This is a genomic window from Chryseobacterium sp. G0201, from assembly GCF_003815655.1.
GTDB lineage: Bacteria > Bacteroidota > Bacteroidia > Flavobacteriales > Weeksellaceae > Chryseobacterium.
The window spans coordinates 3,748,642-4,210,014 of sequence record NZ_CP033917.1; the positions used below are offsets into that span (position 1 = coordinate 3,748,642).

Genomic DNA, 461,373 nt, shown 5'->3' on the forward strand with positions numbered 1-461,373 from the left:
AGCTCAACAATCAAAAGACAAAATCAAGATACTTACAGATTCACTCGCTTAGGGTTTATCCTGGTTTTTTTGTCCTATGAAAATTAAGCTAATTCAATTAAATATGCAGCCATTATTACGGGTATAATCTGTACTGCAATTATATTTTAAGGATTAATTTCCTTGCACATAAACACAATCAGAAAAAATTATGCGATGTTTCAAAATAGTAAATCATCAAAAGATCAAGTTCCTAAACTTGGCCAAAGTTCTGATCCAATCAAACAGGTAACTGAAAATATTGGAAAAGAAACTTTAAATAAAATAGATCAGAAATTATCCGATAAAGTTCAGAAGACCGGGCAGACAATAAACCAGGCACAAACATATTCCAATATGTTTATGAATCAGGTCATCCAGCCCAACAATCCATCCATAACACCAGATAAAGTTTGGAAAAATCAGCCTGTCTCCAAAATACATAATGCCAAGGCGATTGCCGAAAATCAAATTTTAGGGATTAACCGTGTGGTTAAGCTAGAAATTGTCATTGAAGGTAAGGTAATAAAGCATTTCAAACATTTCAAATTAAAACAGAGTGCTGTAAAACACCATGAATTCAGTTTGATGCTGGCTCATGATACATTGGGCAGTGCTGAAAATCATAATTTGGAAGAGGCCCAAAATTTTTTGGGAAAACGAATTACCGTAATTTTTAAATATAAAGATGTAGAAGATGGCCCAGAAAGGAATTTTGTTGGCGTGATTACACAAGTTGGTTTCAGTCAGGAAAAAGGCAGTTTAGGGAATATTCTTCTTCACGGCTTTAGCCCTACTATTTTGCTGGATGCTGCGCCTCATATTCAAAGTTTTGGTGGCAAACAGGAAATCAGTCTCAACAGCCTTGCAGATCAGGTAATCAAAGAAGGATTGGGAGCAAGCAAATTTGACTTCAGGGTAAATGCACAGCATGGAAATATCTCTTATAGCTCGCAATATGAAGAAACCCATTATAATTATCTGGCAAGAATAGCCGAAGCTTATGGCGAGCAGTTCTTCTATGACGGTGAAGTATTGCATTTCGGGAAACTGCCACCGCAGGAAAAGCCTGTTAAGCTTACTTATGGCAGCACTGTAAATGATGTAAATATTATGATGAACGTGCAACATGTAAATCCTACTTTTTATGGTTATAACAGCAGCAAAAATGAAAAACTAGAAACTGGAAATTCAAAAATCAGCCATACATCAGACATTGCAAAACGTGCTTACGAAATATCAGAAAAAACGTTTTCGACACCTTCTTTAAGGGTAGCGCCTATAAAAGCATCTTCATTTATGGATATTGATGCTTCACAAAAAGGTACCGCCGGTAGTAAAGCCTCAGAAGTTTTTATAACCTCAGGAACTTCTACTATTCCATTTTTATACCCAGGTTGCATTGCAGATATTGAAATGCGTAAATCGGATAGTAACGAAACCAGCTACTTTACAAAACTTATGATTATAGATGTTAATCATGAAGTAGATGCAAGGGGTTACTATACCGGAACGTTTGAAGCGATTGCATCAGATACCGGTTTTATCCCTCGTCCGGAGTTTCATGTACCTAAAGCAGAACCACAATTTGCAAAAGTTATATCTAATACCGATCCACAAAACCAGGGGAGAGTGCAGGTAAAGTTTGACTGGCAGAACGGAGATAGCATATCAGAATTTATCCGCGTGATGACGCCCGATGCCGGAGGCAGTGATAAGGTAAGTAAAAACCGTGGCTTTATGGCTGTTCCCGAAGTTGGAGATCAGGTCATCGTTAATTTTGTTCATCAACATCCCGACCGACCGTTTGTAATGGGCGGAATGTTTCACGGTGGAGTTGGTGGCGGGGGCGGACAAAATAATAACGTGAAAAGTTTGAGCAGCCGAAGCGGAAACAAGCTTGAATTAAATGATGGAGAGGGGTCTGTATTCCTGACCGATCAGGGCGGTGCCAATATGAAATTTGACGGTAACGGAAATGCAGCAACAAGTGCCAATAGCAGTCATCATGTAACTGCGGGAAATAAGCATTCTACGAACGTTGGAAAGGGTCAAAGTGTATTAACTATGGGCGATGATGGTGTTATAGATCTGAGTGGAACTTCAAAGGTTATTTTAAAAGTTGGAAGCAGTACTATAACAATAGATGGCGAAAGTATTACCGTGAAATCTAAAACAGTAAATGTTGAAGGAACCTCCACCACTAATGTAGGAAAAGCCAAAGGAAGCCCTGGAATGATCGTGACAAGCGAAGTGAAAATTACCGGTAAAGATGTATTTATAAATTAAAAGTATGATAAACGATAAAAGAATCAAGATAAGACAACCCTTTAGGGATCAATATACACTTTCCATTGATGCTGAGGTAAATGCAATAGAATCTACTATCCTTTCTACAGTTGAAATACGATATGATTTTCAAGTGCTGAGCATAAGGGAAGATTTTGTAGAAGTAAGGCTTTTGGTGCTGGAAAGTAAAGTGGTAAAGGCAAATAATCCAATGGTTAAGGAGGTGGCACAGGTAAGCCAGGTTTTTGGGCGGATGTATAACGAACTGCACCTGCAAATAGCGCCGAGTGGCAAAGTACTAAAAGTGCTTAACACCGATTTTATTTTATCAAAATGGGCAGAGACCAAAGCAGAAATACAGAAACATATTTCAGGAAACGCAGAATTGGAACAAGCCATAACCTTACATGATGAAATTTTTAATAACGCTGATAAGGTGATGATCGCGGTTCAGGCCAACGAATTTTTCGCCATGTATTTTGGACATGTATATGATACCGATTTACGAGCGGCTAAAAAGATTTTTGGTACTAATATTTTTAATACCGCAAATCTGGAATGGAACCTTAAATCTGAATGTAATTCAACATTACCTGTTCAGGGCAAAGAAACATTGATTGTTAATACCAAGGCTTATCCGCAGTTGCCATTAAGTGATGGCTTTTGTAATGCTGCTTATCATCAATTTAAAGACAAAATTAAAATTGACCCTGTGCAGATCAAGATGATACAGGATGAAGAGCGTTTAGTAGAATATGAAAGCGGAAGACTAAGAAGATCTGATGTAAGTAAAATGGAGGAAGTAAATCCCGAAAAGCTATATCATAAATTTAAGTTTACGATGGTGAGCGATGGAGAAAAACAAACGCTTGAAAAAAACAAACATACCGAAAATGAGACAAAAGCTGCACCAGAAAATGATGAAAAAATATATGGCGTAAGATGGTCATGATTTATGCCCTGAAACCAGTTGTAAGAACAGTTAAAGCAGGAGCTTTATCTACTGTGACAATAGGAAGGATTCGGATTTAAAAATACAATTATGAAACCTGTACATACAAAAAAATCATTTTTAGAATCAGAAAAAAAATGGCAAAAGACTTTCCAAATATGGCATCTCAGTATTCGGATTGGGTTAACCATAAATTTTGGTACTTCGTCATTTTTTATTGAAAAGAGTTTTAAAAAAGGAGAGCACATCTTTCTTCGTCAGCATGTTTTTCAAAAAATATACAACGGGGACAAGATAAGATTGGCACATCATACACGAAAGCAAATTTTGAAAAAAGTAATAAGTGGGCAATAAAAGAATCACTGAGAACGACTTTTGGCAGTGTACAAACGGAGCTGTACCCGCACAGCTGCAAGGCTCCAATAAAACTACCAAAAAAGCATCAGGAGAAAAATATATAACTGTTAATGATAAAGCAACCAGTAGCTGGATAGATTTTGGCTGTACTAAGCTTATGCTAATATATGCACTATTGGCAGCAGCTGTAGTTGTAATTGCGGCAATGACTGTAGCTACAGGTGGAGCAGCGCTGATCGCATTAGGGGCACTTGCTGGTTTGGCGGGTGCTGCCTGGGGAGCAGTTGTAGGAACTATGCTTTGTGGCCATCTGGGTGCCAAAATAAGAACATGGGTAGAAGTACCCAAAGCTAATAGAACTGTAATACAAGGCGTTACGCAGGTAACGGGTGATTTTAAAATGACTTGCATGATACCTGGAGGTATAGTTACCTTTAATCCTAAAATAAAAAACTGGAATCAGGCAATAGCATTGGGTGCATCCAATTATTTGGGTAAACTAATGGAAGGAATGATGGCTGGTGCTGCAGTAGGTATGGCAGGCGCATTATGGGCGGGAGGTGCATCAGCGTTTGCAAGTGGCGGAATAAGGGGGATTGGACAGGCTGCGTGGCAATTTGCTAAAAGTTGCCCTATGAATGTCGTAAAAAATATTGCTGCTTCCTTTGGTTATGCTGGGGCAGGTGCAAGCACAACTGCCGTTTGGACAACAGTTGGTACAGCAGTTGGCATACGTACAGTTACTGCGACACAGGCTGGCTTAGGGCATTACGGTAATACAGGAGAATCTGGCTGGGGAGCCGCTGGACAAGGCGTTTTCGCAATGGAAACCGGCATGTATGAATCTGGACACAATATGGCCGGCAGTGCTTTAGGATGGAAAAAGGAAGACGGAACAGGATATTCTACAAGTTGGCAGGATGTTGCAGGTATGGCAATGCTATTATCTCCGGTACATAAAGCTCCTGAAGAGTTGACCAGTAAAGCCGAACCAAAAAGTAAAGTTGAAGAACCTGTAAACGATGGTGAAACTAAAAAAACCGACGAGGAGCAAACTGTTAAAGATGCAAACGTAGCAGAAAGCGAAGCAGGTGGGCCAGCGGGAGAAAGAGAGGCATTTGAAGATGCCACGAGTTTAGATGCAGATTCAATAGCTCAAAGAGACCAGATTAATGGAGTAGAAGATGGATCAATACCATTGGAAGGTTATGAGGGTCATAAAAAAGGAAATCACCAAAGAAAAGGAAACTATGGTGAAATGAAAATGGATCAAAATATCGAAGGGATAACAGAAATAAATGGGCAACCCGCAGATTTAACAGCATTGCACGAAAAAATTACTAACGTTGATCAAAACGGACATAAAGGAATTGATGGTGTATACGAAAATGCGTCCCCTCCCCCTAAATATGTTATAGTAGAAGCCAAGTATGGAAGTTCTGATCTAAGTCAAACTCCTAAAGACGGACCCCAAATGAGTAAGGACTGGATTTTGGGTAGTGAGAGATTAGAAAATGCAGTTGGGCCTGAAATTGCTGATGACATTCGTTTCGAAATAGAAAACAATCCATCAAACGTACAGCGAGTACTATCACATGTTGACGCTAATGGTAACGTAACTACAAGTACTATTGACGCAAATGGGAATGTTACAGGTCCATGGCCTTAAGAAAATTTATTAAATTTGAAGATAAACAATAATATGGTACGAGATAAAATTAAGCCACAAGAGTATTTTGATTCATATATTCAGAATACTCAAAAAAGGAAAAGTAAATATATCGAGAAAATAGAAGGATTAGATGATCCGCATCAAGGATACATAAATAGTGCAATCACATTAGATCTTTTTACACGGAACCTATTTATAGCAAAGTATTCGGAAGGTTATGAAGTTTCACAACTACGACATGACTACGTAAAATCTATAAAATTGTTTGAATTAACTTATAATTCTACCTCTTTTTATGTTCAAATGTTGTGGATGATATCTATTGGAATAATGTTAGATATAGAAGCAGATGAATTTTCCAAACTTATAGAGTTAATTAAGAAAGATGATCCAAATGACTATTTAATAGATTTTCTATTATGTAAAAAAGTAAATTGGGACAAACAAGCTAAAAACTTTAAATTTCCTGATCCCTATCAGTCATTAGAGCAAGTTATATCTTTAGCGACGAGTGGTGAGAAAGAAAAGGCAGTAGAGAAACTAAAATTATATTTAGATAAAGAATGGTACAAAGGACATTCAGATACGGGATGGTACGATAATCATAAAAGTAAACACGACACTTATGCAGGATATTGGAGTTGGGAAAGTGGCGCATTGGTACAAGTTTTAGGCTTAGATGATAGTTCTCTAAAGGATCAACAATATTACCCTTATGATATGGTTCATTGGAATGATTAGAAATTAATTTGAAGAATATTTGATTAAACAAGACTACCTGAAATTTTTCAGGTAGTTAAATGTGTAGTCCTGGAAGCAATAGGGCGTATAATATTTAAAATCAAAAAGTGTAAAAGTGCTCTTTTTACCACGTCCCAATATAAGTATGATGAAGAGGAAGGTGTTGTAGTTCATTATGTACAATACTACAATTATGGTTAATAACTTCATGCTAGAATTTTTATCAAACATTAGAGATTGCATCAACAAATATTTAACTTTAACTTAATATTTTAGTTAAATAAATGAAATCCTTAACCATAATTGATGAAAAGGAGTTGCTACTTCGGTTGCGGGATGGGGATTATACAGCTTTTGAGAAAATCTATTCCATTCATAAGGAAAAGCTAGCAGGCCGCCTCTTCAGACTGCTTAAATCATGGGAATTGGTTGAAGATATTTTACAGGAACTTTTCATAAAATTATGGAATAACAGGGATATAATAGATGGAGATAAACCGCTTGAAGCTTATCTGCACCGCATCGCATCCAATCTTGTAAACGACTATTTCCGGAGTGTCTCCAAAGACAAAAAATTGGCGGATGAATTATGGTATCGCATCTCAGAGGTTTACAATCCTTTTGAAGAAATCTCACAAGCGATCGCAGACCATGAGCTTTTTCGTTCTATAGAGAAACTTCCTGAGCAGCGCAAAAAGGTTTTTCTTCTTTGTAAATTAGAGAAGAAAAGTTATGCAGAAGTAAGCAAGCTTTTGCAAATTTCGGAAGCAGCAGTAAACGATCATATTACAAAAGCAAACAAATTCTTAAAAGATAATTATGATAAGGCGATTCCCTTTGCTGTTATTGTATTCTATCATCACCTTATTGGTTAGTTTTTTCTCTGATAATCAGTTAGTTGTGATTATTTTAAGATTTTTATAAATATTGCAGCTATTGGTTTTGATACCATTAGCGTATTACTATAAAAAGCAAATCTTGGAAACTAACCACTATATCAGAGAACTCTTTAACAAATATCTGGATAATACCATTAATAATGATGAGTATGGTGTTTTGCTAAGGCATTTTGGAAAAGAAGAGGGTAGTGAGGAAATTCGGTATCTCATCTTCGAAAACTTATCTAGTGATGTTGCAGAAAATAATGCAGTAGGACTAAAAAATACTGTTGATGCGGTCCAGGATAAACTGCGAAATAAACTTCAGCCTAAAAAGAAATTAAGGCTGATACAAAAATATTGGCCATACGCTGCTCTTGCCCTTTTAGGTCTAGCATTTGCTTTATATTTTTATCTGAGTAAAACACAAGATCATTTACCAGTTCTAATAACAGATAATCAAATTAGGGTTAATCCGGGAGGTGATAAAGCTACGCTTGTCCTGGATGATGGCAGAACAGTTTTATTAGATACGGTTTCAAATGACCTTATACCTGCACAACCCGGTGTAGATATTTCTAAAATCGGGAAAGGGCAGTTAAAGTATAATGCTACTGATATCGCTTCTCGATTAGTATATAATACTATAAAAACGCCAAATGGAGGGCAGTATCAAGTTATTTTGCCTGATAATACCCATGTATGGCTAAACGCGGCATCATCTATCAAATTTCCGACAGCTTTTATTGGAAATAGCCGTGAGGTTATCATCACTGGTGAAGCGTACTTTGAAGTTGCCAAAAATAAAAGCAAACCTTTCAGAGTAAAAACAGCGGACCAAACAGTTGAAGTACTAGGGACACACTTTAATGTGAATAGTTATGCTGATGAACAAAGCACTGTTACTACGCTTGCAGAAGGTTCAGTACGTGTAAACCTTTCCAGTAGTGGTAATAATTTTAGCCATGCTATGACTATCGCGCCGGGACAACAAACTACCACAACAAAAAACAATATTACCATAGGAACAGCTGACTTAGAATCTGCACTGGCATGGAAAAATAACCAAATTTATTTTAAGCAAGCCAGTATTCAAACCATCATGCGGCAGGTTGCACGCTGGTACAATATTGATGTAGAATATATAGGCAAAATCCCTGATAGGAAATTTACAGGTGGTATATACCGTACAGATAACCTGAATGATTTACTGAAAATCCTGATGCTAAATGATCTCCATTTCGAATTAATAAATAACACACTAATTGTTAAACCCTAAATCAGTGCCTATGCAGTAGAAGTTAAATCAAATTTTTAGTATTAGTTAATGATGCCCCATAAAAAAGCCGGTAATGCTGTCGAGAGCATTATCCGGCAATAGGGGTAGTCATGATAACACCGTAAAGCAATTATTCAACTAACCCACAAACAAAAATATGAAATTTTTCACATGCTTTCGGCATGCACTTATGCGTGCCCGAAGTCACCCTACAAAACCACTTCTGGTTATGAAGCTAAGCACGCTATTTATATTGATCTCTTATTTTCAAGTAACGGCAAGCGTTTATGCTCAAAAAATATCATTGGCAGTTACACAGCAACCTATAACAAAGGTATTTGGCCAGATACAGAAACAGAGCGGATACATCTTTTTTTATGATGAAAACATGATTAAGGATGCCAATACGGTAACCTTAAATGTAAAACAAAAAAACCTAACTGAAACATTGGATTTGCTTTTTGAAGGGCAACCTTTTACCTACGAAATGGTTAAGAAAACCATTGTTGTAAAAGCAAAAGGTTTTGTAAAACCCAGAGCGAGTGCTAGCCCCAGACAGCAAAAGATTACTGGGCTTGTAACCGATGAAAAGGGTGATCCTCTGGTGGGAGCAACCGTCTCTATTAAGGGTACCAATCTAAGTGTAATTACAAATGCAGAAGGAAGATTTACTATTAACAATGGCCCAGAGAATGCAATAGTAGTTATATCTTATATTGGATATCAAACAATAGAAGTAAAAGTAGATAACAATAGTAACATAAACATAAAGTTACAATTAGTAAGTTCAAACCTGAATGATGTTTCTATTGTCTCAACGGGTTACCAAACCATACCTAAAGAAAGATCTACGGGTTCATTTGTTCAGGTTGATAATAAATTGCTTAACAGAAGAGTTTCTACTGACATTATAAGCCGTTTAGAAAATGTTGTGCCTGGTCTTTCCTTTAAAGTAAATAAAACTACGGGAAAATCTAACAATATGAATATCCGTGGACGCAGTACCATATTTGCCAATGATCAGCCACTTATTGTGGTCGATAATTTTCCTTATGATGGGGATATTGCAAATATTAACCCAAACGATATTGAGAGTATCAGTGTTCTTAAAGACGCTGCAGCGGCCTCAATTTGGGGAGCGAGGGCTGGAAACGGAGTAATTGTACTAACCACGAAAAAAGGTATTAAAAATGCTCCCCTTCAAGTTAATTTCAACAGTAATATAACCATTGGTGAAAAATCTGATTTATATTATAGCAGGCGCTCGATGAGCTCTTCAGATTTTATTGATGTTGAACAGAAATTATTTGACTTAAATTTTTATAATTCCGATCAGACAAATGCTAATAAACCTGTTATTTCTCCCGTTGTCGAAATTCTAATAAAAAGGAAAAATGGAACCTTATCTGAAACAGATGCGAATAATCAAATTAACGCATTAAGAAAATTAGATGTCAGAGATGATTATAGTAAATACTTATACCGAAATAGTTTTAATCAGCAATATGCACTGAATATGAACGGGGGATCGAAAGATATCAGTTATTATTTTTCTGGTGGTTTTGACAAGAATCTTTTTAATGCAGTAAATAATGATTTTAACAGAATTTCCTTAAATGCACAAAGTACCATTACCCCTTTTAAAAATCTGGATATACTTGTGGGCATTAGCTATGTTATGAACAGAACCCAAAACAATAACAGTGGGTTCAATTCCATAGCGCCTAGTTCTACCAAAAATAATATATATCCCTATGCACAGTTAGCTACTGCTGATGGAACCCCGCTAGCTATTGTGAAAGATTACAGAAGTACTTTTACGGATAATCCGGGAGCTGGCATGCTTGACTGGAAATACCGCCCTTTAGATGAATTGAATTTAGCTAACAACGTAAGTAAACTTACAAATGCGCGCATAAGCCTTGGCGCTAAATATACATTTATCCCTCAATTAAATGCCGAGGTAAAATATCAGTACGAAAAACAGTTTGTTACTGGCCGAAATCTCTATGACCAGCAGACCTATATGGTTAGAGATTTAATTAATAAATTTTATGATCCTACATCTACAAATAAATATCCTGTGCCTGTTGGGGGCATTTTAGATCAATCTCTTTCCGATCTAAATTCATATTCATTCCGTTCACAGGTAAATTACAATCAAAACTGGATTCAAAAGCATCAGTTAAACGCCATTGCAGGTGTTGAAGTGCGAGAGGTCAAAATTGATGGAAGTACGAGCAGGCAATATGGCTATGATGATGTTTTAGGAACAAGTAGCAGAGTAAATTATGTTGACCTTTTTCCTGCATATTATAATACTTCGACGCGGTTATCTATTCCAGTAGGCAGTGGGGTTTCAGGTTCATTAGATCGTTTCTTCTCCTACTATGCAAACTCAGCTTATACTTTTAATAACAAGTATACTTTTAGTGCAAGCGGCAGAAAAGATGCATCAAATTTATTAGGTGTTAAAACAAATCAAAAAGGTGTACCTCTATACTCTGTGGGCGGCTCATGGATTGCAAGCAAGGAAAACTTTTACAATCTTAAGTGGCTTCCTTATTTAAAACTGAGAGCAACGTTTGGTTATAATGGAAACGTTGATAAATCTACTTCGGCCTATGTTACCGCATTGTATGCTAACAGTACGCGAACAAATCTTCAAACTGCTCAAATTACAAATCCTCCAAACCCAAGTTTAATATGGGAAAGGACAAGGGTTGTTAATCTGGGGTTAGATTTTGCCACAGCGAATCAACGTATATCAGGCACTATAGAATATTTTAGTAAAGCAGGACTTGATTTAATAGGGAACGGGCTCGTTGCACCATCGAACGGTATCTCAACATTTAGATCAAATTTGGCAAGCACCAAAGGACATGGTACTGATATCACCGTTAATACCCAGAATTTAAAGGGACAATTTCAATGGAATACTGTTGTGCTTTTCTCATATGCATTGGATAAGGTTACCAAATACGAAACAAAAGCGACTGCCTCTAGCCTTGTAGGCTTTGCGGATATAGATGCAACTCCCTACGTTGGTCGGCCATTATTTTCTATTTACAGTTATAAATGGGCAGGATTAGATCCTGCTACCGGAGATCCGCAGGGCTATTTGAATGGAGCGGTGAGCAAAAATTATACTTCAATATTAACAACTATGAAACCGGAAGAGCTTGTTTACAACGGACCATCAACTGCTCCTTACTTCGGTTCGATTCGCAATTCATTTTCTTATAAGGGGTTTGAATGTAGTTTTAATATTAGTTACAAATTTGGGTATTATTTCCGAAAGTCATCAGTTGATTATGGAAGTCTTTTTAATGCGTGGTTAGGGAATGTAGACTATGCAAACAGATGGCAAAAAACAGGAGATGAACTTTTCACTCAAGTTCCATCGTTCCCTACATTGCCAAATAATGTTAATCGAGACGCCATATATAAGGGCTCGGAAATTCTTGTAGAATCTGGCTCCCATATCAGGCTTCAGGATGTTGGACTTTCTTATTCTTTTAATAAAAATAATGGTAATAAACTGCCTTTTAAAAAACTTGAAGTTTATAGTTATATAAATAATCTTGGGCTACTGTGGACAAAGAATAGACAGGGTATTGATCCTGATGCAAGTATTTTTCTGCCATTTTCGAAAACATACTCCTTGGGTGTAAAATGTACATTCTAAATGTAAACATTCATTTAAAACAATTTTATCATGAATTTTAAACCTATTACCTATATATTAATTGCCATCTTATTTATATCATGTAAAAAAGAATGGCTGGATGCAAAACCAAGTAAAAATTTGGTGGTGCCTGAAACGATTGCCAATTTTCAGGCTTTGTTGGATAACGAAGGAAAAATGAATGGATTTGGCGCTGGCGCTGTGCCGGCAATGGGCGAACTGAGTACAGATGATTATGAGATGCTCGATAATATCTACACAACAACGGTTTCTGCAGTTCAAAGAAACTGTTATACGTTTAAGAAGGATATTTTTGAAGGAACGGCTACCAGTGGAGATTGGAGCTCACCCTATGAGCAGGTATTTTATTCCAATGTAGCTCTAGAGGGTCTCGAAAAGATTAATCCTTCAAACGGAGAATTATCCAGCTATAATAATGTTAAAGGAAGTGCATACTTTTTTAGGGCACATGCTTTTTTCCAGTTGGCGCAATCTTTTTGCAAACCTTATAATACAGCTACGGCTAGCTCTGATTTGGGTATAATACTGAAAATAAAATCGGAGATTGGAGCCTTACCACGATCAACCATTGAGGAGACTTATCGGCAAATTATCAGTGATTTACTTGAGGCTGAAAAGCTCCTTCCAAATGTTCCCATAGTGCCTACTAGGCCATCGAGATCAGCAGTATTTGCTCTAATGTCTCGGATTTATTTGGTAATGGGGAATTATGATAATGCATTAAAATATGCTAATGACTGCCTCGCGATAAAAAATAAGATTACTGATTTTAATACACTTAATTCAACTGCAACCATTCCCTTTGCCCCATTTAACGAAGAAGTAATATTTTCTTCTGACTTAAACACTTTTTTAGTCCTAATTATGAGCCTTAATTATTGTCTGATTAATCCCAATCTTTATAATCAGTATGATGTCAATGATTTAAGAAAAACGGTTTATTTCAGACAAACTGGAACCCGCTACGCTTTTAAAGGATCATTTGACGAAACATATGCTGGTAATTTTGCTGGACTGGCCACTGACGAAGTCTTGCTAACAAGAGCCGAATGCTTAGCACGTACTGGAAACATCGCAGGAGCAATGAAGGATCTTAACGATTTAATGATAAAGCGATATAAAATTAATCCACTTACCAATACTAGTACTTATGTAAATCAAACCGCCAGTGACGAAACAGATGCACTTAAAAAAATATATACAGAGCGTAGAAAAGAGCTATTATTTAGAGGCATTAGATGGCTTGATTTAAGAAGACTGAACACCGATGCTCGCTTTGCGGTAACATTAAGCCGAACCGTAAATGGTCAGGTTTATACTTTACCACCTAATGATTCACGTTATGTTTTTCCAATACCAGACAGGGAGATTCAGTTAAATTCTATTCAGCAAAATATCAGATAAAATGATGAAAAATAACATTATAAATAGATTAACCACAGTTTCATTTGTATTTTGTATTATCAGCAGTTACTCATTAAGCGCACAAACAAAAAGTAGTAAAAAACCTGTTGTAATATATGGACAGATCAATGCTGACTACGAGACAGCAAAAAAGAAATTTGTAAGCGACACAATCACGGTGAGCTTTTGGCAGACTTACACAAAAAAAGGAAGAAATTTTCCGGAGCCTTTTATACTCAAGACTGTTACCAAGAAAGGTAATTTTTTTGGGGCATATGGCCAATACGTATTTAATTTTACTATACCTGATGTTTTTGATACGGGTTATATTCGTATAGAATCGAGTAAGGACGTGTTATTAAAGGAGTATTTGGTTGAACCGGGAGATAGCATTAAGATACTATTTGATCAAAGATACAGAAGAACCGTATTTGCCGGGCCTTCAGCAAAAAAATTTCAACTTATAAGTGATTTGGAACAAGCTGATGCAAGTAAACAATTTCAAATGGACAGGCAGGTATTAGCAAAAAAAATAACTGACATATTGAGAACAGACAGCTTAATACAGGCTTATAAAATAAACAGTAAAAATTCATTTGGCAATATGTTTGAGATTAAATTCATGTATAGCCCTCAGTACCTTGAGCAACTGGGTACAGAAATTAGTAAAAAACCATCTCAGCTATATGGATGGAATATATTTACGCGATACGAAGGACTTATTACTCCGAAGGCATATTCTATATTGCAGGCAAATGTTGTCGGCGATCATCTTTCAGTAGCACTTTCTTATTTTAACCAATTGTACAAAGCTGCGCAAAAAGATAAGAAAACCCAACTGTTAGATAGTTTAAATCAAATGTATTATGATGTTATTGAAAAAATTCCGGATACTATTTTTTCGGACAGTATTATCGTTGCATCGTCATCATATACCTATGTACTTTTGGCAAAAGCACATATTCAATCGAAAGTCCAAAATATATCTACTTACGAAATATTGAAGAAAAATTATGGTGGCATTTTAAGAGAAAAATTAGTTGTAGCATATTTTATAGAAAATAGTGCTAGCATAGACAATGTGGCAGAATTAATGAGTGATGCCTTTACTTACTTTAAAACAGAAGTGTTTAAAGATGTGTTACGAAAATTGTACGATGCTTCTAAAATTGGATCAAAAGCCTATAATTTTGCACTTAAAGATACCAAAGGCAATGTTGTTAAATTAAGCGATTTTAAAGGGAAAATAGTATTCATTGATTTTTGGTATACTGGTTGTTCATCTTGCAGTAAATTTTATACCGCCCATCTTTCCAAGGTGGAAGCGCACTATAAAGATGATCCAAACTTTGTTTTCCTTTCAATAAGCTGTGATAAAGACCTAAGCAAGTGGCATAAAAGCATAAATGAGGGCTTATATACATCAAAACATACTTTAAATTTGTATACAAACGGTCAGGGAAGTAATCATCCGATATTAAGTGAATACGGCGTTTATGGTTACCCGTCGCAAGTACTGATTGATAGGAAGGGAAAAATAATTCAGCGAGCAAATTTGTATGTTCCATATGAAAAATTGGTTCCAATTATCGATTCGGCTCTTGCTAAGTAATAAAAATGGGCTGATTAATCATCAGCCCAATATATTTAAATGTACTAAGTTGGATTATGGTACTTGTATGAAAGTACCGTCTTCAAGAATTTGTTCCACTCCCTGACCTGGATCATCGTTATGCATAAGAGCTTTACAAGCTGGTTCTTCTGAGTCTTCGCATCTGTCATTACCGTCTGCTAGTACCCATGTGCCACTGTTATATCCATAAACAGGTCTGTCATCATGCTTATTCACACTTGTAAAAGCACTTCCTACAGCAAATAGTACGGCTGTAGCTAATAATAATTTAAAATTTTTCATGATAAGATAAATTTAGTTTTGGTTGCCTACTCTTTGTAAAGGTTTTCGGCTTCGCCTTTTAGTTCTGGCCAGAAATATTCATGGTTATTATTATTATTATTATTATTATTTAGTTTATTGTAATTGGTTATGGTACTTGTATAAAGGTACCCCAGCTTGTAGTTTGTTCTACTCCAGCGTCGGGGTCGTCATTGATCATTACACCCATACAGGCTTCACTTGGATCGTCGGTACAAACATCATTTTCATCAGCTAAAACCCAATAACTTCCACTCCATCCCCAAATCGGTCTATCAGCAGATCTTTTTGAGGATTTAAAAGCGCTTGCTATGGCAAATACTATTGTCAGGGCTAATAGTAATTTATTTTTTTTCATGGTTACGGTTTTAAAGTTAAAGCTATTGTGAATAGGTATATTGGTGCAGTGCTTTGTGGTTGCTAAACCTTATTGCTACATAAGTGATAACTACAAAAAATAGATTAAGAATTAAATGCTGCGGCCAGGTGAGATGTTTGATTACCCCTCCACAACTGCAAGGCACATATTCAAATACGTTTAGCAGTACAAGGGCAGTATAAATGGTAAACAAGCTCATCAGTACGAGCGATGCATATAAGCCAATTGTTCTGGTCTTCTCAAACATGAGTGTTGCTACAATCGCAATTTCAGTAATTGGTATAAGCCACTTCAAAATAGGTGTAAAACTATTTGGAAAGGGTTGGTTGTTTAGGTCATATGTAAAACCCTTAAAATCCATAAACTTGCTTAAGCCAGTGTATAGGAATAGAATGACGAGTAACAGTACGACGATTTCAATGACGAGTTTTTTGTTTCGCATGGTTTTGTTTTTTTTTTAATTGCCACATTACCGATTTGTTAAATCTTTCCAAGCGTTTGCTTTCAAGAAATACCACAACTACTTTGTGATTTTCCACTGGCCACCATCTTTAGGCGGGGGATCAGTTTCTTTTGTACCATCAAGATTTGATTGTTGTGTTAGCACAATTGTATTAATGCTATCAGAATCTTTGTTTGTTTCCTTCATTGATGATTGCGTGCTTTGGGTTTTTACGTCCGCAACTTGGTCTTCATCCTGTTCTCTACAGGAGTGTAGAGAAATTATTCCTGCTATTGTTAAAAGTGAAAGGATAATCTTTTTCATGAGTTGTTCGTTTTGAAAATTATCCCGGCCGGTTTTTAGTAGAATTCTTGGATCGAAGGTATATGATATTTCATGCTGCAAAAAGTGGTTGTTGCCCCAAAGGATACATTAGTACGTACTAATGTATCTTCTAGTACAACTTTAATGTCTTGAAATTCAATGTTTTGTGAATTGTTTTGCTGTGGTTTTGAGATTGCTTTAATCGCGGACTGTAATTGGCTTAAATTTCATAATTTTGATGTAGAAACTTTACCATGTCGATAGTTATTCGTCCTTATTTTTATGTTTTTATACTATTAATTGTTCTCGTTCAACCTCTTTTTGCACAAAAAGAGGGATATAGTGGTTATTATCTGATCAAGCGGGAATATGAAAACAGGGCAAATAATGATTCGAGTGCGCTACCCTTAATCGAGAAATATATTGCTAAAGCAAAAGGCGAAAAGAATTATCCGAGACTTGTAGAGGGGTATCTTGATGCCATCCAGTATTCACCACATCCAAATGCTAAACTGAAATATGCCGACAGTGCGATCTTGGCAGCAAATTTAACAAAGAACGATAGTATATTAAGCAGGGCTTATCTGCACAAGGGAATCGTATATTATTTTAATTTTAAAAAATATAAATTGGCCTTGGCTGAATATATGGTGGCCTACGAGTATTCAAAAAAGACTAATGATCAGTACCATAAGAATAGACTGGCCTATTTAATTGGTGTTGTTAAAAGTTATATTGGCCATTATGATGAAGCACTGGTATTATTTAAACAGACTAAAACTTTTTTTGAGGCGGAATCCCGCAAGAACATAAATCGTAATCTGATCTATGGAAACATTAGGGGATATTATAACAGCCTGCACCAAATGGCTGTCTGTTACCGTTATATAGGTATTCCCAAATCAGCGGATTCATTGACGAATATTGGTCTGTCACTCACCACGGGAAATAAAGACTTTAGCCAGGAGTACGGATATTTCCTTAAGGAAAAGGGCATCAGCCAATATTATGAGAAAGACTATCAAAATTCCATAAAATCTTTAAATGGTTCGCTGATCTCGATTGCCAGTGTGGATGATTTTGCATGGGCGACGGTATGTTACTCCTATATTGGAAAGTCATATCAGGAACTTGGTGATCACAATAAATCTAAGCTTTATTTCAAGAAAGTTGATTCCGTTTTTCAGAAACATAATTTTATACTTCCCGAACTAAGAAATAATTATGAGCAGTTAATCACTGAATATAGAAAGGAAAACAATCCGCAAAAGGAGCTGTACTATACCACGCAACTAATAAAAGCCGATAGCACTATAGGTCAGGATTTTGCCTATCTCTCATCCAAGATTCACCGCGAGTATGATCTGCGGGACTTGAGGGAAGAAAAAATGAGGCTGGAGCAAAATTCCACTGTAAGTGCATGGGTGAATCGCACTTTAGGGATTATTGCTGGCATTCTTGTAATTGCCTTTGTTGTAAAATATAGGGCTGAGAAGCGAATACGTGAGAAATATAGGATTGTGGAACAAAAAATCCTCAACGGAGATCTTGTTCCTTCAAGGGATGAAAGTGTCAAAAAATCTGACATCGAAAAAGAAATAGTGGATGATCTATTGGATAAACTTGATGACTTTGAAAGCAACCTGGGGTTTTTGGAAAGTGGAATTACTTTAAACAAACTGGCCCTCAAATTTGATACAAATCATACCTATTTATCACAGATAATTAACGAGTATAAAGGGAATAATTTTAAACGGTATCTGGTCGAGTTACGTATAGCCTATATTACAAAGAGACTTTATCAGGAAGAAAAATTACTTTCCTATAAAATCGAAACATTGGCAGAAGAATGTGGAATTGCCTCGCGAAGCAATTTCTCAGATTTATTTCAGGAGATTAATGGAATACGCCCTAAAGATTTCATAAGGAAGCGGTGGGAAGATATTGCCAGAGAGAAAAAAGCTTTTGAGGTATAATTACCAATCAGATTTCTGTAAAACTTATTCTATTTAACCTAGCACCGTATTACAGTTTGTTTCTTGCAAATTTTACAATGTCTTCAGGTCCGGTAATCTCAGTTAATGGAATATTAAAATAGAAAGTTGTTTTTTGTGAAACAGGAATACCAAAAGCGTTATTGGCCTTATATTCATGTGTAATTTTCCAGCCTTTAAAAAATGGTCGGTAGTGATTTTTTATGTAAGTAGTTTTTTTGCTGTAAAAATCAGCACTATCGTTGTACATGGTTTGCTTTGCCGAAGCTTTTAGCATTACTTTCCATGCTTGCTTTTTCTTAACCTCGCTTTTAATCGTATCGGCAGTATATCCTACTGCTGCCAATTCTGTAAAAGCGGCAGTGCTCATGTCCAAGTAGTGCGAAACGTTATCTGCATAGGCTTTGTAAGTAGAATCATCCTGATACGTTGTAAAAGCACTGTCCAATTTGCTAAATGTACCTGCTTCATATCCGTAGGTATGATTTTTTCTAGCTGCAAATAGTTTTACAATCAAAGCTTTTGCTTTTTCATCGGGTGTATGTGGCGTTTTATTACAGCCACTATAAAGCAGTAGCAGAAGGATACAAACAAGTGAAAGGGATTTTATTTTGCGATGCATGCATGTTTAATCTATACTTTTAAAAGTACAAAAAAAGAAATGATAATAATTTAATGGTTATCATTCGCTGTTCAGGGAGAAATATGTGCTTAAACAAAAAGCCAAATATTATTTTTATTGGTATTTACCTGTTTAAAAAAGGCATTCGGATTAAGTGTTGTGAGGTTCTTGAAGCTTTTGATAAAATGAGATTGATCGTAAAACATATTTTCATAGGATAGTTCTGTTAAATTTTTGACGTGTTTCTTAGTAGCGACTGAATTTCTGAAGCGTTGTATTTTGCGATATTCAGAAGGCGACTTCCCAAGATTTTTCATAAAGATCTTATTGAGGTATTGCCTGCCGATATGATGCTTTCGTGCTATTTCTGCAATTTTATAATCAGACTCAACATCTTGTAATACATTCCTCATTAAGTTGAAATTCCGATGTAATAGTTTCGATAGCCAATATTTTTCGAGTTCCTGGATTTGATATTTTCTTTCTTTATAGTTTAAAATCTTTTCCATCTCTTGTTTAAAATCTGGAAAGGCGTTGAATTGTACAATGTTGTTCTGCCGAAGAATATCACCAAAATCCTTTATGAAATGGTTTAATCCTAGTGGTTTAAAGTAAATGGTGATTTCAGTAACGGGTTTTTCATAAAATATTTCCACGGGAGAAACGTATCTCCAGACCAGATCAGCAGAAACGTTTGTTTGATCTGTTGGGATAACTGTAATTTTATTCGCTTCCAATAGTACATCTGTGTTAAGGCTTACTGAGATGATACAGTAATTATTGGGGAAAGTCCAGTATTTTAGGGGTTCTGCGTTTTCATCGTGCAGGATGAAGTAATATCCTTTAATATATTTTTTAAGGATGCCGTTTTTTGGTTTGTAAAACTTGATTTTCATTAGAGGCCATTTTTCAAATTATAGTTTATAATTATGCTTAAGATCTCTCTAAATGGGAGACTTTTAAACACAATTGACTTTTCTACACTTTTGAATCCGGCCAGAGATATGGAGTGAAAAAAATTAGCTTTATGCAAATATAAGCTATAAATCACATAATTGAGATAAAATGCTTGATTGTGGCGTTTGGCTGTTTTGAAAACTGAGGATTAGCGAATTATTGGGTTTGTTAGGGGATAGCGAAATAAATGAGCAAATATTTGCCAAATTGTACAAAGCGGTTCTGCCACAAAAGAAGCAATAAAAAACAATGGGAATAATTTTATATAGATCTAACCATTTATAATGTGCGGCGTTCTTTTGCTTCTTTTCTTTGGCCGCTGATGTGGAAAGAAAAGAAGTCCATCCAAATGTAAGAAGGGATATTTGGAATATCCCACGCAAAAGTCCGCAACTGTATTCGGCAATTTCGGTGAATGTGGCAGGAAAAATTGATGAATGGTGTTGCTCCGATTTTGGCGTGCAAAGATGTTCCCGAACACGGGGAGGGGGTATCTTTGTACCAACCGCCATTTGGCGTTTCGTTAAACTTTTATGGGTTGCGAGCGAAAATCTTTAAGATTCAGGAAAAAGCCCCTGTTTTCGGTCAATCCATTTCTAAACAGATTCCACAATAAAGAGCAACCCATTTGTGCGAGCGTGGAATTGATGTATAAATCCTGTTTTTCCAATGCTTCGGCTAAAGAACAGCTAGGCGTGTCGTCTTCGGATTCCGATTGTTTTAGTAAATCTCCAAATTCCTCGGTAACAAAAGGCAGATGGGCAACCGTTTCATATTTTTCGGATTGTGGTTGTTCTAACTTTTCTATAGTGGATAGTATAACCTGTCCTGTAAATTTCCCATTTCCAAAATCGAGCCAATACTTTGGCGTATTACGATAACCCCATCGGTTATTGATGCCCCTCAAAATTTCAGCAATTTCAAAACGTGCGCTCACCGTATCTACGCAGGAGATGTAAATGTTTGCCTGTGCATTTTCGGGTGCTTTTCCCAATGTATTTTTTTGAAATTTTATGGTTTCTGCTTTCCAGTTTGTTCCTGACCATCGGTTAGCCCTGTTAATGAGGGCAACCGATTTATACAATCCTACCTCACACTGCGCAAATCGTTGTCTGCCTAAATTGGCTTCGGTAATGATGTCATCATCCCATAATCTAACTGACAAACCTGCATGTCCCAAGTCAATCAAACTGTGGTTCATTTCAAGCAGGGCAGTGAGTACCTTTGAGCCTGTACCGCCTGCACCAATAAGGTTTACTTCAATCGGATTGGTTGGGTTCAGCAGATAATTATCTGTAAAATGGATTCTCATTTTTGGTGTCATCGCAGTACATTTTTAAGGGTTCTGTTGGTTTTTATTAATTTTTCTTTTGGGAAAGGCTTATCCGTATGGATTAACTTTTTAAAAATACTGACCAGATTGCCGTTTATCGGGTTATGACTAGGCATTAAATGGCTGAAATAGGAGTTAAAAAAATAGTTTTCCCAAGCTGTGGTAAATTCTTCTAATGAAGCGGTTTTCTTGATGTTCACATCCACCGTTCCCATACATACCGCTCCATCTGAATTGACATTAAAAAATGGAGCATGATAAAGCGGGGTTTTTTCTGTTGGTCTGTTGCCCGTGTTCAGGGCGTAGACCGAAATCCTGTTTCTGTTAGCGATCCAAAGAAGAGGGGGCAAATTTGCCTTTCCATTTGGAATACCCAATTTTTCTATAAAAAGCAGATTTCTTAATTGTGCTTTACTGTACCATATTACAATACCATCGTGCATGGGGTCAACCTGCAAGATATGACTGTCTATAACTCCATCTGATTTTAAAAATGGTTTTTTATCGGTAGACTCTATTGTTAAGGATTTAGCTAAGGCACTCGCTTCACGCAGGGTTAAAGGATGGGCGTTAATTAAGTTTCCGTGTTTATCCATATCGAATGATTCTACATAGCAGTCGGGGTTTCCCGTTACGGTTTGATAGAAAACTAAAGCCGATTTGGGGTGGTAAAGTGTACCAAAATTTTCAGTAAGGTCAGTTGAGGTGTCCATTTTTTGTTTTTTTATAAGTGTTTAGGAGATAAATTAATTCATCCAATACATCGAACAGACGATTTTCAAAATTCAGGCTGTTACCTGATATTGGGCGACCATCGAAGCATTTGAAAATTTGGGGTTCCTGCACATCTCCATATTCATTAAATTCATTGTTGATACATTCCGAAAGGCTTTCAGAGAGCCAACCCGTGCTATCTGCCGAAAAGGAAATGTACTTCTCCATTGGTATAGTTTCCTGCTCGTATGCATCATAATCATTACTATCATCATGAAGCGGTTTTGCATTTCTAAAGATATTCTCGTCAGGGTATTGGGTATAAAGTTCAAAGGCTTCTTTTGCCATTCTCAGGCATTCGATATCAAATTCGTCAAGGGCTTTAAAACTGTTTAAGCGGTGTTCAAAAGCTGTTAAGGTTTTGCGGTTGTAGATTTTTTGTTCCACAAGGTCGCCAATGCGCTCTGCCTGTTTGAGTTCATCTTTACAGTTTTGATTATCCACATCTTCTTCATCCTGTTCAATCCAATCACTCATCATTTCGTACTGCCAAAACAGGTATGAATCCTCCTGCCTGTAGTAAGGAACATCAACAATATGGTATAAGTAACTGCAAACCGATAGGAGTAATTGTGCCGTTTTAGTTCTTCTTTTATCTTTCAGCATTGAAAAGAGTGGGACTACGGGAATGTAGAATAAGGTTAATCCAACGTTGCAAGATTCCTTAGCCATTAGGAAATGTTTCTTCGTCTCCTGTACAAACTGTAAGTTTTCCAGATTATTGACTTTGTTTTTTAACTGGGTTTTTGCATTCCAAAGGGAAAGCGCTATATTGTACGGATAGGAAAATTGCCCTGTATCAAGTAACTCAATCCCGTAGTGCTTTGAAAGTCTCGAAAGGGAAATATAAAATTCCCTTTCCATTTTACTTGTTCTCTCACTAGCTTGCAGGGATTGCGCTGTTTTCAGTTTGGGCAGGAACTTGGTTTTTAGAAAACCATTGGAAGCATGGCTATCGGCACAGACTGGCGTTTGTCTTTTCGGATTTCCTGTGCATCCCTTGTCCGTTCCATCCATTTTGAAAACTCGTAAAGTTGCCTGTTCAACTTTCTTTGCCGTTTTTCTTCGGGTGTTTTTATTGTTCCCGATATGATAGGTTGTTGCATGGTTCATTTCTTTAAATTTTTAATTTAACCTTTAGTGCCAATCACGCTTTCAAACTGATATTGTACTTTATCATCCTTAATTTTAGGTGCTGATATTTTAGCAGTTGTTAAAATGGGATAGGTGTTGGCATAGAAATTCAATACGCTTTCAACGCTCCATTTCGGTTCGGGGTCGTTCAGGGTAATTTCCTGTTCTTTATCTTTAAGAATAAATACTCTTTCGAGTTGGGTAGCTAATAACATGATCGTTGATTTTTAGAGTTAAGTAATTGTTTTACTCCCCGAATAGGCTAGGGGCAAGAAATTTTTCTAGTTCCGACATTCTTTTGCGGATGGCTTCGTTGTATTCGGGAAAGTCTGCGATTTTTGGCAATGCTGTCCAAGCTTCCTTATACTTGTGTTCTTTTTCAAGGTCAGCAGATTTTGACATGGCTTCCTGAAATTTTTTATCTTTTCCCTCTTTTTCTTTTTTCTCCTTTTCGGATTTTTCCTTTTCTATTGCCGAATTTTTTTTGGCTTCCTCCATCTGTTTCATAAAGCTTTCCATATTAACCATTAGTCCCGAAGCCATTTCAAGTGGTGAGGTGATGGTTGCGAAAAAGTCCTCGTCCAATTCCTGTGCTGTTCCCCTAAGCGTACAGGGTACGATTAAGTGTTTGGCATTATCGCCACAACTTTCGTTTTGAAGCAATACCGATACTATCCAATTGCTTTCTGCGCCCTTTTTGATGGTGATTTGCAAATCTCCTGTAAAATTCATTTGGGCTATCTGATTGAAAAAATTAGTTCGTTCCATAATTGAGAATTATTTTTTTAGTCATTAAGTTTAAAATGCTTTCTTCGTCATGTCCGATTGCACGAAGACGTTTTTCATAGCTTGCCATATTTTCGACATATTCTGCTCTCCCTTCTTCTCCGCGCAGTATAAGCAGGTGTGATTCCAATCGGGCAGGGCGTTTCTAATGATGTTCCTTAATTTTTCAGCATATTTTCGTTCCCTCTGTTGCCATTCATTAGGAAAGGCTTGGTCTACGTAATTTTTTAGTGTGGACATATTTTCTAACCTTGATTTTGCACGATAAATTTTTCAATAGAAAGTCTTGCTTTAAGGTTCATTCTATCGGCATATTTTTGGGCTTCCTTTCTGGTTTTAAAACTGCCGTGGGCTGTTTTCCATGTGACTTTTGTTCTATGTACCAATGAAGGTGTTTTGTAAGCATCGTAAGTAGTCCCTAAAATTTCAACTTCGCGCTTAACCCTTAAAACTTGAATGTATTCAGCCTTTACTTGCGTATCGGGATAATGGGTGGATAGTAACAAATTTTCCTTTTCGTCAACGATTTGGAATTTGACATAATCGCTGTCGCTGAGCATGATGTTGAATAAATCATCTATGATGAATGTACAATCCAGTAAAACCCGCTCTGCAAACTTTTTGTAGGTGATGATTCCAATTTTCATAATTATTTTTATGTATTATTTTACGTTTAGTATCAATGTGCTATGGTTATTTATCAGTTAGGGCGTTTTGAATGACTTTTGCTTCGCTGAAAAGAAAGTGTATTCCCTGCCTTAGTTTTAAGTTACATTCTGCCGTAGAGGCGTATTCGATAAGGCAATGAATGGCGAATAGTGCGTTGTAACCATCAAATAGCTGGTCGGCAAACCATCGGTGATTTTTATGCAGTTTGCTACCGCAATGTTTTATGGCCTTTTCAACATTTCGCACAAGACTGTACCAAAAATTGGCGGTTAGTAAAGTTCCCTTCCAAATACTTTTGTTATGGTCTTCATTTTTGAGAAATCGCTCTATTTCTTTTGAAATAAACAGGGTTATGTTGGGCAGTTCTTCGGGCAATAGGTCTGCAAGCATTTTTCCCTTTTCTACGTTATTCATTCGCTCTAGTGGTTTCATATCGTTGCTGTTTTATCGTTATTTTGATATTTTTTTTATATTGACGATGGCAGATTCGGGGCATTTCTCGGCTGTCATTATCTGTTCTTTTACACCCTGCTCGCCACTAAGAGAAACTACGTGGAGGTTTATTTTTCCTGTATCGTGTTTGAGGGTGGCTCTATAGATTTCTATTTGCATTGGATTTTTTTTGAAGTGTAGATTTACATTTTCCAGAGTTCATCAAGGTTATATCCTGCTTCTTCAAAAGCTGAATTAAGGTACTCCGCTACGGTAACCATATCGTAATTGTCAGATTGCTCGCTGTCAATATATTTTGAGTTGGTTTTAATTATCCATTTGCAGACGGCAACGGCATCTTTTCCTTCATCTGCGGTTGTACCTCCTGAAAGTTTTATCGAGAAAAAACCGTTTCTAAACCAAAAGAAATTTTTACTCAGGTGTTCAGGTGTGACAGGTCGTTTCAGGCCAGGACATTGTTTTTTTCCTTCCCTATCCTTGTTCATAAAATTGGCTTCTTGCTGTAGCTCGCACCACGGATTGAATTTCGTAGCGGTATTTGCGCCATATTCATTTTTTAGTTCTTCATTAAGCATTAAAATGAAAATGTCATTTCTATTTTGCTTCTTTAGCATAACATTCATATATCTTCCCATGATATTAGATTTTTAAGGCAACCACCAAATTGGGGTGGTTGCCAATGGTTTGTAATTAATTGAAGCAAAGTGCATCTGTACCTATTTTTTCAAAAGAGGTGCAGAGGTCAAATGCTTTTTGTGCTTTCGTTTGCGCTGTACCGCCCATGACAATGGACTGTACTTTGGCTTCGCTATCCTTGTAACTGCGTACATTCTGATAGTAGCCTGTCACGGCATTATATGCCCCGAACAAAGTTCCTTTTGTGGTTTCCATTTGTTGGGTATCTGATAGCATGGCGTAAGCAAATGCATCTTCAACGGTATTTTTGAATACGGTGGAAATTTCATCTTCATTGCCTTTGTGCAGATGGTCAAGGGTTTCTTTGTTGGGGCATAGCGCCAATTGAATAAGGCGTTTTACTTCTTTATCATTTACACGGACTTTCGCCCATTGGTTAAAGATTCCCTCCAATTCGGTACTCATTTTGTTAGCCAGTCCCATTACTTTGTGGGCATCGTCCAAACGTTGTTTAGCCCCTGCGGTATGTTTGATGCGCACGACATTGGACATACTGCGCAATGAAGCGTTAAGGGTATTCTGGCAAACGATGCGAATAGGGGTAAATGCGGCAGTGATACTTCCGCTACCATCGTGGGAGGTGGTTAAGAAAATATACTTTTCGGTTACATCATCGCCATTACCTACACGGATATAGTCGGGGAGTTTGGCTGTAATAAAAATACGTTCCCCGTTGCCCAATGCTCCTGCTGTCTCGTACAGGATTCCATCCCCACCGCCTACAATGGCATCAAAGAAAGAAAAGGCTTCTCTGTTTTGAACGATATGGTAGTCTTTACCTACGACACCGAGTGCAGTATTGGTGTCGGTGCGTAGTGTTGCAAAATTGTTAGGTAGTAAGATGTCGGAAGGTTCTTTGATTTCTCCATCGTTATCAATAGACATTGTACCGCCCTTGGTAAACAAAGGTGCTTTGATGACTTCGTAGTCCAATCCTGCGTGTTTAATCGCCTCTTCACTTGTGGGATAATCTTCTACGATTTGCCCTAATCCGTGCCATGCTTTCTGCTGAACAGAAAAAAATGAATACTTACCTGTTTTGTCGTTGAAATTTAAATTGTGTGCCATGATATTGAATTTTAAATTGTTAGTGGTGAATTGATTGATTGATTGATTGATTGATTGAAGTGGACTAGAAAGGGAGGTCATCATGTTCGGGATTGCTACCGCCCATACTATCGCTGCCCTGTGGAGAGAAAGTTTCATCACTTTTTTTACCGCCCCTTTTTAAGACTTTGAATTGTGAGGTGTGAAAATTAATGCGTGCTTTGGGTTCTCCGCTCTGGTCTTTCCACGCTCTTGCGCTTGCCCATCCTGTGAGCTCTACCAATGTACCTTGCGTGAGTACAGGTACTACTTTTGGCGATTGCCAAAATGAGCAGTCCACATACTCAGTGAGTTTTATCCACTCACCCTGTTTGTTTTTGTAGCTATCGTTTACTGCGATAGAAAAGTTAACGACTGACCTTTCGTCTTTCAGGATGCTTGCTTTTGCATCTGCTGTTAATCTTCCAATGATGTTCATGTCTTTAGATTTAATTGTTGTACAATATTGTTAGCTGTGCCTTTCTTTGTTTTGCCGTTCCGCCTTCCAAATAATTTTTTCAAAAGAAAAAACGGAAAAAAAGAAAGCAGACAACTACTGCGGTCAATAGCAAAAACCAGAAGGAAACGGAATAATTGGAGGGGACCCATTTATGGGGAGGAAACCGTTTATGCCGTAGTCTTTTGGTGGGAGGAGAGTAGGCTGACCGCATTACCTTGGCTGCCTTTTTGTCCGTTTCGTTTGAAAATATATTCCCTTATAATTTTACCCAGTCGTAAAATCAATTGAGGTGAATGCGGTATCTATGAGCGTTTTGAAATTATCAATAGACCTAATGTTACTCATGAGTGTAGATAGAAACCGAAATGTAGGCTGGAAGTATTTACCCGTGGTAGTGTGGGCCATAGAACTTAGCAAGGTTGTTGCTTATATTTGTATGTTAGTGGCTATAGTCGTACGATAACAAACGCATCGTCTGCAGACAGTAAAAGTCAAATCTTAAAACCAAAATATTGAATGGACACTTCTTATTACCTGGAAAAATTTCAAGAGGCTGCCGATAAGCTTGACAAAAGACTTCTTACCAAAAAACATGTTGAAAGTGCGGTTGTACTGTATGGGAAAGACTGCGTGGTTTTGAAATTATATAAAAGGTCATGGACAAACCAATTTCAAGATCCATTGATTTCTAAATCACGAATTTTCTTTTCTGTTTGGATTAGCGATTCATCTATTAAAGAAGAAAAACTTTTATACAATATACATGCACTTAAACTGAGGCAGCTAAAAGGTTATTCTATAGAAAGCAGAAAATTTGCAGACATTTTTAGAGATAGTTTTAAGTTATATAAAAATAAATGGAAAAATGTAAGTTTGGATTTTGGACCATTGACATTAATGGAAGGTTGGCTAAAAATAGACATCGAAAATTTCCAAGATGAGATTATCGAACTTGCCAATAATTTTATAGAAATAGAACATTTGGTTGATGTCACACTTGCTCACTTTAAGTAGACAAAAGACACAACGAAGAACAACGAACCGCTAACATGGTTATGCAATAGTAAGGCTTTAGGAACATAGGCTCAAGTTCTGTCTTCCAATTTGACTTTTGTGCGAAGTTCGGGGGACTAAATCCTATTTGCCACCATCTCAAAGCCCAAAACCGTTGTGTGACACCCTAGACAATATGAGAATAATAACCTGGAACTGCAATATGGCTTACAGGAAAAAAGCCGATTTCATTCTGACCCATAAACCAGACATTTTAATCGTTCCCGAATGCGAGCATCCGGACAAGCTCTTATTTTCGGTTGACACACCAAAGCCAACAGACGTTTTGTGGTTCGGAAAAAATCAAAATAAGGGACTTGCAATATTTTCCTACAGTGATTATCGGTTTAAGGTTCTTGACGACCATAACCAGGATTTGAAAATGATTATCCCTATCGCTGTAACGTGCGGACAATTTGACTTTAACCTATTTGCAGTTTGGGCTAATAATCCAGCAGACCGAGAAGGACAATATATTGAACAGGTTTGGAAAGCTATTCACTATTACGACTCCTTACTGGCGAGCACAAAGACCGTTCTTGTTGGTGATTTCAACAGCAACAAAATTTGGGACAGACAGCACAGAGAAAAAACGCATTCAAGTGTTGTACAACTTTTAGAAGATAAAGGGATTTTTAGTACTTATCATTTATATCATAAGCAAGCGCAGGGAACAGAAGAGCATCCGACACTTTACATGTATCGGCACAAGGACAAGCCGTATCATATCGACTATTGCTTTGTCTCAGCAGATATGGTGGAAAAAATTAAGTCTGTGGAAATTGGCGATTACGATTTTTGGACCAAATATAGCGACCACGTCCCAGTAATTGTTACCTTTAACGATGAGTAAACAGGGCTGAGATCCCTTGATTTTCCTTACAATGCAAAGGGTCGAACCTTGTGGATATGCTAACAACTAGTAGATAACTAACTCGAAAATGAACGAAATCATTCTAACTTTAACTGAGAAAAATATTCTAGATAGTTTACTATATTCTGCATCCAAATCAGAACCGTTAAAAAAATCGCGGAAAACGGGAAGGATTCTTTTTGGAGTAATTTTTCTATTATTGACTTTGATTTTTTTGTTTCTGAATAAATTTATTGCAGGTGTAGCTTTTGTGGTTGCAGCTATTACTTTTATTTTATTTCCACAATATTTAAAAATTTATTATAAAAAATATTTTACTAAACTTTCTAAATCTCAAGAAAATAAAAAACTTATTGGACTTGAATACAGAACGACATTAAGTGAGAATTATCTTGAAAGCAACAATATTTATGGAGAATCGAAATTTTTTTATAGCAATTTTGAGTACATATCGGAGACCAAAGAAAATTTTTTTATAAAACTTAAAACTCAGGTTTTTATAATGTTTCCCAAATCCCAAATTGAAAATATAAATGAACTAAAGCACTATTTTCAAGAGGTTTGCACCAGATATGAAATTGAATACATTAACGATGAAAATTGGATTTGGAAATAGTCTTAAAAGCAACCATAAATGATCAGATTAGATTTCCCCTGGAGCACTTCTAATGGGAGAATCATTCACACGATTATCCAGGAACACCGGAATGGCCCATATTTTATTTATGTTCAAGACATACTGATTGGTAGTATCCAAAAAGTAGATGGAAATTGGGCGCAAACAAGCGGAGATGAAATTTTGGATGATATCATCGAGAATATGGGCATGTTTATTCAGGAACAAGCAAATATTGCGAAGCTACCTGATGAGATCAAAGCACTTTGGCCAACAGAAGTCGTTGCTGTTGAAGTGATATCTGATGCAGCGTACCTGATCATCATCGGTGATGAAATCGATATCACGAAATTTGAAATTGAATTTCGCGATCAGATTACCGACTGGGTTGACCAGCAATGGCAGGTTAAGTTTCAGGTTACTAAAAGAATCAGCGAAGAAAGTTTTGAGGTAGATGTAAATTAGCTCGCACACGATGTGCTGTTAAACAAAAAAATCCTTGTCTATAAACCGTCTTGCAGCGGTATCTTCGGATTTTTTATATCGGAAATTTAGCGTAAAGGCGGACTACTGGAAGCGAGGTGCAGTAACATTCCTTTCCCAATTTTAAAATTTTTAAATGTGAATATATTATATTTACATTAGTATAATAATTCTGATACAGAATTAAACTTAGTGCATCCCGCATTTTATAGCATTCTATTACTTTATTGAACTATTTAATATATGAAACATACCATTTCATTACTGTTGCTCCTGCATGGATGTCTTCTTTGTAGTCCTTTCCTGTCTGCGGGAAATCAAATCTTCGCGGGATATTCTTTGCCAATAACTGTGGAGAAAGAGTTTCCTCCAGCCAACAAGCTGATTGCAGAGATTGAACAATCTTATCCTAAACTCAAATTTAAAAAAGGACAGGAGGTCAGGAAGAGCGATTATTATTATGTCAACTGGGAAAGAAAAGGAGGTATGCAGATTTTTTCCAGAAATGATATTATCCTCACCGTTAATATGGTGGTTGTCATGAAGAAAAGTGAAATTAAGAAAAATCAAACGCCCATTTTAATCGATAGGCTTCTTACAGATATCATTAATAAAACAGCATCGGACTGGTACATCGCACAATTAAAAAAAATGTCAAACTCCAGTGATTCTGTTTATAGTAACCAGCTCAAGCAAAAAGGCAGTCTTCTTACTGTTGCATTTGATGAGCATACAAGTGCTTTAACAGTAACCTTGCAAGCAATTTAAATGGATGCCAACTCCCTCTTTATAATTATCACCTTTAAAACTTAAAATGCATAAACCAGTTCGATTGATCCCATTCAACCAATTTTAAAGTATAGGGAAATTAACTGTAAACCACTTGATCGCTGATCCACTTTTATTGGTGAGAAGGGGTCAATTCTTTGTGGTTTTTCCATATAGCGAACATTTCAGCAAGAATCAGGGTATTATCACTTCTTTTTGGTAAGATCGTGCACTTTCCATAATTGATAATTTAATTGATACATCAATCGGAAAGCTTTGCAAGCGCGTTCCAACAAGGATGACCAGTTGTTATCCATTTTCCATTTCAGAACCAAAGATCCAAATTCCCATTGAGTATTTCCATCATGCATGCGATCAGTTTGATTTAGCATGAATGTTCGTATGATTTGAAAAATTACGCTCGTCTTGTTTTCAAAATATGGCCTTTGTTGAATATTCAAGCCTCCGCCACCTGAATATTCAAAATCACCGATACCCTTTAACTCCAGCAAGATTGCCCAAAAATCATCAGACATGAACCGAAGGTTTTCTGAATGATTAACGTATGTTTCCAGATAGAAATCATTCAATTCAACTCCCCAGTTAAAACTGATATCCATCTTTTCAGATTTTAATAAGATATACTGACCAAAAGGAAACATGAAACAGTTAGAAGTATCCCATCTATCCTTAAACTTGACATATGAAAAAAAATTTTCAGCGATGCTAAACAATAAGTCATTAGTTTGAAAAAATATGCGTTCCCGATCGACTTCATCGCCGTTAGTCTCCGGTTCACCTTGCAGTAAAAGATGTTCGCCCAGCTGACATTCCCAGTTTTCGAAATTACACTTACTCTGCGTGATTATTTTATTTATGGCAGTCATGAATTGTGACGGTTAATTTCGTAAAGTTAACAAATTGCCTAGCAATGTTTCCCACTATGCTGTTGGCCATAAGAAGATGGCACTGATTGGAGTAAAATTGGTCAGAAATCACTCGTCTTATTATTTTACTGGAAATAATTAAAGATAGATTTATACGCGCTCCGCGTCGGAGGATGGAATAATAAGTTTTGTAGTAGATTGAATACTGATTGATATATGATTCGTTTATTTATGGGCTGGAACTTTTTCCAAATTAATGAGTCGAAATACTCAGAATGCGTATATTTTGTAATTAAAATAAAAGCTATAACATTATGTATGTTGGATTAGTTTAATTAATTTATGGAGCACTTTTACGTATGATTAACTAGCGAAATAATGAATGGCATAAGATACTTTTTATTGATATTCCTTGTGAATGCTGTATCTTGCAGGAAAAATAAAAGAACTTTTAGTGCTGTAGCTCCGACTGAAATTAACAAAAGAATTGTGATCTCGGAGAAATGCAATAAATTGGCCTACTCTTCAAATGAATTTGATTATTTTTCTCCGGTAATCATCGATAATATTTCAGATAATAAAATTGAATATCCTAAAATAACACGTAAGCCCACAAATAACAGTTTTCCTTTCAGTTTTTCTTGTGACTGTAAATACGTCTCAATTGCGTCCGAACAAAGAAATGGAAAATTTAGGGTTGAATATCTTGATTTAAATAATAATAAGTTGATTGCGATCCCTTCACAGGAGTTATCGGCGGATAACGGAAGTCCTTTTTTTTCTCCAAATAATTCTTTAATCGCTTTTCTTTCGGATGGGGCATTAAAACTTTATAATTATAATTACCAGTATTATCTCACGATAAAAAATGATTCAACTTTAAAATTTACCAACCTAATTTGGAATCAGTCAGGAAAAGGAATCTATTTGCAAGATCTCCATGGTGATATCTGGCTTTACGAACTCTCTGGTCAGAGGTATTCTATCCTTTTTCAATCGTCACAGCCCTTTACAACAAACCGATTGATAAGTCCAACACCAGATGACCAAACATTCTATTTTATTTCTGACCATGAGTCGCAATTCAATCAGATATACAAATACACAAAAGGAAGATTAGAGCTAGCCGTAAATAGTGCGCATGATAAATATTTAGAAGGAAGGTTCATTTTGAATGATAATTTAGTTTATCGAGAAAATGTAAATGGCTATCTCATTGCAAAGAAGGTAGCTTTAAAAAAGAGTTATAAATTGTCACTAATGGATGAGGTGGTATATGATTATTTCTCAGGAGATGATTATGATATCTATATAGGGGCTTCACTTAATCAGCCTGCTGCTTTGTTCAGAAGAAAAAAAATAAAGTCAATACCAGATTATTTAAGTGAGAAAATTATCACTAAGCCCATTCCTAAACCCGAAGAATTTTACAATCAAGAGGGAATGGTTAATTACATTTACAGGCCAATAGTAAAAACGAAATCATGGATGCTCTGGCTTCACGGTGGTCCTTACGAGCAAGTATCTGTACGTTATAATATGTTTGTTAACACACTTGTAGCTGCGGGATATGGTGTTGTTGTACTGAATTATCCTGGCTCTACTGGAATAGGCAACGAGTATGAATTACGGGAGTTAAGTTCAGAAATGCAATTAGATGTTCAAATTAAGAGGGTTAAAAGAGATCTGAATGAGATTGAATTAATACATCCAGAAATTAATAAGCTTGCTGTTTTGGGAAATAGTTATGGGTCAATTATTGCTCAAAATTTGGCAGCTGACCAGAGTTTTAAAATGGATAAACTCATTGACTTTTCAGGACTTTACAGTTCTGAATCGACAAAAAATAAACACCCAACTTTATACCTCTATGGGGAGAATGATTTTAGTTTAATAAATTCTCAACGTGTGAGGTTTCTTGAAATTGATGGCGACCGGAAAGGAGTTGATATTATTAAATTAAAGAATGAAGGTCATGTGATTACCAGAAAATCAAATAATAAAATCGTTATTAATTCCCTTCTAAATTTCATGGCTGAAGATTAAGTATTTATAAAATATTAAAGAAATCTAATTCTGATCTGTCAGAACTTTGCTCGCAGAAATTTTTATATTCTTCACTTCAGGTGAGGGGATTTTTACAGGATATGAAAGTATTTCGCGAGCAATATTGGTAGCGTCAGATGTTTTGTTACGTTTTAATGCAAGTTTCATCAGTTTATATTTACCCATAAATTTACTTGGTACCATTGAAATGGCTTTTTTGTAAGAAAGTTCGGCTTTATGTAAATTATATAAATTAGAATACCCATCACCAAGATAGAGGTATAGTGTGGTGCAGGGCAAATAATTTTCTGCCTTCCTAAGTGTTAGGACGCCTTCTTTAGATAAACCGGCTATAATTTGTTCTGAGCCGTAATTTACAAGGAATTTACCATTGGTGCTTAGTTCAACGCTAGCTTTATTGTATAAGGGTCGTGCTGTGGCAAAATCTCCTTGGAGTGCATTGAATGAAGCCTTCTCCCAAACATAACAGCTTTCAAGGTATCTGATTTCCTTTTTGAAAATAAGAAATGAAAGAATGCTAACGCAAATTGTAAGTGCTATTCTAAACGAAAAATGTGGAGAGAAATTCCATGATATAAGTTCGGGTTCTATTCCCGCAGTGAGTACCGCAATAAAAAAAAATACATTAACAATAATTGATGTAAGTGATAACGGGTAAGAAAGCGTACAGCATACTGCGATTGATAAAAGTGATCCTATTGCGCCATATTGGATTGGTGTAGGATTTTTTATCATTTTTATCGAACGATAAGATATCGAAACAAAAATTACAACAAAGGATAGCCCTACTATTCCTAATTCTACCAAAATTCGCAGTATTTCATTGAAGGGTTCGAAAGTGTCATCCGCAAGAAGCTGTAATGGGACAGATACCTTATGACTTTGAAAATATTCTGCCTGATAGTTATTATACAAGGATTTAAAACTGCCTAAGCCTGATCCAAAGATTGGGTTTTCTTGTATAATATTAAAGCTTATTTTATATATTAAAAATCGACCATGAACAGATTCTTTGTTAATCGAGTATAGGATATACAATAAAACTAAAAGTAGCAGCGCGCAAGTAATCCAGACATATCTCTTATTAATTCGCAACTTCATTTTTTCCGGTAAAATGATTTTATATAACGAATAACCTAATCCAATAATGATACTCACATAGGCTAATCTAGCATGACTATTGAAAATTGTAATAATGCAAAAGATGAAAAGTACTAATGCCAGTAGCTTTATAATCTTTCCAGTGCGCTGTGGACTTGCCTGAAAATAAATGCCAAGAGTAAAAGGAATAAGTGAGGTAAAATAATTAGCATTGGAGCCCGAATTAATAGGCACATTCATTTTCATAGTGCTAAAAATTGAGAACGGATGTAGTTGGCCCTGGTACAGAAATGTGATTAAAAGGGAAGTAATTAAAAAAGCTAATGTATATTTTGATTGAAATTGCTGGTATGTTTGCTGAAAAAAAATGAATAATAATAGAAAAATAAATATGGCAATTGCGGTATATTGACTAAGTAAACCTATTATGCACAGCTCAAAGAATATATATAACGCAAGAAAAAATAAGAATAAAGAAATTCGGGATATTTTAATTTGGATAGGCCTCCAGGGAAAATAAAAGGTAGAAGTAAGCAATAGGGTGAGGGGGAAAACAAAGGTTATGTAAATCCTATTGTATTCCATAAACCCTGAATTTATTTCTTCGAGAATGAAAATGTGACTAAGAAAAACGACTGCCAAAAAAAGAACTATACCAATATTTTTGATGTAAATGTTTGAAGCCATTTTAAACTGGGCAAGCGTTATCTTAAATATTAAATAAAAAGGTCTGATTTGGAATCAGACCTTTTAAGGCAATTGAAATTTATTGTTCGAAACTTATGTTCGGAATGACTGAATCTAAAACGGCTTTTGCTTTTTCTCTTCCTGAACCATTGAATTCAAGTAGACCATTCACTGAAGAAGTTCCTGAGGAATTTGTGCCAAAAAAACGTAGTTTATTTTCGGTAGTATTTTCAGTAATCAAAAACTTATTACCTTTGATACTAACTATTTTAGAACTGTAGGAAGATAGTCCCTTGGCCATTTCATCAAGCCCCTTTTTCACTTTATCCAAATCGACCTTTTCGGGTTTTTTTGAAGCAAATACCGTTACGAGAACATTGTCAGTTAAATAGACTGATCTGTTTTCGGAATTTGGTAGGCTCACAACTTGTATATCATTTTGCTTCGCTATAGCTGTAAGATCGGCAGTAGTGATTTTTTGAGTTTTAGAGGGGAGAACCATGTTCACTCGGCTATTTAAGCTTACTTTTTGGGCCACGACAGTTTTAGAAACTGCAAATGCCAAAAAGATTAATAACATTATTTTTGTTTTCATATTTTCATTTTTTTAATAGTAGCAAGGTTTGCCCTGAACAGTAAATCCAATCTTCTCTACAGGCACAAATGAATTCGAACCCGGTTCAGATTTAAAAATTTGGACTGCATTTCCTAATTTACTCATCAATGCCCAAACTCCTGCTTGGCCAACATCAGATGAATTGTTTGCCAACATATAATTTTGTGCTTCACTAATATATGAATTATTATATGCAGTTGGATTACTAAGGTAAGTCTGATATTCTGCCATAAGCGTTTGCCAATTCTCTACCTCAATGAGATAACCCGTGCCGTCCGGAAGATATGTTGTTACTGTTACGGTTTCTTTGTAGAAATTGGTTCCACCACTAGCTACTAAATCTGGATTATTAAGGTTGGTTATGGGCCAGAAAGCGTCTGCAGGTGAGGGCCCTGTCCCCCCTGGATGGCCATGCGCAATTCCAGTTGTGTATCCATCATAAGGATTCCATACAAAATTAGAAGTAAAACTTCCTGTTGACGAATTTGTTCTTGGTGTAGTGGGGATTGTTCCAAAGGAACCCGGATACACATTAGAATTTTGTTCAGCGCCCCATTCAACATTTGTGGAATTATTTATAATAGTGTTTTTATTCGCAGCTACGGATTCGTTATTCCCCATTAGAGTGAGGAATTGTTGTCTGTAGCAGGGGTCACGAGGGCAATATGCAAGTAGTGTGGTGCCGCCTATGCATCCACATGCGGCCTTATAAGCGGTTCCATTTTCTACACCGGCACAATCAATTTTTGGTGCTCCCCCTCCCGGTGGGCTTCCTCCACCATCTCCCTGTCCGCCATTTCCACCAGAACAGCTTGTATAGAGGTATTCGCTATCCTGACCAATTATCGCTCCAGTTGCGTCATGATATGTAGTCACAACATACCAATTCGTACAATTCGTCTCTGTCGCTAAAATAATGTTCCCAGAATACCTTTTTGCATCAACGCTACCATTTTTGGTAATCTGCGAAGTTCCCTTAATCATATGTCCATCCCTAAAGACTCTTCCTTCGAGGTAGCGGTATTGTAGGTTGTAAAGAATAATGCTTCCTGTAAAGTCTTTTATTTTGGTCTGATTGAATTTGATCAATAGATTTTCTTTTTCCTTTTCTAGATACTCAGGAGTTCCAAAGATTTCTACTATATTTCCAGAAATGATGATTCCATTTTTTTCTGTAAACACATATTTTCGCAAATAGCTAATCTTTTTTGTTGTTAGCTTGTATTCTTTTAAAGGGACAGTTAATATATTGGAGCCATCTTCTAACTTTGTCTGACCAGCATTTTCCCACATAGGTTTTGCTGCTTCAAGTTGATCCCATTTGGATTCTACTGCAAGTTGCTGTGAACTGGATGCTTTAAAAAATAGTTTAGCATTTTCAAGTATTTCTTTTTGAGGCGGTTCGCCAGATGATTGTTTTTCACCCTTCCGACAAGATGACAAGACTATTATTCCGAATAAGAACAATAATCCTAAAAAATAAATTTTCTTCATAATTTAATAATGGTTTGTTCTGAGTAAATGAAAAAGAGTTGAACTATATGACCTGTTTTTGAGGTTTTGGCTTATTTTGTTTTTTACTAAGCTTGTAGTATTTGAGCATATAAAAAAACGATGTAAGTCTATTTTACACCAAATTGCCTGCTGCAAGGACGAAACTAGGTTGTGCGATGACTAAATAGGAAAACTAAGATCGAAATCGTTGCTATTAATTCTGATTTAATAGTCTAAAAACAATGATAAATGATTAAATTAGATTTTTCCTGGAGCACTTCAGGCTGTAAAATCATTTATTCGATTATCCAGGAAAATAGGAATGATCCATATTTTATTTATACTGAAGAGACATTGATTGGTAGTATTCAAAAGGTGGAAGCAAATTGGGCGCAAACAAGCGGAGATGAAATTTTGGATGATATCATCGAGAATATGGGCATGTTAATTCAGGAACAAACAAATATTGCGGAGCTACCTGATGAGATCAAAGCACTTTGGCCAACAGAAGTCGTTGCTGTTGAAGTGATATCGGATGCAGCGTACCTGATCATCATCGGGGATGAAATCGATATCGCGAAATTTGAAATTGAATTTCGCAATCAGATTACCGACTGGGTCGACCAGCAATGGCAGGTGAAGTTTCAGGTTACTAAAAGAATCAGCGAAGAAAGCTTTGAGGTAGATGTTAATTAGACCCCACATTATGTTTTTTTATACTTGCAATCCTCCGTTAATAAACCGTCTTGCAGCGGTATCTTCCGATTTTTTCAATCGGAAATTTAGCGTAAAGGCGGACCACTGGAAGCGAGGTGCAGTAACATTCCTTTCCCCATTTTAAATTTTTAGGTTTTGCCTTGATATGGGAAATTGAAATCTAAAACATTTGAGGGGTGACAAAATAAGCAGCAACAAGTGCCACTATTCCGATTAGAAAAAGTTTAAGGTACATATTTCGGTCAGGGGGTGTTTTGCTGATAAGACAAGCGACGAGCATCCAGAGCATCCACACGGCAATCCACGCAAAAAGCACCAGGCCGTAAATAAGACCAGACAAATCATATGCCCCGCCACCGGTCTGTCCGCCAGATTTACTATCAAGCACGACCAAAGTCAGGATGACAAAGGGAACAACAAGAAAAGCTAATCTTAACATTAATTTTTTACTGGTTTTGCTCATAGACATAGGTATTGTTGATTACAGATCTGGTAAATATTTGGTCGACTAAATTTATAAAAAAAACTAATTACCACGCTTAACTTTAACAAAGGTTTGAAAATCAGGAAGGTATAATTATTGCATGTTTAGCACAAAAAACCTTTAACTATGAATATTTTTAAAAACGCAATTTTAATTTTCTTACTTATTTTTTCAGTATCAAGTTGCGCTGATTCCAATAAAAAAATCAAGGCGGAAATAGATGAAATGAATCCTAAACTTACGAGCTCAAACTATGTAAGCACCCTTTTGAGTTCGGTAAAACATTCTTCCAATGAACCCTATTATTATTTGTTTGTAAGCCATGAAGCTTGTTATTTCGAGATTCTGGTGAATGACTTACCGGTATATCATAATTATGATCTGGGACAAGTTGTAACACCTATTGATATTTATTCTGCAATCAATAAAACAGGTAAGCAAACCATTACCTATAAATTATACCCTCAAACGGAAAGCCAGGAAGGAGAAGGTGTTAAAACATTAGTGGATTTCACCAATATAAAAATAGAAGTTTTTCAGCGTAACAAGGCGGATACCGGTAAAAATGCCTTTGCAAACGAGAAACCAGTAATAACACATACCAGCTTAACGGAAGCAGATGGCAGAACCTTTGTGGGGAAAGGGAAAGATTATTACCAGTACAGTTTTACTTTTGATGCAGCCTTGCCCTATGAAAATACGGGGTGGGAAAATAGTACTGACCTGAGTAAAATGGATCAGAAAGAATTACTGGCTAAAACAGAAAATGCCTACAAGCAGGTTTGGCAAATGAAAGATCAAGAAAAAGTTGATGATTTTTTTGCACTGCTATTTAACAAAGAAAAAGAAAATGCACAATGTGAGTACAGCACTAAAAATGATTTGGAGGAATCATTGGAAAACTATAAAATACCCCCATTAGCAAAAGACTACAAGATGCAGCCTCTGGAGAAATATAAAATGGTTTTGTATGGAGGAGGGCGATTGGTCCGTTTAGAGCAAACTTCTGTTGATAAAAGGTTAAGGAGTGAATCGGCACTATGGGCAAAATACAAAGATGAGGATGGAAATGTGATCGCAAATTTTATCAGCCTGTATCTTCATATTCCAAAAGGAAAAACAAATTTCGAAATTATAAGATAATCATCATATTAAGCCTTAAATTATTTCTTTTGGTGGGCAGTGCATAAACCAGTTGATTGCTAATCCACTTTTTTTGGTGAGATGGGGTCAATTCTTTATGGTTTTTCCAATTATAACAAATACACAAATGCACCATGAATTAAACATTATAAACTCAAGATAGTCCAAACCAGGCTTTGCCACACATTTATTAGAACAGGGGACAGATATTAGCTATATCTAGAAATTACTGGGGCATAATGATATCAAAACCACCCTTATTTATGCACAAGTTGGCAAAAAGGATGTGAAAGCAATTATAAGTCCATTAGATAAAATTAAATGGTAGGAAACTTTAGCTTTTTAAGTAGGCTTTTAAGAATGTTGTACTCAAAATACGAATAAAAGAAATATAAAAAAATTACGCCCAACCTATGTGGGGACACATTAATTATTTTGCCACTTAAAAACTTGCGTATATTTAAGAGTTATAGGCAATGCTATCCAAAAAATAGGTTAAAATGAAAATAAATAAAATTCTACAAATTATTTTACTAAACATTATTCTAACGAATTGTAATAAGAAAGATTCAGAAATTTATGTTGCAATAGAAAATTTTGACAATTCTTTAGATTACTTAATTACTCAAAAAACATATAATAAAGTTCCATATTTGGTTTTCCAAGCCGACACGCTGAAAAATAATCCAGTAGAAATTATAGAAACTTGTTATTTAAAGACAAGTGATAAAGACTCTATGAAAATAGATGCAAATTGCCATATTTATAAATTTGCAAATAATGAATTATTTATCAATGTAAGTGAAGACCAATTAGGAAATAGATTTGTTCAAAAAAATATTTACTTCAGTAATAAAATCGACAACGAATTATTGGACAAATTAAGAAGGCAAAAATCTGATACCATTTATATTGGAAATCTAAAAAAATATGACAACAAGGGTAATTTAGTAAAAATGGTTAGAACAACTGAATGGAAAAATATACAAAGTGATGGCTTGATAGTAATTAATGACAATAGATTGTTAGAAGTATATTCTAAAAATAAGGATGGAAATGTAACACCGTACAGAAAAGAATATTTTAATAAAAAATATAATGTTGATAGTTTGAAGAACCTGAAAGTAGAGGAATTTGCAACGACTAATTTATGGGACAACGACAAAAAAGAATATTTGTACAAATTTGACAAATATGGCAATTGGATTGAGAAAAAAAAATTAAACAGTAAATATCCTGAAGTTTATTATAGAACTTATAAATATTAACAGCACTGCCTATAACAAGTGTTTTGCTTCAGGCGGGCTGAAGTGCAAAATTCAACGGCAGTTTTTCAATTGAACTTTAGTAATAATATCAGCATTTGTGCTTCGATTTCCCGCCCGAACGCAAAGCCCCAAAACGTTAGCTGTAATGCAACCAAACTACCTACTAACTCAATCCTCTTAAAAACTATCATTTCACTACATTTGCAAAATGTTCAAAACAATATCTATTGCTGACCTCATCAATCAATCTCATAAACAGATTGATTTTTTGGTGGACAAATTTGAAGATATGGTAGAACCCGAAAATATTGAATTTCCACACACCCATAATTTTTATGAAATTTTGTGGATTACAAATGGGACAAGCGGCCAGAATATTGATTATAAAAATTATACTATTTCGGAAGATACCCTGTTTTTTATTTCGCCGGGTCAGCTGCATTTGTTTGAAGAATGGGAAAATATACAAGGCTATGCCATATTATTCACAGAACAGTTTTTTCTTCAAATATTTCAAAATAAGAACATCCTTTTTGAGCTTTCTTATTTGGATAATTTTCACGAAAATCCATTTTTAAAACTTAAAAATGAAGATAAAAAAGCGATAGAACCCATCGTAGATTTACTCTATCAAGAATCTAAAAGCAGTGAGAAATCAACCGAAACAATTCAAGCATTATTATTGGTTTTGTTAAGACGTATTCAAAAAATATTTTCGGCAAAAAATAATCAAAATAGCAGCAAACATCAAATGGTAATTTTTAAGCAGTTTAAAAATTTAATTGAATTAAATTTTGCTAAAAATCTTTCTGTTTCAGATTATGCCTCGCAACTGCATATTTCTACTCATCATTTAAATACATCCATAAAAACAATCAGCGGAAAAACACCTACTGAAATAATAAAAAAACGAATTATTTTGGAAGCACAGCAATTACTCCATTTTTCCGAACTTACAGTAAGCCAAATCACCGACCAGCTCGGCTTTGAAGACAGCAGTTATTTTGCACGTTATTTCAAAAAACAAGTTGGAGTTTCTCCATTAGAATTCAGAAAAAGCATCTCCTAAAAGTACCGAGAAACCTACGTTTTGTCCTAACAAGTTCCTGCCTTTCCGGCTCATCTTTGCATCATCAAATAATTAAAGATGATGAGCGAAATAATATCCAAAACGAATATCATTCACAATTTCTTAATCCAGCACCGTAATACCTGGACAGATTACAACGTGCCTTTTGAAGACGGACAAGAATTAGAAAAACTAATCCTTTCCAACAACTCTAAAAATATTTTAGAAATTGGTACATCCAGCGGTCACTCTACCATTTGGTTGGCAAAAGCGGCAGAAAAAATAGGCGGAAAAGTAATAACCATTGAAATAGACAAAGGCAGATTTGAAAAAGCAAAAGCCAATTTTGAAAAAGCTGGAGTTTCCCATTTAATAGAAATGAAATTGGGTGATGCGATGCAAATTATCCAAACATTAAACGAGGTTTTCGATTTTGTTTTTTCCGATGCAACGTGGAGCACACAACCTGCGGAAGGTTATACCACTTTCTTTAAACTTTGTGAGCCAAAAATAAAAATTGGCGGACTTTATACAATGCACAATGTTATTGATGGTTATGGCGATGATGGAAGATTTTTCAAGTATTTAGAAAAATTAGGCACGTATAAAACATCAATTATTAATGTTTCGCACAACGGAATTTCAGTCAGTAAAAAATTAAAATAAATAGTAAAATTATGTCAAAAAAAGTAATTGTTTTCGGGGCAACAGGCTTAATGGGAAAACAAATTGTAAAAGAAAATTTAAAATCAGGAAATAAAGTAAGTGTTTACATCCGACAAAACGAATACCCTGAAAATGTGACCATTATCACAGGTGAACTGAATGATGAAAACAAAATTGCAGAAGCCATCAAAGGTTTTGATGTCATTGTTTCAGCTGTTGGAAACAGAAACTACGAAGACCCAACTATGGTCGTTGCACCCGTTGGAAAATTATTAGCCAAATTGGTTTTGGATAACCAACGGTTAATTATAGTTGGCGGTTCAGGACTTACGTTACACGACAGTAAAACATTGCGCAGAGATTTGGCAGGACAACCCGAATTTCTAAAAAATCAACGAGCCGACCATTGGGAAGCTTATACGAACATCGCACTATTAGACATAAATTATCTTTTTATCTGCCCAACAATGGTGGTTGAAGGCGATGCAGATGGAAACTATCTTTCACAAGAAAATTATTTCCCTAAAAGTGAAGCCAAGCAAATTTCGGCTGGAAATGTGGGGCATTTTATTGCAAAAGAAATTGTAGAAAATAAATTTAACAAAACAAGAATAGGATTAGTAAATAGCTAATAAATGAAAAAAATAATTTTAACAACAGTAATAGTTTTACTATCCATTTTCAATAATGCGAAAGCCCAAACTGGCTTAAACTTTATCGGAAGAACATTTGATTATCAAATAGATAATTTTCATTTGAATTTGGAGATTGTATCCGATAATCAGGCAAAATGGACATACATTTCTGCACCCAATAATGAAACAGGGAAAACGGCTGTTGAAAATTGTAAAATTGAAGAAATATCACATGGAATTTATAAAATCTATTGGACGGAGAAAGATGGTTCCAATGTGGTTGATATCTTTAATTTAAATTCCAATGAAGTTTTCGTTGCATTTAGTTTACCCAATAACAAACTTTATAACTACAAAACTTCTTTTAAAATTATTTCAGAAAAAAGTGAAAACATGCTTCCTATAGAAAAAGTGAATTTCAAAAGTAACAACCAAAATGTGGTGGGACTTTTGTGTAAAAAGGATAATAAAAAGAAGAAACCCGCAGTAGTTATTTTAGGACCAATATGTTCGGTAAAAGAGCAATCGCCTATTCAATATGCAACACGGTTAAGCGAAAAAGGTTTTGTGGCTTTGTGCTTCGATGCAAGAGGTTATGGCGAAAGTGAAGGACAACCACGCCAATTTGAGAGCCTGAAAAATAAAGAAGAAGATGTAAGAGCTGCTATTGATTTTTTAATTTCGAGAAATGATGTGGATGCCGACAAAATTTTTGTTATTGGCATCTGTAACGGTACCAACGAAATGATGCAGGTAAGTATTGATGACAAACGTATAAAAGGAATAGCATTAGTTTCGGGAAATTATTTGATAAAAGAAAATATGGTCGATCTTTTAGGCAATGAAAAAATATGGGACACACATTTGCAAAGGGCAAAATTGGCTAAAGAAAAATTTGAAAAAACAGGCGAAGTTGAATACATAAAAATAACTGACAGCATTGGAAACGAACAGCTTTTACCGCCATTACCTATTTATGAATGGTATCATCCCTGGGAAAATAAAGCACCTTATTTTACGTATCGGGGCGGCTGGCAAAACAAAGTAACAGCAATGAGCGAGTTGGAAACCTTGAATTTTGATGCGTTGTCTGTGGCAAAAAAAATTTCAAAACCTACTTTGCTGATACACGGAGAAATGAGTGACGGTGGATATGAATATGCCAAACAGATTTTCAACTCAATTCCAACACAAAACAAGAAATCGGTTTGGATAGACAAAACCGTACATTTCCAATTTTATGATGACCCGAGAGTAATTGGACAAGCTGTGAATGAGATTTCAGATTGGTCAAATCAGGTTAACTAAATGAAAAATAATTTTAGTTTTTTTTGTAACAGTTGCCATATTTGTTATGAAAAATATAACCTCAAATTAGCACTACAGCTAACAAGGGTAACCGTTGCACAACTCCTAATTTTGTAGAATAAAGAAAATATCAGACCTCGTTCAAGCCTTTTTAAGCGAGGTTTATTTTTGGAAGTAGAAAGAAATATGGATTATTTGAGAGGCTTAATTCCAAGATATGTTACTCGTATTTTTTACTTTAAAATAAAAGCCAAAATTCCCTTTAGGAAGATTCATGATTTGGACATTTTGATTGAACTTTCTCGTCACAAACTTCAGAACTTTCTTCAGATTATACGATAAACCTGACATTAATATGTATTTATTGGTTTGAGCCATTCCTCGACTGTTGATTCGCTTCATATTAAAAAAGTTAATCAAGATACCCAAAACGGGTTCCACCGTGCTTGATCTTCGTTTGACCAATCTGCGATGATAGGCTTTATTTTGAGTGAGCTTTTCGTGCATCTTATCGTAAAGTGCATAACCCAATTTGATTGATCCCATTCCACTAATTTTAAATCATAGGGAAATTAACTGTAAACCAGTTGATTGCTAACTACATGTTTTTGGTGAAATGGGGTCAATTCTTTGTGTTTTTTCCATTTGACCACAAAGTATCAGTATAATCAAATCTGCAATCAAATTCCTCTAAAGTAGAAAGGTTTAATCACAGTTTGGTGGGAGGCGATGTGTATTTTTGTACTATATTAGACAAATGAAATTCTATTGCTCTCATGTCGGTAACAGCCAATCAGTAATTAGAATTTGTAATAAAATATTGTAATTATGGAGGATGTCCGATGGTTGAAATATTGGAAGAAGGGATTGTCAGATTCGCTGAAAGCGGATATAGACATTGAAAAACTGCAACACTTTGAAATTGAAAATTTCGAAATGCAAATTCAGTCTATTTCAGAACTGGAGAAAGTTAACTTGCTGATTGACTTTGAGGAGGCCAGGTTAAATAAGAAGAGGGGAATTTCAGATAGAGATAGTGAAAATTGGGTTCGACTAAACAAAATCCAGATTGTTATATCCCCAATAAAAATTAAACCCACTACTGATAATTTAGTGATGTTGAAAGACAAAAAACCGAAATTTCCTTTCTGGTTTTTTGCTATTTTGGATAGGGAGGGGAGGTTAGGAATTCCTGAAGAGACGTTTCCAATATTTCAAAGAAAATATCTGGAACCACTTGCAGATGAAAGAACGGAATTTATTTTTGGTTCAGTTGAAAGTATTGATAAGGTTAGTGCACTAGGAAAGGAAAAATACGAGGATTATCCTGAGTACATCAATTATCTGAAGGCTGTATTTAAAAGTGGTATTGGCCAGGAGATTGAAAATTATACGACCTCAGCATATGAGACTATACATAATGGAATAATCCTGCTTCCGGATGAAGACATAAATGCGGCCGCTGGAATCATTCACCTGTATGAAAAGATACTCCATGAAAAGAATTTGCCTGAACTGCTTAAGTCCTTTATAAACCTCAAGAACGAAAAGCAAAACTTACCGATAGCTGTTTCGAATTTGATAGAGTCAAATGCCCTACATCTAGGGCAAATGGGATTTGGTTTCCCGCTTTCCATTTCCCAACGAAAAAGTTTGTACACGTACTTAAATGGAAATGATCGTGTTTTTGCAGTGAATGGTCCACCAGGAACAGGAAAAACCACGCTGTTGCAAAGTATTGTCGCAAGTAAATTTGTTGAAAGTGCAATTAATGGAAACAAGGCTCCGATCATACTTGCCTGTTCTACAAATAACCAGGCTGTCACTAATATTATTGATAGTTTTTCTAAAACAGATACAAGACCAGGTAATCTGGAGGGTAGATGGTTACCCGATGTTGAGGGATATGCAACTTTTTTACCCTCGAACGGTAAAACTGACTTAGAGTTGGAAGGCATCAACTTTAAAAAAATTAATGGGGACGGACTGTTCAATACTATAGAAAATTCCAATTTTCTGGAAAGAGCAAAAGACTTTTTTATAGAAAAGTGTGAAACCTATTTTGGAACAAAAACGCTAACTATCAGGGAATCTGCAACGAATCTGCAAAAGGAGATTATCCATATACAATCTTTACTTAAAGATGCTTCTCTAAGATGGTCTGACTATCTGAAAAAAGAGGAAATTTTTCTTGCTGACTATTTAAGCAAAAATTTAAAAAGCGAACTATATTACAAAAATAGTTGTTTGAACGAGCAGGTTTTTAAGGACGATATCAAGAGTTTGAATAATACAGAAGTAAAGATAATTCAATATTTTAATAACGAACCCTTTTTTAGAAAACTATTGTGTCTTTTTGGATTTAAAACTGCTTTGAAAAGTAGAGCTTCTGAGGTCAATATAATTTTGAGAGATTCATTAATTGAAGTCTCTGATGAATTTGTTTTTGCTAAAAGTAATATTCTTGAAATCACAAATTCCAAAATCCAAATAGCAAAAAGCATAATCGAAGCGATTGAAAAATGGAAGGATTGGAAAACGGAAAATGAAATAGGTGGTAACCCGCCACGAACAGAAGAAGAATATTGGGGCTTTGAACTGTTGAAGATCAAAGACAGCTTAACGCCTAACTGCTTTTATGACGAACTTGATGTTTCATTTAGACATAAGGCATTTCAATTGGCATTACATTTCTGGGAGGGGGAATACTTAATTAAACTGGAGGAAGATTTAGCAGACCGTAATTTTGCTGGAAAAGGTTTAGAGAGCGTGCAAAATAGGTGGGAAAGACAAGCCATGCTAACACCATGTTTTGTTAGTACTTTTTATATGGCTCCAAAGTTCTTTAGCTGGTTTAAGTTTTTAAAGAAAGGAGAAGACGGTAAAAACCTCTTTGATAATCCTCCATTATTTGATTTTATTGATCTATTAATCGTTGATGAGGCGGGTCAGGTATCGCCAGAAGTTGGTGTAGCCACATTTGCACTTGCTAAGCAGGCCGTTATCGTGGGAGATGTGAAGCAAATTGAACCCGTTTGGAACATTACCCATAAAATTGATGTGGGTAATATAAAAAAATGCGGGCTAATAGAAAATTATGAAGATCCGATTTATGAAAGGGAATTTGATCCAAAAGGTTTTTTATGTTCCACGGGTAGTATCATGAAAATGGCACAAAACGCGTGCAATGTCAAAGAAAGCGGTTTTGATGAAAAAGGAGTCGTTTTGGTAGAGCACAGGCGATGTTATGATGAGATCATTAATTATTGTAATGTTCTGGCCTATAATGGTCAGCTAGTTGCGCTTAAGGGCAAGGCAAAGGATGTTCTATTTCCACCCATGTACTGTATTCATGTGGAAGGAAATTCGACTGTTTTAAACGCAAGCCGGCACAATCAAGCCGAAGTTATGGCAATTGTAAACTGGCTAACTGTAAATCGCAGGATTATTGAAGAAAAGTATGGTAAGCTTGAAAATAATGTTGGTATAATCACACCTTTTACTGGGCAGAAGAATAATTTAAGACATGCGCTTAAAAAGGCAGGTTTTGATGTAAATGTGTTAAAAATTGGAACTGTACACGCCTTACAAGGGGCTGAAAGACCAATTGTTTTGTTTTCAATGGTTTACGGGAAAGGGGATTCCGGAACAATGTTTTTTGACAGAGACAATAAGCCAAATATGCTGAATGTGGCAGTTTCAAGGGCCAGAGATAATTTTATTGTATTTGCTGACACCAAGATTTTAAACAAAAAAGCTAAAAGTCCGTCAGGTATATTAGCAAAACATTTAACTTACGATACAGAATGCAGTTAAGTCTGAAAACCGTAACCAGTCTTATTGCTAGCTGGTAGGGATTAGCAGAACCTGAAATATTATAGCTCAGCACATTATGTGTTGTGAAGGTTTAGTAGAGTATAATTCATTCTATAATGGTGTTTTTTCGACAAGGTGCAAAAAAAGATGTTTTGTGTTAAACTAAGTTTTGCTCTTTGGCACAAGCAATCATCTCCATTTTGGATCGAGGATGTTTGTAAAACTCTCTCATGATAGTGAAATGTATATTCATCAAATTTTTCGCTCTTCGCAGAACAGAAATCATAAATAGGCACTATTTTTCTTGCACGATGAATTAGTTAAGTAGACCGTTATGCCGTAGTCTTTTGGTAGGCGAAGCAATAGCTGTGCATTTCCTCGGCAGGCCATTTATCTGTTTCATTTGAAAATTTCTTTTATCAAATATTAGTACGCGTTTAGCTCGCCTAATTATGAAGTGGATTTTGTTGGGTTAAGTGAAGTGGCAATAGTTGAAAAATCCGTAAATGAGAGAGGGGTTATATTATATTACTTAAATTGTGCGTAAAATATTTAACACCCTCATCATGCAATTAAACCCTAAACATTTTGATGTTACGTTGGACGCATTTTTAAATTCCTGGAATCTGAATCGGATAAGGACGATGACAATTGAAGAATATGCTGAGTTGTCAGATCATGATTCTTTATGCTATTGGCTAGAGTATGGGACAAAAGACCTTGGTGTCATTGGAAGAATGTCCTTGGGTAAATTTGAACTATGGAAGCCGAAACAGGGAGAAGCTAAAGAGTTTAAGGATGACAGGTTTAAGATGGAAGGAATCTTTGCATATAAGAGGCAAAAGGGTAATACACTTGAGGAGGCGTTTAGTAATATCAGGACGTCAATTTTTGAGATTGTAAGACATTCCTTAAACCAAGACTGGGAGGCCATAGAAAGAATTGAATTTCATTCCATCGTTAAGTGGAAACTTGCATGCTTATTTTCAAATAAGAAGTTGCTTCCAGTTTACAGTAAGCGGGCATTATTAGCTATTGCTAGGGGACTCGGCCATACTTTTACTAATAAAGACAGTAGTTTAGCAATACAAAATGCCATCATCATGCATAAGCCATCCGAAGAGGATATGGTGGACTTTTCGTATCGTGTTTATTCACAATTTGCTGGTCGTGACAAAATCTCTAACAAAAGTTATTTTATTGTTGGTGGCAAGTACAGTGATGATAGCGGCAATGATACCGTCTCCGTTATAGAAAAATTTATAGAAAATAGATGCATTGCAATAGGATGGCTAGATTGGTTAGACTTTAGTAACTATTTCGGAAAAAGCCCTAAAGTTATTAACGAGTTTGTTGATAACAATTGGGATGATGAAAGTCCAAGTTTAGGGAAAATTAAAAGTTATTTTCGAAATCTTGGGCAGATGAAACAAGGTGATATTATTGCAGTGAAATCACAAGGAGCCTATGGGCAACTTAAAATAATCGCATATGCTGAAGTGGTCGAAAGAGAAGGCCGTATTTATTGGCATGATGATGATCTTTTAGGGCATCATATAAATGTAGAATTTATTGAGGCAGGCTTTGTTCATGAAACTGGTGAGACTTATGCTGGTACAATCCATAAATTAGCTCCGGAAAAGGACGGTGAAAAATTTTATAAAATTTTTGGCTGGTACTCTGGGAATCAGTATAATGATGTCTTTGATGAGGAGGAAGAAAGTGAGTTTGATGCTGTAAATGTTGAACCTACGAATGAGGGGTACAATAATAAAATTGAAACAAGTTTTGAAAGAAGTGCAATTGCGTCAGTGATTGTGAATAGGTTACACAACCGGATCCAAAACCGTTTTATTCAATACTTAAAAAAGACCTATCCGGATCATCTTTGTTCTGGGGAAAAAAGGTTCATAGATGCAAAAAGAATTAGCCCCGAAGAAATTATAATATATGAAATTAAGCCTTTTGCAAGTGCATATTCGTGTATACGACAGGGTATAGGACAGCTATTTGATTATTTGCACCATGAAAAAAGTAACAAACCAAAACGGATCATCATCGTAGGACCAAATGAGCCTACATCTGCTGATCTAAAATTTTTGCACGAGATTAGAGAGATGCTGAAAGTTCCCTTCGGTTATATAGCTTTTGATGAGGCTAATGTAAGCGTTAAAGAATATTAATAGTAGTAATTTGCGCAGATGACAGATATATCTAATATGATGATTGTTAACTAGATTAGAAAAGTAGCACAATTTAACTGACTAAAGACTGTTTATTCTTGGTTTTATTTTATTATTTTGTGCTAAAAAAATTAGCGAAAAATTATGTCTTCCATATAATTGTAATTTAAAATTTTATATTTCTGAAAATCAGGAATATGTATATTTTTTTATAAAACAATTTTGAATGAATTTTTTAAGTTTCATCACAACTTTTGTGGAGATGGGAACAATACTAACACAATATTTAAAAATGCTTTAAGTAAGCAAGGGATGTCGAATGAGATTTTATCAGGTTTACGGTTAGTGCTCAAAACGATTCGGAAAAGACTAGGATTTATATTTAGTATTAAAACACAGAGATTAAATGAAAAGATCTCATCCTGAGAGATCTGCGGATCAATTTATTCGAGCTAACAATATATTTGAAGAGTTCTCGACTGATGAATTATAGATACAATGCTTTGATAATCTTTGATTCTAGGTCAATAATAAGAACAGTTATTTAATAGAAATGATTTTAGACAACGAGAATAAGAATTTTAAGGTACATGAATGGATATCTTCTTTTACTGAAGAGGGCAGATTGGATATTGTGACTGGATATTTCACGATCGGTGCCCTTGCATGGTTGTCGAATGAAATCAACAGTAAAATAAGCGATTACCGATTTGTTTTAGGTGATATTGTTAACATTAGTAGTTCTGAAGAGCACCCATTAGATCTGTTAAACGAAAATATAACAATCGAAGCATCTTTAAAATTAAGCAAATTAGCAAAAGAAGCTGTTGCTTTCTTAAAACAGAATAACGTTTCAGCAAAAACTCTTGAACCGAATTTTTGCCATGCGAAGAGTTATATCTTTACTCCCGCAAAGAATGATGATAGAAATAAGTATTTTATTTCTGGAAGCTCAAATCTTACTGAAGCTGGAATTGGGCAGAAAATCACGTCTAATATTGAGTTAAATATTGCTGAGACTGGGAACAATAACCAATATAAAGAAATGGCTGACTGGTTTGAGACATTATGGAACAAACCACAGGCTCATAATCAGAAAACAATAATTAGCAGTGATGGCGTAATTTCGAAAATTGACTTTAAGCAATATCTCATTAATGAGATAGAACAGGTATTCATTAAATATTCACCCAGGGAGTTATACTTCAAAGTCCTTTTTGAAATATTTGGAAATCAGCTTATTGATCTGGAAAATGACGTAAATTTTAATAGGCAATTAGGAAAGCTTGAAAATTCTGTTGTGTTTAACTTGTTATATGAATTCCAAAAAAAAGGTGTTTTAAGCTTGATAAGAATGCTTCAAAAATTTAATGGTGCTATTTTAGCAGATGCCGTTGGATTAGGGAAAACATGGAGCGCCTTAGCAGTTATTAAATTTTTTCAACTACAGGGACGCGAAATAATTGTTTTGTGCCCAAAAAAATTAGAGCATAACTGGAGGAGGTATTTGAAAAACCAAGATGCTCGTTTTGAGAAGGATCAATTTGATTATTTTATTAGGTATCATACTGATCTGGATTCTAAACGAATGGAAAAATACGTTGATAGAGGCGATAAACTTTTTAGCAATGATAAACCAAAATTATTAGTAATTGATGAAAGCCATAATTTAAGAAATGACAAATCTGGCAGATATAAATTTCTTGTAGAAAAAATTTTAAAATATAATGATGATATAAAAGTCCTGCTTTTATCAGCTACACCAATCAATAACTCGTTAAATGATATTAGAAATCAATTTAAGCTTATGGTTAAAGGTAATATTGATGGGTTTAATGAAAGTTTAAATGTTCGTAATCTAGATTACTCATTTCGAACAGCGCAGAAAGTGTTTAATGATTGGCGGCAAGAGTTATCACCTCGGATTGCTGACTTTACTAGAAAATTGCCAGCCAATTTTTTTACGTTGACAGATTCACTCATAGTTGCCCGTACCCGAAAAATGGTAGAAGGGGAGCAAATGAACTTGTCCTTTCCGTTAAAAGCAAAACCGATTAATTTATTTGTGACACCACGTCATTTAGGTAATTTTGAATCTTTCGAGGAGTTATTTGATCATTTTCCACCAATGCTTTCTGGCTATCAACCAGCTTTTTACTTAGAAATTGAGAAAGATGAAGAGAAAAATATTCTCCATGACGAAAGACAAAGAGATCGTTTTTTGGTTAAGATGATGTACATTCTAATGGTCAAAAGACTAGAATCTTCTTGGTCTTCATTTTTTTCGACAGTAGAAAAGATAAAATTGCATCATGAAAATGTTTTAGAAAAAATTAGGCAATATCAGGCAGGTAAGCAAAACATGTTATTATCTGCCGATGAACAAATTCTTTTAGAAGATGACGAATTAATTCGGGATTTTGAAGATTTGTATCTAGGTAAAAAACGAAAAATAAGTTTACTTGACATAGATTCAGCTGGAAACTTAAATGCATTTAAAAAAGATTTAAAAAAAGATCTTGATTCGTTGGATCATTTGTTTGTGAATCTTGAAAAATTTAAAGGTAAGATTGAAAAAGAAATTCTGGTTCCAAACAACCAGCGGTCAACAGATGATAAATTAGAAGCTTTAATCCAACAGATAAATATAAAACGTGCTTCAGGCTATAATAATGGCAATCTGAAGTTAGTGATTTTCACTGTCTACAAAGATACGGCAGAATACCTATATTCTCAACTTAAAGAGCGGGGGTTCAATAGGCTCGCAATGGTATCGGGTTCTGGTTCACTTACGAGTGACAGCGACAAGGAAGTTGTTAATTTTGAACCAATATTGGAACGTTTCGCTCCCTATACCAAACTCTTTAAAGAGCGTGAATGGGGTTTTCAAACTGCGAAAAGTGGGATCGATGCTTATCATGAATGGATTGAATGGATTTCTATAAATAATTCGCGTGTGAACGAAATTATCCAAAATCCTATTGATATTTTAATTGCAACCGATGCTCTAAGTGAGGGACAAAATCTACAAGATGCAGATATGGTCATAAATTATGATATTCATTGGAATCCAGTCCGCATTATTCAAAGAATGGGACGGATAGACCGATTAGGCAGTCCTAATTCAAAAATTTTTGGAATAAATTTTTGGCCTTCAAATAATATTAATACATACTTAAATCTTCAGCAGAGAATTGAACAGCGCATGGCAGCTATGAAACTGGGGGGAGCTGAAGTTGATGAAAGTTTTTCAGAGACTTTTGCAGAAATGGTTCGTGATGAGTCTTTAGATCAAAGAATGACCAACAGAATGTTGAGTCAAATGCAAATAAGTTTCGATGATCTAGAAGCTGACGAAACGTTCGGATTTGACGATCTTTCACTCGAACGTTATAGGCAGGATTTGTTTGAAGAATATAACCGTGATAAGTTAAAATATCAAAGAATGCCAAAAGGGGTGTTTACTGGTTTTAAAGCCAATTCTCAGATATGTTCTGAAGAAGGTTTGATTGCTTTACTTGGTTACCCTAGCAGACCAAGCAAGTCCTTAACTCATGAGTATAAGGTATTTGATTTAATTTATATTAATAAGAACGGTGATTCTGTGATGCTAAATCAAAAAGACGTGTTAAATGCGCTAGCATATCATAAGGGTCAATACCGTTTTATCCCTGAAGCAATTGATAGTGGAGATGAAAAAGAGATAGGTGATTTAGTTAATGCTATTAAATCATGGTTAAGCACTCAAGCAACAGAGGAAGTTATTCAAGAGGATGGCTCAATTAAAAAAGTGATGGGAAAAACAGCAAAAGATTTATTGACAAAACTACGGACAGGTGATAAAAATGCATTAAATGACTTAAAGCAAAATATGAAGCTTGAAGAAAAATTTCAATTGGATAAATTTGATCTAATAACCTGGTTTTTAATTACTGTATAAAGATGAAACTTAAAATATTTAAGGACTTGGATTTTATTCATGCGATCAGATCTTTTTTTAAAGACCTGAATGTTCCCATGAATTATATTTCCGATAAGCCAACGACAGCGATAGATATGCTTCAAGACTTTTATAAAGCTAACGATACCTTCGACTTAATAGATGATGTATATTTTGCCGGTATCGTAGACGATGCTTCATTTAGAGGTAACGAATCTCTTTCGATTAGTAATATAAAGTCTGACTATGATGGGATATTAATTTTCGGTATCACTATAAAAAATAGTGTCAGCAAAACCTTACCCACGCGCTCGCAACTTGCTGAAATTACAAGGACTTTTAATAGGGCATTCTATTGCACACCTGTTGTTATAATATTTAAATATGACAATTATCTCGCCTTTGCTAACTCTGAACGATCTAAATACAAGCAGTCTTGGCGCGAAGGAGAAAAAGTTGGAAAAGTACGTTTGCTTCGGGATATTCAGACTGAAAATACTCACTCTGGACACATACGAATCTTGGAGGGTCTAAAACTTCCAACAACAGGAAGTAGGAAAGTTGATTCATTTAGCTCTCTTTACATATACTGGCAGGAGGTGTTTAATGTAAGTCTATTGAATAAAAAGTTCTATCAAGAGCTCTCTACTTGGTATTTTTGGGCAACCAAGCATGTTATTTTTCCCGGTGCTCCAACTGAAAGTGATGTGATTAGCCAAAATGTATCGCTAAAAGATTTAGTCCAGGAACATAACGCAACAAATGTTATTAGGATGTTAACGAGGCTGTTATTCGTTTGGTTTATTAGAGAAAAGAAGCTAATACCTGAAGAACTATTTAATCTTGATAGCTTACAAAAAGATATTTTAAAAAAGATAGAGCCCTACCATGAGCACGGGTTATTTACAGAAAGAAATTTGGAAAGCGTTTACTACAAGGCTATTCTGCAAAATTTATTCTTCGCAACACTAAATTGTCCAATTGAATCGGAAAGCATAGATAGAAGACAAAGAGGTTTTAGGGGAGAAGGTTATGGAACCAATAGGGGGATTGACTATTTAATGCGGTACAAACAGCACTTTAAAGATCCTGAAGCATTCCTTTCAAAAGTAAACAAAGTGGTGCCATTTCTAAACGGTGGTTTGTTTGAATGTTTGGATGATAAATTTAATAATTTATACGTCGATGGATTTTCAGATCAAATGATTAAAGGAGAGCAACTTGTTGTTCCGGATTATTTATTCTTTGGTTTGGAGGAAGAAGAAGATATAAGTGATATCATTGGAATCAACGATAAAAAGTATAAAAAGGCAGCAGTTAAAGGTTTAATAAATATACTTAAATCCTATAAATTTACAATTATTGAAAATACCCCAATTGAAGAGGATGTTGCTCTCGACCCAGAACTTTTGGGGAAGGTGTTTGAAAATCTTTTGGCTTCTTATAACCCTGAAACCAAAACTACTGCAAGAAAGCAAACTGGATCGTTTTATACACCGCGTGAAGTTGTGAACTACATGGTTGACGAAACTTTAGTTAGCTATCTGAAACGGAAAATTAAGGAATGGGATGGTTTGAGTTCGGAATCTATCGATAGTGAACTTCGGGATTTAATATCTTTTGGAAGCAACGTTCCATTTGTCGATTCACCAGAGTTGAAGTTAAATATTATTAATGCATTAAGTACATGTACCATTTTTGACCCTGCGTGCGGATCAGGTGCATTCCCGATGGGAGCATTACAAAAAATGGTGCATATTCTTCAAAAGTTAGATCCAGATAATAGAATCTGGAAACAAATTCAGGAGACAAAAGCAAAAAAAGAGGCAGAAGAAGCTTTCGACATCAATGATAAGAGCGTAAGGGAGCAAAGGTTGATAGAAATAAATGAGGCGTTTGATCAGAATATAAATGATCCTGATTATGCTAGAAAACTTTTTTTAATAGAGAATAGCATATACGGGGTTGATATACAGCCAATCGCTACACAGATTTCTAAATTACGTTTTTTTATTTCTTTGGTAGTTGAACAAAAAGTGAACCCCAACAGAGAGAACTTTGGTATCCGACCGTTACCAAATTTGGAGACTAAATTTGTAACAGCTAATACATTAATTGATATTGAAAAGGAAGGAAATTTGTTTTCGACAGATGATATCAAAATACTTGAGCTACAGTTAAAAGATATCAGGAGTAAATTATTTGGTGCCCGTACAAAGGAAACTAAGTTAAAGTACAGAAGTAAAGATAAAGCGCTTCGTGAATTAATAGCTGAAAAATTAAAGAGTCAAGGTTTACCTGTATACAGTGCCGAAAAGCTAGCAAACTGGGATCCCTTTGATCAAAATTCTACTTCATCTTTCTTTGATCCGGAATGGATGTTTGATATAAAAGATGGCTTTGACATAATCATAGGTAATCCCCCGTATAAAATTGTTGGTGCAGACGAATCCAGAGAACAAAGTTACTACAGGGAAAGATATAAAATGGCTTCGTATAAAATCAACTTGTACGTACTGTTCTTAGAAAATGGGTTAGATAATTTAGATTCTACAAATGGTTGTTTATCTTTTATTATACCAAAATCTTTAGTCTTCAATACATACCTGAATGATTCTCGAACTAGATTACTTGAAGAATATGCTATTCCTAAAATAGTGGAGATCAACGAACGTGTATTCGAAAATGTTGAAGTTGGAGATAACATTATTTTTTTTGGTAGTTCAGATGATCAACCATTGAAGAATATCTTGGAGTATCAAATAGTAAAACAAGTTTCTCCTTTTGATGTTGTCGAAAGTTTCATGACGAAGCAGGCTGATCTAGTCAACAATCATGATTCAAATTTTTATCCAAAGTTAAAAATAGAAAATCTTTCAGAAATTCAACTTGATGAGATTGCTGTTCTTTCAAATGGATTAAATCCTGGAAATGTTAAACATATACTAATTTCTGAATCGAAAATTTCGGAAAAACATCAAAAGATGGTCCTTGGAAAAGATATTAAAAACTATAATGTTAAATGGTCCGGTACTTGGGTTAATTACGATAAAACTTTAAAAAATTCTCTTACAATAAAGGATATACGATCAAAGAGTGGGATGGTTGCACAAAAGAAAGTAGATTTCGCGTTGAGGAACCCAAATATATATGTTAAAAACAAAATTTTAGTTAGGAAAACTTCAGATCACATAATCGCAGCTTACGATCGTGATGGTTATTATTTTGATTCTCTTGCTTATGGAATTCAACTAAAAGAGTCAACAAAATTGTCTATCTATTATATATTAGGATTATTAAATTCAAAATTTGTTAATCATTTTCATCAGAAAATATCCTTAAATAAAGGAAAGGTTTTTGCGAAAGTGTTGTTGAAAAATTTGGCTAGTATACCTATAAGGAACATAAATTTTGACGATGCATATGAGCAATCGATCCACGATGTAATTTCTGAAGTAGCGTTCTATTTAGTTCATACTAATGATTCTAATGTACATGAAATTTTTCAAAGCATTATTGATTCACTTATACTAGAATTGTACTTTGGCGAGCATATGAAAGAAAATAATATTGATGTGTATAAATATATAAAAGATGATTTTATCCATCAAAATTTTAAAAGGGATATAGATGATTCTAACTTGCCTGGAAAGATAAATAATTTGTATTCTAAATATTCTCATCCAGATAACGAAGTAATTAATAGGTTTAAATTATTTTCAGTGAGAAGTCCAGAGATATTAAAACCAATAATGGAAAGCTGATGAAGAGAATCAAGGAAATAACAATTAAGAATTTTAAGGCATTTCAGAGTGAACAGGTTTTTTCAATTGAGGGAAAACATGTGTTAGTTTATGGTAATAACGGCTCTGGCAAATCCTCTTTATTTTGGGCCTTATATACATTTTTGCAAAGTAGTACTAAGGACGATGATCAAGTACAGAAGTATTTTAAGAAATATCTGGAGTCCGACAAAGGAACTCATCAAACATTAAGAAATGTTTTTGTTGACGCAAAAGAGGATTCGTACATAAAATTAACTTCGATAGATACAGACACTCAAGTTGAGCAGACTTTTACGATTTCGCATGACGTTATCAATACGAATAACCCGGCAGATACCCTTATACAAGAGTTAAATTTGGCAAGTGATTTTATCAATTATAAGCTTCTTCAAAATTTTTATCGCTCCTCGCACAAGCAGGAGGTGAATTTGTGGCCAGTATTTGAGCGTGACATTTTTCCCTTCTTGATGGATGGGGCTAATAACTGGCTTAATGACATCATCAAAAAGCCGACGTTGGATGTTCCTCGAAGTCCAAAAGGTGCAGTTGCTTCGCGGGGCAGAAAGACCAAATACATCGAAGGTATCGACGCCCTAAACGTGAGAATCCAAAATTTACTTTCAAGAATAGCAGAGAATGCTAACAATTTTCTAAAAGACCATTTTTACGAAGGTAAAGATGTAATGCGCGTTAGCCTAAGTTTTGAAGGCAAATTTAATTTTGATTTGATCAAAACAAAAATTTGGGGAGACAGAAAACAAAGTATTCGAGAGGAAGAGTTGCAGATTAAATTAACAGTTGATGTTTTTGACGAACATTACCCTGGTAACTGGCGAAGAATTGAGAGAGTTCATTCTTTTTTAAATGAGGCTCAGCTAACAAGGATCGCTATCGGAATACGTGTTGGTGCCCTAAGAAATAGACCTTTGGCGGCTGCCAAATTTAAAATATTAGTGCTTGATGATATGTTGTTAAGCTTAGATTTATCAAACAGGATGGATGTAGTGCGCATTATTCTTAATAAGGAAAATAAAGATGAGTTGAAATTTTTTGATGGACTTCAAAAATTTATTTTTACTCATGATAAAGGTTTCTTTAACCTACTTCGTAGAAATACAAACGATGAAGAGTGGGTCTATTTCGATTTTAATAAAGTAGAGACCAGTAACGATGCCCCATCAATAAAAGAAAATTTAACTCCCCTCCAACTTGCAATTAAAAATTTTGACCAAAATGAGTTTGAAAATGCAGGCAACAATCTACGGTTAGAAGCTGAGGCAATTTTGTCTTCCTTTCTTGATCCAGAAATGAAAAATATGGGTACAGGTTTTACAACTTTAAAAAATAAGTTAAATGAAGCCTATAATATAGTTTCATCTGATAGTTACTTAAAATTTAAACAGACCTTTATTAAGAGTGAATATGACATTGCCAAGATTAAGAAAATTGCTACAGATTTTGAAAACGATGATGCACTGGATGCTGGCGATAAAGGAAGATTGAGGACTTATCGAAACCGTCTTCTTAATTTTTTCATTGAAATGAACGAAAAAAATTTATCTAAAGAGAAAGTTTTGCATGATGTTGAAGAAATTCTTGATAGAATTCTTAATCCAGCTTCTCATCATACAGATAACCCGCTCCATAGAGCGGAATTAAAAGACGCTATTGAAAGAATTAAAGATTTAAAAGAACACTTAGATCAATAATAATTAATTGGAGAAATGAGATTTTTGCATGTTTTCAATATTTTACTTTGCAGCAGAGTTAAGTCTGGCAAATAGTATAGTTGTGTAAAATATAGTATGTCTTTTAAGGCAATCTACTAATTTGGCAATAGGACAGGTTACCTAAAAAGCAAATCTGAAATTTTTTGTTATTCTCGGTCGAAATCACTGTAGACAGTCGATAAAAGATTGTTATAGTTCGCTCCAAATGGTGCTCTTTTTGTAACGTGAAGGCTCAAAAAGCAAGTATTAATTTAGAAATAAAACTGTCTGTAAATATTTAAAAACTTATTTTTGTAGAATGGGGAATTATATTTCAAAGGAAAGCATATCATGAAAAGCCATGAAATTGTAACCTCAATAGGTTTACAGAGAGCGATATCGGTCGATTCGGAATTTAATAAACTTTCCGAAAGTCAGGTTCTTGTTTTAGATCAGATTCGTGAATTTGAAGTTGATGCTGTATACTTTAATACCGATGATGCTGGAAACAGTTTTCCTGCAATCTTCGTAAAAAGTGTTAATTTATTTGATGCCAAGATCTTACGGGAAATAGCGGAAGCACAACGTAAGATTTGGAATTATAAAAAGGTCCTCTTCTTATATGTTTACTCGGAATTTGAGTTGCGTATCTACAACTGTTCTGATAAACCACTCACTATAACGCAAAACAATTTCGACGAAGAAAAAGAACTGCAAAAAATCGAGATTGTTCGTTACGTATTTTCTGACAGCGAAAAATTGGACCAGCTAAATAGACTCTTTTCTATGATGGCAATTGATTCGGGAAGCATATGGACGCTTGAAGAAGCCGAGTTTGTTAGAAAAAAAATCAATATACAAAAGAGGGTTGATAAATACCTCGTGGAAAGCTTGGTAAATACTGCCAAGCAGCTCGAAGACCAAGGGTTGGAGATAAATCTAATTCATAGACTTATTTTACGATCGCTTTTTTTATTGTATCTCGAAGACAGGGATGCAACCGATGAGAAGTTTTACTCCAATATTATGAAAGGAGCTAAATCTTTTTTCGATATTCTTGAAGATACCACAGCAACTTATGCCCTTTTCCAAAAATTGGATGATCATTTCAATGGGAATGTGTTTAGCATGACTGATGATGAGAATATAAGCGTTGCTCAACTCCAACTTATAAAAAAGTGTTTTATAAGTGGTAATGATCACACACCTCAAGCTAACTTATTTGTAAATTGGCGACTATTCGATTTTAGTATTATCCAGATTGAACTTTTAAGCGAAATCTATGAAAATTTTCTTTTCGAGACAGACCCGGAACTAAAAAAACAAACTGGTACATATTACACACCTCCTACCTTGGTTGAGTTTATCCTCAACGAGCAACTGCCTGTAAACAATGGCGAGACAGATTATGAACTTAAAATTCTTGATCCTACATGTGGATCCGGTATTTTTTTGGTTGAAAGCTTTAAGCGTTTGGTCAAGCGTTACGAAAATCACCATAAGCGGAAACTAACTGACTTTAACGAATTGAAGAAACTGCTTACCGAGCATATTTTTGGAATTGAACTTCACCCGCAAGCAATCAAGGTTGCCGCCTTTAGTTTATATCTCGCACTGGTCGATAATCTGAATCCAAAGACCATTTGGCAGAGTAAACATTATAGACTGCCAAACCTTATAAATAATCCTAATGATGGGGCCCTTAAAGAGCAGGGTAATAATCTGTTTTGTAGGGATACCATTGAAATCAACCCCGAAATAGAAAGCATCAGATTTGATTTGGTAGTAGGAAATCCGCCATTTGGCACGGATATAAAATCGGAGTCGATTAGGACATATTGTGATCAACATGGCTTCGCAAAAGAAATGGTTCTGCCTTTTTTGCACAAGGCCGCATCTTTTGCACCTGACGGGAAAATTGCTCTTATCTTCAATACAAAGGTATTGACAAATACAGGTTCTAATTATCAAAATTTCAGACGATGGCTTTTTAATGAATGTTATGTGGAAAAGGTTTATAACTTTTCTATTCTTCGTAATGCCAAAAAAAATTTTGGAGGACAGTTATTTGGAGATGCGACAGGCCCTATAAGTATTGTCTACTACCAAAAGTTAGCGCCTGAGGATCCTTCTGATAAAATAATTTATGTAGCGCCTAAAACATATATCAAGTCCAATATTATCGAAGGATTGAGCATCGATTTTTCAGATGTCAAACATCTTCCACGTGAAGAATGTAGAAAAGATAACACCAAGATATGGAAGGTCGCTATGTGGGGAGGTATGAGTGACTGGCAATTGGTTGAAAGACTAAGTAGTAGCGTGTACCAAGATATCGAATCTTACAACAAGAATTATAATATACAATCAGCTGTTGGGTTTCAGCTTTTAACACAAGTTAAAGATAAGCCCAAGATGTCAAAAATTCTGACCCGGCTACCTTATTTGGATACTGATCTTATCACAAAATATTACACACCCGATACCGTATTGGGTAATGTGAGAAATTCAATAAAGACAGCTAAGGCAAAAGATTTTTACACTAAACTTTACGAAGTACAGAATATTTCGCAGATTGATCAACTTACATCATTCAGAAGACTTGGCGATGTTGATGCATTCACAAATCCGCATATTTTATTAAAAAAAGGACTTGAAATGAATACTGTGTGCGCCACCTATATTAGTAAGGATTGTTCGTTCAGAGATGGGGTATATGGATTCTATTCAAATATTGATGAAGTTGAAAGATTACATACTTTAATGGCTTACTTTAACTCTTCCATAAGCACTTACTTTTTGTTTATGACTATTTCTTCTTACGGTATTGAAAGAGAACAGATAATGAAAGGAGAGTATTTATCAATACCGATTAACCTTAGTAAAGAAGAAGATGATCTAATTGCTAGTACGTCGAGGGATATTATTTCGAAGCTTAAGAGTAAATCTTTCCTATATGATTATATCGAAGAACAAGATATTAAAATTCAAATTGACTTTATTGATCAGATAATTTTTAAGAGTTTCGACCTTACTGATAATGAGATTGTTGTAATCAATGATGCAATAAAATTCAGCATAGATTTGTTTCATAAGCAGGAAAAATCACATGCACTGTATCAAGTTTTGCAGGAGCAGATTACGTTATATTCAGACATTATCAGCACTGAAATAAATGATTTATTGGATGGGCAGGATCTTTTTGCAAATATGACATGCTATAATATAAGCAGATATACGTCTTTAATAGTTACAAAATTGACATTTGAAAATGTGAAAAAAGATATTTGTTTCTCTGAAGAATACATTGACGATGAGCTTCGTAGACTTGATAATTATCTTTGGGAACGGAAATCAACTAATATTTACTTTAGGAAAAAACTCAACTATAAAGATGGAAGGGATATCTTTATAATCCGACCTAACCAGCGCCGTTTCTGGACTCAGTCAATGGCACTAGAAGATGCATCCGAATTAATTTTAGAAATTTTAAACGGCAATTAGGATGGCTATAGATAATGAAATCTACCAGAATTTCAAAATTGCATTTGAAAATCGCTGTTTTAAGCTTCTCACTCAAGCTTATCAAACTTCATTAACCAGGAATGTAATCCAGCTAGATTGGAATGAAAATGATATTTCTTCTGAATTGCACGAATACATAAAAGTAAACCCGCTTAGGTCTAAATGGAAAGTTTCTTCCAATGTCGAGGCTCATCTTCCAATAGCAATTTCAAAATTAAAAGGTTTTTCAGCTACATTTCCACGAATTGATTTCCGCTTAACATCTTTTATGTCCGCATTTGAATATGAGTACTTTTTTGAAGCTAAAAATCTTAAAGAAAGAGATTCAGCGTTAAAGCGCAGATATATTGATACGGGAATCGACAATTTCACATCAGGTAAGTATAAAGAAGGTAGCCTTGTCGGATATGTTCTGGATGGTGTTACAGTTAATACAATAGATGGAATCAATAAGTTGCTGAAGAAAGACAGTAGAGGTACTGAAAGATTGATTAGGAAATTAAATGTTCTGCATAGTGATTATTATGAATCCGAGCACAGTAAAATTGGTACGATAAAACACTTTCTCCTTAATTTTGTTCCAATTTAATTTTGCAAGTAGTAAAAATATACGTATTACTTTCACTGCTTACCAAGTTTTTTCGATTTTTTCGAATAATATTAATTTTAGTAATCTTTTGTTTAGCTCGGGATTCCGCTAAAAGTGGTTGTTTGCATGTTTTGGTCGTTTTGGTTCATATACCAATAAATTTGACCCTCTGTCGCCAATTTTAGAATACTCCGAAACAAAATGGTTATCAGGATGTAATCAAAAAATTATTTTGGTGAAGAGCGGTCAATAGGTTATGGTTTTCCAGTGACGGTTTAGATACTGAGTTATTAAATTTACTTGCTAATCGGGTTAGATAAAAAATCTAATTAAGTATTCAATAAACAGTCAATTATGCTTTGTCTGTTAGTAAGAATTGCATATATTTGTACTTGAAAACTAAAACGTTCTTTAAGTTAATACGTGAAAATTGGTAATTATATTTTTAATGTCTTACTTGTGGCAATTTAATGGCACTCAAAAATATTAAAAATGTAACATGCAGAATATTAGCGCTTTATTGGTTAGGGTTCGATTCCCGTCCATTCCGCGCTCAGATGAGAACTGAAAATTGATTTTTGAAAATAAAGATAAAGAGTGTGGCAATATCGTGGCAATTTGCATTCTTAAAATAAAAAAATCAATGTCTATCGTATATGGAAGGAGTAGGTGAGAATCCCTCTCTCTCCGCAAGTTGGAGAAATTAAATTTAAACAAACCCTTGTTAATTATATAATTAACAAGGGTTTGTTGTTTTTGATACATACCAAAATTATTCATTTATGCTTAAAACGGAAGGGTTTTACATTAAACGAACAATCAGACGTTATTTATATTAAATACCGACTTTAACATATGAGATATATTCAGCATATTCTCTGCATAGAAGTTTATTAATTAAATGAAATTCTCTCATAATCCGAAAACTTCGCTGATCTCTTCTATATCTGCACCTTTATAATCTGCATAAATATGAGCATGAAATTCGTTCAGGCTTTTTAGTATTCTAAAAAGCTCACTTTTCTCTTCATCCATTAATTTTCCGGATAAAATATTTGATGTCATATTTACTTTATTAACAGACTTATGAAACATTTCTTCACCTTTTTTTGTGATGTTCAGTCTTTTGCTTCTTTTGTCGTCGTTGTCATTTTTTTCTTCTATCAGACCATATTCCAGCAGTCTTTTTATGATTTGAGTTCCGGTTTGTTTTTCGTGTCCGTTTCGTTCGATAAGCTGGATTTTTGTAAGATCTGGCTCATCTTTTAAGCGGTACAGATAAGTGAACTCTTCATTGGCGAGCTCAGGAAAATCTCCCAGACCTTTCCTTATCAATTGTTTGGAATATCTGCTCAAAAGCAAAACCTGTTTGCAGATTTCGTTTTCGGTAAAAAAAACTTTATGCTTTTCATTTTTAAAGAGCTTTGTAGGGCTTTCTTCTGTATATTTTTTGTCGTTCAGCCACATTCGGAAATCTTCCACATTACAATTAGGCTTATAGGCTTTCGAGTTTTCAAAATCCTTTACCTTAAGAAGAAGATCAATAAAAAAATCAGTGTGCATAGTTTAATTTATGTAAAGATATAGGTTTTACTTATTTTGAGCCAATCAAAGTTTAATACTTCCCATTCCACCGTCAATCCCAATGATTTGTCCCGTTATCCAAGAAGAATCGGCTGACAGTAAAAACTCGGTTATTTTTGCCATTTCCTCAGCATTTCCAACTCTTTGCAGAGGATGTCTTTTTCCGGAAGCTTCACGTTTTTCCGGAGTGGATAAAAGTTGTGATGCAAGATGTGTATCTGTTAAAGAAGGTGCTATCGCATTGACTCTAATTTTCTGAGCAGAGAATTCAGCTGCAAGACTTTTCGTCAAACCTTCGACAGCGTTTTTACTGGTTGAAATAGAGGCGTGAAAGGGCATTCCCAGTTTTGCAGCTACTGAACTAAACAATACAATAGAAGCACTTTCTGACTTTTTCAAATTAGGAAGCAATTTCTGAATACATTTCACTGCACCTAAAACATTGATTTCGAAATCATTTTTAAAGTCATCTTCCGTCAATCGATTAAAAGGTTTAAGATTAATGCTTCCGGGTGCATAAACAAGACCATCAACAACTTCCGGGAAATTAATGTCATCCAGATTTCCGTTAAGAATATCCAGTTGATGAAATTCAATATTCAGTTTTTCCAATTCAGGATTATGAGTTCTCGAAATTCCTATAACGTTATTATTTTCCGATAGAATTTTTGCAGTGGCAAATCCGATTCCCTGTCCGCAACCCATGATTATTATATTTTTCATCGTTTAGAAATTTTATTATGACTTATTGTTCTTTGTCTGCTGCATTTAAATCTGTTAATTTCCGGGTTTCTTTTCATCAGATGTTTTTTACTGATTCCGGAATTCACTCTTTTTCTCCAAAGCCTAAAACTTGATGGTTTCAGTTCGGTTCTCATCAATTCAATCACTTCAGATTCAGCTATTTTAAATTGAAATTCGATGGCCTCAAAAGGCGTTCTGTCTTCCCAAGCCATTTCGATAATTCGGTCTGTTTGTTCGGGTCTAAATTTTTTCAGCATTTTTGTTCAGATTTTTATTTCTTCGGCATCTTTCGCTGCAATATTTTACGTCTTCCCAGTTTTTCTTCCACTTTTTACGCCAGTTAAAAGATAATCCACAAACTTCGCAGATTTTTGAAGGCAAGTCAGCAGGCATTTTACAGGATGAATTTTTTATAATGATTAATTTCAATATTTTTCGCTTTCAAATCGTGCATCATGTTATACAATCCGAAAAACGTTCGGTTGAGATAAATGAAATGCTTTGAACCTCGATTGGTATTCATTCCTTTCATATCGCTCATTTTAGCATAACGTTGTCCGAGATCGGCAATTTCCTGAAAGAAATTTTCATCAGAAAAGTCAAAATTATCAGCATTAAATGGTCTGGTAAACAATTCTAAAAGCTCATAGAATAATTTGGTGAAAAATTCCTGCTCCTGAACTGAATCATCAGATCTTAAAATCTCAAGCTGATATAATTTTTCCCTAAAAATCTCAGGATTATTCAAATTCTCATTTTTAGCTAATTCAAAATAAGGTTGATAGAAATCGTTCGGAATTTCTTTGATACATCCAAAATCAATGACCAATAGTTTTTTATCATCCGAAATCAAGAAATTTCCGGGATGAGGATCGGCGTGAACCTGCTTTAAAATATGCATCTGGAACATATAAAAATCCCAAAGTGTCTGCCCGATTTTGTTAAGGTTTTCCTGAGAATTATTTTGTTTGGTGAATTCAGAAAAATGTTTTCCGGTCATCCAATCCATTGTGATGATTCTTTCGCAAGAAAATTCAGGGTAATATTTCGGAAACTGAAGATTCGGGAGATGGCTGCATTTTTCAGAAATTTCCTGACTTCTTTTAAGTTCAAGATCATAATCGGTTTCCTCAAACAGTTTATTTTCTACTTCCTGAAAATAAGATTCGGAACCTTCTTTTTTGATGTTGAACATTTTCATAGCAATCGGCTTTACCATTTTCAGATCGCTGGAAATACTTTCTCTCACTCCCGGATATTGGATTTTTACCGCAAAGTTTTTATTGTCTTTCTTAGCTTTATGAACCTGACCGATGCTTGCCGCATTCACAGATTCTGGTGTAAATTCATCAAAAATATCTTCCGGATTTTTGCCGAAATATTTTCTGAAAGTCTTTTTTACCAAAGCTCCGGAAAGCGGCGGAACAGAAAACTGCGACAGGGAAAATTTCTCAACATAAGCCTGCGGAAGGATATTTTTTTCCATGCTCAGCATCTGAGCAACCTTTAAAGCAGAGCCTTTCAGTTCTTTCAGAGAATCGTAAATGTCTGAAGCATTATTTTCATTTAATGTTTTCAGCGCTTCGTCTTCGTTTTTGTCTTTTGTAATCTTGTTTCCGTAATATTTGATGTAGTTAACGCCTACTTTTGCACCTGCTTTCAGCAAACTGCTTGTTCGTTCAAGTTTTCCGGTCGGAATTTTATTAAGTGTTTTCATTTATTTTTTTTTGAAATTTTCTTTAAATAAAAATTTTCCGAGATCCAAAACTTTTCGCAAAGGTTCGTTATCCATCAATTCAAATCCTGTATCAATTGTTTTTTCGATATAGATATCCGTTTTTTCGAATGAAGGCGAAGTATCTTTTTTCCAAAACTCGATGGCAGAAACCAAATGTAGCCATAAAGCTTCTTCTCTAGCTTTTTCGTGAAAGTTTCTTATATTATCCTTAGATTTTTCTATAATTTCCCAATCGTTAAAATCTAATGTTTTGATGAAATTTCGGTGCGTTTCCTTCAGCTGGTTTGAGATTTTCGCAGCGCGTAATTTATCATTTCCTAAAATCATTAATACCAAAGATCTGTTCATCGTCATATTTTCAAAAAAGATGAAATAAACATTCAGTAATTTTTCTTTCGAGGTCATTTCATCTGAACTATTGACTTCCGAAGCAAGTTCAACTGACTTATTAAAAAGATTGACTAGCATCAGTTTTTCTATCTGCTCGAAGCTTGAAAAATGATTGTAAAAATCTATTTCTTCAAACTCGTTGTCTTTCGCAAATATGTAGATGTTCTTTGGTCTTTCACCGTGATTCAGTATATAATCACCGTACAGTTCGAATATTTTTTCTTCTGTTATCAAATTTTCTTTTTCCATTATAGATTTTATTTATGACAAATTTAGTAATTAATTTTACTAATTAAATAAATAAAGTATAAATTTGTACTATAATAACGATTCAAATTATAACTAATGTTGAAAATACAAGCTCAATCTAATATACCTACAGATTTTGGAATGTTTAAAGTTTATGCTTTTTCTGAAAGTGAAAATGACTGGAATCCTCATTTGGTGTGGGTTGCAGATAAAACAGATTTTAATGATATCGTCAATGTGCGTTTCCATTCAGAATGCATTACGGGAGAAGTTTTTCATTCCAGAAAATGCGAATGCGGACAGCAATTGGATGCCGCAATGAAATTTGTTTCGGAAAACGGAGGAATTATTATCTACCTTAGACAGGAAGGAAGAAATATTGGAATTATAAACAAATTGAAAGCGTATGCCCTTCAGGAAGAAGGTCTTGATACCGTAGAAGCGAATCTGAGATTAGGCCTTCCCGCAGACGGAAGAGATTTTGGTGTAGCCATTGAAATGCTTAAAATACTTACAATCTCAAAGGTGAATTTGTTAACCAATAATCCTGAAAAATTAAAATCTCTTGACAATAGCGGTATTTTGCTTAATAAAAGAATTCCTCTGGAAATAGATTCTAACGCAACGAATGAATCTTATCTTACGATAAAGAAAAATTATTTTGGACATCTTTTAGAAAAGATATAACTGTTATCATTGTTTTCAGGACAATTTCTGAAATCAGGTAAAAATTAATCTATTATTGATCTCAGATACAGACCTTTCAGTTTTTAAAAATAAAACCAAGGATTTTCTATGAAAAGAATCATACGTAGAAAACTTCAAAAACTATGTTGTTACGGGCACACCAACTTTATTCCTTATTGACCACGAAGGAAAAATAATACTGTGTACAGCATCTTTGGATAATGTATTAACCAAATTAAACTAGGCACTAAAAATTGGATTTTCTACTTTTGTTAGTACACAATTCTTATTATATTTAAGAGTATGAAAAAGAACTTTTAACTAAGAAATACATTTAAAGAAAAAGAATGATAGTTTTATATACATTTATTAATGAATTTAAACATAAACATTTATTAGATAAGTATTTACATGTATTCTGTGAAGATTTCCAAAATAAAATCCAGAAGCACAGAAGATGGCAAGATGCTCAATTGTCTTTATTGGGAAGAGTTCTTCTAAATTACGGATTAAGTAATTATTATTATATAAATGAAACCAATATTCATCTGTCAACTGATAATAAACCATTTTTAAAAGAACAAAATATTCATTTTAATATATCACATTCAAACAATTTGGTAGTATGTGCCATAGGCGATTTTCCAATAGGAATTGATGTGGAGTTTTTGGATGAAAAAATTGATTATCTGGATTTTCAATCACAAATGACTATTGTAGAGTTTTATGAAATACATCATTCGAGAGACAAAACTAAAAGTTTGTTTACTTATTGGACAAAGAAAGAAGCAGTTATAAAAGCTGATGGAAGAGGTTTACAGATCCCATTAGATTCGTTTGAAGTCTTGAAAAATGAATGTTTGATTGATAATGAAAAGTTTTTTGTTAAAGAAATTTTTATTCATAAAAATTTTGTTAGTCATATTGCTTCCAATAACATCGATATTTTGAACAAAACAATTCTTTTTGAAGAATTTTATTACTGAAGAAAATGTAAATATTTAGGATATTATTCCGTTTAGCAGACTGAAGCATATTCTATGGCAGAGCAGAATGCAATCACTAGAAGAATGAACGAATTAGAAATAAAAAAGAGGAAGAAGATGTAAAAAGACTTGTGAAAAAGAAATGTTTTCTTTTGCAGGAGAGTGAAATTTGTAAGCATATGTATTTCTTTGTTTCAGGGTATTTTAAAATGTATGCAGTAGATACCAATTTTAAAGAACATAATTTACAGTTTGCGATTGAAAATGAGTGGATTTCCGATATATCATAAGTTTGACAGAAATTTCAGGATCATCAACGAAAGAAAGTTCATTAATTTTCAGGATAGAATATTACAAAGTATAAGTTTCACAGCCGAAGAAAGATATCTCAATTTCCGGAGAGATTTTCCAGAATTAATCAAAAGGCTTCCCAATACCCAGATTGTATCATATTTGGAAATACATCGGAGTTTCTGAGTAATGTGAGAAAAAATATAGTCAGAAAAAAAATAATTTGATCACAAATAATATTTCTTCATATTTATAAAACATCATTTTTACATCTTGAACAATAAAAACCATACCATTAAACAATTTGAACTTTCGCCACAGGCAAAAGCAGGAGTTATTATTGTGAATATGGAAGATCAGGAAAATGATGAACATGATGTTTCTAAACCTCATAGAGATAATCACTGTCAGTTAATGTTGGCTTTACAAGGCGAATTTAAGTTAAATATTGATTTTGAAAATGTAGAATTTACTGCTCCTGCATTGCTTTGTGTATTTCCTGAAGAAGTGCATCATGTTATGGAAGTAAAAAATCCAAAAGGATGGATGATCAGCTTTGATCCGTCACTGGTGAGTAAAGAGGTACTGCAGCTTTTAGAAAATAAAATCAATAATCCGTTTTTTCTTGAACAAAGATCTGCTTTCTATCAGGAACTTACTATTTTAATGGATTTAATTGAGAAAGTACAGCTGCAAAATGTAAATATATACATTCAAAAAAGTATTCACGCCTTACTAAATGGTCTTTTAAGTCTTATTGCAGGAGAGCTTATTACCAATTTACCTGTTGAAAAAGAGAAAGAAAATCGCAGTATTATCATTAAAGAAAATTTCATAAATCTAACGAAAGAAAATTTCAAAACCTGGAAACAGCCGGCACAGTATGCCTCGGCACTTTCTATATCAACTTCTCATTTGAATGATACTATTAAATCGTTAACAGGAAGTCCGGTTTCCGCTCATATTCAGGAAGCATCGATTATGGAAGCTAAACGATTGCTGTACTTTACAGATAAAACTGTTAAGGAAATTGCTTATGAAGTAGGATATGATGAACCTGTTTATTTTGGAAAACTTTTTAAAAAAGTAACAAATCTTACACCTCTCGAGTTTCGGAAAAAATTCCGTGATCAGGACTATTCTTCCCTTCATTAAAACTATCATTAGGGGCAGTCTTGTAAGTAGTTTTGCATTGTAATTAATACAATAATTGATATGCAAAACGAAATAAATATCCCAATTATACTTGATGCAGTAAGAAAAATAGGGAATAGCTTTTTAAAAGACTACAAACAAAATTCTATACCGCAAAGTATGAATGAGCTTTTAAAACAATTAGAAGATATCGATACATTGTGTCTGGCATCTTTAAAAGAAGACTTATCTCTGGAATTTCCCAATACGCCTTGGCATATAGGAGATGAGTTTGATACCGATTCACAAAGAAATCCCTCCCAAGAATACGAATATTGGCTTTGTGATGCTATGGATGGCGCTATACAATATCTTCAGCAAATGCCGGGGTGGACGATAAATCTTGTCCTTATACGTGGCGGGAAACCTTTCTTCTCTGTTATTTATGATCCGTTGGCTAACGAAATGTTTTGGGCAAAAGAAGGGGAAGGTGCTTTTATGAATGGAAATGCACTTAAACTTAGCTTTAAAACAGATTTAGCAATCATGCTGGCAGTTTTTGAATATGGTCATCAGGACAAATCCAACAATAATTTGAATGAAAAAATTGGTTCTACCGTTTCTAAACTATTGGATAATTTCGGAATTGTAAGAAATTATGGTCCTCACGGACTGCAATTGGCTTACGTCGGCGCAGGAAGAATTGATTTGTTCATTCAGGAAGATCTTGATACGTACAATTGGATTGCAGGGCTGATGATTGCTAGAGAAGCCGGAGCTGAAATTTTAACAGCCGATGGAAATCCTTGGAAGTGGGGAAGTGAAAGCCTTTTGGTCGCAGGCAAAAGTATTACTGAAAAATATCTCTCAATTAAATCTTAAAAATAAAATGAATATAGCAATCATAGGAGCCGGAGCCGGAATTGGATTAGAATCTGTAAATCAAGCGCTCGAAAAAGGACATGCCGTAACCGCATTGTCTACGAACACGAATCATATTAAAGACCATCCCAACCTCATTAAAATAAATGGAAGCGCAACCTCACCAATTGATTTGAAAAAAGCACTTAAAAATTCCGATGCAGTTCTAATAACTGTTGGAACAAAAAATAAAAAAGCAACAACTCTTTTTTCTGATATTGCCAAAACGCTTATCAATGTTACGGATGAACTTAATTTCTCTTCGCCAATTCTTGTTATTACAGGTTTTGGAGCGGGAGAAAGTAAAAATTATTTAAGTTTTTTTATGCGAACAGTCATATCATTATTTCTGAAAGAACAGTATATCAATAAGACTATCATGGAAGAGTTGATCACAAAAAGTACTTTGAAATGGGAGATCATAAGACCCGGAATGCTTACCAACGGAAGTTCAACAACGTCTTATAAAGCATTATCAAGTCTTAAAAAAGGAATGAAAGTGGGAAAGATCTCAAGAGCCGATGTAGCGAAATTCTTAGTTGATGAAGCAGAAAATACAAGGTTTCTTTATCAATATGTAGCACTGACAAATTAATTAAAAAAAATAGTGACGGATATAATTCTGTCACTATTTTTTTAAAACTAACGGCTTATTTGCTATTGAAAATCAGTTTATTCGATCCAAAAATTTCCGACAGAATACGTTTTTGCTTTTCCACTGATAATAACGCGATCACCTTTGTCCTCACAAAATAATGTTCCTAAACGTTCAGAAACTTGAAGCGCGCTAAGTTCTTTTTTATTCAGTCTCTCTGCCCAAAAGGGTATTAATGAACAATGTGCTGAACCTGTTACAGGATCTTCCAAAATAGATGCCTGCGGCGTAAAGAATCTTGAAACGAAATCGCAGTTGTCACCTTTTGCTGTTACGATCACACCGCCCGGATCCAAATTGATCTGGTCAAATAATTGCCTGTCGATTTTGATATTTCTGACATCCGTTTCATTGTCATAGACCAAAACATAATCTCTTGATTTTAAAACTTCTTTTGGTTTAATATTCAGCGAATCTTCAATGTTTTTTGGTAGTATATCAGCTATAGGCATTCTCGCCGGAAAATCCATTCTGTAAATATCTTTATCAACCACAACGGTTAAATCGCCACTTAAAGTTTCAAAAACAATCGTATCATTTTCGTAGTTTAGAATCGTCTTTAAGCAATGTGCCGTTGCAAGGGTAGCGTGACCGCAAAGATCCATTTCAATTTCTGGCGTGAACCAACGCAAATGGATTTTATCACCTTTGTTTACGAAAAAAGCGGTTTCGGCAACGGCATTTTCTTTTGTTATTTTCAATAAAATATCATCTGCCAGCCAGTTTTCAAGAGGTACAACGCAAGCAGGATTTCCGCCAAAGGTCTTGTCTGTAAAAGCGTCAATTTGATATAGGTTATATTTCATTTTGCTATCTTTTTTCCATTAATTAATAAAGTACTGTAATTTATTAATTAATTTCTTTTTTGATGATGAAATTTCCCTTAAATATTATAGTGATTTACTTTTAAAGACCATCATCTTTTCTCTAGTCATTTCATTAATTGTATAGGAGATTCCGCCCATTCCCAGACCTGAAGCATCTCTTCCGCCAAACGGCATCCAATCTACCCGGAAAGCAGTATGGTCATTTACCATCACAGCTGTAGCATTTAGCTTTTTTACAGTATCTAAAGCAATATCGATGTTTTTGGTGAAAACTGCAGCCTGAAAATGAACATCCAAAGCATTTGCTTTTTTGATGGCTTCATCTCGATCTGTGAAAGGGTAGATGCAAACCACAGGACCGAAAATTTCAAGGTTTGAAACTTTAGATTTTTCTGATGGATCAAATAAAACCGTAGGTTCGAAGCATGTATCAGAAATCCTTTTTCCTCCTGTAATTAATTTTGCGCCTTCTTCAATAGCTTCGTTAATCCATTGCTCAACACGGTCGACTTCTTTTGGGGTAATCAGCGAACCCACATCTGTTGTTTCATCAAACGGATTTCCGACGATCAGTTTCTTGGTTGCCTCCGAAAGCTGTTCAATAAACTGTTCGCAAATTTCTTGATTGACGTAAATTTTCTGAACCGAAACACAAACCTGACCAGCGTGATAAAAAGCGCCTTTCACAAGATCAGGAATCATTTCGCTAAAATCAGCATCCTTTTCAACAATGACAGGCGCTGCGCCACCGTGCTCTAAGGCTGATCTGGTTCCCGGAGCTAATTTGCTGTTGAGAGACCAACCGACTTTTGCTGAACCGATAAATGAGAAAAAATGAATTCTAGGATCGGTAACCAATAATTCTGCCGTCTCATTATCACACAATACAACTTGCAGCCAGCCTTCCGGTAATCCGGCTTCTTTCAAAATATCTGCCAATGCAAGACCTGATAAAGGCGTATTGATCGATGGTTTAAAAATGACAGGACAACCCGCAGCAATTGCAGTCGCAATCTGATGAACGGCCAAATTCATTGTATGATTAAATGCACTGACTGCGGCAACCACGCCAATAGGTTCTGTGGTAGTAAAAGCGATTCTGTTCAAAGAGGCTTCCGTAAGTTCCATCGGAATCTGTTCTCCTTTTATTTGCGAAATGTGTTCAGCTGCCAATTTTACACCTTTTATCGCTCGGAGTATTTCCGCCTTAGAATCTTTATAAGGTTTTCCGCCTTCACTGATGGCGATTTGTATTAATTCTTCGCTTCTTTCATTCATTATGGAAGCTGCTTTTTCCAATATTTCAATTCTTTGGTAAGCCGGGAGCCAATTTGATTGATCATTAAATAAATTCTGAGCTGTAATTAATACATCTTCAACCTCGTTTTTAGTAATTAATTCTACCTCTTTTACGAAGCTTTGATCGTATGGTGATGTTATTTTCGCAGTCATTTTAATTATATTTAAAATTCGCAGCTTCTTCAATGATTTTTAATACTTCTGTAGGATGCGAATTCATTACCACATGGCTAGACTCTATTTCTATAGTCTTTGCTTTCATTCTCTTTGCCATAAAACGTTCTAAATCAGGATGTATTGCCTTGTCGTTTTTTGCGACTACATACCAAGATGGTTTTTGTTTCCATGCAGGAGCTTCGCTTTTATCTGTAAAAATACTTTGTGACGCAGGTGTTTGTGTGGCATAAATAAGCGCCTGTTGCTTAGAGTTTAAATCGGCAGCAAATGCAGTTTTTACCCCTTCTTTTGATAAATAAACATAACCGTCCTGAGGCACGAAGTATTTTGAAAGTTCTGTTTCCGATGCATTTTTATTCAGGTTTACAATAGTTTCACCTTTCTCCGGAGCAAAGGCTGCCAGATATACGAGTCCAACCACTTTAGCATCATTGTTAAACTGAGAAATGACAAAACCACCCCAAGAATGACCGACAAGAATAATATTTCCTTTGATCAAATCGATTGCTCTTTTGGTAGCGGCTACATCGTTGGCAAGCGAGGTAACCGGATTTTGCACCGATACAACATCATAGCCTTTTGCTTGCAATGCAGTGATCTGAGACGAAAAACTGTTGCCGTCTGCCCAAACGCCGTGTACAAAAACAATGGTCGGTTTCGTTGTATTATTACTTTGCGCATTGGCGTTAAAAGCAGCTATTAAGAGAAGAAATAGAGTGATATATGATTTTAATGTTTTCATTATTTTAGAATTTAAATTGATTAATATTTTAATTAAAAATCCTGAACGGTAGGTCTGATAACAATTTCGTTGATATCTACATCAGCCGGTTGTTCTATCGCAAAAGCGATGGCTCTTGCAACTGATGACGCAGGAATCGCCAGTTTGTAAAACTCATTGACCCCGACAGAACTGTCTTTATGATTTGTACTCAACTTTAGCTCAGAATCTACTGCGCCAGGCTCGATAGTAGTAGTTCTGATATTTCGGCCAACTTCGTGTCTCAGTCCGTCGCTTATTGCCCGAACCGCAAACTTGGTTCCGCTGTAAACCGTTCCGCCTGGACTGAAAACTTTGATGCCGGCCACAGAACCCAAATTAATAAAATGACCAGATTCCTGTTTTTGAAAGATCGGTAACGCAGCAGCTATTCCATAAAGAACCCCTTTGATATTGATGTCGATCATATGGTCCCATTCATCCGTTCTAACTTCTGACATTGGCGCGATCGGCATAATTCCGGCATTATTGATGAGTACATCAATTTTTCCATAAGTCCTAACTGCTTTATCAACCAAAGCCTGAACCTGAATTTTGCTGGTGACATCGGTTACCTGATATAAAGCTGTACCACCTTTGGTAACAATGTCATTGACGATTTGTTTCAAATTTTCTTCTCGCCTAGCGCCAAGAACTACGATGGCTCCTTTTTCGGCAAGGTGTTTTGCTGTTTCTTCGCCCAAACCGCTGCTTGCGCCTGTAATTACGACTACTTTGTTTTTGATATTGTTTTCCATTTTGATTTAAATTTTAAAATTATTTTAATTTATTTGAGGGCATTTATCCCGGCACTGGCTACCATCTGATCCTGCTCCACAGAACCTCCTGAAACGCCAATCGCACCAATTATTTTATTGTTATCATCCTTTACGACTACACCGCCGGCAAATGTTATCAGACCACCATTTGAATGTTCAATATTGTATAAAGGACCTCCAGGTTGTGATAATTTCCCGATTTTTCCAGAATCTTGATTAAAAAAACGGGCAGTTTTTGCTTTTTTGATGGCAATGTCAGCGCATCCTAAAAGTGCCTCGTCCATCCGTAAGAATAATTTTAGATTTGCTCCTTCGTCTACAATGGCAATGTTCATTGGAACTCCAATTTCTTCTGCTTTGGCCTTTGCTGCTTCCATTATTTTTTCTGATTCGATTGACGTTATATTCATAGAATGTTCTTTTATAAATGATATCAAGGAATTGATTAAGAGTATTTTATGATGATATTTACTTAGAAGATTCCAAAATAATAATCATTTTTTCAGCAACTCCCTTTGCAGAAGCAGGGTTTTGACCTGTAACCAAATTACCATCCGCGATACTGTGCGCTGACCAATTTGTCGCAGCATGAAATTTAGCGCCTTGTTTCGTTAAAGCCGTTTCCAATAAAAATGGGACATCTGCGATGGCGTAACCTCTTTCTTCCTCATCTGTAAAAGACGTGATGTTTTTTCCATTCACAAGGTAAGATCCGTTGCTTAGTTTTACATTTAATAAAGAAACTGGGCCGTGACAAACAGCTCCTACCACTGCATTTCTTTCATAAGTTTCTTTGATGGTCTTTTTCAAAAGAGCATTTTCCGGCATATCCACCATTGGGGCTAAACCGCCAGGTATGAAGATCGCGTCGTATTTACTAACATCCACCGTTGAAAGTTTAACGGCTTTTTGCATAGTTTCCCATCCTTTTCCCGTTAAAAACGAAAGATTGTCTGGGTCGCTTGCTAAATTAAGGGCATCTAAATAAGGCGTATCTCCCGTTAAACTTGCAAAGTCTATTTGGTAATTTGCTTTGCTAAATTCTGCATAAGGATGCGCTACTTCAGGAAGGAAAGTTCCTGTTCTTCTGTTGTTTGGTCCGATCGCGTTGGCATTGGAGACAATAATTAAAACCTTCTTGGTCATTGTTGTTTCATTTTTCAGGTTTATATTTTCTTTTTTGCTTTGTGCGTTAAAAGTTGTAAGGGCAAAAGCTATAATTAAAAGGATAAGTTTTTTCATTTGATAAAGTTTAAATTGTTAATGAGTTATTGATAGGACAAATGTATAGCAGTACTCATCCTCATTACGAGGAGTGAAGTCACAAAAAAAGTGTGATGGAGATCACACTTTAATAGTTATAGAGTAAATGAAACTTAGAAATTAAGTTTATGATGATATTTCCCGTGCTCTTTCAGTAAAGAGTCCATTATACGAAGACTTTCAATGAATTGTGATTCTTTAAACCTAAATGAAGGTCCAGAAACACACAGCACTGCAATAGGTCTTTTTTTTATGAAAATAGGCATGGCAACACAATTTAAATCCGGTTCATAAGCTTCTATATCCAGCGCATAACCTGTTTGGTTGATGATATTAATTTCTTTTTCAATCACCGCAAAATTTTCTGTAGTATATTGCTTACGAATACTTCTTTGTAAGTGTTCCGAATAGGCAAGGAAACATTTCCCTATGGCTGTAGTGGTCATTTCATATTCTTTACCTGTATTGAGTGTAATCTTTACAGCTCTGTTGGGCTCGCATTTAAGTTCGTATCTGTAGTATGAGCCCATCTGTATGGCTAAATATGATGACTCATTGGTTAGGTTGGATATTTTTTCTAAAATTGGGCGAAGTTCGTGTCTAAGGTCATTCAAAGAAAATGAAGAAACATATAAATCTTCTATCTTTCCACTGATTTTATATCTTGGGCTAATATCGTCTTGCTCTAAATAACCTAATTCTTTTAAACTGTCTAAAAATCCATGGGCTGTATTCTTCTTTAAGTCTAATGCTTGAGCGACATCATTAAGCCTTACAAAATTTCCATTGGAGGCTATATATTCCAAAATCTGGAATGTTTTTTTAACGGATTGGTTCATAAGTTCGCATATAGTGAACAAATTTACATTTAAAAGTTCATTGCATCTGAAAAGTTCGATTAATTATTACATTTGCTAACGATTTGTAAGAAAAAAGAAAACAAATTGAACAAAAAATAGATTAAAATAATGAATAACTCAATTAAAAATGTACTGGTAACGGGTGCAAGCAATGGAATAGGTCTTGGACTAACCAAGAAATTATTAAGTGAAGGTATAAAAGTGATTGCCATAACACGTTCAGGTGAAATTGCAGATTTTTCTCATCCTAACTTAACCATTATAAAAGGTGATATCAGCAATGAAGAAAGTATCAAACATGCATCAGAGCAAGTTAAGAACTTAGGTGTTACCTTAGATTGTTTGGTGAATAATGCAGGTGTAGGTCTTGATTTTGAGAATGAAATACCTACAGCAGAACTAATGAACGCTACATTCGCAACCAATACCACCGGAACCGTATTGTTTACTGAAGCATTTTTGAATGATATAAATGCGGGAGGCCAAATTGTCTTTTTATCAACTGCTATGTCATTAATTCGCAATCTGGCACCTAACGCTCCGGCATACAGAATGTCTAAAGCCGCTATTAATATTTATGCTGTAATGCTGAGCCAAAGACTTGCAGATAAGAATATACGTGTAACGCCATTGCATCCTGGGTGGGTACAAACAAGAATGGGAGGTGATACCGCTCCTGTAACGCTTGAGCAGTCTGTTAACGGGATTTATAAAGCCATTACTGAAAATACGCAGACAGGTAAATTCTGGAATATAGAATTAAATACAGTAGAAGAATTTTAAGTAATCATACTTATTTTTAATTTTTAAAAAGCCGTTATTAAAATTTTTTAATTTAATGACGGCTTTTCTAGATCTTAAGAGTTTTTTATGTTTAAAAATAGTTTTAAATAGAACCTATTAATAATCCGTATTTTTTGTTTTTGGGAACACCTGAGAAATAGAGTTGTTACATTCTTTGATTTATTTTAAACTGATCTTAATTATGATTACACGTAAAATTTTTTACAATTTTTCCTAATACAAATCTTACCAGAAATATTATACTTTTACTCATCGTTTATCGTAATTAATTGATATATAGTAGATCGGCAGGATGGGGCAGGATACTCTTTTTTGGTTTTGTGGGTAGATTAGTTCACACAAAATTAATATTCATGAAAAACAAATCTTTACCATTTAAGCAAACTCTTAAATCTTTACTGTTTTGTGGATTAACACTATCCACTGTTGATTTGAATGCTCAGACATTAGCATTTCCGGAAGCTACCGGTTTTGGTAGATTTACCACAGGAGCAAGAGGTGCCGCAAATCCTCAGATTTATCTGGTTACGAATTTAAATGACAGTGGGCCGGGTTCATTCCGTGATGCAGTAAGCCAGCCGGGTAGATTTGTTATCTTTAAAGTCGGAGGTATTGTTAATTTACAATCGGTAGTTGCTGTGCCTGCTAATACAACGATTGCAGGACAAACCGCTCCGGGAGAAGGAATTGTATTTTTAGGGCCAAGAATTTCATTTTCAGGAGCCAATAATACGATTGCGAGATTTCTTCGTCTTCGTTATGGCGGGACATCTCAAAATCAGGACGCTTCAGGAATTGCGAATGGAGCTAATATTATTTTAGATCACATGACTTTTACCTGGGGTACAGACGAAGTATTTTCTGTTAACTGGGATGGTAATGGGACGAGTCCCGATAATATAACGATTCAGAATTCTATTATAGGACAGGGAATGCACCGTCACAATCACTCTGCGGGAGGATTAATGCAACCGCCACCGGGAGGTAAGATAAGTTTGATCGGAAATTTATATATCTGCAATAAAACCAGAAATAATAAAATTAAAGGGATTAATGAGTTTGTAAACAACGTCGTTTACAATTGGGGAAATTATGGGAATACCTATGGACATACTCAATCCGGGGAAGCTTACATTATGGGAGGAGATTCCGCAGGAGCTTCCTATGTGAATATCATCAACAATTATTTTATCGGAGGTCCGAATACAAGTACTACGGTTACCACACCTTTTAGCGTAGGAAATGCCAACTTCAATTTATATGGTTCCGGAAATTATTTTGATAATAATAGAAACGGTGTTTTGGACGGAACTTTAGTTCCTCAGAATTTAACAGGATATCCTGTAGGAGATGCAGCCTCAATAATGTCGGCTCCGTATGATTATCCGATGAAAAACACAACAGTAACTGCGCAGACTGCATTCGATAATATTGTTGCAAAGGTAGGAGCTTCATATCCGAGACGTGATCAGGTTGATAATTTAATAGTTTCAGATTTACAGTCGAAAGGAACAACAGCTACTTATGTTTATGTACAAACTGATCTAACGACTCAATTTGGCTTTACCAATGGTGGTGCAGGACATGTTTACGGTGCTCCGGCTCCTTTAGACACGGATAATGACGGGATGCCGGATGCGTGGGAAACTGCCAACGGATTGAATCCAAATGTTTTTGATGCTTTAAATGTAAGCACAACATTTGCTCCGTATTTGAACATTGAAGTTTATATTAATAATTTAACAAATACACCGGCTCCGGATTTTATTATTCCGCCATCGAATTTGAATTTCACAAATGCAATCACAACAGGATCTACACCTTCAAGTTCTTTAACGGTGAACTGGAATGATAATGCTGCTAATGAAACCAATTATGTACTAGAGCGTTCTACTAATGGAACTACTTTTTCAGTTATTGCAACACTTCCTGCGAATACAACAAGTTATAATGAAACGGGTTTAACACCTAACACTCAATATTATTATCGAGTTAAAGCAATAAATGCAACAGAATCTTCTGTTTATACTTCCAATACATCTGTCACTACACCGCCAATTCCGGCAGCTCCAACACAAGCAGCGAATCCGACTCCTGCAAATGGTAATACTGGCGTAGAGTTGAACAATGGTAATTTGCTTTTAAAATGGACAGGCAGTACAAATACAACGAACTACACAGTTTATTTTGGAACAAATCCTCAAAATTTAACCAACATCGCTACGGTACCTTATTCTGCAACACCATCGTATCAGCTTACGAATTTAAATCCGGCAACAACTTACTACTGGAGAATTGATGCAAACAATGCGCTCGGTCTTGCTACAGGAAATGTGTGGAATTACCGTGCAATAACACAAAGCCTTGTGGGGAACTGGCCATTCATGGAAGCTCCTTCAGCGGGTGAACAGATTTCAGATCTAACTTCTTTCGCCAATAATGGAACCTTAAATGTAGCCTATGATAATGCAAGCGTAAGAGTTCCCGGAAGAGAAAATTATGCCCTTGATCTGGCAACTTCGCCGAATACGCCATACATTGCAAGTATTCCGCATCAGGATCAGATCTTATTTAATACGAATTCTTTTACGGTTTCTTATTGGATGAAAGCTCCGTTAAGCATGATTCCATCGTCTTCGGCGACAAGTCTTTATGTATTATGTAAAGGTTCATTCACCAAGAATACGACAACAGGTGCGACCGGTAAACGTTTTAATGTAGAGATCAAAGGCGGTCAGCTGCGATATGCTATCGATGATGACGTTACGAAAAAGGAAATCACATCCCCAATTGCCAATTATTTTACCAACAACTGGGTACATGTTGTGATCCAGAGAGATATCACAGCGCACAAAATGAGAATTTATACGAATGGAATTTTAAGTACCGAAGGAGACGAAACTGCGGTTACAGGTATTGGTGAAGCAAGTGATCTGATCATCGGAAACATTGGTGAACTAGAGTTTTTGGCAACTACCAATGCTCCTGCTCCTTACAAAGGTGCATTTGATGAACTTAAAATGTACAATTACGCATTATCTCCAACCGAAATATCTGCTTTGTACAATGAGGCGGTATTGGGTAATGCGGAATTCAGTATCAGCAAAAATGTGGGATCTGTCTATCCAAACCCTGTAAAAGACCAGATTTTCATTAAACTTCCGGAATATAAAAAATCAAGCTTAACAGCGACAATCATGGATATGTCAGGAAGGGTTGTTGTTAAAGAAAAAATAAATTCAAACGGAAACGGAATTTTTAATTTAAATATTGCCGATAGAAAAGTATCAGGAAATTATATATTAAATGTTTCAGGAGATAATTTGAATAGTAATTTTAAAATTATTGTTAAATAGAAATTAGCTGATTTATACTTATGAAAAAATCCTTTCAAATTTTTTGAAAGGATTTTTTTTATTGATCGGGTAAAGTTATGTAGCTAAGAGAGTATGTTTATTAGTTACATTACTAAACTAGAAATTTAGTTAAAGATTTTGTATTAGACCTGTCATATTATTTAACAAATTATCGAAGCATTTAGTCGCCGTAGTAATTTCTGTCGTTTCTAAAATATCTATTAGACGATGATTAGGACTGAAAGTATAATAACCTGTTAACGTATTTAATTTGTTAACATTTTCATTATTTAAATGAATAAAACTATTTCTAATTCTTTGAAAGTGCTGGATGTATGTTTGATAATGTCCTAATAATCCTAATAAATATGTCATATGAGTATGATGTGTAAGCATTGTAGTGGCAATATTTGTCATTAATATTGGATCACCCCAAGTTGCTTCTTGATGTACTCCATTAATTGAGTTGCTAGAATTATGACTATTTTTTTTTCCACAAGCGTAAAGTAAATAATGACAACTTTGTTTGTCTGTATAATTATTATGTATTGGCGTAATTGGTATTCCATTAAAATCAATACCACCTGAAACGTGCGCAATCCAATAATCCCTCCAAAAATTATTCCAATGATTCCATATAAAATTAAGAACACCTGCAGAGATAGTTAACTGTTCTTTCTTATTTGAATAATTATATAAAGAGGAATAATCATTGATAACATCGTGAAATCTTTCTCTTTTGTTAAGTAATAACCTCATGGCAATCGTAAAGCACTGATAAGTGTTTTTATTCTTGTCAATCTATTTTTATAACTATGTGTAGTTGCAATAGATGCTTTGACAAACTCGGGGAATTCACCATTTTCATTTTTTTCTTCGGCCTCCGAAAAAATTCTAATAAGCTCTGTAGAGCTAGTAAATGGATTAACACAAAAGTTATTTAAATGTACAAACTCTGTTAAATCATTTTTGATATCTGGAAATTGATATTTGTTAAAAATTAGCGCTCCCATTAAAGCGTAAAAATTGTAAGATTGTATATTGCAATTATCAAAAACGTCTGTAAAATTATCTTTTATATAGTTAAAAGAATTTGTTACCACATCTTTAAGCTCTGCTTCATCATCAAATAATAAATCATTATTTTTATATATATCGTCAAGTTTTTTTGAATTTCTACTTTGTATTCCTTCTAATTTAATTTGGCAACACTCTGTTAATAAATCGGCATCAGACATTCTGGAAATTTCCCTTAAAGAAAGAGTTTGATACTTTTCAAAAAATGGTGTAACATGTTCTGTAAGATTGCTAATAAACCATTTAAATTTCCCTTGATATGTAGCATGCCTTTTTTCAGATGTATTTAGTGGAAGAGTATATGAATTAATTCTCCTAAAAATTTCGAGTATTTCTTCAGTTGTTGCAGTAACAATATTATCAATAGAAATCTCATAAGCTAAAAAAATATCAGGAACTCCTTCGGGTAAATCTTCGTATTTCATTCCGTGAAAATTTTTACTGACACTTGTCAATTTAAATTTGTTATTAATGAAATCTCTAATGGTTGTTAGTCTTTGTTGACCATCAATTATCTCTCTCTTTGATTTTTTAGTCTTCAAATCAACTGTTTGTCTGATAACAACCTTAGGAAAGGGAAATTCATTTAAAACAGTATCAATAAAGTAAGATCTTGCATTATCAGGCCATAATCCAGTACCTCTTTGGTAGCTTCTGTTTACACTCAATTCTCCTGTTTCCATCATATTATATATGTCTGAAATGGGTAGTGTATTTTTAATAATTTTCATGTTTTTGACTTTTCTAATTTTTGTCTTTATTTACGCAAATTACATAAAAACAAATTCATTTGTAAATATAAACAATTTGATATTATCTCCCAATCGAGTAATAGTTACTGTTTATTAAGTTCAGACTATATTTATTTAAACCTGAATGAAATTCATAAAGAAGCTAAAGTTATTGTAAAACAACTTATATATAGTGAAGATGATAATATTTGATAATGATTTTAAGAAAAACACTTTAAATAAACCCAAACCAAAGAAAAAGAACAGTTTTTGCATAACAATATCCAATGACAAAACTATATTTTTTCTTAACCATTTCTTCTGCTTCAATTTTATTTTCTCAAAAAAGAGATTCGGCGACGTTGATTTCAGAGGTGAAAATTGATGCGTACAAGAAACCTGCAAGTTTTATTTCTTCAACGAAATCAGTTTCAGTGGTTTCTGAAAGTTTACTGTCCCAAAATACACCCGAAAGAATGCTGGAATCTATTAATCAAATTCCGGGAGCAAGAATGGAGGAACGGTCGCCGGGAAGTTATAGGATTTCTCTTCGCGGAAGCACGTTAAGGTCACCTTTTGGCGTTCGTAATGTCAAAGTTTATCTCGATGATTTTATTCTATCAGATGCTTCGGGCAATACATATTTTAACGTCATTTCACCGGAATTAATTGATAGAATGGAAATCTATAAAGGTCCGGAAAGTGGAGATTATGGATCCGTAACAGGCGGAACTGTTCTTCTTCAAACCAAAAATTCCGACAACCTTTCCGCAAATCTGACGATTGGAAGTTATGGAACTTTTAACCAAAGTTTTGATGTGTCAAAGAAAATGGGAAAGCATTTTTTTGAAGTTTTTCAAAATTATTATCAGACCGATTCCTACAGACAACAATCTAGAATGCAACGGAAGCAGATTTTCATTAAAGACAATTTTCAGTATTCAGAAAAAGGGTTGCTTAAAGCGGTAGCCATGTATTCCGATCTGGATTATCAAACACCGGGTGGACTCACTTTGCAGCAGATGCAAATCAATAGAAAACAAGCAAGACCGGGAACTGCAACAATTCCGGGTTCAAAAGAACAGGAAGCAGGAATTCGCAATAAAATGTTTCTGGCAGGCCTTTCAAACGAATATCAGTTCAATCAGAATTTCTCTCATTTCATTCTAATTCAGGGTTCTTATGTTGATTTTGAAAACCCGTTTATTACCAATTTTGAAAATCGTTTTGAAAAGAATTTTGCATTACGAACTCATCTTAATTTTGAGAAAAACTGGAGTACAATTTCTTTAGCCTACCGATTCGGTTTTGAAGGTGGAATTAATGATATTTTGATTAAAAACTATGATAATAACAAGGGTTTTGAGGGCAAACCGCAAAATTTTGATCAGATCAAAAACACTTCAGGATTTTATTTTCTTTCTCAGAAACTCAATTTTAATGAAAAATTATTTACCGATATTTCCATCAGTTTAAATTCAAATTCTTACGATTGGGAACGAATTTATCCGAGAACAGAAAATGGAAAAGTAACGTTTAAAAATCAATGGCTTCCCAATTTTGGTTTAACTTATCTTTTGGGAAAAGGCTTTTCAGTTCGCGGAAAAATAGGGAAGGGAAATTCTGCACCAACGAATGAAGAAATCCGTTCATCGACTCAGGAATTTAATGCTGATCTAAAGCCGGAATATGGCTGGAATAAAGAAATAGGAATCAGAAAACAGTTTGGGAATTCTCTTTTTGTAGAAGGTAATTATTTTGATTTCCGACTGAAAGATGCGATTGTGAGGAGACAAAATGAAGCCGGGCAGGAATATTTTGTGAATGCAGGAGAAACCGTACAAAAAGGTGTTGAGGTTCTTTTGGAATCTAAAAGTTTTGATTTGAAAAATGATTTTTTCAGTCGATTCAAATTTCGTTTTTCGGGAAGTTTTTACAATTTTAAATTTCATGATTATCAGCAAAATGATAATAATTTTTCAGGAAATGATTTGACCGGAGTTCCAAAAACAACCATTAATTCTTTGGTGAATTTTACTTTTTTCAGAAAGCTTTCTGTTGATTATTCACACTTTTACACATCAAAAATGCCTTTGAATGATGCTAATTCTGTTTGGTCTGAACCCAATGTAGTTGGAAATATCCAGTTCAGATTTCCTGTAGATTTTGATAAAACAAGACTGAATTTATACCTTCAAATTCAAAATCTTTATAATACGGATTACGTCTTAGGTTTTGATATTAATGCGTTCGGAAACCGCTATTATAATCCTGCCGCAAAAAGAAATTTTGTCTTGGGTATTGAGGCGAAGTTTTAACTCAAAAGGCTGTGGAGGTCTAATATTTGTATTTATAGTATTTCTTTAACATCAAATCTCAATAAAAATGAAAAATTATCTTTTTTTACCTGCAGTTGCATTGCTTTTTTTCAGTTGTAAGGACAATAAAAATAAATCCGGAGAATCTGGAAAGGGTAATGAAGTTGTCACTAAAACCGATACATTAAAATTACCGCCACCCGATGAAAAAAACTCTAAAAATAAATTTAGCAATGTTATTGGGTGGGGCAAAGACAAAAAACCAATCGCTCCTGAAGGTTTTACCGTAACACGTTTCGCTGAAAATATTAAAAGCCCGAGAAATATGATCCAGGCAGAAAATGGAGATATTTTCGTTGTGCTCTCCAATTCAGAACGTACTGCGACAGAGAAAGTTAAAAATGACATCAGCGGAAAAAGTGATGCTGAGGTTGCCGGCAAATCTGCTAATACAATTATCCTTTATCGTGATGCCAACAAAGATGGTATTCCGGAATCGTCTTCTGTATTTTTAGCTGGACTCAATCAACCATATGGAATGTTGATTATTAAGGATCAGTTTTACGTTGCCAATACCGATGGACTTTATGTTTATCCTTACAAATCGGGAGATACAAAAATAACAAAACCTGGAAAAAAGATCGTAAATCTGCCGGCAGGAGGTTATAATAACCACTGGACAAGAAATTTAATTGCTAATAAAGATCAGTCTAAAATTTATATCTCTGTAGGATCAGGCAGTAATGTAGGAGAAAACGGAATGGATAAAGAGGTGAGAAGAGCCAATATTCTGGAGGTAAATCCTGATGGAAGTGGCGAAAAAATCTTTGCAGCCGGACTTAGAAATCCTGTTGGTATGAGCTGGAATCCTGCTACCGGAGCACTGTGGACCGTTGTAAATGAAAGGGATGAACTTGGAGATGAATTGGTTCCTGATTATCTTACGAGTGTTAAGCAGAATGCATTTTACGGCTGGCCGTATGCTTATTTCGGGAAAAATGAAGATCCGCGAAGAAAGGGCGAAAAGCCTGACTTGGTTGCTAAAACCATTGTTCCGGATGTACCTTTGGGAAGTCACACAGCATCTTTAGGTTTAACATTTTATACTGGCTCTCAGTTTCCGGGGAACTATAAAAATGGTGCTTTTATCGGACAGCATGGTTCGTGGAACCGTTCTTCATTGGTTGGATATCAGGTAGCTTTTGTTTCTTTTAAAAACGGAAAAGCTTCAGGTTCTTATCAGCCATTTCTTACAGGTTTTATAGCTGATGAAGCGAAAGGTGATGTTTATGGAAGACCTGTAGGCGTTCTTCAAATCGCTGACGGATCTTTGCTGGTAGCCGATGATGTGAGCGGAATTGTCTGGAGAGTTTCTTACACTAAGAAATAATATATTGTTAACTTTTTAAAACTGTGAATTTTAATAATTCATTTCGGGCTTTACGTTACAATTTGTTAATACAGAATGTAATTATTAATTAGGTTAAAGCTGTACTTTTGTTTAATGAAAAAGAATAAAAAAATGGTAACCAAAGCTCAGTTGGATGAACTTAAAGATTTAAGGCATCATCTAACATCGCAGTTATCAATTGATCATAAAATTAATACATTAATCCAGGTCAGTCATGTACTTAGGACGATTAATTTTACGAGTACATTTTCAAGCAATATTTCTACAGAATTTACGGGATTGGAGGTTTTTGGTGACAGGTATAAGAATTTCCCGAAAATAACTTCCGTTATTGATGATGCTATTTCATATTATGATGAGCAACTGAAATCTTTTTAACATCAGGAAAATAAAAATAGTATTTTCAGATCAACGATAAAAAAACAATAAAATAATCCCTAAGACCAAATCTTAGGGATTATGTATTTAATGATGTAAATTTTCTTACTTCAGAAGTTTGAAAATATTACTGAATGATTAAATAAGTTGCATTTTCTGACGCAATATAAAACCAATATGCATCAGTTAAACTTCCATCAATAAAATCTGACCCTGATAGCGGACAAGCAGCAAATGCAGAGGGATCAGCCATATTGAAATCAACATCAGGCGTTGAATTGGTTGTACCCGGATACATTGTACGGAACCAAATAAATTTCCAACGGGTAAGATTTGATACTGTAGTAAGCAATCCCGAAGGAACTGTTTGGGAGAGCGGATTTCCAGTGGGAGATAATCTCACAGACCAATTATTTGCGTAAGGAAGTGAATCATTAAAGTTGTCGATCACATCTTGCGTATTGGCAGGAAAATTCATACTTGTAACCACTTCTGGTAAGCAATTGTTCGTATTACCTGCTATAACACGCATTACAAGGTCATAATTGGAGTAATTCTGAATATACAATTTTCCTTGTGAAAAAGATAACGAGAATATAAAAACGGGTAAGAGTATTAGTATTTTTTTCATAATTTTTATTGTATTATGAAGTATGTGTCGTTTCCTACCTCAAACCAGAATGCATCAAATGGAAACGGTTGTGCAGCAGTAGGTGTTAAAGTAGAAATTATAGGTGTATTACAACCAATCATTCCTATAGATGCACCGCTGTAATAAAGTGGAGCACCGCTGGGATCTTCTACAAAAAATTTATTCATCTGCCATTTGGTTACTGTTCCTAATGTGTTAAGTAATGGAGATGTTGGGTATTGTGGTGGAAGAGTAGTGGTCGCATTGAGCTGTACTGTCCAAGTATTAATTGGAGGGCTTTGAAGATGACTGTTATAATAGCCATTATAAATTACAGCGCCACCGGGAGGAACCATAACGGGATAATTGGTTCCGCTAATGCTAGGAAGACAATTGTTTGTTTGATCTGATCCTACCAAGAAATTTGATAAATTATATGGTGTATAATTAAATATGTTCATCTTGTTTTGAGCATGAAGACCAATTGCACTCATTGCAAAGAGTGATAAGAATATTTTTTTCATGATCTCGGATTTTAGTTTTCTGCTTTTTGGTTAGCTTTTATGGTATTCAGCTTAGAAAAATACATATTGGTCGCCTGAACGATCACTTTTTCCTTTTCTACTCTGGTGTTGGCCTGGCTGAGATTGCTGCCGTTTTTACCTATCAATTGTAATGAAGCATTAAATAAAATATTCAGTGATCTTTCATTTAATTGTGCTCCTAGGCGAGCTTTTTCTTCGGGGGTTGATCGGTTTTCGGGTTTCATTATTTCCTTAAGAGCTTTGTCGAAAGACGTCATTTCTGTAGTCTTCATTTCTTCGGTAGAAGCTAGAGTTGCTCGTTCGGTTGAACATGAGAATGCTACACACAAAATGCCGGCATAGAATGCCGAAAGAAGAGTTTTTTTCATAGTTATTAATTTAAACGTAAATTTAGTTTGACGAATATATAAAATATTTCACTATATAGTTATTTTTAATGAAAAATTTTAACATAATTAGTTGAAAATTATTCTAAATCATTAAAATATTCTATAAATCTACCAAATGCATCTATGTAAGATGTCAAGTAATCAATAATGATTCAGTTTTCTGTCAATAACTAGAAAGGCTAAAAAAAAAGCCTTCGAATATCACTATTCAAAGGCTTTCTATTATTTATTTTAAAATTTAAGACTGTATAAATTCTAAAAGATCTTTATTAATGACATCAGCATGAGTAGTCGGCATTCCGTGAGGGAAACCAGGATATGTAATTAATGTTCCGTTTTTCAATAATTTAATTGATTTTAGAGCGGCATTTTGGTAAGGCACGATCTGATCATCTTCACCGTGAAGAACCAAAACCGGAATATCAACCACTTGTAAATCTTCTCTGAAATCTGTTTCAGAAAACGCTTTGATACCGTCGTAATGAGCAACGATTCCGCCCATCATTCCTTGTCTCCACCAGTTTCTCTGTACGCCTTCTTTTACATCAGCTCCTTCTCTGTTGTATCCGTAGAAAGGGAAAGTAAGGTCAATATAAAACTGTTGTCTGTTATTAAGAGTCTGATCTCTGATGCCGTCAAAAACAGACATCGGAACACCATCCGGATTGCTGTCGCTCTGAACCATAATTGGTGGAACTGCACTGATTAAAACTGCTTTTTTAGCTCTTCCATTCGCATATTTGTTAACGTATCTTATAACTTCACCACCACCTGTAGAATGTCCGATGTGAACAACATCTTTCAAGTCAAGAAACTCCACTAATTCTGCAGCATCAGCAGCATATTGTTCAATGGTATGATTGTAAATATCTTGGCTAGAACGTCCGTGACCTCTTCTGTCATGAGTGATCACTCTGTAGCCTTTCTGTAAGAAGAAAATTACCTGTGCATCCCAATCATCTGATGATAAAGGCCATCCGTGGTGAAACATTAATGTTTGTCCTTTTCCTTGATCTTTGTAAAAAATTTCTGTTCCGTCTTTTAATTTTAGTGTGCTCATTGTTATTGTATTTAATTGTTATTATTAATTTATATTAAAAATATTTTCTTGTCTTAATTCTTTAGCAAATTTAGTGCAGTGAAATTCAATCTCTGTTAATCTAGTTTAATATCGTTCGATTTTGATAAAAAAAATAAAAAATTGATTTTCTTGTATTTATTTGGGCAGCTTAATCCGCCTTCCGTTCCCAATCTTTTTTGCTGGCGCAAAAAAGGATTTCCACTCAAGTCGGGCTGCGTGAGATTCGATGTTTTAAGAAACCGTCTTTTCGTTCAACAGCTGAAACAGATCTTCCACGCCGCCATCGAATTTTTTTCCGTTGACAAAAAATGAAGGTGTCCCGTTTACTCCGCTGATGATTCCGCTTTCGAAATCTGCATCAATCTTTTCTGCCAATTCCGGTTTTTCAAGATCTGTTTTGAACTGATTAATATTTAAATGTAATTTTTGTGCCAACTCCAACAGGAAATTTTCATTCAAATACTCCTGATTTTCATAGATCGCATCATGCATTTCCCAGAATTTCCCCTGTAAATTGGCTGCCTCTGCCGCGAGTGCCGCCGGTCTGGCATATTGATGCATTTCAGATAATGGAAAGTTTCTAAAGACAAACTTGATCTGATTTCCGAACTGGCTCATCAATTCTTTTAAAACTGGATAAGCTGCTCCACAGTACGGACATTGATAATCTCCATATTCTACGATGACTAAATCGGCATCCTGATTGCCTTGTGTGTGGTCAGTATTGCTGACGGATGGTTTTAATGACATAATTATTGTGTTTAAGTGTTTGTGTTAAGTGTAATATTAAAAACTGAAATCCATGATCCACAAATCAGTAATAATAGTGCAGGAAAATCCAAAGACCAATTCCCCAAAAAAGAGAGTAGGAAAGGAGCTGTAAATGCACCGGATAAAAAGCCGATCCAAAGCAATAAAAGATGGATAGCGTTGGCTTTATATTGTTTTCTTTCTGTTTTGTCATGGGTCATACTCGACATTGCGGCGTTTCTTGCCAGGCTGTTTAATGTTCCGGTCACAAAATCTGTATTTACTTTTTGATTCCCGACAGAAGTTACGATCGTATTCATAATTCCCATTGAAAATCCAACAATTGCAACAGCGGAAATAGTATTGATATTATAAAAATAAGCAATTATTGTATAGAAAATCAAAATTCCTGAAACTATGTAAAATGTTAATATTTGGTTCTTAATTCTTTTACATAATGATAAACAGGTTCCGGCATAGATTCCCAACAGAAAACTTCCAATAACAATAACTGATGTGATGATAACGTCATATTTATCAGTAGAAAGTGCTGTACCTAGCTGCGTGGTGTTTCCACTCATAAAAGACACGTATGTTTTCCATTTGATAAGACCTGTGGCATCGATATATCCTGCAATTAAAGCAAGAAATATGGCTAATCGTTCCTGTATCCTGATCTGGTCGGCTGAAAAAGAAACGCTTTCTGAAATTGCAGACTTATCCATTTAATGATAGATTTAAATAGAAAGTCCTTATTTTTTAGGCTGAATAAAAACCTTCTCTTTCGGAAATTTTTCTATTTCGCCGTCTTTTAATCCAAAATTAGTTATCACAACATCTTTCGGGTTTCCGGCTAGCCATTCGCTTAGATCGATTGACTGATACGTTCCGCTATTAAATCCAATTAAAATTTTACAAACCGTATCTCCTGTATTTTTAATATAATGTCCGGCTCCCATTGGTACATAACCGACATCTCCTGCATTAAATTCTTCAGTTACCACCGTACTTTCTGCCAAGAAAACCGACATTTCTGCCTGTCCGGAAATATAATACTGCCATTCGTCAGCGTTGGGATGCCAGTGCATTTCTCTTAAAGCGCCAGGCTGTAATTGTATAATTGAACCCGACATGGTACTGCTGATAGGAAATTCTTTACTGGTAACCAATCTTTGTAAACCTCCTCCGGGAACAATTCTCGGTTGTTGTGCGTGCAAAGGATAACGATGAAAACTTGTTAATTGTATATCTGATTCTTCCGGACGGGCAGTTGCATTAAATGATAATTCATCAGGAACAATTCCTGCCGCAAAATAAGCTTCTTTTTGTGGTAATGCTGCAACTTCTTCAAGGGTTAATCCTAAGTTTTGAGCAACAATTTCAGGTGGCATGCATGAAACAAAATCTGTAACACTGAATGTATGATCTTCGGAAAAATTACCATTGTCAAAAATTAAAATAAAATGACATTCTTCTGTTCCTGTTGCCTGTATTGAGTGCCCGTAACCTTTAGGGAAATACCAAACATCGCCCGGCTCAAAATTATCAACATAACTGTGTCCATCAGGATGAATAATCGTTGTACGAACAGTTCCTGAAATCACGTAAGCCCATTCTGCAGCGTTGGCGTGCCAGTGTAATTCTCTCATGCTTCCCGGCTGTAATCTCATAGAAACTCCGGCAATACCTATAGAAGCAGGGAAATCCGTGACAGAAGCTCCTCTTGTAGTTCCGCCATCATTGGTGCGGGGTTCTTTTTTCTCTAGTTCGTATTTGAAGCTTAATGATTCGTTTTTCATAATAGTAGTTTTTATTGATTAATGAGTGTTTGTCTTTATTTCTATTGTAAAGCTATCACGGAATCATCATATTTTTAAGTGTCATTCGGTGAAAAGGCAAGATGAGTCGATGAGAATTTAAAAGGAATAGTTATATAATAAAGTTATTTCTAGTTTAAAATTTAAATGCAGGATTCGTTTACAGATAGCATTAAATGAATACTTATTAGAAAGGTTGATTATATTTTCCTGTCAACGCTTTATTTTCGATACTTTTCGCGAAGTTTGGCGTTTCTTCATGATTGTGAGCATCCGAAGCGGCTTGTCTGGAAGCTGCGGCATCCGCAAGATTAATGTTGTGTTCTTTCAGATATTCAAACATTTCCGGCGTTGCAGTTGCATGAATTTCGTTGGTGTAAAGACAAGTGTTGTCATCAATTTGTGTGGCTTTTAATTCCCATAAAACCTGAACTTTTGTACGTCCACCTTTTGTAATAGAATCCGAGATGGATAACATACGGCAGTAATCAGCGCGGTGTTCAACCGCAACATAATGTTGCACCACCAATGCGTCTCCAATGGTTTCAACATTCAATGATACGGGTTCGCCATTATAAGTTGATGAAATTGCAGCTCCGATGTGTTGGGTTGAGCAACGCTGATATTCTGCGTCCGGAAGATTTAGCAACCAATCTGCGATGTTAACTTTTTCGATAGGTGCATTGATAATTGCTGTTACCGTTGAGTGAGACAATGCGTTTTCTGATGTTTGTAGAATTTCCATGATGTTTGAATTTTAATTGTTAATGTGTGTATTATTTAATGATGTAAATCTACTATCAAGTTGTTTCAAAATCAGTTGTCATTCGATGAATAGGCAGAAAATGTCGTTGAATAATAATAAAGTTGGTCATTCGCAAAAGTCTCAACTAAAATTTAGATTGATGATGAAAACGAATGAGAAATTTAGTATCGAAAATATTCAGAACGAATAATTTTATACATTTTGATTGTAAACAAAAAAATCACTGAGATTTCCCAGTGACTTATGTTTTTCAATTTATGTGAATTTCAATTATTTATACAGCCATTTTTTAATCAGTTTTGTATAATTGGGCATTACAACAAATACCATCATAAAAACAACAATTCCTGAATTGATCAATGCATCAAAATAATGATTTGCAGGAATTTTTAAAAATCTTAACAATGGAATTAAGATTAGTGGGATCATAATAGACAACGGATAAATCGCAGACCAGGTTGCCAGAAACTGTTTCCATCGAACAGGGACTTTATTTCCTTCATTTTCAGTGTTAAATAGAAAATCTAATCCTGATTTTATTTGATATTTATCGTTTTTTCTGAATAGAGGAGTTGCTTTTTCAATCAAATTTTTTCGACTGTTAGATTCCATCCATTTTTTAAGATTTGTGATGGTGTCAAATCGAATAATCACGGTATAAACAAAGGTTAAATCAGGAATTGGACGCACAATCTGATGATCAATAAAACCTTCGGAATGTTTGGTAAGCGGAACGATTTCCTTTAACCAATTTTCATATTCTTTCTGCTTACCATCCAAAATGTGATGGGTAATCACAACTGACGCACCTTGATTTTCCATAATGATTTGTTTTTGGTGGGTTGAAATAAATTAATTCAAAAAGTTTGATTTTTATAATGATTCCGCGAAAATTTTCGCTTCGTCAAGTGCTAAATTGGTAATGTTTTTCACCTCTTCCAAAGCCTGTTCCAGTGTTGTATTTTGTTCTGTAGCCATTTCGAGGATATTCAGTTTTTCTTCTAATAAGGGGAGAATTCCCATGATAGCTGTGCTGGATTTTAGATCGTGCGCTCTGAGTTTTACCGTTGTAAATTCATTGTTCTGATAAGCTGTCACGAGCTGTTGCAAATGTTGCGGAATAATATCGATAAACTGCTGCGTAACGGTTTTTTCAAATTTTATATCACCACCGCTTATGGATTGCATATAGGTTAGATCTATGTATTGAAAGTTGGACATTATTTTCTCAGCTTTCATTTCAGTTTGAGGAATTTCTTCTAATCCGAAATTTGATATTAATTTAAAAAGTTCTTCCTCTTTTATAGGTTTGGAGATATATTCATTCATCCCTCGGCTCAGGCATTTTTCTCTTTCGCCGGCGAGTGCATGTGCGGTCATTGCGATGATTGGAACATCCAATTTCAAGACTTCACGTATCTGTTGAGTTGCAGCATAGCCATCCATCTGAGGCATCTGAATATCCATCAAAACCAAATCATAAGTTTGATTAATAAGTTGTTGAACTGCTTCCAAACCATTAGAAACAATGTCGAAATTAATATTCCATTGTAAAAGCAGATGTTTCATCAGACTTTGATTGACCGTATTATCATCTACGACCAAAACACGCAAAGGCGCATTTGATTTATCTTTAAAATAATCAGTATTAACAGCAGTTGTTGTATTGAGTTGTTCTTCCGAAATACCGTAAGGAATGTAAAAACTGAAAGTCGTCCCTTTTCCCTGTTCACTCTCAACATTGATGTCACCATTTTGTAAAAGAATTAATTTTTTAACAATAGACAATCCTAAACCTGTTCCGCCATAATTTCTTGTGGTAGATTCTTCTCCTTGATTAAATCTTTCAAAAACTTCACTCAATTTTTCTTTATCGATTCCTATTCCGGTATCAGAGATCTTGAATCCAAGAACAATTTCGGTCTCAGTTTGAGATTTTTTATAAACCTCAATATTTACTTTTCCGTGATGGGTAAATTTTATTGCATTACCGATAAGATTGACTAAAATTTGGGTGAGTCTTGTTGCATCGCCCTTCAACGTATCCGGAATTGATGGATCTACTTTGCTGGAAATCGTCAGTTCTTTTTCTTTTGCGCGTTCAAGGAAAAATGTTTCTACAGAATTTACCAATCCGTTAATAATGAAGGTTCCGGGTGTGATTCGCATCATTCCTGCTTCTATTTTAGATAAATCCAGAATGTCATTAATGATGGCCATTAAATTTTCTCCCGACCGCTGAATAGATGACACAAATTCTGTAGAAATCGCATCCAAAGGTCTTTTTTGTAATAAATTGGTAAAACCTAAAATACCACTTAACGGAGTGCGTATTTCATGACTCATATTGGCTAGGAAATTTTCTTTGGCTTGCGCGGCGATGGAAGCTTTCTTTTCTGCAATATCCAGATCTTCTATTAATAATCGTTGTCTTTTGAACTGACGAAGTATGTGATAGCCAACGACAGCGCCACTCAATATCAATAAAATTAATAAAGAAATATCATAAAGTCTGGCTTTTCTTCCCATTTCTTCGCTTCGTTTACTGAGTTCAACCATATGTAGTCGGCGACTTTCGTAGATTTTTGCTGTAATTGCTGTGATTTCGTTGGAAATTAATCTTGCACGTGGATTGGCAATAGACGTATTATCATTCATATTTCCCAAAGAAAGATAACGCTGTAATAATTTCTCCTTGGTCGTCTTTTTCTCCATTGCAAGAACGCTGAGTCTGTGTATCAACCGTTCTTCTTCGGGATCCGTATTGTCTTTTGAAAGAGAATCGAGGAAATTTTCGATCTGATTGATTTTCTGATTGATACCTTCCAAATGGGTAGTGTCATTGGTAGCGATAGAAGCTCGTATTCTGCTTTCTACACCCAAAATATCACGGTCTATTTCCCTTAAATGATTGCTGGAACGCAGTTCGTTGAGAAGCGTGTTGTTATTTTGGATAAGTTCTTTCGTATTTTTAGCTGAATTGAGCTGAACAGCTATCAATAATATAGTTCCTGCAATGAATGTAAGAATTATAAAATAGCTAAATCGTTTGTTTCCCATTATAGAAAATGTATTGATCATAATTAAATAGTAATAACGATTGAGGGCCTGTTCAATCTAATTTAGAATTCAGAATCAAAGAGGTACATAAATAATGATGTTAAAACACATTCATTCTTGTGTTGAGCGCTTTTCTGTAAGCATCGGCCACAGGAATAAATTTACCATTGATCATGATTCCGCCATCCTGAAGGGTATCAATTTTTCCGACTGCAATTATATAAGAGCGATGAACTCTTATAAAATGGTCTTTCGGTAAACGTTCTTCCGCAGATTTCATGGTTCCGTGTATGGCAAACATTTTTTCTTTGGTGTAAAACTTTACGTAATCGCCCATTGCTTCGGCATAAAAAATATCATCCAGCTTCAAACGTCTCGTAATATTTGAATCTCTGACGAATAAAAACTCATCCTTATTCACCTGAACATTCTCCTTTTTACTGTCAAAAATAGCCTTTGCCTTGCTCATTACCTGCAAAAATCTTGCGGGAGTGATGGGTTTTAAGATATAATCGGCAATATTCAGTTCAAAAGCCTCCAAAGCGTATTCTTTGTTTGAAGATGTAAAAATGATGATGGTATCTTTGCCTGAAAGAGTTTTCGTTAATTCAATTCCCGTCATTTCAGGCATTTCGATATCCAAAAATATCAGATCTACCGGATTGGTCTGCAAATAATGGTAAGCTTCTATAGCATTGGAGTATTCATTTACAATCGTAAGATCCGGAATCTGTTTTGCCAGATGAGCCAAAGTAGTTCTTGCTATATCATTGTCATCAACGATCAAAGCTTTCATGATAGTAAGTTTATAGTTTACACAAATATACTTATTCCTTTTTATTTTTTACTTTGGCTTTTAATTTTATCTGAAGTAAGAACGGATCATCCAAGCCATTTCTTCGTGAGTTTCCATAAGGCCTGTAATAAAATCGCTGGTTCCGAAATCTTTGTATTCTTCTGCAAAAGGGGTGATGTTTCCACGTAGAAATTCAATGATACTTTCGTGATCGCTCAATAGATCTTTCATGAAACCTAAACCGTCATTTGTTCTATCGCTGTATTCTGTAAGATGGGTAAGCTCCAAATAGAGTTTCATTGTTGCAGGCGCATAATGTCCGATTTTACGCATACGTTCTGCAACACTGTCAATCAGTTCGTCTAATTGTTTGTACTGATTTTCAAAGAAAATATGCATCGCGTGAAAATTATCACCAGTAACGTTCCAGTGTGCATTTCTTGTTTTTGTATACAATACAAATTCGTCAGCTAATAATTTTGCCAATTGTTCTGCAACTGCTTCTGTGTTTTTTTCTGTGATACCAATGTTTGCTTTCATAATAATAAGGTTTAACGTTTTTAAGCAATAGTGCTTGTTTTATGATGTAAAGGTCTGGAGCAATCGTGTTGGAATTGTTTCCTTTTCGGTGAACGGGCAAAAAGAGTCGGTGAATGATGGGGAAATTCCTGGAATTATGGCTCTAAAAATATGATTAATTGTGAATTTGTGAAATGTAGACGAAAAATAGGATTATATCCTTACAAAAACAAGATGATATTGTGGAAAAGTATTTTATTACAATTAAAATTGAGTTAATATTTATTATATGATTAATTTAGGAATGGAATATGTATTAATAATCAATTATGTTAATCGAATATTAAGTGATAAAAATATTTTATTTAAAGTTATTTAGGTATTCATATACTCATGAATTATTAACCAAATAAATATTTAATTCATGAAAAACTTAAAAAAATTAAACAGAAACGAATTGAAAACAATTTCCGGTAACGGACTACTTGATAACATTGGTGGTTTAGTAGGCGGTATAAGGTATATCGTTCTTTTTTAGAGCGTTTTTTTATGAGGTTAAATTTTTTTCATTCGTATCAGAAGCAATACTATTCATGGGTTTATATAAATGCCTTTTTAGTTTTATAATGGGAAGATAGGTGAAAAGAATAGAGAGCAAACCTGCCAAAATCCCAACAACAATTGCCATCGCGGTGGCATCGAGTTTATAATATTTGGATAAGGCCAATTGTGCAAATAATAAACTTGACAATACCAATAATCCCGTAATAATCCCGTGCAAAATACTCAGTTTAGTCATCATTTTTTTTAAATTAAGTTGATCATCAACTGCAAATTCAATAGCATTTTGACCAGCGGCATCGGTCACTCTTTTTATAATATCTATCGTAAGAACAATCGGTAAAAATATCGCCATCGGTAACGTTAATCGAGCCAGACATTGCGTTCCTGCGAAAAAATGAGTGTAGCCTAAATCATTAAAACTTGCATAGGCAATAATGAAATTAAAAAAAACATTCGGAAGAAAATAAATAATCATCCGCTTCCTGAGAAAGCGATTCAGCGTGGTTTTTTTGATAGGTTTTGGTTGAGCCTTTTTTATTTTAAATTTCATGAAGTCAACAGTTCAATAGCTTTATCTTTAATTTTTATTGCTTCTTCTTTTGGAAGAAAACTTTCATTAGACATGAATGTAAAATCCATTTCCTGATTATAAGTTGTTGTAACCAAAGTGTTTGAATTCAGCCATGGAAAAGCAACCGTCGGACTAAAAATGGTTTCAACTTTAAAATTTTTATACTCATTCGGAATATCAATTCTTCCCATGTTGGATAAAGTAATATCATGCCCGCCTTTGCTTGATTTTAGCATAGAAATCATGCGCTCAACAACTGGATGCATATTTTCGCCCATCCACAACAATTCTCTTGCCTCCATCTTTTCAATTTTTTGAAGAAGTTCTTTTTTGATGTGTCTGGAGTTTTCCAATATATCCTGATTTCCTTTTTTTAATGACAGTTCAACTGTCGGAGCAAATGCAAAAATATGATCCTGCTTAATTTCCGGAATAAAATGACGAACATCCACCGGACTGATCACTTTTCCTTTGGCATTTTTACCCTGAACCTCTTTAAAAGCCTGCATAAAAGCCGAACACAACAAAGAATGAACAGAAATTTCATTCGCTTTGCATTTTTCAACTATTTTTTTGGAAACTGAAGCGTCCAGTTTTCGGTGAAGCGCGTAATTTTTTCCTTGGTTCCTGTTTTTGCTTTTTGATTGAATTAAAAAGAATAATTTCGCCATCATTAAATAAAATCGGGCTTTTCGTTTTTTCTTTGTTAAATTAAAATCTGCTGGCAGAAAATCACTAACAGAATCAAAGCCCTCGTATGAATTTAATTCAATGGAAGGATTGTCTAATAAAGTTAAAAGTTCGCGAATCAAAGTAATACCTGTTGTTCCATCGCAAAGACAATGAGGCATTACCCAAAGAATTTCGGATATCTTTTCACCTTTTACCCAAACGAGCTGAGCCATTGGCTTTTTGTTGTCCTCAAAAAGTCTGTACCATTCATTTTCTGATTCCGAAATCCAGTCTTGATCCGTTTTTCGTTCTACAATTCGAAGTGGAATTGGCGCAATCTCTTTTTCTTCAATAAAAAAAGGATATTTTGCACTTTTATAATCAATGGAAACCCTCAACAAAGGATGTTTCTGTTGAATTTTATCCAAAGCAATTTTAAAACTATCTTCCGAGATTTCACCGTTGATTTTTGCAGTAAATACCAAATTTAGAGGAGTTTCAGAATCTACATACATGATTCTTTCTACCAACATTAGTTTTCGTTTCATCATGATAAGGCTAAAGTTTCAAGTTGTTGTTTAACCATTTTGGTCACCTCATCACGAATCGCCAAAGCGTCTGAATAAGGCAAATAACCTTCGCTTCCCATGAAAGAAAAATTCATTTCCCCTCGGAAAGTTGAAGTAACCATCGTCGTTGTGTTTCCCAAAGGCCCGATCACGGACGGACTGAAAATATTTTCCAATGAAAAATCATTGTATTGATGAGCGATCTGAATACTTCCCAAATTAGAAAACATGCAATCGTTGGAAGATTTTCCGTTTTTTAATAATTTAGTGAAGTTTGTTAATGCATCATGCGCAGATTCCATCACCATCATTGTGATGTACGGATTGAGTTTGGATGTTTTTTTATCGACCGCTGCCTGCATCAGCTTTAAATTTTCTTCAAAACCGAATTTTTTATTCAGCGAAACTACGATCATCAATCCAAAAGCAAAAATGTGATCATCTTTGATCTGATTCGCAAAACGCCTGATATCAACCGGACACGAAACTTTATTGAAGGCTTTTTCTTTCCTGATTTTTTCAAATGCTTTTAAAACTGTTGCGCATAAAAACGTATTAACGGTAACTTTTTGAGATTTACAATAAGAAATTAATTCCTTACTAGTTTCTTGATCGAATGTCCAATTAATTAAATAATCGCTTTGTCGGTCAATCGATTTTTTATTGACAGGAATATATTTGATCGCTGTTGCAGCCAATCTTCCGATCACTTTTGCCTTCAATTGCTGTCCGCGATTAGATAAAATTTCACTAGGAACAACATCCTGAATGCCTAAAATCGGATTTTCCAACCCAATATCATATGTCGGATTATCAAGCAATTTTAAAAACTCATCCAATAAAGACAAAGCCGAGCCACCATCGCATAAACAATGGTGAAACACAAACATCATTTCTGAAGTTTCATCTCCTTTGATCCAGACAAATCGCATGAGAGGTTGTTCTTTGTAATTGAATATTTTGTACCATTCGTTTTTAGATTCTTCCAGCCAGTCATTTTCGCGCCTTTTGGCTAGAATTCGGATCGGGATTTTTGCTTTTTCTGATACCTCAAACCAGGGAATATTCTTTTCATCATGTTTAATGACGGCCTTTAACCACGGATGTTTTACCTGAAGCAGATTCAAAGCATGTTGAATATTTTTCAAGCTAAATGTACCCTTCAACCTGAAAGGAATTACCGTGTTGAAAGGTTCTGTTCCGTCTCCAAGCAACATTCGTTCGCCAAATAACAATTTTCTTTTCATAGGCTTAAACCGAAATTAAAGTGGATTGTTCTACAAAATTCTCCAGTAATTCTACCGCACGGTCGTTTCCGCCAGCGTTGATTAAACTCGATTGAACCTCTTTCGCAGCATTTCTGTACGTTGGATTTTCCAATAATTCAAAAACAGTCTGGCGAAGCGCTTCTACACGTAATCTTTTATATCTGATACTGATTCCGCAACCTGCTTTTTCAATTAGTTTTGCAATATGAAAATGATCATAAGCAATAGGAGTAATTAACATCGGTAAACCATTGGTGAAAGTATCATTAACGGTATTAAAACCACCATGACAAATCACTGCATCCATGTTAGGCATCAACGCAGATTGAGGAACAAAGCTGCTCACAATAAAATTGGAAGGCCATTCTTCAAAAATTTCCGGTGGAGTAGCGGCAATCACGGTTACAGGCTGATCTGCAAAAGCTTCAATTACTTTTTCGAAAAATGCTTTCCTGATATCCACCAATAATGTTCCCAACGAAACAAATATTTTTGGGGTAGTGGATGCGTTTAATTTATCCCAATCAAAAGGCGCCGGATTTGGTCTTCCTTTTACAGGACCTACAAATTTCATATGAGAAGGAACTTCTTCAAAATCAGCGAATTTTTGAGAGGTAAAAATCAAATTCAAATGATGAGAATGAATGAAAATTCCATCATCTTCAATTCCGACTTCTTGCTGAAGCTGTTTAATTAAATTTTGCTGCCATTCGAAAATTTTCGGTGCGCTGTTCTCTATGTCACCCATCACATCGGGCGGAACAGGCGTTGTCGTTACACACGGAATATTATTCTTATGGGCAAAAAGCGCTCCTCCGAAAGTGATACAGTCATTGACTATCACATTGGGCTGCCAGTCTTTTGTAAGCGTTTTCAAACCGGGCATCATCATTTTGGCAAAAGGAACATAGGTTTCTTCCAAAGCCAGTTTCATGACTTCAGGTCCTGAACAGGCGGGACCGTCGTCCTGTCTTTTTAAAATTTTTGCAATTTCATCCTGATACGGAATCAAATCTTCTTCAGGATAAAAATAACTTCCACCTTCCGGAATATGCTTGTTGTCTAAAGGCGTAATTCCGAACCATTTTACTTGATGACCACGGGCAATCAAACTCGCTCCTACGCTCAGTGTCGGACTGATGTGTCCAAAAAATGGGGGAACAACAAATAAAAATCGAGACTTTGGTTTTTCCATTGTTGAAGTTGTAATAGCGTTTTCCAATAAATTGGCTGCGGTAGTACTTCCACCAGCTTCGATGAAAGATTCGCGGACAATTTCTGCAGCTTTTTTATATTCAGGATTGGTTAAAATATTTCGTACGGCTTCGTTTAAATGATGCGCCTTAAATCTGTTAAAATTAAGACGTTCACCCGCTCCGGTACGCACAACACGTCCCGCAACATGCGACTGATCATACGCGATCGGAATTACCACCAAAGGCAAACCGTTTGATAATGCCTCAGAAACGGTATTGTGGCCGCCGTGAGAAACAACACCGTCCAAATAAGGTAACAAATCCAATTGAGGAACTTGCTGATACACCATAAAGTTTTCCGGCCATTCTTCAAAAAGCTGTGGATCTGAAACCACAACAACCGTTAAGTTTTCATCTTTAAAAGCATCAACCACTTTTTGGAAAAATGCTTTTTTATGTTCGTGATCGAAAGTTGTTCCGATGCTTACCAAAATCTTCTTTCTTGGATTGCTGTTGAATTTTTCCCAATCAAATTCACAGGAAACACGGCGTTCCGTAAGAACCGGACCAGTAAATTGATAATTGGAAGTTAAATCCATTTCACCAAAGAAATAATTGGAAGTAAGAACCAACGTCAATAAATCTGAACAATCCAAAGTACGGTTTTCTTCAACGCCTAATTCCTGTTGCAGTGCAATAATCTGCTTTTCTTCCCACTCATGAACTTTGGGAAGCTCGCTCATAATTTTAATAGCAGCCGGAGCTGTAACGGTCGTTGCGTACGGAAGACCCAATTTTTTCGCAGCAATGGAAGCCGCAAATAACTGATGATCGCCGATCACCAAATCGGGTTGATATTCTTTTAATAAAGGAATAATTCCATTATAGCAATGTCTGTTTAAAGGAATCAGCACGTCTTCGTAAAGAAATTTAATGCTGCCGATTCCATAGACAACTTTTTTGGAAATTATATCGAGATAGTTTTCGCTATCTCTTTTTTCTTCGTCTGTTTGGTCGTATTGAATCAGTAATAATTCTCCGCCTTCCGGAAGTTTATGTTGCAAATTTTGGTCTAGACTTATCCATGCCACCTGATGTCCTCTTTCCAGAAGAGTAGCACCGATGCTTAGGGTAGGATTCACATGACCTGTCAGTGGTGGAACTATAAATACAAATTTAGCCATGGTTTTGTGATAAGGTTTTTAATGATTTTGATAAAAAATGGGCGATAGTTTCCGCAATCAAAACAGGTTCCTGAATCGGAATGTTGTGATCTCCGGGAATTAATTTTAATTCAGAACTTCCGATTTGATCATTCAGCCATTCGCCTGTCGGTCTGCAATTGGAATCTGCGCCGTATAGTAACAATGTAGTAGGTTTTAATTCAGAAAAACCAACTTTGCTCAGGAAATGTTTTTCCTTAATCATATCTTCTTTAATGCTGGTCTGATTAAACAAAAACTCATACATGCGATGATTTTTTTCCATCTGTCTTTTGCCCATCTGCACTTTTGTGGTGTCGGTAAAATTGGCTATATAATGCTCCAGAAACTCTTTGCTGTATTCATCAATAATATTTCTGGCTTTTTCGTCCTGCGGATCGGGAGCTTCGATAACGACCAGTTGCTCGATGCGATCGGGAGCTTTTAAAGCAGTTTTTAAAGAAATTAATCCTCCAAAACTATAGCCGACAAGATGTGCTTTTTCAATATTTAAAGCATCCATCAACGTTAAAACATCGGAAGACATATTTTCTAAATCGTAACCGTCGGTAAAACGCTCGCTCATGCCATGACTTTTCAAATCGTACATCACGACGTGAAAGTGTTTTGCCAGAATCGGAGCAATATTAAAATAATAAATGGAAAGGTTGCTGAACATACCGTGGAGCATCACCACAGTTTGTTCAGCCCCTTTGTTGAGTTCCTGAATATGAACCTTTTTATCGTTTACAGAGATTATTGGCATTCGTAGATATAATTGATAATCATACTTAAATCAAGGTTAATCAATTCGTCCAGATCCATTGAAGACAGCCATCCCGTGAAATCGATCTGCTCGCCAAAATGCGCTTTGATTTTCTCGGAAAAAGAGACGATTTCGATGCTGTCCATTTCCAGATCTTTTGTGAAAGAACTTTCAGGCGTAATGTCCATTTCCTCTACAAATTCTTCACCGATAACCTCCGTGATGAAACCTTTTAAAAGGGTAAATAATTCTTCGTGATTTAATTTTACTGTTGTGTTTATAGTGTCCATCCTATGATATAATTTTTATGGTTTATGGTTTTGATTTCTGTTTGATTGATCCATAAAGAATCTTCTGTTATTTTTTCGACTTCAAAGTTTTTAGGGTTTCCTCTCAATCCTGTCCCGATGAATTTTCCGTAGGCTTCTTTGGCTACCCAGAAACGGGTGGTCCATTCTGCCTGATCTTTTCCTTTTAATAAGGCTAATTCGTTATCGGTAAAGACAAGATCGTAGAATCCTGAGCTTCGTTCTTCGATGATTTCCATGTCAATTCCGACAGGTTTTCCGCTTTTTGCAATTCCGACAGCATCTTTTCCTTTATGTGCTAAAGAAATATAAATGTCTTTCGTTGAATCTCCGATTACATAAGGTTTTCCGACCTCATCAGAAGCAATTTCAAAAGTAATCGGGAAGCAAGGGTGATTTTTTTCCTTTTTAAGAAGGTTTCTCACCGCATCTTTCACCGCAACACGGCTTACCATATAGCTTTTTCTTTTGTTTGGAAGCAATGTTTGATGATGCTCTTTTTCTGTCTGATTGAAATATCTTTTCAGGATAAAATCCCAAGATGCGACTCTTGAATACGCCTGATGGAAGAAAAATACTTCAGGAGCAATTTCTTCTGAAAGACGGTTGTGCAAAGGCGACATTGAAACGTTCCATAACGCTGCATCGATTTCCAGACGGCGGTTTTGCCAGCCAGAAATTTTGCACCAGACTTTTCCGTTTTTAGTTAAAAGAATATCTCCGATTGCAAATTCGTTATTCATTTCAGTCAGACTACAGGTGCATTCGAAAACGCCGTCCTGATCATGTAGATCTCCGAAAAATTCAATGTCTTTGATTTTTACTGGGAAAGCAATTCTGTCTTTTGTTAATGTTAATTGAAGCCAAAGTCCGAATAATTGTCCAGCGTTATCCAACAACGAACCTTTTCCGCCGTTTCCTTTGATTTTTCCGATAATTCCTTTTGTTCCAACCTTTGAAACTTCCGTAATTCCCTGATATTTTTCACCATGAAACATGTGCATCTCGTAGATTTCTTCGGGAGTTCTTTCGATGGGCAATATTTCTCCGATGGAAAGATTGAAGGTCGGATTTGTTCTTGCAGATAAGGTTAATAAAACCTCAGCATTCACAAAATTTTCAATATCTAAATAAGCGTGATGGGTAGATCGCCATTCTCCTTTTACGGTTTTTTCGAAAGGTTTTGCGACATTCATCCATTGGAAAACGCTTACATTCATGATTTTATGAACCTGACTTCCTGGAATTTCAGCTTGTGCGATTTCTGCTAATTGCTCAAAAATCATCGTCATTGGAATCACAGGTTCCATATCGGCAACTTCATACCAGCCTTTTGGCTGTCTCAATAAGCTGTGGTCGATTAGGTAAGGGTGGGTTTCCAACGTCACGTATAAAGTTTTTTCAAAATTCTTGCTTATCGGAGCCTGAAATTTTGGTAATACCACATTCGGAATTGAAACTTTCGGACGGTCTTGAAATAAGGTTAAAACTTCTTCCTGCATTTTAATCATATCTGAGATGTTATCCTGAAATGCCTGAACAAGCGGATGCCCTGATTTTGCAACTGCGGCAGTTACTTTTTGCTTTGAAGTATCGATAGATTTTGCTAAATGTTGAATTTCCTTAAAATCACGGATAATCGGCGAACCTAATTCCAGTTTAATGCCTTTTCCTGATGATTTTTTGGATTGATTTTGAATATCTAAAAAGTCCAGCGCAACTGTTTTTCCTTCCACGAATAAAGCCGCAACCACTCTTTGAAACTGAGCCAATGCAGAACGTGTCGCCACACTGGAAGCAATGGTACTGAATGCTTTTCCTTTCAATGTATCATCTATAAATCCAATCAAACCACCAGTTCCGATCTGAATGAAAAATCTTGCCCCTTCTTCGTATAATTTATCCGTCAGTTCACGGAAACGAACAGGTTCCACAAGATGTTCCGCGCTTAGTTTTCTGATCGCGTCCTGATCCGATGGATAAGGTTCCAACGTCGTTGCCGACCACAACGGAATTTTTGTCTGCTGAAACTGTGCTTTTTCCATTCCTGCTAAAATCACATCCAGTTTATCGGCGATAAAAGGAGAGTGGAAACCTGATTGGAACGGCAAAATCTGATGAAATATCTGTTTTGATTTTAATACAGGTACCAATTCATCCAAAGCCGAATTACTTCCGCAAAGAATCACCTGATTCGGGCAATTATCGTTGGAAATATATACGTTTTGAATTTCTTTGATAATGGGTTTTATGTTTTCAATTCCAGCTCCGATGGCGATGAATTTTGAATCTTTTAATTCAAAAGTTTCAGGATTTAAAACATCAATTAAAGCTTTTACAGAATTTACTTCTGCTAATTCAGAAGAGTAACCTGCCAACCATTCACCTAAGCTGTGACCTGCATTCATATCCGGTATAATTCCTAATTTTTTTAATGAATTATCGAGAATGCTGCAGTTGTTGAAGATATTTAGAGCGTCATTTAATAATCCTTTACCTTCCGTTTCAATCGGCGTATTGATGTTGAAATAACGGCTTACACTTTCTACTTCACCTTTCGCCAAACCATCTAATCCAGGAAAAACGAAGGCTACTTTTTCTCCATTCTGCAATAGAGGAGCGTTGGTGTACCAAATATCCTGTTTGTTGCGCCAAGGATTATTTTTAGCAACAATTTTTATCGTTTTTTCAATTCTTGCAGGAGTTGGTTCAAAAATCGCCACGCGGAAATTTCCTTCTCCAACGACTGTTTCATTATTTTGTAAAGCAGACAATAATTCTTCGTGCGTTGGTCTAGCTAAGATTAAAACCTTATCTTTTTTAGGCATATCATAACCTTCCAATACCACATGAGCATTGATTCCTCCGAATCCGAACGCATTGACTGCAGCTACTTTTGGTAATCCTGTTTTAGACCAGCTTTTTGCTTCCTGAACAGGTTCGAATCTTGTTTTCTGAATCTCCGAAGTCGGATTTTCACAGTATAAAGTTGGTGGCAATGTGTCGTGATGTAGAGCCAGACAAGTTTTAATTAAACCTGCAATTCCTGCGGCGGGCATGGCATGACCGATATTTGATTTTACAGATCCGATTCCGGCAATTTTAGCACCTTCTTCTTTTCCGAAAAACTGAGCTAAAGTCTGCAATTCGGTCTTGTCACCAAGCGGAGTTCCCGTTCCGTGAGCTTCCAGATAACCTATCTTGTTTTCATCTAAATCTGCATTTGACCAAGCTTGTTGTAAAGCTTTCAACTGACCTTTTACAGAAGGACTCATCACACTTGTTCCGTTACCGTCACTGCTGATTCCAACGCCTTTAATGACTGCATAAATTTTATCCTGATCACGAACAGCATCCTCCAATCTTTTCAATATCATGAATCCGCAACCTTCACCAATTAATAAACCATCTGCATCATTGCTAAAGGGCTTAATTTTTTGTTGATGAGATAATGCTCCTAATTGAGCGAAAATACTCCAGAAAGCAGCGTTTTGTCCGGTATGAACTCCACCTGCAATCATAATGTCAGAACGACCTCGTTGAAGTTCCTGTACCGCGTGGTCTACTGCAATTAAAGCACTCGCACAAGCGGCATCAACCGTAAAAGCTGCACCTCCCAAATTGAAACGATTGGCAACCAAAGATGCAACAAGATTAGGAATTAATCCCATAGCGGTATCGGCTGCAAAACGTCCTTTTTTTTCCTGAAAAGCGTGTTTTACCTTTTCAATATCTGCGGAAGAAACTTCGGGCAACAATTCCTTTAATAAAGAAGAAATTTGTTCGCCTGTTCTTACAATTTCGATAGCACGAGTTGCGCCGGGACCGGTATAATTCCCTTTCCCGATGATGATTCCTGTTTTTTCGAGCGAAATATTTTTCTTAAATATTCCGGCATCGTCTAAGGCTTTTTGAACCAGATCAAGCGTTAAAAGATGATCGGGTTCAGTCCCTTCAACGGCTAATGGTAAAATTCCGAAAGCGGTGGGATCAAATTCATAATCAGAGATAAATCCACCACGCTGACAGTAAAAACGGTCAACCGGATTGGTGGTATCACTGAAATGAACAGGATCGATTCGGTCGGCTGGAGCCAGCTGGGTAGAATCTACTTTATTGACAATATTTTGCCAAAAAGTGTCGGCGTCCTGCGCCCCCGGAAATACGCAAGACAGACCAATTACTGCAACATCTGTTTTTTTCATACGTTCAATTTAAAACAGAGATTACCAGTTACTTCCAGACATGATTAATACCTGACTTTCAGTTCCATATTTTATTTCATTCAGGAAAATTTCCTTGCCTTGCTCCAATGGAATTAAAGAAATTCCTCTTCTTTCATATTCTGTTTCTAATGTTGGCGAAACCATCCCGGCGCCTTTCCAAGGTCCCCAGTTGATGGAAATTACTTTTCCTTTTAATTTTTTATTTAAAGCATTTGCATAATCATCCAATACAGAATTTGCAGCAGCATAATCGGTCTGACCTTTGTTTCCATACACCGAAGCAATGCTTGAGAACAACACTACAAACTGGCAATCAGTACGAAGTTTTTCTGCCAAAACACGAAGCGGTTTTACTTTAGTGTCAAATACACGTCCGAAAGAACTTGTTGTTTTTTGTTTGAATAATTTATCTTCTAAAAGACCTGCACCGTGAATTACCCCGTCTAAACGGTTGTATTTTTCATAGATAGAATTGATGAATTCAGATAAACCATCTTCATCACAAAGGTCCAATGATTGATAAACAATCGTATTTCCCAATTGCTCCATATCTCGGATGGTGCGCAGTATCTGATTGTTTTTGAAAACTTTTATCGTTTCTTTTTCGATTTCAGAAGGGGAATTGAATGTTCCTGATTTTATAAGATAAGCTCTTATTTCTTCCTTTGTTTTAAATGTTTCTAATTCTTTATTCGTTGCTTGATTTCTAGGATCTTCTGATCTTCCCACCAAAATATATGTACAAGGATAAGCCTGTGACATGTGTTTTGCGAGTTCGGAAGTGATTCCCTGCGCGCCTCCAAGAACTAGAACAACAGATTCCTGATCTAATTGAATTTGTGCTTCACTCAACCCTGTTGACAAAGGCGATGGGATGATATCCACTTTATGCCTTTGGTCGTTTTTATAAATAACCTCGGAAGGTTTATCAGTCGATAAGATTTCCTTTAAAGTAATTTCTGCAATCTGATCGATTTGCTGAGGAGAACTTAGACTGATTAATCTGCAATTCGTCTGCTCAAACTCACGGGCTAAACTTTTGAAAAGTCCCGGATGTCCTTTGTAATGACGCAAAAGGGTAGTGTCCGTCAATTCCTGAACATGAGCCGTAGTGTCGGAAATCAGATAGATCCATTTTGCTTTATCAAGGTCTAATCTTTTGATTAAATCAACATGATCGATGATATTGTGCTTAACCGAAGATGAGAAAAGATCAAGTATAATTAATCCGTCAAAATCTGACAAATCCTTTTCTGTATCTACGAGTTCTGCAATAGCGCCATGTTTTTCAAGCTCTTTTTTGATGGCTGATGTCTGGGTGCTGTCATTTTGAGTTATGGCAAAACGTTTTCCTTGTAGAATTTCATTATTCTCAATTAATGAAACATTGGTCGGAGTCAAATCAAAACGGAGACGTGACAATTGATTTTTTTCAGTTTCCGGACTGTTGTTTCCGCTCATTTCGTTGATCCATGAAGCCAGTCCATTCAATGTTTTAATCGCAGCTAATTTTTCCATTAGATCGTCAGCTTGTTCTAGATCTTCACCGAAACCAATTTTGGTTTTAAGCTCACCGATGATTTCCATACGTTTGATGGAATCGATGCTTAAATCAGCTTCCAAATCTAGATCTAAGCCTAACATTTCCTTCGGATAACCTGTTTTTTCACTTACGATATTTAAAATAGCATTTTGAAGTTCTTTAAGAGAAAAGGCAGTATGATTTTGAGTAGTTGAAGTGGCAGTTTCTATAACTCCAACTTTTTCTACTGTGTTTGTAGCTCCTGAATATTCTGTTAACCAGGAAACTAACCCGTTTAATGTTTTAATTCCAGCCAATTGCTCCATGATGGAGTCTTCATTGGATGTATTTGAAGAGAAAGAACCTAGTTCAGCTTTCAGTGTTCCAATGATTTCAACCCTTTTAATTGAATCAATACTTAAATCTGCTTCCAAGTCCATTTCCATGCCCAACATTTCGTGGGGATAGCCCGTTTTATCGCTTACCACCTGTAGTAAAAGTGTTTTAATATCATTTGTCGGAGCTTGTTTTATTGGAATGATAACTGTTTTTTCAGCACCGTCATTATTTGGAGCAGAAACAATCTGAGCTTGGACATTCTGAGTCGGAATGTTTTGAACAGGAGCATTATAAACGACAGGAGTCTGGTGTACCTGAGGATTCTGTCCAAGGAAAGTAAGCATCACATCTCTTTGCGCCTGAATCATCATTTTCATGCTGTCTAAATATTCCTGCAACATACGTTCGGTATTAGATTGAGTTTCAATCACAGGAGCTTGGTTATTCGTAAAATTGTTCATTTGAAGTGGATTTATGATTGGTAATGCACCATTGGCAGGCAATATGCCATTGGTTGGATGTGCAGCCTGTCCGTTTACACGCCAGATGGCAGGGCTTTTCTTGTATAATTCTGGTTGATCGATTTGAATTAACTGAACATTACGACCATCGAAAAGTTTAGCGATATTAAAATTACGACCCGTCCCCAAATATTGAGCCAGCATACAAAGCAGATAAGTCAATTTATTACCATTACTGTCTTCTACGGATAGCGTTACATGTTCTTTATCTAAACAAGATTTTGTTAATCCTGCCAATACTTTTCCTGGGCCAACTTCGATAAATATTCTTGCGCCGTCTTCGTACATCGCCTGAAGCTCTTCTACAAATCTTACAGGCTGTACCAAATGGTCTGTTAATCTTTCTTTTATTTCTGAAACTGAGGTCGGGTAGGTTGTGGCTGTTGTATTCGACCAAACCGGAATCTGCATTTCATTAAATGGAACGTCATGTAATACAGTTTCATATAATCCCTTAGATTTTGCCAATAACGGACTGTGGAATGCACATGCAACTTCCAGTTTTTTAGCAGAAATACGTTCTTGTTTTAGAACTTCCATTAATTTGTTGATGGCTTCTGTACTTCCTGCCACCACACATTGCGTCGGAGCGTTGTAATTTACTGGATAGCAACCTTCAACGGTATCTAAAATTGGCTTTAAATTTTCTCGTGTAGAACTTACCGCAATCATAGCACCCGGATCACCGCCTTCTACTGAGTCTAAAATGGATTGAGCTCTTTTGATACTTAAATCAACCAGTTTTTCTTCTTCAAATACACCTGCAAAACACAAGGCCGGTAATTCTCCGTAGCTGTGACCTGCCAACATATCGGGAACAATGCCGATGGATTGTAGGAATTTAGCTAAGGCAAGATCAACAATTCCTAAAAGAGGTTGTGCCAATCGGGTATCTTTAATCGTTTCTTTTTGCTGTTTTAAAGTTGCTTCATCAAAAGTTTTTGAAGGGAAAATTACTTTTACCAATTCAGGATATGAATTGATCAATTTTCGCATTTCAGGGAAAGCAACAAACAGGTCACGAGCCATATTGATGCGCTGACTGCCTTGTCCGGGAAATAAAAATGCTACTTTACCGTCTTTTTTATTAACTGTAAAAGTGTCTTTGCTTTCAATTCCTGATAAAGCCAATTCGATGTTCATCATCAAATGCTCTGCGGTATCGGCAACAATGCTTAACTGAACCTGTTTTTCTGAATTTATGGCCAAGCTGTAAGCAATGTCTTTTAGGGCGATACTGTCATTAACTTCAAGTAAAGATTTAATTTGATTAATTTGAATTTTAGCATCGTCATAGGTGTCTCCACGGAATACAAATAATTCAGAAGGCCAAGACTGCAATACCGCAGGATCATCTTGTTTAGGGTGATTCGCAATAACCGTATGGAAATTGGTTCCCCCAAATCCAAACGCACTGATTCCCGCATAACGGTTTTTTTCGCTCCATAATCCGCTTTCTGCATAAAAAGCAAACGGACTGGTTTGAGGATTATAGTAAGCATTTGGCTTTTGCAAATGAAGGGTAGGAGGTTTTACACCATGATAAACCGCTAAAGAAGCTTTAATCAATCCTGCCAATCCCGCCGCACATTTTGTATGTCCGATCTGAGTTTTAACTGAACCTAAATGAGTCTGTCCCGGCAAAGCTCCCGAACGACTAAATAAATTCGTAAGAGCACTTAATTCCGTTTTATCTCCAACAACAGTTCCTGTTCCGTGAGCTTCCACCAATCCAACGGCCGCCGGACTTATACCGGCTTGAGTATATGCTCTTTCCAGCGCACGAACCTGACCGATTTTTCTAGGGGCAGTAAGACCTAAAGCTTTACCGTCACTAGATCCTCCAACCCCTTTAATAACAGAGTAAATACGGTCACCATCACGTACGGCATCTTCGTATCTTTTTAGTACTAAAATAGCAACGCCTTCACCAAGGGCAATTCCGTCTGCGTCACTGTCGAAGGTTGCACATCTGCCTTTTCTGGAAAGGGCGTGGGTGCTGGAGAACATGAGGTAATCATTGATTCCATTGTGTAAATCAGCACCTCCGGCAAGAACCATGTCTGATTTATTTAAGATCAATTCCTGACACGCTAATTCAAGAGCCGCTAAAGACGAAGCACAAGCCGCATCTACGGTATAATTTCTTCCGCCTAAATCTAAACGGTTGGTAATTCTCCCTGCAATAACATTCGCTAAAATTCCGGGAAAAGAATCTTCTGTAGTATGAGGGAATGCTTCTTTTACTTCTTCATGAAGTTCACCGAAAACTTGTTTATAAAATCCTCTGAAACTGTAGCTGTTGGCAAGGTCATTACCACCTTCAGCACCGATGATTACAGAAATATTTTCTCGGTTGGTATGTTTTTCACCGTATCCTGCGTTTTCCATTGCGCGTTTGGCAACCAATAAGGTTAATAACTGCGTAGGTTCAATGGCAGCAAGAGACTGTGGTGGAATTCCAAATTCTAAAGGATCGAAATCAATTTTCGGAATAAATCCGCCCCATTTTGAATGAGAAACATCGGCTTCATTGGAATCTGGATGATAATACAGTTCTTTGTTCCATCTTTCGTCCGGAACTTCTGTTACACTGTCTTTTCCAAGAATGATATTTTTCCAGTATTCTTCTAAATTTTTTGCATCAGGGAAAATACATTCCATACCAATAATGGCAATGTCTAATGGTTTTTCTACAGATACAGGAACTTCTGATAATTCAGCTTCCTGAATATATTTCTGATTGTTAATACTTACATTTTGATGAAGTTCATCAAGAGTAATGACTTTTTCATGCATGGTAGCAACCTGTCCGATCATGTACATGCCTAAATCCAATTGCTCTTCTTTAGGAATAGTAACTAATTGATCGCCTTGGCGCTCTACACCTTTTGCAGCAATTCTTAAACGACCAACATTTAATTTTTCGAGTTTTTCCCAGACTTCTTTTTTATCTGTTCCGGCTGCGATTAGTTTTGTTTTTTCTTCATTAAAATATTTTGCAAATGAAGTATCTAAACAACGTGTTTCATGTCCCGGTGCGGTTTCCAATAAAACAGTTTCTTCTGCCTGCAAAGCCTGTATCTGAAATTCTTCCTGAATGGCTCCACAAGAAACCGCTTCTTGTGTATAGAGATAAGCCGTTCCTATTAATACACCGATTTTTACACCCCTCGCTGCCAATGGGGCAGCCATAATGGAAACGAAAGCTGTTGAAAAATCATTGTGAATACCTCCTGCAAAAAATACGCTGATGTTTTCAGGATGTTCTTCTTTTAAAATTCTTTCGATTTGTTTTTCCCAAAGAACTGTGCTAGAAAGCGGGCCCACGTGACCACCACATTCGCGTCCTTCGAAGATGAAGTTGGTAGCGCCTTCTTTTAAGAAAATATCTAATAAAGCAGGAGAGGGAACGTGTAAAAATGTTTTAATTCCGGCTTTTTCGAATACTTTTGCTTGGGCTGGCCTTCCACCTGCAATTAAAACAATTGGCGGTTTTGCTTCTAGAATATAAGATGTTTGCTCGTCTTTTAATTCCTGTGGTGCAAATCCTAAAATTCCGACACCCCAAGTTTTTTCTCCGGCTAATTTTTTAGTATCAAATACCAAAGATTTTGCTGCATTACCTTTTAATAAAGATAAGGCTACAAAAGGTAAAGCCCCTGCTTCTGCTACAGCATTAGCGAATGCCGGAACATCAGTTACTCGGGTCATGGGACCCTGTGCAATTGGATATTTTAAGCCTAAATCTTTAGCTAAAATATTGTCCTGATCAATGACCTGAAGCACTTTTGCCTGTCTCAAATGACCATACATCGCTTCTTTAAATCCGAAAACCATTTTCTTTAGATTTTTGAAGTCTTCATAAAGGTCTGTTGCCAAGGAAATATCCTGTCCCATAGGAATATAGCTCTTAGTGATGTCAAGATCTGTAAAATGTTTTCTAAGATCTGCCGCGCTTATATTTTCAGGTAATGCAGGTGAGTTTGGTCTTACCAATACACGATGATTGGCTATAATTTTAGTTTCTGTTCCATTTAATTTTGAACAGAGATCTTTGATATCTTTTGAGACGGAACTTTCCGGGAACAAAGCAAGCTGACTGTCCAGTACAATACCGGTTGCTCCCAATGCTTTTGCCGCTGCTGCAGTATGAAGTCCGATTCCTCCTTGTAACCAAACAGGAATAGATTTAATCTCTTTGATGATACGTTGAAACAGTATAAAAGTTGATTCGTAGCCGACAAGTCCGCCTGCTTCATTTCCTTTTATAATGATTCCTTTTGCTCCAGATTTTTCAGCTTCTCTGGCTTCCTTCAAGCTGGTTACCTGATAAATAATGGATAAATCCGAAATCGAATTCACAGTAGTTCCAAACGGAAGAATAGCAAATTTTACCTTCTCTGAAATTTGAAGTGAGATAAGTTTATCATTAGAAAAGCAAATGCCATAAGAAGGTATATCTGCCTGTTCAAGCTGATTTAGCGCTTGCTGTGCGGTCGTTAATTCGTGCCCTAAACTTAGGATGGGAAATGCGCCTGCCTGATGCATTGCAAGCATTAGGTTAGCATCCGGTTTTTCAAAAGGCGTTAGTCCAAAAATGGTTAAGTTTTTCATTGTGTTGATATATTGAAATGGTAGCAGATTTTACATAGTAAAACGTTAAAAATTGAGGTCTTTAAAAACAATTTTCGCTATGCTAAAGTAAAGTGTCTGATTATTATATTTTTAAATATTATGTTAATTTAACAGTGATATTTTAATATTGGGAATGTTAAAATTGCTATTAACCAAGAGGTTATTGCATGTGAGATTGTTTTCAGGCTTTATAAAATAAATTAATCCAAAATTTTTCATTTCGTTGATGTTTATTGAATGTTAACAATATGTTTCATGACAAGACGTATATACTTTGGGTATAGAAAACGTTTGTCTTTTACGACAGAATAAAAATTGTAACTACTGTTTTATTTTCAATGAAATAGATAATTTTATATAAATTCTTAAAAAAGAGTTTGGAATTATCTAAATACTGTTAAAATCAGTTATTTATATTTTTATTCTCAAAAAAAAGCGGGTACAATCGGTGTAATTGCACAATTATAATCGATTATAATTGTATAATGTTGAACAAATATATAAATAAAATAATAAAATAATTCATTAATTGGAGATTTGTTTTTTATATTACAAAAAGATAATATATCAGTAGGGAGTAATTAATGAATTTCAAAAAACTATACAGAATTGTTATCTTTTATAAGTCAAAAGGTTAGAAATTTTAATTTTGAAGAAAAGGATTAATACAGAAAAGTTATCTTTTAATTAAAATTCAATTAATAAAAATGATTAGAAAACTTTTTTAAGGTAATTAAATAGTTGAAAATTCTACGTATGTCGAATGGTTTAATCTAAAATAACCGCTGTTTTTCAATAAATTAAGGTATATTTAATCTGGTAATATTATAGAGAACTGTAAATTTTATTAAGAGTGATGTTGACGGCAAGATAGTTGTAGTTACCTATAACCACACAAAATATAAAATATGAACTTACGGTTAAATCCAGATTCTCAGGTGGAAAATCATCACATTGACGGTTTTCGGTCTGATGTTTTAGAGGGCTTAAAAAGCATGCCCAAAAAGTTATCTTCAAAATATTTTTACAATAAAAAGGGAGATTATCTTTTCCAGAAAATTATGGCTATGCCGGAATATTATCTCACCAAATCTGAGTTGGATATATTTAAAAATAAAACGGCAGATCTTGCCAATTTAATTACTCCTGACAAACAATCTTTTGATTTGATTGAACTGGGAGCAGGCGACGCCATGAAATCTACATTTTTACTTAAATATCTTGTAGAAAAAGGAACCGATTTCACGTATATGCCGATTGATATTTCAGGAAATATTCTTTCGATATTAAATGAAAAACTGAGCCATGAAATCCCGTCTTTGAAAATTATACCATTAGAAGGTGAGTATTTTGAAATGCTTCAAGAAGCAGCTTCTTTGTCTTCGCGAAGAAAGGTTATTTTATTTTTAGGAAGCAATATAGGAAATATGAGCCTTGAAGAAGCCGAAATTTTTTGTAAGGATCTAAAACGAAATTTAGCTTCAGAAGATGTTGTTTTGATAGGTTTTGATCTAAAGAAAAATCCTCACACAATTTTAAATGCTTATAATGATAAACAAGGTTTCACAGCAGCTTTTAATCTTAATCTTCTGACTCGTATCAATACTGAACTTAATGCAGATTTTGATTTGGAACAATTTCAACATTATCAGACTTATGATCCGATAAGTGGAGCCTGTAAAAGTTATTTGGTAAGCTTAAAAGATCAAAACGTATCCATCGGAAATGAAACTATTCCCTTTGAAGAAAATGAGCTAATAGATATGGAAATTTCACAAAAATTTTCACCCGAAAAAATACAGGAATTGAGTGAAAAATCCGGTTTTAAAATGATCGGAGAAATTAAGGATTCCAAAAAATGGTTTGTAGATACCGTCTGGCAAGTAAAATAACAAATTAAAAGCTAAAAACATGACACCAAATACCATCACAGCAGATTTAGTTAAAAAATATACAGATATTCGCAAGTATTCTGAAGAAATATGCGCGCCTTTAGAAATCGAAGATTACGTCGTACAGCCAATTGTAGACATTAGTCCGCCCAAATGGCATCTCGGTCACACGACTTGGTTTTTCGAAACGTTTATTTTGCAACCCAATTTTCCGGATTATAAAGTTTTCGATGCTCAATATAATTTTGTTTTCAACAGTTATTATGAAACGATAGGAGCGAGGGTAATCCGCACCGATCGCGGAAATTTGAGTCGTCCGTCTGTTTCTGATATTTATAAGTATAGAAAATATGTTGACGAACACATGGAAGCCTTTCTTCAAAGTGCATTTATGACGGAAGATGTTGAGCCGTTGCTTGAACTTGGACTTAATCACGAGCAGCAACATCAGGAATTATTGATTACTGATATTAAATATATTTTAGGTCATAATCCGCTTTTTCCGGTGTATAAAAAAGAGAAGATTATTAAAGAAGAACATGCAGAACATGTAGAAATGCTTAGTTTTCCAGAAGGAATTTATGAAATTGGATTTAATGGAGAAAGTTTCTGTTTTGATAATGAATTAGGAAGGCATAAAGTTTTTTTGAATGAATTTGAAATTAGCAATCAGTTAGTTACCAATCGAGAATATTTACAGTTTATAGAAGCGGGAGGATATTCCGATTTTAAACATTGGCACGCCGAAGGTTGGGATTGGGTGAAGCAAAATCATGCAAAATATCCCTTATATTGGCATGTTGTTGATGATAAATGGATGTTTTATACGTTGAATGGCTTGCAGGAATTAGACCTCGACGAAGCGGTTTGTCACATCAACTTCTTTGAAGCCTCAGCTTTTGCGTCCTGGAAAGGAATGCGTTTACCAACCGAAGCAGAATGGGAAGTTGCTTCCTGTCATTTCAATTGGGGAAGCCGTTGGGAATGGACAAATTCTGCCTATTTACCGTATCCTGATTTTAAAAAAGAAGCTGGTGCAGTTGGTGAATACAACGGGAAGTTTATGGTGAATCAAATGGTTCTGCGTGGTGCTTCTGAAGCGACACCTTTGGGACACAGCCGAAATACATACCGCAATTTTTTCCAGACGGGTTTACAATGGCAGTTCACAGGAATCAGACTTGCCCAATAATTTTTGCCAATGATTACAGTAGATTCAGTTTCAAAGAATTTTAACGGAAAACCGGCAGTTGACAACATTTCTTTTCATGTAAATGATAAAGAAGTTTTGGTACTTCTCGGAACCAGCGGTTGTGGTAAAACGACAACGCTAAAAATGATCAATCGTCTCATAGAATCAGATTCCGGGAATGTTTTGATTGATGGTAAAAATATTCACGATCAGAAAGTAGAAGAGTTGAGAATGGGAATCGGTTTTGTGATGCAGCATTCGGGATTATTTCCTCATTATACCATTAAACAAAACATCGCTGTTGTTCCAGAATTATTAAAATGGGATAAAAAAAAGACAGAAAACAGAACGGAAGAATTATTGAATAAACTTCATCTTTCCGGAGATATACTTTCCCGTTTTCCAAATGAATTAAGCGGTGGTCAGCAACAAAGAGTAGGAATTGCCCGAGCTTTGATCGCCAACTCACCAATTTTGTTAATGGATGAGCCTTTCGGAGCATTAGATAACATCACGAAAGCAGATATTCATTCAGAATTTAAATCATTGGAAGAGCTTAAAAATAAAACCATTATTTTGGTCACACACGATGTCCAAGAAGCTTTTGAATTGGGAGATCGGATATGTTTAATGGATAAAGGAGAGATTGTTCAGATTGGAACGCCAAAAGAAATGCTTTATCAACCTAAAAATGATTTTGTCGCAGATTTTTTTGCCGAAAACAGATTATTATTAGAATATAAAGTAGCGACTTTAAAGTATGTTAATGATTTTAATCTCAAAAATTTATTTGATGAATTTAATTTTACGGAAACTACAAGTGTCTGGGATGCTTTACAAAAATTAAGTTCAGATCATAAAAATACAACGCATTACGAAATGTTGATCAAAGCATTTAATGAATACAGAAAATTACAGATCGTATGACGCAGCAAAGTCTTTGGCAATTTATAATTGAACAGCACGAAAAACTATTAACCCAGATTACTCAACATCTTGGGCTTACTTTTTTGTCATTATTTCTAGCGATTATCGTAGGCGTACCTTTAGGAATATTAATTGCCCGAAAAAGAAAACTTTCCAGTTCTGTTCTTGGCGTTGCCGGGATTTTGCAGACTATTCCCAGTATTGCTTTGTTAGGTTTTATGATTCCTGCTTTTGGAATTGGTGCTACACCAGCCATCGCAGCCTTATTAATTTACGCTCTTTTGCCGATTATTCGAAATACATACACAGGAATTACAGAAGTAAACCCAACTGTTATTGAAGCCGCAAAAGCAATGGGGATGAATAAAACCCAGCTTCTTTTTAAAGTTGAAATCCCTTTGGCGATGCCCGTTATCATTGCCGGAATAAGAACTGCAGCCGTCATTAATGTCGGAGTCGCAACTTTGGCTTCATTTGTCGCTGCAGGCGGTTTGGGTGAATTTATTTTTGGTGGAATTTCATTAAATAATACTAACATGATTTTGGCAGGCGCAATTCCGGCAGCGTTATTGGCGGTTTTATTGGATCAGGCGATTGCTGTTTTACAAAAATCTGGGTATCGATTATTTAAAAAACTAAAATATATTGTTCCTGCAATTTTGATTATTGTCGGAGCCATTTATCTTCTGACTTCTGTTTCAGGAAATAAACTTAAAGCCGGTTTTACGCCCGAATTTATGGGAAGACAAGACGGCGATCTCGGTCTTCGTTCTGTGTATGGGTTGAATATAAATCCTGTCGTAGTAAGCGATGCGATTATGTACAAGGCAGCCTATGAAAAAGAGTTGGATCTGATCAGCGGATACTCTACAGACGGTAGAATCAAAGCTTTTGATTTGTATGTTTTGAATGATGATAAAAAAATATTTCCGCCGTATTTTGCTGCGCCGATCATTAAAACTAAAACATTAGAGAAGTTTCCTGAATTAGAGAAAACATTGAATTTATTATCAGGTAAATTTAATGATTCAATTATGACGGATTTAAATTATAAATCTGATTATTTACATCAGACACCAGAAAAAATTGCCAAAGACTTTTTAGTTAAAAACAATTTATATAAAATTTCAAGAAAGGGAAATTTGGGAACAATACGAATCGGCTCAAAGATTTTCGGTGAGCAGTATATTCTCACAGAAATTTATAAAATGCTGATTGAAGGCAATACCAACTATAAAGTAGAAACAAAAACAGGGTTGGGAGGCACCAAAATCTGTTTTGATGCTTTGATGAATGACGCCATCGATTTTTATCCCGAATATACAGGAACCGGGCTTTTAGTTCTATTAAAACCAAACGAACAAACGATTAAAAAGGTAAGCCAGAGTCCTGATGAAACTTATAGTTATGTTAATTCAGAATTTCAGAAACAATACGGAATTCAATGGCTGAAACCACTTGGTTTTAATAATTCTTATGCATTAATGATGCGCAGAAAGCAATCTAAAGATTTGAATATTAAAAGTATATCGGATCTAAAGAATTATATAGATTCGAAGTAACTATTTTTTATTTTAACTACAAAAGATACAAAGGATTAACAAATTAGTATTTTAAGTTTATCTATAAAACAGTAAACAAGAGCACAATAGTTTTAAGAATATTTAATTTTTATTCTCTTAATAACTTTGTCCTCTAATAATACAAAAATTAAGTGTGCAAATAGCTTTTGTATCTTTTGTGGTTAAAATAAAAAGTTTAATAATATAGAATACCTAAATTATATTTATAATGGATGTAATAGAATCATTTTCAAAGTTGTCTTATAACTAAAAATAACTATGAAATTTTGTTTTCTATTGATCTTTTCTGTGTTTTCTTCTTATTTATCGGCTCAAAAAGAATCAGAAATTGATGCTATCATTAAAAGAGAAATGAATGAGCGAAAAATTCCGGGATTACAGATCGCGGTGGTTCAAAACGGTAAAATTATTTTGAAAAAATCATACGGAATGGCAAGTGTTCAGAATAATATTCCTGTTACTGATGCAACCATTTTTCCAATTAATTCTTGCACTAAAGTTTTTACGGGCGTTGCTGTAATGCAATTGGTGGAAGAGGGTAAAATAGAATTATCTGCTCCAATATCCAAGTATCTGGCTGATCTTCCTGAAAAATGGCAACCCGTTACGGTTGAGCAGATGATGACACATATTTCCGGTTTTCCGGATATTGTAAGATTGTTTGATCCTCTTACCGGAGCAGCATTGAAGCCGGAAAAACAAATTTGGGAAGAAATTAAAGCGCTTCCAATGGATTTCAAAACAGGAGGACAATTCAGATATAATCAAACCAACTATTATTTACTTGGAAAAATAATTGAGAAAGTAAGCGGTGAACCTTTTGATCTGTTTTTTAAAACCAAACAATTTCAAACCGTTGGGATGAAAAAAACGGTATTTGGAGACTCAAGAGATGTTATTTCTAATTTTGCGCCTACGTATTCAAGCAGAAGCTTTATCGATGGAAAAAAATTGGATAAAGAAAAGCTATTCAATGATTATCATGTATTTCCTGATTACACCAGAACGGGATCTGGACTAAATACTTCTGCTGAAGATATGGCAAAATGGATCACTTCCTTACAAAAGCAAGAGCTTTTTAAAAATAAAAGAACCTTAACGAAAATGTGGTCGCCCATAAAAATGAATGACGGAACTTCAACATCTTGGGCATTGGGATGGGGAATAACAAAATTCCGAGCCAAACATAATGCGATAGGAATGTCAGGCGGCGGAAGGTCAGCATTTTTAGTTTACCCTGATGATAATCTGGCGGTAATTGTCTTTACAAACTTGATGGGAAGCACTCCCGAAGATTTCTTGGAAGAACTTGCCGGAGTTTATAATCCTGATATTACTAAATTTGATCCTATAACTTATCTTAGAATAAATCTTAAAAAACAAGGCTTCAACAAAGCGATTGATGTTGTAAAGTCAGAAAAGAAAAATAATCCTGACTTCAATCCAGGAGAATCTGAACTTAATGATTGGGGGTACCGATTGATGTCCCGATCTAATCAACTTAATGATGCTTACGAGATTTTTAAATTGTACATTTATTTATATCCTGACAGCGCGAACGCCTATGACAGCTATGGAGAAGTCCTGTTGAAAATGGGAAACAAAAATGAAGCCCGTAAAATGTACGAAAAATCTGTAAAACTCAATCCTGATAACGAAAACGGGAAAAATGTTTTGAAACAATTGAATGAATAATTAGTAAAAAATTCAATTCGTTAAAGGGTGTATTTAATGACTTTTTTCGACAATCAATTGATAAAATTGCAATTATGATATACATCATCAGATGTAGTCAATAATTTTTTGTTCTTTTGCAAAACGTAATTTTAAATAATGATATGACGAAGTTTGATGATATAAGGCCTTTTTATGACCATGAAGTGAACGATGCTCTGCTAAGTATTGCAAGGCACCCGATGATGAAGGCGTTAATGAATTTTACTTTTCCTGATAAAGATGAAAAATTTTGGATTGAACAGTTTAAAAATATTCATTCCATAAGTGATTTCCAGCATCAATTTATATCACAGACCGTTCGTCAGATCCTTAAACAGAGTTCTGAGGGCTTAACGACCTCGGGATTTGATCATTTGGATAAAAATGTATCCTATTTATTCATATCCAATCACAGAGATATTGTTTTGGATACGTGTCTGCTTAATTTGGTGCTGTTGGATCGCGGATTAATTATGACTTCTTCTGCAATTGGAGATAATCTTGTTCAGAAGACATTTCTGCACGTACTGGCGAAACTAAACCGTAACTTTTTGGTTCAGAGAGGTCTTTCTCTTCGTGAGCAATTGAACAGTTCAAAGATCATGTCCGAATATATTTATGATTTATTAACCAAAGAAAACCGTTCTGTCTGGATTGCACAACGTGAAGGCCGTACCAAAGATGGTAACGATGCTACTCAGCAGGGTGTGTTGAAAATGCTCGCAATGCCAGGAGATCAATCCTTAACCGATTTCTTTAAAACATTGAAAATTGTTCCGTTATCTATTTCATACGAGTATGATCCTACGGATGTTCTTAAAATGCCACATCTAATGGCAAAATCAAGAAACGAGGAATATGTTAAGAATCCGGGTGAAGATTTTAAAACGATGCTGAGTGGAGTATTAGGGCAAAAAAAACATATTCATATACACGCCGGTGATGTTTTGGATACTGAATTTGATGATATTGTATCGAAAATAGAAAACAAAAATAAACAGTTACAGGCGGTTTCACAGATCATCGACGATTCTATCATACAGAATTATAAGCTTTGGCCTACCAATTTTATTGCTTATGATTTGCTTCATCAAACAGAGCAGTATTCAGAAAATTATTCAGAAAATGAAAAAATGCTGTTTGAGAGAAGAATGGAAATGCGTATCGATATTTCTGATGCAGATATGAAAAAAAGTTTCCTGGCGATGTATGCTAATCCGGTAATTAATAAAATTAAATACCATAACAACCTTTTGATGTAAAAAAATGTGGTATCCATAAGGTATTAACACAAATTATTCATTTTTAATGGCAGGCTATTTGTTTATTTCAAAGCAAATTTTTGATATGAATAATAAAATAAAATTAGCATTAGGATTAATCGCAACAGGAACTTTAGTTCTTCTTAATCTTAAAAGAAAAAGACGTGAAAGATTAAAAATATTCACTGCACCAGATGGAAATACCTATAAAGAGAATCAAACTTACAGAACATTTGATAATCAATTTTATAAAAACGGAAAACGCCTACGTTTTAACACATTAGAAGCTGAGAACGAAAATCATTCTTCAAATAGTTATTATGAGGAAAACTCAGTAAATTATTCTAATAGTAATCAGAATAAAAATATTACTTATCATCAAAAAGGAAATCGTCACCAATAAATATTTTATATAATTATTTTCATATAAAGTAGAATTTAATTTTGCGCATTTGTCTGATATTTACTATTATAAAAAGACAAAAATTACTTTAACTTTGTGATTTGAATGATATACACCAATTACTATGTTTTTTGGAAAAAATATTATTATGATTAAAATCAATATCAAACAAATTTAAGTATTTGGTGAAATTAATTTAGCTGATAAATAGATATGAAATATAAATTCTTAAATTTTAAGTTGAGGAAAATTGTTCATTACTCATTGATCCTGTGTATTTTACTAATACAGGTTATTATTGCTGTGTTTTTTTATAATGAATTTATCAATGAGAAAAAAATGAAATTTATTGAGAATCAATTGAAGGAAAGTCGTGAATTGGAGGGGATAACCAACAATTCGAGAAAAGATTTCATGGATGCCCAAAATCATCTTCAGAGATATATGATTAGTGAGGATGACAAAGACTTAAAATTATACTTTGAATCTCTTACAAAGCTTAAAAATAATTTCGATAAGATTAATGAAAACGAAAGCATAGCTCCAAAGCTGAAAAGTAAATTTAATCTAAAGAAAAAAGATACTCTGAAAATTACGAACCTAAAGACATTGATAGATTCCGTATATAAGTATTCTCAAAATCCTCCTCCAAAGATTGAAGATAAAAACTATAATATTGAAAAATTTAAAGGCAAAAATAATTTTGATGATATTGATATTGAGACACGTACTTACTCTGACACGATAAAGAAAAAAGGGTTTGTAGGACGTTTACGAGATGCAATCGCGGGTAAAGTTGATGTACAAAAAGAAAGTACAGTGATTACTTTAAAGAATAAAAAAGCTGCTGATCTCTCTACATTAAAATCCGAAATGAAGGATGCCATAAAGTCTATGGAAAAGCATTATACAACTGAAATTAAGAAGATCCAGTTGTCTACAGTTAAAGATCAGCACGATAGCAGGCAGTTTTACGGTAGTTTTAATAAATTACTCATCTATAGCAACGGATTGATCGATATCTATGGAAATGCGATCAAAGAATTTAAATCTGATCTGGAAAAAGAGTACAACAAACAGAAGTTGATTAATAATGAGATCCGAACTTATTTGGTGCTGGGATTAATGATCCTGATGTTCATTGTATCAATTTTGATCATGTATTTTACAAGAGTTGCATTTATCTACGAATGGAAGCTTAATGCTGCCAATAAAGAAATTAAAAACAACCTTAATTTCAAAAACAGAATCTTGGGAATGCTGAGCCATGAATTAAGATCTCCTTTAAAAATCATCAATATTTTCATTGATAAAATCAACAGAACGACAAAAGATGAGACTATAAAAGAGTATCTTAAATCTATAAAATTCACCAACAGCACTTTGCTGATACAATCTAACCAGATCTTGGAATACACAAAAAATCAGGACGCTGATCAAAGATTAGTAATGAATGTTTTTAATCTTAAAGATGAGATCAATTCTATTGTAATGGCCATCACGCCCTATTTAGAAACAAGAAATAATAAATTTGTCGTAAACGACAGCATACCTGCAGATATGGTCGTGTATTCAGACAATATAAAAATTAACCAGATTTTCATGAACATTCTGGGAAATGCCAATAAATTCACAGAAAACGGACAGATCGATCTTACAATGTCAACCGAAGTGATCGATGAAAACAGAGTTTCACTATTAACAACAGTAGGAGATACTGGTGCCGGAATATCAGAATCTGACCTGAAAAATATTTTTGAACCCTATTATCAGGGGATGGTTTCTAATGAGATCGACAATCTTGGTGCGGGACTTGGGTTGAACTTGTGCAAGGAAATTATAGGACTTTTCAATGGTGAAATATCTATCTCAAGCAAATTACGAGAGGGAACAAAAGTGACATTCAGGATCAATTTAAATATGAATAAAGATGGAATTACCAATTGAAAATAGAGAAATTACCTTCCTTTTAGCAGACGATCACAGTATCGTGCGACACGGAATGGCGCTTACGATCAACGAAATTTTTCCAAATTCTATAATTCATCAAACTTCTTCCTTGCTTCAGGTTGTAGAAGAAGTGAAGTCAAAAGAGATAGAAATAGCGATCATTGATGCTCATTTTCCGGACGGAAACAGCATTCATATTTTATCTGATATCAAAAATGCAAAACCTGATATTAAAATTCTGATATTCTCGGGTCTTGAAGAACAGTTGCATGCACTGAAATTCATCAATGCCGGAGCCAACGGTTATCTTAGCAAATTAAGCGAAGAAGAAGATGTACAAAAAGCTATTATAAGCATTGTGAATAAAGGTGAATATATTTCGGCAGTTTCACAGAATTTGTTAGTGCAATTTGCTAATAATCCGAATTCTGTGAATCCTCTTCATAGCTTAACGAAAAGAGAATTACAGATCGCAGAAATGTACGCAGACGGATATGGCAACCTGGAAATTGCAAATAATCTTGATATTAAGCAAAATACCGTAAGCACGATCAAAAAAAATATTTTTGATAAATTAAAAATAGAAAACCTTGTTGAGCTCATTGATATCATCAAGACCCATCACAAAATATAGGATTTCAACAGTCCATTCTCCACTTTCTTTACTCTTAAAAGTAATTTTATCGATAAATATCTAGAGCTTTATCGATATATATCGATGTGTTTTATAGAAAACTTTACTCACCAATGTTGTTACTTTGTACCAGAGAAATTTACTAAACGAAAACGGCGAATATTAATTAAAAACGCTTTTTAAGCTTTTAAGTTTAATTCAAAAACTTTCAGAAAAGTAAATTTTTTAAACACAAATAAATTTCGACACAAATAATAAACTTGAATTATATTCGAGCACAAGTGATGAGATTAAATTATCGAGCAAGTGATGAAATTAAATAGGGTATATGATAACCTTTAACCGCCTTCTTGAAAACTGATTTATTAAAAAAACACAAAGATTATATAAAGAAGTGAGATGGTCATCTAAGGTTAGTATACAGTAAAAAAAGGAGGCGAAAGTCTCCTTTTTTCGTGGAGTTAACTTTGAAAAAACCTGTTAATCATAAGATTAGCAGGTTTTTTTGTTTCAAGACAAAAGAACTGATGAAAAATTAATTCTAAAGAAGGTTTAAAAAAGCAATTAAATTTAGTTTATAAATACATTATTAAACATGTATTTTAGTATATTTGTATTCTAATTTTATTATTATGAACTTCTCACTTGTCAAAGATGTTGTAGGATTACTGGAGCAATTTGAATCTGAAAACAAAAATTCTCAGTATTCTTCTGATGTTGATGGATTCAAATCTTGGATCTATAATAAAGAATCTATGACTAATAATGATAATGCTGATGCTCCTTACTGGGAAGGTAAAGAAAGTGGCAGAAGTCCTGAAAGTGCGATTAGTACCTTATTGGTTCACCTTAACAGATATGCAAAAACATATTCTAAATCAGCTATTTCTGGCTCTGATTTTGCCACGCAGGAAGATTTTATTTATCTGATCAATTTGAAAGCAATGGGTGAAATGACCAAAATGGAACTCATCAAAAAAAATATTCAAGAAAAACCCGTAGGAATGCTTATCATCAATAGATTGATTAAGCAAGGTTGGGTGAATCAGACAGATTCGAATGATGACAAAAGAACGAAACTTATAAAAATTACAGATCAGGGAATTGAAGCACTGGAAATTCAAATGAAAAAGATCCGAAGCGCAACAAATATTGTATCGGGTAATCTAAATTATTCTGAAAAAATGGAGCTTATTCGTATCCTGAACAAATTAGATAAATTTCACTATCCCATTTTTAATCGAAATATAGACAATAAAGAGCTTATCAGCACTGTTTATCAGGAATATTCATTTGAAAAAAATTAAAGATGAGAAAGAAAATAGCCATCATTGGTTCAGGATTTTCGGGATTGTCGGCTGCTGCATATTCTGCAAAAGAAGGTCATGAAGTTCATGTCTTTGAAAAAAACAGTGAAGCAGGTGGTAGAGCCAGAAAATTTGTTACAGATAATGGTTACACTTTCGATATGGGTCCAAGCTGGTATTGGATGCCGGATATTATAGAGTCTTTTTTTGAAGATTTCGGTAAAAAAACGTCCGATTTTTTTCAGCTACTACCGCTTGATCCTCAGTTTGAAATGGTATTTTCAGAAAGTAAAATGAATATCCCTCACAGCTATACCGAAATGCGGGATTTGTTTGAAAAAACAGAAAAAGGATCCGGTAAAAAGCTGGATGAATTCATGGAAGATGCCCGATATAAATATGAAGTGGGAATGAAGGAATTTGTAAATAAACCCTGTCATTCCTGGTTTGAATTCGTGTCTCCAAAAATAGCAAAAAGCGCATTAAAGCTTGATCTTTTAACCAATTTTAAAAAATTTGTAAGAAAATATTTCAAAGATCCGAAGTTGATCACATTAATGGAATTTCCCGTAATTTTTCTCGGCGCAGCACCAAAAGATATTCCTGCATTATACAGTTTAATGAATTATGGCGGATATAAACTGGGAACCTGGTATCCGATGGGAGGTTTTTCAAAAGTAATTGAAGCGATGAAAATCGTTGCAGAAAATCAAGGCGTGAATTTTCATTTTAATGCCAATGTAGAAAAAATTATTGTTAAAAATAACAAAGTTTCTTCTCTGTTGATTAATGGAAAGGAAATCGATTTTGATACAATCATTGCTTCCTCAGATTACCATCATACGGAAAGTGAATTATTGCCCGAGGAATTCAGAAATTATAAAGAATCATACTGGAAAAAGCTCACTTTTGCGCCTTCCTGCCTGATTTATTATTTAGGTTTTAAAGAAAAAATCCCCAATCTTAGACATCACACCCTGTTTTTTGAAAATGATCTTGACCTTCACACCACAGAAATTTATGACGATAAAAAATGGCCTACGAAACCATTATTTTATGCTTGTTGCCCCTCAAAAACAGATCCGAATGTAGCACCGGAACATTGCGAAAATGTATTTCTTCTGATGCCTGTTGCTACAGGAATAGAAGACTCTGAAATGGAAAGAGAAAAATACTTTCTTGAAATGATTGTAAGGCTTGAAAAACATACAGGAGTTACCAATTTATTATCAAAAATCGATTATAAAAAAAGCTATTGCATTAAAGATTTTAAAGAAGATTATAATGCTTATGAAGGCAATGCTTACGGACTTGCCAACACCTTATCACAAACCGCAGTTTTGAAACCGTCGCTCAGGAACAAAAAATTGAAAAATCTATTTTATACCGGACAACTTACCGTTCCGGGACCCGGTGTTCCGCCGTCGATTATTTCAGGGAAAATTGCAGCCATCGAAGCCACCAAAACGAATTAACTATGAAAAAATTATTTGATGAACTTTCTTATCGGGTAAGTAAAGAAACAACCAAACAGTACAGCACGAGCTTTTCTTTGGGTATTTTGGCATTATCACCAAAAATCAGGAACCCAATTTATGCGGTGTATGGATACGTACGTCTGGCTGATGAAATTGTAGACAGTTTTCATGGGTATGATAAAGGAAAACTGCTTACAAAGTTCAGGGAAGAAACATATCAGGCTTTGGAGGATGGAATTTCGTTAAACCCTATTTTACAATCGTTCCAGGACACCGTTAACCGGTTTGATATTGATAAGAAATTGATCAATCAGTTTTTGGATAGTATGCAGATGGATCTTCAGAAAGTAGATTATAATTCAGATCTTTATAAACAATATATTTTAGGCTCTGCAGAAGTGGTGGGTTTAATGTGTCTTCAGATATTTGTTGAAGGGGATATTTCTGAATTTGAAAGACTTAAACCTTTTGCCATGAAATTGGGATCCGCTTTTCAGAAGGTTAATTTTTTAAGAGATATGAAGGATGATTATCAGATCTTGGGACGAACTTATTTTCCGGATGTAGATATTACTCTATTCGATAATAAAATTAAAGCCGATATTGAAAAAGACATTGAAAAAGAATTTAATGAAGCCTTGATCGGAATTAAAAAACTTCCAAGTTCGGCAAGATTTGGTGTGTATTTGGCTTACCGTTATTATATTTCACTTTTCAGAAAGATCAAAAGAACTTCGGCTCACAAGATCATTAATAAAAGGATAAGAATCTCAAACAGTAAAAAGATCTCTTTAATGATGAGCAGTTATTTACAGTATAAAACTTCATTTTTATAAAAAATTATCATGATACACAGACTTTATAAAGAACAGCAATTGAATTGTGATATAGCAACAGCATGGAAGTTTTTTTCCTCTGCCAATAATCTCTCTAAAATCACTCCGAAAGACATGAAATTTGTTGTTCTCACTAAAACAGATGACGACGAAATTTATAAAGGAATGATCATTGATTACCATGTTTCGCCTTTGTTGGGCATTAAAATGAATTGGACAACAGAAATCAAACAGGTTGATTTTCAAAAAAGTTTCACCGATTATCAGCAAAAAGGGCCGTACAAATTGTGGAATCATTTTCATGAATTTATTCCTAATGAGAAAGGAGTTTTAATGAAAGATACAGTGGACTACGAACTTCCAATGGGATTTTTAGGAGAAATTGCTCACAAACTTTTTGTGAAAAGTAAGCTGGAACATATTTTCAGCTATCGGAATAAAGTTTTAGACAAAATGTTTAACAATAAACAGGAATCATGAATTTTCTGATTGTCATAAGTACATTTTTCATCATGGAAGGCATGACGTGGCTGATCCACAAATACGTCATGCACGGCTTTTTATGGTCGCTTCACAGAGATCATCACGATCACAGTAATGAAGGTCATGTAGAAAAAAACGATTACTTTTTCCTGATTTTTGCCCTTCCAACCATTGCTTTGATGTACTACGGAACGGTTAATAATTACAACATCTACTTTTATATTGCTGTCGGAATTGCTTTGTACGGAATGGCGTATTTTTTTGTTCATGATATTTTCATTCATCAAAGGATAAAATTTTTAAGAGATACAAAAAACCCGTATTTATTGTCGATCAGGCGAGCACATAAGCAGCACCATAAACATACAGGAAAGGAAAGAGGAGAGTGCTTTGGATTTTTATGGGTGCCGGTTAAATATTTTAAAATGTATTTTAATAGAAATAAATGATGATAATCTATAATTTCATATCATCAAAATTCATTGATAAAACTTTGTGACCTTAGCTGAGTAGAACGCCTTTGCGAACTTTAAAAACGGTTAGTAGTAAAAAAACTTTGCGGGCTTTGCGTTAAAAACTATTAGTATAAAAACAGAATTTAATAAATAAGTTAAAAAAATGCATCACTATACCTATCTGTTAATCAATTTCTTTACGGTATTCATCTGTTTTATTTTTTCATTTCATCATAAGATAAAATTCAACAGGCATTTTGGTGCTTTTTTCTCTGCTTCATTTTTGGTGGCTTTGGTGTTTATTATTTGGGATGCATGGTTTACGAAAATAGGAGTGTGGTGGTTTAACGATCATTATCTTTTGGGAATCAGAGTTTTAAACTTACCGATTGAAGAAATATTATTCTTTATTTGTATTCCTTTCTCATGTGTTTTTACCTATTTCTGTCTGGATAAATTCTTTAAACTAGACTGGAAACCGCTTCCCGAGAAAATATTTGTCATCATCAGCATTATTTTAGCTTTAATCATTGCGGTTTATTTTCATGATAAGATCTATACATTCATGACATTTCTTACAACTGCAGTAAGCATGTTTGTGCTATATTTTGTATTGAAAGCACGATGGATAGGCAAAGCATCTTTCATCTATTTGATTTTAATGCCAGGGTTTTTAGCAGTAAATGGAATACTGACAGGAACCGGACTGGAATCTCCAATCGTGAATTATAATCCTCAAAATTTTATGGGAATAAGAATGTTGACCATTCCATTAGAAGATACGGCGTATGGTTATGAAATGATATTATGGAATCTGTTTTTATTCAAAAAATTTAAAAAAGAAGATGAGCAAAATTAATATATTCTGGTTCAGAAGAGATTTGAGGTTGGAAGACAATTGTGGTTTACATGAGGCTTTACAATCAGACGCAAAAGTTCTTCCTATCTTTATTTTCGACCGTGAGATTTTAGATCAATTAAATGACAAGAAGGATAAAAGGGTAGACTATATTCATCAGGCTTTAGAAAAAATCAATCAGGAATTAAAAGAACATGGAACTGGCTTAAAAATATTTTACGGAAAACCTTCAGATATCTTCGAAAAACTGACGCAGGAATTTGAGATTGATACTGTTTTCTGTAACCGAGATTACGAGCCACAAGCCATCAAAAGAGATCAAGAAATAGCTGATTTTCTAGCTAAAAAAGATATAAAGTTTTCGCATCATAAAGATCAGGTTATTTTTGAAGGAAATGATATTCTGAAAAGTGACCAGACTCCCTACACCGTTTTTACGCCGTATTCCAAAAAATGGAAAGAACATATCAACAAAATTAAGATTGAAAACTTTGATATTAATTTTAAAAACTTCCTCGCTGTAAAAACTCATGAAGATATTCTAAGCCTTAAAGAAATAGGATTTGAAAAGACAGGCTTTGAATTTTCACAACCTTCTTTAGATTCAAAAATTATAGATTCGTATGATAAAAACCGTGATTTCCCGGCGTTGGATCATACAACTCATTTGGGGATTGCATTGAGATTTGGAACTATTTCTGTGAGAAAATGTGTGAAGTTTGCCCAAAAACATAATGAAACTTGGCTAAGTGAATTGATATGGAGAGAATTTTTCATGCAGATTTTATTTCATTTCCCGCATGTTGTGACTCAATGTTTTAAAAAGAAATATGAAAATATCCAATGGCGAAATAATGAAGATGAATTCAAAGCGTGGTGCGAAGGAAATACAGGCTATCCCATTGTAGATGCAGGAATGCGACAGTTGAATGAGACCGGTTTTATGCATAATCGAGTAAGAATGGTTGTCGCGAGCTTTCTGACTAAACATTTATTGATCGATTGGAGATGGGGCGAGGCGTATTTTGCCGAAAAACTGTTAGATTATGATCTTTCTGCCAACAATGGAAACTGGCAGTGGGCAGCAGGTTGCGGTTGCGATGCTGCACCGTATTTCAGAATCTTCAACCCGGAAGAACAGACTAAAAAATTTGATAAAGATCTCAAATATATCAAAAAATGGCTTCCTCAGGACGCTTTGCTAAACAGGCCTATTGTAGATCACAAACTGGCTAGAGAAAGGGCTTTGAAGACGTATAAAGAAGGATTGATTGTAGAATGATTATATGGGTGAATATATACTTAATACATTGAAATTTAAGTGCATTTTTTGATATTTAGAAATTATTTATAATTATTGAAATAACTGATATTGCATCATTGAACTGATATGCAAATGTATTCTAAAAAGGGATCAGCGAATAACTTAGAAGTACGCAATTCTACTTAACTTACTGTATTCTCTATTGAAGTTTATAATTAATGAGCTGTTGGCTATGTAATAATTGTTTTATCTACAAAAAAAATAATAAAAACAACTATGGCATAGATATTACTTATACTATTATATAAAAACTCACAAAATGATCGATCATCAGGAAAACAAATATTTGGTCTATGAATATTTAGTTTTAAGTATCAGAAAGAATTTTAATTTGGATATCAATCTTTTTAACGAATATACTGTAGCTAAAAATATTGTTTCGAAAGCGAGAATAATTGTTCCCACATTTTCGGATAAGGTTATAGGTAATCCTCGAATAAAGGTATATTTAACGGCACTTATTCTGGGACTTAATCATATGAATTATACGATTAGCGATCTGAAGAAAGAGATAGAGTATTTAAAGAATTCGGATTCGAAGAAATAAAGTTTAAAGAAGCCGATTCTATCGTAATATAATAATAAAGTCCCTACTGATGAAGTGAGGGACTTTATTATTTTTTCGAGTGATTTTTGTAGAAGATTTTATCCTAAATATTTAGCAACTTTGCCTTCCAGATCATCCAGATTAAATGGTTTTGCAACAAAATCATCAGCCTGAGCCTGTTCTGCCAAAGCAACGATATCATTGTTTGCTGTTACATAGATCACAGGGATATGCCTGAATTCTTCATGACTTTTCAAAAGCTTGGTAGCCTCAACCCCTCCAATTCTTGGAATCCAGTTGTCCATAAGAATAACATCCGGCTGAAACTTTGTCACTTTTTCTACAATATCATGAGAGGTTTCTGAAATTTCGACTTCATATCCGTTCTCCTCAAAGATGATGGTAATTACTTCTAAAATAGCAGTATCATCATCGAAAATCAAAATTTTCTTTTTACTCATATTAGTTCTATTTAAATCCTAAGTTTTTTCTTTTTTATAATTGATTGATATAATTTGCCAGATTATCCGGTGTAATAATCAGATCATATTTAATTTCATCCACTGCATGTTTTGGCATATAATCTACTTCGGCGGTTTCGGGATCCTGTACCCATACTTTGCCTTGGTTTTTCTTAATATATCCTAACCCTTCCACGCCATCTGCATTGGCTCCCGAGAGTAAAATTCCTATAAGGTTTTCACCATAAATTTCTGCTGCCGATTTAAAAGTTACATCAATGGACGGTCGCGAATAATTCATTTTTTCTGAACTGTCCAGAGACATTATTTTTTTATTTTCAAACAATAAATGATAATCTGCGGGAACAATGTATAATTTATTATTTTGAATTTCTGTTTTATCTTCAATCTCAATAACTTCCATGGCTGCAAACTGTTGTAGCAAAACAGGAAGAATGCTTGTGGAGTTTGCCTTTCTATGAACGATCAGCAAGATGGGAAAAGCCAATTCATTCTTCAGGTTCTTAATCATTTCTAAAATGACCTGCAAGCTTCCTGCAGATCCTCCAATAACTATTAATTCTGTATTTGTGTTTTTTATTTTCATACTACAGGCATTTTAATGATGATCAAGCTTTTTCCAGATCTTTTGGTCTTCCACTTGATGATAAGATTTATCTAAATTAGAAAATCTTAACGTTTCTTTTGACCCTAAAGCCAAATAGCCCAAATTCTCCAGGCTGTTATCAAAAAGACGGAAAACACGTTCCTGCAAACCTCGATCAAAATAGATCAGCACATTTCGGCAGATAATCAACTGAAAACTGTTAAATGAACTGTCTGAAACCAAATTGTGCGTAGACAAAATTAATTTTTCCTGTAAACTTTTATCAAATCTTACACTGTCATAATTGGCGGTATAATAATCTGAAAAATCTTTTTTACCGCCCGATAACATATAATTTTCAGAATATAATTTCATCTGCTGCAACGGAAAAACGCCTGCTCTTGCTGTTTCCAATACAGAAGGATTAAGGTCTGTTCCATAGATCAATGATTTATGGTAAAGGTTGGCTTCTTTAAGCAAAATAGCTATCGAATACGCTTCTTCACCCGTTGAGCATCCTGCAACCCAAATTCTTATCAATGGATATGTTCCTAACTGTGGGAGTATTTTTTCGCGCAATGTTTTAAAAAAAACAGGATCGCGGAACATTTCTGTTACGTTTACCGTAATTTCTTCTACAAAGCGTTTTAGATATTCCGGATCATTCATCAGGGTGTATCTCAGTTCTGCAAAACTGGTGAATCTATCCATCAAACAGATCCGATTAACCCTGCGTTTAAAAGACGCTCTGCTATATTCGGAAAAATCGTATCCGTACATGGCGTACACATCTTTTATCAAGTATTCTACTTCTTCGTCTTTTACGATACTTGGTTCCAGCATTTAGGATAAATTTTCAATGGCAGTTATCAGCTGATCAACATCAATAGGTTTCGATACATAATCCTGTGCTCCGGCATCCAGACATTTCTGGCGGTCTTCCGGCATGGCTTGCGCCGTTACAGATATAATATCTACTCCGCTGATGGATGGTGTATTGCGGATTATTTTGATGGCTTGATATCCATCCATTTCCGGCATCATCATATCCATCAGTACAATATTTATCTTGTCATCTTTTTGAAGAATTTCAATGGCTTCCTGCGCCATTGTAGAGCTTTCAATCTGATAACCTCTTGACTTCAATGTCAATTTAAGTGCAAATATATTACGTGGATCATCGTCCACAATTAAAATTTTCTTATTCATCAGAATTTATTCTGTTTAACTTTCATATAACCAAACACGTAGTAAAGATACCAACTGATCTATATCGACTGGTTTCGAGATGTAATCTGAAGCTCCTGCCGCTATACATTTTTCACGGTCACCTATCATGGATTTTGCTGTGATGGCAATAATCGGAAGACGCATAAATGCTGGCATTTTTCTTATTTCTCTTATTGTTTCATAACCATCCATTTCGGGCATCATCATATCCATTAACACAACATCAATGTCGGGGGTTTCCTTCATTTTTTCCAGAGCCTGCTTACCGTCCATTGCCAATACAACTTCTACTTTATATTTTTCCAGTGCTTTTGTTAAAGAAAAAATATTACGAACGTCATCATCGGTGATCAGGATCTTTTTACCGCTTAAAACTTCAGTTAATGATCCTAATACTTTATTTTTAATGGTTTCTGAACTGTTTTTTTCTTCAACCAAATGCAAAAATAACCCTACTTCATCTAAAATTCTTTGGTAAGAATGTGCCGTTTTTACAACAATAGAATCTGCATACTGTTTGATTTTCAGTTCTTCTGATTGGGTTAAATTATGTCCGGTAAAAATAATGATCGGCAGATTTTCAAGACCTTCATAACTTTTGATGGATTCTATGATCTGATACTGATTTCCTTTTGCAGCTCCTATATCTAAAATCACACAGTCGGAATTACCTTCCGTTAAAGCTTTTACGCAATCTTCAACATTGTTTTCTACTGATAACGAGATATTAAAGTTACTTAGATAGTAGGAGAGTGCGCTTGCATGTTTCGCATTTTCTTCAACAATTAAAACCTTTTGCGGAGATTTTTTCAAGGCTTCTTCAATCTTTCTGAAAACCTCAGTCATCTGTTCTAAAGCTACAGGTTTGTTGATGAAATCAATAGCGCCTTTCATCAGACTTTCCTTTTTGACGTGTAAAACAGACATCATATGAACCGGAATATGTTTGATCTGAGGGTTTGATTTTAGCTCATCCATTACCTGCCATCCGTCTTTTACAGGAAGCTGAACATCCAGTAAAATAGCCACCGGATGATACTGTATTGCAGCTGGTAAAGCATGATCTCCTCTTACAGCAACAACTCCTTTATAATCCTGCAGACGGGCATATTTTAATAATGCTTTTGCAAAATTGGTATCATCTTCAACAATTAAAATAACCTTGTCACCTTCAGAGATATTATCTCGGTCATCAGGTACGTTTTCCGGAATTTCCAAATTGTTGACAGGAAGTACATATTGAAGTTCTCCGTCTTCCAGAATATTTTGAATTTCTTCTACATCTTCACGAATAGTTTCCATCAAATGCTGATCTGTTTCTGGCTGGATAGCTTCCGAGATTGCTTTGATCGGAATGATTAAACTAAACTCACTTCCTTCATTCACTTTACTTGTAAGCGACAATTCTCCGCCCAATAATCTTGCGATTTCTCGACTGATTGATAAACCTAAACCTGTTCCTCCGAATTTTCTTCGTGTAGAGCCATCCGCCTGCTGGAAAGCCTCGAAAATGATTTTCTGCTTGTCTTCCGCAATCCCGATGCCGGTATCTTTTACACTGAAAATAATGAAATCGTTATTTGTGGGATCTTTTTTAATATTTAAATTAATGCTTCCTTGTGTTGTAAATTTTGCAGCATTTGATAATAGATTTCTCATGACCTGATCTACTCGTAAACGGTCAGTTTCAATGGATTTTTCTACATTATTATCGATTTCAATATTAAATTCAATTCCTTTTTCTTTAAGGATAGGGTTGAATAAGTTTTTCAAATCTTTTATAACTTCCTCAATGATCACATCTTCATATTCCAAGGTCATTTTACCGGATTCGATCTTGGCAAGATCTAAAATTTCATCAATTAAGGTTAATAAACTGCTTCCTGAGCTCTGAATTACCTTCGCTGATTCTATCTGGTCTTCATTTAGGTTTTCCTCAGGGTTTTCAGCCATTAAACGTGAAAGAAGAAGGATAGAATTCAATGGCGTACGCAGTTCGTGCGACATATTTGCCAAAAATTCTGATTTGTATTTTGTGCTTAAGGCTAATTCTTCTACTTTTTTCTGAATTTCGTTGTTGCGTTCGGCGATTAGATGATTTTTGTCTTCCAATAATCTTGAACGTTCTTCTAATTCGGCATTTGCCTGCATTAATTCTTCCTGTTGAACTTTTAATTCTTCTTCTGAAGCCTGTAATTTTTGTGTCTGAGCTTCTAATTCTGTATTAAGATTTTCCAATTCAGAATGCTGAACCTGTAATTCTTCAGACTGAGCCTGAGTTTCTTCAAGTAATTGCTGTTCTTTTTCACGGCTTTTTGCTGCACTCAAGGCAATTCCGATGTTGCGGCTGCATTCTGCGAAATAATCAACGCGTTGTTCGTCAAAATTAGAAGTAGATCCTAATTCTAAAACTCCGATTGTATAACCGTCTGCTAAAATCGGCAACAATATTATTCCGTAGATCGTAACTTTACTGCTGGCAAAAGTAACGGTGAAATCATCTTCGTGAAGATTGTTATAGACCTGTATTTTTTCGTTAACAAAGGCTTGACCAACCATTCCTTCTCCCAATTCAAAGGTCTTTTTCATGTTGTCTTCCAGTCCGAAAGCTGTATTTAATTTTAATACGCCTTCATCAAAAAGATATAGTGAACCGTTGATACAATTCCCGTATTCAATGAGTTGATGTAAAGATTTTTTGGCAACTTCATTTACAGATTTATTTCCTACTAAAGATTCATTTAAAATAGCAAGACCTTTTTGACGCCAGTCGCTTTTATTGATCTCATCAAAAGATTTTTTTAAGGAATCCGTCATGTTATTAAGAGATCCTACCAGATCACCAAGATCATCCTGGGAAGTATCAGAAGCTTTTTGGCTGTAATCACCGTTGGCAACCCTGTTCGCCACTTGCTGAATTGCACTTACACGTCTGCTGATTTCCAGATCTTTAGCTTTTAGCTGTTTTTCAAGTTTATCTCTTCGGATAAGGTCTGAACGTAATTTTATATAGAAAAATGTAGTGACAACAATGGCTGCAAGTGCAGAAAATATAATAAATAGAACCGTAATATCTGATGAGCGGTTGAGATCTTTATTTTTTATAGCAAGCTGAGCTTCTTCATATTGTACGAATTCACGGACGATCTGTCGGCATCGGTCCATATACGTTTTACTCATCAAAAGCTGTTGCTGAGTCATTACGATACCTTTTCGTCTGTTTTCAACAAAATGCTTTAGATTAATGATGTTGCTGTTAACGTTTTGCTCTAACTTTTTTAGACGTCCCAGCTGATTTTTATCTTTAATATCCAACTCTTTTGCTCTTTCGAAAGCTTGGGGATAGTCTACTAAACTGCGGTTGTAAGGATCTAAAAAGTTTTCTTTTCCCGTTAGCTGATAACCTCTGTTTCCTGTTTCGGCATCTAAAAGAGCAATTAGAACGTCTTTTACAGCCGTAATCGAACGACGGCTCTGGGATAAGCTTTCCCTGTGTTCCATTTGTCTCTGAATACTTACGAAAGAGGCAATTGAACTTGCAATTAAGATCAATAAAGACAAACCAACTCCAAACTGAAGATTTCTTATGATTTTTTTCGGCATGAAAATTAATTTAAAGGTAATGTGAAATAAAATGTAGAGCCTTCGTCCACTTTACTTGATACTCCGATGTTTCCGTGGTGTTGTTTGATGATCTCGGAACAGATGAACAAGCCGATTCCCATTCCCTGAAACTGTAACGATGATTCTTCTACACGGTAAAATTTGTGAAATACGGCATCTTGTTTAAAATCGGGAATACCAATCCCGAAATCTGTGATGTTTACTTTAACTTCCTGCTCTTCTTCGTCAACGAAAGTCGTAACAATCACCTGATTATTTTGTGGAGAATATTTGATGGCATTGGTGAGGAAATTGATCAAAACCTGTTCGATACGGATTTCATCCAAAGGAATTAAAATATCAGGTTTCATTCCGTGCCAGTCGATTTTTACCTGACGGTCTTCGTGTGTCTGTAATATGGTGTCGATTGCATTTTGGATAACGTTTCCAATATTAGTAGGTTTTCTATTTATTTTTAGTTTGCCGTTTTCAATTTTTGAAACATCTAATAAGTCGGTAATTAGGGTGTTAAGTTTTTCTATCTGATCCTGAACTTTAACCATAAAGCCAGCTTCTGCACCTTCTTTGTCTAATTTTAACTTACGATCCAATAACTGAACATAAGCTTTAATGCTTGTAAGAGGGGTTTTCAGCTCGTGGCTGGCAATACTTAAGAATTCGTCTTTTTCTTTTTCTACTTTTTTCTGGTCTTCAATATCAGTAAATGTTCCTACCCAATTCTTTATAGTATTTTCTTCATAAACGGGTGTAACTCTCAGCAGGTGATAACGATAGTCTCCGGATTCTATGTTTTTTATTCTGACTTCCAATTCCAGAGCTTTGCCTTTCTTTTTACAACGCTCAAATTCTTCTTTGATATTGTGATCGTCGAAATGAGTTTCAGGAAATTCATGTTCAGAATCTGAATATTCATGCCATTTTCTATTGACAAAATCTACAATTCCGTCTTCATTTAGCGTAAAGGCAATTTGGGGAAGAGATTCGAGCATCAAATGAAAATGATCGATCTGGGATTTCATAATGACCTGAGATTCTCTTCTTCCTTTTACTTCCAATTCCAGGCCTTGCTGCGTTTTTTTCATCGCTAGATTCTGTTCCTGAAGGTTGTAGAAGGTTTTTACTTTCAATAAAAGAATTTCGGGATCTATGGGTTTTGTTACATAATCTTTTCCGCCAGAAGCGTATCCGCGGGTGATGAATTTCTTTTCAGTATTAACGGCAGATAAGAATATGATAGGAATTTCTTTGGTTTTGCTGTAATCGGCTAATGTTTCCGCAACTTCGAAACCATCCATGTCGGGCATTTGCACGTCAAGGATAATCAAAGCGTAATCTTTTTTTAAGGCTTTTCCCAATGCTTCTTCACCGGAACTGGCTATATCAACCTGAAAATCTTTAGATTCTAATAATTTTTTTAATGAATAAAGATTATTTTGGTTATCATCAACAATTAAGATCATAGGAATGAAAAATCAATAATTAATTATGTTTACTCTTGTGTCAAAAATACTCACAAAAATCCGAAAAACATTTATTTTTTTAACCATTTATGCTTACATACCACATGTTTTAAAATTTAAATCAAATTTTTAGAAAAATCTTCATTAGTGATTATTTGAAGAATAATTTAATTATTTTTTATATTCCTAAAAATTATATAATAAATAAGAAAATCATTTAGTTTTAGAATAATTAAAATGTGATCTCTTAATTTTCGCCTTCCTTCTCTTTTCTGAAGCTCACGACTTCATAATCATCATTTGAACAGAATTTTTTGCAGCTTTCATCATCAAATTTTTCAGGATTTGCCGTAAAAGCTTCAATATGCTTTTGACTTTCATCTGTTTTAGCTGGAGTGATTAAAATGTGGTAATCTTTTAATACAGATTCGTCTGCATTTTTTAAAGATTCTTTTTTATGCTCTACCGCTTCACTGTATTTCATGTAGTTTGATTTTTAATTTGTACTGTAAATTTTAGGGTAAGAAACAAAGAAAAATCCCATAATACTATGAGTTGGATCATAATATTACGGGATGTGGGTTATTAATAATTTATGCAGATTATCAGGTGTTTTTTTCTATTTTTTCAAATATTTCATTTAGAGTTTCCTGCATATCTTTCGCGGTATTTTCACCACTTTGATTAGTGATAATAAATACCCCTAAATTATATTTTGGGATGATGTAAATAAAACATTGTGAACGAAAAACTCCACCATGATGTTTGTAAAGTGTACTTAATTTTTCATCTTTAATGATTCGCCAGGCATAACCAGAACTGAATGTATCATCAATTGTAACCAATGGCTTGTGAGATTCTGCTATTTCAGGTTTGTTTTTCAACTGATAAGTAAGGTATTTCATCATGTCCGGAAGGGTGGTTTTTATATTGCCGGATGAGCCCCAAGGTAGTGTAGGCATCTTCATTGTTATTTCATTATAATTATGATGGTAGCCAATTGCAAGGTTTTCTTCTTCCTTTTTTGTGAGATTGATGGTTGTATTTTTCATCTGAATGTGTTGAGCCAAATATTCCTTTAAAATAACCTCAAACTTTTTGTTATATACTTTTTCCAATACAGAACCCAATAATTCTATTCCAGCATTTGAATAGGAAAATTTGTATCCGGGAATCGTATCAATTTTCACGCTATGCAAGTCTTTTAAGAAATCCTTTTGAGTATAATTTTTTAAAACATTATTGATATTTTCCGGCGTTTTCTGATTGGTAAAATCTTTAAAAAGTACATTGATTGGTAAAGGCAGCATAAGGGGTAATCCGCTGGTATGAGATACTAAATCCTTTATGCGAACAGGATTATTATTAAATTTTAAATTAGGATAATCTTCGGACAAATAGTTTTGAACAGGATCTTCAAGATTTATTTTTTTATCCAAGACAGCTTTTGCTAATAAAGTTCCCATAAACGTTTTGCTTAAAGAACCAATTTCATAGATAGTTTGATCAGTTGGCAGATTTGATTTTCCTTTTTCCAGTTCACCATAATGTCTAATATATTGTTGTCCCTGATAAACGATTCCTATGGATGCTGCATTAATCAGTGGTTTTTCTACCATCTTTTGCGCTGCGTTATCAACGACTGATTTGAGATCGATATTTTCTTTTAATGATTGTTGTGCTATACAAAATACGGAGTATATACATAAGATAAAAAGGCTTATTTTTTTCATGGCTTCTAAAGTTTAATTGAAATCTATTAATCTAATGTTTGAATAATTGTATTTTGAAATTTTTCAGCTTCATCTTTATGGATTTGATGCCCCGAGTTTTCAAATAAAAATAAATCTTTCTTGGGTGCTTTCACTTGTTCAAAATATTGTTTTGTAATGCTGCTCAATGTTTGAATATCGTTTTTGCCAACGAAGAAATAAATTGGACAGTCGACTTTCTTTAAAGTTTTTGGAAGGTCAATTTTCATGACCTCATTCCATGCAGGTGACCATGTTTTTGACCATTGAAGAAATCCTTTTTTGAAATCATCAGTCGTTACATATTCCTTACCATCTTTGTAAAAAAGCCACTTTCTTAAATAAAACATCTCTTCGTCATTGGTAAAAGGAAAATGTACTTTTTTCAATTCTTCCATGGCAACAGGACTGTCTTTAAAATGAATTTTTAATGTTTTTAGCAATTCTTTTTCGCTCGCTAATTGGCTGATCACGGGATTTATGGCAAAATAAGCATGTAATAATTCCGGATGATTTCTAACAATAGTAAAACCTAAAGCATTTCCCCAAGAACTGCCTAATAAATAAAGTTTTTTCTGATTTAATCTCTTTAACAGAAAATTAATCACTTCATAAGTATCCTTTCCCATCAACTCAACTGATGGTTGAACAGGCGAAGGATTTAAGGCTAATGTTTTCCCTGCATCTCTTTGATCCCATTGAACTATGGTGAATTTATTTTTTAAAATGTTGGTGTAAGAGTCTGCATTTTTCATCATTGAGCTTCCCGGACCGCCCGATAAAAAGAGAAGGATAGGTTTATTAGTGTCATCAGTTTTAATTTCTATGACTTGTTTTATTCCACCAATTTCTGTGGTTAAAATGGTGTCAATTTTTACTGGATTTAGTTGTGCTAAACAAAATACAGATAATAGAGTTAAGATAAACAGGCTTATTTTTTTCATAGCTTCTAAGTTTTAATTTTACTTTGAATTTTCTGATACAAATATGCTGTAGAAAGTTTTGAGATAAGTCCATGTAAAAAAAGTCGAACTCATTTCAACTTAAAAAATGAGTTCGACTTTATACAAATTATAGTTCGAGTATTTACAAATGATTCACTATCAATTGTTTCTGAATGCTGTTGGTGTTTGATTCGTATATTTCTTAAATGAAGTATGAAAAGAAGATTTTGAATTGAAACCCACTTCATATAAGATTTCTAAAACGGTTACTTCTTTTTTTGAAGGATCTTTCAGAATCGTCATTGCTTTTTTAATTCTATATTCATTCACAAAATCAAAAAAATGCTGATTGATATGATGATTGATTAAAACAGACAACTCACGAACCGGAATTTTCACCTGATCTGCCAATTCCTGAATCGTTAATGAAGGTTCTAGAAAAGGTTCCTTTTCAGTCATGAAATTTTTAAGCTGTTCGATCTGTAAACTTTTTGTTTCGTCGGTTTTATTTTCAGTTTCCAGAGTTTCAGCAAAATTGGTTGTGGATTGCAAAGTAGAATCAATTCTTCGAAAAAGCTCAGGATAATTTAATGCCTTTAATATAAACCAGCAGGCAGCAAATAAAAAGGAAGTTCCCGCAACAATATGTATCCAAATAAATAGGTCGTTGTAAGCTGTATATCGTATTGTATTTTTAAAAATAATACATACATGGATGAATAGTAAAATCATTGTAAGCTGAAACAGCCATTTGTATAACAAAGTGTTGGGATTCGTGTAATTCTCAAGATAAATTTTCTTGTATTTTTTGAGTATCATGAGTACGGCAACGATATAAAAGAAATACTGAAGTTCCGCAATAATTTGATAAAAAAACATTTCAGGGGACTCCCACATATGTGTAAAGAAATATTCTTTAGTAGCACCTTCTGCAAGATAAAGCCTTGGAACTAAAATTAAATTGGCAACAATAAAAGGGATAAGATGCAATAAGTGCTTTCTTTTTAAGGTAAAATCAGAATAAGAAACAGCATTAACATATAGATAGAAAAGAGGCATTACTAATAAGTATGCGGACATTTTGAAAGTTTTCAGATTATAACTATCAGTAAAATAGTGCATAAAAAGTCCGCTCATATCAATTGCGTTAATGATAAGGAACGCTGCAAATAATCTGTTTTCTAGTTTTCTTTCTGTTTTTACCGTTAATAAAAATACGGCAAGTAACAGCGATATAAAAACGGAAATCGCTGCAATCACTTCCAGAAAATTCAATTTGTCCATTAGTTTTTTTGCAAAAATAGGATATAAGTAGTGAAGAAAATAGACAGATAAAGGATAAATATTTAAAATATCTTATTTTTTGATTGAAAGTCCATTAATCTTCTTGATCATCTCTTTGGCATTGGTGTTTTCAGGGTTTAATTCAAGCGATTTTTGATACATTTTCAGAGCTTCTTCTTTTTTATCAGATTGAAGCAAAGCTTCACCATAACTATCAAATATATTGGCACTTTTAGGAAAAATTAATGTTGCTGAATGGAAGGTCTGCAAAGAATTGTCATTTTTTTGAAGTCTTAGAAATTGATATCCTAATCGGTTAAAGTCTATTTCATTAGCTTCATAACTCCTAGGCTTTTTAAGATATTCCTGAATAAGATGCTCTGCTTTTTCTTTATTTCCGTTTTCAAGTAAACTCCCATAAATTCTCGATAGATTTTGTACAGGAATGGTATAAGGCTTGTTATCAATTATTTGTAAAATTACGTTAGATATAGGAAAAACCGGACTGTTTCCTATACTGGAAAGAAGTATCACGATTTCATTTTTAGTGATGTTATGTAATAAAATACTGGTAAGTCCGGTAATTGATCCATCGTGAAAAACGATTTTTCCGTTACTTTCATCGGTATACATTTCCCAGCCTAAGCCATAGCTTACTTCTTTTCCGTCTATTTGATAACTTACTTTTTTTCCATCATTAAGTGTTGTCGCAGTTAAAGCTTCTTCCAATTCTTTCTTGCCTAAAATTTGATTGGCAAATAATGCCTTCTGATACTTTTGCAGGTCTAAAGCTGTGCTTACAATGCCTCCATTTCCATAAAAGTTGCTTTTTTCGCTGATTGGAAAAGGATCTTTTATGGTATTGGTATTCACTAGCTGAGTTGAATAGTAGTTAGGATAAGTATATAATTCTACCTGATTTGCTGATTTACTTTTTCTATTAAGCGGAACAAACGAATCTTTCATTTTTGCCGGGCTGAAAATATTTTTATCTAAATAAGCAGAATAACTCATTCCGGACACTTTCTCAATGATCATGGCAGCAAGGCAAAAATTAACGTTGTTGTATTCCCATTTGCTTCCCGGAACAAATGAAAGCGGTGTTTTGAAGCGAATAAAAGTTGGTATAATATCCTGATTAGAAATTACTTTTTCCGGTTGTTCTTTTATGACAGTGTCAAATAAATTATAATACTGCGCTAATCCCGAAGTGTTATTTAGTAATTGTTTAATGCTAATATTTGGATAAGGAAAATCTGAAAGATATTTTTGAACAGGATCTTCAATGTTGAGCTTCCCTTTCTGTTTAAGTTGAAGTATAGCCGTTGCCGTAAATGTTTTTGTTATAGAAGCAATTGGAAATTGAGAATTGTTATTTAATTTTTCTTTCCTTTCAATATTTGAAAATCCATAGACATCAGAAAAGATGGTTTTTCCTGATTTGGAAATTACAGCACTTCCATTGAAGAGATTATTTTTAGAAAGTGTTGAAAATAAATTATTGTATTCCTGTCCCGAAAGAGTAGTGCTCAAGAAAGCAGCTAATATGATTAAAAAAAATCCTTTTTTCATTTATTTTTTAATTGTTATTAATTTTAGTTTAATAATAAAACAATTCTGAAAAGGGTTTTGTTACATTTAAAAAGATGAAGGTAAATTATAATATGCAGTCTCAATCGTAAATTTTCTCACCTTTGGTCTCAAAATTGTTAGAGTTAGAGGACAAATTCTACAATTAATCACTAAATAATAACGGTTATGAAAACTAAAACACCAGCAAAGAAAGCGACGGTTAAAAAAACGGCACCTGCAAAAACACAGGAAAAAATTCCTGCTAAGAAAACTGCAGCTAAAGAATTAAAAGATTTATTTGAAGATTCTTTAAAAGACATTTATTGGGCAGAAAAAGCTTTGGTTAAAGCTCTTCCAAAAATGTATAAAAATGCAACGGATAAAAAGTTACAGTCTGCCATTGAATTACATCTTGCCGAAACTCACGTACATGTAAAAAGATTAGAAGAGTGTTTTGCTTCATTGGGCAAAAAAGCACAGGCAAAAAAATGTGATGCTATGCAAGGATTATTAGACGAAGGGAAAAGCATCATGGAAGAAACAGAACCGGGAGCTGTAAGAGACGCAGGAATTATCGCGGCGGCTCAAAAGGTAGAGCATTATGAAATAGCTACTTACGGAACGCTGGCAGCCTATGCTAAAGTTCTTAAAGAAAAAACTTGCCTTAAAAACTTACTGGCAACTTTAAATGAAGAGAAAATTTGCGATAAATTATTGTCAAAAGTTGCTGATATTACTTTAAACAGCAAAGCGATTAAGAATTAAGAATTCGCCTCTTTACGAGGTGAATTTTACATATAAACAAAAAACCTTGTTAGTAAATAGTACCAACAAGGTTTTTCGTTTTTAATATTATTTAATTAATGAGATTTCATTATCGCGACCATTTCGTTTGGCGATTTTATCTGCTTTCTTTTCCTTTGCCGTTTTCAAGGGTGCTGTTTTATCAGACTTCTTTTTAACGTCTTTTTCTTTTGCCATAATAATTTTACTTTAATGGTAAAGTTCGGGTTTAAAAAAATGAAAAACTTGTACATAGATTTTTATTTGTTATATAAATCATAGATTTTATATCGGATACATTTAGAAAAATGTACAATGATTGAGCGAAATCATAAATAATGAATTATTAAAGGCGTAAATTTGAGTAGATTATAAGTAATTATTTAAACTGTTTTATTAATAATTGCTCTGATAATTTTTCAATACTACCAATGAAATTATATATAAAATATATGGTCAGTCTTCGTTGCAAAATGGTTGTACACGAAGAGCTTAATAACCTCGGCATAAAGCATGCGGTGGTTGACCTTGGTATTGTGGAAGTATTGAGTGATATCACGAAGCTGCAACGGGAAATTTTAAAGGAAAACCTGTTAAAATCCGGGCTTGAATTACTGGATAATAAAAAAAGCATTCTCATCGAAAAAATAAAAAATGTGATCACAGAAATGATCCATTATTCTGATGAAGTGCCGAAGGAGAATTTTTCCGATTACATCAGTGAAAAACTGGGTTATGACTATACTTATTTAGCCAACACATTTTCTGAGGTAAAAGGAATAACTATTCAGCATTTTATTATCGTGAATAAAATTGAAAAGGTAAAAGAACTGCTTTTGTATGATGAACTTAACCTTACCGAGATTTCTTATAAGCTGAATTATAGCAGTGTAGCGCATCTATCGAACCAATTTAAGAAAATAACGGGTCTTTCGCCTTCTTTTTATAAACAGTTAAAACAAAAACTAACCAAAAATTTAGAAGATATCTAAATTGTGTGAAATCTGTAAACTTTTTTGATTATTTTGCAAGATTTTACACTATAAAGGTTCGATATTTGTATAAATACAAATAGCTCTTATCATGGAAATAAATCGTAATATAATCAACAACAATTTTAAGATCATTGGAAACTGGGCTGTTAATTCAAGATTATTGAAAAATAAATTTTCACAATTAACTGATTTTGACTTAAAGTTTGACGAAGGAAAAGAAATTGACCTTCTGGACAGAGTGGGAAACAGACTCAGAAAAAATCGTGAGGAAGTAATGGATCTTATAAGAGAGGTAAATCTTTCATAAACTATTTTCAAATACTGATTAAAACTAAGAGAAGTAGTACATATACTTTCAACGGGTTTTAATAAGAGGATAGAAGCTTATTGGTCTCTATCCTTTTTTATTTAAAATATTTAAGGAATTAGATAACATATCAAAATATTAATTAAAAGATCATTAGTAATGAAAACAATACATCTCTTTCAGTTTAAAGATTCTATCAGTCTTAAAATTCCGTTTTTTGATGAAGAAAGTCAGCTTACAAGTTTAAATGATTTAATGACATTTGATTTGATCAACACAGAAAAAGTCACCGAATTTATCATCGAAACTTCGGATGATTTTGTTTTTGAGAACACAAAAAAAGAAGATCTATTGATGATGTGTAAAGATGCTAAAGAAACGATAGATCACTATTTCAGAACTGTTGTTAATGATTATGATGCTCTTTATACTTAAAAATTAAAAAAATAACACCAATAAATAAAAAAATAACAATCACTTAATCAAAATGTACTATTATGAAAGACCCTAAAACACCGTCTAATGAAAAAGTAAATCAACTTCAAGCACACACGACAGATAATGCTGATGAGAAACTGACAACCAATCAGGGCTTAAAGATCAACAACAATCAGGATTCTTTAAAAGCGGAAGAGCGCGGCCCGAGTTTATTGGAAGATTTCATTCTTCGCGAGAAAATCACCCATTTTGATCATGAAAGAATTCCGGAAAGAATCGTTCACGCTCGCGGATCGGGAGCTCATGGAACTTTTAAGTTAAATAAAAGCCTGAAAGAATTCACTAAAGCAAAATTTTTATCCGAAGAAGGTAAAGAAACACCTGTTTTCGTGCGTTTTTCTACAGTTGCAGGAAGCGCAGGAAGTACCGATTTGGCTCGTGACGTGAGAGGATTTGCGATTAAATTTTACACAGAAGAAGGGAATTATGATTTAGTAGGAAATAACATTCCTGTATTCTTCATTCAGGATGCGATGAAGTTTCCTGATTTAATACACGCTGTAAAGCCCGAACCGGATAATGCGATTCCACAAGCTGCTTCGGCGCACGATACTTTTTGGGATTTTATATCTTTAATGCCCGAAAGTATGCACATGATTATGTGGGCGATGAGCGACAGAGCGATTCCGAGAAGTCTTAGAATGATGGAAGGATTTGGAGTTCATACTTTTAAATTTATTAATGATGAAGGAGCTGTTCACTTTGTAAAATTCCATTTCAAACCAAAATTGGGAGTTCATTCCGTAGCTTGGGATGAAGCGACTAAAATTTCCGGTAAAGATTCAGATTTCCACAGAAGAGATCTTTGGGAGGCCATTGAAAACGGTGCTTTCCCGGAATGGGATTTCGGTGTGCAGATCATTCCTGAAGAAGATGAACATAAATTTGATTTCGATTTACTAGATCCTACCAAGTTGATTCCGGAAGAAGAAGTTCCTGTTCAATTGGTTGGAACTTTAACATTAAATAGAAATCCGGACAACTTTTTCGCTGAAACAGAGCAGATTGCATTCCACCCGGGGCATCTGGTTTCAGGAATTGATTTTACCAATGATCCTTTGTTACAGGGAAGGTTATTCTCTTATACAGACACTCAATTATCACGTTTAGGATCTCCTAATTTTCATGAGATCCCGATCAACCGTTCTTTAAATGAAGTTCATAATAACCAACGTGACGGACAAATGCGTCAGCAGATCGTAAAAGGAAAAGTAAGCTACGAACCCAATTCTATCGGTGGCGGATGCCCTTTTCAGGCGATGATGAAAGATGGCGGTTTTTCTTCTCATAACGAAAGGATTGACGGTAAAAAGATCCGTGCGAGAAGCGAAAGTTTTGTAGACCATTATTCTCAGGCTAAGTTGTTCTTTAACAGTCAGTCAGCTCCTGAAAAACAGCATTTACAGAACGCTCTTATTTTTGAACTTTCAAAAGTGACCATTCCTGCGATCAGAGAAAGAGTAGTAGGGCAGTTGGCTTTCATTAATAAAGACTTAGCAGCTACAGTCGCCAAAAAAGTAGGCGTAAAAGTTGTTGAATTAAAACAACCTAACGGAAGTATTCCCGCAGATGCTGATCCAGCAACATTACAAAGTCCTGAAAAAGAACCTTCAACAAAAAGTTCAGAAGCTTTAAGCATGGCCAATACCGTTAAAAACACCATTGAAAGCCGTGTTATTGGTTTCATCATGGAAAATGGAGTAAAAGCAGCCGATGTAAAAGCTTTACAGTCTAAATTAGAAGCAAAAGGAGCTGTGGTACAGATCATTGCAGGAAGTTTAGCCCCTGTAAAAGCGGATGACGGAACTGTTTTTGAACCTAAACATTCTTTGACGAGTACGGCAAGTGTTTGTTTTGATGCACTTTATCTGTGCAGTGGAAAACAGTCTTCAGACAATTTAATGAATGAAGATAACAAGCCCGGAACGCTTTTATTTGTCAACGAGGCTTACAAACATTGTAAAGCGATCTATTTCGGAAAAGAAACGGATGCGATCTATAAAGCCAGTTATGTGAATGATAAAAAGCATGATGACCCAGCAATTATTACTTCTGATAGTAAAGATTCAGACTCAGCTTTTATTAAAGCTATTGCTAATCACAGAGTTTGGGAGCTGGAAAAAGAAAGAAATAATCCTGCTTAATCTTTAAAGTAGACACCATGAAAATATAATGAACAGAGGAGATAAATAATCGTATTTATCATTAAAGATAAAACCATTGAATAGCTTTTGTTGAAAGACATTTGTGAAAGATGGTTTTGTTTTTTTTATTTAAAGCTAAACTTTAATCAATCTTTTTAAATGGCTTTATAAAAATATTTTGAATAATTAAATCTTAACTATGAAACCAAAACAAATTCCCGGAGTTCCTCTACAGAAAAAAGGTGGTTTTCATGATACAGAAAGCATAAAGCAATATAGCGATCAGGAAAAAACAATTGAGGAATATGCTGTTTTAAAAGAAAGATTTCTGTCAGTTAATCAATGGAAAAGCTATTGTGGTGATAGTTTTGCCGATTTCAGACTTCATGATTCTTTTGGAAATTATGTTGAGAGACTTCCGCAGGTTGGAGATTTTATAAGAATCGATATTCCGGGGCCGGGAGGTTTTGAAGCTAAAGGCTGTGATTGGGTTAAAATTATAGAGATCAGTAATCAATACCTAAATAAAGATGAATTGGAAAATCTACTGATCATCTGCATACCATCAACTATTCCAAAAAATGAAAAAAGTCATCACATTGCTCATTTCTATTCTCCTGAAGGAACTTCAATTTTTATTATCTCAAGAAGTAGAAATCACATAAAAGCTGCAATTTATGGCAGAAATGAAAGCCCAAACTGGAATGCCAATTTTTTAGATAAAATAAGAAATTTCTCAGTAGCGGTCGGCGGAATGGTTGGGATCTCAAAAATTCAATGGAAGAGGCTTTCTGATCAGTTTTTGGATTTTTAAATTTTATTTAAACTTATATTCTCCATCAAGTTTGTCATTCCGGAGGAATCTATACATCGTAATTAAAATTAATAATTTAGATTCCTCCAGAATGACAAAATGGATGAATTTCCACTTAAATATTAGTGTTGTTCGGCTAACTTTATAAAAAAAGACTGTCATATTTCAGACAGTCTTTTCTTTATTTTTTCTTTAGATCTTTAGTTATCTGTTGTTCTGCATTCTTAGCTTTTTGTTCCTGGGCTTCCTGATCTTTACGATGTTGGCGTTTAGTTTTTTTCTCTGCACGTCTTTCTTCGCGGATCAGCTTATTTGATTTTTTATTATACAAAGCCGCTATAATTCCCTGACCTTTTTTACTGAAGATCTTGATTTTCGGTTTTTCATGAGTTCCCGTTACAACAATCGGAAAACCGATCCATCCGCCGGGCGGTAAACCAACTCTTACCTGAAGATCCAACAATCCGTTGAAACTTGTAGTTCCGCTGATGGAAGGTCTTAAAACTGAAACTTTAAACGTAAATTTATCAACATGGATCAAATTATTTTTGATATGTGTTTCGATATCCACACCTTTCATATCAGGATTATCAAAACCTTTGGAACCAATATTATCGCCTACAGCAGATAACATTTTAAGATTTTTGACTTCCACATCACGAAGATTGACATTTCCTCCACCTTCTAACGACGGATAAATTGGACTCATATTTTTATCAAAATCGCCTTTTAATTTGTAGTCTAATGATACAATTCCTTTAACATCTTTTGCTGCAGTGGCCATTTCACGAACCATGTCAATTTCTTTGTAAGCTCTCTGAACATCAAAGTCCTGAACTTTAAAGGCAACATCATAATTAGCCGTTAAAGGAGATTCATCCTGATACCGGGCATCAATGTTCATTCTGCTTCCGATAATGTCAAAAGAGGTATTTTTAAGATAAACCTGCCCTTTAGTTACAGAAGCTAGTCCTTTAAGATGATTTAATCCTAAACCTTTAAATTCCACTTTTTTTGCATTCGCTTCTAGAGAAACATCAAGATTTTTAGGAACGATAACAACGCCACTACTTTTCGGATTTTCTACTTTTGCATATTCTACTTCTATGGATTTATCGGTGTTGTCACCACTTTTCAGCGCCATAAATTCATCAACCAAAATGTAGTTGGAATTCAATACAAATTTTCCGTGGAGGGTACCTTTTCTTTCAATAAAATAATTGATGGTGTTTAAAAGATAACCATTTAAAGCAAAATCTGATTTTCCGTAAGTTGCAAAAAACTTTCTGAACCACATTTTTTCATTTTCAAACTGGAAATTTCCTTCTTTGATATAAAATGATTTCGGTAGATATTCTGTGGTAGCTTTTATATTTTTAAGGATCAAAGTTCCACGGTTGTCAAGTTTACTGTACTGGCCTGTAGTTGCGTAGCTTTGTCGCCCGTTCAGAGAAAGGTCTGCCATGATCAATCCGCTGATGTCTAAACCTTTTTTAGCAAAAACTTTATAAATTCTACCAATATTTAAAACTCCTTTCGCTTTTACTTTATACAGAAGATCTTCAAAATTCTGTAGATCGGCATTAACGAAAACCGGATTTCCTTCAAAATCAAACTTAAAAGGATCTAATTTCACACCAAGGCTCTTGAAAGTACCATCAGTATTGATAATATTAGCAATTAAATTGATGTTTTGAATTGGGTTGGGATAGTATTTTGTTTTTACAAAACCGTCTTTAAGATTGATATATCCATTGGTTTTCGGGAACAGTTTTTTATCCATGCTGAAAATTCCGTTGGCTTTGATGTTGGTATCCATCAAACCACGAACTTCAATATCTTTTAATCCTAATGCCTGTTGTAGTGTCTGAAGGTTGACAGCGCCTCTGATATTGGCATTTACATTCATTTCTTTCAGACCTTTTGTTCTTACATACGCAAGAAACTTATTATTCGGACCAAGATCGAAACTTAATTTTTTAAGATCTATGCCTAATTGATCGGTATCTAATGAAGGAAGATCAATATTAAGATCCATGTTCAGATTGTTCATCGGAACTGGCGCTTTTCCATTGGAAATAAATCCGTTTTTGACTAAAAGTCGCACTTTAACTCTCGGTTTAAGGTTTTTTGGCTCGCTGAATCTTCCTTTTACATTAAAATACAGATCACTGTTCCCTTCAATTTTCGTGTCTTTTGCCCAATCGAGATATTGGGGAGGCAATACGGAGATCATTTCACGGATAGTTGTTTTTTCGGAAGCTGCTTTAATGTCGAGGTTATATCCATCTTTCAAAATACTTGCGGAACCGATGAATTTTAATGGTAAATCATTGACCCTTAATTCGTTCTTTCTTAATACAAAAGTTAATGCATTGGTGTTGATCCTTGTAATAAGATCTGCGTGTAATTTCTTTTGTTTTGCGTAATATATTCTGTTAAGACTAAAATCTACTTTGTCAACATCAAGATTGGTTTCCAGATCGAAAATATCTTCGCTTAATCCGCCTTTTCCGGTATAATTCAATCCTTTGGCATCCACTAAAATTCTTGCAGCATGATCAATATACTTTACATGGCTGTTTTTAATTTTAATAAGATCCAACTTAATAGATGTGCCAGCTTCTGTAGTATCTTTCGGTGCCGCTGAAGGTTTTGAGATGTAAACGTTGTAGTTGGCTTCACCCTTTGTGTTTACAAAAACATTCGCATAGGCATCGGATACATATATTTCATCGATTTTAACTTCGCGATTGAAGATCAGGTTTTTTAAGTTGATTCCTACAGCGACTTCTCTTGCAGACAATAAAGTATCATTCTGAAAAGGTTTTGAACCTTGTAAAATAAAATCATCCACAGAAACCGTAAGAGACGGGAAGTGACGGAAAAACGTAAGATGTGTTTTCTTATAGTTTAGTTTTCCTGCAAGATGCTGATTGGCAAATATTTTTACCTGCTCAGAAATTGTTCCGGGAAATAGAAGAGGAATAATAAACATCAAAAATAAAATTGATGCCAATGAAATTCCTGTCCATTTTAGAATTTTCAAAATTATTTTTTTTAATTTTTCCATAAATCGATAATTTTGATTTTAGCAATATTTTTTAGATATGAATAACAATAATAAGTTAATGGATATCTAAAATCAAGCCATTTATCATGAAAAAAATCAAAATATCTTCCAACATATTTAAAAGATTTAAATTTTAAAAAGAGAAACTTATTTAAATATTCGAACCTAAATTTCGAGTGTTAAAAGTCTATTTATTTTCTAATTTTTTCAAGGCTTTAAAGATCTAAAATGATTTATTTGAAAAAAAAATAATGCATATTTATTTTTTTTGACTTAAATTTATCACTTAAACGAGAGTTTTTATTTTTTAGAAAATATAATTTAGAATATCATAGATTCAATTAGTTAAAAACATTAATTAGACAGCCTTAAAGTCGATGATTTGGAGGCTGTTTTTATTTCAAAAACTCAATTAAAATTAATATACCATTATGAAAAATCTTTTTAAGTATGTCCTATTTTTATCGGTCACATTATTGTCAGTTTCTTGTAGCTCGGATAGAGATGAAATTATTGATGAAACGGGAGGTGTTATCCATGTTTTTTACAAAAATGCAGACGAATTTGCTTTAACGTATGATACAGGCGGAACGGTAAGTCAGCCAATCCGAAATCAGGCATTTGATCTTTATAAATTAGGTAAATGGGGCGAACTGGAAACTCTGTTTAAAAATAATAATCTAAATGGCGGATGGCCTCCAGCAAATGGCGGATACAATATCGTTGATGAAGTTCCTCTTACAGCCGGACAAAAATTTGACAGATACAGCGGAGCTATTGGCAATTATACAGGAAACGGAATTCCCAATTTAGGAGGAAGTTTTACAAGCCCGATCGTAAACGGATATGTTTATACTTTTAGTCAGAGAGCTTTAAATCAAGAAGAAAATAAATATGATTTCTATTATGAGATTGATGTTTTGAATAATTTATTACCTTTCAAATCTCAAACAGCAGATGTTATTCCTTGGTTTGGACAAGTTGGCAAGGGAAAACAAACGATGTGGAAAATCTCAATAGATCCTGCAACCGGTTATCAGAAAACATGGAATAAGTTGGCGCAGGAAGGATATATAAAAGTGACAATTAAGAAAAGCCCAAGCGGAAAATACAATAACTTGGCAGGAACGGTTATTCAGTAATAAATAAATTGAAATGTATTCAATATCAAAAAAAATAAATATTCTTGAAAAAGCTCTTGTCACAAAGAGCTTTTTTAGCAATGATGAAATTATTCCATCTGCTGTAACAAAATTTACGTGTTGCCATTGCAATTCTGAAAATAAGATTGAAATAAAACCGTATGAATCGGGATTTCCAATTCTTCAAATTTATGATGAAGAAAAAGTTTTATCTAAAAATGAATTATTGAGAAATAAAATGGTTTCCGAAACTTCAACTAGAATGCAACATTTTGGGGAGTTGACGGTACGTGATCTTCCAACGCTTTATTTTGGAACAGATTGTTCGTCTTGTCATTCAAAATATATATGCATATTCAGTTACGGAGAAAAGCAGCCGGGACTGACTTTATTAGAAATTTCGGGTGTTTGGAATTATGAATAATATCATTTTGATTTAAAAATATCGATACAAAAAAAATCTGCCTCAGAATTGAAGCAGATTTTTTTATTCTAAGGAGTAAATTATTTTAAGATTTGATTGTCATAAAGTATATTATCATCTTCATCAAAACTTATGATAAGTACTTTATATTGTTTTGCACTGTCGTTATTATAGAATTTAATTCTTGGAGGAACATAATCGCTGTCAAATAAATTTGGATTCCAGTATAATGTTTCTCTAGTGTCATTTTCGACTTTCGAATCATCGTCTAACATTTCAAGGGGAAATTCTGAAGGTTTATCATAACCTTTCACTACCGCTAAGTTATTTTTTTTGGTTTCTTTTTCATTATTTTTTGATTTCAGATTACCTCTCATGGTATAGATTACTACGGCATTGCCTATTAATCCTGATCCTTTTATAACTTTCACCATCGCAATATTACTGATAGGAAGACTTGATATCATACTTGGATCAGTAGGTGTTTCATCCAAATATAATTTAGCCTGGCTACCACGAATATAGGGAACATTTTCCCCTGAGCTATTTCGTTGAAATGATAAACCAGCAGCTCTTCCCTGTAACCAATCTAAAATATTGGTTGATCCTGCAGCATGTTGGTCTTCATTTACAAAGTCAAATATGGTTGCATCTACAGAATTAAACATCCCGCTAGACAGCTGTTTGTTTAATTCTTCTTTTGGATCTTGTTTTTTTCCTACTAATTTTACTTCTTCGATTTGTACATCAACGTTCTCCGTTTTTTTGTTGTTTTTCTGAGTGTTGATGGCTCTTGAAATAGTTGGAGAAAGTTTTTTATTTTCAGCTGCTTTTACCAATTTGTATTTTGTACTGGGGAAATTGCCTTTAAATTGTATTGGGTTTACTAATGGTTCTACTGTAACGAATAAGTTATCTGTATTTGATTCTTTATCTTTTTCCGGATTTACAAATAACGAAACCGCCAAAGGTTCATTGAAGTTAAGGTTATCTAAATAAATATATCCATTTTGATCAGTTTTAAATAGGCTGACCGTAGGTTGTCCTTCTCCTAATTTTAAAGCTAAAGTTACAGCAGCATCTCTCAAAATAGCATTGTCTTTAATCGGTTTTACTTTATAAGAAAGAAATTTTTGAGAACTGGTTTTAATAGTAGGTGTAACTCCGCTAAGCACGGAATTCCAATCAAATCTTTTCCAATTTTCGGAAATAAGCAGAGCATCCAAAGCTTCACTGTTGGCATTTTTAGAAAAATACTGTGCCGGCTTGTCTATTTTGGAAGTAAAGTCTCCTGTAAGCCAAAGGCTACTCAAAATATTTTCTTCTTCTGTGTTGTTGCTTCCGTCATCATCGCTTACCACAACAGTATAATTTTTAAAATATGATTCTGGAGAAAGATCAATACTATTGAATGATCTTGGTGTTTGTTTTAAATTTTTACCGATAATTTCAGCTTTTTCAACCTTTAAATTATTGGGTTTAATAAAGCAAAGTCTTTTTGCAACCAGATTATCCTGTTCATCAAAAATGGCTAATTGTAAAATAACGTTGGCACCATTGCTTATTTTCGTTGGAATAAGACTTGAAGCTTCATTGGTTAACTGATTGATATTTGCCTTATAAGCAAGATGGTTATTGATGGTTCCTACAATTTTATAATTTTGGAGCTGTTTTGTTAAATTAACTCCTTTTAAACTGTATTTAATCCCTTCATTAGAGCTGGAAACTTCTAAATTAAGGCCGCTGCCTGCAACTTCCGGTAAATCTATAGTCTGTTTTTTTCCTGTATTATCCTGAATTATGGCTTGGTATTTTTTGCCTAAAGTTGGAGTTATTTTAAAAGAAGCAACATTTGTATCAAACGATGTAAAAGTCGTGATAGACACATTTGGATTTTGAGTATCTATTATTTTTCCGGTCCAGCTTTCTGGTAAAGAATTTTCGCTAGATAATCTTACGGCAAATTTCGTAGGCATACCGTTGATGAAATTTCCACCTTCCGGAAAGGCTTTAGCAGACCAATCAGAATTTTTAGAAATCTCTAACGATTCAGTCGATTTGGGATTATAAATCGGAATGGTTTTAACAATCTGAAAATCTTCACTAAAATTAGTCATGTAAGGAGTGTAAGCTCTCACGAAATAAACCTGCTCCGGAAGATCTTCTTTAAGTTTAAAATCTCCGCTGCCTTCACCATTGGTAAGAAGTATGGTTTTCCAGTCGATTAATTTTTTATCAGAATCATACAATTCAACAAATAGAGTGGTAGACAATAAAGAACGATTATATCCATCGAATACAAAGCTTTTAAACCAAATCTGGTCACCCGCTGCATATTGGGACTTGTCGGTAAGTAAGTATACCTTTTCCTGTTCGTAATTATTCTCAAGATTGGTAATTGCTTTTTCTAGTTTAGTTTGTGAAAATACAGGTTGCACACTTGAAATAAGCAATAAAAAGAATATATTTTTCATAGAGATCTTAGCGCATTCTTTAATGCTATGCTAAATTACTTACCAAAATTGATATTTACCTTCTAATTTTAAAATTTAAGGAGATTTTAACTATTGAGGTCTGTAAAAAAGAAATTTATTACTGTATTTTAGCTTTAATGTTAATCTGGAAGCATACAAAACTCCTTTTTCGAAAATGAAAATTTTCTTGAACATAAAAAATCCACAACTGAAAAGCTGTGGATTTTTTTGTGATAATATATTAAACTAAGATTCGGTCTTTAGTAGTCCATAGTTCACCGGAGCAGGTTCTTTTCCGAATAAACACGAAAAAATGTTTTGGAACTCATGGATATATTTACATTTAATTGAATTTCCGTAGATTTTTAAACCTTCTACGATCTTTCTGGAATTCAGGTCGATATCATATTTAATGAACGTTTCCGGTCTTTCATATCTGATACGCTGTTCAGAGCTGTATGTTCTTGAAAAACCGAATTTCTCCAACCATTCTTCAGTGATCTGAATAGGTGTAATAGAGTCTGCCGGAACAGAAAAACTGTGAATGTCATTCTCTATTTTTACAAAATAATCTTTTTCATTATCCTGGAATATTTCAGTAATCGTAAATATCTGATTTCTGTATTCCACTAAATTTTTAATTTTAAGATCTACAACGTTCATAATATTTTGTGTTAGGGTTAAAAGTATATTGAAAGTGATTCTTGGTACAGTTATGTTTACAAATATTATGCCTTACACTATAAATATATTTAATCTTTTTAATAATTAAACGTTAATATTTTTCGTAAATAATTAATTATATGTTGATTACAATAACATAAAGTCATTTTTAAACCAAAAAGTATGGTACTTATGTGGTATGTTGTGTGTTTTTATTGTCGGGAAAATCTATCAATAGTAAGTGAAAAAGCAATGATAATAGAGAAAATAAGGAAGGAAATGAAAAATTTCCAAGAAGTTGCGTGAAGAATGTACCCTGTACCGCTTCCCAAAATACTTGAACCAAAATAATAGAAAAGCCAGTAAATAGAAGTTGCAGAAGACTTTCCTTCTTTAGCACGTAAAGCCGTCATCTGGCTCGCCATCGTATGTGCTGCGAAAAAAGAAAGCGTAAATAATCCAAGCCCGAAGATTACAATATAAATATTCTCGGAAAGTAAAAATAAAATTCCGGCGATCATCAATAGGATAGAACCTTTTAGAATATTTTTTCGATCTGTTTTCTTTGATAATCTGCTCGTGATCATCGTTCCGAAAACCCCGAAAGTATACATCAAAAATATAAAAGCAATCAAAAAATGATTCAGTGAAAACGGTGCAGATTCCAGACGGAAAGTAAGATAATTATAAACGCTCACAAAACTTCCCATCAGCAATGCCGCAATAAAATACAGACGAAGCATATAAGAATCGGTAAGAAATCTCCTCATTTGCTTTATTTTCAGAGAATAATCTGTTTTTTGAGGATTAAAAAACTTTGAATCCGGGAAAAATTTCCAAAAAAGTAATCCTAATAGTAAGCTTTCAATTCCGATGATCAAAACGGCGTTTCTCCATCCCAATTCTCCGGCGATGATTGTCGCCAAGATTCTTCCGCTCATCCCACCGATGGTATTTCCGCTGAGATACATGCTGATGGCCAGAGCAACTACAGAAAGTTCAACTTCTTCTGTCAAATAGGCCAGAGCAACTGAAGAAACTCCCGAAATCACAAAACCTTTTATTACACCAATCGTGATTAATAAAGGCAGACTTTGAACCCAACTTGAAATAATTGTCAACACAGCAGAAGAAAGTAAAGAAAATATCATCAGTTTTTTTCTCGAATAGCTGTCTGCTTTAAAGGCGAAAAAGAATAATCCCAAAGCCATTCCTATCGTAGCCGACGAAACGAGAAGTGAGCTGTCGCCAACAGTTGTATGAAAATGTTCTGCAACCATTGGAAGCAAAGGCTGAAAAAGATAAAGCTGGGCGAATACGGAAAGCCCCGAAAGGAAGATACAAAGTTTTATATATTGGAAACGTTTACTCTTTTTATCTGCTTTTTCAGGGGTGCTCATGACTTTTTAGGATTAAAACTCATTTAGAAGGTACATTCTTGATGAGTTTTATAAAGTGTAAATTTCCTGATATTTTTTTAATTTCTAAAACGCTTTATTTCGATAATATTCATCGCTGAAACCGATTTAGAACTAAATATTTTCTTGAATATTGATCGTTTGCAAAGTATTGATGTATTCCGAAGGCGTAATTTTTTCAATTTGCTTAAAAACACGATTAAAAGTTGACTGATTAGAAAATCCCGCCTCTGTATAAATATACATTAAGGTTACTTTCTCAAGGTCATTTTCATTCAGCATTTTTTTAACGCAGTTGATGCGGTGAATATTGAGATAATTATTAAAATTTGGAAAACCATGCTGTCTTATCGCTTTTGAAATATACGTGCTGTTAACTTCCAGTTCTGTAGACAGTTTTGAAATATTGAAATTAACATCTTTATAAGACAGTTTTTCTGTCATCATATTTTCTATTTTCTCAAATAATTCATCCCCAAATGCTGTATCTTTTTCTACAGATACGGTTATTCTCGGTTCAGATTGCTGTTTTTGTTCAATTTCATGATGAATTTCTTCTCTTCTGATTTTGTCTTTAAAATAAATGATCAATGCAAGCACAGCAACATTTGAGATCACCAAAAAAGTATCCGTCAGTTTCACATCTTCTTTTGAATGCTCCTGAAAATTAAAATCAAAATTTTTAGAAACCAAATAAGCTAAAATGATATTAATGAGGATAAAAATACTGTAAATAACCACATATTTCCTGTTAAAAAATACATACGCAGCCAAAGGAATAGGCATAAGCCACACGAAACTTGCTACAGAATTATTCCAAAAAGCAAGCATGATAAAGAAATTATATAGAGACGCAAGAATAATATACGTGTGAACCAGAATATTTATAGAATAATTTTTACGGATAATAAAATAAGAATATGACAGAAAAAATGCACCGACATAAAGATACAATGAGATTATTTTATCCGGAATAAGAAACGTAAAAATAAGAGCATATAAAAAAAGTACAACCGACATTAACATGACATAATAATGCACGAGATCTTTTTTGTGTTTCTCTATTTTTTGAAGTTTTATAGGATCTGTAATTATCATTTGTTGTTTAAAATATTACTTCATAACAGCTATAATTATTTTTTTATAAGTCAAATCTAAGAATTAATTGTGTTAAATCGTTGATTTTAAATGAAATAAATAATGTAAGCTATTTTCAGGGGTTCATTGATGTGTTTAAAATTTGATTTATTGAGGCTGATAACTTTGCATCAGTTCTTAATCAAGAATTTTATTAGTACAAAGATAAAAAAGAGTTAATAAAATAAAACAATATCTCTGAAATTGTACTCATTATAAATTAGACACAAATAATATATTATAAAACATGAAGAAATTAAAATTATCTCTTTTAAGTTTAGCATTGAGCTTTTTTTCAATAGGAACCTATGCGCAAATAGGAATTAATACAGAGTCTCCTAAAGCAACTTTAGACGTTGTCGGAAAACCTGATGTGGCAACTTCAGCAGATGGAGTAATTGCTCCAAGAATGACGGGAAATCAGCTTAAAGCAAAAGATGATGTGTATCTTGCGGCACAGACTGGTGCATTGGTATATGTGACACAGGCGGTAGGAACTCCTTCTGTGAAAACGGCCAAGGTTGATAAGCCTGGATATTACATGTTCAACGGAGAAACCTGGAAATTTGCTTTTGGAGGAAGTGACACTGATATTACAATTGGTGAACTGGTTTATTACCACGGAAGTATTCCTGCAAACACCTCGGGAGCAAACATTTTAGCGAGTACTTATCTTACAGATCTTCCTGTATTGGGAGGAGTTTTAAGACTTGACGCTCAGTTCGACGGGAATTCTTCAGGAACCGGAGCAGCAACTACTTTTAACCCGCGTCTTTACAATATTGGAAGCTCTGATATGAAAATCTGGGTTTCGGAAATGTCTACCCATACGGGTGATTCAGATAACGGGAATATCAAGCTGTCACCGGGGGCTTACAGACAGTTTGACGACGGGGTTTATCTTACGCAGACTCACAATGAAACGGTAACTTTTGATATCACGATTCAGGAGCCGGAGCCGAGATGGTACAGGGTATACTATGCTTTCAGAGTGGATAATAAATCTACTACAGGCACAAGTAATAATACAACATCAGATACCAACACAGCCGACAATACAAGGGAACTGTTTTTATCAGTACAAAGATTATATTAATTAATTTGATTGATTTTAAACAGGTTTTGATTCTACAAACACACAGGAAAAAATTATATAATAAAGAGAGGCATCTGTTCTCTCTTTATTTATTTATTTTTAAACTTTACTATTATTAAATATTAATGAAAAATTTTATTTTTTTTAAAATTTAAATATGTCTAAATTATTTTTTTGATTAAAAGTGCTAATTCATTATCATTGCATTAATAAAAATGTACACAAATGATAGAAGATTTTCCATTCTATTTATCTCTTATTGTAGCAATTGTATTGCTCATCATGCTGGCAAACAAAATAAAGGTGGCTTATCCCGTATTGCTTGTTATTGCAGGTTTGATAATCAGTTTTATTCCCGGAATTCCGATGATTCATATTGATCCTGAGCTTATTTTTATTATATTTCTTCCTCCTTTATTATATGAAGCAGCTTGGGCTATCTCATGGAAAGAATTGTGGAAATGGAGACGTATCATAGGAAGTTTTGCTTTTGTGGTGGTTTTTCTTACGGCCATTTCTGTCGCATTTTTTGCGAATTATTTTATACCCGGATTTTCTTTAGCGCTTGGATTCTTGTTGGGTGGAATTGTTTCTCCGCCAGATGCAGTAAGTGCCAGTGCAATTTTAAAATTTGTAAAAGTTCCGAAAAGAATGTCATCCATTCTGGAAGGAGAAAGTTTACTGAATGATGCTTCTTCATTAATAATATTCCGTTTTGCAATGATTGCGGTCGCTACAGGGCAATTTATTTGGTCTGATGCAACTTTAAGTTTTTCTTGGATGCTTGTAGGAGGTATCGGGATAGGAGTATTAATTGGCCTTATTTTTATGAAATGCCATAAATATCTTCCCACCGATGCCAATATGGATACGATTTTAACCATTGTTGCTCCTTATGTCATGTATATCGCTGCAGAAGAAGTTCACAGTTCAGGTGTGTTGGCTGTTGTAAGTGGAGGATTGCTTTTATCCAATAACAGACATCGTTTTTTAAGTACAACATCTCGTTTGCGAGGCCTCAATGTTTGGGAAAGTCTCTCTTTTGTTTTGAATGGATTGGTATTTTTATTAATAGGTTTAGCCTTACCAGAAATTACCTCAGGTCTTGAAGGAGTTGGGCTTTCAGATGCTATCGTTTATGGATTAATGGTAACTGCTGTATTGGTTGTGGTAAGGATTTTATCGGCTTATGGCGCTGTTTTGGTCACTTTAGTTGCCAGAAATTACATCAATGTAGCAGATGCAAGAAGCCCGGGATTCAAAGCTCCTGCAATTATGGGATGGACGGGAATGCGCGGAGTTGTTTCTCTGGCAGCGGCTTTATCGATACCTACTCATTTGTATGAGGGCGGACCTGCATTTCCACAGAGAAATTTAATCTTGTTTATTACTTTCATTGTTATTTTAACAACGCTTTTGGTGCAGGGGCTTACGCTTCCTTATCTAATCCGGAAAATTGAACTGCCCAATTTTGATGATTACTTGCCTGATGAAGAAGCTGAATATCTGATCAAAAGACAAATGGCAAAACATACTGCAGATCATATCACGAATAATCATTCCGAAATATTGGGTAGAAGTACCTTCCTAAAACAGATTCATGAAAATCTGAAGGGAAAAGCAAATGTTGAGACAGAAGTAAAGTTAACTTCGGAAGTAAGGGATGTTTATCTGGATGTTTTAAGCGCGCAGAGATCATGGCTTCTTGATCAAAAGCATAATGATGATGTTAACGAAGATGTTATCAAAAAATACCTCATGAAAATTGATCTGGAAGAAGCGAGAATACTGCTGATTCATTAAATTTTAATCGTTGATGATTGTTAAAAGTCTCTGCAGGTATTCATTTTCTTTTACAACTTTATTATAAGACTGTCTTACATATGCTGGTGAAAGCTCATAGTTTTCCGGCTTTGAATGGATGTCTTCATTTTCGATATATTGATTGAGGTGAAGGGTGTAGTCTTTAATATATTTATTGATTAATTTTCGTTTTATTTTGCAGATCGTATTATTCTTTATTTTGTGTAAAGAATTAAGAATAAAAGATTTATCTCCATGGAAATTAATTACGTTTGCTACAAACGAAAGATTATGCGTATCCTGTAAAACAGAATGTTGTTCATTTTCAAAAATCATGATGTGGTAAGAGTTTTAGTGAGTCAGTAATGTTTTCAAAACACGGTAAGCACTTGAGATCAGCAGACGGGTATTGAAAATGATTTTTTCAATGTCAGAATAATCTTTTTTCGTGATGAAGTAAATTTTAAGGGTTTCATGATATTAATATTTAAAAGTGTGTAAAAAATAAGGTATTAACTTAATTTTATATAAAATATTTCACTTCAAAAACCTAACCAAAATATTTACATTATTTCAAAAATATTAAAAATTTGTAACAAAAACCCTTATTAATGTATTATTTTACCTAAAACTTTAATTATTGTTGTGATTTTTGTGGTATGTAGTTGTTATTATTTGATAAAGAGTATTTTTTCAATTCTTAATTATTTCTAGTAAGTAATAATTTCAAAAAGATATTAATTGAAGCTAAAGTAGCGTGTAATTAATTACTTATAATAATTTTCTGATTAAAATTTTATCATTTCGGTACTTGTTTTGATAATAATACTAAAACATAAAATGAAAAAAGAAAATTTTAACCACTTATTGGGTAAATCACGCCATGAAATTATGCAAGAACTTGGAGATGGTTTTAATTATTTTAATAGTGAAATCTGGACTTATGAAGTAGGAAAAACATGGTTTGGCCAAAAAATTATTCTATCGCTTATTTTTAAAGATGAAAAAGTTTCGGAATTAAATCTCACCAAACGCTTCGGAAGATGCTAAAATCTATAAATTTGTAATTCGCTTCTTATGAAAATTATTCATCGCTAAAACCGATTTACAAATATGGAACTCAGACAAATTCGTTATTTTCTTAAAGTTAAAGAACTGCTAAATTTTACGGAAGCTGCAAATCATTTGTATATAAGCCAGAGTACACTTTCACAGCAGATCAAACAGCTTGAAGACGAGTTGGGTATTCCATTATTTAATAGGATAGGGAAGCGTATTGAGTTAACGGAAGCCGGAGCAGTTTTCTCAGAATACGCAGAAAAAAGCTTGCTGAAATCACAGGAAGGCTTTCTGGCTTTAAAAGATTTGAAAGATCTGAAAACCGGTGAACTTACAATTGGGGTAACTTATGGAATGCGTTCTACTTTAATCGGAACTCTTATTAGGTTTTCCGTAGAATATCCGGGAGTTAGGGTAAATATTGTTTTTGGAACGACTTCGGAATTGATTGAAAAATTATCTCATCTCGACCTTGATTTTGCACTTACTTTTGCTGAAGGCAACAAAGAAAAGATATTTAATTATATTCCACTTTTTACTTCACGGATGACTTTAGTTGCAGCGAAGAACTCTTACCTTACAAATAGGTAAAGTATTACTTTGAAAGAAATCACTAATTTGCCTCTTGCATTGCCTACAAAAGGCTACAGCACAACAAAATTTGTTACAGAAGCTTTTGAAATCAGTAATTTGTCTCCCAATATTTTAATTGAAATTAATGATATTCCTACCTTGCTTGAGCTTGCAAAAAGTGGGAATTGGTTTACTATTTTGGCGCAAACAACAGTTACCGAAAAAGATGATCTGCTTACCATTCCAATAAAAGGTAAAAATATGATTCGTACGGCAATGCTTATCTCTCTGAAAGATGCCTACGAAAAGAAAGCAATGACTGTTTTCTATAAATTTCTTATTACTGAGTAATTACAATTTTTTCAAAACTATTTGAATTATTACTGAATATTAGCGCTTTTTCCCAAAATAGAACAGCGCCGATTGCTTTTTTCATTGTGTTTTAATATTTTCAAAAAATATTTCTAATATTTATTTATCACTAAAAAATGAATTTTATTGTCTAATAATTGTTATGATTGGTTAATATTTTAAATATTTAACTATAAAAGGATTATTTATTTATATAAAATTACTATTTTTACTATAAATGATAAACAAAAATTTCGACATATGAAAAAAACAGTACTATTTATTGTAATGGCTATTTCAGCTTTTACAATTCAAACTTTCGCTCAAGTTGGTATTAATACTTCTTCACCAGCAGCAACTCTTGATCTTACGGCTAAAAACCCTACAGGAACCACATCTAATGTAGATGGTGTTCTTATTCCTCGTGTAGACAGACAAAGAGCGCAGAGCATGGCAGCGGTTCCTACTTCAACACTAATCTATGTAAATAATGCTGCTACAGGTTTACAGGATGGAACAGCTGTTAATATTGACGCAGAAGGTTATTATTATTTTAATGGCTCTTTGTGGGCCAAGCTTAATCCTTCGATTTCTACAACTTCATTTGTTAATATTTATAATACAGATGGCACTCTTTCCGGAAATAGGATTGTTACCCAGGCTGCTAATACTTTATCATTTACAGGGACTGCGACTAATGCTTTCTCGGTAGATGGAACTACATTATCAGTAGATGCGGCTAATCACAGGCTTGGTATAGGAACAACAACACCAGCAACAAAGTTTCATGTAGAAGGAGCTGAGGTTAGGCTTACTAATGCTACTTCTTTATGGGGACTTGATCCTGAAGGAACAGCGCCTACTTCTCAACTCAGTATTATGGATCGTACAAATAATGTTCGTCGTTTAATATTACAGCAAAACGGGAATGCATATTTGGGAGGTGGTATAGCTTCCGGTGGCACAAATGCAACGATAAGTGCCGTTGGTGGAAATGTAGGGATTGGTGCTGTTGCGGCTCCTACAAATACATTAGATGTAAATGGGACAACTCGAGTGAGAACAATTACTGCGGTATCTGGAGCAACAATTGTAACTCCTGTATATTCTGATGCCAATGGTGTTTTAGTAAAAGCATCTCCTTCTCCTACTTATGGCGGTGTTAATTCTAATTCGGTTAACGTAGCCAGTGGTGCTACCGGTGTTTTGATCTCCGGTTTAATTGATGGAGGAATCTACAAAATTTTTGTTTCAAATGGTGATGCTTGTGGAGATGCTTCTGTAGCTGAATATTATGTGACAAATTTTTCTGCTAACAGTTTCTTTTCTATTAATGGATTGGGTGGACTTTTAGCTAGTGGTGTTGCTAATAAATCTCCTGCCTTTACTCAAACAAACAGAAATATTATCGGGACTGTTTGGACAGGGAAAGTTGGTTGTTCGGGAGGAGATAACTCTACTTCTCTTAATTATACATTAACAATTCCTGCAGCAGGAAGTATTAACGTTACTAATAACGGAAACATTACTAAAAGCTACACCATAGTTGCAACAAGAGTTAACTAAAATAATTTTCCTATTAACTTCCCTCGTAAATTGGATCATTAAAAAATATCAATTTTTAAGGCATCTCTTAGATTCTAATATACACAAATACAAACCGGATATCAGTATCCGGTTTTTTTATCTATTAAAATAAAAAACCTTCCAAAAAAATGAAAGGTTTAATAAAAATTGACTGTATATTGAAGTGTAATTCAATCGTTATTTATTGTTTTTAAGCCATTGTAAACGTCTTTCATCGGGAAAATGTTGCACCTTGAAATTTTCAAAAGTTGCATTGAAGCCATTCCCGTCCGGGCACGCAGCCATTAAACCAACCATCACAGGAGTGTTGTCCTGCAAATGAGCATTACGCATCATGATATAGTTTTTATCATCAAAAGAATAAAAAACCTCTACGGCATCAAGCCTTCTTACAGCTTTTATCCAAACTGTGGGAGGCGTTTTGTCTAATGTGATCACACTCCAGTCGCTTGTTGTATGAGTGACAACGGTGCTAAGGTTATATTTACCATCCACAAACTCAACTCCGGCTTTAATGTAATTATCTTTATCAATTCTCAGCATTAATCCCATTTGGTCAAACCTTGCCTTATAGTTTCCTGTCATTTTTACTTTTGCTTCAAATTCTCCACCATAAGTAGTATAATAAAAAGGGGCATCATCTACAGTAAAGCCATAATGCGAAATTCTCCAGTAATCACTTTGAGGGGTAACAAACATTGATAAAGTGTTGTTTTTAATTTCCCATTTTTCAGGCTCGTTGAACCATGTCATTTTTTCTAACGTCTGAGCAAAACTTTTCTGTGCCAATAGAAGCACGCAGAAACTTAAAATTATTCTCTTCATTATCTTTCTTTATCGGTATAACTGAGTGTAAAGTATTAATTTAGCAAAAGTAAAATTTTAACGTAGATTCGTCAATACTTATAAATAACCATTTATGGAGATCTTAGATACGCTTAACAAAACATTGCTTAACAAAAATGGGAGTAACTGTCTGTTGGATATTGAGGTATATAAACAACAGGCATCAATGTATTCTCAGATTGAAAATGTGGTTTCGGTGTTGAGTGATATGCAGGCGAACAAAAGTTATGTTTATACTTCAAAATCCACGTTGGAATTAGGTTTACATTTTATAGAGAATCCAATAATTATAGATTCAATTTGGGAAGAAGAGATCTTAAAGAAGATACATCCCGATGATAAACTGAAAAAATACATCCATGAATTGCGTTTTTTTAAATTAATGGATTCGCTTAAACCTGAAGACCGCATTAATTACAATGTAGTATCCAGAATCAGGATGAAAGATAAAAACGACGAATACAGATTTGTGCAGCATCGTATGTTCTATACCTATTCGCCTTACAACAATAAGCTGAGGTTTGCACTTTGTCTGTACAGTATTGCCTTAGATCAGTCGATTCTTTTGCCATCAGATTTTTTAATTATAAACTCTACAAAAGGAGAAGTGGTAGTTGAAGACAAATTAAATTATAAAAACATCTTATCTCAAAGAGAATTAGAGGTCTTGAAATTTGTAGGTGAAGGTTTTACTAGTAAAGAAATTGCAGATTTCCTTTTTATAAGTGTAAATACCGTCAGTCGACATCGCCAGAATATCCTTGAAAAACTGAACGTAAAAAACTCGATTAAAGCAATTAATGATAGTTTTTATTAAGTCTAAAATAAATTTTTATTAAATGGCTTTTTCGTTGAATAAATGCGTGATTATTTAGTAAATAGTTAAATATTTCATATTTAAGTGATATATTTGCGAAAGGGGTCGTTTTTTTTTGTTTTTGATAGGGTTTTATATTTTAATTTCATTAATTTTAGGTAAATGAAAAGACTTTTTCAGATATGTTAAGAAATATTAAAATGCTGTAAAAAATGTGAAATATGTTGATTTTCAAACTATATGATTAAAATATTATATGCATAATAAATTTTAATTGAAAATTCAAAGTTAGCGATGTGAAATAATCATATATTTGTTCTTTAAACAGCTAACAAAATTAAGGATGAACATTAACTTTACAACAGCCACATTTAGGGATTTTGAGAATATTCCAGATTATAATATATCTCAAAGAGCGGAAATTTTTTATGAATTTTTAGAGTACATGAAGTCCAACGGGCACATGAATTACAGATTGAAAAATACTACAGGAACAAACTCTTTAGTTCATGTAAATATTGCCAATCAGGATAGAGAATATGTAAGTTTTGTTTCCAGTGATTATTTAGGATTTACACAACATCCGAAAGTAAAACAGGCCGCAATTGATGGAATTGAAAAATATGGAACCGGAACAGGAGCAACACCACTTATCGGAGGATATTTTGATTATCATAATGATCTGGAAAAAAAGATTTCTTCTTTTTTTGGAAGAAATGAGGAGGAAGCAGTCGTTTTTACTACGGGATATACGGCTAATAGCGCTACATTGCAGTGTTTAATGCAAAAAGAGGATATCGCTATTTTAGATATGGCAATACATGCAAGTGTGCATGAGGGGTGTGCTTACACGAATAAAAAGACCTTTCCTCATAATAATTTAGAAGCTTTGGAACATATTTTGAAGACTTCAGAAAACCTTTATCGTACAAAACTCGTAGTTATAGATGGAGTGTATTCACAAGATGGGGATACTTCGCATGTAAAAGAGATTTATGCGTTAGTAAAAAAGTATAATGCTTTTTTAATGGTAGATGATGTACATGGAGTAGGGATTTTAGGAGAAACGGGAAGAGGAACGCTTGAAGAAGCCGATCTATTGGATAAAATAGACATTATTACGGGAACGTTTAGTAAGACTTTCGGAAATTTGGGGGGATATGTGATTGCAGATAAAAAAATAGCGGCAATTTTGAGATTCCAGTCTAAACAACAGATTTTTTCTGCAACGGCACCGCCTTCTTCTGCAGGAATTATTAAGGCTATTGAACTAATTGATGAAGAGCCGATTTGGAGACAGAAGCTTTGGGAAAATATTAATTATTTCAAAAAAGGCTTAGACGATTTGGGTCTGGATACAGGAGTTACACGTTCTGCGATCGTTCCGGTTAAAATTGGAGATCCTTATGTAACGGGAGACGTTGGAAGACTACTCATTGAAAGAGGGATTTATACAAACCCTATTTTATATCCTGCTGTTCCTAGGAAAGATGCTCGTATCAGAATGAGTGTAATGGCCAGACATGAAAAAGAACATCTTGATAAAACGCTCAATGCGTTTGAAGATATAAACAAAAAATTGCATATTGCAAAAAAATAAAATAATACTAGTATTATGCCCAGAAAAGTTGTTCAAGGTCCCATCAGGGACAAAGAAAAAACTAAACAGAAATTACTTGCCGCAGTTGGTAAAATTTTAAGAGTAAAAGGTTACTCTGGTTTAAAAGTAAGTAAGATCGCAGCCGTTGCAGGTTTCGACAAAAAACTTATCTATGAATATTTTGGAAGTACTGATAAGTTGATCGATGAATATATCAAATCTCAGGATTATTGGACAAAATTTAATCAAAATGTAGAAGTTGATATTTCAGACGGAGGTAAAGAATTATCTAAAATAGCTTTACTTAACCAGTTTGATAGCTTGAAGAAGAATAAAGAACTTCAGAAGATTATTCTTTGGGAACTTTCAGAAAGTAAGCCAATTCTTAGAAAATTAGTAGAGCAGCGTGAAGAAGTGGGAGATATGTTGTTTCAGCATATTACAGACCCTCACTTTGGCGAAAATGCGACTAGATACAGGGCAATTATGGCGTTAATTATTTCTGGAGCATATTACTTAAATCTTTATACAGGTTACAACGCAAACAAATTTTGCGGTATTGATATGAAGACTGACGAAGGTAGAGCAGAAATCGAAAAAGCTATTGTTGAATTGATCGACTTTGCTTACGAAGATAAAAAATAATATGTTTGAAGTTTTCCATTTGTACAAAAGCGGGATTATATGAAATTTTGAAAATTTAAATTTTCAAATTAGAACAATATTTCTTATTTTTGACCAATGGAAAATTTCATCGTATCTGCAAGAAAATATCGCCCACAAGAGTTTGACACGGTTGTTGGGCAATCTCATATTACAGATACTTTAGAACATGCAATTGAAGAAAATCAGTTGGCTCAGGCTTTACTGTTTTGTGGACCTCGAGGCGTTGGTAAAACTACATGTGCCAGAATTTTGGCAAGAAAGATCAACGAAAAAGACGGTTCCGTTTCAGAAGATGGCTTTGCATATAATATCTATGAATTAGATGCTGCTTCCAACAACTCTGTTGATGATATCAGAGAGTTGATAGATCAGGTGCGTTTTGCTCCTCAGGTTGGTAAATACAAGGTATATATCATCGATGAGGTACACATGCTGTCTTCTGCTGCCTTCAACGCTTTCCTTAAAACGCTGGAAGAACCTCCTGCGCATGCAATATTTATTTTGGCAACCACAGAAAAGCATAAAATTATTCCAACAATTTTATCGCGTTGTCAGATATATGATTTCAAAAGAATTGTGATTGAAGATATTCAATCGCACCTTAGAACTATTGCTCAGAAAGAAAGTATTCAATATGAAGATGATGCTTTATATTTAATCGCTCAAAAAGCCGATGGTGCTTTAAGAGACGCTCTTTCTATATTCGACAGGCTTTCTACATTTTCTCAGAAAAATATTACATTGGCAAAGGCTGCCGAAGTGCTTAATATTTTAGATTACGATCAATATCTTAATATTGTAGATCTTGCTAAGGAAAATAAAATCCCGGAAGTACTTTTTGCTTTTAATGAAATTGTAAAAAAAGGTTTTGATTCTCATATTTTCATTGCAGGATTGGGAAATCATTTCAGAGATCTTATGATGGCTCAAAATGCTTCTACAATTGATTTAATCGAAGTAGGAGAGAAAACAAAAGCCAAATTTGTAGAGCAAGGCCAAAAATGGAACGCTCAACAATTAATAGACGGTATCGAGATTTGTAATCATGCCGATATTAATTACAAGAACTCAAAGAACCCAAGACTTACGGTAGAGATTGCGTTAATGCAATTGTCCTCATTGACGGCTAATGCTGACGTTTCTAAAAAAAAAAGTTCTTAATACTAGCTCCCTTCCTTCATGAAAAGATTGAAGTAGCAATTCCGCAAAAGATAGAGGTAAAGAAAGAAGAAAAGGTTGAAAAACCTGTGATTTCTAATGAACCTCAGGAAGTTGTGATTAAAAAAACTTCCAAACCTTTATCCAGGCAAGGATCTTCTTCCGGTTTCAGTATCAATTCTTTTATGAATAAAGAAGAGAAGGTAGAAAAAAAGGAAGATAACACGCTTGCCACAAAAACTGAAGATCTTCCACAAAATCATTTTACAGAAACCGATCTGCAAATGGAATGGAATTTGCTATTGAAACAACTGCAATCCAAGAATACATTTGTTTTTAATGCTATTAAAGCTTTTAAATTAGTTAAAATAGACGAACATAATATTCAGGTTTCTTATCCTTCAGACTCTGCAAAAGTGGAATTTGATAAAATAAGCGGAGAATTTTTCAATCATTTCAAAAGAAAAGTACATAATTATTCTATTGAAATTGAGTACAAAAGAGACTTCGAAAGCCTTAAAATTGAGGTTGTTACGACTAAGAAGATATTCGAAAAGTTCATTGAGAAAAATCCTTTACTGAAAGATCTTGATGATTTAATGAAGTTTGATTTGTCATAATTTTATATATTTGTCAAATAATTTTGGTTTAAATAACTTTTTGACAAACACAAATTATAAATTTAAATAGCTGAAAATAGAAGATTCACAACATAAAAGTGGAACAAACAATTTTACATAAACCTAATTCTAAAAACCTTTTTGGTTTTGCAACTGCTGATTTCTTTAGCAGTTATTTTGGTTTGTCTTTTAGCTATCTTAGAAATTTTGGAACGTATTATCGATTTTATTGGTATTACTAACTAAATTTCTTTCTCAAAAAAATACAAGGAATAGATTGATTTTCTATCACAATTCCTAATCCCACTAAATTTTTTTAACGGCATTTTTTGAAAGAAATTATAAAGTAAATTTTATAATAACATCCCTATTGATATAAACATTAAAAATAAATATATAAATTAACGATATGAATTTAAGTGACTTAAAAAACGACTGGATCAATGATTTCCCACAACCAATGATGATCGCAGGACCATGTAGTGCAGAAAGTGAAGCACAAATGTTGGAAACAGCAAGGAGAATTAAAGAAACAGGTGCACAGGTTCCTATTTTCCGTGCAGGAATTTGGAAACCCCGTACAAAACCGAATGGATTTGAAGGAGTAGGAGTAATCGGTCTAAACTGGTTAAAGAAAGTAAAAGAAGAATACGGTTTCAAAACGGCTACTGAAGTTGCGAATGCGCACCACGTTTTTGCGGCGTTGGAAGCTGATGTTGATATCCTTTGGATCGGAGCACGTTCTACTGTGAATCCTTTTACAGTTCAGGAAATTGCAATGGCTTTGAGAGGAACGAATAAAACAGTGTTGGTTAAAAACCCCGTAAACCCAGATTTGGCTTTATGGATCGGAGCGCTAGAAAGACTATTAGGACAAGGAATTGAAAATCTTGGAGCAATACACAGAGGTTTTTCTACATACCAAAAAACAAAATACAGAAACAACCCGAACTGGCAGATTGCATTAGATTTCAAGAGTCAGTTCCCGAATATCCCAATGTTGATCGACCCTTCTCACATCTGCGGAAACAGAACAGGTTTGGCAGGTATTACTCAGGAAGCAATGAACGTTGGTTACCAAGGTGCAATCATTGAATCTCACTGCAATCCTGATGAAGCTTGGAGTGATGCTTCTCAACAAATTACACCGGAAGTTTTAGCTGAATTGATAGGAAATTTAAAAATCAGAAACTCCGGATTGGCAGGTTTCGATGGTGAAATGGGAAGACACAGAACATTGATTTCTGATCTTGATTTCCAATTGATCGAGCTTCTTTCTCAAAGAATGAAAATTTCAGAAAAAATAGGTAAGCTTAAAAAAGAGAATGACATCGCAATCTTCCAGCCGGAACGTTGGAAAGTCATTACAGAATACGCTACTCAGAAAGCAAAGGAAACAGGTATGTCTCAGGACTTTATTGAGAAAGTTTTCAAAGCGATTCACGAAGAATCTATTGAGGTGCAGAACAGCATTATGATCGATAGAAAATAGTTAGCAGGAAATAGATTTTAGGGCTTAGGGTTTAGGGAAATTAAGATGAAATATTTTTAATTATTTACTAAATCCTAAGCCCTTTTTTCTAATTCCTAATTCCTTATATTTGCACCCAGTAATATATATGAAAGGAAAAATCATTAAATCTACAGGAAGTTGGTATCAGGTTTTAGAAATGGAAACCGGTAAAATTTTCGAGGCCAGAATTCGAGGCAAATTTAAATTAATTAAAACCAGACTTACCAATCCGCTTGCTGTAGGAGACTTTGTGGAATTTCAGTTGGAACAGGATGATGTCGCTTGGATCACAAAAATAGAGCAACGACGAAATTATCTAATCAGAAAATCCGTTAACCTTTCAAAAGAAGCGCACATTATTGCTTCCAATATTGATGTAGCCTGCTTTATTTTTACCTTAAAACATCCTGAAACATCTCTTGGTTTCTTAGACCGGTTTTTGGCATGCTGTGAAGCGTACAATATCGAGCCTTTACTTTTGTTCAATAAAATGGATGTTTTAAATGAACCTGAAATCGAATTGGTAAAAGATATCGAGTTTGTTTATCAGGACATCGGGTACAATACCTTGGAAATATCCTCTTATTCTCAATTAAATCTAAACGATTTACAGGAACTTCTAAAAGACAGAACTTCTGTTTTCTTTGGCCATTCCGGATGCGGAAAATCAACTTTGGTGAATGCTTTGCAGCCAGGTTTGAATATCAAAACTTCTGAAATATCAGACACTCATCTTAAAGGAAAACACACGACTACTTTTGCCCAGATGCATTTCTGGAATTTTGGTGGAAATGTTATTGATACTCCCGGAGTCCGTGAGTTTGCAATGATTGATATTGAAAAAGAAGAAGTACAACATTATTTCCCTGAGATATTTAGAAAGAGAAAAGAATGTAAATTTCACAACTGCATGCATATTAATGAGCCAAAATGTGCTGTTCTTGATGCATTGGAAACAGGGGAAATTCAAGAAACCAGATATTCTACTTATATCAAGTTGATGGACGAAGCGGAAGAATTGTCTCAAAAATAAATTTACTTAATAATAACAAAATATAATATATCCTGTTTAAAAATAATTAAACAGGAGTTTAACTATGTCATAATGTTTAGGTTGAGTGTTCTTTTTGGGGAATATTAGCCATAAAAAAACCCAGCCGAAGCTGGGTAAAAACTAATAACCATGAAAACTCAAATTAAACATGAGAATCGGAATAGAATAAACAATTACTGTGCCAATATTTGTTCGCTATTTCTTAATAAAAGTTATTTTTATGTTAAAAAAAAATTAAAATTAAAATCAAAAATATTTTTCGTAATTTTGCGCCATTAAAAAAATATACATTTATGTCTAACATTACATTCACTATGATTAAGCCTGATGCAGTTGCAGATGGACATATCGGTGCTATATTAGGTAAAATTGCAGAAGGAGGTTTTAAGGTCAAAGCTTTGAAATTAACTCAACTTACTGTTGCTGATGCAAAAAAATTCTATGAAGTTCATGCTGAAAGACCTTTCTACGGAGAATTGGTAGATTTCATGAGTTCTGGACCAATCGTTGCTGCTGTTCTTGAAAAAGATAATGCTGTTGAAGATTTCAGAACATTGATCGGAGCTACAAACCCGGCTGAAGCTGCGGAAGGAACTATCAGAAAGATGTTTGCAAGAAGCATCGGAGAGAATGCTGTTCACGGTTCAGATTCTAACGAAAACGCTCTTATCGAAGCTCAATTCCATTTTTCTGGAAGAGAGATTTTCTAATTAAGAATTTTCTTTTTTACAATAAAAAATCCAGAAATTTTTTTCTGGATTTTTGTTTTTTATGCCATACTGTCATATTGTTGACCGATTTTAAAGATTATTTTCAACGGCGCCTACCTTTTCTCGAAATAATTCGATCGGTTTGTCCAGTAAAACGGCAATTACTGTCATATTTTTGTCAAGCCTTTCTCTTGGAATGTCAATATAAATAATTCCTGGCTTGTCACTCCAATATAATTTGTTGTAAGATCTATAATTAACCAAAGAACCTTCCCCTACAATTCTGATTCTTGCGATTCCATTTTTTATTCCTTTTAAAGCAATTGGTCCGGTGGGAGTTCCTTCCACAAAAAGATAAAGCGTCTGTTTGTCTTTTGAAAGGACACTATTTCCGGAATAATGCCCGTTTGGCAAACCTTTTTCTGTTTCTAACAGAACTTCGGCATTTTTGCTGATCCAATTAATGGTTTCAATATTGGTTTTTGATGATTTTGGAAGTTTCATATCCATTCCGTCACTTGTTAATCCTGAATTATTAAAAATATTATTTCCAGCATGAAGCTGTTCAGCGATTTCGAAGGTAGCAGATTTAGAATTTTTATCCTCTAAAATTTGATTGAGCGAAAGGTTGTCCTTTTTTATAATCTTTGAAAAGGTTATTTTGTCATTAAAATCCAATTCAACAACCGTTACATCCTGATCAAATTTGACATTTGAAAAACTGATTGTCACATTTCCGTTATTGTCAGCTCTAAAATTGACTTTCCCATTATCATCTCCAACAATTTTTGCTGATTTTGGCATAGAATTTAAACCGTAAACCTTTATGAAATCTTTCGCTTCTTCCAAATAAAGGAATAATTTTTTTCCGTCTTTTGACATCGCAGATTTACCTTTATAATTATCAAAAGGCAATCCGTGTCTTGTTCCGTAAATAGCGTCGGGATGTTTTGAAGTCCATCTTGCTAAATTTTTTAAAATTTCAACTTGTTCGGCTGGAATTGTTCCATCAGCTTTCGGACCAATATCCAGCAATAAATTTCCGCCCATACTGATCACGTCTGCCAATGTTCTCACGATCATATTTGGCGTTTTATAATTCTTGTCAAAAGGCTGATAACCCCACGCATCATTCATTGTATAGCATAATTCCCAATAGTCACTTTGAGGATTTATAACCGGAATTCCCTGTTCAGGAGTTTCGTAGTCACCATGAGTATTTAGCCTTGAATTGATGATAATATTAGGATTGTATTTTCTTAAATTTTCTAATGTTTTCGGCGCCTGCCATTCTTCCGATGAATGCTCCCAATCACCATCAAACCATAATAGATCAGGCTTAAATTGATTGGAAAGATCATTGAGCTGATTTTGATAATAATTGACAAAATTTGCCCAACGTTTGGGATCATTTTTAATCTCGTATCGTTTTTTTGTTTTGGTATTGTTGTCGTAATAAGAATGGCTCCAATCGGGAAGAGAGTAGTATAGACCTGTTTTTAAACCTGATTTTTTAAGTTCTGAAATAAAAGGCGCCAAAACATCTTTTTTAGCTAAAGAGTTTTTAGGAATTGTTGTCGCTTTTTCAGCTTTAGAATCCCAAAGAGAAACTCCGTCGTGGTGTTTTGTGGTGATGACAGCATATTTTGCACCGGAATCTTTAATTAATTTTACCCATTCATCCGGTTTATATAGTGAAGCAGAAAAGCCATCAAGTTGCTTCATGTAATTTTCATGATTGATATAATTATTGAAAAAAGACCATGATTCTGCAATTCCATCAACCGAATAAATCCCCCAATGAATAAAAATTCCCAGTTTGGCATCCTGAAACCATTCCATTTTTTTGTTTTCGGGTGATTGGGTCTGAGAATGGAGAGTACCGGTTGCCAAAATTAATCCTAATAAAAATGTCCGAGTAATTTTACTTTTCATCTTGCTTGTTTTACCGACTAAAATAGGAAAACTTGATAATATTTTCTTCACGGAATTTAATTATTATGTTAAACATAAAGAGTATTCTAATTTTTGAGGTTAATATTTGAAATTATTACACCTAAACTTATTTTTTAATGTATTATTTTTATATTTCTACTAAAAACTAAATCATCAAATTAAAATATATGAAAATGACAACAATCGTGTTAATTGTCACAGCCGTATTAACAGCTCTGATAGCGGGGCTTTTCTACGCATATTCCTGTTCTGTAGTTCTGGGATTAGGAAAATTATCAGACGCTGAATATCTTAAATCTATGCAGTCTATTAACCGGGAGATATTAAATCCTGTGTTTTTTGTGAGTTTTATGGGAACTGTAGTTCTACTTCCGGTTTCTACATTTATGTATCGGGCACAAAATCCCGTTTTCATTTTACTTCTTTTAGCAACAATCGCTTATTTGATAGGAGTATTTGGAGTGACAATCGTTGGAAATGTTCCTCTAAATGATCAATTAGACAAGTTTGATATCGTAAATTCTACAAAAGAAGGAATAAAGCAAATGCGTGAAAATTTCGAAAACAGATGGAATTTTTTAAACAACATAAGAACCGTATTTTCTGTAATCAGCATACTTTTAGTGGTTTGCGCCTGCGTTTGGAATAAAGTTGAATAAAGATTTATTTAACTAAAAAATTTTCTATTAAGTATAAATACTTAACGAAAATTCAGTGTTTTTACGGATGTTTTTAATGAAATTAATGTAGATCTTTACATCAGAATTACAAAAGGAAGTTTAAACACTAAGCTTTAAAAAACGAAAACTAATAACCATCATAAGCTCAGATTACAGAGTAAGAAAGGCAGCCCTAAAGCTGCCTTTTTCTTTATTTAAAAACTAAAATAATTAAATTTTTAAAAGCTCAATGGTTCTTTCAGGGCTATCTGCCGAGAAAACTGCATTTCCTGCAACCAAAACATCTGCTCCTGCTTCGAAAAGTTTTGAAGCGTTATCAAGGTTTACACCTCCATCAATTTCAATTAGAGCGGTAGAATTATTGCTTAAAATTAAATCTTTCGTTTCAGCAATTTTCTTGTAGGTATTTTCGATGAATTTTTGTCCGCCAAATCCTGGATTTACACTCATTAATAATACAAGATCAACATCAGCGATAATATCTTCCAACATCAAAACCGGAGTAGAAGGGTTTAAAACAACGCCTGCTTTTGCTCCCAAACTCTGAATATGATGAATCGTTCTGTGAAGATGCGTGCAAGCTTCATAATGCACAGAAATAAGATCAGCACCATGATTGATGAATTCTTCAACATACTTTTCAGGTTCTACGATCATCAAATGTACATCTACAAATTTTTTGGCATGCTGTTGAACAGTTTTCATCACAGGAAAACCGAATGAAATATTAGGTACAAACCTTCCATCCATCACATCCACATGGAACCAGTCGGCCTGAGAGTTATTCAACATCTCAATATCTCTTTGCAGATTCCCAAAGTCTGCAGATAAAAGGGAAGGCGCAATAAGCTTCGTTTTCATTTTTACTTTTTACTTAGATATTAGAGGTTAGAAATTAGATATTAGACAGCAGGGCGTTAATTTTTGAGACTAACTTCTAATTTCTAATATCTAACTTCTTTTTCTTAATGATATTTCAACTTCATTTCCGGTTTTATTTTCAAAATAGTTTCGTAGATCAGTTTAATTACATTTCCTACGTCTTCTTTAGAAACCATTTCCACGGTTGTGTGCATGTAGCGCAAAGGTAAAGAAATTAAAGCACTCGGAACTCCGCCGTTGGAGTGCGCAAATGCATCAGTGTCAGTACCGGTAGCTCTGCTTGCTGCCGCTCTTTGAAAAGGGATTTTTTTAGTTTTTGCAGTATCAATAATCAATTCTCTGATCAAGTGATGTACGCTTGGTGCAAAGAAAACAACTGGTCCGTCACCACATTTTTGGTCACCTTCTTTTTTCTTTTCGATCATTGGAGTGGTCGTGTCGTGGGTAACATCTGTAACAATGGCGATATTAGGTTTGATAGTATCTGCAATCATATCAGCTCCATACAAACCAACTTCTTCCTGAACGGAATTGGTGATATATAAACCAAATGGAATCGTTTTTTTGTTTTCTTTTAAAAGTCTTGCCACTTCAGCGATCATGAAACCTCCGATTCTGTTGTCTAGAGCTCTACAAACGAAGTAACGGTCATTCATTTCGAAGAATTCGTCAGGGTAAGTGATCATACAGCCAACATAAATTCCCATTTCTTCAACCTCTTTTTTGGTAGTTGCTCCACAGTCGATAAAGATATTTTCAATCTTTGGAATAGGTTCATTTTGATTGGTTCTTGTATGAATGGCTGGCCATCCGAAAACGCCTTTTACAATTCCGTTTTCTCCGTGGATGTGAACCACTTTTGATGGTGCAATGGTCTGATCTGAGCCTCCGTTTCGGATCACATAGATCAATCCGTCATCTGTAATGTAATTTACATACCAAGAGATCTCATCAGCGTGTGCTTCAATAACTACTTTAAATTCGGCATCGGGATTAATTATTCCATAGCAGGTTCCATAATGATCTACTTCAATTTTGTCAACATAAGGTCTGATATAGTCCATCCAGACTTCCTGTCCCTTGTGTTCATATCCGGTTGGCGATGAAGTGTTTAAGTATTTTTCTAAAAATTTCAAAGATTTCTTCTCAAATTTCATAAAAAGGAATGATTTTTGCGTTTAATTTTTGTTCTAATACGTGTAAAAATAATGAATTTTACTAAGATTGTTTATCTTTTTCTTTTCTTTTTTGGTGTCTTTGTTTTCGGGCAAAGGGATTCCGTGATTGCGAAGCCGTTAAGCCAATATCCACAAGAGTTGTTAAAAGTGGATGAATTTGGAAATAAATATTACTACGATGAAAGCCAAAAAGCCAGAATCTACGAGATCAACGGAGAAACTGTGGTTGCCATGGATGAGTTGGTCTTAGTGAATAAACCGAAATTCAACAATCAGCTTGATAAAAATTATTATTATTTTCTTAATAAAAAATTATACAGAGTTTATCCTTTATTTGTGACCGCTCTTCAGCAGTACAGAGATATTCAGAAGGAAATGACCGATTTGGATAGTAAGGCTAAAAGAAAATATATAAAAGACAGGCAAAGTATGCTGGCTGATCAATATGAAAAACAATTGAGAGACCTTACCACAACAGAAGGGCAGGTTTTTGCAAAGTTGATGAACAGAGCCACAGGCAAAAATGTATTTGAAATCATTAAAGAACTAAGAGGTGGATGGAGTGCATTTTGGTGGAATGTAAAAGGTAAAATGGCAGATATAGATCTTAAAGACCAATATAACCCACGTAAAAATAGAACAGACGAATTTTTAGAGTCTCTCCTGCAATCCAATTGGAATTCCGGTTATTTGCAGCCTTATCCTGGTGCAAATACTTTTAAATCTCCGAAATAAAAACAAACAAATAAATAATACAACAATAAAAAATACCTGTAAATTTTACAGGTATTTTTCTTTTAATTTATCGAATACTACTTTATCTACAGGCAAAGGAAACGGATTATTCGGTCTGTCGATTGGGATCCATTCTGTTTTTTCGATACAAGGATCAAGGATAATAAAATCCTCTTCGTTGATAATATTTACTATATAATATATGGTAAGCAATTGTTCGTTCTCTCTGAAACGCGAAACCAGAAAATTTTCCTGTGTATAGAAATGTTCTACAATCTCTATTTTCACATTAAGTTCTTCATCAAATTCGCGATGTAAACATTCAATAAGTCCCTCTCCATATTCTAAACCGCCTCCCGGAAATTTCATTAAAGGTTCTCCTGCGTATTCTTCAAATAGTGTCAGAACTTTTTTGTCTTTTACAGCACAGGCATAGACTCTCACGTTGATCTTATCTATCATATATAATAATTTGTATAGCTAATGTAAGGAAAATTGTTAAAAGTTATGAGTTATAAATTATGAGTTAAATCAAATGCTATAAATATTCTACACATTCTAAAACTTATAACCCACAACTCCTAACTTTTAAAGTTTAACCGCATTAATCATCTCCCTTTTCCCTGGCGGACCTTGTTTCTTTTCTACTTTAAAATTAAGTTCCTGAAGAATCCTTCTTACGCTTCCTTTAGAAGAGTAGGTTGTTAATAAGCCGTTAACACTCATTTTATCTGAAACTATTTCAAATAATGGCTTTTCCCAAAGATCTGGCTGAACTCTTGCGCCAAAACAGTCAAAATAAACAAGGTTGATTTTAGGTAACTCAATGTCTTTCAGATCAAAGAAGTCACATTGGATCTTTTTAAGATTGATTCCATTAATAATTTCAACCGATTTACCCCATTCTGCTTGATGAATTTTTTGATAAATTTCTTTTAATTCTGGGTTGTCAAAATGCTCAAAGTAGGCTAAATCTTCAATTTCTGATTCATTTATGGGATACTTTTCCAGGGTAAAATAGTTGATGATATGATTTTTGTCAGTTTTTAAATATTCATTAATTGTAACCAAAACATTCAAACCTGTTCCAAAACCGAGTTCTAAAATATTAATTTCGTAATCATTTATTAGATTTAATCCATTTTTAATAAACACATGTTCTGCTTCTTGTAGTGCTCCGTGGTGTGAATGGTAGTTTTCATTTAAATCATTGATAAACAAAGTTTTACTACCGTCATTCGTGGTCTTAATTTCTCGTTTCAAGCTTTTTTTTGTCAAATTTAATGTAAAATTTTTATATTTAGAAAATTATGTTAAATTTGTAGAACATCATAAAAAATTTTAGAAATGATAATTCAAAAAACTGAAAACTCCAGAATTTCTACATTCGACCCAAACAATTTTTCTTTCGGAAATACTTTTATAGATCATATGATAATATGTGAGTATGAAGACGGAAAATGGGGGGATGTAAAATTAGTTCCTTATGGTCCTTTAATGTTTACACCAGCGATGATGGGGGTAAACTACGGACAGGCTTGTTTTGAGGGTATGAAAGCCTATAAAGACAAAGACGGGCAGGTTTTCCTTTTCAGGCCTGAAAAGAATTTTGAGCGTATCAACAAGTCGGCTACGCGTCTTGCAATGCCGGAAGTTACGGAAGAAATGTTTCTAGACGGTTTAAAAGCATTGGTAGACCTTGATAGAGGCTGGATTCCTTCTGGAGAGGGAATGTCACTGTATATCAGACCATTGATCTTCGCTACGGAAGAAGCATTGAAAGCTAGAGTTTCTAATAAATATATGTTCGCTATCGTTGCAACACCTGCAAAGAGCTATTATACAGAGCCGGTTTCTGTTAAAATTTCAGACCATTATTCAAGAGCGGCAAGCGGTGGTGTAGGTTCTGCTAAAGCAGCAGGAAACTATGCGGCATCTTTTTACCCGACTCAATTGGCAATGGATGAAGGATATGAGCAGATTATCTGGACTGATGATGCTACACACGAATATTTCGAAGAAAGTGGAACAATGAATGTTTTCGTTAGAATTAACGATACAATTTATACTCCGCCAACTTCTGAGAAAATTTTAGATGGTGTTACGAGAGACAGTTTTATTCAGTTAGCTAAGAAAAGAGGAATTGAAGTAAAGGTTGAACCAATTTCTGTAAAAGCTGTTGTAGAAGCTCAAAAGAACGGAACACTGAAAGAAGTTTGGGGAGTTGGAACTGCGGTTGTAACTACGGTTTTCCAAGCTTTAGGATATAACGGTGATAAATTACAGTTACCTGTACTTTCTGATGATGAAAGTTTTGCGGCTACGCTTAAAAATGATTTAGTTAATATTCAGACTAACGTTGCAGAAGATACTTTCGGATGGAGAGTCGTGGTTGAGAAAAATGTTCTTGAAACAGTTTAATTCAACACAGAAAAATTATATAAAAGCCAAGAGATTCTTGGCTTTTTTTGTTTCTTATATCCTGTGAAATGCGTATTTTCGCAAAAGTTTATGAAAAAAATACTCTTCATATCGGTATTAAGTTTGTTGGGCTGTAACAGAAGTGCACAGGTTCATCCGCCTGTTGGTGGTGTTTTAAGTAAAAAAGATTTAGATGTCTCTAAAGACAGAATGAAAAATCTAAATTCAATAGAAAGAAACCAGATCCAGCAATGGATCGGGATGCAATCTGTAAAATTTTATCCCACACAGCTTAATTACTGGGTAACTGCCGAAGGTTTTGACACAAGAGAAAGAAGACAGGATAACACCTTTATTTCTTATTCTTATGATCTGTATGATTTTGATGATACAAAGATCTATGATGAACCTATAACGAGAAGAGATGCCAAATTTGGACACTTTGATGAATTGAAAGCGGTAGAAAATGCACTCCGTTTTATACATGATGGGGAAGAAGTTACGCTTTTGGTACCGTCTGCACTGGCCTATGGAACCTATGGAGACGAGAAAAAAATAGATAACGATATACCATTGATCATAAAATTAAAAGCATTATAATGAGATTGTTTAACAAGAATATAATTCTGGCAGCGGCTAGTGTTTCGCTGATGAGTTGTACACCAATTTATAAAAAAATGAACGTAGACAAAGAAACTTACGAAGGGCTTAAAGACGGACTTTATGCTAATCTTCAAACAACAAAAGGTAACCTTATTGTGAAGTTTGAAGACAAAAAATCGCCTGTAACTGTGGCTAACTTTGTTGGTCTTGCAGAAGGTAAAATTGATAACAAAGCTAAGGCTAAAGGAGTTCCTTTCTATGACGGAACTATTTTCCACAGAGTGATCAAAGATTTCATGATCCAGGGAGGAGATCCTAAAGGAACAGGAATGGGTGATCCTGGATATAAATTCGAAGACGAAAAAAACGACCTTCACCACACAGGAAAAGGTATTTTATCAATGGCGAACTCCGGACCAAACACAAACGGTTCTCAGTTTTTCATCACTGAAATTGCTACGCCTTGGTTAGACGGAAAACACACGATCTTTGGATCAGTTGTAAAAGGTAACGATGTGATCGATGCTATCGCAAACGTAGAAAAAGGAGCTCAGGATAAGCCTAAAACTGATATTGTACTTGAAAAAGTATCTATCTTCAGCAAAGGAGACGAGTACAAAAACTACGATGCAGCAAAAACTTTCAACGAAGGGAAATCTAAGATTGCTGAAAACAATAAAGCTTATATCGCAAAAGAAGAAGCTGACAGAAAGAAAAAAGAAGAGGAATTTAAAGCGAATCAGTTGAAAATGGTTGAAGATTTACAGGCAGGAATGCAAAAAACTGAATCAGGATTGTACTATAAGATCACAAAAACAACTACCGGAAAAGCTCCAAAAGCAGGTGACAATATTTCTGTACACTATGCAGGGAAATTGGTAGACGGATCTGAGTTCGATTCTTCATTCAAGAGAAACGAGCCTATCGAAATTCCTATCGGAATGGGTAGAGTGATCAAAGGATGGGACGAAGGTATCCTATTATTAAAAGAAGGTGAAACTGCTACTTTATTGATTCCACCAGCATTGGGTTACGGAGAAAGAGGTGCAGGAGGAGTGATCCCGCCAAACGCATGGTTAGTTTTCGATGTTGAGCTTGTGAAAGTTCAGTAATTGAAATTTTATGATATTGAAAGCCGTCCTTTTTAGGGCGGCTTTTTTGTATTATATGGTTAAGTATTTGAAAATTAGGTATAAATACGGATTCCCGTAACAAAGCTATGTACTACATTAGCTAGATTTGAAAAATAATAATAAATCTAAAAATTATGAAAAGAATATTTATCATTTTAATAGTTTCTAGTTTCGGGATTGCTTGTAATAATAAAGATAATAATGTTAAAACTAAAAATATTATCGAGGTTGATTCAAGTGAAATTAGAAAGAGTGAAGCTATGACACTTTTAGATGAAGCCAATAGTTGGATGGAGAAAGGGATCAAAAAAGAAGCTTCTAAAGCTAAGATAAATGAGGAGATTAATCCTCGTATGGAAAAATACCAGAAACTTTTAAAAAGAATGAATAAAAAAGATTCTACTGAAATTCAAAATTATAGAATTGAAAAGATAAATGAATTAATTGATCTTCAAATTAAACAAAACTAAAACTGTAAAAATATGAGTGAAAAGATTCAAAATAGTATTTACTTTCTAAAGGATGAAGTACGAATAAGAAATAAAAGAACAAGGCAAGTGCTTATTAAAACGATTGATTTTGATTTTTTGAATAAATTATTTAAAGGTAAAGATTTTACTGAGCAACAAGTAAAACAAAACTTAAGTAATGATTATGAAATAAAAGTTTACTATAAAAAAGCTAAAAATAATGTAAAGTGGAAAGAATTTATAGAAACAGTTGTTGAAGAAGGCGAAGATATCCTAACATCTAATAGGTCAAAGTCAGAAAGTTATATTATTCTTATTAAAAATATAAAAACTAATAGAATTTATGCTTCTACTGGGGGATATGCTCATATCACTGTTCAAGAACTCGCTACTACAGATTTTGGAATAGAAATACTTTCTAGAATTGTAAAATCAGATGATAAAGCATTAAAGTCTACAAAAGAAAGAAATTTAACGGGTGGTATACAAGGTGAAATTAAATTTTTTAGAAATGATTATAACTTATATGAAAACGATAATTTTGGTAAAATATATAATGAGTTAAGCGCATCCATTAATAAAAAAACTCTTATGGAAATTTTTGGTTTTCAGGAGAAGGATTTAAAAGGAGATAGTCTTTGTATTGTAAAAAATTCATTTTCATTAAAAAAGTCTATTTCATTTAAAGAGCTTTTGGAAATTATTAAAAAATGCGAACTTTTATTGTTAAAACCCCCAGTTGTAGAAATTAATAATGTAGAGAAATTAACAAGATCTGAAAACATTCTAATTGAAAATTTGCGTGATGATGTATTGTTGAAAATTTATTCTAATTATACTAATGAAGAGGATTTTTATAGTGTAGAAATAAGCAATAAAGATTTTGAGAAATATTTTTCTGCAAATTATTATGAAATTAATTTATCTTTTAAAAGAGAAACTAATATAATAAGAGTTGATGATACAATACGAAATATACAAGACATATTAGATGCTATCAAAATCAAAATAGGTAAAGATCTTAATTATATTGATTTTAAAAAAGTTATAGAAAATGCATCCATTGAAACATTTGATGAAAATGAAGTTATTTTGACAAAAGATAGTTTAATCGACCATTTTTGTACTGAAATTAATTACAGTGAAAATGTGTATTTTCTTATTGAGAAAGATTGGTATAGAGTAAAAAAAACTTTTATAGATAATATAAACGAGCAGGCTTCATTTTTCTTGAAAGATAATAAATTTGATGGACCAAAATTAAACAAATGGAATATTGGTGGTGAAAACAAATATAATGCTGGTCATTTAGGGCAAGATAATACATTTGTCTTTGATAAAATTACACCCTTATATATAGAAACATGTGATTTATTAAAAGTAGATAAAGATAAAGTCTATTTTTTTCATGTTAAAAAAGGTTTTGATAACTCTATGAGGGATCTATGTAATCAAGTGCTAATTTCAGCTAAGAAAGTACAGGAAGATCTAAGGTTAAATTATACTTATCTTACGTTGTTGTATAATGAAGCTTCACAATATAAAGGTGATAAAGATTATTATAAAAGTATTAAGCAGCAGTTTGATAAAATATCTCAAAGTGATTTTATAGATTTGATTAAAGATAAAACATTTGTATTTGTATTAGCAGTATTAGATACGGCTAAAACTAAAAGGGACTTATATGAAAATATTGAAAGGTTTGATTCAAATATTGCCAAATTTACATTAATTGATTTATCTAAAGATATGAGAGCTTTAGGAATGGAATTTAAAGTTTTACAAATCGAAAAATAGACAGATTAAAAAACAAAAATATTATCTTAGCCCAAAATAAACCCAATGCAAAAGATCTCCCAACTATTTTTAATATTCTTCACAATCCTCATTTCCGCGCAAGGCAAAAGATTCTTCGAAGATGGAGAGGTGCAGTTAAAAAATCCAGTTGAGAAGGTCAATCTAACGTATGCAAGCGATTTACCGTTTGTAAAAGTTAATATCAATGGAAAAATATACAATTTTCTGTTTGATTCCGGGGCGCCGACTGTGATTTCCAATACCATCTACAGTGAACTGAATCTTGAGAAAAAGCACAAAAGCAAAGTAAAAAATTCACAGAAAAATAAGCAGGAACAAATCTTCACGCAATTACCGGAAATGACGGTTGACAATGTTATTTTCAAAAATATCGGAGTTGTTGTTATGGATTTTAATAGTTCTGAGTTGGGTTGTTTCAAAATTGATGGAATTTTGGGAGCAAATCAGATGGCAAAACTGTTTTGGAGGATTAATTACTCGGAAAATTCGATTGAAACGACAAAAGATCTGGCGAATTTTGATTTGAAAGACTATGAAACGGTAATTCCATTTGAAACAAAAGCTCAGAAAACTCCAACGGTTATTGCTACAATTTTAAATAAAAAAATCGATCTTACTTTTGACACAGGATTTACAGGAAGGTTGAAGATCACAGACAGCAATTACGATCCTAAAAAAGTAAAACAGACTGTTGAAACCTACGGAACAAATTCTGTCGGAGCCTTCGGAGCCGGAAAACCTGTTTCAGGATATATTTTTATAGCGGATGAAATGGTTTTGGGGAATAAAACCTTCCAAAACGAATTGGTGATGACCGGAAGTTCAAGCCTGATCGGAAATGAATTCTTCAAAGACTTTATTTTCATCATGGACTGGAAAAATAACAAAATCTACATGAAACGCATCAAAAACAATCCTCCAAAACTGGAATCTTTCGGTTTCGGATATCGTTTTGTAGATGCAAAACCTTTGGTGGCCTTTGTATTTAAAGAAAATGGTCTGCCTATTCATATTGGTGATTCTATTTTGAGTATCAATACCGTTGATCTCGATCATTTAAACGAAGAATCTGCCTGTAACTATATGATCAATAGAGTAGAAAAGGATTATAAGACGATTGAAATTAAGGTGAAAAGAGACGGGAAAATCCTTGATTTTAAACTTGATAAAAGTGAGTATTTGAAATAATATTTTAGAGATCCTTCGACTTCGCTCAGGATGACATCTCTAATACTATCTGTTTAATTATACAGAATAGCTTGCCAGTGTCATCCTGAGCGAAGTCGAAGGATCTTTATAGTAATGAAAAAATTCTTCATTTCAATTTTCTAACAAAAGGCATTTTCCTTTGTTCTACTTGTAGCTTCAAAAATATCCAATCATTTACCATAAAGTAATTTAAAATTATTCTTAATTTCATTGTACATTAATCACAAAACATTACACAATGAAAATTAAATTTAAAACCTTGTTTTTACTGCTGTTCCTTGCAGTTACATCTCTACAGATTTTCAAAGCTCAAACCGCTACATGTCCGAGTTGGGGACCGTACCTTGAGGGGTTTGACATGGCCAATTCCGGCGAACTCTGGTATTCGGAAGCTATGGCAGATAATACCTGTAAGAAAGTGAATACCTATTATTCAACCCTTAATTTCTCTTTAGGTCCGAGGGGCGGATATGCCGGAATTCAATACAAACCGAACGAAATTTACAACAACATCTTCTCGATGTGGGATATTCAGGATTCTAATGTTCCGCAATGTACCACAGAATATGTTGCACCGAATACCTATGTCGATGGTTTTGGAGGTGAGGGTACAGGTCTTCACACTGATAACCCAATGCCGTGGACACCTGGAACCTGGTATGCAACGGTTGTCAGAAGATGGTCGATTGGTGATGGAAAAACCCGAATCGGATTTTTTATGTACAACTACGGAACACAAAAGTGGAAACATTATGTAACGATCGTTACTCCCGAAAATGACGCTAAATTTACCGGAACAAAACTTGGCGCTTTTGTAGAAAACTGGAATTCGGCGGCCAGTAAAGATACCCGTTGCGGATATTTCAGAAACTTCTGGAGTATGAATGCGCAGGGCAATTGGTCGAAACCTGCAAGATATACAGCCGCAGCTGGAACGGGGTCTTGGGGAGCAGAAACAGCTTTTAATAATACAGCCATCAAAGTAACATCTTGCGGAACGACTCCGGCTCCGGCAGGAAGTTCTGTTACTTTTAATTCGATCACTCAGGATGGTACGAAACCAAGTACAGCTTTACCGATTACAGTAACCACGGTTACTCCTTCTTACAATGCAGGAAACAATTCGATGAATGTAACCTGGGCAAACTCAGAAGCAACAAGTCCGCAACTATCCTACAAAGTATCTTTATATACTGAGACAAGTTGGGGGAATGGTTATACTCCGGTTGCTGTTGTAACGGGTATCCGTCCGGATCAGAGAAGTGCTTCCGTTTCGCTTCCTGCCAATTCTCAGCCCGGGAAATATTATGTAAGTGTGGTTTTGGAGGATATTTTTAAACAGACTTCTAATTTTGGATATAATTCTTTAACGGTAAGCAATATTGTACAACCTGTCAATGTTGATCCTAATGCTTTTTACAGAATTAAATGCGTCGGAAGCGGTCAATACATCACTCCAGCTAATTACAGCACGGCAGCCAATGCAAAAATGGTTCAGCAACCTTTGAACACTAATCTTGCTCAACAATGGAAATTAGAAAAAACAGGAAATAATTATATCATTATCAACCGTGCGTCAGGTTTGGCGATTGATGTTCCGGCTTCTAATATTACAAACGGGACAAATTTAGTTCAATATCCTAAACATGGTAGTAATAATCAGCAATGGGTATTGAGACCGTATACTTCAAATACGATGATCATCGGAACGGCTTTATCGAATGTGAAAGCGATGGATAATCCTGCCAATTCGCAAACTGCAGGTACCAATATCAATATCTGGGATCAGGACATCAACGGAGCAGCTGGCGTGAATCATCAATGGATTCTTGAAATAGTTTCTGCAAATACAATGAAATCAACGACTAATGTTTTGTCTGAAAATGATCAGTTGTCAACAGTTTATCCTAATCCTGTAAAACAGGGGGAAACACTTTACATCAGTCTTCCTGATGATAATTTTGAATTAAAAGTAGTAAATGTAGAAGGCTTAACCGTAAGATCCCAAAATGTGAGAGGCGGAAAAATTTCAGTTTCTACTTCGGGACTAAGAAGCGGAGTTTATTTTTATCATGCTAAAAGTGCAACCCAGAATATTTCAGGGAAATTTACAATACAATAATCAAAAATATTATAAAAGAAAAACCGTCCTCTTAAAAAGGGACGGTTTTTTTATGGTCAGAAAAGTTATCAATGTCTGTTGATCTTCTTTTTCATATTTCTTAGCAGAGAGCTTATAAACATAAGGCAAAAACCTACGTAAGCAAGAAAAGCAGTAATATATACCATCAGGTTATCTACATTGAATTTTGCACTATAAATGAATGTACAAAAAAGTCCAAAACCGATTAATAAAAAGATGCTTAGAACCTGTATTTTTGTGGAATCTTCCCGATTTCTGAATATCATTTCAAATAAATTTTTCATTATTAATAAATTTTTAAAGTTGTGTTTCCGTTTTGTTTCCGTTTCTCCCGGCAAGAACCGTTTTAGGAATAGGTTCTTCCATTATTCGGTATGAAGAACGGATCTTCCTTTGTGTCAGTATTCATTTATCAGCATTCAAATAAGAACTGTTGAAACTTTCAAAAAAGCGTAAAGTAAAGTGCCTGATTTTGGCATGATGGAGGAATTCAAGATCCATCGTGAGTATTGTTTTCATCATGTGTGTAATTGTGTCTTAATATCTTTTAATAGCGATTTTTGTGCCAAAATGCTTTATATGTAACCATTTAAAAGCAAAAAATTAAAAATTTAATATTCAGAATAGAGAGCTCATTAAATCTTTAAAAAACAAAAACCGCTGACCCAATCAGCGGTTTTCTTATATCTTACCAATTCTTATCGATCATATAAATAATCTGCGTCATGGCGACAGCTCCTAAAAGTAACTCTCTGCGATTAACCTTTTCGAAAGTATCTTCTTCAGTGTGATGAATATCAAAATACCTTTGAGAATCAGGAACCAGCTCAGCCGTTGGAACTCCCATATCATGAAGCGGGTAGATGTCCGTCCCTGAATATTTTCCTTCAAAATTATACACTCCGTAAGGGAAAAATAAACCCGACCAGCCTTTGATCTGGCTTCTTTTATCATCATCCATCTCAAGGGAAATTCCTCTTGGAGTAAAACCTCCTGCATCAGATTCTAACGCAAAAAGATGCTTCTCATTGTTTTCCTTTGCTGTTTTTCCATATTGAATTCCGCCTTTTACGCCGTTTTCTTCATTGGCAAAACAAACAACCCTTATGGTATGATTATTTTTGATTCCTAATTTTTTGAAGGTTCTTAAAACTTCAATACTTTGTACAATTCCGGCACCGTCATCATGTGCGCCTTCTCCAACATCCCAGGAATCTAAATGTCCGCCGACAACGATCACACTTTTATCTTTTTTGCCTGTGATCTCACCGATAACAGAGTGGGAGAGTTTCTCGCCTTTCATCCCGCAATTAGAATTGAGTTTCGCTGTGATTTTTTGAGTTTTTAATAATGTCTCTAATTCATCAGCCGTGGTGTTTCCAATAGCAACCGCGGGGATTTTATTAACTTTATCCTCGTAACGCATTGCTCCCGTGTGAGGAACATCATCGAAAGCAGAAGAAAGCGAACGGATAATCGCAAATTTTCCACCTTTTTTAGCTGTTAAGGAGGCGGCTGTTGTTCTATATTTTGAGGCATCACCATATCCTCTGAAAGTCTCAACAAAAGACTGATTGAAAGGATAATTAAAGAAAATTATTTTGTCTTTTACTTTTTCGGCAGGAAGTTTTTCATATTCTTCCATCGATTTAACCATGATAATTTCTCCAGAAACATCTTTTCCACCTGTACCTTCGGAATTTCCTAAAGAAAGCATTTTTAAGCCTTTCCATGATCCGCTGGAGGTTTTGATCTGTAAAGATTCTTTTCCTCTTTCCCAAACGGGGATCATCACTTCCTGAAGCCAGACTTTATCGGCTCCGGCATCTTTCAATTTTTGTTCAGCCCATTTTACGGACTTTTCATAAGCTTCGGAACCGCTTAAACGGTGACCAATATTTTTAGTTAAATCTTTTAATTCGGTGTAACCTTTTCCGTTATTTAAAATCTCTGTAGAAATTTTACTGAATTGTACTGAATCTTCTTTAACCTGACCAAAAACCGCCAGACTGAGAAGTAGCAATGATGTTCCTAATATCTTTTTCATTTTACCAATTTTTGTCTATCATAAAGATCATTTGTGTCATGGCTACTGCGCCTAAAAGAAGTTCTCTTTTGCTTACCTTATCATAAGTATCTTCAACCGAATGATGATAATCGAAATATCTCTGAGTGTCTACAACCATCTCTGCCAAAGGAATATCCAGTTTTTTCAACGGAGAAATATCCTGAATGGCATCGGTTTGATCGAAATCATAAATGCCGTAAGGAAGGAAATAGCTTTTCCAATCGAATATCAATCTTCTTCTTTGAGGAGACATATCTAATGAAAAACCTCTCGGAGAATAGCCTCCGGCATCTGTTCCTAACGCAAAAATATGTTTCTCATCTCTCTTTTTAACATAAGCTGCGTACATGTCACGTCCTTGTCCGCCATTTTCACTATTTGCGTACAAAACAACTCTGATGGTATGATTATTTTCGATACCAAGCGCTTTTAACGTTCTTAAAACTTCAATGCACTGAACGACTCCTGTGCCGTCATCATGAGCGCCTTCTGCAAAATCCCAAGAGTCTAACTGGGCTCCCAAAACAATCACTTTAGAATCTTTTTTACCTTGAATTTCAGCAATAATATTCGGATTGGTCGTGTCGCCTTTTGACTCCGCAGACATGTTGAGTTTGGCGGTAACTTTTTGTTTCTTTAATAATTTTTGAAGCTCATCTGCGGATCTTACTCCGATGGATAAAGCTGGAATTTTTACTTTATCATCAGGTTCATAATACACCATTTTTGCATGCGGTGTATCGTCTGTTGCCGTTGTTAAGGATCTTATAATTAAAGCTTTTGCTCCTGTTTTTGCAATGACGGAAGCCGAAATTAATTTTGATTTTGCTGTAATTAAATAAGAATCACTTGTATTAATGATTTTCGGATCCATCGGAAGATTAACGAAAACTATTTTGTCTTTTAATTGACCTATTGACAAAGCATTAAGTTCGGAAGTGGTATTAATTAAAACGATTTCACCAACAAGATCTTTTCCGCCTGTACCTTCAGAGTTTCCAAAAGACAGCATTTTGATATTTTTCCAATCTCCATTACTGGCTTTTATTTGTAAAGATTCTCTTCCTCTTATCCAAACCGGAACTTTTACCTCCTGTCTCCAGATCATTTCGATACCAGCGTCTTTAAACTTCTTTTCAGCCCATTCCACGGCTTTCATATAACCCGGAGTTGCGCTGAAACGTGATCCAACACCTTTGGTTAGTTCTCCAAGATTTTCGTAAGCAGCGCCGTTGGTCATTATTTCGTCTGAGATCTTCTTAAACTCGTCATGGTAGTTCATCTTGGTGATGATCCCTTTTTTTACCGGCTTTTTTTGAGGTTTTTTCTGAGAAAATAAAAATCCACTCAAAAAGAGTGGAAGTATGATAATGAATATTTTTTTCATTTTTTTATTTACCTTTTCTTTTCCGTGCATAAAAGTAGGGAAAAAATAAGAATATTTTATTGTTTCATGTCGTACATTAATAAGGCTGTAACCAATTTAGGCTCAATGAATGTACATTTTGGAGGCATACTTAATTTCAGATCAGAAATTTTGATCATATCATTAAAGCTTACAGGATAAATCCCGAATCCGACTCTTCCTTCACCGTTGTCTATTTTTTCTTTTAAAAGGTTGATTCCTTCAAGATTAGACGTTCCTTTTACGTAAGAAATTTTATCCGAACTGTCGGGATCGTCAATTTTTAAAATGTCTTTAAATATATATTTATCAATGAGATGGTGATCCAGATTATCCAGAGACATCTCCTGAGAACGAAGATCGTGCTTTACGTGAAGAGAATAGAATTTACCATCAAGATACATCGAAATATGGAATTTTTGCGAAGGGTAATATGCCGTACCTTCTTTCTCGTGAATCAGAAAATATTTTTCTAATTGCTTTAAAAAATCCGCAGTTTCCAGATCATTGATATCACTTACAATTCTGTTGTAATCGTGGATTTTAATAGACTGGTTGGAAACTATAAAACTATACACAAAGTTATAAGCCTCAGTACCGTTATGTCTTTTGTTTTTGTCTTTATGATATTTTGCATTTAAAGCTGTAGAACCAATTCTGTGGTGTCCATCCGCAATATAAAAAGCATCGATCTGATCGATAACCTCCTTGAACTGTTGTAATTTCAAACGGTTATCAATTCTCCAGATTTTATGTCTAATCCCTTTTGTGTCAACATGATTGAAGATCGGAACATTCTTCTCCTCATGATTCATCAATAATTCAATCTTTGAGTTGGAAGGGTAAGTCAGCAATACAGGTTCTGCCTGAAGGTTTACTTTCTCAAGATAATGCGCCAGTTTTTCTTTTTTCTGAGGAATGGTACTTTCGTGCCTCTTGATCTTTCCGCTCCAGAAATCTTCGATACTTGCTAAGCCTAGCAAACCTCTAAAAATCTGTTTATTCGGATAGATCTGCTCATAAAGATAATAGGCCGAACTGTCCTGAACTAGTTTTTTCTCTTCCAATAATTCTTCAAAAGTAGAACGGATTTTCCTTAGATTTCGGTCGATATCTTTAGATTTACTTACAACATAAGGTTTGATCATGTTGATGTAAGTATTCTCAACTTGAGCTTTCTCCGCGATTTCTTCCTGAGTAAAGTTGTCAAGAGGATGCGTAGGGAAAGTGCTCTCAAAGTCTTTGTGAGGTCTTATTCCGCGAAAAGGTTTAAAAATAGGCATATTTTACTGTATAGTTTCTTTTTGTAGCTTAATAATTTGTTCTGCAAGTTCCAATCCGATCTTTTCCTGAGCATCAACTGTGTTTCCTCCCACATGTGGAGAAAGGGACAGGGCAGGATTCATTAATAATGGAAGTTCGGGAGTAGGCTCGTTTTCAAAAACGTCTAAAGCCGCTCCAGCCACTTTTCCTGATTCGATAAAATCAATCAAAGTAACTTCATTAATAACGCCGCCTCTTGCAGTGTTGACAATATAAACACCGTCTTTCATTTTTTCAAACTGGGCGGTATCTATGATATATTCGTTAGTTTTTGGAGTGTTAATGCTGATGAAATCAACATCTTTAAGGAATTCATCTGAATCGTTAGTTGAAGTGATTTCAAAATTTATAGTTTGTCCGTCAAAAAAGTCTAACGTAAGAACCTTGATTTTAGGCTTTCTTGTTAAGACTTTAATTTTCATTCCTAAAGCAATTCCCATCTTCACAACTTCCTGACCTATACTGCCAAAACCTATAACACCTAAAGTTTTACCTGAAAGTTCATAAGCATTATTGAAAGATTTTTTCATCGCATTAAAATGCGTTTCACCCTCCAATGGCATCAGTCTGTTTGATTCATGAAGGAATCTTGCCAGAGCAAAGAAGTGTCCGAAAACCAACTCAGCAACCGATTTTGACGATGCATTTGGTGTGTTGATCACTTTTAAGCCTTTGGTTTTAGCATAATCGACATCAATATTATCCATACCCATTCCGCCTCTTCCAACAATTTTAAGCGTCGGGCAGGCATCAATAATATCTTTCTTTACTTTCGTTGCACTTCTTACCAAAAGGACATCCACATTATTTTCATTGATGAAATTGATAACGTGATCCTGAGCAACTCGGTTGTCAAGTACTTCAATTCCTGCATCTTGCAATGCTTTTCGTCCTGCTTCGGAAATTCCGTCGTTGGCTAAAACTTTCATGGTTTATATTTTGATTGAAGATTAAAAAATTATAATATTTAAAAATTCTAAATCGGTTGCCAAATTAAGAAAATTTAAAATAAGGGGAATAATCTTTTAATCTTTCAATTTTTTAAGCTTAAATTATTTAATTGATTTCATTACGTCTACCAAAACCTGCACACTTTCGATTGGTAAAGCGTTGTACAAGCTGGCTCTGTAACCGCCTAAACTTCTGTGTCCGTTCAGTCCGCTGATTCCTGCAGCTTTCCAAGCGTTGTCGAATTCTTCTTTTTTGCTGTCATCAATCAATTTGAACGAAACATTCATCAAAGAACGGTCTTCTTTTACACAAAACGTCTCAAACAACGGATTACTATCAATTTCATCATATAAAAGTTTTGCTTTTGCTTCGTTTCTTGCTTCAGCAGCAGCAATCCCTCCGTTTTTCTCTAAATACTGTAAAGTCAATAAAGATGCATATACAGGGAAAACCGGTGGCGTATTATACATTGATTCTTTTGAAATATGCTGAGAATAATCTAAAATTGACAACATATTTTCTCTTCCTGTTTTTCCAAGAATTTCTTTTTTAATTACGATCAAAGTAACTCCTGCAGGTCCCATATTTTTCTGAGCTCCGGCATAGATTAGATCAAATTTAGAGAAATCCAATTGTCTTGAGAAAATATCAGAACTCATGTCGCAAACCATCAAAGTATCAACTTCCGGGAAAGATTTCATTTGAGTTCCGTAAATGGTATTGTTTGAAGTACAGTGGAAATAATCGTACTCTGAACCTACCGTATAATCTTTAGGGATGAAAGAATAGTTTTCCTCTTTTGAAGAACCTACAACATCTACATCTCCTAATTTTTTTGCTTCCTTGATAGCTCCTGCAGCCCAAGTTCCAGTATCTAAATACGCTGCTTTTCCGCCAACTTTCAGCAAGTTGTAAGGAACCATTGCAAACTGCAGACTAGCACCTCCTCCTAAATATAAAACCTCGTAATCATCCCCAAGGTTCATTAATCTTTTTACAATCGCACGCGCCTCGTCCATTACTGCAACGAAATCCTTACTTCTGTGAGAGATCTCAAGAAGAGACAAACCAATACCGTTAAAATCTAAAATAGCTTCTGCCGATTTTTCGAATACCTCTTGTGGTAAGATACATGGTCCTGCGCTGAAGTTGTGCTTTTTGCTCATATTTTTATTTTTTGGTTTTTTGCAAGAATTTTCGTGCTTGCCGTTGATTTTTAATATCTTATTAAGATTTTTTGAAATATTTGGTTAAAAAAACCGTCTCATACTGGCTGAGACGGCGTTTTTTTATTCACCGTGTAAAAATGCTTTCTTGTTAAGCAGTGCTTCTTCAGATTCTACATGATCCTCATCAGGAACACAGCAATCTACCGGGCAAACCGCTGCACACTGTGGTTCTTCATGGAATCCTTTACATTCTGTACACTTATCTGTTACAATAAAATAAACATCGTCATTTACAGGTTCTTGTGGTGCATCTGCATCCACTGTAAGTCCTGATGTCAATGTGACAGTACCTTTAAGCTCAGTACCCTCAGAAGCTTTCCAATCTACTGCTCCTTCATATATTGCATTGTTGGGACACTCTGGTTCGCAGGCTCCGCAATTAATGCATTCATCAGTTATTTTAATAGCCATCGCTAATTTTTTTTAAATTTGCACAAAATTACAAAATATTCCCCAATTTTACAGTAATTATGAATATCGAAAATCAAGTTTTAGGACTTATTAACCTAAGTGATCATATAAAAGAGTTTTTAGCAAAAGATATTGCTGAATATAACGAGAATGATTCTGATTTTGAATTATTGTTAAGAAAGTCTGAAATGGAAAACCCTTGGTTTACCATTGATAATCAGAAATTTGCTCTTAAACAGTGGTCGTATCTGCTGACGGAAGAAAATATAAAGGATTGGCTTAAAGATTATTCTATCTCTAAAATTACAAAAAGAGTAGGATTGATCTTAGCTGGAAATATTCCTTTGGTAGGATGGCATGATGTGATTTCTGTTGTGTTGAGCAATCATATTCCGGTGATTAAATTATCTTCAAAAGACCGATATATGGTTCCGTTTTTGTTGAAAAAATGGAAAGAGTTTTCTAGCGATAATGTTGAATATGAGTTTGTTGAAAGGTTAGAAAGTTATGACGCAGTGATTGCAACAGGAAGTAATAATACAGCGAGATATTTAGAATATTATTTTAAGAATCATTTAAATATTATTCGTAAAAACAGAACTTCGGTTGCTATTTTGAAAGGTGATGAAACTGCTGAAGAATTAAAACTTTTAGCGAATGATATTTTCCAATATTTTGGTTTAGGTTGCAGAAATGTAACGAGAATTTTAATTCCGGAGGATTTTGTAATTGATAGATTGTTTGAAAGTTTTGTAGGTTTTCAGGACATTATCAATCATAATAAATATGCAAATAATTATGAATACAACAGAGCAGTTTATCTTTTAAATTTGGATAAATTCTGGGATAATAATTTTGTGATGATGAAGGAAGATGATAAATTATTCAGTCCGCTTTCTGTAATTAATTTCAGTAGATATCCCTCTTTGGATGAAGTTAAAAACTTTATTGTTGAAAATGAAGAAAATATTCAATGTATTGTTGCTAAGGAAGAATTAGGATTTGATTCTGTGTATTTCGGTGAAGCACAAAATCCCGGGTTAAATACTTATGCAGATAATGTGGATACAATGAAGTTTTTAGAGGTAATTTAATTTTCCGTATCTTCAATTATCAATATAACCTATCACTCAATGAAAAAAATATTTTTAATACTTTCAATCTTGTCTGTACAGCTTTTATTTTCGCAGGAAGTTGTTGATTTAAAGTTAGAAAACAATAGAAAGACAGAAACTCCTTTAAATCTGAACAAACAACAGATCGATCTGTACAACGGGAAATTTCTGCAATTTATCACTGCTTTGAAATCATCCGACAGAAAGGGAATGGAAGCTTTACTTTCTGATAAGGCAAAGCAAGTAGTTACCGATAAAGTGTTTACAAAATTGTCGACTGATATCAATACCAGCAAAAAGCTTACGATCATTAAAACAGGCTATAAACCTTTGATAGATGGTAATAGTTATCCGATGATCCAATATAAATACGCTGATGATAAATCTGCTGATCCAAAAGAGGTGATCACGGCGGTATTCGAAAATAATGGTAAGATTCTTGGAGTTAAGCCATTCAAAAAATAATTTATTTTTAATTATATTTAAATAAAAAATATAAACTATGATGACAGATGTTTTAGTGGCGCAGTCTACAGATGTAGAAAAGGCCAGTTTTTACAAGAAAACGTATTTACATGTTGCTTTGGCGATCCTTGCATTTATTGGGGTTGAAACTGTTTTATTAAAAGTGGTGCCTGAGCAGTTGATCGTAGCGATGTTCGCTCAAAGATTCGCTTGGTTATTGATTATCGGTGTATTTTGGCTGGCTTCGGTTTTGGCAGCAAAATGGTCGCTTTCACAAAGTAAATCAACACAGTATTTAGGACTTGGATTTTATGTTTTGCTTGAAGCGGTTATTTTCTTACCGTTAATTTATATTGCGATGGTGTATTCCGGAGGACAGGTGATTTTTCAGGCAGCCACATTGACTGTTGCTATGTTTGCAGGAATTTCAGCGGTCGCTTTCACTTCTAAAAGAGATTTTTCTTTTTTAAGAAATATCATCGTTATCGGTGGATTTATATCTCTTGGATTGATCGTTGGCGGAATGCTTTTCGGTTTCAATCTTGGACTTTGGTTCTCTGTAGGAATGGTAATTTTGGCTTCTGCAACCATTTTATATCAAACAAGTAAGCTTAAAGATTCTTACGCAACCAATCAGTATGTTGGAGCTTCGTTACAGCTTTTTGCTTCTATCATGTTGTTGTTCTGGTATATTCTTAGTATTTTAATGAGCAGAAGAAGCTAATTTAAAAGTAATAAATTATGAGTTTTGCGTTATGAATTTTTCAAAATGTTTAAATTCATTTTTATAAACCCAAAAAATCCTGATGTCTTTGCATCGGGATTTATTTTTGGTGATTTAAACACAAATTTCACTAATAGTTTTCACAAATAAACACTAATAATTTGTGTTTTTCATGATAAAAGTTGTAGCATTAGTGTTTAAAAATTATTTATCAATCGATCCTAAAACCTTCTGAGCAAAAGAATTTAAAGCATCTTTTTCGCTCATTCCGTTTTGTACGTTAGCGTGAACTTCTAGCGCTCCACAGATGTTTGTAATTAGCTCACCTGCAACGTTTAAGTCTTCTTCACTTGTTCCTCTGAATTCGCTGAAACTTTCTAAAACTTCTAATGTTTTTTCAAGATTTTCAGGCGTTTGGTTTTGATAGAATTGTCTTATTACGGGTAATTTCATTATGCTAATTCATTAAAAAGGTTAATTAAACTTTCAGCCTGATTAGATTGAACCTGATTTACCAATTCACCATTTTTGAAGATCGCAAATGTAGGTAAGTTATCAACTTTAGCTAATTTTCTACTTTCCGGTAATTTTTCTGCATCTACATAAAGGAAAGGAATACTGTCATTTTCAGAAGCTAATTTTTTAAATTTCGGTTTCATGATTCTGCAGTTTCCGCACCATGTTGCTCCGTATTGAACGACTACTTTTTCATTGTCTGCTACGATATTTTGTAGCGTATCTTCGGTTAATTCTGTATACATAAGTTAAGTTTTTCAAATTTAACAATGTAGCAATTTAATAATTTACCAGTTTATCAATCATTGTTATCCTGATACATTGCTACATTGTTAGATTAATTTTAATTAGTTCTTAGATAGATATTCAGCAGTTGAATTTCTGTCAGCTTTCATTGCATCTTTTCCTTCTTCCCAGTTTGCAGGACAAACTTCACCATGCTTCTGAACGTGCGTATAAGCATCAATCAATCTTAAATATTCTTTTACGTTTCTTCCTAAAGGCATATCGTTTACAGACTCATGGAAAACTTTTCCAGTTTCGTCGATAAGATAAGTTGCTCTGTAAGTTACGTTAGAACCTGTGTAAACTTCTTCACCTTCTTCATTGTATTCGAAATCCTGATCTACAATTCCTAGCATGTTTGCCAATTGTCTGTGAGTATCAGCTAAAAGAGGATAAGTTACTCCTTCAATACCTCCGTTATCTTTTGAAACATTCAACCAAGCAAAGTGTACTTCGTTGGTATCACAAGAAGCCCCAATTACTTTAGTGTTTCTTTTTTCGAATTCACCTAAAGCCTCCTGGAAAGCGTGAAGCTCAGTCGGACATACGAAAGTGAAATCTTTTGGATACCAGAACAAAATTACTTTTTGTTGGTTTTTAGTTGTTTCTTCGAAGATGTTGATTTTAAGATCATCACCCATTTCAGACATTGCATCTACCGTTACATTCGGGAATTTTTTTCCTACTAAAGACATAATTTTCTCGTTTTTATATTTAAATTTTCTTTGGCAAAGATAAGAGTATTTCATCTATCGAACAAGTTGATATTGATAAATAAAATCTATAATTGTTTTTGATTAAAAGTAGAATAAAATATCTTTAAAATGGTGCTTTTCATTATATTAATGAGTGAATTTTCTTTTATGATTTAAGTTTATATCTATGACATCAAAAAGAAAACCTAAGCATTAACTTAGGTTTTACTTTAATATTTTTAAAATGAATTAATTAATATCTGTATTAGGAACTGCCGAACAATTACCATTTGAATTTCCACATTCGCTGCTTATCGAATCTACAGCATCCTGAAGACTTTCTGATACAATGGTTACCGTTTTTCCGTTACCACAGAAACAAGCATATCTTGTTCCTCCTTGAAATACCTTTAATTCTTTTCTCGTTAACTTCTTTAAGTTTTTCATAATGTTAATAGTTTTTAATTAATTCTAAATATAGTGATTAAAAACTATTTGGCAAAAATTTTTATGCATAAAAAAAGACTGCTTTTAAAGGGCAGTCTTTTTAATTTTGCTTAATATCCGAATATTTCGGTTAAATTCAATTTTTTTACTTCGCCTAATTTCTTCATATCGGCTTCATTTACTTTGTCTTGAGAGGCAACCAGACAGTAAGTGAAGTTTTTGCCTTTCATTTCCTTGTCATGGAAATTGTTAATATCTGTGAAAGTCAACTTTGGAGCCTGCTCGTAAACATTCTTTCTCATATCAAAGTTATTTCCAAGTTTTTGCGCTCTCAAATAAGAAAATATGATTCCGTCCTGAGTGATTCTTTCTGATGCAATAGATTTTTTCAATCCATTTTTTGCAGTTTCGAATAATTGATCAGATTTTGGAAGTGTTGTTAAAAGCTCATTCATTGCTATTGTAGACTCTTTGAACTTGTCTGCCTGAGTTCCTACATAAGCTGTAATGATATCCTTATCTTCTTTTTTGCTCGGAAGTGAGAAATAAGAATACGTAGAATAAGCTAATGCTTTAGATTCTCTGATTGTCTGGAAAACAATAGATCCCATACCGCCACCAAAATAGTTGTTGAATAAACTTACGGTAGGTGTTGTAGAAGCATTGTATTTGTCGGAATTTCTCACCCAGAAAACTTCGGCTTGCACCATATCGTAGTGAGCAAATAATACTTTATTTTGATCTGTAGAAACCTGAGCAAAAGTTTTAGACTTTGGTAATTCTTTTAACGTTGCAGCAAGTTTATGAACCGATGTTAAAGAAGCGACAACTTCATTTCCGGTTTTTGGCCCGTAATACAATACTTTATGCTTAAAATTAAACAAATCATGAAGTACATTAATCAGATCTTCTGCTTTTAAAGCATCCAGTTCAGCATCACTTAAAACATTATTGAAAGGATTCTGAGGACCGTACTGAGCGTAACTTCTCAGACCTGCCATAATAGTTCCTTTGTTCTGTTTTGCATTAACTCTGGATTTCTTCAGTCTTGCTTTGTAAGATTCCAATGCGACTTGATCTGCCTGAGAGTTTTTAATTAAATCTTCAAATAAGGCAATTGTTTTATCGAAGTTTTCATTTAAACCTTCAAGAGTTACATAAGTTTCTTCGTTTCCTGCGCTTACGTTGAAGCTTGAAGCTAATTTGTAGAACTCTTTACTGATGGCTTCCGAAGATTTATCTTTTGTTCCTAAATATTCCAAATATTCTGCTGCTAAAGGAAGGATTTTGTTATTCCATTTTCCTGAATCAAAATGATAATATAATCTGAATAGAGCATTGTCTGTATTTTTTACAGAAAGTACATCTACGTTTCCTAGTTTATTTTTAGCAATATCTTTATCAAAATTCAACCAAATAGGAGAAATTGCATTTTCAGGCATTTCGTCAACCTTTTTCAGGAAGGGAGATTGATCTTCTCTGTTTACAGAAATCGGAGTAATGGTAGGTTTGTCTACTTTTACAATGTTTTTGTCTTCGCCTTTTCTCTTATAAACGGCAACATAATTATTGTCCTGAAGATACTTTGAAGCAAAATCCATGATGTCTTTCTTCGTAAGTTTAGAAATTTCTTCGATATATTCTAAAGCTACTTTATGGTCCACTTCAGAAGTAAATTCATCCATTAAAATATCCGCTCTTGAAGAATATTTTTCATCTTTCTGGATCAGGTTTTTCTTTTCATTAGCAACGATAGACTGAATAAGATCATCAGAAAATTCACCTTTTCTTAATTTATCAATTTCCTGAAGCAATAAAGTTTTAACTTCATCCAGCGATTGTCCTTCCGTAGGATTTCCTTGCAATAAAAGAACTGAATAGTCTTTCAAAACATAAGGAAAAGCATAAGCGCCCAATAATTTTTGTTTTTTTACTAAATCAAGATCGATTAATCCGGCTTGTCCGTTCGTTAGCATACTTCCCACAAGGTTCAATAATCTTGCATCTTTTGTAGTAGCACCCGGGAATCTGAAACCAATTGTAATGTTTTCAGGATTCGGACCGAAAACCTCTCTTGCAACAGGAGTGGTGATTGGTTTTTCTTGTGCAACTTTATATTCAGGAATCGGCTTCGACTTCATATAAGAAAAAGCTTTGTCGATCTTTGCAATCATTTCATCAGGATTAAAATCTCCCGACATGATGATTCCCATATTATTAGGGACGTAATAGTTGTTGAAATATTCTCTAATCGCTGTTAGAGAAGGGTTTTTCAAATGCTCAATAGTTCCTATAGTTGTCTGTTTTCCATAATTGTTATTAGGGAAGATTGCAGAAAACATGGCTTCGTATACTTTTCTTGGATCATTATCTAATCCTCTGTTTTTTTCTTCATAAACAGCTTCCAGTTCAGTGTGAAAAAGCCTTAAAACAGGCTGTCTGAATCTTTCTGCCTGAACCGCTAAAAATTTATCAGCAACATTTGCAGGGATATCTTCTGTATAAACCGTCTGTTCAAAAGAAGTGAAGGCGTTTGTTCCGTCTGCACCCATACCTGCCATCATTTTGTCGTATTCGTTGGCGATGGCAAATTTTGATGCTTCCCCTGAAACCTTATCGATTTCTTTGTAGATTTCTTTCCTTTTAGCTTCGTCTTTAGTTTGATTATACTTTTCGTAAAGAGCATCAATTTTATCTAAAAGAGGTTTTTCTTTTGACCAATCTTTAGAACCGAATTTATCTGTCCCTTTAAAAAGCATATGCTCAAGATAATGTGCAAGACCTGTGTGATCAGAAGGATCTGTTTTACTTCCTGCCTTTGTCGCGATATAAGTCTGGATTCTCGGATCTTTATTTGTCGGACTTAAAATTACGGTTAACCCATTTTGTAGCTTGTAATATCTCGCTGAAGTAGGGTCGTTCGTTACGTATTTGTAAGAATATCCATTAGATTTTGCTTCTTTCCACTGGAAATCCTGTCCGAAAGCATATCCTGAGAAACTTGCAGCAGCAATGCTTGTGGCAATGGTAATTTTTTTGAAAAAGTTCATTCTTTTTATTGTTGGTTATGTTTTTAGTATGATTTGATTAATTGAATTTGCTTAGCAATTCTTTAATCCTTCTCATTGCTTCTCTTAAATCATCTTCCGAAGCAGCATAAGAAAATCGGATACATTCCGGGCTTCCGAATGAAACACCGCCAACACATCCCACATGAGCATTTTCTAAGATAAACATCGCAAAATCATCAGCATCTTTAATTTCTGTACCACCTAAATTTTTACCGATATAATGAGAGATATCCGGGAAGAAATAGAATGCAGCTTTAGGTAAAAGAACCTTAAAGCCTGGAATTTCTTTCATTAAATCATACACAAGATCTCTTCTTATTTTGAAAGCATCGATCATGTATTTGTATTCAGAAGGATCGGTTTGTAAAGCAACAATTGACGCTCTTTGAGCAACAGTATTGGCGCCGCTCGTCATTTGCCCCTGAATTTTTTCGCACGCTTTTGCCAGCCATTCCGGGCATGCAGAATAACCGATTCTCCAGCCTGTCATTGCAAAAGCTTTTGACATTCCGTTGATTACGGCAGTTTGTTCGTACACTTCAGGAAACTGAGCGATAGAAGTTGTGTTTGTTTCGTAATTGATATATTCGTAGATCTCGTCAGAAATTACCGTGATTTGAGGATATTTAGCAATAACTTTAGCGATAGATTTCAATTCGTCATACGTATAATATCCACCTGACGGATTACACGGAGAACTGAATAAAATTGCCTTGGTTTTCTCTGTAATTGCTTCTTCTAATTGTTCTGCAGTTACTTTAAAATCATTAACATATGAAGTCGAAATCATGACAGAATTTCCGCCCATCATTTTTACCATTTCATCATAACTTACCCAATACGGAGCCGGAAGTAATACTTCATCACCATCATTGATAATTGCAGCTAAAACGTTAATGATCGCTTGTTTAGCACCATTTGAAACACAGATTTGTGTTGGTTTGTAGGCTAAATTATTATCTCTTTTTAATTTATTAGAAATTGCTTCACGAAGTTCTAAAAATCCCGGAACGGGAGAGTAGTGACTGTAATTTTGATTAATAGCATCAAAAGCGGCTTGTTTTATATTGTCTGGAACATCGAAATCGGGTTCTCCCAATGTTAAACTGATTACATCTATTCCATTTGCCTTCATTTCTCTTGCCTTGTTAGACATTACGAAAGTTTGAGAAAAGCCTAGTCTTGTTACTCTATCTGAAAGTTTGTTCATGTAGTATTTTTGTATTGTAACAAATATATAATAAAAACTTAACGTGAATAATGTATGATTGAAAAAAATGGTAACTCAAAGTATAGATTTCTTATATTTACTATACTCTCGTAAAATCATATTTGTTATGAAATATTTTCTTTTTTTATTATTAACACCTTTCTTTATTTATTCACAGGTTCCTCCAAAGGACGATGAAGTGAAAAAATATGTTTCTGAAGTAAATTCTGATTCTTTAAAATCATACATCAATACGCTTGTTGGTTTTCACACCAGACACACTTTAAGTTCAACGGATGATAAAAGTAAAGGAATAGGAGCTGCAAGAAATTGGGTGCTGAAAAAATTTAAAGATTATTCGAAAAACTCCAATGGAAGAATGGAGGTTTACCTGCAACAACAAGATATTCAGCCTGACGGAAAGAGGTTAGACCAAGTTACTAACTTAGGAAATCCCATTGCTTATCTCAAAGGCACAGATCCTAATGATAAAAGAATTTTTCTGATTTCCGCACATTTGGATTCCCGTGTCACGAATATTATGGACAGGACTTCTTTTGCTCCCGGTGCAAACGATGATGGTAGTGGAGTAAGCGCAGTTCTAGAAGCTGCAAGAATCTTGAGTAAATCTTCATTTCCCGCATCTGTAATTTTCGTTACGTTTTCCGGTGAAGAACAGTCATTGTTGGGTTCTAAATTATTGGCAGAAAAAGCCAAAAATGAAAATATGCAGATAGAAGCCGTTCTGAACAACGACATGATAGGAAATAATAAAGCCGGAGAAACTGGTGAAATCAATGATCATATACTCAGAGTTTTTAGTGAAGGTATTCCTTACATGGATTTAGATAAAAAAGCAATGAGTATAAGAAATATTGGATTAGAAAATGATGGAGATTCCAGACAATTAGCTCGTTATGTAAAAGAAATTGCAGAAAAATATGTCAATAAAATTGAGGTGAAATTAATATACAGAAACGACAGATTTCTACGTGGTGGAGATCATTCCAGCTTTGTCAATTATGGATTTCCCTCAGTGAGACTTACCGAATATTATGAAAATTACGACCATCAGCATCAGGACGTAAGAACAGAAAAAAATATTAAATATGGAGATCTTCCGGAGTTTATAGACTACAATTATTTAAAGAAAAATGTTGCCGTAAATATTGCTGTACTTGCCAATCTTGCCAAATCTACCTCGAAACCTGAGCGCGTGGAAATCGAAGTGAAAGAGCTTACTAATTCTACTGTTTTGCATTGGGAAAAACCGAAATTTGGGACTGTTGCGGGATATTATGTTTTGGTAAGAGAAACAGATAGCCCGATCTGGCAGAAAAAGATATTTACCACTGAGCTTTCTATTAAAATACCGCTTTCTAAGGATAATTATATTTTTGCGGTACAGGCTGTTAATCAATCGGGAAATTTGAGTTTACCCGTTATTCCGAGTATTGCCAAATGATTTTAGGTTGATCAAAATTCATTTAATTTGAATAAAAGTTAAATAAAACATATTTTTGCAATATAATAATTCACATGTCTACAGCGTTACTATTAAAATACTTTCCTGATCTTACAGAAATACAGATTGAGCAGTTCACAAAATTGGAAGCACTTTACAATGAGTGGAACGAAAAAATCAACGTTATTTCACGAAAGGATATGGAATCTCTTTATGAAAAGCATATTTTACACTCTTTAGGAATCGTAAAAGTAATGGAGTTTGCTCCCGGAACTAAAGTTTTGGATATCGGAACCGGAGGCGGTTTTCCAGGTATTCCTTTAGCTATTATGTTTCCAGAAGTACAATTTACCTTGGTAGATTCTATCGGAAAGAAAATAAGTGTAGTAAATGCTGTTGCAGAAGGCGTTGGATTGAAAAACGTAACTGCAATTCATGGAAGAGCGGAAAAAGTAAAAGAAAAATTCCATTTTGTAGTAAGCCGAGCGGTTACTCAAATGCCGGAATTCCTGAGATGGCTGAAAGGCAAATTTGAAAAAGAACAATTCAATACAAAACACAATGGGATCTTATATTTGAAAGGCGGAGACCTTGCTGAAGAGCTTGCCGGACTTAAATGTGAGATTTACAATCTTAAAAATTATTTTGATGAAGAATTTTTTGATACAAAAAGAGTGGTTTATGTATCAAAAGGCAATTTTAATTCTTAAATTAGTATAATTAAGGAATAATTTTTGCTAATTATTTATTGATAATCAAAAATTGTAATGTGTTATGAAAAAACTTTTAAATATTGGGTTTTCTGCTGTAGTTTTAGGGTTATTCTTTACTTCGTGTAATGACGATGATGACTATCAAACCATTGAATCAATCGATAAAATAAAGATCGACAGTGTTAAGATCCTCAATGATACGATGGATGTTTTCACGGTACAAAGCATTAAAACTTACTCAACCTATTCATCTCAGTGTGAAGGATTTTATGGGTATGATTACATTCATAACAGCAATTTAACAAGAACGATTACAGCTTATAAATATATTAGCAACGGACCATGTGTACAGGGAAATCATGTTGGTGCAAGCCAAATTAATTTCAGTCCACAACAGATTGGTACGTATACTTTTAAATTCTGGAATGGTGGCAATAACTGGATCACCAAAACAATTGTAGTAGAATAATAATGAAATGGATTTTTTTAGTTTGTTTATTGATAACCAATGCTTTATTTGCTCAAAAGATTGTTTGGCAGGAAGGCTTAAAACTCAATTGGAGCAATTTTAAAAGTAATGTAAATAACCAGCGTGGAACCAATGTTGTAGCCTATACAAACTGCGGTTGGGTGTATTCTGTTGTGAAATCATCAAACCCAAAATCTCCTGTAAAAATCAAGATTGAAACTATTTTTAACGAAGATAAATCCTGGAAAGATGTTAAAAAGATCAACGATTATGTTTTAGGACATGAGCAGAAACATTTTGATATTGCAGAAGTTTTTGCCCGAAAACTTAGAAAAGAAGTTCAGGAAAAAATAAAGAATTCAGGTGATTTTAATAAAAATTTTCAAGCTATCTATAACAGACATCTAAATGATTATAGAAACTTTCAGGTTTCTTATGATAAAGATACCAAACATGGAGTAGATGAAGTAAAACAGGCTGAATATGACCTTAAGATCTCTGAAGAATTAGAAAATCTAAAAATCTATAAAGCCTCTTGAAATTCCTCAATAAAATAATCAACGAATTATTAGCTCAAAATACAGATCTTTCTGCATTTAATATTGTTCTGCCAGGAAAGCGTCCCATCGTTTTTATCAGACAAATTTTAGAGGAAAATAATTACTCCGGATTTCTTCCTAACTTTTTTACAATTGAAGAATTAATTGATCAAATTGCCGACAAACAGCCAATTCAGGGGATTTCTCTGTGGCTTTTTGCTTTTGATGTCTATAAAAGTCTTAATCTTATTCCAAACGATGATTTTGCTGATTTTTTAAAATGGTTTCCTACTTTACAGAAGGATTGGGATGATATTTTGAAGTTTTCTGATAGTGATCAGGCAGTATTGCAATATATGTTTGATGAAGAAAGGATCAAAGAATGGGCTCAGGATCTTGGAGAAGATGATGACGTTCCAAGAAAAAAATTCCTTAATTTTTGGAGAAACATGAATGTTTTTCTTCCTGTTTTGAAGGAAAAGCTTCAGGGAAAAAACTTGGCAACATCAGGAATGATTCACGAAACCGCAAAATCGAAGATCGTTGATTTTGCTAAAAATACACGTGACAACTTCGTTTTTTGTGGATTTAACGCTTTTACTCCGGTTGAAGAAAAATTGGTAAGAAGTCTTTTGCAGTGGGATAAAGGACAATGTTTTTTTCAGGCTGATCATTATTATTTTGATGATGAAAGACAGGAAGCCGGAAAGTTTTTAAGAAATCATAAAACGTGGAAAGAATTTAATGACAGCAGAGCTTTCCAATGGATCGAAGATGATTTTAATCAACCAAAAAATATAAAAGTCTACGAAGTTTCAGGAAATGTGACGCAGACAAAAATTCTTCCTGAAATTTTTAAAGAGATTGAAAATAAGACCTATTCAAATACTGCAGTAGTTTTACTTGATGAAAATTTGCTTCCTGCAAGTTTAGATGTAATGTACGCTGTTGAAAACCTAAATATTACCATGGGTTTTCCTTTGAAGAATTTGTCGTTTTCTAATGCGGTAAAGCAACTGTTTTATTTGCAGAAACAATTAGAAAAAAATAAATCTTCTTACTACTACAGAGATATTTTTCCTATCCTTGAAGAGCTTCCGAAATCTATTGAAGACGAGGAAATTATCTCTCAATTTAAATCTAAAATAGAGGAGAGGAACATCGTTTATATTTCAAAAAAATTATTAAACGAACTTCTTAGCGAACTTTCATACTTTAATTTACTTCAAAAAGCCAATTCTACGAATGCCTATCTTGATATCTTGATTGCGTTCTGTAAACAGATTAAATGGCTGGAAATAGATGATATTCAGTATGAAAATGTATCTCATTTTGAAAGTGCCTTCAAGATTATTAAAAATCAGGTTGCGCCTTACGATTTTGAGATTAAAATGGAAACATTAGAGATCCTAATTAATCAACACGTGAATACGGAAAGTATTGATTTTCAAGGTGAACCTTTGCGCGGATTGCAGATCATGGGACTTTTGGAAACGCGTCTTTTAAATTTTGAGAATGTAATTATGCTTTCCGTAAATGAAGGAAAATTACCTTTAGGAAATTCTCAGAATACCTATATTCCTTTTGATATCAGACGATTTTTTGATCTTCATACCTTTTTGGAAAATGACAGTATTTATGCGTATCACTTTTACCGATTGATACAGGACTCCAAGAATGTTCATTTATTGTTTAATGCGCTAAGTTCGGGCGTAAATACAGGTGAAAAAAGTAGATTTATCACCCAGATCGAAATGGAAAGTTCTCACAATATTGAGCACCTGATCATTGAAAATTCTTCCGAGCCAATTACAACCAAACCCATTGAAATTGCGAAGACAGATATTGTCTTGGAGCGACTAGAAAAATGGAAAGAAAAAGTTTCCGCTTCGCACCTTACGAGTTATCTCTATAATCCAATAGATTTTTATCTTTCAAAGATTTTGAAGACCTCAGAAACGGATGAAATTGAAGAGGAATTATCGGTGAAGAATTATGGGAATTTGGTTCATTATTCACTTCAAGAAGTTTATGAAGTATTAAAAGGTAAAGTGTTAAAAGAAAATGATTTAAAAGATTCAATTAAAGCAATTGATAAGTATATTGATGTGGCAATAGAAAAGCTTAAACATCAGCCCGAGTTCTATGAAAAAGGGATGAACTTTATTCATAAAGCGATTGCAAAAAAGGTGATTGAAAGTGTCTTAAATGTAGATCTTGAATTAGTTAAAAATGGAAATAAATTAGAGATCCTTGATATTGAAAAGAGGTTTGAAAATGTAGATTTTTATTTAGATGAAAACAATAAAGACAGAATTTCATTCTTTGGATTTATTGATAGAATTGATCGCTTGAACGGAACATTAAGAATCATTGATTATAAAACAGCGAAAATTAAAAATCTTACGGTAAAAATTGATGAAAATAATGTAGACGACTATTTCCTTAACAGCGACAGAAAACAGGCTTTACAGCTATGTATCTATCAGTATGTTGTACAGAACCTGCCTGAGTTTTGGGGATTACCGATTGAAACAGGAATCTGGAGCTTTGCCGAAGCCAGAAAGGGTGTTGTTTCTTTACAATTTGAAAAAGGAACTATCGATGATGCAATGAAATCTATTAAAAGCTTGATCCTGGAGATTTTAGATCCTAATCTTACTTTTATTGAAGATATAAAATCTTACTAAACAAAATGCACCTCATTTCTGAAGTGCATCCAAACCTAATGAAGATTTGATATGAAGAAATGTGTTATAATTTTACTTTTTTATTAATAATTTTCCCATTGTTTGGAGTGATTTGTACGACATAAACTCCAGATTCTAAAGTATTTGATTCGAATTGTGACTGATTAATTTCCTGGTTTTGAATTAAAGCTCCCGAAATACTATAAATACTAATGTTTTTTAAATCTTTCTTTGATTTAACAATAATCTGACGGTTTTTTGTAAAGATTTCCGGATTATCATTTAATGTGACATCACCAACTTGTTTCTTGAATTGAAGATTATAAAATTGAGTTACAATTTCAAATGTATAGTTTTGATTATCAATATTGTTTAAATCAATTCCGCCATCTTTAAGATATTGTTCCTGTGATATTGTTTTCACTAAATTTTTATTTTCATCAAAAATATTAACAGTAGATAATTCTTCTTGATTAATTTTTAAACTTAAAATATTGTTGTTGGTTGACTTTATGATCTCATTTTCAGGCACTTCTGTTGGTGTACTTTTAACATAAGGAATTAATTTATTCTCATTATTTTCTGATACTTTTAATAAATAAACTCCATCTTTTAATGAGCTTAAGTTATTGTTGATCAAATTTTTACGATCATTTTTTTCTTTATTGAAATCTGTAACTTCAACCAATTGCATACCTTGTAGATCAGGTTTTATTTGAGAAGAAAGTAATGAATTTGCTTTTGGTTGATTATCAGCATTTTTTGATGTTAAAATTGCCCATTCATTGAAAAATCCGCCACTTCTTAATGTGTTAAATTTCACATTAGAAGCCAGTACAAAAGGGACGATTCCTCCTATATGGCCGACCGGTCCCCAATAAAACGAGTCAAGTTTGTATTTATTCAAATCCCACCATGGATAATAACCTCTTTGTACATCTATTGTTTTTGAAGTATTTTCAGGGTGAATTGCCAAGTCTACAGTCGCATGACCTAATGTCATCGGAGTTTTATTGTACCAATCGTAAACGTCGTTTGCTCTAAGACACTGTCTTAGTTTATTATTGTTATTATTGGTTACATCATTCACAAAAGTCGGAGTAAATAATTTTCTCCAAATTAGGGGTCCCCATAATAATCCGCCAAGTTCCTGAATTATATTTTCATTATATTTAGCGAGATATTCAGCAGAGATAACCTCAGAAATATTGTTTGTATACGTTTTGTAACCAATATTATTACAAGTATTTACAACATTGGCGAGAAAGGAAGTAAAAGGATAAATTTCCTTTTCAATAACCCCTTTCTGAAGTGTAACACCGGAAAAATCATAAGGTCCGTCTCCCATGTAAGCATATTTAAATTTTAATTGAGTGGGATTAGAAATGCTTAATTTTTTTAAAGTAGACATCGCAGCATGAGCACCCTGAGAATATCCGGTTATAAAATATTCATCATAACGCTTTACATTGAGTTGGGACAAAACTTTATTGGCAGCCGTTACAAAATCAATGGTAGCCGAAGCTTCGGTAGGGTAGTGAACGTATGGATGTACACCATCGCCGGAACCCATTCCTAAATAATCAGGCGCCATCAGGATATACCCGTTTAAAGCGTAAGATAACTCAACTACAAAACCTGCCGTTAATACCCCTTTTAAGTTAGATGGAACATTGTTTCTGTTGTCTGTGGTTCCATGATCTGATACAACTGTTGAAAGCTTGTAATTCACATTCGGATACATAATCAATCCTGTGGCTTTTACCAGTGCATTGTTTTCATTTTTAGTATAGTAAGTTATTTTGTAAGCTTTTAAACCAACATTAAAACCGTTTAGATAACTTACGAAATCAGGAGAATTTTGTTCACCAAGATTATTGGAGATAAAACTAATGACTCCTTGTGGTGTAAGATCTAATTTTGGTTCAAAAGTAACAACATCTCCCGCTTGTTGGGCAAAATAAAACGGAGCTGTAAGTCCTAACAAAGAAATAATTATTTTTTTCATATTGACATTTTAAGTTTTGATTAAGTTAAATATTTTTAACAAATCTCTCAAAATATTATTGACTCAATAATTATTCATTGAATATAAATTTCCTCTTATATGACTAAAATAAAAGAGTCTGATCGATTAACCAGACTCTTTATTTATCTATTTCTTTAATTTTTAGAAAGCGTTGATACCTGTAATATCCATTCCTGTAATTAATAAGTGAACGTCGTGAGTTCCTTCATAAGTGATCACAGACTCAAGGTTAGCAGCGTGTCTCATCATCGGGAATTCACCCATGATACCCATTCCGCCAATGATCTGGCGGGATTCTCTTGCAATATCAATAGCCATTTTCACATTGTTTCTCTTAGCCATTGAGATTTGAGCAGGAGTTGCTTTATGATCGTTTTTAAGATGTCCTAATTGTAGGCAAAGCAATTGAGCCTTAGTGATTTCAGTTAAAAACTCTGCTAATTTTTTCTGTTGTAATTGATATGAACCAATTGGTTTCCCGAATTGTTTTCTTTCTTTAGAATATTGAACAGCCGTACAGTAACAATCAATTGCAGCACCAATTACACCCCAAGAAATTCCGTATCTTGCTGAATTTAAACAAGATAAAGGCCCTTTTAATCCTGTTACTCCCGGAAGTAAGTTTTCTTTTGGTACTTTTACGTCATTAAATACCAATTCCCCTGTTTTTGAAGCTCTTAAGCTCCATTTATTATGAGTTTCAGGAGTTGTGAAACCTTCCATTCCTCTTTCAACGATCAATCCCTGAACTTTCCCTTCTTCATTTTTACCCCAAACAACAGCGATGTCGCATAATGGAGAGTTTGTGATCCACATTTTAGCACCATTTAAAAGATAATGATCTCCCATATCTTTAAAATAAGTTTCCATTGAACCCGGATCTGAACCGTGATTAGGCTCCGTTAATCCAAAAGAACCGATCATTTCACCGGAAGCTAATTTGGGTAAATATTTTCTTTTCTGTTCCTCAGAACCAAATTCATTGATAGGAAACATCACCAAAGAACTCTGTACAGACGCCGCAGAACGCACCGCAGAATCTCCTCTTTCCAATTCCTGCATGATAAGACCGTAAGAGATCTGATCTAAGCCTGAACCGCCATACTCAACCGGAATATATGGACCTAAAGCTCCAATTTTCCCTAATTCTCTCATCAAACCCGGAATGTCTGTATGATCTTGTGCTGCCTTATCGATCTGCGGCATCACAAAACTTTCAACCCAGTCTCTTATTGATTGACGAATCAGTTTATGTTCTTCGGTAAGTAAAGCATCAATTCCGTAATAGTCGGGAATACTTGTAAGAGGATAATATGACATGTAATTTAATTTTTCTAAAAATAAGACTTTTCACTATTCCTGAGAAATTTTTTTTGAATGTAGTTTTTAATAAGATTCTCAGTTTTTATTAATGATTTTCTGAACCCGAATATTACAATTTCTCATCTTCATCATTGGAGATAGGATATTGATTAGTAGGGTTATAAATTCTTTCTTTAAATTTATACAGGTAAGGAGCTTTGTTGGCAGAACCGTCATAAAGCTTCTCTAATCTTTCAAGAATATTTAAACTTAAAATTTTTCGCTGAAAATTATTTCTCCTGAATTTCTCTCCCAAAATGGTTTCATACAAAGATTGAAGATCTTTCATCGTAAATTTCTCCGGAAGAAGATTACTCGCTGCAACTTCAGTATTGATATTCATTCTTAAATATTCAAGACCTGTTTCGATCACTCTGTCATGATCGAAAGCCATTTGAGGCAATTTATTGACTTCAAACCATTCACAGGTTTCATTGAAAGCGTCGGGAAAAGTATTGGCAATAGAAAAATCGATCAAACTGCAATAACCCACAGTGATAAACCTCTGGAAGATCCAGTGATCTTTTGGCACCTCAATTCCTTTATTGTTGAGCAAGATCTGATGTACATTATTTTCTGTACGGTCAATTCTACCAAAAGTATGGAACTGTTTTAAGAATAAGTCCTTCAGATGAGTTCTTTCAAATAAAACACGGGCTGCAGCTTCACGAAGATCTTCATCATTAAACACAAATCCGCCCGGAAGAGACCACAAATCAAGGTCATGATACTTCAAAAGAAGCACTTTTAAAATATTATTGTGAAAACCAAATATGGTACAATCTACAGATACATGTGCTACAAAGTCTTTTGTATCAATAAGTTCCCGAAGAGTTTCTTTGTTTTTTGTATCCCTGATTTCCATGACAGTAAAAATAAAATTATTTTCTATATTTTTTTATCAGCAACCCTAAAATATATCAAACTTATTGTAAAAAGCACAGTTACAGCGAGTAAAATATATAAAGGATAAAAATTTAACATTTGTTTTCCAAATAATAATGACATAATAATTGAGCTTACCGAGCTTCCTAATGATGAAAATATAACGATAAGCGAAGTGAATAGATTGGCCTGCTCTCTATCGATCTGAGCGATCATTTTAGAATTGATAACAGGATAAAGGGGCGACAGGAAAAAACCAATAACAGGAAATAAAAATAAAAGTGCCATTGAGTTATCCGAATCAAAATATTGTAAGCCTAAAATAATAATCAACACCAAAATAATCAGCGAAAGACATAAAACATAATATTTTGATAAAGAGAATCTTTGAATGATATTCGCGGTAAGAGTTCTTCCAATGTAGGAGAAAAGTGCCAGAAATGAAGATGCCTGCAATGCAAAAAAAGAATTGACCTTCAAATGATTTTTATAAAATGACGGCAGCCATGAATTAAAACTTTGCTCAATAAAAACAATAAAAAATATAACTCCTAAAAACAGAATAATTGAAGGGTTAATTAATTTTAATAATTCTGAAATGATTCCTTGATTATCAGATTCTATAGGTTCTGCAATTTTTATTTTTGAAAATAAAAATATGGTTATTATTGATAATATTGAAATTGATAAAAATCCAAATTTCCAGTATTCTGAAAACTGACTGGAAATCAACCACCCAAAACCAGTATTTACAACAAAAATCCCGATCATAAAAGAAGCTTCAACATTATTCATGGTTTTGGCTAAAGATTTTTCTTCTGAAACATTATTTCTAATAATTCCGAAGACACAGATCTTCCCGATGGCAAAACATGTCCCGATTATCGCGAACCAAAGCTTATAAAACCAAAAAACTTCCACAAAAGGCAAAATCGTAGAGCAAATACCAACAATTGTTAACGCCAAAATCAATGATTTTTTAGTTCCAATCTTACTGATAAAGTTTACAGCAAATAGTGAAATAAAAGCTATCGGAAGATCTTTAAAAGACTCCAGAAAACCCAGCTTTTCATAGGTGATTTTTGCCTCCGAAAGTTGTAGAATTACAATGCCCATGCAGTTCAAAACCATAGAGAAAATTAGAAAAGTAAGTTTTAATGGAAGTGAAATATTAGGAAGCTTGGTATTCATTTTGGGGATTTATTTTATTAACTTTTTATGATTTTTTATGAATTATGACACCAAATATAGGGCTTTAAACCCCCAAAAATAAAAGGAAAATTAAAATATTTATTAATATAATGTTAATTATTTAAAAAAAAATATATTTTTATTGTCTCAATTTGAGAATTAAAAAACTAACTGTATATGAATGTAAGAATATCAAGAAGTTTGGGAATGGTTGCAGTGCTTTATTTTACTGCAAATTTCAATGCCCAAAACAAAACGAATGACACCATTCCTAAAGAGCAAAAAATCGAGGAAGTGGTAATGATCGGTTACGGTACTCAGAAGAAGAGTAATGTGACCGGAGCAATATCAAGTATTAAAGCTTCGGATATTGAAGCTGTACCTACGGGAAGACCAGAACAAGTTCTACAAGGTAGGGCAGCAGGTGTCACTGTTATTTCCAATTCAGGGCAGCCTGGATCTGTTGCTTCAGTGAGAGTTCGTGGTGTCACCAGTTTTGGAGCAGGAAGTAATAACCCATTATGGGTAGTAGATGGAATTGTTGTTGACAATATTGGATGGTTGAATCAATCTGATATTGAAAACATAGAAGTCTTGAAAGATGGAGCCTCTGCTGCTATTTATGGAGTATCTGCTGCAAAAGGTGTAATTTTAGTTACAACTAAGAAAGGAGCAAAAGGAAGACTAAATCTAAGTTATAATGGTTTTTATGGAGTTGGTAGTGCATCTAAAAAATTAGATCTTTTGAATGCAACTCAATATGCAAATATTATTAATGAAGGTTTTGTAAATGATGGGCAGGCTCCCCGATATTCTAATCCATCACAATATGGAGTTGGTACAGATTGGCAGGATGTAGTTTTCAATACGGCAGAAAGAAAATCTCATGAATTCAGTGTAAGTGGCGGAAGTGACAAATCAACATTCTTTTCATCATTTGGATATTATGAACAAGAAGGTATTGTAATGAGAGATATTTCTAATTACAAGAGAATTAATGCAAGATTAAACTCAAATCATAAAGTTTTGGATTGGTTGACTGTAGGTCAAACTTTATCTTACACACATATCAAAAACCAAGGTATTAATGCAAATAATGAGTTTGGAGGGCCTCTTAGCTCTGCAATCAATTTGGATCCTATTACTCCGGTAGTTGTTACTGATATGTCAACTGTAGACCCTAATGGTTATACCAACCCATACATTGTAAGAGATTCCAATGGAAATCCTTATGGTATTTCTAAATATGTGAATCAGGAGATGGCAAATCCCTTAGCTTTTCAATATACACAATTAGGAAAAACTAACTGGGCTGACGATATTGTTGCCAATGTTTTTGCTGAAATAAAACCTGTAAATCATTTAACATTTAAATCAGCTCTCAATGGAAAGTTGTCTTATTGGGGTAATGAAGGCTTTACTCCGTTATTTTATTTAAGTCCAACGTATAGTAATACTTCAAAAAACAACTTAAGTAGAGAAACGAATAAAAAACTTGAATGGAGTATGGAAAATACTCTTACTTATCAAAACAAATGGGGTAAACATAACCTTAATGTAATGGTTGGTCAGGGAGTATATGAATATAATATTGGTTATAAAGAAACTATCACACATTCTGATTTACCAGTTAACAATTGGCAAGATGCTTCTTTCAATTTCTTTTTAGATCCAAGTAACAGGTCAGTTGTAGCCTCAGACGGAATTGAAACTCATAAGGCGTCTTATTTTGGTAGAATTATTTATGATTATGATAACAAATATTTATTTACTGGGACAATAAGAAGAGATGGTTCTTCTAAATTTGGTCCAAACCACCAATGGGGTACATTTCCTGCTGCATCTGTAGGCTGGAATGTTTCAAATGAAAATTTCTGGCCTGAAAATAAAATTGTTAATAGCCTTAAATTTAGAGGAGGTTATGGTATCTTAGGAAATGATGCTATTGAAGATTTTCTATATAAAAGTACAATCGTATCTGGTAGCAATTATAATTTAGGTAATGGTAGTGCAAGTGATAATGTTTTATATAGTGGCTATGCAGCCAGGACTTTAGCAAACCCTGATTTGCACTGGGAAGAAACAGCGCAATTAAACATTGCAGCAGATCTTAAGTTATTCAATAATTTTACATTAAGTGTAGATTACTATGAGAAAAAAACGACTGATATCTTAAGACAGGTGGCTATACCTGGATATGTAGGTGCTACGAACAATCCATATAGAAATATTGGAGATATGAATAATACAGGTATCGAAGTTGACTTAGGTTATAAGAAAAACTGGGGAGATTTCAGTTTCTCTGCTAATGGAAATTTTGCTTACCTTAAAAATGAGATCTTAAGATTAGAAGACGATTTAAAATTTGTTAATGGAGCAGGTTTTCAATCAATGGGTGCTGTTAACAGATTTCAAATAGGATATCCGTATGCATCATTCTTTGGTTATCAAAATGCAGGAATATTCCAGACACAAGCAGAAATTGACTCTTATAGAAATGCAGATGGCACTTTGATCCAACCAAAAGCTAAACCTGGAGATTTTAAAAGAACTGATGTGAATGGTGATGGTAAAATTACAGAGGATGATTATGTTTACTTAGGAAACTCTTTACCCAAATATACTTTTGGTCTTACTGTTAATATGAGTTACAAAAACTTTGATTTAATGGTATTCGGACAAGGTCAGGCTGGAAATAAAATTTTCCAAGGTTTAAGAAGACTTGATGTTCAGGATTCAAACTATCAAACAACAGTTTTAGACCGTTGGACAGGTGAAGGTACTTCAAACACAACTCCGAGAATGACTAGGGCAGATGACAATCAGAATCTTACAAGAATGTCAGACTATTACTTACAGAATGGTGATTTCTTTAGAATTAAATTGGTTCAACTAGGATATACCCTTCCAAAAGATGTGTCTAAAAGTATCGGTGCTAGTAAAATTAGATTTTATGTAACCGGAGAAAATTTAGTAACCTTTACTAAATATACAGGATATGATCCTGAAATTGCAGCAAACGATGAGTTTGGTATTGACAGAGCTTACTATCCACAAGCAAGAACTTTCCTATTTGGAGCTAATATTCAATTCTAAAAATTTAAAAATGAAAAATAAAATATATAAAAGTTTATTACTTACACTATTAGTAGGAGCTAGTTTTAGTACTACATCTTGTGGTACAGATTATATAGAAGATGTTCAGAATAAAGGAGCTTTTGATACGGATAATTATTTTCAGAATGAACAACAGTCTTTTAGTGCACTGGTAGGAGTTTATGATATTTTGAGAAAATATGCTGGTGGTTTTGAAAATACAGTAACATTTGTAAATGCGGCTTCTGATGATTTTTATGCAGGTGGTGGTAGCTCTACGGATGGGGCAGGAATTCAAGGTTTTTCAAACTACAGTATAAATTCTATTATAATGCCTCAAAGTTATTGGAATAATTTTTATCAAGGAATTGCACGTGCAAATCTTTTAGTAGAAAGAATCCCCAATGCTACAATGGCAGACAATACAAGAAAAAGATTTGTTGCAGAAGCTAAAACTTTACGAGCGCTTTATTATTTTGAACTTTTAAGAATGTTTAAAAATATTCCTCTGATTTTAAAGACTATTTCCGCAACAGATGATTACTATAATATTCCGCAATCTGATCCAAATGCAGTATATGCTCAAATAGAAGCAGATCTTTTAGAGTCAATTCCTAATCTTCCTATGACTGTTGATAATCAAAACAAAGGTAGAATTACTCAAGGAGCTGCAAGGGCAATTTTAGGAAAAATTTATCTTTATAATAATAAAAAAGATCTTGCAGCAGCACAATTTATTGAAGTTAATGGAACTCCGGGGCAGACTAGCCAATATGGTTATCATCTAATTGCTAATTATGCAGATCTTTGGAAAGTAGATAATAAATTTACGACAGAATCTATTTTGGAAGTAATGCATACAAATAAAGGAAATTCAGATTGGCCATTTTGGGGACAGGGTAATGATGAAGGAAATTCAATTTGTATCATGGTAGGATTAAGATCTTATACTCTTACAAATGTTCCAAATAATAATGCTCCAGATTTAGTATCCGGATGGGCGTTTAATCCTGTAACAGAAGATTTATACAATTTTATGCAGAATGATCCTCGTTTAGATGCTACTATTTTTAATGCTAAGAAGTTGGTTCAGGAAGGTAAGATTACATACTCAGGAGCGTACAGAGATTCAGGATATTTCTTAAATAAATTTTTACCTAGAACAGCTGATAAAACCAACTTGCCTGGTCCGGTTGAACTAAACTTCCGTCAAAACTATATCGCAATCAGATTAGCAGATATCTATTTAATGGAAGCAGAAGCTCTTAATGGTGCTGGCGCAAGAGCACAAGCTCTTTTGGATGCTGTAAGAGCTAGAGTAGGTCTAGCGTCAGTTCCTGTTTCTATGCAAGCCATTAAAGATGAAAGAAGAAGAGAACTTGCTGGTGAAGGTCACAGATGGTTCGATTTGGTAAGATGGGGAGATGCTCCTTCTAAATTAGGGGCAAGAGGATTCACAGCTGGTAAAAATGAAATTTTACCAATTCCTTTCAACGAGCTTACAAACACTGCTTTAGTTCAAAATCCTGGCTATTAAAATATGAAGTTTCACAATTTATATAGTTTCTTTTTAAAAAGTACTGCACTGCTGTTTGGCGGTGTGGTACTTTTGCCTTTAACTTCTTGTAAATCCAATCTGGCGAACAATGGAAATCAAGTTCAGGTCTGGCTTACAAAAGGTGATCAAAGCGTAAAATTACAACAGCAATCTCCGATCAGTTTCGTAAATAACTCCAACAACATTCAAAATATTGATATTGATGATTCTCAAAAGTTTCAATATGTTGACGGTTTCGGATATACATTAACGGGTGGAAGTGTTGAAGTAATCAACCGACTTTCACCATCCAAAAGAAAAGCTTTACTGAATGAACTTTTCGGAAATGATAAAAATTCAATTTCCATAAGTTATTTAAGATTAAGTATTGGCGCATCCGATTTGGATAGTGAAGTTTTTTCTTACGACGATTTACCGGAAGGGCAAACAGATCCTTCTCTTTCAAAATTCAGTTTGGCGAGGGATAAAGATTTAATTTCTATGTTAAAAGAAATTTTAGCAATCAATCCAAAGATCAAGATCATTGCAGCACCTTGGTCAGCTCCGGTTTGGATGAAAGATAACGGAAAATCAAAAGGAGGAAGCTTAAAACCTGAATTTTATGATGTTTATGCTAAATATTTCGTTAAATATATTCAGGGAATGCAGAAAGAAGGAATTACAATCGATGCAATAACTCCTCAAAATGAGCCCTTGCATCCTGGAAATAACCCGAGCTTGTATATGCCATCAGATCAGCAAAAAGATTTCATCAAGAAAAGTTTAGGTCCGATTTTTAAATCAAATAATATTAGAACTAAAATTGTGGTTTACGATCACAATTGTAACAAACCTGAATACGTTACCAATATTTTAAGCGATTCTGAAGCATCTCAATATATTGATGGCTCTGCTTTTCACTTATATGAAGGTGATATTTCAGCTTTAGGTAATGTTCATGCTGCTTTTCCGAATAAAAATTTGTATTTTACCGAGCAATGGACAGGCGCGAAGGGAACTTTTAATGAAGATTTAAATTGGCATACCAAAAACGTGATCATCGGTTCTATGAGAAACTGGAGCAAAATTGCTCTTGAATGGAATTTAGCCAATGATCCTCAATACAAACCTCACACAGACGGAGGTTGTACAGAATGCAAAGGTGCAATTACCGTTTCTGACAGTGAAAATTTCACTAGAAATGTTGCTTATTATATCATTGCTCATGCCTCAAAATTTATTCCTGCTGATTCAAGAAGAATAGCTTCTACTCAAACAGACAATCTTTCTACTGCGGCTTTTATTACGCCTGCGGGAAAGAGAATTTTGGTTGTGCAAAACGGAGCAAAAAATGAAGAAACATTTAATATAAAATATAACGGAAAAACGGCAACAGTTAACCTTTCGGGAAATTCGGTTGCTACATACGTTTTTTAAAAAAAAGAACAACATGAAGAAGAAATGCCTTTTATTACTATTCGTAGCACTTGGAGTTGGTGCCACTGCTCAGAAATCTATTGATCAAAGAGTTTCAGAGATCTTATCTAAAATGACTTTGGAAGAAAAAGTAGGTCAATTGGTTCAGTACAGCGGTTTCGAGTATGCAACAGGTCCGCAAAACTCTAATTCTGCAAGTGTTTTAGATGAAATAAAAAAAGGTAAGGTAGGTTCCATGCTGAATGTAGCTGGAGCAGAAGAAACCAGAAAATTTCAGGAATTAGCTTTAAAATCAAGGTTAAAAATTCCTTTGTTATTCGGTCAGGATGTTATTCACGGGTACAGAACAACTTTTCCTGTGAATTTGGGACAGGCTGCAAGCTGGGATTTAGGCTTAATTGAAAAATCTGAAAGAATTGCCGCAACAGAAGCCTCTGCTTACGGAATTCACTGGACGTTTGCACCAATGGTCGATGTTGCCAGAGATCCGAGATGGGGTAGAGTAATGGAAGGTTCAGGTGAAGATACTTATTTGGGAACTCAAATCGGTTTGGCAAGAATCAAAGGTTTTCAGGGGAAAGGTTTGGGAAATATTGATGCTATTATGGCTTGTGCAAAGCATTTCGCAGCGTATGGAGCAGCAGTTGGCGGAAGAGATTACAATTCTGTCGACATGAGTTTGAGACAGTTAAACGAAACTTATTTACCGCCTTTCAAAGCAGCGGCAGAAGCGGGAGTTGCGACTTTCATGAACTCTTTTAATGACATCAACGGAATTCCGGCGACGGCTAACAAATATATTTTAAGAGATCTATTAAAAGACAAATGGAACTATCAGGGTTTTGTGGTTTCAGATTGGGGAAGTATCGGTGAAATGGTTCCTCACGGTTACGCAAAAGACAATAAAGAAGCTGCAGAAAAAGCAATCATTGCCGGAAGCGATATGGATATGGAAAGCCGTGCTTATATGGCTGAACTTCCAAAATTGGTTCAGGAAGGAAAGGTTGATCCAAAGTTGATCGATGATGCTGCAAGAAGAATTTTAGTTAAAAAGTTCGAAATGGGATTATTCGATGATCCTTACAGATTCAGCAACGAAAAAAGACAGAAAGAACAATTAAACAATCAGGAAAACAGAAAATTTGGAAGAGAATTTGGTTCAAAAAGCATTGTTTTATTAAAGAATGAAAAAAATATTCTTCCGCTTTCAAAAACTACGAAAACGATTGCATTGATCGGACCTTTCGGAAAAGAAACTTCTGCCAATCACGGTTTTTGGTCAATCGCTTTTAAAGATGATAATCAAAGAATCATCACTCAGTTTGACGGAATTAAAAATCAATTAGATAAAAACTCAACTTTACTATATGCGAAAGGTTCCAACGTTGATGATCAGGACAAATCAATGTTTGCTGAAGCGGTTGAAACGGCAAAAAAGGCAGATGTTGTGATCATGACTTTAGGCGAAGGTTCAGCAATGAGTGGTGAAGCGAAAAGTAGAAGTAATCTACATTTTTCGGGCGTTCAGGAAGATCTATTAAAAGAAATTGCAAAAACAGGAAAACCGATCGTTTTAATGATCAACGCAGGAAGACCTTTGGTTTTTGACTGGCCTGCAGACAATATTCCAACCATTGTTTACACTTGGTGGCTGGGAACAGAAGCCGGAAATTCTATCGCAGACGTCCTTTTCGGAAGCGTAAATCCTGGAGGAAAACTACCAATGACCTTCCCAAGAACAGAAGGGCAAATCCCGGTTTATTATAATCATTACAACACGGGAAGACCGGCGAAAAATAATACAGACAGAAATTACGTTTCGGCTTACATCGATTTGGATAATGATCCGAAATTTCCGTTTGGTTATGGTTTAAGTTATACGAATTTTAAATATTCTGATATGAATTTAAGTTCAACAAACCTTAAAGGAAATCAGACTTTAAGTATCAGTGTAAATGTTTCCAATACAGGAAATTATGATGGGGAAGAAGTGGTGCAATTGTACATTAGAGATTTGTTTGGAAAAGTAGTAAGACCTATGAAAGAGTTAAAAAACTTCCAAAAAGTATTCATCAAAAAAGGAGAAAGTAAAACGGTAAACTTTACACTGACTCCGGAAAATTTAAAATTCTATGATGATGAATTGAATTATGATTGGGAAGCAGGAGAATTTGATATTATGGTTGGAACAAATTCTAAAGATGTTCAGACAAAAAGAATCAATTGGTTAAAATAAATATTAGTTTACAAAACTGAGAGCGGGATGAAACCCGCTTTTGGTGGTAAAAGACGTAATCTTTGTCATTTTGAAAAGAATCTAGATAATCTTTGTAGAAATGCTTCCATCATGACAAAATTTGAAAATAAAAATATTAACAGTTGTCATTCTGAACGAAACAAAGTGTAGTGAAAAATCTATTCAATTATAATGGAGATTCTTCCTTCGGCAAAATGACAAGCTTTGTAGATAATCTTAATAAATAAATTTTAAATAAAACTTTGAACATTAAACTTCAACATATCATCACCATTTTAGTCGGAGGAGCTTTAGCTTTTTCTGTTTCAAGTTGTGCATCAAACAAGCCGGATTCCAACAGAAAATTAATCTGGAATGATGAGTTTAACGGAAAAGGATTACCAGATTCCACAAAATGGAATTATGATGTCGGGGGTGATGGTTATGGAAATAATGAAGCTCAGTTTTACACCAAAAACCGCTTGGAAAATGCAAGAGTCGAAGGCGGAAATCTTGTCATTGAAGCCAAAAAAGAAAACTGGGAAAAGAATAAATATACTTCGGCGAGACTTTTAACGAAAGGGAAATTTTCCTTTCAATATGGAACTATTGAAGTTCGTGCGAAACTACCAAAAGGTCGAGGAACCTGGCCAGCCATCTGGATGATGAGCGAAAATATGAAAGAATGGCCGGATGATGGCGAATTGGATATTATGGAACATGTTGGTTTTAATCAAGGGTATATTCATGCGTCGGTTCATACGAAAAAGTATAATCATATTATCGGAACACAGAAAACCGATACGTTGATCGTGAAAGATACAAGCGAAAAATTCCATGTGTATAAAGCCGATTGGACACCTGAAAAAATTGATGTTTACATTGATGATCAAAAGTTTTTCACCTATGAAAATAAAGAAAAAACCTATGAAGCGTGGCCTTTTGATCAGCCTTATTTTATCATTTTAAATTTGGCAGTCGGTGGATTTTGGGGTGGAAAAGAAGGAATTGATGACACCATTTTTCCTCAGAAATATTATATAGATTACGTAAGGGTCTATCAGAATAAATAATGAAGTGAGAGTGATTTTTCTCTCCATAAAATAGAAAGAAATTATGAAGAAACTAGTAGTAAGTTGTTTTGTAGTGGGAGCTTTTTTTAATGCAAATGCTCAGAATTACTGGAAAAAAAATGCAGGAAAAACAGCAAAAGTAATTTTCACCAATTCTAAAACCAACGAAAAAATGGTTGATAAAGGAACAGTGAAATTCGAAAAGATGGCTCAGCCAAAAGAAACTGATGCGTGTGTTTTTGTTGATCCGGATTTTAAATATCAGAAATTAATCGGAATCGGAGGTGCGATCACTGATGCATCGGCCGAAACTTTTTATAAACTTCCAAAAAATAAACAGAAAGAAATTCTTGAAGCTTATTATGGGAAAAACGGTTTGGGATATACGGTTGTTCGTACCAATATGAACTCGTGTGACTTCTCCAGCGATTCTTATACTTATGTAACGGAAAATGATAATTCGTTAAAATCATTCAACATTGCACATGATGAAAAGTATAAGATTCCATTAATTAAAGAAGCTCAAAAGGCAATTGGAAAAGATTTTACCTTCTACTTTTCGCCTTGGAGTCCACCGGCTTGGATGAAATCCAACAAAAGTATGTTGAAAGGAGGCAGACTGGAAAATGCTTTCTATCAAACTTGGGCAGATTATTACGTGAAATTCATCAAAGAATACGAAAAAAGAGGGATCAATGTTTGGGGTCTGACCGTTCAAAACGAGCCGATGGCAACGCAAAGCTGGGAATCTTGTATTTATACTGCTGAAGAAGAAGGGGAGTTCCTGAAAAATAATTTAGGTCCAACCCTTTGGAAAAATGGATTTAAAGATAAAAAAGTGATGATCTGGGATCATAACCGTGATTTGATTTATCAAAGAGCAACAACAACATTAAGCGATCCTGAAACTTCAAAATATGCATCAGGAATCGGTTACCATTGGTATGAAACATGGAATAACAAAACACAGCTTTTTGATAATTTAATTGAAACTCAAAGAGCTTTTCCTGACAAGTTTTTAGCGTTTACGGAAGGTTGTAAGGAGCAATTTGATATGTCTAAAATTTACGACGTAAGCTTAGGCGAATTGTACGGAAAAAATATGATCAATGATTTTAACAAAGGAACCGCTTTATGGACCGATTGGAACGTTCTTCTAGATGAAACCGGCGGACCAAACCATGTTGGAAATTTCTGTTTTGCACCCATTATTGCCGATACAAAAACCGGGGAAGTTCATTATACTTATGAGTATTATTATGTTGGTCACGTTTCAAAATTCATTAAACCAAATGCTCAAAGAATCGGAAGTTCATCCAATAGAGCTGCTCTAACTTCAACAACTTTCATGAATGAAAATGGACAGTTAGTTACCGTTATCATGAATGATTCCGACAATGATATCGATACCAATCTTTGGATCGAAGGTATGTCGGCCAAATTATCTGCGCCTGCGCACTCTATACAGACCGTAATTTTATAACATCATATTAACATTTTTATTAAGTATCGGCGGCACCAAAGGTGCCGCCGATACTGTTTTAGGTTGATGAATTATTCTTTATTCATATTTTCTTGTTTAGAAGAAATAGTTTTCCATTTGCTATTTTTTAATTGAAAAATAGTTGTTTCTATTTTACAGCAACCAATTGGTCCGCTAATAGTCAAAGTATTATCCTTTTTATTAATTTCTTTTGGGAAAGGTCCTTCATTCAAGGGAAAATCTTGAGGTTTTTTAAATTCACCCTTTTTATTTTGAAAATAATATGAATAAACCGGACCTCCATTTCCTCCGGAATCATAAAGGATCGCAAAATCTTCTAAATTATCAAAATTAAAGTCTGCCGTAATAAAATTATGATAGCTTTCGATACCTTCTTGTAATTGTAAGCTGGTGTTAAAATAATCTATAGGTTTAAAATCATTATACGACCAAAAACTGGGATTGTATTTTATATTTTGAACTATTTTATCATTTTGTTTAATTTCAATATTTATTACTGTAGGCTTATTATCAGTATCTTTCTCTAATATTGAAATAGAAAATGAATAATTCAGATTCTGAGAGCTTATCTTTTTATTAAATAAAATTTTAGAATAATTTTTAAATATTTTTTGTAATCCGTCTTTTGTTTGTGGCGATGTAAGAAGATTCTCTTTTATTTGTGATTTTATTTTGGGGTTTGGATTAACATAAATTGGTTCCTCATATTTTAATGTGGTACATTCTCCAGTTTTTAGCTCTTTATTAAAAGTGAATTTATATATTAATTTACCTGTTTCTCCAAATATTTCACTTTCTATGATAGAATCTTTAGTCATTTTATTTATTGAAAATTTGACTTCTTCACCTTCAGAAGAATTGACAAAAAGTGTACTGTCTTTTATGAGTTCTACAGAATTTTTATTGATTTTATTTTCATTAAAATCTAGTTTTTCTTTTGAACAAGCTATAATAGTAAGCGCGATAATAAAAAAGGATAATATATTTTTCATCTTTAAATGTATTATTGTTATTTAAATCTATTCTGATTTTATTCTGCTTTTATGTACATATCCTTTTCTTCCTTCTATTGTTTTTACTAAAAACCAATCGCTAGAACTATCTAAAATTTCTATTTTCTCTCCAGATTTTACTTGTTGTAAAATTTCTGAAGAAGCATTTTTTTCTTTTCTTAAATTTGTATAACCATCAGGATCTTGTATAAATGCCTTTTTAATATTACTTTTTAGGATATATTTTGATATAATTGAATATATTTTTTTTTCATAAAAATCTTTTTCCGAGGAGTTCAGTTTATTTGATAAATCATTTCCTAGAATAGAGAAAATATTTACAAGAAAACTTTCCTGAGTTTTAAAATTAGTATAAAAAGAAGGCCCTAATTGTACCTCAACCTTCGGCATAGTTTGCAACTTCTTAACTAAAGGAGCATATTTCAATTCCAATTGACTTTTGGGTTCTAATAATAACAATTCATCTCTATTGTCTCCATTTTTTATAAATCCCAAATTCATATCTAGAAAGTCTTGATTGATAAAATATTGCTGCAACATCTTAATTACATAATCTATTAAAGAAGAATCACTATATTTTGTACTTTGTTGAATGAAAAAAAGAGGGTCTTCCAAAAATATTTCAATAAGAGTTTTTTCATAAAGCTCAATTCCATTATAAGAAACAATTTCATTTTTAGAAATTTCTGATAAAATATAGAAAGCATTGCTATCAGATAACTGAACTATTCTCATAAGCAATAGTTGACAAATTAAGGTAGACTTAGAATTGTCGTTTTCATTTTTAAGACTTTCTAAATTTTTAATGAAATTATTCCTATAATTTTTATCAAGAAGATCTTTAATTTTTAAGTCTTCTATATAATGTCCATCATATTTAAATGTTTTAAATTCTATCTCATTATTATCAAACAGAAAATTATTTTCAACATTGATATCATCAATTAAACTTTTATTTTCATCTAGTTTTGTAATTACTTTAGGCATAATTTTTTTATTTGATTTATTATCTTGACATCCAAGAAAGAATAAGGGAATGAATATTAATATCAATACTTTCATAAATTATTTTTTTATTATTACTTTTCCAGGGCTTATTTGAGGATTATTTTTATTAAATTCTACCCACCAATTATAAAACTTTTTTGCATCTTCATCATATATTCTTATACATCCTTCTGTTCTTTTTAATGTTTTAATAGGATATCCTTCTTGTCGACCTCCATGTATACGTATCGCAGATCTTCCGCTTTTCTCAGCTTCATCACCGTTTCCTTTAATTGGTTCAAAGACTAATCTTGGGTTTGGACCATAAGATTTTTTATTTTTAGCTGTTGACCCGTAAAATGGTGTACTTTTATTTATTTGATATGATCCATACGGTACATCAGCACCTGTCTTACTTCTATCTTCACCTTTTACTCCTTCTAATAAACAATCATTTATTGTGAAAACTATCTTTTCCTTATGATCATATACATCTATTTTACCTCTTCTGCAGTTATCTCTTATTGATGTTCTTTCTATATGTGTACATTTTTTTCCTGTATAATATTCAGTTATTATAATATTCCAAGTTCCCTTTTCTTTATTTGTATTTAAAACATTGGGTGAAGATAATTTTTTTTGACATTCAAAATTTGTAGCTTTATTTTGTTTTCCTTTTTCAATATATATTTGAATGCTTTTTTTTATTTCTTCTTTTGTCACCATTTCGTCATTATTCCCGTACTTCGGGTTAGTATCAAACCCTGAATTTACTCTATAAGCTTTTATTCTTCCATTATAATTTTTGTCATTTTTATCTAAGCCTTTTCCGTTTTTGCTAAATACGATATGATTATCTGGTTTGCCCATTGATGCTGGGTATAAAATCCTTAAATAAAGATCTACAAATTCGTAATCTTTATTTCGTATATTCTCAAAATATTTTTTAACATAATCTAATTGCTTGACAGCTGACATATGGGAAAGAGCGCTAGTTGTTGTCCCTAAATCTTTTGCTGTATCAGCCATAAATTGAATTAATCCTGTTGCAGAAGATTCTGGATTTTTTGCAGAAGGACTAAAACTTTCTCCTGTTTCCCATGCCATACAAGCCATTAAATTATTTGCCATTTTCATGTGATTATTAGGCCATAAATCTTGAGATATTTCCACAACTTTTTTCCTAAACTCACAACTTACTTTTCCTCCCCAGATTAAGTCTTTATATTGCTCTTGACAAATACAGGTTCCTTGTTGTTTCTGTACAGTCTTCTGCTTCACTCCCGAAGTACTCACCCCAGTCTCCACTTTAATCTTCGGCGCAGAATCATTCACATTAATCACCTCAGAATCTACACTTTGCCCTGCATATTCTATCTCTAAAAAATATTCCTGTTCACTGCCTTCTTTAAAATCATCACCTTTTTTGCGCATCTCAGTGGTTAGGCTAAGCGTTGCATAACTTTCATCTTCACCTAAAACATAATTATTCTCATAAACCAATTGATCGGAAATATCATCTTCCCATATTTTCAGCTTTATGGTTTTTCCTTTCATGTCCTTGGAAACGATTTTAGCCTTTACCTGCGTTCCAAACTTCATGTTTTGGTAAGGTTTTCCCAAAAAGTCTACAAATTCAACACTTATAATTTTTCCTTTTGGATCAGGAGCCTTAGTTTTTGCCTTTGGAGTTATAGGTGTTTTGTAAGTATCTTTTTTAGGGGCAGGTGGAGTTGGAGTAGGACGTTTGTTTACCTTTGGTTTTTGTGGTGTTTTGTCGGGATATTTAAGGTCATAAGCTCTTTGTATAGGATTCTCGAAAGCAGGGTTTACGATATTTATATTGTTACTGGCTTCAAGTTTCCCGTAATAATCTGCTGTTACATAATATTCGTGATTTTTCCCTTCACTTTTATCACCTTTAGCTAATTGCATATTGGCAATCATCGATGCCTGCGTATAAAAAGCCATATTGAATCTTGCTTCAGCTTTACCTCTTTTTACGGTTGCAGAAATTGGGATCGGATTTATTTTATTGATCTCATTAATTTTGTTGTGTCCTTCTTTTAAGGCATCATCTTCCCAAAGTGTAAAGTGAAGCTTTTCACTTTCCATATCTGTGCACTGAGCTTTTGCAATCAGGGTATCAAAATAATGCAAAGGTTTTGTGACCTTATTATAATTAACATCCAGAAGATCTACTTTTAAAATTTTAGGCTGTCCGGCTTTCTTTGTTTTAATAATCAATTCTCCTTTGTCATTTCCTTTTGTAACAACAATTTTTATACTTTCTCTTGAAAGACTGCTTTGTTTGAAAGTATAAAATACACTTTCACCCTGTTTGGTATTTTCAGATGTTTTGCGCCATTTTCCATGTTCCAGAACGAGAATTTGCCATTTCGGAATCTCAGAAATAGGGTTAAAAACACTGATGTTATTCGATAAACCTCCAAAATTGACAAGAGAGATTGTATATTTTGTTTCCTTTCCTATTTCGGGATTTTTATCTCCTATGATTAATAACTGTGACATAAATAGTAAGTTTTAAATATAAAAATTTTCTCCGTCTAACTCATCTGTAAACTCCTCTAAATCCACCAAAGGATTGATATTACTATGCACTTTCGCATCAGCATTTTTGAAATTCTGTTTGCTAAGTTGGGCTTTCTGTCCGTGATCCATAATTTTTATTTTTCCGCCGACAGAACATTGGAGTTCGGAAATCTCTGTGAGTAAGGAGTTATCCAAAACTTTCACGTCTTTATAAAACTTTTTCCATTTTCCGGCAGGGGCAAAACTGCAGGGTTGTCCGTTTTTTACAGAGCAGTTACCAAAAGGAAGAGCGGGAGGATTGAATTGAACATCATTTTCCGTTACGGCAAGATAATCATCCAGGCCGTCTTTATTGTTGATATATAATTTTTTGTGACTGCTTACCTTAAACTGCGGAAATTTTGTTCCTTTATCACAAATGGCTTTTCCTTTTTGGGCAACGAAAAGTTTTCCGTCGTGTTCTCCGGCAGATTTCTCTTTTGATTCTTCTTCTTCCTTTTGTTGTTCAGAGCTCTTTGGAGATTCTTCGGAAGAAGATCCGGAACTTTGATTATCAGATTCCTGATTTTGTTGTTGCGTTGTATCTTCGGGCTTTTTATTTTGTCTTTCAGCAATGTTTTTATTTATGGCTTCCACTTCATGCGGTTCGGGAATTGTGAGAATCATTCCTGCTTTGATCTCGTTTCCGATTCCTCTTTCAATGGGACCTTTGAAATTGTGAAATGATTTCAGGGAGTAGGCGCTGGGTAAGCCTAATTTTTCGGCAAGATTCGACAGAGTGTCGCCTTTTTTGACTTCATATTCTTTCATTTGTGTATTTTTTGTGTTAATTCAACTGTATAAAATTATTTTTTATCGATCTGTATCTGTTTTGTTTCTTGCGTGTTATATAGATATAAATCTATTTTCACATCTGCTTTCTGCAGAAATTTATATTGTTTATCAAGAATAAAATGGGCAGATATTTCAGATTCTAGCAATTCAGAATCTTCGGAATTTTCATAAGAGTTTTCCAAATAACGTATAATTTCTTCCTGGCTTCTCGGATCAACGGATTGGGAAGATTGACTGATATGAATTTCATGCTCTAAATTATTTTCATAATGATTTTCATACAGAATCTTATATTGTGAAAATCTTCCTGTATTTTCTGCTTTTCCATTAGAAAACGTTTTAAAATAGGGCGAAAAATAAAATTGTATGAATAGTTCTCTACTTAAGTTTTCCAGCAATAGTTCCTTGCTTTCTATTCTGATATCTACTTTATCAATATATTGGCGAGAATTTTCGTCTTCATATTTTTGAAGGAGCCTTTGTTTATTTTCTTTCCATTTATTTAAAATCACTCTATAATTATGGATATCTGCCATTTTTCCATTAAAATCTATCCCTAGTTCTACAGAAAATAAAATAGAAGAACAATTCAAAGCCAATTCATACGCTTTCATGTCCGGTATTTCACCATTAATTAAAATTGAATTTTTATTAAACTTGAAAATATGATGTTGATCATCTTTTCCAATATATTGTATATCAATTTCAAACTCGGTTTCATTTTCTATGTTGCCTTCATTAAAATCAGTGATTTTAACTTTGTAAGTATGATCAATTCCCGTGAAATTAGGAAGCAGAGAACTATTCTTTATCAATGAATTAGAGTGTTCTAATCTATTTTCTAAAGCTTGTTTTCTTTCTAATAAGATTTTTTCTATATCATTACTTTCAGGCACAAAAATTTCCTGACCTTCAAAAAGGGTATGACCAATGTGATTGCTGTCTTTGGGAACATTTTTATAATGATAATATTTCAGAATTTCCACACTCGGAACATTATATAGAGCTGCGATCTGCTCCAATGTTTCTCCTTTTTTTACAATATGATGACGCAAAAATAGTTTCATAGGAAATCAGTTTTTAAATCAAATTGAAATTAAATGCAGAAAGCATGAAGTATGTAAGATAGGAGAGGCCGACAAAGAGTTCACCTTTTGTAAGATATTTTGTTTCATTTGTTTGTGTTTACTTCTCAAAAATAAAAAAATAAATCACATATCGGTTTAGTTTTTCGAAAAAAGTAAAAATAATTTGAAATTTAAGCACAAAAAAGCCAAAGTAAAATACTTCACTTTGGCTTTTAATATTGTTATTTAATAATCTGTTGATTAAAAATTATTCAACATCATATTTATTGATTACCTTTTGAGAAACTCCGGTATTACTGAAACCACCATCGTGGAATAAGTTCTGCATCGTTACTTTTTTAGTAAGATCAGAGAATAAAGTTACACAGTAATCTGCACACTCAAGAGCCGATGCATTTCCTAGTGGAGACATATCTTCAGCGTATCCTAAGAAACCTCCGAAACCTTTTACACCGCTTCCTGCAGTGGTAACAGTAGGAGACTGAGAAACCGTATTTACACGTACTTTTCTCTCACCCCAATAGTATCCGAAAGTTCTTGCGATGCTTTCCAAATACGCTTTGTTATCAGACATATCATTATAGTCCGGGAATGTTCTCTGAGCTGCGATATAAGAAAGTGCCAAAATACTTCCCCATTCGTTCATACAGTCTTTTTCCCATGCCGTACGCATTACTTTATGGAAAGAAACAGCCGAGATATCCCAACCTTTTTCTGTCCAGTCGTAATTCATTTCTGTATAATGTTTCCCTTTTCTTACATTTACGGACATTCCTATAGAGTGAAGGATAAAATCTATTTTACCGAATTTTGCGATTGCAGCATCAAAAAGTTTTCCAAGATCTTCTGTAGAAGTTGCATCTGCACCAATAACTTCAGAACCTGTTTTTTCTGCTAAACCATTAAGTTCTCCCATTCTCAAAGCAATAGGAGCGTTTGATAAGATAAATTCAGCACCTTCTTCATGACATCTTTCAGCAACTTTCCATGCGATAGATTGTTCATTAAGGGCTCCAAAAATAATTCCCTTCTTGCCTTTAAGTAAACCGTATGACATAATTTTTTAATGTTTATTAATATACAAATGTAGCAATAATTTGTGTTTAGAGCATAATAAAAAAACGGAGCCTTAATAAAAAGGCTCCGTTTTTTTTGAAAATATTTATAAAACTGAAATTTTTAGTTGGTTTTCTTGTTCCATTCAGCTTTTACATCTTCTGCTGCATCTTTGGTTTTTTCCCAAGCATCATTGGCATGATCTTTCACGCTTTCCCAAGCGTCAGAAGCGTTATTTTTCACTTTATCAAGCCAGTCTTCCTGAGTTGCTTCCTCGTCATTTGCTCTTTTTTCATTGATGTAATCTTTGGCTTTATCTGCCAATTCATTCACTTTCCATTTTGCATTTTCAGCTGCATTCTTTAAAGAGTTTTTTGTGTCGTCTACTGCGTTTTCTGCTTTGTTATAATCTGAATTGTTCATAATAGTAAATATTTTTGTGTGTTGATAGTAAATAATCAATAACCATTCCTAAAAATGGGAGTCTTTGTTAAAATTTTCATAATTTTTTGTTATAATTTTTTAATGGTTTTATCTTTAGATTAAATATATAGTTATGGAAAAAGTACGTTGCGGATGGTGTGAGAAAGATGATCTCTACAGAAAATACCATGATGACGAGTGGGGAAGACCTGTTTATGATGATGAAACGATATTTGAATTTTTAATTCTTGAAAGTTTTCAGGCCGGATTAAGCTGGTACACAATTTTAATTAAAAGAGAAACCTTTAAAGAAGCCTTTGATCAATTTGATTATAAAAAGATTGCAGCATATTCTAATGAAAAAGTAGAAGAATTAATGCAAAATCCGGGAATTGTAAGAAACAGACTTAAAATTTTAGCAACAATTACAAATGCACAGAAATTTCAGGAGGTTCAGAGAGAGTTTGGGAGTTTCTCAAAATATATATGGGGTTTTGTAGGAGGAAAGCCTATTATGAATAACCCAAAAACTTTAAAAGATGTTCCCGTAACTACAGAAATTTCAGATATCTTATCAAAAGATCTTAAGAAAAGGGGGTTCAAATTTATGGGTTCTACGGTTGTATATGCGCATATGCAAGCGACGGGAATGGTAAATGATCACCTAGAAAACTGTTCATCAAACGGTGATTAAAATTATATTATTCACAATTTTGTGTTGTTTAGTTAAATAATTGATAATATTAAATCCGCTTTTTATTAAGCAGATTTTTTTATACGCTTATGAATAAAGGCTTTAAGGATGTATTTAAAACTAATATTTAGTCATTAAATAGTGACTAACGAGTCTATTAATCACTATACAGTATAGTTATTGCGAAATATTTAAAATAATTGTGTTTTTATTGAAAATTTCATATATTTGTAGTTCAAATAATTACCTATTACTAAATAACTGTAACTCAAGTGAAAAATGTTATCTTAAGTGTTGGACTATTTTTAGTCTTTCATAGTCTATCTTACGCACAAGTTGGGATTGGAATATCTTCTCCAAGTAATTCTGCAATGTTAGAAATTAACTCTAAGAATAAAGGATTATTAATTCCAAGTATCGCTTTAAACTCATCAACCGATGCAACTACGATCGCCTCTCCGGCAACCGGTTTGTTGGTTTGGAATAACGGAACGGGCAATCTGACGACAGCTGGTTTTTATTTTTGGAATAATACTCAGTGGAATCTAATTTCCAGTGCATCAGGTAACAATATTAATGGCAACAACGGAACAAACAGTTTTAACGGATGGAATACCACGGGAACTAACGCTGGTAACTACAGTGCTGGCAATACGCCTTTATCTTTAGGAACATCTACGTTAGACGATTTGATATTTAAGGTAAATTCTTCCACGATGGGAAGATTAGGAACAAACAATTCCATAAGTTTTGGTTCTGCAGCAGTTGCGGATCAAAACGGGATCGCTTTAGGAAACTCAAGCAGTGCCTATCAGGGAGTTGCAATAGGAACAAACGCTTCTGTAACAGCCAACGAATCTGTTGCGGTAGGGGCAAATACACAAATTTCAGGTTATCAGTCCACTGCTTTGGGTTATAATGCCAAAGTAACGGTGAACGAAGCTACCGCCATTGGATTTGGTTCTGAGGCTAATGGTTTTCAATCAACAGCAATAGGACATAATGCCAAAACAACAATGAATGAAGCTACTGCAATCGGGAAAAATTCTGTTGCGGGTGGATATCAGTCGATTGCGTTGGGGCATAATGCAAAAACCAAATCCAATGGTGAGACGGCTTTAGGGATTAATTCTCAAACGAATAATCAAAATTCTACGGCGTTGGGTTCAGGAACTTCAGCAACGGGACAAAATTCAACGGCAATAGGGTATGGAGCAACCACATCACAAGCCAATGCAATTATTTTAGGTGACAGCTATGCTTCCGTAGGCATTGGAACTAATACTCCCACTGCTGCAACTAAAATTGATGTAAACGGACAATATAAACTGGGTGAAAAGGGTAGTGTACAGAAGAATCAGATCACTTTTGAGGTTTGGCCAAGTGTTTCTATCAATAATTTACCTTCCGGAAAAACAGCAACATTGAGTATTACAATTCCGGCCGCTTATCAACCCACCTCAACCAGAGCATCAGTAGTTGTATCTCCGGCTAATGATTTTGCAGGTGTTTCAGATTTTGGAGTTTTAAATCCAAGACTTTCTTCAGCCTCAACAATTACAATAGCTTTAAATAATATTTCAGGTAATCCTGCAAGTCTTTATTCGGGACACTTTTATGTAACGATTAATGAATTTTAATTAGTTTTCAATATGGTTAAAAAAAAGGATCTCAATTTAATGTTGAGATCCTTTTATATTTATAGCGTAAAAATTACTTAATAATTCTATCCAGAACCCAAGTAATTAAATTCTTTTCAGAAGCATGATGATCTGCAGAGAATTCTCCACGTCTTCTGTTGGCGATCACGTTATTTACAGTAATAGCTTTGTGACCTAATAATTTAGATAAGGCATAGATCGCAGAAGTTTCCATTTCGAAATTGGTAACACCAAGATCATTTAATGTTTCCAAGAATTTATCATCCAAAGCTTTTAAACGAAGCTGTCTTCCCTGTGGAGCATAGAATCCCGGGAAAGTAGCTGTATTTCCGTGGTATTTGGCATCTTTATATAATTCACTCAGTTCTTCTGACCAGTCAGCGAAATAAAGCATCGGTTTGATCTTCGCATAAGGGAATTTTTCCATGAAGTTTCTTGAAAAATCATTTTCAAACTCATAATCCTGATAGAAATGCATTAATCCATCCAATCCGACAACGTTTTGGGTAACCAACATATTATCAACCTGTACATCAGGATTTACACTTCCGCAAGTTCCCATACGGAAAAGCTCAAGTGACTTATGTTCTTTTTTGAATTCTTTTTCTTTCAAATCGATATTTACCAAAGCATCAAGCTCGTTCATGACGATATCGATGTTTTCTGTACCGATTCCTGTAGACATTACAGAAATTCTTTCTCCGCGCAATGTTCCTGTGTGCGTGTAGAATTCTCTTTTGTTCTTTTTAACCTCAACTTTATCGAAATATTGAGACACTTTCGGTACTCTGTCCGGATCTCCTACAAGGATCACTTTATCGGCAATATCTTCGGGTAAAAGGTTTAAGTGGTATACACTTCCATCATCATTCAGAACCAGTTCTGAAGCTGCAAGTTTATTTAGCATATTGTATATTTATTTTTTTATATCAATGAAAATAGCATCTTTATATGGCGACATTACAAGTTCCATAATAGAGCCGTATTCTTCTACAATTCTTTTTTGTCCGTTTGAAACTTCGTAAACGGTCACGGTTGTTTTTTCAAAATTATTAGGATCTTTTCTTTGAGAAGTGATCTCGTAAAAATGATTGTCTTTATTAAGAATAGAAACCAATTCTTCTTTTGTTGATTTGTTAGACGTTACGATTCCCGGAAAATCCATAGCAACATCTTTTAAATCTTTATAATCCTTGTAAACTTTCGTTTGCCCGTTCGAGTAAACGTAAACTTTAGGTACAGGTTTGTCTTGTTCAAGGCGGAGCAGGTAATAATCATTACCTCTCTTTTCTGCATAAACAGCCATTTCCTGACCCAATTTCTGAGCAAAAGCAGTAAACGAAAAAAGCACTGCCACAAAAGCCAGCAATAGTTTTGTTTTCATAGTAATATGTTAGTTTGATTTGTTTTAAATCTTTAAAATCCTTGCCCAATATCCTTTCATCATCATTTTAAAATAGGTCTTCAGAGTATAACGACCATTTTGAGTATCATGAATTTGATTTCGGGGTTTAAAATTAATAAAAAATACTGAAGTAAAATATAAACATTATTTAATCCTGAATTAAAGTTGTGGTAACGTACGAATCATAGCTTTGCCTTTAAAAATTTCATGAGATCTTATCCGATAGTTATCATCATTTTGTTGATGGGTTTTGCAATAATGTCATTTAATCCTACTTACACAGGTACAGAAAATGAAAATACCTTTGTAAATAAAGGGTTAACCGATTTTAAAAGCAAGCTTGAACAACTAAAATCTGATGTATATCAATTTTCTGAGGATAAAATTTCTCTTGAAGATTTACGAAAATCATTAAGCAACACCCGAAATTCATACAAAGAAATCGAGTTTTATATTGCTTATCATTACCCTGAATTTTCTAAAACGCATCTTAATGCCGCTCCATTATTTCACATCGAGGCAGCGGGAACTTCAGCCTATACGCTTCCTCCAGAGGGTTTACAGGTCTTGGATGAATTGATATTTTCTGATGAAGCAGGAGAACAAAAAGAGGAAATCAAAACAATCACCAATTTTCTTTACAACAGTTATGCAAGTTTCTATTTAAGTTCTGTGAAAAACGGCTTAAGTAAAGGAAATAACAAAACTTTGCCTTTAAGAATTGAATTGATCAGGATTTATACGTTGGGTGTAACAGGTTTTGATACACCTGGTTCATTAAATATCTCCGAAGAAGCAAGCCATGCCTTATTAGGAATGAAAAAATACATCAATAACGATGTTTACTTTAAAAATTATTCCATTCAAAAAGCAAACGGAATTTTAACTGAAGGTATCGATTATCTTTCAAAAAATAAAGATTTTGAAACTTTTGACAGAATAGAATTTTATAAAAAATATATTCAGCCGTTGTATGAAGAATTCGGAAACTGGGACGGAAATTCTGACGATTTAAAAGAGTTTTCAGGCTGGAATGTAAAAAGTAAAAACCTTTTCGGAAGCGATTTCCTTGATCCTTATTTTTATACTTTATTGAAATCTTCAGAAGATAATGCAGACCTGAGAAAATTAGGAAAAGATATTTTTTATGACCAGAATTTAAGCGAAAACAACAAAATGAGCTGTGCAACGTGCCATTTACCTGAAAATGCTTTTACAGATTTAAAAACAAGATCTCAAAGTAATGTGGAAGGAAAAACAGTTTTGAGAAATTCACCTTCTTTATATAATGCGGTTTTTGCAAAAAGGTTTTTCTATGATTTAAGAGCTTTTTATTTGGAACAACAGGCTGAACACGTAATTTATAACGAAGATGAATTCAATACAAGCTACGAAAGCATTATTAAAAAATTAAAGACAAAACCTGAATATAAGAAAGCATTCCGTTCTGCTTTTAAAAATGGAGAAATAAGTAAAGAGAATTTTTCTAAAGCATTAAGTTCTTACGTTGCCTCTCTTTATTCTTTTGAAAGTGATTTCGACAAATTCATGAGAAATGAAAAACAAATCTCTGATGATGCCAAAAAAGGCTACAATCTCTTTATGGGAAAGGCAAATTGTGCGACTTGTCACTTCGCGCCGCACTTTTCGGGATTGGTTCCGCCGTTCTTTAATGAAAATGAATCTGAAGTGTTGGGGGTTACTAAAAAACCTTTAAATCAGCTTCCAATCGAGCTTGATACAGATAAAGGAAGAGTAAACAGTCCTGTGAAAAAAGAAAATTCTTGGATCTACGAAAATTCATTCAAAACCGTTACTGTTAGAAATATTGCGCTTACAAAACCGTATTTCCATAACGGAGCTTTCAATACATTGGAAGAAGTTATGGATTTCTACAACGAAGGAGGCGGTGAAGGTGCAGGTTTAAAAATGAAAAATCAAACATTACCGGCCGATAAATTAAATCTTACTCAGACTGAAATTAAGCAGGTTATTGCTTTCCTAAATACGTTGACCGACATCAGTCAGGCTAAAGGAAAATAGTTAATTGTTAATAGTTAATTAGCGATGCTGTCAATTTTTTTAATTCACTGGTGAAACCAAATTGATCATTAACAATTCACCATTCATAGATTGTCTAACATAAAATTAAACGGGGTTATAGTTTTCCTAAATAATAAGTCAGACCAAAAATAAATCACTAGTGAAAGGGTGGTTTAAAGAATGTAAAAGTCAAAAATTGCATTTCCTTATCCACTCTTCGCTTTTTAATATTTTTTTAATTTAACATAAAATTAATCTAATTAACATTAGGTTCGTGATTTATTAATATTCGGCAAGATTTATTTAAAGTCCTATTAATAGAGGGTTGATGATAATAAAATAGTTTTGCAGTGTCTAATAAATCAAATTTAAAATGAAGAAAAAACTACTAACAGTTGCAGCCCTTGCATTAGTGACAAGTTCTCTATTTCAGGCGCAGACTTATGTATTCGACAAAAATTCGTCTTGGAGCTACAAAGATAACAATCAGGCACAGGTTGCTCAGTGGAAAAACAAAACTTTTGATATTTCAGCATGGTCTACCGGAGCTGGTCCTTTAGGATATGGTGATCCTGTGACAACGACTATCAATTCAGGTCTTATGACAGCTTATTTTGCTAAAGATATCACGGTAAATTTATCTACTCTTAGCGATACGATGGAATTAGGCGTAATGAGAGATGATGGTATCATTGTTTACCTAAACGGTGAAGAAGTGGTAAGAGATAATATGCCGACAGGTGTTATTGATTTCAATACATTATCAAGCTCTACAATTGACGGAGCTGCAGAAAGTGTTTATAATATTTTTTCAATTCCAAAATCAAAATTTGTTAACGGAACCAACAGAATTTCTATAGAATTACATAACAGAGGAGCTTCAAGTTCGGACTTAAGAGTTGATGCTTATTTAAAAACAACAACAAATACGACAAACCCGACTACTTGTAACTCAATGCACATCAGTTGTTTTACATCTATCGTTCCAACTGCACAAACGGGAAAATTAATCATTCCTGCTGAACATAAATATCAGCTTGTTTTAAAAGAAGGTGAAAGTTACACAGAAGGTGGCGGAATGGTAGGCGGTCAAAATGACTTTACAGCTTATGTTGCTAAAAACGGAAGCAGTGCAAACGGATATCTTTCTGTAAATCATGAAACAAATCCGGGTGGGGTTACCATGGCGGAAATCAATTATAACGCTACAACAAAGCTTTGGCAATTGACAAAATCGAGAGCGGTAAGTTTTTCAGCACCAAGTTTGGTACAAACGATCAGAAACTGTTCTGGAGGTGTTACACCTTGGGGAACTGTAGTTACAGCTGAAGAATCTGTAACATCAAATGACGTAAATGCCGACGGAATGAAGGATTACGGATGGTTGGTAGAAATAGACCCGGCAACAGCTCAGGTTATTTCTCAAAACGCTGACGGTTCTAAAGGAAAACTATGGCAGATGGGTATCATGAACCACGAAAACGTAGTGGTAAATAATGCAGGAACTACAGCATATTATGGTGAAGATGGCGGAACTCACATGGTTTATAAATATATCATGGATACTCCAAATAACCTTTCTTCAGGAAACTTATATGTGTTAAAAGTAGATCAGGGATTAACAACAGCTGGAGATCCGATCGGAACTACTGCAACTTGGATCCAGGTTCCAAACAAAACAAAAGCAGATCAAAATAATACAGCTACACTTGCTCAGTCATTAGGCGGAACGAGATTTAATGGAGTAGAAGACGTAGATATCAGCCCATTAGATGGTAAGATCTATTTTACGGCAAAAGGATTAGACAGAATTTATCGTCTACAGGATAATGGCACTACCGCTTCCCAGGTAGAAACTTTCGCGGGAGGTGCTTCAACAGTATATTCTTTCACAACAGCGCAAGGAACGAAATCTGAAGCTTGGGGAGATGGTAATGACAATCTTACTTTCGATGAATTGGGGAATCTTTGGGTACTTCAGGATGGTGGTAAAAACTACATCTGGGTAATCGCTCCGGATCATACGATTGCAAATCCTAAAGTTAAACTTTTTGCTTCTATGCCGGCAGGATCAGAGCCTACAGGTCTTACATTTACACCGGATCATAAATTTGGTTTCTTCTCAATTCAGCACCCGGATTCTACGATTCTTACGGATGTAGATGCAACAGGAAATACAATTGACTACAGAGGAAAATCAGCAACGATTGTTGTGGCTCTTAAAGATAATTTAGGAACGACAGGTTCTTTAGGGACAGTTGATCACACTGCAGAAAACACAGTAACAGTTGCTCCAAATCCAACTTCCGGAATGGTTAAAATTAACTCTCCAAAAGGATTGAAAGACATTTCTGTAACAGCTTACAGCATGGACGGTAAAATTGTTTTCACGAAGAAATATACAGGTTCAAACAAATCATTGGATCTTGATTTCACTTCGCAACTTGAAGTTTCAAGAGTATTGATCTTAAATATTGAAGCAGAAGGTTTCCAGAAAACAGTGAAGCTTCTTAAAAAATAGTTATTTATAATTTTTAGCTGCCGGTAATTTAATTATCGGTGGCTTTTTATCTGTTTATATGAAAAAACTTTTCGTTCTTATTTCCATTATATCACTTTGTCAGGCAAAAGCTCAGATCGATCCTGTAAAATATCCTACTTATACCAATGTTGAGGATGCTTTAAAAAGCGGAAAAACCATTTACAGTATGAGTTTCAGAGGTAAAGGATTGTTCAATCTTCCGCCTGAAATCAAAAAATTGGATGCTTTATTTTTCCTGAATATCATGGGAAATAAATTAGAAAAAATGGATGACGAAATTTTTTCATTAAAAGAACTGGAGATATTAAATGCAAACGAAAACAGTATTAAATTTATCCCTGATGAGATAGGCAATTTAACAAAACTGACTTCATTTTCTATCAATCTAAATAGCTTAACGAGCATTAATCCAAACTTGGCAAAACTTCAAAACCTTAAAGTGATTCACCTTGATGCCAATAGTTTGAATGTTTTTCCTGAAGTATTAATGAAGATTCCAACGCTGGAAGAAATCAATTTACAGGGAAATCAGATCAGTTTTATTGCTGATGATTTAGACGAAATTAAAAATTTAAAGTTTTTAAACCTTTCAGGAAATCAGATCAATGACTTAGGAAATTTAAAATTTCCAAAAAATATTAAATATTTAGAATTACAACAAAATTCCATTGTAAAACTGCCGGAAAACTTATTTCATTCAAAAAATCTAGAGTTTCTGAACGTAAGTGATAACAATATTCAGGAGATTTCTCCTAAAATAAAAGGTTTGAAAAATGTTGTGAGTATGAATTTAGCGAACAATAATTTAAAAGACCTTCCAACAGAAATAAAACACTTGAAAAATCTTAAAACATTGATCCTGACAGGAAATCCAATGACAAAAAATAAAATTGAAGAGTTAAAAACCTTACTTCCTCAGGCGCAGATCTATTTCTAAATTTATCCGCCGACTCTTTTGGTTTTATACCCCATTTCTTTAAGGATATCCATTATTTTATCACGATTATCCCCCTGAATAATAATCGTTCCATCCTTCTCAGAACCACCTATTCCCAGTGTGGTTTTTATTTTTTTTGAGATTTTCTTTAAATCTTCCTCGGTTCCTTCCCAACCTTCAACGATTGTTACAGGCTTTCCGTTTCTCCCTTTTTTCTCAAACTTACATACCAAAGGCTCTTTTTGCTTAAATTGCTCTTCGGGCATCTCAAAATCCTGCTCTTCATGAGTAGGAAAAAGGTTTTTCAATTGATCTCGTAAATCCATAAAGCAAAATTAAAAATAAATTAATTACTAACCATAAACATCTGTGCAAATCTGTGTAATCTGTGGGAGAAAAAAATCATTAATTCTAAATCCAATCCCGCATTCGTGAAAATTTGTCTAAAACATTTGTGAATTTGTGTTTAAAAAATATTTCCCACAGATTGCACAGATGATTGAATTTTAAATAAAATCTTTTAATAAAAATTTAAGTCTCCTATATTCTTCAATTCATTCTAAAATAGATAAATTTGTAATATAAAAGTTATAAAATAATGTCAAAAAAAGCAATATTAGCGATCCTTGACGGATGGGGATTGGGTCTGAATCCTGAAGTTTCAGCATTAGATAAAGCAAATACACCATTTATAGATAGTTGTTATACAAAATTTCCTCACACAACGCTTGAGGCAAGTGGTTTGGCGGTAGGTCTTCCTTTCGGTCAGATGGGAAATTCTGAAGTTGGGCACATGAATTTAGGAGCAGGTAGAGTCGTTTATCAAAACCTTGTTAAACTGAATATGGCCGTTGAAAATGGAACATTAGGTCAGGAAAAAGTCATTCAGGAAGCATTTGAATATGCTAAAAGAGAAAATAAAAAAGTACACTTTATCGGATTGGTTTCTAATGGTGGAGTACATTCACATATCAATCACTTAAAAGGGTTTTTGACTGCAGCGCAGGAGTTTGGATTGCACGATAACGTTTTCGTGCATGCCTTTACAGATGGTAGAGACTGCGATCCACACTCTGGATTAGGTTTTATTGATGAACTTCAAAAGCACATGGATGCTACAACCGGAAAAATCGCAACAGTGGTCGGAAGATACTACGCGATGGACAGAGATAAAAGATGGGAGCGTGTAAAATTGGCTTACGATGCAATGGTTGAGGGAGTTGGGATGCAGTCAACCGATGTTTTGGCTTCAATTAAAGAATCTTACGATAATAATGTAACGGATGAATTCTTGAAACCGATCATCATGATCGATCAAAAACAAACCGGAAACATCGTTCCTGTGGCTAAAATTGCAGATAATGATGTGGTAATTTGTTTCAATTTCCGTACAGACAGAGGTCGTGAGATCACAGAAGTGCTTTCTCAGCAGGATTTCCCTGAATATTTTATGAGAAAACTGAATCTTTATTATGTTACCTTAACCAATTACGATAAAACTTACCAAAATGTACACGTAGTTTTTGACGAAAACGTATTGGAAAACACAATGGGAGAAGTGCTGGAAAGAAATGGAAAAACGCAGATCAGAATTGCAGAAACAGAGAAATATCCTCACGTTACCTTCTTCTTTTCAGGAGGTAGAGAGGAAGTTTTTAATGGAGAAAAAAGATTGCTTTGTCCAAGCCCAAAAGATGTTCCTACTTATGATTTAAAGCCTGAAATGTCAGCTTATGATATCACAAACGCCATCGTTCCCGAATTGGAAAACGGAACGGCTGATTTTGTTTGTTTAAATTTCGCCAATACAGATATGGTAGGTCATACAGGTGTTTTCGAAGCGGCTGTAAAAGCTGCCGAAACGGTTGATAAATGCATCGAAAAAGTGGCAACTACGGCTTACGAAAATGGTTACGCAGTTTTCATCCTTGCAGATCACGGAAATTCTGACGTAATGATCAATCCGGATGGCTCTCCAAATACCCAGCATTCAACGAATTTGGTTCCGTTCATTGTAATGGATAAAGATCATACTTGGAATTTAAAACCTGGGAAATTAGGAGATGTAGCGCCAACTATTCTTAAAGTAATGGGCGTTGAAATCCCTGAAATTATGACTGGAGAAATTTTAGTTAACTAAAATTAGTAATAATGTTAAAAAAATATCGTTCTATCTTTAGAATGGTATTTTTTATGATTTATGTCAGGCATATTATGAGTTACATATGTTCTTATGCGTCAAATAATAAATAAATCATATCTTTGTAAATCAAAATCTAATCATATTTAAAATGTATCAAAGTCTTGTAAGGAAAGAAGTAATGGGAATATTAGAAAAGGAAGTAGGTTCTTTTCTGGAAAAATTTTTGACGCCAATTGAGAAAATTTGGCAGCCCTCAGACTATCTTCCGGATCCATCAAGCGAAGATTTTAAACATGATTTAGAAGAAATCCAGACTTTTGCTCGTGAAATGCCTTATGATCTTTTCGTAACATTAATCGGAGATTGTATCACGGAAGAAGCCCTTCCTTCGTATGAATCTTGGTTAATGGGTGTTGATGGGATCAATCAGGAAGAAAACAAAGTTGGCTGGGCAAACTGGATCAGATCTTGGACTGGTGAAGAAAACAGACACGGAGATTTATTGAATAAATATCTTTATCTGTGTGGAAGAGTAAACATGAGACAGGTTGAGATCACAACCCAATATTTAATCAGTGATGGTTTCGATATCGGTACAAGTATGGACCCTTACAGAAACTTTATTTATACAAGTTTTCAGGAAACGGCAACCAATATCTCTCACAGAAGAGTAGGAACATTAGCAAAGCAGTCAGGAAACGGAAAATTAGCTAAAATGTGTGGTGTAATTGCTGCAGATGAAGCAAGACATGCTAAAGCATATAAACATTTCGTTGCTAAAATTTTAGAATTGGATCCATCAGAAATGATCTTAGCATTTGAAGACATGATGCGTAAGAAAATTGTAATGCCTGCGCATTTGATGAGACAATCCGGTCAGGCCGCGGGCGAACTTTGGGGACATTTCTCAGATGCAGCGCAGAGATGTATGGTATATACAGGACAGGATTATATCAATATTATGAAAGATTTGTTGGATGAATGGAAGATTGAACACGTAAAAGGTCTTACTGAAAAAGCCGAAAAAGCTCAGGAATATCTAATGAAATTGCCGGGAAGATTACAGAAAATCACAGACAGAGTTTCTACTCCGGACCTTCAGTTTCAGTTTAGCTGGGTAAAAAGTTAGTTCCATATTATCATTAAATTATAAAGTAAGAGTGCCCAATGTTTTTGGCACTCTTTTTATTTCTTATCTTTGCACTTCTAAATCATAAGGGAAAATGATGAATAATAAAAAAATTGCTGTGGATTTTGACGGAACAATCGTTGATGATGCCTATCCGGCAATTGGAAAAGCGAAAATTTTCGCATTCGAAACACTAAAAAAATTACAACGTCAAGGATTCAGATTAATCCTTTGGACATACAGACACGGAAAAACGTTGGATGAAGCAGTAGAATTCTGTAAACAAAACGGAATTGAATTTTATGCCGTAAATTCAAGTTTTGAAGGAGAAGTTTTTGATCATGAAACACAATCAAGAAAACTGGATGCAGACTGGTTTATTGATGACAGAAATTTAGGCGGATTCCCAGGTTGGGGAGAGATCTATAATATCATTAATGAAAGAATAGAATTTCGCGTAGAAGGAAAAGAAGTTTTAGCTTACTCTAAACTTAAAAAAGAAAAGAAAAAAGGTTTATTCTGGTAAATTTTTATAAGAAATTAGAAGCTAGATGTTAGAAATTAGTTTTTAAATCAACTTTTAATTTTAAAATTTTAATCAGAAAATATTAGATGTTATGAAAAACGCTTTAAGCTTTAATCTAATTTCTAACATTTAATTTCTAATATCTAAACAAAGAAATGATTCAATTAAAAACAATAGACGAGCTTCGTCTTATGAAAGAAAGTGCTCAGTTGGTTTCAAGAACATTAGGAATGTTGGCGAAAGAGATCAAACCTGGGATCACCACTTTATATTTAGATAAATTAGCGCATGATTTTATTAAAGATCATGGTGCTGAACCTGCATTTTTAGGATATGGAGGTTTCCCGAACTCTTTATGTATTTCTCCAAACGATCAGGTAGTACACGGTTTTCCAAACAATGATATTGTGAAGGAAGGTGATGTACTTTCTGTAGATTGTGGAGCTGTTTTAAACGGTTTTGTTGGAGATCACGCCTATACTTTCGAGATCGGAGAAGTAAAACCTGAAGTTAAAAAACTTTTGAAAGTTGCTAAAGAATCTTTGTATAAAGGAATCGCGCAATGTGTAAGAGGAAAAAGAATTGGAGATATTTCTCACGCTATTCAGACTCATTGTGAAAAAGAAGGATATGGAGTGGTAAAAGAGCTTGTAGGTCATGGTTTAGGCAGAAAAATGCACGAAGATCCTCAGGTTCCGAACTACGGAAAACAGGGAAGCGGAAAAGTGATCAAAGACGGTTTGGCAATTGCTATCGAGCCAATGATCAACCTTGGAACGGAGAAAGTGAAATTCCATAATGATGGCTGGACAGTGACTACTTTAGATAACTTGCCTTCTGCACATTTCGAACACGATGTAGCTGTAATCAACGGGAAACCGGTATTGCTTTCTACATTTAAATATGTTTACGAGGCTTTAGGGATTGTAAGTAATGAAGAGGAGCCTTTCCAAATGGATTTTTAATGAAAAAAGTAACGAAACTTTTATTAAATAAAATTCCGCGCCCGATGCTTATTAAGATGAGTATTTGGGCAAGACCTCTTATTTATCAGTTTTTCAAAGGGGAAAATTTCTATGATCCTATTGACGGAAGATCTTACCGAAAGTTTCTTCCTTATGGTTATGGAAATCAGAGAGAAAATGCTTTATCTCCTGGAACTTTAAGCTTGGAAAGACACCGCCAAATGTGGCTGTATCTTCAAAATGAAACTGATTTTTTCATTAAAAATGCTAAAGTTTTACACATTGCTCCCGAGCAGGAATTTTTAAGGAAATTCAAGAGAATGAGAAATCTGGATTATATTTCGGCCGACTTATTTTCTCCAATCGTAGATGTAAAAGCTGATATTCTGGATCTTCCTTTTGCTGATGAAAGTTTTGATATTGTCTTTTGCAACCATGTTTTAGAACATATCGAAGATGATGCAAAGGCAATCAGTGAATTATATCGAGTAATGAAACCAGGCGGATGGGGAATTTTTCAGGTTCCGATGAGAAATTCATTGGAGAAAACCTATGAAGATTTCACCATTAAAGATCCAAAAGAACGTCAAAAACATTTCGGGCAATATGACCACGTCCGTTGGTACGGAATGGATTATTTTGATCGTTTGAGAAAAGCGGGTTTTGAAACTGAACCTAATTTCTATTCTCAACAATTCACAGAAGAAGAAATCAAAAAATATGGGTTAAGACAAAATGAAATCTTACCTGTAGTTTACAAAAAATAAAAAAACGTCTCTAAATTAGGGACGTTTTTGTTTTATAATAACAAGATACATAGAAATTTAAATAAATTAATTTGTGAAAACAATTCGTGTTATTTGTTTTAAAAAATTAATGAGAAACAGCCTTCAATCCAATCACAGAACCTACTAAGGTTATAATGAAAAATATTCTCCAAAAGCTTACCGGATCTTTAAAAAAGAAAATCCCCATTAATACGGTTCCTATGGCTCCAATTCCTGTCCATACCGCATAAGCAGTTCCGATTGGCAGGGTTTGGGTTGCTTTGATCAGTAAAAGCATACTTACAGTTAACGAAACCAAAAATCCTGCAAACCAAAAATACATGGTAGTTCCCGTTGTTTCTTTTACTTTTCCCAAACAAGATGCAAAAGCAACTTCAAATAATCCTGCGATGATTAAGATGATCCAATTCATTTTTTTAAATTTTTTTTGCTGCAAAGTTCTGTATTTATCAGCAATTAAAATTTTACAAATGTTAAAAAATGAAGAAAGAATTAATTAATTTAAACTACAACAAACTCTAACACTAAAACTCTCCAAACTCTCTCACTTAATCTCCGCCCGAATTCTACTCAAACTCACCTGTGTAATTCCTAAATAAGAAGCAATATGACCTAATTGAACTCGTTTCAAAAGATCAGATTTATCACGCATTAGGTCTTTATAACGCTCCAAAGCCGTTTTAAACTGTCTTGATATAATGAGTTCTTCAGTTTTTACCAATTCTCTTTCTGCAAATTTTCGCCCCCAATTGGCAATATGAATATCTTCGTTAAATAATTTTCTTAAACTCTCTGTTTCAAGTTTATATAATTCGCAGTCTTCCAACAATTCAATGCTTTCATAACCGGGTTTATCTTCAACATAACTCCTCATTGAGATCACAGTTTGACCTTCACTTCCAAACCAAAAAGTAATATCATTTTCTGGAGTAGAGGCGTAGGCACGAACGATTCCTTTCTTTATAAAGTAAATATGAGGGACTATCTTATCAGCTTCCATTAAACAGAAGTTTTTGGGATGAGAAACTTCTGTAATATGGTTCTTTAAATTTAACTTAGAGTTTTCCGGTAAAGGGTAGATATTATCAAGGATTTCGTCTATATTCATAAAAATGAATTGTAATATTTCAAAAATACTAGTTTTAAAAGGTTAAATAAAAGGATATTTTTATCAAGTTTTAAATTATTTTTAAAATATATTAAAATTTAATAAGCTAAACGTTTAACCAAAAGTACAACTAAATTAACTTCAAAAGATTTCATTTTTAGTTAACATTAAATTAATATTGATAAATAATGTAGTTTAAATAATTGGTAATCAGTGTTTTGAATTTAATTTGAATTTAATTTTTAAAAAGTCGCGAAAATACAATAATTTTCCAAATGACCAAAAAAATTAGGCTATTGTTTTGTTTACATTTTATAAGATACTTTTGCGATGTAAAGTAATAGTATGAAAAGAGCTTCCATAAAAGACATCGCGAGAATTGCAGGATTTTCTGTTGCAACGGTCTCCTATGTTTTAAATAAAAAAGAAGGAAGCAGAATAAGTGAAGCTACCAAAGAAAAAATCCTTGAAGTGGCTGAAACGATTAATTACATCCCCAATAAAATTGCGAAAAGCCTGAAAATGAGTAAAAGTAAGCTGATAGGGCTTATTCTTGCGGATATTTCTAATGACTTTTATTCTAATATTGCAAGAAATATAGAGAATGAAGCGATGAAATTTGGTTATACTTTGCTTATCGGAAGTTCAGACGAGAATCCTGAAAAATTCAGAAAATTAACCGAACTTTTCTCAGAGCAGCAGGTTGATGGGATGATTTTAGCACCGGTAGTAGATTCTGATGAGGCTGTTTTAAAACTATTAAAGGAAGAATATCCGATAGTAACGATTGACCGTTATCTTAAAAATGTAGATATTCCCGGAATTATGATCAATAATTCTGAAATCTCAGAAAGTATCTGCGAGTTTTTGGTTGAGAAAAATTTTGAAGAAATTATCTATGTAGGATATGATACGAGACTTCCACATCTGTTGGACAGACAGGAGGGATTTGATAAACGTATTTCCAATGCAGATATTCAATATAAAAAAGTATTAATCGGTATTGATAATATCACGGAAGAGATTTATAAAGGTCTTGATGAAACTTTAGATCTATCTAAGAAAACGGCTTTATATTTTTCTAGTAATAAGCTTGGTATTGCAGGATTAAGCTATTTAAACCAGAAAAATATTAAAGTTCCGCAAGATGTATCAGTAATTGCTTTTGATGAAACGGAAGCGTACAGCCTTTTTCCTACTGAGATCAGTTATGTGCAGCAACCTTTAATGGAAATGGCAAAAGAAGCCATAAAAATACTTGATGCTCAGATTGATAATTATGTAGTTGACGGTAGAAAAATAACTTTTCCAGCTAAATTGATTAATAAAAATTCAGTAAAATAAAAAATTTAACAAATAACTTAAACGTTTAACCTATGATAAATGAAAATCCTTATGTAGTATGTTTTGGTGAAGTGCTTTGGGATATATTTCCTGAAGGTACCAGAGCGGGGGGAGCGCCTTTCAATGCAGCATATAATGTGTACAAAATGGGAACTGATGTTAAGATGCTAAGCAGAATCGGTAACGACGAGCTTGGAAAAAAACTAACAGACCAGATAAAAGGTTGGGGATTGACCACAGAATATATTCAGGTTGACAATGAACATCCTACAAGCACGGTAATTGCAAAAATTGATGAACATAATGAAGCAACCTACGATATTGTAAATCATGTAGCTTGGGATTATATTGATTTTTTACCTGAACATAAAGAATTGATATCCAATGCTGAAGCTTTTATTTTCGGAAGTCTTTCTGCAAGAAACCCAAAATCCAAAGAAACGCTTTTAAAACTTATAGAATTCGCAAAACTTAAAATATTTGACGTTAATTTCAGACCGCCATTCATTGATATTGATTTAATCAAAGAACTTTTGCACAAAGCAGATATCGTAAAAATGAACAAAGCTGAAATGAGACAGATCATGGAGTTTCTAAGCGAAGAATACATTAGTGAAGACGAGAGTGTAACTTTCATTCAGAATCACTTTAACATTAAAGAAATTGTGCTTACGAAAGGAAGTAAAGGGGCAAGGTATTTTGTTGGAGACAGAAATTATGGATTTGGAGCTGTTCCGATTAAAATTGCAGACACAGTAGGAAGTGGAGACGCTTTCCTTGCAGGATTTATTTCTAAAAGAATTCAGGAGAAAAGTCCTGAAGAAATCATGAAAGAAGCTATTTCTTTAGGTGCATTTATTACTTCAAAATCAGGTGCTTGCCCGGATTATGAGTATGAAGAATTTCAAAAATTTAAAAACTAAAATTAAATTATTCAATAAATCTTTAACATTAAAAAAACACATTTATGAATTCAGCTAAATTTACTGAAAAGAAGTACCTTGTTGTATTCTCTTTCGTGATCTCCCTGTTCTTTTTCTGGGCTATTGCTCTGACGATGGGAGATGTATTAAACAAGCATTTTCAAAATGTTCTTAGTATTTCCAAATCAAAATCCGGATTGGTACAGCTTTCCATCTTCGGAGCTTATGCTTTAATGGGAATTCCTGCGGGACTTTTCATGAAAAAATTTGGATATAAACTAGGAGTTATTTTGGGATTGTCATTGTTTGCAGGCGGATGTTTTCTATTTATTCCTGCGGCGAACAATATGTCATTTGATTTCTTTAGGGTAGCATTATTTATCCTTGCGATGGGGATGGCGACTTTAGAAACTGTGGCTCACCCTTTTGTTGCGGCATTAGGTGATGAGAGAACGAGTGATCAGAGAGTAAACTTTGCTCAGTCTTTTAATGGATTGGGAGCGATTATCGGCCCTTTATTAGGAGGGTTTTTCATCTTTGGAGCAGGACAGGAAGATAATTCTTTAGACTCTGTAAAAAGCCTCTATGCTTGGATCGGGATCGTGATTTTAGTAATTACCATTATTTTCTTTTTCATTAAAGTTCCAAGTTTAAAAGATCCTCACGCTGAAGAAATTGAAATGCTTGAACACGCTACAGGTGAAGATCACCATCATGACAGCGATCCAAATGCACCACTTTGGAAGCAGAGACATTTCATTTTTGCCGTAGTTGCTCAGTTTTTCAATATTGCAGCACAAGGTGGAACATGGGCGTTCTTCATTAATTATGGAGTAGAAAAAATGCATCTTCAGGAAACTCAGGCTTCATATTATTTCTCTTTAAGTATGGCAATGATGATGATCGGACGTTTTGTAGGAACATTCTTAATGAAATATATTGCTCCAAATAAGCTTTTAGCCATCTTTACAGCTTGTAATATTGTGCTTTGTCTTATCATTTCTCAAAGTTTCGGATGGGTTTCATTCATTAGCTTAATTATGTTGAATTTATTCTTAAGCGTAATGTATCCTACGATTTTCAGTCTTGGTCTTAAAAGATTAGGAAATAAAGTTCAGCAGGCATCATCTTTCTTGGTAATGGCGATGTTCGGAGGAGCAGTTTTCCCTCCAATTATGGGTAAAATTGCAGAAACAGACGTTGCACATGCTTATTTATTGCCAATTATCTGTTATGTGATCATTATTGTGTTTGCTTTAAAATTCTACAAACCAAAGACGCTTAAATAATAAAATATGAACACAAATGTTTTTAAATATAGTTTTTGGTTTTTGATTATTGCTATTCAATTTTCAAACGCACAGATTTTGATTACAAATAAAAAGTTTTCGCTTGGATCATCAGGTAGAATTGGTGCAGGCTATTCTCCCAATGCAGACGGAAGAACCGGTCAGCAATTAAATCTAAATAATCAGGGATCACTTGGTGGAAGAATGGATCAGGGAGATTATGTAGAATTTTTACCTGCATTTCATTTTTCTCCTTTGGTGAAAGGTGACAGTACAAAAATGACCCAAATAGATGTGCAGACAAGATTGAGTTTTTATTCCGGCGGAACATTTTTAGGAAATATAAATACAAAGTCTAATCACGGTATGATTGTTTCTTTGCCGGAAGCCTTTGTTGAAGCCAGAAATATCATGGGGAGTGATTGGGATGTGTGGGCTGGATCTCGATTTTTAAGATATGAGGATGTACACATTGCAGATTATTTTTACTTTGATGATCACTCAGCTACTGGTTGGGGAGTAAGACATAAAAATACAAGATTCTCAATGTTTTTTCCTGCTGCGATCGATACTTTGGCTAGTAATTCAACTCCCTATTCTTATACAAATGTGATCAGCGGTACAAAAAGTTTGATCTACAGACAAAGAGAAGTATTTGTATTAGAGCAGACTATTCCGTTTAAAAATAGTAATCATAAACTGAAACTTCTTGCAGAGTTTCATAATGTAGATAAATCCGGGAAAAATTCTGTGGAACAGTATCCATCAGATAAAGGCTGGGTTTTGGGAGCAAAATTAAATACCAATTTAAAAACAAAACTTCCGGGATCATTTAACCAAATTTCCTTGAGATACGGAGGCGGAATTGCCAACGGGGGTGATGGCGGGAATACCCAAACATGGCGAACTTACGGGGCTCCGGACGAAGTTACAAAAACTTATAAAGGTGCATACTCTTTAACTGCCGTTGAACATATTTTGCTAAATCTTTCTGATAGATGGTCTGTAAACGCTTACGCTGTTTATACCCAAAGTAAAGGTGGGGCAAACAGTGATAACAAAGCTATAGATTACTACAACCGCGAAATTTTTAATAAAAAATCTGAATTTAATACAGGGTTAAGAGCAACGTATTATTTCAATAATTGGTTCCACATTGTTTCCGAATTGCATTTTGCAACAAGAAAGGATGGAAATCAGGATCCAGCATCAATGACAAAATTGGTTTTGGCTCCAACACTTGTTCCAACAGCTGAAAGAAGCGTTTGGGCAAGGCCACACATCAGATTGATTGCAGAATTATCAAGATACAACGATCAGGCGTTGAACAGTCTTTATTCACCATTTTTGCAACAATCTGGAGCTAAAAGATTCGGAACTTATTTTGGCGTAAGAACAGAGTGGTGGGTATTTTAAATGAATAATTAAAAATTAATAATTATTATAATGAATGTAAAATTTGGAGCTTCACTTCTTTCATGGATCACCCCAAACTGGAATCCTGAAGCCGGAAAATATGCAATAGAAAAAACGGCAAAAGCAGGTTTTGATTTAATTGAAATTTTGCTTCCTCCGTCAATGGAATTCAATGCTAAAGAAGTAAAACAGCAGCTTAAAGATAATAATCTTGATGTTGTTTGTTCATTAAATCTTCCAAAAGAAGCTCATATTGCTTTTCATCCTGAGGCTGCAGAAAAGTTGATGAAACGGGCTGTAGACAAGACCTCAGAATTAGAAACTAATTTTTTAGGAGGCGTTCTTCATGGCGGAATCGGAGCATTTTCGGGAAATCCATTAACTGAAAATGAAGCTGAAACTATTGTTGAAGTTTGGAGCAACGTTGCAGATTATGCCAAAGAAAAAGGTGTAAATATTGCAATTGAACCCATCAACCGTTACGAAACTTATGTTTGTAATACAGCAAAAAATGTTTTAGATCTGATCTCAAAAACAGGAAAAGATAATTTATTTCTTCATTTGGATACTTTCCACATGAATATTGAGGAGAATAATTTTTATGATCCTATTATTCTTGCCGGAAACAAGCTAAAACACGTTCACATGACAGAATCTCACCGCGGAATGTTGGGTGAAGGTACTGTAAATTGGAGCGAACTTTTTAAAGCTTTAAAAGAGATCAATTTTGAAGGGAATTTAGTTCTTGAAAATTTTTCATCCTCGATTCCCGGGATGCAACAGATGGTTTCTTTATGGCAGAAATCCCCACATGATGCCGAAGATTTGGCTAGTGGCAGTTTAGAATTTATGAAACATCATATTTAGTTCAATTTCATTTCCAGAGAAAGTCTTTCCTTAATTGGGAAGGCTTTTTTATTTTAAATCTTTTAACATTAGCCGTAAAGACCAGTTTTGTTTTAGTAACTTTGCATTTTGTAATATTATTTTTATGCACAAAGCAGGATTTGTAAATATAGTTGGGAAACCAAATGCCGGAAAATCTACCTTATTAAATGAGTTAATGGGGGAAAAGTTGGCTATTGTAACTCAAAAAGCACAAACAACACGTCACAGAATTTTTGGAATTTATAATGAAGAAGACCTACAGATCGTATTTTCGGATACACCTGGAGTTTTAGATCCTAAATATGGTCTTCAGGAAAAGATGATGGATTTTGTAAAGGATTCTTTGCAGGATGCCGATGTTTTCCTTTTCATTGTAGATGTTACGGATAAATCTGAACCTTCAGAATTTTTGATTGAAAAACTAAATAAGATCCCGGTTCCTGTTTTACTTTTATTAAATAAAGTAGATCAGACAGATCAGGCTGGTTTGGAAAGATTGGTAGAGGAGTGGCATGCAAGGATTCCTAAAGCTGAAATTCTTCCTATTTCTGCGTTAAATGCATTCAATACCGATATTATTCTTCCTAAATTAAAGTCGATGCTTCCTGAAAGCCCGGCTTATTACGATAAAGATCAGTATACCGATAAACCTGAAAGATTTTTCGTGAATGAGGCTATTCGTGAGAAAATTCTTTTGAATTATGACAAAGAAATTCCATACTCTGTAGAAGTTGTTACAGAGCAGTTCAAGGAAAAAGAAGGAATAATTTTCATTGATTCAATTATTTATGTTGAAAGAGATACCCAAAAAGGGATTATTATCGGACATAAAGGAGAAGCAATTAAAAAAGTAGGAACAGAAGCAAGATTGGACTTAGAAAAGTTTTTCTCAAAAAAAATACACTTGAATTTATTCGTTAAAGTGAAAAAAGATTGGAGAAAAAATGATAGAGATTTAAAAAATTTCGGATACCGATAGACTAAAAAGTCAATATTCATCGTTGTATTAAGAAGATTTTCATTAACTTTATCTTTAAATTTTCATTGAATGAACTATTTAAACTCAAAGTCTAACCCGATTTATGTAGATATTATTCTGTTAATTGTAAGAGTATTTATAGGGTTTGCGATGCTTTCTCACGGTTTTCCAAAACTTCAGATGTTACTTGAAGGTGGAGATATTAAATTCTTTGATTTTCTGGGACTTGGTTCTAAAATATCTTTAGTATTGACTGTTGCAGCAGAATTTGCATGTTCAATTCTTCTTATATTGGGACTTTTTACAAGGATTTCATTGGGATTTTTGATCTTTACAATGATCATTGCAGGTTTTGTGGTTCATGGGTCAGATCCATTTGAAAAGAAAGAATTAAGCTTAATTTATTTATCTGTATATCTTCTTTTAATGGCTTACGGAGCCGGAAAATTCTCTGTAGATTACATGATTGAAAAGAGAAGAAGGGCTTCTGATTGGTAATTAAAACCTATAATAAATATAAAGAGCAGTAAATTTTACTGCTCTTTTTTTATGTATTTAAAATTCATTAAATTCGTGAAAAATGAATATATAATGAAGATAAAGCTAACTGTCTGTCTCCTTGCGTTTCTTAATTTCTATGAAGCTCAGGAAAATATTACTTATCAAAAGCCGTCTGCAGAAATCCTTAAATTGGCAGATTACGAAAGACCTCCAAGTGTTTTAATGAACAGCAAAAAAGACTGGATTGTTTTCACTTACCGTCCGACTTATAAAACTTTGGAAGATCTTAGCCAGCAGGAAATGAAGCTGGGGGGATTGAGAATTAATCCTGTAACCAATATTTCAAGTACAGCAACATACTCAAACAATTTGAAAGTTAGAAAACTGAATGATAAGGTTGAAGTTCAGGTTAAAAATTTACCTGTAAATCCTAAAATTACTTATACTTCTTTCTCACCGGATGAAAAAAAACTGGCTTTTACAAATACAACAAGCAAAGGAGTAGAACTTTGGATCGTTGATCTGGAAACTGCTACCGCAAAGAAAATAACCGGAGATAATCTGAATGCCAATTTAGGAAGTCCATATGTTTGGTATAAAGATTCTCAGAATGTATTAATTAAAACGCTTCCTCAAAACAGAGGAACGTTAATTGATTCGAGTAAAGATCTTCCAACAGGCCCGATCGTTTCTACAGCAGACGGAAAAGTTTCTCAAAACAGAACGTATCAGGATTTGCTTAAAAATCCACAGGATGAAAAAAACTTTGAAATTCTTACAGCTTCTGATATTTACAACGTTGACTTAAACGGAAACTTGAAGAAAGTAAAAGAACAGGATCTATATTCCGGATTAAGTTTTTCACCGGACGGAAATTATATGATGGCAACTACGATCAAGAAACCATTTTCATATATCGTTCCATTAAACAGATTTCCAATGACCACAACGGTTTATGATATTAACGGAAATGTTATAAAAGTGGTGAATGAAGTTCCGCTTAACGAAATAATGCCCAAAGGATTTTCTTCTGTACGTACAGGGAAAAGAGACATGAGCTGGAGAAGCGATATGCCAGCAACATTGGCTTATGCTGAAGCTTTAGATGGCGGAGATCAGTCTAAAACCGTAGATTACAGAGATGAGATATTTACTTGGGAAGCACCATTTAATGCAGCTCCAAAATCTTTCTTTAAAACAAAACAAAGATATGAAGGTACGAGTTGGACAAACGATCATTTTGCCATCGTTTACGAAGGTTGGTACGACACAAGAAATACAAAATCTTATCTGGTTGATTTAAATAATAATGAATCTAAAGTAATTGATGATAGAAATTATCAGGATGTCTACAGCGATCCGGGGAATTTCAATACAACAAAAAACCAATTCGGAAGAACAGTTGTTGATATGAAAGGTGGAAAATCTTATCTTATCGGAGATGGGTTTACAAAAGACGGCCAACATCCATTTATCGATGAAATGGATATGAAAACGTTGAAAAAGAAAAGACTTTACACATCCAATATAAAGAATGCAAAAGAAGAGATTATTGATATTCTGAATCCTTCAAAAGGAGAAGTGTTGACAATTCAGCAGTCTGCAAGTCAGTATCCTAATTATTTTAAGAAAAATATTAAGTCTAATAAAACAGAAACGGTAACCAATTTCGCCAATCCTTTTGAAAGCATTAAAGATGTTTATAAAGAAGTAATTACTTACAAAAGAAACGATGGAGTTACTTTAACGGGAACGCTTTATCTACCTGCAAATTATGACAGAAAAGCGAAGAAAGAAAAACTTCCTTTGTTGATCTGGGCGTATCCGACAGAATATAAAGATAAAAATACGGCCGGACAAAATACCCAAAATCCAAACGACTTTACGTTCCCATACTACGGTTCTTTCGTTTATTGGACGACCAAAGGATATGCAGTTTTGGATGATGCCGCTTTCCCGATCATTGGAGAAGGAAAAACAGAGCCGAATGATACATTTATCACTCAGTTAGTTGCCAACGGTAGAGCTGCAATTGATGCTGTGGATCAGCTAGGATACATCGACAGAACTAAAGTTGCAGTGGGAGGTCACTCTTACGGTGCTTTTATGACTGCCAACCTTCTGACACATTCTAAAGATTACGCTTGCGGAATTGCAAGAAGTGGAGCATACAACAGAACATTGACGCCTTTTGGTTTCCAGAGCGAACAGAGAAATTACTGGGATGTTCCGGAGATCTACAACGCAATGTCACCATTTATGAATGCAGATAAAATGAAAACTCCATTACTTCTGATTCATGGTGATGCAGATAATAATCCGGGAACTTTCACTTTGCAGACGGAAAGGTATTTCCAGGCATTGAAAAACCTCGGAGCACCTGTAAAAATGGTTCTTTTACCTAAAGAAGCTCACGGTTATCAGGCTAAAGAGAATATTCTTCACCTTCTTTGGGAACAGGATCAGTTCCTTGAGAAATGTTTGAAAAAATAAATTTTAAAACCCGTTCATTTGATCGGGTTTTTCATTTAAAAAATATTTTTAGTGTCTAAATAAGAAATTACTTCCTTCATATTTTTCAATTCTATAAAACGATCATGTTCCAAATGATGTTCATGCTGTTCGTGGCTCCAGGTAATATGGTAGGGAATATGAGCCGCAAATCCACCAATTTCCAAAACAGGTAAAATATCTGATTTTATGGAATTTCCGAGCATCAAAAAGTTTTCAGGCTGACAGTCGAGATGTTTTAGCAATTTTCTATAATCAGACTCTTTTTTATCACTCATGATTTCAATATGATGAAAATAATCCTGTAATCCGGAATTTTTAAGTTTTCGTTCCTGATCCAGCAAATCTCCTTTGGTGGCTATTACAAGCTTGTAGCTTCCTTTTAATTGATCTAATGTTTCGGTAACGCCATCAAATAATTCGACAGGTTTTTGAAGAAGTTTTTTTCCGATTTCAAGGGTTTTATTGATAAGCTCGAGAGAAGCCGTATTTTCGGAAACTCTGCTGATTGTTTCGATCATAGATAACATAAAACCTTTCACTCCATAGCCGTACAAAGGAAGATTCTGCATTTCTGTTTTAAATAATTCCTGAGATACAGAATGTTGTGGAAGAAAATTTTCAAGAAGAATACAAAATTTTCTTTCAGCTTCCTGAAAATAAGGTTCGTTGATCCATAAAGTATCGTCTGCGTCAAAAGCAATTGTCGTTATAGCATTATTCATATTCTGTTTACTTTAGTTTTTGTAATTTTCTGCCGACAAAATTCATTATAAAAAACAAAAAAGAAAAGGACATTTGTCCCAACCGAAATATGCTACGTACAAATCCTCAATTTTTAGATTATCTGGAAGGGCTTTACAACAAGCCGGAAAACAAAAAAAATATTGTTCTGAAATCTTTTGAAAAAGGCGAAAGAATATTGACGCAAAACGAAGTTTCCTCTAAAATAATGCTCATTAAAAACGGAATTACAAAATGTTATTTCGTTGAAGAAAATGACAAAGAATACATCGTAGAGTTTTTGGGAAAAGGCGAGATCATAGGCGAGATCGAAGTCATTAAAAATGTTTCCTGCCTTTGCAGCATCGAAGCCATGACAGAAGTCAGTGTTTATTCGATGACGATACCGTATTTTCAATCATTAATTAAAAGTGACTTGACATTGAATAATTTATTGCTTGATGTTTTTGCAGAGCGTATCGTGAATACTTCAAGCCGCGCATCTTACCAGCAGCTTCATACCACAGAACATACATTGTCTCAACTTCTTGAGCTGAAATCTAAAGAAATGGAGATCTCAAAAGAAGATATGGCGTCCTATTTAGGAATTACGGTAAGAAGCCTTAACAGAGCTCTAAAGGAAATAAAAGAAAATAATAACGAAGAATAATTCCTCAAATAATAAAAAAATCTTCATGTATCTTTGCAGAAATTTGCTGTCATTAATATGGAAGAATTAACGTTCAGGAATGCAACTCCTGAAGACCTGCCAAGAATTGTAGAGATCTATAACTCAACCATCCCATCGAGAATGGTAACCGCTGATACGGAAAACGTTTCTGTGGAAAGCAGACAACAGTGGTTTAATGAACACAATCCCGAAACTAGGCCACTTTGGTTAATTGAAGATTTCCAAAATAATACGCTCGGTTGGGTGAGTTTTTCATCATTTTACGGTAGACCCGCTTACAACGGAACGGTTGAAATCAGCATCTATATGGATGAAAGCTGTCGCGGAAAAGGCTTTGGTAAAAAAGTCCTTCAATATTGTATTGACAATGCAGGAAGATTCGGTGTAAAAACATTGCTCGGCTTTATCTTTTTACATAATGAACCAAGCTTAAAACTTTTCAGACATTTCGGATTTGAAGATTGGGGCATGTTTCCTGATGTAGCGGTTTTGGATGGTGTGGAAAGGAGTGTTGTGATTTTGGGGAAGAGGATCGGGTAGTTTGTGTTTGTAATACAAAATTTAAAAAATTATTTTTCTTCAATCTTTAATTCTTCCTTAGATTTAATCTTCTCAATCTTTCCTGTAATTAAGTGACTTGTTAAAGGGATACCCGAATGGATTCTTTGTTTTTTATTAATACAATAAGGAGATCCTATTTTTGACCTGTAATTTTTTGGAATTTTATCTAATCTACTTTGGATTAATTTCCAATCAATTTTTTCAAGTTTTATATAAAGTGCTCGATTAATTATATAATCTAATCTTTCAGAATATCTGTTTAAATCAGTATAGATAAAAGCTGAGATCCAACCTTCATGTCTATTCTTTAATTTTTTTAAGAAATCAAAAAGATTTAATTCAATTTGTCCTTTGGTTAGTTCCCATATCTTATTTTCTAATTTTTTAAAATTATCATAAGAAGGAAATAAAAAATTTCCATCAAAAGTGACTGATAGAAATGTAAAACTATCTTTAGATATATCGGTTATTTTTGTTTTATCATTTTTTTCTAATGGATGAATTTCTAAGTCTAATTCCTTAAGATAGAGTAAACATTTTTTATATGCTTCTCTACATTCCCGCTTTGTTTCAGCAAGAATTACAAAATCATCTGCATATCTAACTAAATTAAAATTATTTGAGATAATTTTTTTATCAAAATCAGATAAATATATATTAGAAAATAAAGGAGACAATGCGTTACCTTGAGGTATTCCATTTTCTATTCCATCAAAATAAAGTTTTTGTTGTGCTTCAAACTCTGTAAGATTACCTATTTTTTGATTTAAGGCTTCATTTATTAATAAATCAATGCTATTATCAGGAAGATTAGGAAATATCTTTTTTTCCAATAATTCTTTCTTATTAACTGTTCCAAAAAAATTAACTAAATCAGCCTCCAGTACGTATCTATTACCTTTATTATAATAATCTTGAACTTTTAACATAGCATCTTTTACACCGGTATATTTTTGATAAGCAAAACTATAGCCATCGCTTTGCATTAAAGTTGGTTTAAAAATATCTTCTAACTCTATAGCCATTGCTTTGATTACTACTCGATCAGAAGTTTCAGGAATTTGAAGTGGTCTAAAAGAATTTTTGTCTTTTTTTACAATAAGTACTCCTCTAGTTTGACTAAATTTATAATTGTTTGTTTTTAATCTTTTTGAAATAGATAGAATATGATCATCTAGATTCTCTCCAAATTTTTCTATAGTCATACCAGATAATCCTCGAGATTCCTTATTGAATTTTACTAATTTATTCCAAGCATTTTTCAATGCTTCGGGTGTAGAAATTTTTTTTAGTAATGTTTTATTAGTTTTTTTTTCCATATCTGTATTGCAAAGACCCTTGAATGACAACATGTCAGTATGATAAACTTTACTTATAAGAAACAGAACACTTCATTGAAAGAGTGATTAGCACAACCATGAAGGTTCTCACTAATCCTTTGCAAATGGGTTCTTCGGCAATCCTGACTTTCGATTGAGTTCTCAATCTTATATCAAGCGCGCACTTAAGGAAAATCTTAAGTCTTAAACTGTGGGCGCAAGAAATTGCATTGTTATTTGTTACTTTGCCATTCAGTGTTTGAAATTGGGCTGTTCTTTCCATTATAGTCAAAATTAAGGTCTTTTATGACCTGTGCAAGTTTTTTGAAACTTTCACATTTTTTAACACTTTGACTTGGAATTGCTGTCTCTCTCTACTATTATAATAGCTTGGTACCATAGTTTCAGTGGGCTTGTGTTTATCATACACAATGGTATCAAACGAGATTGACATAGAACACTTCATTGAAAGAGTGATTAGCACAACCATGAAGGTTCTCACTAATCCTTTGCAAATGGGTTCTTCGGCAATCCTGACTTTCGATTGAGTTCTCAATCTTATATCAAGCGCGCACTTAAGGAAAATCTTAAGTCTTAAACTGTGGGCGCAAGAAATTGCATTGTTATTTGTTACTTTGCCATTCAGTGTTTGAAATTGGGCTGTTCTTTCCATTATAGTCAAAATTAAGGTTTTTTATGACCTGTGCAAGTTTTTTGAAACTTTCACATTTTTTAACACTTTGACTTGGAATTGCTGTCTCTCTCTACTATTATAATAGCTTGGTACCATAGTTTCAGTGGGCTTGTGTTTATCATACACAATGGTATCAAACGAGATTGACATAGAACACTTCATTGAAAGAGTGATTAGCACAACCATGAAGGTTCTCACTAATCCTTTGCAAATGGGTTCTTCGGCAATCCTGACTTTCGATTGAGTTCTCAATCTTATATCAAGTAACAACAATCTTATGACAATTTCTATTCCAATAAATGGATGGTGACAAAAAGGCATAATAAAAAAAGCGATCTAAAAAGACCGCTTTCATTTTATGCATTCTGCTTCACTCTTTTAGCAGACATATTTAAAAATCGTTTGACGAGCATCACCGCAGAGATTGTTAATCCCAATCCTAAAGCGATCCACATTCCGAAAGCTCCCATTTCCATCGTTACACAAAGGAAATATCCTAAAGGAATCGTAATCACCCAATACGCAATAAACGTATAAATAGAAGGGATTTTAACGTCCTGTAAACCTCTCAACATTCCCAATGCCGTAACCTGAATCCCGTCTGAAAGCTGGAATAAAGCAGCAATAATCATTAATTTTGAAGCTAACTGAATCACTTCGACTTCTTCTTTTTTAGTGAAGAAAGTAGGAAGAATATCTTTTCCAATAATGAAAACTGTTCCACAGATACACATGAAAATAAAGGCAATTTTCAGGTTATTGATTCCGACTTTTCTTAATTCAACAAAGTTTTGTTCACCTAATTTTTTACCAATCATCACGGTTGATGCAACACTGAAACCAATACATAAATTAAAGGTAAAAGAAGCCATACTCAAAGCAATTTGGTGAGAAGCGATGTCATGAGCAGAGATTAATCCGCAGATAAAAGCCGCTCCTGCAAAAGCCGTTACTTCAAAGAACATTTGTAAAGCTGTCGGGAAGCCCAATCTTACCATTTTTTCAAACATTTCTTTCGTAAAAACCTGAATTTTTAATGAAAAGTCTTTGATATATTGTCTTGTTTTTTTCTCTTTTAAAAGTACATAGTACAAGAAAACGACCATGAAAATTCTGGCAATTAAACTTGCTAATGCAGAACCTTTTACACCCATTTCCGGGAAGATCCAAAGTCCTTTAATGAAAACATAGTTTAAAACAATGTTAATTACATTTGCGATGATGGTCGCTTTCGTAACTCCAATCGTATAAGATAATCCTTCGGAAACCTCTCTCAATGTCTGAAAAGCCATGAAAGGAACAATACTTACCGCCATAATTCCTAAGAAATCTACCGTATCGGGAACGATCTTTGCAGGTTGACCTGAATGATAGAGTAGAGGAAGTCCCAAAAGCAGGACGCCCATCAAAATAATTCCAACAGTCATATTGATAACAAATCCGTGACTGAAAACCGAGTTGATCGTTTTGTGATCACCTTTAGACTGCGCTTCCGAAACCAATGGTGGAATCGCAAAAGAAAATCCCAGCGCCAATACAAACATTGAGAAAAACACCGCATTTCCTAAAGACACAGAAGCCAATGCGTCAGCTCCTAATAATTTTCCGACAATAATATTGTCGAACAGATTCACCGAGACTTGCCCCACCTGCGTCAACATCACAGGAAGAGCCAAAGTAAGGCATTCTTTTGTATATTTTCTATCTAAAAATTTCATAGTAGTTTATAATTCATATAGTTTTAATCAAATTGTTTTGTGGTTTAAAACAAAAAAAATTGCAGTAACAAATGATACTGCAATTTTTAATATATTTAAAATAATAATTAAATTATTTCCTTACAAAACTTGCAACATCCTCTTCGGAAACAGTAGCTCCACCAAGAATAATTAATCTTTCCACAACATTTCTCAATTCTCTGATATTTCCAGTCCACGAAAGGGCTTTTAATGCTTCAATAGCTTTATCATCAAATTTTTTCAAAGCAGTACCGTGTTCTTCAGAGATCATAGCCGAAAAATGATCTACCAATAATTTGATATCCTCTTTTCTCTCATCCAATGGCGGAACATAGATCTCGATCACAGAAAGCCTGTGGTAAAGATCTTCTCTGAATTTTCCTTCTTCAATTTCCTTCTGCATATTTTTATTCGTTGCTGCAAGAACTCTCACATCAACTTTAATTTCCTTATCGCTTCCGACAGGAGAAACTTTACTTTCCTGTAAAGCTCTTAAAACCTTAGCCTGAGCGATCAAACTCATGTCTCCGATCTCATCTAAGAAAATAGTACCGCCAGTAGCTTGTTCAAATTTCCCCTGCTTATCTTTAATAGCACCTGTAAACGAACCTTTTACGTGTCCGAAAAGTTCAGATTCAATTAATTCTGAAGGAATTGCAGCACAGTTTACTTCGATCATTGGACCTCTTGCTCTTTCACTTTGATTGTGAATAGCATGAGCTACCAATTCTTTTCCGGCACCGTTTGGACCTGTAATCAATACTCTCGCATCAGATACAGCTACCTTTTCAATCATATCCTGGATCTTCTGTAATCCGGCAGACTGACCGATCATTTGGTACTTTTTGTTAACTTTTTTCTTTAAAGTTTTATTTTCAGTTTGAAGATTTTTATTTTCTTTCTTCAAAGTTTCTTTAACCAAGGCATTTTTTACGCTTGTAATCAAACGGTTGATGTCAATGGGTTTAGAAATGAAGTCATATGCACCATCCCTTAAACAAGAAACCGCAGAATCAATGTCTGCGTGTCCTGAGATCATGATAAAAGTAGTTTCAGGTTTCAGAGCCAGACTTTGCTTTAAAAGTTCTGTACCTGAGAGTTTTGGCATTTTAATATCCGAGATCACCAGCGCGAAATCTTCTTTTTCTACTTGCTTATAGCCTTCTAAACCATCTTCGGCGATTACAAATTCATAATTGGTAAGTTCATCCGAAAGAATACTGTGAAGTACTCCGGAGATTGCTTTTTCGTCTTCTACAATAAGGATTTTTTGCATAGTTGCAAATTTAATTTTTTTGATTGAATTATTAGCAAAAACTGTACCTAAATGTTCTATTTTGAATAATCTCTCCTTCCGAAAATAGCAGATCCAACCCTCACAGAATTAGCGCCGCATTCAATGGCAATCGGGAAATCGTCACTCATTCCCATTGATAATGTTTCCAGTTTTTTTAGTTGATTTAATTCGTTAAAAACTTTATTTAGTAATAAAAATTCCTCTTTTACCTGGTTCTGATCGTCTGTAAACGTTGCCATTCCCATTAAACCGGTAATTTCAACATTTGGAAATTCTTCATTGATATATTTTTTGAATAAATTTTCAGCTTCAGTAATTTCAAGTCCGAATTTACTGTCTTCTGCCGCTATTTTAACCTGTAGAAGAACTTTAATCTTACGGCTATGCTTTCCTGCTTCTTTATTAATTTCCAGTAATAATTTCTTAGAATCAACACTTTGAATGGTATCAACAAATTCAGCTATATATTTTACTTTATTGGTTTGTAAATGCCCGATCAGATGCCATTGGATATCTTTTGGAAGCAAAGGATATTTTTCTAATAATTCCTGAACTTTATTTTCTCCAAAAACTCTTTGTCCAAGATCATAAACCTCCTGAATCGCTGAAACAGGATGTGTTTTTGAAACTGCAACCAACTGCACAGTTGAGGGAAGTTGATTTTTTATAGTATGATAGTTTTCTGTAATGCTCATAATTGCAAATTTCTGAATTTTAAAAGCAAAAAACTAATGAATTTATAAAATTTTAATGATAAAATCTTGCACTCAGACTGTCATTGCGAACCGAAGGTGAAGCAATCTCTTAATATTCTTAATCTCTAAAATAAATTTTAATGTTTAAAAAATTATACCATTAAGTTAGAATAAATTGTTAAGATTATTAAGCTTAGATTCTCAGTTCGTCAGAGTGACAATTATACTGTATAAGTTTTGTTAATTCAAAATCTCATTAATTTTCGGATAAGCAGATATTTTCCTGAAAACAAATCTGTTGGTTTTCTGAAGTTTTTCGATAAAAAGATCAAGCTCATCAATAGAATCTGCATCCGTTAAATATTGATCGTGCGTTAGAAAAACCAAATGCCTTGAGGTTTTTTCAAGATCATTAAAGAAAATACTGTCTACTTTTTTCAGCATAGCCTGATGGTTTCCTTTCAAAGCCATTTTATTGGTAGGTTTCCATTCCAGATCCCAACCGATGACCTTGTAGCCGGCTTTTTGCAAGCTGTTTGCTGCTAGAGTAGAGCTTTTTAGATCTGTAGCAGTAATATTGTTCAGTCTCCAGATATTTCTTCCGGGAGTTCTTGCGATTTTATCAGTTAGTCTTAAACTGTCTTTTGCAATGTCAAAATCACGGACTACAGCCTCAGGATTTCTATAAAAATCTGTGTATTTATTGTGAGCGTGAGTATAACTGTGATTGGCCAGTTCTATCAAAGGATCTTTTCTTAATAATTCGAGACCGTCCTTTTGTTTTTTACTTCCATAAGCGTGTTGCCCAACTAGGAAAGCGGTGGCGCAAACGTTTCTTTTATTTAAAATTCTAAGAAGATTTTCGGTTCCTTGATTAGGGCCATCATCAAAAGTAAGGTAAATAACTCTTTTGTCGGAAGGAACATCTTCATCATCAATTTGGGGGATAATTTTTGCGACGGGATGGACGTTGGAAATCATTTTTTCAGATTTTTTCTTGTCATTTTGCTGATCACAGCTGTTAAATAAAAACGAAGTCGCACTCATCAATGCAAGCATCCCAAGAAAAGTCCCGTTTTTAGACTTTTCCGCAAAGTTTTTTTTCATAAAAGTAAATGGAAGTTAAATTTGTTAAAAATCGTTAAATTTTACGAAATAATGTTAACAAATTATATGCCGCATTTACTTAAAATTTCACTTTTTAAGGATTTTTTAATTTATTTTTTTTAACTGATTTTTATTCCAGAATTTTCTTCAAATACAGCGAATTATGAATTGCAGCAGTTCCCCAAGTGTTATTGAAAAATATAAATATTTTATGTTGCGATTTTCTAATTTTATCAGCTAAATTATTAAGAAATTCTTCTGAGTATTCAGACTTATAAAGAATAGGTTTTCCGTGAAGTCTGTAGTATATAATCTCAGAATGATTTATAATAAAATCTTCCGGCAGATTACCTGGAAAGCTCACTCCGGAAAAAACGATGTCTTTTTCTTTTAAGATATCAAAAATTTCTTTTGTCCACCAAGATTCATGACGAAATTCAATGACATTTGAAAAGTTGAAATCAAGAGTATTTAAAATTAGATCAATATTTTCCTGAGTATTTTTTAAAGAAGGCGGAAACTGATATAAAAATCCTGAAAGTTTATCCTTTAGATTAGTTTGAATATGATTGCAGAATTCTGAAATTTCTTCCTTACAATCTTTCAATCGCTTTTCATGCGAAATCACTTTTGGGATTTTAATGAAAAATTTAAAGTCATCGGGAGTTTCATCAAACCATTTGATAAGTGTTTTTGCAGTTGGTTTTCTGTAGAAAGTAGAATTGATCTCAACTGTATTAAAGGTTTGAGAATACAGCGTAAGAAAGTCTTTATTTTTGGCATCTTCAGGATATAAAGATCCTTTCCAATCAGCATTGTAAAAGCCTGAACAACCGATATAAAGATTTTCTTTTTTCATATTTAAAAATGTATTGAATATTTTAAGTTTTGGCTAAAGCCAATTCCTATTCATATGAAAACTTTATTTCTCTCGCAGATTTATATTCAATTGTTTATTAAAATCAATATCAATAAAAATCTGCGAAAGAATTAAAAATTTATTTAATCTCCAAATCAACCGAATTCAATCGCAATGAATTTAAGATCACAGATAATGAACTGAAACTCATCGCTGCCGCTGCGATCATCGGAGATAATAGAATTCCAAAAAATGGATACAATAATCCTGCCGCAACCGGAACACCTAACACATTATAAATAAAAGCAAAAAACAGATTTTCCTTAATATTTTTCAATAATTTTTCACTTAATAATTTTGCCTGGGCAACGCCAAGAAGATCTCCTTTCAATAAAGTAATTTCAGAACTTTCTATGGCAACATCAGTTCCGGTTCCCATGGCAATCCCGATATTGGCTTGTGCTAAAGCAGGGGAGTCGTTGATTCCATCGCCCGTCATGGCTACGATTTTGCCTTCTTTTTGAAGTTTTTTCACTTCATTTAATTTATCTTCAGGAAGGCAGTTGGCTTTAAAATGTTTGATTCCCAATTCATCGGCAACAGCTTTTGCGGTATGTTCGTTATCGCCCGTCATCATCATAATATCAATGCCTTCACTGATCAATTGCTGAACGGCTTTTTTAGAACTTTCCTTAATTTTATCCGTAAAACTAATGAATCCTAACACTGAATTTTCTTCAGCAATATAAGAAATCGTATGGGCTTTTGACTGAACTTCAATTGCTTTTTGTTTCAAATTTTCAGGAATCGTAATTTTATTGGAAGTCAATAACGTTTCGTTTCCGAGATAAATCGTTTTTCCATTGATATTCCCTTTTACGCCTTTCCCGGAAATATTTTCAAACTGATCTACTTTTTCAGCCTTAATATTTTGTTCTTTTGCCTTTTTGATCACAGCATTCGAAAGTGGATGTTCTGAATTTTGATTCAATGAAAAAGCCAATTTGAAGATTTGATTTTTATCTTCATTTTTTGCTGTTTCAATATGTTCTACAGAAGGTTTTCCTTCGGTTAAAGTACCTGTTTTATCGGTAATTAAAACGTTTACTTTATTCATTTGTTCAAGGGCTTCGGCATTTTTAATTAAGATACCATTTTTAGCACCTTTTCCAATTCCGACCATTAAAGACATCGGAGTTGCAAGGCCTAAAGCACATGGACAAGCCACGATTAAAACAGCTACCGCGTTCACAAAAGCAAATAACGTTTTTTGACCTTCCGGACCGAAAAACTGCCATAAAATAAAAGTAAGAACGGCAATCAAAATAACAGCAGGAACAAATACTTTGGCAACTTTATCCGTCAATTTTTGTATTGGAGCTTTGCTTCGGCTGGCATCATTAACCATTTTAATGATCTGAGAAAGCAATGTTTCATCACCTACTTTTTCAGCTTTCATAATAAAAACCTGATTCCCGTTAATCGTTCCGGAAGATACTCTGTCATTGATCGTTTTCTCAACAGGAATCGGCTCTCCCGTGATCATACTTTCGTCTACAATAGAACTTCCTTCGATAATTTTTCCGTCAACAGGAATTTTTTCACCCGGTTTTACTTTTAAGAGATCTCCAATTTTGACTTGAGAAAGCAATACTTTTTTATCTTCACCATTTACCATCAAATTGGCTTCATCAGGAGAAAGATTCATTAATTCACGGATGGCATTTCCTGTCTTTTTGTGAGCAGCAGCTTCCATTAACTGCCCTAAAATAACAAGCGTTAAAATCACAGTGACTGCCTCAAAATACAATGGGATTTCATGATTATGACCTCGAATTTCATGCGGCATAATATCAGGAAAAGCTAAAGCAACAATACTGAAAATAAATGCTGCAGCAACACCCAAAACGATCAAGCTGAACATATTTAAGTTCCATGTTTTGAAAGAAATATAGCCTCTTTTCATTAAGAACCAACCTGAATAAAACAGTACGGGAAGCGTTAAAATCAACTCAATTATTCCTTGGATTTGATAAGAAAAAGGGAAGTTAATAAACATTCCACCCATTGAAAGTATAAAAACAGGAATGGTAAAAGCCAGAGAAATAATGAATTTACGTTTTAAAATATTGTAAGTTTCATCCTCTTCTTCACCGTCTGCATCAGGCATTCTTACCAAATCCATTCCGCAAATCGGGCAATCTCCGGGTTCATCACTGATAATTTCAGGATGCATGGGACAAGTGTATTTGGCTGCTTTTTTTTCTGGATATTTCACCAAATCCATTCCGCAAACAGGACAGCCGACGTTACTGTCGTATACTTTGTCGCCCTCACAATACATCGGACAGAAGTATTTACCCGCCATTTCATCCGTAACTTTCGGAGCTTCATGATGATGGCTGTGATTGTGGGAATGAGAATGGGTCTGCGAGGTTGAATTTTGAACTAAATCTTCCGTAATCTCCTCCAGATGCATGTGACAAACAGGGCAATCGCCTTTTTCATCATAGATTGTATCGCTTTCACAGAACATTGGACAATAGTATTTTCCAATATTATCTTTGAAATTTTCAGGTAAGTTGATGGAAGAATAGGTTGGTTTATAATTGGGGTCTTTTGCTAATTTTTCCTCAATAGGAACGAGATACATATTGCAATCCGGGCATCTTTGTCCTTGTTTGAAATATACTTTATCTCCTTCACATTCCATCGGGCAATAATATACCGAAGATGGAGAAACTCGATCCTGAGGTTTTACAAAAGCTTTATCGGGGCTGTTTGGATCTTCTAATTTATAGTTTCCAATTTCTTCTAAAGCTTTATTTAAAGCAGAAAGTTCAATTTCTTTATCGGATATAATGGTTGCCGTACTGTTATCCAGATTGATATCAGCTTTAATATCTTCCAGGCTGTTAAGCTTTTCTGATATTTTTTTCTGACAACCGGAACACGTCATCCCGAGTATTTTATATTGTTGTTGCATGATCCTAAATTTATACTACAAATTTCCAAAATGAAGGCGGAAGCTTGTTATAAATTTAAGGATAATGTTTATAAAATTAGGTTGGAGTGTTGGAGTGTATTAGAGTTTTAGGGTAAGAGTGTATAAAAGGGATTGAAAGTGATGAGTTAGTTTAGGGTAAAAATTCTAATATGCTCATACGCTCAAACTCTCAGACAAAATCCAGCGGCTTTCTGTTATGAATTTTCAGTTTTTTGAATTCAGTAGGAGTGAAGCCTGTGCTGTTTCGGAATTGGGATGATAAATGCTGAACGCTTTTGTAACCTAACTTTCCGGAGATTTCCGTTAAATTAAATTCGTTATATAAAAGCAATTCTTTTACTTTTTCAATTTTTTGAAGGATGAAGAATTGCTCCAGCGTAATATTTTCGTTTTGAGAAAAGGTTTTTGAAAGCGAGCTGTAATCTTTATGAAGTTTCGAGCTTAAAAATTCAGACAAAAGAAAATTTTCATCAATATCAAGTTCGCTGATTTTTTCAATAATCAGTGTTTTGATTTTATCTATAAGTTGATGTGCGGAATCCTTTATTCTCTCAAAACCGGTTTCTTCAAGTCGTTTTTCAAGTAATTCCAGAGTGCTATTGGCGATTTCAGTTTCGGATTCGACCTCGCCAAGATTAATTGATGTAATCTTGATATTAAAATCATTAAAAATATTCTCAACGGCAGAAATACACCTGCCGCAAACCATATTTTTTATGAAAATTTTCATAATTGACTGTTTAATCTGTCTTTCACAAACTCAACCTTAGTTTTACCGTGTGGCAAAGGGTTTCCCTCTTCTCCAAGATTTACCATTACGATCTTATCTACCGTAATGATCGTTTGGTGAGTCATTTTGTTTCTAACATCACAACATAGCGTGATTGAGGAAGATCCGAATGAAGAAACTTCAATCCCGATTTCGATAATATCTCCCTGTTTTGCGGAACTTACGAAATTGATCTCGGATATAAATTTGGTAACAACTTTTGTATTTTCTAATTGAATGATGGCATAAAGAGCAGCTTCTTCATCGATCCATTGTAATAATCTTCCTCCAAAAAGTGAATGATTAGGATTAAGATCTTCCGGTTTTACCCATTTTCTAGTGTGGTAATTCATGTTTCATTTGTTTGTGGTGCAAATTTAGTGTTAAAAACTGGCTTTATCAAAGGAATAGCATTTAGTTATTAAAAGAGAATTATTTATTTTCTCAATCATTTTCTCTTTGATCGCATAGCTTTTACTTTTTTTATTGAATCATCATTTAAAAAGGTTTCATAATCTTTACTTTCTAAAGGAAATAAGGCAACTTTCCCTTCTGAATTATGATGAATTCCAAAACCATATCTTTTCGCTAATGGTGAGGTACGAAGGCAAGGCTGGCATTTTGAAAAGAACTAATTCCTTTCTTCTTGCTCTTCACTTTTCGAAATATCATTTTTAATTGTGTAACAAGTGAAAATAATATCGTCAGAAGAATATTTATAAGGATTTTTTACAATTTGATCATATTGAAGATTGGCTAACGTTTTTTCATTCTTTTTAGGCGGTACCTGTGCCTTTGAAACAGTGCAGTCATCTGCCACTTCAATAAAAGTATTGGTGTAGTTGGTGGTATGTTCTTTCATATTAACATGATTAAAATATTAGCACTGTGATTTACAATATTCCTTATATTCTAATAGGTCTCCAGGCTGGCAGTCTAACGCTTTACAAATAGCTTCAAGCGTACTGAAACGAATAGCTTTTGCTTTTCCCGTCTTTAAAATCGAAAGATTGGATAGTGTAATATCCACTTTTTCGGACAATTCATTGAGAGATATCTTCCTTTTGGCCATTATTACATCTAAATTTACTATTATTGGCATATAATCTTTGAAATTAATGATTGTTTTTGATGTTAAATAATTCTTAAATTTAATACAAATATCAATAAATATTTGTTGAAAAACAATAAATATTTATTTTTTTTTAATATTTAAACTTTAAAAACTCTAAAACTGTAGAAAATACAGATAAAAAAAACTTTGATTTGAAATTTTTAATTGTATCTTGCATACGTTTATATTTGGAATCAATATTTGTTCATTAATTTATGTTGCTTTTCTTTTATATACCAAATTTTTATTAATTTTTTAATTTTATTCAAAATGAACATTTTTGTTTCAAACATTAATTACTCAACTAAAGAGTACGAGTTACACGATTTATTTGCAGCATATGGTGAGGTATCATCTGCTAAAATAGTTACAGACAGAGAAACTGGTCGTTCTAGAGGTTTCGGTTTTGTAGAAATGGGTGATGAAGAAGGAAAACAAGCAATTGAAGCTCTTAACCAGTACGAACTAAACGGAAAAACGCTTAACGTATCTGAAGCTAAGCCAAGAGAAGAGAAGCCAAGAAGAAGCTTTGACAACAACCGTGGAGGAAACGGTGGTGGTTACGGTGGTGGTGGAAACAACAGAAGCGGTGGCGGTGGCTACGGTGGAGGTGGAAACAGCCGTGGTGGTAATGGCGGTGGAAATCGTTGGTAAAAAAATATAAGCGGCTTTTTTAAGCCGCTTTTTTTATGCACTATTATAATGAAATATTAATTATAGTTTATTTTTTCGTAGTACTTTCTGTTTTTATTTTGAAAATTAACATGAATTTTGTAAGTTAACATTCAATTTAAGAATTAGGTTATGAAAAAACAATTACTTTTGGCATTATTTGCAATTCCAGCCATTGCAAATGCTCAATTTTTCCAAAATTTTGAAGCTTCCGCTTCCCTTCCTACGGGTTGGACAGCCCTCAACGGAGGAGACGCAAATACTTGGGAAATTATAGATTATACTGGTGGAAGTATTACGGCTTACAGTGGTGCGAGAACGGCTTCAATAAGATATAATTCTGATGCCCATGATGATTATTTGGTTACACCTGCTATTACAGTTACTGCCGGAGTAAGCGATTATCTTTCTTTTTATGCACGTAGTCGTGATCCTTTGTATCCGGAAACGATCAGCGTAAAGGTATCTACAACAACACCTACGGCTGCTGCCTTTACGAATACTTTAGCGGCTACTGTAGCTCCATCAAGCGGACCTGATTTTTATAGATATTCTTATGATCTTTCTGCTTATATAGGGCAAACGATTTATATCGGATTCTATTCTGCAACTACAGATCTTTTTTATTTTGATATTGATGATGTTCTTAATGGACCAAAACCGGCATGTGATATCCCGTCTTCTATAGCTGTAAATGGAGTTACTTCAAACTCTGCAAATATAAGTTGGACAGCATCTCCTACGCCAGGTGCAACCTATCAGATTGAATACGGGCCGACAGGATTTACACAGGGAACAGGAACTATGGCAAATAGTGGAACTGCATCCGCAACGCTTCCTTCTCTTAATCCATCTACGGCTTATCAGTTTTATGTAAGATCAAATTGTGCAGCCAACGGATTCAGTACTTGGTCTGCTGCTCAGTCATTTACGACTACATGTGCTCCTTTAGCAACATTCCCGTATACGCAGAACTTTGATAATGCTACGATCCCTTCGTGTTGGGCTAATGAAGCTGTTTCAGGTGCTGGTACTGCAACATGGGCTTATGTTACAGCTAACGGAAACTCTTCAATCACTCCTAAATCAGCACCAACAATGGCTGAATTCAGAACAGAAGAAGCTGGTGAAAAGGCAAAATTATTATTACCTCCATTGAATATCTATGCACTTGCAAATCCGGAACTTAGATTCAGTTTAGCAAACGTAAACTGGTTTGGTGATATTGATGAATTAAGAATTTTTTATAAAGCAAACCCATCTGATGCATGGACTCAGGTAGGAAGTTCTTACACTACTGAAAATGCAGCTTGGCTGGACGTAAGTATTCCTCTTCCAAATAAATCTGCAAACTATCTGATCGCCTTAGAAGGTACTTCGAACTGGGCGAGAGGAATTGATGTAGATAATGTTTCTGTGGTTGATGCTTCTGCTACGTTAGCAGTTAATGATATTGCTAAAAACAGCGGAGTGAAAGTGTATCCAAATCCTGTGAAAGATGTTTTAAATATTAATACTGACAAAAAGGTTAATAGTATTGAAATATTCTCTCTGACAGGTCAGTTGGTACGAAAATTTGATAATAATTCTAAACAAGTGAATGTATCTGATCTGAAAAAAGGAGTTTACTTATTACGAGTAAAATCTGAAGGTAAAGATGAATCATTTAAAATTGTCAAGGACTAAATACAATGAAAGCGGCTTTTAGGCCGCTTTTTTTATGTATTTTATTTCTCTTTTATCAGCAGTACTGCATTGTCGTAATAGATGGAGCCTGATTTATTGTATGGCGATTTATCATTCGAAATAGTAAGAAAAACTACTTTGATATGATATTTACCAAGATCTTTTTCCAAGGAGATTTCCGGTAATTTTACGACACCTTTTCTGCCCGAATATTCTTTAAATAAATTATTAATGCCGGGAGTGAAATCTACTTCTTCTTTCGAATTAAGGTTTACTTTTAATGTAACTCCTTTATCGGATCTTTCGATTATATTGAATTTGTCACCATTTATTTCTTTAGTATCATCATTATAATTTCTTAAATTAAAGGAATATTGATAATTATCTAAAGTGATATATTGTTTTTCAGATTCTAGGCTAAGCCTTTCGTAATCAGAAGTGATTGTTCTGTTTGTATTGGTAAATTCACTCTGAACACTAAATCTTAAAATTGAAAACGGATTCGCTTTAATCTCATTTTCTAAGGTGTGATTCTTTTTTGTATCCACTAGATTTAAAAGAAAATCTGCCTGTTTTCTTTCTGCTAAAAATTCAAATTTATCTCCAATTTCATTAACGATGGTATCGGTTACTTTCTTTTGAAAATCGATTTTATTGTTGCTTAATAATTGCTTTTCATTTAAAAGTTTAAGCAATTCAGATTTTTGACTTCTTTTTGAAACACTGAAAGCATTTAAATAAGGAAATGTCAATGCAAAAACTCCAAAAGCAAACAAACTTATCGGAATAAATTTTATACTTGAATTCTTCTTAAATACAAAATAAATTACAATACTTAAAAGCCATAAAGCCAAGAGAAGCACAAAATATCTGGGTTCAGTATATCCATATTCCAAGATTCTTGTAAAAATTGCTGTAAACAAAAGGATAATAAGCGGAATAATTGTGAAATAAAAGACTTTTGAAAAGATTTTTACCCAAGATTTTGTATTATTCTCTTTCAATGGATGAACTAGCAATAAAGCCAGAATTCCCACAATACTGTACGCTAAAACAAGGTAAGAAACCCAACCTCTCGGAAGCTGCCAGTTGATCAGTATTTTAAATGAATAGAAATACAGAATTATGACGTAAATAAATAATAATGGAATTAAAATAAACTGCGTGAAAAATTTTAATATTACAGGATATTTTCCATCTTTTTCAAGGTAACTTAATCCTTTTTCATTAAATAATAAGAAGATAAAGCAACTCCCGAAAATAGCAAAGAAAAAGAAAAGATCTGCATAAAGCTTATCATTAAAATCAAAATCAAAAAGCTTATCAACCGCCAAAACCGCCAATTGTACACCGCCAGTAAGTACACCTGTAAAAATTGCTGTAAGGAAAATATTAACGAACAGATTTTTGTTATACTGCCAGAAATTAAGTTCTTTATTCTTATCTAAAAAAGGGACAAAAGAAACCAGCAAGTGGGAGAGTAGAAACGTTATTGCAATAATGTAACCATGCGTTTCTATAAACTCTTTTTTCTCGTCGGGAAAGATAAAGTAAAAGCCAATCAGGAAAATAACTCCGCAAATCTCCAATAAAAAAGCCTTACCAATTCTTTGGGAAAGCATTTTTAAAGCAAATAGTAAAGAAATTCCGAGACCAAGACACATCGTGACTTTGGAATAGGTAAAGAACGATGTTTCACTAGAGCTTGTTTCGGCCATATAAATAGCCCCACCCGCAGTAAGCAGCGCTATAACCAAAACCATGGGATAACGGAATATTACATCACCCACTTTCCCGATTATTTCTCGAAATTTTGTTTTCATGATCTAAGTGTTTTTGTGTTTAGTCTTTTTTCTTCTTCTTTTTTTTGTCTTTATCTTTATCCTTGGCTTTTTTATCTTTTTTAGGATTTAAAATCTCATTGGCAATTTCCAGTTTCGGAGCCTTTACTTTTGTAGGTTTAAGTTCCATTTTAAGATCAAAATAACTTCTGAGATCATCTTGTGAAACCAATTTTTCGTTCATTAAAAACTCCAGGATCTCTTTTCCGGAATCATGAAAAAAATTATGTGAAAGCTCTTTTAATAAGAATTTCTTATAATTTTCGAAAGGCATAATAACTGTATATTTAAAAATTCTGCCCTCCTTTTCAGTAGATAAATAACCTTTTTCAACCAATATTTTCAAGTATGTAGAAACTGTATTTTGGTGTGGTTTCGGCTCAGGATGCTGCTCCATCACATCTTTTAAATAAAATGAATTCAGCGTCCAAAAAAGTTTCATTAAATTCTCTTCGGCAGAGGTAAGATGATTTATTTTCATATATTCTTAATGTTGAAATTGTATATTGCAATAAAGATAAATAAAAGATACCAGAAAAGCTATTCCGGCTCCCATAAATACCTCTTTTACGGTGTGTCTTTTTAAAATAATTCTCGTAATTCCTACCAAAGCGGCAATTCCCAACCAAAGGATTCCCATTTTCCAGTTTAATGCAAAAAATAATGCTGCCACAAATACATTAAATGCTGTGTGCATCGAACTTTTAATGAAAAAATTACTGATCTGTAAAGAAAAAAGAAGAATTAATATAAAAAGCATGATAAAATCGATATATCCGTTTTTGATATAATTAAAAAGCATGTAACCGGTAACACAAACTGCGATAAAAATGTATAACGTTTTCCTCTGAACCCGATTGGAGACATCCATATTCGTATATCTTCCGGTTCTTACATTCCAAACCAGCCAAATCACAACAGGTAAAATCACAATTAATAATATGGGAAGAAAGTGTGTAACAGACTCTTTAAAAGTATATTCCCGAAGGCTCATATAAATGAAAAATATAAACAGAGAAGTCAATGGATTAAAAAAATCTGAGATGATTTTTGAGATTTTATGTATAAATGAAGGCTGTTTTTCTTCCATATTTAAGTTTGATAATGTAAATATAATACTATAACTAAAAAAACAATTGGTATGTATACAATAAAAATGAAGTTTTTTTTATAATTTTGCTCAACTATTTCATAATAAATAAGCAAGAGCTAACACATGAAAGAATTTTCTAAAGAGGTATACCTGAAGTGGTATGAAGATATGACAATGTGGAGAAGGTTTGAAGACAAATGCCGTTCTCTTTATTTAAAACAAAAAATCAGAGGTTTTTTACATTTGTATAATGGTCAGGAGGCTATACCTGCTGGTTTCACGCATGCAATGGATTTAACTAAAGATAGTATGATCACTGCTTACAGATGCCACATCCATCCAATGGCAATGGGAGTAGACCCTAAAAGAATCATGGCAGAACTTTGTGGTAAAGCTACAGGTACGTCAGGAGGTATGGGTGGATCTATGCACATTTTCAGTAAAGAACACCGTTTTTATGGTGGTCACGGTATTGTTGGGGGTCAGATTCCTTTAGGTGCAGGGATTGCTTTTGCAGATAAATTTTTTGACAGAAAAGCGGTAAATATCTGTTTCTTCGGAGATGGAGCAGCAAGACAGGGTTCATTACATGAAACGTTTAACATGGCGATGAACTGGAAACTTCCGGTAGTATTCGTTGTAGAAAACAACCAGTATGCAATGGGAACTTCTGTTAAGAGAACAGCTAACCACGAAGATATCTATAAATTAGGTTTAGGATACGAAATGCCTTGTCTTCCTGTAGATGCAATGGATCCTGTGAAAGTAGCAGAAGCTGCTTACGAGGCTATTGAAAGAGCAAGAAGAGGAGATGGGCCAACTTTCATCGAAGCTAGAACTTACCGTTACAGAGGTCACTCTATGTCTGACGCTGAGCCTTACAGATCTAAGGATGAAGTGGCTATTCATAAAAATGATGACCCTATCGAATTGGTTAAATCAAGAATCTTATCAAACAACTGGGCAACTGAGCAGGAATTAGAAGTTATCGATAACAAATCAAGAGATTTTGTTGATGAGTGTATCGAATTCATGGAAAATTCTCCATATCCGGATGCAGATAAAGTGTATGAGTATGTTTATTCTCAGGAAAACTATCCATTCTTAGACAAATTAGAAAACTAATAAATAATTTGCTGATAACGATGATATGCTGGTGTGTTAATTATTTTCACTTTTAAGGTATCATCACATCATCAACATTAACAAATTAATAAATTAAATTATGGCAGAAGTTATTACAATGCCGCGTCTTTCCGACACTATGACGGAAGGTAAAGTGGCGAAATGGCATAAAAAAGTAGGTGATAAAGTAAAGGAAGGAGATATTTTAGCTGAAATTGAAACAGATAAAGCTGTTCAGGATTTCGAATCTGAAGTAGAAGGAACTCTTTTATACGTTGGTGTAGAAGAAGGAGGTGCTGCTGCTGTAGATTCTATTTTAGCGATTATCGGTAATGAAGGTGAAGATATTTCAGCGTTGAAAGGAGGCAGTGCTCCTGCAGCTGGAGCTTCTGAAGAGAAAAAATCTGAAGAAGAATCTAAAACGGAAAATGAAGCAACAAGCGTAGAACAAACTACTGCTGAAGTGCCTGCCGGTGTTGAAGTTATTACAATGCCAAGACTTTCTGATACAATGACAGAAGGTAAAGTGGCGAAATGGCATAAAAATGTTGGAGATACAGTAAAAGAAGGTGATCTTCTTGCTGAGATTGAGACAGATAAAGCAGTTCAGGATTTTGAATCTGAATTCAACGGAGTATTATTGAAGCAAGGTGTTGAAGAAGGCGGTGCTGCTCCGGTTGATTCAGTATTGGCAATTATCGGACCTGAAGGAACTGACGTTTCTGGCGTTGGAGCTGCAAAACCTGCTGCTCAGTCTTCAGAAAAGCCTGCAGAACAAAAAGCTGAAGCTAAAACAGAAGAAAAACCTGCTGCTCAGGCTGTAAGTTCTTCATCTACCGACAGAGTTGCAATTTCTCCTTTAGCTAAAAAAATGGCTCAGGATAAAGGAGTTGACATTCACGGTATTCAGGGTTCTGGAGAAAACGGAAGAATCGTTAAAAAAGATATTGAAAACTATCAGCCATCTCAGGCAAAACCCGCAGCATCTGCGCCGACTGTAAATCCGGCTGCTCATGTTGCATTAAGTTTTGTTCAGGGAGAAGATACAGAGACTCCAAACTCTCAGGTAAGAAATATCATCGCGAAACGTCTTGCTGAAAGTAAATTCTCTGCTCCTCACTATTATCTAATGGTGGAGATCAATATGGATAAAGCAATTGAAGCTAGAAAAGAAATCAATTCTTTACCTGATACTAAAATTTCTTTCAACGACATGATTATTAAGGCGACTGCTGTTGCTTTAAGAAAACATCCACAAGTTAATTCTAGCTGGGCTGGAGATAAAGTGATCCACAGAGGAAATATCAATATTGGTGTAGCGGTAGCTATTCCTGACGGATTGGTGGTTCCTGTTCTTAAAAACACAGATCAGATGACGTATACTCAGATTTCTGCTGGTGTTAAGGATATGGCTGGAAGAGCTAAATCTAAAGGTCTTAAGGCAAACGAAATGGAAGGTTCTACTTTCTCAGTTTCTAACTTAGGAATGTTCGGAATTGAAACATTTACGAGTATCATCAATCAACCAAACTCTGCAATCCTTTCAGTAGGAGCAATCATCGAGAAACCGATCGTAAAAGACGGACAGATCGTAGTTGGAAACATCATGAAGCTTTCATTAGCTTGTGACCACAGAGTGGTAGACGGTGCTACAGGTGCTCAGTTCTTACAAACTTTAAAAACATATTTAGAAAGTCCTTTAACTTTGTTACTGTAATTTTCTAAGTTTTGAAATACAAAAACCTCTCAATTTTGGGAGGTTTTTTTGTAGGTTAAATTTTTCACTCTGTTTGTCATTCCGGAGGAATCTAAACATAGTATTAGAAAATAGTTTGGAAAAATTCGTGTCTAGATTCCTCCGGGATGACAAAGTGGATGATGTTAATTTCTAAACATTCATCTTTGCTGAGTGTTAAAGCCTTTGTGAACGAAAAAATATGTAGATTGAAATTAAAAAATCCTAGCATACCTTGCGTTTAAAATTTAAGTTTAAAAAAATTGACCAACGAAGTGCATTGACCACTCACAATTCACCTTAAATTTCTCTAATATTTCAAATCAATTCACTATTTTTGGCTCATGATTAAAGCAAGAAATATCCATAAATCTTATGGGAATTTAGAAGTATTAAAAGGTGTTGATATTCATATCAAAACCGGAGAGGTTGTTTCTATTGTTGGAGAATCAGGTGCAGGAAAATCTACTTTACTGCAGATCTTGGGAACATTGGATCTACCTTCGAACTCAAACAAATACGATACAGAGATCTCAATAGCAGGTGAGTCATTTATTAATATGAATGATAAGCAGCTTTCTAAATTCAGGAACCAGAATATTGGTTTTGTATTTCAGTTTCATCAGTTGTTGCCGGAATTTACGGCATTGGAAAACGTATTATTGCCGACAAAAATCGGCGGAGCCAACGAAAAAGAATCATTAGAAAAGGCGTATGCTTTGTTTGAAGATTTGAAAATCGAACAAAGGTTGCAACATAAACCCAACCAATTATCGGGTGGGGAAGCGCAAAGGGTAGCCGTTGCCAGAGCATTGATTAATTCTCCTAAAATCATTTTTGCGGATGAACCTACAGGTAACTTAGATTCAAAAAATGCGGATGATTTGCACAGGTTATTCTTTGATTTAAGAGATAAATACAATCAGACATTCGTGATTGTAACGCACAACCCTAATCTTGCGGAAATTACTGACAGAAAATTAGTCATGAAAGACGGAATGATTATCGAGTAAATTCCTGTCAAATGATGAAACACTTTATTTTTTTATTCCTTTTTTTTATTTCCTGTTCTAAATTTGAATCTCAGGCCAATAATGTTGTTGATTATCTTCCAAAATCAAAAGTTTCGGAAATTAAAAACTATATTAAAGGAAAAAATTATAATCAGGATTTGGCGGTTTTTATCAATTTTAAAATTCATTCGGGAAAGTATAGATATTTCGTTTATGATCTGAAAAAAGATCAAATTTTACAGAAAGCAGTTGTTGCTCATGGAGAAGGTTCTGTAGTTTCGAATTCTAATAATTTACAATTCAGCAATATTGATGGTTCTCACCAATCATCTTTGGGGAAATATGAAATTCGCGAAAGTTATAACGGAAAATTCGGAAAGGCATATCGCTTAGACGGACTTGATGAAACAAACAATAATGCAAGACCTAGAGCAATTGTTCTTCATTCTTATTATTGCGTTCCGGATCAGGAATCAATAAATCCAGTATGTTTAAGTTTTGGTTGTCCAATGCTTTCAAAAAATGCATTCAACGAAACTGCAAAATACATCGACCAATCAAAACAGCCTATCATTTTATACGCATTTTATTAGACTCATAATTCATCATTTATAACTCATAAGTTCCCAACATGTCCATAAAATTCCTTGCAGAAGACGACAGACCCAGAGAAAAGTTTATGCTGAAAGGCAAAGGCTCACTTTCTGATTCCGAATTGCTTGCGATCATTATGGGAAGCGGAAATAGAGATGAAACTGCTTTAGAATTAGCCAGAAAGATTTTAGCATCTGTTAATAATAATTGGAATCAGTTAAGTTTATTGTCGGTGAAAGATCTAACGAAATTTAAAGGAATTGGCGAGGTGAAAGCAATTTCTATTGCAACAGCTTTGGAAATCGGGAGAAGAAGAGCCAGTCAGGAAATTCCTGAAAAGCCAATGATTTCGAACAGTAACGGAGCATATCAGATTTTTAAAAATCATCTTTCAGATTTACGGACAGAAGAATTTTGGGCTATTTTTCTGAATCAAAGTAATAAAGTTCTCCATACCGCTCAATTAACTCAAGGAGGAATTAACCAATCGATTGTGGATGTCAGAATTCTATTTAAAACAGCGCTGGATCATTTTTCCACGGGAATTATCATTGCTCACAATCATCCATCAGGAAATTTAAAACCGAGCAGGGAAGATCTGGATATTACACAAAAAATAAAAGAAGCAGGAACATTTCTAAATATTCAGCTTTTAGATCATTTGATCATTACACAGAATTCATACTTAAGTTTCTCAGACGAAGGATTATTATGATTAGAAGATTGAAATATAACGAGATTGATTTCAAAAAATACACTGAATGTTTAGAAAATTCTGAACAGAAAAATTGGTACGCCAATAAAAATGTTCTTGACCAGCTTTCAGGAAATTGGGAATTATTAATTTATGGAGACTATGAAGCTGTAATGCCGATTCCGTTGAAAAAAAAAATGGGTTTAAATTTTATTCTTATGCCTCTTTTTTGTCAGCAGTTAGGCATATTTTCTAAAGAAGACAACCGTGAAATTAATGACCAATTTTTAAAGGTTTTACAAAAAAAATCAAACGTTTTTTTATATTCATTTAATCAGAAGAATAATTTTGGAGAAAAATTAGAAAAAAAGAAAAATTACATCATTCCAATTTCTGATTATGTGATTTTAAGGCGGACAAAATATTTTAAAGGAAGAAAATCTACAGCTAAATGCGCTCAGCACCTTTTTTATAAAGAAATAGATCTAAGCGCTGAAATTATTTCTTTTATTGAAAATAATTATAAAGGAATTCCTAAAAGATCAGACTACGAAAAATTTATAAAATATTTAGAATTTTTAAATGTAAATGGCTTTCTTAAGCTATACGGAGCTTATTTGGATGAAAAACTGATCAATTTGGCGGTTATCATTTCAGAAGAAAATCAACTTTCATTATTAGCCTTAATTAATGATGAATCTTACAAAAACGAAAACGGACCTTCTTTTTTAATAGATAAAATTCTGCAAAACTATATTCACGAGAAGACTTTTAATTTTATGGGAAGTAATATTCGGGGAATAGAAATTTTCTTTAAAAGTTTTGGTGCAGAACTCCAGGAATATTCTTATTTGGAAAGTAAGATTTTAAAGCGAATCTCATAAAATAGCGAATGTTATACAATGACACGTTTTTCAGCTATAAATTCAGAAAATATTAGTAATTTTGCTTCCTCAAATTATGACAAGTCTTTCAGGATACCTACCATATGCATTTGCATTGATCATCGCAATACCATTTTTGGTTTTGCTGAGACAGTTTGTACACAATTATATCAGTCTTAAGAATCAGGAAATAAAGCTTCTTTCCGTAAAATCGAATTCCGAAAACAAGACCCAGTCTTATGAAAGAATGACCCTTTTTCTGGAGAGGATAAAGCCTTCCAACCTTATTCAGAGATTTGATAAAGATCTTGCCGCTCACGAATTCATTTTTCTTACCGAAAAAACGATCAATGAAGAGTTTGAGTATAATTCTTCACAACAATTATACATCACAAAAAATTCGTGGAAAAATATTGTTGATTCCAAGAATGCAGTGCTGGATCTGCTTCACAAAACCTATGAAGGATTAAGCGGAAACGCCAATCTTGATGAGTTTAAAACCATTTTCATCATGAATTACATGGAAAATGAAGACTATATTTCGGCGACAATAGAAGACCTGAGAAGAGAAATTTTAATAATAGCTTAACTAAAAAATAAAAATAAATAATGATTCCAAATTTTAAAGCACATCCATGGCATGGAGTTTCTGCAGGAGAAGATGCGCCAAATGTTGTTAATGTATTCGTGGAAATCGTTCCTTCAGATACTATTAAATATGAAGTAGATAAAGAAACAGGATATTTAAAGGTAGACAGACCTCAAAAATTCTCAAATATCATCCCGGCATTGTACGGATTTGTTCCAAGAACATATTGCGATAATGAAGTAATGAAATTAGCAGTTGAAAGAGGAGCTACAGATGTATCGATGGGAGATCATGATCCATTGGATATCTGTGTTTTGAGTTCTCACAATATTCACGGAGGTGGGTTGTTCATGGAAGCTATTCCAATCGGAGGTTTCAAAATGATCGACGGAGGTGAGGCTGATGATAAAATTGTTGCAGTAATGATCGGTGACCATGCTTTCGGACATTTCAGAGATATTGCTGAATTACCTGAAGCTGAAGTGAAACGATTAATGCACTATTTCTTAACGTACAAAAACTTACCGGATGAGCCTGCAAAATGTAGAATTCAGGAGGTTTATGGCGCTGAACACGCTAAGAAAGTTATCATTGCATCTCAGAAAGATTACGCAGACAAATTCGGAGGATAAAATCCCCGCATACAGATAAAAAAAGACAGATGAAATTCATCTGTCTTTTTTGTTTTTAAGATTTCATCAACAAAAAAACATGTTATTTTCTTTTGTAGACAGAAACTCCTTCTTTTATTGTTTCCAAAACAACAATACTCCTGATTTGTTCAGGATTTATCGTTAACGGATTTTTATCAAGGATAACCAAATCAGCAAGCTTTCCGGCTTTAATGGATCCTTTTGTTTTTTCTTCCTGCAGTTGATAAGCAGCATTAATTGTTATTGCTTTTAGGGCTTCAAGAGGTGATATCCTTTCATTAGGTCCCAAAATCATTCCTGAACGGGTTTTTCGGTTAACGGCTGCATAGATGGCTGTAATTAAATCCGGCGGAGTTACAGGAGCATCGTGATGGATGGTAAAAATAATGCCGGCTTGCAGTGCAGAATGCGCAGGACTGATAAATGAAGCTCTTTCCGGACCAAAAACACTGGAATAATGCCAATCTCCCCATAAGTAAGCATGCGTTGAAAAATAAGAAGGAATAAGCCCCAGTTCTTTTATTTTCTGAATATGATCGGGACGGCTGTTTTGAACATGAATAAGGGTAGCACGAAGCTCAGGTCTATAGATTTTTTCATCCTTTAGTCTTTCAATAACCCGTAATGCCTGGTCAATAGCGGCATCGCCGTTAACATGAAGTTGTGCCGTAATATTATTTTGAAATAAAGTTTTAAGATCACTATATAAAACTTCATCTGTAAAAATAGGAAAACCTTTATAGTCAGCAGACTGACCTTCCGGCGGAACCAGATAAGGCTGGGTAAGCCAGGCCGTTTTTCCTTGCGGAGAACCGTCATCTGAAAATTTGAAACCTGCCAATTTCAAATGGTTATCATAATGCATGTATTTAGGTTTAAAAGCACCCAGATCTTTTTTAAAATATTCATAGTCTGGGAAATAGACAACATCTACTTTAAATAAATGTTTTGCGGCAGCTTTTTCTAGAAGTTTTACACTTTCTCCCATGGTTCTCCCGTCGCAAATAGTTGTTTGTCCGTAACTTAACCATTCTTCTTGGGCTTTCATTAAATTATCCATGGCCTGAGCTTGGGTATTGGTTCCTTTGCTCATCTTTTCGGTTAAATTAAGAAGAGCCATAAAGTTTGCATTTTCTTCTAATTTACCGTTTAGCTTTCCTGTTTTTTTATTTCTTCCATAATGTCCACCCTCAGGATTTTTTGCAGATTCAGATATTCCCAGAAATTTAAGCATAGCAGTATTGGCAACACAGGCATGTCCGGAAGTATGGATGATAATGATAGGATTGGTTTTGCTGATGGCATCCAATTCATCTTTGGTGGGATGTCGATGCTCTATCATAATAGCATCATCATATCCATTACCGATAATAGTTTGGTTTTTTGGGGTATTATTTTCTTTTATGTTTTTTTTTATAGTATTTTGAAGATCTTTAATTGAATTAACGGTACCGTAAGGCTCCGGAGAAAGATCTATTGCCTGCATTATACCAGCTCTTGACGTAACATGCCCATGAACATCAATAAATCCGGGTAATAAAACATTTCCTTTAAGATCAATCATCTTCGTACGCGAATCGGTATAATGATCAGCCTCGGATTTTTTTCCTACAAAAAGGATTTTACCATTTTTTATAACGAGAGCTTCGGCTTGTGGTGCTTGATCTTCCATCGTTAAGATGGGTCCTCCAAAATAAAGGATTTCAGCTTTTTCTGTAGGAATTCTGGTTTGAAAGCTACTAATGAACAATACTGAGAGAATTAAATAAATTAATGCTTTCATGATATGTGATTTTGTGGTGTCAATAAATATACAATAAAATATAATATTCTCACTTCTATAAAGCATTTGTAAATTTTGCTATATTTATAAAACTAATTACAATTCATTAATATAAAAATAATAAACTATGGGTTTGTTCTATTTAATTCCAATATTTGGTGTTGTTGCTTTACTGTATACTTTTTTCCAAAGTAACTGGGTAAGTAAGCAAAATGCCGGAAATGAAAAAATGAAAATTATCAGCGGACATATCGCTGACGGTGCGATGGCCTTTCTAAAAGCCGAGTACAAAGTTTTAAGCTATTTCGTAGTTATTGTAGCCATTTTATTAGCCGTGATGGGAATGACCAGCGCCAATTCGCATTGGAGCATCGGGATTGCTTTTATTTTTGGTGCTATATTTTCTGCATTGGCAGGTTTCATCGGAATGAAGATCGCTACGAAAGCGAATGTAAGAACCGCAGAAGCCGCAAGAACATCTCTTTCAAAAGCGCTTAAAGTTTCATTTGCAGGAGGTTCTGTAATGGGAATGGGAGTTGCCGGACTGGCCGTATTAGGATTAGGATCTTTGTATTTAATTATAAAACAAATTTTTGCCCCGAATGCCCCCGTTGATTCACATGAAATGGAAAGAACGATAGAAATTCTTACCGGATTTTCTCTCGGAGCCGAATCTATTGCTCTTTTTGCAAGAGTTGGTGGTGGTATTTACACAAAAGCGGCCGATGTTGGAGCCGATTTGGTTGGAAAAGTTGAAGCAGGAATTCCAGAAGATGATCCTCGAAATCCGGCTACTATAGCAGATAATGTAGGGGATAATGTTGGTGATGTTGCCGGGATGGGAGCCGATTTATTCGGATCTTATGTGGCAACGGTTTTAGCGACAATGGTTTTGGGAAGAGAGACGATCTCTGATGATTCATTCGGAGGTTTTGCACCGATTCTTTTGCCGATGCTGATTGCCGGAACAGGAATTATATTTTCAATGATAGGAACTTTATTTGTCAGAATTAATGATAATGAGGGTTCATCAACTTCAAGTGTTCAGAATGCTTTAAATCTAGGAAACTGGGGAAGTATCGTTATTACGGCAGTCGCTTCCTATTTTCTGGTAACTTATATTCTCCCTGACAAAATGATTTTAAGAGGTCATGAATTCACTAAAATGGGTGTTTTTGGAGCGATCATGGTCGGGTTGGTTGTGGGAACTTTAATGAGTATCATTACAGAATATTATACGGCAATGGGCAAGAGACCTGTTTCAAGTATTGTGAGACAATCTTCCACTGGGCACGCAACAAACATCATTGGCGGATTAGCCGTTGGGATGGAATCAACTTTACTTCCGATCATTGTTTTGGCAGGAGGAATTTACGGTTCTTACCTATGCGCCGGATTGTACGGTGTGGCCATTGCTGCCGCAGGAATGATGGCTACAACAGCAATGCAGTTGGCAATTGATGCTTTCGGACCGATTGCAGATAACGCGGGAGGAATTGCCGAAATGAGCGAATTACCCAAAGAAGTTCGTGAAAAAACAGATATTTTAGATGCGGTAGGAAATACCACGGCAGCTACAGGAAAAGGTTTTGCCATTGCTTCTGCTGCGTTGACGGCTTTAGCTCTATTTGCAGCTTTCGTAGGAATTGCAGGTATTGACGGTATTGATATTTACAGAGCCGATGTGCTGGCCGGATTGTTTGTAGGTGGAATGATTCCGTTTATATTTTCATCCTTGGCAATTACAGCGGTTGGACAAGCCGCAATGGCAATGGTAGAGGAAGTGAGAAGACAGTTCCGTGAAATTCCTGGGATTTTGGAAGGAAAAGCAGAACCCGAGTATGAAAAATGTGTTGCTATTTCTACCGATGCATCGATTAGAAAAATGATGTTGCCGGGAGCAATTGCCATTATTTCTCCTCTTTTAATGGGATTTATTTTCGGGCCTGAAGTTCTAGGTGGATTCTTGGCAGGAGCTACAGTATGTGGCGTTTTAATGGGAATGTTCCAGAATAATGCCGGCGGTGCGTGGGATAATGCTAAAAAATCATTTGAAAAAGGTGCGAATATCAATGGACAGACCTATTATAAAGGTTCAGAGCCTCATAAAGCTTCAGTAACAGGTGATACGGTCGGAGATCCGTTTAAAGATACTTCTGGGCCATCCATGAATATTTTAATTAAATTAATGTCGATTGTGTCATTAGTAATCGCACCGACTTTAGCAGTTTTACATAAAGATAAAATTGAAACGAACAGAAAGGCTAAAATTGAAAGCTTACTGGCAATGGAAGGTGCTCATTCGGTTTCTTCTATAAACGCAGGAAATACGGTGATAACTTTAGCTCCAAAAGAAGTTAGAGGTCATTTAAATGAAGACGGAGATTTTGTATATGAAACCGGAACTATCGAAGAGATAAAACTAAAAGGCGGAAAAGCAATCAAGATTGGTGAAGGAAGCCAATTATATCAAATGTACAATGCTGTAAAACTGAAAAATCAAACAGTTTTAGATCCAAACAATTGGTATACGATCGAAAATCTGTATTTCCAGAGTGGTTCGAGTGATTTAAAACCTGGTTCGGACGCTCAGTTGACTAATTTAGCAGAAATTTTAAATGCCTATCCTGATCTGAAAGTAAAATTAGGAGGTTACACTGATAATACAGGAAACCCTGAAAGCAATCAGAAATTATCAAATTTAAGAGCCCAAACAGCAAAATTAAAATTACTGGAGATCGGAATTTCATCTGACAGAGTAGAAGCTGAGGGTTATGGTGCACAATATCCCATTTGTGAAGCCAATGATACCGATGAATGTAAAGCTAAAAACAGAAGAATTGATGTAAGAGTCCTGTCTCTGTAGATAAATAGATTTAAACTTATAAATAAAGCACTGCATTATGCGGTGCTTTTGTTTTTATACACAATCATCTGTGAAAATCTGTGAAATACGTGGGAGAAAAAATTATTCTTAATGAAGAGATTGCTTCGTCGCTAAGCTTCTCGCAATGACAAATAAACTATAAAATCTTCCTTAAATGCTCCAACGCCTGAATAATTACGTCATCTTTTTTAGCAAAACTAAATCTCACATAATCAGAATTTTGTCTTGAATTATAAAATGCAGAAAGCGGAAGACAAGAAACCTTTTTTTCAATGGTCAGCCATTTTGAAAATTCTACATCACTCATCGTTTTGGAGATATTTCTGAAATTAACAACTTGAAAAACACTTCCTTCTGCTTTTTGTTCAACTTCAAAAGGAGTGTCTTTAATTAGCTCATTAAAAATATCTCTTTTATTCTGCATCAGCTTTTGAGTTTCTGAAGGATCAAAAACTTCTAAATATTTAGCGAGAGCATATTGAGCCGGAGCGTTGGCACTGTAAGAAATATATTGCTGATGACATCTGAATTTTGAAGTCAATTCTTCTGGTGTCAACAGATAGCTGACTTTCCATCCTGTGCAATGGAACATTTTGCCCAAAGAAAAAATGCAGAAAGTTCGTTTCTTTAGTTCAGGGTGTAAGAACGAACTGTAATGTTCAATTCCGTCATAGCAATAAATATCGTAGATTTCTTCGGAAATTAAATAAATTTCCTGATCTTTTATTAATTCGTAAAGGTGATTCCAATCATCTTTTGACCATATTTTTCCGGTTGGATTTTGTGGAGAATTGACAATAATTGCTTTTGTTTTTTGTGAAATACAGTTTTGAAGTTTCTCCCAGTTTATGTTGAAATCATTATCAAGATCATAATAGACCGGAATTCCGCCATTTAATACAATTGACGGTCCGTAAGTATAATATGACGGCTGAATTACAACAACCTCATCTCCTTGATTTAAAACAGATTTAAGAGCAGTATATAAAGCAAAGGTTGCACACGGAACGATGGTTACTTCATTATTTTTAAGCTGAATGCTGTTTTCACGTTTAGAATTAAATTGAATAGTATTTTCAATTAGTAAAGGATTTCCTGCAAGTGGCTCATAATTATGATGGTTATAATCTACAGATTCTCTTAAATATTGTTTTAGACGGTCATCAATTTCAAAATCGGGCAGGCCTAAAGATAGGTCAAAACTGTTATGCTTAGAAGCTAGTTCAGCCATATCTGTGAAAAATGAGTAATGAGTAAATCCATAAATTTTTTCCATCTATTTTGCATTTAATCAAATATAAGAAAAATTGTAATCCGTCAAAGATTAAATAAATTTTGTTATTTTTAAGCAAATTATTCTAGAATGAAAAAACTACTTATTCCAATATTTTCTGTTGCTGTGATGGCGGGTTGCGGAACGTCAAAAGTTACAAATGATGCTTCAAAATCGTCTGTACATGTTACGACTGTAGCGAAAGGAGATAAAGCTTTTCTTACTGCTTATAAGACTATTACGGCTGATGATCTAAAGAAAAACTTATACGTAATTGCTTCTGATGAAATGGGAGGCAGAGACACCGGAAGTCCGGGACAGAAAAAAGCGGGAGAGTATATGATCAATTATTATAAAACTCTTGGAATCTCTTCTCCGAAAGCTTTAGGTTCTTACTATCAGAAAGTTCCAGCTGATTTTATGAAGAAGAGAGGCGGTGGAAATCTCCCTGATTCTGAAAATATTCTAGCATTTATCGAAGGAAGTGAAAAACCGGATGAAATTGTTGTTGTTTCAGCACATTATGATCACGTGGGCACCAAAAACGGAGTAGTTTATAACGGAGCGGATGACGACGGAAGCGGAACAGTTGCCGTAATGGAGATCGCAAAGGCTTTTCAGAGTGCTAAAAAGGCAGGAAATGGTCCAAAACGATCAATCCTATTCCTTCATGTAACCGGAGAGGAGCACGGGCTGTTTGGCTCTGAATTTTATACGGATAATCCTGTTTTTCCTTTAGCGAATACGGTGGTTGACTTAAATATTGACATGATCGGTCGCGATGATCCTGAGAACAGAGGGAAACAGTACGTATATGTGATTGGTTCTGAGATGTTAAGCTCTGAATTGAAAGTAATTAATGAAGCCGCAAACAAGCGAACAAATAACTTAGAATTAAATTACAGATATGACGATCCAAACGATTCTGAAAGATTGTATTACAGATCAGACCATTATAATTTTGCTAAAAATAATGTTCCTGTAGCATTTTTCTTTGACGGAATTCATGAAGATTATCATAAACCAACAGATAAGCCAGATAAAATTGACTATTCTTTATTACAAAAAAGAACACAGTTAGTATTTGCCACAGCTTGGGAAATTGCCAATAGAGCAGAAAGAATTGTAGTTGATAAAAAACAATAAATTATATAAAATAATAGACAAGCCTATATAATATAAAACGTTATAGGCTTTTATTAAAGCTTTAATTAAACAGTATGATTATTCGTGAAGCCAGAAAAGAAGATATTCCGCAGATCCAAATTGTAAGAAATTCGGTGAAAGAAAACATGTTGTCTGATCCAAATCTCGTTACTAATAAAGACTGTGAAGAGTTTTTATTTGAAAGAGGAAAAGGCTGGGTTTGTGAAATTAACAGTGAGATTGTTGGATTTTCCATTGTTGATCTGAAAGAAAACAACATCTGGGCTTTGTTTCTACACCCTGATTTTGAAAATAAAGGAATTGGCAGAAAGCTTCATGATATCATGCTTGATTGGTATTTTGAGCAAACCGAACAAAATGTTTGGCTCGGAACTTCGCCCAATACAAGAGCTGAAACTTTTTACAGAAAATCCGGCTGGAACGAGATCGGAACTCATGGAAAAGAGATCAAATTTGAAATGACTTACAAAAACTGGAAAAACCGACAATCATGAAACAAAATATAAAATCCATCAGACCTTTTATTGGTGCAAAAAACTTTGAAATTAGCAGTAATTTTTATAAAGATTTGGGTTTCGAAGAAATCGTTTTAGAGCATAATCTTTCTTTGTTTAAAAAACAGGATATCGCATTCTATCTGCAAAATGCGTATGTTAAAGATTGGATTGAAAACACAATGCTTTTTATTGAAGTTGAAAGCGTTGACGATTTTTGGGAAGAACTTTTATCATTAAATCTGACAGTAAAATATGAAGGTGTAAAGCTATCACCCATTAGAACAATGGATTGGGGGAAGGAATGTTTCGTACACGATCCTTCAGGAATTTTATGGCATTTTGGAGAGTTTTTTAATACATAAATTCAAAATTCACTTGCGAAGCAATATTGACGATTCACCACTCACAACTGAAATTCAAGACCTAACTAATGATTTACGCTTTCGATACCTATTATTACGATGATTACGCCAATACGATCTGTATTGCTTTTGAAGACTGGACTTCTGAAAAAGAGACTGAAATTTTCAGCGAAAAAACAGAAATTACTTCCGATTATGAAAGTGGTGCTTTCTACAAAAGAGAATTGCCGTGTATTCTAAGCTTATTAAATAAAATTGAACTTAAAGAAGGTGATATTATCATTGTTGATGGCTATGTTACCTTAGATGATGATGGTAAAATAGGATTGGGTGGGTATCTGTATGATGCTTTAGAACAGAAATATCCAATCATTGGAATTGCGAAAAATGGATTTACAACACCGGATTCTCAAAGAAGAGCTATCTACAGGGGAGAAAGTAAAACTCCGTTATTTCTTACGGTTAAAGGATCTGATGTAGACAAAATGAAACTTAACATTGAAAAAATGTATGGTTCTTACAGAATCCCCACCTTACTAAAAAAGCTTGACCAGCTGACCAGAGAATAATTATTTTTTATAAAAATGGTAAACTAATATACCAATTAGTATTTTATTGATGATTTGTTAAATATTAACTATTTGATAAGTACCGTTTTTAAGTAAATCACAATAAACTGATAAATGTCATTGCTTTTATTATTTTTATTAAGTCTAAATAAATATAAATTTGTATCAATAAAAATAAGCATTAATGAAGAAGATTTTTTATCCTTTCTGCTATTCCATTTACACTTGTATTGACGTAGAATTCTGCTCAGTAAATAGGTCGCAGACAGCTTATCAGATCAAAAAATATTGTAAATAAATTCATTAATGACTTCATTTCAATAATTTATTTAGTTAAAATCCAAACAATTAATCAAAAAATAATTACAGAAACAATTAACAGAAAATAAAAACATATATCTAATCATATCCATATCAATTTTTGTTTTTTTCGAACCGACAGGCCATATCTGTCGGTTTTTTTGGATAGAAATTTATAATTCTGAAAGCCATTTAATAAGGTTCTCTTCAGATGTTAAGCCTAGTTTTTTCTTAAGTCTGTATTTTTTTGTTTCTATAGTTCTTGCTGTAATATTCTCGTACTGAGTAATTTCTTTCGTGTTTAGTTTAAGTTTTAAATAGGCACAAAGTTTTATTTCATTATCCGTAAGATCAGGATTTATAGATATTAATTTATCATAGAATTCAGGATATAGTTTTTTAAAACTCTTCAGAAAAAATGGATCTCTGTTTCTTGCTAATTTTACCAGCTTATCAAAAGATGTATCTAATTTTCTTTTTAACGTGTCTGTTTCCAATACTTTTTCCTCGATAATTTCGGTACTTTCCTTCTGTTTTTTAAGATAATTTTTACGTACAAAATAAAATATCAATGAAAATGCAGTTAAAATTAAAGCAATGAAAATATATAGTTTATTTTTCTTTTCTTTTTCCTCATTTTCTTTTTCCTGAATCAATTTATCGACAATATTTTGAAGTGTTTTTTTATCATTTCTCTTGATTTCTTCATCCAAAGCGGTGTATAGTTCTTGATATTCCTTAGCTTTTTTGGGGTTATTCATCGCTGTATAAACATTCGAAATCTCGAGATATACACTTCTTATATCACGGAAAACTTTCACTTTTTTACTAATCTCCAGACTTTTCAGATAATAGCTTAATGCTTTTTCGTTTTCATTTTTTAAAGCATATAGATCTCCGAATTTTAATAATGTAGTTGCTTTAATATAAATGTCATTTTTTTTATTTAATATAACAGCCTTATTCAAATAATATTCTGCGGAATCAAGATGCTTGTTTTGCATTAAAAATCTATCTGCAATTTTTAATGAAACCAATGGTCGAGGCGACAGTTTCATACTTTTACTCTGCATACTATATAGAGAATCAACTTCATTCAAGGTTTCAAAATTATACCATTTCCATCCATAGCTGTAATATAGAAGATCGTCTTTCTCCTTTTGATCAGAGATTTTTTTGGTGAGTTTGATAACTTTATCAAAAGTTTGATTTCCTTGTTTGTAAAGCCCTACCAAAGAATTATTTATTCCATAAACTGTAAGTAATTTAGCTTCTAGTAATGGATTGTTTATGCCTCCTAATTCCTTTTTTGCCTGATCAAGATATCCATTACTTTCTTGGTATTTATTATAATTGGACATTATACTTGCCATGTGAATTAATACTGAAGCAATTCCTTCCTTATTACTTTCACTTTTAAAATATTTTAAAGCTTTGAGATTAACGTCTACAGCAGATTCTATTTTGCCATTTCCTACTAATTTATGATTGAGGCTGTCGACTTCAACTATTGTATATTTCTGAGAATAACAGAAAATATTAATAAGTAATAAAAATATAATTAATCTTATCGTAAAACTGTTAGAGAACATTTTTATGTTTTATACAAAAGTAAGTATATCTATCAATATTATTCATCAATATTACAATAAAAAAAAATATTTTACTTATTATTTTCGTAATAAGACCTGTATGTCAACCACAACAAATCATCAACGCTATTGGTTGTAATATTCACATTATCAAATTATTAAAACCTATAAGTAGTATTGAAGTAGTACTTTTCCTCTTTATCCTATATAAATTTGCACCAGAAAATTCATACAAATACCGGTCACTGTATGAAGTACGATTCTAAACACACAAGGATAAATTTACAGAACAAAAATTTGAAAAAATTAAAACATTAATAACAAAGTAAATGAGAAAAAATATAATTATTGTCTCTACCATACTGATTTCAGGATTTGCTTTTTCACAGGTTGGAATGAATACACCAGATCCAAAAGCAACTCTGGATATCACGGCTAAAAATGCTACAGGAACATCAACTTCTACTGAAGGTATTTTAATACCAAGGGTTGACAGACAAAGAGCCCAATCTATGCAAAATATAGAAGTTCCTACTTTAATCTATGTAAATAGTGTTTCCACAGGTTCCCAAACCGGAAATGCTATTAATATAGATAAGGTTGGGTACTATTACTATAAAGATAGTGCATGGATCAAATTAAATCAAGATCCAGAGATTAACACTAATATCTATAATTCTGATGGTACTCTTTCAGAAAACCGTACGGTTACACAAGGAAATAAATCATTAAAATTCATTGGATCTATAGAAAATTTATTTTCTGTAGATGGACTTACTCTATCTGTAGATGCAGCCCGTCATAGAGTTGGGATGGGAACCGAGACACCATCATCGATTTTATCTGTGGTGAATTCCAGACCAGGAAATACGGTTGACGCCTTTTCTGTTGGAATTAATAATTGCGGGTCAGCATGTGGACAGGGAACAGCAAGAAATATTAGTATATTCAATAAGAATGGAACTAACTCGCAGTTTGGAAGTATAGATTTTATTCCCTCAATAACGGCAGACGGAATAACAGGAGCTTCAATCAGAGGAATAGATAGAAATGCACAAGATAATTCTGCAGGACTCCAATTTCTTACCAGAAATGTCAACAGTTATGATGCAAGAATGACCATTAAATCTGCTGGCAATATTGGCATAGGAACTTCTACACCTAATCCAAAAGCAATTTTAGATTTATCATCTACGACCCAAGGTTTCTTACCTCCAAGAATGACTACAGCACAAAGAGATCAGATTACATCACCTGTACCTCCCGGGCTTATGGTATATAATACAACTGATAATATGATGCAATATTACAACGGAAGTACATGGATAAATTATAATTAATAGAAAAATATTAGAATGAAAAAAAATATTATATTCTATTTATTACTTGTATCAAATATTATATTTGGGCAAGATTCTCCTTATAAGGGATTTCTGCCACCCAGATTGTCCACGATACAAAGAGATGCGATAACATCACCACCTCCCGGATTGATGATCTATAATACAACGATCAACTGCATGGAAAACTGGAATGCATCAAGATGGGTGTCAAAATGTTCAGGAATTGTAAGCCTAAATTGTTTAGATGCTACTCATAACGGAACCTTAACAAGCGGAACATCTGCTTCAGGAGTTTCTTCAGTAATCTCTTACACAGGAGGAAACGGAGGTTCTCATAATGGTCAGATCGTTACTTCTACAGGTGTAACTGGATTAACAGCTACATTATTAGCGGGAAATTTTGCAAATGGAAATGGAACTCTAACGTATACTATTACAGGAACACCATCTTCCGCAGGTACGGCTAGTTTTGCAATCAATATCGGAGGGCAAACTTGTATTTTAACAAGAACGGTAACAGAGCCCGCAGGAGCTATTACTACGCTGGATTGTGCGGGTGCAACCAATAATGGAACCTTAACAAGCGGAACAATTGCTTCAGGAGTTTCATCAGTAATCTCTTATACAGGAGGAAACGGAGGTTCTCACTCAGGGCAGGTCGTTACTTCTACAGGTGTAACTGGATTAACAGCTACATTATTAGCGGGAAATTTTGCCAATGGAAACGGAACTCTAACGTATACGATTACAGGAACTCCTTCCGGAGCAGGTAACGCAACTTTTGCGATTAATATCGGAGGACAAATTTGTAACATTACGATAATTGTAGCTTCTGGACAGCCTCCAGCTGTTACAAGCCCGGATATTAATTGTAATGGATGGTCATTTTCTAATTTTGGAACATTTAATGGTTCGGTAAGCGGGCATACTATTTCTGCTACCGTTACAAATGTAGCAGGAACAACTGTGGGTCCGTCTGCAAGTATTAGAAAATGTAATTCGACAGAAACTTATTTTATGTCAAATCCATATTCATTTAACTCTCCTAATAATGAAGTTCGAACAATGAGAGTGAAATTTAATAAGAATGTAAGTAATGTCAGGCTAAATGTGTCTAGTTTTTCTACTTCGGCATATTTAACAGTTACACTGAAGAGAAATGGAGTTATTATAAATCCTACTGTAACATCAAGCGCTTGTGCTACTGCTTACAGCCCATCATCAAGGAGAATAGTTTCAATGGTAAGTGTTGGGTTCAGGCCTGATAGTTATAATTTTGGAGGACAGTGGTTTGACGAAATTGAAATTACAGGATCAAAAACAGTTCTAAATGAGTCTTATCAGGCATCACTCGTTGAGTTTTGTGTTGGAGCGGTAGAGCTATAAATCCAAAAATATTTTTGATAAGTGCCAAAGGTTAATAGCGAAAAACCTTTGGCATTTTACAAAGTTGCTGAATAAAATAATTATAATAAAACAAATAGTCAGCAATCCAATGTTAAATTACATAAACTAAGAATAATACAATGAGAACAATTAGATGCCAATTTTTAAATCTTCTCAGAAAGATAAAAACCATATTTAAAATAGAAAAATAATTAATAAAATAGGATAAAAGTATTTTTGATAATTACTTAGTGTTGATAGAAGACTATTGAATGACAATCTTAGATTTTTCTATAAACTAATTTTCTTTCCCTGAACCGGAAAGATATATTTTACTCCTAAAGTATTTTGAGGCAAAAGATTGAAGCTTATTAAAAGTGTTCAATTTTAGCATCGCATACTAATGGATGATTATTTATATTTCCATAAAACAATATATATCACAGGTTTTTATTTCAATAATAGCCTTATGTCAGCTACAACAAATCATCAACATAGACTATTTTAATGTTTTGTTAATGAGTTTATTATGAGGTTTAAGTAGTATTGAAGTAGTACTTTTCCTCTTTATCCTATATAAATTTGCACCAGAAAATTCATACAAATACCGGTCACTGTATGAAGTACGATTCTAAACACACAAGGATAAATTTACAGAACAAAAATTTGAAAAATTAAAACATTAATAACAAAGTAAATGAGAAAAAATATAATTATTGTCTCTACCATACTGATTTCAGGATTTGCTTTTTCACAGGTTGGAATGAATACACCAGATCCAAAAGCAACTCTGGATATCACGGCTAAAAATGCTACAGGAACATCAACTTCTACCGAAGGTATTTTAATCCCAAGGGTCGACAGACAAAGAGCCCAATCTATGCAAAATATAGAAGTTCCTACTTTAATCTATGTAAATAGTGTTTCCACAGGTTCCCAAACCGGAAATGCTATTAATATAGATAAGGTTGGGTACTATTACTATAAAGATAGTGCATGGATCAAATTAAATCAAGATCCAGAGATTAACACTAATATCTATAATTCTGATGGTACTCTTTCAGAAAACCGTACGGTTACACAAGGAAATAAATCATTAAAATTCATTGGATCTATAGAAAATTTATTTTCTGTAGATGGACTTACTCTATCTGTAGATGCAGCCCGTCATAGAGTTGGGATGGGAACCGAGACACCATCATCGATTTTATCTGTGGTGAATTCCAGACCAGGAAATACAGTTGACGCCTTTTCTGTTGGAATTAATAATTGCGGGTCAGCATGTGGACAGGGAACAGCAAGAAATATTAGTATATTCAATAAGAATGGAACTAATTCGCAGTTTGGAAGTATAGATTTTATTCCCTCAATAACAGCAGAAGGAATAACAGGAGCTTCAATCAGAGGAATAGATAGAAATGCACAAGATAATTCTGCAGGAATCCAGTTTCTTACCAGAAATGTCAACAGTTATGATGCAAGAATGACCATTAAATCTGCTGGCAATATTGGCATAGGAACTTCTACACCAAATTCCAGTGCATTAGTAGATATTTCTTCTACCACCCAAGGTTTTCTTCCTCCAAGATTAACAACAGCACAAAGAGATGCAATTGTGGGTAAAGCAGAAGGTTTAACGATCTACAATACAGACATGCATTGCATGCAATATTGGAATGCAACAATTTGGAAAGGTGATTGCTCTGATGCCGGACAGCCGGAAGTTGGTATTATTACAACATTAGATTGTACCGGAGCAACGAATAACGGAACGTTAACCAGCGGAACAGCTGCATCAGGAGTTTCTTCAGTAATCTCTTATACAGGAGGAAACGGAGGCTCTCATAATGGTCAGATTGTAACTTCTACAGGAGTTTCAGGATTAACTGCTACGTTGTCAGCAGGAAATTTTGCCAATGGAAACGGTACGTTAACCTATACCATTACAGGAACGCCTTCTTCTGCAGGGACAGCAACATTTGCACTCAATATCGGAGGACAAACTTGTAATATCACAAGAGCGATAAATACCGGAGCAGGAACTGTCACAACATTAGATTGTACCGGAGCAACGAATAATGGAACATTAACCAGCGGAACATCTGCATCAGGAGTTTCTTCAGTAATCTCTTATACAGGAGGGAACGGAGGTTCTCATAATGGTCAGATTGTAACTTCTACAGGAGTTTCAGGACTAACTGCTACCTTGTCAGCAGGAAATTTTGCCAATGGAAACGGAACTCTAACGTATACTATTACTGGAACTCCTTCCGGAGCGGGAACAGCAACATTTGCACTCAATATCGGAGGACAAAATTGTAATTTCACAAGAGCGATAAATACCGGAGCAGGAACTGTCACAACATTAGATTGTACGGGAGCAACGAATAACGGAACATTAACCAGCGGAACAGCTGCATCAGGAGTTTCATCAGTAATCTCTTACACAGGAGGAAATGGAGGCTCTCATAATGGTCAGATTGTAACTTCTACAGGAGTTTCAGGATTAACCGCTACGTTGTCAGCAGGAAATTTTGCCAATGGAAACGGAACTCTAACGTATACTATTACTGGAACTCCTTCCGGAGCAGGTAACGCAACTTTTGCGATTAATATCGGAGGGCAAACTTGTACATTAACAAGAACGATAGCTGCCGCAGCTGGAGCTATTGCAACATTGGATTGTGCAGGAGCTACAAATAACGGATTTACCTATCCAGGAATTCCAGCCCCAGCTGGTGTGACTTCTGTGATTTCTTATACTGGAGGAAATGGCGGTACTCATAGCGGACAAATAGTAGCTTCTACGGGCGTTACGGGACTAACAGCAACCTTGCTACCTGGAAGTTTTGCCAATGGAAACGGAAATTTAACCTATACAATTACAGGCACACCTTCAGGATTTGGCAATGCGCAATTTGCAATTAATATAGGGGGTGTAAGCTGTACATTAACTGTTCCTGTTGCAGAATATCCGGCTTATAAGTGTGAACAAGCGCCCGGAAGATTTGGACAACCTGATTATTCACCTTTATATATTGTATGTGGATATCAACCAGAAACCGGGCACGGATGTAGCAGTTCTGACCCAAATTGTTCTTATTTATTTATACCTACATTAGGAGAAAGTAGATGGGTACGTGCTCACTTATTTGCTTGTCCAGAAGGAACAGTTTGGAATCCAGTACAGCAACATTGTGCTTATCCTTAATATTTATTTTACCAGACAGAAAATATTGTCTGTCTGGTTTTTTTAAAATTTCTACACATAAAACCATATGAAAAATAATAAAACACAATTAATATATAAAAAAACAGTAATTGCTGTATTATTAGTAATTCCGTTTTTTACCTTACAGGCACAGACAAGTATTGCATCTCCAAGTACAATCACCCAAAATATCCAAGATAATATATCAACAAAATCTGTTGGCCTGTCGATCGATCATCTGATTTCACAAACCTCAAAAGTGTACACTAAACCGGAAGCTGAAAAAGCTGTACGATTTATTACGGATGAAATAGACTGGCAAACACTTTATACTTCAGGAAATTGGTCGAAGGTTATCACTTTATGGGTAGATCTTTACAGCAATCATATTAACGATGTTTTTGCCTTTACAGATGATTTTGAGAAGATTAGTAAAAAAATAACAGATCCGACTCAATATGCTGATTTTGCAAGAAAAACTGCTTTTGCTCTTACGAGACAGAACAGAGCACATTACATCAATTCTATAGCACCTCTTGTAAGAGATTCAGGAAAAATAAAAGACTTTAACGGCGTTCTGGCAGTTTATATGCAGGCTGCTCCGGGTACTTATGCTCCGGAACTTATTTTTAAAGTTCATGATAATAATGTTGTTTTAAAAAGTAAGGAGATGGCCAATGGAAATTTTTCCCAAACTATGCTTTTGTTCTATGCTTCGGGATGCGGACCTTGTGAGCATCTTCTTATGCAGATGCCTGATTATATGAATGATCTTAAAAATAAAAGGATCAGGATTATCTCTGTTTCTGCGGACCCAGATGAGAATACATTTGAAAATAAAGCAAAAGATCTTCCCTGGGAAGATAAATTCTGGGATTATGAAAATATAAAAGGAGAAAACTTTCAGAAATATGCGATTACAGGGACACCTACCATTTTCTTATTAGATAAAACAGGAAAAATTCTTGTAAGAACATCTTCTCTTGATGAGTTTTTAGATTATATAAATAAATCTAAGTAAAGAAAAATTTTGTTAAAACTAAGATAATGAAAACAATCATACATCAATTTTTAGTCCTTCTAAGAAAGATAAAAATTATATACAAAAACAGAAAAATACAAAATTATATAAAAGAGAAAGTTAAATCCAACCAATTGGATTAATTTGTTTTAGTGTTGACCGAAGATTATTAATGATCTTCGGTTTTTTTATTATATAAATGATGTTTGTACTTCATGAAATTAAAAATAAGAAGGAAATATGCATTCTTTTTTATAAATCAATTTTCTTCCCCTGAACCGGAAATATATATTTTACTCCTAAAGTATTTTGTTCTTTCAGTTGTTTTTTTATTCGTTCAATATTATTATCAACAGGCTTTAAATGGGTTATAATGATAGGAACCTGCTGTAATTTTTCGGGTTGACAATAGCTGTTCAGAATATTTAATTCAGACTGCAATAATTTTGGGGTAAGATGTCCAAATAAAGATTTATCCGGCTGTTCATTCGGAAAAGAAACTTCGATTAAAATACCTTTTAATTGTTGATTATTAACATAAGGAGCTATTTGTTTCCATAAATTCTGAAGCATATTGCTTTGCTCAATACTGTCACTGCCTGTATCACCAAGGTATAAAAGATAATCACTGTTGTGTCGTACAAGAAATGCTGTACTTTCGTATGGTTTTACATGGCTGAGAGGAAATGCAGTCACGTACATATCGGTATTGGGCATCGGTATTTCCTTGCCTGCATCCAGATTGATGATGCTGTATTTGTTTAAATGAGGAACTTCACCGGAGTCGGTAAAGTTAGCCCACGATTTCCATGAAAAATATTTATCTGTAAGGATTTCTGCTACCGAAGGAAGTGCGTAAATACTTTTTTTAGTATCGTCGGGACTATTTAAAATCAACCCACTTGCATGATCTAAGTGAGCATGAGAAATTAAATAACCTTTAATGTTTTCCTGTATTACCTGTAATGCTGATTTACCTTTAAAATTTCCCTTCTTTATGGCTTTTTCAATTCCGGAGCGTAATGTTCCGGCATCAAAATTTACATAATTTTCAGAGTTTGCAGGAGCCGCCATATAGCTTGATAGGTTGCTCTCTTCACCGCCACCATAGATGCCTAAAGGAATAACCTTAAAACTTTGCTGGGCTGAACAAATGATCGAAGAGGAAAAAATAATCAGCGTAAAAAAACATTTTCTCATATAGAATAGGTGCTATGAATGTGTTGATGATATTTTCAAACAAATAATATTGCAAATTTAAATTAAAAAATTACGAAAGACAAAAGTATGCACTGCATACTGGCAAAATACACAGCAGCACATTCACGAAAAACTGATAGAAAAGGCAAAAGGATATCTTACAACGACTAATTTTTCGGTTGCAGAAGTGGCTTATCAACTAGGTTTTGAGCATTCATAGTCTTTCAATAAATTATTTAAAAAGAAAACTGATACAACGCCGTTGAGTTATAAACAATCTTTTAATTAAAATCAATTTTATTCGCCATAAGGAAGATTCAGTTTGTGATTAACGAATTGATACATCTTTTCTCTGTCTTTCGGCATGGAAAGCATTGTTTTTAGTAATTCACTGGTTCCACTTTTGGAATTTTCTTTTATAAAACGTTGAAATTCCTGAAGATTTTCAGGGGTAAATCCACCATCGTCATTTTGTGTTGGCGTATTGTCGTAGCCTAAAAGATAAGCATATTTGTAGCCTTGAAGTTCTTCGTTGATTGTCTTATTCAACTTGGAAGTAGGGAAGTCCTCCAAAAAATTCTCGCGAACTTCAACACGTTTTGCCACATCACGCCACGGAATTGAGATGGAAGCATCCGACTGGAAAAGAATTTTATCTTCTTCCTTTATTATTTCCAGATACTTTTGATAATCTGCTGTCAGTTTTCCATTAAAAATATTAAAATAAAAACCGGGCAACATGCGAAGTTCTGTGTACGCTTCACCAACATCCCAAAACTCAATTCCTGTTTGGGTGTAAGAATCTACAGTCTTTTTGTATTTCTCGGGAACTTTTAAGGTAGATTTCTCGGTTTCAGGATTATAATTGTAAAATTCATAAAAGCTTTCTAATAAATGCACTTGTTTTATTCCTAATAATACCAGCGCAGAATCATTTTCCTTTTTATAATTTTCATAGATCAAATCATTCTTTTGTGACGATGAATTTTCCAAAATACTGATGATCTCGTTCTTCCGTTGTTGAAGATGGCTTAAAATTTCATTTTCTGACCGTAATGAATCCAAATAAACCGGAGGCAAAGAATAACTGCTTTGAGTTTTGGTAATTTTAATGTTTTCAGAAGGTTTTTCTATGCTTTTTTCTTCTTTTTTGCAAGAATATAGTAAAGAAATTATAATTAAGCTTAATGTAAATTTTTTCATAAATTATGTCTGATATTTATTTAAATAAGTTTCATAAATGCTTGTAAGCAAAATAGATAGTCGTTACATAAATATGAGTTTCCTAACAATCATTCATCTCATAATTTACCTGATCGTATTTTTCGTCATAAGCTTGTAATGTTTTGGTGTTGGTAGGAACTTCTTTAATAGTAACATTCAATTTTTTGTTTCCATCAGGGGAAATCCAGTATCCTTGAAGAGATGTTCCATTTTTTTTAACGCTGATAATTCCTGTAATTCCGCCTTCTACCATTACCAGACGGTTTTCTTCGTCGTCTGATATCTCCAGGTAAAGCCACTTACTTACGTTGTCATATTTATACATTCCGGTATAATGAGTTGTTGGACAACCGGAAATTTCTTCTATCAAATAGAATGTTACCGGAAATTTATCAATTGTTCCTTTGTAAAGATGTTTTTTAATTTCCTGTGCGCTCATTTTTCCGAAAGAAAACAGCATCAACAAAACAGCTGTGATTTTGAATTTCATAGTTTTTATTCTAATTAACAGATTATTATTTTTGCAAATATAATCCTTTAAAAGTAGCCTCACCAGGGATCGAACCTGGATCTAAAGTTTAGGAAACTTCTATTCTATCCATTGAACTATGAGGCCATTAGATGCTTAAAGTTACTAAATAAGAAAAAAATCAATTGGTTTTACGAACCCGATTCTAAAGAACAAATTTGGCAGATAAGACATTTTCTTATTAAAAGCATATCGGCAATACTGTACTTTATTTTTTATTTGAAATAATATTATCTTTAAAAATTATTAATTAATAAACTAGACTTGTTGTTATAAATGACAATGAAAGTATTAAATTTATATTTCTTTTTAACAATATTCAAATGCAGAACTTTAAAGTAAGATTTTTTTTAACTATTGTCTTTTTAACCTTTAATATGTGTGCTTTTGCACAGAATAATCAAGAAAAAAAGATTGACAGTCTTTCTCATTTGATTATAGATATGTATGCTAAAGGCAATTTTAATCAATATGTTATTTTAAAAAATACTACAGAACTGTACTATCTTTCTAAAGAAAATAAAAATGTTGATGCACAGCTTCTTTCTCTTTTTGAGGAAGCCAAAGTATATTTTATTAATGGTAGTATCGACATTGCCCTTTCGAAAATAAGTGAAGGTGTTGATCTGGCAAAATCTGAAAAAAAGTATAATTTTCTTTGCCGTTTTCTGCTGATCCATCAAAGATTACTCTTAGAACTTGATCATCTTCAAGCTTCGAAAGATATTTTAGCTAAAGCTATGGAATACAATAGTTTAATAGACTCAAAAGAAGATAGGGCAACGAATAATATTTACATTCTATTAGCAAAAGCTGATATTCTGGCAATTAATGATGCCAAGAAAGATAAAAACCAGATTATTGCTCTAAAAAAGCAAGCCTATACCAATGCTCAGAATCTTAATAATTCTAATATTCTAAAGACTATTACATTGATTTTTTCATCAGAATCTTTCTCTTTATCACTTATCTCTTATGGAATGACGGGTGAGGCTAAAAAATATTCTAAAGTTATCGATGATATTCTTACTCGTTATCCAAGTGATGCATTAAGATTTCAAAATTTAATGATAAAAGGTAAAATAGCAAATGCCGACAAAGAATATGCTGCGGCAATAGAATTTTATACTCAAGCTGCGGCAGTTGCAAAGAAAAATAAAAATTATTTTAAATTATATGAAGCTTATCCTTTGATTTCTGAATCTTATGATGGATTGAAGGATTATGAAAAATCTTCATTTTATTCAAAATCATATAAAAATCTTGTAGACAGTATTAATACTGTAAAGAAAAATTCTGGAGATGTAGCCTTGCTAAACAGCATAAATACAAAAATTTTAAGTCCGGAAGACAATAAAATTACTGTAAAATATATAATAATTTCAGTTTTGATCGTTTTGTTGGGTGCAATTGCATTTATTTTTTATAGAAAAAAAACTAAAAATAACGAAATTGATAGGGTAGATGTTCATGAAAAAAGTAATATTTCTGATGATAACCCTAATGAATTGAATGATGAATCTACGGTCACCAAAAAACTGATTGAATTAGCTAAAGATGATATCAATACATTCCACGTAGAATTCAGGAAAGTATATCCTACATTTTATAAAACCCTTCAGGAAAAATATCCGGAACTTAATATCTCTGATATTAACTTCTGCTCGCTTATAAAAATGAATTTCGGAATTAAGGAGATCGCACAGTTTACAAAATCAAGTGTGAGAGCTGTTGAAGCAAGAAAATACAGAATAAACAAAAAGATGCAATTGAAAAATCAAAATGAACTCTTTATTATTCTTTCAATGATTAATTAAAAAAAGTAGCACAAATTTACACAAGTTATTACCAAAATATCACATTTTTATTACCATACGGATATACTATCCTGATAATCATATTATTTCAAATTTGGAGTATAAATGCAGTAGCATAGTTTTTTTATGCTATCAATAATTTTGTACCAAGAGTTACAGTGAAATATACAAAGGAAAATATTTTTTTTCTACTGTTTTTTTACTGTATGATTATAAATAAACACTAAAATTAGAGGTAATGAAAAGAAAAATAAATTATTTGATTGAAGGCAAAAAACCTGAGATTTAACAGCCTTTATTCTTATCGTTCTATTTATTGATATCAAAAAACTACTACCGGTACACATTCGAGAAAAATCAGATTTGATTTTTTGAATTCTTAGTTAAAAAAATAATTAAACTTTTCCGTCGACTTAAAAAATCCTATGATGAAAAATACTTAGGATGAACAATCATGTCTTTACCTATCACAATTGAAATCTCAGTTAAAAAGGAGATTTATTACACAACACTTTAAAAAACAAATCAATGCAAAGGATTAAAAGGATTAAAAGAATATTTTTCCCTGTTATATTTTTTCTTTTTCATAATTGCTTTTATGCTCAAAAAAATTATAGAAAGAAAATTGACAGTATTAAGGGTTTAATAGAAAAAAGTTATCTAAAAGGAAATTTTGATGAGAATATTATTCTAAAGAATGTTACAGATCTTTATTATTTGTCACGTGAAAATAATTTTCAGGAAGGTCAGATTATTTCTCTTTTTGAGCAGGCAAAGATATATTTCATTAATGGTGATCTAAACAGAACTTTAGCGAAAATAAATGAAGGTATTGATCTTGCAAAATCAAAGAAAGACTACAATTCGCTTTGTCGTTTTCTTCTGATATATCAAGATTTACTTTTCAAAATTGATTATTTAAACAGCTCGAAACAAATCTTAACAAAAGCGCAAGAATATAATGATCTTGTAAAATCACATGAAGAGAAAAGTATAAATGATATTTATATTCTTCTTGGAAAGGCTGATCTATTGGCAATTAACGAAAATGTGATCAATATTAATGAAATTATATTATTAAAAAAACAAGCTTACACGGAAGCTTTAAAAATTAAAGACTCCAATAAACTGAAACGCCTGACGCTGATCTATACCCTTGAATCTCTTACTGAATCTCTCGTGAAATTTGGGAAAACACATGAAGCGAAAAAATATATAAATAATACGGATATACTTCTACGGGCTTATCCTAGTGAAGGTTTGGTGATTCAGAATTTAATTATAAAAGGAAATATCGAAAATGCAAATCAAAACTATGAAGAGGCCATAAAATATTTTTCTCTTGCCATTTCAAAAGCAAAAAAAAGTAGAAATGCTTATATTCTTTATGAAATCTATCCTCTGATCTCAGAGTCATATGAAGGGCTGAATTCTCCTGAAAAATCAAAAATTTATTGTCTGGCGTATAAACAGATTCTTGATAGTATTGATATTGTAAAAGATAGAACCAGTGACATCAATTATATTGACAGCATAGGATATAAGGTTCTCAATAAAAATAAACAAAATAGGGCTGTGAAATTCCTGCTCATTATTACCATCGTTATTTTAGGTATACTATCAATAATTATACTGTCAAAAATTAAATTGAAAACTAAAAAACAGGAATTAAATCTTCCAAAAACGGAAACCCTTCCTGAAATAGAATTTTCATCCGCAAAAGAAACAGAAACTACAAAAGAACTTGTTGTTCTTGCCAAAAAAGATATCAATACTTTTTATCTGGAGTTTCAAAAGCATTATCCTTCATTTTATAAAACACTTAAAGATGAGTATCCTGAACTTAATATATCTGATATTAATTTTTGCTCATTAATTAAGCTGAATTTTAGTATTAAAGAAATTGCACAGTTTACAAATTCTAGCCTAAGGGCTGCCCAAGCCAGAAAATATAGAATCAATAAAAAAATGCGACTTAAAAGCCAAAATGAATTATTTATAATCCTTTCAATCTTGAATAATTAGCACACACAAATTTACACAATCATAATAGAGTAAACAACCATTATATCACAAATTAATTTATAAATATTTGAAAATCAATTAATTAAAAAATAAGAGTAGCATTGCAGTAGTTATAATCCGGCTATTTTGGGGCTAAATTTGCAAAGTAATTGATCAAATACAATCCGCAATCAGACTAGTCATTTGGGATACGATTCTAAGAACACACACACAACAAAAAAAATTTAAAAATTCACTTAAAATTAAAAAGGAATGAAAAAAAACATAATCACTTTACTAGCGTTGACCACATCATCATTAGTTTTTAGTCAAGTAGGTATTAATACACCAACGCCAACTTCAACTATGGATATTGCAGCCAAAAATGCAACCGGAAAATCTACTAACATAGATGGTCTATTAATTCCTAGAGTAGACAGAGAGAGAGCACAGAGTATGACAGGCATACCGGTTTCCAATTTAATCTATGTAAATAATGTTGCTACAGGAACACAAACAGGACAAGCTAAGTATATTGATAAAAACGGATATTATTATTTTGATGGAAGCAATTGGATAAAACTTACAGCTGCCGCTGGTACCGATACAAGTATTTATAATCAAGATGGGATGATTTTAGCAAATCGTACCGTTCAAACAGGACCATTTAAATTAAATTTTGATACAACCAAGCAAAGTGGAATTAATATAAACACTTTAAAAGGAACGGCTTTTTCTGTGGACGGAATGAGTAACAGAGTAGGTATGGGAACAACTGCTCCATATGCATCATTACATGTTGCTGCGATTGAACCTAAAGGTACTTCCACATTGCCAGAAGGAGTGATAATGCCCAATGTAGACAGACAAAGAGCTCAATCTATGGTAAATGCTAGTGTTTCTACTATGCTTTATGTAGATGATATTACCACAGGAACGCAGACAGGAATAGCTATAAACATTGATGAAAAAGGATATTATTATTTTGATGGCAGCGTATGGGTAAAACTTAATTCTACAGCGAAAAATCTAAATTTATATAATTCAGACGGAGCTCTTTCTGATAACAGAATTGTGACACAGAATGATAAAACTTTATCTTTCACAGGAAATACAATAGATGCTTTTTCTATAGACGGAAATACATTTTCTGTTGATGCTAGAAATAATAGAATAGGGTTTGGTACTAAAACGCCACAGTCTCTATTTGAAATTGTAGCAGATAATAAAGGAGGTAATGCCGAAAATAATTTTTATTTTAAAGGATATGGAAGTTCAAAAGAACCCGCGCTTATTTTAGCTTCAGCAAATGGTACAGAAGCAATTCCTGCCAACTTAGTAAATGGAGATAATATTGGCTCAATTTATTTCAGCCCAAGATCCAACGATATTTTTAATGTTTCCACAGGATCGGCTATTAACTCTTATTATCGCGGAGATGGCGTTTCATTACTTACCGATCTTATATTTAAAACCTCAAATGCCGAAAGGTTACGTATAGATCCAGCAGGAAATATAGGTATTGGTACAAACGCACCAACAACTAAGTTGGACGTTCGTTCTGGAACACAGGGTGCTCTGAAAATTGTTGATGGTACTCAAGGTGTAGATAAAGTATTAACTTCAGATGCTAATGGTGTAGCTACATGGAAAAATATACCGGCATTTGGTTCTACAAATATTTATAACTCAAATGGAACTCTTAGCGGAAACCGTGTTGTAAATCAAGGTAGTAATACATTAGCCTTTAATTCTACAGCAGCAAACGGATTCTCAGTAGGAGGTACTAATCTTTCTGTAGACGGAACCAACAACAGAGTGGGAATAGGTACCATAACGCCTGCCTCTAAATTACATGTTGATGGTGGCGAATCTCGTTTTAGTTCAGGTACTTCAGCATGGGCATTATCTCCAACTACAGGTGGTACAACGGGCTCTTCAAACTCTTTTGAGATTGTTGATCGTGTAAAAAATATTAGAAGAATGATATTTAATGATAATGGAGATGTAACATTAGGAGGAGGAATGAGTGCAAATAATGTTGCCGGAGTATTATCTGTAAGATCGGGAAATAGTGTTGGTATCAATACAGGTGCTCCCGCATCAACATTGGATATTGTAGGAAATACTTTTGGACTAAGAAAAGCAAGTGGCAGTGGAAGTTGGGATAATATATGGTTAGATGTTAATAATGCATATGCTCCCTCTATAAATGCTGCAGGAGCAGAAACAGGATTACAGTTTAAAGTAGGAGCTAATACTGTGGGAACTTATGGTGATACAGGCCAAGTTATAACAACTGTAGCTACTATGACACCTAAAGGAAATGTAGGTATTGGTACTGAAACTCCGGCTACCAGCGCAATATTAGATCTTACTTCAACAAATAAAGGTTTCCTTCCTCCAAGAATGACAACGGTACAGAGAGATGCTCTAAATCCTAAACCTGCAGGTTTAATGATTTACAATACCGACCTGAACTGTATGCAATACTGGAATACAAGTCAGTGGAGAGGTGACTGTTCCGGTACTACTACTCCGGGAACTGTTTTAAGTTTAACCTGTACCTCAGCTACCAATACAGGTACATTAGCCAGCGGAACTATAGCTTCAAATGTTGCATCTACTATTCCTTACACAGGAGGAAACGGTGGTTCTCATGGAGGTCAGGCAGTAGCTTCAACAGGAGTAACCGGATTAACAGCTACATTATCAGCTGGAAGTTTTGTTAATGGTAACGGTACGCTTACTTATATCATCACAGGAGTTCCTTCAGGAATAGGGACAGCTAGTTTTGCAATTAATATAGGAGGTAAAACATGTACTATAACACGTCCGGTAGTTGCTGCGACAGGAATTGTTTCAAGTCTGAACTGTGCAGGTGCTACTAATGCAGGTACTTTAACAGGAGGAACAGCTGCTTCAGGAGTAACATCTACAATCTCTTATACAGGAGGAAATGCAGGTTCACACTCAGGGCAGACGGTATCTTCAACGGGTGTTACCGGGTTAACAGCAACTTTATCAGGCGGTAATTTTGCCAACGGAAACGGAACTCTTACTTATACTATTACAGGAACCCCTTCAGCTGCTGGTACAGCCAATTTCGCCATAAACATTGGAGGACAGACATGTACGCTTACAAGAAGTGTGAATGCACCGGCCGGTTCTGTTTCAGGAATAAACTGTGCGGGAGCTATTACCACAGGTACATTATTAGCAGGAAGTGCAGCATCAGGAGTTGTATCCACTATCTCTTATACAGGAGGAAATGGAGGTTCTCACTCAGGACAGACAGTGATTTCGACAGGTGTTGCAGGGTTAACAGCAACTTTAACAGCCGGAAGTTTCGCCAACGGAAACGGAACTCTTACTTATACTATCACAGGAACTCCAACATCAGCCGGACCAGCGAATTTTGCGGTTAATATCGGAGGAAAAACATGTACACTATCTATACCGGTAGAAGTAACAACATATGTTTGTAAAACTGAAGGTTTGTTCCCTGATCCGAATAATACAATGAAATATTATAGATGTATAAGAATTGATGGTGTCATGTATCAGTATTTTTGGACTTGTCCTCAAGGATCACATTATGATCCTATTCAACAAAGATGTATTATTGATTAGGAATAATAATGAGTATAAATAAAACTTAAGTTTTTAATAATAATTTCATTAGTGTTTGTGTTGAAGAATGCAGGGGTGAATAATTCCCAAGCCCCTGTCATTCTTTTTCTTTTATAACTAAAAAAATTCAACATAAAAGAATCCGCTCTTTAGAAGCGGATCCAGTAGATAAATACATCTCATTTTTTTAATTAGACAACAATAAAAAAGCACAGCCGACAATGCTGTGCTTAAATTTTTATTTCAAATTTAATTGCAATTCCAAAGCTGAAAAAAGCAAAAAAAGAATTCATTTCAGTTTTATTACATAGTAAATTTAGCTATAATTTTAATACGAAGTGTAAATTTAATGTTAAAATTAATAAGTTATCCACATTTTTTTGTGGATAATTTGTGCATTAGTTTTCATTAAGATATTTCAGGATAAAATCGTTAAGGGTTTTTCTTTCCTCGTCACTTCCTTTATTATCCATTTTTCCATGATTAATATTGGTTAATTGTACGGTGATATGATATTTCTCCTGTTCGTCTTTTGTAGGTAAAACTCCTTCATCAGCCGGATAATCATTAGAACGCAACGTGTACACTTTTGGAATTGATGTCCGAGGAAGATACATTCTTCTGTTATCCATTGTTATGATTTTATAGACCAGATTCGGATGTTTATTGGCGAATAAAGCGGTCATATCAGCACCGTTGGAATGTCCGATCATAGTCAGATGCTTATAATCAAGTTCAGGTTTTGATTTTTTTAATTCATTTAAAACAAATAAAATGTTTTCTGTACCTCTTTTCCAGAAAGGCATTCTTACGACTTGTGGAATTCCAACGGAAGGAATCAATTCATCAGTTGGCAATTCATGTTGAATGCTTACTACAAAATATCCTTTGGAAGCCAATTTTTCTGTGAGATAAGAGTACAACAAATAATCTCCGCCATGATTTGCTCCGTATCCATGACTGAAAATAACGATCTGCTGATTGTTGATTTTCCTATCTGTTTTCGGACTGAAATAGGCTACAGGAATTTTTCTGCTCCTTGATTGATCAAATATTGTAAGCGTATCTAACTTTACTTCATAATTAAGGTTTGGTTCGATATTCTTTTTGGAAGAACAACTGAATATTAATACAGTTAATAAAAGAAAAGAGAGTGTTTTAAGTTTCATGGTTATGGTAAAAATATATTTTTTGGAGTTCTAAGAAATGATAAAGATTAAATTTTAAAATCAAAGATAAAGCTTTGTATATCATGAAAAAAATCCTAATTTTATTCCATTAATATCTCTTTATAAATATTACAATTTATTCAGGCGCAATTTCTTTTGGCTTGAAACTTTAAGGTTCAAATTTTCTGAGCCTAAATAATCTATTACATTAAAATTAAAAGGTAAAAGCATATTGCTATTTTACGGCTTGCTATTTACCACAAATAAAGAGATCATTATGAAAACAAATAAAATTGCCGTAATTGGCGGAACGGGAAAATCCGGAAAATATCTTGTTCAAAATCTTTTGGAAAAGGGATATCCCATCAAATTATTACTTCGAACTCCTGAAAATTTCACCTTAGAAAATCCTTTAATTGAAATTGTAAAAGGTGACGCAAGAGATTTTGATGCAGTTGATCAGCTCATCAAAGATTGCAGTGCTGTGATCAGTAAAATAGGGCAGCCGGTAGGAGAGAAGTCAATATTCACAGATGCTACAAAAAATGTGATACAGTCGATGAATTCACACGGACTCACAAGATATATCGCGATCACAGGTTTGAATGTTGATACTCCTTTTGATCATAAAAATGATAAGGTAAAAATGGCAACAAACTGGATGTATGAAAACTACCCAAAAACAACAAAAGACAAACAGGATGAATACGAAATTCTTGTGGATTCTAATGTAGACTGGACGTTGGTAAGGCTTCCATTAATTATTCCGACTTCGGAGTGTTTCCCTGTAGAAACAAGTTTAGTAGATTGTAAAGGAGAAAAGATCAGTGCTACAGATTTGTCTGAGTTTTTGGTTTCTCAGATCGAGGATGAAACTTTTATTAAGCAAAGTCCTTTTTTGTATAATATTTAAATTTTTTAAATACGAATTTCACGAATTCTTTCACAAATAACATAATTTTAAAGCTTTGAGAAAATGATTTCTATTTTTAAAACGCAATAATTAATTTGTGAATATTTGTGTCAATAGTGTTTAAACAAAAAAAATAGAGCGTCGAAATTGACGCTCTATTTGTATTTTAATTCTCCAGCTTCTCTTTAATATACTTCGCTGTGTGAGATTTTTTATTTTTTGCTAATTCTTCAGGTGTTCCTGTGAAAACCACTTCACCACCGTATTTTCCTGCTTCCGGACCGATGTCGATAATGTGATCGGCGGATTTTATAATATCCGGCTGATGCTCAATAACGATCACAGAATGTCCAAGATCGATCAAAGCTTGCAGAGATTTCAATAATTTTTGAATATCATGAAAGTGTAAACCTGTTGACGGTTCATCAAAAATAAATAAAGTCTTATCTGTTGTAACACCTTTCACCAAGAAAGAAGCTAATTTCACACGTTGTGCCTCACCTCCTGAAAGAGTAGAAGAGCTTTGTCCCAACTGCAAATATCCCAAACCAACTTCCTGTAAAGGTCTTAATTTAGTAACGATTTTTTCCTCTTTATTTTCTTTGAAAAATTCTAAAGATTCATCAACAGTCATGTGAAGAATATCGGAAATGTTTTTCTCATCGAATCTCACTTCCAGAATTTCATTTTTAAAACGGGTTCCTTTACAAACTTCACATTCCAGCTCAATATCTGCCATGAACTGCATCGAAACATTGATCACGCCTTCACCTTTACATTCGTCGCATCTTCCGCCGTCAACGTTGAAAGAGAAATGTTTTGGTTTGTATCCCATCATTTTTGATACTTTCTGTTTGGCAAAAAGATCTCTGATATCGTCATAAGCTTTCAAATACGTTACAGGATTCGAACGGGATGATTTTCCGATAGGATTTTGATCAATTAATTCAATATTTTTGATCAGCTTTTTCGGGAATTCTACAGAATCGTAATCACCTTTCTTTCCGCCCATTCCCAGCTGGATCTGAATGTCATTCGTAAGAATTTCTTTCATCAAAGTAGATTTTCCACTTCCCGAAACTCCTGAAATTACCACCAGACTTTCCAACGGAACGTCAACGTCTATATTTTTAAGATTGTTTTGTCTGGCTCCTTTTATATGAATCCATTCTTTTGCTTTTCTGCGTTTTGCTGGAACTTCAATTTCTAGTCTTCCTGTCAAATATTTAGAAGTAAGCGTATCGGCATTTTTCAATTGTTTGTAATCTCCTGCAAATACCAATTCACCACCAAGATAACCCGCTTCCGGACCAATATCGATGATATAATCGGCGGCTCTCATCACATCTTCATCATGCTCAACAACGATTACGGTATTTCCAAGGTCACGAAGATTTTTTAAGACACCAATTAAATTTTCTGTATCTCTTGAGTGTAATCCGATTGATGGTTCATCCAAAATATAAATGGAACCAACCAAAGAACTTCCCAAACTTGTCGCCAGGTTAATTCTCTGACTTTCACCACCGGAAAGTGTGTTTGATGTTCTGTTAATGGTTAAATATCCCAAACCGACTTTCAGTAAAAACTCAATACGTGTTGTGATTTCGTATAGTAATCTTTTTGCGATTTCTTTATCGTGATCAGACAGTTTAAAGCTTTCAATCAAAGGAAATAATTCATCCAAAGGAAGTTCTATAACCGATTGAATATTATGTCCGTCAATCTTCACCCAGCTTGTTTCTTCACGCAATCTCAGACCTTCACAAGTCGGACAAAGCGTTTTTCCTCTGTAACGGGAAAGCATCACACGATACTGGATTTTATATAAATTTTCCTCAAGCATTTTGAAGAAATTATTAAGCGATGGAAAACTGCTGCTTCCGTCACCTTTCCAAAGATAATTTTTCTGCTCTTTTGATAATTGGTGATAAGGCTTATGAATAGGGAAGTCCTTTGCTTTTTTAATGAAATCTTTCTTCCATTCGCTCATCGTTTCACCTTTCCAGGAAGCTACTGTATCTTCAAAAACAGATAATGCTTTATTTGGAATAACAAGATCTTCATCAATTCCAATCACTTTTCCGTAACCTTCACAAGTAGGACAAGCGCCATAAGGATTATTAAAACTGAAAAAATGAACGTTTGGTTCAAGAAATTCCATTCCATCCAACTCAAATTTGTTGGAGAATTCTTTTATAATTTCTGTTTCAATATTTTTAAGCGAACAATGACCTCTGCCTTCATAAAAAGCCATCTGGATAGAATCGGCAAGCCTTTGAAGAAAACTTTCATCTTCTTCGTAAGAAAAACGGTCGATCACCAAATTGATGGTCATGCCTTTCTCGGGAACGAAACCAAAACTTTCAAGATCTTCAATTCCTGCAACATTTCCGTTGATCTCCAGTCTTGTAAAACCAGCAACTTTTAAAACATTTAAAGTTTCATTGAAATTGGCAACGTCATATTCCAATGGGGCAAGCAATAAGAAAGAAGTATCTTTTTTTGATGATTTAATAAAATCCACCACATCCGTCACCGAATCTTTTTTCACTTCTTCGCCCGAAACCGGAGAAAATGTTTTCCCGATCCTTGCGAATAAAAGTTTCATATAATCGTAGATCTCAGTAGAAGTTCCTACTGTAGAACGCGGATTGGAAGAAATTACTTTCTGCTGAATAGCAATGGAAGGAGCCAAACCTTTAATATCATCAACTTTTGGTTTTTCTAATTTACCCAAAAACTGACGTGCGTAAGAGCTCAAACTCTCAACATATCTTCTTTGCCCTTCAGCATAGATCGTGTCGAAAGCCAAAGATGATTTTCCGCTTCCGGAAACTCCCGTAATAACAATAAGCTTGTTTTTAGGGATCAATACATCTATATGTTTCAGGTTGTTAAGATGTGCGTTTTTAACGAAAACCTGTTTTTTTATATCTATTTCTGTAGTTAAAGCCATAGTAAATTTAAGACTAACAAAATTACGAATTTTAAACGGAAAATTTTACCTCAAAATGTTTCATTATCATTCAAAGAATCTATTTAAACAAGAGGTTGCTTTTCAGGGCTAAAATACATTCTAAATTAATGAACAAGAATTAAACAATTATCAATTAAAAAATAATATTCGTAGCATATCATTCAATGCCAATATTAAATTTTATGATTTTCGTTATGTTTTTTAGTTTTGGTATTGTTTTGTATATTAAAATTAATTAAAATTGTATTCATAAATATGTAATATAGAAATGAGAAAGTTATTCAGAGATTTAGTTACACATTTAATGAGAAAAAGATAAAATTTACTTCCCACAAAGACAAAAGATGCAGTTTTCTGCATCTTTTTTTTATGACAACTATCATTTGCCTGTCTTGATTAACTCTATTATTTTTGGGCTTGCTAATCTGCAAAAACTAACTGAAGAATAATTCTGATAAAGACATGATTAAAAAAGTAGGAAGTGTTTTTTTTCTTGGAACGATGCTTTTCGCTCAGGCACAGGAAAAAACAACTGATATTGATACTATCGCTGTACAAGGTAAATTTATTTCAACACCATATAAAAGTGCCAACCAAAATATTACCATTATTACAAAAGCGGATATTATAAATTCTCCTGCAAAAAGCATTGATGAAATTCTTCAGCAAATTCCAGGAATGGATATCAGAAGGAGAGGAGCCAATGGTGTACAAAGTGATATTGGGTTCCGTGGAAGCTCTTTTGAGCAGGTACTTTTACTTCTGAACGGAATCAGAATGAATGATTCTCAGACAGGACATAATTCTATGAATATTCCTGTAGATCTTGACGATGTTGAAAGAATTGAAGTGATAAAAGGTCCTGCAGCAAGAAGATTTGGACAAAACGCTTATGCTGGAGCTATTAATATCATCACTAAAATAAATACTGGAAAAAGAGTTAAAATTAGTGCTGAAGGTGGAGATTACGGAACCTACGGCTTAGGATTAAACGCAAGTATTGGAAATGAAAAATTCTCGAATTCGCTTCAAGCTAATTCTGCATCGTCTGAAGGATACATGCATAATACGGATTATGAGATCAGAAATGTTTTTTATCAGAGTAAATTAGCGATAAAAGATGGCGATATTAAGTTACAGGCAGGTTTTTCAGAGAAAAAATTTGGTGCAAATGGTTTTTATTCGTCTCCGCAGGCTACCGAACAGTATGAAGAAACTCAGGCTTCTGTTGTAAGTTTGGCGCATCAGCAAACGTTTGGGAAGTTCAGATTAAACTCAAATGTATATTGGAGAAGAGGGCAGGATATGTATCTTTTTAACCGTGCAAAGCCTGAAATTTACAGGAACATGCATATTGGAAATAATGTCGGTGGTGAAGTGAATTCAAGCTACCAATGGGGATTGGGAACCACAGGTATTGGTGTTGAATTGAGAAAAGAGTTTTTGGCGAGTAATAATTTAGGAAACAGAAACCGTTTTGTTTCTCAGGTTTTCTTCGAACATCATTTTTCTTTACTAGACAAAAAATTAAATATTACACCGGGAGTTTCTTGGGCAAATTATTCCAATGAAGGAAATTTCTTCTACCCAGGACTGGATGTAGGCTATAACTTCGATCCAAATAATAAAATCTACGGAAATATTTCAAAAGTTCACAGGGTTCCGACCTTTACCGATCTTTATTATGTAAGTAAAACAGAGCAGGGAAATGTTAATTTAACCCCTGAAAGTGCTGTTTACTCAGAAATTGGATATCAGTTTCAGAATAAAAATATTTTAGCTAAAGTCAGTGGATTTTTAAGAGGAGCCAATAACTCTATTGATTGGGTTAAAGCTTCTTTAAATGATCCGATTTGGTATGCTCAAAATGTAGGAGATACAACTATAAAAGGAGTAGAAGCAGAGCTTAATCACCGAGTTTTAGATTGGTTGAAATACAGTGTTGGATATACTTATCTGGATAATAAATTTAATGCTTCCAATGACTTTGTTTCAAGATATGTTCTGGATAATTTAAAGCATCAGTTTATAGCTAAATTAGAAACAAAATTCCTCGGAAATTTTACAAATGAAGTTGTTTACAGATACAACGACAGATTAAATTTAGGTAGTTATAATCTTTTAGATGAAAAAATAAGTTTCGTTAAAAAAGACTTTTCAGTGTATATTTTAATTAATAACGTAACCAATACAGAATATACTGAAACCTTCGGTGTAAAGATGCCTAACAGATGGTTTCACGTTGGTTTCTCATATAATATCAATATTAAGTAAATGTTAATTGAGAATGAATTAAAGTTAATATTACGAAATTGTTAATCTAGTGTTAATTCAATTACATTTGCAAAAATTTTTTTAGATGAAACTCTTTTTAAGTCTCAGTTTACTTTTAAGTCTAACATTTTTTAAAGCTCAAGAACATATTTCAAGCTTCAACGCGTTGACCCTGACTTATAAATTTCATCCAAAATTTTTCATGTATGCGGAAGGTCAATTAAGAAGTATTGAAGATTATACGTATCCTGATTATTATGAAATAAAAGGAGGATTGGGCTATAATCTTACCAAAAATCACAAACCTTTTGTTGGTTTAGGGCGATACGCAACTTATAAAGATCACGCGATCAACAAAGAAGAGTTCAGAGTTTGGTTACAGGATGTGATTGACGTTAAAAAAGGTGTTGTAAAGTTTGAAAACCGTTTTCGTGTTGAAAAATCATGGTTTCACGAACCTCAAACAGATAAAAATTCCCAGAGAATGCGTTACCGTTACCGTTTGAACGTAAGTGTCCCTTTAAACTCAAAAGAGGTGAAAAAAGGAACGGTTTTCGTGAATGTTTATGATGAAATTTTCCTTGTAACACCTATGAAACCTACTTTTGCAAGAAACAGAGTTTATGCGGGAGGTGGTTATCAGATTGACAATAATTTCGGAATTGCAGCGGGATATCTTTGGCAAAGAGAATTTAATGCATCCTCAAACCAAAATTTTCATTTCGTTTATCTTGCATTAAACATCAATATCGACGGAACAAACCATCCTGTGAAAACGTTTGATTATCCGGGAGCGGATTAAAAATAAATTTCTCCTTAGCTGAAAATATAAAAACTCCTTATATTCAATAGAGTGTAAGGAGTTTTTATATTTCTAATATTTATCAATTAAATAATGATAAGCTTTTAAATATTTATTAAATCTTTTGATATCCTTAGGAAGAAGTTCGCGGTTTACTCTTCGAAGATCCATATTGTCACGAAGATCGTTAAGTTTTACGGCTACAGCCAAAGGAGATCTTTCTGTTCTTCTTACAAAATCGTCATATTCTTCATCAGGATCGAATTTTGTGAGACAGCTGATTGCAAAAATAATGTACTCGGGGAAACCTTCACCTCTTAAATAATCCAGACTGAATTCTACAGGATGATCTTCTACAACGTCGTGAAGTACGCCTACTATCTTTTCATCCATTGTTTTACCATATTCCATCACTCGCATAACGTGAGCAATGTATGGAGCATGATATTTGTCTGTTTGCCCTTTATGTGCTTTATCAGCTATTTTTATTGCTCTGTGAAGCAGTTCGTCTTTTGTCATTGTATGTAAAGTAGAATACAAAAATAGAAAATGCCCCAAAATTTGAGACATTTTTTTATTATTATTTTACAGAATGTTATTAATTGGTCTGGTCTTCTACAGAAGCACTTGATGCATTGTTCTTTACAGACTCAATTCCGTTTTCCATGCCATTTTCGGATTCATACATTTGGCTGGTTCCGATGATCTGTCCGTTTGAAGCTTTTAGATTGAAATAGCATCGACTGTCTTTTGCAGTATGTCTTTCAAATTTGTTATCGTCCTGAGAGTTTTTCTTTACAGATTCAATACCATTTTCGCATCCGGATTTGGAATTATATCCCTGACTGGTCAGGATTATTTGTCCATTTGCGGCTTTTAGATTAAACTGATAATCGCCATTTGTTCTTTTAGAAATAATAAATTTTCCCATTGTTTATATTTTTGAATTTGGTTATTTAGTAATTGTTCAATAAAAATACTGAAAATTTATGAAAAAAATAAAAAACGTCTCAAAAGAATTGAGACGTTTTAAATCAAATTTATATATAAAAGACTAATAAGCTCCTTTTTCAATATAATGTGCAGCCACTTTTTCAGTTAACGCTACAACATTTGGAGTATTTGTATATTTCGTAAATCTTCTTAAACCAGAAAGCATCATTCTCTGTTCGTCACCTTCTGCAAAAGAAACAATTCCTTCTTTAGCAGCAGCAATGATTTTATCGATAGCTTTGTAAAGGTTTAATTGAGCCATTGCAGCTTCCACAGAATCAGCAGAAAAGTGTTTCTCAGCTCTTAAAATTGCAGATTCTGCCATATAGATCTGGTTAAGAATTTCAGAAGCATTTATTAATAAATGTTGCTGTTTCTCAATATCCATCATGTATTTTTGAAGTGCAGCTCCGGAAACCATTAAGAAAACTTTCTTAAGATTTGCGATGATTGATTTTTCTTCACTCATGAATGCTGAATAATCAGGCACTTCGAAAGATGGAATTCCCATTAATTCTTTGCTTATCGCCATTGCCGGAGAAAGTAAATCTAATTCTCCTTTCATTGCTCTCTTGATCAACATTCCAACCGCAAGAAGTCTGTTGATTTCGTTGGTTCCTTCGTAAATTCTTCCAATTCTTGCATCTCTCCATGCAGCTTCCATTGGCGTATCTTCTGAGAATCCCATTCCACCATAGATTTGGATTCCTTCGTCTGCTGTATTTTGAGTAAGATCAGAAACGAAAACTTTAAGGATAGAAGCTTCTACTGCGAACTCCTCAACACCTTTTAATTCAGCTTGCTGATGATCCATTCCGCCAGAAACCAATTCTTCAATTTTATCTTCAACATTTTTTGCTAAACGATAAGAACCTGCTTCACTCACAAAAACACCAGTTGACATTTCTGCAATTTTCTTTCTGATCGCTCCGAAAGTTGAAATAGAAACTCCAAACTGTTTTCTTTCGTTTGAATATTGAATAGAGTGGTTTAAAATTCTTCTTTGCCCATCAAGGTTTGCAGCAGCTAACTTAATTCTACCAACATTCAATGCGTTCAAAGCGATCTTGAAACCGTTGTTTCTTTCGCCCAACATATTTTCTACAGGAACCTTCATATCATTGAAGAAAACCTGACGCGTAGAAGATGAACGAATACCTAACTTATGTTCTTCCTCTCCGAAAGTCAAACTTTCAGGATTTTCAAGCTCTGAACGATTGATTACAAAACCAGTGATGTTTTTATCGTCATCAATTTTAGCGAACAAAGTGAAAGTATCTGCGAAACCTGCATTGGAAATCCACATTTTTTGTCCGTTGATAATGTAATGTTTTCCATCTTCTGACAATTTTGCTCTTGTTTTTCCTGAGTTGGCATCAGAACCAGCATCCGGCTCTGTCAAACAGTAAGCTCCGAACTTTGTTCCTGTCGCTAAATCCGGAAGATATTTCTTTTTTAATTCTTCACTTCCGTAAAGAAGCGTTGGTAGTGTTCCGATTCCGGTGTGCGCTCCATAAGCTGTTGCTAATGAACCATTTCCTCCTGAAACATAATCACAAGCCAACATTGTGCTCACGAATCCCATTCCAAGACCACCATACTCTTCAGGAACTGTAATTCCTAAAAGTCCCATTTCACCTAATTTGCGCATTGTTTCTTCTGTCAATGCATAATCTTTTTTCTCGAAACGATCGTGGTGCGGAATCACTTCTCTATCTATAAATTCTTTCGCAGAATCACGAAGCATTTTTTGTTCTTCAGAAAGTTCTTCCAAAGAAAATATTTCATTAGCTGGAATTTCTTTAATTAAAAATTCACCGCCTTTTAATGTTTTATTAAGTGTATCACTCATTGTTTTAATTTTTTAGATTTAAAGAATAAAGAGAAAAGAATAAGGACTTACAACTTTAAGTTTTTTTGAAAGCCAGAAATCATTCTCTGTAATTCTGTGATTTTATTTTCTATATTTTCAAGTTTAGGCAAATCAAAATAACTTCTGTTTGCAATTCGTAAAGAGATCCAAGACTTATTTCCAAAAATCGATTGAAATCTTTATTTGAACTTCTGCTTGATCCTTCAGCAATATTTGAAGCAACCGAAACAGAACATCTTCTAAGTTGAGATTTTAATCCAAATTCTTCATTTTTCGGAAAACTATCAGTAAGAATGTAGGTGTCATTAGCTAATTCAATAGCCAACTTCCAAATGTTTAGATTCTTAAAATTATGTTTCACCTCTGTCTTTTCTCTTTATTCTTTGTTCTTTTTTCTATAGCAATTCAAAGATTGAAGCAGCACCTTGTCCCGTTCCAACACACATAGAAACCATTCCGTATTTGTTTCCGCGTTTTCTCATTTCGTCAAGAAGTTGAACCGTTAATTTAGTTCCTGTACATCCAAGTGGGTGACCCAAAGCGATGGCTCCTCCGTTTACATTTAAGATATCAGGATTTAAGTCTAATTCTTTTTTAATGGCAACAGATTGAGATGCAAATGCTTCGTTTAATTCGATTAAATCAATATCTTTTAATTCTAAACCTGCCTGTTTCAAAGCCTTTGGAATAGCATAAATCGGTCCCATTCCCATGATTCTTGGCTCAAGACCTGCAGCTGCATAAGCTACTAATCTTGCTTCTGGTTCCAATCCTAATTCTTTTACCATTTCTTCACTCATCACCATTACGAAAGCTGCTCCGTCACTCATTTGAGAAGAGTTTCCGGCGGTTACGCTTCCTCCGTTTTTAAATACAGGTCTTAATTTAGTCAAACCAGCCAATGAAGTATCGGCTCTTGGCCCTTCATCTACTGAAAATTCAAACTTTTTAGTCTGCATTTTCTGGTTTTCGTCTAAGAAATTATACTCAACAGGAATTGAGACAATTTGATTGGCAAATTTACCTTCCTGATTAGCTTTTAAAGCCTTCATATGAGATTCAAAAGCGAATTGATCTTGTTCCTCTCTTGTGATATTATATTGTTTTGCGACTTCTTCTGCAGTGTAGCCCATTCCCCAATAATAATCAGGATTTGTTTTTGCAATTTCCGTTTCAGGAACCGGTTTGTAACCACCCATCGGAATGTAAGACATTGATTCTGTACCTCCTGCAATGATACAATCAGCCATTCCTGCCTGAATTTTTGCAGAAGCAATCGCAATCGCCTCACTTCCCGATGCACAATATCTGTTTACGGTAACTCCGGGAACTTTGTCTGTGTTTAATCCCATTAAGGAGATCAAACGGGCAATGTTCAAGCCTTGTTCAGCTTCCGGCATTGCGTTTCCTACGATAAGGTCATCGATTCTATTTTTGTCTAATTGCGGAAGTTCAGCCATTAATTTTTCAATAACTGTAGCCGCCATTACGTCAGGACGAGTAAAACGAAGGGAGCCTTTTGGCGCTTTTCCTACCGCTGTTCTAAATCCTTTTACTATGTATGCTTGTTTTGACATTTGTTTTAATTATTTGATTTAAACATACACTTTGTCATGCTGGAAGCATCTAAGTTTAGATTCCTACGGAATGACAAAGTTTGTGTTAATTTGGAGTTATTAATTTCTTAATGGTTTTCCGTTTTGTAACATGTACTGAATTCTCTCCAATGTTTTTCTTTCGCCACAAAGTTGTAAGAAAGTTTCTCTTTCAAGATTCAATAGGTATTGCTCAGTTACGATTGTTGGTTCAGAAAGATTTCCACCGACCATTACATTCGCTAATTTATCTGCAATTTTTTTATCGTGTGCAGAGATGAAATTTCCGGTTAACATTTGGTCAGTTCCAACATAGAACATTCCCAATGCATCTTTACCCAAAACTTTTACTTTTTGTTCGATAGGTTGAGTATAACCATGTTCGGCTAAACTTATTGCCAACATTTTTGCTGTTTTTATTTGCGTTCTTTTATCAACTGCCACGATATCTTTTCCTTTTTCAAGGATTCCCATATCGTAGGCTTCGTAAGCGGAAGTTGCTACTTTACCCATGGCGATATTCATGAAAGCTTCACGAAGTCTGTTGTTTTTAACATCATCACTATGGAATTCTCTTGAAGTTCTCAATGTCAATTCTTTTGTTCCGCCACCGCCAGGAATTACACCAACTCCGGTTTCAACCAATCCGATGTAAGTTTCTGCTGCTGCAACAACTCTGTCTGCGTGCATTGTCATTTCGCAACCACCACCAAGCGTCATTCCGTGAGGAGCAACGACAACAGGAATAGAAGAGTAACGAACTCTCATCATCGATTTTTGGAAATAAGCAATCGCCATATTCAAATCATCCCAATCCTGCTCGATAGCCATCATTAAAATCATCGCTAAATTTGCTCCAACAGAGAAATTTGTCCCTTGATTTCCGATTACTAATCCGTCATATTCTTTTTCAGCTAAATCAATCGCTCTGTTCAATCCATCTAAAACTTCGCCTCCAAGAGAATTCATTTTAGAACGGATTTCGAAGTTGATAATTCCGTCGCCTAAATCTTCAATCGAAGCTCCCGAATTACTCCAAAGCGTTTTATTTTTTCTGATATTATCTAAAATAATGAAAGAATCCTGACCCGGAATTTTGTAATATTCTCCTGAGTTTTTATCAACATATATACTTTGTCCTTCATCATTAACTTTATAGAAAGTTTCTACATTTTTTACCCAGTCTGAAACTTCATAACCAGCATCTTTAGCTAATTCAATACCTTTTTGAACGCCAACGGCATCCCAAATTTCAAACGGACCGTTTTCCCAACCGAAACCTGCTCTCATGGCATCATCGATTTTGTAAACTTCATCAGAAATTTCAGGAACTTTGTTCGAAACATAAGCGAATAATGCTCCCAAAGATTTTCTGTAAAGCTCTCCGGCTTTATCTTTTCCGCCAATTAAAACTTTAAATCTGTCAATCGACTTATCAATATTTTTAGTTAATTCTAAAGTCGGGAAAGAAGATTTTCCCTGAAGCTCGTATTCTAAGGTATCAAGATTTAATCCGTGAATTTCACATTTTCCTTCTGCATTTTTCAATTTTTTATAGAAACCTTGCTCTGTTTTTGAACCTAACCATTTGTTATCAACCATTTTCTGGATGTAATCTGGAAGTGCAAAAACATCATTAAAATTATTAGCTTCAACACCGCTGTTACGAACACCATTTGCAACCATCACCAATGTGTCCAAACCAACAACATCAGCTGTTCTGAACGTCGCAGATTTTGGACGACCAATTACAGGACCTGTTAATTTATCAACTTCAGAAACAGTTAAACCTAATTTCTGAACGTTGTGAAGCAAATCCATCATTGAGAAAACTCCGATTCTATTGGCGATAAACGCAGGAGTATCTTTTGCTAAAACGGTTGTTTTACCTAAGAATTTTGCTCCATAATTCATATAGAAATCAATAATTTCAGGAGCTGTATCGTTGGTAGGAATAATTTCTAAAAGAGGAAGATATCTTACAGGATTAAAAAAGTGCGTTCCTGCAAAATAATGTTTGAAATCATCGCTTCTTCCTTCCACCAACATATTAATTGGAATACCGGAAGTGTTTGAAGAAACTAAAGTTCCCGGTTTTCTGAACTGTTCAATTTTTTCGTAAACCGATTTTTTGATGTCCAGTCTTTCAACTACAACTTCAATAATCCAGTCTGTATTTTTTATTTTTAGTAAATCATCATCAAAATTTCCAACCTTGATTCTATCTGCGAATTTTGGAGAATAGAGTAGAGCCGGACTTGCTTTTTTCAGTTTTTCAAAGTTTTCAGAAGCGATTCTGTTTCTTACCGCTTTGTCATCTTTGGTCAAACCTTTTTTCTGTTCTGCTTCAGTTAATTCAAAAGGGACGATATCTAAAAGCGAAACTTCTACGCCAATATTAGCGAAGTGAGCCGCAATACCGCTTCCCATAATTCCTGAACCAAGAACCGTTACGTGTTTGATTCTTCTTTTCATTTGATTTATTGATTTGTTATATTATTTTTTATTATTTAAATCGACAGCGATTTTCATGATCTCAACCATCACTTCCTTGAAAGTATCCAACTTTTCGGGAGCAATCTTTTCCATTACTCTTTTGTTGAAGTTAACGACAACTTCTTTAGACATATTTCTGGAATTCAATCCTTTATCTGTAAGTTTAATGATCACTTCACGCTTGTCTGTGGTTGTTTTTTCCTTATAGATATAACCGTTGTCTTCAAGAAGTTTTATAATCCTTGTTAATGAAGTCGGTTCAATAGCCATTTTAGGACCTAGATTTGTACTTCTTGTTCCTTCTTTAGGATCGATTTTAAGAAGAGTAAGCGCCTGAACAGCTGTGGAATCGTGTTCCTGAGCAAGATCTGTATACATTTTAGAAACAGCCAGCCAAGTCTGCTTTAAAATTAGATCTACATTTTCTATTTTATCTTTATTATTGTCCATCATGTTTGTGGAAATGGTTTAATTCAAATGTAGTAAATATTATGCATGCATAGTATTTATTAACGTTAAATTTTGTTAATAACCTGATATTTAGCTGATTAAATTGTATGATTAGCATAATACTATGCATGCATAGTATGTGAAGTTAGTAAATAAAAACGTGTATTAGTAAATGGTTTTCACTAAATTAACTATTTCTTCGAAGGATTCGCATTGTTGTTTCAAGGAATCATTAGAAATAACCCAAAAGTTGCCTTGAAGTTCAAAATTTAATGAAGACAAGTCTTTTTGGAAGTTTTTTTGAAGTAAAGAGTACAACATTTCTTTATAAAAATCAGGTGCAATGATTTTTGGAGCAACAAAATTTTCATTGACTTGAAATAAAGAAGCGTTCGTAAGTTCGTCATGTTGAAGTAAAAGATCCTCAACAATTCCGGAATATAGATGATTGTCTTTTACATACCATATTTTGTCTGCGAATTCCTTTGCCAGTCGCCAGTCGTGGGAAGAAAAAAGAATCAGTTTATTTTGTTCTTTGGCTAATTTTCTAAGTGTTTTTAAGATGATAATTTTATTTTTTTCATCTAAATGCGTTGTCGGTTCATCAAGAATGATGATAGGAGAGTTTTGGGTTAAAGCTCGACCGATAAATGCTTTTTGAAGGTTTCCGTCCGAAAGATTTTTCAATAAAGTATGTTTGTATCGATCTAAATCCAATTCTTTAATAATATTCGAGACTTCTTCTCTATCTTCTTTTCTAAGCTCAAAATAAAAAGGATAGTAAATGTATTTCCCTAACGAAATCAGGTCTTCAACCGTATAATTTTGTGGAATAATCGACTTTGAAAATACAACTGCAATATTTTCCGCGATTTCTTTAACGGAAAGTTTTTTTATATTCTTATTATTAATAGAAATTTCTCCACTTAATAAAGAAATTTGATGGAGAATAGATTTAATTAAAGTAGTTTTCCCGACACCGTTGTTACCAATCAACAGGCATACATCTCCTAAATTCAAATTAGCAGATGCATTTGAAATTAAGGTTTGGTTGTAGCCAATGTTTGCTTGTTTGATTTGTAGGTGCATTTTTACTTAATTTTTGTTTCCCACGGATTTCACAGATTTACACAGATCTCATTTTTCCTTTCGGATTAAATAATTTTTATTTTAAATATTTTGTTTGTCATGCTGGAAGCATCTCTACAAAGTTAGTTTAAGTTCCTACTGAATGACAATTATAACGTATTATTTTAAATTGACAAATTGACTCATTCACAATTCACCTTTAAACCTTATTCTGTTTCAAAAGCATCATCAATATCACAGGTATTCCAAATATAGAACTTATTACATTTAAAGGAACTTGTGTCTTTTCGGCTATTATTGAAAATAACAACATCATCAGGATTCCTAAAAACATATTTAAAATCCATTGCTGCCAGAGTTTTGCGGGATTATAAATTAATCTGCAAAAATGCGGAACAATAATTCCTATGAATAAAATAGGTCCCAAAAACGCTGTAATAGATGCGGAAAGTAGGGAAGATGCAACAATTATCAATAATTTTAATTGATTTAAATTTACACCTAAACTTTGCGCGTACGAAGTTCCTAATGAATTACCAATGAGAGGTTTTATGGTTTTAAAGCAAATAAATAATCCGATCAAAACTAAAATTGATAAAACATAAATCTGATTTCTTGTCACCATATTATTCGCTCCGAAAGACCATAAAATATAGTTTTTAAGGCTTTGATTTTCGGCATAAAACTGAAGCAATGAAACAATTGCTCCGGCAAATGCGGAAACTAAAAATCCGAAAATAATTAAGTAAGATTTATCCTGGAATTTATTCGATATTGATAATAAAACCAGCATCAAAAGTAAACTTCCGCCAATGGCAGATAAACTCAGAAAACTGTTTTGAAGAAATTCAGGAAGAAGAATATTGTAAGAAAAAAAGATATAAAATGCGACAGATAAACTGGCGACAGAGGTAATACCTAAAATATCCGGTCCGGCTAATGGATTTTGAAAATATTCCTGCATCAGAAAACCGGAAGTTGGAATTGAAATTCCTGCAAGTAGCATTACCAAAACCCGATTAACCCGAATTTCTGCAATTTGGCTATTCTCTGAATTCTGAAAAAAATCCTGAAAATTAAGACTTAAAAATCCTGTGTTCAGATTAATGATCGCGGTAATAATAATTGCGATTAAAAACAGTAAACACAGGATTTTAAATTTATTTAATATCATTCAGAAAAAATTCTGTAAGATTTATTTTAGAAAAGATTCTATTTTAGAATTTAATAACTCAGGAGTTATCATTCCTAAATATTCATCGGTCTTGTCGCCTTTTCTCATAAAAGTAAAAGGAATTGCACCGCCGTCCCATTTTGTAAAGTTACTTTTGAAGAAGTTAGCGTCAAGAAGTTTTCCGTCAAGTAATAGTGTATTTTCACGAATTCCCTGTTCGTCTACAAAACGAGGAACGTCTGTATTCCAAACATCTTTATTATCAACGCTTACAAAGGTTATTTTTACAGGCTTACCCTTTAATTCTGTTATTTTTTCTTTAAAATGCGGGATTTCTCTTACACAAGGTCCGCACCACGTTGCAAAGAAATTGGTTACATATAAAGTATCATTTTTAGTTTTCAAAAAGTCAGATGCTTGCTGGGTAGTCAATTCTTTTAAAGATACTGCAGAAGAAGCTGGTTCTGTATTTTCTGAAACGGCAACAGTATCTGTAGTAGCAGCATTATCATCGGTTTTCTGGCTCTCTTTTTTACAACTAGAAAGTGCAACTAGAACAATCGTGGATAAAATTATCTTCCTCATAAATTATTTTTTAGCTATTTTTGAATTGAAGTATGGAACAACAAATCTATAAAGGGAAACTTACACAGTTTCATTGGTTAAAAATAGCGAAAAAGGAAGAACTTACCAAAAATACTTTTTCTCTGGAATTCGAGATTCCTGAGAGTTTGCATGAAAATTTCAAATTTGAGGCAGGGCAGTTTGTAAGTATAAAATTTCAATCTCATGATAAAGAAGTTATTAATGATTATTCAATGACATCTGCTCCCTATGAGAAAAAAATAAGTTTAGGAATAAAAATTACGTCTCCGGAAGGAGCAACTGCGCAATTATTTAAAACTTATACTGTAGGAGATCAATTGCTTGTCAGCGAACCAAGCGGAAGATTTACATTGATTTCGAAGCCTCATGAATTCAGGACAATTGTTGCTTTTGCAGCTGGAATTGGTATTACTCCAATTTTAAGTCATTTTAAAAACATTCTTCATACTGAACCAAGAACCAGATTATTTTTATTTTTTGGAAATAAAAATTCTGAGGAATTGGTTTACCGAGATTTATTAGATAATCTTGCAAGAACCTGTGGCGACAGATTACAGATTTTCTATTTTTTTTCTCAGGAGAAAACTGCCGATCAGTTCTTTTATGGAAGACTTGATGCAAAGAAATTGAACTTAATTATTAATCAAATCCTACATTTAGATGATACAGATGAAGAATCTACGATTTGGGACGCCGTAGATGAAGTTTTGATCTGCGGAAAAGGACAAATGATTAAAACGCTGGCTAATGCCTGCTATCACCATGGGATTCCTAAGAAAAATATTCACTTTGAGCTTTTTGAAGAATTTAATGACGATATTTATCCTATTGAAAAACAATTTCCTTTAATTGAAAATGTGGAAGTCGATTTTAAGATGTTCGGAAAAGAATATCATGCAGAATTACCAGACAATAAGGATAAAATTCTTCAACAGTTATTGATTCAGAAATTTTCTGTTCCTTATTCTTGTAAATCAGGAATCTGCGGAAGTTGCGAATGCTACCTTGAGGAAGGAGAAGTTGAGCTGTTGGAAAATGAATATTTAACGGAAAAAGAAGAAGCACAAGGAAAAATTTTAGCCTGTATGTCTATTGCAAAAACTAAGAAAATAAAGCTTAACTTTGATTTCATTTGAGAATCGTAAAAAACATATTTAACCTTACCTTTATATCAATAGAAATTGGAATTCTGCTGATATGTCTCGCCAATGCATGGGTTTTCGCACTTACAGGTGGTAGAACATACACCAAGATCTCAAAAATCCCGCCCCGTGAAATTGCTCTGGTTTTAGGAACATCGCCCAAAATGAGATCGGGAATGTCTAATCCGTATTTTACAAAAAGAATGGATGCCACAGCTTTACTTTACCATCATGGGAAAATTAAACAAATCATTGTGAGCGGGGAAAAAAGTAAAGGCTATAACGAGCCCGCTGCTATGAAAAAGTATCTTGTTTATCAGGAAGGTGTTCCGGAAGATATTATTACAGAAGATCCAAAAGGTTTTAATACGTATAAAAGTATTTTGCGCTGTAAAGATATTTATAAAAAAGATAATGTGATCATCGTTTCACAGGGTTTCCATAATCTTCGTGCTCTGTTTTTTGCAAGAAATAATAATATGAATGCTTTAGGTTTTGATGCTCAGGATGTCAACAAGCCTGAAAGTTTTTACAGAAATCAGGCCAGAGAGATTCTGGCCAGAGTGATTGCTGTAGTTTATTTTGTTTTGGGAATTTCTCCTGATTAGAAAGGATATCCGAATGCAATATTCAGTGTTGGTTTGAATGGCTGGAAATCTTTAATTCTCCATCTATCACCATCAGGTTTATTGGGATCATAAATTTTATAGGCAAAATCTAGTCTAAGCGTAATATAAGCCACATTTACCCTTAACCCGAAACCACTACCAACACCCATTTGCCCTAAGAATTTATTGAATTTAAATTCATCTCCATAACCGTCATTTTGGTTACGAAGGCTCCATGTATTACCGATATCCGTAAAAATGGCACCTTCATACATTTCATTAAAAGGGATTCTGTATTCGATATTTGTAGTTAGTTTTACATTGTCTGTCATGTAAGTACGAACTCTTTCATCAACCTGAGAATCAGATGGTCCAAGACCTCCGTAAGCAACCCAAGCTCTGATATCGTTGGAACCACCATTGAAGTAAGACCTGATCACAGGCATTGAAGAGGAGTTCCCATAAGGAATACCCAGACCTATGAACTGTCGCAATACCAAAGTTTGGTTGTTGCTGAATTTGAAATATTTTCTTACATCAAAATCAAATTTGACAAATTGAGCGTAAGGAATCCCGAAAATGGTTCTCTCAGGACTTGTTACAATACCTCCATCATTTCTTTTCTGATTGAATATACTTAAAATATTACCTGCAAACTCTACTTTTCCATTAAAATAAAACGCATTGGGATAATCTTTTTTACCAATTTCATTATAAACGAAATTATAAATCATTGAAGAAATAATAACATCCTGCGTCTGTCTGTCTTTATTTATTAGTGTTCCTGTAAATGCGATTAAACGGTCGGCTCCTGCCTGATCTAATGTTCCACGGTATTCTTGATCCTTCAATATCTTCTCTGAAACCTCATCACTTGTAAGTTGTCCTGAAGCATATTCCTGTCCGACCATAGGCCTAGACTGAAAATAATTATTAAAAACTTCATCTCTTATTATACCGTCATTTACAAAATAATCATAATAAGCATCTTTATTCTTTGTTAAACTCAGTTGTGTATTGAAAAGCGTAAGTCTGTGAGAAACTTTGTCGTTTACTGTCGCAAAATAATTTAAACCGGTATTAAAGTTAACTCTACCCAAACCAATATTATTCTGAACCGCAGCTCCTAAGACAATAGAAGAGGTCGGGCTATATCTTTTAGGAAGAAATTTATAATAATCAAAAGGAAGCAACAGCCTCGGGAAATTTAATGATGCCTGTGCCGAAATTTCATACGCCAAAACACGTTTGCTGATATCTTTCGTACTTCTAATCGAACCAAAAGTTCCGGAAAGACTTGTTGAAAGATTTTCTGCACCGTTGAAAACATTTCTTGTTGTTAAATCTACTGAAGGAGAAACTCCTAAGTTCAATAACTGAGAATAATTAATATCAGTTCCTAATTTCAATTCATATTTTGGAAGCGGTTTCAGTAAATATATTACATCAACAATACTGTCGTTGGGAGATGTTCCGCCGCCACGTCTTAAAGAGTCTTTTGCTTTTATGATGCTGAAATTGTTCATCGATAAAAGATTTCTCTTAGTAAGATCTAATTTTTTTTGATCATAAACCTGTTTGCTTCCAACAATTATCGATCTCCAGATCGAGCGGGTTTTGTATTCATCATTAACTTTATGAAATCTGATACCTCTTAAGCTGTCTTTCTTTGTATTTTTAAGATAATCACCAGCCTCATCAACTATAGCAACGTCTATATTTCCTATTGTAGCGACCTTATAAGGTGTATCAATAGAATCTTTATGAATTTCTAAAGTAAGAGGAATCTGTTTTCTGCTCTTTAAAGAATCGGCAACAAAATACACTTCATCATTAAGGTTATTAAACTTATAATAACCATATTCTCTCATAATATCATTAATTCTTGTAACCTCTTTTTCAAGAACAGTTTGATCAAGGATTTTACCTGATCTTATAAGAGTTTCATGGATTTTTTGCTGATAAATATTTTTAACTTTCGGATCCGGAATATTATAATAATATTCTTTGATAAGAGAAGGTTCTTTATGTGTAATAAAATAGGTTACGGCTGCTTTTTTAGAAGCTGAATCTAAAGCATGTTTAAACTTTACTTCTGCATCCCAATAACCACGATACGTCAATCTTTTTTCAATAGATTGCGCACTTTTTTCAGTTTTTGTCTGGTCTAAAATTATAGGCGGTGATCCCCAGTTATGATACAATCTGTCTATTAAAAGACTTTTCCCGACGCTACTTTTCATATTATACTTAATAAAAAGAGAATCACGTAATTTTTGATCTCTCATTTCATTTGGGTAGGTCATGTACTCGTTAAGAATCGTATCGTACTTAGGATTAGCAGCATTGTACAGCCATAAACTTAAAGGCATAAAAAGAAACTGCTTTTTATTTGGTTTTTGCTGAACGTAATTTTTCAGTTCACCGTCAAAAAGTTCTTTCTTATCTTCAAACTCAAAATTGTTTTGTGTAAGCAGATATTCACCATCCGGAACTTTCTTTGTTGTACTACAAGCATAAAGAAGGCCAACAAATGTTGCAAATGATATAATTTTATAATATTTTTGAGGAGAATTCTTATAATGCTTACAGCTCATACAATAAAAATTTTACAGTCTTTAGATAAAAAGAAGTTCAGACAAAAATACAATTTGTTTTTGGTTGAAGGTAATAAAATCATTTGCGAACTTCCCAATTCTAATTTTAAAATTAAAGAAATATTTTCAACCGATCCGCAAAAATTGGAACGTACGGATGTTCCCATCACTCATGTGTCTGAAAATGAGTTGAAAAAAATTAGTTTCCTAAAAAATCCAAAAGATTCTGTGGCCGTTTGCTATCTAAAAAAAGAAGAAATATTTGAGGATAAAAATTTTCAGCTTGTTTTGGATGGGATTCAGGATCCCGGAAATTTGGGTACGATCATTCGATTGGCAGACTGGTTCGGAATACAGCAGATTATCTGTAGTGAAGATACTGTGGATGTTTATAATCCAAAGGTTATTATGTCGACTATGGGCTCTTTTACAAGGGTAAATATGGTTTATACTGATTTGGTTGAATATCTTTCATCCACAAAAAATATAAATATCGGAACTGATATGGAAGGCGAAAATATCTATACTTTCGAAAAACCTGAAAAAATGAATCTTATTTTAGGAAACGAAGGCAATGGAATGCGCCCCGAAACAGAAAAATTACTTCAAAAAAGCATCAGTATCCCAAGGTTCGGAAAATCACAGTCAACAGAAAGTCTGAATGTTTCTATGGCTGCAGGGATTATTTTAGGACAACTCTTTAGAGTAGGAGAGTAATAGTGTTTTAGAATGGGAGAGGTTGAGTTATTGCAAACCCTAAAATTCTACGACTCTAAAACACTATAACATTATATAAGCTGTTCCAAACTTGAAACACTTTTATTTTTCTGATAGCTTTCTAATTTTTTTCGAAAAAATTTCAAGGCGATAGGAGCGATGTAAATCAATGCTGCGCCCAGAAGTTTCTTCTTCCAATTAGAACTGCTCATATTTTTCTTTGCATAATTCCCTACCAAAGCAGTGATTCCCAGTTTTATAAGACTATCCATTGCATTTCCTTTTAGTGCAGAACTTGCAATTCCCATGGCAGTATTTCTATTGACAAACATATCTTTAACCTCGGAGGTCAATTGTTTCGCAATAACATCTTTTCTGAGAACAATTTTTTCATCACCGTCTTCATCTACCTTTTCCTGCAGATATTGATCTGTTAAACCATTGGTAAATGCGCTTAAACTTTCTTTTGTATTTTTAAAAGTCAAAAGATTTTCCAAATCATTGATTTCACCTTTCAATAAATTTTTCTTGATTCTTAATTCTTTTAAGCTGTCGTAGTTTCTGCCCATAGTTTAATGATTTAAAAATTTAATTACCTGATCTGCTACCGAATTTACGATTTTGGTTTTAAAGAGAACAACAAGAATCATAACTACAAAGTAAAAGGCAGCAACAATTAAAAATCCATAAGAAGTATTATCTAAAGCTTTGCCTATAAGAAATGCCATCCCAAAGTTAAAAAGGATGATAAAAAAAGCAAAAGCAGTAAGTAATATGGTAAGATAGGCAATGATACCGGCAGAAAGAGAAGACTTTTCTGTAGCTTCAATCTTTAGAAGATCTATTCTCTTAGATGCGTATTCTTTTATAGTTTCTATCATTGTTTTTTTTTAAAGTTACAAAAAAAGGAACTTTGTGCACTAAAGTTCCTTCTCATAATTTACTTAAAAAATAAATTATTTATTTCTTAAGATCGTTCAATTCTGCCTCTACATTTTTTACTACATCTGTAGTTTTAGAAACGATTTGATCTTTGTATTTATCGTAACCATCTTTCATTGTATGAGCTACATTATTAGCTGTTTCTTTAAAAGTCGATGAAATGTTACCATACTGGTCTTTCACTTTTTCAGAAACTTCTCCATACTTTTCTTTAGCCTGATCTTTAAGATCGCTAGCTTTAGTTTTAATTTTTTTTCTAGTTTCTTTTCCCTCTTCCGGAGCATAAAGCATTCCTAAAATTACACCTGCTGCAGCACCTGCAAGAAGCCCCGCTAATATACCTGCTGAATTGTTTCCTTTTCTAGACATTTTTCGTTTTTTTAATAGTTAATAAACATTAGTTTTTTACGCTTTAAATCTTACAATTAATGTACCAAAACACGGCGTTAATTATTAAAAATTGTTAAAAGTTTTTAATAAAGGAAAGAATACTTTCAATAGTTTCTTTTTTCGTGAGGTTGGTATTGTCAATCACAATGGCATCGTCAGCCTGCTTCAATGGGGCGATTTCCCTCTCGCTGTCTATCTTATCACGAATAATGAGGTTTTCCTTTACCTGCTGTTCTTCGGCTTCGATTCCCATGCTTAAAAGTTCGTTGTATCTTCTTTTTGTTCTTTCGTCAATACTGGCAGTAAGGAAAAATTTGAAGTCCGCATTTGGCAGAACTACTGTCCCGATGTCACGTCCGTCCATAATAATCCCGCCTTTTTCTGCCAGAGAACGTTGGGAGTGGAGTAAAAAGTCTCTTACTTCTTTTTGTTTTGCGATTAAGCTTACATTTGCAGAAACTTCATTGCTTCTGATTTGTTTAGAAATATCAATATGATTAAGATAAAGAACCAATTCTCCATCGTTATTTTTAAACTCAAGCTGAATTTCATCTAAAGAAGAGAATAATCCTTCCAAATTGATAGCCCCATTATCATTAAGACAGTTTTGAAGTGCAAACCAGGTAATACCTCTGTAAAGTGCACCTGTATCCAGATGAACAATTCCTAATTTGTCGGCAATGACCTTGGAGATTGAACTTTTTCCGGTAGACGAGTACCCATCGATAGCTATTACAGGTTTTTTCATACCGCAAATTTCAAATTTTTTTCTAAAAAACCAAGAAATAGTAAGAAATTTTATTAATTAAAATAATGATTTCTTAATTGGTGAAAATTAATATCTGTGTCCGCTAAGATCCAAAGAAACTCCTATTTGGTTAACATTTGAAGAGTTATGATATCTTACGTGAGCATAATCAATCCTGAATTTTGCAATTTTGATCCCAAAACCTCCGGAAATTCCCGAAAAATTTCTTTGATCCGCAACAGCCAATTCGTTTCCTCTTTTAACGTTATAACCCAATCTGATGTTAAAACCTTTTTCAGGGAATAGTTCTGCTCCGATAGAGAAGTGATCGGCAATTTTTCGTCCAACATTCACCTCCTGACCATTTACATTATAGTCGGAAGAAATGTCAAATTGCTGCAGATCATGAGCAGTAATGGTAATCGCCAAAGGAATCGCTGTCAAAATTTTAGTATACCCTAAATCTACTCTGAACGGAAGATTCTCTCTCGTCCCGTTGAAAGATTTGAACTGATATCCAAAGTTTCTAGCAACTACGGAAACAACTTCTTTACGTTTCTTATTGTGATAAGTAACACCGAAATTTCCTCCGATGGCAGAAGATGTATAAGTATCAATTTTTGAAGTGATGAAGTTGATTCCTCCACCGATCGTCCAGTCTTCTTCAAACTGATACGCATATCCGGCTCCCACAGCAACGTCTGAAGCTGTAAAATTTCCGTTCTCAAAACCACTTTCATCCGTTCTCGGGATGTCACCATAACTCATATACCTTGCATTGATCGTGGCCATGTGACCATTTTCAAAATCTTTGGCGAAAGCTATCGTTCCGTATTTTGAGTCGGCTAGATACGCAGCACCGTTCACGGAGAGCTGTTTATCAGAATCTTTATTCAGTAACGCTGGGTTTGCAATAGCAAAGGAAACATCATAATCTCTTATGGTAATTGCATCTCCACCCAAGGCCGCTTGTCGGGCAGATACAGGAATATTTAAGAATGGGTAAACATTTGTTCCTGTTTGTGCAAAAGAAACAATTCCTGACAGAAATAATGAAAAAATGACAATTTTCTTCAATTCAATTTATAATTAATGCAAAAATAATCCTTTTTCGTACTTATCAAAATATTTCTCACATTATTTCTGATTAAATATTTTTCTTTATGCAATATTTTTAATGATTATATTTGCAAAATCAAATTTCAGGGAGCTATCCCTTCTTAAAAAAGTTATTAAAAATTAAAGATGAAATATAAAAGAATCCTTCTAAAACTTAGTGGTGAAGCCTTAATGGGGAACAGACAATATGGTATTGATACTGAAAGACTACAAGAATACGCAGTTGAGATAAAAAAAGTAGTGGAAAGAGGTTGTGAAATTGCCATTGTAATTGGAGGAGGAAATATTTTCCGTGGAGTAGCCGGTGCTGCGAAAGGAATGGACAGAGTACAGGGAGATTACATGGGAATGCTTGCTACTGTAATCAACGGAATGGCTCTGCAAGGTGCTTTGGAAGATGCAGGAATCAAAACAAGACTTCAATCTGCTATCGAAATGGATAAAGTTGCTGAACCTTTTATCAAAAGACGCGCTGTGAGACACCTTGAGAAAGGTAGAGTAGTGATCTTTGGAGCGGGAACAGGAAATCCTTATTTTACAACTGATACAGCTGCAACGCTGAGAGCAATCGAGATCGGAGCTGATGTTATCTTAAAAGGAACAAGAGTAGACGGTATCTACGACAGCGATCCTGAAACGAATGCAGATGCTGTAAAATATAATTCTTTATCTTTCGATGAAGTTTTTGAAAAAAATCTTAAAGTAATGGACATGACTGCGTTCACTTTAAGTCACGAAAATAAATTACCGATCATCGTATTTGATATGAATAAAGAAGGTAATTTGGTGAAGATTGTTGAAGGAGAAAATGTTGGAACTTTAGTTAATTTGTAATTAAGTTTAAGGTTTAGAGTTTTTTGGTTAAAAAATTACTCATTACCCATGACTTATTATTCATAAAAATGTGTAACTATTCAAATTTTAGATATATAATGGAAGAATTAGATCTTATAGTAGAAACTGTAAAACAAGACATGGAGGCAGCTATTAAGCATTTGGATCATGCATTTCAAAGAATTAGAGCAGGACGTGCATCTACATCTATGGTTCAGGATGTTATGGTAGAATATTACGGAGCTCCGACTCCTATTAACCAAGTTGCAAACGTTTCTGTTCCTGATGCTATGACTATCTCTATTCAACCTTGGGATAGAACTGCAATTGGCGCGATAGAAAAAGCTATTATCAACTCTAACTTAGGTTTTGCACCTTCTAACAACGGGGAAAATATTATCCTTAACGTACCGCCTTTAACAGAGGAAAGAAGAAGAGATTTGGCAAAACAGGCTAAAGCAGAAACTGAAGATACAAAAATCGTTGTAAGAAACGCAAGACAAAATGGTTTGAAAGAACTTAAAAGATTGGAAGGTGTTTCTGAGGACGTTATAAAAGGAGTGGAAGAAGATATCCAGACTCTTACAGACAAGCACGTAAAGGCTTGCGACGACCATCTTAAAGTAAAAGAAGCTGAAATTATGAAAGTATAATTTTCAGTTTTTGAAAATAAAAAGAGGTTCCAAATTTTTGGAGCCTCTTTTTGTTTATGTGAAATTTAGAATTATTTACAGTTTTCGTTGTAATCGTAGATCACTTCGTTTACGATAGATAATTTGTCTACTGTTGCATTTTTGATTTCATCTCTGATGAATTTTCCAAGACCACTTCTTTGCTTTTCTTCATTTTTTAAAGATCCGTATTCACCTTTTGCGGCTTTAGCTTTTGTGAAAGGGCAGTCAGCAATGGCAATTTTTACTTTTGCAGGCGTAAAATCTTCAACTTTTCCTCCTTTTTTTGAGTAAACATAATCAGGATTATTCATTAGCCTTTCCGTTTCCTGTCTCGTGATCGCTTGTGAACTGTTTGCTGAAATCGATGTTGGATAACCATACATTTTATAAACTCTGATCTTTCCTTCTGTCACAACTTCTGCAAACTGTGAAGTTCTTGTAAGGTTATTTAGTGCTTTAAATCCTGCTCCTAAACCTGTTGAGCTTTCGGAACTGTTAAGTGCTTCTCTAGTATTGGTATATTTTATTGATTGAAAAACTCGTGGTGTATCGCCCTCATACAACATATATTCTTTAATATCATCGGCATCATAAGTTTTAAATTTGATCTTGTTTTTCACTTTATCAATGTCGGCAACAGCGGCAAATTTTACTTTTAACTGATTTTGCCACGGACTGGAATAACCTCCATTTAAATGCACAACGCCTTCAACTTTCTTTCCGGATTTATCAATGATGTATCCGTATTTTTCACCATTATAAGTGGTAGTTTCTTCCTGAGCATAAATATTCAGAGAGAAAAGCCCGAATAAGCCAATTAGTAATAATTTCTTCATACAATTTTAATTAATTTCCGTAAAGATAATTTTTTATATTTAAATGAATATTTGGGCGAAAAAAATCAACAAACGCATAAAAAAAGATCCAGAAAAATCTGAATCTTTATATTTAAAATATTTTAATTTTTCAATTAAAACTATTGATATCTCGTATGCTCTTTACTTTTCGAGAACCTTTTTGTAATAGGTTTGAATAGTGCCTTGTATTTTTCAGCATCAAACAATTGCGAATCGGTAAGCGCCTTATAGGTCATCCAAACTCCAAAAGGGAAAAGAATGATATTCGGAAGCCAGGCCGCCAGATAAGGGTTCATTTTTCCTGCCCAGGCAATGTTTTCAACCCCAACATTTATAATGTAAAATATAATGAAAATTACAATCGCAATGATGACAGGAAGTCCCATTCCTCCTTTTCTGATGATTGAGCCCAAACTCGCTCCGATAAGAAAGAATATAATACATGTGAATGAATAGGTCACAATTCTTTGCTGATAAATAACCACTTTACTAAAGTATTTTACATTCGGGCTTATATCGTTATTTTTTGTTTCTAAAGTTGTTTTTAAATTATCCAATCTGTTATGAGCGTTATAGATCATATCCAGTTTTTTGTCACTTTTTACGGTATCTAGTTTAATCTGAGCTTTTGGAACTGCTTTAGATTTATTCTGATCCATATATGTTATGACAGAATTGGCTTGGTTTAGGGCATCATTACTCGCTGAAATAAAGAATATTTCGTTATCCTTCTTGCTTTTATCAATCGTTTTATTAAGCTGATTGAAGGTCTGGAAACGGTAATCATCTGTAATCTGCTCTTCCTCGATAGCTTTATTAATGATTTCACTAATATCAAAATGCGATGTTAATGTATCAAATTTAATTGCCTGGTCGGGCTGTTTTAACCTTACATTATCTCCTTTTCCTCCAAAATCATCTTCAAAAATATATCCGTTGTAAAGAACTAATTTTAAATAATTCTTGTTGGCAGCAGGAACAAATTTCCCTTTTTGTGCTACAATCGATTGCTGATTTTCGTACGTACTCGCTTTTCTGTGAACGAAAACGCCTTCAATATTTTCGCCGTTTTCACCGTAAATTTTATCAAACTTCACCATGTAACCGGGAAGCTGATCGATAAACTGTCCGGGAGTAAAGTTCAGTGCTGGTTTTGTCTGAGCAATATTAAAAAGCATATTCTTTGCCTTTCTCTGGAAATCCGGAATGATATTATTCGAAAAGAAAAACAGCATAATTGCCAGCGCAGTAGAAACTCCCAAAAGAGGCATCATTACTCTGGTTAAAGAAATTCCGGCAGCCTTCATTGCAGCAAGCTCGTACCGTTCCCCAAATTCACCGAAAGACATAATACTCGCCAAAAGGATGGTAAGCGGTAAAACCATACTTATTACACTCACCCCAAGGTAGAACAGCAATTTAAGAATCTGCCAATAGCTTAATCCTTTGCCCATAAACTGCCCCAACTGAACCCAGATAATGTTTACAATAAATATGAAAAACAATACGCTGAATATAAAGAAAAACGGTCCAAAGAAGGTTTTTATGATATATCGGTCTAGTATTTTTAACATTCGCCAAAATTAATGAAAAAGCCACAAAGTTTTCTTTGTGACTCTATATTTTATTATTTTTTTATCATTAAGTAAAAACGCGAAATCGTAAAACAGCAAATTTGCTTTTGAATAATTGATTCTGATGCGGTTCTCCGATTTCGCTATTTTGCTTTTTTATAGTTCTGTGATAACGTAATTTTTGTATTTATTCTTATCAAATACAAACATATTGGCATCAAGAGCCTGATTTTCTTTATATTCTTTAATGGCTATTACAGCAACGTCTTTGTTATTTCCATGCTGTTCTAGTTTTACCATTTGTTTTTTAGCAGAATCTACAAAAATGTAGACATATTTTAATCCGTTTGCTTTTACGGGAGTTAATTTAATGAAATCTGTATTTACTCCGTTTACATTTTTCTTTCCATCATACGTTACATTATAATCATTTCTGTAGGTAGAAAGATAGTTGATAGGGGAGAACATAGTGCTGCTTGCGTTTGGTTTTGCAACAGTAACCTCCATATCTTCTGTATTGATGTTGTAAATTTTACTTCCGTCGAAGATTTGTTCCGTATCCATGATCTTCAATTTGTATTTGTCTCCTGCGGCATAATAAATTCCCGGCTCTGTTTTTCCAACCGCCCCGTTTACTCCACTACCGAAAGAAAACTTAAAATAGGTGTTCTTTTTAGACTTATAATTTGCTGTGATGTCGTCTAATATTTTTTTAGCCTTAGCATCAATTTTTTGTGCACTGGTAAATCCAACTGCTCCTATTACAAATCCTCCTAATATTATTTTTGAAATACTGTTTTTCATTTTTTTAATTTTATACTCTTAAACATTCCCAACTTCAAAAGGTGTCGTCAAATGACATTTACTTTTATCTACGTAAATCTTCCAAAAACTGTTCCAAAGAATGAAGATCACTGATAATCACTTCTCTAGCTTTTGCTCCATTGAAACCTCCTACAATACCGCTTGCTTCCAACTGATCCATGATTCTTCCTGCTCTGTTGTACCCTAATTTCAACTGTCTCTGAAGCATTGATGTAGAGCCCTGTTGAGTTGAAACAATAATTCTAGCTGCATCTTCAAACAAAGCATCTTTTTCATTCGGGTCAAAAGCACCGACATTGCTTGTAGCTTCCTCAGAAACATATTCCGGAAGGATAAATGCAGAAGCATATCCTTTTTGTTCACCAATAAATTCTGCAACCCTTTCCACTTCCGGAGTATCTATGAAAGCACATTGAAGTCTTAAAATTTCATTTCCGTTAAAATAAAGCATATCACCTTTACCAATCAACTGATCTGCTCCCGGAGAATCCAAAATCGTTCTTGAATCCACACTTGAAATTACTCTAAACGCCGCTCTAGCAGGGAAGTTAGCCTTAATCATACCTGTAATTACGTTTACAGAAGGTCTTTGTGTTGCAACAATTAAATGGATTCCTACTGCTCTTGCTAACTGTGCTAATCTTGCAATTGGTAATTCAACTTCTTTTCCGGCAGTCATAATTAGATCTGCAAACTCATCCACAACTAAAACGATGTAAGGTAAATAACGGTGACCGTTTTCAGGGTTTAATTTTCTTTCCGTGAATTTTTTATTGTATTCCTTTAAGTTTTTACAGAAAGCATTTTTAAGCAAATCATATCGTTGATCCATCTCTACACAAAGAGAGTTCAGTGTATTGATTACTTTATTGGTATCTGTAATAATGGCATCTTCAGAATCCGGAAGTTTTGCTAAATAATGTCTCTCAATTTTTGAATATAAAGAAAGTTCCACTTTTTTAGGATCAACCATTACGAATTTCAATTCACTCGGATGTTTCTTGTAGAGTAGGGAAGTAAGGATCGCATTGATCCCAACCGATTTACCCTGACCAGTAGCACCCGCCATCAATAAGTGAGGCATTTTTGAAAGGTCGGCCATGAAAATTTCGTTAGAAATAGTCTTTCCGAAAACAACAGGAAGATCCATATCCGTATTTTGGAATTTATGAGATCCGATTACAGAACGCATAGAAACCATCGTAGGATTTTTTCTTGGAACTTCAATTCCGATCGTTCCTTTTCCTGGCATTGGTGCAATAATTCTGATTCCTAATGCTGAAAGATTCAAAGCAATGTCATCTTGTAACTTTTTAATTGCAGAAACTCTGATTCCTGCTTCCGGTACAATTTCGTATAATGTAACGGTTGGTCCGATCGTTGCTTTAATTTCAGAAATTCCAACGTTGAAATTCTTTAAAAGGCCAACGATCTTATTTTTATTTTCTTCTAATTCTTCTTTATTAATAGAAATTTCCTCGTTACCATAGTCTTTCAACAGATCTACTGTCGGCATTTGGAAATTAGCCAAGTCTAATTTATGATCATAAAGTCCGTGCTTATCAACGAGATCTTTAGATTTTCTGTCAGATTCATCCAAAATATCAATAACCGGAGCAACTTCTACGTTGAATTTAATATCTTCTTTAACGACAGGTTTTGGAGGGTTAATGTCAAATGCATCTTCCGGAGTTGAAACCGGAACAGCAGGTTTTGTATTAAGATTTAAACTGACAGATGATTGTGAAAAATCATTTTTATCTTCTTCAAATGAAGTGTGATTTGGAGTTGTGATCGTTTCTAAATTTGTTGAAACAGGAACCTCAGGGAATCCTTTTGGAACACTTACAGGTTCTTCAACTTTTATTTTCTGCGTTGTATCTGTCACAGAAACATGAGATGGCGTTTCCGAGATCTCTTCTTCCAACTCTTCATCGGCTTCAAAGTTTTCCTCAGAATTTGGCATCATAGATTTTACCTTTCCGATCGTATTTTCATTGATCTTATCCAATTTTGCTTTCACAGAACTTGGACGAAGATTAAATTCTAAAATAAAATACAGTGCAATACTGGCTACTAAAACAGTCCAAAGACCAACACTTCCAATGATGGCATTCAAAGAATCCATGATCTGGTAACCGTAAACTCCACTTAAAACTCCTTGTCCTTTAGTGATCGCTCCAAATAAAACGGGAAGCCAGCAGATAAAAAATAAAGAGTGACCAAAGGTCATCCAAGGCTTAAACATCTTCTTTTTAAGGATCATCGTTCCTGTCACCATAACAAGGAATGCTATAATAAATGAGGCAACTCCTATGCTTTCAAAAATGAAGAGATTACCGAGCCAGTCACCCAGTTTTCCAAAAATATTTGAAGATTTTATACTCTTATCGAGCATTGTTCCTGCCTGGCTTTGATCTGATTTCCAATTCATTAAATAAGAAATGAACGAGAAAACAAGCACCACAGAAAAAAGGATGAAAGTAAGCCCTATAAATATACGTGGCTTGGATAAAGTTCTGCCTTTGTCAGGCGATTCCGGCTGTTGTTTTTGTGTCTTTTTGTCCATAATATCAATGTTGGCAAATTTAGTGTTTTTTCAATACCAATGAATGTTTTTTAATCAAAATAGAACTGTAAATTATGTTAATTTTTTTAAAATAAAGTTCACTTTTAAAAGGAAATATCAATAAATTTTAAAACTATTGGTGTGATAAATGAATTTTATTTACAAAAATTTGAGATAAAATGCTTTTTTGAACTAGTTCAATTTTTTTGAATTGAAGGCTCTATAAATTTGCATCATAATAATTAAACAAAAGAAATTATGAAAAATTTATTTAAAATCGCAATGACCATCTGTTTGGTCTTCGTTTCATTAATAAAAATTAACGCTCAAAAAAAAAGAAACATGGAAAATACAGCATTATTAATCATTGATGTTCAAAATGACTATTTCAAAGGAGGAAATATGGAATTGATAGGATACGAAGCGGCAGGTAAAAATACAAAACAGGTTTTAGAGTATTTCAGAGCCAAAAATTTACCGGTTATTCATATCAAACATATTGCTACACAGGAAGGCGCAACATTCTTTTTACCTAATACTTCAGGTGCTGAGATTAATTCGGTAGTTGCTCCGAAAGAAGGTGAAAAAATTATTACAAAGAATTACCCAAACAGCTTCAGAGAAACAGAATTGTTATCTTATCTGCAGTCTAAAGGAATTAAAAATCTTGTTATCACAGGAATGATGACGGATGTTTGTGTAGACGCGACAGTAAGAGCAGCAATGGATCTTGGATTCAGCAACACGGTTATCGGAGACGCTGTAGCAACAAGAGACAGAGAATTGTACGGAAAAACTGTGACGGCTTCCGATATCAACAGATCTTATCTTGCAGGAATGACAGCTTTAGGAAATTTATACGCTAAAGTTGTAACAACAAAGGAATTTTTGAAGTAGTAAAAAATCAAATAAGTTTTATTTAATGAAGATGCCAAATCTGGTGTCTTCATTTTGTTTAATATAAAATCAATAAATTTGTTTCATACACAAATTATATGTTTCAGATCTTAAAAAACAATATCAGCAGATACATTGATCTTTCTGATGAAGAATTTCAACGTTTTTCAGAACCATTTGAACTTAAAAAATTCAACAGGAAAGAAACTGCATTGAGAGAAGGAGATTATTGTCTTTTTGAAGGATTTGTTCTGAATGGATGTTTTAAAGTGTATTTTTTGACAGAAGACGGATTCGAACAGACGTTATATTTTGCAGTAGAAAATTGGTGGATTACAGATATTGACAGTTTGATCAACAATGTTCCAAGTACGTTAAATATTGAAGCTTTGGAAGAAAGCGAAGTTTTAATGATCTCGAAAAAAGACAAAGAAAAGTTATATGAAACAATGCCACAAGTTGAAAAGCTATTTCGTATTATGAATCAGAATTCTTCTGTTGCGTTACAAAGACGGATTCTTTCTTTGATGAACAAAACCGCAGACAAACGCTATCTTGAATTTCTGGAAAAATATCCTGGCCTGGAACAAAAAATAACCCAACAGCAAGTTGCTTCTTATCTGGGAATTTCTCATGAATTTTTAAGTAAAATCAGAAAGAAAACGACATTAGGAAATAGATAACCTCAATCATAGATATAGCTTTTTTATATTCACATTTTCAGGCTATTTGGTTTTGAATTTTCCTCAATTTATTTTTGCTTATTAAGAATGTTTCAAAATAGCGAATATACGCTTCAAAGTGACAAAAAACAGCTTTTTTTATCCTCTTTGTGGTTTATCATCCTTATTTTTGCATGTCAAGTAAAATAAATCATGAAGAAGCTCCAAGATATTCTTATCTCAACCAGAACAATGGCTGTGTTGTTACTGGTATTCGCATTTTCGATGGCCTATGCCACGTTTTTAGAAAACGATTACGGAACTCCAACAGCAAAAGCATTAATTTATGAAGCAAAATGGTTCGAACTGATCATGGTTTTGCTTATTTTAAATTTCATCGGAAATATCGCAAGATACAGACTTTGGAAAAGAGAAAAATGGCCGGTTATGGTATTCCACCTTGCATTCGTGTTTATTTTCGTTGGGGGTGCCATTACCAGATACATCAGTTTTGAAGGTACAATGCACATCAGAGAAGGTGAAACTTCAAACGAAATTGTAACCGACAAAAATTTCTTTAAAATTCAGATTGAAGAAAAAGGTGATGTTCTTAATTATCAAGATGTTCCTTATCTTATGTCTCCTTTGCACAAAGATTTTAATGCGACTTACGACTTCCATGGAAAGGAAATTAAAGTTGTAACGAAAGATTACGTTCAAAGAAAAAAAGACAGCTTACTGGCTGATCCAAGCGGTGCAGAATATCTACATCTGGTATCTACAGGAAAAACAGGAAGACAAAATATCTTTATTAAACCTGGTGAAACGAAGTCTATTAATGGAACTTTAGTTACATTCAACAGAGCAATTGAAGGCGCAGTAGAATTTAAATCCGAAGGAGGGAAAATATTCATTAAAACTCCTGTTGATGCTACATATATGACGATGGCAACTCAGGCTACGGGAAATACAACGAAAGACGAATTCCAACCTTTAGCTTTGAGAAGTTTATATAGCATTAATGAGCTAAAACTAGTTGTTCCGGAAGGTCTTAAAAAAGGAAAATTACTATCTATTGAAGGCGATAGAAAGAAAGACGCTAATATTCCTGATGTTTTAACAGTGGAACTTCAAGGTCCAAAAACAAAACAATTGGTAGAGCTTTCTGTAGAAAGAGGAAATCCAAATGCTTACAAGCAAGTAACAATGGATGGTTTAAACATTATGGTCGGTTTCGGTCCTAAAGTTTATAACACTCCTTTTGCACTTAAATTAGATGATTTCGTAATGGAAACATATCCCGGAAGTTCATCTCCGAGTGCTTACGAAAGTCACATTAAGATTATTGACGAAGGAAAACAAACTCCGTATAAAATTTATATGAATCACGTTTTAAATCATGGAGGTTACCGTTTCTTCCAATCAAGTTTTGATCCGGACAGAATGGGTACCGTACTTTCTGTAAACCACGATTTCTGGGGAACTTTGATCTCTTATATAGGATACACACTATTATTTTCAGGAATGTTTATTATTTTCTTCTGGAAAGGAACTCACTTCTGGAAATTAAATAAAATGTTGAAAGACGTTAACAAGAAAAGAGCAGCAATGGTTGTGCTATTGTTCTTAAGTTTAGGCTTAAATGCTCAAAAAATTGAAACTCACGGAACGACGGACGGAAGCAGAGAACACGTTCACGTAGAAGGTGACGGTCATACGCATGCGGTGGCTCCGGAAATGGCTCAAACGCAATCTGCACCACAGCAAAACTCTTTGGCAGCTCCATTGACAAAGATGAAAGTGATTACTGCTGATGAAATTATCGCAAGAAATAAAATAAGCGAAGAGCATGCTGATAAATTCGGGTATCTTTTGGTTCAGAATTTTGAAGGTAGAATTGTTCCTATCAACACAGAAGCGCTTGATATTTTAAGAAAATTATACAAAAAAGACGCATTCAGAGGAACAGACGGAAAGTCGCTTACGGCTAACCAGTGGTTTTTGTCAATTAATACAGATACTCCGAGCTGGACAATGGTTCCTATCATTTATGTAGGCTCAAAAGGAGGTGATGAATTGAAGAATAAGACAAAGGCAAATGAAGACGGATATACTTCATTGATGAGTCTTTTCCCTGCTGATGCCAACGGAAATCTTACATATATTTTAGAGGATGATTACAATAGAGCTTTCCGTAAAAAACCGGCTGACCAGACGAATTATGATAAAGAAGTAATTTCTGTAAACGAAAGAGTTCAGATCTTCAACGAATTCTTTAGCGGTCAGTTTATGAGAATTGTTCCTGTGAAAAATGATGCAAATCACACTTGGCACTCTTGGTTAGACCAAAAATTCGAACCGGACATGGAATCTCAGCAAGTAATGGGACCTTATTTTGCAGAAGCATTGGCAGCTCAAAAATCAGGAGACTGGAGCAAAGCAGATGCTGAATTGGCAAAGCTTTCAGAATATCAGCAAAAATGGGGGAAAGCGGTTGTTCCTTCAAAATCTAAAGTTGATTTAGAGGTATTCATGAATAAAGTGAATATCAACTTCAAATTATTAATTTTCTATACAATAATTGGAGGATTGCTATTGATGTTAGGTTTTGTTGAATTATTCAAGCCTAATAAGCTTTTAAACAAAATCATTAAAGTAATTATTGTCATTGGTTTATTCGGATATATTTTCCACTTCTTAGGATTGGTTGCAAGATGGTATATTTCAGGTCACGCACCTTGGAGTAACGGCTATGAAGCGATTATCTTTATTTCCTGGGTTGGAATCTCGGCTGGTTTAGCTTTATATAGAAACTCAAATGCATTAATTCCTGCAGCAGGATTTATGGTGGCAGTAATTATGATGGGATTTGCTCACGGAGGTTCAGCTCTTGACCCGCAGATTACGCCATTGGTGCCTGTATTGAAATCATACTGGTTGATCGTTCACGTTGCGATTATTGTTTCAAGTTATGGTTTCTTTGCCCTTTCAATGATTATTGCGGTAATCAATTTAGTATTTTATATTATTTCTAGTAAAGAAACATACAAAGTTCACCACGATACAACATTAAAAGAATTAGTGATCGTATCTGAAATGTCTCTTACCATCGGTTTATTTGCATTAACAGTAGGTAACTTCTTAGGAGGGATCTGGGCGAATGAATCTTGGGGTAGATACTGGAGCTGGGACCCGAAAGAAACTTGGGCTTTCATTTCCATCATGGTATATGCTTTTGTTTTACACATGAGATTAGTTCCTGGATTAAGAAGCAAATGGGCATTCAATGTAGCAACAATGTTTGCATTCTGTTCAATGGTAATGACGTATTTTGGAGTAAATTATTACTTAAGCGGACTTCACTCTTACGCAGCAGGAGATCCTGTTCCGGTTCCGGCTTGGGTATACATCGGACTTGCATCGATGATTATTTTATCTGTAGTTTCTTATGTTAAGTTTAAAGCTTTAAATAAAAAGTAAAATTTAAAATCATATTAAAAAAATCCCGGAAAGTAATTTTCGGGATTTTTTGTTGGAATAATAACCATTAAGTTTTTCTTAAGTAGTTAAGAATATTAAGCTACATTGCGAACTTAAAAACATAAAGTAATTAAAAAAACTTTAGCTCCTTGCGTTAAAAAAGCATTAGAGAACAAAAGCAAAAAATCGTTCGTCATAAGGATAGATGAGTCTACATACAAACTTCTGGAAAATGGGGAGGGGATGAATTCAGAAGTGTAAACGGACAGATTGAGTATTTGCTACATCAAAAACTGGTGGAATCGGGACGAAAGAAAAAGGAATAGAAATAATCACTTTCAACAAAAAAGAAAAGCAGAGAAATAGTTCTCTGCTTTTTTATATTCAATATATCAATTAATTAATCAAATATCCCTGTAAAGTAACCGCTGATCACGCTCCAGAAGTTTTTTCCAAGAAAATAGATAAGGGTAGAAGTGATAATTCCTTTTACGGTAAAGAATATAATTCCGCCGATCCCGAATTTTTTCACCAAACTTTTCCATTTAGAGTTTTTTTTCTGCTCTTCCGGCTCGTTTATCGTTTTATTATTTTCCATTTCTGAAATTCAAATGATTACCCTACAAAGATAAGCATGTTTATAATTAGTCCAAATAAAAAAGTCTTTAAAAAATTAAAATTTTGGGATTCGCATAATATTTTTATCTTTAGAGGAAACGAAAAGTAATATTTATGTCTAAAAAAGTCAAAGATTTCGGGATCGAAAAAACACTCAAAAATCTAGGTATTAAAGATGAAAATAAAGGAACTTCCATAGGTGGAAAATACTTTGCTTCAGGCAAAACGATTGAAAGCTATTCTCCTGCTGATGGAAGATTGATTGGTAAGATAAAAACTTCCGGAGAAAGCGATTATGATAAGGTAATAGAATCTGCCCAAAAAGCATTTTTGGAATTCAGAATGATTCCAGCTCCGAGAAGAGGAGAATTAGTAAGACAATTAGGGTTAAAACTAAGAGAATATAAAGATGATCTGGGTAAACTTGTTTCTTATGAAATGGGTAAATCTTTGCAGGAAGGTTTAGGTGAAGTTCAGGAAATGATCGATATCTGCGATTTTGCAGTTGGTTTATCAAGACAGCTTCACGGCTACACGATGCATTCTGAAAGACCGGGTCACAGAATGTACGAGCAGTATCATCCGCTTGGAATTGTTGGGATCATCACCGCTTTCAACTTTCCGGTAGCAGTTTGGGCTTGGAACACAGCTTTATCTTGGATATGCGGTAACGTTACGATCTGGAAGCCATCAGAAAAAACGCCTTTCTGTGCTGTAGCTTGTCAAAATATTATGGCTGAAGTTCTTAAAGAGAACAATATCTCAGAAGGAGTTTCAAGTTTATTGGTTTCTGATCATGAGATCGGACAAAAATTAGTTGAAGATAAAAGAGTTTCTCTGGTTTCTTTCACAGGTTCTACAAGAGTCGGAAGAATGGTTTCTTCTAAAGTGGCAGAAAGATTCGGGAAATCTATCCTTGAATTAGGCGGAAATAACGCCATTATTATATCTAAAGACGCAGATATCGACATGTCGATCATCGGAGCTGTTTTTGGAGCTGTAGGAACGGCTGGTCAGAGATGTACAAGTACAAGAAGACTAATCATTCATGAAGATGTGTATGACGAAGTAAAGAAAAGATTGGTTAAAGCTTACGGTCAGTTGAAAATCGGAAATCCATTAGATGAAAATAATCACGTTGGACCGCTTATCGATGTTGATGCTGTAAATCAATATGAAGAATCAATCAAAAAATGTAAAAAAGAAGGCGGAAAATTCATCGTTGAAGGTGGAGTTTTGGAAGGAAAAGATTACGAATCCGGATGTTACGTAAAACCATGTATCGCTGAAGTGAAGAATTCTTTCGAAATCGTTCAACACGAAACTTTTGCACCGATTTTATATTTAATTAAGTATAAAACATTGGATGAAGCGATCGCTATTCAGAATGATGTTCCTCAAGGTTTATCTTCTGCGATCATGACTCAAAACTTAAGAGAAGCAGAATTATTCCTTTCTCATGCAGGTTCAGACTGTGGAATTGCCAACGTAAATATCGGAACTTCCGGTGCTGAAATCGGTGGTGCTTTCGGTGGTGAAAAAGAAACTGGAGGTGGTAGAGAATCCGGTTCAGATGTTTGGAAATACTACATGAGAAGACAAACCAATACTATAAATTACACAGCCGAACTTCCTTTAGCACAAGGAATTAAGTTCGATTTGTAAAAGTTTTAATTTAAGTTAAAACAATTAAAAAATTTAAGAGATTTAGATATTCAGAAATTCCAGTCACTAATTTCTAAATCTCTGAATTCCTTAATCACTAAATTTAAAAAAATATGGAACACACAATAGATATACAGGCAAATAAAGTAAAAGAAACAGTAGGAAAGCACGTTTTGGCAGACGGTTTTGATTTCGTGATGGATATCGAAAGATCTCACGGATCATGGCTGTATGACAAGCTTTCAGACAGAGAATATTTAGATATGTTTTCGATGTTTGCATCAGCTTCCATCGGTTATAATCACCCTTACCTTCTTGAAAGATCGGCTTGGTTGGGGAAAATGGCTATTAACAAACCCACTTTGGCAGACGTTTATTCTGAGGAATATGCTCACTTTTTAGAAGTTTTCGAAAGAGTGGTTATTCCTGAAGAATTACAGTATGCTTTCTTTATTGAAGGCGGAACTTTAGGTGTAGAAAATGCGATGAAAGCATGTTTCGACTGGAAAACCCGTAAGAATTTTGAAAAAGGACTTCAAACAGAAGCCGGAATTTGTATCCATTTCAAGCAGGCATTTCACGGACGAAGTGGTTATGCGTTAAGCTTAACCAATACTTCTGACCCAAGAAAATATCAATATTTCCCGATGTTTGACTGGCCAAGAATTCTTAATCCGAAACTAACTTTCCCGATTACTGAAGAGAACTTAGAAGAAACGATCAAGAACGAAAGATTGGCTTTATTAAATATCGAGGAAGCAATTTTAATGAATCCTGATAAAGTAGCGTGCATCATCATTGAACCGATTCAGGCTGAAGGTGGTGACAACCATTTTAGAGATGAGTTTTTATTAGGTTTAAGAAAAATATGTGATCAGAATGAAATTCTTTTGATTTACGATGAAGTTCAAACCGGTATCGCAATGACAGGAAAAATGTGGGCTTTCCAACATTTTACTGCAAAGCCGGATATTATTTCTTTCGGGAAAAAAGCTCAGGTTTGTGGAGTTTTGGCGAATAAAGAAAAATTTGATCAGGTTCCGAATAACGTTTTCAGAGAAAGTTCAAGAATTAACTCCACTTTTGGAGGGAACTTTATCGACATGCTTCGTTTCCAATTGGTGATGGAAGTTATCGAAAAAGAAAACCTTGTTGAGAATGCCAGAATTGTGGGTGATTATTTATTGGACGGTTTGAAAAATCTAGCTCAAAAATATCCTTCAAAAATTTCAAATGCGAGAGGAAGAGGGTTGATGTGTGCGATAGATTTACCTTCGTCGGAAGAAAGAAATCATTTAATTAATGAACTTTTTAATGACGGCTTAATCATCTTATCGTGTGGAGGTCAGTCAGTTCGATTCAGACCTCACCTGAATGTGACTAAAGAGGAAATTCAATTAGCTTTAGATAAAATTGAAAATAATATTAATAAAATTTAAAACTGAAGATTTGTAATTTTAAAAAAAACATTGTACATTTAGATACTCAAACGATATAGAACATGGAAAGAAGTACGAGAGTATCCGTTTTTGAAAGTGATAAACCTTCAGAAATACAGTTAATCAAATCTAAATTGGATGATGCACAGATTACAAATGCAGTTGAAAACAGTTATCTGACTTTTACAACGACGCCAACGGCAACATCGTTAAAAATTATGGTAGATTTGGAACAAGAAAGTAAAGCATTTGAGATTATCGATGCTTACCTTCAACAAAGTGAAAACCAATAAAAAAACAATTTCATAATTTTAAATTTTACTACTTCGAACCGAAAATTGATTAACATTAATTTTCGGTTTTTTTTGATCCTTTTTTGAATAATAATTTAATCTATTGATTTTAATTAATGATTAAAATATAGGTTTAACGTTTAATCATTATTTTATTTTTAATATCTTTAGGGTATATTCTAAAATTATTAATAATGACAGAACAAATAATTGGTTACTCAGGAGCATTAATATCATCAATATCATTTTTACCGCAAGTCATAAAATTGTGGAAGACAAAATCTGGGGATGATCTATCGATGGTTACCTTATTTTTCCTTACATTAAATGCGATACTTTGGGTTATTTATGGATTGATGAAGGATGCAAAACCACTTTGGATCACCAATATTTTGATGCTAAGTATGTTGATCGTAATGATTTTTCTTAAAATTGTATATAGAAAAAATACACCTGTTTCTAAAAAATAATAGCAATAAATCTTAAATTTGTTATTTATATAAACAAAGTCGTTTCACTTATTCTTGAAAAACAAAAATACTAAGTATGTCGATTAGTTCTTATTTAAACAAAATTTAATCAATTCATTTAATTAAATAATCTGATATTCAGGGATTAAATAATTATTTTCACAAAAATGTATGTTTTGCATTTAACTTCTGATCACAAAAATTATCAATAGATATAGTTTTCATGAGCTTTTCGGGGTGATACGTGCAGAACAGGTACAACTTTTAAATATTTCAATTTTCAATATTAAAATAAACATGACGCAAGAAATTAAACTAAGGAAAGCCGAAATTGAAGACAGAGACCTTATCTGGGAAATTATCCAGCAAGCAATTGAAAGAAGAAGAATAGACGGAAGCACGCAGTGGCAGAACGGATATCCCAATCTTGACACCGTAGAAAGTGATATTGCAAAAAACTTCGGATTTGTTTTAACAGTAGACGGAGAAATTGCAGTTTATGTAGCGCTAATTTTTAATGATGAACCGGCTTACAGCACGATCGAAGGCGCTTGGTTGAGCGACGGAGAATTCGTTGTTGTTCACAGAGTGGCTGTTCATGAAAAGTTTGCTGGACAAGGATTAGTGAAAAAACTTTTCGATCATATTGAAAGTTTTACCAAAGAAAATGGGGTACAAAGTGTAAAAGTAGACACGAATTACGATAATATTGCCATGCTGAAAATCCTTGAAAAACAAGGATATTCTTATTGTGGAGAGGTTTTTCTGGCTGGTGGCATGAGGAAGGCATTTGAGAAGATTATTATTTAATCCAAAAGTTAAATCAATCTTTATTGAATTTTTAAAAGATACTTCATTTATAAACTCTATCGAGTTTGTTCGTTTAGTTCTGAACTAATTTTTACTTTTGCTTCAAATTAATATACAATGCATAAAAGTATAGAAATTGATGAAAAAATATTTCAGGATGCTGTTAAATTCTACGGTACCGTTTTCAATCTACCACCGTTAGCTTCAAAAATCTACGCCTATCTTCTTTTCGATTATGAAAAGGTGGGTATTACGTTTGACGAGTTTGTGGAAGTGCTTTCTGCCAGTAAAAGTTCTGTTTCTACGAGCATTTCTTTACTACTAAGCTCACAACTTATTGTAGATCACAATAAAATGGACGAACGGAAACGATATTTTTTCATCAATGATGAGTACAAAAAGATAAGATTTGAAAAAATAGTTCAAAAGATGAAGGACGAATTAAAATTATTGGATGATTTAAACAATTTCAAAAAAGTAAAAGATGATGGTTACGACGAAAAAATTGAAGCTTATAAAGCTCTTTTAGATAAAAACATAATAAATATTCAAGAATCTCTTAATAAACTATAAAATGAATAATAAGCTAGTTATACTTTCTATTGCGGCATTCTCACTAGCTGCCTGCAAAAAAGAAGCTCCAAAACAGGATGGCGCAAAACCATATCCTGTAATCAATGTGGAGGCAAAAAATATCGTAGGTTATCAGACATTTCCGGCTACCATTCAGGGTAGGGTGAATAATGATGTACGTGCGAAAATACAGGGATATATCACTCAGGTTTTAGTAGATGAAGGGCAATATGTTACAAAAGGACAGCCTTTATTCCGTCTTGAAACTAATATTTTAACAGAAAACGCTGCTGCTGCAAAAGCAGGAATTGGCGCGGCTGAGTCAACGATCGCAGCTTCTCAGGCAGCGGTAAATGCAGCTCAGGTTGAAGTAAATAAATTAAAGCCTTTGGTTGCTAAAAATATCATCAGTGATGTTCAGCTGCAAACTGCACAGGCAAATTTATCTCAGGCAAAAGCTCAGTTGCAACAGTCAATGGCTGCAAAACAACAGGCTTCGGCTAACTATAAAGGAGTTGCGGCAAATATCGAATATTCTATCATTCGTGCGCCTATTTCAGGAGTTATCGGAAAGCTTCCTTTAAAAGTGGGAAGTTTGGTTGGTCCTACAGATCAGACAGCTTTAACAACAATTTCAGACACTTCTGAACTGTTTGCTTATTTCTCAATGAATGAAAAAGAATATTTTGATTTCTTAGAAAAATCTCCAGGAGCTACATTGCAAGAAAAGATCAAAAATCTTCCCATGGTAGAATTACAACTGGCAAACGGAAGTATTTATTCTGAAAAAGGTAGAATTGAAGCGATTACAGGACAAATTGATGCTACAACAGGGACGATTCAGTTTAGAGTTGCCTTCACAAATCCACAGAAATTATTGAGCAACGGTAACAGTGGATCTATCAGACTTCCAAAAGCTTACGATAATGTATTGGTGATTCCGGAAAGTGCAACTTACGAGCAGCAAGGTATCGTTTATGCTTATAAAGTTGATAAAGGTGATACTGCGAGAAATGTTGTCATTAATGTGATCGACAGAATCGACAATATGGCTTTAATAAAATCCGGTGTTAATAAAGGTGAAATGATCGTTGCTGCAGGTATCGGAGGTTTAAAACCGGGAACTGCTGTGAAGCCAAAACCAGTAAAAATGGATAGCCTTGTTCAATCTATAAAACCGAAATTCTAAAATGATTAAAAATTTTATAAACCGACCGGTTTTATCCACCGTAATCTCAATTTTGATTGTGATTCTCGGTGTTTTGGGATTAATTTCCCTGCCAGTCACACAGTATCCAGATATTGCACCTCCCACAGTAAGCGTTTCAGCAAACTACACCGGAGCCAATGCGGAAACTGTTATGAAAAGTGTTGTAGTACCTTTGGAAGAACAGATCAATGGGGTGGAAGGAATGGACTACATTACTTCCAGTGCAGGAAATGATGGTTCAGCGCAGATTCAGGTATTTTTTAAACAAGGAATTGATCCGGATATTGCTGCGGTAAACGTACAGAACCGTGTTACCAGAGCTACACCGTTGCTTCCAAGTGAAGTTACACGTTCCGGAGTTGTAACGCAGAAACAGCAAACGAGTGCCTTGATGTATATGTCTTTCTATTCTGAAAATAAAGATTTAGATGATGTATATCTTCAAAACTTCCTGAATATCAACGTTATTCCAAACTTGAAAAGGATTAATGGTGTAGGTGATGCCAACGTTTTCGGGGGTAAAAACTACTCTATGAGAGTTTGGTTGGATCCTTCAAAAATGGCAGCTTACGGATTGACTCCGGATGATGTTACCACAGCGATCAACGAGCAGAGTAGAGAAGCGGCAGCTGGTTCTATCGGGCAAAACAGTGGTAGTTCTTTTGAATATATCATTAAATATGTCGGAAAATTCAACGAAAAAGATCAATACGACAATATCATCATTAAAGCGCTTCCTGACGGACAGAATTTGATGTTGAAAGATGTTGCTAAAGTTGAGTTGGCAGGACAATCTTACACAGGAATCGGGGAAAACGGAAACAATCCATCCATCAGTATGGGTATCTTCCAGACACCGGGTTCTAATGCTCAGGAGATCATTAAAAATATTAAAACTTACCTAAAATCAGCAGAAGGAAGCTTCCCTGAAGGTGTAAAATATACATTTAACTTTGATACCAACGAATTCTTGGATGCATCGATTGAAAAGGTTGTTCATACCTTAATTGAAGCATTTATATTGGTATTTATCGTGGTTTATATCTTCTTGCAGGATTTCAGATCTACATTGATTCCGGCCATTGCGGTTCCGGTATCTATTGTAGGGGCGTTTTTCTTCCTGAATTTATTTGGATATTCATTAAACCTTTTAACGTTATTCGCATTAGTTCTTGCGATCGGTATTGTGGTAGATGACGCGATTGTCGTCGTCGAGGCCGTTCACGCCAAGATGGAACACGGTATTTCCGATGCTAAAAAAGCGACTGTTGAAGCGATGGACGAGATCACAGGAGCTATTATTTCAATTACTTTGGTAATGGCAGCGGTATTCGTTCCGGTAACGTTTATTACAGGTCCGACAGGGGTTTTCTACCAGCAGTTTGGTATTACGCTGATTATTGCGATCATCATTTCTGCAGTTAATGCATTAACATTGAGTCCGGTTTTATGTTCATTATTCTTAAAGCCTCATGATGCGCATCATGCAGAATATAAAAGCTTAAACTTTTTACAGAAGTTTTTCTATAAATTTAATATTGCTTTCAAAACGACAACAGATCGTTACGGAAGAGGGTTTGTGTTCTTGTTAAGACACAAATGGGTTACTTTGATCATCTTTGCTGTTACAGGAGGTATTTTATTCTGGGCAAGTTCTACGATGAAAAAAGGTTTCGTACCTACAGAAGACAGAGGGATCATCTTTACTGATGTACAACTTCCTCCGGGTGCTTCGATGGAAAGAACGTACAATGCTTTGAAAACGCTTCAGGCTAATGCTATGAAGGTTCCGGGAGTACAAAATGTGACGATTTCTACAGGTAGAGGTTTCTTATCAGGAAACGGAAGTAATAACGGTCTTGCTTTCATTAAATTGAAACCATTTGACGAAAGAAAAAAAGACAATCAGACTTCTGAAGATATTACTAAAAAACTATTCGGTATTTCAGGAAAAGTTCCGGATGCGAAAGTAGTATTCTTCCAACCACCGAGTGTACCAGGTTTTGGTAACAGTGCCGGTTTTGAAATGGTATTGCTGGATAAATCAGGAGGTGATTACGCCGACCTTGATAATAAAACAAACGAATTCATCGGGAAATTGATGCAAAGACCTGAAATTGAATTTGCTCAGTCATCATTTAACACAAAATATCCTCAGTATCAGATGGACATTAATGTTCCTTTGGCTAAACAGATGGGAGTTTCTGTAAGTACCATTCTAAGTACGATGCAGGGATACATCGGGGGTATTTACACCGCTGACTTTACAAAATACGGAAAACAGTTCAGAGTAATGGTTCAGGCTCTTCCTGAAAACAGACAAAACATCAATAACTTAAATGAATTGTATGTAAGAACCGCTTCCGGAGTAATGTCGCCGATTTCTCAGTTTGTAACGTTGAAAAAAGCATACGGTCCGCAATCAGTAAGCAGATATAACTTGTTTACTTCAGTGAAAATTACTGGAGCTAACTCTGCAGGATTCAGTTCTGGGGATGCAATTACGGCAGTTCAGGATGTGGCTAAGGAAACTTTAAATCAAAATTATGATGTAGAGTTTACGGGGTTAACAAGAGAAGAATTAAATTCAGGATCTCAGACATTATTAATCTTTGGTTTAAGTTTAATTTTTGTTTACTTCATTCTTTCTGCTCAGTATGAAAGTTATATTCTTCCGTTGGTCGTGGTAATTTCTCTTCCTCTTGGGGTAATGGGAGCTTATTTTGGTCAAAAAATTATGGGCTTGGAAAACAATATTTATTTCCAGATCGCCCTGATCATGCTAGTCGGATTACTCGCGAAAAATGCCATCTTGATCATTGAATTTGCTGTACAAAGAAGGCATCACGGTGAAACGATTGTAATGTCTGCCATCAATGCTGCAAAAGCTAGATTAAGACCAATTTTGATGACTTCATTTGCCTTTATCTTCGGTCTATTACCGTTGGTTTTAGCAAGCGGAATCGGAGCAGTGGGTAACAGATCTATTGCAACAGGTGCCGCGATCGGGTTGTTGATCGGTACAATTTTAGGTCTTTTCGTAATTCCTGTTTTGTACGTGATTTTCCAGACTTTACAAGAAAAAGTGAAACCTATTAAAAGAGAAGAAATCAATTTAGCAGAATAATTTAATTAGAGAAGTTAGAGGTTAGATTTTAGAAATTAGTTTTTAAATCTAGCTTCTAACCTCTAGTTTCTAACTTCTAATTACAAAAAATGAAGAGTTTATTAAACATCATAAAAGGAATAACTTTTTCAGTCGCAATTCTTGCAGCCGTTTCATCTTGTATGGCGAGAAAAGAATATGAAAGACCGAAAAATGTTGTAGACGAAAAGCTTTTCCGTACAGATATGCTTCCTACAGACAGTGTGAATATCGCGAACATTTCCTGGAAAGAAATTTTCACCGATCCGATACTTCAAGGGCATATCAATAAAGCTTTAGAAAATAATTTAGATATAAGAATCGCTTTGCAGAGTATTACTTCTGCAGAGGCCTATTTAAAGCAAAGTAAAGCAGCATACGAACCGACAATAAGTGTTGGTCCAGGCTATTCTTTCCAGACTCAGTCTTTAAATACGCAAACCGGACAGTTATTCGGAGACAGAAGATATATTAACCAACTTGATATTACTGCAAGTCTTGGTTGGGAAGCTGATATCTGGGGTAAATTAAAAGCTCAGGAAAAAGCTCAGCTTGCTACATATTTAGGAACTGTAGCAGCCCATAAAGCCGTAAAAAGTGACTTGGTTGCCTCTGTTGCTTCTGCGTATTATCAGTTGTTGACGTATGATTCTCAGAAGAAAATTATTACGGAAACAATTGCAGTTCGTCAGAAAAATTTAGAAACAACTAAAGCTTTAAAAATATCAGGAACCGTTACAGAGGTTGCCGTTCAACAAAGTGAAGCGTTGGTTTTCAATGCACAATCTTTATTGATCGATATTGATACTCAGATCCAATTATTGGAAAATACAATGAGTTTATTGATGGGAGAGCCTTCTCACGCAATCGAAAGATCTACGTTGGAATCACAAAAAATCCCTATTGATCTAAAATTAGGATATCCTGCTCAATTGCTGGCAAACCGTCCGGATGTAATGAGAGCAGAATACAGTCTGATGAATGCTTTTGAATTGACAAATTCTGCAAAAGCTCAGTTTTATCCTACGTTGAAGATTACAGGAAGCGGAGGAATTCAGTCTCTAGATATTGATCATTTATTTAGTGTAAATTCATTATTTGCAAGTGTAGTGGGAGGTTTGGCACAACCTATTTTAAATAAGAGAGCGATCAGAACCAATTACGATGTAAGTTTAGCTAACCAGGAAACAGCGTATTTGAACTTCAGAAAAACGGTTCTTACAGCCGGAAAAGAAGTTTCTGACGCCATAAGAGTTTTCTCTGTTCAGGATTCTTTTATTGAATTAAAAGAAAAAGAACTGGATGCTTACAAAAAATCTGTAAACTATTCTCAGGAGCTTGTGAACTACGGTATGGCCAACTATCTTGAAGTATTGAATGCCAGCGTAAATTCATTAAACGCAGAATTGAATATTTCAAACGCAGAATACAGTAAAATGAAAGCCGGAATAGACCTTTACCAAGCTTTGGGAGGCGGATGGCAATAGTCATTTAATCATAAAAAGTAAAAACGCATGTTAATTAATTTTAGCATGCGTTTTTTTTAGATAAAATTTATATCATTAATTTACAGCTATTTATATTGTTATAAGTTAATTTCATTTGTATATATGTAGTTAACTACGTAGTTTTGTACGTAAATTAAATACAATGTTAGAAATCAGTACTGTAAACAATACACATTCAAAATCAATTATAGATTTGATTCTGAATATCCAGCAAAAGGAATTTAATGTTCCTATCACAATAGAGGATCAGCCGGATCTTCTGCAAATCGATGATTTTTATTTTGCTAAAGGAGGAAGTTTTTGGGGAGCTTTTATCAATGGTGAATTGGTAGGAACGATAGCCTTGGTGAAGTTTGATGAAAAATCTGGTGCGATCAGAAAGATGTTTGTAAAAAAAGAATTCAGAGGAAAAGAACATAATATCGCACAAAAACTGTTGGAAACCTTGATTTCTTATTGTAATGAAAATGGAATAGATGAACTATATTTGGGAACGGTATCCATACTGAAGGCAGCATTGCGTTTTTATGAACGAAATCACTTTACTATCATTAATAAAGAATCGCTTCCGGCAAAATTCCCGTTAATGAGTGCCGATAATGTATTTTGTTATTTAAACATCACCCTATGAACGTTATCAACGAAGCAGGAATTTTAGCAATATCAACAAGACTTCATCGTTTTAGTGAACAATTGAGAAAGGAAGGTGCCCTGATTTACAAAGCCTTCGGTATAGACTTTGAGCTTAAGTGGTTTCCGGTCATATTTACCATATATCAGAAAAAATTAGCAGGAGTTGTTGAAATTGCCAATGAAATAGGATATACCCATCCTTCTACGATTAGCCTGCTTAAAGAACTCGAAAAACTAGAATTTATAGAATGGAAAAAAGATAAACACGATGAGCGAAAAAGGCTCTTTGTGTTAACTCTCAAAGGAGAAGAACTGATTGGGAAAATGAAACCGGTATGGGAACTTATGTCACAAGTATTGGGTGAAATTGCAGATAATGAAAATAATTTGCTAAAAGCAATTAATGAAGCAGAGGAAAAAATTGCTGCGCAGTCGTTTTTGCAGAGGGCTCTACAATTGAAAAATACTAAGTAAATAGTACTGATAAATTGATAGTTAAATAATTTTCTTTTTGCTGTTTTATTCAAAGAAGCTTTAAAAAAATGATTATAACATAGTTAATGTTAGAAATTATTAAATAAAATTTAATAAAGTATTTGTATATGTGGTTTAAATACTTACTTTTGTACCGCTTCTGAAAAAGAAAGGGGAATTAGCTCATCTGGCTAGAGCGTTAGACTGGCAGTCTAAAGGTGACGGGTTCGATCCCCGTATTCTCCACAGATTTGATATTTCATAAACTTATAAAAACTATGAAGAAACTTTTTTTACTCTTATTAACGGCTTTTATATTTATCGGATGTAGCTCTGATGAAGATACTATTTACGATTTTATCGGAACATGGTCAGGGACTTATGAAGGTAGTGACAAAGGTGACTTTAATTTTGTTGTTGCCAGTGACGGGAAATTGACGGGCACTATGCATTCTACTATAAAAGATGAAAATTACGTAATCACAGGAAATGTAACTGATACAGGAGATCTTACAGGAGTAGTAGGTTCACCTTCAGATGGTGATTTTCATGGTATTTTAACAAGAGAAGATAAAAAAGGAAGTGGAGGCTGGACAAATTCAGTTCCTACGCCTGCAAGAGCTGGAACTTGGACCGGAGAAAAGAATAAAAAGTAAAAAAATATTATTTACAATATAAAAAAAGACTATCCAATTTGGGTAGTCTTTTTTGTTTTTGGATTTCTGCATTTTTTCATTACAAAATGGTTTCCAATCTCCATCTTATCATACAAATCCCATATTCAAAATCTCTTCATCTTTTTTTAAAACTAAAAAGTAGAGAATTAAATCATCACCTGAAAACTGCTTAATAAAAAATATTTTTTCTTTTTCTTCGGCTAATTTTTTCTCTTCAAAAGACTCTGTTAAATAATTTTCAAAATCAATTTTTAGACTAATTAAAATGGTTTCATCTGCAGGAAATATATTATTTAAATATAATTTTTCATTGAATAAATCTAAAGAAATAGAATTTTCATTTTCAAAATTATTCTTACTCCCAAATTGAAATTTACGGAGAAGAAGCTTTCCTTTTTCAGTTGAAATACCATTTTCGACAGTTCTTTTTCCTCTTTCAGACACAACGTCAAGATCTTTTATCTCGGTCATTAATTTTGCAAATTTCTGATAGAGTAGAGGATCTTCTGCCTGTTTTATATATTGATCTAAAACTTGTCTTATAATTTTTCCAACCTTAGAACAATGGCCAAATTCTGAGCTGTTCTGCCTTACTTTTTCATAAGAAGGACTTTTCTTAAAAGCTGTTTTATTGAATCCGCTTTTTTTTCGAACAACATTTTTGCCATTCAAAGTATAAAAAACGAGGTCGCCAACCGCGCCATTAATTTTAATTAAACTTTCATACGTTGCCATAATTCATTGATAAAACGAATGTTTAAAAATATCACAAAAGAGATTCATATAATTAGTGAAAAACATTTGTGTTTAAGTATCAAATATAATGATTAATAATTAAATAGCTAATTTTAATATATATTTATAATATAGTTCTAGTATAGTTTAAGCATAATTTAAATATAAAATGTATATTTGTATAGAATTAGTTACAGTGTTAAAAATCAGAAGGATATGAAAATGGGATTACTTAAAGACAACTTAAGAATAAAGCAGTTATCTGTTTTACTGATTACATCTTCACTTATTGTTTCTTGTGGAAGCTCAAAAAGTGTTGCAACTAAAAAAAATACAAATAGAACGGTTGTTAAATCTGAAAATCTCAGAAAATTAGATTCAAAATTTGACGGAAAAGTTCCAAAATCAATCAATAGCGTTCTAAAAAATGCTGAAAAATACATCGGAACTCCTTACAAATTTAGAGGAAATACGTCTTCAGGGTTCGATTGTTCAGGTTTTACTGTAAAAGTTTTTGAAGAAAATGATTTCAATCTTCCCAGAAGATCATCCGATCAGGCGGAGGCAGGTAAAAAGATTGATATCAGTGAAGTAAAACCAGGAGATCTTCTATTTTTCGCCACAGCCGGGGGAAGCAGGGTTTCACATGTAGGAATTGTTCATGACATCAATACTGACGGTGAGGTGAAATTTATCCATGCATCAACATCAAAAGGCGTAATTATTTCTTCATTAAACGAAAAATACTGGAATAAAGCTTATCTCCACGCTCAAAGAGTTTTGTGAAACAACAAGAATGATAAATAAAACTTTTGCATTCATTAAAACTGATAAGAAGTTGGTAAAACTTTTCTTTGATGATATCACAGCTATAAAAGGCTTAGGAAACTATGTCGAAATTTATACAACTTCTGATAAGAAATATATTTATTATAAATCACTTAAAGACTTAATTGCAAGTCTTCCTGACGAATTTATGAGGGTTCATAATTCCTATATCGTCAATCTTACAAACATTGATTATTTCGAAGATAATCAGATCACTTGCAAAGATTTAAAAATTACTGTAGCAAAAAGTTATCGGGAATGTTTAATGAATGCCTTTCTCAAACTGATGCTGTAATCCACCTACATAAGAAAAATACCTAACGAAATAATATTTACTGCAGACCAAATAATAATATTTTCTGGTATTCATATTCATTATAGATTTGTTTAAAATTAAAGCAAAATGAATAAAATTATCGCATTAGATTACATTAAAACCAATAATTTGATAGGAATAAAAGCAGGTGCAAATCGTTGCACTTTTTTAGAGATTTGGATGGTGGTGGTTAACGATAGGATTTTTGCCAGATCTTGGGGACTTGCTGAAAAAAGCTGGTACAATAGGTTCCTTCAAGATTCAAAAGGTCAAATACAGTGTGGAAATTTTGTTTTTAATATAAATGCCATAATTCCGATGGATAATGATGAACTTACAGAAGTTATTAATAATGAATATCTTACAAAATATAATTCCGGACATAATATTGACTATGCAAAAGGAATAATCCAAACAAAGCATATCGAAAAAACAATGGAGTTTATTATTGATGAATCATAGTATATCGTTTCCAAAGCTTATATATTAAGTTTATGTCATGATAAATTTCAAATTTTCCTCATAGAATTCAACTTGTATACTATAACAAACTTTCGTATTTTTATCGCCTCAAACAGCACAAAAATAGGTCGTGTTGTGTACTGAGAAAATTAATTTAAAACAGAAATATGTCGTTACAACAAACAATTGAAAACATTTGGGATAATAGAGATTTACTACAAAATGAAGAAAGCAAAAAGGCAATAAGAGAGGTTGTTTCTTTATTAGATTCTGGAGAACTTCGTGTTGCTGAACCTACAGAAAACGGATGGCAGGTAAATGAATGGGTGAAAAAAGCTGTAGTGATGTATTTCCCGATTCAAACAATGGAAACTATTGAAGTAGGTCCGTTTGAATTTCATGATAAAATTCCTTTGAAGAGAAATTATGCTGCGAAAGGAGTGAGAGTTGTACCTCATGCAATTGCTAGAGAAGGTTCTTTCATCGCTTCAGGAGTTATTTTAATGCCTTCTTATGTAAATATTGGTGCTTATGTTGATTCAGGTACAATGGTTGATACTTGGGCTACGGTAGGAAGCTGCGCACAGATCGGTAAAAACGTTCACTTGAGTGGTGGTGTAGGTATCGGTGGTGTTTTAGAGCCTCTTCAGGCTGCTCCGGTTATTATTGAAGATGACTGTTTCATCGGATCAAGATGTATCGTTGTAGAAGGCGTTCACGTAGAAAAAGAAGCGGTTTTAGGTGCGAATGTTGTTCTTACTGCATCTACAAAAATTATTGACGTTACAGGGTCAGAACCTATCGAGATCAAAGGAAGAGTTCCTGCTCGTTCAGTGGTGATTCCTGGAAGTTATACAAGACAATATCCGGCAGGAGAATATCAGGTTCCTTGTGCTTTGATCATTGGTCAGAGAAAAGAATCTACAGATAAGAAAACTTCTCTTAATGATGCATTGAGAGAAAATAATGTAGCTGTTTAAGATTAATTCTTTACACTAATACCACGCAATTTTGAAAGAAAAATTTCTTAAAATACTGTTAAACCCTAAATATATATTTGGGGTTTATCTTATTATATCGGTTGTTACCGCGATTTCCAAATATTTAAGGGGAGATTATGCGATCAATAATTATCTGATCTTTAAAAATGTATTTTTTAATACAATTCATCAGAAAAACTTATTTATTCATTACCCTGATCTTTATTTTGATTTAAATCATTATGGAATATTTTTCAGTGCATTAATTGCTCCTTTTGCAATGATGCCTGATTGGCTGGGGATTTCTCTCTGGAATTTGGCCAATACTTTTATTTTCGTTTATGCGATCTATAAATTACCATTTTCGGATTCTAAAAAGGCAATTTTTGCATTATTATGTTTGCAGGAATATATAACGGCAGCATTAAGTTTACAGTTCAATGTGGCTTTAACAGGGCTTTTGTTATTATCCGCAACATACATTTACGAAAGAAGAGAAGTAAAATCTGTAACAGCAATTTTAATCGGAATTTTCGTTAAAATCTACGGAATTGTTGGTCTTAGCCAATTTTTCTTTATTAAAAATAAGATTAAATTCATTCTTTCAGGAGTAGCAATCGCAGTAGTATTTTTTGCACTTCCGATGGCATATTCCAGTCCGCAATTTGTGATCCAGAGTTATGCAGACTGGTTCCATTCTATCATTGAGAAAAACAATGAGAATCAGGTATTGGGAAACATGCAGGATATTTCGTTGATGGGCTTTTTCAGAAGAATTCTAGGCGATGCTTCTATTTCTAATCTGGTATTTTTAGCAGTAGGATTGCCTTTATTTGCAGCACCTTACATAAGAATTAAGCAATATAAAAATTACGCTTTTCAACTCATGATTTTGGCTTCAACATTACTGTTTTTAGTATTGTTCAGTTCAAGTTCTGAGTCTCCTACCTATATTATCGCCGTAACGGGTGTAATGCTTTGGTTTTTCCTTCAAAAAGAAAGAACACCTTTTACAGTAGGACTATTGGTTTTTGTTATTATTTTCACTTGCTTTTCAAGTTCAGATTTATTCCCGAAATGGGTAAAAAATGATTATATCATTAAATATTCTTTAAAAGCTGTACCTTGCATTGTAGTTTGGTTGAGGGTTGTATATGAACTTTTAACTAAAGATTTTGAAAAAAATTACAGCCTGAATTAAGATAAATATGAAAAAAATTTCCATCGTAATTCCCGCCTACAACGAAGAAGGAAACGTTGCCATGATCCATCAGAAAATTAAAAAAGTTTTTGAAGGATTGAGCAATTATGATTTTGAAATTATATTTGTAAATGATGGCAGCAGAGACAACACACAGCAAAAATTAGAAGAACTTTCCCGACAGTTTGATGAAGTGAAATTTATCGAATTTTCAAGAAACTTCGGACACCAGCCTGCCGTTAAAGCAGGAATGGACAATGCGCACGGAAATGCTGTCATCTCAATGGATGGCGATCTTCAGCATCCACCGGAGCTTATTCCTGAAATGATCAAAAAATGGGAAGAAGGCAACGATATTGTTTTCACCATAAGAACATATCCAAAGGAAATTTCTTTTTTTAAGAGAAAAACTTCCGATTTTTTCTATAAAATACTATCCAGTCTTTCCGATGTTAATCTTACAAAAGGTGGCGGTTCAGATTTTAGATTAATGGATGCCAATGCTGTAGAGGTGATGAGAGGTCTGAATGAAGACGATCTGTTTTTAAGAGGATTAACCAGCTGGATGGGTTTCAAACAAACGGGAATCGAATTTACAGCGTGCGAAAGATTATCAGGAGAAAGCAGTTATAATCTTAAGAAAATGATCACTTTTGCTTTTACGGGAATCACTGCTTTTAGCGTAAAACCTTTATCAATTGCTGCTTATCTCGGATTTATATTCTCTGCCTTTTCTGTCGTTGGATACGGATTATATGTATTGTATGCTTTTATAGCTAAAACAGAAATCTCTGGTTGGGCATCGCTAATAATGACAATCGTTTTCTTTGGTGGATTACAGTTGATCATTATGGGAATTATCGGAATTTATTTAGGCAAGATCTTCAAAGAAGTGAAGCAAAGACCTAATTATATCATAAAAAACAAAAATTTTCAATAATGGTTTTATTAAGTTTTGACATTGAAGAATTTGATATGCCATTCGAATACAAAGGTGAAATATCTTTTGAAAAGCAGATCTTAATCTCACAAAACGGATTAGAAAGAATACTCGATATTCTTAAAAAATATAATGCAAAAGCTACCTTTTTTTCAACTGTTGTTTTCGCAGAAAACAGCAAACATCTCATCGAAAGATTATTAATGGAAGGCCATGAATTGGCTTCTCACACATGGTTTCACTCCCAATTTGAAGAGAAACACTTAAAAGAATCCAGAGTAAGACTGGAAGAATTATTTTCTACAAAAGTGACGGGATTAAGAATGCCGAGAATGATGCCTGTTGATGAAAAAGAAGTTGAAAAAGCAGGATATTCTTACAACTCATCTATCAACCCGACTTTTCTTCCGGGAAGATATAACAACTTAAAAGTTTCAAGAACCTATTTTAAAGAAGGAAATGTGACGCAGATTCCGGCTTCGGTTTCTCCCAATTTTAGAATACCTTTATTTTGGTTGAGTTTCCATAATTTCCCTTTATCATTTTATAAAAAACTAGCTTCGGATACTTTGAAAAAAGACAATTATCTGAATATTTATTTCCATCCATGGGAATTTGCAGAAATCAAAGATGAAGCGTTTAAACTGCCTGGTTTTACAGTAAAAAATTCAGGAAAAGATATGGTGAAAAGGTTTGATGAATTTGTTTCTTGGCTAAAAAGTAAAAATTATTCATTCGGAACATTTCAGGAATTTCAAAAACAAATAGAATCATGAAAATTGCTTTCGATGCCAAACGCTTCTTTCACAACACATCAGGATTAGGAAATTATTCAAGGGATCTGGTAAGAATTCTTGTTAAATATTTTCCTGAAAATGAATATCTTTTACTGAATAAAAATAAATCGGATCGAGGTTCTGATATTCTTGAAAATCCTCATGTTCAGTTTCTTGAAACATCAAAAGGAACAATGTCTCGCCAGCTCAAAATGGGGAAAGACGCACAGAAGCAAAATGCAGATATTTTCCATGGTTTGTCGGGGGAATTACCTTTAAAATGGAATAAAAAACCGATCAAAAAAGTGGTGACAATCCACGATTTGATCTTCGTTCGTTATCCTCAATATTATTCTTTTTTTGATCGAAAAATCCATTCGTGGAAGTTTAAAAAAGCTGCTCAAACTGCGGATAAAATCATTGCAATTTCGGAACAGACAAAAAGAGATATTATTGAATATTTAAAAGTTTCTGAAAGTAAAATTGAGGTGATTTACCAAGGCTGTCATCATGCTTTTAAAGAACATCAATCAGAAGAATTTATTCAGAAAACGAAAGAAAAATTCAACCTTCCAGAAAGATTTATTCTCAATGTCGGAACGATTGAAGAGCGTAAAAATTTGTTGAATGTTGTAAGAGCGATCGACAAAACAGAAATTCCTTTAGTCGTTGTCGGTAAAAAAACAAAATATTTTAGCAAAATAGAGCAATACATCAAGAAAAACAAAATGGAAAAACAAGTTCATTTCCTTGAAGGAGTCTCTATGGATGAGCTTGCTATTATCTACAAATTAGCAGATATTTTTGTCTATCCAAGTTTCTTTGAGGGCTTCGGAATTCCTGTCATAGAAGCACTTTTCTCAAAAACGGTAACAATTACCAGCAATACGAGTTGTCTTCCGGAAGCGGGCGGACCAGACTCAGTTTATATCGATCCTAAAAATCATTTAGATATTCAATCAAAAATAAAATTTTTGTGGGATAATGAATCCGAGAGAAAACGCCGTGCTGATAAGGGTTTTGAGTTTGTTCAAAAGTTTAATGATGAACCAATTGCCAACGAATTAATGAATCTTTACAAAAAAATTCTTTAGAAAAACCTTTGAAGTTTAAAAATAAGTTCTACATTTGTACCACAAAATTTCAACAATGAAACCCAATTTTTTAACACTACATCATTATTATCATCATCTCTGTTAGACGGAATTGATTGATATAAACATGTGTTAAAATCAAAAATATTTAAAACCGTCTGAGTAATAGACGGTTTTTTTGTTTCTAAATTTTTCAGGAAGTTTCTTTTCAATAATTACTTTTTATTTGCTCAGACTCAATGTAGAAAAAATGAGTAAATTAAAAATTGCAATCCAAAAAAGCGGTCGGCTTTACGAAGATTCATTACAGCTTCTGAAAGACTGTGGAATTTTCGTCAACAACGGAAAAGATCAGCTTAAAGTTTCGGTAGAAAACTTTCCTATGGAGATTATGTACCTGCGAAATTCAGATATTCCTCAGTATTTGGAAGATGGCGTGGTAGATATTGCCATCGTTGGGGAGAATCTTTTGGTAGAAAAACAAAAAAAGATTGACATTATTCAAGAGCTTGGATTCTCAAAATGTCGTGTCTCACTTGCTGTTCCTAAAGAGGTTGAAACGAACGATCTTAACTATTTTCAAAATAAAAAAATTGCGACTTCTTATCCGAATACCCTTAAAGAGTTTTTAAAAAAGAACAATATCTCTGCTGATATCCACATTATTTCCGGTTCTGTAGAAATTGCTCCAAACATCGGATTGGCAGATGGAATTTGTGATATTGTAAGTTCAGGAAGCACTTTATTTAAAAACGGATTGAGAGAGACAGTTACCTTATTGAAGTCTGAAGCTGTATTGGCCAAAACGCCGAATCTCGATCAGGAAAAGGAAAATATTCTTGAAAAATTCTTATTCAGAATTCAGTCTGTTTTAAAAGCAAAAAATTCAAAATATATTCTGATGAATGTTCCCAATACAAAGATTTCGGATATTTCTAAAATACTTCCAGTGCTGAAAAGTCCGACCGTTATTCCCTTAGCTGAAGAGGGTTGGAGCAGTATTCATTCTGTGATCAATGAAGATAGATTTTGGGACGTGATTGATGAATTAAAAGAAAATGGCGCTCAAGATATTTTGATTATTCCAATCGATAAAATGGTGATTTAATATGAAAATTTACAGATATCCGAACCAAGAAAATTGGCAGGAACTTACAAAACGACCTGCTTTTAAAAGAGAAAAAATTTCAAAAACTATCATAGAAATTTTTTCGGAAGTTGAAAAAAATGGAGACAAAGCATTGCTTGAATTCAATAAAAAATTTGATTCTGCAGAGGTTTTAAATATTACAGTTTCAACAGAAGAAATTCAAAATGCGGAAAGCTTAATTAGTGAAGAATTGAAAGAAGCTATTCAACAAGCTAAGGGAAATATCACAAAATTTCACGCTTCACAGCAGTCTGAAGTTGAAAAAATAGAAACAACAAAAGGAGTAGTTTGTTGGAGAGAAAATCGAGCGATTGAAAAAGTAGGAATCTATATTCCGGGAGGTACAGCGCCTTTGTTTTCTACTGTTTTGATGTTGGCAATTCCGGCTCAGTTGGCAGGTTGTAAAGAGATTGTGTTGTGCAGTCCGCCAGATAAAAATGGAAATATCAATCCTGCGATTCTGTATGCTGCCAAACTTTGTGGTGTTGCAAAAATATTTAAAACAGGCGGGGCGCAAGCGATTGCAGCGATGACGTTTGCAACAGAAAGTATTCCGAATGTTAATAAAATTTTTGGACCTGGAAATCAGTTTGTGGTTGCAGCTAAAGAATATGCTCAAAATTATGGAGTAGCGATCGATATGCCTGCAGGGCCAAGCGAAGTTTTAGTTATTGCCGATGAACAGGCTGTTCCCGCATTTTGTGCTGCAGATTTACTTTCACAGGCGGAACACGGAAGTGATAGTCAGGTTATTTATATATCAACGGATGTAAAAGTTTTCGACGATACCATTGAAGAAATAGGAAAGCAGATCAAAGAACTTCCAAGAAATGAATTTGCACAACAATCCTTGAATAACAGCCATTTTATTCTCTTAAATACCATCGAAGAAGCCATCGATTTCAGCAATTTGTATGCTCCGGAACACCTTATTTTAGCATTAACTGATTTTGAAAAATGTATTCCTCAAATTCAAAATGCAGGTTCTGTTTTTCTGGGAAATTATTCTTGCGAGAGCGCCGGAGATTATGCAAGCGGAACCAATCACACGCTTCCTACCAACGGTTTTGCAAAGAATTACAGCGGAGTTTCTTTAGACAGTTTTATAAAGAAAATTACTTTTCAACACCTGTCCAAAGAAGGACTTCAAAATTTAGGAAAAACAATAGAAATCATGGCAGAAGCAGAAGGATTATTCGCTCACAAAAATGCCGTTACCATCCGATTAAATCAATAAAAATGAAACAATTTACCCTAAATAATTTCGTTCGAAAGAACATTTTAGCATTACAGCCTTACATCAGTTTTAGAGATCATAACGAATTCAACGTTCCCATTTTATTGGATGCTAATGAAAGTCCGTTTGGAGAATGTAACCGTTACCCGGATTCGACTCAAAAAATACTTAAAAACAGACTCTCAGAACTTAAAAATATTTCGCCTAATCAAATTGCTGTAGGAAATGGAAGTGATGAATTGATCGATTTAATTATTAAAATTTTCTGTGAGCCTAAAAAAGACTCAATCTTAATGATGAATCCTTCGTTTGCGATGTACGGATTTTATGCAACAATTAATGAAAATGAAGTTCTAAAGCTTGATCTAGACGAAAATTTTCAAATCAAAAAAGAAAAATTTTTAAAAATTACGAAGGAAAATCAACCTAAAATATTCTTTTTATGCTCACCGAACAATCCTACGGGAAACAGTATTGAAGATATTGAGTTTTACATTCAAAATTTCGATGGAATTGTCGTTGTAGATGAAGCCTACATCGAATTTTCAAATCAAAAATCGAGTCTCGAACTTCTTGATAAATATCCTAATCTTATCATTCTTCAAACGTTCTCAAAAGCGTGGGGAATGGCGGGCGCAAGGGTGGGAATGGCTTATGCCAGTGAAGAAATCATTAAGTTGATTAATACCGTTAAAGCTCCTTATAATGTCAATTCTTTAAGTCAGGAATTTGTTTTAAAAAATATTGAGAATCAAGATCAGTTCAAGGAAAATTTAGACAATATTTTTACAGAAAGAGAATGGTTAAAAAATGAATTTGAAAATGTAAACTGTATCAAAAAAGTTTTTCCAACAGATACCAATTTCTTTTTGATTGAATTTAAAGATGTTGAAAAAGTGTATCAAAATCTTTTAGATAAAGAGATTTTAACAAGCAAAAGAGCTCCTCAAATTCCAAATTGTATCAGAATTAATATTGGAAATAGAGAAGAAAATATACAATTGATTACTGTTTTAAAAAATATTTAATGATGAAAAAAGTATTATTCATAGATCGCGACGGAACATTAATTATAGAGCCTCCAATAGATTTTCAGGTTGATTCTTTAGAAAAACTGGAATTCTATCCGGATGTTTTTCAAAACCTTTCAAAAATAGCCAAAGAATTGGATTATGAATTGGTCATGATCACCAATCAGGATGGTCTGGGAACGGAAAGTTTTCCTTTTGAAAATTTTATTAAACCTCAGGAAAAAATGTTAAAAGCTTTTGAAAATGAAGGAATAATTTTCAACGATATTTTAATTGATAAAAGTTTTGAGCATGAAAACTTACTGACAAGAAAACCAGGAATTGGACTGTTGGGAAAATACATTTATGGGGATTATGATTTACAAAATTCTTATGTGATCGGAGATAGGATTACGGATATTCAATTGGCTGAAAATTTAGGTTCAAAAGCTATTTTCATTAATAAAATTCAAAATGAAAATGCTGAGTTGACGACTGAAAAATGGTCTGAAATTTATCAATTTTTAAAGCAAAAACCTCGAAAAGCGAAAGTTTTAAGAAAAACAAACGAAACTCAAATTGAGATTGAAGTTAATCTCGATGGAAAGGGAAGTTCTGAGATCTCAACGGGTTTACATTTCTTTGATCACATGTTGGAACAGATTTCAAAACACGGAAATTTAGATTTAAAAATTAAAGTGAATGGTGATCTGCAGGTTGATGAACATCACACTATTGAAGATACGGGAATTGTCTTTGGAGAAGCCATTCTTCAAGCTTTAGGAAAGAAAAAAGGAATTGAAAGATATGGTTTTTTGCTTCCGATGGATGATTGTCTGGCACAAGTCGCAATAGATTTTGGAGGAAGACCTTGGTTGGTTTGGGAAGCTGATTTTAAAAGAGAAAAAATTGGAGATATGCCGACCGAAATGTTTTATCACTTCTTTAAATCTTTTACCGATTCATCTAAATCTAATGTAAATATTAAAGTTGAAGGAGATAACGAGCACCACAAAATAGAATCTATTTTCAAAGCCTTTGCCAAAGCTATAAAAATGGCAGTAAAACAGACTGACCAAAACTTTAATTTACCTTCTACAAAAGGAAGCCTTTAAACATGATTGCAATTATAAAATATAACGGTGGAAACGTCAATTCCGTTCAAAATGCACTGAACAGATTGAATGTGGAATCTTTGATTACAGATGATTTTGAGTTAATTCAAAAAGCTGATAAAGTGATTTTTCCGGGAGTTGGGGAAGCTTCTTCTACGATGAAATTATTAAAAGAGAAAGGTCTGAATAAACTGATCCCAACTTTGAAACAACCTGTTTTAGGAATTTGTTTGGGAATGCAGTTGATGTGTAAAAATAATGAAGAAGGAAACACTGAAGGATTAGGGATTTTTGATATTAATGTAAAGAAATTTCCTGCAAAAGACATTGTTCCACACATGGGATGGAATACAATTTCAGACATAAAATCTCCATTATTTTCAGGAATTGAAAAGGAAAATGATCTGTATTTTGTTCACAGTTATTATTGTGAATTATCAGAATATACGACTTCTGTTTGTGATTATATTTTACCTTTCAGTGCGTCTTTGCAGAAAGATAATTTCTTTGCAATACAATTTCACCCTGAAAAATCCGGTAAAATTGGAAATGAATTATTAAACAACTTTTTAAAATTGTAAGTATGAAAATTATTCCTGCTATTGACATTATTGACGGAAAATGTGTTCGTCTTTCAAAAGGCGATTACAGTACAAAAAAAATATACAATGAAAATCCTGTGGAAGTTGCCAAAGAGTTTGAAAGCTTTGGAATTAAATTTCTTCATTTGGTAGATTTAGATGGTGCAAAATCTAAGCATATTGTTAATCAAAAAGTCTTGGAAAGTATCGCCAAAGAAACGTCTTTATGTATTGATTTTGGAGGTGGTTTAAAAACTGTGGAAGATATTGAAATTGCTTTCAATTCTGGCGCTAAACAAATTACGATTGGAAGTATTGCTGTCCAAGATCCTGAATTTTGTTTTGAACTAATTCAAAAATATGGTGCCGATAAAATTATTCTGGGAGCCGATTGTGACAACCGAAAAATAAAAACTTCAGGCTGGCTGGAAAACAGTGATAAAGATGTAATTGATTTTATTCTTCAATATCAAGAAAAAGATATTCAGAATGTGATATGCACCGACATTTCAAAAGATGGAATGTTGGAAGGCCCTTCCACAGACCTTTACAAAGAAATTTTAGATAAAACTTCAGTTCAATTAATTGCAAGCGGTGGAATTTCATGTATTGAAGATGTTGAAAAAATGAAAGAAATTGGCTGTGCCGGAACGATTATCGGAAAAGCAATTTATGAAGGAAAAATAGATTTACAACAACTTCAAAAATTTATTAAAAATGCTTAAAAAAAGAATAATTCCATGTCTGGATATCAAGGATGGAACAACAGTAAAAGGAATCAATTTTGAAGGGTTAAGAAATGCCGGAGATCCAATAGAATTAGCTAAAAGATACGAAGAAAACGGAGCTGATGAATTGGTTTTCCTAGATATAACAGCAACGATTGAAAAGCGAAAAACTTTTGTTGAATTGGTGCAAAATATCTCTAAAGAATTGAGCATTCCTTTCACTGTCGGAGGTGGAATTTCTTCTATTCAAGATGTACAAAAACTGTTGGAAGCTGGTGCTGATAAGATAAGTATCAATTCATCGGCAGTGAAAAACCCTCAATTGATCTCTGATCTGGCTAAAGAATTTGGTAGTCAATGTATCGTTGTCGCTATTGATACAAAATTCATCAATAATTCCGATTGGGTTCATGTAAAAGGCGGTCGAGAAATAACCAATTTAAAAACAGTAGATTGGGCAAAAGAAGCTGAATCTTTAGGTGCAGGTGAAATTCTAATGACTTCAATGGATGGAGACGGAACCAAAAACGGTTTTGATATAAGAATTACAAAGTCAGTTTCAGAAAACATTAATATTCCTGTGATCGCTTCTGGAGGAGCCGGAAAAATAGAAGATTTTGAAAGAGTTTTCAAAGAAACAAAAGCTACCGGAGCTTTGGCAGCAAGTATTTTTCATTTCGGGGAAGTAAGCATTCAGGATTTAAAAAGAGAATTAAAAAATCAAAAAATTGAAGTAAGATGGTAATAGATTTCAGTAAAACAAACGGATTGGTTCCCGTAATTATTCAGGATAACAGAAGCTTACAGGTTTTGATGTTGGGATATATGAATGAGGAAGCTTTTGAGAAAACCAAAAAAGAAGGAATTGTAACTTTTTTTAGCCGTTCCAAGAATAGGCTTTGGACAAAAGGTGAGGAGTCCGGTAATTTTTTAAAGGTTGAAAATATTCAAATTGATTGTGATAATGATACTATTTTAATTAAAGCCATTCCTACAAATGTAGTTTGCCATACAGGAAGTTTCAGCTGTTTCGGAGAAAAAGAAACAAAAGGCTTTTTATATGAATTGGAAGATAAGATATCTCAAAGAATTGATGACAAAATAGAATCATCTTATACCTATTCACTATTCGAAAGAGGCATTAATAAAGTAGCTCAAAAAGTAGGAGAGGAAGCCGTAGAATTAGTGATTGAGGCTAAAGATAATAATGAAGATTTATTTAAAAATGAAGCGGCAGATTTATTGTATCACTTTTTGATTTTATTAAAAGCAAAAGGTTTTTCATTAGAAGAAATTGAAGAAGTTTTGCAAGCTCGCGATAAATAAAAAAACTCGCTAAAAAAGCGAGTTTATATTTATAATTAATACTTATCTTTCAATCAAAACTTTCCTAACAACAGTCTGCCCATCAGCTTTAAACACTCCAATATAAGCTCCATTCGCTAAACTAGAAGTATTAATCTGAGTCTTATTTCCTTCTTTAATCAAAGTATGTCCAATCAAATCTGTGATCTCAAAACTGAAATCTTTCACTTTGCTGGGCAATTCGATATGAAGAGCATCTTTTGCCGGATTTGGATAGATCTTTACAGATTCTAATTTATTTACCGGAACATCTTTAGTTCCTAAAATAGTTGTAGCTGCCACCGCAAAATGCTGAAGCGCACCAACCGTTGCTTTTCCAACGTTGTAAATATAAACAGGATCTGTATTGGCAAAAGTATCATTTACTGTATGCGGATAGTTACTTCTTTGGTACTCAAAATAACCAGTGATTACTTCTCCTTTTGTTTCAAAAGGGATATAATCTGTATCTTCTGCTTCGTCAATATCTGTTAAAAGAGTAGAATAAAGACCCGTTAATGTTACTAATTCCTGAGTAGCAGCAACTCCTGCAGCAGTGTTATTGGGGTTTCCGCCCATATCTTCGTCACAGTAAATGGTATTGTTATTATTTCCCATTTTTCCGCCTACCTGATCCAGGTTAAAAACTAATTTTATATCTAAAACACGAGTACTTCCCTGATAAGCAACAGTATTTGCATAATGCTGACTTCCTCTCAAACCTTGTTCTTCACCGGAAAAATGAATAAACTTTATAGAATATTCCGTAGGAACATCCTTCAAAATTCTTGCTGCTTCCAAAATGATTGATGTTCCGCTTCCATTGTCGTTGACTCCGGGACCAACAATACTGTCGAAATGTCCACAGATAATTACATATTTATTAGGATAAACTGTTCCGGTTTTAGTTATCACTAAGTTTTTTGAACTTGTTCCGCTAAAAGTAAACGGATCTTCTACAATTTGACTGGTAGAATATCCAAAAGAAGCATACTTATTTTTCAGCCAATTTAAAGCATTTGCATTGGCCACAGAACCTGTCGTTTTAACTCCCAAATTTGAAAAATCCTGCAAATTGGTGGTAATATTCGTCTGCGTAACCATATTGGCACGATCCTGATAAGCCTGAATAAAGCTTTGGGCCTGTAGATTATAAGTTGACAATGAAAAGAGCACAAGAGTAATAATTTTTTTCACTTTATTTATGTTTATTAAATTTCTGATAATTTTCAGCAAATGTAGATAATAAAAAAATCCCGAGCAAAAAACTCAGGACAATTAATTTTATTATTGTAATAAATTTACTTTTCAATAATTATTTTTCTTGTAACAGACTCATTATCTGATTTTACAGTACATAAATAGGTTCCGTTAACCAAACTTGAAACATTTACTTTTGTTTGATTTTGTACTGAAAATAATGTACGTCCGCTTAGATCTGTAATTTCAAGACTGAAATCTTTGATCTTTTTCGGCAATTCTACATTTAAAACATCTTTTGCGGGATTTGGATATACTTTTACAGACTCCAAAGAGCTTTGAGATGTAGCCTCATTTACTCCCAAAAACGTTGTTGAAGCAACCGCAAAATGCTGAAGGGCACCAACAGCAGCTTTTCCAACTTTAAAAACATAAGTAGGATCTACATTGGCAAAAGTGTCATTTACCGTATGTTCATTATGGCTTTGTGGAGTTTCGTAAAAACCTGTAATAATATCTCCGTTCTCTTCAAAAGGCATATAATCTGATGAATAGGCATTAGACATTACGGTCTGCAAAGGCGAATATAGGGTAGTACAAGCTGCCAATTGCTGTGTAAAAGACAATGATGCTGCATTATTTCCTGACTGTCCTGCCTGATCACTTTCACATTTTATCGAATTGCTCGGGTTGGATAGTTTACCACCAACCTGATCTATATTGAAAACCAATCTTATATCTAATTCGCGAACACCATTTTTGAAAACCACATTGTTTGCATAATGATCACTTCCATAAAGCCCTTGTTCCTCTCCTGAAAAATGGATGAACTTCACAGAATATTCTGTTGGAACATCTTTTAAAATTCTCGCTGCTTCCAAAATAATCGAAGTTCCACTTCCGTTATCACTTACCCCGGGTCCAGTGATCGTATCATAGTGACCACAGATGATCACATATTTATTAGGATAAACTGTTCCTATTTTTGTGACAACAAGGTTTTTAGAATTTAAACTTCCTACCATAAAAGGATCTTCTTCCATCTGGCTAACTGTGTAACCGTAAGACAGGTACTTATTCTTGATCCAGTTAAGTGCATTCGTATTGGCCACAGATCCTGTAGTCTTAACACCCAAATTTCCAAACTCCTGCAAGTTTGTCGTAATATTCGTTTGAGTAACCAAGTTTGCTCTGCTTTGATAAGCCTGAATAAAACTTTGAGCCTGCAAACCACAAGTTGCTAACGAAAGGAGTAGAAGAGTAGATAATTTTTTCACTTTTTAATAAAGTTTTAAATATTTAATAATTTAGCAAATGTAGATAATAAAAAAATCCCGAGCAAAAAACTCGGGATTTATATTGATAACAAAAAATTTTACATTATTTTACTTGATCTACAACAGCTTTGAAAGCCTCAGGATAGTTCATAGCTAAGTCAGCTAAAACTTTTCTGTTAAGCTCGATGTTGTTCTTTTTAAGAGCTCCCATAAATTGAGAGTAAGACATTCCGTGCTCTCTAGCTCCTGCGTTGATACGCATGATCCAAAGTGATCTGAAATTTCTCTTTTTCTCTTTTCTACCACGGTAAGCATATTGCATTGCTTTTTCCACGGCATTTTTAGCTACAGTCCAAACGTTCTTTCTTCTACCGAAAAAACCTTTAGCTTGCTTAATAATTTTCTTTCTGCGAGCTCTTGAAGCTACGGCATTTACTGATCTAGGCATAATTTAAATTGTTTTTTTGAAAAGGGCGGTAAACTATTTCATTACACTTATCTGCACCATTTCAGGGTTAAAATATTGAATTGTTATTCTTATAAACCGAATAAGGATTATAAAAACTACTGAATTGCTAATTGACGTTTAACGCTCTTTTCGTCCACTTTTGCAACATAAGAAGTTTGCGTAAGATTTCTCTTTTGCTTAGTTTCTTTCTTTGTCAAGATGTGGCTTTTGAAAGCATTTTTTCTTTTAATCTTACCAGTTCCGGTAAGTTTAAAACGCTTTTTAGCACCTGATTTCGTTTTTAATTTTGGCATTTTTTTGCTTTTTATTGTTTTGTTATCAATATCTCTATTACTTATTCCTAAGGACATATAGGAATAATAGTTTGCAAAATTACAAAAAATAAGTGAGATGTGAAATGTTTTTTTAAGGCTGTGAGGGAGAAGTTAGCTTCAAACTAAAAATGGAAAAAAAAATCATTTGATTTAAAGTGTAATAAGCAGGGTTTTCATTCAACCTATAATGAAAATTCTTATTGTATCGTTAGATTGTATAATAATATCTAGGTATGTTCGTTATATAATATGCTTAAAATAATAATTTTCTTCTCTCTAGTATTTTCATCTAAACTATTTGCACAGCCTGTACAATACAATAAACCAATAGATTTTTGGGAAAATCAAAAAAAGGGTACTAATTTTTTTAATGAAGTAGAAAAGCAAGAGCGTTTTAGATCAGCCAAAGAGTTAAATATATCTTTTGCGAGGCTGGCTCCTAATAAATGGCGAATAGGAAATCCTAAAAATAAATTGGGTAATTTTTTAATTGGAGATCAGGATAATCCAGCTAAATCTCCAAATGAAGCAGATATTAAGTATTTAAAATCGATCTTAGATATTGCTTATAAAGAAGGTGTGCCTGTAATTCTAACTATGCTTAGCCTGCCACATTCAAGATGGTCACAACACGGTAAAGGAGAAAAAGAAGAAAGACAAATTTGGGAAGATTTTAAAGCGCAAGATGATGCGATTATTTTTTGGAAAGAATTAGCCAGAGAATTAAAAGATCATAAAGGAATAGTGGCTTTAAATATAAGAAATGAGCCTTCTCCGGAAAGAGCCAAAGGAATTCCGTTCAAGGATTGGTATACTGAAAATTACGAGCAATGGAATGAAAAAATCAAAGGAACTCCGCAAGATTTAAATCTTTTTTACAAAAAAGTGGTTTCTGCAATAAGAGAAGTAGATAAAGATATTCCTATCGTTTTAGACTCAGGTTTCTTTGCTACACCTTGGGCTTTTAAGATTTTAGACGCTATTAAAGATGAAAATGGCAATAATGATCCCAATATCCTTTATTCATTTCATTCATATGAACCGTATAATTATGCCAGTCGTCCTAATTGTAATAAAATCGATGGTACAAAAACCGGAGAAACATCTAAAGCCGGTACTGCTGAAAAATGTAAATATAATTATCCCGGAATGATCCCTACAGGAGAGTTAGCAGATGCTAAAAGTATCGAGTGGAATAAAGAAACAATGATAAAGTTTTTAAAGCCTGTTAATGATTTTCAAAAAAGGAATAATATCCCTTCCAATCGTATTCTAGTTGGTGAATTTGGAGTTTATAGAACTAATCCTGATGCTGGAAAATACCTAAATGATATGATAGAAATCTTTGATCAAAATAAATGGCATTGGGCTTTTTATAGCTTCAGAGAAGATAATTGGGATCGTATGGATTACGAGTTAGGCACCAAAAAAGTACATTGGACTTACTGGGATACAATTAAGGAAGGTAAATTTCCCATCAAACTTTATGAAGAAAATAAAAACAATCCTCTTTGGAAAGTAATTAGTAATAGCTTAAAAAAACAAAATTAGTCTAAGATTTTCTGTAGAGTAGGTTATTTTAATAATTAAACTAAAAAAACCTCAAATTGCTTTGAGGTTTATATTTTAAAGAATAGATATCAAATCTATTAAAATTATTTTGCTGGTTTTTTAGGACTCATCATCATAATCATTCTCTTTCCTTCAAGTTTAGGTAGCTGGTCTACTTTTCCAACGTGCTCTAGTTCCTGAGCTAGTTTTAAAAGTAAAATCTCTCCCTGATCTTTAAAGATAATCGAACGTCCTTTAAAAAATACGTAGGTTTTCAATTTTGAACCTTCTTCCAAGAACTTTTCAGCATGTTTTCTTTTAAACTCATAATCATGGTCATCAGTCTGAGGTCCGAAACGGATCTCTTTTACTACCACTTTTACTTGCTTAGCCTTAAGTTCTTTTTGTTTTTTCTTTTGCTCATATAAGAATTTTTTGTATTCTAATATTCTTGCAATAAACGGTTCTGCCTTATCGGAAATCACCACAAGATCCAATTCTTGCTCTGCAGCAAATTGTCTTGCTTTATCAATTGGATAAATTCCCGGCTCTACGTTATCGCCCACCAAACGAAGCTCTCTCACACGAATTTTATCGTTGATCAAGTGTAAGTCCTCTTGTACAGGACGTCTTTGTGGGCCCCTGTTGTTAAATCTTTGTGCTATTGTATTAAATTTTATTGGTTAACTTTCTATTTAGCAATAATTATATTGCCGCTTCTTTTTTAAAATAATTGACGAAATCTTCCATTTTCATCACTCCAAGATCTCCTTCTCCACGTCTTCTCACAGAAATCGTGCCATCTCTCTCTTCATTTTCTCCTATAACCAGCATGAATGGGATCTTGTTTAACTCTGCATCACGGATTTTTTTACCCGCTTTCTCATTTCTGTTATCAATCTGACCGCTAATATCGTGATTTTCTAAAAATTGTGAAACTTTTTTCGCATAATCTGCATATTTTTCACTGATTGGTAGAATTATGAACTGCTCAGGGCTTAACCATAATGGGAAATCTCCGGCAGTATTTTCTAATAAAATTGCGATAAAACGTTCCATAGAACCAAATGGTGCTCTGTGGATCATTACCGGTCTATGTTTTTCGTTATCGTTTCCGATATAATGAAGATCAAATCTTTCCGGTAAGTTATAATCTACCTGAATAGTTCCTAGTTGCCATTTTCTCCCTAAAGCATCTTTCACCATGAAGTCCAATTTAGGACCATAGAATGCCGCTTCACCATACTCAACAACGGTTTTCAACCCTTTCTTTTGAGCAGCATTGATGATTGCATTTTCAGCTTTCTCCCAATTTTCATCAGAACCGATATATTTTTCTTTGTTATCAGGATCTCTTAACGAAACCTGAGTCACAAAATCTTCAAATCCTAAAGATTTAAACACATAAAGTGTCAAATCAATTACTTTTTCAAATTCTTCCGAAAGCTGGTCCGGAGTACAGAAAAGGTGAGCATCATCCTGAGTAAATCCACGAACTCTGGTTAATCCGTGAAGCTCTCCACTTTGCTCATATCTGTAAACAGTTCCGAATTCTGCATATCTTTTAGGAAGATCTCTGTAGCTCCATTGTGAAGTTTTATAAATTTCACAGTGGTGAGGGCAGTTCATCGGCTTCAGCATAAATTCTTCTCCTTCATTCGGAGTTTTGATCGGCTGAAAGCTGTCTGCACCATATTTATCCCAGTGACCAGAAGTTACATACAATTCTTTTGAACCGATATGTGGAGACATTACGAATTCGTAACCTCCTTTTTTCTGAGCATCAGAAAGGAAATTTTCTAATTTTCTTCTTAAAGCAGTTCCTTTTGGCAACCAAAGCGGTAAACCGGCACCTACTTTTTCAGAGAAAGCGAAAATTCCAAGTTCTTTACCTAGCTTTCTGTGATCTCTTCTTTTAGCTTCTTCTAATCTTTCAAGATATTCAGTCAGTTCTTTCTGTTTAGGGAAAGAAATACCGTAAACTCTTGTTAATTGAGGATTTTTTTCATTTCCTCTCCAGTAAGCTCCTGCTGCATTTAAGATCTTCATTGCTTTCACAATTCCTGTGTTAGGAATGTGTCCTCCACGACATAAATCTGTGAAGTTATCGTGTGTTACAAAAGTGATTTCTCCATCATTAAGATTAGAGATCAACTCAACTTTGTAAGGATTGTCTGCATACGTTTTTAATGCTTCTTCTTTAGAAACAGGGTATAATGAGAATGTTGAAGCTTTTTTAGCATTTTCCAACACTTTCTTTTCAATCTTCTCAAAATCTTTTTCAGATAAATTTTCGTCTCCGAAATCTACATCATAATAAAATCCACTTTCGATCGCAGGACCGATTGTAAGTTTAGCATTAGGATAAAATTCCATGATCGCCTGCGCCAAAAGGTGGGCAGAAGAATGCCAGAAAGCTTTCTTTCCAAGATCATCATTCCAGGTTAACAATTGCACCGTAGAATCCGTGGTTATAGGTGTGGTGATCTCTACTTGTTTGTTATTAACAATTGCGGAAATGGTGTTTCTAGCCAATCCCTCGCTTATAGATTTTGCCACATCTAAAGGAGTCACTGCTCCTTCAAATTCTTTGACGCTATTGTCTGGAAGTGTAATTTTTATCATTGTTTACTAAGAAATTTTAAGTTGCAAAAATACGCATTTTTTATTTAAAAAGCTATATTAACGTATATTTGAAGCAATATTTAATGCGAAAAGTAAATAAAACTTTTTTTAATTTTCTATAAATAATTTATACTCTCATTATGAATGACTTAAATATCGACTTACACTGCGACTTATTATATTATTTATTAAATTCAGATTCAAAAAATGATGATAAAGAATTAAGATGTTCACTACCAAACCTAAAAGAAGGCAATATAAAGCTTCAAGTGATGGCAATTTATGCTGCAACAGCACAGAATAGTACAGCAGAAGGAATAAAACAAAGTGAGATTTTCTCTAAATTATTGAAAAACGAAGACTTTTTTCTTTTTGACACTGAAAATTACAAAAATATTGAAAATAAAGATCGGGTAGGAGTTCTCGCTTCGATTGAAAATGCATCTTCATTTTGTGAAGAAGACAGTAATTTGGATGTTGGATTTAAAAATCTTGAAACCATCATAAAAAATACTCAAAAAGTATTATACATAGGCATTACCCATCATTCTGAAAACCGTTTCGGAGGCGGAAATAATTCTGAAGCAGGTCTAAAAGCAGACGGAAAAATTTTAATCGATTATCTGGCAGACAAGAAAATCGCGATCGATCTGGCTCATACAAGCGATCAATTGGCGTATGATATTCTTAATTATACCGATCAGATAAATTATAATATATCAATTCTTGCGAGTCATTCTAATTACAGAAGTGTCTATCAAAATAACAGAAATCTTCCTGATGAATTGGTCAAAGAAGTTATTAAAAGAGAAGGTTTGATAGGACTTAATTTCATCAAAGATTATATTGATCACCACCATCCGGACAGATTTTACGAGCACATTCAATATGGGCTGGATCTTGGAGCAGAAAATTGTATTGCTTACGGCGCAGATTTTTTCTTTGATAAAGATCATCCCGACCAATCCCGTTATCCTTTCTTCTTTGATGAATTTAAAGATGCAACAAAATATAATTCCATCAACAAAAGAATAGCAGAAGATTTTTCAACTGAAATAATGGAAAAAATAAGTCATAAAAACGCTTTGAGTTTTATTGAAAAACTATGGGAATAGCTTTTAAAATGGTGGTTTATGATTTTAAACCGCCATTTTTAGCCTAACCTTTTATATCTTACCCTCCTTTTTATAATTTCTATCACATCTATTTGCTGAACTTTAGATTGCACCCAACCATGAATATCAATATATAATAATGATCTTCTGTAATATTCATTTGTAGAAAATGCATCCAGTTTTTTATTAAATGATTCAAAAGCTTCCTGTCTTTTATTCAAAACCAAATCATTAAGATTTTTAAAAAACGCAATGCTTTCAAAATGAAATTCTTCCGGTTTTTTCATTTTAAGCGCAAATTTTAAGGTAGCTTTTATAAATTCGTCATAATCTTCATCATTTCCTGATTCGTATTTTGACATTAAAATAAGAATTCTGGTATGGAACAACAAATCCTCCTGAACACTTCCTTTAGATTCGATAATCTTCATAGAGTACAACATGGATTCCTCATATTTCTTGCTTCCAAAAAACATGGCAGCCATTTTTAAATAAAGGATCATAAAATGGTGTTCATCAATTTTATCGCGAAGCTTATCCATCTTCAGCTCTATTTCCGGAATAAGTTTAGTTCCCGTGAAAAATTCACCTTTTATAAAGTGAATATTCATCAATGTGTTGTAATGCGTAAGAAAAATAAGAGACTGCAGGTTTTCGTTTTGTACAAAAATTTGTGACTGAACCATTTTGTTAAAGTGCTCAAACTGTTTCTCCAACACATCAATATTACCATAAAGGAAAAGGATTTTAAGAAGATATGTGTTTCCTTTAATATACCAAACGGGATGACTTGCGATCATTTCAGGATTTTGATGAAATAATTCAACCCATTGATAGGCATATTTTAAAGTATATTTATAATTCTGCAACAACTGGTTCTTCCAAACATGAGCCTTATAATACCATAATTTTTCGGTGAAATTAAGTTTAAAAGGTTTTATATTTTTGATCTGTGAATTAAATATTTCTAAGATTTCTTCTCGATCTTTATCATTTTTTACATAGCCATGAGTAAGCATTTCACTGTATAATTTCAATGAAAGATTAGAAAGTTGCGTTGTATATTGGTTTTGCTTGCTTACCGCATTAGATTGCCTGATCAACTCTTCCGCTCTTCCTGCAATACTTCGTGTAATAAATTGTGATTCAATTACTTTTTCAAGGTCGATAATTTCTGAAGCGATACTTTTTTCATCTAATTCCAGAGCTGTTTGCTTGGTTTTGTCTAATATTTTTAAAGCCTGTTTGTAAAGTCCTTTCTGATAAAGAATATTGGCAAAATCTAATTGTTCACGAAGCTGAATTCTAAAATTTTGGTGACTGGGATTCAGGCGCAGACTTACCAAAAGCTGTTTGTAGAGATGAGCCTTAAGATTAGAAAGTTGCTGTTTCGTAGAAATCTTTTTTCCTATGATAATGCTTTCATCATATTCATTCATTTTGTCCAATTCTGAAAAGAGTAACAGAAATTTTGCATCGATATTAATTCCCAGGCGATTAACATAGAGCTTAAATTGTCGTTTTTCGGAAGTTGTTAATGATTTAATAAGTACAAATAAAAAATCTTTTTGTAATTCTGCCATTGTAGATTTTAGTGATATAATTATTTGATTATTAATTTCTTGTGTTTAAATCTTCATTGTTTGAGTATTGTATTTTTTTGAAAAAATCAAAATCAAAGAACGATTCAATCTTTAGTTTTGAATCAAAATTAAGTAAAAAACTTCATTATGAATTCCGAAAAAATTGAAATTTTTGATACCACATTGCGTGATGGAGAGCAAGTCCCTGGCTGTAAATTAAATACAGAGCAAAAATTAGTTATTGCCGAAAAACTGGACGAGCTTGGAGTAGATGTTATTGAGGCTGGTTTCCCAATTTCAAGTCCCGGAGATTTTCACTCTGTTTCAGAAATTTCAAAATTAATAAAAAACGCAAAAGTTTGCGGATTGACAAGAGCCAACAAAAAAGATATTGAAACTGCGGCAGAAGCGCTGAAATATGCCAAAAGACCGAGAATTCATACAGGAATAGGAACGTCGGATTCTCATATTCAATATAAATTCAACTCAAATAGGGAAGATATTATAGAACGTGCCGTTAATGCTGTAAAATATGCGAAAACCTTTGTGGAAGATGTAGAATTTTACGCAGAAGATGCAGGAAGAACAGATAACGACTATTTAGCAAAAGTTTGTGAGGAAGTTATCAAAGCAGGTGCAACAGTACTTAACATCCCTGATACAACAGGTTATTGCCTTCCTGAAGAATATGGTGAGAAGATCAAATATTTAAAAGAAAATGTAAAAGGAATTGACAAAGCGATACTTTCCTGCCACTGCCACAATGATTTGGGATTAGCCACTGCTAACTCTATTTCAGGGGTAATCAATGGTGCCAGACAAATTGAATGTACGATTAACGGTTTAGGTGAAAGAGCAGGAAATACAGCGTTGGAGGAAGTGGTAATGGTCTTGAAACAACATTCACATTTAAAATTACATACTGATATCAACTCCAGAATGCTCAACTCAATGAGTATTCTGGTTTCTGATCTGATGGGAATGCCTGTACAGCCCAACAAAGCGATTGTTGGAAGTAATGCTTTTGCTCACAGCTCAGGAATTCATCAGGACGGGGTCATTAAAAACCGGGAAACTTACGAAATTATTGACCCAGCAGAAGTGGGTGTAAATGCGTCATCAATTATTTTAACAGCCAGAAGTGGACGTTCTGCTTTAGCGTACAGATTCAAACATATTGGTTTTGATGTTACTAGAAACGAGCTTGACTTTTTATATGAGGAGTTTTTGAAAATTGCCGACATGAAAAAAGAAGTTAAAAACGATGATTTAAATGCAATTATCGAAAAAGTTACCAGAAAAATAGGATAGACCTCTCATTTCAAATTAATAGACCTTTAAATGAACAATTATAAAACACTTTTTGATAAAGTCTGGGACGCTCACGTTGTGGAAACGATCCCAAACGGCCCTCAAATTATATACATAGATAAACACTTGATCCATGAGGTGACAAGTCCACAGGCTTTTGCTGAATTGGAAGCTCGAAATCTGGAAGTATTCCGTCCAAAACAGATTGTTGCGACCGCAGATCATAACGTTCCGACATTGGATCAGGATCAGCCGATCAGAGATGAATCTTCAAGAAATCAAGTAGAGCAACTTACGGAAAACTGTAAAAAAAATCATATTGAATTATATGGTTTAGGGCATCAATATCAGGGTATTGTTCACATTATAGCTCCCGAATTAGGAGTTACACAACCCGGAATGAGTATTGTTTGCGGAGACAGTCATACGTCAACACACGGAGCTTTCGGAGCAATCGCATTTGGAATTGGTACAAGCCAGGTGGCACAGGTTTTTGCGAGTCAGTGCTTATTATTGAATAAGCCTAAATCAATGAGGATTACCGTTAACGGTGAATTGAATAAAAATGTTCAGCCTAAAGACGTGATTTTATATATCATTTCAAAAGTTGGAACAGACAGCGGAACGGGTTATTTCTGCGAATATGCCGGAAATGTTTTTGAAGAAATGTCGATGGAAGGAAGAATGACGGTCTGCAATATGAGCATCGAAATGGGAGCCAGAGGCGGAATGATTGCTCCGGATGAGACTACTTTCGAGTATGTAAAAGGAAGAACTTTTGCCCCGAAAGACAAAGAATGGGAAGAAAAAGTAAAATATTGGAAGACGTTGAAAACTGATGATCAGGCTGTTTTCGACAAAGAATATTCATTTGATGCTTCAGAGATTCACCCAATGATCACTTACGGAACCAATCCAGGGATGGGAATTTCAATTAATGAAACGATTCCTGTTCCTCAAAATGAATCAGAAGTGAAAGCTCTGAAATATATGGGCTTAAAAGCAGGTCAGCTACTTTCTGATATTAAAGTAAATTACGTTTTCATTGGAAGTTGTACCAATGCACGAATTGAAGATTTCCGTTCTGCGGCTCAATACATTAAAGGAAAAAATAAATCAGAGCAGGTTCAGGCCTTAATTGTTCCGGGATCTCAACAGGTAGTAAAGCAGATTTATGAAGAAGGACTTGATAAAATTTTCAATGAGGCAGGCTTCCAGATCAGACAACCGGGATGTTCTGCGTGCCTCGCGATGAATGACGATAAAATTCCGGAAGGCGAGTACTGTGTTTCAACGTCAAACAGAAACTTTGAGGGCAGACAAGGACAAGGAGCGAGAACCATTTTAGCGAGTCCTTTAACTGCCGCAAAAGTTGCCATTGAAGGACGAATTTCAATTTTTGAAAATTTAAATTAAAAAACAAATAATGAGAGAGAATGCTGTTTTATAAATGTAGATTCATGATATTCTTAAAAACAGTTTTCATTTTCACTTACGATAAACCAATGCAAAAACTAGTTAGATTACAATCGCGTGCGGTGCCTATGCCGATGGAAAATATAGATACGGATCAGATCATTCCCGCAAGATTTTTAAAAAGTATCGATAAAAAGGGTTTTGGAGATAATCTTTTCAGAGACTGGAGATATGATGTTCATACGAATGAGCCAAATCCTGATTTTGTTTTAAATAATTCAAAATACAGCGGAGAAATTCTTGTTGCTGGCAATAACTTTGGATGTGGAAGCAGCCGTGAACATGCGGCATGGTCTTTGACGGATTATGGTTTCAAAGTAGTGCTTTCAAGTTTTTTTGCGGATATTTTTAAAGGAAATGCTCTGAACAACGGATTGCTTCCCATAAAAGTTTCAGAAGAATTTTTAAAAGAAATTTTAACTGAGATCACAAAAAATCCTGAAAGTGAAATTGCCGTTGATGTAGAAAAACAAACGATCACTTTTAAAAACAAAACAGAAATTTTTGAAATTGATTCTTATAAAAAAATATGCCTATTAAATGGCTATGACGATATTGATTTTTTAATCAGCAAAAAACAGGCGATACAGGAATTTGAACTAAAACACAAATATTATGAGCAGAAATTATTTTAAAATCGCGGTACTTCCCGGAGATGGAATTGGTCCGGAAGTAACCAATGAGAGTGTAAAAATATTGAATGCGATCGGCAGCTTATTCAATTACAGCTTCGATTTCAAATATGGAATGATTGGCGCTGATGCTATTTTTAAAACAGGAAATCCATTGCCTGACGATACTCTGGAACTTTGTAAAGATTCTGACGCTGTTCTTTTTGGAGCTATCGGTGATCCTTCGTTTGATAATAATCCTGATGCGAAAGTAAGACCGGAGCAAGGACTTCTAAAACTTCGTAAAGAGTTAGGTCTTTTTGCCAATATCAGACCTTTGAAAACATATTCTTCACTCATCTCAAAAAGTCCATTGAAACAGGAAATTATTGAAGGAACGGATATCCAGATCTACAGAGAATTGATAAGCGGAATTTATTTTGGTGAAAAATTTACTGAAGAAAATGGAGCTTATGCCTATGATGTCTGCAGGTACAACAGGGAAGATATTACTCAGATTGCTCACTTAGCTTTTAAGGATGCACAAAAAAGAAGAAAAAAAGTAACCCTTATCGATAAGGCGAATGTCTTGGACACTTCCAGATTATGGAGAAAAGTGTGTAAAGAAATTTCTGAAGAATATCCCGATGTTACATTAGATTTTATGTTTGTAGATAATGCGGCAATGCAGTTGATTCTTGATCCGAAACAGTTTGATGTTATTTTAACGGAGAATATGTTTGGAGATATTATTTCTGATGAAGCAAGTGTTATTGGAGGTTCAATAGGATTGCTGCCATCAGCTTCCATTGGAAATTCGAATGCTTTATTTGAGCCGATCCATGGTTCTTATCCGCAGGCTAAAGGAAAAGGAATTGCAAATCCTATTGCTTCTATCTTGAGCGCTGCTATGATGTTGGATCATTTAAAATTAGAAGATGCAGCTCATAAATTAAGAGAATCTGTAGAGCATGCAATTGAAAGCAAATATGTTACTGCCGATCTTAATTCTAAACAATCCTATTCTACGAGTGAAGTAGGAGATTTTATTGTTGATTATATTAAATATTCTGAAAAAACATATTACAATTTTGAGAATATTAAAATCGGAAAGTCTACTATCGTGTAGAATACTATACGTTTGATATTATTTTTTTTTTAACAAAAGTCTGCCTCTTTCGAAGCAGACTTTTAATTTTATTGATCTGTATTATCCGTTTTTCCTGTTTTGTTTTTAGAAGCTTTTTGAATGTCTTCTTTATCAATATCAGGCGGATTTGTTTTTTTCGAAGAAACAGGAATATCAGGAAAATCCTGATTTTGCTTTTTTGATTCTGAAGAATTGGCAGATTCTTTCTTTTTGTTATCGTTTTTTGAATTATCCATAGCTTTTCATTTTTAAAGTCCTAAAATACCTAGCTGACCTGTTTTGTCTTCTATAGTATAATTCAAAGCCTTTGCCAAAACGAAAATATTATTAAGATTTTCCATTAATTGTTGACGTCCTTCGTTTCTTAGCTTGTTTTGATCAATAGATTTCATCGCAGCATCTTTTGCCTTTTGAGTTACATTTTTAATGTCTTTCTCAGAAATTCTATTGAAAAAAGAGTCGTCAAGAGACTGTATTTCAACACTTGGCGTGATTCTTATATCTGCATTAGGTAATTCTGTAATAATCAGTTTTTTATTAATAGAATCAACCTCCATTTTCATTTTGTTCAGATCATAAGAAACTTGCGCATTCGTCTTTGTATAAGTTATAATGCTGTTGCTCGAAACTTCACTACCAAATACCTCATAACCCATTTTGGTTTTTTGCATTGAAGAAACATCTTGCTCCAATACAACCATTTTATTCATTTTAGAAATCTGGTTTGTCAGAATGTAATAATCTGATTTTTCCGTTTTTCCTGTAAGATTTAAACAAGATTTAAGACCAAAGAACAGAAGCAACATGATGGAAACTCCGGCTAAAAATGGTAATATTATTCTATTATTTCTCAATATCTATTTTTTAAATATTTCTTTTATTACAGATTTGTCGTCTTTTTTCAAGATATCAACCAAGTCTCTTTCAATATAACCGGTTGTAGGCATTTCTATAATCCTTCCAACTTCCTTGCCGTATTTTTGAACAATAATGGTAGGAACTTTCTGAATATTATAAAGCCCTTCTTCTCCTGAAGGCGATTCTTTTTTACGGTTTACGGCAATAATAGTTAATTTGCTTTCAGGATATTTCACTTCTTCCAAAATTTTCATTAATCTTGGAAAGTCTCTATGGCTGTCTTCGCACCAGGTTCCCATGAAAACAGTGATACTGTAAGAATTTATTTTATCTTTTTTAAGTTCACTGATCGCTTTTTGATCAATTGCATATTCGTCATGCTCTTTCACATACCATTCTGCGTAAGGGGCTTTTGTAAATTGCTCTTTTGTTTGAGTTCCCAGAAGCATTTTGCCATCTTTCGTAGTTTCAACTTCACGATTCACCACTACTTTTTGTGCGCTGAACTGTTGAGTTGCCAAAACCAAACATGAAATGGTAACAACATTTGTGATTATTTTTTTCATATTATTTTTCGATAATTGTTTTTAAATCGGCAGGAGAGTAGTATTTGTTTTTCAATACTTTATGGTCTGCCTGTCTGTAAACATTGAATTTTTCTCCAGATTTTTCATAGAAAGACTCAACTTCTTTTGCTTTATAAAACTCAACCGTTTCCTGTGCCTGTTCTTCATTATCGCAAGCTTTAGACATATTAGAACGCTGAACTTCGTTGAATAGCTCTACAAATTTGCTGCCAAGTCCAAATTCTAATACCGCACCACTCAAAACATATTGTAAATCGCAAAGTGCATCTGCAATTTCTACAATATCATTATCTGCGATCGCTTGTTTCAATTCATTTAATTCTTCCTGTAAAAGCTCAACTCTAAGGTTGCATCTTTCCGGGGAAGGAATTTGTGGTGTATCTAAAATAGGTGCTTTGAAAGTTGTGTGGAATTCTGCTACTTGGTTCAGGCTGTCAATTTTATCCATGAAATTTTTAAATTTAGAGCAAAGATAAAATTTTTAGAAGTTAGAAGCTAGAAATTAGAGATTAGTTTTTCACGTTTTGTTATTGAATGAATGTAGAATTTATTTTTTAGCTTTAAAATTAAAGTTGAGATGCTTCTGACATGAAATAGAGAGTTAAAAACATTGAAAAATTAAGTTTTGGCTAAAGCTGAATGAAGATTTTCTTTGTTGTAAACGGGCTAAAGCCCATTCCTATTGATGCTGACAATTGTGATATTGAAATTTAACACACATAATTCATAATTCATAATTCATAATTCATAATTCATAATCAAAATTACTCATTACCCATAAAAAAAGACTGCCCAAATGAACAGCCTTTTATCTCAAAGTTTAATTTGATGAAGGTTATTTAGTTTTTGATGAATCTTTTTGAGATCTCACCGATCTGGATCATGTAAGCACCTTTCACAAGACTGCTCACATTTACAGATCCTCTTTGAAGTTTTCCTGAGTTAATTAGTTTTCCACCCATATCGAAGATTTTGTAATCTTCTGAAGCTGTATTTGAAACATTTAAAATATCTCTTACAGGATTTGGATATAATTTAATGTCTGTCATTAAATCTTTAGTATCTAATAGATCTCCTCTTCCTGAAGAAACAATATTTAGCGTATAATCTTCAACCTGTCCGTAAGTATATGAACCACAAGATGATGTTGGAACGGAATTATACTGCATCATTACTCTCATTCTGGTGGTTCCCACCGTTGCAGTTGCCGGAATTGTAATACTTCCGGTTACTGGAGTTGTTGTGGAACCTGTTTTAGACCAAGCTAATTCTCCGCTGTCTGTGAAGTCACCATCACCGTTGTAATCGATATAAACTGCATAAGCTTCGCTGTAAACCGTTGATGTCCAAACCGGAGTTACAGAAACAGTGTAAGCACTTCCTCTTGTTACATTGGTAGAAACAGCCGTGAAGTTTTCGTAACCTGCAGTTCCTGTAGAAGTATTGTTGATTGTTCCGAATTTTACATTACCGATTCTCTCGTCAGCTGTATTTGTTGAAGTTGCTGAACAGTAGCTCACAGAACTTCCTGCTAACGTTGTAACGCTCACGGAATTACTTGCAACTGAAATATTTCCAGCTGCATCTTTTGCTTTAACTGAGAAACTATAAGTTGTTGATGGCGTTAAACTTGTCGCTGTATAACTAGTTGAAGCCGTAGAACCTATCAATGAAACTCCCTGATACACATCATAACCTGTAACACCAACCGCATCTGTTGCACCTGACCAAGAAAGATTTGTACTTGTAGAAGTAGTTCCTGAAGCTGCTAAAGTAGGAGCCGTAGGAGCGATTACATCACCACTTCCCGAACCCGCATTTACTGTAATATTTGCATTATTTATGTCAAAGAAAATATGATTTGAACCTTTTACCATAATTCTTCCAGTTGTTGTTGCAGCATTTGGAATAACTACAGCCTGAGTTCCGTCGTTTGGAGTTCCTGCCAATAGAGTAGTCCATGTTGTTCCTGAGTTGGTAGACCAAAGAATATCTACGTTTGCAGCGTTCACACCGTTGGCGGTAGTTCCTGCAACGTTCCATGTTACGGTTTGAGAAGTTCCTCCTGTATACGTTGTTGCTGAGTTTTGAGAACTTACACTGAATGGTCCGGCCGTTCCGTTAACTGTCATAACAGCATCATCAGAATTATTTCCTGAACCTCCGGCTCTGTTGTCACGAACTGTAAATCTGAAGTTATAACTTCTTGCTACATTAGATAAAGCCTCCACAGTGATTTCCGAACCTGCGGTTGTTGTTGCTCCTGTTAAAACTGAAGCCATTCTTGGGAAATATCTTACAGGTGAAGTGGTTGGAGTCCAAGATCTGAAAGTAGGACCTGTTGCTTTTGTAGCACTTGCCGCAGAACTTGCTCCTGTTTGGGAAGAAGAAGCATTATCCATTTGCTCCCAAACATAAGTTAATGAATCTCCGTTGGCATCAGTTCCAGTTCCTGTCAGCATAAACGGAGTTCCTTTTGGAATTGTATAATCTAAACCTGCGTTAGCTGTTGGGATTGAATTTCCTGTTGAAGTACTTACAGGACAGGTTTTAGCTTTAATATTATTAGTGATCTGCTGAATGCTCACTGCATGGAAAAATGCATCTGAATGAGGTTGAATATCCTGAGCGGTAATTCCCGCATACCCCATAATGGTTGATCCAGAGCCCGGTTCCATATTCACGCCAGTTCCTTCATTAGCATGAGAAAAAGTGTGATTTCCTCCGAATTGATGACCCATTTCGTGAGCTACATAATCGATATCGAAATTATCTCCTGACGGTATTGCATCTGCCGGAGAAGTATAACCGCTGCCTTTTGAACCGTTTGTACAAACACAACCGATGCAACCTGCATTTCCGCCACCTCCGGAAGCTCCGAATAAGTGACCGATGTCGTAATTTGCTTCACCAATTACAGAAGTTAAAGTTGACTGAAGCTGAGAATTCCAGCTGCTCATTCCTGAAGCAGCAGAGTAGGGATCTGTAGAAGCGTTGGTGTAAATTACCGCATCATTATTAGCGATAAGAACCATTCTTGCTGCAAAATCTTTTTCAAAAACTCCGTTTACACGAGTCATTGTGTTGTTCATTGCGGCTAAGGCGTTTGCTTTTGTCCCGCCGAAATAAGCTGTGTATTCTCCTGTGCTTGAAAGTGCTAATCTGAATGTTCTTAATTTAGCATCATCAGCGTTGGGTCTTGCTGCAAGATTACTTGTATTGATAACACCTTTTTGAGCAACGTCAATTACCGTACATTCAAATTTATTAAGATCATCTTTCTTATCTGATTTTTTGTAAACAACATAAGTAGAAAGATCTTTTGTGTAAGGCTCAATGAAAACGGCAGATTTATCTCCATAAATTTCCATGGAAGATAATCCTAATTGAGAAATACTGAAATAAACTGTAGAATTTGGATCATCAAGACCTTCGCCAACGTAAGATTTGATATCAGGATACTTTGCAGCTAATAGAGGATCAAAGTTTGAATTTTCTTTTACCTTAAAGTTTTCCATTTTCCCTTCTGAATTCGGGAAAGAAATAATGATCATGGATTTTTCACCAGCAGCCAGTCTTTTAGGAGCTTTGGCCAATACATTTTTTAAACCGTTAATATCAAGGCTGTAGACCTTAGGATTAGTAACGAAATTCTTGTTTTCGAAGACTTCTGAATTTGTTTTTTTTGAGCCTTCAGACCAAAGACGATCTGTCTGAGCGAAAGAAATGCCTGTGATAAGAAGCATTCCAATCATTGATAACTGTTTTTTCATATAAATATTATTTTGATTGTGGGATATCAAAGCTAATGAAAATTTTATAATGAAAAACTAATTTTTTTAAGAAAATTTATGATAATATGTTTAATTTATTATGTAATACATTGAATTAGACTTAAAATACATTATCTCAAAAAAAGAAAATAGCACACGCAAAACACGTGTGCTATTCAATTATTATAATATAATTCTAATTTTTACATTTTATCGTCAGCAGTTGGTCCATACAATCCCGGAACTTTATTTCCTGTAGATCTTAAATAAACTACTAGCTCACCTCTATGATGATACAAATGATTAAATAAAAACGAACGAATTACCTGAATTTTTGGCATAGGAGGTAAGATTGAATTTCCTTCCATTTCCATTTTCCATTCATTCATCATGGTACTTTCGTCCCAATTTTCAATAGCCTGCTGAGCTTTGAGTACATTTTCTTCGAACTTGGCTACAATATTTTCTGTCATAGAAATATCACCTTTGTCGTATTGATATGTTCCCATATCAAAAACATCCTGATTGAAAGTTACTTCGTACCAATTATAAACTTCAGCAATATGAGAAGCCAATTCAGCTGTTGTCCAGTTAATTTCAGATGGTTTAAAATCTAAAGCACTGTCCGGAATCGCTTTTAAAATTTTTCTGGTGTTTTCTGCTTCATGCAAAAATTCACCCAGAAGGGCATTTTTAATCATTTGTATGTTTTTTTAAATAAAATTATTTAGTGATATCTCTACCAATAACCAATCTCTGGATTTCAGAAGTACCTTCCCCAATGGTACATAATTTAGAGTCTCTATAATACTTCTCAGCAGGGAAATCTTTAGTATAACCGTAACCTCCGAATATCTGAACAGCATTATTCGCAATTCTTACACAAGCTTCAGAAGCATATAGTTTTGCCATAGCACCTTCTCTTGTCATTTTTTGCTTAGCATTTTTCAATGTTGAAGCTCTTTGGATCAATAATTCTGATGCATCGATCTCTGTAGCCATATCTGCCAACATGAAGTTGATTGCCTGAAATTCTGAAATAGATTTTCCGAACTGGTGTCTTTCTTTAGCATATTTTAAAGCAGCTTTGTAAGCTCCTCTTGCAGTTCCTAAACTTAATGCAGCGATAGAAATTCTACCTCCGTCAAGAATTTTCATGGCTTGTTTGAAACCTTCACCAACTTCTCCCAAACGGTGAGAATCCGGAACTCTAACGTTGTCGAAAATTAATTCTGCAGTCTCAGAAGCACGCATTCCCAGTTTATTTTCTTTTTTACCAGAAGAAAAACCAGTCATTCCTTTTTCTAAAACGAAAGCTGTAGAGTTATTTTTTGCTCCAATCTCTCCGGTTCTTGTCATTACAACAGCGATATCACCAGAAATAGCGTGAGTAATAAAGTTTTTAGCACCGCTGATAATCCAGTCATCACCGTCTTTTACTGCCGTTGTAGACATACCTCCAGAATCCGACCCTGTATTATGTTCTGTTAATCCCCAAGCTCCGATTACTTTACCTGAAGCTAACTGAGGAAGCCACTTGTGTCTCTGTTCTTCATTTCCAAACTCATAAATATGGTTTGTACAAAGAGAATTGTGTGCTGCTACAGAAAGCCCGATAGAAGGATCTACCTGAGAGATCTCATCCAGAATAGTAACATATTCATGATAACCAAGACCAGAACCTCCATACTGCTCAGGAATAACAATACCCATGAAACCCATTTCTCCTAATTGGTGAAATAAATCTTTTGGAAAAGTTTGACTTTCATCCCATTCCATTATATTCGGTCTGATGTTTTTTTCAGCAAATTCTCTCGCCGTTTCAGCTATCATTTTAATGTTGTCAATTGTTTCTGTATTCATATAGATAAAATAGTTAGTGCTCAAAGATACTTAAATTGTTGGTATACGAAAAAAAATTATTACGGCCACAGTATTTCGTTCACAAAGTTTTAATTATCAATTTTTTATATTTTGTTAATTAATGATTTTTTAATAAAAATTTCAGAACTTCAATATGTTTAATTTACTATTTTTATCCTCCAATTTTAAAGCATGAAAAAACTTCTACTTCCTATAATTTTATTTTCATCTTATATTTTTGCTCAGGCTCCGGCAGGATATTATGATGGAACACCGGGACTTACAGGGTACACTCTGAAGTCGAAACTTCACGATATCATATCCACCAAAAATGTCAACTGGCATTATGGTGACCTTCCCAATTATTATAATCAAACGGATCTGGACAAATATTATGACCACGATGCAACCAATACTTCTATATTATTAGATATGTATTCTGAAATTCCGACGGGCGCAGATGCTTATGAGTATACTTCTGCAAACTTAATAAGTACTTCCGGAGCTGAAGGCTTGGGTTATAATAGGGAACATGCGGTTCCGCAAAGCACTTTTAACAGTGATTATCCTATGTATTCTGACTTGCATTTTGTAATTCCTACAGATGCCAGAATCAATCAGTTGCGAAACAATTATCCCTATGGAGTTGGGAATTCTACCGTTCATTACACTTTTACAAACTCTTCTAAAATTGCCAACAGCGCCATCCCTAATTATGTCTATACAAACAGGGTTTATGAGCCTGTTAATGAATTTAAAGGAGATATTGCAAGAATGCTGCTGTATTTTGCAGTAAGGTATGAAAGTAAATTACCTTCATTTAATTACTCAACAAATATTAATCCGGCAATAGACCGCTCAGCTTTAGACGGAACCGCAGAACGCGCTTTTGATCCGGCTTATATTTCAATGCTGCTTCAATGGAATACTCAAGATCCTGTATCTCAAAGAGAAATAGACAGAAATAACGCCATCTTTACTATTCAGAATAACAGAAATCCTTTTATTGATAATCCCACCTGGGCAAATTCAATTTGGGTGCAGACTCCTGACACTGTTGTACCGCAAGCTCCTTTAAACTTAAATTCGACTCAATCCGGAGTCTACTACACCAATTTAACATGGTCGCCAAGTACAAGTGCCGATGTTATCGGATATAATATTTATCAGAACGGAGTTTTCTTAACAACCACAAAATCCACATCAATAGTTATCGATCATTTGACTCCTGCTACTTCATATTCATTTACGGTACGGGCTTATGATACAGGTTATCTGCAATCTTCTGACAGTAATATCGCTACAGTATCTACTTTATCTACAGATGCAAATTCGAAGGATCTTTTTATCGTTAAATACATTGAAGGAACTGATAGCAACAAAGCCCTGGAGATTGTAAACAAAACCGGGCATGAAGTAGATTTAAACAATTACAGTGTAAGAGTACAATATTACAACAACACCAGTAATTCTTATTATTTTGGAAATAGTTTTGAACTCGAAGGAAAAATACCCAACAACCAAAGTTTTGTTATTCTAAATCCAAAATCTACATTATCATGTTACACAAATAATGATGCAAGATTTCTCACTGCAGGTGATGCTCTAACTTTTGCAGGAACTCAATATGTTGAATTGGCTTATAAGTCAGCAACTGTTGATGCTATAGGAAGCAAATTTGTTAGTAATTCATATGGAGATATCTCTCTTTACAGAAAAAATACTGTTACACAGCCCAGTTCATCATTTAATATTGGCGAATGGGATTCATATACAGCCAATTATTGTCAAAATTTAGGAACACTTTCTGCTTCTGATGTGATTTTGGAGGAAAAAGACTTTAAGATTTATCCAAATCCGGCTAATGACAATATTTTTGTGAGCGGAAAAACTGAAGACGTGAAAACGGCTCAGATTTTAGATTTATCAGGGAAATTGATATATACAGAAAAAGCTCCATTTAAAAATAAGAAAAATATTTCTGTACAAAATCTGTCAACAGGAACCTATCTATTAAACCTTGATGGCAAAGGATATCAGTTTATTAAGAAGTAAGATTTTAGTTTATATAACATAGATACTTCGACTCCGCTCAGCATGACATCTCTAATATTAGTCGTTCTTTTTTAGCAGTTAATTTGTAGCAATGTCATGCTGAGCGGAGTCGAAGCATCTTTAATTAGAAAATTAATTACATAAAAACACCCTAAAACCAAGGGTTTACAACATCATCGATATAAGCAGATTCACTAATAATCATTATCTATAAGTGTTTCTGCTTATATTTTTTATTTATAAGTAATAATGCTTATATTTGCAAAATGATAGCGGTCCTTACGGGTGATATTATAAATTCGCAACACGCAGACACAGAAGTTTGGATTACCAAGCTAAAGAATCTTCTGGAAAATTGGGGAAGCTCTTCCCTTGTATGGGAAATCTACAGAGGAGACGAGTTTCAGTTTAAGTGCAACATTGATGATGCATTTTGGCGTTTTCTAGCCATAAAATCTCTTATAAAAAGTCAGGAAAATTTAGATGTAAGAATAGCCATTGGTATTGGTGAGGAGAATTTTTCGTCCGAAAAAATCACAGAATCCAACGGAACAGCTTATGTAAACTCCGGAAGATTATTGAATGATCTAAAAAGTGATGGCCACACCGTTGCCATCAAAACTTCCAATGACAATGTAGACAGAGATCTTAATATTTTGTTGAAATGGTCTTCCAAAGACTTCGATAACTGGACGATGGCGACTTCTGAAATCATTCACGAAATGATTATGAATACCGACATCACTCAGGAAGATCTGGCAAAAAAATTCGCGATCTCACAATCGTCTATAAGCCAGCGACTGAAACGCGCAAACTACGAACTTATCGTAGAAACCAATCAATATTTTAGAAAGAAAATCTCAGAACTGTAAAACATGATCTTTACTAAACTCATATTGGCACATTTACTTGGAGACTTTATTCTCCAGCCAAATTCATGGGTAGCTGATAAAGAGAGCAAAAAACTGAAGAGCAAATATTTGTATCTTCACGTTCTGATTCACACTGTTTTAAGTTTTGTTTTTCTTTGGGATCTACAACTTTGGTGGATAGCGGTTTTGGTGGGAGTTTCACATTTTATTATTGATGCCGCAAAGTTGACTTTTCAAACGATTAAGAATAAAAAGAATTGGTTTTTTATTGATCAAGCCCTTCATATTTTAGTAATTGCAGGAATATCTTTTTATTTTAATGAATTTAATTTTGAATTTTTAAAAGATCAAAACACTTTAAAAATATTGATGGCAGCTCTGTTTTTAACGACACCTGCTTCTATTTTTATTAAAATATTATTGTCTTCATGGACGCCCGTTCCGGAGACAGTAAGTAATATACAAACCGAATCTTTATCAAGTGCAGGAAAATATATCGGGATTTTAGAACGTTTATTGGTTTTCACTTTTATTATGGTGAATCACTGGGAAGGCGTAGGTTTTATGGTGGCTGCAAAATCTGTTTTCAGGTTCAGCGATCTTGCACAGGCCAAACAAAGGAAATTGACTGAATATGTATTGATAGGTACATTACTGAGCTTTGGAATGGCAGTTTTAACAGGAATTTTAATTAAGTAAAATAAATATAAATCTAACTAATAAGACATTTAGAAAATGGAAAAGAAAGAAATGTTGTACGAGGGTAAAGCAAAACAAGTATTTGCAACCGATAATCCGGATCAGGTAGTGGTACGTTTCAAAGACGATGCTACTGCATTCAACGCTCAAAAAAGAGGATCTGTTGATTTGAAGGGGGAAATGAACAATGCCATCACAACTTTGATTTTTGAATATTTAAATGAAAAAGGGATCAAAACTCATTTCATTAAGCAATTGGACGAAAGAGAGCAATTGGTAAAAAAAGTATCTATCATTCCTTTGGAAATGGTTGTAAGAAACTATTCTGCAGGAAGTATGGCTCAAAGATTAGGCGTTGAAGAAGGAATTAAATCTCCGGTTACAATCTTCGATATCTGCTACAAAAAAGACGAATTGGGAGATCCGCTTATCAACGATCATCACGCAGTTTTCTTAGGTGCAGCTACGTATGAAGAGCTTGATGAGATGTATAAATTAACTTCTGAGATCAACGAAATCTTGATCGATCTATTCGACAAAATGAATATTATTCTTGTTGACTTCAAAATCGAATTAGGTAAAACTTCAGACGGTGAGATCATCCTTGCAGACGAAATTTCTCCTGATACTTGCAGACTTTGGGATAAGGATACAATGAAAAAATTAGATAAAGACAGATTCAGAAGAGATCTTGGAGAAGTAACTGAAGCTTACGTTGAGATCTACAACAGATTGAAAACTTTACTAGGTAAGTAAAGTTTGAGAAGTTAGAAGTTAGATATTAGAGGTTAGTATGAAATCGCACCGGATAGAAGATCTTAAAGTTTGGAGTAAATCAATGGCTTTAGTAAAAGAAGTGTATTTGGTTACCGCAGAATTACCAAGTAAGAAAAATTTGGTTTACTGTCTCAAATTAGAAGATGTGCTGTTTCAATACCTTCAAATATTGCAGAAGGAGCAGGAAGAAATAATAAAAACGAATTTTATCAATTTCTTGGAATTGCGTTTGGATCAACTTATGAATTACAAACACAGTTACAATTATTAATAGATTTAAATTTTATTTCTGAAAATAAAATAGTTCCTTTAAAAGCACTTTTAGCTGAGATACAGAAAATGATTTATTCATTAAAGACAAGTTTAAAATTATAATTGAAGTTAACTTAGACTAATTTCTAACATCTAATATCTAACTTCTAATTTAGAAAAAATAGAAATGAAAAGTTTAGACATTCATAAAAGTGAATATTTAAAACAGTTTGAAACTCAAACTTACGGAAGAAATCTTTTCAGAACTCAGGAAGAAGAAAGACTTGATGCTCCGAACGAGGAGTGCGGTATCTTCGGAATGTATTCTGATAATGATCTCGATACGTTTTCTCTTTCACAGTTCGGGCTTTTTGCTTTACAGCACAGAGGCCAGGAAGCTTGTGGTATTTCCGTTCTTAAAGAAGGGAAAATCACCAATATGAAAGATGAAGGTTTGGTTTTGGATGTTTATAAAGAGATCCAGGATCCTGAAACTTTTATGGGAAATTCTGCAATCGGGCACACTCGTTACACGACGGCAGGAGACAAAAAGAAATATAATTTTCAGCCATTTTTCGCGAAAAATGAATATGATCAGATTATACTTTCTATCGCTCACAACGGTAACTTAACCAATGCGAGAGAATTAAAAACAGAATTGGAAGCTGAAGGCGTTGTTTTCAGAGCAACTTCGGATTCTGAGGTTATTTTAAGATTAATTCAAAAAAATCTTGATTTAGGACTTCGTGGTGCTATCAAAGCTACCATGGAAAAAATAGAAGGTGCGTATTCGGTTGTTGGAATGACGAGAAATAAATTCTTTGCATTCAGAGATTTCAACGGGATCAGACCTTTAGTTTTAGGTGCAGTAGACGAAAAAACATATGTTGTTGCTTCAGAATCTGTAGCTTTAGACGCGGTTGGCGCTCAATATGTACGTGATATTTTACCTGGAGAGATCATTTATACCAATGAAAACGAGCCTGGAAAATTAAACTCTTACATGGTGAATGAAGAGAGAGGAAAGCAGAGAATCTGTTCTTTTGAATACATTTATTTTGCAAGACCTGACTCTACTTTAGAGAACATCAACGTTTACGAAATCAGAGAAAAATCTGGTGAAAAGATCTGGGAACAGGCTCCTGTAGAAGCTGATATCGTAATTGGAGTTCCTGATTCTGGAGTTCCGGCAGCGATTGGTTTTTCAAAAGCTTCGGGAATACCTTTCCGTCCGGTTTTAATTAAAAACAGATATATCGGAAGAAGTTTCATCGTACCTACTCAGGAAATGAGAGAAAGGGTAGTGAACCTTAAATTGAACCCTATTATTTCTGAAATTAAAGGTAAAAGAGTAGTGATTATCGATGATTCAATCGTCCGTGGAACAACTTCTAAGAGATTGGTTAAGATTTTAAAAGAAGCTGGTGTTAAGGAAATTCACTTCAGAAGTGTTTCTCCGCCAATTATTGCACCTTGTTATTTAGGAATTGATACCCCTTCAAAAGACGATTTGATCTCTGCCAATATGACGACGGAGGAACTTAGAGTTTATTTAGGAGTTGATTCTTTAGAGTTTTTAAGTACAGATAACCTGAAAGAAATCTTAGGATCTTCCAACCACTGCTTCGGATGTTTTACAGAAGAATATCCTGTAGCGAAAGGAGAAGAAATAGAATTATTTAATTAATTTTAAATAGTAAATAAAAAGCGAAAAGGCCAGACTTAATAATAAAGTCTGGCCTTTTTCTATTGATATATTAAAATTTGTTCTAGAATTTGTAGTTTAATCCTAATTGGAAAACTCTGTTCGTTAAAGCATCCATTCCTTTAGAAGGATTGGCATCAATGTTTGTCAAGCTGTTTACATATCTTGCATTGATTCCGAAGTTATGAGTGAAATCATACCCTAAACCAAGACCTAAACCAACATTAAATTTCTTGATATCGTCTTTTTCAATATCTTCAGATACTGATGAGCTTGTAGTAGTTGTAACACCGGCAGTGGTAGATTCAGTTCTTTTTTCACCTTTGTTTTTACCATTAATAAAATAGCTGAATTCCGGACCTGCTTCAATATAGAATTTTTCCGTAGGTCTCATCTGAAGCATTAATGGTACTGAAACATAATTCAATGTTGCTGAATAGTCTTCTTTTGTTTTTACAGTAGTTGCCCCTGTAGTAACTTCATTAGAATAAACTACACTTTTTGAACCTAATTGATTATATAATACTTCCGGCTGAATTGCAAATTTTTTAGATAATGGAATATTTACAAGTACACCCGCATGGAATCCTAATTTTTGATTATTCAAACTCACATCCTGATTGTTGAAAGAAGCTGCGTTACCACCTGCTTTAATACCAAATCTGATTGGTTCTTTATCATTATTCACAGTAGTTACTGTAGGAGTAGTTTTTGTTTCTTGAGCAAATGCTAGTGAACCAGCGACTACTGCTAGTCCTAGAAATAACTTTTTCATAATTGTTTATTTTTAATTTTACTTTTTCGTTGTTTATCAGATTTTTCAATCAGATGTGGAGTAATTTGCAAATTGCTTGCCAAAAATGAAAATTTACACGTTTAACCATGCATTAATAGACAGTAGAAAGGATTCTTTAAATTAAAAATAAACTAAATTTTAACAAATAAAATTTAAATTTCGTAATCAGAAATGAATTTTATATTAATTTTTACATCAATTTAGTTAAGTTTGTGATATTAAAATTTATTTCATTTAATCATGATTTTTTTTTATTAAGATTGAAAAATGATGATTAGTATTAAATAATCAAAGCATATTTGTATTTACTAATCATTTAAAATTATAAAAACAGCTTAGTGTTATAAGAGAAAATTAATACTGTAAATCCGGTCATCATAGTTAACGAAGCAAAAAAGAGCCAGAATTAAAAATCCTGACTCCTATTAAAATCTAATCTATTGCTTGGAACTTTTATTTAAATTTATACATTAACCCAACTTGAAATACATTATTGTAATTGGAATCTGTATTATTACCTAAGGATTTAGTAAGTTCAGTGACACCAGCTACATATCTGGCACTTACCCCAAAATTAGGCGTAAAATAATATCCTGCACCGATACCAAGACCAACATTAAAACCATTATAATTTTTCTTATTAATTTTTTCAGAATAACTATTATTTACTGTATTTGTATTACTTCCGGATGTAGTAGTTACTGATAAATCACCCTTGTTTTTTCCTCCTAGTAAAAAACCAAATTCAGGACCTGCTTCTACGTATAAGTTAGGGAGTAAATTGTACTGAACCATTACCGGTACACTTAAATAATTTAATGAAGTAGTATACGTTTCTTTTATTTTGGTTGTAGAATTATCTATAGTGTATTCATTACTATTTTTTGATTTAGCACCTAAACCGCTATATAATATTTCAGGCTGAATGCTGAATTTGCTTGAAAGTGGAATATTAGCAAATGCACCTGCATTAAAACCTATTTTAGATTTTATATCAACTTCAGATGTTGTAGAAATTGAAGATACATTCATCCCAGCTTTTACACCAAATGTAACTGGAGATTTTGAAGCTGTCTTTTGAGCGAATGCAACTGTACTTACTGTAATTGCTAATCCTAAAATTAATTTTTTCATAAATTGTTTTTACTTTCTTAAATTTTAATTTCAAACCTCATTTAAAGTTAGATTATCTGTCATTTTCAAATCGCATGCCAAACAAAAGCGTAATCAACTGAAATGCAACTAATTATGGAAAACATTTTTAGTAAAAAAGCATGAAATAATTCAAATGAAGCGTCAATTGAGTCTTATTAATTAATTTTATAATGTCTTTTTAAATTTATCGTTCATTTTGTATTAAATTAAATTTTGCAAAAAAAATCTAAAACTCATAAAAGCAAAAAAAGACGATCTAAAAATAAACCACTTCCTTTATTGAAAAAAAAATCGTTTATTTAAACTTATAATCTGATCTCAAGCAATTGCTAATTATTCCTCATTTTACTCTTATACATGAAAAGGTCAGACTTAATGATTAAGCCTGACCTTTTCTTATTGAAATCTAATTTATTAACTTTTATTGAACTTATCCTATTCTATTAAAACTTATATGCTAAACCTACTTGGAAAACATTATTTTTAATTGCATCAGTTCCACTAACTTTATTTTTAGCAATATCTGTAAGACCAGCTACATATCTTGCTGTAACTCCTATGTTAGGTGTAAAATAATATCCCGCTCCAATTCCTAGACCTAAGTTAAAACCACTTAACTGATCTTTATAGTTCCCGGATTGTGCAATTACCTCATTACTGCTTTCATTTTTTGCTTTATTTTTAGCACTTACTAAGAACCCAAACTCAGGGCCAGCTTCTAAATAAAGATTCGGAAGAGCAGTATATTGCACCATTACCGGTATTGCTATATAATCCAAATGTCTTCCAAAAGAAAGCGTCTTCCCAAGAACTTTCTGATCATACTTGTCTCCATATTGAGAATACAAAAGTTCAGGCTGAATACTGAATGAAGCAGCCACAGGAATATTGGCAAATGCACCTGCATTAAAACCTATTTTTGATCCCTGATTTTCCAATCCTCCATCTTTTGAAATTGAAGATATATTCATCCCAGCTTTTAAACCAAATGTAACTGGAGATTTTGAAGCTGTCTTTTGAGCGAATGCAATTGTACTTACTGTAATTGCTAATCCTAAAATTAATTTTTTCATAAATTGTTTTTATTTTTTTAAATTTTAATTTCAAACTTATTTAAAGTTAGACTATCTGTCATTTTCAAATCGTATGCCAAACAAAAATATAAGTAACTGAAATACAGTTTATTATATAATTAATTTTTAATAAAAAAACATCAATTAATTCAAATCAAGCGTCAATTAGGTCTTATTAATTAATTTTATAATGTGTTTTTGTATTTATCATTCATTTTGTATTAAATTAAATTTTGTAAAAAAAAATCTAAAACTCATAAAAAGCAAAAAAGCCGATCTAAAAATAGACCGACTTTCTTTATTGAAAAAACCGTTTATTTAAACTTATAATTTGATCTCACGATCGCAATTACTAATTATTCCTTTACGCTTATACATGAAAAGGTCAGGCTTAATGATTAAGCCTGACCTTTTCTTTATTGAAATCAAAGTCTGTTAGAACTTATATGCAAGACCTACCTGGAAAACATTGTTTTTTCCTTCTGGCTGCGCACCTGCAACTTCTTTACCTATATCTGTAACACCTGCAACATATCTTGCATTAACACCGATGTTAGGCGTGAAGAAATATCCAGCTCCAATACCAATACCAAAGTCAAAACTTTTGATATAGTCATTAGCATCTACTGATGCAGACTGATATTTGAATTTAGAATCTACTAAGAAACTGAACTGTGGACCAGCTTCAAGATAAAATTCCGGAGTTGCATTATACTGGAACATCACAGGAACTGAGATATAACTTAAGTTTACTTTTAAATCTTCAAGTCCGTCTGCCTTAGCACCTACACCATTGTATAGAACTTCCGGCTGAACACTGAAGCTTGATGCTACAGGAATGTTTGCGAAAAGACCGCCATAAAATCCTGCTTTACCTTTTGAATCACCTCCTGAAATTGTAGAAACATTTAAACCAGCTTTTACACCGAATGCAACCGGAGAAGTAGATTTAGCTTTCTCTTGAGCAAATACTAATGAACTTGCAGCAACTGCTAATCCTAAGAATAATTTTTTCATAGTTTAATTTTTAGTTATTATTGATTTAATAATTTACAACCAGCATTATGCAAATTCCTTGCCAAAGTTTATTAATTGTTTTTAAAATCAATAAAAATAACATGATATTTTAACGATTACATTTAATATCACACTCAATTTATCAGTTTAAATTGAAAAAATCAGACTTTAAGATCAAACCTATTTGGAATACACTGTTTCTAACAGCGCCTCCATTATTATTTTTGTAAATATCTGTAATACCAGCTGTATATCTTGCTGTAATTGCTAAATTATCATTTAAATAATATCCAGCTCCTACACCAATACCAAAATTGAACGAGTTGAAATCTTTCTTGTCCAATTTACTAGTTGTACTGTTGACATTTACGTTCGTAGAGCTTTTAAATTTATCTTTAACATTTACCAAAAATCCGAATTCCGGACCAGCTTCTAAATAAAGATTTGGAAGAACATTATATTGCAACATTACCGGTATTGCTATATATCCTAATTTTCTTGTATAATCAGATTTATATGTATTTCCTGATATTCCAGAAGAAAATTCTCTAGTTACTTTCGAACCTAGATTATTATAAATAACCTCTGGCTGAATACTGAATGAACTTGTAACCGGGATATTAGCAAAAGCACCTGCATTAAAACCTATCTTAGATTTTGAATCACTTAGATCCGCCCCTTTTGAAAGAGAAGAAACGTTCATTCCACCTTTAACACCAAATGTAACTGGCTTTGAAGATGAAGCCGTAGCTGTAGTTGTTTGTGCGAATGCTAATGAACTTGCAGTTACTGCTAATCCTAAAATTAATTTTTTCATAAATTGTTTTTACTTTCTTAATATTTTCAAACTACTAAATCTATAGTTTGACTTTTCATCATTAACAAAGCATATACCAAAAAAAATATAAACAACTGATAATAAATACGTTAATAAAGTTATTTTTAATCAAAATGAAACTATTAATTTAAATAAAACCATAATTAAGTTTAATTGATTAATTTTATTAATAATATTTTTATTTCTATTTATTTTATTCTAAGAATATTAAAACAGGAACAATTCAAAATAATAATTGGAGAAGTTGAAGTAAAACAAAAAAGTCAGACCTTACGATCTGACTTTATATGAATTAAAATTTGTTATCTGAATGTTAAGAATGCTTATTTGAATTTATAAGCCAATCCTACTTGGAATACGTTGTTTCTCACAGCATCTCCATTATTATTTTTGAAAATATCAGTTACACCAGCAGTATATCTTGCAGTGATTCCTAAATTATCTGTGAAATAATAACCTGCACCAATACCGATACCAAAGTTAAACGTTTGGAAATCATCTTTATCTAATGTAGTTGTAGAAGAAACATTATTGCTTCCGTTAGTAGAGCTTTTGAATTTATCTTTAGCGCTTACTAAAAATCCGAATTCCGGACCTGCTTCTAAATAAAGATTTGGAAGAGCATTATACTGGAACATAACTGGAACTGAGATATATCCTAAATTTGTAGAATACTCATCTTTATAGTTATTTCCTAAAACAGTATAGTTTCTTGTCGATTTTGCTCCCAGATCATTATAAATAACCTCTGGCTGAATGCTGAAAGAACTTGCAATTGGAATATTAGCAAATACACCTGCGTTAAAACCTATTTTTGATTTTGTGTCGTCCAATCCTTCATTTTTAGATAGAGAAGAAACGTTCATTCCACCTTTAACACCAAATGTAACTGGGTTTGAAGATGAAGCTGTAGCTGTAGTCGTTTGTGCGAATGCTAGTGAACTTGCAGTTACTGCTAATCCTAAAATTAACTTTTTCATAACTTTAATTTTTTAATATTTTACTATTCTTAATTTTAAATTTTACTACTGTCAATTTTTACGTTGACGCAGAGTATCTTTCAAATTGCTTGCCAAAATTAATAAACATGACAAAAGTCAGTAAAAATATTATCTAAAAAAACACATTATATAGTATATAATTAACTAAAATAAAACTATTTAGCTATTAAACAAACATTTAATTACAAATCAAATAATTTGGCACAAATTTTCACAAACTTGTTATTTTGCTTGAAAAAAAATTATAATTTTGATTAAATACTGTCCAATTGTCTGTAAAATTTCAATGATTCAGCAATATTTTTCTGTTTACATTGATAATCATAGGTACATTCCCCAATTCCTGAAACTAATGAGAAGTTAATTTTGCTGTCAGCATTCTTTTTATCATTCAATAATAAAGAGAAAATGTCTTCATCTTTAAAATCACTGATATCTAAATAAGGATAGTATCTCTGAACATTTTCAATAATAATTTTAGAATCTTCCTCAGAGATCAAACCTTCGAGATAGGAGAGGTGCGCTTCAGAGATCATTCCCATCGCTACCGCTTCACCGTGTAAAATAGGATTTCCCTGTTCCAGACACAAACTTTCAATGGCATGACCGATGGTATGACCGAAATTCAGTGTTTTTCTGAGGTTTTGCTCATTAAAATCCTTTTCTACAACATCTTGTTTAATATCCATTGATGTTTGAATATGCGGAATAATTCCTTCTATATCTAATTTATGGATCTGAATAAGATTGTCCCAATGTTTTTTATCTGCAATTAGTCCGTGTTTCAGCATTTCGGCAAAACCACTTCTTAATTGTTTAAAAGGAAGGGTTTCTAAGAATTTAGGATACACAAAAATCTGTTCAGGAAAAGTGAAGGTTCCTACCATATTCTTATAATGCATCAGATCGATCCCTGTTTTCCCGCCAATAGAAGCGTCACACATTGATAAAAGGGTAGTAGGAATATTAATGAATTGAACTCCTCTCTTATATGTAGAAGCTACAAAGCCACCCATATCGGTAATAACACCGCCTCCAAGGTTGATGACAAGGGCTTTTCTGTCGGCTTTCATTTCTGTAAGAATTTCCCAAAGCTGGTTGGCAGTCTGAATATTTTTCATTTCTTCACCCGCTTCAATCTCCAGAATTTCGAATCCAAGGTCGGTCTCCATATTTCCTAAAAGAACAGGAAGGCAATATTCATGTGTATTTTCATCAACTAAAATAAAGATTTTGCTGAATGATTTTTCGTGTAAAAAGTCGTTTAATTGAGAAAAATTATCGTTTAATATTGTTATCATTTTCAGAATTTCTATAACGTTAATAGTGAAACTATATTGCAAAGTTATGATTCTTAATTTTTAACTCGTAACTAAATTACTATCTTTGCAAAAATATTTTAGCATGAGCAGAGACAATAATAATTCAGGAAAACCTAAAAGACCAAGAGTTTCAACAAGAAATTCCGGAAGTTCTCGCGCTCCTAAATCTGGAAATTCTTCAGAATCAAAACCTTTCAAAAAACCTTTTTCTAAAAGTGGTGACAAGAGTTTTGGCCAAAAAGATAGAGATGAAAATGGCAATTCAAAATTTGAGAAAAAGCCTTTCAGCAGAAGCGATAGAGATACCGACTCTAGACCTTTTAATAAACCTGATTCTAGGAGAGGTGATACAAATTTTGAAAGCCGTGGTGATGAAGATCGCAGCTCAAAACCTGGCAGAGAGCCTTACATTACTTCACAAAACGAAGGTAGAGAAAGAAAAACTTTTGGCGGTAAACCTGTTTCTAAAAGAGGAGGGCCAAGAGATCGTGATACCAAAGACAACAAAAGAGGTAAATACGAAAGAGGCAGCTTAAAGTACGGTAAGAGACCTTCTACCGGAAATGACAGAGATGAAGACAGAGCAAAATCTTTTGTACAAAAAAGAAGATTAAATAAGATTGAAAAGGACATCCATAAAGATACCATTCGTCTTAATAAATATATCGCAAACTCAGGAATCTGCAGCAGAAGAGAAGCTGATGAGCTGATTGTTCAAGGCTTAGTTGAAGTAAACGGGAAAGTAGTAACTGAAATGGGTTACCAGGTTGAAAAAACTGATAAAGTAGTTTTCGACGGACAAAACATTACTCCGGAAAAGCCAGTTTATGTATTATTGAATAAGCCAAAAGGTTATATTTCTACTACAAAAGACGACAAAGCAAGAAAAACAGTAATGGATCTTGTGGCAAATGCTTCTCCATACCGTGTTTTCCCGGTTGGAAGATTAGACCGTTCTACAACGGGTGTAATTCTTTTAACAAATGACGGACACATGACGAAGAAACTGACGCACCCATCTTTTGACGCGAAAAAGATCTACCACGTAACATTGGATAAAAAATTAACCAATGAAGACATGAAACTGATCGTTGAAGGTATTCGTTTGGACGAAGGAATTGCTACAGTTGATCAAATTTCATTTATCGAAGGTAAACCTAAAAATGAGATCGGAATTGAGATCCACATCGGATGGAACCGTGTTATCAGAAGAATCTTCCAAAGATTAGGATATGAAGTTGAAGCTCTTGACAGAGTAACGTTTGCAGGACTAACGAAGAAGAATATCAAAAGAGGACACTGGAGAATCTTAACAGAATTAGAAGTGAACAACTTGAAAATGCTTTAATGAGTTTTGAGTGATGAATGATAAGTTTTTAATTCACACTTAAAATCTTCTTTAAAGTTTTTTAAATAATAAAAAAGACGTTGAATTAATTTTCAACGTCTTTTTTTTGATCCGTATAACTACTTTCTATTTTAAAACTATGAATAACTCATAATTTATAATTCATAACTAAAAACTATCCCAAAACAGTTACTCCTTTCTGAAGCATCTCAAAAATAGCATCTCTTGCATTATCCGGTTTTACGTTTACAGCACGAGTTCCGTTGAAATGCAGACAAGTTACATATCCGTTGGCTACTGCATCCGTACAAGTAAATTTAACGCAATAATCCATTGCTAAACCTACAATCTCCAATAACTGAATTTCGTGATATTTTAAGAAATCATCCAAACCTGTTTTCATGAAGTGATTGTTATCCTGAAAACCGCTGTACGCATCAATTTCAGTATTTTTTCCTTTTTGAATGATGTGAGTTACTTTATCTCTGTTCAGATCTTTATGAAATTCTGCTCCAAAAGTTCCCTGAACACAATGATCCGGCCACATAAACTGCGGAACACCATTTAAAATAATGCTTTCTCCAACTTTTTTACCATTATTGCTGGCGAAGCTTTTATGATTTGCAGGATGCCAATCCTGAGTAAGAACAATTTGATCATATTCATTTTCTTCCATCAGAAGATTGATGTAAGGAATAACCTCGTTAGCTCCCGGAACTGCCAATGCACCTCCTTCACAAAAATCATTCTGTACATCTACTATTATTAACGCTTTTTTCATATTTAGATTCTCGAATTATAGATAAATTTATAAAAATTATTATTCAAAAATTTGTCCAAAAATTAATTATCGGACAAAACGGCATTTAGATTGATAATTTTTGACTGAGATTTTATTTAAAAAAGGTTATCAATCGCAAAGGCGCAAAGGTTAATGAAAAATGCTGTTGTAAGGCGCAAGGATTTTATCTTCGATAAAATTAATTGTGTATAGATGAACGCATACTTTGTCATTCCGTAGGAATCTAGACTTAGTTTTTAAATATGATCGTTGAGATTCTTCCAGAATGACAAACGGTGTAGAAATTATAAGATTAAAAATTAAAAAACTTTGCGCCTTTACGATTCTCCAACAAAACAACATCATTATTAAAATTATTACTATTTCACTTTCGGGATATAAAACAAATACCAATAGCTTATCTTTGCAGTAAATAAGTATTTTTATGTCATTTGAATCGTTAGGATTATCACACAATATTATTCATTCTGTAAAAAAATTAGGGTATTTGAAGCCTTTTCCAATTCAGGAGCAAGCGATACCTGTTATTTTGCAGGGAAAAGACCTGATGGGAATTGCGCAGACAGGGTCCGGAAAAACGGCTTGTTTTGTAATGCCTATTTTAGAAAAATTACAAAATGCGGAGGTTAAAAAAGATCGTAATATTCAGGTTTTAATATTGGTTCCTACACGTGAATTGGCGATTCAAATTGATGAAGTTTTCAGAGCTTTTACAGACAATTTAAAGCGTGAAATTCGTACAATGGCTGTTTATGGTGGAGTTTCTATCAATCCGCAGATGAAAGGAATGTTTGGGGTAGAAGTTCTTATTGCAACGCCCGGTCGTCTATTAGATTTGATCGATCATAAAGCGTTGAGTATCTCCGGAATCCAGCATTTGGTGATCGACGAAGCGGATAAAATGTTTCAGTTAGGTTTTGGTGAAGAAATGAATAAACTTTTCGCTCAAATGCCTGTGATGAAGCAGACAACACTGTTTTCTGCTACTTTAGATGATAAAGTTTCAGAAATGAAGGAACGTTTATCAATCAATCCTACATTAATTGAGATTAAAAAAGAAGAAGTTGAAATTGATAATATCGAGCAATTGGCCTATCATGTTTCTCCGGAAAACAAAGGTCCATTTTTGCGTTATTTAATTAAAGAAAAGAAGGTTGAAAAAGCCTTAATTTTTGTTTCTTCTACAAAATCTGCCGATAATTTGGTTGAAAAACTGAAGAAAAATAAAATTAAAGCCGTCGCTATTCACAGTCAGAAATCGCAAGGCGCCCGTAGAAATAATTTAGAAGAATTTAAGGTAAATGGAGCTCAGATTTTGGTTGCTACAGACTTAATTGGTCGTGGTATCCACATCGAATCTTTGCCTTGTGTGATCAATTACGAATTACCACGTTCGCCTTTAGATTACATTCACAGGATCGGTAGAACAGGTCGTGCAGGAGAAAAAGGAACTGCCATTAATATTCTGACTGATGATGAATTGCAGCATTTCAGAGTCATTCAAAAGAAAATGGGCAAAAAAGTGACTTTACAAAGAACAGAAGGTATTGATTTACATGGTTATTAATACATTAATTTAAATAATAAGAGCTTCAATTTTAATAGAATTGGAGCTTTTTTTAACTATAAATCTAATTAATGTTTTTTTCATTTTAAATTATCGAATTTTTGATAAATTAGCAAAAAGCAAAACTCAGAAACTGTCCAAAAAATTAATAATGGACAAAACGACGACATAAAAAAGATTAAAACTAATATAATGAGCAATTTAGAACAGAAAAGGTTTCCAATAGGTGAGTATCAACAGCCTGAGAATATCTGTGATATTAAACTTGACGAATACATTAAAGTCATCAAAAACTTCCCCGAAAAGCTTAAAAAATTAATAGAAGACCTGTCTGACGACCAGCTTGATACTCCTTACAGAGAAGGTGGCTGGACGGTAAGACAACTTGTGAACCACATTGCAGACAGCCATATCAATAGTTTTATTCGTCTTAAATTGGCATTAACGGAAGATAATCCTACCATAAGACCTTATGATGAAGCCAAATGGGCAGAACTTCAGGATAGTGTAAATATGCCGATAAAACCCGCCATGAGAATGATAAAAGGAACGCATCAAAGATGGGCTGCATTGCTTAAAACACTTACAAATAAACAGTTTGAAAGAACTTTTCATCATCCTGAGCACAACCAGAATTATGATCTTAGGAGTTATCTGGCATTATATGTCTGGCATTGCAATCATCATTTTGCTCATATTGAAAATTTGAAGAAAGAAAAGGGTTGGTAAAAAAGAGTCTTCATAATCGGATTTATTTTGAGGAAATCATTAATAGAATTTCTAATCTTGATGAAAATTCTCCCAGAAAATGGGGAAAAATGTCTGTTGCTCAAATGTTAAAACATTGCGACCTTGTTCTTCAGGTTGCTTTGCAGAAAATCGTTCTTCCCAAAATTAATACTTTATTTTCTGCATTAGGTATTCTTACAAAATTTGAAATGCAAATTTTTAATAACGGAATTCCCCGAAACATGCCTACTTTTCAAAAACTAATCGTTAATTTTGAATGTGATTTTGATGAAGCAAAGAAAAGTCTTCTGAAAACACTGGACGATTATTGGCAGGCATTTGAAAATCATCAATTAGCTCATCAGCATAGACTTTTTGGTAAAATGACCGAAAAAGACTGGGGCTTTTTAGAGTATAAACATCTTAATCATCATCTTAAACAATTTAATGTATGAGTTTTTTTGATAAAATATTTGGCGGAAAAGAAGAAAATCCGCAACAAAAATCTTTCTGGAAAAGAATAGAATCTGAGGAAGATCTGGAAAAAGCTATTGAAAATTCATACCATCAAAAAATAGGAATATTCAAACATTCAACAAGTTGTTTCATCAGTAAAACTGTATTGAAAAACTTTGAAAAAGAAATAGAAAATATAGATCAAAAAGTAGAGTTATATTACCTAGATTTGTTAGCTCATAGATCAATCTCTAATAAAATTGCAGAAATTTTAGAGATCAGACATGAAAGCCCACAATTTATCGTCATAGAAAACGGAAAAGCGATCAGTAATGCATCGCATCAGGACATCTCTTTAAGTCAGATCGTATAATGAAGAATATTAATAATTATTTAGCCAAAATATTAAATGTTCCTCTTGAAAAAGTGAACATGTGTAGTTTACACTATGAAGTAAAGAAAATACCTAAAAATCAATTTCTTTTACAGTATGGTGAGATCTGCAGAAACATATACTTTGTTGAAAAAGGACTTCTTAAGATGTATTCTATCGATAAAAACGGTAAAGAGCACATTATACAGTTCGCCCCTGAAAACTGGCTGATTTCTGACCGCAGCAGTCTTTATTTTAATGAAAAATCGATCTATTATATTGAAGCTGTTGAGGATTCTGAAATTTTGTTTCTTCATCCGGATTTCTTTAATAAACTTGTCGAACAGTTCCCAAACAGCATCGAAAGAAGTGATATTTTGCTTCAAAAACACGTAAAAAGCCTTCAAAACAGAATCAATTCTTTATTGGGTGAAACTGCAGAAGAACGATATATGAAATTCGTTAAAATGTACCCAGATCTTTTACTGCGAGTTCCACAATGGATGATCGCTTCTTATTTAGGAATTACTCCTGAAAGCTTAAGCCGTGTCCGAAAAGAATTGGCTAGGAAAAATTTCGTTCCGGATAATAAGTAATCGAGCAGGGAGAGGGAAGTTAGAAGCTGGAAGTTTTTGACGTTCCAACTTTCGCGCTCACCTTTATTTCTAAAAATTAAATTCTCTTCGCCAAACTTCCAACTTGTCTTAATTTTGACTGTGTTTCTTCCGACCAAGGCAGACCGATACAAAGTCGCATACAATTTTCAAACTGATCCTGAAGCGTAAACATCCTGCCGGGAGCAATACTGATATTTTGTTTTATTGCCAGATCATACAATTCTGTTGTTCTGATTTTTTTATCAAATTCTATCCAAAGAGATAATCCACCTTGTGGTCTGCTGATTTTTGTGCCTTCAGGAAAGGATTCGGCGATGGTCTGTACATAATTCTGATAATTATTTTGTAGTGTTCTGCGCATCTGCTGAAGATGTTTCTCATATCTTCCGGTCTTTAAGAAATTGGCCACCGCTTCATTTACAATTGATATTGATGAGGTTGAATGAAGCAGCTTAAGCTTCATTATTTTGTCTTTATATTTTCCGGGAACAATCCATCCAACGCGATAACCTGGCGCTAATGTTTTTGAAACTGAACTGCAATACAAAACATTTCCTTCTTTATCAAAAGACTTACAGCATTTCGGACGGTTTTGTCCAAAATAAAGATCTCCGTAAACATCGTCTTCAATTAAAGGTATATTATTTTCCGCTAATAATTTAACGACTTCCTTTTTGTTTTCATCAGACATACAGCTTCCCAAAGGCGTATTAAAATTCGGTATTAATAAGCAAATATTAATTTTAGGAATAACTTTTTTAAGGATATCAATTTCAATTCCATGGGCTGGGTGAGTTGGTAATTCTAATACTTTCAGTCCAAAACCTGTGGCCAGCTGCAAGATTCCCGGATAACACGGACTTTCTATGGCAATTGTATCTCCGGGTTTTCCCAAAGCCATCAGGCAAAAAGATAAAGCATTCATTCCGCCATTTGTTGTGACTATATCATTTTCATTAAAATTCCCGCCCCATGATAACGATCTTAGGGCAATCATTCTTCTTAACTTTAAATTCCCTTGTAATTCTTCATATTCAGCTCCGCCGGATTTTAATTCTCGTGTTGCGTTGATGATCTCTTTTTTAAGTTTAGCCTGAGGCAGAAGATCTCCAGACGGAATTGCAATAGAAAAAAGCGTAAGATTATTTTTACCCATATTTTCATACACCTTGCTGATGAGTTCATCAGGTTCATTATTATTGGCGATCAAAGAGGGACGACTCACTTCAGGAAGCGGAAGTTTAATAGAAAGCTGCTGACTTACAAAATACCCGGATTGGGGTTTTGATTCTATGAGTGACATAGATTCCAGTTCCAGAAAAACACGTTTTGCTGTATTCATGCTGATCTGATGTTCTTTACATAAAATTCTTACAGACGGAAGCTTATCTCCGGATTTCAAAACTCCGTTTCTGATCTGAGAAGCGATTCCGTTGGCTATTTCTGTGTATAAAAATTCTTTAATCATAATTTCCTAACTGTGCTCATGCAAATATACAAAACTGAGACTGTGCTTACTGAATTAACTTCTATAATTTTGAACTATCAATAAAAATTCAAAATAAAATGATGATAAATACAATATCAAAAGACCAAACACTTAATGGCTGGATCAATGGTTTTATAGGAGTTCTGCTGTTCAGTGGTTCTATGCCTGCAACCAAATTGGCAGTCAATGAAATGAGCCCTATTTTTGTAACAATAGCGCGTGCTACCATTGCAGGTTTGCTTGCTTTGATCGTCCTTTTAATTTACAAAGAAAAACGACCGACAAAAAATCAACTGTTTCCATTAGCTTTAGTATCGATAGGCTGTGTAATTGGTTTTCCTCTGCTTTCGGCATTGGCTCTTCAATACGTAACTTCGGCGCATTCGATAGTCTTTTTAGGAATGTTACCTTTAATGACGGCGATTTTCGGAGTTATTAGAGGAGGAGAAAGACCGCATCCTGTATTTTGGCTTTTCTCAATTATCGGAAGTCTTTTGGTGATAGGTTATGCGATTTCTCAGGGAATTTCAGCGTCTCCTATCGGCGATATTTTGATGTTGGCAGCGGTAGTTTTATGTGGATTGGGCTATGCCGAAGGTGCAAAACTTTCAAAAACATTAGGCGGATGGCAGGTGATTTCCTGGGCTTTGATCTTGGCTTTACCGTTAATGATTCCTTTAGTTTTTATTTATTTTCCTAATAATATTGAAACCGTAACGACTGGTGGATGGCTTGGTTTAGCTTATATTTCGCTTTTCAGTATGTTTATCGGTTTTATATTTTGGTACAGAGGCCTGGCTCAAGGCGGAATTACTACAGTTGGGCAGCTCCAGTTATTACAGCCGTTTTTCGGGTTGGCATTGGCTGCGTATTTTCTTCACGAGCCTGTAAGTATGGGAATGCTGGGTGTTACCATTGGTGTTATTCTTTGTGTAGCCGGCACCAAAAAATTTGCTAAATAAAATACTCTTTCAAAGTACAAGTTAGTTCATCTGTATTATCTTATATTAACCCGTTTATAAATGTAAACGGGTTAACTGTTTTTTTACTAATTTTTTTTAATTAAAATATTAATACGGTTTAAAATTTGCTTGACAAAAAAATATTCATTTATAAATAAATTTTGATATTAAGTAGAGTCAATTATTTTTTTAAAAACTAACATTATGAAAACAGTAAGCTGTATGAACATCGATGCAGAACTTTTGCACTCGTTCGGTGGAGAAACTAAAGAGTATAAAAGAGGAGAAATAATTTTCAGAGAAGGAGACCACGCACTTTATTATTTTCAGATCAGTGAGGGAAAAGTAAAACTCAATAATTACAATGATGACGGTAAAGAGTTTATCCAGAATATTTTTGTGAAAAATCAAAGTTTTGGAGATTCGATGCTTTTTTTGGAGAAATTTTATCCAATTAACGCAATATGCCTGGAATCATCTAAAATTATAAGAGTACCTAAAAACAATTTTCTGGAATTATTAAAAGCGCATACCTATCTCTCTTTAGGCATGAATGCTTGTCTTTCACAAAGGCTTTATTATAAAATTTTAATGACACAAAATATGTCTTCCCCAAATCCGGTACTAAGGCTGAAGGGGCTCATGGAATATCTAAAAAGCTATTACGAGGAAGATTGCCAGCACTGTTTTCATATAGAACTAACAAGGCAGCAGATCGCAAACCTTACCGGACTGCGTGTAGAAACTGTTATTAGAGTTTTAAAAAGAATGGAAAAAGAGAGTATCCTTAAAATAGTTAACCGAAAAATATTATATTAAGAATATGACTCAAGTCATAAAAAAGTGAAATATATTGGCGTAAATTGAAGTGTGAAATTATCATCCGTTTTGATAAAAAATAGAGAGATTAAATTACTCTAAAAAACACTTATTATGTAAAGATTTATCTGATTTTTTTTAACATGAATACTGAAAAAAATGGATCATCAGAAAATATTAAAATCACTGGAAGTAAGTCATTTTACTAAAATTACAAATAATAGAAATTGGTTTGAAAATCATGATATTATCTACGCAAAAGAAATAAAAGATACCATTTTTTTATTATTTGTAGTTTCAGAAAAAGAAGAAAAAATAGAAGATATTAGGGCTTTAATTGCAGAATTTAATGATTTTAGCAGTATTGGAAAGCATGAACCGGAGCAGATTCTGTTTTATCTTTCTATCAGGAAAAAAAATGATTTACATTATTTTGAAAAATTCATGAAAATCTATGACTAAAAATAATTAATAAAACACCAAATATAAAAAGAAATTAAAAAGTAAAGGTTCCCAACATGAGTTGATACTCATTAAAATTTTAAATTAAAACACCTATATAAATCAATCACTTAAACCTTATTACTATGAAATTTCAACAAAATTTACTTGAATATATCAGTCGCTCATTAATAAGCGTTAACGAATCTATTTCAGTTGTAGAGACTGTAACTTCAGGATGTCTACAGCTCGCTTTTTCACAAATGCCCAATGCCTCTCTGTTTTACAAAGGCGGAATGACGGCCTATACTTTACCCGAAAAGGTAAGGCTACTAAGCATTGATCCTGATGAAGCCGAAGAATCCGATTGCGTCTCAGAGAAAATAGCAGAAAAAATGGCTTTAAATATCGCCAAACTCTTTGAATCCGACTGGTCGATCGCCACAACTGGCTATTGCACGCCGATACGTAATTCTCTATATAAAGTTTTCGCGTATTTTTCGTTTTCTTATAAAGGTGAAATCGTTCTTACCAAAAAGTTAGAATTACATCCCAAAACTCAAGCCCTGAACGCTCAATTATATTACACAGAGTTTATTTTAGGATGCTTTAAAAGCGAAATGAATCAATTACTAATTCTAAAATAAAGAGTAGTAAATCCTTTAATCCGACCACTTCATTATCTTAATATATTTAAATTACTGATAAAACCATAATGTATTTTATGGTTTTATTTTTTTTAAGATTAAGTATATTTAAAAAGATTTAATTCGAAATACTACAATTGAAACTGTAAATTAGCCGAATAAAAACTACGTTTGAAAGCCTTCTGATTAAGGTACAATTATATGTTTTAATTCAAATAAAATCAAATGAAAAATTTATTTGCAAGCTTATTTTTAAGTTTAATTATTTTTCAACATGCTGCTGCGCAAGATAATTTAGCTGTTGACACAATTCAGAGTAGTATCGTTGCTGTAAAACCAAATTCAGAGGATAAAACACATGAGTTCAGTTATAAAAAACTGATCATTCCGACCGCATTTATTTCTTACGGAGTCGCAAGTTTGAGTATAAAAAGCTTAAAGGAACTAAATTTTTCTACTCAATACGAAATCGGAGAACATAAACCGGATCATATCAGGCTTGATAATTATACACAATTTGCTCCCGCTGTTTTGGTTTACGGACTCAATGCCGCTGGAGTTCAAGGAAAACATAATTTTAGGAACAGAAGCATAATTTACGGAACTTCTATGTTGATTACTTCTGCGATTACCCTTCCTTTAAAACATATTGTAAAAGAAGAAAGACCCGACCAATCGAATAATCTCTCTTTTCCCTCCGGCCATACCGCAATCGCTTTTGCCTCTGCCCAATTCATGTACAGAGAATATAAAGACACTAACTTTTGGCTGGGAATTTCGGGATACTCTTTTGCCGTTTTTACAGGCGTTTACAGAATGCTAAACAACAAACATTGGTTCGGCGATGTGATTGGCGGGGCAGGATTCGGAATTCTATCTACAGAGTTAGCCTATTGGCTATATCCTCAAATCGTCAATCTTTTAGGCGGTAAAAAAGACAAATCACAAACGATGATCATGCCATTTTACCAACAGGGAAATATGGGAGTTGGTTTGGTGAAAAATTTTTAATCATTGGTTTAAGCCTAAAAAAGGATCTTAAAAAATTACTTCTTCGGTTTGGGCTTCGATTTCATGATAGAAAAGTAAGAAGACGTAAAGGCAGAAAGACTCTGATAGCCAACTTTAAAACCAACTTCACTCAGTGTATATTGCTTCATATCGATTAATTCAACACTTTTTAGAATTCGTATCAACTGTAAATATTTTTGAAGTGTAATTCCTGTTTCATGCTTGAAAATCCTCTGTAAACTTCTTACAGACATTTGTGCTTTTTCGGCTAGAATATCAATGTTTAGATTATATTTAAAATTTGAATTAATATAGTTACAAACCGGGATTAATCGCGAGTCCGTGGGAACGGGAATTTCCAAATAATTACTTTCTTTGCAAAAATGAGGCAGACTCTTTAAAATAGCTTTAAAAAATATGCCTTGTTCCTCGTCGTCTTCCAAAAGTTTATTCCATTTTGTAGCATACAAAAGCATTTCCCGTAAAACAGGAGGAATGGCAAAAACCTGAACATTTTCATAAAAATCCTCTTTTAAGCCAGATTTAAATAAAAAAAGTATCAAATTAACCGTTTTTGCTTCTGAAGTAATGCGATGAGGTTTCCCGGAAGGTATCCAAATCACATGGTTTTGCGGCACAAGATAGATCTTCTGATCGATGTGAAAATACTGATAACCTTCTTCCACATACGTTAGTTGAGCACGGTTATGGGTATGCTCGTAATCGTCATGTTTCCAGTTTTGTTCGCACCAAACGTAAGCTTCTTTTTCAATACTGTCGATAAACTGACTCTCTTTGTGTTCAGTCAAACCACATTTCACCTTGTCGTTTTGCATAAAGTTTTTGGCAAATTTAATAAAAACGTCATTACTAAATTTGTATTATAAAAATATATCCCATTTAGAATGAAAAAATTAGGTTCTCTTTTTGTATTACTCTTATTACTAAAAATCACAAACATCATGGCACAAGATAAAGCTAAAGTATTGGTTTTGATCCATTCAGACAATGGTGGCACCTACGAACTGGCAAAAGAAATCGCCAAAGGAATTGAAAGCGACAAAAACGCAACGGCAATTATAAAACAAGTAAAAACATCTCAAAATCAAAAATTAAAGAATATTCCAGTTGCAACGGTGGAGGAACTTCCAACTTACGACGGAATTGCTTTTGGTTCACCCGTTTATTTCGGAAACATCAGCACCGGAATGAGCGAATTTTTATCTAAAACAGTCAATCTTTGGACCAACCACTCATTGGAAGGAATGCCGGCAACGGTTTTCATGTCTGCAGGAAGTGGAGCAGGTAAAGAATTGGCTTTACAGGCTTTTTGGAATTGTCTTACCGTTCACGGAATGGTTATGGTTTCCAACGGAATTCGTGGAACAGAAGGAATTAATAAAACGATCCCTCAGGGAAATACGGTGTTGGGAGTTACCAGCATGGCTTCTTTGAAAGACGTTGAAAGACCTACAAAAGATGAAAGAAATCTTGCCGAACTTCAGGGAAAAAACTTCGCAAAAGTAGCTTTAGCTTTAAAGGGAACATTTGCTAAAAAAGCAATAGTTGCAAATGAAAAGCCTCAAGATTTTAATGATATTTTAAAACAAAAAAATATCGTTCTTCCTCAGGTTCCAAAACCTGCAGGAAATTATAAGCCATTTGTACGTTCAGGAAATCTGATTTTTATTAATCAGGTTGCTTTGAAAGACGGAAAAATTTTAAATCCCGGAAAATTAGGAGTTGATGTGAATGAACAACAGGTAAAAGATGCTACAAAAGCAACCATGCTGAATGTTTTATCTGTCTTGAAAGAAGCTGTTGGCGGAGATCTAAGCAAAGTAAAGCAATGTGTACAACTCACAGGAATTTTCAATACCAAAGATGATTATACGAAACATGCCGATTTGATGAATATCGCATCAGATCTTACCGTGGAGGTTTTTGGAGATAAAGGAAAACACGCGAGAGGAACATTAGGTGCTTCGTCTATTCCGGTAAATTCTTCTGTGGAAATACAGGCTATTTTTGAAGTCGAGTAGTTTAAATAAAGCTCAATAATCAGGCATATCGATTAAATTTCATAATAAAATAAAAGCAGTGAAAAATTTTCACTGCTTTTTATATTGAGAATTAGCAATTCTTCGTTAATTAAACAATTGCATTTCCTTCCACGCCATCGGAATTATCAGTCGTTTTTCCTGTAACGGCTGCGGCTACGAAACTAAAAAGGCTTACCAGTTTTCCAACTTTCGTATCCCAATAATAGGTTTCAGTAGGCTCTACACGGATAATTGAAACTTTGGGATCATCTTTTCCTTCTTCAAACCAAGCATTAGCCATAGGTGACCATTTATCTTCGATCGTCGTTTTATCTTTGTAAACAGTAGCTTTTCCAAATACAGAAAGATATTGATAATCACCATTATTCATAAAAAACAACTGTACTCTGCGATCTTCTTTTATTTCAAAATTCTTGTTGCTGTCATCACTGCTGATGAACCAGAGATTCCCTTCATCATCGGTTTCCTGTAAACCCATTGGTCTTGAATTGATCGGAAGAGTTTCCAGTTCTGTACAAAACATACAGATTTTTGCACTTTCAGACAGTTCTTTGATTTTTTTAATTGCTTCTAGATGTGTAAGATTTTCTGTTGACATAATATAATATTTTAAGTGATTTAGTTTTAAATAAGAATTAAATCAATAATAATTTTAATATTTATTGATATAAACTATACTTCAAAAACCTGACCAAAAGAATTTCATTTTACATTTTTCCCAGTCTTAAAATATATTTTTACTTTTTTATTACTTTTAATATAATGATAATAATCTGGCATTCATATTACTGATACATTCAAGAATGGTGAGCTATTTCCTATGCGTAATAGAATCATTTTTCTGTATGTTATTGTTTTATATCTTTATTGGAACAAGGGAACACTTTATGTTAGATCATGAAAAAGTTTACATTATAACTTAAATCTATTTTACCTAATTTTGATCTATGCAGATTTCCCCACCGAAACATTTAGCATCTTACATCAAGCATTATATTTTCTTGGATAATTCTGAGGAAGATATAAAGAAATTAAGGCTGTTTACTGATGGTAATACGGGACTTATTCTGTCTGCTAATATTAATCTGCAAAATCTTTCAGGAAATCAACTTCCGCTTTCTTTTTTCTACGGACAATTAACTCTGTATAAGGATCTTATTGCTAATGGTTCATTTTCCTTAATTGCTGTCGTATTTCAGCCTTATTTTCTAAATATTCTCCTCAAAATCTCAGCGAAAGAAGTCCAAAATCAAATTATTTCTGTTGAAGACGTTTTAAAAAATGAAATGCAGATTTTTCAGGAAAAGCTATTTTATAAAACTGATCCTAAGTTAATCATCAATGATCTGAATATTTATTTCACACAATTTTTATCTAAAATAATCAACTCCGATTATGAACTTATAAAAGCGACTCAACAGTATATTATTGAAAATAAAGGAATTATTACGTCTAAAAATCTGGAACATTTTACCGGATATTCTGAGCGCCAGATCGAAAGAAAATTTCAAAATTATATTGGATTATCTCCTAAAAAATATAGTAATATTGCGCGTCTTCACTACTTTTTAAGCTTAATGAAAATAAATAATAATGAAGAAAATATTACGGGTCTATCTTACAAGGCAGGTTATGCCGACCAATCTCATTTGATCAAAGAATTTAAAAATAATATTGGGCTCACACCAAGTGAATATTTAAAAACAGAAAATAAATTAGCGGTAAACTTTATAGAGCTTCTTTCACAGTAATCTATGTCGGTTTTTTACAATTTTTAGCACTTCGGTCATTATAAATTTGTAGAAAAAAAATGATTAATCTCAAAATTTCAACAGCACAATTTGAAAATAAAAGCGGTGATAAAGAATATAATCTTTCTGTGATAGAAAGACTTGCCGGAGAAGCAGCGGCCAAAGGTTCTCATGTAATCGCTTTTCACGAATGTTCCATTACAGGATATACATTTGCCAGAAAACTCAACAAGGAGCAGCTTCTTGATATTGCAGAATTGATTCCTGATGGAAAAAATATTCAGACTTTGCAGCAAATCGCCAATAAGCATAATATCATAATCTTAGCAGGACTTTTTGAAAAAGATGAACATGATAATCTCTTCAAAGCGTATGTTTGTGTAGATAAAAATGGACTTGTTGCAAAATACAGAAAGCTACATCCTTTCATTAATCCCAATCTTTTACCTGGAAACGAATACTGCATTTTCGAAATTCATGGCTGGAAATGCGGCATCCTGATTTGCTACGACAATAATATTATTGAAAACGTAAGAGCTACAAAATTGCTGGGAGCAGATATAATTTTCATGCCTCATGTTACGATGTGTACGCCTTCCTCAAGGCCGGGCGCAGGTTTTGTAGATCCGAAACTTTGGGAAAATAGAGTAGCAGACCCAACATCCTTACGTCTGGAGTTTGAAGGAATGAAAGGCAGAGATTGGCTCATGAAATGGCTTCCTTCGAGAGCGTATGACAACGCAGCGTATGTTGTTTTTTCAAATCCTATCGGCATGGATGATGATCAATTGAAAAATGGCTGCTCGATGATTATTGATCCTTTTGGAGATATCATTGCAGAATGTCGCTCGTTTGATGACAGCTTTGAAACCGTCGTTATAACTCCCGAAAAGCTTACTCAAGCCGGAGGAAGCCGGTACATAAAAGCCAGAAGACCTGATTTGTATAAAGATATTATTGGCAGGGATCATCTGCCTGAACAAAAAGTGGTTTGGCTTAATCGTAAAAATGATTAAAAATAAAATACATTTTCTATAACGAAAGAGCTTAAAAATTTACTTTAAGCTCTTTTCTAAATCACTCCAGGCACCCCCGTTATAAACTTTTTTAAAGCCTTTTTCTTTCAAAATATGTTCTACTTTCACACTTCTAAGTCCATGCGAACAGACTGTGATGTAAGTCTTTTGAGAATCAAGTTCTGTATATCTTTCTCTAATCGTTCCTAATGAAATATTTACAGATCCATCGATATGACCCGTTTCAAATTCCTTTTCTGTTCTTACATCTAAAATAATGGCTCCATTTTTAATCAGCTTATCTAAGCCATCCTCCAATGTTTGATATCTATACACTCGATACACAATATAAACCGTAAGAATAATTCCGCAAAAAATTAATAAGTTTCTCATAATTTGCTTAAAATTTTCATGTCAATATAAAACGTTCCAAACGGAACAAAACAAGCCAAAAGTACTTTCCAGGTTATTTCTTTAAACTTCCAGTGTTGCTCTACACCCACACTCAATGTATTGAAAAGAAAAAGTAGAAATAAAGAACCATGAATCGGTCCCATCATCTTTACAAAAGCAGGATTTCCCATCCAATATTTCATTGGAACTGCGATAAATACTAGAATTAATAAAGAGATTCCTTCTAAAATAGCGAGTATTCTTAATCTCCCGATTTTTGTTTTAAATAAATGTATCATAATTATCTGAAATAAGGTCTGTTAGCAAGAGGTGAAAACGGCCACGGAATGGCAATAAAAATGATAATCAATGCCATCGTAAACCAGATCAACATTGTTTTGAATTTTTCTTTATCCGTCTCTTTTCGTTTTGTTAATGCCGAGCCTATCGTAATTAAAATAATTGAAAACAGCATGAGAAAAATATGAATCAATCCGAAAAAGAAAAGATCAAAAGATTCTTTTGCAGAACTAAAATTTTTCCAAAAATATTTGATGATCGGACTTTGAGAATATAGTATAATTCCCAAAATCAACTGAATATGAGCAATGGTCGCCGTCCAATGTCTTACCGAATTATTTGTTTTTGAGAATTCCCTGTTTGAAAAATAACCTTTATAAGCGGTGAATATGGCATAAATAAGACTTAATAAAACCAGCCACCGAAATGTAGAATGCAAAAAAGTAAGCGTTTGGTACATCTTTTAATTTTTAAGATGAAGCAAAGGTAAAACAAAAACATACTAATTAGTATGTTTTTAAATAAAAAAATTATTTCAATGAATCAAAATAAGATTTAAGTTGCTTTAAATAAACAAGATATACAGATTTGGAATTTACTAATTTTCCTAAATTTCTTACTCCCCAATACCCAGAAATTACAAAAACAGCAATGCCTTTTGCGTCAACATCCTGTTTTACTTTTCCATTTTCCTTTCCTTTTTCGATGGCTTGGATCATTGTTTGTTCCCATTCTGACGAAAGTTTGTTCAACGCTTTGGTAAACTCCACATTCCAGGGAGCCATTTCCTGTGTAAGATTGGAAGTGGGGCAGCCGTATTCCACCTTTAAAAACTCATTTTTCATGAGAATATTTTCCATCAATTCATAAATGCTATCTAACGGATCTACTGTAAGTTGAAAAGGTTCAATAAAAGTATTTTTAAAGGTTGTTTTCATCAATTCATTAATGATCGCTAAACCCATCTCATCTTTAGTTTTAAAGTGATAATAGAAAGCACCTTTTGTAACCTGAGTGGTTGCAATAATTTCGTCAACACTTGTTGTCTGATATCCTTTTTCATAGATCAGTTCAAATGCTTTTCTTAAAATATTTAGACGTGTGGCTTCCGATTTTTTCATAAAGATACTGACTGGTATTTTATACAAAGAAACAACTTTTTTACTGATTTCAAGTTTTACTTAAAAATCCTATGTATAATTATAATGATACTTAGTTACTATTTATCTAATTTTTATAATACAATAAAACCTCGGAAATTTGCCATATCAAAATCATTAAAAACAAAGACAATGAATTATCAAAATGATCTTAAGATCAATCCTGATCATCAAATCATAAAAAGTAAAAAACTGCCCGCAGCACTTTGGGCATTAACGATAAGTGCTTTTGGGATAGGAACCACAGAATTCGTCATTGTAGGACTGCTTCCAACCGTTGCCAGTGATCTTAACATTTCAATTCCATCAGCTGGGCTTTTGGTAAGTTTATATGCCATCGGTGTTGCAATTGGTGCACCTATATTAACGGCATTAACAGGAAAAGTGCCGAGAAAAACCTTATTAATAGCCATCATGCTTCTTTTTGTGATCGGAAACGGTTTAGCTTCTATCGCTCCCGGATTTATCACTTTAGTGTTAGCTAGAATTTTAACAGGTTTTGCGCACGGTGTTTATTTCTCAATCGGTTCGACAATTGCAGCGTCCTTAGTTCCTGAAGAAAAAAGAGCCACAGCAATCTCCATTATGTTTGCGGGATTAACGTTAGCCATCGTTACAGGTGTTCCATTGGGGACTTTTATCGGTCAGCATTTTGGTTGGAGAGCAACCTTTATCGGGGTAGCTATTTTGGGAATAATCGGATTAGTGGCAAGTATGCTTTTGATTCCTAAAAATTTACAAAAAGGAAAAACAGCATCTTTGAAACAACAATTAAAAGTTTTAACCAATAAACGTTTGATTTTTGCTTTCATAATGACTGCAATGGGATATGGCGGAACTTTTGTGGTCTTTACCTATTTGTCACCAATTTTACAGGAGATTACAGGATTTAAAGAATCTGTTGTAACCATCATTTTATTGGTCTATGGAATTGCTATTGCTTTAGGAAATTTAATCGGCGGTAAAATAGCCAACAAAAACCCTTTGAAAGTATTACTTTGGATGTTTGTAGCGCAAGGCTTGGTTTTATTGGCATTTTATTTCACCGTAAACAGTCAGATTTTGAGTATCATTACGCTTTTCTTTTTAGGAGCATTATCATTTGCTACGGTTTCTGGATTACAGCTTTTGGTTGTACAAATCGCGGAAAAAGAATTACCGGGTACAGAAGATGTAGCTTCAGGAATTAATATTGCTGCATTTAATATCGGGATCGCTATTGGTTCTTATTCAGGAGGTTTGATTGTAACTTCAGCACTGGGAATAGAAAGTACACCTTGGATCGGAGCTTTGTTTCTTTTGGTAACTGTCTTAATAACAATGTACAGCATTCGTATTTCTAAAAATAAATTGAAGTAAATAATTAAAAATAAATATTATAAGACCATTCATTTTTGAGTGGCCTTTTTGTTTTGAATATCGTTTCAATCATTTTACACTTATGAATCAGACGATCCAGCTAACTATCAAAAAAGAAAGAATAATTTTCATCAACATCAACAAAATACAATACAATACAATACAATACAATACAATACCACATGCGTATCACAAAATATTAATTTCAAAATTAAATTTGGAATTAAAAAAAATTAAAACATTGATTGAGGTCATAAAAAGTCAATATCAGAATCTGATATATTTGAGCATTCACAATTAAAATAAAATCGATTCTAAAAAACTTGATAAAAAACAGTGAAAATAGACTGTTCAATAGTGTCGCGTGGTATGTATGTGGTATTTCAATTCAGGAAAATTTTAATCATTTTTTCTTTCTTTGTCTACCATTACAAATTAAGATTAAAACTCATTTATTAAAATAATATTAAGCATAAATACGTAAATAGAGAAAAATATATCAATACCAAGAAAATAACTTTATTTTAAAAAGTTGAAGGAATAAAAAATTCAATTATATTTTATGTCTTTTGATTACTGTCAGACATAAAAATCAATGATTGAAATATTGAGAGAAAATGAAGAATCAAATTCTGCCGCTGAATTTTAAAACAATCCATAAATCAGCAACAGAATGTACAGTAGAGATGAGAAAATTATTATGAAAAACGAAAAACCTGAATTGAATTTAGAAGATTTAAATCAAAAATTTTTAGCACAAGACGAAATTATTGCATTAGCTAAAGAAAACTCTCCGCGTTTGTTGAATAAATTCAGATTAGCGTATCCTGATTTTTTCAACAAAATATCTTCGATACAGCCTAATCTTAAAAATTCGGAACTTATTTTTTGTATTTATTTAAAACTCAACCTAACGACCAAGGAAATTGCGACATATACCTATGTTACGCCAAAAGCAATTCAGAACAGAAAGAACAGAATAAGAAAAAAACTGAATATTCCTTCAGAATTAGATATTTATAAATGGTTTACAGATATATAAACCATTTTTTTAGTTAAAATTCTACTATTGCTTTATCAAGATCATGGTAAAGCAATACTTTCCAATGGTTTTCTGTAGCTTCTTTTTCCCATTTTTGTCTCAATTCACTTGCTTTTCTGCCATCAAAATCACTTTTGTAAGCGACATGATATTTTAGATAAGATTCCTGTGGAAGATCATCCGCTCCGTAAAAGGCGATTTCATCATTTTCTTTGATCCAAAAAACTTGCATGAATGGGGTATGACCGCCAACAACTTCAAAAGAGATCTCATCCGTGATCTGTCCTTGATCGTCATTCATCCAAATAATATTGGGCAATTGAATCAGTTTTTCAAGGATGTCAAAATCAAAGGAATGACTGCCTTTATTTTCCATTGCAAAATCCAGTTCACGCTTTTGAATATAAATTTCTGCATTGGGAAAATTAGACTCAAAACCATCTTCAGTATTTTTTATCATTCCGTCAATATGATCTTTATGAAGATGGGAGAGAAGGACTTTTGTGATCTGATTCGGTTTAATATTTTCTCGGTTTAAAATCTCAGAGATAACAGTTTTACCTTCTTCATTTTTCCATCCGATCCCTGTATCTAACAAGATACAATCATTTTCAGTAATGATAAGGAAAGGCTGTACAGACATTTTTATTCCTTTAACATCCGTAATATTTTCTTCTGTTAAAAGTGTAAAGTCTTTCGTTTTACTGGCCGAAAAATTCCCTTCTTTTAATGGTATGATTTTCATCTTACAAATTTCCTGATAATTTATAAATCTGGAAAACGTTTTTTTTCGATATAAATCATCGGTAAAACCGATCACCTAATTATCATCATTAACGTAATATACTTCATTATAATTTCTTGTTATCGATTAGTAACTTTTCAGTTTTTTCATAAATTCTACCACAGCAGGTCTCATCATGATTTCCAAAATCAAAAGACATTGTTTTTTCTGGTGCAGAACCATCGCAAAAGCGCAAAGATTTTAAAGCGCAAGAAAATCAAAGATTTTCAATTGGTAGTTTTTTAATTTCCATAAACTTTGTCATTCCACAGTAACTTATAACGTAATCAATTTTATCGCAGATAAAATCCTTGCGAATTAAAAAACATAAAATTTATAAAAAATTGAAAATAATTCTTTTTGAGCTTTTAAGAAATAATAATTGAGCCTTACAATAAGATTTGATAATGATTAAAGCAATAAATTTACTAAATTTAATTAAATAAAATCAAGGTGTAATGGAAGAAACAGAGAAATTGAGAACATTAGGGTATTCAGGAATATTTCTGTCCTGTTTTTCAGATTATAGCGAAAAATGCATTCATGCAACACCGGGTCATACTTTAGTATATTTATATTCTGGCGAACAAATCATCCAGGACAGAGGCGAACAAATCACTTTAAAAGCTGGAGAATGTGCTTTCATTCGAAGAGATCACCGGATTTTAATGTATAAAAACAGTGTAGGAGAAGAACTTTATAAAGGGATTTCTCTAACATTCAAAAGAAATGTTTTACGGGATTTTTTTAATAAATTAAATAAATCTGAGATTCCAAAAAATATTTCAATACCTGAAAATAATATATTTAAGATTGAAACTCGCCCCGATATTACCAGCTTATTTCAATCATTGACGCCATATTTCGACACCAATATAAAACCCACAGAAGGAGTTATTCATTTAAAATTATTAGAAGGGATTTATGCTTTGCTAAACAGTTCGGAAAAATTCTATCCGATTCTTTTTGATTTTACAGAACCCTGGAAAATAGATATTTTAGAATTCATGAATGAAAATTACATGGATGAACTTACAATGGAGCAGATTGCTTCTTACACAGGTAGAAGTTTAGCCACATTCAAAAGAGATTTTAGCAAAATAAGTAATTTAACTCCGCAAAAATGGCTCATTAAAAAACGCCTTGAAGTTGCTTATGATAAACTAAAAGAAAAAAGAAAAAAAGTACAGGATGTTTATATAGAAGTAGGTTTTAAAAACCCATCACACTTCTCTACAGCATTCAAAAAAGAATATGGATTTCCTCCTACAGAATTATCTTAAGATGAGCTTCTAAGAAAGAATATTTGAGCCTTACAACAATGTCGTTGTGAGGCTTTGCTTTTAATTTTGTCTTGTATTAATAAAGATAAAATGATGTACAGAAAAGATATTTTAGAAAGATTAAAATCAGGAGAAGCCATCCGTCCTACAGATCCGGAGTATTTTAAAATAAATAAGATCGTCAACAGAACTATCATACTTTCTCAATCACTCAATAATGCTACAGATACAGAACAAATCCGTCATTATTTGGGAGAAATTATTGGGACGCCTATTGATGAAAGCACAATTATATTTCCTCCATTTCATACCAATTTCGGGAAATTTATTAGCATCGGAAAAAATGTATTTATCAATCATGCCTGTTCATTTCTCGATATGGGCGGAATTGTGATAGAAGATGAGGTATTGATAGGTCCGAAAGTTAATCTCATCACAGAAAATCATCCTTTAGATCCTAACGACAGAAAAGCTTTACTCACAAAACCAATAACCATTAAACGCGGAGCCTGGATTGGTGCTAATGCAACAATTCTTCCGGGAGTAACCATCGGTGAAAATTCAGTGGTTGCAGCGAGTGCGGTGGTTTCAAAAGACGTTCCTGACAATACTGTGGTAGGCGGAGTTCCTGCAAAATTTATAAAATCAATTCAGCATAATTAAATACAATGAATAAACTTATCGTGATTATAGGAGCATCTCTTTTATTTTTTGGAGAAGCATCCGCCCAGAAAAAGCAAAACAGCAAAATAGTGAATACCGAAATGAAACAAATATCGCCAGATACATTTACCACTTTTAAGGTAAGTAATAATTTGATCATGTATAGAATTGTATTTAAAAACCAATACAATATGGACGTAGTTGGTCATCTTTTTATTCCAAAAAGTTTTAGCCAAAGCCAAAAACATCCTGCCATTATTGTTGGACATCCAATGGGAGCCGTAAAAGAGCAAAGTGCAGATGTGTATGCTTCCCATATGGCAGAAAAAGGATTCGTCACAATGGCAATAGATCTTTCTTTTTGGGGTGAAAGTGCAGGTGAGCCACGTAATGCCGTTTTACCAGATGTATATTCCGAAGATTTCAGTGCTGCTGTTGATTTTTTAGGCACCAGATCTTTTATTGACAGAGAAAAAATAGGAGTTATTGGAGTGTGTGGCAGCGGAAGTTTTGTATTAAGTGCAGCAAAAATAGATCCCAGATTAAAGGCGATCGCAACAGTGAGTATGTACGATATGGGAAGTGCAAGTCGTAATGGTTTGAATCATTCTCAAACTCTTGAACAAAGAAAAGAAACTCAAAAACAAGCAGCCGAGCAACGGTATACAGAATTTTTAGGTGGTGAAACAAAATATATTGGCGGAACAACTCATAAAATTGATGAAAATACAGATCCTATTCAAAAGGAGTTTTTTGAATTCTATCGTACGCCTAGAGGTGAATACACCCCAAAAAGCAGTTCTCCATTACTCACTACACATCCAACGTTAAGCAGTGTGGTGAAATTTAATAATTTCTATCCATTCAATGATATCGAAACCATTTCACCACGTCCCGTGCTTTTTATTACTGGTGATCAAGCACATTCAAAAGAATTCAGTGAAGATGCTTACAAAAAAGCGGCAGAACCAAAAGAATTATATTACATCAAAGGAGCCGGGCATGTTGATTTATATGATAAGACAGATTTAATTCCTTTTGATAAATTGGACGAATTTTTCAAACAAAATTTATAAAAAAGATCATAATTCAAAAGCCTTATAATGCAATTTTCCGCTCTTACAATTTTTTAAAATCAGAAAACTTCCTGAAATTTGCAAAAATATAAATGAAGATAAAATGAAGATTATCGATGTAGAAAACTGGAACAGAAAAGAACATTTCGAATTTTTCTCAAGAATGGCAAGTCCGTATTTTGGCTTTACAACGGAAGTAGACTGTACAAAAGCATTTCAAAAAGCGAAGGATGAAGGACATTCCTTTTTTGCCTCATACCTTCACAAATCGATGGTTGCTGTGAATTCTGTGTATGAATTAAGATTAAGAATTCTTGATGGCAAAGTTGTTGAATTTGATGATATTCATGCAGGAACAACCATCGGAAGGGCAGACGGAACTTTTGGTTTTGCGTTCATCCATTTTTCTAAAGATTTTGATGTTTTCAATGCCGAATTACAAAGCGAAATTGAAGGAGTGCAAAATACAACAGGAATCAGAATGAATAACGGAGAATTGGGCAAAGATTTGATCAGACATTCTACCATTCCATGGAATTCTTTCAGCGCTTTACTTCATCCGACTCCTTTGGATAAAACGGAATCTGTACCTAAAATTACTTTTGGGAAATTCAGTATCCGCGACGGTAAAAAATTCTTGCCTGTTTCTATTGAAGCACATCACGGTTTAGCAGACGGAATTCATATTGCAAGATATTTGGAGGAATTTCAAAGACAGCTTGACATTTAATTTTATATTAAGTAAGAAAATAATACATCATAATTTGTCATTCCGGAGGAATCTAAACAAAATTTATAAAGATTTTATTCTAATATATGTGTTGAGATTCCTCCGGAATGACAAACTTAATGTTTAAATAAAAATCAAAGATTTTCAAACTTCCATCATCCATCTTCCCGCTTCCAACCACAATTCTACCAATTACTCAACCCGTTTTCCAACGCTTTCTCATAATTTTCTTCATCAAAAGAATACAGATCAGGGGATTTATGAGCGCCGCCGCGTCTCTGTTCTTCCAATTTATTTAAAATTCCAAGGTTCTTGATTTTTCTGTAAAAATTTCCACGATTGAGCTCTTTTCCTAGAATAGCTTCATACAATTTCTGTAATTCAGAAAGAGTAAATTTTTCAGGTAGAAGATTATATCCGATAGGTTTTGTTGAGATTTTTTCTCGTAAAGTCATTAATGCTTTTTCTATGATCTCACGGTGATCCATTGCCAGTTCAATTTCAGATAACTGACTTAAATAGATCCACTCAACCTTCTCACTGAATTCATCCGAAATAGGATTCAACTTTGTAGGATTATACAAAGCGTAATATCCGATTGAGATAAATCTTTGCTTATGGAAAAGCGTTTCATCAAAATCTTCAAAATAAAATTCACTTCTGTTTTTCTTTCCAAAGACTCCAAATTCCTCGAGATAAACACCTGTTACACCGGCTCTGTCTCTTAAAATTCTTTCCACAGCTTCATCCAGATCTTCATCTTTTCTCACGTAACCTCCTGGTAGCAGCCATTGTTTTCGGTAATTCATCTTGATCAGTAAAACCTTTAACTCGTTCTGTTCAAATCCAAAAACCACAGGATCGGCGGATATATGAGGAAGAAAAAGCTCTCGGGCTTCGTTTGATTTATCTAACAGTTGCTGTTTGGAATCCATTTGCATTGTATGAAAAACGTAATATCACAAATTTAGTAATAAAAATTTTGAGACAATCCCGAAAATGCATTCTTGAATCAAATTTTGGAGAAAATTTAAGACTTTACAATTCATTGATTCATCTGTAGCGGACGTTATTTCAGGAAAAATAAATCCTTCAGGGAAATCAACGATGACTTTCCCTGTAAAATATTCAGATACGCCTTCTGCGAAAAACTTCCCGGGAGTTCCTGCTGAAAACCCAAAAGAAGTAACGTATGAAGAGGGAGTTTATGTCGGATACCGTTATTTCAACACTTTTAACGTAAAACCTTCGTATGAATTCGGATTTGGAAAATCTTATACCAGTTTTGATTATTCAAATATAAAAATCAGTTCACCAACTTTTAAAGATAAAATTCAGGTGAGTGTTACGGTTAAAAATAATGGAAAAGTAGCCGGAAAAGAAGTGGTAGAATTGTATTCCTCTGCTCCAAACAAATTAATCTACAAGCCAAAATCAGAACTGAAAGCTTTGCAAAAACGAAAGAATTACAGCTTGGTGAGAGTGAAATAGTCACTTTACAGCTTAATCCGAAAGATTTAGCCTCATTTATCACTGATAAAAGCGCGTGGATTGCTGAAAAAGGGAAGTATAAAGTTTCTGTCGGGACATCATCTTTAGATATAAAACAAAATGCAAAGTTTAAAGTAAATTCAGAAATTATCGTAGAAAAAGTACAGCATGTTTTTCCTGCTGACAAACAATTTAAGGATTTAAGACCTTAAAATAAACAACGAAAAAGAGGTTCAATGCGAACCTCTTTTTTAATACGTATTATTCAATCCTCCATCCAGAGGAATATTGGCTCCGGTAAGATAAGCCGCGTATTCTGAAGCTAAAAAAGCGACCAAATGACCATATTCTTCAGGCTTTCCTAATCTTTTCATAGGAATTTTATCTTCTCGTCCTTTTTTTATTTCTTCCACAGACTGGTTGTTCTGTTCGGCTTCATGATCAATTAATTTTTTGATTCGTTCAGTATCAAAATATCCCGTGAGAATATTGTTAACCGTAATATTATATTGTGCCACTTCATTAGCCAGCGTTTTTGCCCATGCGGCCACTGCAGAGCGAATAGAATTTGACAGCACTAAATTATTAATAGGTGATTTTACCGACAGAGAAGATACATTGATAATTCTTCCGTGTTTTTGTTTGATCATATAAGGTAAAGCCAAATTTGTGGTTTCACAAACTGTTTTGAAAACCAAATCAAAGGCTTTCTGATAATCATCTACCATTTTTTCTAAGGTAACTCCTGGCTCAGGACCGTTAGTATTATTGACAAGAATATCAACCGAATTATTTTTAAAATATTCTGAAATAATTCCTTTATAATTTTCAAAATCTGAAAAATCAGCCACCAGATATTGATGTTTCTGGTCTTCATTGATAATCGGTAAAGAAGCGACAAAATTTTTTAATTTCTCTTCATTTCGAGCCATTACCGTGACATTTGCACCACATTTTGCCAATTCCGTGGCAATTCCGGCTCCGATTCCTTGGGTAGCGGCTCCTACCAATGCATTTTTTGATATTAGTTGAATATTCATGAATATGTATGTTTAAATTATTTTTTTTAATCCTTGAATTTTGATAGATAAATGTACGGAAAAGTGCTTGATTTGAGGATAAAAGAGTTTAATTCTTTACCTTTGTTTATCTTTAAAAAACATTCTTTTTCTAATTGATTTCATTAATCTGATAATTAATCATTAACAATTTGAATTATACTTAAAGTGAAGAATTCTATAACTAAATTTGAAGTAAATTTTTACCATGCAGATGAACGCTTCTAACGGTATTTCGCGTACTGTGATCTGGCTAATGGCCATTATTTCCGGACTTGTAGTGGCCAACAATTATTATAATCAGCCATTATTGGGGCTTATTTCGAAAGATTTAAATGTTTCTGAAAGTGCAGCCAGCCGAATTTCTATGCTTACCCAAATCGGTTATGCAGTCGGATTATTAATGATCGTTCCTTTGGGAGATAAATTTTTGCGTAAAAGATTAATTTTGATCGATCTATTTCTAGTATTCGGATCCTTGTTATGGATGACATTTGCGACTCAGTTATGGATGTTGTATGCGGCGAGTCTGCTGATTGGAGTGACGTCTGTAATTCCTCAATTATTTATACCTATCGCCGCTGAACTATCGTCTGACAAAGAAAAATCTTCAAACATCGGAACAGTAATGTCGGGCTTGTTATTAGGAATTCTATTATCAAGGTTTATAGGCGGAATCGTAGGCGATGTCTGGGGATGGAGAGCTATGTTCGGAATTGCCGCAGGACTGATGATTCTGGTATGGTTTGCTGTTTACAAAATGCTACCTGAAATGCAGCCTAATTTCAAAGGAACGTATAAAGAACTGATGCGGTCTGTGGGGCATTTAGCAAAAACACAGCCTATTTTACAGCTTGCATCATTTCGTGGAGCGATGGCTTTTGGATCGATGTGTGCTTTGTTTACAACGTTGGTCTTTCACATGGAAAAACCGCCATTTAATGCGGGTGCATCGGTTGTAGGAAGCTTCGGATTAGCGGGTGCAGTAGGAGCTTTAGCCGCTGCGAAAGTCGGAAAACTTCAAAAATTCTTAGATATTAACAGAATTATTTCATATTCTTTGCTGGTTGTTTTGGGAAGCTGGGCGTTCACGTATTTTGGAGGAGAAACGTATTGGGGACTTATTGTAGGCGTTATCCTAGTAGATTTGGGTGTACAGTCGAGCCACATTATGAATCAGACCAATTATTTTTTAATAAAATCTAATGCCGTAAACCGATTAAATACCGTGTATATGGTTTGTTATTTCATCGGCGGATCATTAGGAACATGGTTAGCATCTATCGCTTGGCAGTATGCACAATGGGACGGTGTTTGTTTCGTGGGAGCATCTTTTGGTTTATTAGCTTTAATTGCTCATATACTGTTCTCTAACAAGGTTAATAAAGAAATCGGAAGCTAGATTATTTTTAATTTTAAAATATTTGAATAAATAAATCCTATCAATTTTCATCAACTTCCAACAGCTGTTCTTTTATTAATTTTTTATGCTTTTTTCCCCAGTCTTCAAGCTGTTTCCAAATAGGGATCAGCTCTCTGGCAATTTCCGTCAGTTCATAATCTACTCTCGGCGGAACTTGAGCATGAACGGTCCTTTTTAACAATCCTTCCTTTTCCATTTCTCTTAACTGGAGGGTAAGCATCCTTTCAGTAATCCCTGAAATTCGGTCTCTGAGCTCACTGAAACGTAATTTACCATTTTCAAGTTTACATAAAATCAAGAGTTTCCATCTTCCTCCAATTTTACAAACAGCATACGTGAGATCACATTCCGTAATATATTGTGCATTAATACTATTCGTCGAATTTTCCTTTTTCTTTGCCATTACTTACAAATTTGTTAGTACCATACAATTAACTGTGTACAGTGCAAATTTAGGGTTTGTCAATTAATTTTGTGCTCTCAAAATAGAGAAACATGCAAAAAATAATAGGAACACTCCTAATTCTGGGAATGATTTCCTGTAAAAATATAAGCAATACAAAAAGAGAAACAAAGATGCAATTAACTCCAAAAATAACTAAAGTTCTGGACCATTTACAAAAAATAGAAGTATTTGAAGGTCAGAATTCTTTAGACATCAGTCGAAAACATTATGAAATTATGGCTCAGCAACTGAGTGGTACAAAAGAACCAGTTTCCATAATAGAGGAATTAAGTATTCCCACAGAAAGTTATGAAATACCCGTTAGAATATACAGACCCAAAGGAACGACCACAAAATCACCGGCAATCATTTATATTCATGGCGGCTGGTTTATTTCAGGTGGTTATGAAACTCATGATGCAATAGCCAGAAAATTAGCGAATGCAACAGGTGCTGTAATTCTATTTGTAGATTACCGTCTAGCGCCCGAACATCCTTTTCCTGCTGGGCTAAATGATTGTAAAGACGCAACAAAATGGCTTATTCATAATGCCGAAAAACTAGGAGTTGATCCTCAAAAGATCGGCATCATTGGTGATAGCGCAGGCGGAACATTAGCCACGGCTTTAACGACTCAATTGGGAAATCAATTAAAATTTCAGGTTTTAATTTATCCAGCTTCAGATAATACATTAGCTACACAATCTTGGGAAACTTATAAAGATGGTCCTGTCCTAAACAAAGAATGGGGAGTGCAAGCATGGAAGTGGTATTTAGCATCTGAAGAAGATAAAAACAACCCGTTCGCCGTTCCTATTTTAATAAAAGATTTTAAAGAAACTCCTCCCACATTAGTTCTATTAGCAGAACATGATCCTTTGAGAGATGAGGGTGAACAATTAGCACAACATATGAAAAATTCAGGGATTTCTGTGAAAACAAGTCTTTATAAAGACATGGTTCATGGATTTATGCATATGGGAGGTATTCTGGATGAAACACAAGCTGCCATTGAAGAAATCGCAGCATTCACAAGTGAAAATTTAGAAAAATAATAGACTTAGAAAAATGAAAAAATTCGCATATATAGGATGTTTAGGGTTTCTTGCCGTTATCACAACCGAATTCGGAGTTATCGGTATTTTACCACAAATCGCTGAACATTATCAAATAAGTATCGATAAAGCTGGATATTTATTAAGTGCTTTTGCATTGATCATCGCGCTTACGGGACCTTTTATGACGCTGTTGATGTCAGGATTTGACCGTAAAAAAGTGATGTTTGCTGCTATATTTATGTTTCTGATTACAGGAGTTGTTTCCTCATTTTCACCGCCTTTCTGGCTGCTGATGTTGGTGAGAATACTTCCTGCCTTTTTACAGCCTGTTTATATTGCAAGTGCCTTATCTGTTGCAGTCTCTAACGCCGATAAAAAGCACAGTAACGAGTTGATGGGAATTGTATTCAGCGGTGTTGCTTTGGCAATGGTAACTACTGTTCCTTTTGCAACATGGATTTCCAGTATCTCGTCTTGGGAGTCTTCTTTTATCGTTCAGTCTGTCGTGAGCGTTATCGCTTTAGCGGGAATTTATTTTTTACTGCCATCGATGCCTGTAAAAGAGAAAAAATCCTATGGAAGTCAATTGAAAATATTAACGCAACCCACGTTTATCATCAGTACTTTAATTAACTTTTTCATGATCACCGCCTGGTTTTCAACGTACAGTTATTTTGCCGATTATCTGAATAAAGCGAAAGGAATGGACGGTACAATGATCAGCTATATGCTTTTTCTATTCGGGATCATAGGCGTTTTTGCCAATTGGATCTCAGGAAAAATGTTGAATAAAAACATCGCCGGAACGACCGCTTTTTTCCTTTCCGGAACTATTTTAGTGCCTGTTTTATTGTACTTTTCAAACGGAAATTTACTGGCAACCATTATTGTCATTGGGATCTGGGGCTTTTTGTATTCACCGAGTTTCCTTAATGCTTCCACTTATATGATCTCATCAGTCCCACAGTCATTGGAATTTGCCAACAGTTTGGCAACCTCATTTGGAAATTTAGGCGTAACGCTTGGAACAACGGTTGGAGGATGGATGATCATTACAAAAGGAGTTGAATTTAATCCGTGGATTGGTCTAGGTTTCGGAATTTTAGCCTTTATCATGATGGGAATCAGAAGTATGCTCGAGCGTAAAGAAAAAATGGTTGTACTATGCGGGGAATAAACTGTAATAAATTTGGTTACAATAATCAGATATATTAACTTTGATTGACTTAAAATAGTTGAAGAAATCTTTGACAAAAGATTCATTTAAAGTATTAAAATAAGAAAAAATGAAAGTAGAAATCTGGTCGGATGTGATGTGTCCGTTTTGCTATATCGGGAAGCATAATTTTGAACAGGCGCTTGAAAAGCTGCCATTCAAAGATGAAGTAGAAGTAGAATGGAAGAGCTTTCAGCTGGATCCAACTTTAGATCCAAAAGAAACAAAAACTACGATTGAATATTTTAAAGAAAAGAAAGGAGTTGCTGAAAACCAAGCTCAGCAGATGATGGGGCAGGTGGCGCAAATGGGTGCTATGGCTGGGATTGATTTTGATTTTAAAAAAGCCTTAATTACCAATACATTTTCAGCACATAAACTTATTCATTTAGCAAAAAAATACAACAAAGCTTCTGAAGCAGAAGAAGCATTATTTGAATCTCATTTCCTTGAGGGTGAAAATGTTGGAGATATCAATATTTTGGTTTCAATAGCTGAAAAATTAGGAATTGATCAGGAAGAAACAAGACAGGTTTTAAGTTCTGATCAGTTTGATAATGAAGTAAATCATGATATTTCTGAGGCCAAAAATAACGGTATCAGCGGTGTTCCATTCTTTGTACTGAATGGCAAATATGCAGTTTCAGGGGCACAGCCTGTGCAAGCATTTGAAGAAGCACTTCAACAAACGTATAAAGAGACGGTAAGTCCGTTCAAGGATATTTCTAAAGGTGGCTCTTCATGTGATGCCGATGGTTGCAGCATTTAATATTCAGATTTCATGATAAAAATTAACGACGAACTTCATTATCCTGTTTCCGATACGCTTTTTGTTTTTGCTTTAGATTCGGAAGCGGGGAAAGATTTTAATGATAAAAATAAATTGGTTACAGGAATCGGCAAGGTCAATGCTGCGATGGAATTAACCAAAGAAATTCATCTCAGAAAACCTAAATTAATTGTCAATCTAGGTTCTGCAGGAAGTAAAAGTTTTAATAAAGGTGAAGTGATCTGCTGTACAAAATTTATCCAACGGGATATGGATGTACGAGGTCTTGGATTCAGTTTATATGAAACGCCTTTGTCCGGAATTCCACCTGTTTTGGAATATGGTTTAAAAAAGCAGGAGCTGAAAGAAGGCATCTGTGGAAGCGGCGACAATTTTGAAATGAATCACTCTGAAACCGATTATAATATTGTAGACATGGAAGCTTATCCGCTAGCATTGATCGCGATGAAGGAAAAAATACCGTTTCTGTGTTTAAAATACATTTCAGACGATGCCGGAAGTGATGCAGCCGAAGATTGGGCGGTGCAGGTGCATTTGGCTTCTGAGGCTTTTAAGAAAATATTATTCTCCTAAAATGATATACAAATCCTGAAGTTTTTTCTTTAGGATTTTATTTTCTATTTGTATTTTTACTTTTCTGCTCCATTATATGAAAGTAAACTTCTATCAACCCATTCATCCTATTCTCAAAAAATATATTGAAGGATACTATTTCATGTCAAAAGATGAATTTCATCAGCCTATTAAATATCTTACCTTTCCGGACAACTATTTTATTTTGTCTGCCTGCCAGAATGCAACTATCATTCAGGAAAAAGGGTGGTTGGAAATTCATGAATCTTCAACAGAAAATCTAATCATTGATTTTGTTTCGCAATGTTCTGTTCCAACGGAAATTTTTTATCAGCAATCTATTAATGAAGCCACAGTTTATTTTAAACCTTTAGGAATGTATCATTTTTTTGATGCAAATCAGAGTATAAATTTAAAGGACAAAATTCAAGATTCAGATTTTAAAGAAATAATGGATCAAATCTTAAATGAACACGACAGAAAAATACAAATACAATTGCTTGAAGAGTATTGGCTTTTAAAATTCAACCTGAAAGATTTGGCGCTGGCTTATACGTTAGCTTATGATTTTGATTCTGAACTCAGTATCGAAGAAATTGCCACAAAAAATGGCATCACAAGACAGTATGTAAATAAAATATCTAAAAAATATTTGGGTAAACCCGCTTCTGAGTACCGAAAAATCCAGAGGTTCCGAAAAGCATTAATAACCAATAGAAAAGTGAAAAATCTTACAGAACTTTCTTATGAAAATCTTTTTTATGACCAATCGCATTTTATCAAAGATTTCAAGGAACTCACCAAAATAAGTCCAAAAAAGTTTTTTGAAAATGTAGATACGCATCAGAATAATATCTGGCTGTTTATTTAAGTTTCCATTTTTACAATTTCTGTGATGATCATTGAAATACTTTTGTTGAAATATTAAGTTCAAACAATGAAAAAACTACTCGTAGGAATTTGCCTTTTCCATTCTTTGATCTCTTACGCGCAGAAAGAGAATAATACAGCCGTACTTTCTGATATTACAGAAAAAGTGAAGCAATATTACATTGATAAAGACACCTATAAAAAAGTAGATTCTTTATTTAAAAGTGAATCTCAAAAAGGCTATTTTAATAATCTAAGCAAAAAAGAGTTCGGAGCATTACTTACTGAAAGATTGAGAACCGTTATTAAAGACAAACATTTTTTTGTGAAATACATCGAAAATTACACTCCCGAAATACAAGGAAATGAAAAGGAAATGGAGAAATTAAATAACTTTCATAACAGTCTCGAAAATTTCGGATTTGAAAATGTTCAAAGACTGGAAGGAAATATTGGATATATCAATTTTAAAGGCTTTGCAGACCCGAAAGTAAGTGCAAAAGCTTTAGAATCTGCCATGAATTTTGTGACCAATACCAATTCTCTAATCATTGATCTCAGGGAAAATGGAGGCGGGGATAATGGTATGCTTCTGTTATTCTGCAGTTATTTTTTCAATAATAAAACAGACTTGTATACAACCTATTCCAGATATAACAATAAAACAGACCTGAACAGCACACAATCAAAGGTTTCCGGAGATAAATATCTGAATAAAAAGGTATATATTTTAACCAGTAACAAAACATTTTCTGCGGGGGAAGCTCTTGCTTATTTTTTACAAGAATACAAATTGGCTGAAATTATTGGTGAAAAAACAGGTGGTGCAGCCAATCCTGTAAAAGATTTTATCATTCAGAATCAATATTTACTGCTTGTTCCTGCAGGCAAAGTTACATCATCAGTAAGTCATACCAACTGGGAACATATTGGCGTAACCCCTGATCAGGAAACAAAAGTTGAAGATGCTTTAAAAGTCGCTCATGTAAAAGCATTGCAATATATTTTAAAAACAGACACAAAAACAGAATTAAGTATACCCGAAATAAA

412 protein-coding genes, 2 tRNA genes and 4 pseudogenes (1 of these 418 only partly in view) are annotated in these 461,373 nt (G+C 34.0%); 227 read left to right on the plus strand and 191 right to left on the minus strand.

What is annotated here, in order from left to right; genetic code table 11:
* Positions 1–195 precede the first annotated feature (195 nt).
* The 10 genes from EG348_RS16780 (at position 196) to EG348_RS16825 (ending at position 14,911) form a co-directional block, all read left to right on the plus strand.
* Positions 196–2,307: a type VI secretion system Vgr family protein gene (locus EG348_RS16780; RefSeq protein ID WP_123984122.1), complete on the plus strand. Its 2,112-nt coding sequence runs from the start codon at positions 196–198 to the stop codon at positions 2,305–2,307.
* A gap of 4 nt (positions 2,308–2,311) precedes the next feature.
* Positions 2,312–3,259, plus strand: coding sequence for a hypothetical protein (locus tag EG348_RS16785; RefSeq protein ID WP_123984123.1), 948 nt, complete (start codon positions 2,312–2,314; stop codon positions 3,257–3,259).
* Between the two features lie 90 nt (positions 3,260–3,349).
* Positions 3,350–3,613 (plus strand): hypothetical protein, encoded by a 264-nt coding sequence (locus EG348_RS16790; RefSeq protein ID WP_123984124.1) that lies wholly within the window; start codon positions 3,350–3,352, stop codon positions 3,611–3,613.
* Complete coding sequence (locus EG348_RS21800; RefSeq protein WP_185145482.1) at positions 3,603–5,285, plus strand: hypothetical protein; 1,683 nt, start codon at positions 3,603–3,605, stop codon at positions 5,283–5,285. Before EG348_RS16790 ends, EG348_RS21800 begins: the two co-directional genes overlap by 11 nt.
* Positions 5,286–5,318: 33 nt before the next feature.
* A complete protein-coding gene (locus EG348_RS16800) occupies positions 5,319–6,029 on the plus strand; it encodes a PoNi-like cognate immunity protein (protein WP_123984125.1) in 711 nt (236 codons plus the stop codon).
* Positions 6,030–6,313: 284 nt separating this feature from the next.
* Positions 6,314–6,904 (plus strand): RNA polymerase sigma factor, encoded by a 591-nt coding sequence (locus tag EG348_RS16805; protein WP_123984126.1) that lies wholly within the window; start codon positions 6,314–6,316, stop codon positions 6,902–6,904.
* Positions 6,905–7,007: 103 nt separating this feature from the next.
* Positions 7,008–8,186 carry a FecR family protein gene (locus EG348_RS16810; RefSeq protein ID WP_123984127.1) on the plus strand — a complete coding sequence of 393 codons (1,179 nt, stop codon included), beginning with the start codon at positions 7,008–7,010 and terminating at the stop codon, positions 8,184–8,186.
* Positions 8,187–8,415: 229 nt separating this feature from the next.
* Complete coding sequence (locus EG348_RS16815; protein ID WP_164463314.1) at positions 8,416–11,874, plus strand: SusC/RagA family TonB-linked outer membrane protein; 3,459 nt, start codon at positions 8,416–8,418, stop codon at positions 11,872–11,874.
* Positions 11,875–11,904: 30 nt separating this feature from the next.
* Entirely contained in the window at positions 11,905–13,299 is a 1,395-nt protein-coding gene (locus tag EG348_RS16820) for a RagB/SusD family nutrient uptake outer membrane protein (RefSeq protein ID WP_123984129.1), read from the plus strand.
* Position 13,300: 1 nt separating this feature from the next.
* A complete protein-coding gene (locus EG348_RS16825; protein ID WP_123984130.1) occupies positions 13,301–14,911 on the plus strand; it encodes a TlpA family protein disulfide reductase in 1,611 nt (536 codons plus the stop codon).
* Positions 14,912–14,965: 54 nt separating this feature from the next.
* Here EG348_RS16825 and EG348_RS16830 read toward each other — a convergent pair whose 3' ends face one another.
* From EG348_RS16830 to EG348_RS16840, 4 genes are all read right to left on the minus strand, one after another.
* Complete coding sequence (locus tag EG348_RS16830) at positions 14,966–15,214, minus strand: DUF6520 family protein (RefSeq protein WP_123984131.1); 249 nt, start codon at positions 15,212–15,214, stop codon at positions 14,966–14,968.
* Between the two features lie 127 nt (positions 15,215–15,341).
* Entirely contained in the window at positions 15,342–15,590 is a 249-nt protein-coding gene (locus EG348_RS16835; RefSeq protein ID WP_123984132.1) for a hypothetical protein, read from the minus strand.
* 22 nt (positions 15,591–15,612) lie between these two features.
* Positions 15,613–16,053, minus strand: coding sequence for a MauE/DoxX family redox-associated membrane protein (locus EG348_RS22105; RefSeq protein WP_410494131.1), 441 nt, complete (start codon positions 16,051–16,053; stop codon positions 15,613–15,615).
* 78 nt (positions 16,054–16,131) lie between these two features.
* Positions 16,132–16,377 (minus strand): hypothetical protein, encoded by a 246-nt coding sequence (locus EG348_RS16840; protein WP_123984133.1) that lies wholly within the window; start codon positions 16,375–16,377, stop codon positions 16,132–16,134.
* A gap of 254 nt (positions 16,378–16,631) precedes the next feature.
* On the opposite strand from EG348_RS16840, the gene EG348_RS16845 reads away from it, so the two are divergent.
* The gene (locus EG348_RS16845) at positions 16,632–18,353 is read left to right on the plus strand and encodes a helix-turn-helix domain-containing protein (RefSeq protein ID WP_123984134.1); all 1,722 of its coding nucleotides are present in this window, start codon (positions 16,632–16,634) and stop codon (positions 18,351–18,353) included.
* 49 nt (positions 18,354–18,402) lie between these two features.
* Here EG348_RS16845 and EG348_RS16850 read toward each other — a convergent pair whose 3' ends face one another.
* From EG348_RS16850 to EG348_RS16905, 14 genes are all read right to left on the minus strand, one after another.
* Positions 18,403–18,993 (minus strand): hypothetical protein, encoded by a 591-nt coding sequence (locus EG348_RS16850; protein WP_123984135.1) that lies wholly within the window; start codon positions 18,991–18,993, stop codon positions 18,403–18,405.
* Between the two features lie 89 nt (positions 18,994–19,082).
* Positions 19,083–19,889: a helix-turn-helix domain-containing protein gene (locus EG348_RS16855; RefSeq protein WP_123984136.1), complete on the minus strand. Its 807-nt coding sequence runs from the start codon at positions 19,887–19,889 to the stop codon at positions 19,083–19,085.
* A 584-nt stretch (positions 19,890–20,473) separates the two neighbouring features.
* The gene (locus tag EG348_RS16860; RefSeq protein ID WP_123984137.1) at positions 20,474–21,274 is read right to left on the minus strand and encodes a PRTRC system ThiF family protein; all 801 of its coding nucleotides are present in this window, start codon (positions 21,272–21,274) and stop codon (positions 20,474–20,476) included.
* Positions 21,271–21,996 carry a PRTRC system protein B gene (locus tag EG348_RS16865; RefSeq protein ID WP_123984138.1) on the minus strand — a complete coding sequence of 242 codons (726 nt, stop codon included), beginning with the start codon at positions 21,994–21,996 and terminating at the stop codon, positions 21,271–21,273. Before EG348_RS16865 ends, EG348_RS16860 begins: the two co-directional genes overlap by 4 nt.
* Positions 21,980–23,170 (minus strand): hypothetical protein, encoded by a 1,191-nt coding sequence (locus EG348_RS16870; RefSeq protein ID WP_123984139.1) that lies wholly within the window; start codon positions 23,168–23,170, stop codon positions 21,980–21,982. Before EG348_RS16870 ends, EG348_RS16865 begins: the two co-directional genes overlap by 17 nt.
* A gap of 17 nt (positions 23,171–23,187) precedes the next feature.
* Entirely contained in the window at positions 23,188–23,406 is a 219-nt protein-coding gene (locus EG348_RS16875) for a PRTRC system protein C (RefSeq protein WP_123984140.1), read from the minus strand.
* Between the two features lie 31 nt (positions 23,407–23,437).
* Positions 23,438–23,959 carry a PRTRC system protein E gene (locus EG348_RS16880; protein ID WP_123984141.1) on the minus strand — a complete coding sequence of 174 codons (522 nt, stop codon included), beginning with the start codon at positions 23,957–23,959 and terminating at the stop codon, positions 23,438–23,440.
* Positions 23,946–24,107, minus strand: coding sequence for a hypothetical protein (locus EG348_RS21765; protein ID WP_164463315.1), 162 nt, complete (start codon positions 24,105–24,107; stop codon positions 23,946–23,948). Before EG348_RS21765 ends, EG348_RS16880 begins: the two co-directional genes overlap by 14 nt.
* A 115-nt stretch (positions 24,108–24,222) precedes the next feature.
* Positions 24,223–24,624, minus strand: coding sequence for a hypothetical protein (locus tag EG348_RS16885; RefSeq protein ID WP_123984142.1), 402 nt, complete (start codon positions 24,622–24,624; stop codon positions 24,223–24,225).
* Between the two features lie 46 nt (positions 24,625–24,670).
* Entirely contained in the window at positions 24,671–25,078 is a 408-nt protein-coding gene (locus EG348_RS16890) for a hypothetical protein (RefSeq protein WP_123984143.1), read from the minus strand.
* Between the two features lie 18 nt (positions 25,079–25,096).
* Positions 25,097–25,258, minus strand: coding sequence for a hypothetical protein (locus tag EG348_RS21770; RefSeq protein ID WP_164463316.1), 162 nt, complete (start codon positions 25,256–25,258; stop codon positions 25,097–25,099).
* Positions 25,259–25,281: 23 nt separating this feature from the next.
* Entirely contained in the window at positions 25,282–25,734 is a 453-nt protein-coding gene (locus tag EG348_RS16895; protein ID WP_123984144.1) for a hypothetical protein, read from the minus strand.
* Between the two features lie 55 nt (positions 25,735–25,789).
* Positions 25,790–26,863 carry a DUF932 domain-containing protein gene (locus EG348_RS16900; protein ID WP_123984145.1) on the minus strand — a complete coding sequence of 358 codons (1,074 nt, stop codon included), beginning with the start codon at positions 26,861–26,863 and terminating at the stop codon, positions 25,790–25,792.
* A gap of 64 nt (positions 26,864–26,927) precedes the next feature.
* Positions 26,928–27,320 carry a single-stranded DNA-binding protein gene (locus EG348_RS16905; RefSeq protein WP_123984146.1) on the minus strand — a complete coding sequence of 131 codons (393 nt, stop codon included), beginning with the start codon at positions 27,318–27,320 and terminating at the stop codon, positions 26,928–26,930.
* A gap of 537 nt (positions 27,321–27,857) precedes the next feature.
* Between EG348_RS16905 and EG348_RS16910 the strand changes: the two genes are divergently transcribed.
* From EG348_RS16910 to EG348_RS16930, 5 genes are all read left to right on the plus strand, one after another.
* Positions 27,858–28,355, plus strand: coding sequence for a hypothetical protein (locus tag EG348_RS16910; protein ID WP_123984147.1), 498 nt, complete (start codon positions 27,858–27,860; stop codon positions 28,353–28,355).
* A 154-nt stretch (positions 28,356–28,509) separates the two neighbouring features.
* Positions 28,510–29,247 carry an endonuclease/exonuclease/phosphatase family protein gene (locus EG348_RS16915; RefSeq protein WP_228414769.1) on the plus strand — a complete coding sequence of 246 codons (738 nt, stop codon included), beginning with the start codon at positions 28,510–28,512 and terminating at the stop codon, positions 29,245–29,247.
* An 88-nt stretch (positions 29,248–29,335) separates the two neighbouring features.
* Positions 29,336–29,884 (plus strand): YcxB family protein, encoded by a 549-nt coding sequence (locus EG348_RS16920; protein WP_123984148.1) that lies wholly within the window; start codon positions 29,336–29,338, stop codon positions 29,882–29,884.
* A gap of 18 nt (positions 29,885–29,902) precedes the next feature.
* A complete protein-coding gene (locus EG348_RS21775) occupies positions 29,903–30,349 on the plus strand; it encodes a hypothetical protein (protein WP_164463317.1) in 447 nt (148 codons plus the stop codon).
* A 261-nt stretch (positions 30,350–30,610) separates the two neighbouring features.
* A complete protein-coding gene (locus tag EG348_RS16930; protein ID WP_123984150.1) occupies positions 30,611–31,135 on the plus strand; it encodes a hypothetical protein in 525 nt (174 codons plus the stop codon).
* Between the two features lie 206 nt (positions 31,136–31,341).
* Here EG348_RS16930 and EG348_RS16935 read toward each other — a convergent pair whose 3' ends face one another.
* Positions 31,342–32,022 (minus strand): hypothetical protein, encoded by a 681-nt coding sequence (locus EG348_RS16935; protein WP_123984151.1) that lies wholly within the window; start codon positions 32,020–32,022, stop codon positions 31,342–31,344.
* Between the two features lie 378 nt (positions 32,023–32,400).
* On the opposite strand from EG348_RS16935, the gene EG348_RS16940 reads away from it, so the two are divergent.
* Positions 32,401–34,068, plus strand: a complete 1,668-nt coding sequence (locus EG348_RS16940) for a S9 family peptidase (protein WP_123984152.1) — start codon at positions 32,401–32,403, stop codon at positions 34,066–34,068.
* A gap of 24 nt (positions 34,069–34,092) precedes the next feature.
* Here EG348_RS16940 and EG348_RS16945 read toward each other — a convergent pair whose 3' ends face one another.
* The 3 genes from EG348_RS16945 to EG348_RS16955 all read right to left on the minus strand — a co-directional run bounded on the left by EG348_RS16945 (position 34,093) and on the right by EG348_RS16955 (position 37,987).
* Entirely contained in the window at positions 34,093–35,436 is a 1,344-nt protein-coding gene (locus tag EG348_RS16945; protein ID WP_164463318.1) for an O-antigen ligase family protein, read from the minus strand.
* 520 nt (positions 35,437–35,956) lie between these two features.
* Complete coding sequence (locus EG348_RS16950) at positions 35,957–36,472, minus strand: hypothetical protein (protein WP_123984154.1); 516 nt, start codon at positions 36,470–36,472, stop codon at positions 35,957–35,959.
* Positions 36,473–36,484: 12 nt separating this feature from the next.
* Positions 36,485–37,987, minus strand: coding sequence for a hypothetical protein (locus EG348_RS16955; RefSeq protein WP_123984155.1), 1,503 nt, complete (start codon positions 37,985–37,987; stop codon positions 36,485–36,487).
* Positions 37,988–38,236: 249 nt separating this feature from the next.
* Between EG348_RS16955 and EG348_RS16960 the strand changes: the two genes are divergently transcribed.
* On the plus strand, positions 38,237–38,683 hold the full coding sequence (locus EG348_RS16960; protein WP_123984156.1) for a hypothetical protein: 447 nt from the start codon (positions 38,237–38,239) through the stop codon (positions 38,681–38,683).
* 181 nt (positions 38,684–38,864) lie between these two features.
* Here the strand turns inward: EG348_RS16960 and EG348_RS16965 are convergent, their stop codons facing one another.
* Positions 38,865–39,167 carry a hypothetical protein gene (locus EG348_RS16965; RefSeq protein WP_123984157.1) on the minus strand — a complete coding sequence of 101 codons (303 nt, stop codon included), beginning with the start codon at positions 39,165–39,167 and terminating at the stop codon, positions 38,865–38,867.
* A gap of 147 nt (positions 39,168–39,314) precedes the next feature.
* On the opposite strand from EG348_RS16965, the gene EG348_RS16970 reads away from it, so the two are divergent.
* The 6 genes from EG348_RS16970 (at position 39,315) to EG348_RS16995 (ending at position 45,277) form a co-directional block, all read left to right on the plus strand.
* Positions 39,315–40,331, plus strand: coding sequence for a hypothetical protein (locus EG348_RS16970; protein ID WP_123984158.1), 1,017 nt, complete (start codon positions 39,315–39,317; stop codon positions 40,329–40,331).
* Positions 40,332–40,831: 500 nt separating this feature from the next.
* Positions 40,832–41,599 (plus strand): hypothetical protein, encoded by a 768-nt coding sequence (locus EG348_RS16975; RefSeq protein WP_123984159.1) that lies wholly within the window; start codon positions 40,832–40,834, stop codon positions 41,597–41,599.
* A gap of 208 nt (positions 41,600–41,807) precedes the next feature.
* Entirely contained in the window at positions 41,808–42,668 is an 861-nt protein-coding gene (locus EG348_RS16980) for an AraC family transcriptional regulator (protein ID WP_123984160.1), read from the plus strand.
* A gap of 78 nt (positions 42,669–42,746) precedes the next feature.
* The gene (locus tag EG348_RS16985; protein ID WP_123984161.1) at positions 42,747–43,334 is read left to right on the plus strand and encodes an O-methyltransferase; all 588 of its coding nucleotides are present in this window, start codon (positions 42,747–42,749) and stop codon (positions 43,332–43,334) included.
* Positions 43,335–43,345: 11 nt separating this feature from the next.
* Positions 43,346–43,966 (plus strand): NAD(P)-dependent oxidoreductase, encoded by a 621-nt coding sequence (locus EG348_RS16990; RefSeq protein ID WP_123984162.1) that lies wholly within the window; start codon positions 43,346–43,348, stop codon positions 43,964–43,966.
* Between the two features lie 3 nt (positions 43,967–43,969).
* Complete coding sequence (locus EG348_RS16995) at positions 43,970–45,277, plus strand: alpha/beta hydrolase (RefSeq protein ID WP_123984163.1); 1,308 nt, start codon at positions 43,970–43,972, stop codon at positions 45,275–45,277.
* 204 nt (positions 45,278–45,481) lie between these two features.
* Here EG348_RS16995 and EG348_RS17000 read toward each other — a convergent pair whose 3' ends face one another.
* Positions 45,482–45,823 (minus strand): transposase, encoded by a 342-nt coding sequence (locus tag EG348_RS17000; RefSeq protein WP_228414770.1) that lies wholly within the window; start codon positions 45,821–45,823, stop codon positions 45,482–45,484.
* 282 nt (positions 45,824–46,105) lie between these two features.
* Between EG348_RS17000 and EG348_RS17005 the strand changes: the two genes are divergently transcribed.
* The 7 genes from EG348_RS17005 (at position 46,106) to EG348_RS17035 (ending at position 64,824) form a co-directional block, all read left to right on the plus strand.
* A complete protein-coding gene (locus EG348_RS17005) occupies positions 46,106–49,093 on the plus strand; it encodes an AAA domain-containing protein (protein ID WP_123984164.1) in 2,988 nt (995 codons plus the stop codon).
* 566 nt (positions 49,094–49,659) lie between these two features.
* Positions 49,660–51,276 carry a hypothetical protein gene (locus EG348_RS17010; RefSeq protein ID WP_123984165.1) on the plus strand — a complete coding sequence of 539 codons (1,617 nt, stop codon included), beginning with the start codon at positions 49,660–49,662 and terminating at the stop codon, positions 51,274–51,276.
* Between the two features lie 553 nt (positions 51,277–51,829).
* Entirely contained in the window at positions 51,830–55,216 is a 3,387-nt protein-coding gene (locus EG348_RS17015) for an SNF2-related protein (RefSeq protein WP_123984166.1), read from the plus strand.
* 2 nt (positions 55,217–55,218) lie between these two features.
* Complete coding sequence (locus tag EG348_RS17020) at positions 55,219–58,980, plus strand: Eco57I restriction-modification methylase domain-containing protein (RefSeq protein WP_123984167.1); 3,762 nt, start codon at positions 55,219–55,221, stop codon at positions 58,978–58,980.
* Complete coding sequence (locus tag EG348_RS17025) at positions 58,980–60,710, plus strand: ATP-binding protein (RefSeq protein ID WP_123984168.1); 1,731 nt, start codon at positions 58,980–58,982, stop codon at positions 60,708–60,710. The genes EG348_RS17020 and EG348_RS17025 overlap by 1 nt, the downstream gene beginning before the upstream one ends.
* A gap of 351 nt (positions 60,711–61,061) precedes the next feature.
* Entirely contained in the window at positions 61,062–64,214 is a 3,153-nt protein-coding gene (locus EG348_RS17030; RefSeq protein ID WP_123984169.1) for a class I SAM-dependent DNA methyltransferase, read from the plus strand.
* A 1-nt stretch (position 64,215) separates the two neighbouring features.
* A complete protein-coding gene (locus tag EG348_RS17035; protein ID WP_123984170.1) occupies positions 64,216–64,824 on the plus strand; it encodes a hypothetical protein in 609 nt (202 codons plus the stop codon).
* A 912-nt stretch (positions 64,825–65,736) separates the two neighbouring features.
* On the opposite strand, the gene EG348_RS17040 is transcribed toward EG348_RS17035, so the two are convergent.
* Genes EG348_RS17040 through EG348_RS17065 form a run of 6 tightly spaced genes read right to left on the minus strand, consistent with a single transcriptional unit; the run spans position 65,737 to position 69,529 of the window.
* Positions 65,737–66,387 (minus strand): MarR family winged helix-turn-helix transcriptional regulator, encoded by a 651-nt coding sequence (locus EG348_RS17040; protein ID WP_123984171.1) that lies wholly within the window; start codon positions 66,385–66,387, stop codon positions 65,737–65,739.
* A 45-nt stretch (positions 66,388–66,432) separates the two neighbouring features.
* Positions 66,433–67,131, minus strand: a complete 699-nt coding sequence (locus tag EG348_RS17045; RefSeq protein WP_123984172.1) for an SDR family NAD(P)-dependent oxidoreductase — start codon at positions 67,129–67,131, stop codon at positions 66,433–66,435.
* The gene (locus EG348_RS17050; protein ID WP_123984173.1) at positions 67,128–67,409 is read right to left on the minus strand and encodes a TIGR03643 family protein; all 282 of its coding nucleotides are present in this window, start codon (positions 67,407–67,409) and stop codon (positions 67,128–67,130) included. The genes EG348_RS17045 and EG348_RS17050 overlap by 4 nt, the downstream gene beginning before the upstream one ends.
* Positions 67,393–67,545, minus strand: a complete 153-nt coding sequence (locus EG348_RS17055; RefSeq protein ID WP_123984174.1) for a DUF2256 domain-containing protein — start codon at positions 67,543–67,545, stop codon at positions 67,393–67,395. Before EG348_RS17055 ends, EG348_RS17050 begins: the two co-directional genes overlap by 17 nt.
* A 1-nt stretch (position 67,546) precedes the next feature.
* Positions 67,547–68,869: an ABC1 kinase family protein gene (locus EG348_RS17060; RefSeq protein WP_123984175.1), complete on the minus strand. Its 1,323-nt coding sequence runs from the start codon at positions 68,867–68,869 to the stop codon at positions 67,547–67,549.
* A complete protein-coding gene (locus EG348_RS17065; protein ID WP_123984176.1) occupies positions 68,870–69,529 on the minus strand; it encodes a TetR family transcriptional regulator C-terminal domain-containing protein in 660 nt (219 codons plus the stop codon).
* A gap of 96 nt (positions 69,530–69,625) precedes the next feature.
* On the opposite strand from EG348_RS17065, the gene ribA reads away from it, so the two are divergent.
* The 5 genes from ribA (at position 69,626) to EG348_RS17095 (ending at position 74,143) form a co-directional block, all read left to right on the plus strand.
* Positions 69,626–70,216: a GTP cyclohydrolase II gene (gene ribA, locus EG348_RS17070; RefSeq protein WP_123984177.1), complete on the plus strand. Its 591-nt coding sequence runs from the start codon at positions 69,626–69,628 to the stop codon at positions 70,214–70,216.
* 347 nt (positions 70,217–70,563) lie between these two features.
* Positions 70,564–71,202, plus strand: coding sequence for a 4'-phosphopantetheinyl transferase family protein (locus tag EG348_RS17075; protein ID WP_123984178.1), 639 nt, complete (start codon positions 70,564–70,566; stop codon positions 71,200–71,202).
* 564 nt (positions 71,203–71,766) lie between these two features.
* Complete coding sequence (locus tag EG348_RS17085) at positions 71,767–72,648, plus strand: AraC family transcriptional regulator (protein ID WP_123984179.1); 882 nt, start codon at positions 71,767–71,769, stop codon at positions 72,646–72,648.
* Between the two features lie 60 nt (positions 72,649–72,708).
* Entirely contained in the window at positions 72,709–73,509 is an 801-nt protein-coding gene (locus tag EG348_RS17090; protein ID WP_123984180.1) for an inositol monophosphatase family protein, read from the plus strand.
* 7 nt (positions 73,510–73,516) lie between these two features.
* Positions 73,517–74,143, plus strand: coding sequence for an NAD(P)-dependent oxidoreductase (locus tag EG348_RS17095; protein ID WP_123984181.1), 627 nt, complete (start codon positions 73,517–73,519; stop codon positions 74,141–74,143).
* Between the two features lie 77 nt (positions 74,144–74,220).
* On the opposite strand, the gene EG348_RS17100 is transcribed toward EG348_RS17095, so the two are convergent.
* The 7 genes from EG348_RS17100 to EG348_RS17130 form a co-directional block, all read right to left on the minus strand.
* Positions 74,221–75,009, minus strand: coding sequence for a PhzF family phenazine biosynthesis protein (locus EG348_RS17100; RefSeq protein WP_123984182.1), 789 nt, complete (start codon positions 75,007–75,009; stop codon positions 74,221–74,223).
* Positions 75,010–75,093: 84 nt separating this feature from the next.
* Positions 75,094–76,482: an aldehyde dehydrogenase family protein gene (locus EG348_RS17105; RefSeq protein ID WP_123984183.1), complete on the minus strand. Its 1,389-nt coding sequence runs from the start codon at positions 76,480–76,482 to the stop codon at positions 75,094–75,096.
* 1 nt (position 76,483) lies between these two features.
* Entirely contained in the window at positions 76,484–77,248 is a 765-nt protein-coding gene (locus tag EG348_RS17110; RefSeq protein ID WP_123984184.1) for an alpha/beta hydrolase, read from the minus strand.
* Positions 77,249–77,280: 32 nt separating this feature from the next.
* Positions 77,281–78,024: an SDR family oxidoreductase gene (locus EG348_RS17115; RefSeq protein WP_123984185.1), complete on the minus strand. Its 744-nt coding sequence runs from the start codon at positions 78,022–78,024 to the stop codon at positions 77,281–77,283.
* A gap of 29 nt (positions 78,025–78,053) precedes the next feature.
* Positions 78,054–78,455: a GlcG/HbpS family heme-binding protein gene (locus tag EG348_RS17120; protein WP_123984186.1), complete on the minus strand. Its 402-nt coding sequence runs from the start codon at positions 78,453–78,455 to the stop codon at positions 78,054–78,056.
* A gap of 58 nt (positions 78,456–78,513) precedes the next feature.
* Positions 78,514–79,287, minus strand: coding sequence for a type 1 glutamine amidotransferase domain-containing protein (locus tag EG348_RS17125; protein WP_228414771.1), 774 nt, complete (start codon positions 79,285–79,287; stop codon positions 78,514–78,516).
* A 134-nt stretch (positions 79,288–79,421) separates the two neighbouring features.
* Positions 79,422–80,147, minus strand: a complete 726-nt coding sequence (locus EG348_RS17130; RefSeq protein WP_123984187.1) for an IclR family transcriptional regulator — start codon at positions 80,145–80,147, stop codon at positions 79,422–79,424.
* A gap of 129 nt (positions 80,148–80,276) precedes the next feature.
* On the opposite strand from EG348_RS17130, the gene EG348_RS17135 reads away from it, so the two are divergent.
* Together EG348_RS17135 and EG348_RS17140 are read left to right on the plus strand one after the other, a co-directional pair.
* The gene (locus EG348_RS17135) at positions 80,277–80,951 is read left to right on the plus strand and encodes an SDR family NAD(P)-dependent oxidoreductase (RefSeq protein WP_123984188.1); all 675 of its coding nucleotides are present in this window, start codon (positions 80,277–80,279) and stop codon (positions 80,949–80,951) included.
* Between the two features lie 374 nt (positions 80,952–81,325).
* Positions 81,326–84,328 (plus strand): LamG-like jellyroll fold domain-containing protein, encoded by a 3,003-nt coding sequence (locus EG348_RS17140; RefSeq protein WP_123984189.1) that lies wholly within the window; start codon positions 81,326–81,328, stop codon positions 84,326–84,328.
* A gap of 129 nt (positions 84,329–84,457) precedes the next feature.
* On the opposite strand, the gene EG348_RS17145 is transcribed toward EG348_RS17140, so the two are convergent.
* Entirely contained in the window at positions 84,458–85,087 is a 630-nt protein-coding gene (locus tag EG348_RS17145; RefSeq protein WP_123984190.1) for a hypothetical protein, read from the minus strand.
* Positions 85,084–86,136, minus strand: a complete 1,053-nt coding sequence (locus EG348_RS17150; RefSeq protein WP_123984191.1) for a DUF262 domain-containing protein — start codon at positions 86,134–86,136, stop codon at positions 85,084–85,086. Before EG348_RS17150 ends, EG348_RS17145 begins: the two co-directional genes overlap by 4 nt.
* A gap of 287 nt (positions 86,137–86,423) precedes the next feature.
* Between EG348_RS17150 and EG348_RS17155 the strand changes: the two genes are divergently transcribed.
* The 3 genes from EG348_RS17155 (at position 86,424) to EG348_RS17165 (ending at position 90,243) form a co-directional block, all read left to right on the plus strand.
* Positions 86,424–88,454 carry a TonB-dependent receptor gene (locus tag EG348_RS17155; protein WP_123984192.1) on the plus strand — a complete coding sequence of 677 codons (2,031 nt, stop codon included), beginning with the start codon at positions 86,424–86,426 and terminating at the stop codon, positions 88,452–88,454.
* A 67-nt stretch (positions 88,455–88,521) separates the two neighbouring features.
* On the plus strand, positions 88,522–89,844 hold the full coding sequence (locus EG348_RS17160; protein ID WP_123984193.1) for a PQQ-dependent sugar dehydrogenase: 1,323 nt from the start codon (positions 88,522–88,524) through the stop codon (positions 89,842–89,844).
* A 114-nt stretch (positions 89,845–89,958) separates the two neighbouring features.
* Positions 89,959–90,243, plus strand: coding sequence for a hypothetical protein (locus tag EG348_RS17165; RefSeq protein ID WP_123984194.1), 285 nt, complete (start codon positions 89,959–89,961; stop codon positions 90,241–90,243).
* 127 nt (positions 90,244–90,370) lie between these two features.
* Here EG348_RS17165 and EG348_RS17170 read toward each other — a convergent pair whose 3' ends face one another.
* From EG348_RS17170 to EG348_RS17225, 12 genes are all read right to left on the minus strand, one after another.
* Positions 90,371–90,874 (minus strand): hypothetical protein, encoded by a 504-nt coding sequence (locus EG348_RS17170; RefSeq protein WP_123984195.1) that lies wholly within the window; start codon positions 90,872–90,874, stop codon positions 90,371–90,373.
* 5 nt (positions 90,875–90,879) lie between these two features.
* Positions 90,880–91,335, minus strand: coding sequence for a hypothetical protein (locus tag EG348_RS17175; protein WP_123984196.1), 456 nt, complete (start codon positions 91,333–91,335; stop codon positions 90,880–90,882).
* Positions 91,336–91,409: 74 nt separating this feature from the next.
* On the minus strand, positions 91,410–91,787 hold the full coding sequence (locus tag EG348_RS17180) for a hypothetical protein (RefSeq protein WP_123984197.1): 378 nt from the start codon (positions 91,785–91,787) through the stop codon (positions 91,410–91,412).
* Between the two features lie 259 nt (positions 91,788–92,046).
* Positions 92,047–92,868 (minus strand): alpha/beta fold hydrolase, encoded by an 822-nt coding sequence (locus EG348_RS17185; protein WP_123984198.1) that lies wholly within the window; start codon positions 92,866–92,868, stop codon positions 92,047–92,049.
* 252 nt (positions 92,869–93,120) lie between these two features.
* Positions 93,121–93,639, minus strand: a complete 519-nt coding sequence (locus tag EG348_RS17190) for a DsbA family protein (RefSeq protein ID WP_123984199.1) — start codon at positions 93,637–93,639, stop codon at positions 93,121–93,123.
* A gap of 11 nt (positions 93,640–93,650) precedes the next feature.
* Positions 93,651–94,364: a YoaK family protein gene (locus EG348_RS17195; protein ID WP_123984200.1), complete on the minus strand. Its 714-nt coding sequence runs from the start codon at positions 94,362–94,364 to the stop codon at positions 93,651–93,653.
* A 27-nt stretch (positions 94,365–94,391) separates the two neighbouring features.
* Positions 94,392–95,438, minus strand: coding sequence for a cupin domain-containing protein (locus EG348_RS17200; protein WP_123984201.1), 1,047 nt, complete (start codon positions 95,436–95,438; stop codon positions 94,392–94,394).
* 205 nt (positions 95,439–95,643) lie between these two features.
* Positions 95,644–96,201 carry a hypothetical protein gene (locus EG348_RS17205; RefSeq protein ID WP_123984202.1) on the minus strand — a complete coding sequence of 186 codons (558 nt, stop codon included), beginning with the start codon at positions 96,199–96,201 and terminating at the stop codon, positions 95,644–95,646.
* A gap of 291 nt (positions 96,202–96,492) precedes the next feature.
* Entirely contained in the window at positions 96,493–97,044 is a 552-nt protein-coding gene (locus tag EG348_RS17210) for an antibiotic biosynthesis monooxygenase (protein ID WP_164463319.1), read from the minus strand.
* Positions 97,045–97,095: 51 nt separating this feature from the next.
* The gene (locus tag EG348_RS17215) at positions 97,096–99,303 is read right to left on the minus strand and encodes a hybrid sensor histidine kinase/response regulator (RefSeq protein WP_123984204.1); all 2,208 of its coding nucleotides are present in this window, start codon (positions 99,301–99,303) and stop codon (positions 97,096–97,098) included.
* 79 nt (positions 99,304–99,382) lie between these two features.
* On the minus strand, positions 99,383–100,078 hold the full coding sequence (locus EG348_RS17220; protein ID WP_123984205.1) for a LytR/AlgR family response regulator transcription factor: 696 nt from the start codon (positions 100,076–100,078) through the stop codon (positions 99,383–99,385).
* A 66-nt stretch (positions 100,079–100,144) separates the two neighbouring features.
* Positions 100,145–100,618 carry a Dps family protein gene (locus EG348_RS17225; RefSeq protein ID WP_123984206.1) on the minus strand — a complete coding sequence of 158 codons (474 nt, stop codon included), beginning with the start codon at positions 100,616–100,618 and terminating at the stop codon, positions 100,145–100,147.
* 403 nt (positions 100,619–101,021) lie between these two features.
* On the opposite strand from EG348_RS17225, the gene EG348_RS22110 reads away from it, so the two are divergent.
* Positions 101,022–101,135, plus strand: a complete 114-nt coding sequence (locus EG348_RS22110; RefSeq protein ID WP_410494132.1) for a bacteriocin-like protein — start codon at positions 101,022–101,024, stop codon at positions 101,133–101,135.
* A gap of 9 nt (positions 101,136–101,144) precedes the next feature.
* Here EG348_RS22110 and EG348_RS17230 read toward each other — a convergent pair whose 3' ends face one another.
* Genes EG348_RS17230 through EG348_RS17265 form a run of 8 tightly spaced genes read right to left on the minus strand, consistent with a single transcriptional unit; the run spans position 101,145 to position 118,938 of the window.
* Positions 101,145–101,711, minus strand: coding sequence for a hypothetical protein (locus EG348_RS17230; RefSeq protein WP_123984207.1), 567 nt, complete (start codon positions 101,709–101,711; stop codon positions 101,145–101,147).
* Positions 101,708–102,955 carry a condensation domain-containing protein gene (locus tag EG348_RS17235; RefSeq protein WP_123984208.1) on the minus strand — a complete coding sequence of 416 codons (1,248 nt, stop codon included), beginning with the start codon at positions 102,953–102,955 and terminating at the stop codon, positions 101,708–101,710. Before EG348_RS17235 ends, EG348_RS17230 begins: the two co-directional genes overlap by 4 nt.
* The gene (locus EG348_RS17240; protein WP_123984209.1) at positions 102,952–104,220 is read right to left on the minus strand and encodes a condensation domain-containing protein; all 1,269 of its coding nucleotides are present in this window, start codon (positions 104,218–104,220) and stop codon (positions 102,952–102,954) included. The genes EG348_RS17235 and EG348_RS17240 overlap by 4 nt, the downstream gene beginning before the upstream one ends.
* Positions 104,221–104,224: 4 nt before the next feature.
* Positions 104,225–106,621 carry a glycosyltransferase gene (locus EG348_RS17245; RefSeq protein WP_123984210.1) on the minus strand — a complete coding sequence of 799 codons (2,397 nt, stop codon included), beginning with the start codon at positions 106,619–106,621 and terminating at the stop codon, positions 104,225–104,227.
* Positions 106,614–107,405, minus strand: coding sequence for an alpha/beta fold hydrolase (locus EG348_RS17250; protein ID WP_123984211.1), 792 nt, complete (start codon positions 107,403–107,405; stop codon positions 106,614–106,616). Before EG348_RS17250 ends, EG348_RS17245 begins: the two co-directional genes overlap by 8 nt.
* Positions 107,396–107,695 (minus strand): acyl carrier protein, encoded by a 300-nt coding sequence (locus EG348_RS17255; RefSeq protein ID WP_123984212.1) that lies wholly within the window; start codon positions 107,693–107,695, stop codon positions 107,396–107,398. Before EG348_RS17255 ends, EG348_RS17250 begins: the two co-directional genes overlap by 10 nt.
* The gene (locus EG348_RS17260) at positions 107,683–111,918 is read right to left on the minus strand and encodes a type I polyketide synthase (protein WP_123984213.1); all 4,236 of its coding nucleotides are present in this window, start codon (positions 111,916–111,918) and stop codon (positions 107,683–107,685) included. Before EG348_RS17260 ends, EG348_RS17255 begins: the two co-directional genes overlap by 13 nt.
* Before the next feature lie 21 nt (positions 111,919–111,939).
* On the minus strand, positions 111,940–118,938 hold the full coding sequence (locus tag EG348_RS17265) for a type I polyketide synthase (RefSeq protein WP_123984214.1): 6,999 nt from the start codon (positions 118,936–118,938) through the stop codon (positions 111,940–111,942).
* A gap of 929 nt (positions 118,939–119,867) precedes the next feature.
* Here EG348_RS17265 and EG348_RS17270 point away from each other — a divergent pair.
* The 17 genes from EG348_RS17270 to EG348_RS17350 all read left to right on the plus strand — a co-directional run bounded on the left by EG348_RS17270 (position 119,868) and on the right by EG348_RS17350 (position 137,807).
* On the plus strand, positions 119,868–120,851 hold the full coding sequence (locus EG348_RS17270; RefSeq protein WP_123984215.1) for an L-histidine N(alpha)-methyltransferase: 984 nt from the start codon (positions 119,868–119,870) through the stop codon (positions 120,849–120,851).
* Between the two features lie 19 nt (positions 120,852–120,870).
* A complete protein-coding gene (gene egtB / locus EG348_RS17275; RefSeq protein WP_123984216.1) occupies positions 120,871–122,043 on the plus strand; it encodes an ergothioneine biosynthesis protein EgtB in 1,173 nt (390 codons plus the stop codon).
* 9 nt (positions 122,044–122,052) lie between these two features.
* Entirely contained in the window at positions 122,053–122,970 is a 918-nt protein-coding gene (locus EG348_RS17280; protein ID WP_123984217.1) for an ABC transporter ATP-binding protein, read from the plus strand.
* Positions 122,967–124,532 carry an ABC transporter permease/substrate-binding protein gene (locus tag EG348_RS17285; RefSeq protein ID WP_123984218.1) on the plus strand — a complete coding sequence of 522 codons (1,566 nt, stop codon included), beginning with the start codon at positions 122,967–122,969 and terminating at the stop codon, positions 124,530–124,532. The genes EG348_RS17280 and EG348_RS17285 overlap by 4 nt, the downstream gene beginning before the upstream one ends.
* Before the next feature lie 279 nt (positions 124,533–124,811).
* Positions 124,812–126,248 carry a serine hydrolase gene (locus EG348_RS17290; RefSeq protein WP_123984219.1) on the plus strand — a complete coding sequence of 479 codons (1,437 nt, stop codon included), beginning with the start codon at positions 124,812–124,814 and terminating at the stop codon, positions 126,246–126,248.
* Between the two features lie 143 nt (positions 126,249–126,391).
* Positions 126,392–127,531, plus strand: a complete 1,140-nt coding sequence (locus EG348_RS17295) for a 1-acyl-sn-glycerol-3-phosphate acyltransferase (RefSeq protein ID WP_123984220.1) — start codon at positions 126,392–126,394, stop codon at positions 127,529–127,531.
* 85 nt (positions 127,532–127,616) lie between these two features.
* Positions 127,617–127,934, plus strand: coding sequence for a hypothetical protein (locus EG348_RS17300; RefSeq protein WP_123984221.1), 318 nt, complete (start codon positions 127,617–127,619; stop codon positions 127,932–127,934).
* A 339-nt stretch (positions 127,935–128,273) separates the two neighbouring features.
* Positions 128,274–129,881 (plus strand): sensor histidine kinase, encoded by a 1,608-nt coding sequence (locus EG348_RS17305; protein ID WP_228414772.1) that lies wholly within the window; start codon positions 128,274–128,276, stop codon positions 129,879–129,881.
* A complete protein-coding gene (locus tag EG348_RS17310; protein WP_164463320.1) occupies positions 129,865–130,518 on the plus strand; it encodes a response regulator transcription factor in 654 nt (217 codons plus the stop codon). Before EG348_RS17305 ends, EG348_RS17310 begins: the two co-directional genes overlap by 17 nt.
* 632 nt (positions 130,519–131,150) lie before the next feature.
* On the plus strand, positions 131,151–131,825 hold the full coding sequence (locus EG348_RS17315) for a MarR family winged helix-turn-helix transcriptional regulator (protein ID WP_123984223.1): 675 nt from the start codon (positions 131,151–131,153) through the stop codon (positions 131,823–131,825).
* Positions 131,826–131,827: 2 nt separating this feature from the next.
* The gene (locus tag EG348_RS17320) at positions 131,828–133,300 is read left to right on the plus strand and encodes a phytoene desaturase family protein (protein WP_123984224.1); all 1,473 of its coding nucleotides are present in this window, start codon (positions 131,828–131,830) and stop codon (positions 133,298–133,300) included.
* A 2-nt stretch (positions 133,301–133,302) separates the two neighbouring features.
* On the plus strand, positions 133,303–134,139 hold the full coding sequence (locus tag EG348_RS17325) for a phytoene/squalene synthase family protein (RefSeq protein ID WP_123984225.1): 837 nt from the start codon (positions 133,303–133,305) through the stop codon (positions 134,137–134,139).
* A gap of 9 nt (positions 134,140–134,148) precedes the next feature.
* On the plus strand, positions 134,149–134,619 hold the full coding sequence (locus tag EG348_RS17330) for an SRPBCC family protein (RefSeq protein ID WP_123984226.1): 471 nt from the start codon (positions 134,149–134,151) through the stop codon (positions 134,617–134,619).
* Positions 134,616–135,071, plus strand: a complete 456-nt coding sequence (locus EG348_RS17335; protein WP_123984227.1) for a sterol desaturase family protein — start codon at positions 134,616–134,618, stop codon at positions 135,069–135,071. The genes EG348_RS17330 and EG348_RS17335 overlap by 4 nt, the downstream gene beginning before the upstream one ends.
* A gap of 169 nt (positions 135,072–135,240) precedes the next feature.
* A complete protein-coding gene (locus EG348_RS17340; RefSeq protein ID WP_123984228.1) occupies positions 135,241–135,936 on the plus strand; it encodes a lycopene cyclase domain-containing protein in 696 nt (231 codons plus the stop codon).
* The gene (locus tag EG348_RS17345) at positions 135,923–137,218 is read left to right on the plus strand and encodes a cryptochrome/photolyase family protein (protein WP_123984229.1); all 1,296 of its coding nucleotides are present in this window, start codon (positions 135,923–135,925) and stop codon (positions 137,216–137,218) included. Before EG348_RS17340 ends, EG348_RS17345 begins: the two co-directional genes overlap by 14 nt.
* A 301-nt stretch (positions 137,219–137,519) precedes the next feature.
* A complete protein-coding gene (locus EG348_RS17350) occupies positions 137,520–137,807 on the plus strand; it encodes a hypothetical protein (protein ID WP_123984230.1) in 288 nt (95 codons plus the stop codon).
* A 98-nt stretch (positions 137,808–137,905) separates the two neighbouring features.
* Here EG348_RS17350 and EG348_RS17355 read toward each other — a convergent pair whose 3' ends face one another.
* The 11 genes from EG348_RS17355 to EG348_RS17405 form a co-directional block, all read right to left on the minus strand.
* The gene (locus tag EG348_RS17355; protein WP_123984231.1) at positions 137,906–138,268 is read right to left on the minus strand and encodes a response regulator; all 363 of its coding nucleotides are present in this window, start codon (positions 138,266–138,268) and stop codon (positions 137,906–137,908) included.
* A 34-nt stretch (positions 138,269–138,302) separates the two neighbouring features.
* Positions 138,303–138,875, minus strand: a complete 573-nt coding sequence (locus tag EG348_RS17360; RefSeq protein ID WP_123984232.1) for a chemotaxis protein CheB — start codon at positions 138,873–138,875, stop codon at positions 138,303–138,305.
* Between the two features lie 12 nt (positions 138,876–138,887).
* Positions 138,888–139,718 (minus strand): CheR family methyltransferase, encoded by an 831-nt coding sequence (locus EG348_RS17365; protein ID WP_123984233.1) that lies wholly within the window; start codon positions 139,716–139,718, stop codon positions 138,888–138,890.
* On the minus strand, positions 139,719–140,063 hold the full coding sequence (locus EG348_RS17370) for a response regulator (protein ID WP_317126981.1): 345 nt from the start codon (positions 140,061–140,063) through the stop codon (positions 139,719–139,721).
* A 36-nt stretch (positions 140,064–140,099) separates the two neighbouring features.
* Positions 140,100–143,708: a response regulator gene (locus EG348_RS17375; protein ID WP_123984235.1), complete on the minus strand. Its 3,609-nt coding sequence runs from the start codon at positions 143,706–143,708 to the stop codon at positions 140,100–140,102.
* Between the two features lie 5 nt (positions 143,709–143,713).
* Positions 143,714–145,189, minus strand: a complete 1,476-nt coding sequence (locus EG348_RS17380) for a response regulator (RefSeq protein ID WP_123984236.1) — start codon at positions 145,187–145,189, stop codon at positions 143,714–143,716.
* Between the two features lie 247 nt (positions 145,190–145,436).
* On the minus strand, positions 145,437–145,673 hold the full coding sequence (locus EG348_RS17385) for a hypothetical protein (protein ID WP_123984237.1): 237 nt from the start codon (positions 145,671–145,673) through the stop codon (positions 145,437–145,439).
* Between the two features lie 121 nt (positions 145,674–145,794).
* A complete protein-coding gene (locus tag EG348_RS17390) occupies positions 145,795–146,922 on the minus strand; it encodes a serine hydrolase domain-containing protein (protein ID WP_123984238.1) in 1,128 nt (375 codons plus the stop codon).
* 26 nt (positions 146,923–146,948) lie between these two features.
* A complete protein-coding gene (locus tag EG348_RS17395) occupies positions 146,949–147,884 on the minus strand; it encodes an alpha/beta fold hydrolase (protein WP_228414773.1) in 936 nt (311 codons plus the stop codon).
* Between the two features lie 159 nt (positions 147,885–148,043).
* Positions 148,044–149,168: a helix-turn-helix domain-containing protein gene (locus tag EG348_RS17400; protein ID WP_123984239.1), complete on the minus strand. Its 1,125-nt coding sequence runs from the start codon at positions 149,166–149,168 to the stop codon at positions 148,044–148,046.
* 72 nt (positions 149,169–149,240) lie between these two features.
* A complete protein-coding gene (locus tag EG348_RS17405) occupies positions 149,241–150,740 on the minus strand; it encodes a serine hydrolase (RefSeq protein WP_123984240.1) in 1,500 nt (499 codons plus the stop codon).
* A gap of 186 nt (positions 150,741–150,926) precedes the next feature.
* Between EG348_RS17405 and EG348_RS17410 the strand changes: the two genes are divergently transcribed.
* On the plus strand, positions 150,927–151,505 hold the full coding sequence (locus EG348_RS17410; RefSeq protein ID WP_123984241.1) for a ferritin-like domain-containing protein: 579 nt from the start codon (positions 150,927–150,929) through the stop codon (positions 151,503–151,505).
* Between the two features lie 87 nt (positions 151,506–151,592).
* Here EG348_RS17410 and EG348_RS22005 read toward each other — a convergent pair whose 3' ends face one another.
* Positions 151,593–151,721 (minus strand): hypothetical protein, encoded by a 129-nt coding sequence (locus EG348_RS22005; protein ID WP_262696684.1) that lies wholly within the window; start codon positions 151,719–151,721, stop codon positions 151,593–151,595.
* Positions 151,722–151,954: 233 nt separating this feature from the next.
* Here EG348_RS22005 and EG348_RS17415 point away from each other — a divergent pair, with 233 nt between their 5' ends.
* The 5 genes from EG348_RS17415 (at position 151,955) to EG348_RS17435 (ending at position 156,281) form a co-directional block, all read left to right on the plus strand.
* Complete coding sequence (locus tag EG348_RS17415) at positions 151,955–152,515, plus strand: helix-turn-helix domain-containing protein (RefSeq protein WP_228414774.1); 561 nt, start codon at positions 151,955–151,957, stop codon at positions 152,513–152,515.
* Positions 152,516–152,606: 91 nt separating this feature from the next.
* Entirely contained in the window at positions 152,607–152,825 is a 219-nt protein-coding gene (locus EG348_RS17420; RefSeq protein WP_123984242.1) for a hypothetical protein, read from the plus strand.
* Positions 152,826–152,984: 159 nt separating this feature from the next.
* Positions 152,985–153,260 (plus strand): heme oxygenase, encoded by a 276-nt coding sequence (locus tag EG348_RS17425; RefSeq protein WP_123984243.1) that lies wholly within the window; start codon positions 152,985–152,987, stop codon positions 153,258–153,260.
* A gap of 62 nt (positions 153,261–153,322) precedes the next feature.
* The gene (locus tag EG348_RS17430; RefSeq protein WP_123984244.1) at positions 153,323–155,467 is read left to right on the plus strand and encodes a catalase; all 2,145 of its coding nucleotides are present in this window, start codon (positions 153,323–153,325) and stop codon (positions 155,465–155,467) included.
* Positions 155,468–155,666: 199 nt separating this feature from the next.
* Positions 155,667–156,281, plus strand: coding sequence for a hypothetical protein (locus tag EG348_RS17435; RefSeq protein ID WP_123984245.1), 615 nt, complete (start codon positions 155,667–155,669; stop codon positions 156,279–156,281).
* Positions 156,282–156,462: 181 nt separating this feature from the next.
* Here EG348_RS17435 and EG348_RS17440 read toward each other — a convergent pair whose 3' ends face one another.
* Positions 156,463–159,354 carry an AsmA-like C-terminal region-containing protein gene (locus EG348_RS17440; protein WP_123984246.1) on the minus strand — a complete coding sequence of 964 codons (2,892 nt, stop codon included), beginning with the start codon at positions 159,352–159,354 and terminating at the stop codon, positions 156,463–156,465.
* A 431-nt stretch (positions 159,355–159,785) separates the two neighbouring features.
* Between EG348_RS17440 and EG348_RS17445 the strand changes: the two genes are divergently transcribed.
* The gene (locus tag EG348_RS17445; RefSeq protein WP_123984247.1) at positions 159,786–160,496 is read left to right on the plus strand and encodes a glycohydrolase toxin TNT-related protein; all 711 of its coding nucleotides are present in this window, start codon (positions 159,786–159,788) and stop codon (positions 160,494–160,496) included.
* A 13-nt stretch (positions 160,497–160,509) separates the two neighbouring features.
* Positions 160,510–160,920, plus strand: coding sequence for a hypothetical protein (locus EG348_RS17450; RefSeq protein WP_123984248.1), 411 nt, complete (start codon positions 160,510–160,512; stop codon positions 160,918–160,920).
* An 80-nt stretch (positions 160,921–161,000) separates the two neighbouring features.
* Here EG348_RS17450 and EG348_RS17455 read toward each other — a convergent pair whose 3' ends face one another.
* The 4 genes from EG348_RS17455 to EG348_RS17470 form a co-directional block, all read right to left on the minus strand.
* On the minus strand, positions 161,001–163,394 hold the full coding sequence (locus EG348_RS17455) for a hypothetical protein (RefSeq protein ID WP_123984249.1): 2,394 nt from the start codon (positions 163,392–163,394) through the stop codon (positions 161,001–161,003).
* Between the two features lie 246 nt (positions 163,395–163,640).
* Positions 163,641–164,057, minus strand: coding sequence for a hypothetical protein (locus EG348_RS17460; RefSeq protein WP_123984250.1), 417 nt, complete (start codon positions 164,055–164,057; stop codon positions 163,641–163,643).
* A 212-nt stretch (positions 164,058–164,269) separates the two neighbouring features.
* Positions 164,270–165,457, minus strand: a complete 1,188-nt coding sequence (locus EG348_RS17465) for an MFS transporter (protein WP_123984251.1) — start codon at positions 165,455–165,457, stop codon at positions 164,270–164,272.
* A gap of 132 nt (positions 165,458–165,589) precedes the next feature.
* Complete coding sequence (locus EG348_RS17470) at positions 165,590–166,573, minus strand: helix-turn-helix domain-containing protein (RefSeq protein WP_123984252.1); 984 nt, start codon at positions 166,571–166,573, stop codon at positions 165,590–165,592.
* 286 nt (positions 166,574–166,859) lie between these two features.
* Here EG348_RS17470 and EG348_RS17475 point away from each other — a divergent pair, with 286 nt between their 5' ends.
* Both EG348_RS17475 and EG348_RS17480 read left to right on the plus strand, forming a co-directional pair.
* Complete coding sequence (locus EG348_RS17475) at positions 166,860–167,708, plus strand: hypothetical protein (protein WP_123984253.1); 849 nt, start codon at positions 166,860–166,862, stop codon at positions 167,706–167,708.
* 225 nt (positions 167,709–167,933) lie between these two features.
* Positions 167,934–169,511, plus strand: a complete 1,578-nt coding sequence (locus tag EG348_RS17480) for a Na+/H+ antiporter (protein WP_123984254.1) — start codon at positions 167,934–167,936, stop codon at positions 169,509–169,511.
* Positions 169,512–169,514: 3 nt separating this feature from the next.
* Here EG348_RS17480 and EG348_RS17485 read toward each other — a convergent pair whose 3' ends face one another.
* Positions 169,515–169,847: a hypothetical protein gene (locus tag EG348_RS17485; RefSeq protein WP_123984255.1), complete on the minus strand. Its 333-nt coding sequence runs from the start codon at positions 169,845–169,847 to the stop codon at positions 169,515–169,517.
* A 504-nt stretch (positions 169,848–170,351) separates the two neighbouring features.
* On the opposite strand from EG348_RS17485, the gene EG348_RS17490 reads away from it, so the two are divergent.
* The 3 genes and pseudogenes from EG348_RS17490 to EG348_RS17500 all read left to right on the plus strand — a co-directional run bounded on the left by EG348_RS17490 (position 170,352) and on the right by EG348_RS17500 (position 173,060).
* Positions 170,352–170,561, plus strand: coding sequence for a hypothetical protein (locus tag EG348_RS17490; protein ID WP_123984256.1), 210 nt, complete (start codon positions 170,352–170,354; stop codon positions 170,559–170,561).
* A gap of 63 nt (positions 170,562–170,624) precedes the next feature.
* Positions 170,625–171,494 (plus strand): annotated as a pseudogene (locus EG348_RS17495) (LysR substrate-binding domain-containing protein).
* A gap of 261 nt (positions 171,495–171,755) precedes the next feature.
* Positions 171,756–173,060 (plus strand): hypothetical protein, encoded by a 1,305-nt coding sequence (locus tag EG348_RS17500; RefSeq protein ID WP_123984257.1) that lies wholly within the window; start codon positions 171,756–171,758, stop codon positions 173,058–173,060.
* 198 nt (positions 173,061–173,258) lie between these two features.
* Here the strand turns inward: EG348_RS17500 and EG348_RS17505 are convergent, their stop codons facing one another.
* Complete coding sequence (locus EG348_RS17505) at positions 173,259–173,906, minus strand: DUF1349 domain-containing protein (protein WP_123984258.1); 648 nt, start codon at positions 173,904–173,906, stop codon at positions 173,259–173,261.
* 94 nt (positions 173,907–174,000) lie between these two features.
* Between EG348_RS17505 and EG348_RS17510 the strand changes: the two genes are divergently transcribed.
* From EG348_RS17510 to EG348_RS17545, 8 genes are all read left to right on the plus strand, one after another.
* Positions 174,001–174,744, plus strand: a complete 744-nt coding sequence (locus EG348_RS17510; RefSeq protein WP_123984259.1) for a response regulator transcription factor — start codon at positions 174,001–174,003, stop codon at positions 174,742–174,744.
* Between the two features lie 343 nt (positions 174,745–175,087).
* A complete protein-coding gene (locus EG348_RS17515; protein WP_123984260.1) occupies positions 175,088–176,344 on the plus strand; it encodes an aminotransferase class I/II-fold pyridoxal phosphate-dependent enzyme in 1,257 nt (418 codons plus the stop codon).
* Positions 176,345–176,359: 15 nt separating this feature from the next.
* Complete coding sequence (locus EG348_RS17520; RefSeq protein ID WP_123984261.1) at positions 176,360–176,989, plus strand: TetR/AcrR family transcriptional regulator; 630 nt, start codon at positions 176,360–176,362, stop codon at positions 176,987–176,989.
* Between the two features lie 96 nt (positions 176,990–177,085).
* Complete coding sequence (dnaX, locus tag EG348_RS17525; protein ID WP_123984262.1) at positions 177,086–178,171, plus strand: DNA polymerase III subunit gamma/tau; 1,086 nt, start codon at positions 177,086–177,088, stop codon at positions 178,169–178,171.
* 86 nt (positions 178,172–178,257) lie between these two features.
* Positions 178,258–178,788, plus strand: a complete 531-nt coding sequence (locus EG348_RS21930) for a hypothetical protein (protein WP_228414775.1) — start codon at positions 178,258–178,260, stop codon at positions 178,786–178,788.
* Between the two features lie 409 nt (positions 178,789–179,197).
* Entirely contained in the window at positions 179,198–180,280 is a 1,083-nt protein-coding gene (locus EG348_RS17535; protein ID WP_123984263.1) for a chorismate mutase, read from the plus strand.
* A gap of 127 nt (positions 180,281–180,407) precedes the next feature.
* A complete protein-coding gene (gene rsgA / locus EG348_RS17540) occupies positions 180,408–181,334 on the plus strand; it encodes a ribosome small subunit-dependent GTPase A (RefSeq protein ID WP_123984264.1) in 927 nt (308 codons plus the stop codon).
* A gap of 314 nt (positions 181,335–181,648) precedes the next feature.
* Positions 181,649–182,065 carry a nucleoside-diphosphate kinase gene (locus tag EG348_RS17545; RefSeq protein ID WP_123984265.1) on the plus strand — a complete coding sequence of 139 codons (417 nt, stop codon included), beginning with the start codon at positions 181,649–181,651 and terminating at the stop codon, positions 182,063–182,065.
* 90 nt (positions 182,066–182,155) lie between these two features.
* Here EG348_RS17545 and EG348_RS17550 read toward each other — a convergent pair whose 3' ends face one another.
* The gene (locus EG348_RS17550; protein WP_123984266.1) at positions 182,156–184,000 is read right to left on the minus strand and encodes an alpha-L-fucosidase; all 1,845 of its coding nucleotides are present in this window, start codon (positions 183,998–184,000) and stop codon (positions 182,156–182,158) included.
* Between the two features lie 194 nt (positions 184,001–184,194).
* On the opposite strand from EG348_RS17550, the gene EG348_RS17555 reads away from it, so the two are divergent.
* Complete coding sequence (locus EG348_RS17555) at positions 184,195–184,680, plus strand: DUF1772 domain-containing protein (protein ID WP_228414776.1); 486 nt, start codon at positions 184,195–184,197, stop codon at positions 184,678–184,680.
* A gap of 231 nt (positions 184,681–184,911) precedes the next feature.
* Here EG348_RS17555 and rpe read toward each other — a convergent pair whose 3' ends face one another.
* Positions 184,912–185,562 (minus strand): ribulose-phosphate 3-epimerase, encoded by a 651-nt coding sequence (rpe, locus tag EG348_RS17560; protein WP_123984268.1) that lies wholly within the window; start codon positions 185,560–185,562, stop codon positions 184,912–184,914.
* Between the two features lie 104 nt (positions 185,563–185,666).
* Positions 185,667–186,740, minus strand: coding sequence for a M42 family peptidase (locus EG348_RS17565; protein ID WP_123984269.1), 1,074 nt, complete (start codon positions 186,738–186,740; stop codon positions 185,667–185,669).
* Between the two features lie 51 nt (positions 186,741–186,791).
* Between EG348_RS17565 and EG348_RS17570 the strand changes: the two genes are divergently transcribed.
* A complete protein-coding gene (locus EG348_RS17570) occupies positions 186,792–187,496 on the plus strand; it encodes a DUF4294 domain-containing protein (RefSeq protein WP_123984270.1) in 705 nt (234 codons plus the stop codon).
* Between the two features lie 45 nt (positions 187,497–187,541).
* Here the strand turns inward: EG348_RS17570 and EG348_RS17575 are convergent, their stop codons facing one another.
* Together EG348_RS17575 and mnmD are read right to left on the minus strand one after the other, a co-directional pair.
* Positions 187,542–187,958, minus strand: a complete 417-nt coding sequence (locus EG348_RS17575; RefSeq protein ID WP_123984271.1) for an NUDIX domain-containing protein — start codon at positions 187,956–187,958, stop codon at positions 187,542–187,544.
* Between the two features lie 126 nt (positions 187,959–188,084).
* The gene (gene mnmD / locus EG348_RS17580; RefSeq protein WP_123984272.1) at positions 188,085–188,759 is read right to left on the minus strand and encodes a tRNA (5-methylaminomethyl-2-thiouridine)(34)-methyltransferase MnmD; all 675 of its coding nucleotides are present in this window, start codon (positions 188,757–188,759) and stop codon (positions 188,085–188,087) included.
* An 84-nt stretch (positions 188,760–188,843) separates the two neighbouring features.
* Between mnmD and EG348_RS17585 the strand changes: the two genes are divergently transcribed.
* The 7 genes from EG348_RS17585 to EG348_RS17615 all read left to right on the plus strand — a co-directional run bounded on the left by EG348_RS17585 (position 188,844) and on the right by EG348_RS17615 (position 197,272).
* Positions 188,844–189,917, plus strand: coding sequence for a branched-chain amino acid aminotransferase (locus EG348_RS17585; RefSeq protein WP_123984273.1), 1,074 nt, complete (start codon positions 188,844–188,846; stop codon positions 189,915–189,917).
* A gap of 90 nt (positions 189,918–190,007) precedes the next feature.
* Complete coding sequence (locus EG348_RS17590; protein ID WP_123984274.1) at positions 190,008–190,517, plus strand: FKBP-type peptidyl-prolyl cis-trans isomerase; 510 nt, start codon at positions 190,008–190,010, stop codon at positions 190,515–190,517.
* A 77-nt stretch (positions 190,518–190,594) separates the two neighbouring features.
* Positions 190,595–191,632 carry a peptidylprolyl isomerase gene (locus EG348_RS17595; RefSeq protein WP_228414881.1) on the plus strand — a complete coding sequence of 346 codons (1,038 nt, stop codon included), beginning with the start codon at positions 190,595–190,597 and terminating at the stop codon, positions 191,630–191,632.
* Between the two features lie 155 nt (positions 191,633–191,787).
* Positions 191,788–192,123, plus strand: a complete 336-nt coding sequence (locus EG348_RS17600) for a hypothetical protein (protein ID WP_123984275.1) — start codon at positions 191,788–191,790, stop codon at positions 192,121–192,123.
* Positions 192,124–192,135: 12 nt separating this feature from the next.
* On the plus strand, positions 192,136–193,920 hold the full coding sequence (locus EG348_RS17605) for a DUF6119 family protein (protein WP_123984276.1): 1,785 nt from the start codon (positions 192,136–192,138) through the stop codon (positions 193,918–193,920).
* A gap of 45 nt (positions 193,921–193,965) precedes the next feature.
* Positions 193,966–195,129 (plus strand): retropepsin-like aspartic protease, encoded by a 1,164-nt coding sequence (locus EG348_RS17610; protein ID WP_123984277.1) that lies wholly within the window; start codon positions 193,966–193,968, stop codon positions 195,127–195,129.
* A gap of 259 nt (positions 195,130–195,388) precedes the next feature.
* The gene (locus EG348_RS17615) at positions 195,389–197,272 is read left to right on the plus strand and encodes a DUF3472 domain-containing protein (RefSeq protein ID WP_123984278.1); all 1,884 of its coding nucleotides are present in this window, start codon (positions 195,389–195,391) and stop codon (positions 197,270–197,272) included.
* A gap of 68 nt (positions 197,273–197,340) precedes the next feature.
* On the opposite strand, the gene EG348_RS17620 is transcribed toward EG348_RS17615, so the two are convergent.
* The 7 genes from EG348_RS17620 to EG348_RS17650 form a co-directional block, all read right to left on the minus strand.
* Positions 197,341–197,577 carry a hypothetical protein gene (locus EG348_RS17620; protein ID WP_123984279.1) on the minus strand — a complete coding sequence of 79 codons (237 nt, stop codon included), beginning with the start codon at positions 197,575–197,577 and terminating at the stop codon, positions 197,341–197,343.
* A 404-nt stretch (positions 197,578–197,981) separates the two neighbouring features.
* Positions 197,982–199,340, minus strand: a complete 1,359-nt coding sequence (locus EG348_RS17625; protein WP_123984280.1) for a M20/M25/M40 family metallo-hydrolase — start codon at positions 199,338–199,340, stop codon at positions 197,982–197,984.
* Position 199,341: 1 nt separating this feature from the next.
* Positions 199,342–200,748 (minus strand): M28 family peptidase, encoded by a 1,407-nt coding sequence (locus tag EG348_RS17630; RefSeq protein ID WP_123984281.1) that lies wholly within the window; start codon positions 200,746–200,748, stop codon positions 199,342–199,344.
* 56 nt (positions 200,749–200,804) lie between these two features.
* Positions 200,805–202,049, minus strand: a complete 1,245-nt coding sequence (locus EG348_RS17635; RefSeq protein ID WP_123984282.1) for a DUF1015 domain-containing protein — start codon at positions 202,047–202,049, stop codon at positions 200,805–200,807.
* Positions 202,050–202,052: 3 nt separating this feature from the next.
* On the minus strand, positions 202,053–203,018 hold the full coding sequence (locus tag EG348_RS17640; protein WP_123984283.1) for a D-2-hydroxyacid dehydrogenase: 966 nt from the start codon (positions 203,016–203,018) through the stop codon (positions 202,053–202,055).
* 123 nt (positions 203,019–203,141) lie between these two features.
* Positions 203,142–204,206, minus strand: coding sequence for a 3-phosphoserine/phosphohydroxythreonine transaminase (gene serC, locus EG348_RS17645; protein ID WP_123984284.1), 1,065 nt, complete (start codon positions 204,204–204,206; stop codon positions 203,142–203,144).
* A gap of 123 nt (positions 204,207–204,329) precedes the next feature.
* A complete protein-coding gene (locus tag EG348_RS17650) occupies positions 204,330–204,680 on the minus strand; it encodes a 4Fe-4S binding protein (RefSeq protein ID WP_066758854.1) in 351 nt (116 codons plus the stop codon).
* Between the two features lie 59 nt (positions 204,681–204,739).
* Here EG348_RS17650 and EG348_RS17655 point away from each other — a divergent pair, with 59 nt between their 5' ends.
* The 3 genes from EG348_RS17655 to EG348_RS17665 are packed head-to-tail and all read left to right on the plus strand — an operon-like array spanning position 204,740 to position 206,984.
* Positions 204,740–205,774, plus strand: coding sequence for an acyl-CoA reductase (locus tag EG348_RS17655; RefSeq protein ID WP_123984285.1), 1,035 nt, complete (start codon positions 204,740–204,742; stop codon positions 205,772–205,774).
* Positions 205,775–205,813: 39 nt separating this feature from the next.
* Complete coding sequence (locus EG348_RS17660) at positions 205,814–206,260, plus strand: peptidylprolyl isomerase (protein WP_123984286.1); 447 nt, start codon at positions 205,814–205,816, stop codon at positions 206,258–206,260.
* A 37-nt stretch (positions 206,261–206,297) separates the two neighbouring features.
* Positions 206,298–206,984 (plus strand): Bax inhibitor-1 family protein, encoded by a 687-nt coding sequence (locus EG348_RS17665; protein WP_123984287.1) that lies wholly within the window; start codon positions 206,298–206,300, stop codon positions 206,982–206,984.
* Between the two features lie 204 nt (positions 206,985–207,188).
* On the opposite strand, the gene EG348_RS17670 is transcribed toward EG348_RS17665, so the two are convergent.
* From EG348_RS17670 to EG348_RS17695, 6 genes are all read right to left on the minus strand, one after another.
* A complete protein-coding gene (locus tag EG348_RS17670) occupies positions 207,189–207,437 on the minus strand; it encodes a DUF6952 family protein (RefSeq protein ID WP_027375263.1) in 249 nt (82 codons plus the stop codon).
* On the minus strand, positions 207,437–207,745 hold the full coding sequence (locus EG348_RS17675; RefSeq protein ID WP_054508727.1) for a thioredoxin family protein: 309 nt from the start codon (positions 207,743–207,745) through the stop codon (positions 207,437–207,439). Before EG348_RS17675 ends, EG348_RS17670 begins: the two co-directional genes overlap by 1 nt.
* A gap of 102 nt (positions 207,746–207,847) precedes the next feature.
* Positions 207,848–208,480 (minus strand): peroxiredoxin, encoded by a 633-nt coding sequence (locus EG348_RS17680; RefSeq protein WP_123984288.1) that lies wholly within the window; start codon positions 208,478–208,480, stop codon positions 207,848–207,850.
* 249 nt (positions 208,481–208,729) lie between these two features.
* Positions 208,730–208,927 carry a bacteriocin-like protein gene (locus EG348_RS17685; protein ID WP_123984289.1) on the minus strand — a complete coding sequence of 66 codons (198 nt, stop codon included), beginning with the start codon at positions 208,925–208,927 and terminating at the stop codon, positions 208,730–208,732.
* Between the two features lie 110 nt (positions 208,928–209,037).
* Positions 209,038–211,977, minus strand: coding sequence for a M16 family metallopeptidase (locus tag EG348_RS17690; RefSeq protein WP_123984290.1), 2,940 nt, complete (start codon positions 211,975–211,977; stop codon positions 209,038–209,040).
* Between the two features lie 37 nt (positions 211,978–212,014).
* Entirely contained in the window at positions 212,015–213,208 is a 1,194-nt protein-coding gene (locus EG348_RS17695; protein WP_123984291.1) for a pyridoxal phosphate-dependent aminotransferase, read from the minus strand.
* Between the two features lie 127 nt (positions 213,209–213,335).
* Between EG348_RS17695 and EG348_RS17700 the strand changes: the two genes are divergently transcribed.
* The 5 genes from EG348_RS17700 to EG348_RS17720 all read left to right on the plus strand — a co-directional run bounded on the left by EG348_RS17700 (position 213,336) and on the right by EG348_RS17720 (position 219,084).
* The gene (locus EG348_RS17700) at positions 213,336–214,673 is read left to right on the plus strand and encodes a M28 family metallopeptidase (RefSeq protein WP_123984292.1); all 1,338 of its coding nucleotides are present in this window, start codon (positions 213,336–213,338) and stop codon (positions 214,671–214,673) included.
* 74 nt (positions 214,674–214,747) lie between these two features.
* Positions 214,748–215,383: a 16S rRNA (guanine(527)-N(7))-methyltransferase RsmG gene (rsmG, locus tag EG348_RS17705; protein ID WP_123984293.1), complete on the plus strand. Its 636-nt coding sequence runs from the start codon at positions 214,748–214,750 to the stop codon at positions 215,381–215,383.
* Between the two features lie 64 nt (positions 215,384–215,447).
* Positions 215,448–215,855: a hypothetical protein gene (locus EG348_RS17710; RefSeq protein ID WP_123984294.1), complete on the plus strand. Its 408-nt coding sequence runs from the start codon at positions 215,448–215,450 to the stop codon at positions 215,853–215,855.
* A gap of 2 nt (positions 215,856–215,857) precedes the next feature.
* Entirely contained in the window at positions 215,858–216,394 is a 537-nt protein-coding gene (locus tag EG348_RS17715) for a DUF922 domain-containing protein (RefSeq protein WP_123984295.1), read from the plus strand.
* Entirely contained in the window at positions 216,391–219,084 is a 2,694-nt protein-coding gene (locus EG348_RS17720; protein ID WP_123984296.1) for a PD-(D/E)XK nuclease family protein, read from the plus strand. The genes EG348_RS17715 and EG348_RS17720 overlap by 4 nt, the downstream gene beginning before the upstream one ends.
* A 64-nt stretch (positions 219,085–219,148) precedes the next feature.
* Here the strand turns inward: EG348_RS17720 and EG348_RS17725 are convergent, their stop codons facing one another.
* The 4 genes from EG348_RS17725 to EG348_RS17740 all read right to left on the minus strand — a co-directional run bounded on the left by EG348_RS17725 (position 219,149) and on the right by EG348_RS17740 (position 224,551).
* A complete protein-coding gene (locus EG348_RS17725; protein ID WP_123984297.1) occupies positions 219,149–221,092 on the minus strand; it encodes a T9SS type A sorting domain-containing protein in 1,944 nt (647 codons plus the stop codon).
* 162 nt (positions 221,093–221,254) lie between these two features.
* Entirely contained in the window at positions 221,255–222,433 is a 1,179-nt protein-coding gene (locus EG348_RS17730) for an acyl-CoA dehydrogenase family protein (RefSeq protein ID WP_123984298.1), read from the minus strand.
* Between the two features lie 112 nt (positions 222,434–222,545).
* Positions 222,546–223,340 (minus strand): NUDIX hydrolase, encoded by a 795-nt coding sequence (locus EG348_RS17735; RefSeq protein WP_123984299.1) that lies wholly within the window; start codon positions 223,338–223,340, stop codon positions 222,546–222,548.
* A 23-nt stretch (positions 223,341–223,363) separates the two neighbouring features.
* Positions 223,364–224,551 (minus strand): MFS transporter, encoded by a 1,188-nt coding sequence (locus EG348_RS17740; RefSeq protein WP_123984300.1) that lies wholly within the window; start codon positions 224,549–224,551, stop codon positions 223,364–223,366.
* A gap of 177 nt (positions 224,552–224,728) precedes the next feature.
* Here EG348_RS17740 and EG348_RS17745 point away from each other — a divergent pair, with 177 nt between their 5' ends.
* The 6 genes from EG348_RS17745 to EG348_RS17770 all read left to right on the plus strand — a co-directional run bounded on the left by EG348_RS17745 (position 224,729) and on the right by EG348_RS17770 (position 235,413).
* Positions 224,729–227,647, plus strand: a complete 2,919-nt coding sequence (locus tag EG348_RS17745; RefSeq protein WP_123984301.1) for a SusC/RagA family TonB-linked outer membrane protein — start codon at positions 224,729–224,731, stop codon at positions 227,645–227,647.
* 10 nt (positions 227,648–227,657) lie between these two features.
* On the plus strand, positions 227,658–229,184 hold the full coding sequence (locus EG348_RS17750; RefSeq protein ID WP_123984302.1) for a RagB/SusD family nutrient uptake outer membrane protein: 1,527 nt from the start codon (positions 227,658–227,660) through the stop codon (positions 229,182–229,184).
* 3 nt (positions 229,185–229,187) lie between these two features.
* On the plus strand, positions 229,188–230,621 hold the full coding sequence (locus EG348_RS17755; RefSeq protein ID WP_123984303.1) for a glycoside hydrolase family 30 protein: 1,434 nt from the start codon (positions 229,188–229,190) through the stop codon (positions 230,619–230,621).
* A gap of 13 nt (positions 230,622–230,634) precedes the next feature.
* On the plus strand, positions 230,635–232,857 hold the full coding sequence (bglX, locus tag EG348_RS17760; protein ID WP_123984304.1) for a beta-glucosidase BglX: 2,223 nt from the start codon (positions 230,635–230,637) through the stop codon (positions 232,855–232,857).
* A 263-nt stretch (positions 232,858–233,120) separates the two neighbouring features.
* Positions 233,121–233,930 (plus strand): family 16 glycosylhydrolase, encoded by an 810-nt coding sequence (locus tag EG348_RS17765; protein ID WP_123984305.1) that lies wholly within the window; start codon positions 233,121–233,123, stop codon positions 233,928–233,930.
* A 43-nt stretch (positions 233,931–233,973) separates the two neighbouring features.
* Positions 233,974–235,413 (plus strand): glycoside hydrolase family 30 protein, encoded by a 1,440-nt coding sequence (locus EG348_RS17770; protein ID WP_123984306.1) that lies wholly within the window; start codon positions 233,974–233,976, stop codon positions 235,411–235,413.
* 71 nt (positions 235,414–235,484) lie between these two features.
* Here EG348_RS17770 and EG348_RS17775 read toward each other — a convergent pair whose 3' ends face one another.
* The 7 genes from EG348_RS17775 to EG348_RS17805 form a co-directional block, all read right to left on the minus strand.
* Entirely contained in the window at positions 235,485–236,426 is a 942-nt protein-coding gene (locus tag EG348_RS17775; protein WP_123984307.1) for an XAC2610-related protein, read from the minus strand.
* 27 nt (positions 236,427–236,453) lie between these two features.
* Positions 236,454–237,509 (minus strand): SH3 domain-containing protein, encoded by a 1,056-nt coding sequence (locus tag EG348_RS17780; RefSeq protein WP_123984308.1) that lies wholly within the window; start codon positions 237,507–237,509, stop codon positions 236,454–236,456.
* A gap of 3 nt (positions 237,510–237,512) precedes the next feature.
* Complete coding sequence (locus EG348_RS17785; protein ID WP_123984309.1) at positions 237,513–239,966, minus strand: L,D-transpeptidase; 2,454 nt, start codon at positions 239,964–239,966, stop codon at positions 237,513–237,515.
* A gap of 12 nt (positions 239,967–239,978) precedes the next feature.
* A complete protein-coding gene (locus EG348_RS17790) occupies positions 239,979–240,797 on the minus strand; it encodes a PAAR-like protein (protein ID WP_164463321.1) in 819 nt (272 codons plus the stop codon).
* 35 nt (positions 240,798–240,832) lie between these two features.
* Positions 240,833–241,888 carry a LysM peptidoglycan-binding domain-containing protein gene (locus EG348_RS17795; protein WP_123984310.1) on the minus strand — a complete coding sequence of 352 codons (1,056 nt, stop codon included), beginning with the start codon at positions 241,886–241,888 and terminating at the stop codon, positions 240,833–240,835.
* Positions 241,889–242,156: 268 nt separating this feature from the next.
* Positions 242,157–242,966 carry an enoyl-ACP reductase gene (locus EG348_RS17800; protein WP_123984311.1) on the minus strand — a complete coding sequence of 270 codons (810 nt, stop codon included), beginning with the start codon at positions 242,964–242,966 and terminating at the stop codon, positions 242,157–242,159.
* A 122-nt stretch (positions 242,967–243,088) separates the two neighbouring features.
* Positions 243,089–243,388: a hypothetical protein gene (locus EG348_RS17805; protein WP_123984312.1), complete on the minus strand. Its 300-nt coding sequence runs from the start codon at positions 243,386–243,388 to the stop codon at positions 243,089–243,091.
* Positions 243,389–243,521: 133 nt separating this feature from the next.
* On the opposite strand from EG348_RS17805, the gene EG348_RS17810 reads away from it, so the two are divergent.
* A complete protein-coding gene (locus tag EG348_RS17810) occupies positions 243,522–244,082 on the plus strand; it encodes a DNA-3-methyladenine glycosylase I (RefSeq protein ID WP_123984313.1) in 561 nt (186 codons plus the stop codon).
* Positions 244,083–244,354: 272 nt separating this feature from the next.
* On the plus strand, positions 244,355–245,722 hold the full coding sequence (locus EG348_RS17815; RefSeq protein ID WP_123984314.1) for a hypothetical protein: 1,368 nt from the start codon (positions 244,355–244,357) through the stop codon (positions 245,720–245,722).
* A 73-nt stretch (positions 245,723–245,795) separates the two neighbouring features.
* Here the strand turns inward: EG348_RS17815 and EG348_RS17820 are convergent, their stop codons facing one another.
* The gene (locus EG348_RS17820; RefSeq protein ID WP_123984315.1) at positions 245,796–246,650 is read right to left on the minus strand and encodes a nucleoside phosphorylase; all 855 of its coding nucleotides are present in this window, start codon (positions 246,648–246,650) and stop codon (positions 245,796–245,798) included.
* Positions 246,651–246,659: 9 nt separating this feature from the next.
* Entirely contained in the window at positions 246,660–247,127 is a 468-nt protein-coding gene (locus EG348_RS17825) for a hypothetical protein (protein WP_123984316.1), read from the minus strand.
* Positions 247,128–247,355: 228 nt separating this feature from the next.
* On the opposite strand from EG348_RS17825, the gene EG348_RS17830 reads away from it, so the two are divergent.
* The 3 genes from EG348_RS17830 to EG348_RS17840 all read left to right on the plus strand — a co-directional run bounded on the left by EG348_RS17830 (position 247,356) and on the right by EG348_RS17840 (position 252,670).
* Positions 247,356–249,191 (plus strand): cytochrome-c peroxidase, encoded by a 1,836-nt coding sequence (locus tag EG348_RS17830; protein WP_123984317.1) that lies wholly within the window; start codon positions 247,356–247,358, stop codon positions 249,189–249,191.
* A 373-nt stretch (positions 249,192–249,564) separates the two neighbouring features.
* Positions 249,565–251,712, plus strand: a complete 2,148-nt coding sequence (locus EG348_RS17835) for an alkaline phosphatase PhoX (protein ID WP_123984318.1) — start codon at positions 249,565–249,567, stop codon at positions 251,710–251,712.
* A 58-nt stretch (positions 251,713–251,770) separates the two neighbouring features.
* On the plus strand, positions 251,771–252,670 hold the full coding sequence (locus EG348_RS17840; protein WP_123984319.1) for a leucine-rich repeat domain-containing protein: 900 nt from the start codon (positions 251,771–251,773) through the stop codon (positions 252,668–252,670).
* Between the two features lie 2 nt (positions 252,671–252,672).
* Here the strand turns inward: EG348_RS17840 and EG348_RS17845 are convergent, their stop codons facing one another.
* Positions 252,673–252,996, minus strand: a complete 324-nt coding sequence (locus tag EG348_RS17845; protein ID WP_123984320.1) for a translation initiation factor — start codon at positions 252,994–252,996, stop codon at positions 252,673–252,675.
* Positions 252,997–253,268: 272 nt separating this feature from the next.
* Between EG348_RS17845 and gpmI the strand changes: the two genes are divergently transcribed.
* From gpmI to EG348_RS17870, 5 genes are all read left to right on the plus strand, one after another.
* On the plus strand, positions 253,269–254,810 hold the full coding sequence (gene gpmI / locus EG348_RS17850; protein ID WP_123984321.1) for a 2,3-bisphosphoglycerate-independent phosphoglycerate mutase: 1,542 nt from the start codon (positions 253,269–253,271) through the stop codon (positions 254,808–254,810).
* Positions 254,811–254,961: 151 nt separating this feature from the next.
* Positions 254,962–255,942 carry an acyl-ACP desaturase gene (locus EG348_RS17855; protein ID WP_123984322.1) on the plus strand — a complete coding sequence of 327 codons (981 nt, stop codon included), beginning with the start codon at positions 254,962–254,964 and terminating at the stop codon, positions 255,940–255,942.
* Positions 255,943–256,036: 94 nt separating this feature from the next.
* Positions 256,037–256,468, plus strand: coding sequence for a BT0820 family HAD-type phosphatase (locus EG348_RS17860; protein WP_123984323.1), 432 nt, complete (start codon positions 256,037–256,039; stop codon positions 256,466–256,468).
* A gap of 155 nt (positions 256,469–256,623) precedes the next feature.
* The gene (gene map / locus EG348_RS17865; RefSeq protein WP_123984324.1) at positions 256,624–257,433 is read left to right on the plus strand and encodes a type I methionyl aminopeptidase; all 810 of its coding nucleotides are present in this window, start codon (positions 256,624–256,626) and stop codon (positions 257,431–257,433) included.
* Positions 257,433–258,200, plus strand: coding sequence for a class I SAM-dependent methyltransferase (locus tag EG348_RS17870; RefSeq protein WP_123984325.1), 768 nt, complete (start codon positions 257,433–257,435; stop codon positions 258,198–258,200). Before map ends, EG348_RS17870 begins: the two co-directional genes overlap by 1 nt.
* A 106-nt stretch (positions 258,201–258,306) precedes the next feature.
* On the opposite strand, the gene EG348_RS17875 is transcribed toward EG348_RS17870, so the two are convergent.
* Both EG348_RS17875 and EG348_RS17880 read right to left on the minus strand, forming a co-directional pair.
* Positions 258,307–258,633: a DMT family transporter gene (locus tag EG348_RS17875; RefSeq protein ID WP_123984326.1), complete on the minus strand. Its 327-nt coding sequence runs from the start codon at positions 258,631–258,633 to the stop codon at positions 258,307–258,309.
* Positions 258,634–258,765: 132 nt separating this feature from the next.
* Positions 258,766–259,329, minus strand: a complete 564-nt coding sequence (locus EG348_RS17880) for a Crp/Fnr family transcriptional regulator (RefSeq protein ID WP_123984327.1) — start codon at positions 259,327–259,329, stop codon at positions 258,766–258,768.
* Between the two features lie 345 nt (positions 259,330–259,674).
* On the opposite strand from EG348_RS17880, the gene EG348_RS17885 reads away from it, so the two are divergent.
* From EG348_RS17885 to EG348_RS17920, 8 genes are all read left to right on the plus strand, one after another.
* Entirely contained in the window at positions 259,675–260,673 is a 999-nt protein-coding gene (locus EG348_RS17885; protein WP_123984328.1) for a LacI family DNA-binding transcriptional regulator, read from the plus strand.
* Positions 260,674–260,705: 32 nt separating this feature from the next.
* Positions 260,706–261,596 carry a carbohydrate kinase family protein gene (locus EG348_RS17890; RefSeq protein ID WP_123984329.1) on the plus strand — a complete coding sequence of 297 codons (891 nt, stop codon included), beginning with the start codon at positions 260,706–260,708 and terminating at the stop codon, positions 261,594–261,596.
* Between the two features lie 44 nt (positions 261,597–261,640).
* Positions 261,641–262,885, plus strand: coding sequence for an L-fucose:H+ symporter permease (gene fucP / locus EG348_RS17895; protein WP_123984330.1), 1,245 nt, complete (start codon positions 261,641–261,643; stop codon positions 262,883–262,885).
* A 6-nt stretch (positions 262,886–262,891) separates the two neighbouring features.
* Positions 262,892–264,301, plus strand: a complete 1,410-nt coding sequence (locus EG348_RS17900; protein WP_123984331.1) for a carbohydrate porin — start codon at positions 262,892–262,894, stop codon at positions 264,299–264,301.
* Positions 264,302–264,331: 30 nt separating this feature from the next.
* The gene (locus tag EG348_RS17905; protein WP_123984332.1) at positions 264,332–265,168 is read left to right on the plus strand and encodes a sugar phosphate isomerase/epimerase family protein; all 837 of its coding nucleotides are present in this window, start codon (positions 264,332–264,334) and stop codon (positions 265,166–265,168) included.
* Positions 265,169–265,292: 124 nt separating this feature from the next.
* The gene (gene era, locus EG348_RS17910; protein WP_123984333.1) at positions 265,293–266,168 is read left to right on the plus strand and encodes a GTPase Era; all 876 of its coding nucleotides are present in this window, start codon (positions 265,293–265,295) and stop codon (positions 266,166–266,168) included.
* A 69-nt stretch (positions 266,169–266,237) separates the two neighbouring features.
* Positions 266,238–266,666 (plus strand): DoxX family protein, encoded by a 429-nt coding sequence (locus tag EG348_RS17915; RefSeq protein ID WP_123984334.1) that lies wholly within the window; start codon positions 266,238–266,240, stop codon positions 266,664–266,666.
* A 93-nt stretch (positions 266,667–266,759) separates the two neighbouring features.
* Positions 266,760–269,162, plus strand: coding sequence for an alpha/beta hydrolase family protein (locus EG348_RS17920; RefSeq protein WP_123984335.1), 2,403 nt, complete (start codon positions 266,760–266,762; stop codon positions 269,160–269,162).
* 35 nt (positions 269,163–269,197) lie between these two features.
* On the opposite strand, the gene EG348_RS17925 is transcribed toward EG348_RS17920, so the two are convergent.
* Positions 269,198–269,905, minus strand: coding sequence for an HAD family hydrolase (locus tag EG348_RS17925; RefSeq protein WP_123984336.1), 708 nt, complete (start codon positions 269,903–269,905; stop codon positions 269,198–269,200).
* A gap of 89 nt (positions 269,906–269,994) precedes the next feature.
* Here EG348_RS17925 and EG348_RS17930 point away from each other — a divergent pair, with 89 nt between their 5' ends.
* Positions 269,995–270,573 (plus strand): Crp/Fnr family transcriptional regulator, encoded by a 579-nt coding sequence (locus EG348_RS17930; protein ID WP_123984337.1) that lies wholly within the window; start codon positions 269,995–269,997, stop codon positions 270,571–270,573.
* Positions 270,574–270,630: 57 nt separating this feature from the next.
* Positions 270,631–271,134, plus strand: coding sequence for a GNAT family N-acetyltransferase (locus EG348_RS17935; RefSeq protein WP_123984338.1), 504 nt, complete (start codon positions 270,631–270,633; stop codon positions 271,132–271,134).
* 29 nt (positions 271,135–271,163) lie between these two features.
* On the opposite strand, the gene EG348_RS17940 is transcribed toward EG348_RS17935, so the two are convergent.
* From EG348_RS17940 to EG348_RS17990, 11 genes and pseudogenes are all read right to left on the minus strand, one after another.
* Positions 271,164–272,474 carry a reverse transcriptase domain-containing protein gene (locus EG348_RS17940; protein ID WP_123984339.1) on the minus strand — a complete coding sequence of 437 codons (1,311 nt, stop codon included), beginning with the start codon at positions 272,472–272,474 and terminating at the stop codon, positions 271,164–271,166.
* A gap of 1,050 nt (positions 272,475–273,524) precedes the next feature.
* Positions 273,525–274,886, minus strand: coding sequence for an MATE family efflux transporter (locus EG348_RS17945; protein ID WP_123984340.1), 1,362 nt, complete (start codon positions 274,884–274,886; stop codon positions 273,525–273,527).
* A 112-nt stretch (positions 274,887–274,998) separates the two neighbouring features.
* Positions 274,999–276,183: a sigma-54-dependent transcriptional regulator gene (locus EG348_RS17950; protein ID WP_066758733.1), complete on the minus strand. Its 1,185-nt coding sequence runs from the start codon at positions 276,181–276,183 to the stop codon at positions 274,999–275,001.
* A 56-nt stretch (positions 276,184–276,239) separates the two neighbouring features.
* Entirely contained in the window at positions 276,240–276,899 is a 660-nt protein-coding gene (locus EG348_RS17955) for a YggS family pyridoxal phosphate-dependent enzyme (RefSeq protein ID WP_123984341.1), read from the minus strand.
* A 240-nt stretch (positions 276,900–277,139) separates the two neighbouring features.
* Positions 277,140–278,006: a polysaccharide deacetylase family protein gene (locus EG348_RS17960; protein ID WP_123984342.1), complete on the minus strand. Its 867-nt coding sequence runs from the start codon at positions 278,004–278,006 to the stop codon at positions 277,140–277,142.
* Positions 278,007–278,136: 130 nt separating this feature from the next.
* Positions 278,137–278,865: a DUF72 domain-containing protein gene (locus EG348_RS17965; RefSeq protein WP_123984343.1), complete on the minus strand. Its 729-nt coding sequence runs from the start codon at positions 278,863–278,865 to the stop codon at positions 278,137–278,139.
* 139 nt (positions 278,866–279,004) lie between these two features.
* The gene (locus EG348_RS17970; protein ID WP_123984344.1) at positions 279,005–281,851 is read right to left on the minus strand and encodes a heavy metal translocating P-type ATPase; all 2,847 of its coding nucleotides are present in this window, start codon (positions 281,849–281,851) and stop codon (positions 279,005–279,007) included.
* 190 nt (positions 281,852–282,041) lie between these two features.
* The gene (locus EG348_RS17975) at positions 282,042–282,602 is read right to left on the minus strand and encodes a helix-turn-helix domain-containing protein (protein ID WP_123984345.1); all 561 of its coding nucleotides are present in this window, start codon (positions 282,600–282,602) and stop codon (positions 282,042–282,044) included.
* Positions 282,599–282,994: an acyl-CoA thioesterase gene (locus EG348_RS17980; RefSeq protein WP_123984346.1), complete on the minus strand. Its 396-nt coding sequence runs from the start codon at positions 282,992–282,994 to the stop codon at positions 282,599–282,601. Before EG348_RS17980 ends, EG348_RS17975 begins: the two co-directional genes overlap by 4 nt.
* A gap of 95 nt (positions 282,995–283,089) precedes the next feature.
* A pseudogene (locus EG348_RS17985) lies at positions 283,090–283,503 on the minus strand (DUF6157 family protein).
* An 18-nt stretch (positions 283,504–283,521) separates the two neighbouring features.
* Complete coding sequence (locus tag EG348_RS17990; protein ID WP_123984347.1) at positions 283,522–283,743, minus strand: helix-turn-helix domain-containing protein; 222 nt, start codon at positions 283,741–283,743, stop codon at positions 283,522–283,524.
* 282 nt (positions 283,744–284,025) lie between these two features.
* On the opposite strand from EG348_RS17990, the gene EG348_RS17995 reads away from it, so the two are divergent.
* Positions 284,026–284,409, plus strand: a complete 384-nt coding sequence (locus EG348_RS17995; RefSeq protein WP_123984348.1) for an RNA recognition motif domain-containing protein — start codon at positions 284,026–284,028, stop codon at positions 284,407–284,409.
* A 150-nt stretch (positions 284,410–284,559) separates the two neighbouring features.
* Complete coding sequence (locus EG348_RS18000) at positions 284,560–286,113, plus strand: T9SS-dependent choice-of-anchor J family protein (protein WP_123984349.1); 1,554 nt, start codon at positions 284,560–284,562, stop codon at positions 286,111–286,113.
* A 41-nt stretch (positions 286,114–286,154) separates the two neighbouring features.
* On the opposite strand, the gene EG348_RS18005 is transcribed toward EG348_RS18000, so the two are convergent.
* From EG348_RS18005 to EG348_RS18015, 3 genes are read right to left on the minus strand one after another with little or no spacing between them, the layout of a single operon-like run.
* Positions 286,155–287,936, minus strand: coding sequence for a DUF4153 domain-containing protein (locus tag EG348_RS18005; RefSeq protein ID WP_123984350.1), 1,782 nt, complete (start codon positions 287,934–287,936; stop codon positions 286,155–286,157).
* 19 nt (positions 287,937–287,955) lie between these two features.
* Entirely contained in the window at positions 287,956–288,435 is a 480-nt protein-coding gene (locus EG348_RS18010; protein ID WP_123984351.1) for a BlaI/MecI/CopY family transcriptional regulator, read from the minus strand.
* 6 nt (positions 288,436–288,441) lie between these two features.
* On the minus strand, positions 288,442–289,044 hold the full coding sequence (locus EG348_RS18015; protein ID WP_123984352.1) for a phosphatase PAP2 family protein: 603 nt from the start codon (positions 289,042–289,044) through the stop codon (positions 288,442–288,444).
* 126 nt (positions 289,045–289,170) lie between these two features.
* Between EG348_RS18015 and pdhA the strand changes: the two genes are divergently transcribed.
* From pdhA to EG348_RS18055, 8 genes are all read left to right on the plus strand, one after another.
* Entirely contained in the window at positions 289,171–290,172 is a 1,002-nt protein-coding gene (gene pdhA, locus EG348_RS18020) for a pyruvate dehydrogenase (acetyl-transferring) E1 component subunit alpha (RefSeq protein ID WP_123984353.1), read from the plus strand.
* Between the two features lie 100 nt (positions 290,173–290,272).
* Entirely contained in the window at positions 290,273–291,889 is a 1,617-nt protein-coding gene (locus EG348_RS18025) for a pyruvate dehydrogenase complex dihydrolipoamide acetyltransferase (protein WP_123984354.1), read from the plus strand.
* Between the two features lie 362 nt (positions 291,890–292,251).
* Entirely contained in the window at positions 292,252–292,920 is a 669-nt protein-coding gene (locus tag EG348_RS18030; protein ID WP_123984355.1) for an ABC transporter ATP-binding protein, read from the plus strand.
* A gap of 11 nt (positions 292,921–292,931) precedes the next feature.
* On the plus strand, positions 292,932–293,513 hold the full coding sequence (locus EG348_RS18035; RefSeq protein ID WP_123984356.1) for a murein L,D-transpeptidase catalytic domain-containing protein: 582 nt from the start codon (positions 292,932–292,934) through the stop codon (positions 293,511–293,513).
* A gap of 38 nt (positions 293,514–293,551) precedes the next feature.
* Positions 293,552–294,229 carry a RadC family protein gene (gene radC / locus EG348_RS18040; RefSeq protein ID WP_123984357.1) on the plus strand — a complete coding sequence of 226 codons (678 nt, stop codon included), beginning with the start codon at positions 293,552–293,554 and terminating at the stop codon, positions 294,227–294,229.
* Entirely contained in the window at positions 294,226–295,092 is an 867-nt protein-coding gene (locus tag EG348_RS18045; RefSeq protein ID WP_123984358.1) for a hypothetical protein, read from the plus strand. Before radC ends, EG348_RS18045 begins: the two co-directional genes overlap by 4 nt.
* A 76-nt stretch (positions 295,093–295,168) precedes the next feature.
* Positions 295,169–295,681: a hypothetical protein gene (locus tag EG348_RS18050; RefSeq protein ID WP_123984359.1), complete on the plus strand. Its 513-nt coding sequence runs from the start codon at positions 295,169–295,171 to the stop codon at positions 295,679–295,681.
* A gap of 20 nt (positions 295,682–295,701) precedes the next feature.
* Positions 295,702–296,313 carry an inorganic pyrophosphatase gene (locus EG348_RS18055; RefSeq protein WP_066758631.1) on the plus strand — a complete coding sequence of 204 codons (612 nt, stop codon included), beginning with the start codon at positions 295,702–295,704 and terminating at the stop codon, positions 296,311–296,313.
* Positions 296,314–296,395: 82 nt separating this feature from the next.
* On the opposite strand, the gene EG348_RS18060 is transcribed toward EG348_RS18055, so the two are convergent.
* The gene (locus tag EG348_RS18060; RefSeq protein WP_123984360.1) at positions 296,396–298,117 is read right to left on the minus strand and encodes an amidohydrolase; all 1,722 of its coding nucleotides are present in this window, start codon (positions 298,115–298,117) and stop codon (positions 296,396–296,398) included.
* 127 nt (positions 298,118–298,244) lie between these two features.
* On the opposite strand from EG348_RS18060, the gene EG348_RS18065 reads away from it, so the two are divergent.
* Positions 298,245–300,983, plus strand: coding sequence for a sodium-translocating pyrophosphatase (locus tag EG348_RS18065; RefSeq protein ID WP_123984361.1), 2,739 nt, complete (start codon positions 298,245–298,247; stop codon positions 300,981–300,983).
* A gap of 157 nt (positions 300,984–301,140) precedes the next feature.
* Here EG348_RS18065 and EG348_RS18070 read toward each other — a convergent pair whose 3' ends face one another.
* Positions 301,141–302,280, minus strand: a complete 1,140-nt coding sequence (locus EG348_RS18070; protein ID WP_123984362.1) for an aminotransferase class I/II-fold pyridoxal phosphate-dependent enzyme — start codon at positions 302,278–302,280, stop codon at positions 301,141–301,143.
* Positions 302,281–302,367: 87 nt separating this feature from the next.
* On the opposite strand from EG348_RS18070, the gene EG348_RS18075 reads away from it, so the two are divergent.
* From EG348_RS18075 to EG348_RS18090, 4 genes are all read left to right on the plus strand, one after another.
* Positions 302,368–303,423, plus strand: coding sequence for a M28 family metallopeptidase (locus EG348_RS18075; RefSeq protein ID WP_123984363.1), 1,056 nt, complete (start codon positions 302,368–302,370; stop codon positions 303,421–303,423).
* 74 nt (positions 303,424–303,497) lie between these two features.
* Entirely contained in the window at positions 303,498–303,938 is a 441-nt protein-coding gene (locus EG348_RS18080) for a GNAT family N-acetyltransferase (protein WP_123984364.1), read from the plus strand.
* Positions 303,935–304,303: a glyoxalase gene (locus EG348_RS18085; RefSeq protein WP_123984365.1), complete on the plus strand. Its 369-nt coding sequence runs from the start codon at positions 303,935–303,937 to the stop codon at positions 304,301–304,303. The genes EG348_RS18080 and EG348_RS18085 overlap by 4 nt, the downstream gene beginning before the upstream one ends.
* A 68-nt stretch (positions 304,304–304,371) precedes the next feature.
* The gene (locus EG348_RS18090; protein ID WP_123984366.1) at positions 304,372–304,872 is read left to right on the plus strand and encodes an endonuclease V; all 501 of its coding nucleotides are present in this window, start codon (positions 304,372–304,374) and stop codon (positions 304,870–304,872) included.
* A gap of 473 nt (positions 304,873–305,345) precedes the next feature.
* Here EG348_RS18090 and EG348_RS18095 read toward each other — a convergent pair whose 3' ends face one another.
* Positions 305,346–306,764 carry a hypothetical protein gene (locus EG348_RS18095; RefSeq protein WP_123984367.1) on the minus strand — a complete coding sequence of 473 codons (1,419 nt, stop codon included), beginning with the start codon at positions 306,762–306,764 and terminating at the stop codon, positions 305,346–305,348.
* A gap of 329 nt (positions 306,765–307,093) precedes the next feature.
* Here EG348_RS18095 and EG348_RS18100 point away from each other — a divergent pair, with 329 nt between their 5' ends.
* From EG348_RS18100 to EG348_RS18115, 4 genes are all read left to right on the plus strand, one after another.
* Positions 307,094–308,104, plus strand: coding sequence for a hypothetical protein (locus EG348_RS18100; RefSeq protein WP_123984368.1), 1,011 nt, complete (start codon positions 307,094–307,096; stop codon positions 308,102–308,104).
* A gap of 15 nt (positions 308,105–308,119) precedes the next feature.
* Entirely contained in the window at positions 308,120–309,493 is a 1,374-nt protein-coding gene (locus EG348_RS18105) for a hypothetical protein (protein ID WP_123984369.1), read from the plus strand.
* A gap of 697 nt (positions 309,494–310,190) precedes the next feature.
* Positions 310,191–312,704, plus strand: a complete 2,514-nt coding sequence (locus EG348_RS18110; protein ID WP_123984370.1) for a beta strand repeat-containing protein — start codon at positions 310,191–310,193, stop codon at positions 312,702–312,704.
* Positions 312,705–312,771: 67 nt separating this feature from the next.
* Positions 312,772–313,725, plus strand: coding sequence for a TlpA family protein disulfide reductase (locus EG348_RS18115; RefSeq protein WP_123984371.1), 954 nt, complete (start codon positions 312,772–312,774; stop codon positions 313,723–313,725).
* A gap of 252 nt (positions 313,726–313,977) precedes the next feature.
* Here the strand turns inward: EG348_RS18115 and EG348_RS18120 are convergent, their stop codons facing one another.
* Positions 313,978–314,925: an MBL fold metallo-hydrolase gene (locus EG348_RS18120; protein WP_123984372.1), complete on the minus strand. Its 948-nt coding sequence runs from the start codon at positions 314,923–314,925 to the stop codon at positions 313,978–313,980.
* 103 nt (positions 314,926–315,028) lie between these two features.
* Between EG348_RS18120 and EG348_RS21935 the strand changes: the two are divergent.
* Positions 315,029–315,214: pseudogene (locus EG348_RS21935) on the plus strand (helix-turn-helix domain-containing protein); the annotation flags it as partial.
* An 8-nt stretch (positions 315,215–315,222) separates the two neighbouring features.
* Here the strand turns inward: EG348_RS21935 and EG348_RS18130 are convergent.
* The 3 genes from EG348_RS18130 to EG348_RS18140 all read right to left on the minus strand — a co-directional run bounded on the left by EG348_RS18130 (position 315,223) and on the right by EG348_RS18140 (position 316,765).
* Positions 315,223–316,128 carry a hypothetical protein gene (locus tag EG348_RS18130; RefSeq protein ID WP_123984373.1) on the minus strand — a complete coding sequence of 302 codons (906 nt, stop codon included), beginning with the start codon at positions 316,126–316,128 and terminating at the stop codon, positions 315,223–315,225.
* 82 nt (positions 316,129–316,210) lie between these two features.
* Positions 316,211–316,639: a hypothetical protein gene (locus EG348_RS18135; RefSeq protein ID WP_123984374.1), complete on the minus strand. Its 429-nt coding sequence runs from the start codon at positions 316,637–316,639 to the stop codon at positions 316,211–316,213.
* A 54-nt stretch (positions 316,640–316,693) separates the two neighbouring features.
* Positions 316,694–316,765, minus strand: a tRNA-Arg gene (locus tag EG348_RS18140).
* Between the two features lie 236 nt (positions 316,766–317,001).
* Here EG348_RS18140 and EG348_RS18145 point away from each other — a divergent pair.
* The 3 genes from EG348_RS18145 to EG348_RS18155 all read left to right on the plus strand — a co-directional run bounded on the left by EG348_RS18145 (position 317,002) and on the right by EG348_RS18155 (position 324,132).
* Positions 317,002–318,495 carry a hypothetical protein gene (locus EG348_RS18145; RefSeq protein ID WP_123984375.1) on the plus strand — a complete coding sequence of 498 codons (1,494 nt, stop codon included), beginning with the start codon at positions 317,002–317,004 and terminating at the stop codon, positions 318,493–318,495.
* 528 nt (positions 318,496–319,023) lie between these two features.
* Positions 319,024–320,520, plus strand: coding sequence for a helix-turn-helix transcriptional regulator (locus tag EG348_RS18150; RefSeq protein WP_123984376.1), 1,497 nt, complete (start codon positions 319,024–319,026; stop codon positions 320,518–320,520).
* Positions 320,521–320,772: 252 nt separating this feature from the next.
* Complete coding sequence (locus EG348_RS18155; RefSeq protein ID WP_123984377.1) at positions 320,773–324,132, plus strand: chitin-binding domain-containing protein; 3,360 nt, start codon at positions 320,773–320,775, stop codon at positions 324,130–324,132.
* 398 nt (positions 324,133–324,530) lie between these two features.
* Here the strand turns inward: EG348_RS18155 and EG348_RS18160 are convergent, their stop codons facing one another.
* Positions 324,531–325,301, minus strand: a complete 771-nt coding sequence (locus tag EG348_RS18160; RefSeq protein ID WP_123984378.1) for an alpha/beta hydrolase family protein — start codon at positions 325,299–325,301, stop codon at positions 324,531–324,533.
* 277 nt (positions 325,302–325,578) lie between these two features.
* Here EG348_RS18160 and EG348_RS18165 point away from each other — a divergent pair, with 277 nt between their 5' ends.
* Positions 325,579–326,214: an NAD(P)-dependent oxidoreductase gene (locus EG348_RS18165; protein ID WP_123984379.1), complete on the plus strand. Its 636-nt coding sequence runs from the start codon at positions 325,579–325,581 to the stop codon at positions 326,212–326,214.
* Positions 326,215–326,380: 166 nt separating this feature from the next.
* On the opposite strand, the gene uvrA is transcribed toward EG348_RS18165, so the two are convergent.
* Positions 326,381–329,173: an excinuclease ABC subunit UvrA gene (gene uvrA / locus EG348_RS18170; protein ID WP_123984380.1), complete on the minus strand. Its 2,793-nt coding sequence runs from the start codon at positions 329,171–329,173 to the stop codon at positions 326,381–326,383.
* Between the two features lie 483 nt (positions 329,174–329,656).
* Between uvrA and EG348_RS18175 the strand changes: the two genes are divergently transcribed.
* Together EG348_RS18175 and EG348_RS18180 are read left to right on the plus strand one after the other, a co-directional pair.
* Complete coding sequence (locus EG348_RS18175; RefSeq protein WP_123984381.1) at positions 329,657–331,468, plus strand: TonB-dependent receptor plug domain-containing protein; 1,812 nt, start codon at positions 329,657–329,659, stop codon at positions 331,466–331,468.
* 85 nt (positions 331,469–331,553) lie between these two features.
* Entirely contained in the window at positions 331,554–332,270 is a 717-nt protein-coding gene (locus EG348_RS18180) for a DUF2490 domain-containing protein (protein WP_123984382.1), read from the plus strand.
* Between the two features lie 72 nt (positions 332,271–332,342).
* Here the strand turns inward: EG348_RS18180 and EG348_RS18185 are convergent, their stop codons facing one another.
* From EG348_RS18185 to EG348_RS18230, 10 genes are all read right to left on the minus strand, one after another.
* A complete protein-coding gene (locus tag EG348_RS18185; protein WP_123985109.1) occupies positions 332,343–332,789 on the minus strand; it encodes a phosphohydrolase in 447 nt (148 codons plus the stop codon).
* 79 nt (positions 332,790–332,868) lie between these two features.
* Positions 332,869–333,201: a YegP family protein gene (locus tag EG348_RS18190; RefSeq protein WP_123984383.1), complete on the minus strand. Its 333-nt coding sequence runs from the start codon at positions 333,199–333,201 to the stop codon at positions 332,869–332,871.
* A gap of 123 nt (positions 333,202–333,324) precedes the next feature.
* Positions 333,325–335,115 (minus strand): acyl-CoA dehydrogenase family protein, encoded by a 1,791-nt coding sequence (locus EG348_RS18195; protein WP_123984384.1) that lies wholly within the window; start codon positions 335,113–335,115, stop codon positions 333,325–333,327.
* A 109-nt stretch (positions 335,116–335,224) separates the two neighbouring features.
* A complete protein-coding gene (locus EG348_RS18200) occupies positions 335,225–335,461 on the minus strand; it encodes a four helix bundle protein (RefSeq protein ID WP_262696687.1) in 237 nt (78 codons plus the stop codon).
* Between the two features lie 70 nt (positions 335,462–335,531).
* On the minus strand, positions 335,532–336,713 hold the full coding sequence (locus EG348_RS18205) for an acetyl-CoA C-acyltransferase (RefSeq protein WP_123984385.1): 1,182 nt from the start codon (positions 336,711–336,713) through the stop codon (positions 335,532–335,534).
* Between the two features lie 99 nt (positions 336,714–336,812).
* Positions 336,813–339,206, minus strand: a complete 2,394-nt coding sequence (locus EG348_RS18210) for a 3-hydroxyacyl-CoA dehydrogenase/enoyl-CoA hydratase family protein (protein ID WP_123984386.1) — start codon at positions 339,204–339,206, stop codon at positions 336,813–336,815.
* Between the two features lie 21 nt (positions 339,207–339,227).
* On the minus strand, positions 339,228–339,677 hold the full coding sequence (locus tag EG348_RS18215; protein WP_072406975.1) for a MarR family winged helix-turn-helix transcriptional regulator: 450 nt from the start codon (positions 339,675–339,677) through the stop codon (positions 339,228–339,230).
* 165 nt (positions 339,678–339,842) lie between these two features.
* Positions 339,843–340,766, minus strand: a complete 924-nt coding sequence (locus EG348_RS18220) for an ABC transporter ATP-binding protein (protein WP_123984387.1) — start codon at positions 340,764–340,766, stop codon at positions 339,843–339,845.
* A gap of 199 nt (positions 340,767–340,965) precedes the next feature.
* Positions 340,966–341,940 (minus strand): FecCD family ABC transporter permease, encoded by a 975-nt coding sequence (locus EG348_RS18225; protein WP_123984388.1) that lies wholly within the window; start codon positions 341,938–341,940, stop codon positions 340,966–340,968.
* 21 nt (positions 341,941–341,961) lie between these two features.
* Positions 341,962–342,525: a TlpA family protein disulfide reductase gene (locus tag EG348_RS18230; RefSeq protein ID WP_123984389.1), complete on the minus strand. Its 564-nt coding sequence runs from the start codon at positions 342,523–342,525 to the stop codon at positions 341,962–341,964.
* Positions 342,526–342,557: 32 nt separating this feature from the next.
* Here EG348_RS18230 and EG348_RS18235 point away from each other — a divergent pair, with 32 nt between their 5' ends.
* On the plus strand, positions 342,558–343,682 hold the full coding sequence (locus tag EG348_RS18235) for a flavin reductase family protein (protein WP_123984390.1): 1,125 nt from the start codon (positions 342,558–342,560) through the stop codon (positions 343,680–343,682).
* On the plus strand, positions 343,679–344,296 hold the full coding sequence (locus EG348_RS18240; protein ID WP_123984391.1) for a vancomycin high temperature exclusion protein: 618 nt from the start codon (positions 343,679–343,681) through the stop codon (positions 344,294–344,296). Before EG348_RS18235 ends, EG348_RS18240 begins: the two co-directional genes overlap by 4 nt.
* On the opposite strand, the gene EG348_RS18245 is transcribed toward EG348_RS18240, so the two are convergent.
* Entirely contained in the window at positions 344,293–346,893 is a 2,601-nt protein-coding gene (locus EG348_RS18245; RefSeq protein WP_123984392.1) for a BamA/TamA family outer membrane protein, read from the minus strand. The two genes, EG348_RS18240 and EG348_RS18245, sit on opposite strands and share 4 nt — an antisense overlap.
* On the opposite strand from EG348_RS18245, the gene EG348_RS18250 reads away from it, so the two are divergent.
* Positions 346,879–347,610: a TrmH family RNA methyltransferase gene (locus EG348_RS18250; RefSeq protein WP_123984393.1), complete on the plus strand. Its 732-nt coding sequence runs from the start codon at positions 346,879–346,881 to the stop codon at positions 347,608–347,610. The genes EG348_RS18245 and EG348_RS18250 overlap by 15 nt on opposite strands.
* Before the next feature lie 71 nt (positions 347,611–347,681).
* Here EG348_RS18250 and EG348_RS18255 read toward each other — a convergent pair whose 3' ends face one another.
* From EG348_RS18255 to porQ, 5 genes are all read right to left on the minus strand, one after another.
* The gene (locus EG348_RS18255) at positions 347,682–348,179 is read right to left on the minus strand and encodes a phosphoribosyl-ATP pyrophosphatase (RefSeq protein WP_123984394.1); all 498 of its coding nucleotides are present in this window, start codon (positions 348,177–348,179) and stop codon (positions 347,682–347,684) included.
* 3 nt (positions 348,180–348,182) lie between these two features.
* Positions 348,183–348,491 carry a phage holin family protein gene (locus tag EG348_RS18260; RefSeq protein WP_123984395.1) on the minus strand — a complete coding sequence of 103 codons (309 nt, stop codon included), beginning with the start codon at positions 348,489–348,491 and terminating at the stop codon, positions 348,183–348,185.
* Between the two features lie 79 nt (positions 348,492–348,570).
* On the minus strand, positions 348,571–348,921 hold the full coding sequence (locus tag EG348_RS18265) for a YtxH domain-containing protein (RefSeq protein ID WP_123984396.1): 351 nt from the start codon (positions 348,919–348,921) through the stop codon (positions 348,571–348,573).
* Between the two features lie 94 nt (positions 348,922–349,015).
* Positions 349,016–349,690, minus strand: coding sequence for a (d)CMP kinase (cmk, locus tag EG348_RS18270; protein ID WP_123984397.1), 675 nt, complete (start codon positions 349,688–349,690; stop codon positions 349,016–349,018).
* Between the two features lie 87 nt (positions 349,691–349,777).
* A complete protein-coding gene (porQ, locus tag EG348_RS18275; RefSeq protein ID WP_123984398.1) occupies positions 349,778–350,767 on the minus strand; it encodes a type IX secretion system protein PorQ in 990 nt (329 codons plus the stop codon).
* A 168-nt stretch (positions 350,768–350,935) separates the two neighbouring features.
* Between porQ and pyrH the strand changes: the two genes are divergently transcribed.
* A complete protein-coding gene (pyrH, locus tag EG348_RS18280) occupies positions 350,936–351,643 on the plus strand; it encodes a UMP kinase (RefSeq protein ID WP_066758571.1) in 708 nt (235 codons plus the stop codon).
* A gap of 98 nt (positions 351,644–351,741) precedes the next feature.
* On the plus strand, positions 351,742–352,296 hold the full coding sequence (gene frr / locus EG348_RS18285) for a ribosome recycling factor (protein WP_123984399.1): 555 nt from the start codon (positions 351,742–351,744) through the stop codon (positions 352,294–352,296).
* Between the two features lie 71 nt (positions 352,297–352,367).
* Here frr and EG348_RS18290 read toward each other — a convergent pair whose 3' ends face one another.
* The 4 genes from EG348_RS18290 to EG348_RS18305 all read right to left on the minus strand — a co-directional run bounded on the left by EG348_RS18290 (position 352,368) and on the right by EG348_RS18305 (position 358,142).
* Positions 352,368–353,153 (minus strand): hypothetical protein, encoded by a 786-nt coding sequence (locus tag EG348_RS18290; RefSeq protein WP_123984400.1) that lies wholly within the window; start codon positions 353,151–353,153, stop codon positions 352,368–352,370.
* Between the two features lie 140 nt (positions 353,154–353,293).
* Positions 353,294–354,748, minus strand: a complete 1,455-nt coding sequence (locus tag EG348_RS18295; protein ID WP_123984401.1) for an LptF/LptG family permease — start codon at positions 354,746–354,748, stop codon at positions 353,294–353,296.
* Positions 354,749–354,904: 156 nt separating this feature from the next.
* Entirely contained in the window at positions 354,905–355,552 is a 648-nt protein-coding gene (locus tag EG348_RS18300) for a LolA family protein (protein WP_123984402.1), read from the minus strand.
* 64 nt (positions 355,553–355,616) lie between these two features.
* Positions 355,617–358,142 carry a DNA translocase FtsK gene (locus EG348_RS18305; RefSeq protein ID WP_123984403.1) on the minus strand — a complete coding sequence of 842 codons (2,526 nt, stop codon included), beginning with the start codon at positions 358,140–358,142 and terminating at the stop codon, positions 355,617–355,619.
* 258 nt (positions 358,143–358,400) lie between these two features.
* On the opposite strand from EG348_RS18305, the gene EG348_RS18310 reads away from it, so the two are divergent.
* The 3 genes from EG348_RS18310 (at position 358,401) to ccsA (ending at position 363,181) form a co-directional block, all read left to right on the plus strand.
* A complete protein-coding gene (locus EG348_RS18310) occupies positions 358,401–359,039 on the plus strand; it encodes a cysteine hydrolase family protein (protein ID WP_123984404.1) in 639 nt (212 codons plus the stop codon).
* A gap of 98 nt (positions 359,040–359,137) precedes the next feature.
* Entirely contained in the window at positions 359,138–359,722 is a 585-nt protein-coding gene (locus EG348_RS18315) for a Crp/Fnr family transcriptional regulator (RefSeq protein ID WP_123984405.1), read from the plus strand.
* 192 nt (positions 359,723–359,914) lie between these two features.
* A complete protein-coding gene (ccsA, locus tag EG348_RS18320; RefSeq protein ID WP_123984406.1) occupies positions 359,915–363,181 on the plus strand; it encodes a cytochrome c biogenesis protein CcsA in 3,267 nt (1,088 codons plus the stop codon).
* A gap of 400 nt (positions 363,182–363,581) precedes the next feature.
* On the opposite strand, the gene EG348_RS18330 is transcribed toward ccsA, so the two are convergent.
* Complete coding sequence (locus tag EG348_RS18330) at positions 363,582–363,779, minus strand: hypothetical protein (protein WP_123984407.1); 198 nt, start codon at positions 363,777–363,779, stop codon at positions 363,582–363,584.
* A gap of 134 nt (positions 363,780–363,913) precedes the next feature.
* Here EG348_RS18330 and EG348_RS18335 point away from each other — a divergent pair, with 134 nt between their 5' ends.
* The 13 genes from EG348_RS18335 (at position 363,914) to EG348_RS18395 (ending at position 376,675) form a co-directional block, all read left to right on the plus strand.
* Positions 363,914–365,464 carry an aldehyde dehydrogenase family protein gene (locus EG348_RS18335; protein WP_123984408.1) on the plus strand — a complete coding sequence of 517 codons (1,551 nt, stop codon included), beginning with the start codon at positions 363,914–363,916 and terminating at the stop codon, positions 365,462–365,464.
* 113 nt (positions 365,465–365,577) lie between these two features.
* Positions 365,578–366,903, plus strand: coding sequence for an L-lysine 6-transaminase (gene lat, locus EG348_RS18340; protein ID WP_123984409.1), 1,326 nt, complete (start codon positions 365,578–365,580; stop codon positions 366,901–366,903).
* A gap of 62 nt (positions 366,904–366,965) precedes the next feature.
* Positions 366,966–367,196 carry a DUF2007 domain-containing protein gene (locus EG348_RS18345; protein WP_072406526.1) on the plus strand — a complete coding sequence of 77 codons (231 nt, stop codon included), beginning with the start codon at positions 366,966–366,968 and terminating at the stop codon, positions 367,194–367,196.
* A 194-nt stretch (positions 367,197–367,390) separates the two neighbouring features.
* Entirely contained in the window at positions 367,391–367,666 is a 276-nt protein-coding gene (locus EG348_RS18350; protein ID WP_123984410.1) for a SemiSWEET family sugar transporter, read from the plus strand.
* Between the two features lie 297 nt (positions 367,667–367,963).
* A complete protein-coding gene (locus EG348_RS18355) occupies positions 367,964–368,476 on the plus strand; it encodes a GNAT family N-acetyltransferase (RefSeq protein WP_123984411.1) in 513 nt (170 codons plus the stop codon).
* Between the two features lie 117 nt (positions 368,477–368,593).
* Positions 368,594–369,049 (plus strand): transcriptional regulator, encoded by a 456-nt coding sequence (locus EG348_RS18360; protein WP_123984412.1) that lies wholly within the window; start codon positions 368,594–368,596, stop codon positions 369,047–369,049.
* A 1-nt stretch (position 369,050) separates the two neighbouring features.
* Entirely contained in the window at positions 369,051–370,238 is a 1,188-nt protein-coding gene (locus tag EG348_RS18365) for an efflux RND transporter periplasmic adaptor subunit (protein ID WP_123984413.1), read from the plus strand.
* 1 nt (position 370,239) lies between these two features.
* On the plus strand, positions 370,240–373,386 hold the full coding sequence (locus EG348_RS18370; RefSeq protein ID WP_123984414.1) for an efflux RND transporter permease subunit: 3,147 nt from the start codon (positions 370,240–370,242) through the stop codon (positions 373,384–373,386).
* A gap of 89 nt (positions 373,387–373,475) precedes the next feature.
* A complete protein-coding gene (locus EG348_RS18375; RefSeq protein WP_123984415.1) occupies positions 373,476–374,891 on the plus strand; it encodes an efflux transporter outer membrane subunit in 1,416 nt (471 codons plus the stop codon).
* 163 nt (positions 374,892–375,054) lie between these two features.
* Positions 375,055–375,543 (plus strand): GNAT family N-acetyltransferase, encoded by a 489-nt coding sequence (locus EG348_RS18380; RefSeq protein ID WP_123984416.1) that lies wholly within the window; start codon positions 375,055–375,057, stop codon positions 375,541–375,543.
* Positions 375,540–376,019 carry a MarR family winged helix-turn-helix transcriptional regulator gene (locus EG348_RS18385; RefSeq protein WP_123984417.1) on the plus strand — a complete coding sequence of 160 codons (480 nt, stop codon included), beginning with the start codon at positions 375,540–375,542 and terminating at the stop codon, positions 376,017–376,019. Before EG348_RS18380 ends, EG348_RS18385 begins: the two co-directional genes overlap by 4 nt.
* A gap of 172 nt (positions 376,020–376,191) precedes the next feature.
* A tRNA-Ala gene (locus EG348_RS18390) sits at positions 376,192–376,265 on the plus strand.
* A 32-nt stretch (positions 376,266–376,297) separates the two neighbouring features.
* Complete coding sequence (locus EG348_RS18395; protein ID WP_123984418.1) at positions 376,298–376,675, plus strand: hypothetical protein; 378 nt, start codon at positions 376,298–376,300, stop codon at positions 376,673–376,675.
* 108 nt (positions 376,676–376,783) lie between these two features.
* On the opposite strand, the gene EG348_RS18400 is transcribed toward EG348_RS18395, so the two are convergent.
* Entirely contained in the window at positions 376,784–377,431 is a 648-nt protein-coding gene (locus EG348_RS18400) for a hypothetical protein (RefSeq protein ID WP_123984419.1), read from the minus strand.
* A 216-nt stretch (positions 377,432–377,647) separates the two neighbouring features.
* Between EG348_RS18400 and EG348_RS18405 the strand changes: the two genes are divergently transcribed.
* The 16 genes from EG348_RS18405 to hisIE all read left to right on the plus strand — a co-directional run bounded on the left by EG348_RS18405 (position 377,648) and on the right by hisIE (position 391,175).
* A complete protein-coding gene (locus EG348_RS18405) occupies positions 377,648–378,217 on the plus strand; it encodes a C40 family peptidase (RefSeq protein WP_123984420.1) in 570 nt (189 codons plus the stop codon).
* Between the two features lie 10 nt (positions 378,218–378,227).
* Complete coding sequence (locus tag EG348_RS18410) at positions 378,228–378,554, plus strand: LytR/AlgR family response regulator transcription factor (protein ID WP_123984421.1); 327 nt, start codon at positions 378,228–378,230, stop codon at positions 378,552–378,554.
* 108 nt (positions 378,555–378,662) lie between these two features.
* Positions 378,663–379,037, plus strand: a complete 375-nt coding sequence (locus tag EG348_RS18415) for a DUF2255 family protein (protein WP_123984422.1) — start codon at positions 378,663–378,665, stop codon at positions 379,035–379,037.
* Positions 379,038–379,204: 167 nt separating this feature from the next.
* The gene (locus tag EG348_RS18420; protein ID WP_123984423.1) at positions 379,205–380,017 is read left to right on the plus strand and encodes a 2,3,4,5-tetrahydropyridine-2,6-dicarboxylate N-succinyltransferase; all 813 of its coding nucleotides are present in this window, start codon (positions 379,205–379,207) and stop codon (positions 380,015–380,017) included.
* Positions 380,018–380,048: 31 nt separating this feature from the next.
* Positions 380,049–381,218, plus strand: a complete 1,170-nt coding sequence (locus EG348_RS18425) for a glycosyltransferase family 87 protein (protein WP_123984424.1) — start codon at positions 380,049–380,051, stop codon at positions 381,216–381,218.
* Between the two features lie 7 nt (positions 381,219–381,225).
* Positions 381,226–382,158, plus strand: a complete 933-nt coding sequence (locus tag EG348_RS18430; RefSeq protein ID WP_123984425.1) for a glycosyltransferase family 2 protein — start codon at positions 381,226–381,228, stop codon at positions 382,156–382,158.
* Positions 382,158–382,934 (plus strand): polysaccharide deacetylase family protein, encoded by a 777-nt coding sequence (locus EG348_RS18435; RefSeq protein WP_123984426.1) that lies wholly within the window; start codon positions 382,158–382,160, stop codon positions 382,932–382,934. The genes EG348_RS18430 and EG348_RS18435 overlap by 1 nt, the downstream gene beginning before the upstream one ends.
* Complete coding sequence (locus tag EG348_RS18440; protein WP_123984427.1) at positions 382,931–384,028, plus strand: glycosyltransferase family 4 protein; 1,098 nt, start codon at positions 382,931–382,933, stop codon at positions 384,026–384,028. The genes EG348_RS18435 and EG348_RS18440 overlap by 4 nt, the downstream gene beginning before the upstream one ends.
* Positions 384,029–384,278: 250 nt before the next feature.
* The gene (hisG, locus tag EG348_RS18445; RefSeq protein ID WP_123984428.1) at positions 384,279–385,136 is read left to right on the plus strand and encodes an ATP phosphoribosyltransferase; all 858 of its coding nucleotides are present in this window, start codon (positions 384,279–384,281) and stop codon (positions 385,134–385,136) included.
* 1 nt (position 385,137) lies between these two features.
* The gene (gene hisD, locus EG348_RS18450; protein ID WP_123984429.1) at positions 385,138–386,415 is read left to right on the plus strand and encodes a histidinol dehydrogenase; all 1,278 of its coding nucleotides are present in this window, start codon (positions 385,138–385,140) and stop codon (positions 386,413–386,415) included.
* Between the two features lie 2 nt (positions 386,416–386,417).
* A complete protein-coding gene (hisC, locus tag EG348_RS18455) occupies positions 386,418–387,443 on the plus strand; it encodes a histidinol-phosphate transaminase (protein WP_123984430.1) in 1,026 nt (341 codons plus the stop codon).
* Positions 387,443–388,540 carry a bifunctional histidinol-phosphatase/imidazoleglycerol-phosphate dehydratase HisB gene (hisB, locus tag EG348_RS18460; protein WP_228414778.1) on the plus strand — a complete coding sequence of 366 codons (1,098 nt, stop codon included), beginning with the start codon at positions 387,443–387,445 and terminating at the stop codon, positions 388,538–388,540. The genes hisC and hisB overlap by 1 nt, the downstream gene beginning before the upstream one ends.
* A gap of 2 nt (positions 388,541–388,542) precedes the next feature.
* Positions 388,543–389,121 (plus strand): imidazole glycerol phosphate synthase subunit HisH, encoded by a 579-nt coding sequence (gene hisH, locus EG348_RS18465; protein WP_123984431.1) that lies wholly within the window; start codon positions 388,543–388,545, stop codon positions 389,119–389,121.
* Between the two features lie 2 nt (positions 389,122–389,123).
* Complete coding sequence (gene hisA / locus EG348_RS18470; RefSeq protein ID WP_123984432.1) at positions 389,124–389,846, plus strand: 1-(5-phosphoribosyl)-5-[(5-phosphoribosylamino)methylideneamino]imidazole-4-carboxamide isomerase; 723 nt, start codon at positions 389,124–389,126, stop codon at positions 389,844–389,846.
* Entirely contained in the window at positions 389,839–390,594 is a 756-nt protein-coding gene (hisF, locus tag EG348_RS18475) for an imidazole glycerol phosphate synthase subunit HisF (protein WP_123984433.1), read from the plus strand. The genes hisA and hisF overlap by 8 nt, the downstream gene beginning before the upstream one ends.
* Positions 390,588–391,175 carry a bifunctional phosphoribosyl-AMP cyclohydrolase/phosphoribosyl-ATP diphosphatase HisIE gene (gene hisIE, locus EG348_RS18480; RefSeq protein ID WP_123984434.1) on the plus strand — a complete coding sequence of 196 codons (588 nt, stop codon included), beginning with the start codon at positions 390,588–390,590 and terminating at the stop codon, positions 391,173–391,175. Before hisF ends, hisIE begins: the two co-directional genes overlap by 7 nt.
* A 42-nt stretch (positions 391,176–391,217) precedes the next feature.
* Here hisIE and EG348_RS18485 read toward each other — a convergent pair whose 3' ends face one another.
* The 4 genes from EG348_RS18485 to rpmI form a co-directional block, all read right to left on the minus strand.
* Positions 391,218–392,390: a M28 family peptidase gene (locus EG348_RS18485; protein WP_123984435.1), complete on the minus strand. Its 1,173-nt coding sequence runs from the start codon at positions 392,388–392,390 to the stop codon at positions 391,218–391,220.
* Between the two features lie 104 nt (positions 392,391–392,494).
* The gene (locus EG348_RS18490) at positions 392,495–393,670 is read right to left on the minus strand and encodes a M28 family peptidase (RefSeq protein WP_123984436.1); all 1,176 of its coding nucleotides are present in this window, start codon (positions 393,668–393,670) and stop codon (positions 392,495–392,497) included.
* A 103-nt stretch (positions 393,671–393,773) separates the two neighbouring features.
* The gene (gene rplT / locus EG348_RS18495) at positions 393,774–394,118 is read right to left on the minus strand and encodes a 50S ribosomal protein L20 (RefSeq protein ID WP_054508924.1); all 345 of its coding nucleotides are present in this window, start codon (positions 394,116–394,118) and stop codon (positions 393,774–393,776) included.
* A gap of 116 nt (positions 394,119–394,234) precedes the next feature.
* Positions 394,235–394,432: a 50S ribosomal protein L35 gene (gene rpmI / locus EG348_RS18500; RefSeq protein ID WP_072406970.1), complete on the minus strand. Its 198-nt coding sequence runs from the start codon at positions 394,430–394,432 to the stop codon at positions 394,235–394,237.
* A 270-nt stretch (positions 394,433–394,702) separates the two neighbouring features.
* Between rpmI and EG348_RS18505 the strand changes: the two genes are divergently transcribed.
* Positions 394,703–396,004 carry a glycoside hydrolase family 5 protein gene (locus EG348_RS18505; protein WP_123984437.1) on the plus strand — a complete coding sequence of 434 codons (1,302 nt, stop codon included), beginning with the start codon at positions 394,703–394,705 and terminating at the stop codon, positions 396,002–396,004.
* Between the two features lie 104 nt (positions 396,005–396,108).
* On the opposite strand, the gene infC is transcribed toward EG348_RS18505, so the two are convergent.
* On the minus strand, positions 396,109–396,609 hold the full coding sequence (infC, locus tag EG348_RS18510; RefSeq protein WP_175549546.1) for a translation initiation factor IF-3: 501 nt from the start codon (positions 396,607–396,609) through the stop codon (positions 396,109–396,111).
* A 100-nt stretch (positions 396,610–396,709) separates the two neighbouring features.
* The gene (gene thrS / locus EG348_RS18515; protein WP_123984438.1) at positions 396,710–398,629 is read right to left on the minus strand and encodes a threonine--tRNA ligase; all 1,920 of its coding nucleotides are present in this window, start codon (positions 398,627–398,629) and stop codon (positions 396,710–396,712) included.
* Between the two features lie 140 nt (positions 398,630–398,769).
* Here thrS and EG348_RS18520 point away from each other — a divergent pair, with 140 nt between their 5' ends.
* The gene (locus EG348_RS18520) at positions 398,770–399,744 is read left to right on the plus strand and encodes a dipeptidase (protein WP_123984439.1); all 975 of its coding nucleotides are present in this window, start codon (positions 398,770–398,772) and stop codon (positions 399,742–399,744) included.
* 38 nt (positions 399,745–399,782) lie between these two features.
* Here the strand turns inward: EG348_RS18520 and EG348_RS18525 are convergent, their stop codons facing one another.
* Entirely contained in the window at positions 399,783–401,327 is a 1,545-nt protein-coding gene (locus EG348_RS18525) for a hypothetical protein (RefSeq protein WP_123984440.1), read from the minus strand.
* 147 nt (positions 401,328–401,474) lie between these two features.
* On the opposite strand from EG348_RS18525, the gene EG348_RS18530 reads away from it, so the two are divergent.
* The 4 genes from EG348_RS18530 to leuB all read left to right on the plus strand — a co-directional run bounded on the left by EG348_RS18530 (position 401,475) and on the right by leuB (position 405,854).
* Positions 401,475–402,638 carry a 2-isopropylmalate synthase gene (locus tag EG348_RS18530; RefSeq protein WP_123984441.1) on the plus strand — a complete coding sequence of 388 codons (1,164 nt, stop codon included), beginning with the start codon at positions 401,475–401,477 and terminating at the stop codon, positions 402,636–402,638.
* Positions 402,639–402,668: 30 nt separating this feature from the next.
* On the plus strand, positions 402,669–404,054 hold the full coding sequence (gene leuC / locus EG348_RS18535; protein ID WP_123984442.1) for a 3-isopropylmalate dehydratase large subunit: 1,386 nt from the start codon (positions 402,669–402,671) through the stop codon (positions 404,052–404,054).
* Between the two features lie 89 nt (positions 404,055–404,143).
* A complete protein-coding gene (gene leuD, locus EG348_RS18540) occupies positions 404,144–404,749 on the plus strand; it encodes a 3-isopropylmalate dehydratase small subunit (protein WP_123984443.1) in 606 nt (201 codons plus the stop codon).
* Positions 404,730–405,854 (plus strand): 3-isopropylmalate dehydrogenase, encoded by a 1,125-nt coding sequence (gene leuB / locus EG348_RS18545; RefSeq protein WP_123984444.1) that lies wholly within the window; start codon positions 404,730–404,732, stop codon positions 405,852–405,854. Before leuD ends, leuB begins: the two co-directional genes overlap by 20 nt.
* A 68-nt stretch (positions 405,855–405,922) precedes the next feature.
* Here leuB and EG348_RS18550 read toward each other — a convergent pair whose 3' ends face one another.
* The 7 genes from EG348_RS18550 to EG348_RS18580 all read right to left on the minus strand — a co-directional run bounded on the left by EG348_RS18550 (position 405,923) and on the right by EG348_RS18580 (position 412,956).
* Positions 405,923–406,111 carry a hypothetical protein gene (locus EG348_RS18550; RefSeq protein WP_123984445.1) on the minus strand — a complete coding sequence of 63 codons (189 nt, stop codon included), beginning with the start codon at positions 406,109–406,111 and terminating at the stop codon, positions 405,923–405,925.
* A gap of 12 nt (positions 406,112–406,123) precedes the next feature.
* The gene (locus EG348_RS18555; RefSeq protein ID WP_123984446.1) at positions 406,124–406,729 is read right to left on the minus strand and encodes a DUF4230 domain-containing protein; all 606 of its coding nucleotides are present in this window, start codon (positions 406,727–406,729) and stop codon (positions 406,124–406,126) included.
* Positions 406,730–406,732: 3 nt separating this feature from the next.
* Positions 406,733–407,299: a TlpA family protein disulfide reductase gene (locus tag EG348_RS18560; RefSeq protein ID WP_123984447.1), complete on the minus strand. Its 567-nt coding sequence runs from the start codon at positions 407,297–407,299 to the stop codon at positions 406,733–406,735.
* Between the two features lies 1 nt (position 407,300).
* A complete protein-coding gene (locus EG348_RS18565) occupies positions 407,301–407,768 on the minus strand; it encodes a nucleoside triphosphate pyrophosphohydrolase family protein (protein WP_123984448.1) in 468 nt (155 codons plus the stop codon).
* Between the two features lie 391 nt (positions 407,769–408,159).
* Positions 408,160–411,093, minus strand: a complete 2,934-nt coding sequence (locus tag EG348_RS18570; protein WP_123984449.1) for a reprolysin-like metallopeptidase — start codon at positions 411,091–411,093, stop codon at positions 408,160–408,162.
* Positions 411,094–411,296: 203 nt separating this feature from the next.
* A complete protein-coding gene (locus tag EG348_RS18575) occupies positions 411,297–411,794 on the minus strand; it encodes a DinB family protein (protein WP_123984450.1) in 498 nt (165 codons plus the stop codon).
* 22 nt (positions 411,795–411,816) lie between these two features.
* On the minus strand, positions 411,817–412,956 hold the full coding sequence (locus EG348_RS18580; RefSeq protein ID WP_123984451.1) for an acyl-CoA dehydrogenase family protein: 1,140 nt from the start codon (positions 412,954–412,956) through the stop codon (positions 411,817–411,819).
* 192 nt (positions 412,957–413,148) lie between these two features.
* Here EG348_RS18580 and EG348_RS18585 point away from each other — a divergent pair, with 192 nt between their 5' ends.
* The 6 genes and pseudogenes from EG348_RS18585 to purF all read left to right on the plus strand — a co-directional run bounded on the left by EG348_RS18585 (position 413,149) and on the right by purF (position 419,298).
* Entirely contained in the window at positions 413,149–415,011 is a 1,863-nt protein-coding gene (locus EG348_RS18585; RefSeq protein WP_123984452.1) for an endonuclease, read from the plus strand.
* 266 nt (positions 415,012–415,277) lie between these two features.
* Positions 415,278–415,883: a SatD family protein gene (locus EG348_RS18590; RefSeq protein WP_123984453.1), complete on the plus strand. Its 606-nt coding sequence runs from the start codon at positions 415,278–415,280 to the stop codon at positions 415,881–415,883.
* 3 nt (positions 415,884–415,886) lie between these two features.
* Positions 415,887–416,582, plus strand: coding sequence for a DUF3307 domain-containing protein (locus tag EG348_RS18595; protein ID WP_123984454.1), 696 nt, complete (start codon positions 415,887–415,889; stop codon positions 416,580–416,582).
* A 36-nt stretch (positions 416,583–416,618) separates the two neighbouring features.
* Complete coding sequence (gene purC, locus EG348_RS18600) at positions 416,619–417,338, plus strand: phosphoribosylaminoimidazolesuccinocarboxamide synthase (protein WP_123984455.1); 720 nt, start codon at positions 416,619–416,621, stop codon at positions 417,336–417,338.
* A 37-nt stretch (positions 417,339–417,375) separates the two neighbouring features.
* Positions 417,376–417,734, plus strand: a pseudogene (locus EG348_RS18605) (four helix bundle protein).
* 64 nt (positions 417,735–417,798) lie between these two features.
* Positions 417,799–419,298: an amidophosphoribosyltransferase gene (gene purF / locus EG348_RS18610; protein WP_123984456.1), complete on the plus strand. Its 1,500-nt coding sequence runs from the start codon at positions 417,799–417,801 to the stop codon at positions 419,296–419,298.
* An 82-nt stretch (positions 419,299–419,380) separates the two neighbouring features.
* Here the strand turns inward: purF and EG348_RS18615 are convergent, their stop codons facing one another.
* The 7 genes from EG348_RS18615 to aroB all read right to left on the minus strand — a co-directional run bounded on the left by EG348_RS18615 (position 419,381) and on the right by aroB (position 426,497).
* Positions 419,381–420,091: a porin family protein gene (locus EG348_RS18615; protein ID WP_123984457.1), complete on the minus strand. Its 711-nt coding sequence runs from the start codon at positions 420,089–420,091 to the stop codon at positions 419,381–419,383.
* A gap of 474 nt (positions 420,092–420,565) precedes the next feature.
* Positions 420,566–421,246, minus strand: a complete 681-nt coding sequence (locus EG348_RS18620; RefSeq protein ID WP_123984458.1) for a porin family protein — start codon at positions 421,244–421,246, stop codon at positions 420,566–420,568.
* A 464-nt stretch (positions 421,247–421,710) separates the two neighbouring features.
* Positions 421,711–422,340, minus strand: a complete 630-nt coding sequence (locus EG348_RS18625; RefSeq protein ID WP_123984459.1) for a porin family protein — start codon at positions 422,338–422,340, stop codon at positions 421,711–421,713.
* Positions 422,341–422,775: 435 nt separating this feature from the next.
* Positions 422,776–423,357 carry a porin family protein gene (locus tag EG348_RS18630; protein ID WP_123984460.1) on the minus strand — a complete coding sequence of 194 codons (582 nt, stop codon included), beginning with the start codon at positions 423,355–423,357 and terminating at the stop codon, positions 422,776–422,778.
* 142 nt (positions 423,358–423,499) lie between these two features.
* Entirely contained in the window at positions 423,500–424,174 is a 675-nt protein-coding gene (locus EG348_RS18635) for a porin family protein (RefSeq protein ID WP_123984461.1), read from the minus strand.
* A 344-nt stretch (positions 424,175–424,518) separates the two neighbouring features.
* Positions 424,519–425,175: a porin family protein gene (locus EG348_RS18640; protein WP_123984462.1), complete on the minus strand. Its 657-nt coding sequence runs from the start codon at positions 425,173–425,175 to the stop codon at positions 424,519–424,521.
* Positions 425,176–425,450: 275 nt separating this feature from the next.
* Entirely contained in the window at positions 425,451–426,497 is a 1,047-nt protein-coding gene (gene aroB / locus EG348_RS18645) for a 3-dehydroquinate synthase (RefSeq protein ID WP_123984463.1), read from the minus strand.
* 430 nt (positions 426,498–426,927) lie between these two features.
* Between aroB and EG348_RS18650 the strand changes: the two genes are divergently transcribed.
* Positions 426,928–427,866 (plus strand): pseudouridine synthase, encoded by a 939-nt coding sequence (locus EG348_RS18650; RefSeq protein WP_123985111.1) that lies wholly within the window; start codon positions 426,928–426,930, stop codon positions 427,864–427,866.
* Between the two features lie 175 nt (positions 427,867–428,041).
* Here the strand turns inward: EG348_RS18650 and pncA are convergent, their stop codons facing one another.
* On the minus strand, positions 428,042–428,647 hold the full coding sequence (gene pncA, locus EG348_RS18655; protein WP_123984464.1) for a bifunctional nicotinamidase/pyrazinamidase: 606 nt from the start codon (positions 428,645–428,647) through the stop codon (positions 428,042–428,044).
* A gap of 445 nt (positions 428,648–429,092) precedes the next feature.
* On the opposite strand from pncA, the gene EG348_RS18660 reads away from it, so the two are divergent.
* The 5 genes from EG348_RS18660 (at position 429,093) to EG348_RS18680 (ending at position 432,389) form a co-directional block, all read left to right on the plus strand.
* Entirely contained in the window at positions 429,093–430,235 is a 1,143-nt protein-coding gene (locus tag EG348_RS18660) for a DEAD/DEAH box helicase (RefSeq protein ID WP_123984465.1), read from the plus strand.
* A gap of 192 nt (positions 430,236–430,427) precedes the next feature.
* Positions 430,428–430,964, plus strand: coding sequence for a YfiT family bacillithiol transferase (locus tag EG348_RS18665; RefSeq protein WP_123984466.1), 537 nt, complete (start codon positions 430,428–430,430; stop codon positions 430,962–430,964).
* Entirely contained in the window at positions 430,958–431,419 is a 462-nt protein-coding gene (locus tag EG348_RS18670) for a DUF1569 domain-containing protein (protein ID WP_228414779.1), read from the plus strand. The genes EG348_RS18665 and EG348_RS18670 overlap by 7 nt, the downstream gene beginning before the upstream one ends.
* On the plus strand, positions 431,416–431,793 hold the full coding sequence (gene ytxJ / locus EG348_RS18675; protein WP_123984467.1) for a bacillithiol system redox-active protein YtxJ: 378 nt from the start codon (positions 431,416–431,418) through the stop codon (positions 431,791–431,793). Before EG348_RS18670 ends, ytxJ begins: the two co-directional genes overlap by 4 nt.
* Entirely contained in the window at positions 431,793–432,389 is a 597-nt protein-coding gene (locus EG348_RS18680; protein ID WP_123984468.1) for a Crp/Fnr family transcriptional regulator, read from the plus strand. Before ytxJ ends, EG348_RS18680 begins: the two co-directional genes overlap by 1 nt.
* A gap of 76 nt (positions 432,390–432,465) precedes the next feature.
* On the opposite strand, the gene EG348_RS18685 is transcribed toward EG348_RS18680, so the two are convergent.
* Entirely contained in the window at positions 432,466–433,878 is a 1,413-nt protein-coding gene (locus EG348_RS18685; RefSeq protein WP_123984469.1) for a PLP-dependent aminotransferase family protein, read from the minus strand.
* Positions 433,879–433,976: 98 nt separating this feature from the next.
* On the opposite strand from EG348_RS18685, the gene EG348_RS18690 reads away from it, so the two are divergent.
* The 5 genes from EG348_RS18690 to EG348_RS18710 all read left to right on the plus strand — a co-directional run bounded on the left by EG348_RS18690 (position 433,977) and on the right by EG348_RS18710 (position 437,779).
* Positions 433,977–434,861 (plus strand): DMT family transporter, encoded by an 885-nt coding sequence (locus EG348_RS18690; RefSeq protein WP_123984470.1) that lies wholly within the window; start codon positions 433,977–433,979, stop codon positions 434,859–434,861.
* A 204-nt stretch (positions 434,862–435,065) separates the two neighbouring features.
* The gene (locus EG348_RS18695; protein ID WP_228414780.1) at positions 435,066–435,680 is read left to right on the plus strand and encodes a Crp/Fnr family transcriptional regulator; all 615 of its coding nucleotides are present in this window, start codon (positions 435,066–435,068) and stop codon (positions 435,678–435,680) included.
* Between the two features lie 159 nt (positions 435,681–435,839).
* On the plus strand, positions 435,840–436,142 hold the full coding sequence (locus EG348_RS18700; protein WP_123984471.1) for a hypothetical protein: 303 nt from the start codon (positions 435,840–435,842) through the stop codon (positions 436,140–436,142).
* Between the two features lie 125 nt (positions 436,143–436,267).
* Positions 436,268–436,768 (plus strand): CinA family protein, encoded by a 501-nt coding sequence (locus EG348_RS18705; RefSeq protein ID WP_123984472.1) that lies wholly within the window; start codon positions 436,268–436,270, stop codon positions 436,766–436,768.
* 225 nt (positions 436,769–436,993) lie between these two features.
* Entirely contained in the window at positions 436,994–437,779 is a 786-nt protein-coding gene (locus tag EG348_RS18710; RefSeq protein ID WP_123984473.1) for a phosphatase PAP2 family protein, read from the plus strand.
* A gap of 35 nt (positions 437,780–437,814) precedes the next feature.
* Here EG348_RS18710 and EG348_RS18715 read toward each other — a convergent pair whose 3' ends face one another.
* On the minus strand, positions 437,815–438,615 hold the full coding sequence (locus EG348_RS18715) for an AraC family transcriptional regulator (protein ID WP_123984474.1): 801 nt from the start codon (positions 438,613–438,615) through the stop codon (positions 437,815–437,817).
* A 126-nt stretch (positions 438,616–438,741) separates the two neighbouring features.
* On the opposite strand from EG348_RS18715, the gene EG348_RS18720 reads away from it, so the two are divergent.
* Entirely contained in the window at positions 438,742–439,821 is a 1,080-nt protein-coding gene (locus tag EG348_RS18720; RefSeq protein ID WP_410494133.1) for an Atu1372/SO_1960 family protein, read from the plus strand.
* 109 nt (positions 439,822–439,930) lie between these two features.
* Here the strand turns inward: EG348_RS18720 and EG348_RS18725 are convergent, their stop codons facing one another.
* The gene (locus EG348_RS18725; protein WP_123984476.1) at positions 439,931–440,440 is read right to left on the minus strand and encodes a pyridoxamine 5'-phosphate oxidase family protein; all 510 of its coding nucleotides are present in this window, start codon (positions 440,438–440,440) and stop codon (positions 439,931–439,933) included.
* Between the two features lie 349 nt (positions 440,441–440,789).
* On the opposite strand from EG348_RS18725, the gene EG348_RS18730 reads away from it, so the two are divergent.
* Together EG348_RS18730 and EG348_RS18735 are read left to right on the plus strand one after the other, a co-directional pair.
* Entirely contained in the window at positions 440,790–441,593 is an 804-nt protein-coding gene (locus tag EG348_RS18730) for a helix-turn-helix domain-containing protein (protein ID WP_123984477.1), read from the plus strand.
* Positions 441,594–441,652: 59 nt separating this feature from the next.
* Positions 441,653–442,609, plus strand: coding sequence for a nitrilase family protein (locus EG348_RS18735; RefSeq protein ID WP_123984478.1), 957 nt, complete (start codon positions 441,653–441,655; stop codon positions 442,607–442,609).
* Positions 442,610–442,648: 39 nt separating this feature from the next.
* Here the strand turns inward: EG348_RS18735 and EG348_RS18740 are convergent, their stop codons facing one another.
* The 4 genes from EG348_RS18740 to EG348_RS18755 form a co-directional block, all read right to left on the minus strand.
* Positions 442,649–443,002 (minus strand): rhodanese-like domain-containing protein, encoded by a 354-nt coding sequence (locus tag EG348_RS18740; RefSeq protein WP_123984479.1) that lies wholly within the window; start codon positions 443,000–443,002, stop codon positions 442,649–442,651.
* On the minus strand, positions 442,999–443,301 hold the full coding sequence (locus EG348_RS18745) for a DUF3817 domain-containing protein (RefSeq protein WP_123984480.1): 303 nt from the start codon (positions 443,299–443,301) through the stop codon (positions 442,999–443,001). Before EG348_RS18745 ends, EG348_RS18740 begins: the two co-directional genes overlap by 4 nt.
* Before the next feature lie 2 nt (positions 443,302–443,303).
* Positions 443,304–443,762, minus strand: coding sequence for a hypothetical protein (locus tag EG348_RS18750; RefSeq protein ID WP_123984481.1), 459 nt, complete (start codon positions 443,760–443,762; stop codon positions 443,304–443,306).
* Positions 443,763–443,832: 70 nt separating this feature from the next.
* A complete protein-coding gene (locus EG348_RS18755; protein WP_123984482.1) occupies positions 443,833–444,423 on the minus strand; it encodes a TetR/AcrR family transcriptional regulator in 591 nt (196 codons plus the stop codon).
* A 171-nt stretch (positions 444,424–444,594) separates the two neighbouring features.
* On the opposite strand from EG348_RS18755, the gene EG348_RS18760 reads away from it, so the two are divergent.
* Both EG348_RS18760 and EG348_RS18765 read left to right on the plus strand, forming a co-directional pair.
* The gene (locus EG348_RS18760; protein WP_123984483.1) at positions 444,595–445,821 is read left to right on the plus strand and encodes an MFS transporter; all 1,227 of its coding nucleotides are present in this window, start codon (positions 444,595–444,597) and stop codon (positions 445,819–445,821) included.
* Positions 445,822–446,521: 700 nt separating this feature from the next.
* Positions 446,522–446,863, plus strand: a complete 342-nt coding sequence (locus EG348_RS18765; RefSeq protein ID WP_123984484.1) for a helix-turn-helix transcriptional regulator — start codon at positions 446,522–446,524, stop codon at positions 446,861–446,863.
* Positions 446,864–446,876: 13 nt separating this feature from the next.
* On the opposite strand, the gene EG348_RS18770 is transcribed toward EG348_RS18765, so the two are convergent.
* Positions 446,877–447,608, minus strand: coding sequence for an MBL fold metallo-hydrolase (locus EG348_RS18770; protein ID WP_123984485.1), 732 nt, complete (start codon positions 447,606–447,608; stop codon positions 446,877–446,879).
* Between the two features lie 497 nt (positions 447,609–448,105).
* Here EG348_RS18770 and EG348_RS18775 point away from each other — a divergent pair, with 497 nt between their 5' ends.
* The 4 genes from EG348_RS18775 (at position 448,106) to EG348_RS18790 (ending at position 451,399) form a co-directional block, all read left to right on the plus strand.
* A complete protein-coding gene (locus EG348_RS18775) occupies positions 448,106–448,930 on the plus strand; it encodes a helix-turn-helix domain-containing protein (RefSeq protein WP_123984486.1) in 825 nt (274 codons plus the stop codon).
* Positions 448,931–449,023: 93 nt separating this feature from the next.
* Positions 449,024–449,593, plus strand: a complete 570-nt coding sequence (locus EG348_RS18780) for a DapH/DapD/GlmU-related protein (protein ID WP_123985114.1) — start codon at positions 449,024–449,026, stop codon at positions 449,591–449,593.
* Positions 449,594–449,598: 5 nt separating this feature from the next.
* Positions 449,599–450,669: an alpha/beta hydrolase gene (locus tag EG348_RS18785; protein WP_228414781.1), complete on the plus strand. Its 1,071-nt coding sequence runs from the start codon at positions 449,599–449,601 to the stop codon at positions 450,667–450,669.
* Positions 450,670–450,772: 103 nt separating this feature from the next.
* The gene (locus EG348_RS18790; protein ID WP_123984487.1) at positions 450,773–451,399 is read left to right on the plus strand and encodes a chloramphenicol acetyltransferase; all 627 of its coding nucleotides are present in this window, start codon (positions 450,773–450,775) and stop codon (positions 451,397–451,399) included.
* A 185-nt stretch (positions 451,400–451,584) separates the two neighbouring features.
* Here EG348_RS18790 and EG348_RS18795 read toward each other — a convergent pair whose 3' ends face one another.
* Complete coding sequence (locus EG348_RS18795; protein ID WP_123984488.1) at positions 451,585–452,334, minus strand: NUDIX hydrolase; 750 nt, start codon at positions 452,332–452,334, stop codon at positions 451,585–451,587.
* Positions 452,335–452,506: 172 nt separating this feature from the next.
* Here EG348_RS18795 and EG348_RS21945 point away from each other — a divergent pair, with 172 nt between their 5' ends.
* Complete coding sequence (locus EG348_RS21945) at positions 452,507–452,890, plus strand: hypothetical protein (protein WP_262696689.1); 384 nt, start codon at positions 452,507–452,509, stop codon at positions 452,888–452,890.
* Complete coding sequence (locus tag EG348_RS21950) at positions 452,887–453,102, plus strand: fibronectin type III-like domain-contianing protein (protein ID WP_228414883.1); 216 nt, start codon at positions 452,887–452,889, stop codon at positions 453,100–453,102. Before EG348_RS21945 ends, EG348_RS21950 begins: the two co-directional genes overlap by 4 nt.
* Positions 453,103–453,141: 39 nt before the next feature.
* Here EG348_RS21950 and EG348_RS18805 read toward each other — a convergent pair whose 3' ends face one another.
* Positions 453,142–453,930 (minus strand): SDR family oxidoreductase, encoded by a 789-nt coding sequence (locus EG348_RS18805; protein ID WP_123984489.1) that lies wholly within the window; start codon positions 453,928–453,930, stop codon positions 453,142–453,144.
* A 226-nt stretch (positions 453,931–454,156) separates the two neighbouring features.
* Here EG348_RS18805 and EG348_RS18810 point away from each other — a divergent pair, with 226 nt between their 5' ends.
* Positions 454,157–455,350, plus strand: coding sequence for an MFS transporter (locus EG348_RS18810; protein WP_123984490.1), 1,194 nt, complete (start codon positions 454,157–454,159; stop codon positions 455,348–455,350).
* 40 nt (positions 455,351–455,390) lie between these two features.
* Here EG348_RS18810 and EG348_RS18815 read toward each other — a convergent pair whose 3' ends face one another.
* Positions 455,391–455,774: a winged helix-turn-helix transcriptional regulator gene (locus EG348_RS18815; protein WP_123984491.1), complete on the minus strand. Its 384-nt coding sequence runs from the start codon at positions 455,772–455,774 to the stop codon at positions 455,391–455,393.
* A gap of 92 nt (positions 455,775–455,866) precedes the next feature.
* On the opposite strand from EG348_RS18815, the gene EG348_RS18820 reads away from it, so the two are divergent.
* From EG348_RS18820 to EG348_RS18845, 6 genes are all read left to right on the plus strand, one after another.
* The gene (locus EG348_RS18820) at positions 455,867–456,871 is read left to right on the plus strand and encodes an alpha/beta hydrolase (RefSeq protein ID WP_228414782.1); all 1,005 of its coding nucleotides are present in this window, start codon (positions 455,867–455,869) and stop codon (positions 456,869–456,871) included.
* A 13-nt stretch (positions 456,872–456,884) separates the two neighbouring features.
* Positions 456,885–458,051 carry an MFS transporter gene (locus tag EG348_RS18825; protein ID WP_123984492.1) on the plus strand — a complete coding sequence of 389 codons (1,167 nt, stop codon included), beginning with the start codon at positions 456,885–456,887 and terminating at the stop codon, positions 458,049–458,051.
* A 109-nt stretch (positions 458,052–458,160) separates the two neighbouring features.
* Entirely contained in the window at positions 458,161–458,859 is a 699-nt protein-coding gene (locus EG348_RS18830) for a DsbA family oxidoreductase (RefSeq protein ID WP_123984493.1), read from the plus strand.
* A gap of 12 nt (positions 458,860–458,871) precedes the next feature.
* On the plus strand, positions 458,872–459,453 hold the full coding sequence (locus EG348_RS18835; protein ID WP_123984494.1) for a nucleosidase: 582 nt from the start codon (positions 458,872–458,874) through the stop codon (positions 459,451–459,453).
* A gap of 76 nt (positions 459,454–459,529) precedes the next feature.
* A complete protein-coding gene (locus tag EG348_RS18840; protein ID WP_123984495.1) occupies positions 459,530–460,324 on the plus strand; it encodes a helix-turn-helix domain-containing protein in 795 nt (264 codons plus the stop codon).
* Between the two features lie 66 nt (positions 460,325–460,390).
* On the plus strand, positions 460,391–461,373 hold the 5' portion of the coding sequence (locus EG348_RS18845) for a S41 family peptidase (RefSeq protein WP_123984496.1). It continues 28 nt past the right edge of the window; only the first 983 of its 1,011 coding nucleotides appear in the window; it begins with the start codon at positions 460,391–460,393; its stop codon lies off the right edge, out of view.

What these genes read in the sequence shown, in the direction of transcription:
- EG348_RS16780 (WP_123984122.1), top strand. Translation starts at nt 196, where the DNA reads ATGTTTCAAAATAGTAAATCATCAAAAGATCAAGTTCCTAAACTTGGC.
- EG348_RS16785 (WP_123984123.1), top strand. Translation starts at nt 2,312, where the DNA reads ATGATAAACGATAAAAGAATCAAGATAAGACAACCCTTTAGGGATCAA.
- EG348_RS16790 (WP_123984124.1), top strand. Translation starts at nt 3,350, where the DNA reads ATGAAACCTGTACATACAAAAAAATCATTTTTAGAATCAGAAAAAAAA.
- EG348_RS16800 (WP_123984125.1), top strand. Translation starts at nt 5,319, where the DNA reads ATGGTACGAGATAAAATTAAGCCACAAGAGTATTTTGATTCATATATT.
- EG348_RS16805 (WP_123984126.1), top strand. Translation starts at nt 6,314, where the DNA reads ATGAAATCCTTAACCATAATTGATGAAAAGGAGTTGCTACTTCGGTTG.
- EG348_RS16815 (WP_164463314.1), top strand. Translation starts at nt 8,416, where the DNA reads ATGAAGCTAAGCACGCTATTTATATTGATCTCTTATTTTCAAGTAACG.
- EG348_RS16820 (WP_123984129.1), top strand. Translation starts at nt 11,905, where the DNA reads ATGAATTTTAAACCTATTACCTATATATTAATTGCCATCTTATTTATA.
- EG348_RS16825 (WP_123984130.1), top strand. Translation starts at nt 13,301, where the DNA reads ATGATGAAAAATAACATTATAAATAGATTAACCACAGTTTCATTTGTA.
- EG348_RS16830 (WP_123984131.1), bottom strand. Translation starts at nt 15,214, where the DNA reads ATGAAAAATTTTAAATTATTATTAGCTACAGCCGTACTATTTGCTGTA.
- EG348_RS16835 (WP_123984132.1), bottom strand. Translation starts at nt 15,590, where the DNA reads ATGAAAAAAAATAAATTACTATTAGCCCTGACAATAGTATTTGCCATA.
- EG348_RS22105 (WP_410494131.1), bottom strand. Translation starts at nt 16,053, where the DNA reads ATGCGAAACAAAAAACTCGTCATTGAAATCGTCGTACTGTTACTCGTC.
- EG348_RS16840 (WP_123984133.1), bottom strand. Translation starts at nt 16,377, where the DNA reads ATGAAAAAGATTATCCTTTCACTTTTAACAATAGCAGGAATAATTTCT.
- EG348_RS16845 (WP_123984134.1), top strand. Translation starts at nt 16,632, where the DNA reads ATGTCGATAGTTATTCGTCCTTATTTTTATGTTTTTATACTATTAATT.
- EG348_RS16850 (WP_123984135.1), bottom strand. Translation starts at nt 18,993, where the DNA reads ATGCATCGCAAAATAAAATCCCTTTCACTTGTTTGTATCCTTCTGCTA.
- EG348_RS16855 (WP_123984136.1), bottom strand. Translation starts at nt 19,889, where the DNA reads ATGAAAATCAAGTTTTACAAACCAAAAAACGGCATCCTTAAAAAATAT.
- EG348_RS16860 (WP_123984137.1), bottom strand. Translation starts at nt 21,274, where the DNA reads ATGACACCAAAAATGAGAATCCATTTTACAGATAATTATCTGCTGAAC.
- EG348_RS16865 (WP_123984138.1), bottom strand. Translation starts at nt 21,996, where the DNA reads ATGGACACCTCAACTGACCTTACTGAAAATTTTGGTACACTTTACCAC.
- EG348_RS16870 (WP_123984139.1), bottom strand. Translation starts at nt 23,170, where the DNA reads ATGAACCATGCAACAACCTATCATATCGGGAACAATAAAAACACCCGA.
- EG348_RS16875 (WP_123984140.1), bottom strand. Translation starts at nt 23,406, where the DNA reads ATGTTATTAGCTACCCAACTCGAAAGAGTATTTATTCTTAAAGATAAA.
- EG348_RS16880 (WP_123984141.1), bottom strand. Translation starts at nt 23,959, where the DNA reads ATGGAACGAACTAATTTTTTCAATCAGATAGCCCAAATGAATTTTACA.
- EG348_RS16885 (WP_123984142.1), bottom strand. Translation starts at nt 24,624, where the DNA reads ATGAAAATTGGAATCATCACCTACAAAAAGTTTGCAGAGCGGGTTTTA.
- EG348_RS16890 (WP_123984143.1), bottom strand. Translation starts at nt 25,078, where the DNA reads ATGAAACCACTAGAGCGAATGAATAACGTAGAAAAGGGAAAAATGCTT.
- EG348_RS21770 (WP_164463316.1), bottom strand. Translation starts at nt 25,258, where the DNA reads ATGCAAATAGAAATCTATAGAGCCACCCTCAAACACGATACAGGAAAA.
- EG348_RS16895 (WP_123984144.1), bottom strand. Translation starts at nt 25,734, where the DNA reads ATGGGAAGATATATGAATGTTATGCTAAAGAAGCAAAATAGAAATGAC.
- EG348_RS16900 (WP_123984145.1), bottom strand. Translation starts at nt 26,863, where the DNA reads ATGGCACACAATTTAAATTTCAACGACAAAACAGGTAAGTATTCATTT.
- EG348_RS16905 (WP_123984146.1), bottom strand. Translation starts at nt 27,320, where the DNA reads ATGAACATCATTGGAAGATTAACAGCAGATGCAAAAGCAAGCATCCTG.
- EG348_RS16910 (WP_123984147.1), top strand. Translation starts at nt 27,858, where the DNA reads ATGGACACTTCTTATTACCTGGAAAAATTTCAAGAGGCTGCCGATAAG.
- EG348_RS16920 (WP_123984148.1), top strand. Translation starts at nt 29,336, where the DNA reads ATGAACGAAATCATTCTAACTTTAACTGAGAAAAATATTCTAGATAGT.
- EG348_RS21775 (WP_164463317.1), top strand. Translation starts at nt 29,903, where the DNA reads ATGATCAGATTAGATTTCCCCTGGAGCACTTCTAATGGGAGAATCATT.
- EG348_RS16930 (WP_123984150.1), top strand. Translation starts at nt 30,611, where the DNA reads ATGAAACATACCATTTCATTACTGTTGCTCCTGCATGGATGTCTTCTT.
- EG348_RS16935 (WP_123984151.1), bottom strand. Translation starts at nt 32,022, where the DNA reads ATGACTGCCATAAATAAAATAATCACGCAGAGTAAGTGTAATTTCGAA.
- EG348_RS16940 (WP_123984152.1), top strand. Translation starts at nt 32,401, where the DNA reads ATGAATGGCATAAGATACTTTTTATTGATATTCCTTGTGAATGCTGTA.
- EG348_RS16945 (WP_164463318.1), bottom strand. Translation starts at nt 35,436, where the DNA reads ATGAAAATGAATGTGCCTATTAATTCGGGCTCCAATGCTAATTATTTT.
- EG348_RS16950 (WP_123984154.1), bottom strand. Translation starts at nt 36,472, where the DNA reads ATGAAAACAAAAATAATGTTATTAATCTTTTTGGCATTTGCAGTTTCT.
- EG348_RS16955 (WP_123984155.1), bottom strand. Translation starts at nt 37,987, where the DNA reads ATGAAGAAAATTTATTTTTTAGGATTATTGTTCTTATTCGGAATAATA.
- EG348_RS16960 (WP_123984156.1), top strand. Translation starts at nt 38,237, where the DNA reads ATGATTAAATTAGATTTTTCCTGGAGCACTTCAGGCTGTAAAATCATT.
- EG348_RS16965 (WP_123984157.1), bottom strand. Translation starts at nt 39,167, where the DNA reads ATGAGCAAAACCAGTAAAAAATTAATGTTAAGATTAGCTTTTCTTGTT.
- EG348_RS16970 (WP_123984158.1), top strand. Translation starts at nt 39,315, where the DNA reads ATGAATATTTTTAAAAACGCAATTTTAATTTTCTTACTTATTTTTTCA.
- EG348_RS16975 (WP_123984159.1), top strand. Translation starts at nt 40,832, where the DNA reads ATGAAAATAAATAAAATTCTACAAATTATTTTACTAAACATTATTCTA.
- EG348_RS16980 (WP_123984160.1), top strand. Translation starts at nt 41,808, where the DNA reads ATGTTCAAAACAATATCTATTGCTGACCTCATCAATCAATCTCATAAA.
- EG348_RS16985 (WP_123984161.1), top strand. Translation starts at nt 42,747, where the DNA reads ATGATGAGCGAAATAATATCCAAAACGAATATCATTCACAATTTCTTA.
- EG348_RS16990 (WP_123984162.1), top strand. Translation starts at nt 43,346, where the DNA reads ATGTCAAAAAAAGTAATTGTTTTCGGGGCAACAGGCTTAATGGGAAAA.
- EG348_RS16995 (WP_123984163.1), top strand. Translation starts at nt 43,970, where the DNA reads ATGAAAAAAATAATTTTAACAACAGTAATAGTTTTACTATCCATTTTC.
- EG348_RS17000 (WP_228414770.1), bottom strand. Translation starts at nt 45,823, where the DNA reads ATGGGATCAATCAAATTGGGTTATGCACTTTACGATAAGATGCACGAA.
- EG348_RS17005 (WP_123984164.1), top strand. Translation starts at nt 46,106, where the DNA reads ATGGAGGATGTCCGATGGTTGAAATATTGGAAGAAGGGATTGTCAGAT.
- EG348_RS17010 (WP_123984165.1), top strand. Translation starts at nt 49,660, where the DNA reads ATGCAATTAAACCCTAAACATTTTGATGTTACGTTGGACGCATTTTTA.
- EG348_RS17015 (WP_123984166.1), top strand. Translation starts at nt 51,830, where the DNA reads ATGATTTTAGACAACGAGAATAAGAATTTTAAGGTACATGAATGGATA.
- EG348_RS17020 (WP_123984167.1), top strand. Translation starts at nt 55,219, where the DNA reads ATGAAACTTAAAATATTTAAGGACTTGGATTTTATTCATGCGATCAGA.
- EG348_RS17025 (WP_123984168.1), top strand. Translation starts at nt 58,980, where the DNA reads ATGAAGAGAATCAAGGAAATAACAATTAAGAATTTTAAGGCATTTCAG.
- EG348_RS17030 (WP_123984169.1), top strand. Translation starts at nt 61,062, where the DNA reads ATGAAAAGCCATGAAATTGTAACCTCAATAGGTTTACAGAGAGCGATA.
- EG348_RS17035 (WP_123984170.1), top strand. Translation starts at nt 64,216, where the DNA reads ATGGCTATAGATAATGAAATCTACCAGAATTTCAAAATTGCATTTGAA.
- EG348_RS17040 (WP_123984171.1), bottom strand. Translation starts at nt 66,387, where the DNA reads ATGCACACTGATTTTTTTATTGATCTTCTTCTTAAGGTAAAGGATTTT.
- EG348_RS17045 (WP_123984172.1), bottom strand. Translation starts at nt 67,131, where the DNA reads ATGAAAAATATAATAATCATGGGTTGCGGACAGGGAATCGGATTTGCC.
- EG348_RS17050 (WP_123984173.1), bottom strand. Translation starts at nt 67,409, where the DNA reads ATGCTGAAAAAATTTAGACCCGAACAAACAGACCGAATTATCGAAATG.
- EG348_RS17055 (WP_123984174.1), bottom strand. Translation starts at nt 67,545, where the DNA reads ATGCCTGCTGACTTGCCTTCAAAAATCTGCGAAGTTTGTGGATTATCT.
- EG348_RS17060 (WP_123984175.1), bottom strand. Translation starts at nt 68,869, where the DNA reads ATGAAAACACTTAATAAAATTCCGACCGGAAAACTTGAACGAACAAGC.
- EG348_RS17065 (WP_123984176.1), bottom strand. Translation starts at nt 69,529, where the DNA reads ATGGAAAAAGAAAATTTGATAACAGAAGAAAAAATATTCGAACTGTAC.
- ribA (WP_123984177.1), top strand. Translation starts at nt 69,626, where the DNA reads ATGTTGAAAATACAAGCTCAATCTAATATACCTACAGATTTTGGAATG.
- EG348_RS17075 (WP_123984178.1), top strand. Translation starts at nt 70,564, where the DNA reads ATGATAGTTTTATATACATTTATTAATGAATTTAAACATAAACATTTA.
- EG348_RS17090 (WP_123984180.1), top strand. Translation starts at nt 72,709, where the DNA reads ATGCAAAACGAAATAAATATCCCAATTATACTTGATGCAGTAAGAAAA.
- EG348_RS17095 (WP_123984181.1), top strand. Translation starts at nt 73,517, where the DNA reads ATGAATATAGCAATCATAGGAGCCGGAGCCGGAATTGGATTAGAATCT.
- EG348_RS17100 (WP_123984182.1), bottom strand. Translation starts at nt 75,009, where the DNA reads ATGAAATATAACCTATATCAAATTGACGCTTTTACAGACAAGACCTTT.
- EG348_RS17105 (WP_123984183.1), bottom strand. Translation starts at nt 76,482, where the DNA reads ATGACTGCGAAAATAACATCACCATACGATCAAAGCTTCGTAAAAGAG.
- EG348_RS17110 (WP_123984184.1), bottom strand. Translation starts at nt 77,248, where the DNA reads ATGAAAACATTAAAATCATATATCACTCTATTTCTTCTCTTAATAGCT.
- EG348_RS17115 (WP_123984185.1), bottom strand. Translation starts at nt 78,024, where the DNA reads ATGGAAAACAATATCAAAAACAAAGTAGTCGTAATTACAGGCGCAAGC.
- EG348_RS17120 (WP_123984186.1), bottom strand. Translation starts at nt 78,455, where the DNA reads ATGAATATAACGTCAATCGAATCAGAAAAAATAATGGAAGCAGCAAAG.
- EG348_RS17125 (WP_228414771.1), bottom strand. Translation starts at nt 79,287, where the DNA reads ATGAAAAAACTTATCCTTTTAATTATAGCTTTTGCCCTTACAACTTTT.
- EG348_RS17130 (WP_123984187.1), bottom strand. Translation starts at nt 80,147, where the DNA reads ATGAACCAATCCGTTAAAAAAACATTCCAGATTTTGGAATATATAGCC.
- EG348_RS17135 (WP_123984188.1), top strand. Translation starts at nt 80,277, where the DNA reads ATGAATAACTCAATTAAAAATGTACTGGTAACGGGTGCAAGCAATGGA.
- EG348_RS17140 (WP_123984189.1), top strand. Translation starts at nt 81,326, where the DNA reads ATGAAAAACAAATCTTTACCATTTAAGCAAACTCTTAAATCTTTACTG.
- EG348_RS17145 (WP_123984190.1), bottom strand. Translation starts at nt 85,087, where the DNA reads ATGAGGTTATTACTTAACAAAAGAGAAAGATTTCACGATGTTATCAAT.
- EG348_RS17150 (WP_123984191.1), bottom strand. Translation starts at nt 86,136, where the DNA reads ATGAAAATTATTAAAAATACACTACCCATTTCAGACATATATAATATG.
- EG348_RS17155 (WP_123984192.1), top strand. Translation starts at nt 86,424, where the DNA reads ATGACAAAACTATATTTTTTCTTAACCATTTCTTCTGCTTCAATTTTA.
- EG348_RS17160 (WP_123984193.1), top strand. Translation starts at nt 88,522, where the DNA reads ATGAAAAATTATCTTTTTTTACCTGCAGTTGCATTGCTTTTTTTCAGT.
- EG348_RS17165 (WP_123984194.1), top strand. Translation starts at nt 89,959, where the DNA reads ATGAAAAAGAATAAAAAAATGGTAACCAAAGCTCAGTTGGATGAACTT.
- EG348_RS17170 (WP_123984195.1), bottom strand. Translation starts at nt 90,874, where the DNA reads ATGAAAAAAATACTAATACTCTTACCCGTTTTTATATTCTCGTTATCT.
- EG348_RS17175 (WP_123984196.1), bottom strand. Translation starts at nt 91,335, where the DNA reads ATGAACATATTTAATTATACACCATATAATTTATCAAATTTCTTGGTA.
- EG348_RS17180 (WP_123984197.1), bottom strand. Translation starts at nt 91,787, where the DNA reads ATGAAAAAAACTCTTCTTTCGGCATTCTATGCCGGCATTTTGTGTGTA.
- EG348_RS17185 (WP_123984198.1), bottom strand. Translation starts at nt 92,868, where the DNA reads ATGAGCACACTAAAATTAAAAGACGGAACAGAAATTTTTTACAAAGAT.
- EG348_RS17190 (WP_123984199.1), bottom strand. Translation starts at nt 93,639, where the DNA reads ATGTCATTAAAACCATCCGTCAGCAATACTGACCACACACAAGGCAAT.
- EG348_RS17195 (WP_123984200.1), bottom strand. Translation starts at nt 94,364, where the DNA reads ATGGATAAGTCTGCAATTTCAGAAAGCGTTTCTTTTTCAGCCGACCAG.
- EG348_RS17200 (WP_123984201.1), bottom strand. Translation starts at nt 95,438, where the DNA reads ATGAAAAACGAATCATTAAGCTTCAAATACGAACTAGAGAAAAAAGAA.
- EG348_RS17205 (WP_123984202.1), bottom strand. Translation starts at nt 96,201, where the DNA reads ATGGAAATTCTACAAACATCAGAAAACGCATTGTCTCACTCAACGGTA.
- EG348_RS17210 (WP_164463319.1), bottom strand. Translation starts at nt 97,044, where the DNA reads ATGGAAAATCAAGGTGCGTCAGTTGTGATTACCCATCACATTTTGGAT.
- EG348_RS17215 (WP_123984204.1), bottom strand. Translation starts at nt 99,303, where the DNA reads ATGATCAATACATTTTCTATAATGGGAAACAAACGATTTAGCTATTTT.
- EG348_RS17220 (WP_123984205.1), bottom strand. Translation starts at nt 100,078, where the DNA reads ATGAAAGCTTTGATCGTTGATGACAATGATATAGCAAGAACTACTTTG.
- EG348_RS17225 (WP_123984206.1), bottom strand. Translation starts at nt 100,618, where the DNA reads ATGAAAGCAAACATTGGTATCACAGAAAAAAACACAGAAGCAGTTGCA.
- EG348_RS22110 (WP_410494132.1), top strand. Translation starts at nt 101,022, where the DNA reads ATGAAAAACTTAAAAAAATTAAACAGAAACGAATTGAAAACAATTTCC.
- EG348_RS17230 (WP_123984207.1), bottom strand. Translation starts at nt 101,711, where the DNA reads ATGAAATTTAAAATAAAAAAGGCTCAACCAAAACCTATCAAAAAAACC.
- EG348_RS17235 (WP_123984208.1), bottom strand. Translation starts at nt 102,955, where the DNA reads ATGATGAAACGAAAACTAATGTTGGTAGAAAGAATCATGTATGTAGAT.
- EG348_RS17240 (WP_123984209.1), bottom strand. Translation starts at nt 104,220, where the DNA reads ATGAAAAGAAAATTGTTATTTGGCGAACGAATGTTGCTTGGAGACGGA.
- EG348_RS17245 (WP_123984210.1), bottom strand. Translation starts at nt 106,621, where the DNA reads ATGGCTAAATTTGTATTTATAGTTCCACCACTGACAGGTCATGTGAAT.
- EG348_RS17250 (WP_123984211.1), bottom strand. Translation starts at nt 107,405, where the DNA reads ATGCCAATAATCTCTGTAAACGATAAAAAGGTTCATATTCAGGAACTC.
- EG348_RS17255 (WP_123984212.1), bottom strand. Translation starts at nt 107,695, where the DNA reads ATGGACACTATAAACACAACAGTAAAATTAAATCACGAAGAATTATTT.
- EG348_RS17260 (WP_123984213.1), bottom strand. Translation starts at nt 111,918, where the DNA reads ATGAAAAAAACAGATGTTGCAGTAATTGGTCTGTCTTGCGTATTTCCG.
- EG348_RS17265 (WP_123984214.1), bottom strand. Translation starts at nt 118,938, where the DNA reads ATGAAAAACTTAACCATTTTTGGACTAACGCCTTTTGAAAAACCGGAT.
- EG348_RS17270 (WP_123984215.1), top strand. Translation starts at nt 119,868, where the DNA reads ATGAACTTACGGTTAAATCCAGATTCTCAGGTGGAAAATCATCACATT.
- egtB (WP_123984216.1), top strand. Translation starts at nt 120,871, where the DNA reads ATGACACCAAATACCATCACAGCAGATTTAGTTAAAAAATATACAGAT.
- EG348_RS17280 (WP_123984217.1), top strand. Translation starts at nt 122,053, where the DNA reads ATGATTACAGTAGATTCAGTTTCAAAGAATTTTAACGGAAAACCGGCA.
- EG348_RS17285 (WP_123984218.1), top strand. Translation starts at nt 122,967, where the DNA reads ATGACGCAGCAAAGTCTTTGGCAATTTATAATTGAACAGCACGAAAAA.
- EG348_RS17290 (WP_123984219.1), top strand. Translation starts at nt 124,812, where the DNA reads ATGAAATTTTGTTTTCTATTGATCTTTTCTGTGTTTTCTTCTTATTTA.
- EG348_RS17295 (WP_123984220.1), top strand. Translation starts at nt 126,392, where the DNA reads ATGACGAAGTTTGATGATATAAGGCCTTTTTATGACCATGAAGTGAAC.
- EG348_RS17300 (WP_123984221.1), top strand. Translation starts at nt 127,617, where the DNA reads ATGAATAATAAAATAAAATTAGCATTAGGATTAATCGCAACAGGAACT.
- EG348_RS17305 (WP_228414772.1), top strand. Translation starts at nt 128,274, where the DNA reads ATGAAATTTATTGAGAATCAATTGAAGGAAAGTCGTGAATTGGAGGGG.
- EG348_RS17310 (WP_164463320.1), top strand. Translation starts at nt 129,865, where the DNA reads ATGGAATTACCAATTGAAAATAGAGAAATTACCTTCCTTTTAGCAGAC.
- EG348_RS17315 (WP_123984223.1), top strand. Translation starts at nt 131,151, where the DNA reads ATGAACTTCTCACTTGTCAAAGATGTTGTAGGATTACTGGAGCAATTT.
- EG348_RS17320 (WP_123984224.1), top strand. Translation starts at nt 131,828, where the DNA reads ATGAGAAAGAAAATAGCCATCATTGGTTCAGGATTTTCGGGATTGTCG.
- EG348_RS17325 (WP_123984225.1), top strand. Translation starts at nt 133,303, where the DNA reads ATGAAAAAATTATTTGATGAACTTTCTTATCGGGTAAGTAAAGAAACA.
- EG348_RS17330 (WP_123984226.1), top strand. Translation starts at nt 134,149, where the DNA reads ATGATACACAGACTTTATAAAGAACAGCAATTGAATTGTGATATAGCA.
- EG348_RS17335 (WP_123984227.1), top strand. Translation starts at nt 134,616, where the DNA reads ATGAATTTTCTGATTGTCATAAGTACATTTTTCATCATGGAAGGCATG.
- EG348_RS17340 (WP_123984228.1), top strand. Translation starts at nt 135,241, where the DNA reads ATGCATCACTATACCTATCTGTTAATCAATTTCTTTACGGTATTCATC.
- EG348_RS17345 (WP_123984229.1), top strand. Translation starts at nt 135,923, where the DNA reads ATGAGCAAAATTAATATATTCTGGTTCAGAAGAGATTTGAGGTTGGAA.
- EG348_RS17350 (WP_123984230.1), top strand. Translation starts at nt 137,520, where the DNA reads ATGATCGATCATCAGGAAAACAAATATTTGGTCTATGAATATTTAGTT.
- EG348_RS17355 (WP_123984231.1), bottom strand. Translation starts at nt 138,268, where the DNA reads ATGAGTAAAAAGAAAATTTTGATTTTCGATGATGATACTGCTATTTTA.
- EG348_RS17360 (WP_123984232.1), bottom strand. Translation starts at nt 138,875, where the DNA reads ATGAAAATAAAAAACACAAATACAGAATTAATAGTTATTGGAGGATCT.
- EG348_RS17365 (WP_123984233.1), bottom strand. Translation starts at nt 139,718, where the DNA reads ATGCTGGAACCAAGTATCGTAAAAGACGAAGAAGTAGAATACTTGATA.
- EG348_RS17375 (WP_123984235.1), bottom strand. Translation starts at nt 143,708, where the DNA reads ATGCCGAAAAAAATCATAAGAAATCTTCAGTTTGGAGTTGGTTTGTCT.
- EG348_RS17380 (WP_123984236.1), bottom strand. Translation starts at nt 145,189, where the DNA reads ATGATCTTAATTGTTGATGATAACCAAAATAATCTTTATTCATTAAAA.
- EG348_RS17385 (WP_123984237.1), bottom strand. Translation starts at nt 145,673, where the DNA reads ATGAAATACAGTGAAGCGGTAGAGCATAAAAAAGAATCTTTAAAAAAT.
- EG348_RS17390 (WP_123984238.1), bottom strand. Translation starts at nt 146,922, where the DNA reads ATGAAAAAAATAAGCCTTTTTATCTTATGTATATACTCCGTATTTTGT.
- EG348_RS17395 (WP_228414773.1), bottom strand. Translation starts at nt 147,884, where the DNA reads ATGAAAAAAATAAGCCTGTTTATCTTAACTCTATTATCTGTATTTTGT.
- EG348_RS17400 (WP_123984239.1), bottom strand. Translation starts at nt 149,168, where the DNA reads ATGGACAAATTGAATTTTCTGGAAGTGATTGCAGCGATTTCCGTTTTT.
- EG348_RS17405 (WP_123984240.1), bottom strand. Translation starts at nt 150,740, where the DNA reads ATGAAAAAAGGATTTTTTTTAATCATATTAGCTGCTTTCTTGAGCACT.
- EG348_RS17410 (WP_123984241.1), top strand. Translation starts at nt 150,927, where the DNA reads ATGAAAACTAAAACACCAGCAAAGAAAGCGACGGTTAAAAAAACGGCA.
- EG348_RS22005 (WP_262696684.1), bottom strand. Translation starts at nt 151,721, where the DNA reads ATGGCAAAAGAAAAAGACGTTAAAAAGAAGTCTGATAAAACAGCACCC.
- EG348_RS17415 (WP_228414774.1), top strand. Translation starts at nt 151,955, where the DNA reads ATGAAATTATATATAAAATATATGGTCAGTCTTCGTTGCAAAATGGTT.
- EG348_RS17420 (WP_123984242.1), top strand. Translation starts at nt 152,607, where the DNA reads ATGGAAATAAATCGTAATATAATCAACAACAATTTTAAGATCATTGGA.
- EG348_RS17425 (WP_123984243.1), top strand. Translation starts at nt 152,985, where the DNA reads ATGAAAACAATACATCTCTTTCAGTTTAAAGATTCTATCAGTCTTAAA.
- EG348_RS17430 (WP_123984244.1), top strand. Translation starts at nt 153,323, where the DNA reads ATGAAAGACCCTAAAACACCGTCTAATGAAAAAGTAAATCAACTTCAA.
- EG348_RS17435 (WP_123984245.1), top strand. Translation starts at nt 155,667, where the DNA reads ATGAAACCAAAACAAATTCCCGGAGTTCCTCTACAGAAAAAAGGTGGT.
- EG348_RS17440 (WP_123984246.1), bottom strand. Translation starts at nt 159,354, where the DNA reads ATGGAAAAATTAAAAAAAATAATTTTGAAAATTCTAAAATGGACAGGA.
- EG348_RS17445 (WP_123984247.1), top strand. Translation starts at nt 159,786, where the DNA reads ATGAAAAATCTTTTTAAGTATGTCCTATTTTTATCGGTCACATTATTG.
- EG348_RS17450 (WP_123984248.1), top strand. Translation starts at nt 160,510, where the DNA reads ATGTATTCAATATCAAAAAAAATAAATATTCTTGAAAAAGCTCTTGTC.
- EG348_RS17455 (WP_123984249.1), bottom strand. Translation starts at nt 163,394, where the DNA reads ATGAAAAATATATTCTTTTTATTGCTTATTTCAAGTGTGCAACCTGTA.
- EG348_RS17460 (WP_123984250.1), bottom strand. Translation starts at nt 164,057, where the DNA reads ATGAACGTTGTAGATCTTAAAATTAAAAATTTAGTGGAATACAGAAAT.
- EG348_RS17465 (WP_123984251.1), bottom strand. Translation starts at nt 165,457, where the DNA reads ATGAGCACCCCTGAAAAAGCAGATAAAAAGAGTAAACGTTTCCAATAT.
- EG348_RS17470 (WP_123984252.1), bottom strand. Translation starts at nt 166,573, where the DNA reads ATGATAATTACAGATCCTATAAAACTTCAAAAAATAGAGAAACACAAA.
- EG348_RS17475 (WP_123984253.1), top strand. Translation starts at nt 166,860, where the DNA reads ATGAAGAAATTAAAATTATCTCTTTTAAGTTTAGCATTGAGCTTTTTT.
- EG348_RS17480 (WP_123984254.1), top strand. Translation starts at nt 167,934, where the DNA reads ATGATAGAAGATTTTCCATTCTATTTATCTCTTATTGTAGCAATTGTA.
- EG348_RS17485 (WP_123984255.1), bottom strand. Translation starts at nt 169,847, where the DNA reads ATGATTTTTGAAAATGAACAACATTCTGTTTTACAGGATACGCATAAT.
- EG348_RS17490 (WP_123984256.1), top strand. Translation starts at nt 170,352, where the DNA reads ATGAAAAAAGAAAATTTTAACCACTTATTGGGTAAATCACGCCATGAA.
- EG348_RS17500 (WP_123984257.1), top strand. Translation starts at nt 171,756, where the DNA reads ATGAAAAAAACAGTACTATTTATTGTAATGGCTATTTCAGCTTTTACA.
- EG348_RS17505 (WP_123984258.1), bottom strand. Translation starts at nt 173,906, where the DNA reads ATGAAGAGAATAATTTTAAGTTTCTGCGTGCTTCTATTGGCACAGAAA.
- EG348_RS17510 (WP_123984259.1), top strand. Translation starts at nt 174,001, where the DNA reads ATGGAGATCTTAGATACGCTTAACAAAACATTGCTTAACAAAAATGGG.
- EG348_RS17515 (WP_123984260.1), top strand. Translation starts at nt 175,088, where the DNA reads ATGAACATTAACTTTACAACAGCCACATTTAGGGATTTTGAGAATATT.
- EG348_RS17520 (WP_123984261.1), top strand. Translation starts at nt 176,360, where the DNA reads ATGCCCAGAAAAGTTGTTCAAGGTCCCATCAGGGACAAAGAAAAAACT.
- dnaX (WP_123984262.1), top strand. Translation starts at nt 177,086, where the DNA reads ATGGAAAATTTCATCGTATCTGCAAGAAAATATCGCCCACAAGAGTTT.
- EG348_RS17535 (WP_123984263.1), top strand. Translation starts at nt 179,198, where the DNA reads ATGAATTTAAGTGACTTAAAAAACGACTGGATCAATGATTTCCCACAA.
- rsgA (WP_123984264.1), top strand. Translation starts at nt 180,408, where the DNA reads ATGAAAGGAAAAATCATTAAATCTACAGGAAGTTGGTATCAGGTTTTA.
- EG348_RS17545 (WP_123984265.1), top strand. Translation starts at nt 181,649, where the DNA reads ATGTCTAACATTACATTCACTATGATTAAGCCTGATGCAGTTGCAGAT.
- EG348_RS17550 (WP_123984266.1), bottom strand. Translation starts at nt 184,000, where the DNA reads ATGAAAAGTAAAATTACTCGGACATTTTTATTAGGATTAATTTTGGCA.
- EG348_RS17555 (WP_228414776.1), top strand. Translation starts at nt 184,195, where the DNA reads ATGACAACAATCGTGTTAATTGTCACAGCCGTATTAACAGCTCTGATA.
- rpe (WP_123984268.1), bottom strand. Translation starts at nt 185,562, where the DNA reads ATGAAAACGAAGCTTATTGCGCCTTCCCTTTTATCTGCAGACTTTGGG.
- EG348_RS17565 (WP_123984269.1), bottom strand. Translation starts at nt 186,740, where the DNA reads ATGAAATTTGAGAAGAAATCTTTGAAATTTTTAGAAAAATACTTAAAC.
- EG348_RS17570 (WP_123984270.1), top strand. Translation starts at nt 186,792, where the DNA reads ATGAATTTTACTAAGATTGTTTATCTTTTTCTTTTCTTTTTTGGTGTC.
- EG348_RS17575 (WP_123984271.1), bottom strand. Translation starts at nt 187,958, where the DNA reads ATGATAGATAAGATCAACGTGAGAGTCTATGCCTGTGCTGTAAAAGAC.
- EG348_RS17585 (WP_123984273.1), top strand. Translation starts at nt 188,844, where the DNA reads ATGATAATTCAAAAAACTGAAAACTCCAGAATTTCTACATTCGACCCA.
- EG348_RS17590 (WP_123984274.1), top strand. Translation starts at nt 190,008, where the DNA reads ATGAAAAAAATACTCTTCATATCGGTATTAAGTTTGTTGGGCTGTAAC.
- EG348_RS17595 (WP_228414881.1), top strand. Translation starts at nt 190,595, where the DNA reads ATGAACGTAGACAAAGAAACTTACGAAGGGCTTAAAGACGGACTTTAT.
- EG348_RS17600 (WP_123984275.1), top strand. Translation starts at nt 191,788, where the DNA reads ATGAAAAGAATATTTATCATTTTAATAGTTTCTAGTTTCGGGATTGCT.
- EG348_RS17605 (WP_123984276.1), top strand. Translation starts at nt 192,136, where the DNA reads ATGAGTGAAAAGATTCAAAATAGTATTTACTTTCTAAAGGATGAAGTA.
- EG348_RS17610 (WP_123984277.1), top strand. Translation starts at nt 193,966, where the DNA reads ATGCAAAAGATCTCCCAACTATTTTTAATATTCTTCACAATCCTCATT.
- EG348_RS17615 (WP_123984278.1), top strand. Translation starts at nt 195,389, where the DNA reads ATGAAAATTAAATTTAAAACCTTGTTTTTACTGCTGTTCCTTGCAGTT.
- EG348_RS17620 (WP_123984279.1), bottom strand. Translation starts at nt 197,577, where the DNA reads ATGAAAAATTTATTTGAAATGATATTCAGAAATCGGGAAGATTCCACA.
- EG348_RS17625 (WP_123984280.1), bottom strand. Translation starts at nt 199,340, where the DNA reads ATGAAAAAGATATTAGGAACATCATTGCTACTTCTCAGTCTGGCGGTT.
- EG348_RS17630 (WP_123984281.1), bottom strand. Translation starts at nt 200,748, where the DNA reads ATGAAAAAAATATTCATTATCATACTTCCACTCTTTTTGAGTGGATTT.
- EG348_RS17635 (WP_123984282.1), bottom strand. Translation starts at nt 202,049, where the DNA reads ATGCCTATTTTTAAACCTTTTCGCGGAATAAGACCTCACAAAGACTTT.
- EG348_RS17640 (WP_123984283.1), bottom strand. Translation starts at nt 203,018, where the DNA reads ATGAAAGTTTTAGCCAACGACGGAATTTCCGAAGCAGGACGAAAAGCA.
- serC (WP_123984284.1), bottom strand. Translation starts at nt 204,206, where the DNA reads ATGAGCAAAAAGCACAACTTCAGCGCAGGACCATGTATCTTACCACAA.
- EG348_RS17650 (WP_066758854.1), bottom strand. Translation starts at nt 204,680, where the DNA reads ATGGCTATTAAAATAACTGATGAATGCATTAATTGCGGAGCCTGCGAA.
- EG348_RS17655 (WP_123984285.1), top strand. Translation starts at nt 204,740, where the DNA reads ATGAATATCGAAAATCAAGTTTTAGGACTTATTAACCTAAGTGATCAT.
- EG348_RS17660 (WP_123984286.1), top strand. Translation starts at nt 205,814, where the DNA reads ATGAAAAAAATATTTTTAATACTTTCAATCTTGTCTGTACAGCTTTTA.
- EG348_RS17665 (WP_123984287.1), top strand. Translation starts at nt 206,298, where the DNA reads ATGATGACAGATGTTTTAGTGGCGCAGTCTACAGATGTAGAAAAGGCC.
- EG348_RS17670 (WP_027375263.1), bottom strand. Translation starts at nt 207,437, where the DNA reads ATGAAATTACCCGTAATAAGACAATTCTATCAAAACCAAACGCCTGAA.
- EG348_RS17675 (WP_054508727.1), bottom strand. Translation starts at nt 207,745, where the DNA reads ATGTATACAGAATTAACCGAAGATACGCTACAAAATATCGTAGCAGAC.
- EG348_RS17680 (WP_123984288.1), bottom strand. Translation starts at nt 208,480, where the DNA reads ATGTCTTTAGTAGGAAAAAAATTCCCGAATGTAACGGTAGATGCAATG.
- EG348_RS17685 (WP_123984289.1), bottom strand. Translation starts at nt 208,927, where the DNA reads ATGAAAAACTTAAAGAAGTTAACGAGAAAAGAATTAAAGGTATTTCAA.
- EG348_RS17690 (WP_123984290.1), bottom strand. Translation starts at nt 211,977, where the DNA reads ATGAACTTTTTCAAAAAAATTACCATTGCCACAAGCATTGCTGCTGCA.
- EG348_RS17695 (WP_123984291.1), bottom strand. Translation starts at nt 213,208, where the DNA reads ATGAACAAACTTTCAGATAGAGTAACAAGACTAGGCTTTTCTCAAACT.
- EG348_RS17700 (WP_123984292.1), top strand. Translation starts at nt 213,336, where the DNA reads ATGAAATATTTTCTTTTTTTATTATTAACACCTTTCTTTATTTATTCA.
- rsmG (WP_123984293.1), top strand. Translation starts at nt 214,748, where the DNA reads ATGTCTACAGCGTTACTATTAAAATACTTTCCTGATCTTACAGAAATA.
- EG348_RS17710 (WP_123984294.1), top strand. Translation starts at nt 215,448, where the DNA reads ATGAAAAAACTTTTAAATATTGGGTTTTCTGCTGTAGTTTTAGGGTTA.
- EG348_RS17715 (WP_123984295.1), top strand. Translation starts at nt 215,858, where the DNA reads ATGAAATGGATTTTTTTAGTTTGTTTATTGATAACCAATGCTTTATTT.
- EG348_RS17725 (WP_123984297.1), bottom strand. Translation starts at nt 221,092, where the DNA reads ATGAAAAAAATAATTATTTCTTTGTTAGGACTTACAGCTCCGTTTTAT.
- EG348_RS17730 (WP_123984298.1), bottom strand. Translation starts at nt 222,433, where the DNA reads ATGTCATATTATCCTCTTACAAGTATTCCCGACTATTACGGAATTGAT.
- EG348_RS17735 (WP_123984299.1), bottom strand. Translation starts at nt 223,340, where the DNA reads ATGGAAATCAGGGATACAAAAAACAAAGAAACTCTTCGGGAACTTATT.
- EG348_RS17740 (WP_123984300.1), bottom strand. Translation starts at nt 224,551, where the DNA reads ATGAATACCAAGCTTCCTAATATTTCACTTCCATTAAAACTTACTTTT.
- EG348_RS17745 (WP_123984301.1), top strand. Translation starts at nt 224,729, where the DNA reads ATGAATGTAAGAATATCAAGAAGTTTGGGAATGGTTGCAGTGCTTTAT.
- EG348_RS17750 (WP_123984302.1), top strand. Translation starts at nt 227,658, where the DNA reads ATGAAAAATAAAATATATAAAAGTTTATTACTTACACTATTAGTAGGA.
- EG348_RS17755 (WP_123984303.1), top strand. Translation starts at nt 229,188, where the DNA reads ATGAAGTTTCACAATTTATATAGTTTCTTTTTAAAAAGTACTGCACTG.
- bglX (WP_123984304.1), top strand. Translation starts at nt 230,635, where the DNA reads ATGAAGAAGAAATGCCTTTTATTACTATTCGTAGCACTTGGAGTTGGT.
- EG348_RS17770 (WP_123984306.1), top strand. Translation starts at nt 233,974, where the DNA reads ATGAAGAAACTAGTAGTAAGTTGTTTTGTAGTGGGAGCTTTTTTTAAT.
- EG348_RS17775 (WP_123984307.1), bottom strand. Translation starts at nt 236,426, where the DNA reads ATGAAAAATATATTATCCTTTTTTATTATCGCGCTTACTATTATAGCT.
- EG348_RS17780 (WP_123984308.1), bottom strand. Translation starts at nt 237,509, where the DNA reads ATGAAAGTATTGATATTAATATTCATTCCCTTATTCTTTCTTGGATGT.
- EG348_RS17785 (WP_123984309.1), bottom strand. Translation starts at nt 239,966, where the DNA reads ATGTCACAGTTATTAATCATAGGAGATAAAAATCCCGAAATAGGAAAG.
- EG348_RS17790 (WP_164463321.1), bottom strand. Translation starts at nt 240,797, where the DNA reads ATGAAAGAATATGAAGTCAAAAAAGGCGACACTCTGTCGAATCTTGCC.
- EG348_RS17795 (WP_123984310.1), bottom strand. Translation starts at nt 241,888, where the DNA reads ATGAAACTATTTTTGCGTCATCATATTGTAAAAAAAGGAGAAACATTG.
- EG348_RS17800 (WP_123984311.1), bottom strand. Translation starts at nt 242,966, where the DNA reads ATGTCATACGGTTTACTTAAAGGCAAGAAGGGAATTATTTTTGGAGCC.
- EG348_RS17805 (WP_123984312.1), bottom strand. Translation starts at nt 243,388, where the DNA reads ATGAACAATTCAGATTATAACAAAGCAGAAAACGCAGTAGACGACACA.
- EG348_RS17810 (WP_123984313.1), top strand. Translation starts at nt 243,522, where the DNA reads ATGGAAAAAGTACGTTGCGGATGGTGTGAGAAAGATGATCTCTACAGA.
- EG348_RS17820 (WP_123984315.1), bottom strand. Translation starts at nt 246,650, where the DNA reads ATGCTAAATAAACTTGCAGCTTCAGAACTGGTTCTGAATGATGATGGA.
- EG348_RS17825 (WP_123984316.1), bottom strand. Translation starts at nt 247,127, where the DNA reads ATGAAAACAAAACTATTGCTGGCTTTTGTGGCAGTGCTTTTTTCGTTT.
- EG348_RS17830 (WP_123984317.1), top strand. Translation starts at nt 247,356, where the DNA reads ATGAGATCTTATCCGATAGTTATCATCATTTTGTTGATGGGTTTTGCA.
- EG348_RS17835 (WP_123984318.1), top strand. Translation starts at nt 249,565, where the DNA reads ATGAAGAAAAAACTACTAACAGTTGCAGCCCTTGCATTAGTGACAAGT.
- EG348_RS17840 (WP_123984319.1), top strand. Translation starts at nt 251,771, where the DNA reads ATGAAAAAACTTTTCGTTCTTATTTCCATTATATCACTTTGTCAGGCA.
- EG348_RS17845 (WP_123984320.1), bottom strand. Translation starts at nt 252,996, where the DNA reads ATGGATTTACGAGATCAATTGAAAAACCTTTTTCCTACTCATGAAGAG.
- gpmI (WP_123984321.1), top strand. Translation starts at nt 253,269, where the DNA reads ATGTCAAAAAAAGCAATATTAGCGATCCTTGACGGATGGGGATTGGGT.
- EG348_RS17855 (WP_123984322.1), top strand. Translation starts at nt 254,962, where the DNA reads ATGTATCAAAGTCTTGTAAGGAAAGAAGTAATGGGAATATTAGAAAAG.
- EG348_RS17860 (WP_123984323.1), top strand. Translation starts at nt 256,037, where the DNA reads ATGATGAATAATAAAAAAATTGCTGTGGATTTTGACGGAACAATCGTT.
- map (WP_123984324.1), top strand. Translation starts at nt 256,624, where the DNA reads ATGATTCAATTAAAAACAATAGACGAGCTTCGTCTTATGAAAGAAAGT.
- EG348_RS17870 (WP_123984325.1), top strand. Translation starts at nt 257,433, where the DNA reads ATGAAAAAAGTAACGAAACTTTTATTAAATAAAATTCCGCGCCCGATG.
- EG348_RS17875 (WP_123984326.1), bottom strand. Translation starts at nt 258,633, where the DNA reads ATGAATTGGATCATCTTAATCATCGCAGGATTATTTGAAGTTGCTTTT.
- EG348_RS17880 (WP_123984327.1), bottom strand. Translation starts at nt 259,329, where the DNA reads ATGAATATAGACGAAATCCTTGATAATATCTACCCTTTACCGGAAAAC.
- EG348_RS17885 (WP_123984328.1), top strand. Translation starts at nt 259,675, where the DNA reads ATGAAAAGAGCTTCCATAAAAGACATCGCGAGAATTGCAGGATTTTCT.
- EG348_RS17890 (WP_123984329.1), top strand. Translation starts at nt 260,706, where the DNA reads ATGATAAATGAAAATCCTTATGTAGTATGTTTTGGTGAAGTGCTTTGG.
- fucP (WP_123984330.1), top strand. Translation starts at nt 261,641, where the DNA reads ATGAATTCAGCTAAATTTACTGAAAAGAAGTACCTTGTTGTATTCTCT.
- EG348_RS17900 (WP_123984331.1), top strand. Translation starts at nt 262,892, where the DNA reads ATGAACACAAATGTTTTTAAATATAGTTTTTGGTTTTTGATTATTGCT.
- EG348_RS17905 (WP_123984332.1), top strand. Translation starts at nt 264,332, where the DNA reads ATGAATGTAAAATTTGGAGCTTCACTTCTTTCATGGATCACCCCAAAC.
- era (WP_123984333.1), top strand. Translation starts at nt 265,293, where the DNA reads ATGCACAAAGCAGGATTTGTAAATATAGTTGGGAAACCAAATGCCGGA.
- EG348_RS17915 (WP_123984334.1), top strand. Translation starts at nt 266,238, where the DNA reads ATGAACTATTTAAACTCAAAGTCTAACCCGATTTATGTAGATATTATT.
- EG348_RS17920 (WP_123984335.1), top strand. Translation starts at nt 266,760, where the DNA reads ATGAAGATAAAGCTAACTGTCTGTCTCCTTGCGTTTCTTAATTTCTAT.
- EG348_RS17925 (WP_123984336.1), bottom strand. Translation starts at nt 269,905, where the DNA reads ATGAATAATGCTATAACGACAATTGCTTTTGACGCAGACGATACTTTA.
- EG348_RS17930 (WP_123984337.1), top strand. Translation starts at nt 269,995, where the DNA reads ATGCTACGTACAAATCCTCAATTTTTAGATTATCTGGAAGGGCTTTAC.
- EG348_RS17935 (WP_123984338.1), top strand. Translation starts at nt 270,631, where the DNA reads ATGGAAGAATTAACGTTCAGGAATGCAACTCCTGAAGACCTGCCAAGA.
- EG348_RS17940 (WP_123984339.1), bottom strand. Translation starts at nt 272,474, where the DNA reads ATGGAAAAAAAAACTAATAAAACATTACTAAAAAAAATTTCTACACCC.
- EG348_RS17945 (WP_123984340.1), bottom strand. Translation starts at nt 274,886, where the DNA reads ATGAAATTTTTAGATAGAAAATATACAAAAGAATGCCTTACTTTGGCT.
- EG348_RS17950 (WP_066758733.1), bottom strand. Translation starts at nt 276,183, where the DNA reads ATGCAAAAAATCCTTATTGTAGAAGACGAAAAAGCAATCTCCGGAGTA.
- EG348_RS17955 (WP_123984341.1), bottom strand. Translation starts at nt 276,899, where the DNA reads ATGAGCATTACAGAAAACTATCATACTATAAAAAATCAACTTCCCTCA.
- EG348_RS17960 (WP_123984342.1), bottom strand. Translation starts at nt 278,006, where the DNA reads ATGAAAAAAAACTTTGCGGAAAAGTCTAAAAACGGGACTTTTCTTGGG.
- EG348_RS17965 (WP_123984343.1), bottom strand. Translation starts at nt 278,865, where the DNA reads ATGAAAAAAGAAAATCTTTATATCGGTTGTTCAGGCTTTTACAATGCT.
- EG348_RS17970 (WP_123984344.1), bottom strand. Translation starts at nt 281,851, where the DNA reads ATGCAACAACAATATAAAATACTCGGGATGACGTGTTCCGGTTGTCAG.
- EG348_RS17975 (WP_123984345.1), bottom strand. Translation starts at nt 282,602, where the DNA reads ATGAAAATTTTCATAAAAAATATGGTTTGCGGCAGGTGTATTTCTGCC.
- EG348_RS17980 (WP_123984346.1), bottom strand. Translation starts at nt 282,994, where the DNA reads ATGAATTACCACACTAGAAAATGGGTAAAACCGGAAGATCTTAATCCT.
- EG348_RS17990 (WP_123984347.1), bottom strand. Translation starts at nt 283,743, where the DNA reads ATGCCAATAATAGTAAATTTAGATGTAATAATGGCCAAAAGGAAGATA.
- EG348_RS17995 (WP_123984348.1), top strand. Translation starts at nt 284,026, where the DNA reads ATGAACATTTTTGTTTCAAACATTAATTACTCAACTAAAGAGTACGAG.
- EG348_RS18000 (WP_123984349.1), top strand. Translation starts at nt 284,560, where the DNA reads ATGAAAAAACAATTACTTTTGGCATTATTTGCAATTCCAGCCATTGCA.
- EG348_RS18005 (WP_123984350.1), bottom strand. Translation starts at nt 287,936, where the DNA reads ATGAAAACAAAATTTCGAGAAATAATCGGGAAAGTGGGTGATGTAATA.
- EG348_RS18010 (WP_123984351.1), bottom strand. Translation starts at nt 288,435, where the DNA reads ATGAAAATAAATCATCTTACCTCTGCCGAAGAGAATTTAATGAAACTT.
- EG348_RS18015 (WP_123984352.1), bottom strand. Translation starts at nt 289,044, where the DNA reads ATGGAAGAAAAACAGCCTTCATTTATACATAAAATCTCAAAAATCATC.
- pdhA (WP_123984353.1), top strand. Translation starts at nt 289,171, where the DNA reads ATGAAAGAATTTTCTAAAGAGGTATACCTGAAGTGGTATGAAGATATG.
- EG348_RS18025 (WP_123984354.1), top strand. Translation starts at nt 290,273, where the DNA reads ATGGCAGAAGTTATTACAATGCCGCGTCTTTCCGACACTATGACGGAA.
- EG348_RS18030 (WP_123984355.1), top strand. Translation starts at nt 292,252, where the DNA reads ATGATTAAAGCAAGAAATATCCATAAATCTTATGGGAATTTAGAAGTA.
- EG348_RS18035 (WP_123984356.1), top strand. Translation starts at nt 292,932, where the DNA reads ATGATGAAACACTTTATTTTTTTATTCCTTTTTTTTATTTCCTGTTCT.
- radC (WP_123984357.1), top strand. Translation starts at nt 293,552, where the DNA reads ATGTCCATAAAATTCCTTGCAGAAGACGACAGACCCAGAGAAAAGTTT.
- EG348_RS18045 (WP_123984358.1), top strand. Translation starts at nt 294,226, where the DNA reads ATGATTAGAAGATTGAAATATAACGAGATTGATTTCAAAAAATACACT.
- EG348_RS18050 (WP_123984359.1), top strand. Translation starts at nt 295,169, where the DNA reads ATGACAAGTCTTTCAGGATACCTACCATATGCATTTGCATTGATCATC.
- EG348_RS18055 (WP_066758631.1), top strand. Translation starts at nt 295,702, where the DNA reads ATGATTCCAAATTTTAAAGCACATCCATGGCATGGAGTTTCTGCAGGA.
- EG348_RS18060 (WP_123984360.1), bottom strand. Translation starts at nt 298,117, where the DNA reads ATGAAAGCATTAATTTATTTAATTCTCTCAGTATTGTTCATTAGTAGC.
- EG348_RS18065 (WP_123984361.1), top strand. Translation starts at nt 298,245, where the DNA reads ATGGGTTTGTTCTATTTAATTCCAATATTTGGTGTTGTTGCTTTACTG.
- EG348_RS18070 (WP_123984362.1), bottom strand. Translation starts at nt 302,280, where the DNA reads ATGGAAAAAATTTATGGATTTACTCATTACTCATTTTTCACAGATATG.
- EG348_RS18075 (WP_123984363.1), top strand. Translation starts at nt 302,368, where the DNA reads ATGAAAAAACTACTTATTCCAATATTTTCTGTTGCTGTGATGGCGGGT.
- EG348_RS18080 (WP_123984364.1), top strand. Translation starts at nt 303,498, where the DNA reads ATGATTATTCGTGAAGCCAGAAAAGAAGATATTCCGCAGATCCAAATT.
- EG348_RS18085 (WP_123984365.1), top strand. Translation starts at nt 303,935, where the DNA reads ATGAAACAAAATATAAAATCCATCAGACCTTTTATTGGTGCAAAAAAC.
- EG348_RS18090 (WP_123984366.1), top strand. Translation starts at nt 304,372, where the DNA reads ATGATTTACGCTTTCGATACCTATTATTACGATGATTACGCCAATACG.
- EG348_RS18095 (WP_123984367.1), bottom strand. Translation starts at nt 306,764, where the DNA reads ATGTTCTCTAACAGTTTTACGATAAGATTAATTATATTTTTATTACTT.
- EG348_RS18100 (WP_123984368.1), top strand. Translation starts at nt 307,094, where the DNA reads ATGAGAAAAAATATAATTATTGTCTCTACCATACTGATTTCAGGATTT.
- EG348_RS18105 (WP_123984369.1), top strand. Translation starts at nt 308,120, where the DNA reads ATGAAAAAAAATATTATATTCTATTTATTACTTGTATCAAATATTATA.
- EG348_RS18110 (WP_123984370.1), top strand. Translation starts at nt 310,191, where the DNA reads ATGAGAAAAAATATAATTATTGTCTCTACCATACTGATTTCAGGATTT.
- EG348_RS18115 (WP_123984371.1), top strand. Translation starts at nt 312,772, where the DNA reads ATGAAAAATAATAAAACACAATTAATATATAAAAAAACAGTAATTGCT.
- EG348_RS18120 (WP_123984372.1), bottom strand. Translation starts at nt 314,925, where the DNA reads ATGAGAAAATGTTTTTTTACGCTGATTATTTTTTCCTCTTCGATCATT.
- EG348_RS18130 (WP_123984373.1), bottom strand. Translation starts at nt 316,128, where the DNA reads ATGAAAAAATTTACATTAAGCTTAATTATAATTTCTTTACTATATTCT.
- EG348_RS18135 (WP_123984374.1), bottom strand. Translation starts at nt 316,639, where the DNA reads ATGAAATTCAAAATCACAGCTGTTTTGTTGATGCTGTTTTCTTTCGGA.
- EG348_RS18145 (WP_123984375.1), top strand. Translation starts at nt 317,002, where the DNA reads ATGCAGAACTTTAAAGTAAGATTTTTTTTAACTATTGTCTTTTTAACC.
- EG348_RS18150 (WP_123984376.1), top strand. Translation starts at nt 319,024, where the DNA reads ATGCAAAGGATTAAAAGGATTAAAAGAATATTTTTCCCTGTTATATTT.
- EG348_RS18155 (WP_123984377.1), top strand. Translation starts at nt 320,773, where the DNA reads ATGAAAAAAAACATAATCACTTTACTAGCGTTGACCACATCATCATTA.
- EG348_RS18160 (WP_123984378.1), bottom strand. Translation starts at nt 325,301, where the DNA reads ATGAAACTTAAAACACTCTCTTTTCTTTTATTAACTGTATTAATATTC.
- EG348_RS18165 (WP_123984379.1), top strand. Translation starts at nt 325,579, where the DNA reads ATGAAAACAAATAAAATTGCCGTAATTGGCGGAACGGGAAAATCCGGA.
- uvrA (WP_123984380.1), bottom strand. Translation starts at nt 329,173, where the DNA reads ATGGCTTTAACTACAGAAATAGATATAAAAAAACAGGTTTTCGTTAAA.
- EG348_RS18175 (WP_123984381.1), top strand. Translation starts at nt 329,657, where the DNA reads ATGATTAAAAAAGTAGGAAGTGTTTTTTTTCTTGGAACGATGCTTTTC.
- EG348_RS18180 (WP_123984382.1), top strand. Translation starts at nt 331,554, where the DNA reads ATGAAACTCTTTTTAAGTCTCAGTTTACTTTTAAGTCTAACATTTTTT.
- EG348_RS18185 (WP_123985109.1), bottom strand. Translation starts at nt 332,789, where the DNA reads ATGACAAAAGACGAACTGCTTCACAGAGCAATAAAAATAGCTGATAAA.
- EG348_RS18190 (WP_123984383.1), bottom strand. Translation starts at nt 333,201, where the DNA reads ATGGGAAAATTTATTATTTCTAAAAGAACAAATGGCGATTATCAGTTT.
- EG348_RS18195 (WP_123984384.1), bottom strand. Translation starts at nt 335,115, where the DNA reads ATGAGTGATACACTTAATAAAACATTAAAAGGCGGTGAATTTTTAATT.
- EG348_RS18205 (WP_123984385.1), bottom strand. Translation starts at nt 336,713, where the DNA reads ATGTCAAAACAAGCATACATAGTAAAAGGATTTAGAACAGCGGTAGGA.
- EG348_RS18210 (WP_123984386.1), bottom strand. Translation starts at nt 339,206, where the DNA reads ATGAAAAGAAGAATCAAACACGTAACGGTTCTTGGTTCAGGAATTATG.
- EG348_RS18215 (WP_072406975.1), bottom strand. Translation starts at nt 339,677, where the DNA reads ATGGACAATAATAAAGATAAAATAGAAAATGTAGATCTAATTTTAAAG.
- EG348_RS18220 (WP_123984387.1), bottom strand. Translation starts at nt 340,766, where the DNA reads ATGCACCTACAAATCAAACAAGCAAACATTGGCTACAACCAAACCTTA.
- EG348_RS18225 (WP_123984388.1), bottom strand. Translation starts at nt 341,940, where the DNA reads ATGATATTAAATAAATTTAAAATCCTGTGTTTACTGTTTTTAATCGCA.
- EG348_RS18230 (WP_123984389.1), bottom strand. Translation starts at nt 342,525, where the DNA reads ATGAGGAAGATAATTTTATCCACGATTGTTCTAGTTGCACTTTCTAGT.
- EG348_RS18235 (WP_123984390.1), top strand. Translation starts at nt 342,558, where the DNA reads ATGGAACAACAAATCTATAAAGGGAAACTTACACAGTTTCATTGGTTA.
- EG348_RS18250 (WP_123984393.1), top strand. Translation starts at nt 346,879, where the DNA reads ATGCTTACAGCTCATACAATAAAAATTTTACAGTCTTTAGATAAAAAG.
- EG348_RS18245 (WP_123984392.1), bottom strand. Translation starts at nt 346,893, where the DNA reads ATGAGCTGTAAGCATTATAAGAATTCTCCTCAAAAATATTATAAAATT.
- EG348_RS18255 (WP_123984394.1), bottom strand. Translation starts at nt 348,179, where the DNA reads ATGGGCAGAAACTACGACAGCTTAAAAGAATTAAGAATCAAGAAAAAT.
- EG348_RS18260 (WP_123984395.1), bottom strand. Translation starts at nt 348,491, where the DNA reads ATGATAGAAACTATAAAAGAATACGCATCTAAGAGAATAGATCTTCTA.
- EG348_RS18265 (WP_123984396.1), bottom strand. Translation starts at nt 348,921, where the DNA reads ATGTCTAGAAAAGGAAACAATTCAGCAGGTATATTAGCGGGGCTTCTT.
- cmk (WP_123984397.1), bottom strand. Translation starts at nt 349,690, where the DNA reads ATGAAAAAACCTGTAATAGCTATCGATGGGTACTCGTCTACCGGAAAA.
- pyrH (WP_066758571.1), top strand. Translation starts at nt 350,936, where the DNA reads ATGAAATATAAAAGAATCCTTCTAAAACTTAGTGGTGAAGCCTTAATG.
- frr (WP_123984399.1), top strand. Translation starts at nt 351,742, where the DNA reads ATGGAAGAATTAGATCTTATAGTAGAAACTGTAAAACAAGACATGGAG.
- EG348_RS18290 (WP_123984400.1), bottom strand. Translation starts at nt 353,153, where the DNA reads ATGAAGAAATTATTACTAATTGGCTTATTCGGGCTTTTCTCTCTGAAT.
- EG348_RS18295 (WP_123984401.1), bottom strand. Translation starts at nt 354,748, where the DNA reads ATGTTAAAAATACTAGACCGATATATCATAAAAACCTTCTTTGGACCG.
- EG348_RS18300 (WP_123984402.1), bottom strand. Translation starts at nt 355,552, where the DNA reads ATGAAAAACAGTATTTCAAAAATAATATTAGGAGGATTTGTAATAGGA.
- EG348_RS18305 (WP_123984403.1), bottom strand. Translation starts at nt 358,142, where the DNA reads ATGGACAAAAAGACACAAAAACAACAGCCGGAATCGCCTGACAAAGGC.
- EG348_RS18310 (WP_123984404.1), top strand. Translation starts at nt 358,401, where the DNA reads ATGAAAAATTTATTTAAAATCGCAATGACCATCTGTTTGGTCTTCGTT.
- EG348_RS18315 (WP_123984405.1), top strand. Translation starts at nt 359,138, where the DNA reads ATGTTTCAGATCTTAAAAAACAATATCAGCAGATACATTGATCTTTCT.
- ccsA (WP_123984406.1), top strand. Translation starts at nt 359,915, where the DNA reads ATGAAGAAGCTCCAAGATATTCTTATCTCAACCAGAACAATGGCTGTG.
- EG348_RS18330 (WP_123984407.1), bottom strand. Translation starts at nt 363,779, where the DNA reads ATGGAAAATAATAAAACGATAAACGAGCCGGAAGAGCAGAAAAAAAAC.
- EG348_RS18335 (WP_123984408.1), top strand. Translation starts at nt 363,914, where the DNA reads ATGTCTAAAAAAGTCAAAGATTTCGGGATCGAAAAAACACTCAAAAAT.
- lat (WP_123984409.1), top strand. Translation starts at nt 365,578, where the DNA reads ATGGAACACACAATAGATATACAGGCAAATAAAGTAAAAGAAACAGTA.
- EG348_RS18345 (WP_072406526.1), top strand. Translation starts at nt 366,966, where the DNA reads ATGGAAAGAAGTACGAGAGTATCCGTTTTTGAAAGTGATAAACCTTCA.
- EG348_RS18350 (WP_123984410.1), top strand. Translation starts at nt 367,391, where the DNA reads ATGACAGAACAAATAATTGGTTACTCAGGAGCATTAATATCATCAATA.
- EG348_RS18355 (WP_123984411.1), top strand. Translation starts at nt 367,964, where the DNA reads ATGACGCAAGAAATTAAACTAAGGAAAGCCGAAATTGAAGACAGAGAC.
- EG348_RS18360 (WP_123984412.1), top strand. Translation starts at nt 368,594, where the DNA reads ATGCATAAAAGTATAGAAATTGATGAAAAAATATTTCAGGATGCTGTT.
- EG348_RS18365 (WP_123984413.1), top strand. Translation starts at nt 369,051, where the DNA reads ATGAATAATAAGCTAGTTATACTTTCTATTGCGGCATTCTCACTAGCT.
- EG348_RS18370 (WP_123984414.1), top strand. Translation starts at nt 370,240, where the DNA reads ATGATTAAAAATTTTATAAACCGACCGGTTTTATCCACCGTAATCTCA.
- EG348_RS18375 (WP_123984415.1), top strand. Translation starts at nt 373,476, where the DNA reads ATGAAGAGTTTATTAAACATCATAAAAGGAATAACTTTTTCAGTCGCA.
- EG348_RS18380 (WP_123984416.1), top strand. Translation starts at nt 375,055, where the DNA reads ATGTTAGAAATCAGTACTGTAAACAATACACATTCAAAATCAATTATA.
- EG348_RS18385 (WP_123984417.1), top strand. Translation starts at nt 375,540, where the DNA reads ATGAACGTTATCAACGAAGCAGGAATTTTAGCAATATCAACAAGACTT.
- EG348_RS18395 (WP_123984418.1), top strand. Translation starts at nt 376,298, where the DNA reads ATGAAGAAACTTTTTTTACTCTTATTAACGGCTTTTATATTTATCGGA.
- EG348_RS18400 (WP_123984419.1), bottom strand. Translation starts at nt 377,431, where the DNA reads ATGGCAACGTATGAAAGTTTAATTAAAATTAATGGCGCGGTTGGCGAC.
- EG348_RS18405 (WP_123984420.1), top strand. Translation starts at nt 377,648, where the DNA reads ATGAAAATGGGATTACTTAAAGACAACTTAAGAATAAAGCAGTTATCT.
- EG348_RS18410 (WP_123984421.1), top strand. Translation starts at nt 378,228, where the DNA reads ATGATAAATAAAACTTTTGCATTCATTAAAACTGATAAGAAGTTGGTA.
- EG348_RS18415 (WP_123984422.1), top strand. Translation starts at nt 378,663, where the DNA reads ATGAATAAAATTATCGCATTAGATTACATTAAAACCAATAATTTGATA.
- EG348_RS18420 (WP_123984423.1), top strand. Translation starts at nt 379,205, where the DNA reads ATGTCGTTACAACAAACAATTGAAAACATTTGGGATAATAGAGATTTA.
- EG348_RS18430 (WP_123984425.1), top strand. Translation starts at nt 381,226, where the DNA reads ATGAAAAAAATTTCCATCGTAATTCCCGCCTACAACGAAGAAGGAAAC.
- EG348_RS18435 (WP_123984426.1), top strand. Translation starts at nt 382,158, where the DNA reads ATGGTTTTATTAAGTTTTGACATTGAAGAATTTGATATGCCATTCGAA.
- EG348_RS18440 (WP_123984427.1), top strand. Translation starts at nt 382,931, where the DNA reads ATGAAAATTGCTTTCGATGCCAAACGCTTCTTTCACAACACATCAGGA.
- hisG (WP_123984428.1), top strand. Translation starts at nt 384,279, where the DNA reads ATGAGTAAATTAAAAATTGCAATCCAAAAAAGCGGTCGGCTTTACGAA.
- hisD (WP_123984429.1), top strand. Translation starts at nt 385,138, where the DNA reads ATGAAAATTTACAGATATCCGAACCAAGAAAATTGGCAGGAACTTACA.
- hisC (WP_123984430.1), top strand. Translation starts at nt 386,418, where the DNA reads ATGAAACAATTTACCCTAAATAATTTCGTTCGAAAGAACATTTTAGCA.
- hisB (WP_228414778.1), top strand. Translation starts at nt 387,443, where the DNA reads ATGATGAAAAAAGTATTATTCATAGATCGCGACGGAACATTAATTATA.
- hisH (WP_123984431.1), top strand. Translation starts at nt 388,543, where the DNA reads ATGATTGCAATTATAAAATATAACGGTGGAAACGTCAATTCCGTTCAA.
- hisA (WP_123984432.1), top strand. Translation starts at nt 389,124, where the DNA reads ATGAAAATTATTCCTGCTATTGACATTATTGACGGAAAATGTGTTCGT.
- hisF (WP_123984433.1), top strand. Translation starts at nt 389,839, where the DNA reads ATGCTTAAAAAAAGAATAATTCCATGTCTGGATATCAAGGATGGAACA.
- hisIE (WP_123984434.1), top strand. Translation starts at nt 390,588, where the DNA reads ATGGTAATAGATTTCAGTAAAACAAACGGATTGGTTCCCGTAATTATT.
- rplT (WP_054508924.1), bottom strand. Translation starts at nt 394,118, where the DNA reads ATGCCTAGATCAGTAAATGCCGTAGCTTCAAGAGCTCGCAGAAAGAAA.
- rpmI (WP_072406970.1), bottom strand. Translation starts at nt 394,432, where the DNA reads ATGCCAAAATTAAAAACGAAATCAGGTGCTAAAAAGCGTTTTAAACTT.
- EG348_RS18505 (WP_123984437.1), top strand. Translation starts at nt 394,703, where the DNA reads ATGCTTAAAATAATAATTTTCTTCTCTCTAGTATTTTCATCTAAACTA.
- thrS (WP_123984438.1), bottom strand. Translation starts at nt 398,629, where the DNA reads ATGATAAAAATTACACTTCCAGACAATAGCGTCAAAGAATTTGAAGGA.
- EG348_RS18520 (WP_123984439.1), top strand. Translation starts at nt 398,770, where the DNA reads ATGAATGACTTAAATATCGACTTACACTGCGACTTATTATATTATTTA.
- EG348_RS18525 (WP_123984440.1), bottom strand. Translation starts at nt 401,327, where the DNA reads ATGGCAGAATTACAAAAAGATTTTTTATTTGTACTTATTAAATCATTA.
- EG348_RS18530 (WP_123984441.1), top strand. Translation starts at nt 401,475, where the DNA reads ATGAATTCCGAAAAAATTGAAATTTTTGATACCACATTGCGTGATGGA.
- leuC (WP_123984442.1), top strand. Translation starts at nt 402,669, where the DNA reads ATGAACAATTATAAAACACTTTTTGATAAAGTCTGGGACGCTCACGTT.
- leuD (WP_123984443.1), top strand. Translation starts at nt 404,144, where the DNA reads ATGCAAAAACTAGTTAGATTACAATCGCGTGCGGTGCCTATGCCGATG.
- leuB (WP_123984444.1), top strand. Translation starts at nt 404,730, where the DNA reads ATGAGCAGAAATTATTTTAAAATCGCGGTACTTCCCGGAGATGGAATT.
- EG348_RS18550 (WP_123984445.1), bottom strand. Translation starts at nt 406,111, where the DNA reads ATGGATAATTCAAAAAACGATAACAAAAAGAAAGAATCTGCCAATTCT.
- EG348_RS18560 (WP_123984447.1), bottom strand. Translation starts at nt 407,299, where the DNA reads ATGAAAAAAATAATCACAAATGTTGTTACCATTTCATGTTTGGTTTTG.
- EG348_RS18565 (WP_123984448.1), bottom strand. Translation starts at nt 407,768, where the DNA reads ATGGATAAAATTGACAGCCTGAACCAAGTAGCAGAATTCCACACAACT.
- EG348_RS18570 (WP_123984449.1), bottom strand. Translation starts at nt 411,093, where the DNA reads ATGAAAAAACAGTTATCAATGATTGGAATGCTTCTTATCACAGGCATT.
- EG348_RS18575 (WP_123984450.1), bottom strand. Translation starts at nt 411,794, where the DNA reads ATGATTAAAAATGCCCTTCTGGGTGAATTTTTGCATGAAGCAGAAAAC.
- EG348_RS18580 (WP_123984451.1), bottom strand. Translation starts at nt 412,956, where the DNA reads ATGAATACAGAAACAATTGACAACATTAAAATGATAGCTGAAACGGCG.
- EG348_RS18585 (WP_123984452.1), top strand. Translation starts at nt 413,149, where the DNA reads ATGAAAAAACTTCTACTTCCTATAATTTTATTTTCATCTTATATTTTT.
- EG348_RS18590 (WP_123984453.1), top strand. Translation starts at nt 415,278, where the DNA reads ATGATAGCGGTCCTTACGGGTGATATTATAAATTCGCAACACGCAGAC.
- EG348_RS18595 (WP_123984454.1), top strand. Translation starts at nt 415,887, where the DNA reads ATGATCTTTACTAAACTCATATTGGCACATTTACTTGGAGACTTTATT.
- purC (WP_123984455.1), top strand. Translation starts at nt 416,619, where the DNA reads ATGGAAAAGAAAGAAATGTTGTACGAGGGTAAAGCAAAACAAGTATTT.
- purF (WP_123984456.1), top strand. Translation starts at nt 417,799, where the DNA reads ATGAAAAGTTTAGACATTCATAAAAGTGAATATTTAAAACAGTTTGAA.
- EG348_RS18615 (WP_123984457.1), bottom strand. Translation starts at nt 420,091, where the DNA reads ATGAAAAAGTTATTTCTAGGACTAGCAGTAGTCGCTGGTTCACTAGCA.
- EG348_RS18620 (WP_123984458.1), bottom strand. Translation starts at nt 421,246, where the DNA reads ATGAAAAAATTAATTTTAGGATTAGCAATTACAGTAAGTACAGTTGCA.
- EG348_RS18625 (WP_123984459.1), bottom strand. Translation starts at nt 422,340, where the DNA reads ATGAAAAAATTAATTTTAGGATTAGCAATTACAGTAAGTACAATTGCA.
- EG348_RS18630 (WP_123984460.1), bottom strand. Translation starts at nt 423,357, where the DNA reads ATGAAAAAATTATTCTTAGGATTAGCAGTTGCTGCAAGTTCATTAGTA.
- EG348_RS18635 (WP_123984461.1), bottom strand. Translation starts at nt 424,174, where the DNA reads ATGAAAAAATTAATTTTAGGATTAGCAGTAACTGCAAGTTCATTAGCA.
- EG348_RS18640 (WP_123984462.1), bottom strand. Translation starts at nt 425,175, where the DNA reads ATGAAAAAGTTAATTTTAGGATTAGCAGTAACTGCAAGTTCACTAGCA.
- aroB (WP_123984463.1), bottom strand. Translation starts at nt 426,497, where the DNA reads ATGATAACAATATTAAACGATAATTTTTCTCAATTAAACGACTTTTTA.
- pncA (WP_123984464.1), bottom strand. Translation starts at nt 428,647, where the DNA reads ATGAAAAAAGCGTTAATAATAGTAGATGTACAGAATGATTTTTGTGAA.
- EG348_RS18660 (WP_123984465.1), top strand. Translation starts at nt 429,093, where the DNA reads ATGTCATTTGAATCGTTAGGATTATCACACAATATTATTCATTCTGTA.
- EG348_RS18665 (WP_123984466.1), top strand. Translation starts at nt 430,428, where the DNA reads ATGAGCAATTTAGAACAGAAAAGGTTTCCAATAGGTGAGTATCAACAG.
- ytxJ (WP_123984467.1), top strand. Translation starts at nt 431,416, where the DNA reads ATGAGTTTTTTTGATAAAATATTTGGCGGAAAAGAAGAAAATCCGCAA.
- EG348_RS18680 (WP_123984468.1), top strand. Translation starts at nt 431,793, where the DNA reads ATGAAGAATATTAATAATTATTTAGCCAAAATATTAAATGTTCCTCTT.
- EG348_RS18685 (WP_123984469.1), bottom strand. Translation starts at nt 433,878, where the DNA reads ATGATTAAAGAATTTTTATACACAGAAATAGCCAACGGAATCGCTTCT.
- EG348_RS18690 (WP_123984470.1), top strand. Translation starts at nt 433,977, where the DNA reads ATGATGATAAATACAATATCAAAAGACCAAACACTTAATGGCTGGATC.
- EG348_RS18695 (WP_228414780.1), top strand. Translation starts at nt 435,066, where the DNA reads ATGAAAACAGTAAGCTGTATGAACATCGATGCAGAACTTTTGCACTCG.
- EG348_RS18700 (WP_123984471.1), top strand. Translation starts at nt 435,840, where the DNA reads ATGGATCATCAGAAAATATTAAAATCACTGGAAGTAAGTCATTTTACT.
- EG348_RS18705 (WP_123984472.1), top strand. Translation starts at nt 436,268, where the DNA reads ATGAAATTTCAACAAAATTTACTTGAATATATCAGTCGCTCATTAATA.
- EG348_RS18710 (WP_123984473.1), top strand. Translation starts at nt 436,994, where the DNA reads ATGAAAAATTTATTTGCAAGCTTATTTTTAAGTTTAATTATTTTTCAA.
- EG348_RS18715 (WP_123984474.1), bottom strand. Translation starts at nt 438,615, where the DNA reads ATGCAAAACGACAAGGTGAAATGTGGTTTGACTGAACACAAAGAGAGT.
- EG348_RS18720 (WP_410494133.1), top strand. Translation starts at nt 438,742, where the DNA reads ATGGCACAAGATAAAGCTAAAGTATTGGTTTTGATCCATTCAGACAAT.
- EG348_RS18725 (WP_123984476.1), bottom strand. Translation starts at nt 440,440, where the DNA reads ATGTCAACAGAAAATCTTACACATCTAGAAGCAATTAAAAAAATCAAA.
- EG348_RS18730 (WP_123984477.1), top strand. Translation starts at nt 440,790, where the DNA reads ATGCAGATTTCCCCACCGAAACATTTAGCATCTTACATCAAGCATTAT.
- EG348_RS18735 (WP_123984478.1), top strand. Translation starts at nt 441,653, where the DNA reads ATGATTAATCTCAAAATTTCAACAGCACAATTTGAAAATAAAAGCGGT.
- EG348_RS18740 (WP_123984479.1), bottom strand. Translation starts at nt 443,002, where the DNA reads ATGAGAAACTTATTAATTTTTTGCGGAATTATTCTTACGGTTTATATT.
- EG348_RS18745 (WP_123984480.1), bottom strand. Translation starts at nt 443,301, where the DNA reads ATGATACATTTATTTAAAACAAAAATCGGGAGATTAAGAATACTCGCT.
- EG348_RS18750 (WP_123984481.1), bottom strand. Translation starts at nt 443,762, where the DNA reads ATGTACCAAACGCTTACTTTTTTGCATTCTACATTTCGGTGGCTGGTT.
- EG348_RS18755 (WP_123984482.1), bottom strand. Translation starts at nt 444,423, where the DNA reads ATGAAAAAATCGGAAGCCACACGTCTAAATATTTTAAGAAAAGCATTT.
- EG348_RS18760 (WP_123984483.1), top strand. Translation starts at nt 444,595, where the DNA reads ATGAATTATCAAAATGATCTTAAGATCAATCCTGATCATCAAATCATA.
- EG348_RS18765 (WP_123984484.1), top strand. Translation starts at nt 446,522, where the DNA reads ATGAAAAACGAAAAACCTGAATTGAATTTAGAAGATTTAAATCAAAAA.
- EG348_RS18770 (WP_123984485.1), bottom strand. Translation starts at nt 447,608, where the DNA reads ATGAAAATCATACCATTAAAAGAAGGGAATTTTTCGGCCAGTAAAACG.
- EG348_RS18775 (WP_123984486.1), top strand. Translation starts at nt 448,106, where the DNA reads ATGGAAGAAACAGAGAAATTGAGAACATTAGGGTATTCAGGAATATTT.
- EG348_RS18780 (WP_123985114.1), top strand. Translation starts at nt 449,024, where the DNA reads ATGTACAGAAAAGATATTTTAGAAAGATTAAAATCAGGAGAAGCCATC.
- EG348_RS18785 (WP_228414781.1), top strand. Translation starts at nt 449,599, where the DNA reads ATGAATAAACTTATCGTGATTATAGGAGCATCTCTTTTATTTTTTGGA.
- EG348_RS18790 (WP_123984487.1), top strand. Translation starts at nt 450,773, where the DNA reads ATGAAGATTATCGATGTAGAAAACTGGAACAGAAAAGAACATTTCGAA.
- EG348_RS18795 (WP_123984488.1), bottom strand. Translation starts at nt 452,334, where the DNA reads ATGGATTCCAAACAGCAACTGTTAGATAAATCAAACGAAGCCCGAGAG.
- EG348_RS21945 (WP_262696689.1), top strand. Translation starts at nt 452,507, where the DNA reads ATGACTTTCCCTGTAAAATATTCAGATACGCCTTCTGCGAAAAACTTC.
- EG348_RS18805 (WP_123984489.1), bottom strand. Translation starts at nt 453,930, where the DNA reads ATGAATATTCAACTAATATCAAAAAATGCATTGGTAGGAGCCGCTACC.
- EG348_RS18810 (WP_123984490.1), top strand. Translation starts at nt 454,157, where the DNA reads ATGCAGATGAACGCTTCTAACGGTATTTCGCGTACTGTGATCTGGCTA.
- EG348_RS18815 (WP_123984491.1), bottom strand. Translation starts at nt 455,774, where the DNA reads ATGGCAAAGAAAAAGGAAAATTCGACGAATAGTATTAATGCACAATAT.
- EG348_RS18820 (WP_228414782.1), top strand. Translation starts at nt 455,867, where the DNA reads ATGCAAAAAATAATAGGAACACTCCTAATTCTGGGAATGATTTCCTGT.
- EG348_RS18825 (WP_123984492.1), top strand. Translation starts at nt 456,885, where the DNA reads ATGAAAAAATTCGCATATATAGGATGTTTAGGGTTTCTTGCCGTTATC.
- EG348_RS18830 (WP_123984493.1), top strand. Translation starts at nt 458,161, where the DNA reads ATGAAAGTAGAAATCTGGTCGGATGTGATGTGTCCGTTTTGCTATATC.
- EG348_RS18835 (WP_123984494.1), top strand. Translation starts at nt 458,872, where the DNA reads ATGATAAAAATTAACGACGAACTTCATTATCCTGTTTCCGATACGCTT.
- EG348_RS18840 (WP_123984495.1), top strand. Translation starts at nt 459,530, where the DNA reads ATGAAAGTAAACTTCTATCAACCCATTCATCCTATTCTCAAAAAATAT.